This is a genomic window from Streptomyces sp. SD31 (assembly GCF_052068475.1).
Taxonomy (GTDB): Bacteria; Actinomycetota; Actinomycetes; order Streptomycetales; family Streptomycetaceae; genus Streptomyces.
This window is the reverse complement of the sequence record NZ_JBQHCX010000008.1, coordinates 113,203-452,046: the sequence shown is the minus strand read 5'-3', so window position 1 is coordinate 452,046 and position 338,844 is coordinate 113,203. Positions and strand designations below refer to the sequence as shown.

Sequence of the window (338,844 nt, the reverse complement as noted above, 5' to 3'; positions counted from 1 at the left end):
GAGATGCTGGCCGCGCAGGAGCGGGGCGGGTCGGCGTACCAGAACATCAACTCCTTCCGGATCCCGGACGAGCGGCCCTTCCGCGCGGACGCGTTCCGTGCGGCCGTCGACCACATCACCCGGCGGCACGAGATGCTGCGTACGACGCTCCACCTCGCCGGCCACTCCCGGCCGCTCCAACTGGTCCACGGCACCTCCGTCGTACCCGTGACAGTGCACGACCTGCGCGGCAGGAGCACGTCGGAACAGCACGCGGCGCTGCGGGCGTTCGGTGCCGAGGAGCGGGCTACCGGGTTCGAGCTCGCCGCGGAGCCCTCCCTGCGGATCGCGGTGCACCTGGAGTCGGACGAGTCGTGGCGGATCACCTTCACGTATGTCCACGCCATCGCGGACGGCTGGAGCTACCACACGCTCCTCATGGAGATCGTGGAGTGCTACCGCCGGCTGCGGGACGGCCATGAGGCGCCGGCGTACGAGGCCCCGGCCGTCCGGTACGCGGACTTCGTCGCCGCCGAACTCGCCTCCCTGGACGGCGAGGAGGACCGCGCCTTCTGGCAGGACGTCGTCGAACGCCACGCCCCCGTCACCCTTCCTGAGGGCTGGGCGGACGCGCCGGCGAGCGTGCCGGAGACGCACGAGGAGTCGATCCCGTTCGCAGACCTGGCGGACGGTCTCCTCGCCCTGGCCCGGCAGTCCAACGCCTCACTGAAGACCGTTCTGTTGGCCGCGCATCTGAAGGTGCTGTCGGCGCTGACGGCGGAGGACGCCTTCCACACCGGGGTCGTCTTCCACGGGCGTCTGGAGGCGCCGGGCTCCGACCGGGTGCTGGGCATGCACCTCAACACTCTTCCCTTCCCGGCCACTCGGCCCGTCTCGGGCACCTGGCAGGAGCTGGTCGAGCGCGTGCACGCCCAGGAGACGGAGATCTGGGCGCACCGCCGCTACCCCCTGCCCGCCATCCAGCGCGACACCGGCGACGCCCGGCGTGTTGTCTCCGTCCTCTTCGAGTACCTGGACTTCCATCAGGTCGACACGGCGGCCGTCGACGTGGCCGCCGGTCTGAACGACGGCGCGAACGAGTTCGCCCTCAACGTGGCCGCCTCCCGGCGCCACATCGCGCTGATCGCCGCCGGTGACACGATCGGCAGCACCGGCCTGCGCCGCCTGGCGACCCTGTACCGGCAGGTGCTGGAGGCCATGGCCGCGGACCCGGCCGGTACGGCGGGCGGAGCGCACCTCCCGGCCGAGGAACTGAAGGCCGCCCTGCCGGCGCCTGCTCCGACCGAGTGGGACGGCGCAGGCGCGCTGGAGCTGTTCACGGGGCAGGCTGCGGCTCGCGCCGACGAGGTTGCCGTCGTCTGCGGTGAAGCGCGGCTGACTTACCGGGAGTTGGCGGAGCGGTCGAACCGGCTCGCGCATCATCTGCGGAGTGTGGGTGTGGTGCCGGGCGGTGTCGTGGGGCTTGCCCTGCATCGGACGCCGGATGTGCTGGTGAGCATGCTGGCGGTGTGGAAGGCCGGGGCGGCGTATGTGCCGATCGATCCTGCGCTGCCGGCCGAGCGTGCCGCGTACATGGCGGAGGACGCCGGGGCCGTGCTGGTGGTCACGGACGACTACCTTGCCGCTCACCGCTCGGACATCGATGCTCTGCCCACCGTCTTCGAGGCGGCCCCGCTCGATCCGGAGCAGGTGGCCTACGTTCTGTACACGTCCGGTTCGACCGGTCGTCCCAAGGGTGTGGTCATCAGCCACCGGGCTCTGCACAACCTGCTGGCCTCGCTGCGTGAGCGGCTCGGTGCCGATCACACGGGTGTGTGGCTGGCGTCGACGTCGATCTCGTTCGACATCTCGGGGCTGGAGCTGCACCTGCCGCTGATCACGGGCGGTCGGGTCGTCCTGGCCGGTGATGCCGAGGCGAAGGACGCCACCGTGCTGATGGCGCTCACGGCGTCCCAGGGTGTGACGCACATGCAGGCGACTCCCTCGGGCTGGCGCCTCCTGCTGGCGGCCGACTTCGACGACAACAGCGTCACAGCGCTGGTCGGTGGTGAACCCCTGACCGGGGAGCTTGCTCGTGAACTGGGTTCACGTGTCGGTCGGTTGGTGAATGTGTACGGCCCGACGGAGACCACGATCTGGTCGTCGTTCTGGGAGGTTCCGGAAGGCGTCGAGCGGGTCTCGATCGGTGGTCCGCTCGCCAACACGCAGCTGTACGTACTCGACACCCAGGGGCACCCGGTCCCGGTCGGCGTCACGGGTGAGCTGTGCATCGGCGGTGACGGTCTGGCGCACGGCTATCACGGGCGGCCGGGGCTGACGGCGGAGAAGTTCGTCCCGAACCCCTTCGGCCCTGCCGGTTCCCGGCTGTATCGCACCGGTGATCTGGCGCGTCGACTGCCGGACGGCACCTTCGAGTGCCTGGGCCGGATCGACAGCCAGGTCAAGGTCCGCGGCTACCGCATCGAACTCGGCGAGATCGAGTCACGTCTGCGCGAACACCACGCCGTCACCGACGCCGTAGTGGTGGCCAGGGAGGACCAGGCCGGGGACAAGACCCTCGTGGCGTACGTCGCCGGCGAGGCGGCCGCGGCCGACCTCCGTGCCCATCTCGGCGGCACGCTCCCGGAGTACATGGTCCCGGCGGCGTACGTGAGCCTTGAGGCGATCCCACTGACCAACAGCGGCAAGGTCGACCACCGCGCCCTGCCCGCCCTCAGCCGGAGCACCCACACCGGAAGCGGACCTCGTACCGCCCCGCGCACCCCCGTCGAGAAGCGGCTCGCCGCCATCTGGTGCGAGCTCCTCGGAGTGGACGGCGTGAGTGTCGAGGACGGCTTCTTCGACCTGGGCGGTGACTCGCTGCGGGCCGTGCGGATGCTGACGGAGTGCCGGGAGGCCGGGCTGCCGGTGGCGATGTGGATGATCCTGCAGGCCCGCAGCCTCGGTGACCTCGCCTCGCTGACGGCGGCGGCCGAGGCCGACGACGCCCGGTTCCCGCAGGACGGGATGCCGCTGCTGCCGGGCCACGTCAAGTGGCTCGACGGATACGCGGACGGCGCGCGCACCGTGCGGGTGCCGTGGGACGGGCGGGCCGACGCCGACGTACTGCGGCAGGCGCTCGGGGCCGTGCTCCGCCACCACCAGGCCCTGCGGCTGGTCCTCGACACCGACGCCTCGCCGGCCGTCGCACGGCTCACCGAGACGGAGAGCGACGGTGACGCCCTGCTGAGAGTCGCCGACCTCGCCGCCGTGCCCGCCGAGCGGCGGGCGGAGGCGGTCCGCGAGGCCGTCGCCGAGAGCGCGGCGGACGTCGACGCGCGGGGCGGTGCGCCCCTGCGCGCCACGCTCGTCCGCTTCGACGACGCCCCGGACGACGAACTGTGGCTGTCCGGGCATCGGCTCGCCCTGGACGAGGGCTCCTGGACCGTGGTCCTCGACGACCTCGCGACGGCCGTACGGCAGCTCGCCCGCGGGCGGGCCGTACAACTGCCCGAGGTGCCGGTCCCACTGCACGGCTGGGCGCGGCAGCTCGCCGAGCAGGCCCGCAGCGAGGAGCTGCTCGACCAGGCCGAGGCCTGGCTGGGTGTGCCGGAGGCCGCGACGCTGCCGGTCGACCACGGCGATGCCCGGGACGCGACCGGCGTCGGCAACACCGTCACCGTGTCGCTGCCGCCGGAGGAGACCGCCGCGCTGCTCGCCGACGACCGGCCGGAACGGATGCTGCTGTCCACGCTCGGGCGAGTGCTGGCGCGCTGGGCCGACGCGGACCGGATCGGCGTCGAGCTCACCGTCGACCCGCGCCGGGAGGCGTCCGACGAGGCCGCCGCCCTGGCCCGGACCGTCGGCCCGCTGACGGACGCCGTCCCGGTGTCCCTGCGCATGCCGCGCGACCGTGGCCCCGCGGCCGATCTGACGTCGGTCACCCGGCAGTTGAGGGCCCTGCCCGCACCTCGCCACGGCCACGGACTGCTGCGGTGGCTGGCGCCCGACCCGGACGTCGCCGAGGAGCTGGCGGCCCTGCCGGCACCGCAGGTCCGGTTCGGCTTCACGCCCGCCACGCAGACCAGGGACACGGAACGGCCCTTCGTACCGGAGCACGCCGTCGTACAGGACTCGCAGCTGCCGGCCGGCCTGCTCCTGGACGTCGACGCCCGCGTCCACGGCGACCGGCTGTACCTGCGCTGGACCCATCGCACCGCCGTCCACGAGGAGTCGACCGTCCGGAAGCTGGCCGAGGAGCAGGTGGCCGAGCTCGGCGCGCTTTTGCGCGACGGTGCGCGTCGCCCGCGGCGAGGTGCCGCCCCCGCGACGGCGGGTGTCCGGGACGCCGTCGAGGAGGTGATGGCGCGGCACGGCATCCCGGGCGCGAGCCTGGCCCTCGTCCGGGACGGAGAGATCGCGGAGGTGCACGCCTTCGGGGTCCAGGGCACGAGCCATGCCGTGCCGGTCACGGACGGCACGCTGTTCGCGGCCGGGTCGATCAGCAAGCACCTCACCGCCTTCACCGTGCTGCGGCTGGTGTCCGAGGGGCTGCTCGACCTCGACCGCGACATCAACGAGTACCTCACCTCCTGGCAGGTGCCCGACGGCCGTCCGGTCACCGCCCGGCTGCTGCTGGGCAACCAGGCCGGCTTCGCCGAGCATCCCGACCTGACGGAGGGCTACCGCCGGCACGACCCGGTGCCGACGGTGCTCGACGTGCTGAACGGACGGTCCCCGGCCCGCACCCCGGCAGCGCACCGGCAGGACGAGCCCGGTGCGGTGTTCCGGCTGACGCCGGTGCACTACTCGGTGCTGCAGCAGGCGATGACCGACCTCACCGGGGAGGCCTATCCGGACCTGGTCCGGCGGCTGGTGCTGGACCCGCTGGGGATGACCGCCAGCGGCTTCGAGCCGCGCTTCCCCGACGTGTCCCGACGCGACTTCGCGCACGGCCACGACGCGAGCGGGGCGCCCGTCCCCGACGGCTACTACGTCAACCCGGAGGCCGCGGCCGGCGGTCTGTGGAGCACGGCGGCCGACCTCGCCGCGCTGGCCGTCCAGGTCCGGCGCTGCCGACTGGGCCTGGCGGGCTCGCTCGTCGACCAGGACCTCGTACGGGAGATGCTGACGCCCAGGTCGGGCCGTATGTACGGCTGGAGCACCATCGTCGACGACTCCTCGGGCGACCTGGAGTTCGGCCACGGCGGTCAGGCGTACGGCTACCAGGCCATGACCGGGCTGCGACTGCACTCGGGCGTCGGCGCGGTCCTGCTGACGAACGCCGTGGCCGGCCGGGAGCTGGTCCGCCACGTCATCGCCACGACATGGGCCGAGCGAACCCGCACGGCGGGACTGTGGCAGCGCGCGATCGACGAGGCGGTACGACGGGAACACGGCGGGAACGGCTCGGGTGCGCAAGGTGTCTGAGAACCTCGAACTGCCCGAGGGGGCCCCGGTGACTACCGGGCCCGCCGTGGAGGCGGCGGCCCCGCCCGCCCCGGGCCAGGCGCCCCCTCCTCCCGTCCCCCTCCGCCGCAACGCCGACTTCATCCGCCTGTGGGTCAGCGCCGGTGTCTCCCGGCTCGGTACGTCCATGACCATGGCGGCGTTCCCGCTGCTCGTGCTCTGGCACACCGGGTCGGCCGCCGCGACGGGGCTGGTGACCTTCGCGGCGGCGCTGCCCGGTCTGCTCGTCCAGCTGCCCGCCGGGACGCTGGTCGACCGTCTCGACCGGCGGAAGCTGATGGTCGGCTGCGATGTGCTGGGCGTGCTCGTCGTCGGCAGCGTCGCGGCGGCCGAGCTGGCCGGCCGGTTCTGGTTGCCGCACCTCATGGCCGCCGCGTTCCTCCAGGCGTCCGTGACGATCGTGCACCAGCTGTCCGAACGGGCCACCGTCCGGCATGTGGTGAGCCCCGGGCAGCTGCCCGCCGCGCTCGCCCAGAACGAGGCGCGCGGCGCGGCCATCGGCCTGCTGGGCCAGCCGGGCGGCAGCGCGCTGTTCACGCTGGCCCGCTGGCTCCCGTTCACCGCCAACGCGCTCGCCAACTTCGTCGCCCTCGCTCTGCTGCTGCTCATCAGACGGCGTTTCGCGGCCGAACCGGCGGCCGGCCCCGGAGAACCGCTGCACACCGAGATCACCGCGGGCGTCCGCTGGCTGTGGCAACGGCGGTTCCTGCGCACGATGGTGGGGATCTTCGCAGGCAGCAACCTGGTCTTCCAGGTGCTGCTGCTGGCGGTGATGGTGATCGTCCACGATGGTGGCCACTCGCCCGCCGTCGTCGGCGTGGTCATCGGCGCGGGCAGTGTCGGCGGCGTCCTGGGCGCCCTGTGCGCGTCTTGGTGGCTGCGCCGGGCGAGCCTGTACCGGACGGTGGTGACCGGCTTCGCCGTATGGAGCGTGCTCGTGCCGCTGTCGGTGCTGGCCCGCAGTCCGGTCGTCCTCGTCGGCACCCTGGCGGGCATCTCCTTCGTGGCGAGCCTGTTCAACGTCGCGGGCGGCATCTACCAGATGCGGGTCACCCCCGATGCACTGCAGGGCCGCGTCAGCGGCGCCACCGGAGCCCTGTCCTCCGCCGCGAGCGCCCTCGGCGCCCTCGGCGGCGGCTGGCTGCTGGACCGGGCCGGCCTCACCAGCACCGGCGTCGGCCTCGGCGCCGCCGTCCTGCTGCTGACCGTGACGGCGGCCGTCAGCCCTGTCGCACGAGCGGAGGGGCGCGGTCGCGAAAGCGGCGGCACCGCAAGCCCTCAGACGACGCGTCAGGCGTCGTAAGGCGAGTGCAGAAACGATATGGGCCGCATATAGAACCGGGCGGCAGCGTGTGGGTCGGGGCCCGTACGCCCGCCCGCCCCAGGCGCAGCCGCCGACGCGCCGTACCCACCCTCACCCCCCCCGCAGGCGGAAGCCCGCCCCGCATTCCGGAAGGACAGTGATGACCGAGTCAGCGGACAGGTGGTTCCGCCGCTACCGAGCGACCACCGCGCCCCGGCTGCGCCTGGTGTGCCTGCCGCACGCCGGCGGTTCGCCGACCGCCTACCGGACGTGGGCCCCTCGCCTTCCCGAGGACGTCGAGCTGCTGGCCACCTGTTATCCGGGCCGCCAGGACCGGTTCACCGAGCCCTTCGCCGACTCGATCGGCGAACTCGCGGACGGCGTCACACAAGCCCTGGAGCCGTTCCTCGACACCCCGCTCGCCCTGTTCGGGCACAGCATGGGCGCGGTCGTCGCCCACGAGGTGACCCTGCGCCTGGACGCCCGCCACGGGGTCCGCCCGCTGCGGCTGTTCGTGTCGGGCGCCGACGCCCCGCACCGCCGCGAACGCACCGACCTGCACACCCGGGACGACGCCGGCTTCCTCACCGAGATACGGCAGTTGGGCTCGTCCTCCCTGGCGGAGATCGACGACCCCACCCTCCTGGAGATGGTGCTGCCCGTCATCAGGGCCGACTACCGGCTCGTGGAGACGTACCGACCGGACCCGGCCGCCCGGACCCACTGCCCGGTGGTGGCCTACGTCGGCGACGAGGACGAGGACTGCCTGATCGAGGACGTCCGCGCCTGGTCGCAGACCACCACGGCCGGGTTCGAGATGCGGGTCTTCCCCGGCGACCACTTCTACTTGGAGCGGCGCGAGCCCGAACTCCTCGCCCACCTCACCGGCCACCTCCGGGCCGACCTGCGCCTGCGCGCGGCCGTGGGCCGGGCGGCCGGGACCACTGCGGAGCAGGGCGCGTGACCATCCACCGCATCACAGAAAGGCCGTCCGAGCACATGAGCGACGAGCGCGACGCCCTCGCGAGCCCCGACCACATCGTCAGCCGGCTCGAAAGACACGCGCGGGAGACCCCCGACCACCCGGCCGTGGTCTTCGTCCGGCACCCCGACGGCCGGCCCGTCGACGAGACCCTGACGTACGGCGAACTCGACCGCGAGGCTCGCAAGATCGCCGCCTGGCTGCGCGGGCGCTGCATGGTGGGCGACCGGGTGCTGCTGCTGCACGGCACCGGTCTCGAGTTCGTGAAGGTCCTCTTCGGCTGCATGTACGCCGGTGTGGTCGCCGTACCGTCCCCGATGCCGGGGCAGCAGCGTGGCCACGACGTCCGCTCCGCCGGGATCGTGCGGGACGCCGACGTCCGGCTCGTGCTCACCGCCTCCGACGACCTGCCCTCCGTCACCGACTTCCTGCGGGAGGCCGACGCCGAGGACGTGCCCTGCGTCGCCACCGACACCCTCGACCTGGCCGACACGCCCGGCTGGCAGGTGCCGTCGATGGACGCCGCCACCCTCGTGATCCTGCAGTACACGTCCGGCTCGACCAGCGACCCCAAGGGCGTGATGGTCACCCACGGCTCGCTCACGCACAACATCGGTGAGATGGCCCACGCCTTCGGCCTGGACTCCCGGTCCAGGATGGGCAGTTGGCTGCCGCAGCACCACGACATGGGCCTCATGGGCAAGCTGCTGCTGCCCCTGTACCTGGGCGCCACCACCGTCCTCATGGCGCCCATGGACTTCCTGCGCCGCCCGCACCTGTGGCTGCGCCTCCTCGACACCTACGACATCACCACCAGCGTCGCCCCGAACTTCGCCTACGACCTGTGTGTCCGCCGCGTCACCGACGAACAGCTCGCCGGCGTGGACCTGTCCCGGCTCCGCAACGCGGGCAACGGCTCCGAACCCGTCAGCGCCCGCACCCTGCTGAGCTTCGCCGAACGCTTCGCCGCCGCCGGCTTCCGCCTCGACGCCTTCAACCCCTGCTACGGCATGGCCGAGACGACCCTCCTCGTCACCGGCACCCGCCCCGACCGCGCCCCGGTCCTGGCGACCGTCGACGCCGACGCCCTCGCCCGCAAGGAGATCCGCACCCTGCCCGCCGGAGCCGAGGGCGCCCGGCTGGTCAGCAGCGGCCGCGTCAACGACCTGACCGTGCGGATCGTGGACCCCGACACCGGGGAGACCCTGCCCGACGGCCGGATCGGCGAGATCTGGGTGCGCGGCGGCAGCGTCACCGACGGCTACTGGCGCAATCCGGAGGCCACCGAGCGGATCTTCCGGGCCCGTACCGCCGAGGGCGACGGCCCCTACCTGCGCACCGGCGACACCGGAGCCCTGTGCGGCGGCGAACTCTTCGTCACCGGGCGGGTCAAGGAGATGCTCGTCGTCAACGGCCGCAACCTCTACCCGCACGACCTGGAGCGCGAGGTCCAGGGCCTGCACGAGGCGTTCCAGGGCCTCGTCGGCAGCGTCTGTTCGGTCCCCGCCGACGGCGAACGCGTCGTCGTCCTGCAGGAGATACGCCCGCGTCAGTCGTCCGCCGCGGACCTGCCCGAGCTGGCCCGCACCGTGCGCGGGGCGCTGGCCGAGCGTGCCGGCATCCGCGTCGGCGGCGTCGTCTTCCTGCGGCCCGGCCAGGTCCGCCGCACCACCAGCGGCAAGATCCGGCGCTCCCACATGCGGCAGATGTTCATGGACGGCTCCCTCCCCGGCCTGTACGAGGACCTCGACGCCCCGGTCCTGCGCGAGTACCGGGCAACCGCACACACGGCCTGCGGACGGTCCGCGTGAGACACGCCCCGTACCTCGCCGCCGCCGACCTCGACCGGCGCCTCGGCGACCCCGCCGATCCGGGCCGGCTGTTCTCGTACGCCCGCTGCGGGGCGCTGGACGACCGGGAGGAGTTCCCGCTGGAGATCTGCCGGGAGCTGGACCTGCTGGGCCTGCACCGGCAGTACGTGCCGTACGCCCACGGCGGCGAACTGCGCTCCTACGAGCACGTGTTGCAGCTGATGCGAGCGGTTGCCCGGCGTGATCTGACCGTCGCCGTCGCGCACGGCAAGACCTTCCTCGGTGCCGTCTCCGTGTGGGTCGGCGGCGACGCCCGGCAGGCCCGGGAGCTCGCGGCGCGGGTGACCGACGGGGCCGTGGTGTCCTGGGGGCTGACCGAGCGGGACCACGGCAGCGATCTGCTCGCCGGTGAGGTGACCGCCCGCCTCGACGGCGGCCACTACCGGCTCGACGGCGAGAAGTGGCTGATCAACAACGCCAACCGGGGCCAGCTGATCTGCGTCCTGGCCCGCACCCGGGACACCGAGGGGCCGCGCGGCTTCAGCCTGCTGATGGTCGACAAACAGCGGCTCGAGCGCACCGCGTTCCGGCCGCTGCCGCAGGTGCGGTTGCACGGCATCCGGGGCGCCGACATCAGCGGGATCGACTTCACCGACGCCCGCATCCCCGAGTCGGCGCTGGTCGGTGCCGAGGGCGAGGGCAGCGAGATCGTCCTCAAGAGCCTGCAGCTGACCCGCACCCTGTGCGCCGCGCTGTCCCTGGGAGCCGCCGACCACGCCCTCGCGCTGGCCACCGGCTACGCCCTGGACCGGCACGCATACGGCGACCGACTGATCGACCTGCCCCAGACACGGCGACTGCTCGCCCAGTCATACGCCGACGTGCTGCTCGCCGAGGCCACGACCCTGGTGGCCGGCCGCGCCCTGCACGCCCTCACCGGCGAACTGGCCACCGTCTCCGCCGTCACCAAGTACTTCGTCCCCACCCTGGTCGACCGGGTCGTCGCCCGCCTGTCCACCGTGCTCGGGGCGCGCTCGCTGCTGGTGGGGGAGACGTACGAGCACGGCCGGTTCCAGAAGCTGCAGCGCGACCACCGCATCGTCGGCATCTTCGACGGCAACACCGTGGTCAACCTGCACGCCCTGATCAACCACTTCCCGCTGCTGGCCCGCAAGTGGCGGCGCGGCACCCTCGACGAGAGCGGACTCACGGCCGCCACCACGCTCACCGCCGACCTGCCCGACTTCGACCGCGACCGGCTGTCCCTGCTGCCGCGCACCGGTTGCAGCGTCGTCCAGGCACTGGCCCCGGGCGTACGGGAGCTGTCCGCACTCGCCGCGCAGGGCAGGCTGCCCGCTTCCGTGGCCCGTCGAGCCGAGGGTGTCCTGGCCGCCGCCGAGGGACTGGCCGCCGAGCTCGACGCCTACCGGCCGACCGCCCTCGACGTCCCCGCGTCCGCGTTCGCGCTCGCCGAGCGGTACGCCTGGTGCTTCGCCGCCTCGGCGGCCGTCCACCTCTGGCTGCGCAACCGGCACACCGTCGCCGAGGCCACGGCGGACGCCGGACACACGGCCGCGCTGTGGCAGGACGGCCGCTGGCTGGAGGCCGCGCTCGCCCGGGTCCTCGACCACTTGGGCGCCACTCGGCCCGACGCCCGCGACGACGTCCTGGAGCGGCTCGTGCCCACCCTGATCGCCCAGCACGAGTCCGGGCAGCTGCCCTCCCTCCTTTACCACCCGCTGAAGGAGAGCGTGTGACCACAGCGCCCCACCCCACCGCCGCCCCCGCCACGATGGCCCCCCTGGAGGCCCTCCTCGGCGACCCCGGCGACCCCGACAACCCGCTCGGCTTCGCCGCCCTCCTCGCCGCCGACGAGCGCGGCGACCTCCTGGCCACCGGCGAACGCGCCCTGGACGCCTACGGCCTGGGCGCGGAGTTCGTCCCCGCCGACCTCGGCGGCCGGCTGACCCGCGCCGACGAACTGGCTCACGTGCTGCGGCCGTTGTTCCGCCGCGACATCGCCCTCGGTCTCGGACACGGCGCCAGCAACCTGGTCGGCTCGGTCAACGTGTGGGCCGCCGGCCGCCCGGACCAGCGCCGGTGGCTGGCCGACGTCCTGCTGCGCAACGGCCGTATCGCCGCCGCCTACACGGACATGTCGACCGGCAACGACGTCACCCGCACCGGCTTCCGCGCCGATGTGCGCGGCGGCGAGCTCGTCCTCAACGGCCGCAAGGAGATCATCAACAACATCGCGCGCGCCGAGGCGGTGACGGTCCTGGCCCGCACCAGCGACGCGCCCGGCAGCCGCAGCCACTCCCTGGTGCTCATGGACTCCGCCACGGCACCCCGCGACCGGCTGCGCCACCTGCCCCGCTACCGCACCAGCGGGGTGCGCGCCATGTACCTGGGCGGGCTGGAGTTCCGCGACTGCCCGCTGCCCCTCGACACCGTCGCCGGCGGCCTCGGGGAGGCGATGGAGACCGTCCTGCGCGCCTTCCAGGTGACCCGGGCGGTGCTGCCCGGCGCGGCCGTCGCCACCCTCGACCAGCAGCTGCGCACCGTCCTGGACTTCGCCACCGAACGGCGCCTGTACCGCCGTACCGTCACCGAACTCCCGCACGCCCGCGCGGTGCTGACCGGCGCTTTCCTGGACCTGCTGGCCGCCGACTGCCTCGCCACCACCGTGTGCCGGGCGCTGCATCTGCTGCCCGAGCAGACCAGCGTGTACGCCGCCGCCGTGAAGTTCCTGGTGCCGCTGCTGATGCGGGACGCGGTGGACGCCCTGGCGGTGGTGCTGGGGGCGCGCTCGTTCCTGCGCGAGGGCCCGCACGCGGTGTTCCAGAAACATCTGCGCGACCTTCCGGTGGCCTCGCTGGTGCACGCCGGCGGCACCGTCTGCCTGGCGACGATCATCCCCCAGCTGCCCCGGCTGGCCCGCCGCGCCTGGCTGTCCGACGACGCCCCGGCCCCCGCCGGGCTGTTCCGCCTCGACGGGCCGCTGCCCGACCTGGACTTCGGCCGCCTGGCCGTCACGGCCGGCCGCCAGGACCCGCTCACCGCGACCCTGGTCACCGCCGAGGCCGAGCTGCGCACCGAGCCCGTCCTCGGCCCGCTGCTCGGCCGGTTCACCGACGAACTGCGCGACCTGGGGCGGCAGTGCGGCGAGCTGGCGCCCCGGGACCGCACCCCGCTGGCCGGACCCGTCGGTTTCGAACTCGCCGAGCGCTACGCCGTCCTGCTCGCGGCCGCCGCCTGCGTCGGCGTCTGGCGGCACAACCCCGATCACCCCGGCGCCTTCCTGCGCGACGCCGCCTGGCTCACCGGCGCGCTCGGCCGACTGGCCGGCCGGCTGCGACGCGCGCCGGTACCGGGCGCCGACGCGGGGCACGCGGACGTCTTCCGTGAGCTGACGGGTCGTCACCAGCGGCGGGAAGGCTTCGATCTCGTCGGCCGCCGGCTGGCGTGACAGCGCCGCCGACCGGCGTGACAGCAAGGCAGACAAGGCAGGAGGAGCAACTGTGGCGGTATTCGTCCGGGCCGAAAAGGACGGCCCGGTGGCGACCATCAGGATCGTGCGCCCGAAGGTCAGCGGCGTGGATCCCGCCGTACCGGGGGAGATGACCGCGGCCGCCGAGGAGGTGGGCCGCGACGACGCCGTACGGGCCGTGATCCTGCGCGGCAGCAGGCGGGTCTTCGCCTCCGGCGCCGACCTGCACGGCATGGCCGGCCGGCCCCCGGCCGAGGTCCGCGCCCACACCGAGCGTCTGCAGGCCGGGTTCAGCGCCATGGCGGCCATCCCCAAGCCCGTGGTGGCCGCGATCAGCGGTTACGCCCTCGGAGGCGGCCTGGAGCTCGCCCTGTGCGCCGACTACCGCATCGCCGGCCGCAGCGCGCTGCTCGGCCTGCCGGAGATCCGGCTCGGCCTGATCCCCGGCACCGGCGGCACCCAGCGGCTGCCCCGTCTGGTGGGCCCCGGCCACGCCAAGAAGCTCATCTTCACAGGCCGCCCCCTCACCGCGCAGCAGGCCCTGGAGATCGGCCTGCTCGACGAGGTCGTCGCCGACGAGGACGTCGACCGAGCCGCCCGCGGCCTCGCCGAGGAGTTCGCCGAGGGGCCCACCGCGGCCCTGGCCGCCGCCAAGCGCGCCGTGGACCAGGGCCTCGGCACCCCGCTGGAGACCGGGATGGGCGTCGAGTGCCGGGAGTTCGCGGAACTGTTCGCGACCGACGACCACCGCATCGGTATCGACGCCTTCCTCGTCGGCGCGAACCCCGTCTTCACCGGCCGGTGAACGGGACACCGCGGCCACCGACACGGCTGCCGGGCCGCGCGATATGGCTGCCGTATAGATCACTCCGGCAGCGTGGGAAGAGGCGAGCCCAGCGGTGACGAGCGCCTCCCTCAGAGCCCGTGTCACATCCCCTACCGCCGGCGGCGCCGACAGAAAGACAACGATGCCGACTCACCATCAGCTCTCGCACGCGCAGCAGGCCCTGTGGTTCCTGCACGAGCTGGCCCCCACGAGCAGCGCCTACCACACCGGGGTCGCCCTGGCCGTGCGCAGCGGGCTCGACCCGGCCGTCCTGGCCGAGGCCGTCGCCGCCACCGTCCGCCGACACCCCATGACCGGCTCCGTCTTCACCCGGCACGAGGGACACCCCGTACGGCTCTTCCCGGCGCCCGCGCCCCCGCGCCTTCAGGTACGCGAGGTACCGGGACTCGATGACCCGGAGCTGCACCGGGCCGTCCGTGCCGCCCTCAACGAGCCGTTCGCACTGGACACCGAGGGCGCGTTCCGCTTCGTCCTGCTGCGCCGCACGCCCACGGACGCCGTCCTCCTCGTCGCCGGCCACCACATCGGCACCGACGCCACCTCCAACTGGCTGCTCCTGCGCGACGTGATCCACGCCCATGGCCGGCTCGCGGCCGGTGCCGAGGCGGGCCTCGCCCCGGTTCCCGGCGACTACGACGCCTACGTCGCCAAGGAGGCGGCACTGCTGGCCTCGCCGCGCGGTGAACGACTCGCCGCGCAGTGGCACGCCCGCTGCGACGGCGCCGACCCGGCCGAGCTGCCCACCGACCGGCCCCGCAGCGCCCACCGCACCGGCGTCGGCGCGACCCACACGATCGACCTCGACGCGCCGTTGGTGGCCCGCCTCAGGGAGGCCGCGCGCACCTGCGGCGTCACCCTTTTCTCGTATCTGCTGGGCACCTTCCAGGGACTGCTGCACCGCTACACCCGGCAGAACGACTTCCTCGTCGGCTGCCCGACCACCACGCGCACCACCCCGGCGCTGCGCGAGGTCGTCGGCAACTTCATCAACACCCTGGTCTTTCGCGCCGAGTTCGGCCCCACCACGACGTTCCGCGACGCGGCCATGGCCGCCGACGCCCAGGTCCGCGCCGGTATCGCCGGCGTGGCCTACCCCTTCTCCCTGCTGACCCGCACCGCGAACCGACCGCGCAGCAGCTCCGGCGCCTCCCTGTGCCAGATCACCTTCAACATGATCGGCACCGCGACCCCGGACCCGCTGATGCGGCTGCTGCTGGACAGCGAGAGCGGCGGCGACGCCATCGAGTACCGCGGGCTCGTGCTGGCGCCGTGCCCGCTTCCGCAGGCGGAGGGCCAGCTCGACCTCTCCGTGAACATCCGCCAGAGCGCCGAGACGCTGTCCGTCGACTTCCGCTACGACGTCGACCTCTTCGACCCGGCCACCGTGGCGCGCCTCTCCGAACTGTTCGTCCGCGCGGCCGACCGGTCCGCCGCCGACCCGGACGCCCCCGTCGCCCGCCTGCGCCTGATGGACGCCGCGGAACTGGCCCGCCTGATGGGTTTCGACGACACGGACGACTTCGAGGACACCGACGACCACGAAGAGGTGCCGGGGCTTGTCTGAGATCACGTCTGAGATCACTTCCACGTCTGAGATCACTTCTGAGATCACCCACCGCAGCCTCCGAGCCGGAGGCCGGAGCTTCCACGTCGCCGAGGCCGGCGAAGGCCCCCTCGTCCTGCTGCTGCACGGGTTCCCCGAGCTGTCGTACTCGTGGCGGCACCAGCTCACCGGGCTCGCCGCGGCCGGCTTCCACGCCATTGCCCCGGACCTGCGCGGCTACGGCGGCAGTGACCGCCCCGACGACGTCGCCGACTACACCATCCACCACCTGGTCGGCGACGTCGTCGCCCTCCTCGACGCGCTCGGCACCGAGCGCGCGGTGGTGGCCGGGCACGACTGGGGCTCCCAAATCGCCTGGCACACCGCCCTGATGCGCCCGGACCGGGTGCGCGGGGTGGCGGGCCTGAGCATCCCCTACCGCCCGCGCAGCGGCCTGCCCCCGCTGCCCGCCCTGCGCCGCGCCTTCGGCGATCGCCACTACATGCTGTACTTCCAGACCCCCGGACTCGCGGACGAGGAACTGGTCCGGGATCCGCCGGCCACGTTCCGCCGCATGCTGGGCGGCACCTCCGGCGGGGCCCCCGCCGTCGACCCGGTGGTCCCGAAGGGCGGCGCCCTGCTCGACATCTACCCGGACACCGGCGTCCTGCCCGACTGGCTGACCGAGGACGACATCGCCGTCTACGCCCGCGAGTTCGGCCGCACCGGCTTCACCGGCGGCCTGAACTGGTATCGCAACCTCACCGTCAACTGGGAGCTCACCGCCCCCCTCGCCAAGGCTTCGATCCCGGTGCCCGCGCTGTACCTGGCCGGCGCGGACGACTTCGTGATCCGCGCCGTCGACCCCGCACACCTGGAGGCCGAACTCCGGCGCTGGGTGCCGCACTTGAGCGATCTGATCCTGCTGCCGGGCTGTGGCCACTGGGTGCAGCAGGAGCGGCCGACCGCCGTGACCGAGGCGCTGGTCGCCTTCGCCCGTTCCCTCGAACCGTCCCACCCGTCCATGACCTTGGAGCACCGATGACCACCGCACACCAGTCGTCCGCCAGCACCGCCGAACACCACGCCGTCGTCGACTGGCTGGTCGAGAAGGTCGCCTTCTACCTCGACGTCCCCACGAGCGGCATCGCGCCCGACGGCAAGCTCGTCGAGTACGGCCTCGACTCGGTGTATGCGCTGGCCCTCGTCGGCGACATCGAGGACGAGTACGGCATCGAGGTGGAGCCCACGCTGGCCTGGGACCACCCGACGATCGAGTCCATCGCCGGTCTGGTGGGCGAACTGGTCATCGCCTCGCGCGCCGACGGCTGACCGGAAGAGGAAACGGAGGAAGGAGTACGGCCATGCGCGCCGCGATCACCCGTGACGGAGCCCTCGTCGTCGAGGAGGTGCCCGACCCCGTACCGCAGGCCGGACAGGTGCTGGTACGCACCCTGGCCTGCGGGATCTGTGGTTCGGACCTGCACGCGCTCGGCGACCCGGAGGCGTTCATGGACATCATGCGCCGCACGGGTGGCACCCCGCACGACATCCGCGACGGCATCGTGCTGGGCCACGAGTTCGCGGCCGAGGTCGTGGACTACGGTCCCGGCACGGTGCGCGCACTGCCCGTCGGTACGACGGTGTGCGGCCCGCCGATCGGATTCGGCCCGCAGGGTTCCGGGATCATCGGCTACACCCCGGCGTTCCCGGGCGGCTTCGGCGAGTACATGATCCTTCCGGAGGCGTTCACCATGGCGGTGCCGGGCGGCCTGCCGGCCGAGGTCGCCGCCCTGACGGAACCCTTCTCCGTCGCGGCCCGCGCGGTCCGGCGCTCGGGCGTGACCTCGGGCGACGTGGCGGTCGTCCTGGGTCTCGGACCGATCGGTCTCGGCGTCGTCGCCGTGCTGAAGGCGCAGGGGTACGGGCCCGTGGTCGCCGTCGACTTCTCCGCCGAGCGGCGGGCGCTGGCCGAACGGCTGGGCGCGGACGTGCTGATCGACCCCGCGGTGGAGTCGCCGTACGACCGCTGGGATTCGCTCGGCGTGCTCACCGGGACGATGGACCGGATGGCCGCCGAGTACCGGGGACTGAAGGCGCGCGATGCCGTGCTGTTCGAGTGCGTGGGCGCACCCGGGATGCTCGACCAGGTGGTGCGGGGCGCGCCGGCCGGCTCCACCGTCGTCGTGGTGGGGGTGTGTCTGCGGCCCGACACCGTCGACCCAGGCGTGGTGGCGCACAAGGAGCTGGACATCCGCGGCTCGTTCGGCGGCAGCCCGGCCGAGTACCGGCAGACGCTGCGGGACATCGCCGACGGCCGGATCGACGCGAGCGTCGTCATCACCGGCCGCACCGGGCTCGACGGCCTGGCCGGCGCCGTCACCGAGCTGACCGGGGGAGGCCGGCACGCCAAGATCGTGGTGGATCCGCGGCTGGACCGCTGACCACGCCTCCCCTGACCCGGGCCGCACCGAGGCACTCCCCGGTGCGGCCCGCGCTTTTGATGGATTTCGCGTGTGCCGGGTTCCGGGCGGAGCGTAAAAGAAGGGCAATGTATTTCCATGGAGAAGGTTAATGACCCTTAGTTAGTTCAATACCGAACACACTCGCCGAGTCACGTGTAGTTTCATGTACCATACTTGCTGGTGCAGCAACCCTGCACGCAGAATGCACTCGGGGGCTTTACGTTGGATACGGTAAAATTTCGCATCCTGGGGCCGATCGATGCCCTATCGAATTGCAAGGCAATACAGCTCGGCGGGACCAAGTCGAAGACTGTACTAGCAGCGCTTCTCATGGCCGACGGCCAGGTAGTCACCGATTCCAGGCTCGGATATCTGCTTTGGCGGGACCGTCCGCCCAAAACGTGCGAAGCGCAGATCTACACCTATATTTCCCGTTTGAGAAAGTCCCTGGACGGCCAGGTTTCAATAACGCGCCAGGGGCAAGGTTATGCATTGTCCGTCGGCGATGCGTGGTGCGACTGGAAAGAATTCACCCGACTTTCACGAATGGGGCGAGAGGCGCTCACGGAACGTCGTTTCCGGATCGCTGCGAAATATCTCAGCGATGCGCTCTCCCTGTTCCGTGGGGACGCGCTCGCCGGCGGCACGGAGCACCTCCTCAGCGAGGAGTCGGCCGGTTTCGAAGAGGCCCGGATGACCGTTCTGGAGGGCCGTATCGAGGCGTATCTCGCGCTCGGCAGACACAGCGATCTGGTGCCGGAGCTGCTCAAGATGGTGACCAGACATCCGTTCCACGAGCGGGCACGGGCCCAGCTGATGCTCGTCCTGCACCGCTGCGGCCGGCAGTCCGAGGCCATCGCCGTCTACCACGAAGGGCGTCAGATGCTCGCCGAGGAGCTCGGCGTGGACCCCAGCCAGGTCCTCAGCGACGTCTACCAGGGCATCCTCACCGGCCGTCCGGAGCTCCGGCCCGCGGTGTGAGCCGGCTCGCCACCACTGCTGCGCCCGTTCGCCCCGCCCTCAACTCCCGCAGCCGCGCACACAGATTCCCGCACCCGCCAGCCAGGCCACAGCGACCGCGTACGGAGTCTCCCGCAGCAGCACCGACACCCCGCACAGAGCCGTGACGACGATGCACAGACGCAACCAGGACAGCCGCCGCCGACGCGCCTCGCGCGCGGCGAGCACCTCCTCGACGACCTCCTCGACGATCTCCGCCACCCGGTCGTCGATCAGATCGCCGTACCGGTCGACGAACCTGGTCAACTCCTCACGGGAGGCGGGGCCGGCCGCCGCGGTCGCGGTCCCGGTGACTCCCTCAACTGCCGTCTGCTGCTTCGTCATACGGAACACTCTGGCCGACCGCGTGCGGCGCTGTCGGTCACGTGCACCCACGAACCGGGGGTGGGTTATCCCTACCCCCGACTCGTCGGTTGTCCTCGTGTCGGCCCAGGTCGTCGCCTCGCTACCGTCCCGGTGGAATCAGGAAACGACAGTCGAGGAGGGCCGCATGGTTCTGGCCGACACTCACGACGCCGGCCACCGGTCGGAACCGGGCGACCCCATGGTCACCGGCGAACAACCAGTGGTACGGCCGCCGGACCCCGCCCTGCCACCGAACCCCTACCGGGCTCTGGTGTCGCCGTACCTGTGGCGCGCGAGCGCTTTTCTGGCCACCGACGCCGTGATGGGCCTGGCCGGTCTCGCCGTACTGACCGTGCTCGGCACCGCGGTCTGCCTGGTACCGGCCGGACTGGTCGGCGTACCGCTGGTGATCCTCGCGGGCTGGGCGCTGCATCTGCTCGGCGCCGCCGAACGCCAACGGTGGGCCGCGATCTGCGAGTTGGACGTACCGCCCCAGCCCCGTCCCCCGCTGTCCGGGCCGCTGCTCGCCTCGGTGGCGGCGCTCGCCAGGAGCCGGTCGAGCTGGCGCCTGGTGGCCTACTTCGCGGTGCTGGTCCCCTGGTCACTGGTGACCCTGCTCGGCATCGTGCTGGTGTGGGGCGCCCCGCTCGCCCTGGTCCTGCTGCCCGCGTACTACGCCCAACTCCCGTCCGGGGCCGCCTCGTTGGGCCTGATCACGGTCGGCGACCTCGGCACCGCCCTGCTGGTCTCCGCGGTCACCCTGCTGCTGTGGGCCACCCTCGCGCCGCTGCTGGTGCGCGCTCTGCTCGCCGCCGACATGCTCCTCGCCCGGACTCTGCTGGCGCTGCCCCGTGACGTCACGCTGGCGCAGCGGGTGGAGTACCTGACGGAGAGCCGGGCCCGGGTGGTCGACGCCGCCGAGGCGGAGCGCCGGCGCATCGAACGCGACTTGCACGACGGTGCCCAGCAGCGCTTGGTCGCCATGGCGATGACGCTCGGGCGGGCCCGCTCCCGGCTGAAGGACTCAGGCCAGGAGGCGGTGCTGGAGCTGGTGGACGAGGCCCGGGCCAGCGCCCAGGAGGCCATCACCGAGCTGCGCAACCTCACCCGCGGACTGCACCCGCCCGTCCTCACCGACCGCGGTCTGGACGCCGCCCTGTCCGCCGTGGCCGCCCGGCTGCCGATCCCGGTCGACGTCGACGTCGACGTGGCCCCCCGGCCGTCGACGACCGTGGAGGGCATCGCCTACTTCGTCGTCACCGAGGCCCTCACCAACGTCGCCAAGCACGCCCGGGCGCAGAAGGCGTGGGTGCGGATCCGGCGCTCCGGGGACCGGCTGGCGGTGACGATCGGCGACGACGGTGTCGGTGGTGCCAAGGCCTCGCCGGGCGGCGGGCTCGCAGGCCTGGCCGACCGGGTGTCCGGTGTCGACGGCCGACTGTGTGTCACCAGCCCGCCAGGTGGACCGACCCTGATCGAAGTGGACATGCAATGCGTGTAGTGATCGCCGAGGACTCCGCTCTGCTGCGACAGGGCATCGTCCTGCTCCTGCGGGACGACGGCATCGACGTCGTCGACGCCGTCGGTGACGGGGACGCCCTGCTGCGCTCCGTCGCCGAGCACCGGCCCGACGTGTGCGTCGTCGACGTACGGATGCCGCCGACCTTCGTCGACGAGGGCCTGCGCGCCGCCCTCGTCATCCGCAACCGTTGGCCGGAGACCGGGGTGCTGGTGCTGTCCCAGTACGTCGAGCAGAGCTACGCCGTCGACCTCATCGACAGCGCCACCAGCGGCGTGGGCTATCTGCTGAAGGACCGGGTCTCCGACGCCGACGACTTCGTCGACGCCCTGCAGCGCGTCCGGGCCGGCGAGACCGTGCTGGACCCCGAGGTGGTCAAGCAGATGCTCGCCCGCAGCCGTCGGCAGGACCCCATGGCCACGCTGTCGCCCCGTGAGCGCGACGTGCTGGCCGCGATGGCGGAGGGCCGGTCCAACGCGGGCATCGCCGCCAAGCTCTTCATCGGCTCCGCCGCCGTCGAGAAGCACATCCGCAGCATCTTCGTGAAGTTCGGCCTGCATCCGGAAGAGGGCGAACACCGCCGTGTGCTCGCCGTTCTACGTTACTTGGGAGCTTGAGAGACATGGCAACGCGCAAGAACCGCTGGATCCTGGCCGTCGGTCTGGTCGTCCTCGTCGTGGTCGCCGGCACCGGCGCCTGGCTGGTCACCACCGCCCTGCCCGCCCACAAGAAATACTCCTCCACCCACACCGTGAACGCCGCCGCCGACACCCTGCTGCGTGTCAACACCCATGGCGGCGTCACCCTGCACGCCGGCCGCGACTCCAAGGTCCACGTCACGGCGACCGGCGACTACGCCGACAACCCGCCGAAGGTGTCGGTGAGTTCGTCGGAGAAGACGACGACGGTCACCGGGTCCTGCGGCGACGACTGCTCACTGAACCTGGAGATCACCCTGCCCGCCGCCCTCGCGGCCGAGGTCAGTTCGGACCAGGGCCAGATCACGGCAAGCGATCTGACCGGACGCCTGGCCCTGACCACCGACGCCGGCGCCATCGACCTCACCAACCCGCGGGGCCCGCTCGCGCTGCACACCGGCAGCGGCCAGATCGCCGTCACGGACGCCAAGCCCAGCGCCTTCGAGGCCAGGACCGGACAGGGCGAGGTGCGCGCCACCTTCGCGACCGCCCCCACCACCGTCGACGTCACCACCGACCAGGGCAACGTCGACCTCGCCCTGCCGCCCCACGCCGGCTACTACATCCAGGCACAGAGCAAGAACGGAACCCCGCACATCACCGTGCCCGTGGACCGCGACGCCAAGCACACGGTCACGGTACGCACGGACGAGGGCGGTGTGGAGATCCACTGACCCATGCCGCTTCATCGCCAGGGCGGCGGCTCCCGGAAAGCGCCGATCGCGTCTCGCAGGCCCTTGAAACGCCGCCGATTTCCTGTGGCGGGCCGTATGTCCACAGTTCGCTTCAACGCGACTCACGAGAAGGAACGCGCCATGACTCGTTCGATACGCACAGCACTGCACTGCATGATTCCGGCCGCAATGCTCGTCCTGGGCGCCCCGCAGGCCTTCGCCGCCTCGGACGGCAACGCTGCCGGCGCCGCACACCAGCCCGTGGCTTCCTCCGTGAATGCCTGGACGCCTCCCGCGGGCTTCACTCGCGAAGACTCCTTCTACGGCATGGCTGCTTCCTGCGAGTCGGTGGGCAGAAACGGCGTCACGGAGGGCAAGTGGAGCGCATACATGTGCGTCCCGGTCGCCCCCTTCTCGCCCTTCCACCACCTCTACGTCAAGAGGTGACGTCCGCCTGTCGGCGTCTCGAATGACAACGCGCAGCCCGCTCGCTTCGCCGTCTCCCGGTACACGGCACCGACGCGGACGAGCCCGGGCAGTCATGGGGACGGCCCCGCGACCGCAGGGGGGGCGCGGGGCGCGAGGCCGTCCGGGTGGGCCGGCGGCGGGGGGAGCCGCCGGCCGGGACCGACTCTTCCGCAGGAAGGGATTGATCAGTAGACCCTCACCCACCCCAAACAATCCGGCGTCGGGGTCGAGCTCAGCAGAGCTCGACCCCTCTGCCCCGATGTTCAGCCGGGGAAGACGTGGTCGTGGGTCACGTGGCGGGAGCGCAGGAGCAGTTCGTCGTTCTCGCCTCGGACCAGGACGTCGTGGACGACGCAGCTCGGGCCGAACTCGGGTTCCTTGACGTCGGCGTGGACGGTGAGCACCAGGCAGTAGCTCGTCGCCGTGAGGGAGCCGTCGGGCGCCTGGTCCACGGCCACGTGGTTGAACCAGTGCCGGCGCTGGATCCTGCGGGCGTCGAACTTCTGGTGGAAGTCCTCCAGGACGGCGATGATCCCGGCACGGGTGTGGGCGGCGGGCAGGGTCGGGGAGTGCTTGAACTCGCCGTCCTCGGTGAAGGTCGCGGCGTAGCCGGCGAAGTCGCGGCCGTCCAGCTTCTGCATCTGGTGGCCGTAGAACGACAGGACCTCGGCATACAGGCCGGTGGGAAGCGCGGTGATGGTCATGCGGCCACGGTCGCCCCGTGGCCTCGAAGCCCGCTCGAGCCGGGTTCGAGTGGGCGCTGCCAGCCTCGACGCCATGAGCACCGTGACAGTGATCGGGGCGGGCACGATCGGCCTGGGATGGATCAATCTGTTCAGCGCCTGCGGGCTGACCGTACGGGTCAACAGCCGCAGGCCTGATGCCCGTCGCCTTGTGCGCGAGGGGCTCGAACTGTTCTCCCCGGGCCGGGCGGACGAGCTGGCGGCGCGGATCGAGTACGAGCCGGACGTCGGCCGGGCGGTGGCCGGAGCGGACTTCGTCTCCGAGAACGCCCCCGACGACCTGCCCCTCAAGCAGCGGCTGTTCGCCGAGATCGGTGAGGCAGCCCCGGACCACGCCCTCGTCCTGTCCTCGACGTCGAAACTGCTCCCCGACGACCTGAGCCGCGACATGCCCGGACCGGGCCGGCTGGTCGTCGCCCACCCCTTCAACCCGCCGCACATCGTCCCGCTGGTCGAGGTGCTCGGCGGGGAACGCACCGACCCGGAGGCCGTCGACAGGACGGTGGCCTTCCTGGAGTCGGTCGGGCGGACCCCGGTCGTGCTGCGCAGGGCGCTGCCCGGCTTCGCCGCCAACCGGCTGCAGTCCGCGCTGCTGCGCGAGAGCATCCACCTCGTCCTCGAAGGCGTGGTGACCGTCGAGGAGCTCGACCGGATCGTCACCGACTCGATCGGGCTGCGCTGGTCCACCATCGGCCCGTTCCACGCCTTCCACCTGGGCGGCGGCCCGGGCGGCCTGCGCAAATGGCTGGAGCACCTCGGCAGCGGCCTCGAACAGGGCTGGCGCGGACTCGGACAGCCCGCCCTCAGCACAGAGGCCGTCGAGGCCCTGGTCGGACAGACCGAAGCCGCCTACGGAGACCGGTCCTACGCCGAGCTGGTCCGAGACCGTGACGACCGGCACCACGCCGTACTGGCCGCCCTGGGGCGGACCGGGCAGTCCCAGGAGGAGGAGAAGTGATGCGTGCCGTCCAGTTCGACCGGTACGGCGACCCCGAGGTGCTGTACGTCGCCGAGCGCCCGGTCCCCGAGCCCGGCCCCGGCCAGGTGCGCATCGCCGTCGAGGCGGTCAGCGTCGGCCATGCGCAGACCCAGATGCGGCGCGAGGTCTTCCCCGCGCCGATGTGGAAGCCCGTCTTCCCCGTCGTCCTCGGCGGCGACGTGGTCGGCAGGATCAGCGCGGTGGGGCCCGATGTCGCGGGGCTTCGCCCGGGGGACCGGGTCGGCGCCTTCACCCTCTACGGCGCCTACGCCGAGCAGGTCGTCGTCGACGCCGTCACCGTCGTACCCGTACCCGAGGAGCTGGACGCCGCCGAGGCCGCGGTCCTCCCGGGCACCGGGCTGATCGCCCTCGGCATTCTGCGCACCGGGCAACTGGCCAAGGGCGAGACGGTGCTGGTGCACGCGGCGGCCGGTGGCGTGGGCCACATCGCGGTCCAGCTCGCCCGGGCAGCCGGCGCCGGCCAGGTCATCGGCACCGCGGGCGAGGCCGCCAAACGCGAGTTCGCCCGCGCCACGGGCGCCGACGCCGTCGTCGACCACCGCTCCCCGCACTGGGCCGAGGAGGTCCGGGAACTCACCGGGGGACGCGGGCCCGACCTGATCCTGGACGGCGTCGGCGCCGAGGTCCTCCAGCAGGGCATCCGCCTGCTCGCCCCGGGCGGCCGGCTGGTGTTCTACGGCTCGTCCGGCGGCGAGCTGGAGATCCCGCGGGTGTCGGTGATGGACCTCATCGGCATCAAGTACGTCACCGGCTTCGCGCTGTCCGCCTGGCGCGGTGGCCGCCCGCACGAGTACGAGGCGGGCGTCACCGAACTCACCCGGCTGCTGGTCGAGGGGCAGGTGAAGTCCGCCGTGCACGCCCGGCTGCCCCTGGAGCGGGCCGCCGAGGCGCACACCATCCTCGAGGCCAGGGCCCAGCTGGGGCGGGTCGTACTCATTCCCTGACCCTCCCTGACCTCCCTCCCGAGTCGCGTTCGTTCGCATTCCGCGATTTCGCGTTCCAAGAGTTCGTATTCCAAGAGCTCGTATTCCAAGAGTCCGAAGGGGACCTTTCCATGACCACCTCGCGTCAACAGGCGATACGTCTGACCACCGCGTCCGCCCTCGCCCTGGCGGGAATCATGAGCCTGGGCACCAGCGCCCATGCCGCGAATGTCGATGTGCCCTACGAGTGCCGCACCTGGGTGCTGGGCAACTCGCACCCGGTCTACGACTACAAGCGCGGGTTCGATGTCACCGTGCCCGCCTCGATCCGTGCGGGCAAGCAGTTCCAGGCCACCTACGACCCGGCCCCGATCACCGCCTTCGCCGAGTACAACAAGATCGTCAAGGATGTGCGCGTCGCCTACCGGATCCCGGAGGGCGCGAAGGTCAAGAAGGTGAAGCTCACCGGCGGCAGCGGCCTCGGCGACTCCGCTCTCAAGGTCGAGGTCGAGGGCGCGGACATCGTCGTCAGCGCCTCCGGCCCGCTGGAGGGCGGTGTCGAGTTCGACCTGCCGACGCTGAAGGTCACCTACAAGGCGCCGAAGACCACCGGTACGCTCAACTTCGGTCCGGGCGGCTCGAGTTACGAGCAGCCCGGCTTCTACTGGTACCGCTACCAGCCGACGCTGGACGAGTGGGGCCCCTTCGAGTGCTTCCCGGACCCGGCGAAGCCCCAGACCGTCCTGGCGAGCACGCAGGTCGAGAAGTAACAGCAGCCGTCGAGCGAACGTGGAGAACGCATGCCTAAGGCCGTAGCCATCCAGCAGTTCGGCGGACCGGACGTACTGGGCCTCATCGATGTCCCCGAGCCGGTGCCGGGACCGGGCCAGGTGACGGTCCGGGTGCGGGCCGTCGGGGTCAACGGGTTCGACTGCCGGGTGCGCTCCGGCGGCATGCGGGGGCGTTATCCGGTCGAGTTCCCGCAGATCATCGGCAACGAGTTCGCCGGGGTCGTCGAGCGGACCGGGCCGGAGGTGACGGGGTTCGCGCCCGGCGACGAGGTGTTGGGGTTCGCCGTCATGCGGTCCGGTGCCGAGCTGCTCGCCGTCGGCGCGGACCAGATCACCGCCAAGCCGCCGGAGCTGTCGTGGGAGGTCGCGGGCTCCCTGTCGGCCGTGGGGCAGACCGCTGACATCGCCGTGAGCGAACTGCGGGTCGGCCAGGGAGACACCGTGCTCGTGCACGCCGCGGCCGGCGGGGTCGGCAGCCTCGCCGTCCAGCTCGTCAGGGAGCGGGGCGGCACGGCCATCGGCAGCGCCGGCGAGCACAACCACGAGTTCCTGCGCTCACTGGGCGCCCTGCCCGTCGCCTACGGCCCGGGCTTCGCCGACCGGGTGCGCGCCCTGGCCCCGGACGGCGTCGACGCCGCCCTCGACTGCCACGGCGGGCCGGAGGCGCTCGCCGTGTCGCTCGAACTCGTCGCCGACCGGTCCCGGATCGCCACAATCGCCAACTTCCGTGCCGCGGCCCAGGAGGGCATCGTCATGCCGCAGGTGGTGCGGTCCGCCGAGCGGCTCGCCGCGCTGGCCGCGCTCTGCGCCGAGGGCCGGCTGCGGCCGCACATCGAGGCCGTCCTCCCCTTCGCCAAGGCGGCCGAGGCCCACCACAGGCTGGAGCAGGGCCATGTGCGCGGCAAGCTCGTCCTGGTGCCGGACCTGTGACATCCGGACCTGCGACCTCGGGTCCCGCTCGACCGGGCGGCCCGGCGCACGCGCACGAGGGGCATCCGCGGCGCTGGGCCGTCCTCGCGGTGCTGGTCCTGAGCCTGGTGAGCATCATCCTCGACAACACCGTGCTCAACGTGACGCTGCGCACCCTCACCGACCCGGAGCAGGGCCTCGGCGCCTCGCACAGCCAGGTCGAATGGGTGCTCAGCGCCTACACCCTGGCCTTCGCCGCGACGCTGTTCACCTGGGGTGTGCTCGGTGACCGGCTGGGCCGCAGACGCGTACTCCTGCTGGGCCTCGGCCTGTTCGGACTGTCGTCCCTGGCCGGGGCCTACGCCGGGTCGCCGGAGCAGCTCATCGCCGCCCGCGCCTGCATGGGGGTGAGCGGCGCGGCGGTCCTGCCGAGCACCCTTGCCACCATCGCCGCCGTCTTCCCGATGCGGGAGCGCCCCAAGGCCCTCGGGATCTGGGCGGCTTCGGTCGGCTTCGCCCTCGGCATCGGACCGGTCACCGGCGGGCTGCTGCTCGCGCACTTCTGGTGGGGCTCGGTCTTCCTGGTCAACGTGCCGATCGTGGCGGTCAGCCTGGTCGCGGTGGTGCTGCTGGTGCCCGAGACCCGGGGCGCCGTGGGCAAGCGCGTCGACGCGGCCGGGCTGCTGCTCTCGATCGCCGGTCTCGTGCTGCTCGTCTACGCGATCATCGAGGCCGGCCGGACCGGCGGGGTCACCCAGCCCGCCGTCTGGGGAACCGGCCTCGCGGGCCTCGGCCTGCTGGGCTTGTTCCTGTGGCATGAGCGCCGTACCGCGGAACCCTCGCTGGAGCTCGGCTTCTTCCGGCTGAAGGCCTTCTCCACCGCCGTCGCGGCCGTCGGCTTCGTCAGCTTCGCGATGATGGGCTTCCTCTTCTTCAGCGCCTTCTACCTGCAGAGCGTGCGGGGCTACACCCCGCTGCAGGCCGGGAGTTGCACGGTGGCGCTGGCCGTCGCGAACGTGGTCTGCGGGCCCCTCAGCACGGTCCTGGTCCGCTCGATCGGCCCCCGGAACGTGTGCGCGGCGGGCATGCTGGCCGTGACCGCCTCGCTGTGCGGAGTCGTCTTCGTGACCCAGCACGCTCCGCTCTGGCTGATCCTCGCCTTGTTCGCCGCACTGGGAGCAGGCGTAGCCTGCGTCATGCCGACCGCAGCCGTGTCCATCATGAACGCGATCCCACGCGAGAAGGCGGGCGTGGCCTCCGCGATGAACAACACCGTGCGCCAGCTGGGCGGCGCCCTCGGCGTCGCGGTGCTCGGCTCCCTGATGGGCGCCGCCTACCGCAGCGGCATCGAGGACGAGCTCACCGTACTGCCGCCGTCCGTGCGGCACGAGGCCGGCGAGTCGCTGGACGCCACGCTGCTGGCCGCGGCTCGGCTGGGGGAGAGCGGACTTGCCGGTCCCGCACGGCAGGCCTTCCTGGACGCCATGCATCTGGCCGCCGGGGCAGCCGCCGCGGCGGCCCTCGTGGGCGCCCTCGCCGTGCTCCGCTGGCTGCCCTCCACCGTCACGAACCCGAAGCCCGCGACGGGCCCAGCGCCCGGCCGGGAGCATTCCGACCATTCCAAGGCCCAAGGAAGCTGACATGCCTTTCACTCCTGACGAGCTCGAGTACTACGCCTCCCAGAACCTCGGCCGGCTGGCCACGGTGGCGCCCGACGGCCAGCCCCAGGTCAACCCCGTCTCGTTCACGATCAACACCGAGACCGGCACGATCGACATCGGCGGGCACAACCTGACCGCGAGCAAGAAGTTCCGCAACGTCGGCAAGAACGACCAGGTCGCCTTCGTCGTCGACGATCTGCTCTCCACGCAGCCGTGGAACGTACGCGGTATCGAAGTGCGCGGCCGGGCCGAGGCACTGACCGACGCCCAGCCGCCGCACCCGTACTTCGGCACCGCGATGATCCGCATCCACCCCAAGCGCATCATCACCTGGGGCCTGGGCGACGACGCCGCTCAGCGCGGCCGTAACGTCTGACCCGGGGCCTGTCGAACGGCAGGCCCCGGGGGCCCAGGCCCCTTCGACTCCGCTTCGAGCGGACCTCGATGCCCTCTTGCCAGGGTGGAGCCCGTAGGACGGGCACACCACGGGGAGGGCCGGATGAGCACAGAGATCTTCCATGAGGATTTCACCGGGGGACTGAGGACCGAGGGACCGGGCGCGCCATGGCGGCTGCGCCCGGTCGACGGTCTCCCCGAAGGAGACGGGGTGGTCCGCGGCGGGCCGGACGGCCTGAGGGTCGTGCCGAACTCCGTGCAACCCCGGACCAGGCGGCCGGCGTTCACCGAGCCCAAGCCGGGACCGGACGGTAACCCGCTGCATCTGCGCTGGGGCGCCTTCACCACCGGCGGCACCGCCTCACCGCGCGGCGGGTTCACCGCGAAGCCCGGTGAACTGCTCTCGGTCACCGCCGAGATGGGACTGCGCGGCTTCGGCCTGCGCTCCCATCCGTACCACGACGTCGACGAGCCGACCGCGGACGCCCGGCTCGGCGCCGGCGGTCTGATCTCGGTCGACCTCGAGACCGGCGTCATCTTCGACTTCTTCCTCACGCACAGCCGCCTCTACGCGGTCTACGAGCGGCTCGCGCTCCAGCCGGACGCCGAGTTCGCCGCCTTCACCTACTGCGTCCCGGTCGCGGACCGCACCCCGGGGACGCTCCACCGGCTCCAGGTCGGCTACGACGTCGAGGCCGGCACCGCCCACTGGACGGCCGACGGGCAGGAGGTGCTGTCCGTGGACCGGATCGGCCTGCGCTCGCTGGACGCACGCTGGCTCCGGCGGGACAACGGCGGCCGCGAGGAGGCCGTACGACCACGCGGCCTCAGCTTCGGCCTGGGGCTGTTCCTGGAGCGCTACTTCGGCCAAGGAGTGCGGCTGTCGGCCCGCCGGTTCTCGGTGTCCACCTCGCCCGCCGTCCGCGAGCGGAGCTCGCTGACGGATGCGGCGCCACTCGTGACGACGACCAACGAAAGGCACAGCCATGCCCGATGAGAACAAGCCCGTACTGGTCCTCGGCGCCACCGGCAAGCAAGGCGGCTCCACGGCCCGGTACCTGCTGGAACGCGGCTGGACCGTCCGGGCCTTCGTCCGGGACCCCGGCGCGCCCAAGGCCAAGGAGCTGCGCGAGCTGGGCGCGAGCCTGCACACCGGCGACCTGGAGGACGCCGAGTCGGTGCGCGCGGCGATGAAGGGCGCGTACGGCGTGTTCAGCATCCAGACGCCGATGACGCCGGCGGGCGTGGAGGGCGAGGAACGGCAGGGCAAGATCTGCGCCGACGCCGCCCGCGACCTCGGCATCCAGCACTACGTCCACAGCTCGGTCGGCGGGGCGGAGCGGCCGGAGGGCGTGAACTGGCGGCTGTCCAAGCTCGCGATCGAGCAGCGGATCCAGGAGAACGAGCTCAACTTCACCTTCCTGCGGCCGTCGTACTTCATGGAGAACCTGAACCACGACATGTCGCCCCTCGTCATGGAGGACGGCGTGCTGACCTTCCGGCGGGGGCTCGGGCCCACCAACACCCTGCAGATGATCAGCGGCCCCGACATCGGGTACTTCGCGGCCGACGCCTTCGACGACCCCAAGACCTTCGGCGGTGCCAAGATCGAGCTGGCCGGGGACGAGCTGACTGGCGAGCAGATCGCGGACGCGTTCGGCCGGCACACCGGGCTGCCCGCCCGCTTCGTCTCGGTGCCGATACCGGAGCTGCACCGCACGGGCTTCGAATGGCAGGCGATCTCGTACACCTGGCTCAACGGGATCGGCTATCACGCCGACATCCCCACGCTGCGCGCCCGGTTCCCGCAGCTGCTCACCCTCGACCAGTGGCTGGCCAAGACCGGCTGGGCCCCGATGGACGCGGCATGAGCGAGGACGCGATGGCCCAGGAGACCGAGCAGATCCAGGAGCCCCAGGAGCGGTCCCCGCTGGTGGACGGGGCCCGCCGGATCGCCGAACTCGCCGGGAAGCGGGCGGCCGACGCCGAGCAGCAGCGCCGGCTGAGCCCCGACGTCGTCCGGGCGGTCCTTCAGGCCGGTTTCGCCGCCCACTTCGTGCCGGTGTCGCATGGCGGCCGGGCCGCGACCTTCGCCGAGCTGGTGGAGCCGGTCGCGGTGCTGGGCGAGGCCTGCGCCTCGACCGCCTGGTACGCGTCGCTCACGGCGAGCCTCGGCCGGATGGCCGCCTATCTGCCGGACGAGGGCCGGGCCGAGCTGTGGTCCGCCGGCCCCGACGCCCTGATCGTCGGTGCCCTGATGCCGCTCGGCCGCGCCGAGCGGACGACGGGCGGCTGGCAGGTCTCGGGCACCTGGCCGTTCGTCAGCGTCGTCGACCACTCCGACTGGGCGCTGGTGTGCGCCAAGGCGGGGCAGGAGCCGTGGTTCTTCGCGGTGCCGCGTGCGGCGTACGGCATCGTCGACAGCTGGTATCCGATGGGCATGCGCGGAACGGGCAGCAACACCCTCGTCCTCGACGGGGTGTTCGTGCCGGACTCGCGGGCCTGCACCCGCGCGGCCATCGCGGCCGGACTCGGTCCGGGTGCCGAGGCGATCTGCCACACCGTGCCCATGCGGGCGGTCAACGGGCTGGCCTTCGCGCTGCCGATGCTCGGCGCGGCCCGCGGCGCCGCGGCCGTGTGGACCTCATGGATCGCCGAGAAGCTGGCCGGGCCGACCGGGCAGAACGCCGTCTCGACCCAGGACCGTGTGCTGTACGAGCACACCCTGGCCCGGGCCACCGGCGAGATCGACGCGGCCCAGCTGCTGCTGGAGCGGGTCGCCGCGGTCGCCGACGCAGGCGCGGTGACCGGCGAACTCGTCGGCCGTGGGGCGCGGGACTGCGCGCTGGCGGCCGAGCTGCTGACCGCCGCGACCGACCGGCTGTTCGCCTGCGCGGGCACCAGGGCGCAGGCGCAGGACAGTCCGCTGCAGCGCTTCTGGCGTGATGTGCACGCGGCCGCGAGCCATATCGGGCTGCAGTTCGGGCCCGGAGCGACGTTGTATGCCGGAGAGCTGCTGAGGAGGAGCAACGATGGCTGAAGTGAACGATCCGCGGGTGGGCTTTGTCGCCGTGGTCACCTTCCCGGTGGACGGACCCGCCACCCAGCGCAAGCTGGTGGAGCTGGCCACGGGCGGGGTGCAGGAGTGGATCCGCGAGGTGCCCGGCTTTCTGTCGGCCACGTATCACGCGAGCACGGACGGCACCGCGGTCGTCAACTACGCCCAGTGGGAGAGCGAACAGGCCTACCGGGAGAACTTCAGCGCCGACCCGCGCTCGGCGAAACTGCGGGAGGCGCTGAGCTCTCTGCCGGGGCTCATGGGGCCGCCGAAGGCCGTCTTCATGACCCCGGAGGGGTCGATCCTGCCGTCCTGACGCCGTCGCCCGCGCCGTCGCCCGCATCGTCGCCGGCCCCGGCCACCAGGCCGGCGATGATGATCTCCAGGCCGAGCTCGAACCGGCGGTCGGAGTCGAGCGAGGTGATCGGGCCGGCCAGGTGGACCAGGTTCGGGAACTGGGCGGCCGGCAGCGACTTGAGGTAGCCGTGGAGCTGGTCGGCGAACATGCCGGCCTGCTCCTGGCTCTGTTCCGCGCCGGAATGCCGGGACGACTGCTCCAGGGCCTCCGCCGTGACGAAGGTCGACAGCAGATCGCCCCCGTAGGCGGCGAGTTCGTCCCGCAGACCCCCCGCGCGCAGCAGGTTCATGGTGCGTTCCATCCCCATGATCCCGTTGGGGCCGAGCGGGACCCGGTCGATCGCGATGCGCGCCAGGTCCCGGTGGGCCAGGAACATCCGCCGCAGTGACCGGCACATCTCCTTGACCTGCTCCGCCCAGCGGCCCGGCTCCGGTTCCGGGATCTCCACCTCGGTCAGGACGAGGTCGAAGACGAGGTCGAGCAGCTCGTCCCGGTTCCCCACGTGCGCGTACAGCGAGGCGTGTCCGGTCTTCAGCTCCTGCGCGAGCCGCCGCATGCTCAGGGCGTCGACTCCCTCGGCGTCCAGGATGCCGAGCGCTGTCTCGACGATCCGGTCCTGGGTCAGGGGCATGCGCGGCGGCGCCTTCTTCGGCCGGCGCCACGGAGGTACGGGGATCTCCTCGGGCATGGGCCTCCTTCCTTCGCTTCGCGGCAGGTGGACCTCATCGTATGGCATCGGCGGGCCACCGTTTCTTGACACGACCACCGTTCCACTATAGAACGGTGGTCGTTCGTGGACCTGTTGTCGAGAATTTCGGGGGATGCCATGAGTTCCGTGGAAGCAGACGAGCCGGACGGGGCCGCGGCGCCTCCGACGGCGCTGGTGTCGGAGCATGATCCGGGGCCGGACGCAGCCGTGGCCGAGCCCCCGGCCTACGCGCGCCGCTGGGCCGCGCTGGGCGTCATCCTCGGTGCCGAGATCATGGACCTGCTCGACGGCACGATCATGAACATCGCCGCCCCCGCGGTCCGCGCCGATCTGGGCGGCAGCCTCAGCGTCATCCAGTGGATCACCGTCGGGTACACGCTCGCCTTCGCCGTCCTGCTGGTGGTCGGCGGCCGGCTGGGCGACATCTACGGCCGTAAGCGCATGTTCGTCGTCGGCGCGGTCGGATTCACCCTGGCCTCCGTGCTGTGCGCGGTGGCGGGCAGTCCCGAGATGCTCATCGCCGCGCGCTTCCTGCAGGGCGGGCTGGGCGCGCTGATGATTCCGCAAGGGCTCGGCCTCATCAAGCAGATGTTCCCGCCCAAGGAGACCGCGGCGGCGTTCGGCGCGTTCGGGCCCGCCATCGGGCTGGGCGCCGTGCTCGGCCCCATCGTCGCCGGGTTCCTGGTCGACGCCGACCTGTTCGGCACCGGCTGGCGGGCCGTCTTCCTGATCAACCTGCCGATCGGGGCAGCGGTGATCGTCGGTGCGGTGCTGCTGCTGCCCGAGGGCAAGGCACCCGTGCGGCCGAAGTTCGACGTCGGCGGCACGCTGCTGGTGACGCTCGGGCTGACCCTGCTGATCTTCCCGCTCGTCCAGGGGCGCGAACGCGGCTGGCCCGCCTGGACGTATCTGCTGATGGCGGCCGGAGCGGCCGTGCTCGCCGCCTTCGTCGCCTACGAACTGCGGCAGGAGAAGCGCGGCGGTGCCACGCTCATCGAGCTCAGCCTGCTGCGCAGGTCCCGCTACGCCGCGGGACTCGCGGTGGCGCTGGTGTTCTTCACCGGCATCTCCGGAATGTCGCTGCTGCTCGGCCTGCATCTGCAGATCGGCCTGGGCTTCAGCCCGACCCGAGCCGCGTTGACGATGACGCCCTGGTCGGTGTTCCTGGTCGTCGGCGCGATCCTGACCGGGGCGGTGCTGGGAGCGAAGTTCGGCCGCAAGGCCCTGCACGGCGGGCTCGCGGTGCTGGCACTCGGCGTACTGGTCATGCTGCTGACGATCGGCGACCAGGCCGGCGATCTGACCAGCTGGGAGCTCGTCCCCGGCATCGCCGTGGCCGGGCTCGGCATGGGCATCATGATCGGTCTGCTCTTCGACATCGCCCTGGCCGACGTCGACAAGCAGGAGGCCGGCACCGCCTCCGGGATCCTCACCGCGGTCCAGCAGCTCGGCTTCGCGGTCGGCGCAGCGGTGCTCGCGACGCTGTTCTTCGGGCTGCTCGGCTCCCAGGCCACGGCGAGCGTCGATGACGGCGAGAGCCGCACCCGGTCCGAACTCGCCGCCGCCGGGGCGACTTCGGCAGAGCAGGACCGCCTCCTCGCCGACCTGCGGGTGTGCCTGAGGGAATCGGCGAGCCAGAAGGACTCCGAAACGACGCCCGACAGCTGCCGGAACATCCAGCAGGCCCGGCCGGAGCTCGCCGAGGCCACGGCGCGGGCCTGGCGGACCGCCCACACCGAGAACTTCAGCACCGCGATGGTCCGCACGCTCTGGGTCGTGATCGGACTGCTGGCGGTGTCCTTCGCGCTGGCCTTCCGGCTGCCGCCCAAGCCTCGTGAGGAAGAGGGTTTCTGATGACACGCAAACTGCTGGCCTGGCCCGGCGGACGCCGGGCCAAATGGCTGGTGCTCGTGGGCTGGATCGGTCTGCTGATCGTGCTCCAGCCACTGGCCGGAAAACTCGGCGACGTGGAGTCCAACGACGCCGCCGCCTGGCTCCCCGGCAACGCGGAATCGACCGAAGTGCTGGAGCTCTCCGAGAAGTTCCAGCCCGCCGACACCAGCCCGGCCATCGTCGTCTACGACCGCCCCTCCGGGATCACGGCCGCCGACGAGGCGAAGGCCCGGGCCGACGCCGCGGACTTCGCGGACGGCACCAACGTGGTGGGCAAGCCGTTCGGCCCGGTGCGCTCGGACGACGGCAAGGCCCTGCGCACCGTGGTCAGCGTCCACCTCGGCAAGGAGGGCTGGGAGGGGCTCAACGCGGCCACGAAGGATCTGCGGAAGGCCGCGCAGCCGAACGCGCCCGACGGTCTCGGCGTCCATGTGACGGGCCCGACCGGCTATGCCGCCGACTCCGCGGAGTCCTTCAGCAGCGCCGACTTCAAACTCACGCTGGCGACCTTCCTCATCGTCGTGACGATCCTCGTCGTCACCTACCGCAGCCCGCTGCTGTGGCTGCTGCCGATGATCTCCGCGGGCATGTCCCTGGTCATCTCGCAGGCCATCATCTACCTGCTGGCCAAGAACGCCGGACTCACGGTCAACGCCCAGACGGCGATGATCCTCACGGTGCTGGTGCTCGGCGCGGCCACCGACTACGCGCTGCTGCTCGTCGCCCGTTACCGGGAGGAGCTGCGGCGGCACGAGGACCGGCACGAGGCCATGGCCGTGGCGCTGCACCGTGCGGGTCCCGCCATCGTGGCCAGCGCCGCGACCGTCGCCATCAGCATGCTCGTCCTGCTGCTGGCCGCCCTGAACTCCACCAAGGGTCTCGGCCCGGTCTGCGCCGTCGGTGTGCTGGTCGGCCTGCTGTCGATGATGACGCTGCTGCCCGCCCTGCTGGTGATCTTCGGGCGGTGGATCTTCTGGCCGGCCCGGCCGAAGAACGGTACGGAGCCCGACGTCACCCGGGGCGTGTGGACTCGGGTCGCCCGGCTGGTCTCCGGCCGCCCGCGCGCGGTCTGGATCGCGACGAGCCTGGTGCTGGGGGCGGTGGCCATGCTGGCCGTCACCCTGAACGCCGACGGGCTGCAGCAGAAGGACGGTTTCAAGACCAAGCCCGAGTCGGTGGTGGGCGAGGAGATCCTCGCCCGGCACTTCCCGGCCGGTTCCGGTGAGCCGATGGTCGTCATCGCCAAGGACTCCTCGGCGGCCGAGGTGCGCGGCGCGCTGGAGAAGGTGCCCGGCGTCACCGAGGTCGCGGAGCCGCAGGTCAAGGACGGGCTGGCCTATGTCGAGGCGACGCTCAGCGCCGGAGCCGACTCTCCGGCGGCCATGGAGGCGGTCACCGCGGCCCGCGAGAGTCTCGGCCGGCTGGACGGGGCGGAGGCGATGGTGGGCGGCAGCAGCGCCGTCGTGCACGACATGCGGGAGGCCTCGAGCCGCGACCGCGGCCTGATCATCCCGGTGATTCTCGCCGTGGTGTTCTGCATCCTCGCGCTGCTGCTGCGGGCACTCGTGGCCCCGCTGCTGCTGATCGCGAGCGTGGTGCTGTCCTTCTTCACGGCGCTCGGCCTCGCCGCCTTCTTCTTCAACCACGTCTTCGACTTCGCGGGGGCCGATTCCGCCTTCCCGCTCTGGGTGTTCGTCTTCCTGGTCGCCCTGGGCGTCGACTACAACATCTTCCTCGTCACCCGGATCAGGGAGGAGAGCAACCGGCTCGGCACCCGGCAGGGTGCGCTCAAGGGCCTCACCTCGACCGGTGGCGTGATCACCGCGGCCGGTCTGGTGCTGGCCGGGACCTTCGCGGCCCTGGCCACGCTGCCGCTGGTCTTCATCGCCGAGCTCGGCTTCACGGTGGCGGTGGGCATCCTGCTCGACACCATGATCGTGCGGTCGGTCCTGGTCACCGCGCTCACCCTCGACGTCGGCCGGTGGATGTGGTGGCCGCACCGGCTCTTCCGACGTGAGGACACCCCAGAGGAAAAGGTCGGATCAGGAATTTCCGATTCTATGAATTCGGAGGCGCCGGCTCCTGTTTCCCGCTAGAAAGCCGGAAAATGTGAATCAGCGCAGCTTGCTGCGCTGATTTATATTTGGACAAACAAAAACGATCTCTTGTGACGCCAACCACATTGAAGTTTGTCAAGTAGGCCTGTTAGTGTCGCCCCTAAGAAAACGGAGAATCTCGACGGGGGCGCAGGATGAGATTCAATCTGTTGGGGCATGTCCATGTAATCAATGATGCGGGGCGGTTAATTCCGCTTAAATCCTCGAAGGCGACCCAGCTACTGGCATTGCTGCTGCTCAGGCGGCATGAGGTGGTGGGGTCGGGGGTCCTCATCGAGGAACTGTGGGCGGACGATCCGCCGCGCAGCGCCATGACAACACTGCAGACCTACGTCTACCACACCCGCCGAATGCTGGCGGAGCACCAGGTGACCGCCGAGGAACGGGAGTTGCTTCTGACCAGGCCGCCCGGTTACTGCGCCTTGATCGACGACGACGAGCTCGATGTCACGATCGTCGAGCGCCTGATCCGCAAGGGAAGTCGGCTGCTCGACGAGGACCGGCCCGAGGAGGCGCTCGCCTCGCTGAACGCGGGGCTGGATCTCTGGCGCGGCCCGGCACTGTCCACCGTGCCGTGCGGCCGGGTGCTCGAAACTCACATCGCTCATCTGGAAGAGCTCCGGCTCTTCGGAGTGCAGCTCCGCATCGACGCGAATTGGCGGCTGGGCAGGATAGGGCCGATGATTCCGGAGCTGCGGTCCCTGGTGGTTTCCCATCCGCTGAACGAGACCCTGCACGCCAAGCTGATGGGCGCGCTCTACCGGGTGGGCCGGCGGGCGGAGGCGCTGGCGTCGTACCGAAATCTCCGGCAGATTCTGTCGGACGAACTCGGGGTGGACCCGACGCCGGAAATTCAGCGTATGCATATGGAAATTCTCAACGGCGACCATGTGCTCGTGTAGGCACCGGTCCGTGAATGCGGTGAGGCCCCTCGCAGTCCGCGAGGGGCCTCACCGCATTCATTCGCCGCGGGACGTCAGTAGTTGCCCAGCCCGCCGCAGACGTTCAGCGCCTGCGCGGTGACCGCGGCCGCCCCGTCCCCGATCAGATAGGCGACCATCTCCGCCACCTCGGACGGCTGCACATACCGGCCGATCGGCACGCGCGCGGTGATGCGGTCGAAGGCCTCCTCGGTCGACACCTCCCAGATCTCCGAGTAGTGCTCGCGCACGGACGCGGCCATCGGCGTCTCGACGAATCCCGGGCAGACGGCGTTCACCGTGATGCCGGTTCGCGCGAGTTCGAGGCCGAGCGCTTTGCTGAAGCCGACCACGCCGTGCTTCGACGCGGAGTACGGGGCGGCGTGCACGACGCCCTGCTTCCCGCCCGTCGAGGCGATGTTGATGATCCGGCCGGTTCCCCGTTCGAGCATGCCGCCGGCCTTCAGGACCTGCTTGGTCATCCGGAACACGCTGGTGAGATTGGTGTCGATGACATCGAGCCAGAGCTCGTCGGCGAGCTCGGCCGTGGCGCCGCCGCCGGGCCGGCCCGCGTTGTTCACCAGGACGTCGACCGGACCGTAGCGCTCGACCACTGCCGCCACGAGCGCCTCGATCTCCGGGACCGAGCGGACGTCGCAGGTCTGCCCGTCCGCCTCCACTCCCGCTTCCCGCAGCTCCTTCAGCGTCGTGTGCAGCGCCTCCTCGCCGCGCGCGCAGACGAAGACGTTCAACCCCTCCTTACCGAGCCTTCGGGCGATCTCCAGCCCGATACCGCTCGTTGCGCCCGTCACCAGTGCGACCTTCGAGCCCTGCGTGGTCATGTGTCCCTCTCCCTGCTTGGTGGTCCCTCAGCTGCCCAGCCTTGGGCGCCCGGCTCGAGCGGCGGTCGAAGGGGGTTGGGGTGCGGCTGGGACGCCGCGGCGGTGGATCCGGCGTCGAGGGGATCCGTATCGGCCTTCGAGTCGCCTTCGAGCCACGCGGCCCACGATGACGACGACCACCGGACGAACTCATCGAAGGAGCTGTTCGGATTGAAGCGCAGAGTCGTCATCACGGGCGTCGGCGTCCGCGCCCCCGGCGGGAACGGCACGCGGCAGTTCTGGAAACTGCTCACCTCGGGGCGGACGGCGACGCGCCGGATCTCGTTCTTCGACCCCTCGCCGTACCGTTCACAGGTCGCCGCGGAAGCCGATTTCGACCCGGTCGCCGAGGGCTTCGGCCCGCGGGAGCTCGACCGCATGGACCGGGCCTCGCAGTTCGCCGTGGCCTGCGCCCGGGAGGCGGTCACCGCGAGCGGGCTCGACTTCGACACCCTTGACCCCACCCGGGTCGGCGTCAGCCTCGGCAGCGCGGTGGCCGCCGCGACCAGCCTGGAGCGCGAGTACCTGCTGCTGTCGGACTCCGGCCGGGAGTGGGAGGTCGACGCCGCCTGGCTGTCCCGGCACATGTTCGACTACCTGGTGCCCAGCGTCATGCCGGCCGAAGTGGCCTGGGCGGTCGGCGCCGAGGGCCCGGTCGCGATGGTCTCCAACGGCTGCACCTCGGGCCTGGACTCCGTGGGCCACGCGGTGCGGCTGATCGAGGAGGGCAGCGCCGACGTGATGCTCGCCGGGGCCGCCGACACCCCGATCACCCCGATCGTCGTCGCCTGCTTCGACGCGATCCGCGCCACCACGGCGCGCAACGACGACCCGGAGCACGCCTCGCGGCCGTTCGACGGCACCCGCGACGGCTTCGTACTGGCCGAGGGAGCCGCGATGTTCGTCCTGGAGGACTACGACAGCGCGCTGGCCCGCGGCGCCCGCATCCACGCCGAGATACCGGGGTACGCGACGCGCTGCAACGCGTATCACATGACGGGGCTGAAGGCCGACGGCCGCGAGATGGCCGAGGCCATCCGGGTCGCCCTCGACGAGTCCCGCGCGGACGCCACGGACATCGACTACATCAACGCCCATGGCTCCGGCACCCGGCAGAACGACCGCCACGAGACCGCGGCCTACAAGCGCGCGCTCGGCGATCACGCCCGACGCACCCCGGTCAGCTCGATCAAGTCGATGGTCGGCCACTCGCTCGGCGCGATCGGCTCGCTGGAGATCGCGGCATCCGTGCTCGCCCTCGAACACGGCGTGGTGCCACCGACCGCGAACCTGCACACCAGCGACCCCGAGTGCGATCTCGACTATGTGCCGCTGGAGGCGCGGGAACGGAAGTTGGGGACCGTGCTCACCGTGGGCAGCGGCTTCGGCGGCTTCCAGAGCGCGATGGTCCTGCGCAGCGCCGAGGCCGCGGGGGCGATCGCATGAGCGTCCTCATCACCGGAGTCGGCGTCCTCGCACCCAACGGCCTCGGCCTGGAGCCGTACTGGGCGGCCGTGCTGGCCGGCCGTATCGGCCTCGGCCCGGTCACCCGCTTCGACGTGAGCCGCTACCCGGCCACGCTCGCCGGTCAGATCGACGACTTCCACGCCCCGGACCACGTTCCGGGCCGGCTGCTGCCGCAGACGGACCCCTCCACGCGGCTCGCACTGACCGCCGCCGCCTGGGCGCTTCAGGACGCGAAGGCCGACCCGGAGTCGCTGACCGACTACGACATGGGTGTCGTGACGGCCAACGCCTGCGGCGGATTCGACTTCACGCACCGGGAGTTCCGCAAGCTGTGGACCGAGGGCCCCAAGTCGGTCAGCGTGTACGAGTCCTTCGCCTGGTTCTACGCCGTGAACACCGGCCAGATCTCCATCCGGCACGGCATGCGCGGCCCGAGCAGCGCCCTGGTCGCCGAGCAGGCCGGAGGACTGGACGCCCTCGCCCACGCCCGCCGCACGATCCGCCGCGGCACCCCGCTGGTGGTCTCCGGCGGCGTCGACTCGGCACTCGACCCATGGGGCTGGGTCTCCCAGCTCGCCGGCGGGCGGGTCAGCACCGCCACCGACCCGGCCCGGGCCTACCTGCCCTTCGACGAGCAGGCGGCCGGTTATGTCCCCGGTGAGGGTGGCGCCATCCTCGTCCTGGAGGACAGCGCCGCGGCCGAGGCCCGGGGCCGGCACGAGGCGTACGGCGAACTCGCGGGCTGCGCCTCGACCTTCGACCCGCCCCCCGGCTCCGGACGGCCCCCGGGCCTGGAGCGCGCGATCCGGCTCGCGCTGACCGACGCCGGCCTCGGCCCCGGGGACGTCGACGTCGTGTTCGCCGACGGCGCGGGCGTACCCGAGCTGGACGCCGCGGAGGCCCGGGCCATCGGCCAGGTGTTCGGCAGCCACGGCGTGCCCGTCACCGTCCCGAAGACCACGACGGGCCGGCTCTACTCCGGCGGCGGCCCCCTCGACGTGGTCACCGCCCTGATGTCCCTGCGCGAAGGCGTGATCCCGCCGACCGCGGGCGTGGCGGCCGTACCGCAGGAGTACGGCATCGACCTGGTGCTCGGCGAACCGCGCACCGCGCCCCTGCGCACCGCCCTGGTCCTGGCCAGGGGCCGCTGGGGCTTCAACTCGGCGGTCGTCCTGCGCCGCCCCGAACCGACCTCGTAACCACCTCACAGCGACACCGAGAACTGGAGACAGCAATGGCAACCCTGCTGACCATCGACGACCTGCGCCGCATCCTCATCGAATGCGCCGGTGAGACCGACGGAACCGACCTGTCCGGCGACATCCTCGACACCCGCTTCGAGACCATCGGCTATGACTCGCTCGCCCTGATGGAGACCGCGGCACGGCTGGAGAGCCGGTACGACGTGGCCATCCCCGACGACGTCGCGGGCCGCGTCGACACGCCCCGCGAACTGCTCGACCTGGTCAACGGCGCGCTGGCCGAGGCAGCATGAACCGGCCGGGAGAACACCGGGTGGTCCACACCCTCACCACCCCGGCCCCGGCGCGACGGCTGTACGAGCTGGTCGCGCGGGCCGAACTCTGGCCGGCCGTCTTCGAACCCGCGGTGCACGTACGGATTCTGGAGCGCGGCCAGGGCACGGAACGCTTCCAGATCTGGGCGAGCGTGGCCGGACAGGTGAAGACCTGGACGTCCCGTCGGACGCTGGACCCCGACGCCCTGCGGGTCACCTTCCGGCAGGAGCGCACCCAGCCGCCGATCGCCTCGATGGGCGGAAGCTGGGAGTTCCGGGGCGACGGCGACGGCACCGAGATCGTGCTGACCCACGACTTCGCCGCGGTCGACGAAGCCGCCCTGCCGGGACTGCGCGCGGCGCTGGACGCGAACAGCGAGAAGGAGCTGGCCGCGCTGGCCCGGCTCGCCGAGCGGCAACACCCGGTCGAGGAGCTCCTGTTCACGTTCGAGGACACGCTTGAGGTGCCGTCGGGGGACGACGCCTACGCCTTCATCGAGCGCAGCGACCTGTGGCCGGACCGGCTGCCGCACGTGGGGAAAGTGACGCTGACCGAGGATGCGGCGAGCACCGGCACGCCCGGCGTGCAGGACATGACCATGGAGACGGTGACCGCCGACGGCAGTACGCACACGACCCACTCGATCCGGCTCTGCTTCCCCGGCGAGAGCATCGTGTACAAGCAGCTCGTCCCGCCCGCCCTGCTCACCGGGCACAGCGGTGCCTGGCTCTTCGACAGGAACGAGAAGGACACCGTCACCGCCCGTCACACCGTGGCGATCGACCCGGCCCGGGTCGAAGAGGTCCTGGGCGAGGGCAGGACCGTCGCCGATGCCCGCGCCTATCTGCGTGAGGCGCTCGGCGCCAACAGCCGGGCCACACTCCGCCACGCGGCGGCCGCTGCCGCTGCTGCCAGGCCCGCGCCGTGACGGCCGCGGTCCATGAGGTCGCCGAGGGCGTCTACGCGTACGCGCAGGCCCCCGGCGGCTGGTGTGTCAGCAACGCGGGCATCGTCGTGGGCGGCGACGGCGCCCTCGTCGTCGACACGCTGTCGACGATCCCGAGGGCGCGGCGGCTGGCCGAGACGGTCGACAAGCTCGCCGCGGGCCCGGGCCGCACCGTGGTCAACACCCACTTCCACGGCGACCACGCGTTCGGCAACCAGGTCTTCCCGCCGGGGACGCCGATCATCGCGCACGAGGACATGCGGGCCGCCATGGTGACGACGGGCCTGGCCCTCACCGGGCTGTGGCCGCGGGTCGACTGGGGCGAGATCGAGGTGACGCCGCCGACCGTGACCTTCCGCGACCGCCTCACCGTGCACGTCGGCGAGCGCCGGGCCGAACTGATCTGCGTCGGCCCCGCGCACACCGGACACGATGTGGTGGTCTGGCTGCCCGAGGAGCGGGTGCTGTTCGCGGGGGACATCGTCATGTCGGGCGTCACCCCGTTCGTGCTCTTCGGCTCGGTGGCCGGCACGCTGGCCGCGCTCGACCGGCTGGCGGAACTGGAGCCCGAGGTCGTCGTCGGCGGGCACGGCCCGGTGGCGGGACCCGAGGTGCTCGACGCCAACCGGGACTATCTGCACTGGGTCCAACGCCTCGCCGCCGAGGCGGCCGACAGCGGGCTGACCCCGCTGCAGGCCGCGCGCGAGGCGGACCTCGGCGCCTTCGCCGACCTGCTGGACGCGGAGCGTCTCGTCGCCAACCTGCACCGGGCTCACGAGGAACTGCTGAACACACCGCCGCGCGACGCCATGGAGATCTTCGCGGAGCTGGTCGCCTACAACGGTGGGCGGCTGCCCACCTGCCTCGCCTAAGGAGTCAAAGATGGCCGCCGACCAGGGAATGCTCCGGGACGCCATGGCCCGGGTGCCCGCCGGGGTGGCGCTCGTCACCGCCCATGACCGCGGGGGAGTCCCGCACGGTTTCACCGCCAGCTCGTTCGTGTCCGTCTCGATGGAGCCGCCGCTCGCGCTGGTCTGTCTGGCCCGTACGGCCAATTCCTTCCCCGTGTTCGACAGTTGTGGCGAGTTCGCGGTGAGCGTGCTGCGCGACGACCACACCGAGCTGGCCATGCGCTTCGCACGCAAGTCCGCGGACAAGTTCGCGGGTGGGGAGTTCATCCGCACCGCACGGGGCGGGACCGTGCTCGACGGGGCGCTCGCGGTCGTCGAGTGCACGGTCCACGAGCGCTACCCCGCGGGCGACCACATCATCCTGCTCGGCGAGGTCCAGGCCGTGCACGTCGAGGAGAAGGGGGCGCCGGCGGTGTACGTGGACCGAGGGTTCGCCGCCCTGTGCTCGGGGACGGGGGCCTGCATGGCCGCCGCCGAGCGGGGCGCGCATGCGCACGCCGGCTGAGGAGACGTGCCGAGGAGACGTAAGGAGGAACCATGTCCGTGACCGACGAGGTGACCGGCGAGGTGACCGGTGAGCACCTGGCCGGACTCGCTCGGATCCGGGCGCAGGCCGAGGCCGGCCCGGGGGAGCAGGCGACCCGGGCGCAGCACGCCAGAGGGAAGCTGACGGCCCGGGAGCGGATCGCGCTGCTGCTGGACCCGGGCTCCTTCCAGGAGGTCGAGCAGCTGCGCCGGCACCGGGCGAGCGGCTTCGGTCTGGAGCACAAGCGGCCGTACACGGACGGTGTGATCACCGGCTGGGGCACGGTCGACGGCCGGACGGTCTTCGTCTACGCCCATGACTTCAGGATCTTCGGCGGCTCGCTCGGCGAGGCGCACGCCGCGAAGATCCACAAGATCATGGACATGGCGCTCTCGGCGGGCGCCCCGCTCGTGAGCCTCAACGACGGGGCAGGGGCGCGGATCCAGGAGGGCGTCTCCGCGCTGGCCGGCTACGGCGGGATCTTCCGCCGCAACACCCGTGCCTCGGGGGTGATCCCGCAGATCTCGGTGATGCTCGGTCCGTGTGCGGGCGGCGCGGCGTACTCGCCGGCGCTGACGGACTTCGTGTTCATGGTGCGCGAGACCGCGCAGATGTTCATCACCGGCCCGGACGTGGTCAGCGCCGTCACCGGCGCGCAGCTCACCCAGAACGCGCTGGGCGGCGCGGATGTGCACGCCACGACGTCCGGGGTGGCGCACTTCGTGTACGAGGACGAGGAGACCTGTCTGGCGGAAGTGCGCTATCTGCTCTCCCTGCTGCCGTCCAACAACCGGCAGAACCCGCCCGTCCACCCCTCCGACGACCCGGCGAACCGGCTCACCTCCACGCTCTACGACCTGGTGCCGCAGGACGGCAACCAGCCGTACGACATGCACAAGGTGATCGAGGAACTCGTCGACGACGGCGACTGGCTGGAGGTCCACGAGCGCTGGGCCCGGAACATCGTCTGCGGCCTCGCCCGGCTGGACGGCCGGGTGGTGGGCATCGTCGCCAACCAGCCGCAGACGCTGGCCGGCGTGCTGGACATCGCGGCCTCGGAGAAGGCCGGCCGTTTCGTGACGATGTGCGACGCCTTCAACATCCCGATCGTGACCCTGCTCGACGTGCCGGGCTTCCTGCCCGGGGCGGACCAGGAGCACGGCGGCATCATCCGCCACGGCGCGAAACTCCTCTACGCCTACTGCAACGCCACCGTCCCCCGGGTCTCGATCGTCCTGCGCAAGGCCTACGGCGGCGCTTACATCGTGCTGGACTCCCAGTCCATCGGCGCCGACCTGACCTTCGCCTGGCCGACCAACGAGATCGCCGTGATGGGCGCCGAAGGCGCGGCCAACGTCATCTTCCGGCGCGACATCGCCGCGGCCGACGACCCCGAGGCCAAACGCGCCGAGATGGTCAAGCAGTACAAGTCCGAGCTGATGCACCCGTACTACGCGGCCGAACGGGGCCTGGTCGACGATGTCATCGACCCGGCGGAAACCCGCGAGATCCTGATCCGCTCACTCGCGATGCTCCGGACGAAGCACGCCGACCTGCCGTCGCGCAAGCACGGCAACCCACCGCAGTGACCACGCCGGCCGGCGCGATCGCCGCCGAACTCCGCGTCGAGAAGGGCCGGGCGAGCGCCGAGGAGATAGCGGCCCTCACCGCGGTCCTCCTCGCCCGAGCCACCGCCCAGCCCGACTCGCCGGCGGTGCACTGCCCCGACAGCCCAGCGGGCTGGCGCCGCCTGGAACGCACACCGGGCTTCCGCGCGGCGCACAGTTGGCAGGAGCCGGGTTGATGCCGGTCCTGCTCCGCGAGGCCGTGCACGACGAAGCCCTTGCCGTAGAGCGTCGCGTCGGGGTTCTCCGTATCCGCCCGGACACTCACCGAGGACGCGGGCCCTTGCCGGTCGGCCTTGTCGTCGGCCTCGCTGGCGACCTCCGCGTCGTGCTCCGAGGTCAGCCACTCGGCGCCCTTCGCCACCAGGAACAGCACGAGCGAGCTCACGACCACCCAGCACAGCCTGATGAGGATCTTCCGATTCCGTCTGCGCGGGGCCGCGTCCGCCGCCTCGGGGACGACGGGGAAGTTGATGTCATGTCATGAGGCGGCCGGCCCAGGCACCTGCCGGCACGCCTCCGCATACGCCCGCACCAGCGGCCGCCCCCCATCCTCCGCGCGCCACGCCAGCGCATACCGGCTCGGCGAGAGCCCCCGCACCGGCCGCGTCACCACTCCACCCAGGCTGATCAGCGGGGCGTTGCCCGCCGCGACCAGGCAGACACCGAGACCGGCGACCAGCGCCTCGTACGTCTCCTCCGTACTCGCGACCTCCGCCCCGACCCGCGGCGCACGGCCTCCCCGTTCCTCCAGGGCGAGCCAGTAGTCCCGCAACGGCCCCGCACTCGCCGGCAGCGCGAGGATCGGCTCGTCCATCAGGTCCGTGAAGTCGATCTCCGCACGGGCCGCGAGCGGGTGGGACTCCGGGAGGGCGACCAGGCGCGGCTCCTCGGCGACCACCGTCCAGGCGTAGCGCTCGGCGTCGGGCAGGGGCAGCCAGACGAACGCCACGTCGGCGTCGCCGCCGGCCAAGCCCGCCGTCGGGTCCTCCCAGCTCACCTGGCGCAGGCGCAGGACCGTGTCCGGGTGCGCGGCGGTGAAGCGGGAGCGGATCGCCGGGAGCAGGCCGCCGCGGCCCGGGCTGGTGCTCATGCCGACGACCAGCGTGCCGCGTGCCGCCGCCCGGGCCGCCTCCATTGCCGCCGCCCCCGCCGACCAGGCGTCCAGCACGCGCCGCGCATGCGGCAGCAGTGCCAGGCCGGCCTCCGTCAGGGCCACGCCCTGCGGATCGCGCCGGAACAGTTGGACGCCCAACTGCCGCTCCAGCGACCGTACTTGCTTGCTCAGCGCGGGCTGCGAGACATACAACCGCTCGGCTGCACGGGTGAAGTGCAGCTCCTCGGCCACCGTCACGAAGTAGCGCAGGTCGCGCACATGAACGTCCATGGTCATAACCATCGGTTATCAGCGTGGGTCTTGGACGGGCAACCGGTGCCGGCCGCACTCTGGGCCGTACGTGAGGCGACGACGAGGAGCTGTCATGAACAAGGTGTGGCTGATCACCGGTGCGACCAGTGGCTTCGGACGGGCGATCGCGGAGGCGGCGCTCGCCCAGGGCGACGTGGTGGTCGGCGCGGCGCGGCGGCCCGAGGGCCTGGATGACCTGGTGGCCGCGCACCCCGACCAGGTGGAGGCGCTGCGCCTGGACGTCACGCGGACGGGGGCCGCCGAAGCCGCCGTACAGGACGTTGTCGCGCGGCACGGACGGATCGACGTCCTCGTCAACAACGCGGGCCGCACCCACGTCGGCGCCTTCGAGGAGACGACGGAACAGGAGCTGCGCGAGCTGTTCGACCTGCATGTCTTCGGGCCGGCCGCCCTCACCCGCGCCGTACTGCCGCACATGCGCGAGCGGCGCTCCGGCGCGATCGTGCAGATGAGCAGCATGGGCGGCCAGATGTCCTTCGCGGGCTTCTCGGCGTACAGCGGAACGAAGTTCGCCCTGGAGGGCCTGTCCGAGGGGCTCGCGGACGAGGTCGCCGAGTTCGGCATCAAGGTGCTGATCGTCGAGCCGGGTTCCTTCCGCACCTCGCTGTTCGAGACCGGCCGGGCCGGTGCCAGCGCGGACAGCGGCCTGTACCCCAAGGTGAGCCGGACCCGCGGCTTCGTCTCCGACGGCGACGGCAGCCAGCCCGGCGACCCGGCGAAGGCGGCCTCCCTGATCCTGGCCGCGCTGGAGGCCGAGGAGCCCCCGCTGCGGCTGCCGTTGGGCGACGACGGGGTCACGGCCGTACTCGGCCATCTGGACCAGGTGCGGGAGGACGTCGCCGCCTGGGAGAAGCGCACGCGCGCGACCGCCTTCGGCGACTGACCGGAGCATCCGGCGGCGATGAACGCCCTCCAGGCGGCGAGGCCGGCCTGGAGGGCGTCGCCGTCTTCCTCTTGCAGGGCCCTTGTGCAATTCCTGTGGAGGCCTCAATCTTTCGGCTGACGCGCAGCAACAGCACAGGAAATTGACATGTTCCTGTCCGCTTCGTGTCGCCCCCACAAGCGCACCACCACTCGAGGAGGACCCCTCAGATGGCAGTGATGCGTAACTCCCGAAGAGACACCCGGCGAAGACTGGCCGCCCTCAGCGCCGCGGCCACCGCGGCCCTCACCGCGAGCCTGGTCTCCGCTCTCCCCGCCGCGGCCGCACCCGAGGGCCGCATCCAGTACGCGGGCGCGGCCAACGCCGTGGCCGACAGCTACCTCGTGAACCTCAGGGCGGACCACGCCCGTTCGGGCTCCGAGGCCGGACGCGCCCTGGTCGAGAAGTACGGCGCCGACATCGAGCGGACGTACCGGAAGGCCCTCAACGGCTACGCGATCGAGGCATCCGAGGCCGAGGCCAAGGCACTCGCCGCCGACCCGGCCGTCGCCTCCGTCGTCCAGAACCGCACGTTCAGCATCGACGCGACCCAGACCAACCCGCCCTCCTGGGGCCTGGACCGCGCGGACCAGCGCAACCTCCCCCTGAACAGCTCGTACACGTACCCGGACTCGGCCGGTCAGGGCGTGACCGCGTACGTCATCGACACCGGCGTCCGCATCACCCACAGCGACTTCGGCGGCCGCGCCTCCTACGGCTACGACGCCATCGACAACGACAACACCGCTCAGGACGGCCACGGCCACGGCACGCACGTCGCGGGCACGGTCGCCGGAAACGCCTACGGCGTCGCCAAGAAGGCCAAGATCGTCGGCGTCCGCGTCCTGAACAACTCCGGCCAGGGCACCACCGCCCAGGTCGTCGCCGGTATCGACTGGGTCGCCCAGAACGCGGTCAAGCCGGCCGTCGCCAACATGTCCCTCGGCGGCGGCGCCGACACCGCCCTCGACACGGCCGTACGCAACGCCATCGCCTCCGGCGTCACCTTCGCCGTCGCGGCCGGCAACGAGTCGACCAACGCCTCCACCAGGTCACCAGCACGCGTCACCGAGGCCATCACGGTCGGCGCGACGACCAGCTCGGACGCAAAGGCGAGCTACTCCAACTACGGCTCGGTCCTCGACCTGTTCGCGCCGGGCTCGTCCATCACCTCAACCTGGAACACGAGCGACTCGGCGACCAACACCATCTCCGGTACGTCGATGGCGACCCCGCACGTAGCGGGCGCGGCCGCGCTCCACCTCGCCGCCAACCCCTCGGCCACCCCGTCCCAGGTCGCCTCGGCCCTGACGTCCGCCGCCACGACCGGCGTCGTCACCAGCCCCGGCACAGGCTCACCCAACCGCCTCCTCCACGTCGGCGGCGGCACGACAACCCCGCCGGGCCCACGCTTCGAGAACACCGCCGACTACACGATCAGCGACAACTCCACGGTCGAGTCCCCGGTGGCGGTCACCGGCGTCTCCGGCAACGCACCCTCGGCCCTCGCGGTCGAGGTCCACATCGTCCACACGTACATCGGCGACCTCCAGGTCCAGCTGATAGCCCCCGACGGCACGGCGTACACACTCAAGTCGTACGGCACGGGCGGCAGTTCGGACAACATCAACACCACGTACTCGGTGAACGCCTCCTCGGAGGCCGCCAACGGCACGTGGAAACTGCGCGTGAGCGACAACGCGAACATCGACACCGGACGGATCGACGCTTGGGCGCTCCAGTTCTAGCCCTGACCCACTGATCCCCCTCGTCCTCGCGGACCGGCCCCGGGCCGACCGCGAGGACGAGCCGTTATAAGGCGGCATCGAAGGGACGGCGTACCCCCACGGTCCCGCAGTCGCGTACGGCGGGAAGGGGACGTGCCGGGGGGTGTCCGCCCGCAGAGTCCGGTGTCAAGACACGGCACCTCTCGCGCAAGGCCCACCACCGGACCGAGGACGGACACCCCCCGGCACGGCCCCGACCCACCACGCAACCCAAGGCGCTACGCGAACCCCACCGGACAGCAACGGGCTGCCGCAGGCATTGACCTCCCGTTACGCACGAGTAAGTTGACCCCCCAGTAAGTCCAACTGGCACCGGGAGCCGTCATGGGCGTACGCAAGGACCTGAAGCGGGCGAAGCAGCGCACCGACCTGATGGACCGCACCAGGGCCGAGGTCGTCAAGGACGCCGAGGGCGTGGTCCGCGAGGCCCGCACCCCACCCCTCGCACCGCACCCCGCCACCGGCACCACGGCCGACCTGCCCTACACCAATGCGGCCGAGGCCCCCGACGCCGTAGTCCTCCGCCGCAAGCAGGGCGCGACGTGGCACCCCGTCACCGCCACCGCCTTCGCACACGAAGTCACCGCCGTGGCCAAGGGCCTGATCGCGGCCGGTCTCGAACCGGGCGGCCGCGTCGCCGTGATGTCCCGCACCCGCTACGAGTGGACCGTACTCGACTTCGCCATCTGGGCAGCCGGCGGCCAGACCGTCCCCATCTACGCCACCTCCTCCGCCGACCAGGTGGAGTGGATCGTCCGCGACTCGGGCGCCCGCTACGTCGTCACGGAGACGGCGGAGAACGCGAAAACGGTGACGACAGGCACGGCATCTCACGAACAGCCCCCACACATATGGCAGTTGGACCCAGGAGCCGTCACCACCCTCACCGCCCTCACCACCCTCGGCCAGGACCTCCCCGACGACGAGGTCACCAAGCGCCGCACGGCCCTCACCCCCGACACCATCGCCACCATCTGCTACACCTCCGGCACCACCGGCCGACCGAAGGGCTGCGCCCTCACCCACGCCAACCTGCACGCCGAGGCGGCCAACACGGTAGAGCTGCTGCACCCCGTCTTCAGAGAGGTCACGAACCAGGAGGCCTCCACCCTCCTCTTCCTCCCCCTCGCCCACGTCCTCGGCCGCACCCTCCAGATCGCCTGCCTGATGGCCCGCATAGAGATCGGTCACTGCCCCAGCATCAAACCGGACGAACTCCGCCCGGCCCTCAAGGAGTTCCGCCCCACATTCCTCGTTGGCGTCCCGTACCTCTTCGAGAAGATCCACGACACCGGAAGGGCGACGGCCGAGAAGATGGGCCGAGGCGCCTCCTTCGACCGAGCCGACCGCATAGCCGTCCGCTTCGGCGAGGCATACCTGAACAAGTTCCTGGGCACCGGCAAGGGCCCCACCCCCACCCTCTACGCCGCATGGGCCCTCTACGACCTGCTGGTCTACCGCCGCGTCCGCAAGGAACTCGGCGGCCGCATGCGCTACGCCATCAGCGGCGGATCGCCCCTCGACCGCAACCTCAACCTGTTCTTCTACGCCGCCGGAATCATCGTCTACGAGGGCTACGGCCTGACGGAGACGACGGCCGCCGCCACCATCGTCCCGCCCCTGAAGCCCCGCCCGGGCACGGTCGGCAGGCCCGTCCCCGGCACCACCGTGCGCATCGCCGCCGACGGTGAGGTGCTCATCAAGGGCGGCATCGTCTTCGGCTCGTACTGGAACAACCCGGCCGCCACCGACGCCGTCCTCCAGGACGACTGGTTCGCCACCGGCGACCTCGGCTCTCTCGACGAGGACGGCTACCTCACCATCACCGGCCGCAAGAAGGACATCCTCGTCACCTCCGGTGGCAAGAACGTCTCCCCGGCCGTCCTGGAGGACCGCCTGCGCAGTCGCCCGCCCGTCGGCCAGTGCGTCGTCGTCGGCGACAACCGCCCCTTCGTCGCCGCCCTGATCACGCTCGACCCGGACGCGGTGGCCCACTGGCTCGCCGTACGCAAGATGCCCGCCGACACCCCCCTCGCCGAGGTGATCCAGGACCCCCGGATACGCGCCGACGTCCAAAAGGCCGTCGACTACGCCAACGAGGCCGTCTCCCGCGCCGAGTCGATCCGCGCGTTCACCCTGGTCGAGGGCGAGTTCACCGAGGAAAACGGCATGCTCACCCCGTCCCTGAAGGTCAAACGGCACGCGGTGACGGCGGCGTACGCGCGGGAGATCGAGGCGCTGTACGGCAACTGAGGGCACCTCAGCGAGACACGCCCTCGCGGTCACCGGGTCACTCGTGCGGGCGATCCCCGCCGTGCCACCGTACTCAATCGGTGCAATAAGCGTATATATGCCCATGCGTCACCAGTGAGGAAGGAGCCGCCCGAGGGAGGATGCATGGCCCCTGAACACCGCCGGTCCGCCGTCAGGCGGCTGGCGTTCCTCACCGCCGCGATGGCCATGTCGGCGGTTCTCGTTCCGGGCCCTGCCTTCCCCGCCGGGGCCGCATCCCACCCGGACCCGCCGCGCCCCGCGGCGGACGCCGCGCACCCCCCGGAGGAAAGGATCGCGCACCTGCCCGCGTTCGGCGCCTACCTCCACTACGGGCCCGCCGGACTGGAGCGCATGAAGGGGCTCGGCCGCTGGCTGGGCGGCCACGAGCCGCGGGTGGGGCACACCTATCTACCGGGGGACCTGTGGCGCAACATCGAGGGCGGACACGGCTTCCTCGACAGCTGGGCCGAGTGGCGGCAGGACAAAGCCGACCGGATGCTCGTGCTCAACGTCCCGATGATGGAACGCAACGAGGAGAACGTCCCCGACGCGGAGGTCAGACAGCTGCTGCGGCACGCCGCGGACGGCGCGTTCGACGACCACTTCGAGGTACTGGCCGAGCGGCTGGTCGACCTGGGTGCCGAGGACACGGTCATCGTGCTCGGCTGGGAGATGAACGGCGTCACCTACACCCATCGCTGCGCCCCCGACCCGGAGAGCTGGAAGGAGTACTGGCGGCGCATCGTCACCGTCATGCGCTCGGTCCCCGGACAGGACTTCAGGTTCGACTTCGCCCCGAGCCGGGGCAGGGACGCCATTCCCTGGCCCCAGTGCTATCCCGGCGACGAATTCGTCGACATCGTCGGCATGGACGCCTACGACCAGCCGCGCGGACTCAGCTTCGACGAGCAGGTGTCCGAGCCCTACGGCCTCCAGCACCACGTGGACTTCGCGCGGGCGCACGACAAGCCGATCGCGTATCCGGAATGGGGCCTGTTCCGCAACGGCGACAACATCACGTGGATGCTGCGCATGCTCGCGTGGATGGACGAGCACAAACCGCTGTACAACACGATCACCGACTACTGCCCGCACGGCGTCTGGCTGTGCCCCGACAATCCCCGCGCCTCCGCCCTGTACCGCCTGCTGCTGTCCAGCCCCTTCGTCCCGCAGCCGGAACCCCAGCCGGAACCGGGGCCGCGACCGCGGCCGAAACCGGAACCGGTACTGGAACCGCCGGCCCCCGCCCCGACCGCGCCCACGACGCCCACACCGATGCCGTCCAAGCTGCCCTACTGCACACCGCTGGACCTCGCGAAGTGGTCCGGGCAACAGGTCCGCGGCACACCCACCGTCTGCCTGGAGTCGGTGGAGCCCTAACGGTGACCGGACGGACCGGCGTTCGGGCGCAGAACCTGCTTGGCCCGGTGCCGCGCGGCCGCCTCGCCGGCCGCGGCCGCCAGCAGCGGGACGGTGCGGCGCCGGGCCAGCAGGAAACGCTGGTTGGGGACCGCCTCGGGGTGCCAGCGGTACTTGTACGGTTCGTCGCCGCGCAGCAGGCTCAGCACCCGGGGCCCGCCGCCGGACGCGAGGCGCTCGGTGGACGCGTGCAGCAGCATCGCCGTCACGTCCACCTTCCGCTCCTCCCGCAACCGCGGGTGAAAGCCGTACAGGTACGTGCCCGCCAGCCGTCCTGACACCACGTTCAGATTGACCGCCACCACCTCCCCGTCGAGCAGGAACTCCGTCACCGCCGCCTCGCCGGACCGGGCCATGGGGACCACCGAGCGGACCAGGTGCTCCAGGAACCGCGGCCGGGCGTGCTCCGGCGACATCCCCCTGCCCTGCCATTGCAGCCGGTGCAGTGCGAGGAGCCGACGCAGCGCGTCCCCGGCCTCGTCGGGGCTCACGTCGTGCCACTCGACACCGAGCCGGGCGAGCCGGTTCACCTTGTTGCGGACCCGCTGGGCGTGCCGCGAGGACAGCCGCTCGACCAACTCGCCCATGGGGACGGCCGGCAACTCCAGGCACACGGAGTCGCGCACCCGGTGACGCGGGCCGCGCCAGCACAGGTAGACCCGCTCCATCGCACCGCCCGGCCGCACCTCGCGGAAGTCGATCAGGGCGGTGCGGGCCAGGTCGGCCAGCGCGTCCGCCAGTGCCCCGGCGCCCGCAAGGGCCGCCGACGCGTCGATGAGCACATCGCAGAAGTCGGTGATGGCACCGCCGATCGGCACCAGCGCCGGCAGTGGGCGACGCACCCGCATCAGCGGTGCCGCCGCCACCAGTTCACCGCTCCGGCGCACCAGGACGAGCCGCAGCGTGCCGGGGCTGCCGTACGACAGCCACCACGAGTGCAGCCAGGCATGGCTCTGGAAGGGTGTCGCCGACGGGCACGCCCGGTACAGGCGGTCCCACTCCCCGGCCAGCTCCGCGAAGGCGCGCTCCTCGGTGCACACCTCCACCGACAGCGCACGGCCGGCCGCGGTCATCCAAGCGTCCCGCGGGCGTCGGCGGCGTTGGCCGGGCCGGGTACGGATGCCACGCCCCGGTCGTCGTCCTCGGCGGGCCGCCGCGGCCGGGCCAGCAGCGCGAGGCCGCCCAGCAGACCTCCGGCGCACGCGCCGACGAGCGAGGTCAGCGCCGGTGACGCGGACGACGGCTCGGTGGGCTTGAGGGCACGGGCGAGGCGCTCCAGCTTGATGCCGGTGTCGGCCTTGGTGTGGTCCGCCTGCGTCACCAGCGCACGCGACACGGCGTTGGCCATGTCGACGGCCTGGGCGGGCTTCGACGAGGTCGCCGACACCGCGACCATCGGCGCGTCCGGCGACGTCGCGACCTGCACGCTCTCGCGCAGCGTCGCGACCGGCACGCCCGCCCACATCTGGGCGTCCCCGAGCACCGCGAGCTGGGGGGCCACCCGGCCGTACGCCTGCGCGAAGCCGAGCGCGTCGGTGCAGTCGGCCTCGGTCTCGCCGGTCGCCACCGCGACGACGGAACTGGTCGCCGTGTACTGGGGCGGCCTCAGTTGGCCGTACGCGCCGCCGGCCACGGCACCGAGCAGCGCGCCGGCGGGCAGCAGCCACCACGAAGGCCGCCGCTTCACACGGGTGCCCGTACGGTCGGACAGCGGGGCACGCCGATCGGGGTTGTCGGTCATCGGGAACTCACTTCCAGGGTCGAGCCGGACAGAGCGGCCGTGTACAGATCCATCAGCTGCCGGGCGGTGCACGCGATGTCGTAGCGGCGTACGACGTCCGGGGCGGTCCGCTCGCCCGGTCCTGCCGCCCGCAGCCGCAGCAGTTCCCGCGCGTACGCCTCGGCGTCGCCCAGGACGCGCCGGGCACCGGGTGCCGCGTCCGGCGGCAGGTCCTCGACGGCGGGGCAGCTCGCGTACAGCACGGGGAGCCCGGCCGCCAGCGCCTCCACCACGGCCAGGCCGAAGGACTCCTCCGGCGACGGCGAGGCGAGCACGTCCATCGCGGACAGCAGGGCGACCAGGTCGGGCGTGTCGTCACCCGGGTCGGGCAGATACGGCCGCTCGCCGGTCAGCACCAGCCGGTCCGCCACCCCCAGCCCCAGGGCGATGCGCCGCAGCGGCCACTGGGCGGGCCCGTCGCCGACCAGCAACAGCCGTACGTCACGAGGGAGTTGGGTGAGCGCCCGCACGAGCAGGTCGAAGCGCTTGCCGGGGGCGAGGCGCCCCACACCCCCGACGACGTACGCGTCGTCCGGCAGCCCGTAGAACGCCCGTGCCTCCCTGCGGCGCGCCTCGTCGAAGCGGAACCGGGGCGCGTCGATGCCGTTCGGGATGACCCGGATGCGCGGTCCGGGCACACCCCAGTGCCGCAGCCGATGCGCCACCGTCGGCGAGACGGCGACCGTGGCGCGGCCGAGGCGCTCGCCGGCCAGGTACAGCGCGCGGACGCCCCCGGTCAGCGGCCGGCCCTCCAGCCGGGTGGCGCCGATGGAGTGCTCGGTGGCCACGACCGTCCGGACTCCCGCGAGCCGTGCCGCGATCCGGCCGTAGAGGCAGGCCCGGTACAGATGGGTGTGGACGAGGTCGTAGCCGCCGGCGCGGATCAGCCGGGCCAGGCTCGGCAGTGCGCGCAGGTCGCGGTTGCCGTCCATCCCGAGGTGGGTGACGTGGACGCCGTCGGCGGCCAGGCCCGCGGCGACCGGGCCGGGATTGGTCAGCGCCACCACGTCGCACTCGGCGGGGAGATGCCGCAGCAGCAGCCGCAGCTGCTGTTCCGCCCCGCCCACGCCGAGGCCGGTGATGATGTGCAGGGCCCTCACACGGCCTCCAGGGCACGGCCGTAGAACCGGGCCAGGCGCCGCTTCAGCTCCAGCCGCACCGAGGTGTCCGCCTCCCCGAGGTGGATGCGGGGCAGCGCGAAGTCGCCGGAGCCGGCCGGGCCGGGGGCGATCGCGCAGGCGTAGCGGTAACCGGCCCGGCGTACGGCGTCGGCGGCACGCGCGTCGAGACGGCCGTACGGGTAGCAGAACCCCTCGATGTCCTCGCCGACGATCCCGGCGAGCCGGTGCCGGCTGTCGTCGACCTCGCTGTGCAGCACCTGGTCGGTGACCTCGGTGAGATCGAGGTGGGTCAGGCCGTGCGAGGCGACCTCCATGCCCGCGGCCACGGCTCGGCGGATGCCGTCGGCGTCGAGCAGCGGCTTGCGCGGGCCGGTCGGCTCCCACGCGTTCGCGCCGCCGAGCCGCCCGGGCAACACGAACACGGTCGCCGTGCACCCGCGGCGGCGCAGCACGGGCAGCGCGGCGGTGACGAAGTCGGTGTACCCGTCGTCGAAGGTGAGCCCCACCAGCCCGCCCTCGGCGCCACGGGCGCGCGCCGCGAGCAGCTCACGCACGCTCACCCCGCGCAGGCCGCGGCGGGCCATCCAGGTGAGCTGCCGCTCCAGGCGCGCGGGTGTGACGGTGACGTTGTACGGGTCGTCCCGGCAGTCCGAGACGGAGTGGTACATGGCGATCCAGGGGGCGGAGCGCCGCTTGGGGCGTCTCCCCGCGATCGGTGCGGGAGCGGGCTCGTCCGCGCGTGGCGCGGCGGAGATGTCAGCGACCATGGCGAGGCTTTCGTGTGACGGAGCGACGGAACGAATGCGCGACGGAACGTGCGACGGAAAGGAGCAGGGACCGGGCGTCGGCCGTGTCGAGGAGCCAGGTCAGCAGCAGGAAGACGGCGGTCACGCAGGTGCCGCAGACGGCGACGGCCGCCACGGGCGAGGCGAACAGCCCCGCGCAGAGCAGCCCGGCTCCGGTGGCGCACACGGCCGCGTACACCGGTCCGGCCAGTCCGGCGACGACCCGCCGGACACGCACGGGCACGGTGCGCGGGCCCAGGCCGTGCAGCAGGAGCAGCGCGGTGAGGGTGATGCCGGCCGCGTTGGCCCCGGCGATGCCGGGCGCCCCCCAGTGACCCACGGCCCAGACACTGAGGACGACGGTGGCGAGCGTGCCCGCGCCCATCGCGCCCAGCGGGTACCAGGTGGTACGGCCGGTCGAGAAGTACGACTGGACGAGCGCCCCCACCAGCGTGTGCCCGAGCAGCCCGACCGCGTACACCCGCATGACGGCGGCGGTCGCGGCGGTGTCCTGGGCCGTGAACGCGCCCCGCTGGAACAGGAGTTGGACGATCTGCGGCGCGCAGGCCGCGACCACGGCGGCGCCGAGCAGGACCAGACAGGCCGTCAGCACCAGGTCCCGCTCGACCCGGTCCCTGGCCCGCCGCGTGTCGCCGTCGGCGAGGGCCCGCGCCACCACCGGGAAGGTGACGACGCACACCATCAGCGACAGTGACATCGGCAACTGGGCGACCTTCTGGGCGTAGTTGAGATGCGAGATGGCACCGGCGGGCAGCCCGGACGCGAAGTAGCGCTCGATGAGGACCTGCGACTGCCGGCACAGGGCGAAGAGCAGCACCGCGCAGACGAGGCCGACCGCGAGCCGCCGGCCCCCGTCCCCGTCGTACGGCGCCCCGGACGCGGACCGGCCGGGCCGCCCGGCGATCCGCCGCCACAGCGACGGTGCCTGTACGGCGGCCATGAGGCACCCGCCGAGCGCGACCCCGAGCGCGGCGGACCGCACGCCCCAGCGGGTGGCGAGCACGACCATCGTGGCGATGATCGCGGCGTTGTACGCGATGTAGATCGAGCCCGGCGCGAAATAGCTGCGGTGCGCCCGCAGTGCCGCGCTGCAGTACCCGGCCAGCCCGAAACTCAGCACGCAGGTCGCCGTCAGTCGGGTGCAGGACACGGCCGGCGACGGGTCGGGCAGCCCGGGCGCGAGGACGGAGACCAGCAGCGGCGCCCCGGCCGCGAGCAGGGCGGCCGCGCCGGCGAGGGCGAGGCACAGCCGCGGCAGCGTGGCGGCGACCAGGGCCTGCACGGGGTCGGGCGCGCCGATCCCGCCGGCCGCCCGCCGCGCCAGCGCCACGCTGAACGCCGGCACGAGCACGAACGCCATACCGTCCTCGATCAGCAGCGTCGACGCCATCTCCGGCAACGTCCAGGCCACCAGGAACGCGTCGGTGTCCGCCCCGGCCCCGAACAGATGTGCCAGCGCCTGATCCCGCCCCAGCCCCAGCAGCGCCCCGAGCATCGACAGTGCGGCGGACAACAAGGTCGCCCTGGCGAGAAAGCGCCCCGAGGGGGCCGCCCCGGGGCGCGGCCTTGCCGTGCCGCCCTTGCCTCCGTCGAGGGGTGGGGCGTCCATGCCGGGAGCGTCGCCGGGCGTCGCCGGGCGGAGGCTCATCGCGGGTCCGCTTCCGCGGCCGAAGACGTCGCCGCGTCGCGTGCCAGTGCCCACCAGGCGGCGAGGCCGAAGCAGATCGCGGTGAGGACCGTGGAGGGCCCGCCGATATCGGCGTACAGGAAGTCGACGAGCTGCCACAGCAGCAGCCCGCAGGCCGGGAGCGCGCAGTCCCGGACCACGCGTCCGCTCCGCCGCAGCCGGCGCAGTGCGCACACCAGCAGGGCCAGCCAGCTGCCCGCCACCGTGAGCAGCCCCAGCAGGCCCTGCTCGCTGAGCAACAGCAGGTACATGTTGTGCGGGGACAGCAGGGGCTGGCGCCGGAAGGCCTGGCCCGCTCCCTGAGTGTCGCTGCCCGACGACAGCGCCAGCGAGGCGTGGCCGTCCCGGTGCGCGGGAAAGGCCTTCAGCCCCACTCCCGTCACCGGGTGCCCGCGCCACATGTCGGCCGCCGCCGCCCACATGGTGTACCGGTCGACGACCGACTGGTCCGGCGCCTCGGCGACCTGCGTGATGCTGGTCAGCCGCTCCTGCAACGCCGCGGCGCCCACGCCGAGCCCTCCCACCAGCACCACCGAGGCCGCGACCGCCGCCGCGAACACCTTCACCGCCAGCCGCACCCCGGCCAGCAACAGCTGCACCCCGCAGGCCACCGCCGTGGCGATCCAGGCACCCCGGCTGAAGGACAGCGCGAGCGGCACGAGCAGCATCAGCGCACAGCCGACCGCCACCAGCCGCTGCCGCCGTGCCCGCGTCCCGAGGGCGAGACCGGTCGCGGCCACCACGCCGCACGCGACGACGCTCGCCATCCCCATCACGTCGGACGGCCCGAAGGTGCCCACCGCCCGGATGTCCGCCCCCTGGTACAAGGCACCGGTCCCGGTCAGGTACTGGCGCACCCCGACCGCGCCCTGCCACAGCGCGAGGCCGACCAGGGACCACAGCACCAGCCGCGCGCCCCGCCGGTCCCGCACCAGCAGCACCACCGCGACCGGAACGAGCACGAACACCTGCAGATAGCGGCCCAGTCCCGCGATCGCGTCGCCGGTGGTCAAGGCCCCCGCCGCGGCGACCGCGATACCCACCACGGGCAGCCCCAGCACGACAGCCGCCGTCCGCGTCAGCGGGCGCCGCGCCCGCCGTACGGTGTCCACGACGGCCCACAGCACGAGCAGCCCCGAGGCCGCGTCGGCGGGTGTCGCGGTGCTCTCCGGTGCGACCGGCAGCCCCAGCAGGACGACGACCGCCACGACCGGCAGGACGGACAGGACGGATCCGGCCGGCCGCGGCGGCGACGGCGGCGGTGCCGGCAGTGGCGGTGCGAGCGGGGGAGAGGCCGCCGAGGAAGTGCTCACCGGCGCTCAGCTCCCCGTCGGCCGTACGAACTGTGCCGCCGTGCGCAGCAGGATGCAGACGTCCTGCCACAGCGACCAGTTGTCGATGTAGGCGTTGTCGTAGCGGCACCGGTCCTCGATCGAGGTGTCGCCGCGCAGCCCGTGGATCTGGGCGAGCCCGGTCATCCCGGTCCGCATCCGGTGGCGGGCCGGGTAGCCCGGATGGGCCTGGCTGAACTTGGCGACGAAATAGGGCCGTTCGGGCCTCGGGCCGACCAGACTCATGTCACCGCGGAAGACGTTCCACAGCTGCAGCAGCTCGTCCAGCGAGGTCCGGCGCAGGAAGTGGCAGAAGCGGCTCATGTCCTGCTCGTTCGCCACGCTCCAGCGGGTCGCCGCCTCGTGCGCGCTGGCGGGCCGGTGGGTGCGCAGCTTCAGCATCGTGAACGGCTGCCCGTCCTTGCCGATCCGCTCCTGCCGGAACACCACGCCCGGCCCGTCCAGGACCCGCAGCACGACCCCGCACACCAGCAGCACCGGGCCGGCCAGCACCAGCAGCGAGCCCGAGAGCACCACGTCCAGCACCCGCTTGCCCAGGTGGCCACGCCGCCGTCCGCCCCTCGGCCACAGCAACCTCCGCGAGAAACCGGCCAGATGCCCCGCCCCCGCTCGGTCCCCGCCGAGTCCGTACCAGGGCGAGTCGGCGTCCAGCTCCCACAGCACACACCCGTACGCGGCCAGCCCCCGCAGCACAGCGGCCTTCTCCACCCGGGTCGCGGCCCCCACCACGAGCACCGTCTCCACACCGTTCTGGATGAGCGCCCGCCGCGCGTCCTGCGCCGTGGTGAGTACCGGCAGACCGGGCTCGCCGTCCATGTCACCGAGGACTTCCGGGTCGTCGGCCACGACACCCACCGGCCGTACCCCGCAGTCCGGTCGGCGCAGCAACGCCGCCGCGACCCGCCGGGCCGCCGTGACCGGCCCGACCACCAGGGCGGGACAGGGCCGGCGCCGCAGTGCCCTGCGCCGACCGCCGTGCACCGCCGCGCGGCCCGCGCAGGCCGCCGCGCAGTGCACGGCGACCGCGGTGACCAGCACGGCCATCGACAGCGACCGCAGCGGCGACAGCGCCACGACGGCCGCCCAGCCGACGGCGATCCGGCCACAGACGGCCGGGAGTTCGTCGAATACGCCGGGGACGACCGTGGTGTCGTACAACGTGGCCCGCCGGTTCAGACCGATCACACCGAGGGCCAGCAGCGCGAAGACCAGCGGATACCTGTGCGGCACGGGCACGACCAGGGCCCCCAGCAGGACGGCGCCGCCGTCGACGAGCCCCAGGAGCACCCCGCAGACCCGCCGCGGACGCCGGGCACCCCGGCCGGCGGGCGCCCGGCGTCCGGCGGCCAGGCCGCGCGGGCCGAGAACGGAGCCGGCGCCCTCGGGCGCCGGCTGCTGCCCCGTGGGCGAGGCAACGGTGCTGTCCGCGGTCATGGGGTGATGCACTTCCTGCCCTCGTCGGTGACGACCGGCGTGGTGGCGAAGCCGAGCAGTTCGCGGTACACATCGGTCACTGCGTCCGTGGCGCGCCGCAGGTCGTGGGCGGCGAGCACATGGGCCCGGCCCCGTGCACCCAGCGCCGTGCGCAGCGGTTCGTCCCCCAGCAGTGCCGTAAGCGCCCGGGCCAGCGCGCCGGGGTCCTCCCGCGGCACCAGGCAGGACGGCGGACGGCCGGGCGGAAGGCTCTCGCGCGCCCCGGCCACATCCGTGACGACGACCGGCCGACCGCACGCCATGGCCTCCAGCGGGGCGAGCGCCATGCCCTCCCAGCGGGACGGCAGGACCACCACGTCGGCGGCCCGGTACCAGGGGGCGGCGTCGGACGTCGCGCCGGCGAACTCCACCGACGCGGGCGCCCCCGAGCGCAGCCGGTCCGCGTCCGGACCGTCGCCGACCAGTACCAGCCGGGCGCCGGTCACCTGCCGCGCCACTTCGGGCCAGGCCGCCAGCAGCACGTCCTGCCCCTTCTGGCGGCACAGCCGGCCCACGCACACCACGAGCGGTCTCGTCCCGGACCGCGCTCTGGCTCCCTCCGGCCGGAACCTGTGCGTGTCCACACCGTTGGGGACCACCCGCCACGCGGCGCTGATCCCGCACCGCTCCCCGGTACGCCGCTCGGCCTCGCTCACACACAGCACGCGCGTCGCCCACCGCGCCCCGAGCCGCTCCCAGCCGCGCGCCAGGTGCGCCACGACACCGTTCGCGGCCTCGAACGACCAGGCGTGCGGCTGGAAGACGGTCGGAAGACGGCCGCGCACCGCGAGCCGGGCCGCGAGCCCGGCCTTCGCGCTGTGTGCGTGCACCAGGTCCGGCTGCACCTCGCCCACCAGGCGCGCCAACAGCCGCACCTCGCCCGGAAGCCGGGGTCCCGGTGAGCGGGTGGCGTCCCAGCGCAGCACCGTGCAGTCCGGCCCGCGCAGGGTGTCCGCCAGCGTGCCGCCCTCAGGACAGGCGACCGTCACGCGCAGCCCTTGGGCGAGCTGCGCCGTCGCCAGGTCCGTCACGACCCGCGCGACTCCGCCCTCCACGGGCTGGGCGACATGCAGAATGTGCGGCACGGAACTGCGCATGAGCGAGGCTGCCCTTCCGAAGAAAAGAGTCCGAACCAGCAACACGATGTGTGGCTCGCGTTCGGCTTCCTGGAGTCATGGGACGAGCAGCACCAGCCACTTATCCATATTTATCTGCGAACCGGCCAACGGTGTCGGAATGATCGCCTTTTCTGAGTGGTTTCTCGCACGGGACCACCCGTTTGGGGCCATGGGCCGTTCGGGGTGACCGGCGGGTGATCACATGATGTGAAACTCCCGCACCCGCGGCGCAGCGGGTCTTTTCGTATGAGTTCCTGGAACTTGTCGGCAGCAGAGTTTCCACGGGGACCCCCTCTCGTTAGCCCAGGAGAACCGAGACCGAGTCACTCGCGACGCGCCAGGCGCGAAATCCCTTCCGGCGGACGCGAGTTACGGAAGTCGAGTCCCCACGAAAGGAACATGATGAAGAACCTGAAGGCCGCTGCCGTCGTCGTCGGCTCCCTCGCTGTCGCCGGAGTCGCCGGCCCCGCCGCCGCGGTGGACATGCCGGCGTCGGGCCTCGTCGACAACGGGAAGACGGTCGCCCGCAGCCTTCCCAACGCCGCCAAGCTGCCGACGGGCTACGTGGGCAACAACGTGAAGCGCACGGCGGACGGCGTGAAGCAGGGCGTGAAGAAGTCGTCCGTGGTGAAGACCCCCGTCTTCGGCGGCACTCTGCCGAACCCCGTCGACGGCCAGCTGCTCGGCGGACTTCCGATCAGGTAGGCGATCAGGTAGGCGATTCGTTTCCTCGACTTCGTCGCCCATCGGCTCGACGTTCCGGGCCGGCTCCGTACCTCCGGAGCCGGCCCTTCGGCATGTCCGGGAATTGGCCGCACTCTTTGCCGCATGGGACTTGTTGCCGCATGGGACTTGCCGCATTGGGCCGAACGAAGGAATCAGGGTGACCACGGATGGCCCGGCTTCGTTGATCCTGTCGAATGGGCGCTCATTCCTCCTTGTTGGCGCTCCCTCATCCGGGCCCTGTCTGCACACCGACGCAGACAGGGCCCACGAGCTTGGTACGGCGCGTTACCGAAAATCTCCGCGCACCAAAGCCGATGGCGGCCGGCCGGGATTCCGGCGGGCCGCCATCGGCTGGAGCCACTGCTCAGAACAGCAGGCCGCCCACGTACGGGGCGTTCTGCGCCTGGTCGACCTTGGCCGTGTTGCAGGCCGCGTAGTGCGAGTTCGGAGCAGCGACGCCACCGAGAACGGCTCCGTTGGACCACGGGGCGAGGCAGCGAGCGTCGAGGAGAGCGCCGTTGACGACGGCGATCCCCTGCTGGGGTTCGTTCACGACGACCGGGGACGTCGAGAAGCCGCTACCGCCCTTGACCGTGGTGGTGTCACCGTCGGCCGCGGCGGTGCCGCCGGTCGCGAGGACGATGCCCGCGGCGATGGCGGAGATGGCCGTAACCTTCTTACGCATAAGTTGAGCCTTTCCGGGCTGCGTTCGGGATTTACCTGCTCCGAATTGCTCGGAGCAGGAGTCAGAACAGCAGGCCGCCCTTGTACAGGGCGTTCTGCGACTGGTCGATCTTGGCCGTGTTGCAGGAGGCGTAGTGCGAGTTCGGCGCCACGACGCCGCCGAGGACGGCTCCGTTGGACCACGGCACGGCACAGCGCAGGTCGACGGCCGTGCCGTTCACGATGACAGCGCCCTGCTGGGGCTCGTTCACGACGACCGGGGACGTCGAGAAGCCGCTACCGCCCTTGACGGTGGTGGTGTCGGCGTCGGCCGCGGCGGTGCCGCCGGTCGCGAGGGCGATGCCTGCCGCGAGCGCGGAGATGGCCGTAACCTTCTTACGCATGAGTTGCGCCTTTCGGGCTGCGTTGGGGTGATTCAGGTGCTGCGAACAGCAGAGGTCAGAACAGCAGGCCGCCCGCGTACGGGGCGTTCTGCGACTGGTTGACCTCGGCCGTGTTGCAGGCGGCGTAGTGCGAGTTCGGTGGGACGACGCCGCCGAGAACGGCTCCGTTGGACCACGGGGCGAGGCAGCGACCGTCGACGACGGTGCCGTTGACGATGAGAACGCCCTGCTGGGGCGCGTTCACGACGACGGGGGCAGTCGAGAATCCGCCACCGCCCTTGACGGTGGTGGTCTTGCCGTTGCCGTCGTATTCACCAGCAGAGGCAAGGCCTGCAGTTCCGACGACGGTGCTGAGGGCGAGGGCCGTGATGACCGCGAACTTCTTGGGCAACTCGGTTCCTTCCTGAATTCACGGTTGCGCACGCTTACGAAAAGGAAACCCGTATATGCATGCATAAGTCACGGCGGGAACAATCAAACGTGGCCAGATTCCTTCGGATGGCGCAACGCGGCGCCCCCGCCGGCGATCCGCATTACGCTCATTCCCGGGAAGGCCCGCGATGGGCGGAGCCGAGGCGGAATCCGCGTGGTGTTCCGGGAAAATCCGGTGCGTTGGGCCAATTGCAGTCGACTGGAGGCCAATTGGAGCCGGCCGGAGAGCGGGTCGACATACGTCCGGCCCACCGGCAGGGGGAGGGCCGGTGGGCCGGACAGAATGGTTCGCGGGGGCGCGGGCCTGTGGGCCCGCCGTGTGCGGAGGGGGAGCTGCGGGTCCGGATCCAGCGTCTGGGCCTGCTGTCGGTCTCCGGCTCCCGAGAACCGGATCAGAGTCTCAGAATTCCGGGCCCAGCTCTGTCCCGCGAACGGGCGGGACCAAGGGCTTCACTTCTTCGGGAGCAAGGTGCCGAGGCCCGCGGCGGTCGGTGCCTGCAGCGGGCGCACCTGGACCGTGCCGCTCCCGGCCGGGTTCTTCACCGGAATCGTGGGCTTCTTGGCGGCATTCGGGTCCATTCCGTCCAGGTAAATGCCGGACATTCCGCCCGACTTGTTCTTGTCGAACGCGCTGCCCTTCGCAACACCGCCTTCGCGGGCCAGTCGCGTCACGGCATCGGCCGCGGGCAGGACCGCCGGGCTCACCTTGGTCGGGGACATGAGCCCGCCGAGCGGGCTGGTGGAGATTCCTGATCCCCCGGCGGCCGACGCCGCAGCGGCGGAGCCACCCACAAGACCCGCACCGATCGCCAACGCAGCCGTGGTGAAAACTGCCTTCTTCATGATTCACCTCGCTTGAAAGTACCTCTGATCCAACGGTTGGAGAACATAGCAGTCCAAGACCGCTGCAAAAGCGACGCGTTGCTCCATACGCGTGAAAATCGCAGGGGTGAAGAATGGAATGCACAGAGGCATTCGGAGGGATTGGCATCTGGTCCATGAATCGATTGATCGTATGGTGCGCCCGACTCGGTCGACCCCCTGCGCGATCCGAAAGAGGAATTACCCTCGCCGCCATGACCACCGACAGCGTCAAGTCCACCCCGGCCGCGACCGCCGACAGGTCGCTCATCTGGTCGGAGGAGTTCAGCGCCCCGATCGCCTGGGGCGCCAAATGGGTCGGCGACCGGTCGAGCGCCTACCGCTACCGCGACCACAACCCGGACGACAACAAGCTCGACTGGCTCACCCCCGGCTGTGTGACCGTCTCGGGCGGGGTGGCGACCTTCACCGCCACCCCGTCCGGCCACACCCTGGAGAACGGCCGGCAGGCCTGGCACACCGGCCTGCTCACCACCGAGTACTCCGACGAGGGCTTCCGGGTGAGGACCGGCGACTACGTCGAGGCCCGCGTCAAACTGCCCTCCGGGACCGGAGCCTGGCCGGCGCTGTGGACCTGGAAGGACGGCGGGAACGAGGTCGACTCCTTCGAGTACCACCCGGACAATCCGCACCTGCTGGAGCTGTCCAACCACGTCCACCGCGGTTCGACGTACTACACCGACGCGGACGCGATCGCCCCGGACAGGTGGGTGACCATCGGCACCCGCTACGGCGCGTGTTCCGTCGAGTGGTACGTCAATGGCGCGTGTGTCTTCTCCGACGGCACCGGCGTCGGCGCCGACTGGTCGGCGTACCTGATCCTGAACCTGTCGGTGTGCGCCGGGCGGTACCACCCGGCGCCCTGCGGCTCGGCACCGATCACCTTCTGCGTCGACCACCTCCGCGTCCACCGCGAGGCCGGGCGGTGGTGACGCCGGCGCCGGGGACGCGGCGGGCCGTGGGCGGCGGCCGGGCGTTCGCCCTGCTGCTGGTGCTCACCGGGGCGGCCGGGCTGCTGGCCTCCTGGGTCATCACCCTCGACAAGTTCAAGCTCCTCGAAGACCCGGACTTCACCCCGGGCTGCAGCCTGAACCCGGTGGTGTCCTGCGGCAGCGTGATGGAGAGCGACCAGGCCGAGGCCTTCGGGTTCCCCAACCCGATGCTGGGCCTGGTGGCCTACGGCATCGTGATCTGCGTCGGCATGAGCCTGCTGGCCGGGGCCGCCTTCCCGCGCTGGTACTGGCTGACCTTCGAGGCCGGATGTCTCTTCGGGATCGGTTTCGTCTCCTGGCTGCAGTTCGAGTCCCTGTACCGGATCAACGCGCTGTGCCTGTGGTGCTGCCTGGCCTGGCTCGCGACGATCCCGCTGTTCTGGTACGTCACCTCCTTCCTCGTGCGGAACTCCTTCCTGCCCGCGCCGGGTCCGGTGAAGGCCTTCCTCGCGGAGTTCACCTGGGTGCTTGCGCTGCTGCACATCGGGATCGTCGGGATGCTGATCCTGACCCGTTGGTGGGACTTCTGGACGAGTTGAGGCCGACCGGGTGACACCGCCGTATGGGCTTCCGGCGGTGACCGCGCGGCGTCCTGGACGGTTACTCGTACGAACAGCCGAACCGTACGAGGAGTGAGCGATGGCCGTCAGCGCAGACGGAGTGTCGGTGGGTGCTGTACAGGGGGCGGGCACCCCGGTGAGCGGGGATCCGGAGCGGCGGACACGGCGGGAGGCGGCGCGGATGCTGCTCGCCTCCGCCGCGGTGGCGCTCACGCCGGTGCTCGCCGCCTCCCGGCCCTCGCGGTCCGTGGAGGGGCAGCGGGAGTCCGACACCCCCTTCGACGAGACCTACCGCGGCCGCCGTATCCAGGGCGCCCCGCTTCCCTTCGAGGACCTCAGCGCTCTCGGCGCCGAATGGCGCGTCACCGTGGACGGCCGCCCGCTGCACCTGATGCGCCGTGCCGACGGCACCTGGCTGAGCATGATCGACCACTACAGCTGGTACCGGACCCCGCTGGAGGCGACCCGCGCGGCCGTCGACGAGCTCGGGCCCCGCCGACGGCTGCTCGACCTGGCTCCCGGACCGTTCCACGGCGGGCATCTGCACATGGAGGCGCAGCATGGTGTACGTGCGTAAGAACGTCAGCAAGCTGACCCGCACCGAGCGGCGGCGGTTCGTCGAGGCGCTGCTCGAACTCAAACGCACCGGTGAGTACGACGAGTTCGTACGGCTGCACATCGAGTACTTCGTCGGTGACGGCGACCGAGGCCTGCGCGCCGCCCATATGTCGCCCTCCTTCCTGCCCTGGCACCGCCGGTTCGTGCTGGACCTGGAGAGCGCCCTGCAGCGTGTCGACTCCTCGGTGACGGTGCCGTACTGGGACTGGACCCGGGACCGTTCGACCACCTCGGTGCCGTGGACCGACGATCTGCTCGGCGGCACCGGACGCCCCGTGGACCGGCAGGTGATGACCGGGCCGTTCGCCTACCGGACGGGCAACTGGACCATCACGGAGAGCATCACCAACGTCGAGTTCCTCACCCGGAGCCTGGGCCGCCCGCGCGATCCGATCGACCTGCCCACCCGGGACGATCTGAACTGGGCACTGAAGGACCCCGTCTATGACGTCGCCCCGTGGGACTCGACGGTCACCAAGGGCTTCCGGAACAAGATGGAGGGGTGGGGCAACGGCCGGGTCGTCTGGCGCAACCACAACCGGGTGCATCGCTGGGTCGGGGGAGTCATGCTCGGCGGCGCGTCCGTCAACGACCCCGTCTTCTGGCTGGTCCACGCCTTCATGGACATGCAGTGGCAACGCTGGCAGCGGCGCCACCGCAAACACCGCTACCTGCCGGCGAAGCCACCCGGCCGCGGCAGCGCGCAGTACGGCCGGATCGTCGCCCGGCACGAGCGGCTGCCGCCGTGGGACGTGACTCCGGACGAGCTGGAGGACATGTCCGAGATCTACCGGTACGCCTGAGGCCCGCCCCGCTCCGTCCTGCTCGTCTCGCCCCGCCGAAAAATCGCTTAGCTCCGCGGCCGACGTCCACTAGCCTCCGGACATGGCTACCGATCCGACGCAACAACTGGTCCGGCTGTTCGCCGAGGAGAGCCGGGTGCGTGCCTTCGCCGCCGTGGCGCTGGGCGCGGAGAACAGCGAGCAGGTCGCCCGGGCGGCGGGGCTGTCCCCGAAGGAGACGGCCGTGGCGCTGCTTCGGCTGCGCGAGCAGGGCGTGGTCACGGCGGGGGACGACGGGGAACTGGGCGTGGCCTACGGCCTGTTCAGGGAGTACGCGCGGGAGAACGACGCTGCGGCCGCCCAGAGCCCCGCCTCCGGGGACGACCCGGCCGACCTCGTGCTGCGGACCTTCGTCCGGGACGGGCGGCTGGTCCGGCTGCCCGCTCGCTGGACCCGCAAGAAGCTGGTGCTGCGCCACATCGCCGAGCAGACCTTCGAGCCGGGAGTCGAGTACCCGGAGCGGACCGTCGACGACAAGCTGCGCGTCTGGTGCGAGGACAGCGACGACATCGACCATGTGGCGCTCCGGCGCTATCTGGTGGACCTGCACCATCTGAGCCGGAGCGAGGGGATCTACCGGCGGCCCGTCGATGCGGCGCAGGCCGGGGACGCCGACATCGCCTGACCGCCGCCGGATCGCCGGCTTCAGGGCAGCCGTCGTACCGGTGAACCCGCCAGGTACGCCTGGATGTTCTCGACCGCCTGGCCGTAGTACGTCGCGTAGTTGGCCTGCGAGACATAGCCCAGGTGGGGTGTGGCGAGCAGGCGGGGGGCCGTGCGCATCGGGTGGTCGGCGGGGAGGGGCTCGATGTCGAAGACGTCGATGCCGGCTCCGGCGATGCGGCCCTCGTGCAGGGCGGTGAGCAGGGCGTCCTGGTCGACGATCGCCGCGCGCGAGGTGTTGATCAGATACGCCGTCGGCTTGAGGAGGGCGAGTTCGGGCGCGCCGAGCAGGCCTCGGGTGCGGTCGCTCAGGGCCAGGTGGACGGAGACGAAGTCGCTGTCGGCGAGCAACTCCTCCTTGGAGGCCGCCAGTTGGACGCCCACTTCGTCGGCGTACTCCTTGGTGAGGTTCTGGCTCCAGGCGCTGACGTGCATGCCGAAGGCGAGGCCGACCCGGGCCACCCGGCTGCCGATCTTGCCCAGACCGAGCAGTCCGAGGCGGCGGCCGTGCAGGTCGGCGCCGACCGTGCGCTGCCAAGGGCCGCCGTCGCGCAGGGCGTTGCTCTCCTCGACGATGCCGCGGGCGAGGCCGAGCAGCAGGGCCCAGGTGAGTTCGACGGGCGGGGTCGAGGAGCTCGCCGTGCCGCAGACGGTGACGCCGTGCGCCTCGGCGGCGGCGTAGTCGATGACCGAGTTGCGCATGCCGGAGGCGATCAGCAGCTTCAGCCGGGGGAGACGGGCGATCAGGGAGGCGGGGAAGGGGACGCGTTCTCGCAGCGTGACGACGATGTCGAAATCGGCGAGGACCGCGGCGAGGGCGTCCTCGTCGGGGAAGTGGGTCGTGAAGGGGACGACCTCGACATCGTCCGCGAGGGGCGAGAAGTCGGCGACCTCGGTCGCCACGTTCTGGAAGTCGTCGAGCACAGCACAGCGCAGCCGCACGGTGGTTCCTTTCCATGGCCAGGTGGAACGACTGTACGGAACGCGCAGTACCGTGAAGGACATCGCGGCCGAGACGGTCCGTCGGCCGACAGGGAGGAACTCACCTTGTCACCACGCATCCTCGTCACCGGTGCCGGCGGCTTCATCGGAGGTCATGTCGTCGCGGCCCTCGGGGAGTCGCGGGACGTGACACCGTCCCGAATACGGCTCCTGCTGCGCGACCCCGGGAGGCTGCCACCGGTCGGCGGCCCCGGCGCCGGAGCCCCGGCGGCGGACGTCGTGCGCGCGGACCTCGCCGACCCGGCGTCCCTGCGCGGCATCTGCGACGGCGTCGACGTCGTACTGCACTGCGCCTCCCACATCGGCGACGACGAACACCGCACCGAGACCGTCAACGACCACGGCACCCGTGCCCTCGTCGAGGAGGCGACGCGCGCCGGTGCGTCTCGTCTCGTCTACGTGAGTACGGCCGCCGTATACGGTCGGGGGCCGTTCACCGCCGCGCTCCCCGGCGAGTTGCCGCTCGCCCCGGTCTCGCCGACCAGCCGTTCCCGCGCCGCCGCCGAGCGGCATGTGCTGCACGCCGGCGGGGTCGTGCTGCGCCCGCACCTCGTGCTCGGGGCCGGCGACCGATGGGTGGTGCCCGGGCTGGCCGGACTGCTGGGGCTGCTGTCGGCGGGCCTGAAGGGCTGCACCGCACGGCACTCCGTCGTCGACGTACGGGCGTTGGGGCGCGCGGTGGTCGCCGCCGGACTGTCGGACCGGGACCTGGCGGGCGCGCATCACGTCAACCACCCCGAACCGGTGGACTGTTCGGAACTGCTGGACACGCTGGCCGACCGACTCGGCCTGCAACTGCCGGGCGCACCCCTGGACATCGACGAGGCCCGGACCCGGCTGGCCGGGCAGCCGCGCGCACTGCACCACCTGGGCATGCTCGCCGTGGACCACTGGTTCGCGGACGACGGGTTCTGGGGCGGGGTGGGGGCCGATCCGGGAGTGGGGTTCGCGCGGAGCCTGGCCGAACACGCCGGGTGGTACCGGCAGTTCATGGGCTGCTGACGGGCTGCTTTCCTTCCCCTGATCCCTGCCTCGCTAGCCCTTCGTTCTTTCTTCGTTCCTCCTTCGTTCCTTCTTCCTTCGATACACAAGGTCTTCGTGGATACCCAACGCACACTGACGGGCAAGATCGCACTGGTCACCGGGGCCGGCCGGGGAATCGGCAGAGCCATCGCCGGGCGGCTCGCCCACGACGGGGCGCTCGTCGGCGTCCATTACGGCCACAGCGCGGCCGCCGCCCAGGAGGTCGTGGCGCAGATACGCGAGAACGGCGGGCGCGCCTTCCCGGTGGAGGCGGAGCTCGGCGTGCCGGGCGACGCCGACGCGGTCTTCGCGGCGTTCGACGCCGGGCTGCGCGCGCAGGGAGGGAAGGGAGCGGAGGGAAGCGATGCGGGCACCGGCGTCGAGGGCTCGCTCGACATCCTGGTGAACAACGCGGGGGTGAGCGGCTCGGGGCCGGTGGGTCAGGCGGTTCCCGAGGTCTTCGACCGCATGATCGCCGTCAATGCCAAGGCGCCGTTCTTCCTCGTGCAGGGCGCGCTGCCGCGGATGCGTGACGGCGGGCGCATCATCAACATCTCCTCGCTCGCCTCACGGCGGGCCTTTCCCGAGTCCGTCGCGTACGCCATGTCCAAGGGCGCGCTGGACACGATGACCCTGTGTCTGGCGAAGGAACTCGGCGGTCGCGGCATCACCGTCAACACGGTCGGGCCGGGTTTCATCGAGACGGACATGAACGCCCGGCGCCGGACGACGCCCGAGGCGCGGGCCGCCCTGGCCGCGCGGTCCGTCTTCGACCGGATCGGCAGGCCCTCCGACGTGGCGGACGTGGTGGCGTTCCTCGCTTCCGACGACTCCCGCTGGATCACCGGTCAGTACCTGGATGTCAGTGGGGGCACCGACCTGTGACGCCCGGCGACTTCCAGCGTCACCTCTCCCTCGACTCCTGCCCGGGCTACTCGCTGACCAGCGCAGCACGCTTCGAAGACATGCGGGGCAGGGGGTATGACCTGGGCTTCACCGATGTGATCGTCCACTACCCACGCACCGAGGGCGTCTACGCGGGGCGCACCGAGGTCCTGGAGTCGGTGGCCCGCCTCCGAGCCGAATCCCCTCGAACCTGAGAGGAGGCGTGACCGACCGGACAGCTCATGGCGATCTCCCGCCACAAGCCGGCCCGGGACGTGTGCCACGGCAAGCGCGGCACCATCCACCAGGCGTACCGGGACGGCGTGGAGGACCAGCTCGGCTCGCTCAGGCTCTCCTCTCAAGCGCCGCAACCTGAACCTCCTCGGCCGCTACAGCTTCACCGCCTCGACCTCGGCGTGGCAGTCTGCTCGGAAATCGCAAGCGCCGGTAGGGGAGCTGATATCAGGCTGCCTGATTTGTCCGACTAAGCCTTGATCGATGCGGCTGACCTGGCGGCCTGCTCGATCTTCGCGCAGTAGGCGGCACGGGCTTCCTCGTCGATCTGCTGCTCGTTCTCGGCGCGCACCCCGGTCCGGCCGTCGAGGCCCTCGCGCAGGATATCGGCGTGCCCGGCATGCCGGATGGACTCGCCGAGTACATGGACCATGACGGCGAACAGGTTCGTGTTGGGATAAGGCTCCGGCCACCACGGCACGTGGCCGGGGGTGTCGAGGGGAAGCTCGTTGATCGTCGCGTCCGAGTGTTCCCACGTGCGCCGGTAGAACCCGATGATCCGATCGCGGGTCTCGTCCTCGGTCGCCCACTGATCGCTGCCGTCGGAGTCCTGCCACCGGGACAGCGATTCCGGGGAAGGGCGGTCGAAGACCTCGCCGAAGTACCTGGCCTCGACGGTGGCCACGTGCTTGACCAGGCCGAGGAGGTTGGTCCCGGTCGCTGTCAAAGGTCGGCGGGCGTCGTATTCGGACAAGCCGTCGAGTTTCCAGAGCAGCGCCTCGCGGTCCCGCCGCAGTCTCCTGTGCAGGCTGTCCTTCGCGAATTCATCGATCATGCGGCATGAACCTTCCATGGGCTGTTCGTGGTCTCAAGATCCCGTACGTGGTCCGCAACGCCTGGCAGAGCCGAGGCGTGGGACTCCAAACACAATGAGCTACGGGGAATGACTGCCTGTCAGAGAGATGTGGGGGTGAGGGTGTTCGGTGCCGCTCTCTGATCCCGTTGAGTAGTTCGGGACGGGGACGGGGACCGGGGAGGTGGGCGGGTGCCAGGTGAGAATCCAGCCGGCGGTAAGCACCGCCGCGCCGCCTGCCAGGGCGATTGCGCCGCCTGTTCCGATGCCTGCGGCCACCGAGCCGAAGCAGGCCGGCCCGACGCCCTGCAGCGTCATGCTGCCGGAGCCGAGCAGACCGAAGGCCTGGCCCTGGCCATCCTGCGGCAGGGCGTCCAGGAACGGCCGTTGCAGGCCGAGACCGTAGGCCAATCCGAAGCCGCAGAGCAGCAGCAGACAGGACGAGACGCCCACCCCGGGCTCGGTGGCGAAGCCGACCAGCGGTAGTCCCGTCAGCGCAATCAACGGGACTACCAGTCGCTCCCGGGCGGGTGGCCGTAGCAGTCGACCCACCAGCAGGTCACCGACGAGCATGCCGACCGGCAGACAGCCCATCAGCACCGCGTACCAGCCGGGCGCGAAGTGGCGTCCTCCCGCGTAGGCGACGATCAGACCTTCCGCGCCCGCTACGAACGCGGGCGGTAGCCACTGGGCCAGCATCAGTCGTCGTACCGTGTGTCCACGCAGCAGCAGGCCGGCACCGTGCAGGCTTGCCCGGACGGCCCCGCCATCGCCCCGAGCGCTGCCGGGTGTGCCGCCGAACTCTCCCGGCCCCAGCCGGGGTAGCCGGATGCGGATGGCGAGCGCGCAGCCGAGGTAGAGGGCGGCGCTCACTGCGAGCGCCCGGTGTGGGCCGAGTACCGCGACGACCGCACCTCCCAGCGCCAGACCGAACAATTGCGCGCCAGAGGAGGCGATGTTGTTCAGTGAACGGCCCAGTACATAGGCGTCGCCCTTCAGCCACTGCGCGACCAGCCGACTCGACGCGCCGCCGAACACCGGTGTGGCGAGGGCGACCAGCGCCACGAGACCGAGGCTTGCCGCGATCGGCATCCGCACCAGGGCGAGCAGCAGGGCGGCGGCGCACTCCAAGGCGTAGCCGCCGGCGATGAGCGCGCGGGGCGGCAGTCGGTCGGCCAGTGAGCCCAGCAGCAGCGAGCCGAACAACTGCGGGAGAAAGCCGATGCCGAAGGCCAGTGCGCTCAACAGCGCGGAGCCGGTGGCCGCGAAGACCAGCACCGAGAACGTGGTGATCCGCAGCGAGCCCGCAGTGATCGCGACGGCGCGGGTCGAGAAGAGCAGCCGGAATCGCGGCTCGGCCAGCACCTCCCGGTAGGTGGCACGGCGGTTGCCCTGCGCGGGTTCGGCGGTTGGGGTCATGACGCGCAGCCTCGCCGTGCGCCCACGCCACTCACCAATGATTCGTCGCTGGACGAATCGGAACAGACGTCCGGCGGTAGCATCGCCGGGTGCTCCGCTTCGAAGTCTCCGTCGAGGACCTGCTGCGCAGCCGCTTCGCACTGTCGCCCGCGATGGACCTCTGCTTACTGCTGCGCTCACTCGCCGGCCAGAACCGGCCGCTGCCGCGAGCCTGGGCCACCCGGCTCCTACCGGCCTTCGAGCGGCTTCGCCGCGAGACCGAACTGGACGCCGCCCTCGCCCTGCACACCTCGCAATCCGGACCGAACTTCGTCGCCCCGCCGCCGCGCGGCCTCAACCAGACCTGGGCAGACGACCTGGCCATGATCCGGGCCACACCGCTGGAAGCGGCCCGCCACGAATTCGCCACCACCGCGACCGGCCCGTCCGCCCATGATCCCCGCGTACGCGCGGTGCTGGACTCCACGGACGCCGTCTCCAGGATCGCCGAGGCGATGGACCAGGCGTGGCACGAGCTGCTCGCCGCGGACTGGCCGCAACTGCGCGCGATCTGCGAGCGCGATGTCGTGCACCGGGTGGGTGTGATCGGCGAACACGGATGGGCCACGACCATCGAGAGCCTGCACCCGAGCATCGACTGGCGCGACGGCGGTATCGAGATCGGCTTCTTCCCCCCAATCGGAAACGTCCGCCTCGCCGGCGACGGGCTACTGCTGATCCCTTCGGTCTTCGTCGGGAATATCGCCGCCCACCTGGACGACCCCTGGCCCAGGACCTTGGTCTACCCTGCCCGCGGCACCGCCGCCCTGTGGGGCGAACAGGCGACCGTCCCCCAACCGGACGCGCTGACCGCTCTGGTCGGCCGGGCCCGAGCCCGGCTGCTGTTGGCGCTGGACGCCCCGGCCAGTACCAGCCACCTCGCCCGAAGCCTCGCCATGGCGCCCGGCGCCGTGGGAGACCACCTCGCCATCCTGCGAGGCGCGGGGCTGCTCGTCCGCGCCCGGTCCGGACGGTCGGTGCTCTACCGGCGAACCCCGCTCGGCGAGGCACTGGTCGCCGGTTCGGGCTGAGGGCTCAGATCAGCACTGTTTTTTGAGGCGCCGCCAGCAGAAGATTGCGCAGCCGAGGATGAGGAAGGCCTGGTGGATGTCGGCGCGGATTTCCCAGCGGATACGCAGTCGGCGGAACCAGCGCAGAAGTGCGAAGGCCGCTTCGACGACCCAGCGGTTCTTGCCCAGGCCGCTTCCGAAGGGACTGTCGTACGGCATCGGAGGGTAAGGCGTATCGACGCTGAGTTGCCGACGGGAAGATCCGGCGGCCCCCTCCGGTTGGCGTCGATGTACGGCTGTCGCGCACACCGACCGGAGGGAAACCGCCACTCATGACCGACAACTTGAAGGAAACCGTCGGACGGTACGGCATCTGGAGCAGCGCCCTGCGCTTCGGGGACCCGTCCCGCAACGGTGAACTCGCCGAGGCGGCCGCGGAGTTGGAGGAACTGGGCTACGGCGCGCTCTGGCTCGGCGGCAACACCTCCGCCCGCGACGCCGCCCCGCTGATCGAGGCGACTTCCCGGATCGTGGTCGGCACCAGCATCCAGAGCATCTGGGAGCACGAGCCCGCCGCCACCGCCGCGAGCTTCGCCGAGCTGGACTCCGCCCACCCCGGCCGCTTCGCCCTGGGCCTCGGCGTCAGCCACGCCAAGATCGCCGAGCAGTACAAGCGCCCCTACTCGGCCCTGGTCTCCCACCTGGACGCCCTGGACGAGGCGGGCCACCCCGCGGACCGCCGCCTCCTCGCGGCCCTCGGCCCGAAGACCATCGACCTCGCCCGGGACCGCGCCGCCGGCTCCATCCCCTATCTGGTCACCGCCGACCACACGGCCGCGTCCCGCGAGCGCCTGGGCGACGCCCCGCTGCTGGCCCCGGAGCTGAAGGTCGTCCTGGAGTCCGACCCGACCCGAGCCCGCACCCTGGCCCGCGACTACCTCGCCATGTACCTGGCCCTCCCCAACTACACCAACAACTTCCTCCGCAACGGCTTCACGGAGGACGACCTGGCGAACGGCGGCAGCGACCGCCTCATCGACGCGGTCTACGCCTGGGGCGACGAAACACAGATCCGCGCCCGCATCGACGAGTACATCGCCGCGGGCGCGGACCACGTGGCCCTCCACATCGTGGACGGCAGCACGCCATCGCGAGACTCCCTCCCGAGGGAGGCCTGGAGCAAGCTTGCTTCTCTACTGACGTGAGCTGAGGCTTCTCAGGGGCGCAGGGAGCTGCACGACCAACCACGACGGCTCCACAGCCGCCAAGCAGCAACCGCAGAGGACTTCGCGAACTTCGCGAACCTCTGGACAAGGCTGCGTTGCCGATCCTCGCGGCGGTGGAGAAGGCCCTCGCCGATCTGCCGGCCCATGACCGGTGATCCGATGAGCGCGCTGCCGTCGGCCGCGTCCCCGACGAGAGGTGAGCCGACGCCGACTGCGATGGCGCCGCCGTCGGGAGTGGGTCGGCCCCGAACGGCTCCCGGCGGCTGGGCTCCACGGAGTAACAGGGTGCCGTTCGTTATCGGAGGGGGCGGTGACCGGTGCGCTGGGACCAGCGGACGGCGATGAGGCCCAGTGCAGCTACGAGGATCACGATGCCGATGATCAGGAGGTAGCCCACCCCTTCTGCGGCCACTCCGATGATTCCCAGCACGACGGCGACCAGAAGGAGAAACAGCAAGAGGGCCATGACGCGTACACCTCCCTTGGGTGGCTGAGCGTGCGCGATCAGCGGCGCGCGAGTTGCCGCTCGCCGCCTGCGCCCGTCTGGTAGGGCATGTCGTAGTGCTGGAAGATCGCTTCCTCCGACTCGGCGGGCAGGATGTCGTCCATGCCGACCGAGGGCGCTTTCTTCACCAGCGTCTTGGTGTAGGAGACCTTGACGTAGTCCGGTCCGAGGGTCGCCTCGTCGAGGGGGACGAAGGCCAGGTGGTGGCGGGTGGGGAGTCCGGTGCGGACCGTGGCCATGGCCGGTTCGTCGGTGGTGGTGTCGACGTAGACCGCTTCGAGTACGCCGATCTTGTGGCCCTTCGGGTCGACGACGCTGCGGTTGCGCCACTCGCGGATATCGGCTGAATGGATCATGGCCTGCCTCCTGAGCCGTTGATCCGGGCCGGTACGAGCCGCCCCCTCGGGCAGTCGCAGCCCGCTGAGCCCGGTAGCCCTTTGCTCTTCCAGGCTATCCGGGAATCTCTGCGTCGCGCCCTCGCGCGGCAAGGGTTCCGAACGTGGTAGTCGACAGGCATGCCAATGAAGCCTGCCGATGCCCCGGACCGTTCATCTCGGTTCGGGTCGCTGCGCCATATGATCAGCCGTTCGCCCGTCGGGCGCGGATGGCGGCGGAGACAGGAAATTGAGCTGTGGTCGCGCTCGCTGGGCTTTGCCGCGCTGGGGTTTCTCACGCTGGTGCCGCTGCTGATCATTGTCTCCTCTGCCGATCCCGAACACGGGCGGGGGTTCGCGCAGTGGCTGGGGGAAGGGCTTGGCGTGTCGACGTCCTCCATGCGGCAGGTCGAGCAGTTGTTCACCCGGCCCGGCCAGGCCCTGCGGACCACGACCGCGTTCGGTATCGCCGCCCTTGCCGTGTTCGGTCTGAGCTTCGGGGCGGCGGTGCAGACCGGATATGAGAAGGTCTGGGGCCTGCCTCCGGCCCGCTGGTGGGCAAGGTGGCGGCATGTGGTGTGGCTCGGTGTCCTCACCGGATACCTCTACGTCTCCGCCACCACCACGCTGCGGCGTGAACCCCTGGCAGGTGGGGCCGTCGCGTCGCTGAGTGCTGTGCTGTTGCTGTGGTGGTCCCAGCGCCTGCTGCTCGGCGGGAGGATCCGCTGGCGTGCCCTGTTGCCCGGCGCCGTGGCCACCGTGATCGGGCTGATCGGCCTGAGGGTCTTCTCCAGGCTCGTCTTCTCGCCGTTGATCGCATCCAACGCAGTCACCTTCGGACCTGTCGGAACTGTCCTGGTCATCCAGTCCTGGCTGGTCGGCGTGGGTGTCGTCGTCTTCGGCGGGGCGCTGATCGGTCGGCTGCTGTACGAGGAACTCCCAGGCATGGCACACGCACTGAAACGGCGCAGATGAGACGCGGCCCTGCAACTGGGCTGGACGGGCTCCCGCGCGTGATCGCCGTACGGGGTCGTTCCCGCGGGGGCCGGGCGAGGCGGGAAAGTGGAACGCTGCGCCGAATAATCCGGAGTTGCGCAACTAGGCCGTGCTGCCAGTCAATGCCGGCAACGTCCGTTGCCAACGCAGCGCCGGCACTGAGGAGTTCTGGGAGTCGCCGCAGTTCCCGAACAGGTCTCAAGCAGCCATCCATACAGGGCAGGACGCGCTTACGTCGCACGCTATCCGCAGCCGTTGGGCAGGACTACGCTGTGGGGTGAGGCCCCAGTCCCCGGTATCGATGCTGTGTCCCGCTCCCGGGGAGGCCCACCGTGTTCGTCCTGCTCCTCATCCTCATCACGGTCCTGTTCGGCTTCGGTTTCCTCGATCCCATTTGGTGGGTGGCTGCGGCGGTGCTGGTCTATGCCGCCACCCGACACGGCCGCGATCGTGGCGGCGGCCGGAGCCGCAGCGGCAGTTCCGATCTCGGGGACTACCGGGACTACCAGGAGCGCCGGAATCGCCAGGAACGCTGGGACCGCCGCTACAGCCGGCAGAACCGGGCGCGCTGGCGGCGCGAGGACCGTCGGGACCGCGAACACCGCAGGTACCCGTGATGTGGCCGGGTAGCCACGGGTTGCGTTCGGAGGCGGCCGGGGCCCTGGTCGCCGTCTGGGAGGGCAGACGCGATCGTCGGGCCGGGCTGTCTCAGGGGCGGTTATGCCAGAACGCTGGTGAAACAGGCCCCTTCGATCGGCACCGACGATGTGCTGCCTGCCGAACGGCAACTGGCGCGCCGCTGATCACCCACGGACGGGCTGACTGCCCTGTGAGGTACCGACCATGCACCAAATGACCCCGCCCCGTGAAGAACAGCGGCTGTTGAGGACTGTGCCCTCTGAGGTGGATGCTGCGTTGCTGGCCGAGGTCATCGAACTGCGCGCAAGAAAACAGCAGTTGGGTCGGGCGTTGGCGAGCCGTGCGGTCATCGACCAGGCACGAGGCATGGTGATGGCCCTGGCGCCGTGTTCCAGCGAGAGGGCCTGGGACTTGCTGGTGGACGTGTCGCAGCACTGCAACATCAAGCTCCGGGACGTGGCCGCGGCCCTGGTCGCCACGACGAAGGACCGGATGCTGCCGGAACCGATACAGCGGGAGCTGCGCCGAGCACTGAGGCGCCTCCAGGCGGCGGACCGGAGATGACGGTGTGCGCACCCGGCGGACACGGCACCGGGAGCTGTGAGCTCAGCCCTCCGGCGCCTTCATCCAGGACGGCCGTCGGACGCCTCTGTTGTGTAGCCCGCCTCGTGGATCTCAACTCCGGTCGTGCGGTTCCTCGTCCGTTGGGCCGATGGGTTCGTCTGCATCCACGCAATCGCCTTCGCGCTGCGGATGCTGTTCATCGAGCAGGAGTTGGACCAACACCAACACCACAACACCACAACACCAACACCGTAGCGGGCTCCGGCAAGGCGTGGGTCAGGACCCCAGGCCGGTGAGGGGTTCGGAACCGTCGATGAGGGCGCGGGCCACATCGGCCAGGCGCCGGTTGTGGGAGCGGGCGTAGCCGCGCAGCGCGGTGAACGCCTGCTCCATGTCGATGTCCTGGCGTTCGGCGAGCTTCCCCTTGGCCTGTTCGATCAGTACCCGGCTGTTCAGCGCCGTCTGCAGTTGTTCGTTGAGCACCGTGCTGCGCTGAGCGGTGCGTTGTTGCAGCAGGCTGATGGTGGCGACGTCGGCCAGGGCCTGGGCGACGGGTGTGGCGGCCGGGTCGAAGGGGCCGGGGGCGGTGCGGAAGAGGTTCAGGGCGCCGACGATCTCGTCCCGCAAACGCAGGGGCAGAGCCTGGACTGCCCCGAACCCGCTGCGCTGGGCCGCCACCGCGAAGCGCGGCCAGCGGGCGGTCTCCGTACCGAGGTCGGGGACGATCACCGGTACACCGGTGCGGAAGCACTCGAGGCAGGGGCCTTCGTCGTTTTGGAGCTGGAAGAGCTCCAGCAGGCGCACCTGTTCGTCGGAGGCGGCCATGACGCGGAGTTTGCCGTCCCGGTCGGCGAGCAGCACCCCGGCGGCGCTCGCGTCGAGCATGCCGACGCAGCGGTCGGTCAGCAGGCGCAGGAAGTCGATGATGTCGAAGTCGGCGACCAGATTGTCGGCCAGCTCGACGAAGGTCTTGGCCAGAAGCTGTTGGTCCATCGTGGGCACCCTCGATTGAGACTAGTTCCTGCCGGAAGGGGCGGGAAGTACGGCACGTTCCTCGGCCGGGACCCACACGTCAGGTTTCCTCCTCGTCCTGATCCGGCTCCGCGTCCGGGGAGAAACGAAGCCGTCGGGCCACCACGTCGGCGGCCACGTCCGCGAGTCGGCATCCCTGCGCATAGGCGTAGGCGCGGAGCCGGACGAAGGCTTCTTCGATGCCGACTCCGAGCTGAGCAGTGAGCATTCCGCTGGCCTGGTCGATCTCCGCTCGGTATGCGCCCAGGTCCTCGAAGCTGCGGTCCGCCATAGGCCCGCCGGTCGGTGCGCCCGTCTCGTCGATCCTTGTGTCGAGCAGGAGAAGCGTCGCGAGATCGGCGAACGCCAGTGCATCGGCCAGTTCCTCCGTGTTCAGTACGGTCGGAATGTTGGCGTAAAGGTCCAGAACCCCCGGTCTGATCGCTCCCTTCTGCAGAGGGAGCGAGAACACCGCGCGGGCTCCGGCTTCCAGGGCCGCATCGGCGAACACGGTCCAGTGATCCTGAAGTTCAGTGGTGAGCAGATCGGGTGTCAAGACGGCCGAGCCGCGTACAAAGGCGTCCACGCAGGGCCCCTCGCCCAGCGTGAGCTGGAGCTCCTCCAGCTGCTCGCTGATGTCGTCGGTGCTGCACAACGGATGGCTCGCCGCGGCCTTGGACATCGCCGACAGCCCGGCCCCGCCGACCGGCAGCGCGGCCACGGCCGCGGTGCATACGTCCACCACACTCACCCGGGCACCTCGTCGGACCGCCTGCTCGGCCACCAGCATCCGAATGCGGGTCGACCGCCTGTCAGGCCCCACTGGGGCCACCGTCTCCGGGCACCGTGACAAGGCCCTCCAGCCTCGCCGTGGTGCGTTCCCCGAAGGGAAGTACCAGCGCACGGAATGTGGTGGCGCCCGCCGGCCTGCGAAGCTCTCCGATGTCCAGCCACCCCCAGGAGTGGAGTGCAGCGAGGGTTGGGCGATCGGCCCGGTCCACCAGGGTGGCCCCGAGCGATGCCTGATGGTCGGTCAGCAGCCGCTCCTGCACACGGCGGGCGAGTTCCCGGTCCTGGGGGTGCGGCCGGATCAGGAGGGCAGCGAACGCGAAGACGTTGCCGGACGCTGTGAGTTGCTCGATGCTGCGCGGCAGTGCTCCGTCGAAGCCGAGCCACCAGGAGCCGTCGCCGGCTACCGGGAATCCGAAGGCGCATCCCGTCAGGCTGTCCGTCTCGGCGATCACCATGGCGAATCCCGGTCGGCGCATGTCCACGGTGAGACGGTTCAGGAAGTTCTGGCGGCTGGGACGGCGGTATGGATCACCCGGCGGCGTTGCGCGGGACTCCACGTACAGAGCCACCAGATCCTCACGCAGGCCCTCCACCAGCCAACGGCTCAGCCGACGCAACCGCGCCGGAGCCACGGCGGACGGCTCGCCGTCCCCCGGCTTCCGTGGCTGTCCTCGCCCGGGTTCGGCCGTCATCGCACATCGCCCGAGAGAACAGGCGCAAGCGGGGGAGACCGGTGCGGCGGGGCCGGACGGGGCGCGGCCGGGGTGTCGCCGAGAGGAGATGGGAGTTGGTCGCACGGAAGGCCGAGGAGCAGGAACCCGCAGTCGGTCAGGTCGAGAATCCGAGCCAGTGCCGTCGGCGGATGGTGCAGTCGCAGGGTCCCACCGGCCACGGTGGTCTGCTGCGCAGCGTGGAGGAATGCGTTGAGTCCACTGCAGTCGCAGAAGATGACGGGGGTGAGGTCGACGTCGATGGTGCGGATACCGTCCCGCAGGCACCGTTCCAGGGACTCGCGCACCAATGGCGCGGATTCGAGGTCGATCTCACCGGACAGGGTGATCAGCGCCTGTTTCCTTTGGTCACGGCGGTGGACGGTGAGCTGTGAGAGGGGCATGAGGCCTCGGTTCGGAAGACCATCCGGCAGCGGCACGGTGAGCCGGAGTTCCGGCACTCTGGGCGCGCTCCCGGCGAGGGCGTACTTTCGGCGGAGGCAGAGCAGCGGCCGGTCCGACAGCCTGCGCAGCAGGACAGAGGACCCACCCAGTTCCCTCCAGGGAAGCGCCGGGTGACAGACGAAGAGTCCGCACCCCGCAGCCACCTGTGTTCGGCAACAGCATGCCGCCGGGGTCCGGGACGGTCTACACAGCAGCGTAGTCCTCGCGTCGTGCGACCGGCGGTCCGAAGCAGCCCCATCCCAGGATATGGACGGTGCAAGAGACGCAGTGGCTCGCGCATGTCCGAGGCATCGCAACAGCAGTTGGACAGAAAGCACTCATGACGGCCGCCAGAGTGCGGCACCCCGTACACCGCCCCAGGAGGTGGCTCGCATGACGGAGCCGGTCGTGCGGGTCGTGCGGTTGTCGGCTCACTCCAGGAGCACGAGGTGGTCGGCGGCGCCCCCTCGCCATTCGATCAGGAAGAGGGTCGCGTCGTCGGTGGTGTGGCCGCCCCGTTGCTGCTTCAGGGCGTGGGAGAGTGAGCGCACCACCGCTCGTACTCCCTTCTCCGTGTGTTCGATGCGGTTGACCCAGTGGATGAGTTGTTCTTCGCCGAATTGTTCTTCGCCGGCTTCGTGCTCCTCGATCAGGCCGTCGGTGAAGCACAGCACTCGGTCGCCGCGTTGGAGCTTCTGCTGGCTGATCCGGGGCTCTTCACCGCCGAAGCCGACGGGCAGGGTGGTCGGGCCTGCCAGTTGCCGGACGACCTTGTGGTCACGGATCAGCAGCGGTGCGGGGTGGCCCGCGTTGACCCACTGCAGATGGCCCGTCGTGATGTTCAGACGCATCATCTGGGCGGTGACGAAGTGGTCGGGCCCGAACTGCTCGGCGATGGCCCGGTCCATGAACGTGTAGATCTCGGACAGGGGGATGTCGGCACGTCTGGCGTGCCGGTAGGCCCCGACGGCGACGGTCGCCATCGTGGCGGCGTCCAGGCCGTGGCCCATCGCGTCGACCATGGCCACGTGCAGGATGTCCTCATTGAGGGCGTAGTCGAAGCTGTCGCCCGCGACGTCGTAGGCGGGCTCCAGGATTCCGGCCACCTCGACCTGCGGGACGGACATCGCCAGCGGCGGCAGCAGGGACCACTGGATCTCCGCGGCCAGGGTCATCGGTTCGCGGCGCCGGGCGAAGAAGAACTGATCGGTGTAGCTGTGCTTGGTGACCAGCATGTCGGCGACCAGGCCGGCGAGCCTGCGCAGCAGCCGCCGGTCGTCGTCATCGACGGTGTCCAGGGTGAGGGCCATTACGCCCACCTGGTCGCTGCCGTCCAGCAACGGCAGGTACATCCGGACGCCCTCGGAGTGCGGCACCTCGACAGTGGTCGCGTGCAGAAAGGCTGTGCCGGCGGGAGAGTCACCGATCGGCTCGGGGTCGCCGACCAGCAGGCGCCGACCCGGCAACGGCACCAGCACCAGTTGGCCGTAGTCCTGCAGCAGGATCGAGACGTCGCGGCCACCGACCCTGGCCACCTCTTCCGCGATCAGCGGGGCGATCAGCTGCGGCGGCATCTCGTGTGCCCGGTCCAGCAGCACCCCCAGCAGCCGCTCACCGAACCCTTCCGACCGGTCCACGCCCTCGTCGGGTCGGCGCTTACCTTCCGCCATAACCGCACTCCCGCACCGGCGTCGTCAAAGCTTCGGCCGCCGTGTCCATGCTCACCTCGTGCCGCGAGTCCAGCGCCCGCACCGACAGGCCCGGTCCGCCCTGCGGTCACGGCGGATGCGCTCGACCCGCTCACGTGATCTGTACACATGGGCTCCTGACACGACCGCGATCAACCCGCACAGAGTGACGCGGCGGGCCACGCCGAACGGCCCATTACGCCAGAGGCGGCATGTCACACACGATCGGAACAGACGGCTCTCCCACCCGTGTGCACCACAACTCTCCAGGAGCCCTCACAGGAGCAGAAGATCGGAGCCGCTGTCCGTGAGGAGCCGGGCGGTCTGTGGGGACGGGTGGTGCAGTCGCAGGGACGCGTGGGTCTCGGCGGCGTGCCGCGACGCATCGAGGAAGACGCTCAGGCCGCTGCTGTCGCAGAGGCCGACGGCGGTCAGATCGACGTCGATGGTGGTGATGCCGTCACTCAGGCACCGCTCCAGAGCGGTCCGCACCTGGGGCGCGGTGGCCGGGTCGATCTCACCGGCCAGGGTGATCAGTGCTCGCCTGCCCCGGTCGTGCCGGTAGATGTTCAGCTGCGGAAGAGTCATGACGCCTCGGTTCATGGGACCCGGCCCGCTCCTCGCACAGTCATGGGCCTGGCGACGGAAACCGCCTGGTCACCCGTGGTGAGTGGTACGGCTGCGGCGGCGCGGAGAGAACCGGCCGCGGCCCCCGTCGCGGTGGTCCCGCCGTTCGCCGGTGGTCGGCGACTCGGACCGGTCCGGACCCACCGGGGGCTGCGGGATGCCGCGGCCGCGGCGGCCGGGCAGGGCGACGCTGTACCGGCGCACGGCGATTCTGTCGGCGTGCTGGATGTTGAGCCGGTGGATCACGTATGCGCCTGCTGCGATGAGAACCACGAAGGCAGCGACTGTCAGGAAGACGTTCATGGCGGCCACCTCACATACCGATGAGCAGACGACTGGTCCGGCCGAGCGGACCGGTCTGTTCCGGAACGGCCGCGGCCACCGCCGAGGCGCCGCCCTCGTACTCCCATGCCTCGTCCGGGTCCAGTGGCCCGTCGGCCGCGGAGACTCCGTGCCGGGCCTCGTCCGCGGCGATGAGCGCGCTCGCGGTCAGCGGCGGGCTGTCGTAGTCGGACGCGGCAGCCATCAGACGGGCCGCCGACTCCGCGCCGGTCTCCGGCGGGATGACCAGCAGGTCCCAACGGCCGGTGCCGTAGGAGAGCAGCAGCAGCTTGTGCGGGTCGATTTCCGGGGTGAACCAGCCGACCTTGACGATGTGGCCGTCCACGGGAACCTTGCGGGGGATGACCGGCCAGTGCTCCGGGTTGACGGCGATGCGGGTGATGCGGCCCCACAAGGGGTCCAACACGTCGGTCAGGGCCGGCAGTTCGCTCAGCAGATCCCGGGAGCGGGGCCACCAGGCACCGTCCAGGAGTCCACGGGAGGTGCCGTCGGTCTTCAGGGCGAGACGCGCGGCCGGGGCTGCGACGGGCTCGGGGTGCGGCAGGGGTGGAAGCAAGGTCGCCGACATGATGCGGACCCGTCTCCGGGCCGTCTCTGCGGCGGCCCGGGTTTCATCTTTCGCCGAGAACGACCCGGCATGGTGGCCGGTGTGCGAAATGCCCTCGGTACTGTCCACACTACTCCGCGCAACGCCGCGGCGCGGAGTAGTGGCTGCCTAGATGTGGAGCAGTCGCTGGGTGATCTCCCGGTACTGCCTCAGTGCGAGTCGGAGTCCGTCGGCCTGTGCCTCCGGGGCCTGGTCCTGCCAGCCGGCGCGAAGGAGACGCCGCCGTTCCGCGAGGGCGTTCACGAGCTGGGCGGTGGCTTCGTCGTAGGCGCTCTCGGCCTCTTCCAGCGCCTCGAGCGGAGTGTCGGCGAAGGTGTTGAGAGCGTGCCGGAGGGACTGGACGATCTTGTCCCGTTCGGCCGACGGGAGCAGCGGCTCCGGGCCTGGGGTACGGCGCTCGGCGGGGCCCCGGGTCTGGCCGGCGGGCTGCTGGGCGCGCGTCTGGTCGTACATCATCGCGGGCCGCTTCCGCTACGCCTGAAGGCGCCCTTGGCCTTCTCCGCGGCCTGTTTCAGGCTTCCGGCAACCCGGTCGGTCCTGCCCCGGCGCTGTAGTCGCCTGTTGCGGGTGACCCGACCGAGCTCTTCCGTGATCCTGCCCTTCATGGTCTGCGCCTGGTTCCTGATGGTCCGTGAAACTGTCATGGCCGGCCTCACTGTTGTCCGGTAGGTGAGTTCCCGCGGGGTCTGGGCGAGGCGGGAAGGCGCAATGCTCGCCGTGTGTTCCGGGGTGGCATGGCCCTGCACCGTGCTGCCAGTCAACGTCCGGCCATGGTCCGTGTCAACGCGATCGCCACGCGATCCGGTCCGCCTCGTCCCGGAGCGTGCGGGAGTACGGTGGAGAAAGCGAGGCTCTTCGTAGCCGATGTCCGGCCCCCTCCTCGCGACTCCCATCCCATGGGCAGCCCGTGACCCCGGCCGCGCCATCCGCTTCCAGGCCGAGGAGCCACGTATGCCACTCAGTCCGACCACGTCCACGACGGTCACACCGTCCGGCCCCGCCCCGCCGCCTCAGGGCTACGACGGGACGTCCCCCTTCCCGCCGGACGGCCCGGCGCCCGCGCGCGACGGCGGTGACCGGCTGTATGTCACGGTGACGGCGATGATCGTCGTTCTGCCGTTCGTGGCGCTCGGCCTGGCCGGCTGGTTGCTGTGGGGGAGCCTCATCCATCCCGCCGACATCGTGCTCGCCCTCGTCCTCTACACGATCACAGGACTCGGCGTCACGGTCGGCTTCCACCGCGGTCTCACCCACGGCGGCTACCGGGCGGTCCGTCCCGTGCGGATCGCGCTCGCGGTGGCCGGGTCGATGAGTTTCCAGGGCGATGTCATCGGCTGGGTCGCCACCCACCGCCGCCACCACGCCTTCACCGACCGGCCCGGCGACCCGCACTCGCCGTACCGCTACGGCACCCATCTGCGCGGCCAGTTGCGCGGGCTGCTGCACGCCCACGTCGGCTGGCTGTTCCGCAACGACCGCACACCCGCCGACCGGTACGCCCCCGACCTGCTGGCCGACCGCGACATCCGTGCCGTGGCCCGCGCCTTCCCTGTGCTGTGCGTCCTCACCCTCGCCCTTCCCTTCGGGGCGGGCTGGCTCATCGGCGGGACCTGGGTGCATGCGCTGACGGCCCTGCTGTGGGCGGGACTCGTCCGCATCGCCCTGCTCCACCACGTCACCTGGAGCGTGAACTCCCTCTGCCACATGATCGGCGAGCGGCCGTTCCGCACCCGGCGCCACGACCGCGCCACCAACCTGTGGCCCCTCGCCCTGCTCTCCTTCGGCGAGAGCTGGCACAACCTCCACCACGCCGACCCCACCAGCGCCCGCCACGGCGTCGACCGCGGCCAGCTCGACCCCTCCGCCGCCGTCATCCGCCTCCTCGAACGCCTCGGCTGGGTGCACGACGTGCGCTGGCCGACGGCGGAGCGGGTCGCGGCCCGCCGCGCCTGACGTCAACCCATCAGTCTCTTTCGGCAGTTGGCAGGAGTTCTCATGACCACCGCACTGCAACCCCCGCTTCCCTTCCACCCCCTCCTCCGTCTGCGTCTGGCTCCTCACGGCGGCATGCCCCGGCCCATCGACGGAGCGTGGTGGCCCCGTTCGTACGACCTGCTCGCGGAACTCCCCCGGCTGCTTGCCGGGTTGCCGCGCGCGTGGGGCCACATCACCAGCGTCACGGTCAACGGGGCGACCTGGTCCGCGGTGCCCGGCCGGATGCTCGTCTCCAACCAGGTCGTACGGCTGCACAGGACCCTCACGGCATCCGCCGCGCACACCATCGTCCTGCTCGCGCCCGGCCAGGGGCGTTGGGATCTGCTGGTCGTGCCTCCGGATACGACCGAGGAAGCCGCGGAACCGCTCATGGCGGCCGCGGCAAGTGGCCACGGCTGATCCGGCCCACGACGGACTGCCCGGCGAATCTTCAGGGCACCGACGGCCAGGTTCGGCGACGACGACCGTCACAGCCCCACCATCAGCCGGCCGGGCTGGCCGGTGGTGGCCTCGCACGAAGAGGAGGTTTCGCCGGCCTGTTCTGCCGCCACGAGGGCGGTCGCGGTCGTCGGCGGGCCGGTGTTCGCGCTCGCGGCGGCCATCAGCCGGGCGGCCGAGGGGGCACTCGTCTCCGGGGGGATCACCAGGAGGTCCCAGCGGCCCGCCGTGTAGGACAGCAGCAGGATCTTGTGCGGATCCTGCTCCGACGTGAACCAACCGACCTCCACCACATGGCCGTTGACGAAGACCTTGCGCGAGAGTGCCGGCCAGTAGCGCGGGTTGACGGCGATATGGGTGATCCGTCCCCACAACGGATCCAGTACGTCCGCCAGAGCGGAGAGTTCGTGTGTGAGGTCACGTGACCGAGGCCACCAGGCGCCGTCCAGCTCCACGTGCCCTGGTGAAGGACTCACGGATTTCAGCGCGAGGCGCGCGGTCGGGGTCCTGAAGGGAACGGCCCGTAGCGGGGGAGGAGAGGTGGTCGCGGACATCGCGCGAACCCGTCTCCGGGCCTCTGCGCGAGCGCAGCTGCCCGGTGTCGTTGCTCACTGGGAACGACACCGGCATCGGAGCCGGTGTGCGAAATGCTCCCGATGCATTCACGCTACTCCCCGATGAGGCCCAACGGACCGTTCCTGGACGTGGGCTCACTTGTGTCGGCGGTCGTCCTCCGAGGAGCGGCTGGTCTCACCGCCGCCGGTTGCCGTGCTCGCGGGTGTGGAAGAGGTCGCCCGGTTCCCTCACCGTCGGCGAACCGCCCGGCGAACGATTACTCGAGCCGCCGTTCTGGTTGTTCCTCGTCCTCGTCCTCGTCGAGCACATGCACATCGCCGACCGCGATGTTGACCTCGACAACTTCCAGACCGGTCATCCGCTCGATGGCAGCGATCACGTTCTCTCTGACGTCGCCCGCGACCTCGATGATGGAGACGCCGTACTCGACGACGAGCTCCAGGTCGACCGCGGTCTGTACCTCGCCGACCTCGACCGTCACCCCGCTGGTGACGGACTTCCCGCCGGCACCGGGCACACGTTCACGCACGGCCCCCATGCCCCGGGCGAACCCACCGCCCATCGCATGGACGCCCGGCACATCCCGGGCCGCCAGACCGGCGATCTTCGCCACCACACCGTCGGCGATTGTCGTATGGCCGCGCACCCCCGGATCGCTTCCGTGCGGCACCCCCGCACTCTTCCCGCCGCGCTCGCCCAATGATCCCGCGCGAGGGGTCTCGGGCCGGTTCGGTATTCCGGTATCCGTCATCTTCGGTCACCACTTTCCGACGCAACAGCAGCCTGTCGTGCCCCTTCCTTCACGCTAACGGCGAGTGCCCGACCTCGCTCAGGCAAGGGGCATGTAAGCGATGTCGGGCATTGCGCCCAGAGACGGCGGTGGTATCCCACGCAGAGCAGCAGGTCGGGTCAACGACGACGCAGTTGCGTCACTCGCGGAGATGGGCCGAGTGGATCACGCCTTCTCCAGGTGGCATGCACCGGTGACGCAACGGCCCCGGCGTATACACACCGGGGCCGCCCTTCCGGGTCGTTGCACGTGAGAGTGCGCGGACCCACTCACCAGGGTATGCCCGGGACGCCATTTCAGTCATTTCAGTCATCTCGGCCCGGCCGTATAGGAGGACATGACTGTCACGTGACCGGCCGGAACCCTGAGGGCGGCCCGTGCCGTGTCAGTCGCTGTCCTTCTCCTCGGTCTCCATGAACTGGATCCCCTTGTGCGTCAGGGTGACCATCGCGGGCGTGTTTCCTCTCGCCCAGTCGACCTGGATCAGTCCCTCGGCCGCCAAGTACGTGCAGGCGGCTGCCAGGTCCTCCTCGGGTATGGCCAGGTCCTCCCGCAACTGCGCTCCGGTGAGGCCGAGGAGGCGATTGCCTTCCATGGCCTCGTACAGGCTCTTCATGATCGCCTCGCGGTAATGCTGCCGCTCGTGCAGTGTCGCCATGGTCGCCTGCCTCTCGTGCCGGCACTGACGGAAACCCGGACGTCCGGGCGGTATCCACCTCCCCCCGCTGAGGCTCATCTCCTCGGATTTCGTCCGGCTGTGTGTGATCGTCCCGGGAGGACTGGCTGGTCAACAGCCAGGAGCGACCGCCTCCGCCATGCGCGTGGTGTCCACGGCGACGTGGAGGCGTGTTCCGCCGCCGGCGCCTGCGCGGTAGCTGCGCGCTTCGGTGGCGGCGAAGCAACGGCGGAGAAGCTCCACGACATGGAGAAGCTCCACGACATGGCGAGCCGCCTCCGGGTCCGCGGCGACGATACGAACCTCCGCGTGCCCGGCCGACGGCGGTTTCCGGGACTTCGTGGTGACCCCTTGCTCATGCAGGGGCACATGCAGCAGGGGCGACGTGTCGGTGGGTGTGACGGCAGTCGCCCCGTACCCACCCGCGCTGGAAGCAGGTCTGCGTCATCAGCGGCTCCCCTCTCCATGCTCACGGCGTGTGGCGTCGGCAGGAGGAACCTTCGGTGCGGGCGCACGTGAGCTCTTACGGGTCCGCCGACCGATTCCCGGTAGGGCGTCGCTGTAGCGGAACGCCCCGATCCTTTCGTCATGCTGCGCGTTGAGCCGGTGGATCAGGAACATTCCCGCGATGATCACGAAGATGATCACGGCGACGGTGACGGCTGTCTCCACATCCTCACCTCCTCGGGGCGGAACTCAAGATCCCGATCGCGGCTCCGGCCGCCGAAGCGGCTGGCTCCGCCGTCGGTCTCCCATTCCTCTTGCCGGCTTCGAGCCTCCGCCGCGTCGTGGCCGATGGCCTCGTCGGCCATCAGACCGCTGGCGGTGCGGATACCTCCTGGAACGGTTGCTGCTGCCATCAGCCGGGCGGCGGCGGCCGGCTCCGTCTCCGGAGGAATCACCAGCAGGTCCAGGCGGCCCACCGTGTAGGAGAGGAGGACCACTTTGTTCGGGTCCTGCTCGTCGGCGAACCAGCCGACATGCACCGTGTGCCCCGCGACGGGGACCCTGCGCGGGATGACGGGCCAGTGGGCCGGGTTCACAGTGACGTGGGTGATCCGGCCCCAGCACGCGTCCAGCGCGTTCGTCAGAGTGGGGATCTCCCGGAGGAGGTCACGGGAGCGGGGCCACCAGGCACCGTCCAGGAGAGCTGGAACCGAGCCGGTCGGGGCCAGGGACAGCCTGGCCGACGCCGAAGGCAGGCGCTCTTTGCTGATCGTTGGTTCGATGGTCGCGGTCATGACGCGGACCTGTCCCCGGCCTCCTCCTGGAAGTCGGTGTTGTTGCTGGCCGGGAACGACACCGACGTGGCGGCCGGTGTGCGAAGCACTCCCGTTCGCTTCACTCTACGCCGCTCCGAGGCCTCGGGGCCCGCTCGTGAGCAGGCACTTTACCGAGAGGCATCGAGTCCGGCACCGCCGACGGGCGCAGCCGGTGCGGAGGCGCACGACTTACGGTGAGAGGGCGATTGAGAGGACGAGGTGCCGCGTTCGGCGGGGACACCGGATTCTCGCGGCGACCCTCGCCGCCGTCGTCGTGCGGTCGTAACCATCCCGCCCACGCGCCTGCCGCGGTACAGCGCGACGTGCCGGCGGAGGCCAAGAGCATGATCTGCCCGATCCTCATCCCCGCGTAGACGCGCAGAGGGTGGATGGGCGTGAGCATCAGCGTCCACTGGCCGTGGGAACCACCCTCCGACTTCGCCAGGGGTTCATCCGCATGCGCGAAGCCGCTCCGCCGAGCTCGGTAAACGGCCTCTGACCAGCAAAAACGCCCTCCCGAAGGAGGGCGGAGACTGGGCGCCCCCGGCAGGACTCGAACCTGCGGCCAAGCGCTTAGAAGGCGCCTGCTCTATCCACTGAGCTACGGGGGCCGGTTGTGGTGGCCTCGGTCGTGGTGCCCGGGTGTGGGCTGATCCGTGACGATGCCGGGGACAAGGATAGGGCTCCCGCGTCCATGTCCCAGTTGCTTCGCCTCCGTGGCTCGATGTGGAGGTTCGGTGAAGCGGTCCTGATAATCGCAGGCAGGTACGAATCGTGCACCGCTTTTGGCCTCCTGGACCCCGGGTGTTGTGCACTCGTTATGCCTGGACTGTGCCTGTGTCCCAGTCGCCCCTTCCGTCCCTTCTGTCCCGTCGGCGCGCAGACATGCTCATATGCTTCAGAATTCCCCTAAAATTGGGCATTCTTCGCATGTGGTGACCTTGGACGTACGGCCTCAGCTGCTCGACGCACTCTCCGCCCTGCGCGACCGTGTCGCTGCCGCACGCTTCCCGCTGCCCCTGGCGGGGGCCCCACGCGCGCGCGCCAACCGCGACGAACTCCTCGCGCAGCTCGACGACTATTTGGTGCCCCGCCTGAGAGAGCCCGAAGCGCCCTTGCTGGCCGTGGTGGGAGGATCCACCGGGGCCGGGAAATCGACGCTCGTCAACTCCCTCGTGGGCAGACGCGTGACCGAGGCGGGCGTGCTGCGGCCGACGACGCGAAACCCGGTGCTCGTCTGCCATCCGGAGGACCATCACTGGTTCAGCGGGATGCGCGTACTGCCCGACCTCACACGCGTGTGGAAGCCCGAGCACGATCCGGCGGAAGAACTGATGCTGCCCGGCGAGGACGGCGCGCGCGTGCTGCGCGTCGAGACCGCCGACACGCTGCCGGCCGGGCTCGCCCTCCTCGACGCGCCCGACATCGACTCCCTGCTCGCCGACAACCGCGCCCTCGCCGCGGAACTGATCTGTGCGGCCGACATCTGGGTCATGGTCACCACGGCCGCGCGGTACGCCGACGCCGTCCCCTGGCACCTGCTGCGCACCGCCAAGGAGTACGACGCCACCCTGGTGACCGTTCTCGACAGGGTTCCCCATCAGGTCGTGTCCGAGGTGTCGCGGCAGTACGGGGCGCTCCTCACCAAGGCCGGCCTCGGCGAGGTACCCCGCTTCACCGTGCCCGAACTGCCCGAATCGGCCTGGGGCGGCGGACTGCTGCCGGCCAGCGCGGTGGCGGCGCTGCGCACCTGGCTCGTCCAGCAGGCCCAGGACCCGGCGGCCCGGGAGCACGTCGTGGCCCGTACCGCATACGGGCTTCTCGACTCCCTCAAGGCCCGCATGCCCGAGCTCGCCAGCGCCGCCGCCGCCCAGTACGCGGCCGCGCTGCGGCTCACCGCAGCCGTGGACAGCGCGTACGACAGCGAGTACGCGCGCGTGCGGAGCCGGCTGCAGGCCGGCGCCGTACTCGCCGGGGACGCCCTGAAGCGCTGGCGCGCCTTCCCGCTCGACTGCTCCGCCGGAGAGCTTCTCGACTCGCTGGTGGACAGCCTGAGCACCCTCCTGCTGTGCGCCGTCACCGCCGCCGACGAGCGCGTCGACGACGCCTGGCGGCGCGAACCGGCCGCCGCCGCCCCCGAACTGGCCAACCGTGACCCGAGGCCGGAGAGCGTCGAGCACCGCATCGGGCTGGCCGTACGGCGATGGCGGCGGGAGCTTGAGGAGTACGCCGAGGACGAGGTGAGCGTCCACGACCGCAGCGTCGTCCCCGACTCCGAGGTCGTCACCGCCCTCGTCGCCACCGCGCTGCTGGGCGCCCGCCGGGCGCGGTCCGCGGGGGAGGGGCTCGCCGAGCGGATCGGGGCGCACGGGGCGCTGCGGCTGCGCGACCGGGCCGGGCGGCTGCTCGCCGAGCACCTGGACCGGGTCATGCACAACGAACGCGAGCGCCGGCTCGCCCCCCTTGACGCCCTGGAGATCCATCCGGACCCCCAGGCCGAACTCATCGCCGCGCTGTCCGTACTGCTGAAGGAGAGGTGACCGGTGACTGCCGTCACTGACCAGGACCACACGGAGCACGTCGATCAGCGGGAGGACGGCGCCACCATGGATGACGAACGCGCAACCGGCGTCCCTGCACATGTCCCTGCGGACGCCCCCGTGGACGCCCCCGTGAACGTCCCCGCAGGGGGCGCGCCCGATACGGCGGGCGCACGCGACGCCGCGGACGCTCGCGGCGCGGAGAGCCCTTCCGAACGCGGCCTCCCTGGAGAGGGCCGCGCGGACGACGGCCACGCGCGCGTGGGGGACGGTGACACCGATGCGCGCGTGGGCGACCACGGCGCCGGTGGCGAGGAGGCCGGTGACGCCTCACGTCGTACGCCGCCCCCGTCACGTAAGGAGCCGTCCTCGCCCCGTACGCCGCCCGCCTCGCGTCCGCAGCCACCCTCCTCTCGTACGGAATCCTCCTCGCGTCCGAAGCCCTCTTCGCGCGCGGAGTCCTCGTCCCGCGCGGAGCCCTCCCGTACGGAGTCTTCTTCGCGTACGGAGTCCCCCTCGCGCACGGGGTCGTCCTCTCGCACGGACGCCGGTTCCGGTACGGAATCCGCGACCCCCTGGGACGACGGGCTCATCGCGCGGCGGGTGAATGAGACCGCCGCCTCCGAGCAGCCCGCCGTCGTGGAGCCCCGGGCCGTCGGCTCGCCGGCCGTGACGCCGCTCGCGTACGACGGGGCGCTGCGGTCCCGGCTCGACGCGCTGCGTGAACTGGTCGGGCTCTCCCGCACCCGGCTCGACAGCAAGACGCTCGCCGAGGCGGGCAAGGTGCTCGACGAGGCGGCGTCGCGGCGCAGGCTCTCCGGTCAGCACACCGTCGTCGCCATCGCCGGCGCCACGGGCAGCGGCAAGTCACAGCTCTTCAACGCGCTCGCCGGAGTGACCATCTCGGAGACGGGCGTACGGCGGCCGACGACCGCCGCGCCCCTCGCGTGCAGCTGGAGCGACGGCGCGGCCGGCCTCATCGACCGGCTCGGCATCCCGCCACGACTGCGGCGGCGCCCGGCACAGAACGCGACCGCGGACGGGCAGCTGCGCGGGCTCGTCCTGGTCGACCTGCCCGACCACGACTCGGCGGCCGTACAGCACCGCGAGCAGGTCGACCGCGTCCTGGCGCTCGTCGACGCGGTCATCTGGGTCGTCGACCCCGAGAAGTACGCCGACGCCGTCCTGCACGAGCGCTATCTGCGGCCCATGGCGGGACACGCCGAGATCATGTTCGTCGTCCTGAACCAGACCGACCGGCTGCCCGGTGAGGCCACCGACCAGGTCCTCGACGACCTGCGGCGGCTGCTCGACGAGGACGGCATCGCGCTGGGCGAGCACGGCGAACCGGGCGCGACCGTCCTGGCGCTGTCCGCGCTCACCGGGGACGGCGTCGGTGATCTGCGCGAGGCGCTCGGCCAGTTCGTGGCGGAGCGCGGGGCCGCGGCGCGCCGGATCTCGGCCGACGTGGACGCCGCGGGGTGGCGGCTGCGGCCGGCGTACGCGGCGCGTCGGCGGACCGGGCTCACCGAGGAGGCGCGGGACGAGTTCTCCGCCCGGCTCGCGGACGCGATCGGCGCCACGGCCGCGGGCGAGGCCGCCGAGCGGGCGTGGCTGCGCAACGCCAACCGCGCGTGCGGGACGCCCTGGCTGCGGCTGTGGCGCTGGTACCAGGACCGGGGCGAAGCCCCGACGGGACGCCTGACCCTGCGCGGTCAGACGGACGAGGAGGCCACCGCGCGCCAGCGCGTCGAACAGGCGGTGCGGACGGTTGCCGACCGCGCGTCGGCCGGGCTGCCCACAGCCTGGGCGCAGGCGGTCCGCGAGGCGGCCGTACGGGGGTCCCAGGGGCTGCCCGAGGCGCTGGACGAGCTGGCCGCGCGGGCCGGCCTGCCGCCGGGGCGGCCGCCGCGGCCGGGCTGGTGGCCGGCGGCGGTCCTGGTGCAGGCCGCCATGACGATCCTTCAGGTCATCGGTGGACTCTGGCTGGTGGGGCAGATCATCGGCGTCATGGCGCCCAACCTGGGCGTGCCGGTGCTGTTGATGGTGGCCGGCATCGTCGGCGGTCCGCTGGTCGAGTGGGGGTGCCGGATCGCGGCACGGGGACCGGCACGGCGGTACGGCTTGGAGGCGGAGCGGCGATTGCGGGAGGCGGCGGCCGGGTGCGGGCGGGCCCGGGTGCTGGATCCGGTGGCGGCGGAGCTGTTGCGCTATCGGGAAGTTCGGGAGCAGTACGGGCGCGTGATGGGGGCGGGGGTCGCGGCGAGGTGAACGGCGAGGTCAACGGCAAGGTCAACGGCAAGGTCAACGGCAAGGTCAACGGCGAGGTGAACTGAGGGCACGTGGTGGCTCGGGCCCCGGGGCGACCTTGGGCAGGGGCCGGTGGCTCACTCGTTCGGGTGGCGGAGATGTCCACAGGCGGGCGGTGATCCACAGGGCTCAGCGGGCTCGGCCCGGCGGAGGCAGTCTGGCTTCGCGGCGATCGCGACGGAAGCGGTCGATCGCGGTGACGGCGGCGGCAGGGACGTACCGGGGACGTACGCGAGACATCCCGGGGACGTGCCAGGGGTGCGCGGCCGTCACGTCGGACGCAGCCGTACGGGACGGGCCCGTACGTGTATCCGCCCGGCCGGCGCGGCCGGGTGAGGGAGGGGTTCGAGATGAACGAGACGATCGTCTGCGCGGTGGGCAACGTGGCCACGCAGCCCGTGTACCGGGACCTGCCGACGGGACCGTCCGCGCGCTTCCGGCTGGCGGTGACCGCGCGTTACCTGGACCGCGGGAAGAACGAGTGGACCGACGGCCACACCAACTTCTTCACGGTGTGGGCCAATCGGCAGCTCGCCACCAACGCCGCCGGGTCGCTGAACGTGGGCGATCCCGTGGTGGTGCAGGGCAGGCTGAAGGTGCGTTCGGACGTCCGCGAGGGGCAGAGCTGGACCTCGGCCGACATCGACGCGGTGGCGATCGGCCACGACCTCGCCCGCGGCACCTCGGCCTTCCGGCGCACCCTCAGGCCGGATACGGGAGCCGCCGCACCGGACCGCCCCGAGCCCGACTGGGAGACGCAGCCCGCGCAGGGTGAAGCCCAACAGGCTCCGGAACCAGCGGCAGTGACGTGACGTCAGTCACGCGCGACCGCCGACGCCGAAGCTGACCGAACTGCGGCTTATCGACGAATGCGTTCCGAACGACCCCGGTGGATTTGTCGATAAGCCCTGCTCGCAACGGATCTTGGCGATAACGATTCCGAGTCGGATCGGCCCTCCGACGGGATCACAGGGAAGCGTGGTGCGGCGCGTCCCTAGGATGCCGGACATAGCTCTAGGGGCTTCTGATTCTGCTGGTGGGACCCTATCCCCCACGTCAACGGGTCCTGCTCGAAGGGGAATTCTGTGTTTTGTGCGTTCTCCGCGCTGTCGGCGCGCGGACGAGGGACGGCTTCCCGCCTCGCCGCCTCGACCCTGGTGTCCGGCCTCGTGGCCGCCTCGGTGATGGCCGGCGCGGGCACGGCCGCGGCCGACGCGACGGCGCGGAGCCAGGGCGGGGCGACCGCCACCATAGGCGGCCTGAAGACATACGGCGCGGCGGTCGTCCACGCCGACTCCGGCGACCAGGAGATCTCGGCGGGTCTGTTCGAGATGTCCGTCGACGGCGGCGGCACCCTGCAGACGTACTGCGTCGACATCCACAACCCCACACAGCGCGACGCCAAGTACCACGAGACGTCCTGGGACGGCACCTCGCTGGGCGCCAACAAGGACGCGGGCAAGATCCACTGGATCCTGCAGAACTCATACCCGCAGGTGAACGATCTCGCGGCACTCGCCGGCAAGGCGGGCGTCGAGGGCGGCCTCACCGAGCAGGACGCGGCGGCCGGCACCCAGGTGGCCATCTGGCGCTACTCCGACGGCGTGGACGTCGACGCCGTCGACCCGCAGGCCGAGAAGCTCGCGGACTATCTGGAGCGCAGCGCACGCGCCGTGGCCGAACCCCAGGCGTCGCTGACGCTCGACCCGCCCGCGGTCTCCGGCCACCCCGGCGAGCGGCTCGGTCCGGTGACGGTGCACACCAACGCCGGCAGCGTCACGGTGACGCCGCCCGCGGACGCCGCCACCAGCGGGGTGCGGATCGTGGACAAGGACGGCAAGGCCGTCACCTCCGCGGCCGACGGCGGTCAGGTGTTCTTCGAGGTGCCCGAGAAGGCCGCGGACGGCCAGGCCGAGCTGACCGTGCAGGCCTCGACGACCGTGCCGGTGGGGCGGGCCTTCGCCGCGGAGAGCCGCAGCCAGACGCAGATCCTGGCCGGCTCCAGCGAGTCGACCGTCTCGGCGACGGCGAGCGCGACCTGGGCAAGGACCGGTGCGATACCCGCACTGTCCGCGACGGAGAACTGCGACAAGGGCGGTGTCGACATCACCGCGGCCAACGAGGGCGACGAGACCTTCACCTTCGAGCTGCTCGGGATCGAGTACAGCATCCCGGCGGGCGAGTCGCGGACGGTGACGGTTCCCCTCCAGGAGGACCAGGCCTACGACTTCACCATCCAGGGCCCGGCCGGCTTCGAGCAGCGCTTCACCGGAGTGCTGGACTGCATGACGCAGGCGACCGAGGCCGACAAGGCGGGCACCGTCACCCAGACCGTCAGCGAGCCGAGCCCCGCCACGGTCGGCACCACGTCCGACGACACCAACCTCGCCGCGACCGGTGGCTCCGCCATGACCCCCCTGATCGCGGGCATCGCCATCGGCCTGGTCCTGATCGGCGGCGCGGCCCTGGTCCTCGTACGGAAGAAGGAAGCGCGGACGCAGGGCTGAGCGCCGGCGCGACGGCGAATGAGCGCGAGGTAACTCACCGAGGGGGCACGGGCCGACGTGGCCCAGGCCCCCTCGAAGCGGCCTGGCGCGCCGGCCGAGCGCCTGCCGAAATTCGCTCCGTGCCGGGCGGCAGGTGTCCTGCTGTGGCGCGGTGGCGACTCAGGTGATCATCCTCAACGGTGGTTCCAGCTCGGGGAAGTCCGGGATCGTACGGTGCCTGCAGGCCGTACTGCCGGATCCATGGCCGGCGTTCGGGGTCGACGCGTTCGTCGACGCCCTGCCCGCGAAGATGCAGGCGTCGGACGCGGGGATCGCGTTCGCCGCCGACGGCGGCGTGAGCGTCGGAGCGGACTTCATGGCGCTGCAGACGGCCTGGATGGAGGGCATCGCGGCGATGGCCCGTGCCGGCGCCAGGAGCATCGTCGACGACGTCTTCCTCGGCGGGACGGCGTCCCAGCGGCGCTGGGAGAGGGCTCCCGGCGGAGTGGCCGTGCTGTAGGTCGGCGTCAGGTGGGAGAGCGCGGTCGCCGCAGGCCGTGAGATCGCACGGGGAGACCGGGTCCCGGGGATGGCCGCGCTGCAGGCGGCGGTGGTTCACGAGGGCGTCGCCTACGACCTGGAGGTGGACACGACGCACACCGAGTCCCTGGCGTGCGCACACACCATCGCGGGCCGGGTCGGCTGACCGACTCGGCTGACCGCCGCGGCAGAGCCGGTGGTGGGCCTTTCAACGATCTCGATGAGTTCTGGAAGCGCGCCGGGTCTATGGGTACGACGGTCGCCCGAAGCCCGCCCAGAGGGGAATGATCATGTCCACCGCAGACAACCCGCAGCGCATCGACACCACACCCGGCCCGCCGGTCGCCGACACGGAACGCCAGACCGCCGGAGGCAAGGTGCTCTGGCACTTCACGATGTCGCTCGACGGGTTCGTGGCGGGGCCGAATCATGCGATGGACTGGATGACGGGGGTCTCTCATCGGCCCGGCTTGGTCGAGGAGTACGCCGAGACCACCGGCGCCGTGCTCGGAGGTCGGGACGGCTGGGACGCCTACCCGGAGGCCGGCAACATCTACGGGGGCGCGTGGCAGGGGCCGCTGTTCGTGCTCACGCACCGTCCCGACGACGCGCAGCCCGCCCAGGGCGTGACGTTCTTGAGCTGCGATGTGGCCGACGCCGTCCGGATCGGGCTGGAGGCGGCCGGGGGCAAGAACCTCGAAGTCTTCTCGCCCACGATCGGCCGCCAGCTCCTCGAACGCGGACTGATCGACGAGATCGACCTGCACATCGCGCCGGTACTCCTCGGCGACGGGATCCGGCTGTTCGACAACCCCGGCGGCTCCCCTCTACGGCTGGAGCTGCTCAACGGCGACGACCGCTCGGCCGCGGTGAACGTGCGGTACCGGCCGGTCACGACCGGGTGACTGCCCTGCGTGAGCCGACACGGACGCCGGCGGCGACACCGCTTGGCGTCCGGGGGGCCGCTGAGCCGTGTCGTGGGTCCCACAGGCAGCGAAACACCAGGTCAGAGCCTGCCCGTCATACGCGTTTCCACCCAGGGGTGGCGGTACGGCAAGATGGGGTGTATCTGCCCACTGCCAGATTTCAAGCTGCCGGACGGTTTCTCTTGGCTGAGTTCATTTACACCATGCGCAAGGCGCGCAAAGCGCACGGCGACAAGGTGATCCTCGACGACGTCACCCTGAACTTCCTCCCCGGGGCGAAGATCGGCGTCGTCGGCCCGAACGGTGCCGGTAAGTCGACCGTTCTGAAGATCATGGCGGGCCTTGAGCAGCCGTCGAACGGTGACGCGTTCCTGTCGCCCGGGTACAGCGTCGGCATCCTGATGCAGGAGCCCAAGCTGAACGACGACAAGACCGTCCTGGAGAACGTCCAGGAGGGTGTCGCCGAGGTCAAGGGCAAGCTCGACCGGTTCAACGAGATCGCCGAGCTGATGGCCACCGACTACTCCGACGCGCTCCTCGACGAGATGGGCAAGCTGCAGGAGGACCTCGACCACGCCAACGCGTGGGACCTCGACGCCCAGCTCGAGCAGGCCATGGACGCGCTCGGGTGCCCGCCCGGCGACTGGCCCGTCGTCAACCTCTCCGGTGGTGAGAAGCGCCGCGTCGCGCTGTGCAAGCTCCTGCTGGAAGCCCCTGACCTGCTGCTGCTCGACGAGCCCACCAACCACCTCGACGCCGAGTCCGTGAACTGGCTGGAGCAGCACCTCGCCAAGTACGCGGGCACTGTGGTCGCCATTACTCACGACCGGTACTTCCTGGACAACGTCGCCGAGTGGATCCTGGAGCTCGACCGCGGGCGTGCCTACCCGTACGAGGGCAACTACTCCACGTACCTCGAGACCAAGCAGACCCGTCTGAAGGTCGAGGGGCAGAAGGACGCCAAGCGGGCGAAGAGGCTCAAGGAAGAGCTCGAGTGGGTCCGCTCCAACGCCAAGGGGCGGCAGGCCAAGTCCAAGGCGCGTCTGGCCCGCTACGAGGAGATGGCCGCCGAGGCCGAGAAGATGCGGAAGCTGGACTTCGAGGAGATCCAGATCCCGCCGGGCCCGCGCCTGGGCAGCATCGTCGTCGAGGTCAACAACCTCAGCAAGGCCTTCGGCGAGAAGGTCCTCATCGACGACCTCTCCTTCACGCTGCCCCGTAACGGCATCGTGGGTGTCATCGGCCCCAACGGCGCCGGCAAGACGACCCTCTTCAAGATGATCCAGGGTCTGGAGACGCCCGACTCCGGCGACATCAAGGTCGGCGAGACCGTCAAGATCTCGTACGTCGACCAGAGCCGCGAGAACATCGACCCGAAGAAGACCCTGTGGGCCGTGGTCAGCGATGAGCTCGACTACATCAACGTCGGCCAGGTCGAGATGCCGAGCCGCGCCTACGTCTCCGCCTTCGGCTTCAAGGGCCCCGACCAGCAGAAGCCGGCCGGCGTGCTCTCCGGCGGTGAGCGCAACCGGCTGAACCTCGCCCTCACCCTCAAGCAGGGCGGCAACCTGCTGCTCCTCGACGAGCCGACCAACGACCTCGACGTCGAGACGCTGTCCTCGCTGGAGAACGCCCTGCTCGACTTCCCGGGCTGCGCCGTGGTCGTCTCCCACGACCGGTGGTTCCTCGACCGGGTCGCCACCCACATCCTCGCCTACGAGGGTGAATCCAAGTGGTTCTGGTTCGAGGGGAACTTCGAGTCGTACGAGAAGAACAAGATCGAGCGGCTCGGACCGGACGCCGCGCGTCCGCACCGCGCCACCTACAAGAAGCTGACCCGGGGCTGATCGATCTTGCGGCACATCTACCGCTGCCCGCTGCGCTGGGCGGACATGGACGCGTACGGCCACGTCAACAACGTGGTCTTCCTCCGCTACCTGGAGGAAGCCCGTATCGACTTCCTGTTCCGCCCGGATAAGGACTTCAAGCAGGGGTCCGTGGTGGCGCGCCATGAGATCGACTACAAGCGGCAGCTCGTCCACCGGCACACCCCCGTCGACATCGAGCTGTGGGTCACGGAGATCAGAGCGGCGTCCTTCACCATCACCTACGAGGTGAAGGACGACGATCTCGTCTATGTGCGCGCGTCGACGGTGATAGTGCCGTTCGACTTCGAGGCGCAGCACCCGCGCAGGCTCACCGCGGAGGAGCGGGAGTTCCTGCGGGAGTTCCGGGACGACAGCGAGGAGGAGGCCGTCGCCGCATGACGGTGCTCCACCTCGCCGACGAGGGGGAGGCGGCGGATCTCGCGGCCTTCCTCTCCCGGCTGCTCCACTACGACCGTTCCGCCGCGGTGCGCCTGCAGGCGGCCGGCACCGCGCTCGCCGTCTTCGGGCGTCCGCCGTCCTTCGAGGTGCTGGCGATCCGCGCGGTACGACTGGCGAAGCCGTACGAGAACGGGCTCGACGTCACGCTGGACGTGACCGTGTCCGCGGGCGAGCTGCTGGAGTCCGTCGACGAGGCGGCCGGCACGGCCGTCGTCCCGGCCGCGGTGACCGGCCCGCCGTGGGCCGGGGTGCTGCCGCCGCGCGGTGGCTGGCGGCGCGAGGCGGAGCTGCCGGCGCCGGGCGAGCTGCAGGCCATGGTCGGCGCGGCGGTCGCCGAATTCCGGTCCCGCACGCAGGAGCTGGCGCCCGAGCGGCGTACCCGGGCCGAACTCGACCGGATCGGGCGTGAGATCTGGTCCCGGACGGTCGGGGACACCCGGCTTCCGGTACGGGCCGTGCACGCGGCCCAGTCGCTGGGCTTCCTGCGCGTACGAGGCGGCACGCAGGCGCCCGACGCGGCGCACCTGGCGCTGTTCTCGTCGGGCGCGTGGCTGAGGCTGCGTACGCCGTACGGGTCGATCGCCGTACGCAGGGCGGGGCTCGGGGCGCTGGACGTCAGCGTCCGCTGAACCCGGCCGTACGAGCTGATCCCCACTGGGCACACTGATCCCGGCCGTACGAGCGCTCCGGCTGCTAGGCCGATACGGCGGGATCAGCCCGCCGTGTTCACCATCGACGCCGCCGCGTACGTCAGGTAGTTCCACAGCGTCCGCTCGTGCTCCTCGGAGAGGCCGAGCTCGTCGACGGCGACCCGCATGTGCTTCAGCCAGGCGTCGTGGGCCGCGCGGTCGACGGTGAAGGGGGCGTGGCGCATCCGCAGCCGGGGGTGGCCGCGGTTCTCGCTGTACGTCGTCGGGCCGCCCCAGTACTGGATCAGGAAGAGGGTCAGGCGCTCCTCGGCCGGGCCCAGGTCCTCCTCGGGGTACATGGGCTTGAGGATCGGGTCCTCAGCCACACCCTCGTAGAAACGGTGGACGAGTCGGCGGAAGGTCTCCTCCCCGCCGACCTGCTCGTAGAAGGTCTGCTCCTGAAGCGTGCCGCGCCGAATCTCATTCACATCACCCATGGTCTCAGACCGGGCGGACCAGGACTCAAGGCCTAGGACCACCCGCACCGAGCCCTCGGTTCCGGCCGCGGCACTCGCCTCGTGCCGCCCGCCGCAGCACAGTGGACGTATGAGCGCGCAGGATCTCGGCAGGGACGCAGAGGAGCTCGCCGACGTCGCCTCCTCGGCGCGGGCCGCACTGGTCGGCGAGATCGACGCGAGCGGCGCGTGGGCCGAGGACCCGGTGTGGCGGGAGGCCTTCGCCGCCGTGCCGCGGCATCTGTTCGTGCCGTACTACTACGTCGGCGTCGCCGGCGGCTACGAGCGTCGCTGGGGCCAGAGCCCCGATCCGGCCGCGCGGGAGCGCTGGGTGCGCGGGGCGTACCTCGACACCCCGCTGGCCACCCGGCTGCGCGACGGCGAGCTGCTCTCCTCCAGCAGCCAGCCGTCCCTGATGGCGATGATGCTGGTCGCGCTGGAGGTGGAGGACGGCAACAGAGTCCTGGAGATCGGCGCGGGCACGGGCTACAACGCCGCCCTGCTCGCCCACCGGCTCGGCGCCGACGACCTCGTCACCACCGTCGACCTGGAGCCGGAGATCACCGAGTCGGCCCGGCAGCACCTGGCCGCCGCCGGGTACCACCCCGTCGTCGTCACCGGCGACGGCGCCCGCGGCGTACCCGAACGCGCCCCCTTCGACCGGATCATCGCGACCTGCACCCTGCGGTCGATCCCACGCGCCTGGCTCGCCCAGTGCCGCCCCGGCGCCCGCATCCTGACTCCGCTCGCCACCGGCCTGGTCGCCCTCGTCGTGCACGACGCCGAGCACGCCGAAGGGCACTTCCTGCACACGCCCGCCTACTTCGTGCCGCTGCGCGGCGGGAGTCTGTCCGAAACGGAGCCCGCTCACGTGGGCGGGCTGCCCCGCCGGGCCAGGGAGCACGAGCTGTTCCGCTTCCTGCTGGCCCTGACCCGCGGCAGCCTCGATCCACAGGAGGCGTACGCGCTGTGGGAACGCGAGGGGCAGCCGCCGCGGGAGCGGTACGGGATCACCGTGAGCGGCGAGCACGAGTGGGCGTGGCTGGACGATCCGGAGGGGCCGTACGCATGGGCACTGCCCCGCTGACACGCCGGGAGGGGGCGGTCGTACGGCACCTTCTCGCCGTACGACCGCCCCCTCCCGGTGTCGAGAAGATCTAGCCGCGTCGGATCGTGATCGTCGTCCACGCCCCGACGTGCACCCGGTCGCCGTCCTGCAGCGGTACCGGCACGAAGGGCTGGATCGGCTCCTCGGAGCCGTTCACCGTCGTGCCGTTCGTCGAGTTCTGGTCGACGACCGCCCAGGTGCCGTCCGGCTGCTGGACCAGGACCGCGTGCTGGTGCGAGACGCCCGGGTCCTCCGGCGGCACCGACAGGTCGATGTCCGGGGTGTCGCCGGTGGAGTGGCGGCGGCGGCCGATGGTGACCTGGTTGCCGGTGAGGGCGCGCTGCTGCTCGGGCGAGTACGCGGGCAGGTTCAGGCCCGCGGCCTCGGGGCCGGAGCGCTGCATCATCGCCATGAAGTACTCGCGGTCCGGGCCGATGGTCGCCGACCAGGTCGTCGGCTGCTGCTGGTAACCCGGGCCGGGGGGCGGCGGGGCCTGCGTCGAGCCGGGCTGCGGGTAGCCGTAGCCGCCCTGAGCGGGGCCGCCGGGACCACCGGGACCACCGGGGCCCGACGACGGCGGCGAGATCACCCAGTCGTCACCGCCACCGAAGGACGGGCCGCCCTGCTGCGGAGGACGGTGGGTCTCCTGCGGGAACCCGGACGGGGCGGGCGGGCCGCCGGGGCCGGCCTGCCCGGGCTGCTGGAACGCCTGCGGAGCACCGCTGGTCGCGCCCGGACCGCCGGGCGGGGTGGGGCCGGGCGGCGGTGGCACCGGCCGTGACGGGTCGCCGCCGAAGCCGGAGGGGCCGTTGCCTCCCGGGCCTCCGTGGCCGCCGGGTCCGCCGGGGTTGGGGTTGCCAGGACCGCCGGGGCCTGGGCCGAAGCCGCCGGGTCCGCCGGGGTTGGGGTTGCCGGGGCCGCCGGGGCCTGGGCCGAAGCCGCCGGGTCCGCCGGGGTTGGGGTTGCCGGGACCGCCGGGACCCGCGCCGAAGCCGCCAGGGCCAGGGCCGGGACCGGGGCCACCGGGCCCACCGGCACCACCCGGACCGCCATGGCCACCCGGACCGCCAGGGCCACCCTGCCCCTGCGGCTCCGCGCCGAACGGCGGGATCGGTTCCGCCGGGCGGTTCACCTGGGACGGGCGCGAGCCCTGGTACTCGTACGAGTCACCGCCGCCGAACGACGGCGGCGGCGCCGACTGCTGCTGGAAGTGGGAGGGCAGGCCCGGGCCGCCGGGCGCCGGGGTGCGCGGGGCCGCGGGCGTGTACGACGTCGCCGTGTTGGTCAGGAAGTTCCACCGGCACTCCTCGCAGAACGGCGCACCGCCCTCACGCGGCGTACGGCACTGCGGGCAGAGCTGCGGCTCCGGTGCGGCGGACGTGGGCGGCGGGCCGCCCTGCTGGCCGGCGTTCGGGCCGCCGAACGGACCGCCGGGGCCGCCAGGGGCGCCGGGCCCACCGGGGCCGCCAGGGGGCGGGAAGCCGTAGCCACCGCCGGGCGGGGGCGGCGGGGGAGGGGGCGGAGGTACGGCACCGGCCATGCGGTGACCGCAGACCTCGCACCAGTCGTCGGAACCCGACTGGTGTCCGTTCGGGCAGGTCGGCATGTCGGCGCTTCCCCCTCTCCTTTCCGGCCGGTTCGACCGGATTTCTCCAACCCCGAGGGGTCAGGCTCGCTGCTTTTCAGGGTCCTGCTAGGGCACTACTTGCGCATTACTAGGGCGCTACTTGGGCACTACTCGGTCACTTCTTTACACGAACAGTCTTTGTCGACCGTGTCTCGAGAGTCATCTCATCGGCCTCCGCGACCTTCGCCTTCAGTCGCACAGTACCTGCCGCGGCATCGACCACGTCCACCACCTTCGCAAGGAGTTTCGCCGTATCCGCGTTTCCGGAGGCGCTGGCGAGCTGAACGGCGCGGCCCAATTTGGCCGTTGCTCCATCCATATCCCCCGCTTTGCGTAGATCCAGACCTTGCTGGATGGCTTGTGCCAGTTCGGCTTGGCCCGTGTAGTGGGCGACCTGGGGGTTGATCGACGTCGAGGCGACCATGTCGTCGGTCCATACGGCCCGTACGAGCCCCTGAGCGCCCAAGTTCTGCGCGGTGCCGTCGGGTTGCGGGATGACCAGGGAGACCCGGGCGGCGAGCATCTCCCGGCCGAGGTCGGCGGCGGGAACCTCGACGCATACGTGGTAGTCACGGGACTCGTCGCCCCAGGAGCCGGTGGGGTAGTCCCCGGCGCGAGGGCCGGCCTCCGTGCGGCGGTCGGTCAACTCCTCGACGGTCGGCGCGACTTGCTTGACGAACTTGATGGTCGTGCCGACCGGCGTCCACACGCGCAGCGCGACGTCCGCGACCTCCTTGCCCATCGCCGTCTCCATCATCCGCGTGAAGTCGGCGGCGAGACCGGCCGGGTCGGCGACGATGTCGGCGCTGCCGAGCAGGGCCGAGGCGATCGCTGTGACTTCTTTCACTTCCCAGTCCGTACCCACGCCACGGGCGTCACAGGTGAAGCGTCCGGCACAGGCGTCGAGCGCGGCCCTGAGGTCCTCGGGCGACTCGTGTTCATTGCGGCCGTCGGTGAGCAGGATGCCGTGCCGGATGGCGACGTCGGCCGAGGACAGCAGGCGGTCGGCGAGGCGCAGCCAGGTGCCGATGGCCGTGCCGCCGCCCGCGCTGAGCCTGCGCAGGGCCTGCTTGGCCTGGTCGCGGGTGGTGGCGTCGGCCACGGCCAGGCGGCCGCCGCCCGGGTAGACCTCCTTGGCCACGTGCGTGCCGCCGATCACCGCGAAGTGCACGCCGTCGCGCAGGGTGTCGATCGCGGCGGCCGTGGCGTCGCGGGCGTTGCGCATCTTGGTCGGCGGGTAGTCCATCGAGCCCGAGCAGTCGACCATGATCGCCACCGCCGCGGAGGGACCCTGCCCCGGTGAGTAGAGGTGGGGTGCCGCGACCGCGCTCCCGACCGTGCCGCCGCCGGTCGAGGTCACCGTGACGATCGCGTTGACCTCGCGACCGCCCTCCGGCAGGTACTCGTTCTGGTACACGTCCACAGAGAACTGCGGCACGTTCGACTTCGAGAAATTGGCCATGTGCTCTCAAATCCCCCTAAAGAACCCCGTGGTGGGGCCATGGCTGTCGGCGGACCGGTCCCCTCCGGTCCGATGAGGCCGTCCAGGCTGCTGTCCCCGTGGTGCGGCCTCAGGCCGATCCTGCCCCCATCGGCGGTGCCGGGAACGGCACGACGGCCACTGTTACGTTGTCGTGGCCCCCGCCGTCGAGGGCGTGACCGACGAGCACCTGGGCGCTGTGCAGGGGGCGCGCGGCGGCGTCGAGGGGCACCACCTCGGCCATGTCGTCGGCCGCCTCCGCGTAGTTCCACAGCCCGTCCGTGCACACCACCACCACACCCGGACGGTCCGGCTTGAAGGAAGCGGTGTGCGGCTCCAGTTCATAGGCGTCCGCGCCGAGCCAGCCCGTGATCGCGTGGGCGCGCTCGTCGGCGTACGCCTCGGCCTCGTTCATCAGGCCGGCGGCGACCATCTGCGCGGCCCACGAGTCGTCCTCGGTGAGTCGCGCCGGGGGCGTGCTGCGGTCCACCGGGACCCAGTAGGCGCGGCTGTCGCCGACCCAGCCGACGATCAGCAGTTCGGGCGTCACCACGGAGCCGACGATCGTGCAGGCGGGGGCGTTCTGGTGCGGGCCCTGCTCGCGGACCGTGGCCGGCTCGGCGGCCAGCGCGTTGACCACGTTCGCGGCGGCGACGATCGCGTCGTGCATGGCCTGCTGCGGGTGCGTGCCGCGCGGCAGGGCCGCCAGCAGCGACTCGCTCGCCGCCCGGGACGCGGCCATCGACGCGTCGTCGGGACGGGTCGCCGAGGACACTCCGTCGCAGACGATGGCGAGGACCGCGGGCCGGCCGTCGGGCAGCGCGGTGCAGGCCACGGCGAACGCGTCCTCGTTGCGGTGGTGGCGCAGACCGCGGTCGCTGACGGCGGCCACCGGACCGGCGTCCAGCTCCATGTGGTCGCGTTCGCGCGGCTGGGCGTGCCCGCAGTTCTCGCAGTACCCGTCGTGGTCGACGCGGCCCGCACGGCAGGCCACGCACACCTTGGTGCCCTCGGGCGGGGTCGGCAGGTCGGTGACGACGCGCGGATCGGGCGCCTGCAAGGGGTACTCCTCGGGCTCGGGAGGACGGTCGAAACGGACGCCGGAGGCCGAGGAGTCGGGGGAGCCGGTCGGGGCGGGCGGGCCGTGGGGAGCGGGCGGCGTCCCCGGGCCGGCCGGCGCGCCGTGGCCGCCCGGGGCCGGGACGGTGGGGAAGCCGGGTGGTGCGTGGTGGCCGGGGGCCGAAAAGCCGCCGGGGAGGCCGGGGTCGGCGGAGGCCGAGGCGCCGGGCGACACGTCGGGACCGCTCGCCGCCCGCGGCATCGGTGCGGCGTGCGGCGGTGACGGGGGGAGCGGGGGCGTGCCCGGGGGCAGTGCGTGTCCGCCCGAGCCGTCCGGCGTGGCGGCGCCGGGCCAGTCCGAGCCGGGCGCGCCCGTGGCGGGGGGCGGCGCCGAGCCGTTCATGACGATGGTCGGGTTGTCGTCCGGCCGTACGGGCACGGCGGACAGGTCGTATCCGCACGCACCGCAGAAACGGTCACCCGACTCGAGTGGCCATGCACAGCTCGGGCAGGCGGACAGCTGGGGCATCTGCGACATCAACTACACCCACGTCCGGGGGCGGTAACGGTTGGCACGTTCCACCAGGTCGATCCTCTCCTCGCCGCCCCGTGCGAGCCGGGCCAGCGTGCGGTACGAACGCTCCAGGCCGAAACGCAGTCCCCGCTCGTCCAGGCCGCTGCCGAGCAGCGTCCGTCCTCCGGTGGCGGCGGGAGGGGCGGAACCCTGGCCACCGGAGAGTATCCAGTCCAGCGCGCAGCCGAGGACTTCCGCCGACAACTGCTCCCGGCGCGCCGGGTCCAGTCCGTACGCGTCCAGCGCCTCGACCTGGCCCGCGGCCGCGGTCAGGTCGTCAAGAAACGGTACGTCAGCGGCGAGCGCCGTGCGTCCACGCAGCCGGGCGCGGACGGCCGCCACGCGTGCGGCCGTGTAGTGAATGGAGCTTTCCGGAACCGACTCAAGCGTCCGTACGGCGCTACGGCGGTCGCCGGCCGCCAGCTGGACGCGGGCGAGACCGAAGGCGGCGCTCACATAGCTCGGGTCGGTCGACCACACAAGGCGGTAGTACTCGGCGGCGTTGTCGAGTTGGCCCAGCACCTCCGCGCACAGGCCGAGGGCCAGCTTGGGGGCCATCTCGCCGGGGAAGGCGTCGTAGATCGCGTCGAAGGCGAGCGCGGCGCCCTCGTGGTCGCCGGTGACGAGCGCGGCCACGCCGCGGTACCAGACGACCCGCCAGTCGTCGGGCCGCTCGTCCTCCAGCTTCAGCAGGGCCTCGTGCGCGGTGCCCGTGTCGCCGTTCTCCAGCCAGGCCCGCACCTGCCGCAGCCGCGTCTCGGTCGACGGCGCCGCAGCGGCGGCGAGGGCACCGAGCAACTCGGCCGGCGCGGTGGTCATCAGACCCGCCAGGAAACCGGCGTTGGGGTCGGAGGGGTCGACCCGGGGGACCGGAAGCGCGAGGGCGGCGACGGCGGCGTCGACGACCTTGACGATGCCGGCGGACATGGCGGACACGGCGGGCAGGTTGGCCGCGGGGAGGGAGATTCGCTGCTGGGTGCGCTTCTGGGTACGCACGACCCGCGCCCCCAACCGCGACACGTCGCCGGCCGCCTTCGGGAACAGCTCCGTGTCCGTGACCCGCACCTCGGGGCCGAACAGGGTCGACAGCGACGGCCTGGCCCGACCCGTCTGCAGGGACACCACCTCGCGCAGCACGCCCGTCAGTTGCTCCGTCATCTCCTGCGCGGAGGCGAAGCGGCGGGCCGGGTCGGGGTCGGTGGCGCGGACCAGGAGGCGGTAGAAGGACTCGTACTGGCGGAAGACCTCGATGTTGTCGGGGTCGGGCAGCGAGTCGACGTAGACGTTCGTGTAGCCCTGGAAGTCGAAGGCCAGGACGGCCAGGGTGCGCGCGACGGTGTAGAGGTCGGACGCCACCGACGGGCCGACCTCCGCGACCTCCGGCGCCTGGTAGCCCACCGTGCCGTAGATGGCCGACTCGTCGTCGTCCATCCTGCGCACCGCGCCCATGTCGATCAGCTTGAGCTGGTCCTCGGTCTGGATGGCGTTGTCGACCTTGAAGTCGCAGTACAGCAGGTTGCGGCTGTGCAGGTGGCCGAGGGCCTCCAGCGCCTCGATGCCGTACGCGCACGCCTGCTCGACGGGGAGCGGGTCACGCTTCCCGGTGGGCGTACGGCGGCCGTTGGCGATCTCCTTCAGCGACTTGCCGCCGACGTACTCCATCACGATGTAGCCGTCGAGCGAGCCCGTGCGCTGGTCGAGATGCTCGACGAAGTTGTAGATCCGCACGATGTTGGCGTGCTCGATCTCCGCCAGGAAGCGCCGCTCGGAGATCGCCGCCGCCATCGCGTCCTGGTCGCCGGTGTCGAGCAGGCCCTTGAGCACCACCCAGCGGTCGGAGACCGCGCGGTCCACGGCGAGGTAGATCCAGCCGAGGCCGCCGTGCGCCAGGCAGCCCACGACCTCGTACTGGCCGTGCACGATGTCGCCGGCCCTCAGCTTCGGGACGAAGGAGTACGGGTGACCGCACTTCGTGCAGAAGCCCTCCGTACGGCCCGGCCGGTCGCCGCGCGCCCGGCCCACCGGCGCCCCGCAGTCCGAGCGGGAGCAGAACCGCTTGCGCTCGGGGACCTCCGGGTTCTCCAGCACCATCGCGCGCGGGTCGGGCCGCGGCACGTCCGGGACCTGGACCAGGCCGACGCCGAGCCGGCCACGGCCGCTGGAGCCGGCCGTCGAGCCGGAGCTGCGCACCGACACCGAGCGGCTCGTGGAACGGCCCGACAGCGAGCGCGACAGCCGTCCCGACACCGAGCGCCGGGACTTCGACGACTGCGATGACGTACGCGAACTGCCGCGGCCGGTGGAGCGGGAGCTGCCGCTGCCCGCCGAGCCGCGTGAGCCCTTGCCGCCGGCCGTCACCCCGGTGGGCGGCGAGCCCACCATGCCGGTCGCCGAGACGACCGGGGCGAGGCCGCAGGTGTCGCAGTACAGCTCGCCGCTGCCCACGTCCTCGTAGGTCCCGCCGCAGTCGGGCCGCTGGCAGCTCTGTTGTGGCTGACTCATGACGACGACTCCCCCCTGTTCCCCCTGCCCCTCATGATCCAGACCCCTGCCGGTCCTCGGGCCCCCGCGGACCCGGCACGCGCGGGCCGCCGAGCAGTTCGCCGACCGCCTGCTGGTAGCGCAGGACCGCCTGCTCGGCGACGCGCAGGTCGCAGGGGGCGCTCCACAGCATGCGGCGGGCCGCGTCGTACCGCTCGATGAGGAACGGGTCCTCCGCCAGGCCGTGCCGGGCCACCTTCGCCTTGTACGCGTCGAGGCGGCCGCGCAGCTCGGCGCGGACCGCCAGGGGCGCGGTGACCGCGGTCAACGACTCGCGGGCGCGCAGCAGTTCGTCCTCCGCCTTCTGCTCCAGGGACTCCAGGAGCGGGGACAGGCGGTGCCACTGGGCGTGTCTGCGGTACTCGGCGGCCGTCGCCAGCTGCTCCTGCAGCGCGGTCGGCGGGCCGCTGACGACCGGCACCTCCGTAGCGGCGATCTTCGCCAGCACCTCGCCGCGCGCGGTGCGGGCCTCGGCGAGTGTGCGGTCCGCACGGGAGAGTACGTCGCGCAGCTTGATCAGGCGTTGCTCGGCGTCCTGACGGACCGTCAGGACGGCGTCGATCTCTCGGCGTACGTCCTCCAGTGCGCGCGCCTCCCGGTCGTAGACCGTGGTGTCCGGCTTGCCCCCGCCGGGTGCCGAACTCCCTTGGGTGGGGACCCAGTAGGCGAGCGGGTCGGACACCACCTGGGCGCGCAGGTTGGTGAGCGTGCGCGTGATGCGTTCCAGGTCGTCGCCCGCCGGGTGCTCGCCGGGGCGTACGCCCACGGAGTGCGCGAGCCGGCGGGTGCGCTGGAGCTCCGCGGCGAGTAAATCGATGCGGGCAGGCAGAGCCGACCAGACCGCGTCGGCGGCGACGACCATGTCCAGCGAGGTCGCGTACAGCTCGTTCATCCGGTCCACCAGGGTGGCCAGGGTGAACTGTTCGCTCAGCTTGCCCGAACCGCCGTGCAGGGTCGGGGCGTTGGCCGTTGCCGTGGCGCTTCCGGCCACCGTCACGGACTCGCCGCGCAGCAGTTCCGTCAGCTCCACCAGGTCGTCGCGGCTGGACCAGCGGCGCCGGGAACGGATCTCACGGGCGGAGCGCAACGCGTCCGTGTACGCGTCGAAGTACGCCCACAGCAGCGTGATCGACGCCTCCGCGGCCGTCCAGCGCTCCTTGGTGATGCCCGTGAGCTCGGCGCCCTCGAGAAGTCTGCGGCCCGCGTGGTCCTGCAGGGCGAGGAGCGAGGTCTCGATCGCCTCGTGTTCCGCGCCGAGCCGCGCCAGCGCACGGTCCACCTCGTCCCGGTCCATCACCGGCCCGGCGGGGTCCGTGACGCCCATCGATCACCTCTCGCTGCGTTGTGTTCCGTCAGTGGTCTTCGTCAGTTGATGGTCGGTCACTTGTACCGGGCTGCGGGAGGGGTCGCCGACGCCGACTTCTTGTCGCCCTGGTCCATCGTCGGGTGCAGCCACTTCTCGTACGACGCCTCCCAGCCGCCGTCCTTGACGTAGTTCTCCAGGGTCCGGTTGACCTGGCGTACCAGATCGTCGGAGCCCCGTTTCATCGCCACGCCGTAGTACTCGTCGGTGAACAGTCCGCCCTTGAGTTCCACTGTGGGATCCTGCGCGGCCTGACTCGCGGCGAGCGCGCCGTCCGTCACGACCGCGTCGACCTGCCCGAGCTGCAACTTCACCAGGCAGTCGAGCTGGTTGGGGACGGTGGTCCTGATGTCGGCGGAGGCGGGGAGGTCGCGGTTCTCCTTGCCTGCTTCGAGGTTGTCGTACGCCGTGGAACCCGTCGCCGAGCAGATGCGCTTGCCGGCGAGGGTGTCGTTGTAGCCCGTGATCGTCGAGGTCTTGGGCGCCAGGACCTGCTGGCCGGTGACGAAGTAGGGGGCGGAGAAGGCGACTTGCTCGATGCGGTCGCAGTTGATCGTCATGGTGCGGACCACCATGTCGACCTCGCCCTTCTGGACCGCCTCGATACGGCGGCTGGTCGGGATGGCCTTGAACTGCACCGCGTCGCGGTCACCGAGGATGTCCTGGGCGATCCGGTGGACCAGGTCGATGTCGAACCCCTCCAGCTCACCGGAGGGGTTGTTCGGATCGAGGTAACCCCAGCGGTAGCTGTTGGTGTCGACGCCGACGATCAGGCGCCGGTCCTTGCGGTCCTTGATGGCGTCGACGGTCGGGGTCTTCCCGTCGCCGCCGGACGGCGACAGGCTCTTGTCCTGCGGCTTCTCACAGTCCTCCGCGGCCCGTACCTGGCTGCTGTGGGCGACCCCCCGGCCCCCGATGACCGTACCGCCGTCCCCGCCGGGCTGGGTCAGGGGCAGCAGCAGCGCGAAGGCCACCGCCAGGGCGCAGACGAACGCCATCGCGCCCACCCCGCCCCACCCACGCAGGCCGGCCCGCAGACGCCGCCACGGGCTGCCCGCACCGCGGAGGCGAACCGAGCCATCGCGTGCGTTCATCGTCCTGCCCCCTTTCACCGGTACTCCGACAGCCTGCGACCGATGCCGAGTACCGCGCCGGCCGCGCCCAGGACCGCGAGGACCGCGGCGCCGGTCGGGAGGCCGGTCAGCGAGTCACGGCCGTCGCTCGCGGCCTGCTGGAACTCCTGCTGCTCGTGCTTGAGCGCCGCCGCGATTGCCTTGTCGACATTGTCGAAGCACACGCTCGTCGGCTCCTTCGCGGCGCCGATGACGCGGTCGCGGGCGGCTTGGTAGTTACCCGAGTTGTTGTCGTCGCGGGCGATGACGTGGCGGTCCTTCCAGATCTTCATGAAGCCGTTCGCGTCCTGAACGGGCTTCTTCCCCGCCGTGTCGTCGGCGAGGTCCGCGGCGCGGACGAGCGCCTTGCCGAGCTGTTCGATCTCCTGGTCGTAGCCCCACTCGTACGCGTCCACCACCGTGCCGTCGTCGAGCGTCGTGGTGTCCGCGCCGCGGCGGACCAGGTTCAGGTTCTCGTCGCTGCGGGCGGTCAGGGAGGCGATGCGGGCCTCGTGCAGCACGTTCAGCGAGCGGACGCCGTGGTCGTAGGAGTCGGTCAGGCCCGCGCGCGCGACGGTGTGGCCCACGGCGAGCCACAGCAGGACCACGGTGGAGGCGGCCGTGGCGGTGACCAGGCCGTGGTTCAGGACCCGGTTGGTGCGCCGGTAGTTGCGGCGCTGGGCCCAGGCGAGGGCGGCCAGGGCGAGGAGGCCGAGGCCGGCCGCGGCCCAGGGGAACGACTTCGCGTCCGCGTAGTCGTCGCGCAGGCGCTGGTTCTCCGTCCGGTGGAGCTTCTCGGCGGCCGGCAGCATCTTCTGCTGCATCATCTCGTTCGCCGCGCGCAGATAGGCGCCGCCCACGGGGTAGCCCTGGCGGTTGTTGGCCCTCGCGGTTTCGACCAGGCCCTTGTACTGCGGCAGCAGCCTGCTGAGTTCGGCGATGGTGTTCGCCGAGGTGGAACCCGGTTCGGAGTTGGCGGCGGCGGTGACGAGTTTCGAGGCCGCCCTGCGGATGTCGCTCTCGTAGCCCTCGCGCATCGCGGGCTTTTCCTGCAGGCCTGCGAGATAGCCGCTGGCCGCCGCGGTGTTGGCGTCCGCCAGGGAGCGGTAGATGTCGGCCGCGTCCGAGGTGAGGGGCTGGCTGCGGTTGAGGACGTCGTCGGCGGCTGTGGCCCGCTCGGTCATCTGCCAGGCGGCCACGGCGCCGAAGGCGACCACGAGGAGGGCGAGGAGGGCGCCGATGATCCGCAGGCGGCCGGGTTCGGTGGTGGCGGCCGCACGGAGCTGGTCGAGGCCCTCGGCGAAGGCGGTGCGGCGGGGCCCCGCGGCCGGTGCGGTGGGGGAGGCCGGGGGCGTGGCGGGCCGGGCGGGCTGTGGCGGTACGGACGGCATGGTGGGTGCGCCGGGTGCCGGGGCGTGTCCCGGTGGTGGTGCCGCGCTCTTCGGCGTCTGTGTCACTGCTGACCTCCCCCGTGGTCATCCGTCGCGGCAAGTATCGCTGCCGGGACTGACATCCGCACCGGGCTTCGCTGGATCTTGATCGGATCGCAGCGGAATGCCTGCCGGCGGCTGGGCAGGGATCCCCGCACACCCCCTGCCCATGAACACGCGGCGGGAATCAGATCGGTTCCCTGGGGGCCTGCGGCCCCCAGACCCCCGCTTCGGCCCTGAACGGGCCTCGTCCTCAAACGCCGGACGGGCTGAGTGATGCGAGCCGGCGTTCAGGATTCGAAGTGGGTGCGTACCCGTTCATGCACCTCCGCCTCCGCCCCCACCCGGTCCAGTCCCAGCAACGCCGCCCCCAGCACCGGACGCGCCGTGACCACCCCCGGCACCGCCTTGGGGGCTCGGGAGGCGAGCAAGTCCCGGATGCCGTCGATCAGTCGGGGGTGCCGCGCCGCCAGGACGCCCCCGCCCAACAGCACCGGTGTCTCCTCCTCCAGGAGGTCCAGCCGGGTCAGGGCGACCGTTGCCATCGTCACCACCTCGTCGGCCAGGCGGTCGACGAGCTCGCGGGCGACCGGGTCCCCGGCCGCGGCCGTGCTGAACAGGACCGGGGTCAGTTCGTGGCGGCGGGCGGGGGCGATGTGTTCGAGGTGCAGGGCCTCGATCAGGGCGTACATCGTCGGCAGGCCGAAGTGGGCGGGGAGGGTGTGCGCCAACGCCGTGGGCACTCCGCGGCCGTCCTCCGCCCGGGCCGCGTGCCACAGGGCCTCCTCCGACAGCCCCCAGCCGCCGCCCCAGTCGCCGGAGATACGGCCCAGCGCCGGGAAGCGGGCCGTACGGCCGTCGGGCCGCATGCCCACACAGTTGATGCCGGCGCCGCAGACGACGGCCACACCGCGGGGTTCCGCCACGCCCGCCCGGAGGATGGCGAAGGTGTCGTTGCGGACGTCGACGGTCGTGCCCCACGCGCGTGCGTGCAGCGCGCTCGCCAGGGTCTCCTCCTCCACCGGGAAGTCGGCGTTCGCCAGGCAGGCCGAGACGTGGTCGGCGCGGGTGACGCCGGCCGCGGCGAAGGCCTCTTCCACCGCTGCGGCGAGGGCGTCCAACGCCGGCTCCACGCCTACCGTCGGCGGGCGGAATCCGCCTCCGCGGGCCGTGGCCAGCACGGTTCCATCGGCCGCCACCACCGCCACGTCGGTCTTGCTGTTGCCCGCGTCTACGGCGAGGACACGTGCGGTCATGCCCACGCGAGGTGCTCCCGGTTGTGTGCGATCAGTTGGTCGGTGAGTTTCTCCGCGTACGCGTACTGGCCGATCAGGGGATGGGAGAGCAGCGCCTTGAAGACTCGGGCGCGGCCGCCGTGCAGGGCCGCGTCGAGGGCCAGGTCCTCGTAGGCCGTGACCTGGGCCATCAGGCCCGCGTACAGGGGGTCCGGGGCCGGGATCGGGAGAGGGAGCGCGCCCCTCGCACCCACCCCGGCCTGTACCTCGATCACCGCGTCGTCGGGGAGGAAGGGGAGCGTGCCCTTGTTGTAGGTGTTGACCACCTGGTACGGGCTGCCGGCGCCGTTCAGCAGGGCGGCCGCCAGGTCCACCGCGGCCTCCGAGTAGTACGCGCCGCCCCTCTTGGAGAGCAGCTCCGGCTTCTCGTCGAGGGCAGGGTCGGCGTAGAGGGTGAGCAACCTTCTTTCCATTTCCGCCACTTCCGCGGCGCGCGACGGTTTGGTGCGCAGTTCTCGCACCACCTCGTCGTGGGCGTAGTAGTAACGCAGGTAGTACGACGGCACCACGCCCAGGCGGTCCAGGAGGGGGCGGGGGAGGTGCAGGTCGGCGGCGATGGTGTCACCGTGGCCGGACAGCAGTTTCGGCAGCACGTCCTCGCCCTCGGGGCCGCCGAGGCGTACCCCGGTCTCCCAGGTGAGATGGTTCAGGCCCACGTGGTCGAGGTGGACGTCGGCGGGCGTCACGCCCAGCATGGCCGCGAACTTGCGCTGGAAACCGATCGCCACGTTGCACAGGCCGACCGCCTTGTGGCCCGCCTGGAGCAGGGCCCGGGTCACGATGCCGACCGGGTTGGTGAAGTCGATGATCCATGCGGTGGGGTTGGAACGGCGGACCCGGTCCGCGATGTCGAGGACCACGGGTACGGTGCGCAGGGCCTTGGCGAGGCCGCCCGCGCCCGTCGTCTCCTGGCCCACGCAGCCGCAGTCCAGGGGCCAGGTCTCGTCCTGCTCGCGGGCCGCCTGGCCGCCCACGCGGAGCTGGAGGAGGACCGCGTCCGCGCCGTCCACCGCCGCGTCCAGGTCTGTCGTGGTGGTGATCGTGCCGTTGTGCCCCTGGCGGGCGAAGATACGGCGGGCCAGACCACCCACCAGTTCCAGGCGGTCCGTCGCCGGGTCCATCAGGACCAGTTCCTCTATGGGCAGGGTGTCCCGGAGGCGGGCGAAGCCGTCGATGAGTTCGGGGGTGTAGGTCGAGCCGCCGCCGACCACGGTGAGTTTCATGCTTTCATCAACCCTTTACTCCGGTGAGCGTGACACCCTCTACGAACGCCTTCTGGGCGAAGAAGAACACGAGGATCACGGGGGCCATGACCAGTACGGTCGCGGCCATCGTCAGGTTCCAGTCGGTGTGGTGTGCCCCCTTGAACGACTCCAGGCCGTAGGACAGCGTCCAGGCGCCCGGGTTCTCGGACGCGTAGATCTGGGGGCCGAAGTAGTCGTTCCACGCGTAGAAGAACTGGAACAGGGCCACAGCGGCTATGCCCGGTTTCGCCATGGGAAGGACCACCCGCAGGAGTGTGCGGAGTTCACCGCAGCCGTCCACCCGTGCCGCGTCCAGGTACTCGTTCGGGATCGTCATCAGGAACTGGCGCAGGAGGAAGATCGAGAACGCGTCTCCGAAGGCCATCGGGATGATCAGGGGCCAGAGGGTCCCCGAGAGGTCCAACTGCTTGGCCCAGAACAGGTACATCGGGATGATGATCACCTGGGGCGGCAGCATCATCATCGAGATGACCAGCATCAAGGACAGGTTCCGGCCGCGGAAGCGGAACTTGGCGAGCGCGTACGCCACCGGGACGGACGAAACGACGGTGAGGACCGTGCCCAGGCCGGCGTAGATCAGGGTGTTCTTCCACCAGGTCAGGAAGCCGGGCGTGTCGAAGACCTTGGTGTAGTTGCCCCATTCCCAGGTGTCCGGGACCAGGTCGCGGGTGAGCGCCTGCTGGTCGCTCATCAGCGAGGTCAGGACGACGAACACGAAGGGCAGCGTGAAGAAGAGGGCGGCCGCGACGCCGAGGGAGTGGACGGCGATCCACTCCAGGAGCGCCCTGCGGCGGGCCGTGCGCTCAGCGACTGTTGGGGTTCCCAACTGAACTGGTTTGTCCAGTACTTGACTCATGGTCAGTCACCTGCCTGCATCAGTCCGCCCCGACGCCGCATCAGCAGCGCGGTGAAGGCCATGGCCAGCGTGAACAGCACCAGCGCGACCACGCAGGCCGAGCCGTAGTCGAAGCGCTGGAAGCCGAGGTTGTAGACGAGCTGCGGGAGGGTCAGCGTGGACTTGTCCGGGTAGCCCGGCTCGAACTGCTGGCCCGAGCCGCCGATGATGCCGGAGGCGACCTTCCCGGCCACCAGGGGCTGTGTGTAGTACTGCATCGTCTGGATCACACCCGTGACCACGGCGAACATCACGATCGGTGAGATGTTCGGCAGGGTGACGAACCGGAACCGCTGCCAGGCCGACGTCCCGTCCAGCTCCGCGGCCTCGTACTGCTCCTTGGGTACGTCGAGCAGCGCGGCCATGAAGATGACCATGAGGTCGCCCACGCCCCACAGCGCGAGCGCGGTGAGGGCCGGCTTGGACCAGGCGGGGTCCGTGAACCAGCCGGGTGTGGGCAGGCCCAGGCCGTCCAGGACGGAGTTGACGGGACCGGTGCCGGGGTTGAGGAGGAAGACGAAGGCCAGCGTCGCGGCGACCGGCGGGGCGAGGTACGGCAGGTAGAAGAGGGTGCGGAAGACACCCGTGCCGGTCTTGATCTTCGTGATCAGCAGGCCGATGCCGAGCCCGAACGCCACCCGGCAGGTCACCATCACCAGCACCAGCCAGAGCGTGTTGCGCAGCGCCGGCCAGAACAGCGGGTAGTCCTCGAAGACGTAGGCCCAGTTGCCCAGGCCGCGGAAGACCGGCGTGCCGAAGCCGTCGTACTTCATCAGCGAGAAGTACACGGTGGACACCAGCGGATAGGCGAAGAAGACGCCGAACCCGATGAGCCACGGTGACAGGAAGGCCACCGTCCGAAGCGCCGACCTGCGGCGCTTCGCGCGGAGAGTGTGCGTGGACATCGGGCGCTACTTCGCCTGCTCGATGTCGGTGTCGATCTGCCGGGCGGTCTTCTCCAGGCCGGCCTTGAGGTCCTTCACCTTGCCCGACTCGTACTGGTAGCCGAAGTCCTGCAGCGTCGTCTGGTACGTGGAGCCGTTGACGGAGGCCGGCGGGGTGTTCGAGTGCGGGTTCTGGGCGATGTCCAGGAACGTCTTGAAGCCGGGGTCCACCTTCAGGTCGGGCGACTTCAGGGCCGCGAACGTGGACGGCACGTTGTGGATGGCGTTGGCGAAGGAGACGACGGCCTCGGTGTCGGTCGTCAGGTACTTCACCAGTTCCCATGCCGCGTTCTGCTTCTCGCTCTGCGGAGCGATGCCGATGATCGTGCCGGAGAGGAAGCCCTTGCCGTACTCGTCGACCTCGTCGTCGGCCACGGGCATGGGGGCGGTGCCGATCTCGAAGTCGACGCCCGCGTCCTGCGCCATGCCGAGGCGCCACTCGCCGTCGAGCTGCATGGCCACCTGGCCGGTCTGGAACGGGTGCTTGGCGCCCCACTCGTCACCGAAGGTGTTGCGGTACTTCTCCAGCTTCGCGAAGCCGCCGAGGTCGTCGACGAGCTTCTTCTGGTACGTGAACATCTCGGCGAAGGCCGGGTCCTTGGCGATGTTGGACTTGCCGTCCTTGTCGAAGTAGGCGTGGTCCCACTGGGACATGTAGTGGTCCACGACCGTCTCGTAGCCGTGGTAGGTCGGCATGAACCCGAGCTGCTCGTAGCTGTCGCCCTTGCTCTTCGTCAGCTTCTCGGCGACCTTCGCGAACTCCGACCAGGTCTTCGGCGGGGACTTGATGCCCGCCTCCTCGAAGGCGTCCTTGTTGTAGTAGAGGCCGTAGGCGTCGCCCAGCAGGGGCAGGGCGCAGCGGGTGCCCTCGAACTGGGTGTAGTCCAGCATCGGCTTCGGGATGGTCTTGTCGAGGTCGAGCTTCGACTTCTCGATGAACGGCTTCAGGTCGAGGAAGGCGCCCGAGGAACAGAACTTGCCGATGTTGGAGGTCGTGAACGACGACACCACGTCCGGCCCGTTCGAACCGCCCGCGCGCAGCGCCTGGTTGAGCTTGTCGTCGTTGATGTTGCCGACGACCTTCACCGTGATGTTCGGGTGGGCCTTCTCGAAGCGGTCGACGTTCGCTTGGATCGCCTTGACCTCGGCGGGCGCGCTCCAGCCGTGCCAGAAGGTGATCGTCGTCCTGGCGTCGGGGTCGTCGGTGGCGGCGGACTCCGACTGGCCGGTACAGGCCGTGGCGAGAAGGGTCAGGGAGGCGGTGGCGGCGAGAGCGGCGGCAGCCTTGCGGGACGGTGTGGGTATGACTTTCCAGGACTTTCCGGGCATGGCGAGGTCTCCCTAAGGCGGGACAGGGGTGGGTGAAGGAAGGCGGGGGGTGGGTCAGTGGGTGTGTGGAGGTGCGCCGACGGGGCGGGCGCTCAGCGCGCGGTGTCGAACACCTCGTCGCGCGTGGTCGCGAGCGCGCTCTCCAACGCGCCCCGCAACACAGGGTGTTCACGGACGTCGCCGACGACGAGCCGGGGCCGGGACGCGGCCAGCTCCTCCAGTTCGGCCTGGACGAGGGTGCGCAGCACCTCACCGCCGGAGGCGAGGGAGGCGCCGCTGAGGACGACCAGTTCGGGGTCGAGGACGGAGACCAGGGAGGCGAGACCGGTGGCCAGCCGGGTCGCGTAGGTCTCCAGGAGGAGCCGGCCCAGGACGGTGTCCTCCGCGGCGGCCCGTTCGACGAGTTGGGCGGCGGCCTCGGTGTACGGCCCCGACGGGATGTTCGTCATGCCGAGTTCGCGTGCGAGTTGGGGGATCGCCTGCGAACCGGCCAGCTCCTGGTAGCCGCCACTGTTGGCTTTGGTCACCTGGCGGACCAGGGGTGCGCCCGGAACCGGCAGGAAACCTACCTCGCCCGCGCCACCGGTCCAGCCGCGGTGCAGGCGCCCGCCGAGGACCAGGGCGGCACCGAGGCCGCCCTCGTTCCACAGCAGTACGAAGTCCTCGTGGCCGCGGGCCGCGCCGAGCTGCTGCTCGGCCACCGCCACGAGGTTGACGTCGTTCTCGTACTCGACCGGCATCGGCAGGGCGGCGGCGAGTTCGTCCAGGAGCGCGGGCGTGTGCCAGCCGGGGAGGTGGGAGGCGTAGCGCAGCCGGCCGGTGTTGGGGTCGAAGGCGCCGGGGGTGCCGATGACGAGCCGGTGGACGTCGTCGCGGGCGAGGCCTGCCGCCTTCACCGCGCCGTCGAGGGCGTCGGTGACCTGCCGGACGACGGGCTGGGCCGGTCGCCTGCCGGGGGTGGGCAGTTCGTACGACCCCACCGTGCGGCCCGTGATGTCGGCGACGGCGGCGAGGATGCGTTCGGGGGTGACATCGAGCCCCGCGGCGTACGCGGCGGCCGGATTGACCTCGTACAGCTGGGCGCCCGGACCGGGGCGGCCCTCCGTCGTGCCGGTGGCCAGGACGAGGCCGGCGGCTTCGAGGCGGGCGAGCAGCTGGGAGGCGGTCGGCTTGGAGAGGCCGGTGAGCTTGCCGATCCGCGTGCGGGACAGCGGCCCGTGCTCCAGGAGGAGGTCCAGGGCGGCACGGTCGTTCATGGCGCGCAGGACGCGCGGGGTGCCCGGCGTACCGGCGGTTCCTGCCATGGGCTCGACACCTGCCTTTCGGCTGACCAGCTTCTCAGCGATCTACGACGGAAGTCCATCCAGGATCACTGTTAGGAAAGTTTCCTATCGGGTTGTCCAGGAAGGTAGACCCGAGGAGAAGGCGGCGTCAAGAGAGGTCTATACCAGGCGACCCAGTCGTTACCGTCGTGACTGTCGTTACCCGGTGGTGCTGTGCTGCGGCGCGCGCTCCTGCCGGGGGAGCAGCAGCGGAGTCGCCAGCAGTAGGACCCCGGCGAGGGCGATCGCGACGCGGGGCCCGGTCAGCGCCGCCAGCAGGCCCCACAGCGCCGTCATGGCCGCGGTCGTCGTCCGGCTCGTGACCTGCCATGCCGACAAGGTGCGGGTGATCCGGTCCGACGGGGTCCGTTCCAGGCGGGTGGTGGCGAGTACCGGGTTGAAGACGCCCATGCAGGTGATCAGGCCGAACTCGACGACCATGACGAGCAGGAGGCCGGACGTCCCCGGGCCGACGAAGGCCAGGCCGACGGGCCAGCAGGCGCGCAGGGCGCCGGCGGTGAGCAGGACCCGGTGTCGGCCGTACCGGGCGACCAGGCGCCGCGACAGGCGGGAGCCCAGCAGGCCGCCGAGGCACGGGACGGCGAAGGCGAGGCCGTACTGCCAGGGGGCGAAGCCGAGTTGGCCGAGCATGAGGACGGCGAACACCGGGGCCGGCGCCATGATCAGGGCGTTGACCAGGATCGTGTTGAGGAACAGCGGGCGCAGCGTGGGGTGGGTGAGGATGTGCCGCCAGCCCGCCGGGAGGTCGCGCACCCGCAGGCCCGAGGGCGCGTCAGGACGGGTCTGTTGCCTTTCCTTACCGCCGATCGCCCGGATGCCCAGCGCCGACAGCAGATAGCTGGCCGCGTCCGCCAGGACCGTCGCCATGGGGCCGAACACGCCGATCGCCACCCCGCCGAGCGGCGGGCCGAGCGCGGTGGCCGTCCATGTCGTGGCCTCGAAGCGGCCGTTCGCCACGAGCAGGTCCTCCGGGGCCACGAGGGACTTCAGATACGCCCCGCTCGCCGCGGTGAACGTGATGTCCGCCGCGGCGACCACCACCGACACCACCAGCAGCTGGCCGAGGCCGAGCCCGTCCAGCGCGAAGGCGGCGGGGACGCTCAGCAGCGCCGCGCACCGGATCAGGTCCGCCGCGACCATCACCGGCCGCTTCCGGCGCGGCTCCACCCATGCCCCGAGCGGCACCGCCACCGCCGCCCCCACCGCGAGCCCCGAGGCCGCCAGCAGCGCCACCTCACTCGCCCCGGCGTGCAGCACGACGACCGCGATGATCGGGAACGCGTCGAAGGCGAGCCGGGTCCCGAACGTACTGACCCCGTACGCCGCCCACAGCCACCCGAAACCCCGCCCCAACGATCGCTCGCCCGCCATGCCCAGCCCCCCTCGCGTTGACCACCAAGGGTTGTACAGGACGCCCCCCTGGGCGCGATGACCGGTTCTGGCGGCGCTGTGATCGGGTGCGGCTAGGCTGCGCGGATGACGCGTGACCGTCGCCGTGCGCTGCTCGCCCTCGCCTCGCTCGCCGTGATCATCGCGGGCGTGTCCTTCGTCTTCTGGGCGACGCGGCCCGTATCGCACGGCGAGTGCTTGATCGCCTTCTCCAGGGTCACCACCATCGGCAGCAAGCCTGCGACCGGGCGTGAGTTGGAGGAACTCGCCCGGCGGGAGTACGAGAAGGCGATCGCCGAGGGGCGGTGTGAGCGGCCTTGGCCACGGTGGCGGGAGTGGGTCGACTGAGGTCCGTGCCCGCTGACCGCGCGCGCCCTTCGCCGTACGCCTGCCCCCGCTCCCGTCCCCCCGCCTACTTCGTCACGCTCGGCGGCGCCAGCGGCGTAGCCGCCTGGGCCTGCGGAGAGGACGTGTTGGAGTACGCCGACGGAGCCGCCATGCCCGCCGTCGGGTCGGTCGCGGCCGCCTCCTCCGTGGTGAGGGGGGCGCGGCCGACGATCGGGATGTCGGCGGCGTCGAAGGCGCGCTTGATGCGCCAGCGCAGCTCGCGTTCCACCGTCAGGGACTTGCCGGGCATCGTCTTCGCGGACACCCGTACGACCATCGAGTCCAGCAGCACGCTGTCCAGGCCGAGGACCTCGATCGGGCCCCAGAGGAGCTCGTTCCAGGGCTCCTCCTTGCTCATCTTCTCGGCGACCTCGCCGATGTTGCGCTTGACCTTGTCCAGGTCCTCGGAGGAGCGGACCGTGACGTCCACGCCGGCCGTCGACCAGCCCTGCGAGAGGTTGCCGATCCGCTTGACCTCGCCGTTGCGGACGTACCAGATCTCGCCGTTGTCGCCGCGCAGCTTGGTCACGCGCAGGCCGACCTCGATGACCTCGCCGGAGGCGACGCCCGCGTCGATCGAGTCGCCGACGCCGTACTGGTCCTCCAGGATCATGAAGACGCCGGAGAGGAAGTCCGTGACCAGGTTGCGGGCGCCGAAGCCGATCGCCACGCCCGCCACACCGGCGGAGGCCAGCAGCGGGGCCAGGTTGATGTCGAAGGTGGAGAGGATCATCAGGGCCGCGGTGCCCATGATCAGGAAGCTGGCCACCGACCGCAGGACCGAGCCGATCGCCTGCGAGCGCTGACGGCGGCGCTCGACGTTGACGAGCAGGCCGCCGAGGGCCGTGCCGTCCACCGCCTGCGCCGTGCGGTTCATCCGGTCTATGAGCTTGGTGATCGCCCGCCGGATCGCCATTCTCAGCACCGCCGCGATCACCAGGATCAGCAGGATCTTCAGACCTATGGCGAGCCAGGTCGACCAGTTCTCCTCGAACCAGCTCGCGGCCTGGGTAGCGCTCTCCTGGGCGTCCTGGATCGAGGGGACCGCCGGGGTGGTCGTCTCCGAGGGGGATGGTGACGGGGTCGAACCGGCGGCCAGTAGGACGGCGGGCAAGGACACGGCTGGTACCTCCAGTGCAGCGGCCCGCCCCACCGGCAGATGGTCAAGGTCACGAAAAGGTCACCGGTGGGGCAGGCCCACCACACTATCGGGGCATCGTGTGTGGATCGTCGCCATGTTCAAGGGAGGAACCGTGCCCACCGGGGGATGAACTGGAGGGATGAACCGTTCGTCATCCTGGGGATGAATCAGATGTGGTCGAAAACACTCTCAGCCCGTTACCGGGACATGGTGGCGCTTTCACCAGGCAAGAGGGGACACTGACTACAGATCGTCCCGGCGCGAGCCACGCGCCGCCGACGCCCAAGGAGGCATCCGTGCCGCATGTCCTGGTCCTCAACGCGTCGTACGAGCCACTCGGCGTCGTACCGCTCCGCCGCGCGCTCGTCCTCGTCCTCGAGAACAAGGCCGTATGCCTCGAGGAGTCCGGCGCCTTCATGCACAGCGCAACCGTCACAGTCCCCGCACCCAGCGTGGTCCGGCTCAAGCGATTCGTCCGGGTTCCCTATCGGGGGCCCGTTCCTCTGACCCGTAGGGCGCTCTTCGCGCGCGACGGGGGCCGGTGCATGTACTGCGGTGGCGTCGCAACCAGCGTCGACCACGTCATCCCGCGCAGCCGCGGGGGCAAGCACGTCTGGGACAACGTGGTGGCCTCGTGCCGCCGCTGCAACCACGTGAAGGCCGACCGACACCTTTTCGAGATCGGCTGGCGGCTGCGCCACAAACCCGCCCCGCCCACCGGTCTCGCCTGGCGCATCATCGGCACCGGGCACAGGGACCCGCGCTGGCTGCCGTACTTGCAGCCGTTCGGCGCGGAGGACGCCATGGCCCGGATCGACGGCATTTCCGCCTGACGGTCCGGGCCTTCGCATACCCGTCGTGCCGTGTGCGTGGCATCCGGCCCCGGGGGTCCCCCGTGCCCCCAGGGCCGGACGGTCGCGCGGCCGTCCGGCCGTCCTCACCCGTAGCGCAGCTCCGCCGGGCGGACCGAGCGGTGCAGCAGGGGCAGTGAGGTGGCCGCGGCCAGCAGGCAGCAGGCGTACACCGCGAAGGGGACCAGCAGGGAGACGTACGGCACGTCCGGCACTGTCCACTCAGTGGCGATCGATGCGTACCAGGCGCCGATCGCCATGCCGCCGGAGCCCGCCACCACGACCGCCGGGACCAGCGGGAGCGCGGTCTCGAGGAACAGCGCCCGGGCCAGCACCTCGCGCGGGACCCCGGCCGCGTTCTGCACGGCCAGGCCCCTGCGCCGGGTGGCCAGGGACTCGGCCGTGCCGAGCGCGAGGGCCGACAGGACGATCCCGAGGGCGACGAGGATCGCGGCCGCCGTCAGATCGAGGCCCGTCGTATAGAACTCCATGTCCATGCCGAGTCGGCCCAGGCGGCGCATGGCGTGCAGATCGGCGAGAAACACCTGCCGCACCCCCACGAAGCCGGTGGCGACGACGGTCACCAGCAGCACGGCCGCGTGGGTGCGGGCCGCCGCCCACGGGTCGTCGCGCAGCCGTTCCGCCGCGATCAGCAGGTCCGGGCGCTGGGCCCGGGCCGCGAGGGTGCGGCCCAGCAGGCCGGAGGACCAGCCGGTCAGCCACACCGCCGCGGCGCCGACCAGCAGGGCCAGGGCCAGGACGAACAGCGCGACGGGGGAGAAACGCTGGGGCCTGTCGTACATCGGGGTCAGCGAGGTCAGTGCCGCCAGCACCGCGAGCAGCCCGGTCGCCACCAGGAACACCCGCCCCGGACGCCGGCCGGCCCGCACCCGGCGCACCCAGCCGAGCGGTGACGCCACCACCCGGCGCAACGCCAGTGCGGACACCGCCGCGCCCAACGTCGGCACGGCCAGGGCTACCAGGGCCATCCCCGTCCAGGCCAGGAGGGTCGGACTGGTCCACTGGGACAGCAGTACGGGCACCGCGACCGCGGTGGCGAGCGCCGAGCCCAGCAGACAGGCGAGCCCCGCTTCCAGTGCGGCGATCCGGCGCACCTGCCAGGGCGTGGCCCCGGCCAGGCGCAGTGCGGCGAGTCGCCGGTCGCGGTGGACGGCGCCGATGCGCGCGCTCTGGCCGAGGAATCCGAGCACCGGAATGAGGAGGAGCGCCAGGGTGAAGATCACCCCGGAGCGGCCTCCGGCGGTGTTCAGCAGGCCGTGAGCGAGCGGCACGCTGTTGTAGCCGTCGAGCGAGGCCAGCGCGACGCCCGCCGCCGCGAAACCGGTCGCGAGCGCCGCCCCGAGTGCGGTGAGCCCCACCCGCCACCACTCGCGCCGGTCGGACCCCCGGGTGAGCAGCCAGGCCAGCCGAAGATCGGCTCTCATGCGGCCACCTCCAGCGGGGCCACGGTCCCGTCGCTCAACCGCAGCTCGCGGTCCGCGTACGCCGCCACCTGGGCGTCGTGGGTGATCAGCACCACCGCCGTGCCCGACTCGCGGGCCGTGTGCGCCAGGGCCGTCATCGCCTGCTCGCTCGCCAGGGAGTCCAGTGCCCCGGTCGGCTCGTCCGCGAAGACCACCTTCGGGCCGGTGACCAGGGCCCGGGCCAGGGCCACCCGCTGCGCCTGGCCGCCGCTCATCTCGCCCGGCCGCAGTTCCTCCTGTCCGCGCACCCCGAACCGCTCCAGCCACTCACCGGCCTTCGCCTGAGCCTCCTGCCGGCGGGCACCGGCGAGCAGCAGCGGCAGCGCGACGTTGTCCAGGGCCGTCAGCTCGGGGATCAGCTGCCCGAACTGGAAGACCACGCCGAACTCCGTACGCCGAAGCTCGCTCAACCGCTTCTCCGGCAGCTGGTCCAGCCGCTGCCCGTCGTACGTCACCGAGCCGGTGTCCGGGCGGACGATGCCGGCCAGGCAGTGCAGCAGCGTGGACTTCCCGCTGCCGCTGGCGCCGGTGACGGCGAGGATCTCGCCGGCCCGCAGCTCGATCGAGGCGCCGCGCAGGGCCTCGGTCCTGCCGTGTGCCTTGACGAGGTCACGGGCCGCCAGCAGCGGCACCGTGCCTTCCCCTGTGTTGCTCATGCTGCGTCGACCTCCGCGGTCAAGGTGGTGAGCCGGGCCGCCGTGGTCGTCATCCAGCGGAGGTCGGCGTCGAGGTGGTTGAGGGCGTAGTCCGCCGAGAGCACGGTCGCGAGATCGGTGCCCTGCGCGGTCTTGACCGCCGTGAGCTCTCGCATCCGCTCCATGTGGGCGGCGCGCTGGGCGCGCAGATAGGCCTCGGGGTCGCCGCCGGACAGGATCGACACGACGACCTTGGCGAAGATCTCGTTCGTCACGAACGGCGCGGGCGGCGCGATCTCCCCGGCCCACTTGGCCAGTTCACGCGCTCCGTCGTCCGTCGAGCGGTACGTGGTGCGCTCCGGGCCGCCGTCCGAATCGGTGCCGTCGACCTCGGCGAGCCCGTCGCGGACCAGCCGCTGCAGGGTCGTGTAGACCTGCCCGTAGGCCAGCGGGCGGGCTTGCGGGAAGCGTTCGTCGTGGCGTCGCTTGAGGTCGTAGCCATGGCTCGGCCCCGTGGCGAGCAGCCCCAACAGGATGTGGCGGGTGCTCATGTCGATCATTATGCACTGAGTACATGTACTGAGTGAATAGTAAGCGGGCAGAAAACTCTGCGGCGGAACAGGACGTGCGGAACAGAATGTGACGAGAGGCACGATGTTTGTCTCCGGACGTCTGTCCCCGCGCCTGCTGGGTAGGGCTGCGATAACCCACACGCCGAACCAGACGAGGAGGCCCCCGTGCCCACAGCATCGGCCCTGTCCAAACCCGAGGCGCCCAGCGAGCGCGAGACGTACGAAGGCGTCTTCACCGAACCCGAGATGCACGCCTGCGTCTTCAGCGCCGAGGGCGCCTGCTTCGCGACCCCCCTCACCAGCGAACCGCCCCTCCCCGACGTCGAGCCCCTCACGAGCGAACCGCCCCTCGCCGACGCCGCGCCGCTGACCAGTGAGGCGGCCGTCTGGGATGCGGGTATGGACAGCCGTATGGACATGGACATGGATTTCCCGAGGCCGTAGATGACAGCAGAGCGGTCGGCCGAAGCCCCTGCCGAGACTCCTGGGAGTCCCGAGGACCTGCCCTCCGACGACCTGACCCGGCTCGCCGAGCTGCACGGCGTCGCCACCTCCTACCAGCCGTCCGCCGACCGTACGGTCACGGCCTCCGCCACCGCGCTCACCCTCGCCCTGGCCGCCCTCGACATCGACACGGGCACCCCCGGAGCCGTCGGTGCCGCGCTCGCCGCGCGGGAGCGGGAGCTGCGTGAGCGGCTGCTGCCGCCGACGGTGGTGTGCTGGAGCGGGGCCGAGCCCGAGGCGCTGGCATCCCTGCCGTCCGGCACCCGGCTGCACATCGAGACCGAACAGGGCGAGACCCGCGCCGCCGCCGACCGACTCCCACCCGGCGTCCACCGCTTGACGGCGACCGCCCCCGACGGCCGTACGGCGACCAGTCATCTGGTCGTCGCCCCGCCCCGCCTGCCCGCGTCCACCGAACGCTCGTACGGCCTCCTCGTCCAGCTCTACTCCCTCCTCTCCCGCCGCTCCTGGGGCATGGGCGACCTCGGCGACCTCGCCGAACTCGCCGCCTGGGCCGGCCGGGCGCTCGGCGCCGGATTCGTGCAGGTCAACCCGCTGCACGCGGCCGTACCGGGGGCGCCCACCGACCCGTCCCCCTACCGCCCCTCCTCCCGCCGCTTCCCCGACCCGGTGCATCTGCGGGTCGAGGACGTGCCCGAGTTCGCATACATCGAGGACCGCGAGCGGATGCGGGCGCTGCGGGAGCGGGCCGGGCGGCTGCGGGAAGCGGTGCTGGAGAACGGGGCGTTGATCGACCGGGACGCGGTGTGGGAGGCGAAGCGCCAGGCGCTGGAGCTGGTGCGCGAGGTGCCGCTCGGGCCGGGGAGGCGGGCCGCGTACGCCGACTTCCTCGCGCGGGAGGGGCAGGCGCTGGAGGACCACGCCACGTGGTGCGCGCTGGCCGAGGTGCACGGCTCGGACTGGCAGCGCTGGCCGGAGGGGCTACGAGATCCTCGGTCGCCCGAAACCGCCCGCGCGCGGGGCGAGTTGATGGACCGGGTCGACCTCCACTGCCGACTCGCGTGGCTCACCGACGGCCAGCTGACCGCCGCCCAGCGGGTCGCGCGGGAGTCGGGGATGCGGGTCGGGATCGTGCACGACCTGGCCGTCGGGGTGCACCCCGGGGGCGCGGACGCCTGGGCCCAGCAGGAGTACTTCGCCGCCGGGATGTCGGTGGGCGCACCACCGGACGCCTTCAACGCGCGCGGCCAGGACTGGGGGCTGCCGCCCTGGCGACCGGACCGGCTGGCCGAGTCGGGATACGAGCCGTACCGCCGACTGCTGCGGGCGTTGTTCCGCTACGCGGGCGCGCTGCGCATCGACCACGTCATGGGGCTGTTCCGGCTGTGGTGGGTGCCGCAGGGGCACACGCCGACGGAGGGGACGTACGTCCGCTACGACGCCGAGGCCATGCTCGCGATCCTGGTGCTGGAGGCCTCCCGGGCCGGGGCGGTGGTGATCGGCGAGGATCTCGGCACGGTGGAGCCCGGCGTGCGCGAGACGCTGCGCGCGCGGGGCGTGCTCGGTACCTCGGTGCTCTGGTTCGAGCGGGACTGGGACGGCGACGCCCGCCCCCTGCCACCGGACTCCTGGCGCGCCGACTGCCTCGCCACCGCAACCACCCACGACCTGCCGCCCACCGCGGCCCGCCTCACCGGCGAACACGTCCAACTCCGCGACAGCCTCGGCCTGTTGACCGGCCCACTGGAGCAGGAGCAGGCGGCGGCGTCGGCGGACACGGGCGAGTGGCTGGGACTGCTCTCCCGGCTCGGGCTGCTGCGCGGCACACACGGCGGGCACGGCACCTCGCAGGAAGAGGCCGAGATCCAGGCCGTCCACCGCTTCCTGCTGCGCACCCCGGCCCGCATGGTCGGCATCTGGCTCCCGGACGGCGTGGGCGACCGCCGCCCGCAGAACCTGCCGGGGACCTGGGACCAGTACCCGAACTGGCGACTGCCGATCGCGGACGCGGAGGGACGGGCGGTGACGCTGGAGGAACTGACGGCGTCGGCCCGGGTGCGGGCGCTGGTGGAGGTGGTGCGGGGCGAGGCGGCCCGGCGGGGATGACGCCGGGCAGGCCGCGCGTCATGCCGGGCGGTCCGCGCCTCCTACGGCACCCCGGGCGCGCGGCCCCTCCCGGCGTTCGGTACTTTTGGCCCCGTGGACAAGAAGAACGCCCTGCGCGCCGGCGCCCTGGCTGCCGGTACGACGCTGATGATGCTGCTCATGTCGTCCCCTGCGCTCGCGCTCGCGCGTGACGACGGCGACGACCCCGGTCCGGGCCTGAGCGTCATGGAGACGCTGGGCCAGTTCGTCTTGGCCCCGATCGTGCTGTTCGCGGTCATCGCGGGCCTCGTGATGGTCCTGGACCGCTCCACGGACCGCCAGCCGAAGGCGAAGGTCAAGGCGAAGGCCTGACCAGGACGGCTCCGTCCGGTCACAGCTTCCCCGAGGGCGCCGGCCTCGTCGTACGTACGCGCATCCGCCGTACGTACGACGAGGCCGGCGCCCTCGGTGCGTTCACCGGTGGGCGGCCCTCACGGGCAGGGGACCTTCACGAACACGTGGCGCTCACGCCGGATACGGCGCCGTCAGATACCGCTGCACCGTCGGCGCCAGCCATGCCACGACCTCCTCGGGGGCCAGGTCCACGGCGGGCGGAAACCGCAGTACGTAGCGCGTGAGCGCCAGCCCGAGCAACTGCGCCGACACCAGCGCCGCCCGCGCCGGGGCCTGCTCGGGGTCGGGGCACACCCGGCGGGCGACCGGCAGCAGCTGGTCCCCGAAGATGCTCCGCATGCGCTCGGCCCCGGCCTGGTTGGTCGCGCCGACCCTGAGCAGGGCCGTGAGCACCTCGTTCTTCTCCCACATGGCCAGGAAGTGCGTCACCAGCGCCCGGCCGACGTCGTCCCGGGGCAACGACGCCGGGTCCGGCAGCCGCAGATCGATGGCGACGGCCGCCGCGAACAGGCCCTCCTTGTTGCCGTAGTACCGCATCACCATCGACGGATCGATGCTCGCGTCCTTGGCGATGGCGCGGATGGTGGCGCGGTCGTAACCGTCGGCCGCGAAGCGCTCGCGGGCCGCGTCGAGGATCGCCGTGCGGGTGGCTTCGGAGCGACGGGGTGGGGTCGGGGTGGGGGGCCTGCTCTGCATCATGCCAACAAGTGTAGGCCTACAAGTGTTGACGCCTTGGCCAGCGCCGCCCTATTGTTGCCAACAAGCGTTGACCAACATTTGTTGGCCAACGAGTGTTGGCAACCAGGAGGCCACCATGACCACCACGAACGGCACCGGCACCGGCACTGGCACCAACCCCACCCACCCCGTGCTCGTCGTCGGCTCCGGCCCCACCGGTCTCCTCCTGGCCGGTGACCTCGCCGCCGCCGGCGTCCCCGTCACCCTCGTCGAGAAGCGCCCTCACAAGATCAGCAACCTCTCCCGCGCCTTCGGCGTGCACGCCCGCACCCTGGAGCAGCTCGACGCCCGCGGCCTCGCCGACGACCTGCTGGCCACCGGCAGCACCATCACCGAGCTGCGTCTCTTCCGCCGGCTCTCCCTCGATCTCGGCACGTTGCCGTCCCGCTTCCCGTTCCTGCTCATCACCCCGCAGTACGAGGTCGAGCGGCTGCTGGAGCGGCGGGCGCGTGAGCTCGGTGTCGAGTTCCTCTTCGAGAGCGAGGTCGTGGGGCTGCGGCAGGACGACAGCGGGGTCGACCTCGATGTGCGCGGCCCGGACGGGGCGGTCGTCACGCGCCGCGCCGCCTATGTCGTCGGCGCGGACGGCCACCGTAGTGCCGTACGACAGGCCGTCGGCCTGTCCTTCCCCGGTGTCTCCGTCATCAAGTCCCTCTTCCTGGCGGACGTACGGCTCGCCGAGCGGCCCGAGAGCGTGCTCACCGTCAACGGGGCCGGTGACGCCTTCGCGATGATCGCCTCCTTCGGCGACGGCTGGTACCGCGTCATGGGCTGGAACCGCCACCATGAGGTCCCCGACGACGCCCCGCTCGACCTCGACGAGGTCAAGGAGGTCACCCGCCGCGCCCTGGGCACCGACTACGGCATGCACGACGCGCGCTGGCTCTCCCGCTTCCACAGCGACGAACGGCAGGCGCCGCGGTACCGGGTCGGCCGGGTCTTCCTCGCCGGCGATGCCGCGCACGTCCACTCGCCGGCGGGCGGCCAGGGCATGAACACCGGCCTCCAGGACGCGGCCAACCTCGGCTGGAAGCTCGCCGCGGTCGTCAAGGGTCGGTCACCCGAGGCGCTGCTGGACACCTACCAGGCCGAACGCCACCCGGTCGGCAAGGCCGTGCTGCGCAGCAGCGGCGGGCTGGTCCGGCTGGCGAGGGCGCAGAACCCGGCGTCGCGCGCCGTACGCGCCCTCGTCTCCGCCTTCGTCAACGCGGCCCGGCCCGCCCAGGCGAAGGCGCTCGCCCAGATCTCGGGCATCGGCTACAGGTACCCCGCCCCGCGCGGCTCCCACCGCCTGGTCGGCACCCGTGTCCCGGACGTGGCTCTGGAGAGCGGCCGCCTCTACGAGGCCCTGCGCGGCGGACGGTTCGTGCTGATCGTCCCGAAGGCGGCGGAAGTGTCCGAGGGCCAGGCCTCCCGCAAGCACCGGCCGGCCGTGGAGCGCTGGGCGAGCGACCGCCGTACGGCCGTGCTGGTGCGGCCCGACGGATACGTGGCGTGGGCGTCGGACGCCACGGACGCGCGGGCGATCGAGGCGGCGGTCGCCGCGCACGTGGGGTGAGCGCAGCCCCGCCTACCGGGGATCGGGCGTCCCGGCGAGCAACTCCCGCAACAGGTCGGCCAGTTGGCCGGCCTGTTCGTCGTCGAGGGCGGACAGGGCCTCCGTCTGGACGGCCAGGCCGGCGCCGACCGCCTGATCGACGATGCTCAACCCCTTCTCGGTGAGCGTGACTTGCAGACCGCGGCGGTCGTGCGGGTCGGGGGAGCGGCGTAGCAGGTCGGCCCGTTCCAGCTTGTCGAGCCGGCCGGTCATGCCTCCGGTGGTGAGCATCAGCGTCGCCGAGAGCTGACGGGGCGAGAGGGTGTAGGGCTCTCCGGAGCGGCGCAGGGTCGCCAGGACGTCGAACTCGCCGCGCGAGATGCCGTAGGGCGCGTACGCCTTCTCCATGCGGTCGCCCATCGTGCGCGAGAGGCGGTAGATCCGCCCGAAGACCTCCATCGCCTTGGTGTCGAGCTCGGGCCGCACCGTCGCCCACTGGTCGATGATCGCGTCGACGGGGTCTTTGCGCTGGGGGCGTTCGCTCATGGGGTGAGTATCCGCGGTGGGACGCTCGCCCGCAAGAAAGTGGCTTGACGGAAAGTAGCTTACGGCTAAGCTACTTTCCGCTGACCTACTCGGAAGGATGCGTCCCATGGCCGCCAACCGTGCCGCCCTGATACTCCTCACCGCCCTCGCGCCCATCTCCTGGGGCACGACCTACGCGGTCACCACCGAGTTCCTGCCGGCCGACCGCCCCCTGTTCACCGGCCTGATGCGCGCCCTGCCCGCCGGTCTGCTGCTGCTCGCCCTCGCCCGTGTGCTGCCGCGCGGTGCCTGGTGGGGGAAGGCGGCGGTGCTGGGCGCCCTGAACATCGGCGCCTTCTTCCCTCTCCTCTTCCTCTCCGCGTACCGGCTGCCCGGGGGTATGGCGGCCGTTGTCGGCTCGGTCGGCCCGCTGTTCGTCGTGGGTCTTTCGGCGCTGTTCCTCGGGCAACGGCCCACGGTGCGCAACGTGCTCACCGGGGTCGTGGCGGCGTTCGGTGTCAGCCTGGTGGTGCTGAAGGCGGCCGGTGTGCTCGATCTCGTCGGGCTGCTGGCGGCGTTGGCCTCCACGGCGGCCATGTCCACCGGCACCGTACTGACCAAGCGGTGGGGGCGCCCCGAGGGTGTCGGTCCGCTCGCCCTCACCGGTTGGCAGCTCACCGCCGGCGGCCTGCTCATCGCCCCGCTCGCCCTCCTGGTCGAGGGCGCCCCGCCCGCGCTCGACGGCCGGGCGGTCGGCGGCTACGTCTATCTGGCGCTGGCGAACACGGCGGTCGCGTACTGGCTCTGGTTCCGCGGCATCGGCCGCCTGAGCGCCACGCAGGTCACCTTCCTCGGCCCGCTGTCCCCCCTGACCGCCGCCGTGGTCGGCTGGGCTGCGCTGGGACAGGCGTTGAGCCCGCTCCAACTGGCGGGCATGGCGCTGGCGTTCGGGGCGACGGTCGTGGGGCAGATCGGGGTGGGCCGGGTCGGGGTGGACGGCGGTGCCCGCGCTGGTCGTGCCGGCCGTGCGGGCGTCGCGGGAGACGTACCCGGGGGTGGTCGTACCGGTGCGGGAGGCCGAGGCCGGGGAGGCCTACGAGCTGCCGGCCGTCGGTGAGGTGGACCTCGCCCTGTCCCTCGCGGCGCAGGCACCGACGGTGGGGGGACGTGCGCCTCACGCGGGTACCGCTGCCGGCGGATCCGTTGGATGTCGCGCTGCCTCGGGGACATCGGCTGGCGGGGGGCGAGGCGGTGCGGCCGGCCGATCTCAAGGGGAGGGCTGGATCTTCGGCGGGAGTGGGCCGTGGCCGGACATCACGTGGGGGTGGCGTTGCCCTGAACCCGCACCGCGTGCCACTGGTCCTCGGTGGCTCCTGAGCACAGGGAAGGGCGCCCGGCGTGCTGCCGGGCGCCCTCATCGGCGTATGAACTACGACTACTGTGCCGCCGCGTCCGCCGCCTGCGCCTTGAGCGCCCGCTCCACGCCCGCGCGGGACTCGGAGATCAGGCGGCGCAGGGCCGCGTTCGGCTCCGCCGAGGACAGCCAGGCGTCCGTCTTGCTCAGGGTCTCCTCGGAGACCTGGAGCGTCGGGTACAGGCCGACCGCGATCTGCTGGGCGATCTCGTGGGAGCGGGCGTCCCAGATGTCCTTGACCACCTCGAAGAACTTGTCCGTGTAGGGGGCGAGGAGTTCGCGCTGGTCGGTCTGGACGAAGCCCCCGATGACCGCTTCCTGGAGGGCGTTGGGGAGCTTGTCGGAGTCGATGACCGACGACCAGGCCTCGGCCTTGGCCTCGGGGGTCGGCCGGGCGGCGCGGGCCGTGGCGGCGTGGCGCTCGCCGGCCGCCGTCCTGTCCCGCTCGTACTCGGCCGCGATCTCCGTCTCGTCGAAGCGGCCCACCGCCGCCAGGCGCTGGACGAGCGCCCAGCGCAGCTCCGTGTCGACGGCCAGGCCCTCGATCGACTGGGAGCCGTCCAGCAGGGCCTCGAGGAGGTCGAGCTGCTCGGGCGTGCGCGCCGTCGCCGCGAAGGCCCGCGCCCACGCCAGCTGGTGGTCGCTGCCCGCCTCCGCCGAGCGCAGATGGGCCAGCGTGGCGTCCGTCCAGCGGGTCAGCAGCGTCTCGCGGGCGGCCGGGGCGGCGTACAGCTCGATCGCGAGCTTCACCTGGCGCTGCAGCGACTGCACGACGCCGATGTCGGACTCCTTGCCGATGCCCGACAGGACCAGGGAGAGGTAGTCGCGGGTGGCGAGCTCCGCGTCGCGTGTCATGTCCCAGGACGACGCCCAGCACAGGGCCCGCGGGAGGGAGGCCTCGAAGTCGCCGAGGTGCTCGGTGACGAAGGCCAGGGACTGCTCGTCGAGGCGGACCTTCGCGTACGACAGGTCGTCGTCGTTGAGGAGGACCACGTCCGGGCGGCGCGTGCCCGACAGCTGCGGTACGGCGGTCAGTTCGCCGTCCACGTCCAGCTCGATGCGCTCGTCGCGCAGCAGCTTGCCGGTTGCGTCGTCGAGGTTGTACAGGCCGACCGCGATGCGGTGCGGGCGCAGGGTTGGCTCGCCCTTCGCGCCCGTCGGCAGCGCGGGGGCCTCCTGGCGGATCGCGAAGGACGTGATCACACCGGCGCCGTCCGTCTCGATCTCGGGGCGCAGGACGTTGATGCCCGCCGTCTCCAGCCACTGCTTCGACCACGTCTTCAGGTCACGGCCGGAGGTCTCCTCCAGGGCGCCCAGCAGGTCGGACAGGCGGGTGTTGCCGAAGGCGTGGCGCTTGAAGTACGCCTGGACGCCCTGGAAGAACTCGTCCTCGCCGACGTAGGCGACGAGCTGCTTGAGGACGGAGGCGCCCTTGGCGTAGGTGATGCCGTCGAAGTTGACGAGCACGTCGTCCAGGTCGCGGATCTCGGCCATGATCGGGTGGGTGGACGGCAGCTGGTCCTGGCGGTACGCCCACGTCTTCATCTGGTTGGCGAAGGTGGTCCACGAGTGCGGCCAGCGCGACTCGGGCGCGTACGCCTGGCAGGCGATGGACGTGTACGTGGCGAACGACTCGTTCAGCCACAGGTCGTTCCACCACTCCATGGTGACCAGGTCGCCGAACCACATGTGGGCCAGCTCGTGCAGGATGGTCTCCGCGCGCGTCTCGTACGCCGCGTTCGTCACCTTGGACCGGAAGACGTACTGGTCGCGGATGGTCACCGCGCCCGCGTTCTCCATCGCGCCCGCGTTGAACTCCGGCACGAACAGCTGGTCGTACTTCTTGAACGGGTACGCGTAGTCGAACTTCTCCTGGAACCAGTCGAAGCCCTGCCGGGTCACCTCGAAGATCGCGTCCGAGTCGAGGAACTCGGCGAGCGAGGGCCGGCAGTAGATGCCCAGCGGCACGCTCTGCCCGTCCTTCTCGTAGACGCTGTGCACGGAGTGGTACGGGCCGACGATGAGCGCCGTGATGTACGTCGAGATGCGCGGCGTCGGCTCGAAGGACCAGACACTGTCCTTGGGCTCCGGAGTGGGCGAGTTGGAAATGACCGTCCAGCCCTCCGGCGCCTTCACGGTGAACTGGAAGGTGGCCTTCAGGTCGGGCTGCTCGAAGGACGCGAAGACGCGGCGCGCGTCCGGGACCTCGAACTGGGTGTAGAGGTAGGCCTGCTGGTCGACCGGGTCGACGAAGCGGTGCAGGCCCTCGCCGGTGTTGGTGTAGGCGCAGTCGGCCACGACCCGCAGGACGTTGGGCCCCTCCAGCAGGCCGGGCAGGGCGATCCGGGAGTCCTTGAAGACCTCGGCCGGGTCGAGCGCGTCACCGTTGAGGGTCACCTCGTGGACGGTCGGGGCCACGAGGTCGATGAAAGAGTCGGCGCCGTTTTCGGCGACGTCGAAGCGCACCGTGGTCACGGACCGGTAGGTGCCGCCCTCCTGCGCGCCGGAGAGGTCGAGATCGATCTCGTACGAGTCAACGGTGAGCAGCTTCGCCCGCTGCTGTGCCTCTTCGCGAGTCAGGTTTGTGCCAGGCACGCGGTCATCTCCTCGATATGTGTGGGTTGCGCCATCCTTCCACGGGACCAGCACGGAGCGCGATGTCCGTTAACCGCCGGTGGGCGGGGCGGACGCGCGTGACGCTGGGGACATGACGACCTACTTCGCACGCCCCGTCTCTGCGACGGCCCTGAAGGAGTTGCGCTCTGCTGACGACGCGGGGCGCCAAATGGTTCCCGTGACCGACGAGGAGGGCGGGTCGCCCCTGCGCTGCCTGCGCCACAGCGCGCCCGGCGAGCTCATCGCCCTCGTCTCGTACGCTCCCCTGCGCCGCTGGGCGGCGGAGAACGGGGCCCGCCCCGGGGCGTACGACGAGCAGGGGCCCGTCTTCATCCACGCCGAGGAGTGCGCGGGACCGGACGGGGACGCCCTGCCCTTCACGAACGCCCACCGCACGGTGCGCCGCTACTCGGCCGAGGGGCACATCCTCGGCGGACAGCTGGTCGCGGACGCGAACGGGGTCGCCGGGGCCCTCCAGAACGCGTTCGACGACCCGGCCGTGGCGCTCGTCCACGTCCGGGCCGTCGAGTACGGCTGCTTCCTCTACGAGGTGCTCAGGGCTTAGCCCTCAGCCATGAGGTGCGCGGGGCTAGCCCTTCAGCTCGGCCGCCACCAGCTCCGCGATCTGCACCGCGTTCAGCGCGGCGCCCTTGCGGAGGTTGTCGTTGGAGAGGAAGAGGGCGAGGCCGTGCTCGACCGTCTCGTCGGTGCGGATGCGGCCGACGTACGACGGGTCCTGGCCGGCCGCCTGGAGCGGGGTCGGCACCTCGGTGAGGGCCACGCCGGGGGCGCCGGCGAGCAGCTCCTTGGCGCGCTCCACGCTGATCGGGCGGGCGAAGCGGGCGTTGACCTGGAGGGAGTGGCCGGAGAAGACCGGGACGCGCACGCAGGTGCCGGAGACCTTCAGCCCGGGGATCTCCAGGATCTTGCGGGACTCGTGGCGGAGCTTCTGCTCCTCGTCGGTCTCGTTCAGGCCGTCGTCGACGATCGAGCCGGCCATCGGCAGGACGTTGTACGCGATCGGCGCGACGTACTTGTTCGGCTCGGGGAACTCCGCCGCCGAGCCGTCGTGGGTCAGCTTGGGCGCGTCGTCGCCGACCTTCTTGACCTGGTCGAACAGCTCGTCGACGCCCGCGAGACCCGAGCCCGAGACCGCCTGGTAGGTGGCGACCACGAGGGCTTCCAGGCCCGCCTCGGCGTGCAGCGGCTTCAGGACCGGCATCGCGGCCATCGTCGTGCAGTTCGGGTTGGCGATGATGCCCTTGGGGCGGTCGGCGATCGCGTGCGGGTTCACCTCGGAGACGACCAGCGGGACCTCGGGGTCGCGGCGCCAGGCCGAGGAGTTGTCGATCACGACGGCGCCCTGGGCGGCGACCTTCGGGGCCAGGGCCTTCGAGGTCGAGCCGCCCGCCGAGAACAGGACGATGTCCAGGCCGCTGTAGTCGGCCGTCGTCGCGTCCTCCACGGTCACCCCGTCCAGGACCGTCCCCGCCGAGCGGGCCGAGGCGAACAGGCGCAGCTCGGTGACCGGGAAGTTCCGCTCCTTGAGGATCCTGCGCATGACCGTGCCGACCTGACCGGTGGCTCCGACGATTCCGACCCTCACGGCGACTCCCTTTACGCGTTCATGTGTGTGTCTGCGGCGTTTCCATCATGCGGCCGACCCTGGTCCACCTGTCCAATTCTTTGTGGTCCATGCCCGGGTACTGGGACACCCCGCTCGCCCCGCCGGTTCCGGAACTCCCGTGCGCACCCATTCTGAGCTGCAGAAATTCACTCTACGAGGCCCTCGTGCCGCAAGCTGTGCTGCATCGTGCGTCGGTGTGACGTACGCCTCGCAGAACTCAGGGAAACCTGGTCGAACGTTTCCGTGCACTGCGGCGTCGTAGAAGAAACGCGGTGAGGGGGGTGGCTTGTGCTGCGCAGAAAGGCCCGCCGGGCCCAAGAGGACGCTCACGGAGATCCTCTGGACGCGGCCCAGGAGCGTCGGGTGCGGGCGGTGCTCGCGCTGGGCGGGGTGCCGCAGACGGACCTGCTGGACGGGGTACAGCAGGTCCGCCTGCGGCTGCTGGAGCGGGCCGCGAGCGGGCGGGAGGCGCCGCGGGACGTCTCGGCGTGGGCGGCGGTCGTCGCCTCCAACCTCGCCATGGACTGGCACCGGGCCAAGAAGCGCCAGGAGCGGCTCGGGGAGCGGCTCGCCTCCCTGCGCCAGCTCGAACACCCCTCCGGCGAGGACACCAGCCTGCTCTCCCTCGCCGTCGCCCGGGGCCTGGACGACCTGCCCGACGCCCAGCGTCAGGTCCTCGTCCTGCGCTTCTACGGCGACCTGCCGGTGCGCGACATCGCCGAGGAGCTCGGCATACCGGAGGGAACGGTCAAGAGCAGGCTGCACACGGCGGTACGGGCCCTGCGCGCCCGCCTGCACGAGGACGAGGTGGTGTGACGTGACCGCCGAGAACGAAAGCCGCAACGGTCGCGACGGCAACGACGGCTACGAGGGCCGTGCCCGCGCCGACGCGCTGATGGCCGCGATCACCGGCGAACCGCTGCCGGACGAGGCGCGCGCGGACGCTGCCTTCATGGCCGAGCACCGATCGGCCGCCGCCGATGTGGCGCTGCTGCGGGAGCAACTGGGACTCATCGGTGAGGCCCTCGCCGAACCGCCCTCGGCCCAGGCCCAGGCCCCCGAGCCCGTTCCCCCACGACGCACTTCCCGCGCCCGGCGGCGTGCGTTCACCCTGGCCTTCGGCACCCTCGCGGTGGCCGCCGTCGCCTCCGTGGTGGCCGGCCTGGGCTGGCTGGTGTCGCAGGGCGGGGACGCCGGCCTTGCCTCGGGCGGCAGCGCCGACCAGTCGAGCTCCAAGGAGGCCGACACCGACGTCATGAGCCCTCTCTACCTCGCCTGCGCCCGCCTGGTCGCCGAGGGAGACGTCACCGCCGTGGTGCCGGTGCCGGGGACGCTGCAGGAGCGGATCACGCTGCGGGTGACGCGCTTCTACGAGCCGGAGAAGAGCCCGCAGAAGAGCAAGGACGACGAGGTGACCTTCCTGATGGAGGAGGACATCGTCGACAAGGGCGAGCACCTCCTGGTCGGTATCCCGCAGCATGCCGCGACACCGGACGTCTGGGCCGTCGGTGAGCATGACATCGCTCTCGAACGGGCCTGGATCACCGCCTCGCTGTCCGAGGCGGGCAAGCTCACCTGCGAATGACGAAGGGCGGGCGTCCGCACGGACGCCCGCCCCATGGCCGTACCGGTGATTACGGCGTGACCTTCTCGATCTTCACGTGGCCCACGCCCGCGACCGTGCCGCGCGCGTTCAGCAGCTGCACCTGGCCGAAGAACTCCCGGCCCTCCGGTGCGGCCGCCTGCGCGGTGACGCTGCCCGCGACGGTGGTCGAGTCACCCGTGCCGAGCTTCACCGGCGACGCGTCGACCGTGACGGTGCCGAGCGTGCTGGAGTAGAACACGTCCAGGTAGTCGTACGCCGTCGAGCCGGCCGGCACCGAGTAGCCGATGACCTCGATGCGGTACGTCCCGGCGGCCGGCTTCGCGACCTTGACCGACTCCTCCGAGTCACCGTCGGCGGAGCTGCCGACCTTGGTGCCGGCGGCGTCGTAGACGACCAGGTCGAGGTCGGCGGCCGCGTCGGAGACGTTGCCGATGGTGACGTCCAGCGACGTGGCGCCCGCGGGCACCTCGACCGTGGTGGTCTGCGTGGCGCCCTCGGCGATGGTCGGACGAGCCGTCTTCGAGGAGCCGAGCGGGCCGCCGGCCAGCTTGCCGTCGATGGCGGCGTAGTTGTTGGTCACCTTCCAGGAGGCGGTGGCCGGGGTGCCGACCTTGGCCTCGGGGACGGTCACGGTCTCCGGGTCGAAGGCCGCGCCCAGGACGGTGACGTCGAGCTTGAACGGGTTGTCGAGCAGCGGCGACGTACGGCGCGACTCGACCTCGATCTCCCAGACGCCGGGCTGCGGGTCGGCGTAGGAACGCACGTCCGGCTTGCAGCCGTTGCCGCCCTGGTAGTTGTTGTAGCAGTTCGGGGTGCCGGTCGGGTCGGACGGGACGCCGTACGGGTGGATGGCGATGAACCGGGTCTGGCTCTTGTCCTTCAGCCCGCCGATCGCGACCTCGAGCGACTTGGCGCCCTCGGGGACGGTCACGAAGTAGTGCTTGGTGCTGTTGCGCTGCACCGAACCGGACGCCGAGTACGTGTACTTGAGCGGCGCCGCGACCACGACCGTGTTGAGGACCTGCTTGTCGATGCCCTCGGTGCGCGGGTCGTCGACCTCCAGGATCGCGCTCTTGATGCCGGCCGAGGACGGCTTCGCGGCGACCTGGACGGTGACCGGCTTGTTCAGGCCGAGGCTGATCTCGTCGGAGCCGACGATCCGGAAGGTGTCACCGGCGTTGTTCTCGAAGTGCAGCTCGTGCCGGATCGCCTTGTCCGCGCCCGACGTACGCGTGATGGTGATGTCGTACGTCTTCTTCTGACCGGCCTTGAGGCCGCCCTCGCGGTCGTAGACGCCCGTGCCGTAGCCCGGCGTCTTCAGGAGCTGGTCGATCGCGGTGTCGACCGGGGCCTTCACCGTGTACTCGTGGGCGGTGGCGCCGTCACGGATCGAGTCCCAGGCGTCCTCGACGTTGATGAGGCCGGCACCCTCCTCGTACGCCTGAACACCCTTGATGTGGTCGGCGGTCGAGGTCAGCGCGGTGCGCAGCTTCGCCGGGGTGAGGGCGATGCCCTTCTGCTTGGCGGCGCTCAGCAGCAGCGCGGACGCGCCCGCCGCCTGCGGGGACGCCATCGACGTGCCCTGGAGCATGCCGTAGCCGGCCGGGAGGGAGTAGCCCGCCTCGGCGACGGGGGCGCCCGGCAGCCAGGTCTGGATGGTGTTGATCGAGGCGCCCGGCGCGGAGAGCGTCGGGGTGAAGCCGCCGTCCTCGCGCGGGCCGCGCGAGGAGAACGGCATCATCGCGTACGGCTTGGACACGACCGAGCCGTAGTTGGCGGCCCAGGTCTCCTTGGAGACGGTCGCGCCGACCGAGATGACCTTGCTGGACAGGGCCGGGTCGCCGATGGTGTTGGCGCCGGGGCCGGAGTTGCCCGCCGAGATGACGAGCTGGACGCCGTAGGTGTCGATCAGGCGTGTGTACAGCTCGGCGCGCGCGTTGTTGCCGTCGTTGAGCGCCGGGAGGCCGCCGATGGACATGTTGACGATGTCGACGCCGCGGTTGACGACGAGGTCGATCATGCCCTCGGTGAGCGCGACGTTGGTGCAGCCGCCGGTCCAAGTGCAGGCACGGGACGCGACGAGCTTGGCGCCCGGCGCCGCGCCGTTCATCTCGCCGCCGAACAGGCCGTTCGCGGCGGTGATGCCGGCGACGTGGGTGCCGTGCTCGGACTCGATGACGCCGATGTTGACGAAGTCGCGCTTCTGGCCGACCCAGGTCCCGCCCAGCGGGTCCATCGGCACGTCCTTGCGGATCTGCACGACGAACGGCTGCCGCTCGGCGACGTCCGTGGACGGGTTGTCGGTGCCGAAGTACCCGATCTGGAAGCCGTCCTTGTACGGCTTCATCGGGCTGTCGTCGCCGAAGTCGTAGTTGTTGTTGAGGTCGACGCGGACGGTGCCGTTCGCGGCGTCGTAGAGGATGCCCCAGGAGTCGGTCGTGTCGCCGTCGCGGTTGGCGTCGCCCGCCGCGTCGCCGCCGGTGGTGTACGACTCCAGGAAGCTGCTGACCTGGTACGAACCGGCGGGCGCGGTCCAGGTCTTGCTGCCGTAGGCGAAGGTGGGCCCGGAGACCGAGGTCACCATCGGGCGCCAGGTGCGGTCGTTGTCGAGGAGCGGGTCGGTGGCCGTGACCCAGTCGACGATCTTCCGCTCGCCGGTGGTGGTCTTCTGCAGCGCGGGATGCGCGAGGTCCACACCGCTGTCGAGGATGCCGATGGTGATGCCGCGGCCGTCGGCCTTCGGGTGGTCCTCGACGAAGTCGACGGCGCCCGTCTCGAAGGACGGGTTGTACGGGTTCTCGGCCGGGGTGTTCTTGTCCGGCGCGGAGTACGAGGTCGCGGCGGCCGTCGACTTCCTGGTGTCGACCGCGGGGTCGTCCAGGGGGATCTCCTCGCGCAGGTCGATGCCGTGCACCGAGGAGAGCTTCGCGGCGGCGGCGATGGCCGAGTCGGCCTTGCCGGTGGGGACGGTGGCCCGGACGTAGCCGAGCTTGTCGTAGGTGCGGCCCACAGAGCCGACCGCGTCCAGCTGCTCGGCGACCTTCTCGGTCTGGCCGGGCGCGGTCGCGATCATCATCGTGACGTTCTTGTCGCCGTCGGCCCTGGCCTCGGCGAGCAGATCGGCGTCGTCCGACCCGAGCTTGTCGTGCGCGGACTTGACGCTCGGGTCCGTCGCGGCGGGCGCGGGGTCCGCGGCCATGGCCATGGGTATCGGCCCGGCCGCGGAGAGCGCGGCGACGAGACCGGCGGCCACGGCTATGCGGGCCACGCGTCTCGCGCCCGGCTTCGGTTCGCGCTGGGGGGTGAGGGTCATCGGCATCCCTTGTTGGTAAAGGAGCATGAGGCGTCCGGTATGCGATCCCGGATGACCGCACAGCCTTACGCAAGGGAAGGATGTTTGGGAAGAGTTGACCGAATCGAAATGGAGGGATGGGGGAAACCCCCTATGCAATTGGGGCGTGTGGAGTGAAAGGTGCAAGTCGCCCGCAAGCTGAATAATCGCCTGCCGAACATGGTCCCGGCCGTCTAACGTCCCTACGTGCGGAAGAAGTTGAGGGTGGCGGCCTACGCCATTTGCCTACGTGACGGACAACTCCTCCTCGCCCGGTCCCCGGCACCCGGCGGCGGCTTCGAGTGGGTGCTGCCGGGCGGCGGTATGGAGCACGGTGAGGATCCCTACGACACGGTCGTGCGGGAGGTGGAGGAGGAGACCGGCTATCTCGTCGAGCCGGTCGGACTGCTCGGCATCGACTCCTCCCACCGCGCGTTCCCGGCCGGCCGCTTCGGCCGGACCGTCGACCACCACGGCGTACGGCTCGTCTACGAGGCCCGGATCACCGGTGGCGATCTGCGCTACGAGGCCAACGGCTCGACCGACATGGCGGCCTGGCATTCGATGGACCAGGTGCCGGAGCTGACTCGCGTCTCCATGGTCGACAAGGGGCTGTCGCTGTGGCGCGAGCGGCCCGCCGCGGGGCGGCTCGGAGCTGCCGGGAAATAGCTTCACTACCCCGAAAGGTGAACACGGAGTGACCGCGTCCCGGCCGTTGAAGGAGCGGCCGTGGACGCGGAAGGTAGTCCAAGATCCACGTACGGTGATCGGCGCTGCCCGTTGCGGTCATGTTCATGCGCAGGTCATCCCCGCTGCCAACGATCCACAGTGAGCGGGAGGTTCGCCTCGGCGACCGCCCGCGACCACTGCCGACGCGTTCGCACTCGGGGAGATCGCGCCATGTCGCGCATACGCTCTGTCGCCAGCTCCGCGCTGGGGGTCCACCGCCGTACCCTGCTCGCCGCCACCGGAGCGGTGACCCTCTCCGCGGGCGTCGGCTACGCCCTGCGGCCCACCGACAGCCAGGCCGCCACCACCACGGGCCCCGTGGGCGCGCCGGGCGCCGAGGCGGGCAACGCCGCCGCCGAGGCGCCCGTCGGTGCCTCCCGCAAGGTGCCGGTCGCGCTCGCGCCGTACACCCGGGGCACCACCCTCACCTCGGTCGCCGCCCCGCGCGGCACCTCCGGCTACCGCCGGCTCGGCCACGGTCCCGGCTGGAAGCGGGTCGTCCGCGAGAACCTGGCGGCGGCCAAGTCGGGGCGCGAGAGCCGGCGTACGGCGCTCGCCGCCTTCGTACAGCTCACCGACCTGCACCTGATCGACGCCCAGCACCCGCTGCGGCTGGAGTACCTGCGCTCGACCGACGTGCACGCCTGGCGGCCGCAGGAGGCGCTGACCGTGCCGGGCGCCGTCGCGCTCGTCGAGCGGATCAACGCGCTGCGGGGCGCCCCCGTCACCGGCGCCCCGTTCCACTTCGCCATGACCACCGGCGACAACACGGACAACAACTGCAAGTCCGAGCTGGAGTGGTTCCTGACGGTGATGAGCGGCGGCCGCGTCACCCCGAACACCGGTGACCCGCGCAGTTACGAGGGCGTCCAGAACAGCGGCCTGAAGCTGTACTGGCAGGCCGACGACAGCGTCCGCGACGCCGACAAGCAGCTCGGCTTCCCGCACATCGACGGCTTCCTCGCCGCCGCCATCCGCGAACTGCGCAGCCCCGGCCTGAACATCCCCTGGTACTCGACGGTCGGCAACCACGACGCCATGCCGCTCGGCACCTACGCCTCGCACAGCGACTCCTACCTCACCGACCTCGCCGTCGGCGGCAAGAAGCTGATGAACGTCTCGGCGGCCGACGCGAAGAAGCTCCAGGACTCCCTCAAGCAGGACAAGGACCCGAGGGGCACCGTCTTCAAGGACTTCCTCAAGGCCCACGCCCGCTCGATGCGCTCGGTCACGCCGGACGAGAGCCGGGCCCCGTTCACGCCCCGGGAATATGTGCAGGCCCACCTGAACCCGGCCCACCGGGGCCTCGGTCCGGTCGGCCACGGCTACTCCACGGCCAACCTGGACGCGGGCACCCAGTACTACAGCTTCCGTATCGCGGACGACGTCATCGGCATCAGCCTCGACACCACCGACGCGGGCGGCCACTACGAAGGGTCCATCGGGGCGGCCCAGTTCACCTGGCTGGACCGCACGCTGCGCGACAACAAGGACTCGTACGCGATCATCTTCAGCCATCACACCAGCGAGACGATGGACAACCTCCGCCGCGACCCGGCCCGCCCGAACGAGCGGCGCGTGGGCGGCGCCGAGGTGGTCGAGCTGCTCGCGAGCCACCGCAACGTCCTGGCCTGGGTGAACGGCCACATCCACAAGAACGTCATCACCCCGCGTTCCGGCGCCGACGGCGGCTCCTTCTGGGAGATCTCCACCGCCTCCCACGTCGACTTCCCCCAACTCGCCCGGATCATCGAGGTGGTGGACAACAAGGACGGCACGATCTCGCTGTTCACCACCCTGATCGAGTCCTCGGCCCCGCACGCCACGGACTTCACGGACCTCTCCCAGACGGGCCTGGCCGCCCTCTACCGCGAGCTGTCCTTCAACGCCCCCGGCGCCCGCACGACGCTGGCGGGCGACCGGAAGGACCGCAACACGGAGCTGGTGCTGAAGAAGGGCTGAATTCGGCCCAACTGCCGTACGGTGCCTCAACCTTCGGCGTCACCCCCGGGTCTGCCTCCTCGATCGAGCCGAGTGCGAGATGGGGGAGGACATGACTGTTCGCACGACTATGACGGCGATGACGGTGGTGGCGCTGTCGATGGCCCTGGCGGGACCGGCGGTGGCGGCTCCGGCCGACAGAGGTGACGGCCACGAAGCGACCCGCCGAGCCATGCGGGCGGCCGTCGCCGACGGCGTGCCCGGGGTGACCGCGACGGTGAAGAGCGGTCACCGCGTGTGGGCGGCGACGGCGGGGGTGGGCAACCTCGAAACGGGGAAGCCCCCTTCGCCGCGGGACCACTACCGGGCGGCCAGCATCTCGAAGACCTTCGTCGCGACGGTGGTGCTCCAGCTGGAGGCGGAGGGCGAGCTGTCCGTCGACGACACGGTGGAGAAATGGCTGCCCGGACTGGTCCGCGGCCATGGCCACGACGGGCGCCGGATCACCGTCCGGCAGCTGCTGAACCACACGAGCGGCATCTTCGACTACCTGGAGGATCCGGACTTCCAGGAGGCGTACGCCTCCCCGGACGGCTTCTTCGAGCACCGCTACGACGAGATGTCCCCCGAGGGCCTGGTGGCGACGGCCATGTCCCACAAGCCGTACTTCGACCCCGGGGCCGACTGGTACTACTCCAACACCAACTACACACTGGCCGCCTTGGTGATCGAGAAGGTCACGGGCCGCCCGTACGGTGCGGAGATCCGCCGCCGCATCATCGATCCCCTGCACCTGACCGGTACCTCGGTGCCCGGCACGACGCGCAGCCTCCCGCAGCCCAGCAGCCGCATCTACGCCAAGCTGGCGCCGACGGCGACCGGACCGACGTACGACGTCACGGAGTTCAACCCCGCGCTGGCCTACGGCTCCGGCGAGATGATCTCCACCTCGGCCGACCTGAACCGCTTCTACTCGGCCCTGCTCCGCGGCAGGCTGCTCCCGCCACGCCAGTTGACGGAAATGAAGACCACCGTGAAGGTCGAGGAAGCCCCCCAAGCCGGTTACGGCCTGGGCCTCATCGACCGGCGGCTCAGCTGTGGCATCCATGTCTGGGGCCACAGCGGCGGCATCCTCGGCTCCGTCTCCGAGGCCGTGACGACACCCGACGGCCGCCATTCCCTGGCCTTCAACTTCAACGGCAACTGGGCGGGCGACACGGACGCGGTGATCGAGGCCGAGTTCTGCGGAGAGAACCGGTAAGAGCTGACCCGTCCATTCGGAGTCCAGCGTTCCGAGCTGATGTGCTTCCAGCAGGTCGGGACGCTGTCCCACGAGAGCGAGCCCGATCCCGCCCGTATCCCTACGACATCAGTCCTTCGGCGTCTCGGCCAGGGTTCGCCAGATCTCGGCAGCCAGGTCGATGTTCGACGTCTGCTGGGCCCGTTCTGCGAGCTCCCGAAGTTGCTGGACGCCCTGCTGCGCGTGGCCCTCCAGGATCAGCAGCCGGTTGTGCAGCATGTCGAGCCTGATGCGGTCCCGGTAGGTGAGCCGCAGATCGTCGAGGACGAGCTCGTCGTGCGCCGCCCGCGCGTCGGCATACCTGCCCTCCTCGAAGGCGAGGTGCACCCGCAGCGTCAGCATCTCCTGGTGGTGCACCGGGGTGCCGAGGAGGGAGAGGGCGGGCTCGGCCTCGTCCAGGCGCCGCCGGCACTCGTCGAGCTGGCGGGGCGAGGCCTGGAGGTACAGGGAGGCCGCGGCCAGGCGCAGCCGCATCCACAGCACCAGGTCGAGACGGCTGTCGAACTCCGCCAGGGCCCGTTCCAGCAGCTCGCGGGCGGCGGCCGAGTCGCCCTGCCGGAAGTGCACGGTGGCCGCGGCCCACAGGGCTTCGGCCCGCAGCGTGCCGGCATGCTCCGGCACCAGCTCCACGAGGTCGTCCGCGTGGGCCCGCGCGTCGGAGAGCCGGCCGGCCTCGGCCTCCACCGACACCAGCGTCAGCAGGGCCGCGCCTGTGTCCTGGACCGACAGCTTGTGGTCGTAGGCCAGACGGCACGCCTCCTGCCCGGCCTTGAGGGCCCTGGGGATCTCACCGAGCGTGCGCAGACATCGAGCGAGCTGGGCCCGGGCCCGGCACTGCAGCTCGGGGAGCATCAACTCCTCCGAGGTGTGCACCAGTTCGTCCAGGAGGTCGGCCTCCTCCTGGCGCGCACCACGTCGGGCGGCGGCAGCGGCGAGCAGCCAGAGGGCCTGCCAGCGGAGCGTCGGATCCACCGCGGGTGACAGTTCGAGAGCGGCGGCCAGCTTCTGCAGCGCCTCGTCGCCGTCGGCCGACGTGGCCAGTGCGAGGGCCTCGGCGACCGAGCCGACGCTCGGTTCGTCGAACTCGGACGGGTCGACCCGGAGCCGCTCGGCGAGGTAGGCGATCACGCGTGCCGTCGGCTGCCGCGCTCCCGACTCCAGCCGGGACAGATATCCGGTCGACATGTCATCGCCGGCGACGGCGGCCTGCGACAGCCCCCGTTCCGTGCGCAGTTCCCTGAGACGGCGCCCGAAAGCAGGCTGCTCCACCATGTCATTCCACCAGCCGTTCGAGGGGTCGGACCCCCACGCTAGCTCCTTGGGCAGGGCTTGGCAAATGCTTGCCACAAGCATGCGATCGACCTCTGCCCCACGGTCGGGCAAACGGCTGGCAAAGGCGGTCGGGCGTACCCGTGACGAGTCCGGCACCCGACGTCAACTCGCCTGACCGTGCGGGTTGCCAGATCTTGGCAACCCATTGCCAAGATCTGGCAACCGCTGTTACGTTCCTCTGGCAACACAGAAAGCGCGTTCCCCCCATCCCAGCGCACCCTTCAGGCGGTCGTCAGCAATGGAAGAGCTCCGGAGCCTCCCGTACGTCGGCACCACCGCACAGATCGACTGGCCCTGCCGGGCCGCCTCCTGACCGCACGTCACGCAGCAGCGAGAACCAGCAGCGAAAACCAGCAGCGAGAAGGGAAACGACCCATGCCCGAGCTCATCGGAATCGAGCAGTGCGAGCAGCTCAGCGCCAAGCAGGTACAGGCCCTCTACCGGGAGTACGTGAGCCGCAGCCACGTCTCCCTCACCACCACGTTCGGCTTCGGCAAGCAGATGATCGAGAAGGCCGAGGGGGTCTGGCTGTACACCCGGGACGGCGGGAAGATCCTCGACTTCACCGGCGCCGTCGGGGTGCTGAACCACGGGCACAACCACCCGCGCATCCTTCAGGCCCGCAAGCGCTTCGCCGAACGCCACCGGATGGAGGTCCACAAGGCGTTCCTGTCGCCCTATGTAGCCGCGCTCAGCCACAACGTGGGCCGCCTCCTGCCCGGCGACCTCGACATCTCGTACTTCCCCAACTCGGGCGCCGAGGCGAACGAGGGCGCCATCAAGCTGGCGTACAAGTACCACGAGGGCAAACGGCAGACGATCCTGCGCTCCGACATCAGCTTCCACGGAAAGCTCCTGGCCACGGGCAGCCTCACCGGCTCCCTGGAGAACAGCTTCCGCTTCCCCGGCATCCCCAATGTCACGTATCCGTACGGCGACATCGACGCCATCCGCGACCTGGTGGCGCAACACCGCACCGCCGACGGGTCCTGCGACGTCTACGCCATCATGGTGGAGCCGTTCAGCGCCTCCACCATGAACAGCTGGACCGAGACCGCTCTGCGGGAACTACGGGAGCTGTGCACCCGGGAGGACATCGTCCTCATCTTCGACGAGGTCTACACCGGGTGGGGGAAGTCCGGCAGTCTGTTCTACTTCATGCGCTACGACGGCCTCATACCGGACATCCTCACCTACTCCAAGTCGTTCGGCGGCGGCAAGGCGTCCATCGCCGGCTACACCACCCGCGAACCGGTCTTCCGCAAGGCGTACGACCGGCTCAGTGAGGTGATCCTGCACTCCACGACGTACTACGGCTTCGGCGAGGAGACGGCCACCGCGATGGAGGCCGTCAACATCATCGTGGAGGAGGACTACCCGGCCCGGGCCCGCAAGATCGAGGAGATGCTCACCCACGGGCTGCAGGAGATCCAGGCCAAGCACCCCGAGACCGTGCGGCACACCGCCGGCGTCGGCGCCATCCACGGCGTCTTCCTCGGCGGTGGTGCGAAACTGCTCGACCTCGCGGGCAAGCTGGCCCCCTCCGGACTGTCGTCCGACCCGAAGTTCCGCACCAAGCTGATCACCAGCGCGGTGATCGCCGAGCTCTACCGCGAGCACGGCATCCTCACCTACCTCAGCCCCAACGGCGACAACCCGCTGGTGGTGGCCCCCTCCCTGGTCATGGAACCGGCCGAGGTGGACTACTTCCTGCAGAGCCTGGACGCGACCCTCGCCAAGGGGCTGCCGGGCCTGCTCACCAAGTTCGTCCGCGACCGGGTGCTGGCCCGATGGTGAGCCGCGGCGTCCTGATCACGGGCAGCAGCGGCATGCTGGGCCGCAACCTCGTCACGCGCTTCGCCGCCGACGGCTGGTCCGTGACCGGTCTGGACATCGCCCCCGGCCAACCGCCCTCCGGGGTACGGGAGATCACTGCCGACATCCGCGACGCCGAGGCGGTGGACCGCGCCATGCGGGGCGCCGACCTGGTCGTGCACTGCGCGGCGGCCCTGCCGAGCTATCCGGCCGAGGAGATCCGCTCCATCGTCGTGGGCGGCACCCGCACCCTCCTGACCGCGGCCCGCCGCCTGGAGATACCCCGCACCGTCTACATCTCCTCCACCGCCGTCTACGGCCTCCCGGACATCGTCCCCACCCCCGAGTCGTATCCCTACGCCCCCGTCGACCCCTACAGCCGCGCCAAGGCCGAGGCCGAGGCTCTGGCCCTGCGCTTCCGGCAGGAGGGCATGCTGCTCCCGGTCCTGCGCCCCAAGACCTTTGTCGGGCCGGGCCGCATGGGACTGTTCTCGATGCTCTTCGAATGGGCCGAGGAAGGGCGCAACTTCCCTGTGCTCGGCCGCGGTGACGTACGCATCCAGATGCTCGCCATCGACGACCTGGTCGACGCCGTCGTGCTGGCCGCCACCGCGCCCGCGGCAGCGGCGAACGACACCTTCAACGTCGCCGCCGCCGAATTCGGCACCCTCCGCGAGGACTTCCAGGCCGTCCTCGACGAGGCCGGACACGGCAAACGCATCGTCTCCGTCCCGGCCGGCCCCGCGCTCGCCGCGCTGAAGGTCCTGGAGAAGGCCAAGCTGTCCCCGGTCTACGGCCGGCTGCTGCACAAGCTGCGCGCCGACTCGTACGTCAGCACCGACCACATCCGCGACACGCTGGGCTTCGTCCCGCGCAGCTCCAACCGGGACGCCATCCTCGCCACCTACCGCTGGTGGCGTGAACAGCCCCGCGCCACGCAGGCCGCCAAGTCCGGCCGGACCAGCCGGGACCCGTGGCGCCAGGGCGCGCTCGGCCTCGCCAAGGTCCTCTTCTGAGCCCGCCGCTCACCCTTCCTCCCGCTCAGCCTCCCGCTCGCCCTTCCTCCCCGCTCTCCCTCGACTTTTCGCACGAGGAGACCACCATGTCCGTCGTCGAAACTCCCCCTGCGCGCCTGTCCCACAGCGCACCCGAACCCGCCGCCACCACCCCGCCCGCCGCTACCCGCCGAGGCGCGCCGCGCGACCTGCTCGCCCTCTCCCGCCCCTACCAATGGGCCAAGAACCCCCTGGCCGTGGCGCTCGCCCTGCTCACGATCCCGGTCTGGGACGCCGGCACACTGGCGGGCATCGCCTGGTCGACCGGGCTGTTCGTCCTCGCCTCCGTGGCCGTCTATGTCCTCAACGACCTCCTCGACCGGCACCGCGACGGCCTGCATCCCGTCAAGCGCCACCGCCCGCTGGCCTCCGGCCGGTTGAGTGTCGGCACGGCCCTGGTGTTCCTGGCGACGGTCTGCGCGCTGTTCGCCGCGGGCGTCACGCTCGCCTCACCCGCCCGCAGCTGGCCCGTCCTCGTCTACCTCGGGCTGAACCTCGCCTACAGCCTGCGGCTCAAGCACATTCCGCTCGTCGACGCCTTCTGCGTGGCCCTCGGTTTCGTCCTGCGCACGCTCCAGGGATACACCGCCACCGGACAGCCGCCCTCCGGATGGCTGCTGCTCAGCGTCTTCGCGGTCTGCCTGCTGTTCGTCTTCGGCAAACGGCGCCACGAACTGGCCCGGGGCAACGCCGCCCACCGCCCCGCCCTGCGCGGCTACTCCGTCCCGTACCTGGACCACTTGAGCGTGATCAGCGCCACCCTGGCCACGGTCGGCTATCTGCTCTGCATCCGCACCGACATGGCCCTCCACCACGGCACGGCCACGCTGGTCCTGCTCACCGCGCCCTGCGCCTTCTTCGCGGTCTTCCGCTACCTCCAGCTGCTGGTCGTCGGCCACGGCGGCGGCGACCCGGTCCGCACCCTCTCCGGCGACCGCCTGCTGCTCGGCAGCGGCCTGCTGTGGGGCGCCCTGACCGCGGTATGCCTCGCGGCCCTGCACTGAAAGGAACGTGTCACGTCATGGACAACACGGCCGAGCTCCCCCTCGTCTCCGTCATCATCCCCAACTACAACTACGGCCGCACGATCGGCATGTGCCTGGAATCCGTGAGCCGCCAGACCTACCCGCGCCTCGAAGTCATCGTGGTGGACGACTGCTCCACCGACGACTCCGCCCGCATCGCCCGGGAGGCCGGCGTCACGGTGCTCAGCACCGGCACCAACAGCGGCGTGGCGGCCACCCGCAACGTCGGCGTCCAACACGCGAGCGGCGAGGTGCTGTTGTTCCTGGACTCGGACGTGGCCCTGGCCCCGGACGCGGTGCTCAAGGCCGTGACCCGGCTGCGCGCCGAGCCCAACGCCGGTGCGGTGTGCGGGATCTACGAGCCGGTGCCGCTGATCCGGGACAGCATGGTCGAGGAGTGCCGCTCGCTGCAGGCCTACTACTGGCGGGAGACGGCGGAGGGCACGGTCACCTTCCTGTTCCCCTCCATCTGCGCGATGTGGCGCCGGGTCTACGACGACGTCGGGCCGTTCGACGCCCGCCTGCGGCAGACGGAGGAAGTGGACTACGGTCTGCGCCTCTCCCAGCGCTACGACCTCATCCTCACCTCCACCGTCCGTGGCACCCACGACGACGACCACGAACTGTGGCCCCTGGCCCGCAAGATCTTCACCCGGGGCCGGCTGCGTGTGCCGCTGTACGCGCGGCGCCGCAAGTTCGCCAAGGGGTTCGAGACCGCCTCCCGGGCCTGGGGGAGCCTGGCCGCACTGCTCGCCGTACCGGCGCTGCTGCTGCCGCTGCTCGTCGGCCCGGTCGGCTGGCTGCTACCGGCCGCCCTGCTGGCTCTCTCCCTCGGCTGCGACCTCGGCATGTACCGCTATGTGCGCAGGGCGCGAGGCGTCCGCTTCCTGCTGTTCTTCGCCGCCGTCCAGTTCGTCTTCAACCTGGCGGTCGCCTCCGGCGTGGTGACGGGAGCCCTGCACTGGCTCGTCTCCGACCGGTTCCGGGCGCTCTACGACCGCGACGGCGCGCCGGCCGCCGTGCTGCCCGCGGGCTGAGGCGCCGCCCCATGGCCATGGAACTGACCCGGCAGCCCGCCTCGCCGACCGGTGAGGCGGCTCCGGAACCCGCCCCCGCCACCCAGCCCCGTTGGTGCCGCTACACCCGGCTGCTGCTCGCCGCCGGCACCGGCTGGCTGGTCCTCGTCCTCCTGCAGTACCTGCTCAGCGGCCGCTGGTGGGCCATGATGGTGCTCAACCTGGAACCCCCGGTCGCCTTCGCCGCCGTACCCTTGCTGCTCCTCGCCGGCATACCGGCCGCACGGCTCGCCCGGCGCCGGGTGCCCCGGCGGCCCGCACTGATCGTCGGAGCGCTGGCCCTGACCGGGCTGCTCCTCGGCCACCCGTGGTCCGGACTGAACCCCGCCGCCCTGTGGCAGGGCGGCGGGGCGGTACCGCCCGGCGCGCTGAAGGTCGTCTCCTTCAACACCCTGGCCTGGGGCAAGAGCACCACACCGGACCGCTTCTACCAGGCGTTGAAGGCGCGCGACGCCGACGTCTACCTGCTCCAGGAGTACGTCTGGAGCGACAAGGACGACGCCAACGAGCGCCAGATCGACGACATGGCCCGCATACGGAGGGAGTTCCCCGACTACCAGGTGGCCGTGCAGGGTGAGCTCGTCACCCTGTCCCGGTACCCGATCGTCTCCCGCCCCGCGATCGGCCCGTACCGGGCCACCGCCCGCTCCGCCTCCCCCGACTGGTACACGGTCTACCGGACGGGCAAGGTGCTGCGGACCGACATCCGGGTGCGCGGGCAGGTCGTATCCCTCTACAACGTGCACATCCCCGTCCAGGTGGACATGCGCGAAAGCTTCCTGTCCCCGGCCTTCTACCGGGTGATCCACGACCGTGAGGCGGCCCGTCGCGCGCAGTACAAGGGCCTGCTCGACGACGTCCGCGCCAACCGCAACCCCCTCCTGGTCGCCGGGGACTTCAACACCACCGCCGCGATGGGCGATCTGCGGCCCCTGCGTTCGACCCTCGACGACGCGGCCGACCACGGCGGCTCGCTCTGGCCCACCTCCTGGAACGAGCAGGGGCGGCTCAGGCTCTGGCGGCTCGACTGGACGTTCACCTCGGCGGGCCTGGACGTGGCCCGGCACGCGCTCACCGCGCTCCCGGAGGTCTCCGACCATCGCCTCCAGGAGACCGTCGTATCGGTAGAGGCGTCCCGATGATCCGGCGCCTGGCCAGGGCGGCCGTGGCGGTGGTCTTCCTCGCCGCCGCCGCCGTCGGAATGGGAAGCGTGCTGTGGGGGCACGGCGGTGACGTCCTGGCGATGTTCACCGGGCCCCGGGCCGCGGCACTGCTCGCTGCCGCGCTCCTCATGAAGATGGCGGGCCAACTGGCGGGCTGGGCCTCCTGGCAGGCCGGGCTCACCGGACTCGGCTCACCGCTGCCCACCCGGCAGAGCGCCCGCATCTACTTCCTGGCCCTGCTCGGCAAGTACATCCCCGGCCCGGTCTGGGGCGTCCTGGCCTACGTCCGCCTCGGCGGCGCGGCCGGCATCGCGGCGGGCCGGATGGTGAGCGCCTATCTGCTCAACACGGTGGTGGTGCTGCTCACCGCCGCCGTCATGGGTCTGCTCTGCGTCCAGGGCCTGGGGGCCGGGGGATTGTGGCTCGCGGCCGCGGCGCCGCTCGCCCTCGCTGTGCTGTGGCGCCCACGCCTGCTGTTCCGTCTGACGGCCCGGGCGGCCCGGCTGCTGCGGCGGGAGCCGCCCGCCGGGGAGTTCTCCGACCGTGACGTACGCCGTGCGATCGGACTGGAGACGCTCTGCTGGGCGGTCTCCGGGCTGCACCTGTGGCTGATCGCCGTCCTGCTCGGCGCACCGGCCGGGCGTGCACTGCCCCTCTGCGTGGGGGCGTTCGCCCTGGCCACGGTCGTGGGGGCGCTGACCCTGGTCGTCCCCGACGGGGCGGGGACACGTGAACTGGTGCTGCTGGGCGCGCTGTCCACCGTGCTGCCGTGGGCCGAGGCCGGGGCTGCGGCACTGGCCAGCAGGGTGTGCTGCACCTTGGCCGAACTGCTGGGCGCGGGCGGGGTTGTGCTGCTGACCAACCATCGTGGAGTCGAGAAGAAGCCGGTGTTCGCCCTGCCGCGACACCGTGAGCGAGAAGGAGTGACATGACCAACCAGCGACGGACCCTGGGCACCGGCGGACCGGAGGTGTCCGCCCTCGGCCTGGGCACCTGGGCGCTCGGCGGGCCCTCGGCCGCGGGCGACCAACCCCTCGGCTGGGGCGCCAGGTTCGACCGCGCCGAGGCCGCGGAGGTGTTCCGGGCCGCGTTCGACAGCGGAATCACGCTCTACGACACGGCCGACGCCTACGGCACCGGGACGGCGGAGCGGCTCATCGGCGAGACCCTCTCGGGCAAGCGCGACCAGATCACCATCGTCTCCAAGTGGGGCAACACCATCGACGAGGAGGCCCGGCAGCTCACCGGCCAGGACGCCTCCCCCGGCTACCTCCGCGAGGCCCTGACGGCCTCCCTGCGCCGCCTGCGCACCGACTACCTCGACCTGTACCTGCTCCACCTCTCCGGCCTCCCCGTGGCCGAGGCGGAGGAACTCCTGGGAACCTTGCAGGACTTGGTGACGGAAGGAAGCATCCGCGCCTACGGCTGGTCCACGGACGAACCGGAACTCGCCGCCGCCTGGGTGGGCCGACCCGGCTTCGGGGGCCTGGAGTTCGAGATCAACGTGGTCCACGACTCACCTGCCATCGTCGCGCTCTGCGAGCAGCACGGCCTGCCCGGCCTGGCCCGAGGCCCCCTGGGCACCGGCCTGCTGACCGGCACCCACCCGGAGGGCTCCCGCATCACCGACGAGCAGGACTTCCGCCGCCGCTCCCCGGACTGGCTCAACTACTTCCAGGACGGCTACCCGGTCCCGGAACTCGCCCGGGCGCTGGAGTCCGTCCGCCAGATCCTGACCTCCGGCGGCCGCACGCTCGCGCAGGGCGCCCTTGCCTGGCTGTGGGCCCGTTCGCCCTCGCTGATCCCGATCCCCGGAGCCCGGACGGTGGCTCAGGTCAGGGAAAACGCGGCGGCAATGGAACATGGCCCGCTCACGGCGGACGAGATGAGGGAGATCGACGCACTGCTCACGGCAGGCTGAATCCGGCGGAGCTACCCGCACTCCTCGATCGCCGCCCGCAGGTGGTGCACCGCTTCGTTCACCGCCCCGTCCGCGAGATTGCCGTACCCGAGGACCAGGCCGTGATCGGCGTGGTCCTCGGTGGCGTGGTAGGCAGTGAGGTCGGCGATGCGCAACGACCGGGCGCCCGCTGCCCTGACCACGGCGGCGGTGTCCACGTCGGCGGGCAGCCGGAGGATGAGGTGCAGGCCGGCCGCGATGCCGGAGACCGGGGCGCCGGGCACTGTTCGCGCGAGGGCTTGGACGAGCGCGTCGCGGCGGTCGCGGTAGCGCTTGCGACAGGCCCGGAGGTGGCGGTCGTAGGCGCCTGACTCCAGCAGTTCGGCGAAGGCGAGCTGGTCGAGCGTCGGGGGCTGGGTCGCCGTCTGGTCGGACCGGTGCAGGTACTGGGTCCAGCGGGGCGGTGCCACGATCCACCCGATGCCCAGCGCCGGGGACAGTATCTTGCTGAGCGACTTGAACAGGACGACGCGAGACGGGTCCATTCCCTGCAGTGCCGCGACCGGACGACGGTCGTAGCGGAACTCCGCGTCGTAGTCGTCCTCCAGTACGACGCCGTCCACCTGACGGGCCCACTGCAGCAGGGCGGCGCGCCGCTCGGGGGCGAGCACGCCACCCAGCGGGAACTGGTGCGCCGGGCTCGTCAGTACCGCCCGAAGGCCGGTGTGTCCGGCGAGGTCGTCGATGCGCAGCCCCCCGCCGTCCGTGCGCACCGGCACCGGGTCCAGACCGGCTGCGCGGATCACCTCGCGCAGCCGGGTCCAGCCCGGTTCCTCACAGCCGACCGCGGTGATGCCATCGGCGCGCAGGGCATGGCAGACGCGACGTACTCCGTCGGTCACGCTCGTGCACACCGTCACGTCCTCCGGGGTCGCCAGGACGCCGCGAGAGCGGCCCAGGTAGGCGACGAGCAGCTGCCTGAGCCGGGGGTGACCGCCGGCCGGCGGGTATCCGAACTCCGCGAACGCCGTGTTGGTCACCTGTGCCCGTACGGCCTCGGCCCACCGGCGGCGCGGAAACGCGCGCAGGTCCGGCAGACCCGGTCCGAGGTCGAAGCGCGCCTCGGGAGCCTGGCGCGGTGCGCGGCGCCCGGAGGCGGCGTCCGCGTCGTTCGTCCAGCGCACCCGGGTGGCGGAGCCGGTCTGCGCCTCCAGATATCCCTCGGCGATCAGCTGGCTGTACGCCTCCGTGACGGCCCAGCGCGAACAGCCGAGATCGGTGGCGAGCTGCCGGCTGGGCGGCAGAGCGGTGCCGACCTCGATGCGCCCGTCCCTGATCGCCGTACGCAGCGCCCGCTTCACCCGCTCGTGCAGCGGACCGTCGCCGGCCCGCTCCAGGTGAAGCAGAAGATCACCCGCCAAATTGGTCTGTGATTCCCGCATGGCATTGGACGGTATCAGCGAGCCATTGCTCGCTACCTTCGATGCACAGACGAGTGCGTGCAGATGAAGGAGGCCGTCGTGGCGACAGTGAGGCGCTCGGTGCCGATCCAGGACCAACACCAGATGTTCCGCGGCGTGTTCGAGGACTGGCAGACCAGGGCCGGTGCCCTGTCGGCTCTGCCGGACGCACCGGTCGTGCCGGACGACGCTCGGCAGGGGCGGACCGCATGGCGTCGGCTGCGCACGCACTTCGCCCGGACCGCGGGTGCCCGCCGAGCCGTTGCCATCGACTGGCCGGCTGCCTGAAGCGGTGCCGTCGACGACATGAGGAGGGGCCGCCGGAACACCGGCGGCCCCTCCTCTCCCCTCCTGGTGCTGCCTTCCCGGTCCGTCACTACCGGGGCAGCACCACGACATACGCGGCCGGGTCGCGGTCCGCCGCCGCCATCAGGGCCGTACGGACCACCGCCGCCTGCTGTTCCATCGAGTCCCTCAGCTTCTTCGGGGTGATGTGGACGACCGTGATGCCCAGGCGCTCCAGGTGCTCGCGCTTGCGGGCGTACTCGGACCACAGGGCGTCGTCGTCCTGCCGGTGGCCTTGGCGCGGCGCGCGGGTGTCCAGCTCGACCGCCACCGCCTGGTCCGGCCAGTAGGCGTCCAGGCCGCCGAGGTGGGGGCCGCCGGGCAGGCGCAGGTCGACGTTCCAGACGGGGTCGGGCAGGCCGTGGACGTGGACCATCTCGTACAGGCGGTCCTCCGCGATCGCGCGGCCCTCGGCGAGCAGGGAGTCCACCGCGTCCACCACGTGCGGGCGGGACAGCAGCTTCGCCTGGTTCAGCTCCCGTACCACCGCCGCCGGTTCGCAGTGGCCGCCGCGGACGGCCTCCGTCAGCAGCCGGCGTACGGCGCCGGCGTCCGTCAGTTCGGCCACCGTGTCGGCCAGGGCGCGCGGGACCGGGGCCACCGGAAGGCCCGTCACCTGCTGGGGGGCGGGGAGGGCGGCGGTGCGCAGGATCCGGGCGCAGCCCGTGGAGCGCAGCCGGCGCATCCGGGGGACCAGGACGTCGATCCGGTCCAGCGCGGTGAGCGGCGGCGTGGCGGAGAAGCCGTGCAGGGTCAGCGCCGCGAGGCCCGTGATCACCGCGTCGGGGTAGGCGGAGGCGTGTCCCTCGCCGGCGTTCGGCTGGGACGGCACCCCCGGCGACCGTTCCCGCGCCGCGTACATCAGCACCGCGTGCAGGCGCTCCTCGCTGGTCGGCGGGCCGGGGTGGAGCAGGAAGACGCCGGGGAGGAACTGCTGCCAGGGGCCGCCGGGGCGGCACTGCTCGTTCATCTCGGCGGGCGAGATGCCGTGCGACTTGAGCTGCGCGGTCGTCATGACACGGCGGTGCACCTCGGAGAGGTGGCGCAGGGGGCGGGGGGAGAGCGGGGGGAGCGGGGCGTTGTGGTTCATGACCCGGAGGTTCCCGCGTCCTGTCCGTCCTTTAACCGCTGTTACACGCCCGTCGACAAAAACGGACAACCTGGCACTAAAGGACGCGTGTTCGGGTGCCGAGTAGGCACGGAAAACCCCTGGTCCGTTCGGGTTGGACCAGGGGTTACGGCTGCTATTGCCTGAATTCCGTAACGGTCACAGAGGGCCGTGACCGTTGGCCAAAGGTCTTATGCGGTTGACGCCATTCTGGTTGGCTCGTCCACCTACGGGGCGCGCCCCTACGGCTCACGCGCGCGCCGCGTCACACGCCTGCCCCCGCAGCCCCCGCGCCAGATCGTCCCGCGCCTCCAGCACCAGCCGCCGCAGCGCCGGCGCCGCGTCCTCGTGGGCCGCGAGCCACGCGTCCGTCGCGTCCAGCGTGTCCTGCGACTGCTGGAGCGCCGGGAACAGGCCCCGGACCACGTGCATGGCGATCTGGATCGACCGCTCGGCCCACACCCGCTCGATCGCCGCGAAGTACTTGTCGGCGTACGGCGCGAGCAGCTCCCGCTGCGAGGGCTGACCGAAGCCCGCGATGGTCGCCTCGACCAGGGCGTTGGACAGCGCGTCCGACTCGACGACCTGCACCCACGCCTGCGCCTTCACCGCCGCCGACGGCCGGGCGGCCAGGCAGCGCACCTGGTGGCGCTTGCCGGAGGCGGTGTCGTCGCGGGCCAGTTCCGCGTCCAGCTCCTTCTCGCCGGCGAACCCGTGCACGACCAGCGGCTCCAGGAACGCCCACCGCAGCTCCTGGTCGACCTCCAGCCCCCCGATGGTCGACGTGCCGTCCAGCAGGCCCCGCAGCGTCTCGAAGGCGCCGACGTCCTCGGCCGTCCGGGCGTAGAACCGTGCCCATGCCAGCTGGTGCTCGCTGCCCGGCTCGGCGCGGTACAGCTCGCGCTCGGCGCATTCGGACAGCCGCGCACCGCCCTGCACGCGCCACTCGGGGGCGACGTAGTGGACGAGCGCCGACTCGGCCCACGCGTGCAGCATCTGCAGCACGCCGATGTCGGACTCGCGCCCCGCGAACCGCCGCACCAGGTCCAAGAAGTCCCGCGCGGGCAGCAGCGCGTCCCGCGTCATGTTCCACAGCGCCGACCAGCACAAAGCACGCGCCAGTGGGTCGGTGATGTCACCCAGCCCGCCCTTCAGGGTCTCCAGCGACGTCTCGTCGAAGCGGGTCTTGCAGTACGTCAGGTCGTCGTCGTTGACCAGCACCAGCTCCGGGGCCTCCGCCCCCGCCAGCTCCACCACGACCGTGCGCGGACCGTCGACATCCACCTCGGCCTGCGCGAACCGCTCCAGCGCCCCGTCCGCGCCCCGCCGGTACAGACCCACGGCGACCCGGTGCGGGCGCAGCTCGGGGTGGGACTCCGCCGCCTCCTGCACCACCGCCAGCTCGTCGACGCGGCCCTCGGCGTCCAGCAGCACCTGCGGGGTGAGGGAGTTGACGCCGGCCGTCTGGAGCCAGGACCGCGCCCACGCGCTCATGTCCCGCCCGCTGGTCTCCTCCAGCACCGACAGCAGATCACCCAGGCGCGTGTTGCCGTACGCGTGCCGCTTGAAGTAGCGCCGCGCGCCCTCCAGGAACGCGTCCTGACCGACGTACGCCACCAGCTGCTTCAGGACGGAGGCGCCCTTGGCGTACGTGATGCCGTCGAAGTTGAGCTTCGCGTCCTGCAGGTCGCGGATGTCCGCCGTGATCGGATGGGTGGAGGGCAGCTGGTCCGCGCGGTAGGCCCAGGCCTTGCGGCGGTTGGCGAAGGTGATCCAGGCGTCCTTGAAACGGGTCGCGCCCACGTTCGCGAAGGTGCCCATGAAGTCGGCGAAGGACTCCTTCAGCCACAGGTCGTCCCACCACGCCATGGTGACCAGGTCGCCGAACCACATGTGCGCCATCTCGTGCAGGACGACGTTGGCCCGGCCCTCGTACGACGCCCGCGTCACCTTGCCCCGGAAGATGTACTCCTCCCGGAACGTCACCATCCCCGGGTTCTCCATCGCGCCGAGGTTGTACTCGGGCACGAACGCCTGGTCGTACTTCCCGAAGGGGTACGGATAGTCGAAGTGGTCGTGGAAGAAGTCCAGGCCCTGCTTGGTGACCAGGAAGACGTCGTCGGCGTCGAAGTACGGGGCGAGGCCCTTGCGGCACATCGCGCCGAGGGGGATCTCCAGCGTCGTGCCGTCGGCGAAGGTGCGCGAGTAGGAGTCCGTGACGTGGTGGTACGGGCCCGCCACGACGCACGTGATGTACGTCGAGATCGGCTTCGTCTCCGCGAACCGCCAGACCCCATCGGCGAGTTCACCGGCCCCGTTGCTCCACACCGTCCACCCCTCGGGCGCGCGCACCTCGAAGCGGAAGGGGGCCTTGAGGTCCGGCTGCTCGAAGTTCGCGAAGACCCGGCGGGAGTCGGCCGGCTCGTACTGGGTGTAGAGGTAGACCTCGCCGTCCTCGGGGTCGACGAATCGGTGCAGGCCCTCGCCGGTGCGGGAGTAGGCGCACTGGGCGTCGACGACGAGCTCGTTGTCGGCGGCCAGGTCCTCCAGCGTGATCCGAGAGCCGTCGAAGACCTCGCCGGGGTCCAGGTCCTTGCCGTTGAGGGAGACGGCCGTCACACTCGGCGCGATCAGGTCCGCGAAGCTGGTGGCACCGGGCTCGGCACAGCGGAAGCGGATCGTGGTGACCGAGCGGAAGGTGCGCGGCGCCTGACGTGCCAAGTCCCCGTCGCCCACGGCGGAACGGACGTCGAGGGACACGTCGTACCCGTCGACGGACAGCAGGGCGGCCCGCTCCCGGGCCTCGTCACGGGACAGATTCTCACCGGGCACGGGAGCCACTCCCTCGGATTGTGTTCAGTATGCGGACAGCCCTGATCCTGCCATGAGCTTCCGACCGGGAGCAGCCGGGAATGGGCGGACCGACCAGGAACGTTCCCCGGGGAAACGCTTCCCCTTGAGGAGAGACATGTCGGACAAGACCCCCGTCGACTTCTGGTTCGACCCCCTGTGCCCCTGGGCCTGGATGACCTCCCGCTGGGTGCTGGAGGTGGAGAAGGTCCGCGACATAGAGGTCCGCTGGCATCTCATGAGCCTGGCCGTACTCAACGAGGACAAGCTCGACGAACTGCCCGAGCAGTACCGCGAACTGCTGGAGACCAAGGCGTGGGGTCCCGTCCGGGTCGTCATCGCGGCACAGGAGGAGCACGGCGCCGAGGTGCTCGGCGACCTCTACACCGCGCTCGGCACCCGCATCCACAACAAGGAGGAGGGCCCGGGCAAGGAGACCGTCGCCGCCGCCCTGACGGACGTCGGTCTGCCGGACTCCCTCATGGAGCACTGGGACGGCACCCCCTACGAGCCGCAGTTGCGCGCCTCCCACAAGGAGGGCATCGAGAAGGTCGGCCAGGAGGTCGGCACGCCCGTCATCGCCGTTCCCGGCGCCGACGGCGAGCAGCTCGCGTTCTTCGGCCCGGTCGTCACCCCCGCCCCCAAGGGCGAGGAGGCCGCGAGGCTGTGGGACGGCACCCTCGCCGTGGCCTCCGTACCGGGGTTCTACGAGATCAAGCGCACTCGTACCAAGGGGCCGGACTTCAGCAACCTGTAGAGGTCACTGGCCGGCGGTGGCCTCCTCCTCGCGGAACTTCTCGGGGAGGAGGCCACCGTCGCTCTTCTTGAGGTGACGGTAGTACGACAGACAGCCCTTGGCGGTGCAGCGCCAGTACCAGTCCACGTAATGGCGGGGGTCCCCCCTCTCCTCGCGGATCGCCGCCTTCTCCTCGTCGTTGACAGGCCGGAAGTCCTGCATGGTGCCGCAGGTCGGGCAGTCCAGTCTGAACGTCCTCATCAGCCCCTCCTCGCCATCACCGCCAGGTCCGGGAAGTCGGTCACCACCGCGTCGACCCCCATCCCGTAGTACAGCGCGTACTCCGCGAACGCGTCCCCGAAATCGTTCGCTCCGGTACCGCGCCGGAAGCCGGCCGGCAGGAACTGGTTCTCCGCGCGGAAGGTGTACGGCCCCACCCGCAGCCCCGCCGCATGGGCGTCCGTGAGGACCGGCGTGCCCACAAGCGACGACTTGTCCGGCCCGATCCAGTCCGCGTACTCGGCGATCCGCGCCAGCCCCGCCGGCGTCATCATGTCCCGGTACGTCGTCGGATCACCGGCCGAGACCAGGTCGTACGGCCCACCCGTCGTCCCCAGCGCCTGCCACAGCGGCACCCCCAGCCGCTCGGCCGCGATCCGCTTCAGGCTCGTCGGCTCGAAGGACTGCACGACACATTCGCGCCGGCCCAGGCGGCTTTGCCGGATCACCTCCGCCAGCCTCGGCTCCAGGGGCAGGCCCAGCCCGCGGAAGTACGTCGGGTGCTTGGTCTCCGGGAAGACGGCGACCGTACGGCCGTAGGTCCTGGACAGCCTGCGCGCCAGGTCGACCACCTCCTGGAAGGTGAGCACCTCCTCACGGCCGTCGAACACGGTGTTGCGGTTGCGGACCAGCGGCAGCCGCTCCACCGCCCGCAGCGACTTCAGCTCCGCCAGCGTGAAGTCCTCCGTGAACCAGCCGGTCACCGACCGCCCGTCCACCGTCTTCGTCGTACGGCGGTCCGCGAACTCCGGGTGCGACGCCACGTCCGTCGTCTGCGAGATCTCGTTCTCGTGCCGGACCACCAGGACGTGGTCCTTGGTCGGGACGAGGTCCGGTTCTATCCAGTCGGCGCCGGTCTGCACGGCGTATGTGTAGGAGGCCGCCGTGTGTTCGGGGCGCCAGCCTGCGGCTCCGCGGTGGCCGATGACGACCGGGCCGGTCGGCCGGGACGTGGCCGCCGCCGGAGCGGGCACGGCGGCGGCCGCCGTGCCGACTCCGGCCGCGAGCAGGAGCGATCGACGTCTCACTGGCATGCGGTTCCCTTTCACAGTAGGGGAGTTGTACGGGGAAGGAGTTCAGGTGCGCGCCCGGTTCCTTGCCTCCGCCAGCCGGGTCAGGTGTTCCTCGTAGCCCTTCGTGTAGTACGCCGCCCGCCCCCCGTCCGGCTCGACGACCGCCGTCGGCCGCGTCCACGCCGCCACGTCCAGCGCCACCCCGTACCGCTCGGCCGCCGCCAGCACCGCGCCCCGCGCGCCCACCTCGCCCTCGACGACCCTGAGCGGCCGCCCGAGCACGTCGGCGAGCAGCCGCATCCAGGCCGGGCTGCGGGTACCGCCGCCGCACACCGCCAGCGTCCCGGCCAGCCCCGCCGCCTCCAGACAGTGCCGGGCCGCGTAACCGATGCCCTCGCAGGTCGCCCGGATCAGGTCGGCGGGGGTGGACTCCAAGGAGACACCGGTCAGTTCGGCGCGCAGGCGGGGCTCGACGAAGGGGGCGCGTTCGCCGGAGGGCGCGAAGTACGGGAGTACGCGTACGCCGTGCGCCCCGGGGGGTGTCTCGGCCAGCAGGCCGTCGACCTCCTCGTGCCGGACTCCCGTCGTCGACAGCACCCAGTCCAGCGCCGCCGTACCGACCATCGCGGGCATCGCGCGCAACCAGTGGCCGGGGCGGTCGGTGTTGATGTACAGCCCGGCCGGTTCGCCGGTCAGGTCGAGGTCGGTCGTCGCGACGAGGCTGGCCAGACAGGTGCCGACGATGAGCAGACCGTCGCCGGGTTGCGTGACTCCCGCGCCCAGTGCGCAGGCCGGCAGGTCGTACGGGCCGTTCGCGATGCGGGTGCCGGGCGGGAGGCCCTCGCCCGCGGCATGGGTCCGCGCCGTCGCGATCGGGTCGCTGACCGGGGCGAGGAGGCCTCGGCGGTGGGTCAGGCCGAGCAGTTCCACGACCCGGTTGTCGTATGTCCGGGTACGGGGGTCCAGGAACGGCATCGACGCGTCCGAGACGTCCGTCGTCGGACCTGCTCCCGTCAGCCGCTGGAACACCATGTCCTTGCAGTACAGCGCGGCCCTGGCGGCATCCAGCGCCTTCGGCTCATGACTGTCCAGCCACGCCAGCAGCGGTCCCGGGCAGCCCGGGAACATCGCGCTGCCGGTGCGCCGGAAGACCGTCTCGAAGGTGCCGTCCGCCAGCCAGCGGTCGACGAGTTCGTGCGCGCGGCCGTCCATCCAGGAGGCGGCGGGGCGCACCGGGCGTCCGTCCGCGTCGACCAGCCAGACGCCGTCGCCCTGGCCCGTCAGCCCGGCCAGCTCGACCGGCTCCGGGGCGCGCTCCGTGACCTCGCGGCATACGGCCACGACCGCGCCGTACAGCTCGTCCATGTCCTGCTCGACGACGCCGCCGTGCAGGGCGAGGGCCACGGGGCGGGCGGCGACGGCCAGTTCACGGCCCTCGGGGTCGAACGCGGCGGCCTTCACCGTGGACGTGCCTACATCGATACCGACGTACATTCCCACCCACCTCTTTGCTCGGTCGGCTGTGCCGTGCCTTTTGCAGCCGGCGTGCCGAATGTTTGGCTCGGTCGCCTCCGGGGCGCTGAGTGCCGGTGTCGAGAGCCCGATCGTGCTCGGCGCTGCGCGCCTCCGCGCGTTCGGTCTCTCGACACCGGCGCGCCCCTACGGCTCCCTCGCGGCCGGTGTCGTCCGCCCAGTCAGGTTGGTGGGCACGCACCGGGGTTGGTCGGGGTCCCACCGGCGTTGATGGGGCTCTCACCCGGCCCGACAGGCCCTCAGGTGAGGCAGTGCGCGAGGGGCTCGCCCCGTACCCAGCGACCCACCTCCGCCGCCGCGATCGCCGCCGCCTTCTCCGCGACCGCGCGGGACGCTCCCCCCAGGTGTGGGGTCAGGACGACTCGGTCGGCCAGGGCGTGCAGGCGTGAGTCCGGGGGGAGCGGTTCCTGTACGTAGGTGTCCAGGGCCGCCGCCGACACGTGGCCGTTCTCCAGGGCCGCGCACAGCGCCTCCTCGTCCAGCAACGGCCCCCGTGCCGCGTTCACGACCACCGAGCCCTGCGGCAGCAGGGCGAGTTCCCGGGCGCCGATCAGGCCTCGGGTCTCGGCGGTGAGGCGGGCATGCAGGGTGATCACCAGGGAGCGGCGCAGGAGTTCGTCGAGGGAGCCGATCCGCAGGCCGTGGATCTCGTGATGGTGGACGTACGGGTCGTAGACCATCACCCGCGCCCCGAACGCGCACAGCACGCGCGCCACCCTGCTGCCCACCGCCCCGTAGCCGACCAGCCCGACCGGCAGGTCCTCCAGCTCCAGGCCGCTGTGCTCGTACGTGTAGTAGGTCGCCCCCTCCCAGCTCCCCTGCCGGGCCAGCAGGTCGTGGGCCTGGGGGATGCGGCGCAGGGCCGCCAGCATCAGGCCGACGGTGAACTCGGCGGTGGCGGCGGCGTTGCGGCCGGGGGCGTAGCAGACGCGGACGTCGTGTCGCTTGGCCGCGTCCAGGTTGACGTTGACCGGGCCGCCGCGGCAGACGACGACCAGGCGCAGGTCCGGGCAGGCCTCGAGGACGCGTTCCGTCACCGGGCCCATCTGGGTGACCAGCACCTGGGCTCCCGCGAGCGCCTCGATCAGCTCGTCCTCGGCGTCGCTCGCCTCCGTCACCTCGGCCACCGGGCCGAAGGGGTCGAGGGGCCAGCCGAGGGTCAGTTCGGCCACGTCGCAGGCCGGTTCGTGAGCGAGCGCCTCTCTGATGAGCGACGGCAGGATGAAGTGGTCGCCGGCGGCCACCACACGCACGCTGTTCCCGTTGGTCATCTGAGGGAGTCTCCCGTCTCGGCGTCGAAGACATGGGTGAGGTCAGGGTCGGCGGTCACCTGGACGCGGTCGTCGTGGGCGAGGCGTACCTCGGGGTCGGTGAGGACGACGAGGGGGCGCTCGATGCCGTCGAGGGCGAGGGTCGCGATGCCCGACTCCAGGAGGGGTTCGTGGGCGACGACGCGGGCGGGCAGGCCGTCGGCGCCGGTCAGGCTCAGGTCCTCGGGGCGGATCCCGACCACCACCTCCCGGCCTGCCGCCACCGGCACCGGCACGGCGATCCGCAGCGTGTCGGACAGGCGGGCGTGACCGTCGCCGTCCGCGATGCCGGGCAGGAGGTTGATCGCGGGCTCGCCGACGAAGTCCGCGACGAAGACGTTGGCCGGGCTGTCGTAGATCTCGTACGGGGTGCCGAGCTGCTGGATGACGCCGTCCTTCATCACGGCGATCCGGTCGGCGAGGGAGAGGGCCTCCTCCTGGTCGTGGGTGACCAGGATGGTGGTGTGGCCCAGGTCGCGCTGGATGCGCTTGAGTTCGCGGCGGGTCGTGTCGCGCTGGGCCGCGTCCAGGTGGGAGAGGGGCTCGTCGAGGAGGAGGACGTCCGGTTCGCGGATCAGGGCGCGGGCCAGGGAGACCCGTTGCTTCTGGCCGCTGGAGAGGCCGGCGGGGCGGGCGTCGAGGATGGCGGTGAGGTCCACGCGCTCGGCGATGTCCTTGACCTTGCGGTCGACGTCGCCCCGGTCGGCCCGGCGCCGTGCCTTCAGGCCGAAGGCCAGGTTCTCCGCCACCGTCAGGGGCGGGTAGAGGGCGTAGTTCTCGAAGGCGACCCCGATGTTGCGCTGCTGCGCCGGGCGGGCGGTCACCGACGCCCCGCCGACCAGGATGTCCCCGCCGGTCACCGTCTCCAGCCCGGCGATCATGCGGAGGGTGGTGGACTTGCCGCAGCCCGACGGGCCGAGGAGGCCGAGCAGCTCGCCGGAGCGCAGGGCCAGGTCGATGCCGCGTACGGCGTCCACGGCCGGGCGGCCCCGGGCCGCATAGGTCTTGCGCAGGTCACGTAGCTCCAGCTCGGTCATCGCTGCCCTTCGTCACGGTCGGCGGCTTCGCGCAGACTTCGTAGGTGACCTTGTGCTCGTCCAGGTCCCGCAGCGCCTCCGCCGACGCCCCGTCGTCCACGAGGAGCAGGTCGAAGCGGGAGAGGGGGACCACCCGGTGCAGGGCGACCCTGGCGAGCTTGGTGTGGTCTATCAGCAGGACGTTGCGGGCGGCCGCGTCGAGCATGGCCCGCTTCACCGACACGATGTGCTGCTCCTGGTGGTAGGCGTAGCCGCCGCGCACGGCCGACGTCGACGCGAAGCAGACGTCCACGCGCAGCTGTTCTATCGCCTCGACGCAGGACACGCCGAGGAAGGAGGAGTGCAGCGGGTCGTAGTCGCCGCCGAGCGCCATGAGGTGGATGCCGCGCTGGTCGGAGAGGAGGTTGATCGCCTCCAGGAAATTGGTGACGACCGTGAGCGGGGTGACCTCCCCGAGGCGCAGCCTGCGGGCTATCTCCAGGGTGGACGTGGAGTCGTCCAGCATGATCGCCATGCCGGGCTCGATCAGCTTCAGGGCGCGGTCGGCGACGGCGGCCTTCTCGGCGCGCATGGTCTTCAGGCGGTACTGCACGTTCGACTCGAAGACACCGGAGGGCTGGGCCGTCACTCCGCCTCTGAACTTCCTCACGATGCCTTGTCGTTCGAGCTCGTCGAGGTCCCGGTGGATGGTCATCAGGCTCACCCCGAAGCGCTCGGCCAGCTCGGCGGCCGTCGCCGAACCCTCGGCCAGCACCCGCTCGGCCATGGCGGCCTGGCGGGCGGCAGGACCCTGCTGTGCGCTGTTGCTGCTCATCGTTTCTCGATCCGTCGTCCTGGACGCTGCGGCCGGTCGGCCTCGAACAGCAGCAGGTTCTCAGGCCGGACCGACAGCCGGACCGGATCGTCGGGCCGCAGCCCGGTCGTGTCGGAGCGCGGGGCGACCAGCGACACCTGTTGCCCGCCCAGCCGGACGGTGACCTCCACCGACCGTCCGAGCACCTCGGTGACATAGACGGTGCCGGTGAGCCGGTGACCGGGGCCGCGCAGGGCGATGTCGCGGGGGCGCAGCCCGATCAGCACGTCGGTGCCGGGAGCCGCCTGCGCACCGACCGGCAGCTCGATCTCCCCGTCCGCCGACCGGAAGCCGCCGTCCTGCGTCACCGTCCCCGGCAGCAGATTGATCCGCGGCTTTCCGAAGGCCCGCGCGACCTCCGTGTCGCAGGGCCGGTACCAGATCTCCTCCCGCGTCCCCGTCTGCACGATCCGCCCGTCCCGGATCACCCCGATCCGGTCGCCGAGCGCCAGCGCCTCGACGGAGTCATGGGTGACGTAGAGGGTCGTCGTGCGCCGCACCGCCCCGATCGCCTTCAGCTCGGCTCGCATCTGCTGGCGCAGCTTGGCGTCCAGGTGGGAGAGGGGCTCGTCGAGGAGGAAGGCGCGGGCGGGGCGGACCAGGACCCGGCCGAGGGCGACGCGCTGCCGCTGGCCGTTGGACAACTGGCCGACCGGTCGGTCCAACAGGGCGGAGATGCCGAGGAGTTCGGCGATCTCGCCGATCCGCTCCCGGGCCTGCGCGGCGGGGAGGCGGTGGCGCGGGGAGCGGAGCGGCGAGGCCAGGTTGTCGTAGGCGGACTTGTGCGGGTACAGGGCGTAGCTCTCGAAGCACATCGCGACGCCACGGTCGTACGGTTCGACGCCCCGCATGTCCTTGCCGTCGAGTTCGACGGTGCCGTGGTCGGGCAGTTCGAGGCCGGCGACGGTCTTGAGGGTCGTCGTCTTCCCGGCTCCCGACGGGCCGAGCAGGCAGAAGAACTCGCCTTCCCCGACCTCCAGGTCGAGCCCGTCCAGGGCCGTGGTCTTCCCGTACGTCTTCCGGATCTCGCGCAGCGCGATGGCCGGGCTCATGACTTCACCGCCCCGAACGACAGCCCTCGCACCAGATACCGCTGGATCGTCAGCGCGAGCAGCAGCGGCGGTACGACGGAGACGAGCGCGGCGGCGGCCGTGAGGTTGTACTTGGGCCGGTCGCCGCCCAGGAAGGACAGGGCGCCGACGGTCACGGTCTGGGCCTCGTTGGAGGTGAGGATGAGGGGGAAGACGAAGTTGTTCCAGGCGAAGATGAAGGCCAGCAGTGACACGGCCGCGATGCCGGGCTTGACCAGTGGGATCGCCACCTTGAAGAACGCCTGCTTGCGGCTGTAGCCGTCCAGCAGCGCCGCCTGCTCCAGCTCGGGCGTGAGGTCGGCGAAGTACGAGCGCATGATCCACACGATCAGGGGGAGGGTGACCAGCTGGAGGACCCAGACCATGCCGACGTACGTGTCGAACAGGCCGAGCTTCTGGTACAGCACGAACAGCGGGATGATCACGGTCAGTTCGGGTGCGAACCGGAACGACAGCAGCGTGAACATCAGGTTCTCCGAGCCCTTGAACCGCCAGCGCGCCGAGGCGTACGCCGCGGGAAGGCCGACGAGGAGCGACAGGGCCACCGCGCCCAGCGACACGACCAGGCTGTTGACGAAGAAGCGGACGAACGGGATGCCCTCGCTGTCGCCGAGGACCGTGCGGTAGCCGTCGAGGGTGGGGGAGAAGGAGAAGTACGTCGAGAAGAGCTCGTTCGTCGGCTTCAGGGAGAGGATCACCATCCAGGCGATCGGGAACAGCGCGAAGACGAAGTAGAGGATGAGGGCGGCGTCCGCGAGCCACCCCAACAGGCGTTTGCGCAAGGTCACTTGGCCGCCACCTCCGCCGCCTTCCGCTGGATCTTCCCCAGGTGCTTCACCAGCACCATCGCGGCGAGATACACCACGGCCCACAGCACGATCGTGTAGCTGATCCCGAACGAGTACCGCTGGAAGCGGATCGCCTCCAGATACGCCCGGATCTGCAGGACGACGGTCGAGTCGCCCGGCCCGCCCTCCGTCAGGGCGTAGATGATGTCGAACACCTTCAGCGAGTCCATGAACCGGAAGATCACCGCGACCAGGACGTACGGCCACAGCATCGGCAGCGTCAGCCGCCGGAAGGTGTACCACCAGCCCGCCCCGTCGACGGCCGCCGCCTCGAAGGGGGAGGTGGGCAGCGAGCGCAGGCCGGCGAGGGCGAGGATCGCCACGAACGGGGTGTAGACCCAGACGTCCACCGCGATGGACGACAGCAGCGCGCCGGTCGGGGTGTCCGTCCACTGGACTCCGCCCAGGCCGAAGGGTCTCAGCAGGTAGTTGATCACCCCGACCGACGGCTGGAGCATCAGCTTCCAGATGATCGCCGCGATCACCGGGGCGATCATCAGCGGCAGGATGAGGATCTTCTCCAGCACCCGCCCGACGATCGTCGACCGGTGCAGCAGCAGGGCGACGGCCACGCCCAGCACGGTCTCCACGGCGGCCGCCCCGACCGCGTACAGCACCGTCACCCACGCCGAGTTCCAGAACGCCTCCTGCGTGAAGACGGTCTCGTAGTTCTCGAACCGCACCATGTCCGGCTGCGGTTTGCTCGCCGAGAAGTCGAACAGCGTGTAGTAGAGGCCGAGTCCGAAGGGGTAGAGAATCCCGCAGGTCAGCAGCAGGGCGGGGACGATCAGGACGTACGGGCGCAGGGCGAGCCGCCATCCCATCGGCTAGCCCACCTTGCCGGCGAGGTCGCCCGCCAGCCCGTCGAGCACCGACCCCGCGCCCTGGCCGCCGTAGATCTCCTGAAGGGCGGAGGCCCAGCTGGTCGTCGCGTCGAAGAACTGCGCCTGCGGGGTGAACTGGATCTTCGTCTGGTCGACGACGGCCTCGAAGGTCTCGATGAAGCCGGGCAGGTTCCTCATCTTGTTCTTGTAGGCGGAGTCAGCGGCGATCGATTTCCGTACCGGGTCGATGTGGTTGTGCGTGATCGCGCTCTTGAGCAGGTGCTCCTTGCCGGTCGCCCACTGCAGGAACAGCCAACTGGCGCTCTTCTTCTTGCTCTTGGCGTTCATGCCGAGCGACCAGATCCACATGTTGGTCGCGAGGGACCCGTCCGGCCCCTTCGGACCGGGGTGGAAGGCGATCTTCCCGGAGGCGGGGCTCGCACCCTCGACCGCCTGGAAGTAGGCCGCCGTGTCCGCGTCGAACAGCATCCCGGCCTTCTTCGCGCCGAGGTCGCTGGAGCACTGGTACCAGGTGTACGACGTCCAGGACGGCGGCCCGCCCTGCTTGACCATGCCGGCCCAGTCCTCGGTGAAGGCGACGGCCTCGGGGCTGTTCATGGCGGGTGTGAGCTTCCCGCCCTCGACCGTGAAGTCCTTGAGCCCGTTGCGGGCGTACATCGTCATGAAGCCGGGGTGGATCGTCGCCCAGCTCCGCGACCCCCGTACGGCGATCCCGTACATGCCGTCGAAGCCGGCGCCCGGCGCCTTCCGCTTGATCGTCCCGGCGATGTCGCGCAGCTCGTCGAAGGTCTCGGCGGGCTTGAGACCGAGCTTCTTGAAGACGTCCGTGTTGTAGGCGACGACGTTGGTCTCCCAGCCCCACGGCAGCGCGTACTGCCCGCCCTGCCCGAGCGGCGCGCCCGCCTTCAGGGACCACTGGTCGGCCTGGAGGAGGTTCGGGAAGAAGTCGGCCTGGTCCCATTCGGCGCCGGTCGCCGAGGAGTTGCGCATCCAGGGGCCGAGGTCCTCCAGCCAGCCGGGCGGACCGTACTGCCAGACCATGTAGGCGCCCAGCATGAAGACGTCGTACGAGGCACGCCCGCTGGACAGGTCGACGGTGAGCTTGTCGAAGTAGTTGTCCTCGGGGAAGACGTCGTACTCGACCTTGATGCCGGTCTTCTCCGTGAAGGACTTCAGGTCGGCGATCAGCGCGTCCGTGTACGGATGCTTGTTGAGCAGCGCCTTGACGGTCGTGCCCTTCTCCCGCTTCCAGTCGAAGGAGCCGGTGACGTCGTCGGCGGCCGAGCCGTCGCTCTTGTCGTCGTCACCGCCGAATCCCGCCCCGCAGGCCGCGAGCAGCGGGGTAGCGGCGGCCGCGGCGGTCAGGGCGAGGAAGCGGCGGCGATCGTGCACGTGCATGTCCATCCGTGACCTCCACGTGGGGTTCGGCCATCCGGGTGCTGTGGTTAACACGGCGAGTCGACTCGTTAACAGAGGGTGGAACGGCGGAAGTTGGGCGTCAATCCCTCGCGCACGGGAAAATCTCAGTGCAGAGTGAGAAGTTCACGGGTTGGAATGTTCTGGAGGTCCGGATGACGGACGAGCGGGAGGCGTGGCTCGGAATCGACCTCGGGACCCAGAGTGTCCGGGTCCTGCTGGTCACCGGGGACGGCACCGTCCTCGGCAGCGGCTCGGCCCCGCTCGCCGGGCGGCGGGTCGGGGTGCGGCACGAGCAGGATCCGGGGGAGTGGTGGGAGGGGTTGTGCGCGGCGTCCCGGGCCGCACTCCTGGGACACTCCCGGGTACGGGTCGGCGCGCTCGCGGTGTGCGGGACGTCCGGGACCGTGCTGCTGACGGACGGGGCGGGGCGGCCGATGAGCCCCGCCCTGATGTACGACGACCGGCGCGCTGCCGAGGAGGCGGCGCGGGCGCGGGCGGCGGGGCTCGCGGTGCAGGACACCTGGGCGCTGCCGAAGGCGCTGTGGCTGACCGAGACCTACGGTCCGGGCCGGATCACCCACCAGCCGGACCTGATCGTCTCCCTCCTCACCGGCGAACTCCCCCCGGCCGACTCCAGCCACGCCCTCAAGACCGGCTACGACCTGGAGCGCGACGCCTGGCCGACCGCACTGCCCCGACTCGGGCTCCCCGATCGGGCGTTCCCCGACGTCGTACGCCCCGGCAGCACCCTCGGCGAGGTCTCCCCGACCGCCGCCGAGACCACCGGCATCCCCGCCGGTACCCCCGTCATCGCCGGGATGACCGACGGCTGCGCGGCCCAGATCGCCTCCGCCGCCCTGCGCCCCGGCTCCTGGAACTCGGTGCTCGGCACCACGCTGGTCCTCAAGGGCGCCGCCACGAACCCCGTCCGGGACCCGACCGGCGTCGTCTACAACCACCGTGCGCCCGACGGGAGTTGGCTGCCCGGCGGTGCCTCCAGCGTGGGCGCGGGCGTGCTCACGGCGGCGTTCCCGGGCGCCGACCCGGCGGCCATGGACGCGCTGGCGGCGGCCTACGAGCCGTCCGGCGCGATCACCTACCCCCTGGTGTCCCCCGGCGAGCGCTTCCCGTTCCTCGCCCCGGAGGCCTCCGCGCTCGTTCTCGGCGAACCGGAGTCCGACGCCGACCTGTGGGCCTCGCTCCTGCAAGGCGTCGCCTTCACGGAACGCCTGTGCCTGGACTACCTGCACCACCTGGGCGCCCCGCTCGACGGCCCCCTCACCTTCACGGGCGGCGCCGCCCGCAGCCCGTACTGGAACCAGCTGCGAGCCGACATCCTGGGCCGCCCGGCCCGCGTACCGCGGCAGACGGAACCGGCCCTGGGGATGGCCGCGTTGGCGGCGTACGGCACGGGCGCGGCCCCCCGTCTGTCGGACACCGCGGAAGCCATGGTCCGTATCGGCACGACCGTCGAACCCCGCCCCGATCGCACCACCCGCTACGCCGAACCGTACGCCCGCCTCCTCGACGCCCTGACGGCCCGAGGCTGGCTCCCGCCCCCGGTCGCGGCGCACGCGCACGCCCGCCTGGACGGGGATACTTCAGCCTCATGACCCTGGATACGACGCTGCTGCTGGCCCGCCACGGACAGACGATCTGGCACGCCGAGAACCGCTACGCCGGCGTGAGCGACGTGCCCCTCACCGACACGGGCCGCGCCCAGGCCGAGGCCCTCGGCCGCTGGGCCGCCGCCCACCCGGTCGACGCGATCTGGACCTCCCCCCTCTCCCGCGCGGTGGCCACCGCCGACCCCGCCTGCCGGGCCCTCGGCCTCGCCCCGCACCGCGAACCCGGCCTGCGCGAATGCGACTTCGGCGTTCTGGAGGGCCGTACGCTCGCGGAGTTCGCGGCCGAGGACCCGGTGGCCGCCGAGGCCTTCCGCACCGACCCGGTGGCCCACCCGTTCCCGAAGGCGGAGAACCCCGCCACCGCCGCGGACCGCGGTGCCGCCGCCCTGCGCCGCATCGCCGCCGCCCACCCCGGCGAACGCGTCCTCGTAGTCGCCCACAACACCCTCTTCCGCCTGGTGCTGTGCACCCTGCTGTCGATCCCGGCCGGGGAGTACCGCAGAGTGTTCCCGCGGCTGCGCAACGCGGCGATCAGTGAACTCCTCGTGAGAACCGACGGATCCGCCGCACTTCTCTCCCTCAATGTGCCCTGCGAGCCGGACCTCCCGTAGCACCATGGGCCCATGACGGAGATCGACACCTCGGTACCGCACTCGGCCCGCATCTGGAACTACTGGCTGGGCGGCAGCGACAACTACCCGGTGGACAAGGCGGCCGGCGACGCCTACACCGCCGTCTTCCCCGGCATCGTCACCATCGCCCGCAGCAGCCGCGCCTTCCTGGGCCGCAGCATCCGGTACCTGGTCACGGAGGCGGGCGTACGCCAGTTCCTCGACGTCGGCGCCGGGTTCCCGACCGCCGACAACACCCACGAGGTCGCCCAGCGCCTCGCTCCCGAGTCGAGGATCGTCTACGTCGACAACGACCCCCTGGTCTCGGCCCACGCCCGCGCCCTGCTGACGTCGACCCCGCAGGGCGCGACCGCGTACGAGGACCTGAGCCTCTACGAGCCGGACAAGATCCTCGAGGCCGCGTCCCGGACCCTCGACCTCACCCGCCCCACGGCCCTGATCCTCAGCGGCATCCTCGGCCACGTCGCCGACCACGACCAGGCCCGTGACCTCGTCCGCAGCCTCCTGGCCGGCCTGCCCTCCGGCAGCCACCTCTCCCTCAACGAGGGCTCCCGAGGCACCGACCCGGCCTACGAACAGGCCCAGGACGCCTACAACGAGACCGGCGCCGTCCCGTACTTCCTCCGCCCGGTCGACCGGATCGCGGCCTTCTTCGAGGGCCTGGACCTGGTGGCCCCCGGCATCGTCTCGGTCCCGCTGTGGCACCCCGAGCCGGGCGAGGAGGATGCCCGGCCGATCGGGCAGCACGGCGGTCTCGGCCGCAAGCCCTGACGTCCGTCCTCCTGGCAACGGGAAGCCCCCGCGAGTCACGTCCTCGCGGGGGCTTCCTTCTTTCCGCCTGCCGTCGTGAAGGGTGAGAAGACGATCACGAAGCAGGACGACTGATACGGCCGCTCGCCGTCACGGCGCCAGCAGCAGGACGTCCGTACGGGACTTGGCGGCCTCGTAACGCCGGGCCACGTCCTGCCAGTTGACGACGGCCCACATCGCCTCGATGAAGTCGACCTTCTGGTTCTTGTACTGGAGGTAGAAGGCGTGCTCCCAGGCGTCGAACACGAGAATCGGCGTGGCGCCCTGGCCGACGTTGCCCTGGTGGTCGTAGACCTGCTCGACGATCAACCGCCCGCTCAGCGGCTCGTACGCCAGCACACCCCAGCCCGAACCCTGCGTCGTCGCGGCCGCCTTGGACAGCTGCGCCTTGAAGCCCGCGAAGGACCCGAAGGACTCGGTGATGGCGTCCGCCAGCTCGCCCACCCCGTCGGCGGCGAGTGGCTCGCCACCGCCGTCACCGGTCATGTTCTGCCAGTAGATGCTGTGCAGGATGTGCCCGGACAGGTGGAAGGCCAGGTTCTTCTCCAGGCCGTTGACCGACCCCCACTGCTCCTTGTCCCGCGCCTGAGCGAGCTGCTCCAACGTGTCGTTGGCGCCCTTCACATAGGCCGCGTGGTGCTTGTCGTGGTGCAGCTCGATGATCTCGGGGCTGATCACGGGCGCGAGCGCGGAGTAGTCGTAGGGCAGTTCCGGGAGTGTGTAGACGGGCATGACGGGTCCCCTCAGATGCTCTTATTGCAAGTAGCTTGCAACAACAAGCTAACAGCAAAAAGCCCCCGTGTGGATCACACGGGGGCTTCTCGCCGCAGGAGGGGGGCTGTCAGCTCTTGGCCCGGGCCCGCTGCCACGCGTACCCGACCGCGGCCAGGAACACCGTCATCCCCCCGGTCGAATACAGCTGCACCCGCGTATCCGGCTCCCGAGCCATCAGCACGAAGATCGCCGCCATACCCGCCAGCGCGACCCACGTCAGCACCGGGAACGCCCACATCCGCACGACCAGCTTCTCCGGGGCCTCCCGCTCCAGCCGGCGCCGCAGGCGCAGCTGGGAGACGGCGATGAAGATCCAGACGACGAGGATGACCGCGCCGATCATGTTCAGCAGCCAGGGGAAGACGTCGTCCGGCCGCCAGTAGCTCAGCACCACGCACACGAAGCCGAACACCGAGGACGCGAGGACGGCGATCCGCGGGACCCCGCCCGACACGCGGCCCAGCGCCGCGGGCCCCTGCCCGCGCTGGACGAGGGAGTACGCGATGCGCGAGGAGCCGTAGATGTTGGCGTTCATGGCGCTCAGCAGGGCGACCAGGACCACCACGTTCATCACCTGGCCGGCGCCGGGGATGCCGAGGTGGTCGAGGGTGGCGACGTACGGGCCCTTGTCGACGATCTCCTTGGAGTCCCAGGGGACGAGGGTGACGACGACCGCCATCGAGCCGATGTAGAAGAGGGCGATGCGCCACATGGCCGTGCGCACCGCGCTCGCGACGCCGCTGACCGGGTTCTCCGACTCGGCGGCGGCGATGGTGACCGTCTCCATGCCGCCGTAGGCGAAGACCGAGGCGAGCAGGCCGATGATCAGACCCTCGCTGCCGTGCGGGAAGAAGCCGCCCTCACCGGTGAGGTGCGCGGTGCCCGGGGCGTCCGTCCCCGGCAGGACGCCGGCGATCGCCAGCCCGCCCAGCACCAGGAACAGCGTGATCGCACCGACCTTCAGCGCGGCGAACCAGAACTCGAACTCGCCGAAGTTCTTCACGGCGGCCAGGTTCGCGCCGCAGAAGACGACCATGAACAGGGCCACCCAGGCCCACTCGGGCGTGTGCGGCAGCCAGGTCGTGACGATCTTCGCGGCGCCGATGCCCTCCAGGCCGACGGCCGTGCAGAGCAGGACCCAGAAGGACCAGCCGGCCGTGAAGCCCGCCCAGGGGCCGATCGCCCGTTCGGCGTGCGCGGAGAAGGAGCCCGACGACGGGTACGCGGCCGACATCTCGCCGAGCATCCGCATCACGAGCATCACGAGGAGGCCGGAGAGGACGTAGGCGATGACGATCGAAGGGCCGGCGGCGGCGATACCGGCGCCGGAGCCCACGAACAGGCCCGCGCCGATGACACCGCCGAGGGCGATCATCGACAGGTGGCGCTGCTTGAGGCCGTGGTTCAGTCCGGGGGAGACGCCGTCCGCCTGCGGAGGCGTCTCCGTGGAAGTGTTGTGCATGGGCGCGGCTCGTCCAATGCGTGAGATGGGCAAAAACGCCCACAGTCTTGGCAGCCTCTCCGCTCAGAAGGAGAGGCTGCCCACTATGCGGACACCCGCCGCACTGTGCGTGAAGTGACGGTTACGCGGCGACGGCTGTGGCGACCGGCGTGTAGTGCGACGCGTCCCCCTCGATCGAGTAGCTCTCCTTGCCCTCGATGCCGACCGGCACGTCACCGGCGACGGTCACCCGGTGCAGCCGGCGCGGCAGGCCGTCGTAGTTGTCGACGGCGTAGTGCTGGGTGATGCGGTTGTCGAAGACGACCAGCTGGTTCTCGGACCAGCGGTGGCGCAGGATGTTCTCCGGCCGGGTGACGTACGCCTGGAGCAGGTCGAGGAGCTTGCGGGACTCGCCCGGGGAGAGGCCCACGATCCGCTGGGCGAACCCGCCGATGAACAGGCCGCGTTCACCGGTCAGGGGATGGACGCGGACGACCGGGTGGACCGTGCGGTACTTGATCGACGTGAACTGGGCGCGCTGGGCGGCCTGCTGGTCGTCGACCTCCTCGTCCGGTACGGCGTAGTCGTAGTCGTTGGTGTGCTCCGCCCACAGCGTGTCGGCCAGTGCCCGCAGCGGCTCGGGCAGCTGACGGTAGGCGGCCGCCGAACTGGCGATCAGGGTCTCGCCGCCGTACGGCGGGATCGTGATGCTGCGCAGGGTGGTGGCCTGCGGCGGGTTGAGGACGAACGTGACGTCGGTGTGCCAGTGGTTGGCGGCGCGGCCGCGCTCGCTGTCGACGGGCAGGACGTTCGGGACCCCGGCGACGGAGGAGACCGTTGGGTGCGCGGTGGTGACGTCGCCGAAGTGGCGGACGAAGGCCTGCTGGGTCTCGTCGTCGAGGTTCACGTCGTCGAAGACGAGCGCCTTGTGGACGTTGAGGGCCTCGCGGAGAGCGGCGACGGTCTCCTCGTCCAGTGGCTGGGAGAGGTCGACGCCAAAGACACGGGCGCCGATGTTCGCGGTGACCTTCTGGATGGCGAGAGAGTCGACGGACATTGTGCGGTCCTTTCAGACGAGGGCGGGGGTGGAGGGGGCTGTGACTGTGGGGGTGGTGACGTACTGGTTGGCGGGGCGCGGGAGGCCGTAGCGCTCCCGCAGGGTCCGGCGCGGGCCGTACTCGCCGCGGAGCAGGCCGCGGGCGCGCAGGATCGGGACGACGTGGTCGACGAAGGCGTCGAGGCCGGAAGGCAGGACCGGGGGCATGATGTTGAAGCCGTCGGCGGCACCCTGCGTGAACCATGTCTCGATGGCGTCGGCGACCTGCTCGGGCGTACCCGCGAAGGTGAGGTGGCCGCGCCCGCCGCCGAGCCGGCCGATGAGCTGCCGTACGGTGAGCCGCTCGCGCCGGGCCAGTTCGACGACGAGCGTGTAGCGGCTCTTGGCGCCCTCGATGGCGTCCTCGGGCGGGAGGTCGGCGGGCAGCTCTGCGTCCAACTCCAGGGTCCCGGACTCCAGTTGCAGCAGGCTCTCCAGCCGGCCCACGCCGTGCGTGTACACGATGTGGTCCTCCAGGACCTGCTCGGCCGCCCGCGCCTCGGCCTCCGTCGACCCGATCAGCGGGACGATGCCGGGCAGCACCTTGATGTGCTCGGGGTCCCGGCCGGCCGCAGCCGTACGCGCCTTGACGTCGGCGTAGAAGGCCCGCGCGTCCTCGATCGTCTGCTGGGCGGTGAACACCGCCTCCGCGTACCGGGCGGCGAAGGCCTTTCCGTCCTCACTCGACCCCGCCTGCACGAGCAGCGGATAACCCTGCGGTGAGCGGGGGACGTTGAGGGCTCCCTCGACGCTGAAGTAGGTCCCTCTGTGCCGGGGCGGATGGATCTTGGCGTCGTCGCCCCACACGCCGGCCGCCTTGTCGGCGACGATCGCGTCGTCCTCCCAGCTGTCCCAGAGCTTCTGGGCGACGTCCAGGAACTCGGCGGCACGGGCGTACCGCTCGGCGTGCGCGGGCTCGGCTTCCAGGCCGAAGTTGCGGGCGGCCTCGGCACCGGCGGTCGTGACGATGTTCCAGCCCGCCCGGCCGCCGCTGACGATGTCGAGGGAGGCGAACTTGCGGGCCAGGTTGTAGGGGGAGTTGTAGGAGGTGGATGCGGTGGCGATCAGGCCGATGTGCTCGGTGGCCGTCGCCAGCGCGGTGAGCAGGGTGAGCGGCTCCAGGGCACCGGCGGGGCGCTGGGCGAGGTTGTTCCACAGCTGGGGGCCGTCGGCGAGGAAGAGGGAGTCGAAGGTGCCGCGTTCGGCGACGCGGGCCAGGTTGACGTAGTGGGCCAGGGAGACGTGACCGTACGGGTCGCTCTCGGGGAGCCGCCAGGAGGCCTCGTGGTGGCCCGTGTTCATGAGGAAGGCGTTGAGGTGGAGTTGCCGGGGCATGCGGTGTCCTTTGCTTCGGACAGGGGGGCGGGGGATGGGCAGGGTGATCGTGTTCGTGGGGAGTGGGGGGATGGCTTGCGAGTGCCGGCCGGCATCATTCAGCCCGTCCGGGGGTGCCCCCTCTGGGGGAGTTTGAGGACGAGGCCCGTTCAGGGCCGACGCGGGGGTCTGGGGGCGGCAGCCCCCGGGGACGGGACGGGTAGGGGCGGCGGGGGCGAAAAGCGCCCGGGCTCGCGGCAGCTCACGGCGGTCACCGGACGTCCTCCGTCACACCCAGCGCGGCGAGCAGCCGCATCCGGTACTCGCCACGCGCACGCGCATCGCGATCGATGGTCAGGTCGAGCCCGATGCGCCCCTGCTCCAGAACGAGCACCCGGTCAGCGAGCACGACCGCCTCGTCCACGTCGTGGGTGACCAGCAGCACGGACGGCCGGTGACGCTCCCACAGCTCCCTGAGCAGGTTGTGCATCTTGATCCGCGTGAGGGCGTCCAGCGCCCCGAACGGCTCGTCGGCCAGCAGCAGCTCCGGCTCCCGCACCAGCGACCGAGCCAGCGCCGCCCGCTGTGCCTCACCGCCGGACAGCTCATTCGGCCAGGCCCGCTCCCGCCCCTTCAGCCCCACCTCGGCGAGCGCCTCACGGCCCCTGCGCTCCGCGTCCTTGCCGTCGAGACCGAGGAGGACGTTGTCCAGGACCCGCCGCCACGGCAGCAGCCGCGAATCCTGGAAGACCACGGACACCCGGCCCGGCGCGGTGAGCTGCCCGCTCCCGGCCACCTCGTGGTCGAGGCCCGCGACGGCCCGCAGCAGCGTGCTCTTGCCGGAGCCGCTGTGCCCGAGCAGCGCGGTGAACTGGCCGGCCGGCAGGTCGAGGTCGATGCCGTCGAGGACCGTGCGTCCGTCGAAGGAGCGGGTCAGCCCGCGGAGCTGGACGGCGGGGCGGGTCAGTTGCTCAGTGTGCGGCGCCACGACAGCACCCTCCGTTCGATGACGCGGACCGTGCTGTCGGAGACGAGGCCGAAGATGCCGTAGACGACGAGGCCGACGAGGATGACGTCCGTCTGGCCGTAGTTCTGCGCCTGGAACATCATGTAGCCGAGTCCGCTGGTGGCGTTGATCTGCTCCAGGACCACCAGACCCAGCCAGGACCCGGTCACCCCGAGCCGCAGCCCGACGAAGAACCCGGGCAGCGCGCCGGGGATGACGATCTGCCGGATGAACCGCAGTCGGCTGAGCCCCTGCACTTCGGCGAGTTCGACGAAGCGGCTGTCGATGCCGGACAGCGCCGCATGCGTGTTGAGGTAGATCGGGATGTAGACGACGATCGCGATGATCGCGATCTTGAAGGTCTCGCCGATGCCCAGCCAGAGGATGAACAGCGGGATCAGACCGAGGGTCGGGATCGCCCGGTTGAGGTTCACCGTCCCGTCGATCAGCGCCTCCCCGGTCCGGCTGAGCCCGGCGGCCAGCGCGAGGGCGACCCCGGCGGCGAGACCGAGGACGAACCCGCTCCCGGCGCGTTGCAGCGAGGTCAGGATGTCGTCCGGCAGAGTCCCGGCGGTCCACAGGTGGGCGCCGGTCTCGACGACGGTCCAGGGCGCGGGGATCGCGCCGGGATCCAGTGCTCCGGCGGCGGAGGCCGTGGCCCACAGGACGACGAGCAGGGCGGGTCCGACGAGACGGGCGGCGGGGACGCGTTTGCCGGGAGCGAGGGAGCGGCGCCGGCGGACGCGGCGGTCCGACCCCGGTTCCTGCTCCTGCTCCGGCTTCGCGAGGGGCGCTGCGGTACTCACACTCGTCGTGGTCATGGCCGTCACCTCCGGTATTCCGCGGGTACGGACTTCGCCGCGATGCCCTCGAAGCGGTGGTCGAAGAGCTCGCCGACGTCGAACGTCTTCACGAAGCCGCCCTCGGCGAGCAGATCCGCGGTCTCCTGCTCCCACTTGATGGCCTCATCCCAACTCGGCGGGAACAGCGGCTTGTTGGCGAGCTCGGAGATGGACTGAGCCTGCGCGAGGGTCAGGTTCTGGGTCTTGACGTAGAACTCCTCGTTCCAGATGTCGGGGTTCTCGTACGCCCACACCTGGCCCTTCGCCCAGTACGGGATGTACGCGGCGACGGCGGCGGCCCTCGCGGGGTCGTTCAGCACGGAGACCGGCGCCCACAGCAGGTTGAGCAGGTCGACGACGTCGGTGGTGATGGTGCGGGCGCCCTTGGACTCGTACTGCGCCAGATAGGCGGGCGCCTGGGTGTTGCCGAGCGGGGCGATGTCGACCTGGCCGGACTGCAGGGCGGTGAGGAACTGGTTGCTGGTCAGCGGGACCAGCTCCACCTCGTCGTACGTCAGACCCGCCTTCTTCAGCGCCCGCAGCAGGACGACGCCCTGCGCCTGGCCCTGCGAGAAGGCGAGCCGCTTGCCCTTGAAGTCCTCGACCGACCGGATGTCGCTGCCGGGCTTGGTGGCGAAGAGGTAGTTGGGCTTACGGGTGATGTTGATCGCGACGATCTTCGCGTCGAAGCCCTGGTAGTACGCCTGGATCGGCGGGATGCCCGCGTTGTTGGCGAGGTCCAGGGACCCCGCGCGGAAGGCGTTGATGACATCGGGCCCGGCACCGATGTTCAGCCAGCTGCCGACCTTGAAGGGAGGATCGCCCAACTTGGCCAGTCTGAACTGGAGTTGCTGGGTGTTCTGGTACGAGGCGATCTTCAGGCTGGTCCCGGCGGGAACCTTGGCGGCGAGCGGGGCGGTGGAGGCACCCTCGGCCGCGTCGGCGGCGCTGGACTCGGCGCAGCCGGTGAGGCCGGCGGCAGCGGCGGTGACGCCGAGCAGCGAGGTCAGGAACAGACGGCGGTCGACGCCCGGGGCAGGCAGAGATGGCATGGCAGGACTCCGTAAGCCAAAGTGATGGGAATGCCAAAGTGACGGGAATGCCAAAGTGACGGGATGCATGCGGAATTCCGGGCAGCGGAAAGCCGGGGAAGGGGAATTCACGCAGGGGGAGATGAGCGCTTCACACGCGGCGACGTGTCAGCAACGTGTGGTCAGCAACAAAGGGTGCGACAGCTCACGAACAGGCTCATGAGCAGGATGTTCCTGGTCATCGGGGGTCCCTGTCAACATTCCGAGTTTCTGAATTAAATAGCCTCAGGTGAGGCGGCCAGCGGATCCCGGTAGAGCACGTCGAGCGCCACGGAACCACCGGCCACGGCGAGCACGGAATGCGGGAAACTCGTCGGCAGGACGGCCGCCGCGCGTTCGTCCCCGACCCCCGCGCGCAACGCGGCGAGGCAGTCCTCCCGGTGCACGATCCCCATCTCGGTCACCACCACCGTCTCCGGGTTGAGCACGTCGAGCAGCAGCCGCGCCGCCCGCCCGACGGCACCCGCCCGCTCCACCAGCAGCCGGACCGCCTCCCGGTCGCCCGCGGCCGCGGCCGCGACCACATGCACGGGGTTCACCCCCTCGATGACGCCCGCCTCCCGTGCCCGCCGGCACAGCGTCCGCTCGCTCAGCTCGACCTGGAGGCAGCCGACCCGCCCGCACTCGCAGGTCTCCGTACCGCCCGGCACCGGCAGATGGGCGACGGTTCCGGACTGGGAGCGGGGCCCGTGGTGCACCTCGTCGTTGGTCGCGAAGGCCGCGTCGACCACGTTGCCGACGAACAGATGCAGCACGCTCCCGCTGCCGCGCGCCCGCCCGAACAGCCGCTCCGCGTTCACCAACGCCCGCGCGTGCCCGTCCACATGGACCGGCAGCCCGGTCTGCGTACCGAGCACCTCCCGCACCGGCACCTCGCGCCAACCCAGCAGCGGGTGTTCGACGACGGTCCCGGAGTCCCGGTCCACCCAGCCACCCGCCGCGAACCCGACGCCGAGCGGCCGACTGCCCGGCGCCTGGTCGAGCAGCGCACCGAGCCCGTCGGCGGCACGGGCCAGGACTCCGTAGGGACCGTACGGATCCGTGGCCCCCGAGTGCTTCAACTCCCGCTCGGCGACGACCCGTCCACGCAGATCGAGCAGCGCCACCGTGGTGTAGGGCACCGCCACATGTACCCCGCCCACCACGAACCGCGACGCGTCCAGGTCGACGGGCACATGTGGCCGCCCCACACCACCCGACTGCCGAGGCGCGGCGCCCTCACGGATGAGCCCGAGTTCGGTGAAGCGGGCGCAGTAGTCGGTCACCGAGGCCGGTGACAGCCCGGTCAGCCGGGCGATGGTGCTGCGCGCAACCGGCCCGTGTTCCAGCACGGACCGCAGGACGGCGCTGGCGCTGGTCCGGCGCCGGTCACGGTCGGCGACACGGGGGATCGAGGATGAACGTGATGAAGGTGATGAAGGAGGGGAAGGGGACGAAAGGGTGGGTGCCGCGGTACGGGACATGGGGAACTTCCTCGGGAGCCGGTCCGACACTGCGCCGTCTGAAGCGGGCGAGTCGTACGGATCACCGGATCACCGGAGGCGACTCACCCCGGGTGGCGACAGGCGGCCGCGCCCACGCGTCGCAGGTCGACATGGCGACGCGACGAGAAGTTCCGGGACTGGGCGACCATGGCTCGAAGGGTAGGCCAGGAAAGGTGAATCCGACCAGACCACTAGGATTCGTTTGGAGAGATCCAACAGTCCGGTCGGCGGCCCGTGAAGTGAGGGAAACGTCCCTGCCTCAGTGACCGGTATCACGCCGTACCCGGTGTAACCAGCACCCTTTGTTCAGAGCCCACCAAGCCATCGCTCCACCCTTTGTCGAGCGCCGACGGAGATCGGTGTGAGCTCCCCGGGTTAGCGTCACGGTGTCCCAACCTGCCCACTCACCCGCGGAGTCCCCATGAGCACCGCTGCCGCCACCGCCCGTCCCGGAACGGTCCTCGCCGACCTGATCCCCGCCTCCCGCGTCCGGGACGCCGCCCTTGTTCTCGGCGGCGCCGTGTTCACCGGCCTCGCGGCCCAGATCTCCGTGCCCGTGCCGGGCTCCCCGGTGCCGGTGACCGGCCAGACCCTCGCGGTGCTGCTGGTGGGCACCGCCCTCGGCGCCGGCCGCGGCTTCCTCTCCCTCGCGCTGTACGCCCTGGCGGGTATCGCGGGCGTGCCGTGGTTCGCGGACGGCACCTCCGGCGCCGCCGCCCCATCCTTCGGCTACATCCTCGGCATGGTCCTCGCCGCCACCGTCGTCGGCGCCCTGGCCCGCCGCGGCGCCGACCGCACCGCGCTGCGCACGGCGGGCGCGATGCTGCTGGGCGAGGCAATCATCTACGCCATCGGCGTCCCGTACCTGGCTCTGTCCCTCGACATGTCGGCATCCGCCGCGATCGCGGCCGGCCTCACCCCGTTCCTGATCGGCGACGCGATCAAGGCGGCCCTGGCGATGGGCGCGCTGCCCACCGCCTGGAAGCTGCTCAACCGCTGACGCCGTAGCCGCAGTTCCCGCACAAGAGGCTCGCCGGGTCGCACTGCGGCCGACCCGGCGAGCCTCTTTCGCGTCTCAGCCCTCCTGTGATCGCCGCGGCCGTCGTTGCGACCACCACAGCCCGGCCGCGCCCGCCGCGATCAGCGTCGCGCCGGCCGCACCCAGCGGCAGGATGTCACGGCCGAGTCCGGTCTTGGGCAGCTCGTCGGCGCCCGGCGCGACCGGCTTGTTGTCGGTGCCGAGAAGGAGCGGGGTGGCCGGGGCGTCGGGCGACGGGTTCGTCGTACCGAACGGCACCGGGCCCTGCTGCCAGTACGTCTTCTTGCCGTCACCGGTCTGGACGGGAAGGCAGATCTTCCCCGCCTTGCTCAGGTCGTACGTCGCCTCGACGGCGTACGACTTCGACTCACCGGCCGGAAGATTGTCGATGGCGCAATGGAAACCGCTGTTCGAACCCTCCGGAAGACCGCTCTTTTCGATCGCCGAACAGCCCTCGACATTCTTGACCGTCAGGCCGTCGAAACCGACGACCAAAAGCCTGATCTTTCCGCTGTCCTTGGTCCCTTCGTTCTTCACCGTGGCGGTGATGTCGGTCTCTTGCGAACTGTTGTCCACCGAGATTTTCTCGGGCAGCTCGGTGGTCAGTTCGACCCCTGCCGGCGCCTCGTCGATGACCTTTCCCCCCTTGTTGCTTCCGGGTCCCTGGTCGTCCGCGCCGGCAGTGAAGGAAAAGATCATCACTGCCGAGAAAGATGTCGCGACCAGCGATCCCGCGATGGCCGTCGTGCGACGAGAACTCATGTTCGTCCCCCTTGCCTGCGCCTGAATTCGCAGTACTTGAAGAGCTACCACAAGATTTCTCCGCACTATGCTGGTACGGCCCGAAGTGTGACCATTGTGTTTCAGTCGGGGATGTCTGAGGCGCGGCAGAGGGGGTGCAGCGGATTGCCGGGGAATGCGGGTAACGCGGGCGATGCGGGAAGTACGGGAAACGCGGAAAACACGGGAGGCGCGGGAGCCACGAGGAGCGGTGGGCTTCCCGGTTTACTGGTGACGGGTCGCTATCGCCTGGTCGAGAGTATCGGCCAGGGAGGAATGGGGCGCGTGTGGCGAGCGGTCGACGAAATACTCGATCGTCTGGTCGCCGTGAAGGAAATGCGCATCGACGGCCTCGACCCGGAGGACACGCGCACGCGCCGAGAACGCACCCTGCGCGAGGCGAGGGCGACGGCGAGGATCGACCACCCCAACGTCGTACGGGTCTACGACGTGGTCGACGAGGGCGAACGCCTGTGGATCGTCATGGAGTTGGTGTCCGGTCGCTCCTTGGAACGCATCATGGCGGAGGAGGGCCCGCTGGGCCCGTGCGCGGCGGCCCGGATCGGCCTGGGGCTGGTGGCGGCACTGCGCCAGGTCCACGCCCGAGGTGTGCTCCACCGGGACATCAAGCCGGGCAACGTACTGGTGGAGTCGGAAGCGGTGAGCGGGCGGGGCCGGGTGGTCCTGACCGACTTCGGCATCGCCGCGATCCAGGACGCGAAGGCCCTCACCATGGTCGGCATGCTGGTCGGTTCCCCCGACTACATGGCCCCCGAACGCATCTCCGGCCGCCCCCAGGGCCCACCGTCCGACGTCTGGTCCCTGGGCGCCACCCTGAGCGCAGCCCTCGCCGGCCGTTCCCCCTTCGCCAGGGACACGACCCTGGCAACCTTGCACGCGGTCCTGTACGAGGAGCCCGAACTCCCCCCGAACGCAGGCCCGTTGAGGGGCATCCTCGCCGCCCTGCTGGAGAAGGAACCATCGATCCGCCCCGGCCTGGACGACCTGGAGACGGCACTGCAGCCGGTCGCGTTTCCGGCGCCTACACCGACGATGCCGGTGGTCGGGGGAGGGGTGCCCGCGGCTGCTGCTGGGCGCTCGGGTACGGAGCGTGCGGGTTCTGCGAGTGGCACGGCGCCCGAGCCGGAGGCAACGGCCGCTTCCGTGCCGGGGGTTGGGCCCGAGTCCGATCCCGAGTCCGATCCCGGCTCCATACGTCGGCCTGACCCCGCGAATCGCCCCCAGCCCGAAACCACACGCAGGCCCGAAACCACACACAGGCCCGAACCCAACCGCCCCAAGCCTGAGCCCGAGCCCACGACGGCACGCACCCCCGCTCCCGAGCCCCCGCCGGATCCGGTGGCCCCAGCCATCCCGAGACCCCCCACGCCCACCCCCGCCTTCCTGGACATCTCCCGCGCCCCCGCCCCACCCGACCCCCGGCAGCCGGAAGCCGTACACGACGCGATACCGCCACAGCCCTCGACGGTGACCGAGGGCGTAGGAAACCCCGGAACGGGCCTGGGAGGCGAGTTCGGTGGAGGCGTCGGGGAGGCTGAGGTGTGCTCACCGACCCCGACCGTCAGTCCCACGGGCGCCGCACCCCGCCGTACCGGCGTCTCCCTGTCCCGCGCCGAAGCGGTGACCGAGCGACGGCCGGCCATGGAGCCGGAACTCGTGCCCGGCGTCGGATCGAGGTCGTCCCAGGCCATGCCACCCGGTGAGCTACCCGGCCCCGCAGCCCCGGCCCACCCCCGTTCCGGGCGCGGGTACCGCCGCACGGGCCTCATCGCCGCCGTTGCGATCGCCGCCGCAGGCGCTGCCGTGGCGGTCGTCCTGGCGACCGACTCCGGTTCCCCCAAGGACGATCAGGCGGGGTCCTCCTCATCATCGCCATCCACCCCGGGCGGCACCCCGTCGTCCACGGTCGAGGGCACGTCGAGGCCGCCGAGCCTGCCGCCCGGAGCGCGCCGGGAGGCGGGCGGGTTCGCGTGGGTGACACCCGAGGGCTGGCGGCGGGACGTCAAGACGGGGTCGGAGGTGCACTACACCTCCCCGGACGCCAAACAGGAACTCGCCGGCAAGTCGTCCCTGGCCCGCGACGACTTGATGGACTCCTGGAGCAAGTCGGAGGAGAACGCACAGCAGGGCCAGTACCGCAAGATCCGCCTGGAACGGACGACGTTCCGCGGGCACCCGGCGGTCGTCTGGGAGTACACCTTCACCCTCCAGGGCGCCCCTTGGCACGCCCTGCTGCTGGGCTTCACCGTGGACGGCAAGTCGTACCAGATCAACACGTGGTACCAGCCGGACATCGAGGCGCAGGCCCTCAGGACCTACGAGAAGGTGAGGGACAGTTTCACGGTGCTGTGACAGCACACGGGCCGGGACACGGATCGGACATGGGCCGGGACATGGGATCGGCCATGGGCCGGGACATGGGTCGGGCCCTGAGGCGAGCGCACCCACGCACGCACCTCAGGGCCCGAAAGGCCACGACGGCTCAGCTGGTCTTGACCTCATCGAGCGCCGCATCCGAGGAAGGCGCTCCGGAAGTCGTCTCGTCAGCCGTCCCGTCAGCCGCCCCGGCAACCGCCGCGTGCCCGCCGCCGACCCGCTGCCTCACGAAGGCGATGACCAGCACGACCGCCGCCACCAGCAGCGACAACAGCACGGTCGAGCGCCCGTCGTGCTCGGTGTCGGTCAGCATGTAGCCGAGCACGAACACGATCAGCGCGGCCGTCGCCCAGGTCAGATACGGGTACAGCCACATCTTCACGACCAGCTTCTCCGGCGCCTCGGCCTGGATGATCTTCCGCATGCGCAGCTGCGAGAAGCAGATCACCAGCCAGACGAACAGCGCGACCGCACCGGAGGAGTTGACCAGGAAGAGGAAGACGGAGTCCGGGAACTTGTAGTTGAAGAACACGGCCACGAAGCCGAAAACGACGGAGACGAGGATCGCCGTCCGCGGCACGCCGTTGCCGGTGGTGCGGGCGAAGGACTTCGGCGCGTCCCCGCGCTGGCCGAGCGAGAAGGCCATGCGGGAGGCGGTGTAGAGGCCGGAGTTGAGACAGGACAGCACCGAGGTCAGCACGATGAAGTTCATGATCTGACCGGCGTGCGGGATGCCGAGGGAGTCGAGCGCGGCGACGTACGAGCCGTCCTTGGCGATGGACTCGCTGTTCCAGGGCAGCAGCGCGACCACGACGAGGATCGAGCCGAGGTAGAAGACGGCGACCCGCCAGATGATGCTGTTGGTGGCCTTGGTGACGGCACGCTGCGGGTCCTCGGACTCACCGGCGGCGAGGGTGGCGATCTCGCTGCCCATGAAGGAGAAGACGACGAGCAGCACACCCGTGAGGATCGCGCCGGCACCGTTGGGCAGGAAGCCGCCGTGGTCGGTGAGGTTGCTCAGCCCGGCCTGGTCGCTGTCGACGCCGGGCAGCAGCCCGAAGACGGCCAGTCCGCCGACGACGATGAACGCGGCGATGGCGACGACCTTGATGCCCGCGAACCAGAACTCGAACTCGCCGTACGACCCGACGGAGACGAGGTTGGTGGCGGTCAGCACCACCATCACTATGAGCGCCCAGCCCCACTGCGGAACGGACGGGATCCAGCCCTCCAGGATCTCCGCACCGGCGGTCGCCTCGACCGCCAGCACGACCACCCAGAAGAACCAGTACAGCCAGCCGATGGAGAAACCGGCCCAGGGCCCGAGCGCCCGGTCGGCGTGGGCGGAGAACGACCCGGACGTCGGGTTGGCCGCGGACATCTCACCGAGCATCCGCATCACCAGCACCACGAGCGTGCCGACGAGGGCGTAGGAGAGGAGGATGCCGGGTCCTGCGGTGGCGATACCGGATTTGGACCCGACGAAGAGTCCGGCGCCGATGACGCCGCCGATGGCGATCATGGACAGATGGCGGTTCTTGAGCCCGGCCTGTAGGCCGTGGCCGCCGGCGGCCGGTCCGGCCGTCTTCTGCGTCGGCTGCGAAGTCATGGAACGGATTTCCTTTGAGCCGTGGGGAGCGGTTCTCGTACGAGCGGTGATGGAGCGGCGTACGAGTCGGACCAGTGAATCCGAGGAGAACGAATTCGGGAACCTTTGATTCGTGATTGTTACTTGAGGTTTCCTTGAGCTTCCATGGCGTGCATCACAATAAACATGCCCGACACCCGGCGCTGCTGCCCCGAAACACCCGTGTCACACTCGTTCCATGCGCGTGTATCTCGGCTCCGACCATGCGGGCTTCGAACTCAAGAACCACCTCGTCGACTGGCTCAAGGCGGCGGGCCACGACCCGGTCGACTGCGGCCCTCACATCTACGACGCCCAGGACGACTACCCGCCCTTCTGCCTCCGCGCGGCGGAGAAGACGGCTGCGGACCCCGACTCCCTCGGCATCGTGATCGGCGGCTCCGGCAACGGCGAGCAGATCGCCGCGAACAAGGTGAAGGGCGTCCGCGCGGCGCTGGCCTGGAGCGAGGAGACGGCGTCGCTGGGCCGCCAGCACAACAACGCGAACGTCGTCGCGGTGGGTGCGCGCATGCACACGCTGGACGAGGCGACCAAGTTCGTGGAGACGTTCCTCAGCACCCCGTACTCCGGTGACGAGCGCCACACCCGCCGCATCAACATGCTGGCCACCTATGAGACGACCGGCGACCTCCCCCCGATCCCTCCGCACCACCCCCAGCAGTAGCCCCCACGACGGCAGCACCGAGGCGACGGCAGCACCGAGGCCATCCCCACCGAAGCCCCCACCCACCCCCTGGGGGCTTCGCTCGGCGGCGCTGAGGGTCATGTGCCGGGGGGCTCTATCTCCAGACGTGGACGGCCACTCCAAGGCGCCGACCGTCGCTTCTCAGCGCCGGCCGACGCATCACTCAGCCCGTTCGGCGTTCGAGGACAAGGCCACACCATCCCAAGCCCCCACCCGCCCGCCGGGGGGCTTCACCTCTCAGTGCCGGCCCGCGCATCTCAGCCCGTCCGGGAGTACCCCCTCTGGGGGAGTTCGAGGACGAGGCCCGTTCAGGGCCGAAGCGGGGGTCTGGGGGCCGCAGGCCCCAGGGACGCGGGGTCGAAGGGGCGGCAGCCCCTGGAGGATGGGACGGGTAGGGGCGGCGGGGGCGCAAATCCTGCTCGCAGCCCCACCCACCCGCAGACAAAAAGGAGTCCCCGTGCCCGAGGGCCACACCATCCACCGCCTGGCCCAGGACTACGCCACCGCATTCCTCGGTACGACCCCCCACGTCACCAGCCCCCAGGGCAAGTTCTCGGACGCCGCGGAACTCCTGACCGGCTCAGAACTCACCCACACCGAGGCCCACGGCAAACACCTCTTCCTCGGCTTCCGAGCCACCGACTGGATCCACATCCACCTAGGCCTCTTCGGCAAGGTCAATTTCGGCGCCACCCCCGCACCCCCACCCACGGACACCGTCCGCCTACGCCTCGCGAACAGCAGCGCATACGTGGATCTCCGCGGCCCCACCACCTGCGCCCTGATCACTCCCACCGAGAAGCAGGCGATACACGACCGCCTCGGCCCCGACCCCCTCCGAGACGACGCCGACCCGCACCTGGCCTACCGACGGATCTCCCGCAGCCGCACCACCATCGCGGCCCTCCTCATGGACCAGAAGGTCATCGCGGGCGTCGGCAACGTCTACCGCGCCGAGGTCCTCTTCCGCCACCGCATCGACCCGTACCGCGCCGGCAAGGACATCACCCCCACCCAGTGGGACGCGATCTGGACCGACCTCGTCGAGCTCATGCACGAGGGCGTCCGCAACAACCGCATCGACACCGTCCGCCCGGAACACACCCCGGAGGCGATGGGCCGCCCCCCGCGCGTCGACGACCACGGCGGCGAGGTCTACGTCTACCGCAGGGCCAACCTGCCCTGCCACATCTGTGGCGGCGAGATCCGCACCGCCGACCTCGCCGCCCGCAACCTCTTCTGGTGCCCGAACTGCCAGACCCCGTAGGGAAGCCGCCCGAGCCTCAGACCCCGCGCGTCAGAATCCGCGCGTCACAACCCCGCGGTCAGAACCCGTGCGGCAACCACGGCGCCACGACGGACGCGAACCCGACCGCCGCCTCCGCCAGCGCCCCCTGCCGCAACTCCCGTACCCGCCCGGCGGCCCCCAGCGCGCCCAGGCTCACGCCCCCGAGATACGCCGCACCCAACTCCCGTACGGACAAAGAGAGATCGGCTGCGTCAGCCGTACGCTCGCACACCGCCCCCTTGGCATCCCCGGACAGCCGCCAACGCCCCGCGTTCCAGGGACAGAAGGCGTCCTCGACCTCGAACACCACGTCCACCGGCGCCTGATACGTCCGCGCCTGAAGCGCCGCCCCCACGTCCACCAGCCGTACGTGCAACGAGTCCCGCACCCGGAGCGCACACCGCCGCATGTCGGACACCTGGTGCAGCCATGCCTCGTCCATCGGCCGCCCGTACGCCTTCACCGTGGACGTCAGGTCGATTCCGAACAGGAACCGCCACAGCGCGGCCTCCGCGGCCGGATCGAGGGCCTGCGTGTCCCGCAGCTGGACGGAGCCCTTGGGCCCACCGGCATCCCACTCCGGCTTGACATGGAAGCGCGCGTACCCGACGACCTCACCGCCCCGCTCCGCCAGCACGCACTGCAGCGGCGACCCGCCGCCCCGCTCGCTCTCCGGGTCGAGCAGCCCGAGCCGCTCCCAGCCGGGCAGCCGCGCGAGCATCCCCGGCCGGTCGGCCACCTTGCGCGCGTACACCGCCTCGCACACGTCGAGGACGTCGCCCGGTACGGCGTAGCGCAGGCGTACGTCATCGGTGCCGGGCGGCACGGACAGCCGGACGCGGGTCGTGTCGATCTCGGCGTTCATGTGCAAGGTGCCGACGCCGTACCCGAACCGGCCGTAGATCTCCGGCTCGGAGGCGGTCAGCACGGCAAGCGGCCGGCCCCACTCGCGCACATCTTCCAGCTGCCGGCGCATCATCGACGTCAGGACGCCGCGCCGCCGGTGCGTGGCGGCGACGCCGACCATCGTGACGCCGGCCGCGGGCACCGACGCGCCCCCCGGCACGGTCAGCCGGAAGTCGAAGGCACCTGCCGTGCCCACGCACGCGTCCCCGTCCCAGGCGCCGATGAAACGGTCGAACTCGGTGAGGGACTTCCACAATTCCCGCTCCTCGGCCGCCTCCGGGACACCCCCGAAGGCGCGGATGAGCGTGTCGTACCAGATGTCCCACTCGTCCTGCCGCAACACCCGCAGCTCGGGACGGCCGGACTGCCCGGGGTGGCTCGCACTGTCTTTCGCCATGAACCATGCGTACCAGGGCATTGCGGGACGAGCGAGGGAATTTCTCGTTGACGGCGGCGAGACCGCTTTCTGTGAAGTTCACTGTGAAGTTGAAGCTCGGACGGGGGACAAGTGGGACCTCCCGTGCCAAGCAGCTGGTCCGATGGATAGGGTCCCGAACTAATGGCAGCAGGACGAGAGCGGCGCACGGCGGCCGAGACGTTCACGGCCCGGTTGAAGATGCAGTGGCACCGGGCCCGCGTCGGCGTGCGCAGAAGCGCGGTGGACTACTTCCGCGGCGACGGCTCGGACTGGATCGCACTGGCCGGCCTGCTCCTTACGGTTCCCCTGATCTGCGCCGTGACGATGGCCAACCCGGTGTGGTTCTCCCCGGCCGCGCTGGTCCTCCCCATCGTCGCCGGCGGTCTGCTGCTGCGCCCGGCGAGCCTGCTGGGCCTCTACGCCGCGGCGGCCACCGCCCTGATCGTGGAGTCGGTGCAGCTCGGGCCCTACACGGAGGGCCCGTCCCGCGTGACTCCCGGCGTGGTTCTGGTAGTGGCGGCCTGCGGCTTCTTCGGCCTCCTCATCGCGCAGTTCCGCAGCCGCGTGGGCGTGCCCTGGCGGCGCGGCGGCACGATGCTCTTCGACCTGCGTGAACGCATCCGCGTTCAGAGCAAGCTCCCGAGCCTGCCGCACGGCTGGCATCGCGAGATGGCGCTGCGCCCGGCGGGCGGCCAGTCCTTCTCCGGCGACTTCGTCGTCGCGGCCCGCACGAACGGCGGCCGCACGCTGGAGGTGGTCCTGACGGACGTGTCGGGCAAGGGCATGGACGCGGGCTCACGCGCCCTCCTCCTCTCCGGAGCCTTCGGCGGCCTCCTGGGCAGCCTGCCCCCACACGCGTTCCTCCCGGCGGCCAACGGCTACCTCCTCCGCCAGGACTGGGACGAGGGCTTCGCGACTTCGATCCACCTGGTCCTGGACCTGGACTCGGGAGACTACGAGCTCTACTCGGCGGGCCACCCCCCGGGCCTGCAACTGAGCGCGGGCAGCGGCCGCTGGGAGGAAAAGGCAGCCGAGGGCCCCCTTCTCGGCGTGTACGACGGCGCCCAGTTCGACCCCGTGAAGGGCACCCTCCGCCCCGGAGACGTGCTGATGCTGTTCACGGACGGCCTGGTCGAAACGTCCGACCGCGACATCGTCGAGGGCATAGACCGCCTCACCGGCGAGGCCGACCGCTATGTCGCCGGCGGCTTCCACGGCGCGGCCTGGCACCTCATCGAGGCGGTCGCGCGGGACGTCAACGACGACAGGGCACTCCTCCTGATCTGCCGCGAGGGCCCGACGACACCGACCCCCCGCTGACTCCCGACCCAGCACTCCTCGACCCCGGCCGACCGGCACCGGCTGCCGCTTTCCAGGGGGGTCTGGGGGCGGCAGCCCCCAGGGATGGGACGGGTAGGGGCGGGCGGGGGCGAGACACTGGACGAGTGACCGAACCCGACCGAACCCCGCTGCCCCTCCCCGCCGTAGAGGCCCTCGCCCGCGCCGCGCACGCCCACCAGACCGACAAAGCCGGACGCCCGTACACCGAACACCTCCAGGCCGTCGCCGAAGGCGTACGCGCACGCGGCGGCGACAACGACCAGATCGCCGCGGCCTGGCTGCACGACGCCGTGGAGGACGACGCCCTGACCGAACGCCGACTGGAAGAAACCCCCCTGAGCCGCCGCACGAAGGACATCGTGCTGGCGCTCACCAAGCGGCCCGGAGAACCCCCCGAGGCCTACGCCGCCCGCATCCTCGCCACCGACGGCGCCCTGCTGGTGAAGGAGTCCGACCTGGCCCACAACGCGAACCCGGCCCGCCTCGCGGTCCTCGACGAGGCCACCCGCAAACGACTGACCGAGAAGTACGCACGCATGCGCGCACTTCTCGGTCTGGTCGGCAAATGACGTCCCACGAAGGGAACGGTCACGAGGGAAACCCTCGGCGTCGGCTCAGGCGTTGACCTTCTCGCGCGGCGCCGCACCCTCACGCTTCTCGCGCTCCCGCGCCACCTCCGCCGCGTCCCGCTTGAACGCCCAGTCCATCTTGGGCTCCATCGCGAACCGGAACACCCGCTGCACCGGCTTGGTGCACAGCAGCGTCACACCGACAGCCGCGCAGACGGTGACGAAGATCTCGCCGAGCGGCCGGTGCAGCCAGGCGGCCTCGAACCAGCCCTGGTAGTCCCCGGCCTTCACGAAGAACCCGTGCAGCAGATAGCCGTACAACGTCCCCGCGCCGAGCGCCGTGAACCACATGTGCCGACGCGGCACCCAGGCGAAGAAGCAGGCCGTCAGCAGCAGCGAGCAGCCGAACATCGCCAGCACCATGACCGGCCCGCTCCACCACGGCGCGTGCAGCTCCTGCGCGGCGTCACGGTGGTAGAACCACGCGGTGTTCATACGCGGCACCGCCCACCAGCCGAAGGCCAGCGCCACCGCGCCCACCGGCACGGACAGGATCCGCACCGTGCGCGTGCGCACCATGTGGAAGTGCTCGGGCTTCATGATCAGGCCCAGCACGAAGTACGGCAGGAACTGCAGGACCCGCTGCAGGTCCAGGTCGTCGCCGATTTCCGGGGCGACCGTCGCCGCCATGGCGAGGCCGAGCGCGATCGGCAGCGGCCAGCGCACCATCTTCCAGATGGGCGTGGTCATCCGCCAGATGAACAGTGCGCACAGGAACCACGTCAGGTACCACGGGTCCAGGAGGCTGATCTCCTGGCTCGGGTCCTCGTCGATCCAGCGCTTGAAGAGCGGGTACGCCGTCTCGAACACGATGTACGGCACGGCGACGCCGGTGATCAGCCGCTTCAGCCGGCTCGGGCTGGCGTCGAAGCTGCGTGAGAAGAAGCCGGAGATGATGATGAACGCCGGCATGTGGAACGTGTACACGACGGTGTACACGGCCTCCAGGGTCCGGCTGTCGCCCTTGATCGGTTCCCAGGCGTGTCCTATGGCGACGAGAACGATCGCCAGGTACTTGGCGTTGTCGAAGAACGCGTCGCGCTGCTTGGCACCGCTGGACGCGGGTCTGTTGTTCGCCTGAGCCTTCTGGCTGCGCGGCGAGCGCGGACTCGGCACTCCGTCCGCCGGCGACTGTGCCGGGGGGAGTGGCGCTCTGTTGTGGCCGTGCGGTCGCAGTGAGTCCGTCACAGACCCTCCCGCCGGAAGCCGGGGGAGGCGATCCAGGACTTTGCTGCGCATGCGGGGGACGAGGCAGCGTGGAACATCTGAGGCACCCTAGCGTTGTCTGTGTGTTTTCGTAAAACGCGCCAGGTCATTCCTGGTTATTGCGCTTGACCGCGCGTGTACGACGAACATGCACCTGCCGGACACCTGTTGGTCACCCGTCTTGTCCGGATTCATCCGGACTAAGAGGTGCATATGGGCAGGAGCTGACTCCGGTGGAATGATCAGAGTGCGGAGAATTCGAAATACCCGCGAACACGTTGTGTGTCGATGGAAACGACCCCGCCGAATTCCCTGCCCGAGTGTCACCTCGAAATGCTGTGCGGGTGCCACGTGAGAGGTCGGCGCGGGCCGAGGGTCCGCACGGATCCGGCACAGGTGTGGCGAACGAAACGTCACGTGCCGCATAGCGGAGCCCGGTTGGTGGCACGATGGTTCTGGCGGGGGTGCGCGGGGTGCATCCCCGGGCCGGGAGAGCGGACCGACCGAGGGTGTGATCTGTTGTGGCCATTTCGCTGTCAGTTGTGTTGCTGTTGGCGATCATTTTGGTGGTGTTGATCCGTGGCGGATCCCTGAAGGCCGGCCCAGCCGTCGTCGCCGTGCTGTTCGGCTTCTTCCTGGCCTCGACCGGCATGGCGGACGACATCCAGCGGTTCCTCAACTCGATAGCGGAGACGATCAACTCCATCCAGTTCTAGGGTCCATGGGGCCGCCTGGAAAGGTACGGATACCCTCGTTCGTGATCGTCGAACGGTCCGGAACGGGGGAACGTACGGATGGCGCTGCGTGAGACGGACCCGCCGGAGGTGGGCGGCTACCGGATCGAGGACCGTCTCGGCTCCGGTGGCATGGGCGTGGTCTACCTGGCGCGCTCCGCCTCCGGTCGTCGCCTCGCCCTCAAGGTCGTGCACGCGCAGTACGCCGACGACGACGAGTTCCGCACCCGCTTCCGCCGCGAGGTGGCCGCCGCCCGCCAGGTCAGCGGCGCCTTCACCGCTCCCGTCGTGGACGCGGACGCCGACGCGCCGCGCCCCTGGATGGCCACGCTCTACATCCCGGGCGAGGACCTCGGCACCCATGTCCGCCGCCACGGCCCCCTGCCCCTGCCGAAGTTGCGCGAACTCGCCGCCGGCCTGGCCGAGGCCCTGCGGGACATCCACCGCGCCGGCATGGTCCACCGCGATCTGAAACCGGCCAATGTGATGCTCGCCGAGGACGGCCCCCGCGTCATCGACTTCGGCATCTCCCGGGCCGCCGAGTTCGCGGCCCAGGACGTCCTCACCCAGACCGGCCGCGTGATGGGCACCCCGCCCTACATGTCCCCGGAACAGTTCTCCTCCCCCCAGGACGTGGGCCCGGCCGCCGACGTCTTCTCCCTCGGCTCGGTCGTCGCGTACGCCGCCACCGGTCACGGCCCGTTCGACAGCCCGAGCCCCTACGAGACGGCCATACGGGTCGTCGATGGCACCCCGGAACTCGATGACGTCCCGCCCGAGTTGCTCCCCTTCATCCACCTCTGCCTGGAAAAGCACCCCAAGTCCCGGTCCACCCCTGACGAGTTGCTGAGCCTCCTGCGTGACGGCGCCCTGCCCGATCCGCGCCCCGCGGACGAGACGCCGACGGTCGCGGACGCCGACCGGCCCCGCAAACGCCGCAGGCGCCTGTGGCTGACGTCCGCGGCGGGCGCGGTCGCCCTCGCGGCCGTCGCCACCACGACGGTCGCCCTCACCGCCGACGACTCCGACCCGGGGAACCTGCCCGTCGGCTGGCAGGCCTGGCACAAGAAGTCGAAGGACCCCAGCGTCGACAAGGAGCCGGTGACCGCCGACGGCCCATTCAGCCGCTGCGCGGCCACCGGCAGGTCCCTCGTGTGCGCCGGCGACGACATCATGGCGACCCGCTTCGCCCTCGCCGACGGCCGCAACACCTGGGCCAGACCGATAGACGAGACCCGCGACGACCTCGGTGGCGGCGACGCGGGGACGGTCATCGCCGCCCGCAGCGGCCGGGTGTACGTCTACGGCGCCGACGACGCGACCGTCAACGAGGACAGGTTCCCGTCGCGCTACACCATCCAGGCACTGGACGCCGACACCGGCAAGGTGATCTGGAAGACGGTCACCGGCGAAGGCGAGGAGGCGACGGAGCCGAGCAGTGAGCACGGCCTGTCCACAGCCGTACCCGAGGGCGTCATCGCCGTCCACGGCGCCAGGGGACGGCAGTACGCCCTGATCGACGCCGACGACGGCAAGGTCCGCTGGAAGCGCCCGCTGCCCGACCCTGACACCCGGATGTGCCTGCTGCGCAGCGCCGCCCGGAACGGGTACCTGGTGTGCCAGAAATGGGGCGGCGACAACATCACCGGCACGAGCGTCGCGCAACTCGACCCGGCCACCGGCCGTCCTCGCTGGACCGTGCAGGTCAAGGGCGGCCAGGATGTCGTCGGACAGGCCGACGGACGCCTGGTGGCGCTCGGCACGACCGGTCCCCACCGCACGCTGACCCTGATCAACGCCGCCTCGCACGTCGTGACGACCGTACGGCTGTCCCAGGCCCAGCCCGTGGGCGGGACCCCCACCCTGCTGAACGGCAGGCTCTACTTCACCTTCCCCAGCGGCAGCGTCCGCGCGATCGACCCGGACAGCGGGCGCCAGATCTGGCAGAGCAACTCCACCGTGGAATCACCGGGCCCCCCGACCGCCTCCGCCGCCCATCTGTACCTGGCCTCCCCCACCGGCCGCCTGGCAGCCCTGAACCTGCGTACCGGCACCGTCGAGGCCACCCGCCAGGGCCGCGACGACGGCGGCACCGCCGACTCCACGCGCGCCGGCGCCCCCCTGACCCTCGTCGGCGACGCCCTCTACGTCCCGTACGGCATCCGCTCCGTCTACACCGTGGACGTAAGCAAGCTGTGAAGCCGCCGACCGGCGGTGGTGCGGCGGCGGAAAACGATCAGGGCCAGGTCGGAGGAAAGCGCCTCTGACCTGGCCCTGAGTCATGCAGAGCGGGCGACGGGAATCGAACCCGCGTAGCTAGTTTGGAAGACTAGGGCTCTACCATTGAGCTACGCCCGCACAGGACGCGCCGCAGGTCAGGTGACCGCGGCACTGCGAGCATCGTAGCGGGTCACGCCCCCTCGACGCACACCCCATTGCGGCACGCCCGATCCCACGGCCGGCGTCGGCGAAATGCGGCGGACCCACTGCCTGCGGGCATGTACCCTACGTGTCGCACCAGCACGGGGTGTGGCGCAGCTTGGTAGCGCGTCCGCTTTGGGAGCGGAAGGCCGTGGGTTCAAATCCCGCCACCCCGACCACGACCGGGTCCACACCGGCCATACGCGCGACGACCTCGGGTGATCGCGTCCCTTGATCGCCTTTGGGGCGTGTCGCCGCTGCCGTTACTATGCAAGCTGCACGCCCGTGTGTCTCTCCGTACGAAGTCACGAAGTCCTCCGGGCGGCGAATTTGCCGGACCAGTCTGGCTCCGGCAGAACCCAAGAAGTCAGCCACAAGGAGACCGAACCGTGAAGAGCGCCGTGGAGACCCTGAACCCGACTCGGGTTCGGCTCACTGTCGAGGTGCCCTTCGAGGAGCTCAAGGACAGCCTCGACGCGGCGTACAAGAAGATCAACCAGCAGGTCACGGTGAAGGGCTTCCGCAAGGGCAAGATCCCGGCCCGCGTCATCGACCAGCGGTTCGGCCGCGGTGCGGTCCTGGAGGAGGCGGTCAACGACGCGCTTCCGAAGTTCTACACCGAGGCGGTCAACGAGGCCGAGCTCAACGTCCTGGGCCAGCCCGAGGTCGACATCACCGAGCTGAAGGACGGCGAGACGCTGAACTTCACCGCCGAGGTCGACGTCCGCCCCGCCATCGAGATCCCGGACTACTCCGGCATCGAGGTCGAGGTCGACGCCGTCGAGGTCACCGACGAGGACGTCGAGAAGTCGGTCGAGCAGCTCCGCGAGCGCTTCGCGTCGACCTCCCCGGTCGAGCGCGCCGCCGAGGACGGCGACGTCGTCACGATCGACCTGCAGGCCAAGGTCGACGGCGAGGTCCTGGAGGACGGCGTCGCCGAGGGCGTCTCCTACACCATCGGCTCCGGCGAGCTGCTGGACGGGATCGACGACGCCGTGAAGGGCCTGGAGGCCGGGGCTGAGGCCACCTTCACCTCCGAGCTCAAGGGCGGCTCGGCGGCCGGCAAGGAAGCCGAGGTCACCGTCAAGGTCACGCAGGTCGCCGCGCGCGAACTGCCCGAGCTGGACGACGACTTCGCGCAGCTCGCCTCCGAGTTCGACACCCTCGACGAGCTCAAGGCGGACAGCCGCAAGCGCCTCGAGAACATGAAGCAGTACGACCAGGCCACGCAGGCCCAGGAGCGCGTCCTGGAGAAGCTGCTGGAGCTCGTCGAGGTGCCCGTCCCCGAGAAGCTGCTCGAGGACGAGATCAACACCCGTAAGCACAACCTCGAGCACCACCAGCTCGGCCAGATGGGCCTCGACCTCGCGAAGTACCTGGAGATCCAGGGCAAGACCGAGGAGGAGTTCGACGCCGAGACCAAGGAAGCCGCGGTCAAGGGCATCAAGACGCAGTTCGTCCTCGACGAGCTCGTCAAGCAGGAGAAGCTGAACGTCAACCAGGAGGAGCTCACCGAGCACCTCATGCGCCGCGCCGCTTCCTCCGGCATGTCCCCCGACCAGTTCGCCCAGGCGGTCGTCGAGGGCGGCCAGGTTCCGCTCCTGGTCGGCGAGGTCGCCCGCGGCAAGGCCCTGGCCGTCGTGGTCGAGAAGGCCACGGTCAAGGACACCAACGGCGAGGTCATCGACCTGGACGACGAGGACGAGGTCGAGCAGGCCACGGAGACGGTCGAGGCCGCCGAGGGCACCGCCGACGAGGCCACCGAGGAGAAGACCGAGGGCTGAGCCCACGGCGCCGCGTAGCTCGTAGGAAGGGCCCTGGGGAGGTGAATCCCCGGGGCCCTTCTTTTCGTCCGGCTGTGCAGCGTCCCTTCAGGGGCGCGGGGCCGTATCGATGTGCGGCTCCGCCGCGCGGGCGCGACCAGCCACGAAGAACCCGCACGCGCCACTCTCCAGTGGGCCCACGGCGAGAGGGACGGCCACCCAGCGGAGCGCATGCGCTGACAGCGAACACCCGCTGAACCGGGATTGCAGCGCAGGGCCACCGCGTTAGGGTCCATGAATATGAGGGCAGGGGAGCCCCCGTTGCCCGCAGAAGACGTAAGACGGCCCGGCGCCGTCGTAAGACGAGCAGGTGGATACGTGACGAATCTGATGCCCTCCGCCGCCGGCGAGCCTTCCATCGGTGGTGGCCTCGGCGACCAGGTCTACAACCGGCTGCTCAACGAGCGGATCATCTTCCTCGGCCAGCCGGTCGACGACGACATCGCGAACAAGATCACCGCGCAGTTGCTGCTCCTTGCCGCTGACCCGGAAAAGGACATCTACCTCTACATCAACAGCCCCGGCGGCTCGATCACGGCCGGTATGGCGATCTACGACACCATGCAGTACATCAAGAACGACGTGGTGACCATCGCCATGGGCCTCGCCGCCTCCATGGGCCAGTTCCTGCTCAGCGCGGGCACCCCCGGCAAGCGCTTCGCGCTGCCGAACGCCGAGATCCTGATCCACCAGCCCTCCGCGGGCCTGGCCGGCTCGGCCTCCGACATCAAGATCCACGCCGAGCGGCTGCTGCACACCAAGAAGCGCATGGCCGAGCTCACGGCGCAGCACACCGGTCAGACGATCGAGCAGATCACCCGGGACTCGGACCGCGACCGCTGGTTCGACGCCCACGAGGCCAAGGAGTACGGCCTCATCGACGACGTGATGGAAACGGCCGCCGGTATGCCGGGCGGCGGCGGCACCGGGGCCTGAGGCCCCAGTACAGCCCCCAGCCGACCGCCTCAGCCCCTAGGAGACAGACAGTGAACGACTTCCCCGCCAACGGCCTGTACGACCGTACGCGCGCCGAGTACGCGGGCCCCGTGGCCGAGTCCCGGTACGTCATCCCGCGCTTCGTCGAGCGCACCTCGCAGGGCATCCGCGAGTACGACCCGTACGCGAAGCTGTTCGAGGAGCGCGTGATCTTCCTCGGCGTGCAGATCGACGACGCCTCCGCGAACGACGTCATGGCGCAGCTGCTGTGCCTGGAGTCGATGGACCCCGACCGGGACATCTCGGTCTACATCAACAGCCCCGGCGGCTCCTTCACCGCGCTCACGGCCATCTACGACACGATGCAGTTCGTGAAGCCGGACATCCAGACGGTCTGCATGGGCCAGGCGGCCTCCGCCGCCGCGATCCTGCTGGCCGCCGGCACGCCCGGCAAGCGCATGGCGCTGCCGAACGCCCGGGTGCTGATCCACCAGCCGTACAGCGAGACCGGCCGCGGTCAGGTCTCCGACCTGGAGATCGCCGCCAACGAGATCCTGCGGATGCGCTCGCAGCTGGAGGAGATGCTGGCCAAGCACTCCACCACGCCGATCGAGAAGATCCGCGAGGACATCGAGCGCGACAAGATCCTCACGGCCGAGGACGCGCTGTCGTACGGGCTGATCGACCAGATCATCTCCACCCGGAAGATGAACAACGCCGACGTTCGCTGACGCGGACCCGGTAATGTCTGCTGCCCCTTGGCACGGTTTGGGACGGTGCACGTCAAAGTGAACCGCGCCAAGGGGGGCCCGAACGGGGGGCCAGGCAAGGTACCGTCGGACATAAGGCAGCACCAGGAGCCGCTGGATTCGAAAACGTCCAGTCGTCTCCACGGCGAAGGGGAAGCACACCGTGGCACGCATCGGTGACGGCGGCGATCTGCTCAAGTGCTCGTTCTGCGGCAAGAGCCAGAAGCAGGTCAAGAAGCTCATCGCAGGCCCTGGTGTGTACATCTGCGACGAGTGCATCGATCTCTGCAACGAGATCATCGAGGAAGAACTCGCGGAGACCAGTGAGGTCCGCTGGGAGGAACTGCCCAAGCCACGCGAGATCTACGAGTTCCTCGAGGGGTACGTGGTCGGCCAGGAGGCGGCGAAGAAAGCCCTCTCCGTCGCCGTCTACAACCACTACAAGCGCGTCCAGGCAGGCGAGAACGGCGGCGGTCAAAGCCGCGAGGACGCCATCGAGTTGGCGAAGTCCAACATCCTGCTGCTGGGCCCCACGGGCTCCGGCAAGACCCTGCTGGCGCAGACCCTGGCCCGCATGCTGAACGTCCCGTTCGCCATCGCCGACGCGACGGCGCTGACGGAGGCGGGATACGTCGGCGAGGACGTCGAGAACATCCTGCTGAAGCTGATCCAGGCGGCCGACTACGACGTCAAGAAGGCCGAGACCGGGATCATCTACATCGACGAGATCGACAAGGTCGCGCGGAAGAGTGAAAACCCGTCGATCACCCGGGACGTCAGCGGTGAGGGCGTCCAGCAGGCCCTGCTGAAGATCCTGGAAGGCACGACGGCCTCGGTCCCGCCGCAGGGCGGCCGCAAGCACCCGCACCAGGAGTTCATCCAGATCGACACGACGAACGTCCTGTTCATCGTGGGCGGCGCGTTCGCCGGTCTGGAGAAGATCATCGAGTCCCGGGCCGGCGCCAAGGGCATCGGCTTCGGCGCGACGATCCGCTCCAAGCGCGAGCTGGAGGCCAAGGACCAGTTCGAGGACGTCATGCCCGAGGACCTGGTCAAGTTCGGCATGATCCCCGAGTTCATCGGCCGCCTCCCCGTCATCACCTCGGTCCACAACCTCGACCGCGAGGCCCTGCTCCAGATCCTCATCGAGCCGCGCAACGCGCTGGTGAAGCAGTACCAGCGCCTCTTCGAACTCGACGGCGTGGAACTCGACTTCGAGCGCGAGGCCCTGGAGGCCATCGCCGACCAGGCCATCCTCCGCCAGACCGGCGCGCGCGGCCTGCGAGCCATCATGGAGGAGGTCCTGATGTCGGTGATGTACGAGGTGCCGTCGCGCAAGGACGTCGCCCGGGTCGTCATCACGGCGGACGTCGTTCACTCGAACGTGAACCCGACGCTGATCCCGCGGGATGCGCGCGGGCGCGGGTCCGGGGAGCAGAAGACGGCGTAACCGCGCAACACGCGTACGAAGGGGCCCCGGTCAGCGGACCGGGGCCCCTTTTTCGCCCTTGAGGTGTTTCGCCCTGAGGCGTACGGCGTCAGGCCTTGACCCGCACGTCGTTGCGGAGCTTGGCGGCCAGGGCTGCGGTGTCGTCGAGCGAACCGCCTTCACCGCTGGCGAGTTCGGCGACGCCGAACGCCATGACGAGGGCGACGGTGCTGTGGTCACCCCAGATACACATGGGCATCTTCATGGTCTGCGCGACCCCGGCACTCGAGCTCGACGAGTCGCCGTTCGTGATCTCGGCGACCTGGCACTTCATGACGCCGTTCTCGAAGCCGGAGGGGGAGACCGACTCCGGGCTGCCGACCAGCTCGCCCTTGCTGTCGCTGCTGCTCTGGTCCTTCTCGGATTCGGTCTTCATCTTGGCGAACATCGCGTCGACGACGGCCTCGGGATCGTCGATGGTGCCGTAGACGCCGTTGAAGGAGAGGTTCTTCGCGCTGAAACCCGTGCCCTTCTGGTAACCCGCGCTGACGTCCTTGGCGTCCTTCACCCCCCACTTCTCGAAGTCCGACATGTCGTCGTCGTTCATCGAGTCCGCGGAGCTGGCGCTGTCCGACTTCTTGTACTCGCCGCTCAGCACGGTCGCCGGCGTCGTCAGCTTGTGGGCCCCGTCGTCCTCGACGCCGCCCGCGCCACCGCCCCCGCCGATCACGAAGTACGCCCCGACACCGATCGCGGCCACCACCGCGACCGCCCCGATGATCAGGCCGGTCTTCTTGCCGCCGCCCCCCGGCGCCGGCGGCTGCGGCATCCCGTACGGGGCCTGGCCGTACGGCTGCTGCTGCTGGCCGTACGGGTTCGGCTGCTGGGGCGGGACGCCCGGGGGCTGCTGCGGATAGCCGTAACCGGGCTGGGGCTGGGCCGGAGGAGCCTGCTGGGGGTAGCCGTAGCCGGGCTGGGGCGCCTGCGGCTGCTGGCCGTACGGACCGGGCTGGCCGTACGGACCGGGCTGCTGGGGCTGCCCGCCGTACGGGCCCGGCTGGTTGTAGCTCATTTCTGGGTTCCCCTCCAGATGCTTATATGTTCACGACATCCTGGCGCAATCACAGCGCACGCACGGCACCGGGGTGCCCACCGTTACAGAACAAACGCGTTTCGAGACACGCCCGGGACACCCCTAAACTGAGCGGGTGACCGAGAACGCTCAGCAGCAGCCACCAGCGCCCGACACCGAACTGCCGACCCAGTACGCGCCGGCCGACGTAGAGGGGCCGCTGTACGAGCGCTGGGTGGAGCGGGGTTACTTCGAGGCGGACGAGAAGAGCGACAAGCCGCCGTACACCATCGTCATCCCGCCGCCGAACGTCACGGGCAGCCTGCACCTCGGGCACGCCTTCGAGCACACCCTCATCGACGCCCTCACGCGCCGTAAGCGCATGCAGGGTTACGAGACGCTGTGGCAGCCGGGTATGGACCACGCCGGTATCGCCACGCAGAACGTCGTCGAGCGTGAGCTCGGCAAGGAGGGCAAGTCCCGGCACGACCTGGGCCGGGAGGCGTTCGTCGAGCGGGTCTGGCAGTGGAAGGGCGAGTCCGGCGGGCAGATCTCCGGCCAGATGCGCCGCCTCGGTGACGGCGTCGCGTGGTCGCGCGAGCGCTTCACCATGGACGAGGGTCTCTCCCAGGCCGTCCAGACCATCTTCAAGCGGCTCTACGACGACGAGCTGATCTACCGCGCCGAGCGCATCATCAACTGGTGCCCCCGGTGTCTTACGGCCATCTCCGACATCGAGGTCGAGTACCAGGACGACGACGGCGAGCTCGTCTCCATCCGGTACGGCGACGGCGACGACGCCATCGTCGTGGCGACGACCCGCGCCGAGACGATGCTCGGTGACACCGCCATCGCCGTCCACCCCGAGGACGAGCGCTACCGCCATCTCGTCGGCCGTGACATCGAGCTGCCGCTCACCGGCCGCCGTATCCCCGTCGTCGCCGACGAGCACGTCGACCCCGAGTTCGGCACCGGCGCCGTCAAGGTCACCCCGGCCCACGACCCGAACGACTTCGAGATCGGCCAGCGGCACGACCTGCCGTCCCTGACCATCATGGACGAGCACGCGGTCATCACCGCCCACGGCCCCTTCCAGGGTCTGGACCGCCTCGAAGCCCGCTCGGCCATCGTCGGCGCGTTGCGCGCCGAGGGCCGGATCGTCGCGGAGAAGCGGCCGTACGTCCACTCCGTCGGCCACTGCTCGCGCTGCAAGACCACCATCGAGCCGCGCCTGTCCATGCAGTGGTGGGTCAAGGTCGGCCCGCTGGCGAAGGCGGCCGGCGACGCGGTCCGCGAGGGCAAGGTCAAGATCCATCCGCAGGAGATGGAGAAGCGGTACTTCGACTGGGTTGACAACCTCCACGACTGGTGCATTTCACGGCAGTTGTGGTGGGGTCACCGCATTCCGGTCTGGTACGGCCCGAACGGCGAGGTCGTCTGCGTCGGTCCCGACGAGGAGCCGCCGAGCGGTGAGGGCTGGCGTCAGGACACCGACGTCCTCGACACCTGGTTCTCCTCCGGCCTGTGGCCCTTCTCGACCCTCGGCTGGCCCGACCGGACCGAGTCGCTCGCGAAGTTCTACCCGAACTCCGTCCTGGTCACCGGCTACGACATCCTCTTCTTCTGGGTCGCCCGGATGATGATGTTCGGCCTGTACGCGATGGACGGCACCCCGCCGTTCCACACCATCGCCCTGCACGGCATGGTCCGCGACCAGTTCGGCAAGAAGATGTCGAAGTCCTTCGGCAACGCGGTCAACCCGCTGGACTGGATGGACAAGTACGGCAGCGATGCGCTGAGGTTCACCCTCGCCCGCGGTGCGAACCCCGGCGTCGACGTCCCGATCGGCGAGGACTGGGTCCAGGGCTCCCGCAACTTCGCCAACAAGATCTGGAACGCCACGCGCTTCGCGCTGATGAACGGCGCGACGGTGGACGGGCCCCTGCCGGACCCGTCGAAGATGTCGTCGACGGACCGCTGGATTCTGTCGAGGCTGAACTCGGTCGTCGCCGAAGTCGACGCGTTCTACGACGACTTCCAGTTCGCCAAGCTGTCGGACGCGCTGTTCCACTTCGCGTGGGACGAGGTCTTCGACTGGTACGTCGAGCTGTCCAAGACGACGTTCCAGGCGGGCGGCGAGGCGGCCGAGGTCAGCAAGCGCGTCCTGGGCGAGGTCCTCGACGTCACCCTCAAGCTGCTGCACCCGGTGGTCCCGTTCGTCACGGAGACTCTCTGGACCACCCTCACGGGCGGCGAGTCGATCGTGATCGCCGACTGGCCGAAGGACAGCGGCTTCAGGGACTCGGCGGCAGAGCAGGAGATCGCCGTCCTCCAGCAGGTCATCACCGAGGTCCGCCGCTTCCGCGCCGACCAGGGCCTGCAGCCGGGCCAGCGCGTCCCGGCCCGCCTGGCCCTGGACGGCACCGCACTCGCCCCGCACGAGCCGGCCATCCGCCAGCTGCTGCGCCTGCAGCCGGAGGGCGACGCCTTCACGGCCACGGCGACGCTGCCGGTGGCGGGCGCGGAGGTCGCCCTGGACCTGTCCGGCGCGATCGATGTCGCGGCGGAGCGCAAGCGCCTCGCGAAGGACCTGGCAGCGGCCGAGAAGGAGAAGGCCCAGGCCACGGCCAAGCTCGGCAACGAGGCGTTCCTGGCGAAGGCGCCGGACCAGGTGGTGGAGAAGATCCGCGGGCGGCTCGCCAAGGCGGACGAGGACATCGCGCGGATCAAGGCGCAGCTGGAGAGGCTGCCGCAGGCGTAGGCGTTTGTACGTCCATGAAGGCCCCCGGTGCTATGAAGGTGCCGGGGGCCTGGGCGTCCCTAGGGGCGCGGGGCTGTATCGATATGCGGCTCCGCCGCGTGGGCGCGACCAGCCACAAACGCCCCGCAGCCGCCCGACATTCCGCACCACCCCACTCCATGGGCACTCTGTCAGTCCCCCTCCGTAGACTGACCTCGTGAGCGACCAGAACGAGCCCGACCCCCTCGACTCCTTCGAAGAGATCATCGCGGCCGAAACAGACCGCGACCCCGACCTCGCGGTCATCGAGGCCGGCAGCCGCACCCTGCGCACCCAGGGCGGCCCGCCGAGCGCCGACGTGCCCGCGCGTCCCGAGGACCCCGAGGTCGACAAGGCGCTGCGCGAGGTCGAGGCGGAGCTCGCCACCCGCTGGGGCGAGACCAAGCTGGAGCCGTCGGTCGCCCGCATCGCCGCGCTCATGGACGTGCTGGGCGAGCCGCAGCGGTCGTACCCCTCGATCCACATCACCGGCACCAACGGCAAGACGTCCACCGCCCGCATGATCGAGGCGCTCCTCGGCGCCTTCGAGCTGCGCACCGGCCGTTACACCTCACCGCACGTCCAGTCGATCACCGAGCGGATCAGCCTGGACGGCGCCGCGATCTCCGCCGAGCGCTTCATCGAGACGTACCACGACATCAAGCCGTACATCGAGATGGTCGACGCCTCGCAGGAGTACCGCCTGTCCTTCTTCGAGGTGCTCACGGGCATGGCGTACGCGGCCTTCGCGGACGCGCCCGTCGATGTGGCCGTCGTGGAAGTGGGCATGGGCGGCTCCTGGGATGCCACGAACGTCATCGACGGTGATGTCGCCGTCGTGACGCCCATAGACCTCGACCACACCGACCGGCTCGGCGAGACTCCCGGCGAGATCGCCGCCGAGAAGGCCGGCATCGTCAAGCAGGACGCCACCGTGATCATGGCGCAGCAGCCGGTGGACGCGGCGCAGGTGCTGCTGAAGAAGGCCGTCGAGGTCGACGCGACCGTGGCTCGCGAGGGGCTCGAGTTCGGTGTCGTGTCGCGGCAGGTCGCCGTCGGCGGGCAGCTGGTGACCCTGCGTGGGCTGGGCGGTGAGTACACCGAGGTGTATCTGCCGCTGCACGGCGCGCACCAGGCGCACAACGCCGCCGTCGCTCTCGCCGCCGTGGAGGCGTTCTTCGGCGTCGGCGCCGCGCGGGCCGAGCCGCTCGACATCGACACCGTCCGCAAGGCCTTCGCCGCCGTCGCCTCGCCGGGGCGGATGGAGGTCGTACGGCGGTCGCCGACCGTGGTGCTCGACGCGGCCCACAACCCGGCCGGCGCGCGGGTCACCGCCGAGGCGGTCGGGGAGGCCTTCGACTTCAGCCGGCTGATCGGGGTCGTCGGCGCGAGCGGCGACAAGAACGTGCGGGGGCTCCTTGAAGCCTTCGAGCCGATCTTCGCCGAGGTCGTCGTCACGCAGAACTCCTCGCACCGTGCGATGGACGCCGACGAACTCGCGGCCATCGCCGTCGAGGTGTTCGGTGACGAACGCGTGCAGGTGGAGCCGCGGTTGCCGGACGCCCTGGAGGCCGCGATCACGCTGGCCGAGGAGGAGGGCGAGTTCGCGGGCGGCGGTGTGCTGGTCACCGGGTCCGTCATCACGGTCGGCGAAGCCCGGCTGCTGCTGGGGAAGGGCTGAGTCCAAGGATGCGTACGCTCTGTTCATCGACCCTGATCGGCGAGTTCTTCGTCATCGGCTTCGCCGGTCTGGTCGCCATGAAGGATCCCGACCTGTCCATGTCGACGGTGTGGACGGTCAGCGGCATCGCGATGTTCCTGTGCGTGCTGCTGTGCGGCCTGGTGACCCGGCCCGGCGGCGTCGCCCTCGGCTGGGCCCTGCAGATCGCCCTGATCGCCTCCGGTTTCGTCGTCCCCACGATGTTCTTCCTGGGCGCGGTCTTCGCGGCGCTGTGGTGGGCGTCGGTGCACTTCGGCCGGAAGGTCGACGAGGCGAAGGCGAGATTCGCGGCGCAGGCCGGCGAAGGCAGCCCGTCCGGCGCCTGAATACGCCTGAGTGCCCCCGAGCGCAAGCTGACACTGCGTAACGAGCTCCTGGACACGCCCTGTAACCTCATCCCACCGCACCCCGGCAGTAAGAAGGAGCCCTCCGTGAGCCAGCGCACCCTCGTCCTCCTCAAGCCCGACGCCGTTCGTCGAGGCCTGACCGGCGAGATCATCAGCCGTATCGAGCGCAAGGCCGGCTGGCAGATCACCGCGCTGGAGCTGCGCACGCTGGACCAGGAGACGCTGGAGCAGCACTACGGCGAGCACAAGGGCAAGCCCTTCTACGAGCCGCTGGTTGAGTTCATGGCCTCCGGCCCGGTCGTCGCGCTGATCGTCGAGGGCGAGCGGGTCATCGAGGGGCTGCGTCAGCTCGCCGGCCCGACCGACCCGATCGCCGCCGCGCCGGGCTCCATCCGCGGTGACTACGGTGTGATCGTCCGCGAGAACCTCATCCACGCCTCCGACTCCGAGGAGTCCGCCGAGCGCGAGGTGAAAATCTTCTTTCCGGGCCGCGCATAGCGCCTGCGGCGGTTGACCAGAAAGGGTGTGGGGACTGACGTCTCCGCACCCGAGTGCATATGCGCGGCGATCGAGGGAACGAGTGCCCCCGATGGCCCGTCTCCACAAGCGGGGCGACTCGCCATCTGATGACAATGGCGAAGACCCTCCCGCAGTGTTCGCGAAGGCGCGTCTACGATGGAAGCCTTCACGTCACAGCACCCACTTCGCCGACCTGAAAAGCCGTCAAAAGCTCCCAGGAAGGCCAGACGAATCCTGATGGGGAACTCAATGTCGTTCATCGGCCGTGACATGGCTGTCGACCTCGGGACCGCCAACACGCTGGTGTACGTCAGGGGTCGCGGGATCGTACTCAACGAGCCGTCCGTCGTCGCGATCAACACCAACACCGGTGGCATCCTCGCGGTCGGTGCCGAAGCGAAGAAGATGATCGGGCGCACGCCCGGCAACATCGTTGCCGTTCGTCCGCTGAAGGACGGCGTGATCGCCGACTTCGAGATCACCGAGCGGATGCTCCGCTACTTCATTCTGAAGATCCACAAGCGGCGGTATCTGGCTCGTCCGCGGGTCGTCGTCTGTGTGCCCTCCGGCATCACCGGCGTCGAGCGCCGCGCCGTCATCGAGGCGTCGTCCCAGGCCGGCGCCCGCCAAGTGCACATCATCGAGGAGCCCATGGCCGCGGCCATCGGCTCCGGCCTGCCGGTCCACGAGGCCACGGGCAACATGGTGGTCGACATCGGCGGCGGCACCACGGAGGTCGCGGTCATCTCCCTCGGCGGCATCGTCACCGCCCAGTCCATCCGCGTCGCGGGCGACGAGCTGGACAATGCGATCATCCAGCACATCAAGAAGGAGTACTCCCTCCTGCTGGGTGAGCGCACGGCCGAGCAGATCAAGATCACGGTCGGTTCGGCGTACGACCTCGACGCTGACGAACACACCGAAATCCGCGGCCGGGACCTCGTCTCCGGGCTGCCGAAGACCGTCGTCATCTCCGCGGCCGAGGTGCGCAAGGCGATCGAGGAGCCGGTCAACTCGATCGTGGACGCCGTGAAGACGACCCTCGACAAGTGCCCGCCGGAGCTGTCCGGCGACATCATGGACCGAGGAATCGTTCTGACCGGCGGCGGCGCCCTGCTGCGCGGCCTCGACGAGCGCCTGCGCCGCGAGACCGGCATGCCGATCCACATCGCCGAGGACCCGCTGGACAGCGTGGCGCTCGGCTCCGGCAAGTGCGTCGAGGAGTTCGAGGCGTTGCAGCAGGTGCTGGACGCCCAGCCGCGCAGATGACGTAACTCTTCGATTCCGCCGTACGGGATGATCTCCTCTCGTACGGCGGATCGTTGATATAGAGGCATAAGCTCCCGGAAGAGCCTCGAAACCTTCGCATACAAGCTCCGCATACCAGCTCTGCGTACAAGCTCCGCAGACAAACTCCGTATACAGAACCCTTCGGGTTTCCCAGGGGTTTTCCGCAATTCCTATGAGGAAGGGCACGGCCGCCGCACGTGAGGGACACACGAGAGAGCCGGCTGCTCCTGGTGCTGCTGGTCGCCATCGCGTTCGCGCTGATCACGGTGGACATCCGCGGTGGTGAGGATTCCCCTGTCGACGGCGCCCGGTCCGCCGCCGCCACGGTCTTCGGCCCGATCGAGAACGGCGTCTCCTCGGCGGTCGACCCGGTGGGCAACGCGGTCGCCGCGATCCGCGACTCCGGCGAGCGCCACGACCGGCTCGCCCGGCTGGAACAGGAGAACGCCGCCCTCAAGGCGAAGCTCGGCAGCGACGACCGCGACCGCAGCCGGCTACGGCAGCTGGACAAGATGCTGAAGATCGCGGGCCAGGGCCAGTACGGCATCAAGGGCGCCGAGGTCATCGCCATAGGAGCGGCCCAGGGCTTCTCCTGGACGATCACCATCGACGCCGGCGCGAACGACGGCATCCAGCGCGACATGACGGTCCTGAACGGGGACGGGCTGGTCGGGCGGGTCACCACCGTCGGCCCGAACACCGCGACCGTGCTCCTCGCCAACGACCCCGACTTCACCGTCGGCACCCGCATGGAGGCCAGCGACGAGCTCGGCTTCGCCTCCGGCCAGGGCGACCGCCCGCTGCGCGTCGAACTCCTCAACGGCAAGGCCGAGGTGAAGAAGGGCGACCGTCTCGTCACCTTCGGCTCCCAGGCCGACAAGCCCTTCGTTCCCGGCGTCCCCGTCGGTGTCGTCTCCCGCGTCGACCCGTCCGGCGGCAACCTCACCCGCACCCTGTATGTCACGCCGTACGTCGGCTTCAGCAAGCTCGACATCGTCGGCGTCGTCGTCCAGGCCCCCGCGAAGGACCCGCGCGACACGGTGCTCCCCGACAAGCCCGAGCCGACCCCCACGCCTACCGTGACGGTGACCGTCACGCCGTCCGGCGTGCCCCCGGTCGACGGCCAGTCCCAGTACGAGCAAGAGCAGTAGGAGCTGAAGCCACATGCGCGTCAACCGGATCCTGCTCTCCTCCGCCCTGGTCGTCGTCGCCCTGGTGCTCCAGGTGAGCGTCCTCGCCCGCCTCCACCTCCCGGGCGCCGTCCCCGACCTGCTGCTCCTCACCGTCCTGGGCCTCGCCCTGGTCTACGGCCATGTCGGCGGCGCCCTCGTCGGCTTCGGCGCCGGCCTGCTCGCCGACCTCGCCCCGCCCGCCGACCACGCCGCCGGCCGCTATGCGCTGGTGCTGTGCGTGATCGGCTACCTCGCCGGGCTCGTCAAACCGGACAACGGCCGGCTCAAGTCGGCCACCGGACCGATGGTGGTCGTGGTCGTCGCCGCGATCGGAGCGACTTTGCTGTACGCCGGTGTCGGCGCCCTCGTCGGCGACACCGCCGCCCGCCATGTCGGGCTCGGCAGCCTGCTGTTCACGGCCGCGCTGTACGACCTGCTGCTGGCGCCGTTCGTGGTGCCCGGTCTCATGGCGCTGGCCCGGCGCGCGGAGAACGACCCGCTCGCCGAGACCAACTCCCAGGCGAAGAAACCCAGCATCTCCTCGGGCTGGCTCTCCGGCGGTACCGGCCTGCGCATCGGCGGCCAGCGCGGCGGGCTCGGCGGGATGAAGAACGGCCTGAAGACGAAGGCCGGGCGGGCGCGGACGGCACGCGCCGGGCGCATCAAGGGGGTCAAGCGCCTGTGAGGGCAGCGGAGTTCACCGGAACGAGTGAGCCCATGCGGAACTCGGCCTCGCGGGCCCTTCGTTCATCACTCGTACACACACAGTCGTATCCGCACTGGTACTCGCACTGAGAGGGGGAGGCAGCCGCAGTGACCAACATCCCCGAGACCGGCCGGACGCCACGCGTCCAGATCCGGCTCATCGTCATCCAAGTCCTCGTCCTCTCCCTCCTCGGCACCCTCGGCGGGCGCCTGTGGTACCTGCAGATCCGCGAGGGCGACGCCTACGCCAAGGAGGCGTCCGGCAACCACGTCCAGCAGGTCGTCCAGCCCGCCGTCCGCGGCTCGATCCTGGACGCGCGCGGAGTGCCGCTCGCCGACAACGAGACACGGCTGGTGGTCTCCGCCTCCCGCACCGACCTGCTGAAGATGCCGGACGACGGCAAGGCCGTCCTCACCAAGCTCGCCGCTGTCCTGGGCATGACCCCCAAGGAGGTCATGGAGAAGGTCCGGCTGTGCGACGCCGAGACGCCCCAGCCGTGCTGGAACGGCTCGCCGTACCAGCCGATCCCCATCACCGACGAGGCCACGCCCAAGCAGGCCCTGCAGATCCGTGAGCGCGCCGAGGACTTCCCCGGCATCACCGCCGAGCCGCAGGCCCTGCGCCGCTACCCGAGCCCGGGCGAGGCCAACACCGCCCAGGTCCTCGGCTACCTCTCACCGGTCACCGACGAGGAGCTCCAGGCGGCCCAGGACACCGACTCGCCGTACCTGCGCTCCGACCAGGTCGGCCGCTCCGGCCTGGAGCGCCAGTACGACAAGGAGCTGCGCGGCAAGGCCGGCGTCACGCGCTACGAGGTCGACAACCTCGGCCGGGTCATCGGCCAGGCCGAGGCCGACGCCGCTCAGGCCGGCTCCAACCTCGTCACCAGCATCGACGCCCGCGTGCAGCGGGTCGCCGAGTACGAGCTGAACGACGCGATGAAGAAGGCCCGCCAGGAGTGGGACCGCAACACGGGTGAGAAGTACAAGGCCGACTCGGGCGCGGTCGTCGTGATGGAGGCCAAGACCGGCCGCATCGTCGCCATGGCGTCCAACCCGACCTACGACCCGAACGCCTGGGTGGGCGGCATCTCCGCCAAGGACTACAAGAAGCTCACCGGCAAAGCCTCCAACTACCCGCTGCTCAACCGCGCGATCCAGGGCCAGTCGGCACCCGGCTCCATCTTCAAGGTCGTCCCGACGGCCGCCGCGGTCAACGCGGGCTACTCCTTCGACGGCCCCTACCAATGCTCCAGCTCGTACTCGATCGGCGGCCAGGTCTTCAAGAACTTCGAGTCCAAGGGGTACGGCCCGATCAGCCTCGGCCGCGCCCTGGAGGTCTCCTGCGACACCGTCTTCTACCGCCTCTCGCACGAGGAGTGGAAGCGGGACGGCGGCACCAAGCCGAAGAAGAACGCCAAGGACTGGTTCTACAAGACCGCCCACCAGTTCGGCCTCGGCGCGGAGACCGGCATCGACCTCCCCAACGAGGTCACCGGCCGTATCCCCGACCGCAAGTGGAAGCAGGACTACTGGAAGGCCAACAAGGACGCCTGGTGCAAGTACGGCAAGAAGGGCGGCTCGTACGCCGAGCAGATTGCCTACGAGAACTGCCTCGAAGGCAACCGGATGCGCGCCGGTGACTCGGTCAACTACTCCATCGGACAGGGCGACACCCTCGTCACCCCCATCCAGATGGCCACCATCTACGCGGCCATCTCCAACGGCGGCACCCTGTACGACCCCACCGTCGGCAAGGCAATCGTCAGCGCCGACGGCAAGACCGTCCACGAGATCGAGCCCAAGTCGCACGGCAAGCTGCCCATAAGCCGGCAGACACTGGCCGAGATGGACGACGCCCTCGCCGGCGTCGCCACCCGCGGCACCGCCGCCTGGCGGTTCGCCGATGTCGGCTGGCCGCAGGACAAGATCCCGATGCATGCCAAGACCGGTACCGCGGAGGTCTACGGCAAGCAGACGACCTCGTGGTTCGCCACGTACACCAAGGACTACACGGTCGTCATGACGATCTCCCAGGGTGGTACGGGTTCCGGCGCCTCGGGTCCGGCCGTACGCAACATCTACGACGCGCTGTACGGCGTCTCCGACGACGGCACGATCAACAAGAAGAACGCGCTGCTGCCGACGCCTCAGAAGAGCCTGCCGAAGGTCCGCACGGACGGGACGATCGCCTCGCCGAAGGTCTCCAAGGACCCGGCGAAGGAGCAGCGGGCCAACCAGGAGGGCGAGAAGGCGCCGGACGGGCAGCAGCTCGCCGGGACGGTGTCGACGCCCACGCCGGAGAACCGTGACACGCGGCGCAGGCGCGGCAGGAGCCGCAGGCGGGGAAGCCGGAGGTTGCTCACATGACCGGCGTCAACAGCTTCCAGGTCTCCGGGTACGGGCCCGAACGGGCAGGGTGGACCCGTCTGTTCGCCCGCGACTCGCTCGCCCGCCGACTCGACTGGCCGATACTGCTGGCGGCGACGGCCCTGTCGCTGATCGGCTCGCTCCTCGTGTACTCGGCGACCCGTAACCGCACCGAGCTCAACCAGGGCGACCCGTACTACTTCCTGATCCGGCATCTGCTGAACACCGGCATCGGCCTCGCCCTGATGGCCGGCACGGTCTGGCTGGGGCACCGCACCCTGCGCACGGCGGTGCCGATCCTGTACGGGCTGTCGGTCTTCCTGATCCTGCTGGTGCTCACCCCGCTCGGCTCCACGATCAACGGCGCCCACTCCTGGATCAAACTCCCCGGCGGCTTCTCCCTCCAGCCCTCGGAGTTCGTGAAGGTCACGATCATCCTGGGCATGGCGATGCTGCTGGCGACGAGGGTGGACGCGGGGGACAAGCAGTATCCCGACCATCGCACGGTGGTGCAGGCGCTGGGCCTGGCCGCCGTACCGATGCTGATCGTGATGCTCATGCCCGACCTCGGCTCGGTCATGGTCATGGTGGTGATCGTGCTGGGCGTGCTGCTCGCGTCCGGGGCCTCCAACCGCTGGGTCTTCGGGCTGATCGGCGCGGGGACCATGGGCGCCATCGCGGTCTGGCAGCTGGGTGTTCTGGACGACTACCAGATCGCCCGCTTCGCGGCCTTCGCCAACCCCAGCCTCGACCCGGCCGGCGTCGGCTACAACACCAACCAGGCCCGCATCGCGATTGGTTCGGGCGGGCTGGCGGGCGCGGGGCTGTTCCACGGCTCGCAGACGACCGGCCAGTTCGTGCCGGAGCAGCAGACCGACTTCGTCTTCACGGTGGCGGGGGAGGAGTTGGGCTTCGTCGGCGGCGGGCTGATCATCCTGCTTCTCGGCGTGATCCTGTGGCGGGCCTGCCGTATCGCGCGCGAGACGACCGAGCTGTACGGGACGATCGTCGCGGCGGGGATCGTGGCGTGGTTCGCCTTCCAGTCGTTCGAGAACATCGGGATGACCCTGGGGATCATGCCGGTGACCGGTCTGCCGCTGCCGTTCGTGTCGTACGGGGGGTCGTCGATGTTCGCGGTGTGGGTGGCGGTGGGGTTGCTGCAGTCGATCCGGGTGCAGCGTCCCATGTCCGCGTAGGCCTCCGGCGGTGGGGCCGTGTGGGCGGTGACCGTTGGCCAGGGTGAGTTGGTTTACCCGGGGGTCATGGCTGGTAGGCCCTGTCACCACGTCGTAACTCCCACTAGATTCGGGTCATGGCGGACACAAAGCGCGAGATCGAACGAAAGTACGAATCCGACCAGGGCGGTCTTCCCGACCTGACCGGCGTCGCCGGGGTCGCGTCCGTCGTCGACAAAGGTGTGGCCCACCTGGACGCCACCTACTACGACACCGCGGACGAACGCCTCACCGCGTCCTCGATCACCCTGCGCCGCCGCACCGGCGGATCGGACGCAGGCTGGCACCTGAAGTTCCCCGTCGCCGAGGGCGTCCGCGACGAGCTCCGCGCCCCGCTCTCCGACACTCTCCCCGACGAGCTCGCCGCTCTGGTCCGCTCCCGGGTCCGGGACGTCGAACTGCTGCCCGTGGTGCGGCTGCGCTCGGACCGTGACGTGCGTGACCTCCTCGACGCGGACGGACGGCTGCTGGCGGAGGTCAGTGTGGACGCCGTGCACGCCGAGCGGCTCAGCGGCGGCGTCGGTGACGCCCAGTGGACCGAGATCGAGGTGGAGCTCGCCGACGGCGGTGACCCGGCCTTCCTCGACAAGGTGGAGAAGCGGCTGCGCAAGGCGGGCGTACGGCCGTCCGCGTCCTCATCGAAGCTGGCCCGCGCCCTTGCGGAGACCGCGCCCAAGAAGAAGCGTTCCTCCGCTTCGCTCGACGGCCCCGTGACCGCCGGCGACCACGTGCTCGCGTACGTCCGCGCTCAGCGGGACGCGATGGTCGAGCTCGACCCGGCCGTACGCCAGGACATCGAGGACTCCGTGCACCGCATGCGCGTCGCCACCCGCCGACTGCGCAGCACCTTCAAGTCGTACGGCAAAGTCCTGGACCGGGCCGTCACCGACCCGATCGGCGACGAGCTGAAGTGGCTGGCCGGCGAGCTGGGCATGGACCGGGACCGGGAGGTGCTGAACGCACGCCTGTCGGCGGCTCTCGACGAGGTGCCCCACGCGCTGGTCTCCGGTCCGGTCGCCGAGCGGCTGAGCCACTGGGCGGGTGACAGGCCGGGCGGGGCGAGCGGCCGGCTGATCGGAGTCCTCGACTCCCGCCGTTACCTCGCCCTGCTCGACACCCTGGACGGGGTGCTCACCGACCCGCCGCTGCTGAAGGCGGCCGGGAAGAAGCCCGACAAGGCGCTCCCCAAGGCCGTACGCAAGGACTTCGGCAAGGTGTCCGCGCTCGTCGAGCAGGCCCTGGAGCTGGAGCCGGGCACCGACCGGGACATCGCCATCCACGAGGCACGCAAGAAGACCAAGCGCACCCGCTACGCGGCGGAGGCGGCCACCCCGGCCCTGGGCAAGCCCGCCAAGGCCCTGGCCAAGACCATGAAGTCCTTGCAGAACCTGCTCGGGGAGCACCAGGACAGCGTCATGGCCCGCCAGACCCTGCGCGAGTTGTCCGCGGTGGCGCACGCGGCGGGGGAGAGCGCCTTCACGTACGGGCTGCTGTACGGGCGTGAGGAGCAGCGGGCGGCGGCCGTGGAGGCCGAGCTGCCCGGGCGCTGGGACGGAATCAAAGGCGAGGCGGACGCCCTCTGACCTTCCGGGCGTACGGGGGGTGGTCGCGGCCGCGTTAGGCTAGATGGTCACCCCTGTCCGTTCAGTCCAGCTCACGAAGGTTCGCGAGATGCCTGCCGAAGTCGCTGCGTCGGTGTTCCCGCAGCTCGAAGCTCTGCTCCCGCATGTGCAGAAGCCGATCCAGTACGTCGGCGGAGAGCTCAACTCCACGGTCAAGCCGTGGGAGTCATGCGACGTCCGCTGGGCGCTCATGTACCCGGACGCATACGAGGTCGGCCTGCCCAACCAGGGCGTCATGATCCTCTACGAGGTCCTGAACGAGCAGGAGGGCGTCCTCGCCGAGCGCACGTACAGCGTGTGGCCGGACCTGGAGGCCCTGATGCGCGAGCAGGGCGTCCCGCAGTTCACGGTGGACAGCCACCGGCCGGTGAAGGCCTTCGACGTGTTCGGCCTGTCCTTCTCCACCGAGCTCGGCTACACGAACATGCTGACGGCCCTGGACCTGGCGGGCATCCCGCTGGAGTCGAAGGACCGGACGCTCGACGACCCGATCGTGCTGGCCGGCGGCCATGCGGCCTTCAACCCCGAGCCGATCGCGGACTTCATCGACGCGGCGATCATCGGCGACGGTGAGCAGGCCGTGCTCGACATGACGAAGATCATCCGCGAGTGGAAGGCGGAGGGGCAGCCGGGCGGCCGCGAGGAGGTCCTCTTCCGCCTCGCGAAGACCGGCTCGGTGTACATCCCGGCGTTCTACGACGTCGAGTACCTCCCCGACGGCCGTATCGCCCGCGTCGTCCCGAACAAGTCGGGCGTCCCGTGGCGTGTGTCCAAGCACACAGTCATGGACCTGGACGAGTGGCCGTACCCCAAGCAGCCCCTCGTTCCGCTCGCCGAGACGGTCCACGAGCGCATGTCGGTCGAGATCTTCCGCGGCTGCACGCGCGGCTGCCGCTTCTGCCAGGCCGGCATGATCACGCGCCCGGTGCGTGAGCGCTCGATCACGGGCATCGGCGAGATGGTCGACAAGGGCCTGAAGGCGACGGGCTTCGAGGAGGTGGGCCTTCTGTCGTTGTCGTCGGCCGACCACAGCGAGATCGGCGACATCGCGAAGGGCCTGGCGGACCGGTACGAGGAGGACAAGATCGGTCTGTCCCTCCCCTCCACCCGCGTGGACGCGTTCAACGTCGACCTGGCGAACGAGCTGACGAGGAACGGCCGTAGGTCGGGCCTGACCTTCGCCCCCGAGGGCGGCTCCGAGCGCATGCGCAAGGTCATCAACAAGATGGTCTCGGAAGAGGACCTGATCCGGACGGTCGCGACGGCGTACGGCAATGGCTGGCGCCAGGTGAAGCTGTACTTCATGTGCGGCCTGCCGACGGAGACCGACGACGACGTCCTGCAGATCGCCGACATGGCGATGAACGTGATCGCGAAGGGCCGCGAGGTCTCCCGCTCCAACGACATCCGCTGCACCGTCTCGATCGGCGGCTTCGTCCCGAAGCCCCACACGCCGTTCCAGTGGGCGCCCCAGCTGTCCGCGGAGGAGACGGACGCCCGTCTCGAAAAGCTCCGCGACAAGATCCGCGGCGACAAGAAGTACGGCCGCTCGATCGGCTTCCGCTACCACGACGGCAAGCCCGGCATCGTCGAGGGCCTCCTCTCCCGGGGCGACCGCCGCATCGGCGCGGTCATCCGCGCGGTCTACGAGGACGGCGGCCGCTTCGACGGCTGGCGCGAGCACTTCTCCTACGACCGCTGGATGAGCTGCGCCGACAAGGCGCTGGCCCCCTTCGGCGTCGACGTCGACTGGTACACGACGCGCGAGCGGACGTACGAGGAGGTCCTGCCCTGGGACCACCTGGATTCGGGGTTGGACAAGGACTGGCTCTGGGAGGACTGGCAGGACGCCCTCGACGAGACCGAGGTGGAGGACTGCCGGTGGACGCCGTGCTTCGACTGTGGGGTGTGCCCGCAGATGGACACGCATATCCAGATCGGGCCGACCGGGAAGAAGCTGCTGCCGCTGACGGTCAAGAAGGATGCGACCAGCGGACACACTCACTGACGTGAGTGAGGCGTTGAGGCGCATCGTGGGGGCTCTGGGGGACGGCAGCGAAGAAGAAGCGACTGCCGTCCTGAGGGCGCTCGGCGCTCGGCGTGGGCGGCAAGGCGACTGGGCCGCCGCAGAAGAGACAGCTGGTTGCTGCCGGCAACCCGTACTCAGCGGGATCGTCGAGCAGCTCCACTTGTAGATCAACCGCATCCTGTACCCCAGGTTCTCCACTGTGCGGCACCGACCGGTTCGCCGAAGCACCGAAGGCCTGAACACCGGCCGTTGCTATCGTTTCGGCGCTGACGGAGTGGCACGGGGGGCGTTGATGAGGCGAGTCGGCGGGCGGGCACGGCAGCCGGGGGTGGGCTGGACCGTCGGGGGCCTGGCCCTCGTCGCGGTGCTGTTCGTGGCCCTTGAGACAACGGCGGGGCTGCTTCCGGACGTGGTGAAGTCCGTGGTGGGCGATACGCCGCGCGCGATCTGGATCGTCCTGGTCGTTCTCTCGGTCGTCGCATGCGTTGCTCTCTACATCCGCCATCTGCGCGCCAAGGTGGAGGCCGCTGCTGCGGCCGAGGACCTCAGCGAGGAGCAGGTCCGACGCGAACGCGCGGCGCTGCTCCAACGCGTGCACAGCACGTGGACCCGGGACCTCCCCCTTCGGTGGAACGACGCCGTACGGATCGAGGTCGGCCTGCAGGACACCCCGACCGCGGTCCACGACCCATGGGGGCCCCGCGAGTTGACGACCGACACGGGCACGTCGCTGCCCGACGGCACCACCACGCGGGACGTGTTCGAGCAGCACGGCCATCAGCTGCTGGTGCTCGGTGCGCCCGGCGCCGGAAAGACGGTGCACCTCCTGGAGCTGACGGCCGCCCTGGTACAGGAGGCACAGGCGGACGCCGAGGCGCCCGTGCCGGTCTTCCTGCTGCTGACGAACTGGCGTGGCGGATCGCTGGAGGAGTGGCTGATCTCGGAGTTGCGCAACCGGTACCGGGTCTCCTCCGCGGTCGCGTCCGTGCTGCTGCACCAGGGGGGACTCTGCTTCGTGCTCGACGGGTTGGACGAAGTGGACCCGGAGCAGGAGGAGGAATGCGTCGCGCGCATCAACGAGTTCATCTCCGCCGACGGTTACCCGCACTGCTTCCTCGCCCTTTCCTGCCGCCTGGCCGACTACGGTCGCCTGCGGACCAAGCTGACGGTGAACGGGGCGGTGACCGTGCAACCGCTGCCCGTGCACGCCGTGCACGCCTTCCTGAACGAGGCCGGGACCCCCGTGCGGGCGCTGCGCGCGGCCGCGGCGGCCGACCCCGAGCTCGCCAGGCTGCTGACCACTCCGCTGATGCTGGGCATCGCCGTGCTCGCCTACTCCGGCGTGGACGAGGGCTCGGTGTCCAGCTCCGGGACCCTCGAGGAGCGCCGGGGACTGGTCTACGACGCGTTCCTGGAGCGGATGGTCACGCGGGATCGCACGCTGCGGGGCGGGCACACCACCGCACGGTTCAGCCTGGTCCAGGTGGAGAGCCGGCTGCTGCTCATGGCGTGGCTCATGAACAAGTACCAGGCCACGGCGATCTACCCGAAGGATCCTTTCCGGCTCCTGTTCCAAGCGCCGCCCGAGGTGATGGACGAGATCTACCGTGGGAGGAGGTTCCTGAGGGCGGCGATGGAGCAGACCAGGGCCCTGTCCGCCTCCTCGTTCTTCGCGACTGTTCTCGCCGTCTACACGGCCCTCGCCATGCCCTTGCTCTCCCGGGACACGTTTCCCTACCTCCGGAAGGACTTCATCGAATTCGCCCGCGAGCGTGCCCTCCTGAGGGCCTCGGGGGACGGAGTGGCCTTCATCCACAGGACGTTCCAGGACCACCTCGCGAACCGAGTGAACGCCTTGGCTCTCGAGCAGCGGCAGGAACTGTTCAAACGATCCGTGGCATGACTGCATCCGCGCGGCGGAGAGGGGCGTCTAGACCGGTATGGACCTTGAAAAACCGCCACCGCAGCGCCAGGACCCCGAAGGGTGCCTGGCCGTCGCGATCCGGATCCCGGTGCGGATCGTCGTGCTCGTGCTGGTCGTGCCGGTGCGGATGGCGTGGGACGCGCTTGTCGTCGGCGGGCGCTTCCTGAACGACACGGTGCTCCGGCCGCTGGGCCGGGCGTTGCTGTGGCTCGGGCGGGCGGTGTTCGTGTGGCCCTTCGTGGCGTTGTGGCGGTACGTCGTCGTGCCCGTCGCGAAGGGGCTCGCCTGGCTGGGGAACGTGCTCTTCGTCGTACCGGTGGTGTGGCTGTACCGGTACGTGCTGACTCCCCTCGGGCACGCGTGCGCGTGGCTGGCGCGAGGGATCGGGGCCGGGCTGGAGTGGCTCTACGCGCGCGTGCTCACGCCGGTCGGGCATGCCGTGATGTGGGTCCTCAGGGGGCTCGGGGCGGTACTCGCCGCGATCGGGCTCGGCCTGTTCGGCGCGGTGGCGTGGCTGGGACGGTATCTCCTCGTCGTCCCCGCCCTGTGGGTGTACGAGTGGATCCTCGCGCCGGTGGGGCGGGCGATCGCCTGGTGCGGCCGGGGCCTGGCGTGGCTCGTGAGCACGGTCGCCACCGGGATCGGCATCGCCTTGTACTGGACCGTGCGCGTGCTGTTCGTGCTGCCCGCGGTGGGCCTGTACCGGTGGGTGCTGACGCCCGTCGGCCGTGTGCTCGCCGTCGTCGGCAGGGAGATCTGGGACGCGCTCGGGCATGCGTGGCGGGTCGCCGGGAGGATCTCGCTCGCCGTCGGACGGTTCCTCGCGAGCCTCTTCCGGTGGATCTTCGTGGAGCCGGTGCGGTGGGTGTACCGGACGGTGCTCACGCCGGTCGGACACGTCGTCCGGGACGTGGTGCTGCGGCCCGTCGCCGAGGCCGCCCGCAGTGTGGGCCGCGCCACCCGGCAGGCGCTCACCGCCGCCCGCGAATCCGTGCGGCAGGCGCGGGCCGACTTCCGGCGGATGCTGTTCGGGGAGCCGAAGCAGCGGGAGGCGGTGGCCCGGCGGGAACCTCCGGGCCGTGAGACACGTACTCTTGGTAGCAGTACGACCGCTCTCACGAAGGACTGAACGACACTGGGCAAGCGACAGCCCGAAGGCCCGCCGCCCGCACCTGCGGTGCAGCGCATCCGACTGCGCTACACCAAGCGCGGCCGCCTCCGGTTCACCAGCCACCGTGACTTCCAGCGCGCCTTCGAGCGTGCGCTGCGCCGTGCCGAGGTGCCGATGGCGTACTCGGCGGGGTTCACGCCGCATCCGAAGGTGTCGTACGCCAATGCCGCACCCACCGGCACGGGCAGTGAGGCGGAGTATCTGGAGATCGCCCTCACCGAGGCGCGCGATCCGGAGCAGTTGAGAGTGCTCCTCGACGAGTCGCTGCCCGCCGGGCTCGACGTCACCGAGGCGGTCGAGGCCCGGATCTCCGGGCTCGCCGACCGGCTCACGGCGTCGGTCTGGGAGCTGCGGCTCGACGGCGTGGACCCGGCGGACGCCGAGCGCGCGGTCGCGGCCTTCAACGCCGCCGGGGCGGTCGAGGTACAGCGCATGACGAAGAACGGTGTGCGCACGTTCGACGCCCGCCCGGCGGTCGTCCACCTCGAAAGCACCGACGGAACAGAAACACACAGTTCGGCAGCTGATAGGCCGACCGACCAGCCCTGTGCGATACTGCGGCTGGTTGTTCGGCACGTGACGCCTGCCGTACGACCCGACGACGTCCTGTCCGGTCTCCGCGCCGTGGCCGACCTGGCGCCGCCGGTCCCCGCAGCGGTGACCAGGCTGGCGCAGGGGCTGTTCGATGAAGAGACCGGCACGGTGACCGACCCGCTCGCGCCCGACCGCGAGGCAGCGACGGCCCCAACCGAGGCCGAGACCGCTGCCGCCGCGACGGCGCCGGCGTAAGGAAGGTTCCGCGTAGGGACGGACGTCGAAGCGTCGCCCTCGTACTCGGGAGCCACCTGGGTCGGGCAGCGCACCGACCAGAAGACTTTCGCCAGGCCGTACGCATTCGGCGTACGGAACCGGCGAGACAGGACACAGAGAGCTCCCGTGCGGCGCCCGCGCCCCGGACGGCGGCAGTCGCGCGATGCGCGAGCCGCGGACGTCACCGGCATATCGCCGGACCAGGTGCGGCGCCCGGGAGCCTGACGGGAGAAACGCCCGCATGCTCGAACCGACCGAACCCACTGAGGGTTCCGAACTGAACACTCCCAGCGACACGCTGCCGCCGCGCCGTCGGCGCCGCGCGGCGTCCCGCCCGGCGGGCCCGCCGACGGCTGCCGCCGAGGCACAGCCCACAGAGGTGGTCGAGCCGGCCATACCGGTCGCCGAGGCCGCCGATGTCGCGACGCCCACTGACGAGGCCGAGGAGAGCATCGAGGCCGTCGAGGCCGAGGTGACTTCTGAGGCTGCGGAAGCCGAAGAGAGCGCAGAAGCCGCAGCGACCGTGGAGGCCGCGCCTGCCGGTCGTACGCGTCGGCGTGCGGTGCGTCGTGCCTCCGCGCCCGCCGGGGCACCCGCGGCTGCCGAGGCGGCCGAGACCGTGGTGCCGGCGGCTGCCCCCACGCCCGTCGTCGAGGAGAGCCCGGCCGCTGCCGAGGCGCCTGCGGCTGAGAGTGCCGAGGTGACCGAGGAGGCCGCGCCCGCCGGTCGTACGCGTCGGCGTGCGGTGCGTCGTGCGTCGGCGCCCGCTGGTGCTCCGGCGAAGGCGGAGGCGGAGGCGGCCGAGACCGTGCTCCCCGCTGCCGAGAGCCCTGCCGCCGCTGAGGTGCCCGCCGCTGCCGAAGAGCCTGCGGCCGAGAGCGCCGAGGCGACCGAGGAGGCCGCGCCGCGTCGTACGCGTCGGCGTGCCACGCGTCGGGTGTCCGCGCCCGCCGCTGCCCCCGCCGCTGCCGAGGCCACCGCCCCTGCGGCGGCTGACGCCGGTGCCGAGGCGACGGTGAGTGCCGAGATCTCCACCGAGGCGGAGGAGCCCGTCGAGGCTGCCGCGCCGACCGCCGCTGCCGACTCCGGCGAGGCCGCCGAGGCTGCCGCCCCGCGTCGCCGGCGCCGTTCCACGCGGCGCGTGTCCGCGCCCGCCGAGGCCGCTGAGGCACCCGAGGCCGCCGTCGCCGAGACTCCCGTGACCTCCGGTACCGAGGCGGAGACCGCCGCGGTCACCGGTGTCGGAGCGCCCGCCGAGGCACCCGCCGTCGAGGCCGACGAGGAAGCCCCCCGCCGCCGTCGTCGTGTCGTCCGGCGGGCCGCTGCCGGATTTGCCGCACCCGCTCAGGCCTCCGCCTCCGAGACGCCCGAGACCCCGCGCCCGGCACGGCCTGCCGTGGCCGTGTTCCAGGCGCCCGTGTTCACCGAGCCGCAGTTCCAGACGCCCCAGCGGGCCGCCGCCGAGGCCGCCGCCGAGGCGGAGACCGAGGACGTCGAGGAGTTCCCGGAGGAGCAGGCGGGCGCCTCGCGGCGTCGTCGTCGGCGCCGGGGCGCCGCGTTCGGCGAGGAGGCCGCGGCCCAGGGTGTCGAGACCGCCGCCGAGGACGAGACCGAGGAAGCCGAAGAGGCCGTCGAGGACGTCGTCGAGGGCGAAGAGACCGACGAGGCCGAAGAGACCGAGGAGACCGGGTCGCGCCGGCGTCGTCGGCGTGGTGGCCGGCGTCGTCGTCGCGGTGAGGCCGCGGACGCCGAGGGTGGTGACGGCGAGGGCGAGGAGCTCGCCGCCGCGCAGGCAGCGCAGGACGCCGAGGACACCGCCGAGCAGGAGGAAGAGGACGCCGAGGAAGCGGACGCCGAAGAAGGCGGCGGTTCCAGCTCCAGCAGCCGGCGCCGTCGTCGCCGTCGCCGTCGCGCCGGTGACACCGGCGTCGACACCGAGCCCGGCGAGGGCGACCCCGAGCGCACCGTCGTCAAGGTCCGCGAGCCCCGCCCGAAGGCCGAGCCGTCCGACGAGGTGCAGTCCATCAAGGGCTCCACGCGCCTGGAGGCCAAGAAGCAGCGCCGCCGCGAAGGCCGTGAGCAGGGCCGCCGCCGCGTGCCGATCATCACCGAGGCCGAGTTCCTCGCCCGCCGCGAGGCCGTCGAGCGCGTGATGGTCGTCCGTCAGTACGGCGACCGCACGCAGATCGGCGTCCTCGAGGACAACGTGCTCGTCGAGCACTACGTCAACAAGGAGCAGTCGACCTCGTACGTCGGCAACGTCTACCTGGGCAAGGTCCAGAACGTGCTGCCGTCGATGGAGGCCGCCTTCATCGACATCGGCAAGGGCCGGAACGCCGTGCTCTACGCCGGTGAGGTCAACTTCGAGGCGCTCGGCATGGCCAACGGGCCGCGCCGCATCGAGTCCGCCCTCAAGTCCGGCCAGTCCGTGCTCGTCCAGGTCACCAAGGACCCGATCGGGCACAAGGGCGCGCGTCTGACCAGCCAGGTATCCCTGCCGGGCCGCTACCTCGTGTACGTCCCCGAGGGCTCCATGACCGGCATCAGCCGGAAGCTGCCCGACACCGAGCGGGCCCGGCTGAAGACCATCCTCAAGAAGATCGTCCCCGAGGACGCGGGTGTCATCGTGCGCACCGCCGCCGAGGGCGCGAGCGAGGACGAGCTGCGCCGTGATGTCGAGCGACTCCAGGCGCAGTGGGAGGACATCCAGAAGAAGGCCAAGAACGGCAACGCGCCGACGCTGCTGTACGGCGAGCCGGACATGACCGTCCGGGTCGTCCGGGACATCTTCAACGAGGACTTCTCCAAGGTCGTCGTCAGCGGTGACGAGGCCTGGGAGACCGTCCACGGGTACGTCTCGCACGTCGCGCCCGACCTGGCCGAGCGGCTGCAGAAGTGGACCAGTGAGGTCGACGTCTTCGCCACGTACCGGATCGACGAGCAGCTCGCCAAGGCGCTGGACCGCAAGGTCTGGCTGCCCAGTGGCGGTTCGCTGGTGATCGACCGGACCGAGGCGATGGTCGTCGTCGACGTCAACACCGGCAAGTTCACCGGCCAGGGCGGCAACCTCGAGGAGACCGTCACCAGGAACAACCTGGAGGCGGCCGAGGAGATCGTCCGCCAGCTGCGGCTGCGCGACCTCGGCGGCATCATCGTCATCGACTTCATCGACATGGTTCTGGAGTCCAACCGGGACCTGGTGCTGCGGCGTCTGCTGGAGTGCCTGGGCCGGGACCGGACCAAGCACCAGGTCGCCGAGGTCACCTCGCTGGGGCTCGTGCAGATGACCCGCAAGCGGGTCGGGCAGGGGCTGCTGGAGTCGTTCTCCGAGACCTGCGTCCACTGCAACGGTCGCGGTGTCATCGTGCACATGGAGCAGCCGACGGCCGTCGGTGGCGGCGGCAAGCGCAAGAAGCGCGCGCGTGCCGGTGCCGGTCCCGAGCAGGTCCACGAGGCGTCCGTCGCCGTCGAGCCCGTCGAGACGGCCGAGGAGGAGGCGGAGACCGAGATCGAGGTCGCCGCCGAGATCGCCGAGCCCGCCGCGCTGCCCGAGCCGGCCTTCGCGCCGGACGAGGAGCTGTACAGCAGCGTCGCCGAGGCGGAGGCCGCGGCCTCGCGCGGCGGTCGTTCGCGGCGCCGTGGGGGTCGGCGTGCGTCCGCTCCGGCGGGTGCGCCCAGGAAGCCCGAGGCGGTTCCCACGGCTCAGGACGTGACCGTCGCCGAGGAGGTGGCGCGTCCGGTGCAGCCGGAGCCGGCCGCCGAGGCGAAGGCCGAGCCCGTGGCCGTGGAGGACGCGGTCGTCGAGGCCCCGGTCACCGAGGCCCCGGCTGCGGAGGTTCCGGCCGCCGAGGCCGCGGCCACCGCTCCGGTCGCCGAGGAGGCCGCGCCCAAGGGACGTACGCGTCGTCGCGCGACCCGCAAGGTGTCCGCGCCCGCCGGGTCGCCCGCGGGGGCCGAGGCCGCCGTGGTCACGGTCAGCGAGGCCGCGTCCCCGGCGCCCGCACCGGAGGCCGAGGCCCCGGCCGCGGCTCCGGCGGAGCAGGCCGATCAGGTCCCGGCCGAGGCGGTCGCCGAGAGCGCCGCTCCGGCCCGTCCGCGCCGCCGTGCCGTGCGCAAGGCCACCGCGCCGACCGCGTCCGATGAGGCGGCCGTCGTGGTCGTCCCGGCGACGGAGGCCGAGACCGGCGCCGCTGCGGAGGCGCCGGCCGCGGAGGAGGGCGTCGAGGAGACGGCTCCGGCCAAGAAGACGGCCCGCAAGACGGCCAAGAAGGCCACGGCGAAGAAGGCCGCCACCAAGAAGACCGCGGCCAAGAAGACCGTCGCGAAGAAGGCGACGGCCAAGAAGGCGGCGAAGACCGCCAAGACGGCCGCGGCCAAGTCGACGGCGAAGAAGACCACGGTCTCTGCCGCCACCGACGAGTGACGCTCACCGACGAGTGATACGCGGTGCGGCCGGTCCCTGTGACCGGCCGCACTCCGTTGAGACCCGGCCCGGTTTGACCCCCCTGGCCGCGGCCCCGTAACCTTGACCGTCGGCGTGTCCACAGGTGACGCGCCACATCCCCGTAAACCTCTTCCTCTCGGGCTTTCCGGCCGGGAGAGGCCGCCTGCTCTGTCGGGCGGCTGGACTGCGGGGGTGCCGTTCCCGAGCGAGAGAGTGAGATCCGCGTGTACGCCATCGTGCGCAGCGGTGGTCGCCAGCACAAGGTTGCTGTCGGCGACATCGTTGAGGTTGACAAGATTTCCACTGCCAAGGTTGGCGACACGGTCGAGCTCTCGACCCTGCTCGTTGTCGACGGCGACGCTGTGACCAGTGACCCGTGGGTGCTGGCCGGCATCAAGGTCCAGGCCGAGGTCGTGGACCACCACAAGGGCCAGAAGATCGACATTCTGCGCTACAAGAACAAGACCGGCTACCGCCGTCGTCAGGGCCACCGCCAGCAGTACACGGCGATCAAGGTCACTGAGATCCCCGCGGCTGCGAAGTAAGGGACTGAGGAGAGATGGCACACAAGAAGGGCGCATCGTCCACCCGTAACGGTCGTGACTCCAACGCTCAGCGCCTCGGCGTGAAGCGCTTCGGCGGTCAGGTCGTCAACGCGGGCGAGATCCTGGTCCGTCAGCGCGGCACCCACTTCCACCCCGGTGCGGGCGTCGGCCGTGGCGGCGACGACACGCTGTTCGCGCTCAACGCCGGTGCGGTGCAGTTCGGCACCCACCGTGGCCGCAAGGTCGTGAACATCGTTCCGGTCGCCTGATCGGACACTTTCGCGAGGCGGACCTCACTTCCCTGGTGGGAAGGCGGGTCCGCCTTTCGCGTGTTAGAGCAGAGACATACTCGTACGTTTTTCGAAGTGCTGGAGGCACCCACCATGACCACCTTCGTGGACCGCGTCGAACTGCATGTCGCCGCGGGTAGCGGAGGTCACGGCTGTGCCTCCGTCCACCGTGAGAAGTTCAAGCCGCTCGGCGGGCCCGACGGCGGCAACGGCGGGCGTGGTGGCGACGTGATCCTCACCGTCGACCAGTCGATCACCACGCTGCTCGACTACCACCACTCCCCGCACCGCAAGGCCACCAACGGCAAGCCCGGCGAGGGCGGCAACCGCTCCGGCAAGGACGGCCAGGACCTGGTCCTTCCCGTGCCCGACGGCACCGTCGTCCTCGACAAGGCCGGCAACGTCCTCGCCGACCTGGTCGGGCACGGCACGTCGTACGTCGCCGCGCAGGGCGGCCGGGGCGGGCTCGGCAACGCGGCGCTGGCGTCGGCGCGGCGCAAGGCGCCGGGGTTCGCGCTGCTCGGTGAGCCGGGCGACCTGCAGGACATCGTCCTGGAGCTGAAGACGGTCGCCGATGTGGCGCTGGTCGGGTATCCGAGCGCCGGCAAGTCCTCGCTGATCTCCGTACTGAGCGCCGCCAAGCCCAAGATCGCGGACTATCCCTTCACGACGCTGGTGCCGAACCTGGGTGTGGTGACGGCGGGCTCGACCGTCTACACCATCGCCGACGTCCCCGGGCTCATCCCGGGCGCCAGTCAGGGCAAGGGCCTCGGCCTGGAGTTCCTGCGGCACGTCGAGCGGTGCAGTGTGCTGGTGCACGTCCTGGACACCGCGACGCTGGAGTCCGACCGCGACCCCGTCTCCGACCTGGACATCATCGAGGCGGAGCTGCGGGAGTACGGCGGGCTCGACAACCGGCCGCGGATCGTCGTGCTGAACAAGATCGACGTACCGGACGGCAAGGACCTCGCCGAGATGGTGCGGCCGGACCTGGAGGCCCGCGGCTACCGGGTCTTCGAGGTGTCGGCGGTGGCGCACATCGGGCTGAAGGAGCTGTCGTTCGCGCTGGCCGAGCTGGTGGGCAAGGCGCGCGCCGCGAAGCCGAAGGAAGAGGCGACGCGGATCGTGATCCGGCCGAAGGCCGTCGACGACGCCGGCTTCACCGTGACGCGCGAGGAGGCCGGCGGCGAGCCGCTGTTCCGGGTGCGCGGTGAGAAGCCCGAGCGCTGGGTGCGGCAGACCGACTTCACCAACGACGAGGCCGTCGGCTACCTCGCCGACCGGCTCAACCGCCTCGGCGTGGAAGAGGAGTTGATGAAGGCAGGGGCCCGCTCCGGTGACGGCGTCGCCATCGGGCCCGAGGAGAACGCCGTCGTCTTCGACTGGGAGCCGACGCTGGTGGCCGGGGCGGAGATGCTGGGCCGCCGGGGTGAGGACCATCGGTTCGAGGCGCCGAGGCCCGCTGCGCAGCGTAGGCGCGACAAGCAGGCCGAACGGGACGACGCGGAGCAGGAGTTCGACGACTTCGAGCCGTTCTAGGAGCGTCCGCCGCGAAGGTGCGTTAACGGCGGGGAAAGTCGGGGCGTACGGCAGGGCAACCAACCGTCGATCCGGTGAGTCGTACTGGGCGGTGCGGATGAGGATCTTGAGCCTCTCCGCCGTCAACTGCCCTTGCGACAACCGGAGTGGACGTGCCCTTGCCTGCCTCGCACAGAACACGGCGTGCTGTCGTCGTCGCGGTCGCCCTGCTCTCCGCCGTCTGCGGTGCTCTGCCCGTGGCGCAGGCGCAGGCGCAGCAGCCGCGGTCGGCGGCTTCGGCTGAGGGTGTGCGGCAGGACTTCAACGGCGACGGGTACGAGGATCTCGCCGCGGGCTCCCCGCTCGCCACGGTCGGCGGGAAGAAGGCGGCCGGTTACGTCGCCGTCGTGTACGGCTCGGCACACGGACCGGACCTCGCGAACAAGAAGGTCATCACACAGGCCTCGCCGGGGATTCCCGGCACGCCCGAGGTGGACGACCGATTCGGGGCCCATCTCATCACCGGCGACCTGGACGGCGACGGCTACACCGACCTGGTGGTGCCCGCGACCGGCGAGGACTGGACGTGGGGCGGCGAGGCGCGCACGAACAGCCAGACCGTGCTGTGGGGTTCCGCCGTGGGCCTGTCCGGCGGAACGATCCTCCAGCCGGGGCGAGCCTTCGCCACCCACTACAGCATCCCGGGCGACTTCGACGGCGACGGCCACATGGACCTGGCCCTGCCGGGGGGCGTGCGGTTCGGCCCCTTCACCCGGGAGGGCCTGCCCGCCCGGACCCTGGGCATCTCTGTCTCCGAGCGCGACGACTCGCTGCTGGAGATGGCGGCCGGGGATGTCGACGGTGACGGTCTCACCGATCTCGTCTCGCTGACCATGGCGGCCGACTGGGAGCCGGGCGACCAGAGTTCGGGCCATAACCTCAACTATCTCCACGCCACCCGGGACGGCTTCGAACCGCTCACCGTGCTGCGGAACGGCCGGGGCGACAAGATCGAGGGCGGCGAGGACATCGAGCTCGGCGACCTGAACGGCGACGGCCGCGACGACCTCGTCTTCGGCCGGCCCCGCCCGGCCAACGGCAACGAGGAGCCGAGCGACCCGAGCCAGTACGGCTCACGGGTCGGCGTCGTCCTGGGCACCACGCAGGGGCTGCCGTCCGGGGATCCGCGCATGATCGACCAGGACACCCCAGGCGTACCCGGCGTCGGCGAGGCGGGCGACCTCTTCGGCGCGTCCGTCGAGGTGGGCGACGTGAACGGCGACGGCTACGCCGACATCGTGGCCGGCAACCCCTACGAGGACTTCGCCGGAGTCGAGGACGCGGGCACGGTCGCCGTGATCCCGGGCGGGGCCTCCGGCCCGACCGGCGCCGGTTCGAAGGTGTTCAGCCAGAACACGGCGGGTGTCCCCGGCGCCGCCGAGCGCCGTGACTACTTCAGCGAGGCCGTCACCCTGCTCGACAGCGACGGCGACGGGCGTGCCGACCTCGTCGTGGGCGCCCCCGGTGAGAACACGAACGCCGGCTCGGTGTGGGCGTTCCGCTCCACCGCCTCCGGGGTCACCACCACGGGATCCCTCGCCTTCGGCGCCAAGGCGCTCGGCACGACCCCGGACGGTGCCCGGCTGGGCGCCGAGTTCCCGCGCTGACAGCGCTGACCACGGGAATCCCGGGGTCGCGCTCGGCCCACTGACCGCTCTCCTCCCTCACACCACGTACGTCAGGACACTCACATGGCTTCACGTTCTCACCGCCGCAGGCTTCTCTCCCGCCGCAGACGGCTGGTCCTCGCCACCGGCGTCACGCTCGTCGCCGGCGCTCTGGCGGTCCCCGTCGTCAACGCCGCCACCGAGGCCACGGCCGCCACGCCGAGCACCAAGCGGCTGCACGACGACTTCAACGGGGACGGGTATCCCGACCTGGCGATCGGCGCGCCCGGCACCACCGTGAACACCCAGGCCGGGGCCGGCGCGGTGAGCGTTCTGTACGGCTCGGCGAGCGGCCTGTCGACCTCCCGCAAGCAGGTGCTGAAGGGCCCGGGCGTCCCGGACCCGGAGGCCTGGGAGGGGCTGTACGGCACGTACTTGGAGAGTGCGGACCTCGACGGGGACGGGTACGCCGATCTGGTCTCGTTCATGAAGGCCTACATGATGGATGTCGAGGACGGCTATGCGGTCGAGGTCAACTGGGGTGGACCCAACGGCCTTTCGGCCACCACGACAAGGCTCACCTGGGCTCCGCAGGGCCGCCCCTGGAACGGCCAGTTCACGGTGGCCGACGTGGACGGCGACAAGCACCCGGACCTGGTGACCCTGAGCAACGACAACTGGATGAGCGGGGAGCCCGACGGGGCGGACAGCCCGGACGGCACGGTGTTCCACGGCCCGTTCGACCGTGACGGCCGGCCCGCGAAGAAGGACTACTTCCGCGTCAATCCCGAGGACCCCCAGAACTACCAGGCGATCACGGCCGGCGACGTGAACGGCGACGGCATCGCCGACCTCGCCGTGCGGTCCACCTTCGTCGACGAGTCCGACTCGCGCGGGGTCGAGCTGCTCCTGGGCGGCGCCGACGGCTTCACCTACAAGGGCATGCTCAAGGATGCCCAGGGCCGCATCATCGGCGGCGAGGACGTCGAGATCGGCGACCTGAACAAGGACGGGTACGGCGACATCGTCGTCGGTCACTCCAACGACAGCTACGACAGCGACGTCGAACTGCCCACGAAGGGCGGCGCGTTGGCCGTCGTCCACGGCGGCCCGGGCGGCGTCTCGACCACCCGCAAGCCGGTGTGGATCAACCAGGACACCGCCGGTGTGCCGGGCGCCGGCGAGCGTGGCGACGGCATGGGCTCGGGGCTGTCCATCGGTGACACCAACGGCGACGGCTACCTCGACGTGGCGACCGGGCTGCCCGGCGAGGACTTCGACGGCCTCACCGACGCGGGCACCGTGCTCGTGCTGCGCGGCAGCGCGAACGGCCTGACCGCCACCGGATCCAAGGCGTTCAGCCAGAACACCAGCGGCGTGCCCGGCACCGCCGAGAAGCTGGACCGCTTCGGCGCGCAGACCGCCCTGGTCGACGCGAACGCCGACAAGAGGGACGGCCTGGTGGTGGGCGACCCCGCCGAGAACGCCAACAACGGTTCGGTGTGGGTCTTTTCGGCCACCTCCGGAGGCGTCACCGCCGCCGGCTCCTTCTCGTTCGGCTCGGCCACCATGGGCCTGCCCGCGACCAACGCCAAGTTCGGTGCCGGGCTGGCGGACTGACGGCCACGGCGTTCTCGTACGACGCATACATCTGCGGACGACACATACATCTGCGGACGACACATACATCTGTGGACGACGCATACATCCCTGTACGACGACCACTCTCCGTACGACCATCCCCCCACGCACACGACAGGAGACAGCACCATGAAGAGGCGCAAGGGAACCTGGCGCACGGGACTCGCCGTCGTCTTGGCGGTGACGGGAGCTGCCGCGCTGCCCGCCGCCCAGGCCGCCGGGGACACTCCGTCGGCCACGGCGGAGCCGAGGGACGACTTCAACGGTGACGGCTACGCCGACCTCGCCGTGGCGGCGCCCGAGGCGACCGTCGACGGGAAGACGCGCGCCGGGTATGTCGCCGTGGTATACGGCTCGGCGAGCGGGCTCAACACCGCGTCCAAGCAGGTCATCAGCCAGAACAGCGCCGGTGTCACCGACTCCGCCGAGACCGACGACCGGTTCGGCAGCGCGGTCAGTACCGCCGACCTGGATCGGGACGGGTACGCGGACCTGATCGTCGGCGTCACCGGCGAGGACTCCGTCGAAGGGGGCGCCGAGACCGGGCTCGTGCAGGTCGTCTGGGGCGGGGCGAACGGGCTGTCGGGCGGTGCGGCGCTGGCGTACGGACACAACACCTACGACCGGCTCAGCGCCAAGGACCAGCTCACCGTCGGCGATGTGAACGGTGACGGGGCGAGCGACCTGGTGGTCGTGGAGAGCCTCACCAAGCTGCGGATCGTCAAGGGGCCTTTCGGACGGGACGGTTCCGCGAGCGGCGGGGAGCAGATCGTCCACGACGACTCCGACCCCCGCTTCCTGGACCTGGCAACCGGTGACGTGAACGGTGACGGCATCGACGACGTCGTCGCCGCCATGAACGACGGTGACGAGTACGACCACCGCCGCATCACGTACTGGCGGGGCACGCCGGACGGTCTCGCGGAGAAGATCGTGCTCGCGGACAGCCGGGGCTTCTGGGTGCAGGGCGAGTCCCTCGACCTCGGCGACGTGAACGGCGACGGCTACGACGACATCGTCGCGGGCCGCTCCGTCGACGGCTATGACAGCGACCTCGACACTCCGCTGCCCAGGGGCGGCCGGGTCGGGTTCGTCCCCGGTGGCGCCGACGGCCCCGTCGTGAGCAAGGCGATGTACGTCAACCAGGACAGTGCCGGAGTCCCGGGCGCCGCTGAGCGTGCCGACGGCTTCGGTTCCGATGTCTCGGTGGCCGACGTCAACGGCGACGGGTACGCCGATGTCTCGACGGGCGTGCCCGGCGAGGACTTCAGCGGGCTGAGCAACGCCGGCGGGGCGATCGTGCTGCGCGGCAGCGCGAGCGGTCTGACCGGCACCGGCGCCGCGGGGGTCAACCAGGACACCACCGGTGTGCCGGGCGCGGCGGAGAACGGCGACGCCTTCGGCCGCACCACCCACCTCGTCGACGGCAACGGCGACGGTCGCGCCGAACTCGTCGTCGGCGCACCGGGGGAGAACGCGAACGCCGGGTCGGTGTGGGTGTTCAAGTCCACGTCGGCCGGGATCACCCCGACCGGCTCGGTCACCTTCGGCGCCGGCACCCTCGGCACGGTCGCCGCGAACGCGAAGCTGGGCTCCGGGTTCAACTCCTGATCGATCGCCGGACCCGTTGTGGCAAGGGCATGTTCTCGTGCCGCAACGGGTCTTCTGTTGTCTCCCTATTTGTCATGCACGCGAAGCTCGTAGTTCAGCAGCCGGACCGCCCACGGGCGTGAGCATCCGAAGTGTCCAACAGGCCAGCGAGGCAGGGGAGTTCGCCGAATGACCGGTGTTTCCGGATCCGTATCGCCCGACCGACGTCGCTTCCTGACCGCGGGCGCCGCGGTGCTCGGCGCCGCGGCCTCCGCCCAGTTGTGGCTGCCGACCGCCGCCCGAGCCGCCGAAACGCCGCTGCCCGACGGCGTGTTCAGCCTCGGTGTCGCTTCCGGAGACCCGCTGCCCGACGGCATCGTGCTGTGGACGCGGCTCGCCCCGGACCCGCTGAACGGCGGTGGCATGCCGGACCGCGTCGTCTCCGTCGAGTGGGAGCTCGCCGAGGACGAGCGGTTCAGAAAGCCGGTGCGCCGCGGTGTCGCCCAGGCCCGGCCCGAGCTGGGGCACAGCGTCCACGTGGACGTACGACGGCTGCGCCCGGGACGTACGTACTGGTACCGCTTCCGCGCGAGCGGCCAGATCTCGCCCACCGGCCGCACCCGCACCGCCCCGCACCCGCACAGCTCCGGCGGCCGGCTGCGCATGGCGCTGGCCTCCTGCCAGAACTGGCAGCACGGCTACTTCACGCCGTACGCCGACATGCTGGCCCAGGACCCCGACTTCGTGCTGTTCGTCGGCGACTACATCTACGAGTCCAGGCCGTCGGCGACGGCTCTGCGGAAGCACGAGGGCAGCGACGAGCCGTACAGCCTGGTCCAGTACCGCAACCGGTACGCCCAGTACCGCACCGACCCGGACCTCGCGGCGATGCACGCGAACGCGCCCTGGGTGGTCACCTTCGACGACCACGAGGTCGACAACGACTTCGCCGGCGAGATCCCGCAGGACCCGGACAAGCAGCCGCACGACGCGTTCGTGGCCCGTCTCACCGCGGGCTACCAGGCTTTCTACGAGCACATGCCGGTCCGGGCGAGCGCCATCCCCACGGGTCCGCACATCCAGATGTACCGCCGCCTGGAGTTCGGCCGCCTCGCCCGGCTGAGTGTGCTGGACACCCGGCAGTACCGCAGCGACCAGGCCACCAGCCAGGAAGGCGCCCAGGACCCCTCGCTCACCATGCTCGGCGCCGAGCAGAAGCAGTGGCTCCTCGACGGGCTGCACAACTCGCCGGCCCGCTGGAACATGATCGGCTCGCAGATCATGATGGCCGAGACCGACCTCAAGGTGGGCGAGGGCAAGCTCTGGTACTACGACGCCTGGGACGGCTACCAGGTCGAACGCAACGCCCTGATGCAGGAGTTGAAGCAGGTCCGCAACCCGGTCGTGTTCACCGGCGACCGCCACCTCACGATGATCAGCGACCTCAAGGAGGACTACGCCGACCCGGACTCGGACGTCGTGGGCGCCGAGTTCGTGGGGACGTCCATCTCCAGCAACGGCGACCAGGACCAGGCCGCCTTCCACAAGGAGTGGGACCCGCGCCTGCCGGACAACCCGCACTGGAAGCTGCTCGACGCCCACCGCGGCTACCACCTCTTCGACATCCGCCGCGACGGCATCGACGCGCAGGTCAGGATCGTGGACACGGTGCGTCAGCAGACGGCCACGCCGAGCACGCTGGCGCGGCTGCGGGTCGAGGCGGGGCAGCCGGGCGTCGAGGTCGTGTAACTCCAGTAACGGCTGTTACTCCCGTAACACCTGGTGGGTGACCTGGGACTCATCCGTGTCCCAGGTCACTCTCAGGGCGCCCCGTTCGAGGCGAGGGACGAGATGGCCCGGCACGGCGTCGCGTGGCCGGCCACCACCCGGCATCCCATGGAGGCGGTGCTGGCCGCCTGCGCCCGCACCGGCATGATGGGCGACACTCCGCCCACCGAGCGGCACTGGGAGCGGCTGCTGGAGCAGGTGCGCGCCACCGGTCGGCGCACGTCGGTGATCAGCAGCGAGTTCTTCGCCGACGCCCCCGACGGCGAGGCGATCGAGCGGATCGTCGAGCAGCTCGGCGGCGACCGCGTGCACGTCCTGGTCACGCTGCGCCCGCTGGCCCGGATCATGCCCTCGCAGTGGCAGCAGTACGTGCAGAACGGCCTGCGCATGGGCTACGAGGACTGGCTGCGGCACATGCTGAAGAAGCCGCCGTACGACAAGCCCAACCCCAGCTTCTGGCACCGGCACCGGCACGACCGGCTCGTCGAGCGCTGGGCCCGCGTGGTCGGACCCGAGCAGGTCACCGTCGTCGTGGTCGACGACCGGGACCGGGAGGGCCTGATGCGCACCCTCGAGGCGCTGCTCGCACTGCCCGCGCATCTTCTGCGGCCCGTTCCGGACGCGGCGAATCGCTCGCTCACCCTCGCTGAGACCGAAATGCTGCGGAATCTTAATAAGGAATTCCGCGCCAATGAACTGCCCGAGGAGCTCTATTCACGGCTCGTCCGGAACGGCGCCGTGATGCATATGAAGAACGCGTGCGCTCCCGGTCCCGGTGACGTGAAGATCCGTACTCCGCAGTGGGCCGTCGAGGCCGCCGCCGAGATCGGTGCGGAGATCGCGGAGCGTATCGGTGGGTCAGGGGTGCGAGCTATCGGCGATATGAGTCTTTTGTCCGCCGTGCAATTGTCCGCCACGCAGAAGTCCTCGCCCCCGGCGATCGCCGAGCCGCGCATCGCCCCCGAGGTCGCGGCACAGGCGCTCTACGGGGCCCTCGCCGCGGCGGCCGCCGCCCCCGTGCGGCACACCGCGGCCGCCAAGTCGCGTACGGTTCACCAGACCTCGTCGAAGGAACTCGTGCGGGTACTCGGCCACCGTTGCCTCAAGCGGCTACGGCTTCGCTGAGCCTGTGCCGTTACTCACAGCAATTCGCCGTGAACCTCCGGAGAGGCTCTCCACAATGACCATGCGTACAAGGTGAATGACAGGTTGCGCGCACATATGCAGCCGGGGACGCTCACCTTGCACTGCGGTAACCCCAAGTGGGACCATTTCCAAGTTCCCAGTCGCCACAAGGTAGGTCACCTGTGTCCCAGCACATAGCCAAGCCCCGTACCACCGCAGTGATCCTGGCCGGTGGTACCGGTCAGCGCGTGGGTCTGTCGATCCCCAAGCAGCTGCTGAAGATCGCCGGCAAGGCAGTCATCGAGCACACGCTGACCACCTTCGAGAAGGCCGACTCGATCGACGACATCATCGTGCTGATGGCGCCCGGTTACGTGCCGGACATCGAGAAGATCGTCGCCAAGGCCGGGTTCACGAAGGTCAAGAAGATCATCGAGGGCGGCTCGACGCGAAACGAGACGACCGAGCGCGCCATCGAGGCCCTCGGTGAGGGCCTGGCCGAGGGCGAGGACCTCAACGTCCTCTTCCACGACGCCGTACGCCCCCTGCTGTCGCAGCGTGTCATCGACGACTGCGTCGTGGCGCTGGAGCGCTACCAGGCCGTCGACGTCGCCATCCCGTCCGCGGACACCATCATCGTGACCCGCACCCACGGCGAGGACGGCGAGTTCATCACCGAGATCCCGGACCGCTCCCGGCTGCGCCGCGGCCAGACGCCGCAGGCGTTCAAGCTGTCCACGATCAAGCGGGCCTACGAGGTCGCCGCCGGCGACCCCAACTTCCAGGCCACGGACGACTGCTCCGTCGTGCTCAAGTACCTGCCGGACGTGCCGATCCACGTCGTCGCGGGTGACGAGTACAACATGAAGGTCACCCAGCCCGTCGACGTCTTCATCGCCGACAAGCTCTTCCAGCTGGCCTCCACCGCCGCTCCCGAGCAGGTGAGCGAGGAGGCCTACCGCCAGCTGCTGACCGGCAAGACCTTCGTCGTCTTCGGCGGCTCCTACGGCATCGGCAAGGACATCGCCGAACTCGCCGAGTCCTACGGCGCCACGGTGTACGCGTTGGGCCGCTCCACCACCGGTACCCACGTGGAGAACCCGGAGGAGGTCGACGACGCGCTGTCCAAGGCGTACGCCGAGACCGGGCGCATCGACTACGTCGTGAACACCGCCGGTGTGCTGCGCATCGGCAAGCTCGCCGAGACCGACAACGCCACCATCGAGGAGGCGCTGAAGGTCAACTACCTCGCCCCGGTGCAGATCGCGCGCTCCTCGTACAAGTACCTGTCCGAGACCAAGGGCCAGTTGCTGCTGTACACCTCCAGCAGCTACACCCGCGGTCGCGCCGAGTACAGCCTGTACTCCTCGACCAAGGCCGCCATGGTGAACCTCACCCAGGCCCTGTCCGACGAGTGGGCCGGCGACGGCGTCCGCGTCAACTGCATCAACCCGGAGCGCACCGCCACCCCGATGCGCACCAAGGCCTTCGGCCAGGAGCCCGCGGGCAGCCTGCTCTCCTCCGAGGCCGTCGCCCGCACCTCGCTGGACGTGCTGCTGTCCGAGCTGACCGGCCATGTCATCGACGTCCGCCAGCAGGACCCGACGGCGCCCGCCGGGAAGGCGTCCGGCTTCGAGCAGGCGCTGGCCAGTGTTCTGGACCGCCAGGACGGCGTGGCATAATCAGCTGTTAATAGCCTTAGGGAATTCAGGCCTCTGCGATTCTTCGTTCACGAAGAATTCACAGGGGCCTGAGTCCTTCACCCCTCAGACCGGCCCCTCCCACTGAGCAGGTTCTCCGTGATATCCACCGCTATTCGCGTCGCCCGGGTGGGCAGCCCGGCCGAGCTGGCCGCGGCGGCCCTCATGATCCTGGGCTTCCCGGCGCTCATGCTGGCCGCGCTCGTCCCGAGCGTTCCCGCCTTCGCGGCCGCGGCCGCCGTGACGTACCTGGCGGACCATTATCTGCACCGCAAGAGCAGCTATCTGGTCAACCGCCTGAGCAAGGTGCGGGCGGGTCTGTCGATCCGCTTCCTGATCAGACAACTGCTGCTGATCCTGCTGCTGGCCCGGCTCGGATTCGCGGACGACCTGATCTACTACGGCGCGATCGCCTGCTTCATAGCCTTCTACGGCCTCCAGGCCCCGCACGGCGCGCTGGTCACCCTGATCCGCAACCGCCGCCGTATGCCGGTCGCGACCCGCAACGTCGACCTCGCCTCGCGCATCCGCATCCCGGACGCCCCGCCGCGCCGGCTGCTGCACCGCTCCGCCGAGAAGATGCTGCACCTCGACCTCGCGGCCGTCGTCGGCATCCTCGTCTCGGCGTCCCTGGAGTCGGCCGTGGCCGGCTTCATCGGCATCGGCGTCACGGTGGGCCTCGGCTGCCTGTACGTCATGGCGCTCGTGCCGTACGTCCGCGGCCGGAAGATCCCGCCGAGGGCCGACACCGTCCTGGCCGCCGTCGACGACTGGCTGGCCGAGTACCGGCCCGAGACGGTGCTGTACTTCTCCGGCTCCAAGGACTCCGCCTACCAGGTCAACATGTGGCTGGAGACCATGGAGCAGCTCGACTCCAAGCCGCTGATCATCCTGCGCGAGCGGGTCATCCTGAACAACCTGGCGCCCACCACGGTCCCCGTGATCTGCGTGCCCGGCGGCGTGCACCTGATGAACATGGACCTGTCCAACGTGCGCGTCGCGCTGTACGCCGCGAACGTCGGCAAGAACATCCACCTGCTGCGCGTCCCCACCATGAAGCACGTCTTCATCGGCCACGGCGACAGCGACAAGCTCGCCAGCGTCAACCCGTACAGCAAGGTCTACGACGAGGTGTGGACCGCCGGGCGCGCGGGCCGCGACCGGTACGCCATCGCCGACGTCGGCGTCCGCGACGAGGACATCGTCGAGGTCGGCCGCCCGCAGCTGGCGCCGATCCAGACCTGGCAGGGTGTGCCCGAGGGGCGGATCCCGACCGTGCTCTACGCCCCGACCTGGGAGGGCTGGGACGGCAACCCCGGCAACACCTCGATCGTGCTCGCCGGTGAGAGCATCGTGCAGAAGCTGGTGACGGCCGACCCGCCGGTCCGCGTCCTGTACAAGCCGCACCCCTTCACCGGCACCGTCAGCGCCGAGGCCAAGGCCGCCAACCAGCGGATCGTCGCGCTGGTCAAGCAGGCCGGCGCCGAGCGCGCCACCGACCCGCGCTTCCAGGCCGACGCCCCCGCGCAGACCGCCGCCAAGGCCGAGCTCGCCCGCATCGAGGCCCGCCTCGCCGAGCTGTCCGGCAAGGGCAACGGCAAGGGCGGCAACGGCAAGGGCGACGAGGCCGAGGCCACCCGCGACGGCCTGGTGGACGTCGCCAAGCACGAGGAGATCGCCCGGCTGCGCGCGGAGTGGAACACCGCGTACTGGCGTTCCTTCGGCAGCCACGAGCACCGCGTCATCACGGGCGCCGAGCCGCGCCTGTACGACTGCTTCAACGTCTCCGACGCGATGGTCTCCGACATCTCCAGCGTGGTCTCCGACTTCATCGCCAGCGGCAAGCCGTACGCCGTCACGGACTCCGCCGAGCTGGGCGTGGAGGAGTTCAAGCGGCAGAACACGGCGGTGCGCGCCGCGACGATCCTGTCCAACAGCGCGGCCGAGCTGGGCGGCCTGCTGGACGCCGTACGGGACCCGGCGTCGGACCCGCTGGCCGAGGACCGCAAGGACCTCAAGCGGTACCTGCTCGGCCCGGACGAGCCGACCTCCATCGAGCAGTTCAACACCGCCGTGACGGACCTCGCCATCAAGGCCGAGACGCGCAACGTCGGCCAGGAGTCACGGGCGGCGGCCGGAGCCGCCGAGGCCGCGCCGGCGGCCGTACCCGCGCAGCGGGTGTCGGCGGCCGGGGACGATGTGACGGCCTGACCCGCACCACCGACGGCGCGGCCCCCGAGGAGCACTCCTCGGGGGCCGCGCCGTTTCTGGTGGGCCGTTTCTGGTGGGCCTCTTACGTTGCCCGAATACCGTGAGCCCATGTCAGTTCGCTATGTGATCCGGCTCACCAAAGCATGGGCGTGAGGCAACCGCTTGCAATGTCCAGCCGTCTATCAAGTAGCGAATGAGGCGATACGGGGAAATATCCCGTCCACAAGGGGGAAACGTGACCGTCACGCAGCCTGATGTGACTGTGATCATCGGGGCGTACGAAGCGATGCCGTACCTGATCGAGTGCCTTGCGTCAGTCGAGGCACAGACCATCGATCCGGAGCGCATCGAGGTCATCGCCGTCGACGACGGTTCGACGGACGGCTCGGGGGAGTGCCTGGAGGAGTTCGCGGCCCGCGCGCCCATGCCGGTGACCGTGATCCGGCAGGACAACTCCGGTGGCCCCAGCGGCCCGCGCAACGTCGGTCTGGGGAAGGCGGCCGGGCGCTACGTCTTCTTCCTGGACGCCGACGACCGGCTGGGCCCCGAGGCCCTGGAACGCATGGTCGCCATGGGTGACAAGAACGGCACGGACGTGGTCCTCGGCCGGGTCGAGGGCGTCAACCGCACCGCGCCGAAGTCGATGTGGGGCAAGACGCTCGACCGGACCGACGTCTTCTCCTCGAACATCAAGTTCACGCTGAGCGCGCAGAAGCTGTTCCGCCGCGAACTGCTGACCCGGCACCACATGCGCTTCGACGAGTCCCTCTGGACCGGCGAGGACGCGCTGTTCACGATGGAGGCCTACCTGCGGGCCGACGGCGTCTCCGTGGTCGCCGACTACACCTGCTACTACCTGGTGGGCCGCGACGACGGCAAGCATGTGACGAAGAGCGGCGGTTACACCCTGCGCTTCGACTCCGCGCGCGCCCTGATGAACCTGATAGCCGAGCACATACCCGCCGGTGAACGGCGCGACCAGCTCATGGTCCGCCCCTTCCTCATCACCCTGCTGCCGCAGTTCGGACCCAAGTACGCCAAGGACAGCGAGAAGGTCAGGCGGCACAAGCTCGATCTGGCGAAGCCCCTGATGGAGGCGTACTGGACGCCCGGCATCGCCCGCCGCCTCAAGGTCGAGGAGCGCCTGCGACTGCACCTGGTCGCGGAGCAGCGCCCCGAACTCCTGCTTCCCGTCGTGGAGTTCATCAAGGCCAAGAAGCAGCCGGCGGCCCTCCTGGAGAAGAAGGGCCGCCGTGTCTACCTCGCCTACCCGCACTTCCGGGACGCGGCGGCAGGCATACCCGACTCCGTGTACCTCGCCGAACCGCGCGAGGCCCGCGCCTTCCCCGGCTACCGGCCGGGCGGCGCGGACTCGTTCCTGCGCCGGGCGGTGCGCAAGGCGCGGCGGATGCTGACGTCGTCGCGCGAGGCTACGCCGGGTGGGCGGGCTGCTCCCGCGTGAGGGACCGTCGCTGATCCGGGATCTCGGCCGGGATCTCCGCCGCCAGCCGTTCCTCCATGCGCGCCCGGTGCTCCTGCGCGGCCGAACACAGCGCCTGCACGGCCGCGTTGAAGCGAGCCTGTGACGTGGGCTCGGCCGGCCCCAGCAGGTGCTGCTTCAACTCCTCCCGAGCCTCGGCGAGTTGGTCCTTCTCCGGGTCCCGGACGGCGTCCAGCAGTTCCGGCACCCCGGCCGCGTCCGGCGTCAGCACGGTCGCCGCGCGCACGGTCGGGAAGGCCTTGCGGAACACGTCCTCCGCGAGCCCGCTGGTGTTCGCCACGGCGTACGGCTTCCCGCTCGCCAGGAAGTCGCTGATCACGCTCGACACATCGCTGATGAGCAGATCGGCCCGGTTGAAGCAGGCGTACAGCGTGGGCCGCGCGGCCGTCACGACCTGGTGCTCCCACTCCGGCAGCGAGGCCCAGTACGCCTCCTCCCAGGCGGCCGTCGCCCGCGCCACCGCCTCCGCCCGCCCCGCCTCCGGCGCCGACTGGAGCATCATCCGCTCGACCTGATCGGCGCTCGCCCGCACGACCGTCGTGGTGAGGCGGTCCAGCTCCTGGGTGAGCAGGGCGAGTTCGCCGGTGTCGCGCGGACGCTCACCCGTCCGCTCCCGGTTCGCCGCCCTGATCAGCTCGCGGATCCGCAGATCGGCCGCCCCGGCTCGCGGATCCACCGACCCCGTCAGCGGATGCGGCTTGTACAGCAGCCGTACGCCGGGGTCGGCGAGCAGCGCCCGTACGAGGTTCTCGCCGGCCTCGATCACCGAGGTGTTGCCGGGGTTGCCGTCCCAGCCCTCCCAGGTCGGCGCGTAAAGGACGGTCGTGTACGCACCGGCCGGCGGGCCCGCGTACGGCTGTACGGCGTCCAGCTGCGGGCGGCCGATCTCCACGACGTCCTTGTCCTCGACACCGACCTCGGCGTACGCGTACCGCTCGCGCGCCGCGGGCCCCGCCACCCACACCTCGTCGTAGGCCTTCGCATACGGGTTGCAGGACGACAGCTTGTCGCTCTCCCCGTGGTTGACGAAGGTGTGCTTGAGCGTGGGGATGCGCAGGACCTGGGAGGTCTTGCCGGAGTTGGAGGGGTGGATGAGCATCCGGAGCGTGGACTGCTCCAGGTGCATCAGGGTGGAGACCTTCGGCAGACAGAGGATCGGCATGTCGGTCGGCGCGATCTTCTGCACCATGAACCGCTCCCGCAGCACGATCAGCGGACGGCCGTCCAGCTGTGCGAGCGGCTCCAGCCACATGTTCGCCTGGTACGCCGAGGACGCGCCGCCGGAGAAGTACAGGCCGACCGTCGGCCGGTACTCCGCCAGCCAGGCGTCCAGCCACTGCAGCGCCTCCCGCTCGCCCGCCGGGCGACGGCTCGGCAGCAGCCGTACGAGAAGGTCGTGCAGACCCAGCAGGGCGAGCCCGAGGGACAGCGCGATGCCGACGGCCGCGCAGCGGGGGTCGTCGAGGGCCGCGGTGGTCAGCAGGCCCGCCGTGGCCGGGAGGCCGAAGACCAGCAGGCGGGGGCCGGGGCGGCGCAGCAGCAGGGGCGGGGCGGAGGACAGGCGCAGCCCGGAGGCGTCGATGTTGCGGGTGACCACCGGCAGCGTGCGGGTGCGGCGGACCAGCACCGAGACCGCCTGGATCGCGCAGTGCAGGACATAGAAGGCGAGGAGGCCCGCGACCAGCGGGGCGTACACCGTTTCCCGGTCCTGCTCGCCGAGCCGCAGCAGGCCTACGACCAGCAGCAGGTCCCGCAGCACATGCCGCGCGGTGATGTCCGCGTGCGACTTGGCGAACACCGACAGCATGCCGCGCTGCCAGCGCAGCAGCACACCCTCGACGGCCAGGGACATGACGGTCGCGGCGAGCAGCACCGGGACGTGCGGGTGCAGCGCCGCCACGGCCTGGGCACCGAAGGCGGCGGCCAGGAGAGCCGTGACGAGCGCTCTCACCGGGAGGCGGGACAGGGGTGTGGGCAACTGCGGTCACTCCAAGGTCGGGGCGGGACGTGGTGCGCCCGGGTTAACGCGCACCGACCTCCGGACGACACGCGAGTGTCCGGACGGTTTGGAGTGACCGAGGCTGCCGGAACCCTGCCCTTACCGTCGCAAACCCTTCCCCTGCCGCCGCGACCCTGCCCCTACCGCCCCGACTGCAGCGCCCGGCGGATCGGGCCGCCCACCACACGACGGGCCCGGCGGTAGACGGACGTCGCGGGGAGTCCCGTGCCCGGCTTGGCGGTGCGGGCCACCTCGCGCCTCAACCGGTCGTTGTCCGTGGCGAGTTCGGTGATACGGCTCTGCAGCCAGCCGAACCGGGTGGTGAGCGAGGTGAGGTCGGTGTCGTTCCAGGGGCGGACGCCCGCGGGGAAGGCCAGCGACCGCATGCGCTCCTCGAAGGCGGCGCCGCCGTCGCCGTGCGTGAACGTGTTCTCCAGGCCGTTCTTGTCCAGGAACGCCGTGAACCGCTCGAACCGCTCCTGGTGGCCGCTCATCAGGGCGCCGAAGTCGGCCTCCTCGTACAGCGACGCCGGGTCCAGGTCCTCGGGCAGCTTGTCGATCCGGCGGTGCGGGATGCCGAAGTAACGGCACAGCTCCAGCGTGCGCGAGTCGCCGCACAGGACGGTCGCCGGTGTGCCCGCGAGGAGCGCGGCGATGTTGCCGTGGATACGGGAGCCGAAGGAGAAGTCGAACGCGCGCAGGTCGTCGATCCAGGTGACCGGGTCGATGTAGACGCGGACCTTGTCCTCCCGGTACATCGGGTGGTCGGGGTGCGTCGGCATCGCCGTCACCAGGCCGTTCGGGTCGGACAGGTCCCGCCAGTGCAACTGCCGTGCGTCGCTGAGGTTCTGGCCGATGAAGCGCAGGTTCGGGTAGCGGGCGTGGGCGCGGGTGATGACCCGGTCCAGGCCCTGGGACCTCACCGCGCTGTGCGAGCCGTTGACCGCGATCCGGGAGCCGGGGACGAGGGCCGGCTCCCGCTTGGTGACGGTGAGTTCCTTGCCGTACATGAAGAGCGACGGGCAGCCGATGACGTCGACGTCCCGGTAGCCCAGGTCCTTGAGGTACTTCTCGGTGAACTCGCCCCGGACCCCGATCGAGGCGCTGCGGTCGAGCACGGCGGAGACGAACTCGCGCACCGTGGGCTCGATGCCCTTCAGTCGGGCCGCGTTGTAGCCGAGCCCGGCCTGCGCGCCGACCCCCACCACGACCACCGGGATCCTCAGCCTGGTGATCAGCCGCGTCAGCCGCTTCAACTGCGCCTCGAACGAGGGCCGGAAGGCGTTGGCGAGCGGGACGACGAAGGCGTCGTACTCCTCGTTGATCCGGCCGGCCGCCGAGATGTCGGTGCGGATGCCGTTCGAAACGACCTCGGTGCGCGGGGTTTCGAGGATCTTGTGGGTGGCGTCGCTGAAGATCAGGTTGCCGGAGTTGGTGGCGATGACATCCCGGTGGAGGGCCTCCTCGACGGAGACGACGTCGTAGGGACTCTTGCCGGAGCGGAGGAGCAGACGTTTCACGGCCTTCAAAATATGTTGGGAGAATGTTCAATTTCCAGATGGAGCCGATACAACCTTTTTGCCGTACGCAAAGCGTGAGCAAACTGCTACACGGTGCCTGTCCGGAGGCTGGAATCCCCGCGCGCCGCACGATCCACTTCGCGTAGATTGCCGAACAGGGAACCGGACCCACGTGAGGGGAAAGAGCACAGGTGGCAGGGGCAAGGCAGGGTGTGCACGAGGCCCGCAGGGTCGTCGTCAAGGTGGGGTCCTCGTCGCTGACCACCGCGTCCGGCGGCCTGGACGCCGACCGGGTCGACGCGCTCGTCGACGTCCTCTCCAAGAGCCGCAGCGGCGGGGAACGGGAGATCGTCCTCGTCTCCTCCGGCGCCATCGCGGCCGGACTCGCCCCACTGGGCCTGCGCCGGCGCCCCAAGGACCTGGCCCGCCAGCAGGCCGCCGCCAGCGTCGGCCAGGGCCTGCTCGTCGCCCGCTACACCGCCTCCTTCGCCCGTCACGGCGTCCGCGTCGGGCAGGTGCTGCTGACCAGCGACGACATGAGCCGCCGCGCCCACCACCGCAACGCCTCGCGCACCCTCGACAAGCTCCTCGCGATGGGCGCGTTCCCGATCGTCAACGAGAACGACACCGTCGCCACGGACGAGATCCGCTTCGGCGACAACGACCGACTCGCCGCCCTGGTGGCTCACCTGGTGCGGGCGGATCTGCTGGTGCTGCTGTCCGACGTGGACGGCGTCTACGACGGCGACCCCAGCAAGCCGGGAACCTCGCGGATAGCTCAGGTGCGGGGACCGGAGGATCTCGCGCACGTCGAGATCGGCAGCGCGGGCAAGGCCGGCGTCGGCACCGGCGGCATGGTCACCAAGGTCGAGGCGGCCCGGATCGCGGCCGCCGCCGGCATCCCGGTGGTCCTGACCAGCGCCGTCCACGCCGCCGAGGCGCTGCACGGCGGCGACACCGGCACCTACTTCCACGCCACCGGCAAGCGCTCCGCCGACCGCCTGCTGTGGCTCCAGCACGCGTCCACCCCTCAGGGCTCGCTGACGCTGGACGACGGCGCGGTACGGGCGGTCGTCGAACGCCGCAAGTCGCTGCTGCCGGCCGGAATCGCCGCCGTGGAGGGCGAGTTCAGCGCGGGCGACCCCGTCGAGCTGCGGGACGGCGCGGGGCACGCGATCGCGCGCGGGCTCGTCAACTTCGACGCCAAGGAGATCCCGCAACTGCTCGGCCGGTCGACGCGGGAACTGGCGCGGGAGCTGGGGGCGGAGTACGAGCGTGAGGTCGTCCACCGGGACGATCTGGTGATCCTGCAGCCCTGAGCGGCGGCCGAGAACGGGGTGAACGCCCTGCAATAGGGGTCGCCCTGAGGTGGACGTTCCGCGCTGCGTTGTCCCGGGGGGCCACCCCCGGACCCCCGGCCGAAAACGGGGTGAACGCCCTGCAATGGGAGTCGCCCTGAGGTGGACGTTCCGCGCTGCGTTGTCCCGGGGGGCCACCCCCGGACCCCCGGCCGAAAACGGGGTGAACGCCCTGCAATGGGAGTCGCCCTGAGGTGGACGTTCCGCAAAACCGCCCCGCGAGCCCTTGCGGCCTGCTCAACTTTGTCTCAGGGACATTCCGCACGACCACCGTGTCAGTCACTGCGCAAAGGAGGCCGTTGTGAGACGAGTGCGCCCTGGGACGGCGTCCCGCGGTGTCGGTGGGGCCTCGTCCCGTGCGGCCGGTGAGGAGCGCGCCTTGACGAGTGTCGCGGCCGGCGACCGGTACGAGGAGCCCGAGGACCTGCCCCGCCTGTGGCACGTCACCCTCAGCGTCTCCGGCCAGGAGGCCCCGCTGAAGGAGGTGCGGCGCGCCCTCGAACAGCTCGCCCACGACCACCCCTTTCTGCTGACCAGCAGGTACGCCACCGACCACGCCGAGATCCGCTACTGGGAAGAGGCCCGCGACCTGCACGACGCGGCCGCCGTCGCGCTGCGCCTGTGGGGCGAGCACCGGCAGAGCGCGGGGCTGCCGCCCTGGGAGATCGTCGGCCTGGAAGTCATCGACCGCGAGACCTACCACCAGCGGATCGCGGAAGGCTACGGGCCGCTGCCGGCGACCCCCGTGGGCGTCCATCCCTTCTAGTGCGCCTGAACCGGCGCCGCTCCCGCGGACCTGGTCGCGGAGCGTGGGAGCAAAAGAGGGCGAGAGGCGCGTATCGGTTCTGTCTCGGGAGATGGGACAGCGGCAGGACGTCGGCCCCGGTCGCACTACCCTTCTTTCATGACCACGCTTTCGCCGTACGACTCCATGTCCCCGGTCACCCAGGCCGCCTACCGCGCCAAGGCCGCCGCCGCCGACCTCGCCCCGCTGCCGCGGGCCGAGAAGGACGACGCGCTGCTCGCCATCGCGGACGCCCTGGAGGTCCGTACGAGCGAAATCGTCGAGGCCAACGCCAAGGACATCGCCAAGGCCCGCGAGGCCGGCACCAGCGAGGCGATCATCGACCGGCTGACGCTCACCCCGGAGCGCGTGCGGGCCATCGCCGCCGACGTGCGGGACGTCGTCGCGCTGCCCGACCCGGTCGGTGAGGTCGTCCGCGGGTCCACCCTCCCCAACGGCATCGACCTGCGCCAGGTCCGCGTCCCGCTCGGCGTCGTCGGGATCATCTACGAGGCCCGCCCGAACGTCACCGTGGACGCCGCCGCCCTCTGCCTGAAGTCCGGCAACGCCGTGCTGCTGCGCGGCTCGGCCTCGGCGTACGAGTCGAACACCGCACTCGTCCGGGTGCTCCGGGACGCCGTGGGCGGGGCCGGGCTGCCCGCCGACGCCGTGCAGCTGGTGCCCGGGGAGAGCCGTGAGAGCGTGCGCGAGCTGATGCGCGCCCGCGGCCTCGTCGACGTCCTCATCCCGCGCGGCGGCGCCTCGCTGATCCAGACCGTCGTGTCGGAGTCGATCGTTCCCGTCATCGAGACCGGCACCGGCAACTGCCACGTCTACGTCGACGCCCACGCCGACCTCGACATGGCCATCGACATCCTGATCAACTCCAAGGCCCAGCGCGTCAGCGTCTGCAACGCCGCCGAGACCCTCCTGGTCCACCAGGACATCGCCCCCGAGTTCCTGCCGCGCGCCCTGGACGCCCTCGCGGAGGCCGGGGTGACCGTGCACGCCGACGAGAGGGTGCTGGCGTACGCCAAGGACTCCAAGGCGACCGTGGTCGAGGCCACCGCCGAGGACTGGGAGACCGAGTACCTGTCCTACGACATCGCCGCCGCGGTGGTGGACTCGCTGGACAAGGCCGTCGAGCACATCCGCCTGTGGACCTCCGGTCACACCGAGGCCATCGTCACCACCTCCCAGCAGGCTGCCCGCCGGTTCACCCAGCTGGTCGACTCCACGACCGTCGCGGTGAACGCCGCCACCCGCTTCACGGACGGCGGCCAGTTCGGCTTCGGCGCGGAGATCGGCATCTCCACGCAGAAGCTGCACGCCCGCGGTCCGATGGGGCTCCCGGAGCTGACGAGCACGAAGTACATCGTCACCGGGGACGGTCACGTACGGCGCTGACCCGGCGAGGTTCCTTCATCGAGAGGCGCGCCCCCGCCGTGCGGGGGCGCGTCGGAGGGCTCGGCGGCGCAGGGCGCGCGGCCAGGGCATATGCGCCCGACACGCGCCCCGGTCTGCGTCCGTGCCGCACCAGAGGTGTCTCACAAGGCGGATGAATTTCCATACCGTCTGCCCAAATTGACCACCCAGGACTACTCTGGATCCGTGCCGGAGGACGTGGGGGGCACGCCGTTCCCTGACGGCTGGGAGCCCGACGACGACCACGACCGCGGGGTGTCGGACGAAGAGTTCGCCTCCGTGGTCTTCGACGAGGCCTTCGTACGGGCGGCCGTGGTGCACGAGCCGACCGCCGTCGAGCGCCTCCTGGCCGCCGCCCAGGCGAGAGCGGAGGCCTCCGAGGCGGAAGCGCGCCGGGCACCCGGCCGGGGCGAGCGGTTCGACGACGGGTACGGCCCCGAGGGCCACCCCGGTTTCGGCCATGATCCCGACTTCGACGACCTGGACGACCCGGACATACTCGAGGGCCGTTACGGCGCCCCCGGGGGGTACGGCAAACAGGTCCGCTGGCACCGCCCCGTCGCCTGGGTGCTCGCCCTCGTGATGGGCATCGGCATGGTCGCGCTGGCCTTCGCGGCGGTCTACCGCGGCGCCTCCTCCAACGGCCGGGACCAGATCACGCCGCCCGCGTCCACCGGGCTCGAACAGGGGAGCGGGGCCGCTCCCTCCGCCTCCGCCGACCACTCCCAGCCGGCCATTTCGGCCATCCCGCGCACGCCCTGAACGGACCTGACCGAGGGCCTGAGCGTTGCTGAGAGCTGCCGGACCATCCTGGTGAGAACCTGTCAGAACTTGTCGTGTACCAGGGCGTTTACCGGAGCTCCCCGCGACCTACCCTGAAGATATGGGAGGGCTTGGAGACCCACCCGAGGGGACACCCGAGGGCGGCCCCGGAGGTGGCGAGGACGAGTACCGATCCGTCGTCTTCGACGAGTCGTTCGTCCGTGCTGCCCACCTTCAGGAGTTCTCCGCGCAGGAGCGCATCGCCGACCACGCGCCCGCCGTACGCCGCCGCCCACCCCTGCGCCGGGGCCTGTCCCGGCAGGCGCTGATCCTGGTCCTGTTGATCGCCGTGGCCTTCGGTACGGCGATCTATATGGGTGTACGGCATCCCTATCAGACCCCCGCCGGCTCCGGACCGCTCGCCGAGCCCCTGCGGATGACCGTCATCCCGCTCGCCCCGCAGGGCAAGGTGCCCGGGGCGAGCGACACCGACCACCTGTACGCCCATAGTCCCGCCGCGCAGTTCCGCATCGGCGCGGAGGGCATTCCGCTGCCGGCCGCGCGGCGCACCGCGCACTTCTCGGACAGTCAGGTGACGAACGCGCTGAGTATCGCGAAGGACTACATCGTGCGGTCCGCGCTCTATCCCGAGGTGCTCACCGGGGACCAGATCCGTCCGGTGCGGGTGCTACTCGATCCCGACCAACTGGACCAGTTCGACCAGAGCTTCAGCCACCCGGCCGCGGACGGGCGGCATGCGCCGACCGGATGGCTGGTGCGGTTCGATCCGGCTCAGGCCGAGCTGGCCGATCGCAAGATCCGGGTGCAGGGCACGCTGCAGGCCGCGGAGACCGACTCGTCGACGCTCGAGGTCACGGCCGATCACACGTTTGTGTACGCGCTGCGGGCGGTGGAGGCCGGGGAGAAGGCCGGTGCCGGTGAGCAGGCGGCTGAGGCGTCGCTCTTCACCGTGCGCCGGGAGCTGCACTTCCGCTTCGACCGGGAGGACCTGCGGCTGAATCAGGCCCAGCTGGTCGTCTCCTATGTCCAGGCGGGGCCGCTGTCCTGTGCCGAGGACTCCACGAACCGGCTGCATCCGCTGCTGGCGGGGCAGACGGCGAAGGAGGGCGGGCCGGCCGGGACCGACCCGTACGCCACGGGTGGGGCGACGGCACTGTGCGGGTCGCTGGCGGCGGGATCCCAGCCGAAGGTGTGAGCCGGGAGGGTCCCGCCCTCGGGCGTGTGGCCCCCGGCCGGGCTGAGAACCTCAGTTACCGGAGCCTTGGCCGTCCGTGCCGTCCGTGCCGTCCGTGCCGCCCGTGTCGTCCGTGGCGTCCCGCCTCGGCTCGTCCTTCGGTGGGGCGCTCGTGAAGCCGCCGAAGCCCCTTCGTACCCGGCCGCCCAGGTCCCCGGCGCCGCCGGCGATGTCCGTGACCAGCTTCATCAGGGGGTCCTTGGAGGACTTCACATGCGTGGCGTAGTGGGACGCCGACTCGCGGAAGGAGTCCGTCACCGAGGTGTCCTTGTCCTCCGCGCGGCGCGGATAGTGGCCGTCCATGATCCGCTGGTAGTCCCGGGACTCGGCCCACTTCTTCAGCTCGGCCGCGCGGACCGTGGTGAAGGGGTGGGAGCGGGGCAGCACGTTCAGGATCTTCAGGACCGAGTCGCGCAGGTCGCCGCCCGCCTCGTACTCCTCGGCCTGCTTCAGGAACGCGTCCACGTTCATCTCGTGCAGATGGTGGCCGCCCGCGAGCTTCATCAGCCCGCGCATCGAGGCCGTGAGGTCCTGGCCGACGAGCAGGCCCGCCCGGTCCGCGGACAGCTCCGACTTGCGGAACCACTCACGCAGCGCCGTCACGATCGCCATGATCGCGATGTTGCCCAGCGGGATCCAGGCGACCCGGACGGCCAGGCTGGTGAGGAAGAGCAGGATCGTGCGGTACACCGAGTGGCCGGAGAGGGCGTGGCCCACCTCGTGGCCGACCACCGCCCGCATCTCCTCCTCGTCGAGCAGCTCCAGCAGACCCGTCGTGACCACGATGATCGGCTCGTCCAGGCCGATGCACATCGCGTTCGGCACCGGGTCCTGGCTGACGTACATCGGCGGGACCTTCTCCAGGTCCAGGATGTAGCAGGCGTCCCGCAGCATGTCGTTGAGGTGCGCGAACTGCTGGTCCGACACCCGCACCGAGTCGGACAGGAACAGCAGCCGCAGACTGCGCTCGGGCAGCAGGCCGCTCAGCGCCTTGAAGACCGTGTCGAAGCCGCTCAGCTTGCGCAGCGCCACCAACGCCGAGCGGTCCGCCGGGTGCTCGTACGCACGCGAGGAGATCCCCGGGAAACGCCTGCGCTGCCTGCTCGGTACGTTCTCGTGCCCGTTGTGCTCGTGGCCGTCGGACATGTCTTCCCCCATGTGCGTGTGGATGGCTCTGTGCGGCCCTTTGCGGAGCCTTGTTCAGCCCTTTGCGCCCCCGAAGCAGAGCCCAGCCTAGGCGGAGTTACCGTGGACGGGCACTACAGCGAAGGAGTTCCGCGCCATGGAGCACAACCCCGCCGCCGCCTGGCTCACCGAGGCCGCGAGCGCAGCCGAGCAGCAGGGGGCGGGGAATCTGCTCCGGGTCGTACTGATCGTGATGGTCGTGGGCTGTGTGCTGACCGCGTGGTTCCTGTTGCGGGGCTACAGGCGGAAGGACGAATGAGCCGCCGGGAAGGTTCCCCGCGGGCCGTCGCAGGCGCCTCAACGGTGGAGTCGGCGTGATCGCCGTCATGGCGCCCGCTTACGATGGGCCGACATCTTTATCCCGCCCACACCCGATAGGTCACGCCGAAGATGAGCTTCCACAGCGCAGCTGCCCAGTTGGTCACCCTCGCCGCCGAGGGCGAGGAGCACGGTGGCAACCACGAGAGCATCAGCCCGTGGCTCACCGGGGGTGGCGCCTTCGTCATCCTGATGCTCCTGCTGTGGATCACCACTCGCTTCAACCGCGACCGCTGAGTCCCGACCAGGCCTCTCCCGGTCCGCCCGGGCAGTTGTCGGCCGAAGCCCCTCAGGCGGGGCCGGTAGGGTCTGCACGCATGGGAGAGCAGGACATGCCTACCGGCCCCGGAAGCGGCCCGTCGAACCGCGGCAAGCGCCGCCTCGGCGTCATGGGTGGAACGTTTGACCCGATCCACCACGGCCACCTCGTCGCGGCCAGCGAGGTCGCGGCGCAGTTCCACCTCGACGAGGTCGTGTTCGTGCCGACCGGTCAGCCGTGGCAGAAGAGCCACCGGCACGTCTCCCCGGCCGAGGACCGCTATCTGATGACGGTCATCGCCACCGCCGAGAACCCGCAGTTCTCCGTCAGCCGCATCGACATCGACCGCGGCGGCCCGACGTACACCGTGGACACGCTGCGCGACCTGCGCGCGCTCAACCCGGACACCGACCTGTTCTTCATCACGGGCGCCGACGCTCTCGGCCAGATCCTGACCTGGCGGGACTCGGAGGAGCTGTTCTCCCTCGCGCACTTCATCGGGGTCACCCGGCCCGGCCACCACCTCGACGACTCCGGGCTTCCGGAGGGCGGTGTGTCGTTGGTCGAGGTTCCCGCGCTTGCCATCTCGTCCACCGATTGCCGCGCGAGAGTCGCAAAGGGCGACCCCATCTGGTATCTGGTGCCGGACGGAGTCGTGCGCTACATCGACAAGCGCGAGCTGTACCGCGGCGAGTGAGGCAGTGAGCCGAGAGGGGCAACCGGTGAACGACCGATACGACGCGGGGTACGGGGATGACCAGTACGAACTCGTCGGCTACGACGAGTACGGGCGGCCGGTGTACCGACAGGTCCCGCCCCAGCAGCAGCCGCCCCAGCAGTCGTACGACCCGTACGCGCAGCAGGGCTACGGCTACGACCCGTACGCGACCGGCCGACAGCAGCCGGTCCCGCCGTACGACCCCTACGGCAGCGGCGACACCGGTCAGCAGCCGCCCACGCCCGCCTACGACCCGTACGGCACCGGCACGCACCACCAGCAGCAGGCCGGCGGGCACTCGGCGCCGTACGACCCATATGGCCGTACCGCCACCAGCGGTCAGCAGCATCGCGTAGCCGAGCAGACCGCGTACATCCCGCACCAGGCCGGGCCGGTCGAGGATCCCGTGGCCCAGGACCCGCAGGACCCCCAGGACCCTCAGGGCCGGGGGGAACGGGACTACCACACCGAGCAGTTCGCCTTCGTCGAGGAGCCCGACTCGGACTCCGAGGACGTCATCGACTGGCTGAAGTTCACCGAGAACCGCACCGAGCGCCGTGAAGAGGCCCGGCGACGGGCACGCGCGCGTGTGATCGCGCTCGTGGTCGTGCTGGCGGTCGCCGCGGCCGGCGGTGTCGGCTACCTCTGGTACGCGGGGAAGCTGCCCGGCCTGTCGTCGTCCGACAGCAAGCAGGGCACCCCGACGGCCGTGGGCGCCCAGAAGCGGGACGTGATCGTCGTCCATCTGCACAACACCAAGAAGGGCGGCACCTCCACGGCGCTGCTCGTCGACAACACCACCACCAACCGGGGCACCACCGTCCTGTTGCCCAACTCGCTCGCCCTGACCGGCGACGACGGCAGCACGACCACCCTCGCCAAGTCCGTCGACGACGACGGATCCTCCGGGACGCGCGACGCGATCGACACCGTCCTCGGCACCGAGATCCAGGGCACCTGGCGGCTGGACACCCCGTACCTGCAGAACCTCGTCGACCTGGTCGGCAACATCGAGGTCGACACCGACACCGACGTGCCCGACCCGGACGCCAAGTCCAAGGACGCCGCGCCCCTCGTGCGCAAGGGCCAGGACCAGACCCTCAGCGGCAAGATGGCCGTCGCGTATGCCACCTACAGCGCCTCGGGCGAGGCCCAGAACGCCCAGCTGGAGCGGTTCGGGCAGGTCATGCAGGCCACGCTGCGCAAGCTGACCTCGGACACGCAGGGCGCGACGACGACCGTGCAGACGCTCGGGATGATCATCGAACCGCCGCTGACCGACAAGGACCTCGGCGCCTTCCTCGCCAAGCTCGCCGACCTCGCCAAGGGCGGCGACTACAAGACGGCCCTGCTGCCCGTCCAGACCGACGGCACGCTGAGCGCCCAGGCGAGCGCGAGTGTCGTCAAGGACGTCCTCGGCGGCACCGCCAAGAGCCCCGACAAGGACGCCGCCGTCCGCGTGTCCGTCCGCAACGCCAGCGGCGTCAAGGGCAACACCGACAAGGCCCGCGTGGTGCTGCTGAACGGCGGCTTCACCTTCCTGGAGGGCGGGTCGGCGTCCACCGCGGCCACGTCCAAGGTCGTCTACACCGACGCCGCCGACAAGGACAACGCCACCGAGGTCGCCAAGACCCTCGGCCTGTCCTCCACCGCCGTCACCAAGGGCGACGTGTCCGCGAACGCGGACGTCTCGGTGGTCCTGGGCCAGGACTACAAGCCGTCGTCCTCATGACCCCAGGGACCGCATAAGCGCAGGCCACCCCATGTGAGCCGGTAATCACGTGGGGTGCTGTCGGCGGTCCGTGAGACCCTTGGTACCAAACGACCGCCGACCGAAAGCCTTGTAGTGACCGCTACCGACCGTTCCCTCGAGCTCATCACCACCGCCGCCCAGGCGGCCGCCGACAAGCTCGCGCACGACATCATCGCCTACGACGTCAGCGACGTCCTGTCGATCACGGACGCCTTCCTGCTGGCCTCCGCCCCCAACGACCGTCAGGTCAAGTCGATCGTCGACGAGATCGAGGAGCGGCTCCTGAAGGAGCTCGGCGCCAAGCCGGTGCGCCGTGAGGGCGACCGCGAGGCCCGCTGGGTGCTGCTCGACTACGTCGACATCGTCGTCCACGTCCAGCACAGTGAGGAGCGCGTCTTCTACGCCCTGGAGCGGCTGTGGAAGGACTGCCCCGAGCTCGAGCTGCCCGACGACGCCAAGGCCACCCGCGGCAAGGCCGCGGAGCACGCGAAGCTCCAGGCCGCCGAGGAGGCCGCCGAGCTGGGCGGTGAGTGGCGGTGAGCGCCTTCAGCGAGGCCGCCAGGCCCAGCCGCGGCCGCCGCGTCATCCTGTGGCGGCACGGCCAGACCTCCTGGAACGTGGAGCGCCGCTTCCAGGGCACCACGGACGTCGCCCTCACCGAGTCCGGCGTCTCCCAGGCCCGCCGCGCCGCCCGGCTGCTCGTCAGCCTCAATCCCGACGCGATCATCGCCTCCGATCTCCAGCGCGCCGCGAACACGGCCGCCGAGCTGGCCGCGCTCACCGGCCTGGAGGTGACCCACGACGAGGGCCTGCGCGAGACCTACGCGGGCGCCTGGCAGGGCCTGACGCACGAGGAGATCATCGAGCGGTACGGCGAGGAGTACGCCGCGTGGAAGCGCGGTGAGCCGGTCCGGCGCGGCGGCGGCGAACTGGAGACCGAGGTCGCCGACCGCGCGGCGCCCGTCGTGCTCCGGCATGTCGAGAAGCTCCCCGACGACGGCACGCTCGTCGTGGTCAGCCACGGCGGCACGATCCGTACGACCATCGGGCGCCTCCTCGGCCTGGAGCCCCGGTACTGGGAGAGCCTCGGCGGCCTCACCAACTGCTGCTGGTCCGTCCTGGGCGAGGGCGCCCGCGGCTGGCGGCTGCTGGAGCACAACGCCGGCACCCTGCCGGAGCCGGTGCTCGGCGACGACGACTGAAACCGGAGGTCCCGGCCGGGACGACCCGGGACCCGGATTTCACTTTCCGGCAGGTCGCAGGCTAAAGTTCTTCTTGTTCGCCCCGCCGAGCGGGGCGAAACATCATGCGGCTCCGCCGCGTGGCAAGGGGCTATAGCTCAGTTGGTAGAGCGCCTGCATGGCATGCAGGAGGTCAGGAGTTCAATTCTCCTTAGCTCCACAGCGAGACAACAAGATCCCGCCGATCCCTTCGATCGGCGGGATCTTCTGGTATCCGCGGCGGGCGCCCGGATCAACGGCCGGGCCCCCGTGGCCGGTTCGCGCGCGGCACTCGCCTCGCCGAACTGTTCGGATCCGGCTTGAGTCACTTGGGCCTCGCAGGCGTATACCTCTCAGAAGACGCTTGGGGTGCGTGTTCGCACGGTTCGTACGGTCGCGGAGGCTGCCGTGTCCGGACTGGTACTGAGGCGTCGCTGACCGTATTGGTCCGGCCGTGGCAGAATCAAACGGCCGGAAGGGAGCGCGGCCCGACGGGAGGGAGTAGCGATGCCTGCGAGCATCCTCGGAGAGGGCGGTCACCTCTTCGAAGCGGCGTTGACACGGGATACGATCACTCGCCTCAGCTGCCCTTCCTGCGGTTCCGTCCATGTCGCCCAGCTCCTTGGCGACAACGGCGGAATTTCCTACGTGTGCACGGCCTGCGGCCACAGCTGGAGCTGATCGATGGGTGCACACAGGCGAAAGTGCGACTGGTGCGGCAGCGGAACGCCGATCGTCCGTGACATGGAACCGGTGAACCCCGACTACCAGTACTGGTGCGAGGAATGCGCGCGGGCGCTGATCATAAAAGGCGATCCGATCGAGACGTACCGTGAACTCGAGGGCGAACCGATCTACGGCCGTCTCCTCGAAGAACACTGCACGCTCAAGCGCTTCTATTCCTTCGTCACGGCTTGACCGAGGCGGGGGTTGCTGACGGCGATCCCGGTGATCACGAGGAAAAGGCAGCCGGCCGTCCCGTAGAGGGCGGACAGCGTCAACTCGATGCCTGTTTGGTGTAGTTCGTGCCGTCCCGGACCGTGCGGCACCCACCACAGGGCGTACGAGGCGAAGACCAGCAGCACGCCCACCGCGGCGGCACGGTACGCGTGCGTGCCGAGGAGCAGGACGACCGGCAGGCACCAGACCCAGTGGTGCGACCAGGACACCGGGCTGATGAGGAGCGCCGTCACCGCGCACGAGGTCACCGCCCAGGCCCGCTGCCCACGCAACTCCGCCGCCACGGCCACGCCCAGCCCTGCAACGCCCACCACGGCCGCCGCGACGAGCCAGGCAGCCCCGGGCTCCGGAGTGTGCAGCAGCCGCGCGAGAACGCCGCGCAGGGCCTGGTTGGCGGTGTCCTCGGCGTGCCCGACGCGCCCCGCCGCGAACACCATGCGGCTCCAGAAGCGCCAGGAGTCGTACGGCAGTACGGCAACGGCCAGCAGGGTCGCCCCGGTGAACCAGGTGGCCGCCAGGTGCGCGTGCCGCAGCCAGGAGCCGCCGCAGCCGTGCCGACGCCGGGCCACGACACCGGTGGCGAGCAGGAACACCACGAACAGGGCGGGCGTCAGCTTGACGGCCGCGGCGAGCCCGATGCCGACGCCGGCCCAGCGGTCTCCCGGGCGCCGTGACAGATCCCACAGCACCAGGACGGCGAGCAGCAGATTGATCTGCCCGTAACGCAGCGTCGTCCACACCGGCTCGCACCACACGGCCACCGCCGAGACCCACCACAGACTCTCCACGCGCGCGTGCCCGACCAGACGCAGCGACAGCCCTGCGAACGCCACCAGCAGCGCGAGGTTCCCGGCCGTCGCCACGGTGCGCATGGTCGCCGTATCGAGGAGCGTGAGGGGAGTGAACAGCAGGGCCGCGAACGGGGGATAGGTCGTCGGCAGTCGGGCGGCTGTCGTCCGCAGCGCGTACAGGTCGCCTCCGGCGCGTACGGTCGCGCCCTCGGCCCGGTACACCATCAGGTCGATCATCGAGACGTGCGCGGCCCGCTGCGCCACCCAGAACGCGGCGAAGGAGACCAGGCAGGCGGCCAGGGCGACCGGCGCTCGACGGTGAACTCCGGGTGGCGCGATCACGGTCACGGAACCCGACATTAGTGCCCGTATCGGCGCGGACGGGAAACGATTTGGTGCTGCACGAGGTCGACCGGTAATGTTGGCGTCGCCGCCGGGGAAACCGGGCGGACCAAAGCAAGGGGCTATAGCTCAGTTGGTAGAGCGCCTGCATGGCATGCAGGAGGTCAGGAGTTCAATTCTCCTTAGCTCCACAGCAGATCCCGCCGGATCAGTACGATCCGGCGGGATCTTTTTTGTCTGCGCACCATGGCTTGCGCCGTGTGAGAACGAGGGGTCGTCCGACTCGGACGACCCCTCTACGCGCGCGTGCCCTCAGCGGCCCAGGGCGCGTCTGCCGCGGCCCTGGGAGAGGACCGGCAGGTTGCGGGACGATTCCTGGCCGCGCGTGTCCTCCTCGATGCGCAGGGCCAGGGCGGGGCAACGGCGCACCGCGCGCAGGGCCTTGGCCTCGGCGTAGCGAGGGACCTTCGCCTGGGCGACGGTCGGGAAGCCGTCGGCGCCGAGCTGGAAGACCTCCGGGAGGATGTCCGCGCACAGGCCGTGGCCACGGCACAGCGTCCAGTCGACGTGGATCTTCTGGCGGCTCGGACCGTTCTCCTCCGACTCGGCGCCACCCGGGATGCCCGACGGGGCCCTGCCGCCCTCGAAGAGCGGCAGAACGCCCTCCACGGGCCGTCCGCAGCCGTTGCCGAGGACGTGTGCCGCGAGGTCGTCGGTGAACGCCTTGATGGTCGACTCCAGGAACATCGCGGAGCCGTCCGGGTGCGAGCACGCGCCGCGCCGCTTCACGTTCTTGGCGACCTGCTTGAGCGCCTCCAGGGCGGCCGGGCCACCGCCGTTGAGGATGTCCTCCAGGCCGCGCGCGGCGGCCGGCAGACCGAGGTAGCAGGGGCCGCACTGGCCCGCGCTCTCCTCGGCCAGCCACTGCGCCACCCGCAGCGACTCACCCAGCGGGCACGTCTCCTGAGTGATCGGCAGGATCGCGCCGGCGCCGAGCGCGCCGCCCACCGCGTCCAGGGAGTTGCGCGAGACGATCGCCTCGTTGACCGTCGCCGCGTCGATCCACTTGCCGTGGTAGCCGCCGGTCAACACGCCCTGCGGGACGGGCGGGGCGCCGGCGAGCTGGAGGACGTAGCGCAGCGGTACGCCCGTGGGGACCTCGATCACCATCGGGCGGGCGACCGCGCCGGAGACCGTGAGCATGACGGTGCCCGGCTCGTCGTACAGGCCGGTGTTGCCGTAGCGCTCGGGGCCGATGCGGGCGGCGATCGCCAGCTGGGCGAACGTCTCGGCGTTGGACAGCAGGGTGGGGGCGCCACCGACGCCGTTCTGCGAGGCGCTGACCTTGCGGCCGGGCGGGATCGCCGGGCCGCCGTCGATGGAGCGGATCAGGGAGGCGGCGGCGCCGGTGACCATGCGCACCGGATTGCGCTGCACCCACGCGCGTAGAGCGGAGCGGCGGCTGTTGCTGAGGCCGCGTTCGGCGAGGGCGGCCTCCATGGAGCGCTGAGTCGATTCCCGGGTGACCCCCACCACGAGCGTGCGGGCACCCAGGGCCTCGGCGCACAGCAGCGCGCCGTCCAGGATGAGATGCGGGGCACGGTTGATCATCACCGTGTCCTTGCGACAGGCCGGTTCGTCCTCGCTGCCGTTGACGACCACGACCGGCCGGACACCGCGCTTGATCGCGGCCTCCGCGACCGAGCGCAGCTTCTTGTGGAAGGGGAAGCCCGCGCCGCCGCGGCCCTTCAGGTTGATGTTCTCGGCGAGCTTCGCGAGCTGCTCGCCGCCCATCGGTTCGAGCGGCCCGTGCACCTTCAGATGCATGGGCAGATCGAGCCTTTCGACAAGGTCGAAGCCCGACGTCAGCTGGGGAAGGCCGACGACGCGGACTTCGGGGACGTCGGGCAGGGCCTCGTTCACTTAAAGCCTCCGGAAGGCGTGTTCCAAGGTTCGCCCGAACCCGGTGCGTCGAAGTCGTAGGAGGCACCGGGGAGTGTTTCAGTGGCGGGACCGCTGTTGTTGTACGTGTCGTTCTGGTTGTACGTACCGAAGACGGCGTTCGTCTCAGACGTGTCGTACACGTCACTCGAGCCGTAGCCGGAGGCGCCCGAATTGCCATAGACGGGGATGTTGTATCCCGTGTCGTTGAGCGGGTCGTAGGAGGACGGGGGCGCCTCGCCCACGGGCGGCGGGGAGGGGATCGGCCAGCTGCCCGAGGTGCTGCCCGAGCCGTCGACGCGCGGGATCATCTCCGTCGGCTGCATGTCCAGGGGCAGGTCCATGCGTGCGGTCTGGTCGGCCATGTAGGGCTGCTGGCGGCCCTGGGAGCGGGGCGAGACCGCGCGGTAGGCGGCGGCGAAGCCGCCTGTGGACTCCGCAGAGGCGGGAGCCTGGGAGGGCATGCCGGGCAGCGAGCCCGTCCGCTCGTCGCGCGACCGCCGTGACGGGCGCTGGTTCTCGTAGCCCGGCAGCGCGGACCCGGACGCCGCCCTGGCGCGGCTCTCCTCCAGGTCCTCGCGGGCGCCCGGCTCGCTGCCGATGAGCTGGGCGAGCCGGTCGGCGAACTTGCGCTTGACGGGGCGCGGGGAGGCGCGCAGTGCGAGGGCCGCGGCGACGGCGACCACGCACAGCTCGTAGCAGACCACGAAGAACGTCGCCGCCGGGCGGCCGGCGAACAGCCCGTGGATCAGGGCGGCGCACCAGGCCGGGTAGGCCAGCATGTGCATCGCGCGCCAGCGCGCGGCGACCAGGGCCGGGGAGGCGAACTGGGTGCGCAGCGCGCCGGTGACGCCCACGAAGATCATGAGCAGGGCGGCCAGGGAGCCCAGGCCGATCAGGAAGGCGCTGCCGGGGATTTCGTCGCCGCCGAAGAACACGAGGCTGAAGGGGATCAGCGCGGCGATCGGGCTGGCGTGGTCCAGCGCCAGCTTCACGCCGATGTGCACCAGCAGGAACGCGATCGATGCCACGGCGGTCACCCGGTGGATGCCCTGCGCGATGATCCGCTGGCGGGTGTTGAGGATCATCCGGTCCTGGGCGACGAGGCCCCAGATGACCGAGCAGGTGAGGCAGACGAGTGACAGGACGCCGGCACCGAAGTTGAGGAACTCCTGGAGCCAGGTGCCGCCGAGCAGCACGACCAGGGGTATGAGCAGCAGAACAGCAGCGGTCGCCACCCCATAGGCCGACCGGCCCGGCTTGGGGAGCGAACTGTTACTACGACGAGGGTTCATGGGGGCAACTCCGAGCGGTTCGGGAAGGCGGTCCCGCTGCCGCACTCTAAGTGGCTCCATACCGAGGGGTACGGCGTTTGAGTTATTGCGTTGTTATCTACGGGCTGCGAGGGGTGGGCGATGTCCCTTAGCGACTGTTACGCCAGGTAACAAGTGAACGTTGTTCAGCTTTTCGAGGTCTTCACAACTCTCAGGTACGGAACTCGGGGCGCTGTTGTTCACACGCGCCCCCGTCCAGAAGCCCTCGCGCCCCCCTGTCGGAAGGTCGTCGCGACGCGCTCGGGCGCTGCGGTACCCTGACGCCATGCGTGCCGTACGCCTTCTGCTTAGCGGGCCGCGCTGATCAGTCCCGACCGCCGGGTGAATCGGATGGTCGGAATCGGCGCGGCGTCCCCTCCTGTGCGAGGGGATTTTTCGTTTCCAGAGAACCGCAGCCGCTGGCAGAGACGATCGATGGAGCTTTGAGGATCATGAGCGAGACGAACCCCGCTGCCACCGCCGAGGTGGCCGCGCCGCACCGCTACACGGCGGCCATGGCTGCCGAGATCGAGGCACGCTGGCAGGACTTCTGGGACGCCGAGGGTACGTACGCCACTCCGAACCCCAAGGGCGACCTGGCGGGCGACCCCGAGGCCGTGGCCCGGCCCAAGAAGTTCATCATGGACATGTTCCCGTACCCCTCCGGTGCGGGCCTGCACGTCGGTCACCCCCTGGGCTACATCGCCACCGACGTCTTCGCGCGCTTCCAGCGCATGACCGGCCACAACGTCCTGCACACCCTGGGCTTCGACGCCTTCGGCCTGCCCGCCGAGCAGTACGCCGTGCAGACCGGCACGCACCCGCGCGTGTCCACCGAGGCCAACATCGAGAACATGAAGGTCCAGCTGCGCCGGCTGGGCCTGGGTCACGACAAGCGCCGGTCGTTCGCCACGATCGACCCGGACTACTACAAGTGGACCCAGTGGATCTTCCTGCAGATCTTCAACTCCTGGTACGACGACGAGGCGAAGAAGGCCCGCCCGATCTCCGAGCTGGTCGCCGCCTTCGAGTCCGGTGAGCGGGCCGTACCGGGGCACACGCGTGCGTGGAGCGAGCTGAGCGCCGCCGAGCGCGCCGACGTCCTGGGCGGGTTCCGCCTGGCGTACGCCTCCGACGCGCCGGTCAACTGGTGCCCCGGCCTGGGCACCGTCCTGGCCAACGAGGAGGTCACCGCCGACGGCCGCTCCGAGCGCGGCAACTTCCCGGTCTTCAAGGCCAAGCTGCGCCAGTGGAACATGCGGATCACCGCCTACGCCGACCGGCTGCTGGACGACCTGGACGCGCTGGACTGGCCCGAGGCCATCAAGCTGCAGCAGCGCAACTGGATCGGGCGCTCCGAGGGCGCCCGTGTCGACTTCCAGGTCGGCGACGCCGGAGCCATCACCGTCTTCACCACCCGCCAGGACACCCTGTTCGGCGCCACCTACATGGTGCTGGCCCCCGAGCACGACCTGGTCGAGAAGATCGTCCCGGCCGCCTGGCCCGAGGGCACTCACGAGGTGTGGACCGGCGGTCACGCCACCCCGGCCGAGGCCGTCGACGCCTACCGCAAGCAGGCCGCCTCCAAGTCGGACGTCGAGCGGCAGGCCGAGGCCAAGGAGAAGACCGGCGTCTTCACCGGCGCGTACGCGACCAATCCGGTCAGCGGCGAGCAGGTCCCCGTCTTCATCGCCGACTACGTCCTGATGGGCTACGGCACCGGCGCGATCATGGCCGTCCCGGCGCACGACAGCCGCGACTTCGCCTTCGCCCGCGCCTTCGAGCTGCCGATGCGCTGCGTCGTGGAGCCGAGCGACGACCGCGGCACCGACCCGGCCACCTGGGACGACGCCTTCTCCTCGTACGAGGCGAAGCTGATCAACTCCGCCAACGACGAGATCTCCCTGGACGGCCTGGGCGTCGTCGAGGCCAAGGAGCGGATCACCTCCTGGCTGGCCGACCGCGGCATCGGCGAGGGCACCGTCAACTTCCGGCTGCGCGACTGGCTGTTCAGCCGTCAGCGCTACTGGGGCGAGCCCTTCCCGATCGTCTACGACGAGGACGGCATCGCCCACGCCCTGCCCGAGTCGATGCTGCCGCTGGAGCTGCCCGAGGTCGAGGACTACTCGCCGCGCACCTTCGACCCGGACGACGCCGACACCCAGCCCGAGACGCCGCTGTCGCGCAACGAGGACTGGGTCAACGTCACCCTGGACCTGGGCGACGGGCCGAAGCGGTACCGGCGTGAGACCAACACCATGCCCAACTGGGCCGGTTCCTGCTGGTACGAGCTGCGCTACCTGGACCCGCACAACAGCGAGCAGCTGGTCGACCCGGAGATCGAGCAGTACTGGATGGGCCCGCGCGAGGGCCAGCCCCACGGCGGTGTCGACCTGTACGTCGGCGGCGCCGAGCACGCCGTACTGCACCTGCTGTACGCGCGCTTCTGGTCCAAGGTCCTGTTCGACCTGGGGCACGTCTCCTCGGCGGAGCCGTTCCACAAGCTGTTCAACCAGGGCATGATCCAGGCCTACGTCTACCGCGACAGCCGTGGCATCGCGGTGCCGGCCGCCGAGGTGGAGGAGCGCGACGGCGCGTACTACTACCAGGGCGAGAAGGTCTCCCGGCTGCTGGGCAAGATGGGCAAGTCCCTGAAGAACGCGGTCACTCCGGACGAGATCGCCGCAGAGTACGGCGCCGACACGCTGCGCCTGTACGAGATGGCGATGGGCCCGCTGGACGTGTCCCGGCCGTGGGACACGCGCGCGGTGGTCGGCCAGTTCCGGCTGCTGCAGCGGCTGTGGCGCAACGTCGTCGACGAGACGACCGGCGACGTGACGGTGGTGGACGCGGAGCCCGACGAGGACACGCTGCGTGCCCTGCACAAGGCGATCGACGGGGTGCGCGGGGACCTGGAGGGCATGCGGTTCAACACCGCCATCGCCAAGGTCACCGAGCTGAACAACCACCTGACCAAGGCGGGCGGTGCCGTGCCGCACTCGGTCGCCGAGGCGCTGGTGCTGATGGTCGCGCCGCTGGCCCCGCACATCGCCGAGGAGCTGTGGCGCAAGCTGGGGCACGAGGACTCGGTCGTCCACCAGGACTTCCCGGTCGCCGACCCGGCGTACGTCGTCGACGAGACCGTGACCTGCGTCGTGCAGATCAAGGGCAAGGTCAAGGCCCGCCTGGAGGTCTCGCCGGCCATCTCCGAGGAGGAGCTGGAGAAGGTCGCGCTGTCCGACGAGAAGGTCGTGGCGGCGCTGGACGGCGCCGGGATCCGCAAGGTGATCGTGCGGGCGCCGAAGCTGGTGAACATCGTTCCGGCGTAGGCCTCCGGCGTAGGCCTCCGGCGGTCGGGCCGGTTCGGATGCCGTGAGCGCGTCTGGCCGGTGCGGATTGCGTGAGCGCGTCTGGCCGGATCGGATGGTGTGAGAGCGTACGGCCGGTTCGGTTGTCGTGGGCGTCGGCCGGTCCGGATGCCGTAAGCGTGGGCAGCCGCTGGTCCGGATGCCGTGAGCGTGGGGCCGCCGGTTCGGATGCCGTGGTGTGCGGCGGGTGGCTCGGGGTGATCCCCTACGGGCAGGTTCGGGGTTCTGTTGGAACTCCGGGCCTGCCCGCTGCGTTTACCGTTGAAGAGTGATGCGGCATGTGTCGCGGCCGGTCGGAGGAGGAGTTCGTGGAAGCAGTGATCGCAGTCGTCGCCCTGCTCTTCGTGCTCTTCGTCGTGCTCGGCGCGTACGCCACGGTGAAGGTGGTCGGCGCCGCCAAGCGCAGGGTCGACGAGACCATCACCCACGCCCGGCGCACGGTCGAGGACCACACCCTGCGGGCCAAGTCCTTCGCCCAGGCCGGCCCGGTCGGTGAGCTCGCCCAGCTGCGGCTGAAGCTGCGCACCTCCATGCGGGCCACCCAGGACGCGCTGCGCGCGGGCGCGGCCGAGGACGAGTCCCTGAAGGAATCCCTCGGCCTCTTCCAGCGCCTCAGCGCACACGGGCACGAACTGGACGCCGAACTGCGGCGCCTGGAGTCCGAGCCCGACCGCGCGACGCTCGGCGAGCGGCTGCCCGACCTGCGCGAGCGCACCGAGCGCATCGTCCAGTCCGCGGACGCCCTGCGCTGGGCGGCCCGCGACCGGGCCCACCGCTTCGCCGGCGACGACCTGGACACCCTCAGCGCGCAGATCGACGTGGAGACCGGCGCCCTGCGGCACTGGCAGACGGCGGAGCCCTCGTCGTCGACGCCGCCGCCCCCATGGCCGGAGGCCCCGGCGGCCGAGGCCGCCGGGACGACCGAGCAGACCTGGCCGGACAGCCCTCGGTCGCAGCGGGCCGAGGAATCCACGCGGCCCGCCATCACACCGCCCGGCCCTCGCCCCACGTACCCCTGGCAGAAGAAACCCCGTCCCGAGAGCACGACTTGAGCACGGCCGAGCACGCCCTGATCAGGTCAAGGCATTCCCGGGTGAGCGGGGTCGGACTGCCGCCCGGGCGCTACGCCAGGTAACCTCCAGCTCATGTCCCGCCATGTCGCGATCGTCACCGATTCAACGGCCTACCTGCCGCCGCGGACGATGGAGCGCCACGGCATCACCGCGGTACCTCTGACCGTGGTCGTCGGCGGCCAGGCGCTGGACGAGGGCACCGAGATCTCGACCCGTTCCCTCGCCCAGGCGTTGCAGAAGCGACGCCCCGTCACCACCTCGCGTCCCAATCCTCAGGTCTTCGCGGAGCACTACCGCAAGGTCGCCGAGTCCGGCGCCACGGGCATCGTCTCCTTGCATCTGTCCGCCGAGCTCTCCGGCACCTACGACGCGGCGGTTCTCGCGGCGCGCGAGGCGCCGGTGCCAGTGCGGGTCGTCGACACCGGGATGGTCGCCATGGCGCTCGGGTTCTGCGCGCTCGCCGCAGCCGAGGCGGCCGAGACGGGCGGCACGGTGGACGAGGCCGTCACCGCCGCGGAGAAGCGGGCCGGGGGTACGGCCGCCTACTTCTACGTCGACACCCTCGACTATCTGCGTCGCGGTGGCCGCATCGGGGCCGCACAGGCGTTGTTGGGGTCCGCGCTCGCGGTGAAGCCGCTGCTGCAGCTGGAGGGCGGCCGGATCGGTCCGTTGGAGAAGGTACGGACGGCGTCCAAGGCGATCGCCCGCCTCGAGGAGATCGCGGCCGAGCGGGCGGGCAGCGCGCAGGTCGACATCGCGGTGCACCATCTCGCCGCGCCGGACCGGGCGTCGGCGCTGGCGGACCGTTTGCGGGGGCGAGTGCCGGGGTTGGCCGAGCTGCATGTGAGTGAGGTTGGGGCGGTTATTGGGGCGCATACCGGGCCTGGGTTGTTGGGGGTTGTGGTTTCGCCGCGGTGAAGGGGTTGGGCGTGGTGAAGGCGCGCTGTGGGGAAACCTGGCTGTGGTGGAGGCTGCGCTGTGGGGAAGCTTGGCAGCGGTGGCGACTGCGTCGTGTGATGGGGCGGCCGTGGTGACGGGTGCGTCGTGGTCGGGGGATTCGTCGTGGTGACGGGCTCTTCGGGTGGGTGCATCACTCGTGTGGGTGGCGGAGTTATCCACAACTGGGCAGTAATCCCCGGGAATTGAGCAAGATCATCGCCAATGTGGCGAGGTGTCCGATCCTCGTCGCATGGCACTTCGATCACGTACACGCAGCACGACGGCGACCAGCGGCCCGGGCCGCGGACCCCACTCCGACGGCCGCGCCCGTCACCGACGACGCATGCATGTCCGGGGGCGGACACGGCAGCGCCATGCGTCGGCCGAGGAGTTGCGGCGCAGGGCGGAGGTGATTTTCGCCGAACGGGCCGGGGAGTGGCGGGAGTCGGGGGCGGGGCCGCCGGTGTGGGGGGAGGGGTATGCCCCCGGGGCCGGGGCGGGGGAGATGCCTGGCCCGAGTGGCCCGAGTGGCCCGAGTGGGCTGAGTGGGCTGAGTGGGTTGAGCGGGCCGAGTGGATCTCGTGGACCGCGTGAACCGCGCGGACTCGTTTGGGAGGAGCCCGGTTGGCGTGCCGGGGCTGAGGATTCGGAAGCGGACCTGAGTGGCGCGCCGCGCGCTCGGGGGGCCGTGGGCATGGACGATCGGTACGCCGACTGGTCCGAGGGCTCGGGTGTGCCGCGTGTTGATGTGGCGACGCGTTTGGATGTCCTCCGGGCTGATGCGTCGCGTGCTGATCTGCCGCTGGACTCCGATGGGCCGCTGCACTCCGATGTGGCGCTGCGCTCTGATCTGCCGCTGGACTCCGATGTCTCGCGCGGTGATACCGCGCGTGGCCCGGACATGCCCGATGTCGACACGGGTGGCGGGGCCGGGACCAGGCCTGGACCCGGTGACGCGGGGGCCGGGGAGTGGCGGGCGCGGGTAGGGCCGGCTTTGCGGGAGCGGATGCCGGTGTGGTTGCAGACGAGGTGTGGGCTGGAGCGGCGGAGCGTGGTCGCGCTCACCGTGGTGCTCGTTCTCGCCGCCGGGTTTGCCGTGCAGCACTTCTGGGCCGGCCGGGCGCAGTCCGTGCGGGCGCCCGAGGTGGTGCGGGCGGCGGCTCCGTTCGGGGGAGGGGCGCAGGGTGAGGAGGCCGTGGCGGGGGCGTCGGCTGCCGCTGGGCCGGGTGCCGTGGGCACGGCCGCGGCGGAGATCGTCGTGGACGTCAGCGGCAAGGTGCGCGAGCCGGGGATCCATCGCCTGCCGGCTGGCTCGCGGGTCGCCGACGCACTGCGCGTCGCCGGTGGGGTCCGTCCCGGCACGAACACCGACGGTCTGAACCGGGCCCGGTTCCTGGTGGACGGCGAGCAGGTGATCGTCGGCGGTACGGTCGCCGCCCCCGGGGCTGCTCCGGGCTCGGGCGGTGCGGCGGTCACCGGGGCCGTACCTGCGGGGCCGGTCTCCCTCAACACGGCCACCGTGGACCAGCTCGACACCCTGCCGGGCGTCGGCCCGGTGTTGGCCCAGCACATCATCGACTACCGCACCCAGCACGGTGGCTTCCGTTCGGTGGACGAACTGCGCGAGGTCAATGGCATCGGCGATCGCCGTTTCGCCGATCTACGGAATCTCGTGCAGCCATGAGGCACGACGTCCGCGCACCCGACCTCGCGCCTTCCCGCGCCGTCGTTCATGCCGCCTCCGGGAACCGGCTCGGTGCCTCCCACCCCCGACAGGAAGGACCGACGGACCTGCGACTCGTCCCACCCGCGCTCGCCGCCTGGGCGACGGCGGCGCTGATGCTGGACGCCCCGACGGTGTGGGTGGGCGGGGCGGTGGTCGTATGTCTGGTGGCGGCGGGCGTACTGCTGCTGCGGCGGCGCGGTGGGGTGGGTGACAGTCGTGCGGCCGGGTCTGGGAGGGATTCTGCGCCTGGGCGGGACGACCCCCTGTATGGGCCGGACTCTGTGCCGGGGCGCTTCACGCGGCCGCGCAGGCAGGGCTCAGCGCTCCTCACCTGGCCGCGCATTTCGGTCGCTGCCGTCCTGCTCTGCGTCGCGGCGGCCGCTGCCTCCGCCGGGCTGCACGGGGCCGATCTGCGGCGTGGGCCGGTGCCCGGGCTGGCGCGGGAGTACGCCACCGTGACCGCCGAGGTCGAGGTCACCTCCGACCCCCGGCTCACCCGGCCCCGGGTCAAGGGGGATCACATGGCGCCGACCTCCGTGCTGATCAACGCGGACGTGCGGCGCGTCGAGGAGGCGCACGGCACGGCGGTGGTGACGCGGGCGCCGGTGCTGATGATCGTCGACGCGGCGCCGAGGTCCTCTGGGGCGGGGGACGGAAACGGGGCGCTGAGGGCTGGGGGCATGCACGGGGTGCCGAGACCCCCTGGGTCCGGGGACGTCAACGAGGCGTCGCAGTCCGCTGACGGCCGGCGTTCGCCCTGGCTGAGGCTGCTGCCCTCCACGCGGCTGCGGGTGACCGCGAGGCTGGCCCCGGCCCTGGTCGGCGGGGACCGAATCGCTGCCGTGCTGCGGGTGCGGGACCCGGCGATGCCGGAGGTCGTCGGGGAGCCGTCGGGGGCGCAGCAGCTGGCGGGGCGGTTGCGGGCGGGCCTGCGGGAGGCGACCGACGGGCTGCCGGCGGACGCGCGGGCGCTGCTGCCGGGGCTGGTGGTGGGCGACACCTCGCGGATCACTCCGGAGCTGGACGAGGCGTTCAAGGAGACCGACCTCGCGCATACGCTCGCTGTCTCCGGAAGCAACCTCACGATCATCCTCGCCCTGCCGTCCAGGAGGACCCGTCATGAGCCCCGCTCCCGATGAACGCGACCGCATCCGGGCCGCCATGGACCGGATCCTGGCCGACGCCCCCGAGCACTCCGACGGCGCCTTGACCATCGTGGCCCTCGCCCAGGAGGCCCAGGTCCCGCGCAACGCACTCACCCAGCGCCACCTGGACCTGAAGAACGACTTCTACGAGAAGGTCCGCGCCCGCGGCGCCATGCCGGACAGCGAGAAGCGACTGCGCCGCAAAGTGACCAAACTCAAGGAACTGCGGGCTGCGGACGCCAAAGAGCTTGCGGCCCTGCGAGCCGACGTCGAAGCATTGGTCGGCGCCCTGCACCAGGCGCAGATGGAGAATCGGCAACTGCGTCAGCGGCTCGCCGCTCCAGACCCCACGGTGCGCTCGCTTCCAACACAGCCCCGGCCGCGAGTTCCGCAGGGACGTTGTTGAAGCGACGGCACCGACATCCGAGCTCGTGGAAACATCAGCAGTGATCGCGGCCTCTGGGGTAGAAGTGATCAAGGCCGCGCGTGCCATGGTTCATCGAGCGCTTTGGTGATCGGCCTGGAGGCGGCAGCAGGAGCGGGTCAGTCGGAGCAGCTACCTCGCACGTAGCTGTGTCCGTCGATGAAGAGAATGTTGCCCAGCACCGGGTCATCGGATAGTGACCAGAGAGAGGCAACGGGCTCCTGTCCCTTTACCTGCAGGGACATCTCCGCGCCTTCGAACGTCACACGACCGGACATGCTCTCCATGCTCTCGTTCGCCATGGAGAAATTTCCTTCGCGTCCGAATGTGTATGTCCAGTGCCCTTCAGGAGCGTCGTTGCTTCCCCCACACCACGTTCCAACAATCGTGGCGGGTACCGAGGGATTCCCGCTCCGACTCGGAGGCGTGACTGGAACCTCTGGGGCCTGCTCGCTTGGTGTGACTTTTCGATGCGGAGGTGAAGTTTTCTGTGCAGTCGGAGGGGCGGTAGAGCTGCATGGCGGGTCGTATGAAATTCCGGGCAGATATCGCTCCCATTGCGCCTCGTTGATTGTAGTTGTGCTGGAACAGATCTTGTCTATGTTGCTCCTAACATCGAGGGGCCACAGCCGGATGGTGGTATCGGAACTGGCACTGGCTAGGAGAAGCCCGTCGTGGCTGTACTCGATGGAACGCACATCGTCGGTGTGTCCGGTCAGGGGTGTGCCGAATGGCTCAGGGGCAGCCAGGTCCTTCAGATCCCAAACCCGCACCGTACGATCATTTCCTGCGCTGGCCAGAGCCTTTCCGTCCGAGCGGAAAGCTGTTGCCCGTACGGCGCCGCTATGTCCATTGAGAGCTTTGCTGTACGTCATGGACCGGGAAGTATGAGAAAGATTCCACAATCGCAGACTTTGATCACTGCCGGCGCTGACTATCAGCTGCCCGACTGAAGCGAAATCAACTGAATAGATATCGCCGATTTTCTTGTGCATGAGAGGGGTGGTCTGCAGTTTTGGGCTGGTGGGTTCGGAAATATCCTGCAGTCGGACCCACTGGCGTCCGCCGGCATAGGCCAGTATTTTTCCGTCCCGACTGAAAGAGACATCATAAACGGGGCCGTCATGAAACACGCGATCGCTCAATAGGGTCGGATGGAGAGGATTGGCGACATTCCATAGTTGCACGTTTTTGTCGCCCCCTCCGCTGGCTAGGGTCCGGCCGTCGGGACTGAATGCCACCGAGGACACGAAATTCGAGTGCCCGGCGAGGGGCTTGCCCAGCGACTTCGGGTGGAGCGGGTCGCTAACGTCCCACAAACGCACTGTTCGGTCCTTGCCACCGCTTGCCAGAGTCCGGCCGTCAGGACTGAAGGCCACCGTGTAGACGTAATCAGAATGTCCGATGGGGATTCGGCTCAACGTTCTCGGGTGTGCCGGATCGGCGACATCCCACAGTCGCACTGTTGCGTCGTAGCCAGAACTGGCAAGAATGCGACGTTTCGGATTGAACGACACATCAGACACTCTGTGGGCATGCCCCAGAAGGATGGATGCCGGAAAACTCCATAGTCGTACGACTCCGTCGCTTCCGGCGCTGGCCAGGCCATGTCCGTCCGGGCTGAAAGCCACAGAGAAGATGGTGCCGATATGCCCGGTGAGCGCCTCACCCAGGGGAATCAAGCTACCCGTCGATGCCACGCTCCACAGTCGAACCGCATTATCCTGTCCGACGCTGGCCATTTTGTGGCCGTCCCTACTGAATGAGATCGAGTATATAGCGCCGATGTGTGCATTCGGCACTCCGCCGAGGGATTGCGGGTCCCCGCGTCGGCTGATGTCCCACAACCTGATCGATCTGTCCTCACCCGCGGTGGCCACGATGCGCCCGCCCGGACTGAAGGCCACTGCTCGGACACGCCCTCCTTGACCGGTCAGTGCTTTCGGGAGCGGCTTGGGTTTCTCCCAGTTCCTGATGTCCCAGAGCCGCGCCGACTCGTCGTGACCGGCGGTCGCCAACGTGTCTCCGTCTGGACTCAGCGCGATGGGTCCCGGAACCGGGACTTTTCCGCCCAATGGCAGGCCCAGAGATCTGGGCCGTATGGGATTCACCATATCCCACATCCGGACCATGGTACCGGCACTCACCAGCATTCTTCCGTCTGTACTGAACTTCAAAGATGTGATGGCTCCGATGCGGGGTATCAATTCATGACCCAGCGGCTTGGGGTGAGCGGGGTCAGCGGTGTTCCACAAACGAATCTTTTGGTCCGCGCCGGCGCTTGCCAGCACGTCCCCTTTTGGGTTGAACGCGACCGCAGTAACATAGCCTCTATGCCCGGAGATGGGCTTTCCCAGCGGCTTGGGGTGAGCGGGGTCAGCGGTGTTCCACAGGCGGACCTGTTGGTCCTCGCCAGCACTCGCCAACACATTCCCCTTGGGGTTGTACGTGACCGCGGCAACGTAGCCGCTGTGCCCCCTGAGGAGCTTGGACAACGGGGAATTTGCATGAGACATGAGTCGTGTGTGCATGGCGTCGCTTGGTCGCCGGCGGTAGGCGACGAGGTCAAGTTGCGCTGCCAGCGAACGATCGGTGTCTCGCAAAGCGTCCGCTTCAGCGATGAGACGACTGTGAATGGCGGCGTCACGCTCGCGCTGGGCGCTGGACCGTTGTTGGAATGCAATGAGGGCCGCACTCGTGGCGAGCAGGGAGAGTACAGACAAGACCACGACGACCGACCGGCGGCGCCGAACGCTCCGGTGTTTCGCTTGAAGGGAGGCTGAAAGAAAGGCTGTTGCGAGCGGACTGAGACGGCGTTCCTGAGGATTGTTGACCCATGAGACAACTGCCTCCAGTCGGGCGCCCCGATAAAGCAGGCCTGACTCGCGGCCATGGCGCTCCCACTCGACGGAAGTCTCCTCAAGTTTTTGACGGACCAGGCTGGTGTCACGGTCGGATGTGATCCACTGTCGCAGCCTTGGCCAGGCGTAGAGCAATGCCTCATGGGTGATCTCTACGGTGTCTTGCTCCGTGACCAGAAGGCGAGAGGCTACGAACATGTTGATGACATCATCCGCAACTTCTGGATGTGCGCTGATGTTCAGGAGATCGGAGTGGCTCACACGTCGACGAGTATCTTCGGTGCCCTCCCCGATTTTCACGAGATGCAGAAAAATTGCCCGGGCCACCTGTTGTCCAGGCGTATCGAGTCGGCCGAAGCGGCGTTCCGCAGTTCTTGCAATAGCGTGTTGAATCCCGCCTGTGGCCTTGTATGCGTCGACTGTAAGCGTGTTGCCATGCTTTTGCTGCCAGGTAGCGCGTAGCGCGTGCGCCAGCAGTGGGAGGCGTCCGGCCGCGTATGTTCCCGGAGCGTAAGGGTGCTCCGCGTCTTCGAAGGCGGTGCGGCCAAGATGACTTCCCAAGTCGCGCAATAGTAGATCCACGAGGCCTGGTTCGACATGCAGCCCCACATCAGCGGCCGGGTGTAGAATTGCAGCCTCTAGGCCTTCCCTTGACATAGGTCCGACAAGGAGTTGATTGCTCTGCAGAGTTCGGCGGAGTGCCGGGTAATTAGTGCACTGACTGTAGAAGTCGGCCCGCAAACCGTAGACGATGAGCCCTACAGGATCGCAATCAAACGCCCTCGGCTCACTTAGGGAATGCAGCAGGTCAAGAAATGTGGCCCTTTCCTCGCTGTCCTTGCACAGGGTGAACAACTCTTCGAGTTGATCGATCACCAGTACTAGTCTCATCGGCTCGGCCGGGCACTTCTCTCGTTGAGCTTCACGCAAGAGGCCAATGAAGCAGTCGGCGCCGTCAGACATAGCCTTCTTGAGCCTGGTCAATTCGAGTCCGGTTGCGCCCGCGAGCTGTGCGGCCAAGTTGGCCAAAGGGGCCGCCGTGGGAGTGAACATGACGTAAGGACCTGCGCCGGGCAGGGCGCCTCTGTCCAGCGCGGGTAACAAACCAGCTCTGAGCAGTGAGGACTTACCTGCCCCGGATGGGGCGACAACGGCGACAGGGCCGCAGTCTCCCAGGCGCTCGTCGAGGCGAACTAGAAGATCGGCAATCAAAGTGTCGCGACCGAAGAACCAGCGGGACTGTTCGGCGCCGAACGCCTTCAGCCCGGGATAGGGACATTCAACTGGTTCCGTACTCGATTCGATACGGCGAGCCCTGCGAACACCCGCGACGTAATGGAGATGTACGTCTCCCTCTATGATGTTCTGGTTCCCGTTGGCCTGGTAGATGCGCCCCCGTTCGGATGCTACTGCTTGAAATCGCGCCTGCTCAGCGATCGGTGGTTCGTCGGGTGCGGTCATGCGCCGGTGTTGTGCTGATCGCGGCCGGCTTGATACACCCTGCCGTTCCCCGATGCCTGGGCGTGCATGGTGGTGGGTGGGGTCTGCGCGCGCTCCTCGGCAGCCCGAGCGAAGTGGTCGGCTGTGATTCTGGCCAGGTCCTCCGCCGCCGACGGGTGAGATTGCAGCAGTTGCTGGAACCGTGACTGCCAGGCCGTTACCAAAGCCTGCTCGATTTCCGAGCCATCGGCCCGGCTGGCTTCCACTAGCCGTTCTCTAGTGAGCACGAGGTCGGCGTCAACCGAGTCGGCCTGCTCTGGGCGGACGCGCCGCCACCACGCAACTAGTCCGCTTCTGGCCTGCTGCCAGGCATCCGTGGCCATTGCGCCCACCAGAGCCGTTCCAGCCGCAAGAACGATCGGATCCATCCCGCCCCCACTTTGATGTCGTCTTCGGCGCATCAAGGCTATGCCCGGCCGCACGTCAGAAACCAGTGAAAGGCCGTGATACGTAGCCAACCAATGAGCGGCGTCGCGCACTCGCTTAGGCGATCGCCGACCCCGTGTTCGTACTTGCCCGTTCAAGGAACGCACGAGGCAGTCATACATGCTGCGTATGAGCCGTAACACAATCATGGTCGGGCATTCGTGAGCCGTCTCCAGCAGAATCACGACTGCCGTGAGCGCGCGCAGTACGGCGCGCGTTCACCGCTGCCGGACAGCACACCTAGGCCCCTCGCAGGACCTGGGCCTCGGCACCGTCCTTCCGGTGCGGGGTCCACATGTGTTTCCGGTGCCTGCCGTTGTTTCGGCCGGCCGGGGGTCAGGTGCGCCGGCGCGGCATGCGCGACACAGCTCCGCCAGGTAAGCCCGGGCCAACGGCTGGGCTGCGAACGGAACCGGTTGCCGCGTGACGCACAAGCTCCGCCAGGTCAGGACACCCCAATCCCGCCCAACGTCCAACTGACAACCAAAGGCTTCAACACGCAGAACTTGACAGAGAAGACGTCGGGCAGGGCGATGCGACGGTGCTCGCGGCGGGCGAGGGGACGGGCGTGGTCGTGGACGCCGGACCCGATCCGACGCTGGTCGACCGGTGCCTGCGCACGCTCGGGATCACCAGGATCCCGCTCGTCGTGCTCACCCACTTCCACGCCGACCATGTGGCGGGCCTGCCCGGCGTGCTGCGCGGGCGGGCGGTGGGCGCGATCGAGACGACGGGGCACGAAGAGCCGGTGGACCAGGTGGCGTTCGTCCGCAGGGAGGCGGCCGCCCGGCACATTCCCGTGATGCGGGCCGCCGCCGGGGAGGAGCGGCGTACCGGGGCGCTGAGCTGGCAGGTCGTCTGGCCACCGGCACACCCCGCCCTGGCCCCGGACGGTCCGAACGACGCCAGCGTCACCCTGCTCGTCCGGTCGGCTGGCCTGCGGCTCCTGCTGCTCGGGGATCTCGAACCCCCGGCCCAGCGGGCACTGTTGAGATCGCCGGCAGGGGCGCTGCTGGGCGGCGTGGATGTGCTCAAGGTCGCTCACCACGGCTCGGCGTACCAGGACCCCGAGCTCATACGCAGGGCGGCACCGCGGCTGGCGTTGATCAGTTGCGGTGAGGACAACCCGTACGGGCACCCGGCCCCCAGCACCGTCGCGGCGCTGCGGGCGCAGGGCGCGGTGGTGCTGCGGACGGACGAGGACGGGGCGCTGGCGGTCGCGGGTACGGGCGCGCAGCTGCGGGTGGCGGGAGACTGAGGGCATGGATTCCGTTGAGGTTGATGCCTATCTCAGCCGCCTGGGGGTCGAGCACCCGGCGTGGCCGACCGTGGACGTGCTGCGCGAGCTGCATCTGCGCCATCTGCAGACCGTGCCCTTCGAGAACCTGTCGATCCACCTCGGCGAGGAGATCGTGCTGGAGGAGAAGCGGCTGCTGGACAAGGTGGTGGGGGCTGGGCGGGGCGGGTTCTGCTACGAACTGAACGGGGCGTTCGGGGCGTTGCTCACCGCGCTGGGTTTCGATGTGACGCTGCTCGCGGCACGGGTCCATGGGAAGGAGGGGCGGCTCGGGATTCCCTACGACCACATGGCGCTGAAGGTGCGGACGGTGGACGGGGGCACCTGGCTGGCGGACATCGGTTTCGGGGCGCACAGTCACTATCCGCTGGCGTTCGAGGCGCGGGGCGAGCAGGTCGATCCGGCGGGTGTGTTCCGGATCGTCGAGGCCGGGCCGGACTCGGCCGGGGTGCGTGGTGGGCACGACGTGGCGGAGGCGGCGGACCTGGACGTCGCCATGGACGGCAGACCGGAGTACCGGCTGGAGCGGCGGCCGCGGGTGCTCGGCGACTTCGTGGCCGGGGCGTGGTGGCACAGCACCTCGCCGGGCTCGCATTTCACACAGTCGCTGGTGTGCTCGCGGGTGACGGAGGAGGGAGGGCGGATCACGCTCAGCGGGCGCACGTTCAAGGAGACGGCGGCCGACGGGACACGTGAGGAGCGGGAGTTGGGCACGGACGAGGAGGTGCTGCGGGTGTACCGGGAGCGGTTCGGGATCGAGTTGGATCAGGTGCCGACCGTGCGGGGGCTGGGGCGGGACGGCTGATTCGGGAGCGGGGCTCCTCCGGGGAAGGGAGGGGGGCAGCTCAGGTCGCTCAGGCAGCTCAGGCTGCCAATGCTGTTCAGGGCTCCTCAGAGCTCCTCAGAGCTCCTCAGAGCTCCTCAGGGCCACGCGGGGCGGCTCCGTGCGGGGGCCCGGCACCCCGGCACAGGTTCGACTCTCGTGGGTGGCTGAGAATTGCTCCGTGAGCGATGTGAGACATGTGCTGGTGCTGCCCGATCGTGATGCGGCGGAGGAGGTCGTGGAGGCGCTCGGGGAGCGGTTCGGGATCCATGAGGAGCCGCGGTTGGTGCGGGATGCGCTGGCAGGGGAGGACGATGCCGAGGACGCGCAGTGGTTGGTGGTGCTGCGGGACGAGGAAGGCCGGCTGGATCCGGGGGAGCTGGACGAGTTCGCGGGGGAGTGGGACGGCTGGCGGGAGGAGCCGTAGGCCGATCGCTGCCGCTGCCGCTGCCGCTGCCGCTGCCGCTGCCGCTGCCGCTGCCGCTGCCGCTGCCGGTGACGGTGCTGGCACAAGCCAGGCGTACGTCCAGGCCCGGGCGCGCCGACGGTGACCCAGGCCAGACCCAGGCACGGGCTCAGGCACAGGCTCAGGCGCACGTCCAGGCGCCGCCGCAGGCCGACGGTCCCCGGGCGAGCCGCGTTGTCAGTGGGCCGTGCCATGCTTGTCGCGATGGCCAGGAAGACTGCTGCTGACGACCTCCTCGCTCCCGTGACCCTCGCCGTGGGGCAAGAGGAGCTGCTGCTCGATCGTGCCGTGCGGGAGGTGGTGGTTGCCGCCAGGGCCGCCGATGCCGACACGGATGTGCGGGAGCTGGCTCCGGAGCAGTTGCAGCCCGGCACGTTGGCCGAGTTGACCAGCCCCTCGCTGTTCGCGGAGCGCAAGGTCGTGGTCGTGCGCAATGCGCAGGATCTGTCGGCCGACACGATCAAGGACGTGACGGCGTATCTGGGGTCGCCGGCCGAGGAGATCACCCTGGTGCTGCTGCACGCCGGTGGGGTCAAGGGCAAGAAGCTCCTCGACGCGGCGCGCAAGGCGGGGGCGCGGGAGGTGGCGTGCCCGAAGATGACCAAGCCGGCGGATCGGCTGGCGTTCGTGCGCGGTGAGTTCCGGGCGACGGGGCGGTCCGCGACGCCCGAGGCCTGTCAGGCGCTGGTCGACGCCATCGGGAGTGATCTGCGGGAGCTGGCGTCCGCGGTGAGTCAGTTGGTCGCCGATGTCGAGGGGACGATCGACGAGGCCGTCGTCGGGCGGTACTACACAGGCCGCGCCGAGGCGTCGAGCTTCACCGTTGCCGACCGGGCGGTCGAGGGGCGGGCGGCGGAGGCGCTGGAGGCGCTGCGGTGGTCGCTTGCCACGGGCGTGGCGCCCGTCATGATCACCAGCGCGCTCGCGCAGGGCGTACGGGCCATCGGCAAGCTGTCCTCCGCACGCGGCGGCCGCCCCGCCGACCTCGCTCGCGAGCTGGGTATGCCGCCCTGGAAGATCGACCGTGTCCGGCAGCAGATGCGGGGGTGGACGCCCGACGGAGTGGCGGCCGCGCTGCAGGCGGTCGCCGAGGCCGACGCCGGCGTGAAGGGCGGCGGGGACGACCCCGGGTACGCCCTGGAGAAGGCGGTCGTGGCGATCGCGCGGGCGGCGAGGTCCAGGGGACGCGGTTGACCGGCCCACAGGCGCGCGCCGACTGTTGATCCAGTGGCCGTCGTAGCGACTGCGAGGACAATCAGACGTACAGCCTGAATCGCCGAATATGGCCGACTTGACGGAAGGTGGCGATCGGTATGGCTGAACACCCGCACGCACAGCTCGTCCGCAAGGGCTACGAGTCCTTCTCGCGCGGTGACATGGACACCCTGCGCACCCTGCTCACGGGAGACGCCACGCACCACTTCCCGGGCGATCACTCGCTGTCGGGCGACTACAAGGGCCAGGACGCTTGTATCGAGATGTACCAACGGCTTTTCGAGGAGACGGGCGGGACGTTTGCCGTCGAGCTGCGTCACCTCTTCGCCGACGGCCGTGGCCATGTGATGTCCGTGCACCATGCCACGGGCGAGCGTCAGGGCAAGCGCCTGCACATGGACGGAGGCATCGTCTTCCGGATCGTCGGCGACAAGGTCAGCGACCTCGACGAGTGTGTCGGCGACATCGACAAGCTCAACGACTTCTGGTCGTGAACATACGCACCGAAAGCGACGGAGAGGTGGCGGTCGCCATGGCTGAACACCCGCACGCACAACTCGTCCGCAAGGGCTTCGAAGCCTTCACCCGCGGGGACATGGATGCCCTGCGCGGGCTGATGACGTCGGACTGCACGCACCATGTGCCGGGCAGTCACCCGCTGTCGGGCGACTTCAAGGGCCAGGACGCGTGTATCGACATGTACCGCCGGCTCTTCGAGGAGACGGGCGGGAACATGCAGGTCCAGCTGCGCGGTATCGCCGTGGACGGACGCGGGCACGCGGTCGGCATGGCCCGCTTCTCGGCGCAGCGACAGGGCAAGAGCATCGACGACGAGGGAGCGCTCGTCTTCCGGATCGTCGGTGACAGGATCAGTGACATCGACGAGTGCGTCGCGGACATCGAGAAGAACAACGAATTCTGGTCGTGACCGGGTGACGATCACTGGCGATCGCTCGCGCGGCGCGCACGCCGAAGGCCCCGCCCACCGCTCTGGGGAAGAGCGGAAGGCGGGGCCTTCGGTTCAAGAAGCTGCTGGATCCGCACCCGCGTGGCGAACGCAGGCCGCGTGCGGATCCGGGGTGCCGGACGGGAGCGGATGAGAGAGGGCCCGCTCGATTCCCTCCGGCGGTCAGATCAGAAAGTGTCAGCCCTTGAGGGCAGCGACCTTCGAAGCCAGCGCCGACTTCTTGTTGGCAGCCTGGTTCTTGTGGATGACGCCCTTCGAGACGGCCTTGTCGAGCGCACGCGACGCGGCGCGCTGGTACTCGGTGGCCTTCTCGACGTCACCCGCGGCAGCGGCCTCACGGGCCTTGCGGATCGCGGTCTTCAGGGAGGACTTGACGGCCTTGTTGCGCAGCCGAGCCTTCTCGTTGGTCTTGATCCGCTTGATCTGGGACTTGATGTTCGCCACGAATGAGCCTTTTCAGGTTCAGGCACGGAGCCAGGAGCTTCCCCCGAGGGGAGACCGGGTCCCGTACCAGGTGATTTCTTGAGGATGTGCCTCGCGCTGAGAGGGCATGAGGCACAGCCACCCAGACTACCAGTGGCCCAGCTGACGGCCCAAAACGGTCCCCGGTCGCCGCCCGTGGGACCATGGAAGCTACGTATCGATCCGACCCGAGGCATAAGGCGCCTCAAGAGACAGGACCCTGCGTGCCCGCGACCCCTAACAATGTGCCCGAGCCGAGCCGTACCGACCCGGCTCTGATCCGCAATTTCTGCATCATCGCGCACATCGACCACGGCAAGTCCACGCTCGCCGACCGGATGCTCCAGCTGACCGGTGTGGTCGAGCAGCGGCAGATGCGTGCTCAGTACCTCGACCGGATGGACATCGAGCGCGAGCGCGGCATCACGATCAAGTCCCAGGCGGTGCGGCTGCCGTGGGCTCCCACCCACGAACCCGGCAACACGCACATCCTCAACATGATCGACACCCCGGGGCACGTCGACTTCACCTACGAGGTCTCCCGGTCGCTCGCCGCCTGCGAGGGGACCATCCTCCTCGTCGACGCCGCCCAGGGCATCGAGGCCCAGACCCTCGCCAACCTCTACCTGGCGATGGAGAACGACCTCACGATCATCCCCGTGCTGAACAAGATCGACCTGCCGGCCGCGCAGCCCGAGAAGTTCGCCGAGGAGCTCGCCAACCTGGTCGGCTGCGAGCCCGACGACGTCCTGCGGGTCTCCGCCAAGACCGGTGTCGGCGTGGACGCCCTGCTCGACAGGGTGGTCAAGGAGGTCCCCGCGCCGGTCGGCGTCAAGGACGCCCCCGCCCGCGCGATGATCTTCGACTCGGTCTACGACTCCTACCGTGGCGTGGTCACGTACGTCCGTGTCATCGACGGCCAGCTCAACAAGCGCGAACGCATCAAGATGATGTCGACGGGCGCCACCCACGAGCTGCTCGAGATCGGGACGAACTCGCCGGAGATGCTCTCCGCCGACGGCCTCGGCGTCGGCGAGGTGGGCTATCTGATCACCGGTGTGAAGGACGTCCGCCAGTCCAAGGTCGGTGACACCGTCACCAGCCAGCAGAAGGGCGCGACGGAGGCCCTCGGCGGGTACAAGGACCCGAAGCCGATGGTCTTCTCCGGGCTCTATCCGCTGGACGGCTCCGACTATCCCGAGCTGCGCGAGGCGCTGGACAAGCTCCAGCTCAACGATGCCGCGCTGGTCTACGAGCCGGAGACCTCCGCCGCGCTCGGCTTCGGCTTCCGTGTCGGCTTCCTCGGCCTGCTCCACCTCGACGTGATCCGTGAGCGGCTGGAGCGCGAGTTCGGGCTCGATCTCATCGCGACCGCGCCGAACGTGGTCTACCGGGTGGTGATGGAGGACGGCACCGAGCACACCGTCACCAACCCGAGCGAGTTCCCCGAGGGCAAGATCAACGAGGTGTACGAGCCCGTCGTACGCGCCACGATCCTCGCGCCGACCGAGTTCATCGGCTCGATCATGGAGCTGTGCCAGACCCGGCGCGGCACCCTCCTCGGCATGGACTACCTCTCCGAGGACCGCGTCGAGATCCGCTACACCCTGCCGCTCGCCGAGATCGTCTTCGACTTCTTCGACCAGCTGAAGTCCAAGACCCGCGGGTACGCCTCGCTCGACTACGAGCCCACCGGCGAGCAGACCTCCAGCCTGGTCAAGGTCGACATCCTGCTGCACGGCGACAAGGTGGACGCCTTCTCGGCGATCACCCACAAGGACGCGGCCTACGCGTACGGGGTGCGGCTCGTCGCCAAGCTGCGCGAGCTCATCCCGCGGCAGGCGTTCGAGGTGCCGATCCAGGCCGCCATCGGCTCCCGGGTCATCGCCCGCGAGACCATCCGCGCCATCCGCAAGGACGTCCTCGCCAAGTGCTACGGCGGCGACATCTCCCGTAAGCGCAAGCTGCTGGAGAAGCAGAAGGAAGGCAAGAAGCGGATGAAGATGGTGGGTTCCGTGGAGGTTCCGCAGGAGGCCTTCATCGCCGTACTGAGCAGCGATGACAGCGCGGGGTCGGGCAAGGGCAAGAAGTAACCGCCGGTAACGGGCCGTGACCCGGCAAACCGGTGTATCAGGGGCCCGTCGTACGCAAGTGCGGCGGGCCTCTGCGCGTGCAGCGGGTAGCTCTCTGGAGGAAGTGACAGGCCGCCGCCCCTTACGCGGTGGCCGGTCGACCTTTACTCTGATCCCTGCTCGATAGTTACTCGCGAGTTAAACAACGACTCGCGAGGTGAAAACCGCCGTAATGAGCCGGTCGTACCAGCCGGCTGTTGAGCCAGCCGCACAGTCGCGGGCCCGGAGGATGTCGTGAGCACACAGACACTGATCGAGAACCGTCCGCCGAGCGTGGCGACCCTCTTCCTGGAGCGCGTGGCGGCCTCGCCGGACGCGGAGGCATACCGCTACCCGGTGCCGTCGGCCTCGGGTGAGGGCCCGGACGACTGGAAGTCGCTGAGCTGGGCGCAGGCCGCCGAGCGGGTCTACGCCATCGCGGCCGGCCTCATCGAGCTGGGCGTCCAGCCCGAGCAGCGGGTCGCCCTCGCCTCCGCGACCCGGATCGAGTGGATCCTCGCCGACCTGGGCATCATGTGCGCCGGCGCGGCCACCACCACCGTGTATCCGCAGACCAACGCCGACGAGTCGGCGTTCATCCTCTCCGACTCCGAGAGCCGGGTGCTGATCGCCGAGGACGCGGCGCAGCTGGCCAAGGCGCGGGAGAAGCGCGCCGAGCTGCCGAACCTGACCCACGTCGTCGTCATCGACCCGGCCGGCGTCGAGACCGCCGACTGGATCCTCACCCTCGACGAGCTGGAGAAGCGCGGCGCGGCCCGGCTGGAGAAGGACGCCGACCTCATCAAGGAGCGGGTCGGCGCGATCGCCAAGGACCAGCTCGCCACCCTCATCTACACCTCCGGCACCACCGGCCGCCCCAAGGGCGTACGGCTGCCGCACGACAACTGGTCGTACATGGCGAAGGCGATCGCCGCGACCGGGCTCGTCGGCCCGGAGGACGTGCAGTACCTGTGGCTGCCGCTCGCGCACGTCTTCGGCAAGGTGCTCACTTCCGGGCAGATCGAGGTCGGGCACGTCACCGCCGTCGACGGCCGCGTCGACAAGATCATCGAGAATCTGCCGGTCGTGCAGCCGACGTACATGGCGGCCGTCCCGCGCATCTTCGAGAAGGTCTACAACGGGGTCGCCGCCAAGGCCCGTGCGGCCGGCGGCGCCAAGTACAAGATCTTCCAGTGGGCCGCCGGGATCGCCCGCGAGTACGCCAAGGTCTCCCAGGACAACTTCCGGCGCACCGGCTCCCACTCCGTGCCTTTCGGGCTCGGCGCCAAGCACAAGGTCGCCGACGCGCTCGTGTACGCCAAGATCCGTGAGGCCTTCGGCGGCAACCTGCGCGCGTGTGTGTCCGGCAGTGCCGCCCTCTCCCCGGAGATCGGCTACTTCTTCGCCGGCGCCGGCATCCACATCCTCGAGGGCTACGGCCTTACGGAGTCCTCCGCCGCGTCGTTCGTGAATCCGGGCGAGGCCTACCGCACCGGCACGGTCGGCAAGCCGCTGCCCGGCACGGAGGTCCGTATCGCCGAGGACGGGGAGATCCTGCTGCGGGGTCCCGGGATCATGGAGGGCTACCACGGGCTGCCCGACAAGACCGCGGAGGTGCTGGAGAGCGACGGCTGGTTCCACACCGGCGACATCGGGGAGCTGTCCCCGGACGGGTACCTGCGCATCACCGACCGCAAGAAGGACCTGATCAAGACGTCGGGCGGCAAGTACATCGCGCCGGCCGAGGTCGAGGGGCAGTTCAAGGCGGTGTGCCCGTACGTGTCCAACATCCTGGTGCACGGGGCCGACCGGAACTTCTGTACGGCGCTCATCGCGCTGGACGAGCCCTCGATCCTGGCGTGGGCCGAGGAGAACGGGCTCGGCGGCAAGTCGTACGCGGAGGTTGTGGCTGCGCCGGCGACCGTGGAGATGGTCGACGGGTACGTGAAGCAGCTCAACGCCGGGCTTCAGAAGTGGCAGACCATCAAGAAGTTCCGGTTGCTGCCTCGGGATCTCGATGTGGAGCACGGGGAGATCACGCCGAGTCTGAAGTTGAAGCGGCCGGTTGTGGAGCGGGAGTACAAGGGGCTGATCGAGGAGATGTACGCGGGTACGCGGGAGGCGTAGGGGGTGGCGGGGGACTGCGTGGCGGCTGCGGGTTCGTGTGGCTGGTCGCGCCCACGCGGCGGAGCCGCAAATCGACACAGCCCCGCGCCCCTCGGGGTTGGGCAGCTCACCCTTTCCCGATGAGGCGGCGTATCTCGTGGACCTGTGCGCGTAGCGCCGTCAGGTTCGGGGGTGCGTCGCCCGCGAGCTGTTTCTCCAAGGCCTCCACCTGCGTGCTCAGCTCCCGGCTGTGCACGTGCTCCCGGCTCAGCAGGCGCTCCAGCTGCCTGTTCTTGCGGTGCAGGTCGAGGAAGACGCTGACCTTCGCGCGCAACACCCACGGATCGAACGGCTTGGTCAAGTAGTCCGCGGCTCCCGTCGCGTAGCCGCGGAAGGCGTAGCCGGGGTCGTCCTCCGCGCCGGTCAGGAAGATGATCGGGACGTCCTTGGTCTGGTCGAGCCGTTTGATGTTCGCGGCGGTCTCGAAGCCGTCCATGCCCGGCATACGGACGTCGAGCAGGACCAGCGCGAAGCGTTGCCGGAGCAGCGCCTTCATCGCCTCCTCGCCCGAACGCGCGCGCACGAGCGGCTCGTTGAGGGACCCCAGGACGGCCTCCAGCGCGATCAGGTTGTCCTCCATGTCGTCGACGAGGAGGATGCCGGCACGCTCGTCGGTCGTTGCCTCAGCGCTCATGGTGAAGTGGCCTCATTCGGTGATCGTCGGCGGGACGACCTCTTCCTCGTCGGAAGTGCCCGGTCCCGGTACCGCGGTGTGGTCCGGCGTCGCTGTACGCCCTTCCGCCTGAGCGCCCTCGGGGTCCAGGAGGTCGCAGACGACGGTCAGGAGCTGATCCACGTCCACCGGCTTCGGTACGTAGTCGTTGGCGCCCCGCGCGATGGATTTCTCCCGGTCTCCGGGCATGGCCTTCGCGGTCAGCGCGACGATGGGCAGGTCCGCCCAGCGCGGGGTGCGGCGGATGGCGGAGATCGTCTCGTAGCCGTCCATCTCCGGCATCATGATGTCCATCAGGACGAGTTCGACGTCCGGGTTCCGCTCCAGTGTCTCGATGCCCTCGCGGCCGTTCTCGGCGTACAGGACCGGCATGCCGACCCGGCCCAGGACATGGGTGAGCGCGAAGACGTTGCGGATGTCGTCGTCCACTATCAACACCCGCCGGCCCGGGAGCACCCGGCCCGGGCGGCCCGTCTGCCACGCCTCCAGCTTGGTCGGGGTCGGCCAGGCGTCCTCCGCGTCGTGGGCGGCCGAGAAGCGCTCGGCCGACAGCTGCTCCGGCACCGGCAGCGGGCGGTCCTCGGGCACCGGGCCGGTCGCCGCGTGACCGGGGCTGACGACGGGGACGTAGAGCGTGAACGTGGAGCCCCGGCCGGGCTCGCTCTCGGCGACGATACGGCCGCCCAGCAGGCCCGCGATCTCCCGGCTGATGGACAGGCCCAGGCCCGTGCCGCCGTACTTGCGGTTGGTGGTGCCGTCGGCCTGCTGGAACGCCTCGAAGATCACCGGAAGCTTCTCCGGCGCGATGCCGATACCGGTGTCGGACACCGCGAACGCGACCACCTCGTCGCCCTCGCGGACGTAGTGGTGCTCGGGGTCCTTGACCCGGTTCACCCGCAGCTCGACCCGGCCGCTCGCGGTGAACTTGATCGCGTTCGAGAGCAGGTTGCGCAGGATCTGCTGGAGGCGCTGCTCGTCCGAGTACATCTCGCGCGGCACGTCCTCGCCGACCGCCACCTCGAAGGCGAGCCCGCGGTCCAGGGTGAGCGGGCGGAAGGTGGCGTGGACGTAGTCCAGCAGCTTGATGAGCGGCAGCCTCTTCGGGCGTACGTCCATCCGGCCGGCCTCGATCTTCGACAGGTCCAGGATGTCGTTGATCAGTTGCAGGAGGTCCGAGCCCGACCTGTGGATCGTCGTCGCGAACTGGACCTCCTGGTCGGAGAGACGGCCGTCCGGGTTGTCCGACAGCAACCTCGCCAGGATCAGCAGTGAGTTCAATGGCGTCCGCAGCTCGTGGGACATGTTCGCCAGGAACTCCGACTTGTACTGGGACGACGTCGCCAGCAGGGCTGCCTTCTCCTCCAGTTCCGCGTTCGAGCGTTGCAGCTCCGCCTGCTGCATCTGGAGTTCGTCGGAGCGTTCCTGGAGTTGCATGGCCAGGCGCTGGGACTCGCCGAGCAGGGATTCCGTGCGGGAGTTGGCGATGATCGTGTTGATCGCGACGGCGATGGTGTTCACGAACTGGTCGAAGAACGCCAGGTGCACGTCGGAGAAGCGGGAGAAGGACGCCAGCTCGATCACGCCGAGGAGTTTGTCCTCGAAGAGGATCGGGATGATGACGACGCTGGTGGGTGCCGCCTCGCCGAGCCCACTGCTGATCTTGATGTAGTCCGGCGGGGCCTCCTCGACGAGGATCCGCTTCTTCTCGCGTGCCGCCTGCCGCACCAGGCCGTGCACCGGGAGGCCGCCGGTCTCGATCGTCGTGCCCTGGGCCGCGCCGTAACCGGCGATGAACGCGAGTCCCTTCGCCGGAACGGTCGTGCGCAGCGCGGCGCCCTCCTCGTCCGGGTCGGCCAGGAAGAACGCGCCGTACTGGGCGTTCACCAGCGGGGTCAGCTCGCGCAGCAGCAGGTCGGCGACCTCCATCAGGTCGCGGTGGCCCTGCATCAGGGCGGCGAGGCGGGTCAGGTTGGACTCCAGCCAGTCCTTGGCGCGGGTCGTCTCGCGCAGGTTGGCCACCATCAGGTTGATGTTGTCCTTCAGCTCGGCGACCTCGCCCTGGGTCTCCACGGTGATGGAGCGGGACATGTCGCCCTGGGCCACGGCGGAGGCGACCTCGGCGATCGCGCGGACCTGGGTGGTCAGGTTCGACGCGAGTTCGTTCACGTTCGTCGTCAGGCGCTTCCAGGTGCCGTAGACGCCCTCCACCCTTGCCTGGCCGCCCAGTTGGCCCTCGGAGCCCACCTCGCGGGCCACGCGGGTGACCTCGGAGGAGAAGGAGGAGAGCGTGTCGACCATCGTGTTGATGGCGGTCTTCAGCTCCAGGATCTCGCCGCGCGCGTCCACGTCGATCTTCTTGGAGAGGTCGCCGTTGGCGACGGCGGTGGTGACCTGGGCGATGTTGCGGACCTGGGAGGTCAGGTTGTCCGCCATGTAGTTGACGTTGTCGGTCAGGTCCCGCCACACGCCGGAGACGCCCAGCACCTGCGCACGGCCGCCGAGCCGGCCGTCGGTGCCGACCTCGCGGGCGACCCTCGTCACCTCGTCGGCGAAGGCGCGCAACTGCTCCACCATCGTGTTGACGGTGTCCTTCAGCTCCAGGATCTCGCCGCGCGCGTCGACGGTGATCTTCTTCGACAGGTCGCCGTTGGCCACGGCCGTCGTCACCTGGGCGATGTTCCGCACCTGTGAAGTCAGGTTCAGCGCCATGAAGTTGACGTTGTCGGTGAGGTCCTTCCAGACGCCCGAGACGCCTCGGACCTGCGCCTGGCCGCCGAGGTTGCCTTCGGTGCCGACCTCGCGGGCCACGCGGGTGACCTCGTCGGCGAAGGCGGAGAGCTGGTCCACCATCGTGTTGATGGTCGACTTGAGTTCGAGGATCTCGCCCTTCGCCTCGACCGTGATCTTCTTGCCGAGGTCGCCTTGGGCCACGGCCGTGGAGACGAGGGCGATGTTGCGGACCTGGGAGGTCAGGTTGTCCGCCATGAAGTTGACGTTGTCGGTGAGGTCCTTCCAGACGCCCGAGACGCCTCGGACCTGCGCCCGGCCGCCGAGGTTGCCTTCGGTGCCGACCTCGCGGGCGACCCTCGTCACCTCGTCGGCGAAGGCGGAGAGCTGGTCCACCATCGTGTTGATGGTCGACTTGAGTTCGAGGATCTCGCCCTGGGCGTCGACGGTGATCTTCTGGCTCAGGTCGCCGTTGGCCACGGCCGTCGTCACCTGGGCGATGTTGCGGACCTGGGAAGTCAGGTTCGACGCCATGAAGTTGACGTTGTCGGTGAGGTCCTTCCAGACGCCCGAGACGCCCCGCACCTGAGCCCGCCCGCCCAGCTGCCCTTCCGTGCCCACCTCGCGGGCGACCCTCGTCACCTCGTCGGCGAACGCGGAGAGCTGGTCCACCATCGTGTTGACGGTCAGCTTCAGTTCGAGCAGCTCGCCGGTCGCCTCGACGGTGACCGTGCGAGTCAGGTCGCCGCGGGCCACCGCCGTGGTCACCAGGGCGATGTCGCGCACCTGGGCCGTCAGCCGGGACGCCATCGTGTTGACGGCCTCGGTCACGTCCCGCCAACTGCCCGACAGGCCCTGCACCTTGGCCCGGCCGCCGAGCCGGCCCTCGGTGCCGACCTCGCGGGCGACGCGGGTGACCTCGCCGGTGAACAGGGAGAGCTGGTCGACCATCTTGTTCACGGCCCGGCCCAGGCGGCGCAGGTCGCCGCGTAACTGGCGGGAGCCGTCGTGCAGATCGACGCGCTGGGTGAGGTCGCCGCCGGCCACCGCGTCGAGCACCCGCGTCGCGTTCGCCGCCGGGGCCACCAGGGCGTCGAGCACCTGGTTGACGTCGTTGACGCGGGTCGTCCAGTCGCCCTGCCCCGGGCTCGCCGAGAGCCGCTCGTCGAGTCGGCCGTGGCGCACCAACTCCCGCTTGACGCGCTGCACTTCGCGGTTGAAGTGGGTGCTGCGGTCCATGATCTGGTTGAACACCGCGGTCAGCTCGGCCACCACTCCCTCACCGGCCTCCGGCAGCCTGCGGAAGTCGCCGTCGCGGGCCGCGGTCATCGCGGCGAGCAGCGGGCGCAGATCCGATGCTCGAATTTGACCGTCTTTCTGTCCGTCTTCGAGCACACGCGTAGCACGGTTCTCACTCATGGCGGCCCACTTCGGTAACTCGGTGCTTATGGGCGTGGCCAGTCTGTCACTCTGTCGGCGTCGACTGAGGCGTATTCGTCCGAACCGTTCGGGGAGCTGTCCATGGGGGCCATTCCGGCGCAACGGGAGACCGTCACCCGTGCCTCTGGCGTGCCCGCGCATGCGCGAGAGTGCCCCGAAACGCGCACCATTCTCCCCGGCAGCCCCCTCTCCCCGGGCTCCGCCCGCACTCTGGTGCGCACCACCCTCACCGACTGGGCCGCCTCCGGCATCCCCGGCACCGAACACCTCACCGACCGTCTCGTCGACGACGCCGTCGTGGCCGTCAGCGAGCTGGTCACCAACGCGGTCGTGCACGCCGGCACCGATGTCGAGCTCACCTGCCGGCTGGAGGAGGACACCGGCGCCCTCGTCGTCGAGGTCCTGGACCACCACCCCTCGCGCGCCCCGCGCGACGCGGAGATCGAGGCGCCGTACGAGACTCCGGAGTACGGGCGTGGCCTGCGGCTGGTGTCCCGGCTCGCCGAGTCCTGGGGGGTCACCTACCGCCACGGCGCCAAGATCGTGTGGGCGCGGCTGCCCGCCGAGGACCCCATCGCGGCCAGGGACGACATCGAGGCGTACGCCGAGGAACGCGCGCTGGAGCGCGGGCTGCGCGTCGCCGAGATCCTCGCCCCCGAACCCCAGCGTGCCGAACGGGACCGGGACTGGCTCAACCGGGGCGCCCTGTCCTTCCTCGCCGAGGCCTCCGACCTGCTCGCCGGGCAGCTCGACGAGAACCTGGTCGCCGCCCTCGCCGGCCAGCTGATCGTGCCGCGGCTTGCGGACTGGTGCGCGGTGTGGCTGGAGGACGAGATGGCCGGGCGGTGGGGATACCCCCGATCCGGTGACGCCGAGGGCGGGGGAGGCTGGGCGGCGGACGTCGTCGCGGGCACCGGACCCCGGCTCGCCCGCGTCTGGCACGGCTCCGAGAACCTCATCGAGGAACTCCGGTGCGCCCTGGAGAAGGAGCCGCCGCATCCCGCCGACAGCCACCGCAGTCCCCCCGACAGCCACCGCACGGGGCCCGTCCCCTACCCCTGGCCCGGCGAGGCGCTCGGCGCGCGCGGGGCGCGGGGCACGGCGCTCGCGTACCGCCTGATCGCCGGTGGCCGCCCGCTGGGCACGCTGGTCATCGGGCGGGCCGACCTCATGCGCTTCCCCGACGAGGTCACCGGACTCGTCGAGGACCTCAGCCGCCGGGTGGCCCTCGCCATCGGAGCGGCCCGCCAGTACGCCCGGCAGGCCACCATCAGCCGGGTCCTGCAGCGCGGACTGCTGCCCGGCGCCGTCGCGGAGATCCCCGGGGTGGCCAGCGCCCTGGTCTACGAGCCGTACGACAAGGGCGGTCCGAGCGGCGACTTCTACGACCTGTTCCCGGCCGGCGACGGCCGCTGGTGCTTCGCCATCGGCGACGTCCAGGGCAAGGGCCCCGAGGCGGCCGTGGTGATCGGCATCGCACGGCCCTGGCTGCGGCTCCTCGCCCGCGAGGGCTACCGCGTCGCCGATGTCCTCGACCGCCTCAACCAGCTCCTCCTCGACGACGCCACGGAGGCCGCCGACGCCGCCGCCCGCGCCCTCGTCGGCCCGGTCCCACCCGGCGACGGCCCGCAGACCCGCTTCCTCTCCCTGCTCTACGGGGAACTCAGTCCCGTCGACGGCGGCATCCGCTGCACCCTCGCCTCCGCCGGACACCCGCTGCCGTTGCTGCTGGGCGCGGGCGGCGAGGTCCACACGGCCGCGCACCCGCAGACCCTCCTCGGGGTCATCGAGGACGCGACGTACACCAGCGAGACCTTCGAGCTGCGCTCCGGCGAGACCCTGCTGTGCGTGACCGACGGGGTGACCGAGCGGCGCAGCGGCTCCCGCCAGTTCGACGACGGCGACGGCCTCGCGACCGCGCTCGCCGGGTGCGCGGGCCTGAACGCCCAGCTGATCGCGGAACGCATCCGCAGGCTGGTGCACGAGTTCAGCGGCCGTCCACCGGAGGACGATCTGGCACTGCTGGTGCTCCAGGCCGAGTAGCCGACCGGACAGGGAATCGCCGGGGTGCTGGACAATGGAACCCATGCCCTCCGCACTCCCCGACGGCGAGCCCGTCCCCGACGACGGCACGCTCCCCGCGTCCGCGCTCGCCGGCTCCGCCGACCGCCCCCTCGGCTTCTACCTGCACGTCCCGTACTGCGCGACCCGCTGCGGCTACTGCGACTTCAACACCTACACGGCGACCGAGCTGCGCGGCACCGGCGGGGTGCTGGCGTCCCGCGACAACTACGCGGACACCCTGATCGACGAGATCCGCCTGGCCCGCAAGGTCCTCGGCGACGACCCGCGCGAGGTCCGCACGGTCTTCGTCGGCGGCGGTACGCCCACGCTGCTGGCCGCCGACGATCTCGTACGGATGCTGGGGGCGATCCGCGACGAGTTCGGTCTCGCGCCGGACGCGGAGATCACCACGGAGGCGAACCCGGACTCGGTGGACCCGGCCTATCTGGCCGCTCTCCGCGAGGGCGGCTTCAACCGGATCTCCTTCGGCATGCAGAGCGCGAAGCAGCATGTGCTGAAGATCCTCGACCGCACGCACACCCCGGGACGGCCGGAGGCATGTGTCGCGGAGGCCCGCGCGGCAGGCTTCGAGCACGTCAACCTGGACCTGATCTACGGCACACCGGGCGAGTCGGACGACGACTGGCGGGCGTCGCTGGAGGCGGCGATCGGCGCCGGGCCGGACCATGTGTCCGCGTACGCCCTGATCGTCGAGGAAGGCACGCAGCTGGCCCGTCGTATCCGCCGGGGCGAGGTGCCGATGACGGACGACGACGTCCACGCGGACCGGTACCTGATCGCCGAGGAGACGTTCACGGCGGCCGGTTTCGACTGGTACGAGGTCTCCAACTGGGCGACCTCGGAAGCGGGCCGCTGCCTGCACAACGAGCTGTACTGGCGGGGCGCCGACTGGTGGGGCGCGGGGCCGGGGGCCCACTCGCACGTGGGCGGGGTGCGCTGGTGGAACGTGAAGCACCCGGGCGCGTATGCGGCGGCGCTGGCGGCGGGGCGGTCGCCGGGGGCCGGGCGGGAGCTGCTGTCGGAGGAGGACCGCAGGGTCGAGCGGATCCTGCTGGAGCTGCGGCTTCGGGAAGGGGTGCCATTGGAGTTGCTGAGGGAGGAGGGGCTCACTGCCTCGCGCCGAGCACTCTCAGAAGGGCTCTTGCAGACCGGTCCTTATGAGGAGGGGCGTGCGGTGCTGACGCTTCGGGGGCGGTTGTTGGCGGATGCGGTGGTCAGGGATTTGGTGGACTGATCACTCCGGTGGGTGAATCGGAACCAGAGGCAGGTTTGGGCGGCGCCCCGATTCGTAGGGTGCCGCTGTGAACGATCGCGCGATGATCAAGTTCTTCGAGGGACTGGAGCCGCCCGAGGGCGTCAGGGCCGAGCTTCTGCGAGGAGAGATCGTGATGTCGCGCAGCTCTGGTCTGGTGCACAACCGCAACGTCACGGAGACGGTGGACCAGATTCCCCGCGACCGTTGGTATCCGCTCCAGACCCAGTGCGTCGACATGCTTGACCACGTCAGCGCCCCCGTTCCCGATGTGGTGGTGACCGAGCGCGGCGCCGGTCCGGATCAAGGGACATACGTACCGTCGGCGGTGGTCACGGCATTGGTGGAGGTCGTCTCCGAAACCAGCGTGGAGCGCGACTACGAGGTCAAGCGCGCGATCTATGCCGCGAGCGGCGTGCACGCTTACCTGATCATCGACCCGATCATGGCGCACTGCGTGCTGTTCACCGAGCCGAAGGGCAGTGGCGAGGAAGCCGAGTACCACGTGCAACGGATGAGCAAGTTCGGCTGCCCGGTCCCGATGGACTGTTTTGGTCTCGAAGTCGACACCACCGGATTCGGCACCTTCAGCAACGTCAGGCCCCACCGCTACCCGTAACGAAGTCGATCAGCTCCTCCACCCGCCCCAACAGCTCCGGCTCCAGGTCCTTGTAAGACCCCACCCGCTGAAGGATCGCCTGCCACACCGCCCCGGTGTTCTCCGACGGCCACCCCAGCGCCCGGCACACCCCCGTCTTCCAGTCCTGCCCGCGCGGCACCCGCGGCCAGCCCGGAATCCCCAGGGACGACGGCTTCACCGCCTCCCAGATGTCGATGTACGGGTGGCCCACGACCAACGCGTGCTCACTGGTCACCGACTCCGCGATGCGCCACTCCTTCGTACCCGGCACCAGGTGGTCGACCAGGACCCCCAGCCGCGCATCCGGTCCCGGCGAGAAATCGGCCACGATCGACGGCAGGTCGTCGACGCCCTCCAGGTACTCCACCACCACGCCCTCGACGCGCAGGTCATCGCCCCACACCTTCTCGACCAGCTCGGCGTCGTGTCGGCCCTCGACGTAGATACGGCCGGCGCGGGCCACGCGCGCGCGTGCCTGCGGGACGGCGACCGAACCGGAGGCCGTGCGGGTGGGACGTACCGGAGCGGAGGACGACGGCCGGACGAGGGTCACCACCTTGCCCTCCAGCAGGAACCCTCGCGGTTCCAGCGGGAACACCCGGTGCTTGCCGAAGCGGTCCTCCAGGGTCACCGTGCCCGCCTCGCAGCGGATCACCGCGCCGCAGAAACCGGTGCCGGGCTCCTCCACCACCAGGCCCGGTTCCGCCGGGACCTCGGGGACGGGCTTGGGCTTCTTCCAGGGTGGAGTCAGGTCCGGTGAGTACTGGCGCATTCGAGTGACGATAAGAGAATCCCGGCCGTCATGGAGCGCAGATCAACGCGACACGCCGAATCGCGCGGCCAGGGTGTCCCGCTGGCGGCGCACGAACTCCGCGTCCACCACCGCTCCGTGACCGGGCACGTACAGCGCGTCCTCGCCGCCCAGGTCCAGCAGGCGGTCCAGGGCCGCCGGCCAGTGCGACGGTACGGCGTCGGGGCCGGCCTGGGGTTCGCCGGACTCCTCCACCAGGTCGCCGCAGAAGACCACCTCGGGAGAGCCGGGAGCGCCCGGCACGAGCACGACCAGGTCGTGGGCCGTGTGAGCCGGGCCCACGTTCGCCAGCAGGACCTGGCGGCCGGCGTCCAGGTCGAGGGTCCACTCGCCGCTCACCTGGTGGTGCGGGTGGACCAGGGCGTCGATCGCCTCGTCCGCCGCGTCCTGGTCCAGCCCGTTGCGTACGGCGTCCGCGCGCAGTTCCGCCCGCTCGTGCGCGAACACCGTGTCCAGGCCCACCGCCCCGTACACCTGCGTGCCCGCGAACGCCGCCGCCCCGAAGACATGGTCGAAGTGGGGATGGGTCAGCGCGAGATGAGTCACACGGTGACCCGCCAGCCACTGCGCCTGGGTACGCAGCCGCACCCCCTCCGCGAGGCTCGACCCCGCGTCGACGAGCAGCGCGCCGCCCTCCCCGACGACCAGCCCCGCCGTGCAGTCCCAGCCCGGCAGCCGACACCGGCCCACCCCGGCCGCAAGCCGCTCCCACCCGAGCTCTTCCCAAGTCACCCTCATACGGCGACGCTAACGAACACACCACCGTCGGGCACGGTGGTGCTGACCGGCCTTGCCCGCTGCGTACCCCGCCGCCGTACACTGGGCCGGGGACAGCTGGCACTCGGACGGACAGAGTGCCAGGCAAGGCGCCAAGCGGACGAAACTGGAGGTGCGCGCGATGCTGAGTGAACGCAGGCTTCAGGTGCTGCGCGCCATCGTCCAGGACTATGTCGGGACCGAGGAGCCGGTGGGCTCCAAGGCGCTCACCGAGCGGCACAACCTCGGCGTCTCCCCGGCGACCGTCCGCAACGACATGGCTGCCCTGGAGGACGAGGGCTACATCGCCCAGCCGCACACCAGCGCCGGGCGCATCCCGACCGACAAGGGCTACCGGCTGTTCGTCGACAAGCTCGCCGGTGTCAAGCCGATGAGCCCGCCGGAGCGGCGCGCGATCCAGAACTTCCTGGAGGGCGCCGTGGACCTCGACGACGTCGTGGCGCGCACGGTTCGGCTGCTCGCGCAGCTCACCCGACAGGTCGCCGTCGTGCAGTACCCGTCGCTGACCCGGTCCACCGTCCGGCACGTCGAGCTGCTCTCGCTCGCGCCCGCGCGCGTGATGCTCGTGCTGATCACGGACACCGGGCGGGTCGAGCAGCGGATGGTCGACTGCCCGGCGCCCTTCGGTGAAGGGTCGCTCGCGGATCTGCGCGCGCGGCTCAACAGCCGGGTCGCGGGGCGGCGCTTCACCGATGTGCCGACGCTCGTCGAGGACCTCCCCGAGGCCTTCGACATAGAGGACCGCGGCACTGTCTCGGCCGTGCTCTCCACCCTGCTGGAGACGCTCGTCGAGGAGAACGAGGAGCGGCTGATGATCGGCGGCACCGCCAATCTCACCCGCTTCGGGCATGACTTCCCCCTCACCATCCGGCCCGTCCTGGAGGCCCTCGAGGAGCACGTCGTACTCCTCAAACTCCTTGGCGAGGCGGGGGATTCGGGCATGACCGTGCGCATCGGGCACGAGAACGCCTATGAGGGACTCAACTCCACGTCCGTCGTGTCGGTCGGCTACGGTTCGGGCGGCGAGGCAGTCGCCAAGCTCGGCGTGGTCGGACCGACCCGCATGGATTACCCGGGAACGATGGGAGCGGTACGCGCAGTGGCACGGTACGTCGGACAGATCCTGGCGGAGTCGTAAGTGGCCACGGACTACTACGCCGTTCTCGGCGTGCGTCGCGACGCGTCGCAGGAAGAGATCAAGAAGGCCTTCCGGCGGCTCGCGCGCGAGCTGCACCCGGACGTCAATCCGGATCCGAAGACCCAGGAGCGGTTCAAGGAGATCAACGCCGCTTACGAGGTGCTGTCGGACCCGCAGAAGAAGCAGGTCTACGACCTCGGCGGCGACCCGCTGTCCCAGGCGGGCGGCGCGGGAGCCGGCGGCTTCGGCGCGGGCGGCTTCGGGAACTTCTCGGACATCATGGACGCGTTCTTCGGAACGGCGTCCCAGCGGGGTCCGCGTTCGCGTACGCGGCGGGGCCAGGACGCGATGATCCGGCTGGAGGTCGAGCTCGACGAGGCGGCCTTCGGTACGACGAAGGACATCCAGGTCGACACGGCCGTCGTCTGCAACACCTGTAACGGTGAGGGGGCCGCCCCCGGCACCTCCGCCCAGACGTGTGACATGTGCCGCGGTCGCGGTGAGGTGTCGCAGGTGACGCGGTCCTTCCTGGGGCAGGTCATGACCTCGCGGCCGTGCCCGCAGTGCCAGGGGTTCGGGACAGTCGTACCGACGCCGTGCCCCGAGTGTGCGGGTGACGGACGCGTACGGTCGCGTCGGACGCTGACGGTCAAGATCCCGGCCGGTGTCGACAACGGCACGCGGATCCAGCTCGCCGGTGAGGGCGAGGTCGGGCCGGGCGGCGGTCCCGCCGGTGACCTGTACGTCGAGATCCACGAGCTGCCGCACGCGATGTTCCAGCGGCGCGGCGACGACCTGCACTGCACGGTGACGATCCCGATGACCGCGGCGGCGCTCGGCACGAAGGTGCCGCTGGAGACGCTGGACGGGCTGGAGGAGGTCGACATCCGGCCGGGCACTCAGTCCGGTCAGTCGATTCCGCTGCACGGGCGAGGGGTGACCCATCTGCGGGGCGGCGGGCGCGGGGATCTGATCGTGCACGTCGAGGTGCAGACGCCGAGCAAGCTGGACCCCGAGCAGGAGCGGTTGCTGCGTGAGCTGGCCAAGCTGCGGGGCGAGGAGCGGCCTCAGGGGCAGTTCCAGCCGGGGCAGCAGGGGTTGTTCTCGCGGTTGAAGGACGCCTTCAACGGGCGCTGAGCCCCTGCTGTTCCCCTGGGGAATGCGTGGGCCTACGCCAAGGGGAAGGGTCGATTCGGACTTGTTCGGGGGACGTGACAACATGCCGTCATGTCCTCCGCGCTGACCGATCTCTTCCCCCTTCCGATCGTGCAGGCCCCCATGGCAGGCGGCGTCTCCGTGCCGCAGCTCGCCGCTGCCGTGTCCGAGGCCGGTGGGCTGGGGTTTCTCGCTGCCGGGTACAAGACCGCCGACGGGATGTACCAGGAGATCAAGCAGCTGCGGGGGCTGACCGGGCGGCCCTTCGGGGTCAATCTGTTCATGCCGCAGCCCGAGTACGCCGACGCGGCGGCCGTTGACGTCTACGCACATCAGCTCGCCGGCGAGGCCGCCTGGTACGAGATCGAGCTGGGGGACCCGGACAGCGGGCGGGACGACGGGTACGACGCCAAGCTCGCCGTGCTGCTCGACAATCCCGTCCCCGTCGTCTCCTTCCACTTCGGCGTGCCCAGCGGTGAGGTGCTCCAGGCGCTGCGGCGTGCCGGAACCTTCACCCTGGTCACCGCCACCACTCCGGACGAGGCCCTCGCCGTGCAGCGGGCCGGCGCCGACGCCGTGATCGTGCAGGGGGTCGAGGCCGGCGGCCACCAGGGCACCCATCGCGACAACCCCGAGACCGACGGCACCGGCATCGGGCTGCTGTCCCTCGTCGCGCAGGTCCGTGAGGCCGTGAGCCTGCCCCTCGTCGCCGCCGGCGGCATCATGCGCGGCAGCCAGATCGCCGCCGCGCTCGCCGCCGGCGCCAGCGCCGCCCAGCTCGGGACCGCCTTCCTCGCCACCCCGGAGTCCGGCGCCAACGCCCTGCACAAGCAGGCGCTGACCAACCCCCTGTTCGTACGGACCGAGCTGACGCGCGCCTTCTCCGGGCGCCCCGCCCGCGGCCTCGTCAACCGCTTCCTGCGCGAGCACGGGCCGTACGCCCCCGCCGCCTACCCCGAGGTCCACCACCTCACCTCGCCGCTGCGCAAGAAGGCCGCCGCGTCCGGTGACGCGCAGGGCATGGCGCTGTGGGCCGGGCAGGGGCACCGGATGGCGCGGGAACTGCCCGCCGGGCAGCTGGTGGAGGTGCTGGCCGCCGAGCTCGACGCCGCGTCGACAGCGTTGTCCGCCTTCCCGAAGGGGGGCGCGGGGCGATGACAGCTCCCGTTTTCGTCGTCGAGCACTTCGATGCCGGCGGTGGCGGGCGGTACGTCCTCGACGGGCCCGAGGGGCGGCACGCCGTCTCGGTCAAGCGGCTGAGGCCCGGCGAGACCGTCGTCCTCACGGACGGCAACGGTCGCTGGGCCGAGTGCGAGGTCGTCGACACGGAGGGCAAGGACCGGCTCGTCGTGCACATGAGCTCGGTGGCCGAGGAACCCCCGGAGTCGCCCCGTATCACCGTCGTCCAGGCCCTCCCCAAGGGCGACCGCGGCGAGCTGGCCGTCGAGACGATGACCGAGACCGGCGTCGACGCGATCGTGCCCTGGGCCGCCGCCCGCTGCATCACGCAGTGGAAGGGCGAGCGGGGGGCGAAGGCCCTCGGCAAGTGGCGGGCCACCGCCCGCGAGGCCGGCAAGCAGTCGCGCCGGGTGCGTTTCCCGGAGGTGACGGACGCGGCCACCACCAAGCAGGTCGCGGCGCTGCTCGCCAAGGCCGACTTCGCCGCCGTACTGCACGAGGAACGCGACTACGGCAGTGCGCCCCTCGCCACCGCCGAGCTGCCCACCGAGGGCGAGATCGTGCTCGTCGTCGGACCCGAAGGCGGCGTGTCCCCCGAGGAGTTGGCCCTCTTCGAGGAGGCGGGTGCGCAGGCGTACCGTCTGGGCCGTACCGTCCTGCGCACGTCCACCGCCGGAACCGCGGCGACGGCACTGCTCCTCGGCCGCACCGGCCGCTGGTCCTGACCTCCGGAGGGACGCTCACCGTGGAACTCGCCCAGGTACGGCTGCTGGTCAGCGACTTCGCCGCCTGCTACCGCTTCTACGCCGACGTCCTCGGCCTCAAGCCGCAGTCGGGCGCGACGAACGGGCCGTACGAGAAGTTCAGCCCCGCCGTCGGCTCGGCGGGCATCGCGCTTCAGGACCGGGCGATGATGGCCGAGGTCCTGGGCGAACTGGCCGACACCGCCGACGGGCACCGCTCCCTGGTGGTGCTGCGGGTGGACGACCTGGACGCCTGCTGCGAGCGGATCACCGCACGCGGCGCGACCCTCCTGCGCGGCCCCGCCCCGATGACCGACCGCATGCGCGTCGCCCACCTCAAGGACCCGGAGGGCAATCTGGTGGAGCTGCAGGAGTGGCTGCTGCTGCGCGGCTGAGCACGGCGTCGAACAGCTCCCAGCCGTCCAACTCCCCGGTCCCCGGCAGGAGTCCGCGGGCCGTCGCCTCGTCGACGAGGCCGCGTACGGCACCGGGTTCGCGCAGGTTGAGCAGCTTCCCGGGGCCGGTCGCCACGCATCCGACGTAGGAATGGCCGTCGGAGACGGCCCGGCCCGGGCCCTTCCGGAAGACGATCCGCGTACGCGCACCGTCCAGGGTCAGATGGAGGACCTCGCGGCACGTGTCGCCCTCCCCGTGCTGGTGCCGCACGCTCCAGAGGTATGTCGTCCGCTCGTCCACGACGAGCCTTCGCAGTCGGCGGTCGTTACGCATGCGGCCACGCTACGGGGCCGGGCAGCGCTTGTTCTCCGGGTTTTTCGCGGGGATGAGCTGGACGTCCTCGCGGCGGACGGCGAAGGACTCCTGGACCTTGCCGTTGTTGCGAGCCGGGTCCCAGAGCCAGATCCACTCGCCGGTGGCGCCGAAGGAGACCACGGGGTGGTCGAGGGGAGCCGGGCCGTTCTCCACCGCCAGGGGCTCGGCGGCGTCCACCGGGCTTACGCACATGAAGTGGCCGAAGACACCGAAGTAGTCGGGCGGGTGGGCGCCCCCACGGGCGACGTTCTCGGCGGCCCGGCCGGCCGCGCTCGCCGCCTGCCCGGTGCCCAGCGCGACCGCGCTCAGGGCGTAGACGACTATGACCAGCGTGGCCAGGACGATGGCGAAGAAGCGGTTGCTGGCGTCCCGGCCCAGATGGAAGTGGCGCAGCCAGCCCACGATCGCCACGAAGAACAGCGCGCTGCCCAGCGCGAGTCCCATCGGCTCGGCGGCCACCAGGTAAGTGCCGAGCCTCGCCGTGGGCACCGCCTCCACGCGGATGTCGAACCGGTCCAGGTAGGCGTCGTGCATCTGCCGGCCCAGCCAGCCCACCATCGACCACAGCACCGGCACGGACAGCGGCACCAGCCAGGCGGCGTGCCGGGTGAAGACGGTGCGGCGCAGCGCGAGGACCACGCCCGCGCCCGTGAACACACCGACGGCAAGCACCAGCGCACCCGCCCACAGCACCCGGGGCTCGGTGCCCTGGCCCACCAAGGCCCCGAAGGCGGCCAGCACGGTGGTGCCCGCGACTCCGGCGGCCCACTGGACCCCGCGGCCACTCGCCCGCGTCTCCTTGAGCGTGCGGCCCAGCGGCAGCGCCCCCGCCGGGCTGAGCAGTGCGGGCAGTAGCTTCCAGGCCCCGTCTGCCCAGACGACGTACATGCCGCACAGGACGGCGAGGACGACGCCGGCCACCCCCGCCGCCAGCCAGACCAGCCGGACCCGGCGCTCGTGCGGGGTCTCGTCGCGTGGCGGGTCCGCGTCCGAGTGGCCCGGCACCCGCAGCCCGTGCGCCTCGGCATCGAAGGGGCGGCCACCCAGCGGGCGCGCCGCCAGTTCGGCCGCCGCCTCCTGACGGGAGCGCGGACCGGCCGGCACGGTCACGGCACGCTGCTCGTCCGCACCGCCCAGCCAGATCCACACCCGCCCCAGCGTCGGCAGCGCGCGGTGCACGTAGTACGTCGTGCGGGCCGGCCGCTCGTACTCGACCAGCGCCGCGTCCCGCACCCATGCACCCAACTCGGCCTGCCTGGCGAGCCGTTCCACCTCAAGGGTGGCCGTGCGCAGGGCGCCGAGGCGGGCTCCGTGCAGCCGGACCTCGACGACGAGCGTGGCGCGGTGCGCCAAGCCGGGCGCCGCCTCGTCGGCCTCCGCCGGGCGTACGGCCCAGCCGCGCTCCTCGAACAGGGCCGACACATACGCCACTTCATCCGGATGGTCGACCACGTCGACGAGCATCCGCACCCGGCGCCGGCGCGGGTGGCCCCGCGGGGTCCGTCACGGGGTCCACGCCGGCCTGATCGGCGTCGTCCGAGGTGCGTGGCGCGGGCAGGGCGCGGGCGGGGATCCGCGAGGGGGGCAACGGTCCTCCGGGCAGGGGGGATCGGGCAACACTCGATTGTGCCGTGCGCGAGCAGGGAGTGGCCGTATGTGCCCTACCGCGTCGGCGGGGACAGTGGCAGGCTGCCCTCCATGGGGGCGTTCAGGAGGATTTGGGGTCGCACCGGTCGCACCGGTCGCACGGAGCGCACGCGTGTACGCGTCGCAGGCGTGGCGGGTCTCGCCGTGGTCGCCGTCGGTGGGGCGGTCGCGTGTGATCCGGGCGGGCTGAGCAGTGCGACCGTGGCGTTCACGACCGACCAGACGGTGACCGCGGAGCTGGAGCGGCAGAAGGCCGACGTGCAGTGGCTCAACTGCACGGGCTCGTACGACGGCGACGGAAAGGGAGGTTCCGCCGCGCCGACGGCGAGCGAGAACGCCGTGGTCAAGGTCGACTGCGAGGGCGAGACCAAGGACGGCAAGGACATCACCGTCACCGGCAGGATCACCCGGGCCGTCAGCGGCTCCTGTGTGCGCGGCGACCTCGTCGCCAAGGTCGGCGGCAAGGAGTGGTTCCACGTGAACGGGCTGGGCAACTGCGATGCCACGCCCTCGCCCGTCAACCCGGGCGGCGGCGGACAGCAGCCGGGGCCCACCGTCACGGTCACCGTCACCAAGACCGTCTACTGCAAGCAGCACCCGAACTGCTGGCCGGAGGGCAAGTGACCGCACCGGCACCTGAGTTGGGCAAGTGATCCGAAGTGCCTGTCCCCGGACGCCGCCCCTGTTTATGGTGATCGGGTGACTCAGTCCGCGACGCCTGGATCGTCTTCGTATCTCCGGTATCCGCATCTGCACGGAGACCTGGTCGCCTTCACCGCCGAGGACGACGTATGGCTGGCCCCGCTCGACGGCGGCCGGGCCTGGCGGGTCAGCGCCGACAACGTGCCGGTCAGCCTGCCGCGCATCTCGCCCGACGGCACGACCGTCGCCTGGACCTCCACCCGCGACGGCGCCCCCGAGGTGCACATCGCGCCGGTCGACGGCGGCCCCTCGAAGCGCCTCACGCACTGGGGCAGTTGGCAGACCCGGGTGCGCGGCTGGACCCCCGACGGCGAGGTCCTCGCGATCAGCACCCAGGGCCAGGCCGGCGGCCGCCGCACCTGGGCCCACACGGTCCCGCTGGACGGCGGACCGGCCACCACGCTGCCGTACGGCCCCGTCGCCGATGTCGTCCACGGTCCCCACCTGGTGCTCGCCTCGGCGCCCATGGGGCTGGAGGCGGCACGCTGGAAGCGCTACCGGGGCGGTACGGCGGGCAAGTTGTGGATCGACCGCGCGGGCGAGGGGGACTTCGTACGGCTGCATGAGGAGCTGGCGGGGAACATCGAGTATCCCGTGTGGGTCGGGGAGCGGGTCGCCTTCCTCTCCGACCACGAGGGGGTGGGGGCCGTCTACTCGTCCCTCGCCGACGGGTCCGATCTGCGCCGCCACACCCCGGTCGACGGCTTCTACGCCCGGCACGCCGCGAGCGACGGCACCCGTGTCGTCTACGCCTGTGCCGGGCAACTGTGGCTCCTGGACGACCTCGACGGGTCCGAGCCGCGCCCGCTCGACATCCGGCTCGGCGGGCAGCGCACCGACCGGCAGCCGTATCCGCTGAACGCCGCCCGCTCGTTCGGGGAGGCGGCACCCGACCACACCGCGCGCGGCAGCGCGGTCTCCGTCCGGGGCGCCGTGCACTGGGTCACCCACCGCTCCGGTCCCGCCCGCGCGCTCGCCGCCGAGCCCGGCGTACGGGCCCGGCTGCCGCGCACCTTCCGGGCGGAGGGCGAGGAGTGGGTGGTGTGGGTGACGGACGCGGAGGGCGACGACGCCCTGGAGTTCGCGCCCGCGACCGGGCTCGCGCCGGGGACGACGCCGCGCAGGCTCGGCGCCGGGCAGCTGGGCCGCGTCCTGGAGCTCGCCATGGCGCCCGACGGGAGCCGGGCGGCGGTCGCCGCGCACGACGGGCGGCTGCTGCTCGTCGAGCGGGAGAGCGGCGAGGTGCGCGAGGTCGACCGCAGCGCGGACGGGGATGTCTCCGGGCTGGTCTTCTCGCCCGACTCGGCCTGGCTCGCCTGGTCGCACCCCGGCCCGCGCCCGCTCAGCCAGCTCAAGCTCGCCAACACCACCGACCTGTCGGTGTCCGAGGCGACCCCCCTGCGCTTCCAGGACTACGCGCCCGCGTTCACGCCGGACGGCAAGCACCTGGTGTTCCTGTCGACGCGCGCCTTCGACCCGGTCTACGACGAACACGTCTTCGACCTCGCCTTCGTGGTCGGCTCCCGCCCCCACCTGATCACCCTGGCGGCGACGACCCCGTCCCCCTTCGGCCCGCAGCGGCACGGCCGCCCCTTCGACGCGCCCGACAAGGACGAGACGCCCGACAGCGAGGGCACCCCCACCACGCGCATCGACCTCGAAGGGCTCGCCGACCGGATCGTGCCGTTCCCGGTCGAGGCCGCCCGCTACACCAACCTGCGGGCCGCGAAGGACGGCGTGCTGTGGCTACGGCACCCCGTACGCGGCGCGCTCGGCGCCTCCCGGGCCACGCCCGACGACCCCGAGCCCAAGAGCGAGCTGGAACGCTACGACCTCCTCCAGCGGCGCGTCGAGCATCTCGCCGACGACGCCGACCACTTCGAGGTCAGCGGCGACGGCAAGCGGCTGCTGCTGTGGACCGACGGCCGCCTCAAGGTCGTACCGAGCGACCGGCGGGCCTCCGGCGACGACGACAGCGAGTCGAACATCACCGTGGACCTGACCCGCGTACGGCAGACGGTCGACCCGTCGGCGGAATGGCGGCAGATGTTCGAGGAGACCGGTCGCATCATGCGGGACCACTTCTGGCGGCCGGACATGAACGGCGTCGACTGGACCGGGGTGCTGGACCGCTACCGCCCGATCGTCGACCGGGTGGCCACCCACGACGACCTGATCGACCTGCTGTGGGAGGTGCAGGGCGAGCTCGGCACCTCGCACGCGTACGTCGCCGCGCGCGGCGGATACGGCGGCGGGGCCCGGCAGGGACTGCTCGGCGCCGACATCTCCCGCCATCCGGACGGCAGTTGGCGTATCGACCGCATCCTGCCGTCCGAGACCTCCGACCCCGAGGCCCGGGCGCCGCTGGCCGCGCCCGGGGTGGCCGTGCGGGCCGGCGACGCGATCGTGGCGGTGGCCGGAGTGCCGGTGGACCCGGTGACCGGCCCCGCTCCGCTGCTCGTCGGCACGGCGGGCAAGGCGGTGGAGCTGACGATCTCGCCGACCGGCGGTGGGGACGTACGGCACGCCGTCGTGGTCCCGACCGCCGACGAGCAGCCCCTGCGGTACCACGCCTGGGTGGCGGACCGGCGGGCCTACGTCCACGAGAAGTCCGGCGGCCGGCTCGGTTACCTCCATGTGCCCGACATGCAGGCGCCGGGTTGGGCCCAGATCCACCGCGACCTGCGCGTCGAGGTGGCCCGGGAGGGCCTCGTCGTGGACATCCGGGAGAACGGCGGCGGCCACACCTCCCAACTGGTCGTCGAGAAGCTGGCGCGCCGGATCGTCGGCTGGGAGGTACCGCGCGGGATGCGCCCGTACAGCTATCCGACGGACGCTCCGCGAGGCCCTGTGGTGGCGGTGGCGAACGAGTTCTCCGGCTCCGACGGCGACATCGTCAACGCGGTGATCAAGGCGCTGGGTCTGGGACCGGTGGTGGGCACGCGGACCTGGGGCGGCGTGATCGGCATCGACAGCCGATACCAGCTGGTCGACGGCACCCTGATCACCCAGCCGAAGTACGCCATCTGGCTGGAGGGCTACGGCTGGGACCTGGAGAACCACGGCGTCGACCCGGACGTGGAGGTGGTCCAACGCCCGCAGGACTGGGTGGCGGGCAGGGACGCACAACTGGACGAGGCGATCCGGATCGCGCTGGAGGGCTTGGAGACCAGTCCGGCAAAAACGCCGCCCACTTTGCCCACCTAAGGGGCGCGGGGCTGTAGCGATATGCGGCTCCGCCGCGTGGGCGCGATCAACCCCCACGCCCCCGTACCCGACGACGATACGATGCCCTCCGTAAACCACGCCGCCCAACCCCCCGGAGGGACCATGGCAGGGGAGCCGCAGGACGACTGCCTGTTCTGCAAGATCGTCGAGGGCCATGTCCCGGCGACGATCGTGCGGGAGACGGACACGACCGTCGCGTTCCGGGACATCAACCCTCAGGCACCCACCCACGTCCTGGTCATCCCCAAGGCGCACTACCGGGACGCCGCCGCCCTCGCCACCGCCGAACCCACCCTCGCCGCGGACGTCCTGCGCGAGGCCCAGGCCGTCGCCGACGAGGACAAGCTGGAGAGCTACCGCATCGTCTTCAACACCGGCGCCGGCGCCGGACAGACCGTCTGGCACGCCCACGCCCACATCCTCGGCGGCCGCGGCCTGCAGTGGCCCCCCGGATAAGTCGAAGCAATTCGGAGTAAGTCGAAGTCACCGTGTCCGTACGTGAATTGGTCGTCCTCGGGACAGCGAGCCAGGTGCCGACCCGGCACCGCAACCACAACGGCTATCTGCTGCGCTGGGACGGCGAGGGCATCCTCTTCGACCCCGGCGAGGGCACGCAGCGGCAGATGCTGCGGGCCGGAGTCGCGGCGCACGACCTGAACCGGATCTGTGTCACCCACTTCCACGGGGACCACTCGCTCGGCCTCGCCGGCGTCATCCAGCGGATCAACCTCGACAAGGTGCCGCACCCCGTCACCGCCCACTACCCGCGTTCCGGCCAGCGCTTCTTCGACCGGCTGCGCTACGCCACCGCCTACCGCGAGACCGTCGACCTCGCACAGGCCCCGGTCAGCGCCGACGGCGTCATAGCCGACACCGGTGGCTACCGGCTGGAGACCGCCCGGCTGTCGCACCCCGTCGAGTCGTACGGCTACCGCCTCGTCGAGCCCGACGGTCGCCGCATGCTGCCCGACCGGCTCGCCGCGCACGGCATCAAGGGGCCGGACGTCGGGCGCATCCAGCGGGAAGGCGTGCTCGGCGGGGTCTCCCTGCGGGACGTCAGCGAGGTCCGGCGCGGCCAGCGGTTCGCGTTCGTCATGGATACGCGGCTGTGCGACGGGGTGTACGCCCTGGCCGACGGCTGCGACATGCTCGTCATCGAGTCCACCTTCCTCGACGAGGACGTCCAACTCGCCGTGGAGCACGGCCATCTGACGGCTGGTCAGGCCGCTCGGGTCGCGCTCGACTGCGGCGTACGGCATCTCGTGCTCACCCACTTCAGCCAGCGCTACACCGAGCCCGAGGAGTTCGAGCGGCAGGCACGGGACGCCGGTTTCGACGGGGAGCTGACGGTCGCGCACGACCTGCTGCGGGTGCCGCTACCGAAACGTCGGTGACACCGCCGTACGATGCTTTGATGTCCGTCCCGAAAGCAGAACTGCACCTCCATATCGAAGGCACCCTCGAACCCGAGCTCGCCTTCGAACTGGCCGACCGCAACCGCGTCGAGCTGCCGTACGCCGACACCGAAGAGCTGCGCAAGGCCTACCAGTTCGAGGACCTCCAGTCCTTCCTGAACCTGTACTACGAGCTCATGGCCGTCCTGCGCACCGAGCGGGACTTCGAGGACCTGGCGAACGCCTACCTGGCCCGCGCCGCCGCGCAGGGTGTGCGGCACGCGGAGATCTTCTTCGACCCGCAGGCGCACACCAAGCGGGGAGTGGAGCTGGGCACGGTCGTCGAGGGGCTGTGGCGGGCGCTGGGGCGTAGTGAGGAGAGCCATGGCGTCTCCACGCGGCTCATCATGTGCTTCCTGCGTGACGACTCCGCCGAGTCGGCCATGGAGACGCTGCGGGCCGCCGAGCCGTATCTCGACCGGATCACCGGCGTCGGCCTCGACTCGGCCGAGGTCGGCCACCCGCCGGTGAAGTTCCGCGAGGTGTACGAGGCCGCCGCCGCGCTCGGTCTGCGGCGCGTCGCCCACGCGGGCGAGGAGGGGCCGCCCGCCTACATCACCGAGGCCCTCGACGTCCTCGGCGTGGAGCGCGTCGACCACGGGCTGCGGTGCATGGAGGACCCGGCGCTGGTCGAGCGGCTGGTGCGGGAGCGGGTGCCGCTGACGCTGTGTCCGCTGTCGAACGTACGGCTGCGGACCGTCGACGTCCTCGCCGAGCACCCCCTGCCCGCGATGCTCGACGCCGGGCTGATGTGCACGGTCAACTCCGACGACCCGGCCTACTTCGGCGGCTACGCGGGCGACAACTTCGACGCCGTACGCCGGAGCCTCGGCCTGACCGACGAACGGCTCCGGGAGCTCGCCCGCAACTCGTTCCTCGCCTCCTTCCTGGAGGACGACGAGGAGTTGCGGGCGCGGTATCTGGCCGAGGTGGAGGCGTACGAGTTCAGGTAGCCGCGGTGAGGCGGTCGGGAGCGGCGGGGGTGGCTTCGGCGGTGCCCAAGGGGATTTCGACCACCTCGACGACCTCGACCACCTCGACGCCTTCCGTGACCGCGACGGTCTTCCGGGACCGCAGGCCCAGCGCCACGGCCGTCATCGGTACGGCGATCACCAGCAGCCCGGCCGCCAGCGCCGCACCCATGACCGGGAACCCGGCCTGCGCCGACAGCACGCTCCCGGTCAGCGGGCCCGCCGCCGTGCCCAGCGACGACGCCGAGCCGACGAGCACCGCCCAGCGGCCGCGCGCGTCGAGGGAGGCGGCGAGGCCGATGACGTACGACAGGACGATCGGGTAGAGCGTGTTCCAGGCGATCTCGCCGGTCGCGAAGCTCGTCAGGTCGGTGGCGGACGCGCTGAGCGCGATGCAGACCGCGATGAGGGCCGTACCCGCGCCGATGGGCAGCGCGCGGCCGAGGCGCGGGCCGAGCGCGCCCGCCCCGGTGACGCCCAGCAGCCCGGCGCCGAGCGCCACCGCGAACACCGCGCCGACCGTGGCCTCCGTCAGATGCGCCTGGTCCAGGCCGATCCGGCCGCTGACGCCCCAGAGGGAGTTCTGGGCGAGGGACCAGCACAGCATGCAGGCGGCGAGGGTCAGACCCTGGCGGCGGTGGGGCAGAGGGGAGGCGTCCCAGCCCTGTCGTGAGGTGCTCGTGGCGACCGCGAGCCGGCTCGTCAGCGGCCATACGGCGAGCGCCGTGAGGGCGATCGCGGCGAGCGGGAGGCCGTGCCCGGGGCCGAGGTGGGGGACCGTCAGATAGACGGCGCCCGCCAGGGCGGAGACGCCGAGGAGGCCGAGCGTGGTGGGCCGGTGCGGGTCGGGCTGGGCGGCGATGCGGGTGGCGGCGACCGCGGTGGCCGTACCGGAGCCGAAGCCGCCGACGAGCACGCCCAGGACGACGGCCGGTACGGCGTGTGCGAATGCCGCCCCGCCGTAGCCGAGGGCCGCGAGCGTCAGGCCGATGCGGGCCAGCCGCCGCGCCCCGATCCGCTCGACGCGCGAGGCCAGCGCGAACCCGGCCGACGCCGAACTCAGCAGCAGCGCGCTGCCGACGGCGCCCGCCTGGGTGGGGGAGAGCGGAAGACCCGAGTCGAGCCTGCCGACGACCGTCGGCAGCAGATACGGGGCCAGGTACCCGGCCGTGAAAAGGGCGACGAGGGGCCAGGCAGTGGTGCGGGGGGCGAACACGGGCGTTCCCAGGGCATGCGAAAAGAAGCGGCTCAAGAGGGGGAGGGCGCAGGCCGTCGACGGACAGGAACGCGCGAGGAATTTGTATCAAGCAGGGACTGGTGGGAAGAAGCGAGGGGGGTGTGATCTGGGGCACGTTCCGTTTGGGGTGTGGGAGTTCGGGTAGAAGGCGCCCTCACCTGCGCCAGTGCACCGACCCGCCCACGCCGCCCCCGCCGGGAACCGTCGCCTCGATCTTCGCCCTGATCTCCCGCATCACGGCGACGATCCGCTCCTCATGTCCCGCCGACAGCCGGGCCACCGGCACCGAGCAACTGATCGCGTCCTGGGCCGGGGTGTCGTAGCGCAGGGCGAATCCGAAGCCGGCGATGCCGGTGACGCTTTCCTCGCGGTCGACCGAGTAACCGCGCACCCGCACCTCGGCGAGATCGGCGGCGAGGGACTCGCGGGTGGTGTGGGTGCGGGGAGTGAGGGACTCGTACGGGCCCTCGGGGAGGCCGCCGTCGGGGCGTTCGGCGAGCAGCGCCTTGCCCAGGGCGCCCGCGTGGGCCGGAAGGCGCCGGCCGACCCGGCTGATCGTCCGCAGGTACTCGTGCGACTCACGCGTCGCCAGATAGGCCACGTCCCGGCCGTCCAGCCGGCCCATATGGATCGTCTCGCCCAGCGCCTCCGAAGCCTCGTCGAGATACGGGCGTACGACCCGGACGCGCGGGTCGGAGTCGAGGTAGCTGGTGCCGGTGAGCAGGGCGTGGATGCCGATGCCGTAGAGGGAGCCGGTGATGTCCGTGCGGACCCAGCCGCGGGAGATCAGGGTCTGGAGCAGGGCGTACATGGAGCTGCGCGGTACGTCCAGCTCGTCGGCCAGCTCCTGCAGGCGGGCGGGGCGGTCGCCTCGCGCGGCGAGCAGTTCCAGCAACTCGACCGTGCGCGCCGCCGACTTCACCTCGCGGACGCCGCCTGTGTCTGACATGGGGCGATCGTAAACGGATCGCATCCGATGGACGTGTCGGAGGGGCCGTGCCATTGACGGTCAGGGTTCGCGTATCTAGTCTCCATTCTCATACGTGGATGACGTCTACATTGGGAGATGGCGAGGGTGAGCCCCCAGAGCCTCCATGGCCTCGATGACCTCCATACGGACACGGCCCGGCGCTTGCGGGACGGCATGGCGCAAGGAGTGCTGTCGTTCCCGCTCACAAGCTTCCACGCGGACGGCACGCTGGACCCGGACGGCTTCCGCGCCCACGTCGCCGCCCAGCTCGCCACCGCCCCGGGCGCCCTCTTCCCCGCCTGCGGCACAGGAGAGTTCTTCTCGCTGGACGAGGACGAGTACCGGCAGGTCGTCTCGATCGCCGTCGAGGAGGCGGGCGGGCGCGTGCCCGTCGTCGCCGGGGTCGGCTACGGCTGGGCGCAGGCCGCGCGGTTCGCCCGGATCGCCGAGGAGGCCGGCGCCGACGCCCTCCTCGTCCTGCCGCACTACCTGGTCGCCGCCCCGCAGGACGGCCTGGTCGCCCAGCTGGAGCAGCTCGCGGCCCGGACCCGGCTGCCGCTCATCACCTACCAGCGCGGTCAAGTCGCCTTCACCGCCGACTCGTTGCGGCGCATCGCCCGCATCCCGAACGTCATCGGCCTCAAGGACGGCCACAGCGATCTCGACCGCCTCCAGCGCCTCACCCTCGCCGCCCCCGAGGGCTTCCTCTTCTTCAATGGCGCCGCCACCGCCGAGATCCAGGCCCGCGCCTACGCCACCGTCGGCGTCCCGGCCTACTCCTCCGCCGTCCACGCCTTCGCCCCCGAGATCGCGAACGCCTTCTTCGCCGCCCTCCGGTGCGGTGATCACGACACGGCCGACAAGCTGCTGCGCGACTTCTACGTCCCGCTCGTCGAGGTCCGCGACCGGGTGCCCGGATACGCCGTGTCCCTGGTGAAGGCGGCGGCCCGGCTGCGCGGCCGCCCCGTCGGCCCCGTACGCGCCCCGCTCACCGATCCGTCGGCCGCCGACCTGGCCGACCTGCGCACTCTCCTCGCCACCGGACTCGACCTCGTAGGAGCAGCGCTGTGAACCTCACGATCACCGACGTCCGCCTCACGCCCATCCTGGTCGCCGACCCGCCGCTGCTGAACACCCAGGGGGTGCATCAGCCGTACACGCCCCGCCTGATCGTGGAGGTGGTGACGGCCGACGGGGTCACGGGCGTCGGTGAGACGTACGGCGACACCAAGTACCTGGAGCTGGCCCGGCCGTTCGCGAAGAAACTGATGGGTCGTCAAGTCTCCGATGTGAACGGCCTGTTCGCCGTCGCCGACGAGGTGGCCGTCGACCGGTCCCGGGTCCAGGGCCAGGTCGACGTCGGCGGGCTGCGTGGTGTCCAGACCGCCGACAAGCTGCGCTTGTCCGTGGTCTCCGGCTTCGAGGTGGCCTGCCTCGACGCCCTCGGCAAGGCGCTCGGGCTGCCCGTGCACGCGCTGCTCGGCGGCAAAGTGCGGGACGCGGTCGAGTACAGCGCCTACCTGTTCTACAAATGGGCCGAGCATCCGGAGGGCGTCCACGCCGAGAAGGACGACTGGGGTGCCGCCGTCGACCCGGCCGGGGTGGTCGAGCAGGCGCGGAAGTTCACGGAGCGGTACGGGTTCACCTCCTTCAAGCTCAAGGGCGGGGTCTTTCCGCCGGACGAGGAGATCGCTGCCGTACGGGCCCTCGCGGCGGCCTTTCCCGGGCACCCCCTGCGCCTCGACCCCAACGGGGCCTGGTCCGTGGAGACCTCGCTGAAGGTGGCGCGGGAGCTCGGGGACGTCCTCGAGTACCTGGAGGACCCGGCCCTCGGTACGGCCGCCATGACCGAGGTCGCCGCGCGGGCGGGGGTGCCGCTGGCGACCAACATGTGCGTGACGACGTTCGCGGAGATCAAGGAGGCGTTCACCAAGGACGCCGTGCAGGTCGTTCTCTCCGACCACCACTACTGGGGCGGGCTGCGCAACACCCAGCAGCTGGCGGCGATCTGCCGCACCTTCGGCGTCGGGGTGTCCATGCACTCCAACACTCACCTGGGCATCTCCCTGGCCGCGATGACCCACGTGGCGTCGACCGTCCCCAACCTGCACCACGCCTGCGACTCCCACTACCCCTGGCAGTCCGAGGACGTCCTCACCGAACGCCTCACCTTCGAGGGCGGCAAGGTCGCCGTGTCCGACGCGCCCGGTCTCGGTGTCGAGCTGGACCGCGAGCGGCTGGCGGAGCTGCACCGGCGGTGGCTGGATGACGACGGTTCGCTGAGAGACCGCGACGACGCGGCCGCCATGCGGGTCGCCGACCCGGGCTGGGGCACGCCCTCGGTGCCCCGCTGGTAGGGGCTTGCCGACCGCCTCGGTGAGGTCTCCACCGGGGGCTCGGGCCGGATCGCGGTGACGTTGTGCCTGGTGCGGTGGCGTTGTCGGTGGCGTGGTGCACACTGGCCAGATCAGCACCACGTCAGGGAGCGCACCGTGACCACGCCCACCGCGACCAACGGAAAGGGACCCTCGCCCCAGGGGTCGTCGTCCATGGCAGGGGCGCCGTACCGCCGGGCCCGGGTCGACCCCCTCGCCGGCCTGCGCACGCCCGCCGACCCGCCCTGGGACGTGTACCTCACGGGCACGGTCTTCCTCGACATCATCTTCACCGGCCTCGACTCGGCCCCGGTGCGCGGGACAGAGTCCTGGGCGCGCGGGATGGGGTCGAGCCCCGGCGGCGTGGCGAACATGGCGACGGCCCTCTCCCGCCTCGGCCTGCGGACCTCCCTCGCGGCGGCCTTCGGCGACGACCACTACGGCGAGTACTGCTGGGACGCGCTGGAGCACGGCGAGGGCATCGACCTCTCGCCGTCGCGCACGGTGCCGGGCTGGCACTCGCCGGTGACGGTCTCGATGGCGTACGAGGGGGAGCGCACGATGGTCTCCCACGGCCACGAGCCGCCCCCGGAGGAGCCGGCGCCGGACTGCCCCCCACGCGCACGTGCCGCCGTGGCCTCGCTGGAGCCGGGCAAGCGGGCCCCCTGGATCGCGCAGGCCGCGAGCAAGGGCGCCCGTATCTTCGCCGACGTCGGCTGGGACGACACGGGGGCGTGGGACCTGGCGGGGCTGGCCGATCTGGAGCACTGCGAGGCCTTCCTGCCGAATGCCCAGGAGGCCATGCGATACACGGGCACCGACTGCCCGCGCGAGGCGGCCCACGCCCTCACCGCGCACGTCCCCCTCGCGGTGGTCACCCTCGGCGCGCAGGGCGCGTACGCGGTGGACGGACGGACCGGGGAGACGGCCGAGGTCCCCGCGATCGCCGTCGAGGCCCTCGACCCGACCGGCGCCGGCGACGTCTTCGTGGCCGGTTTCGTCACCGGCACCCTGGCCGACTGGCCGCTGGCCGACCGGCTGGCCTTCGCGGGCCTCACGGCAGCCCTGTCGGTGCAGGAGTTCGGCGGCTCCCTGTCCGCCCCCGGCTGGGCCGAGATCGGCGCCTGGTGGCGCAAGGTCCAGTCCCTCGACCGGCAGGACCCCGAGGCCCTGCGCCGGTACGCGTTCCTGGCGGATCTGGTGCCGGAGGAGGACGGGAGACCGTGGCCGCTGCGGCGGGCGGTGCCGACGATCGGGTTCCGCAGGTCGGCGTGACGGGTTCAGCCCCACCGCGGTGACGGGTTCAGCCCCACCGGCGTGGCGGGTTCAGGCCCAGGGGGTCCGTGGGCTCAGCCGGAGGTGGACGGCGGGGTGGACGGCGTCAGCACCACGAAGTCCGCGTTCCACGGGTCCACGCAGACGGCCAGCCGGCCGACGCCCTCCGCGTCCTCCGGCCCCATCTGCACACTGCCGCCGTTCTCGGTGACCTCGGCGACGGCGGCGTCGCAGTCGGTGACGTGGAAGACCGGGTGCCAGTAAGGCCGTCCGTTCGTCAGCGTGAGGTTCTCCTCGGGCAGCTCCATGAGACCGCCCTGCATGCGCTCCTCGGGCAGCCCGGCCGGCGTGATGAGGGTGTACGCGCCGCCGCCGCCCGGCAGCGCCATCTCACTGAACTGCCAGCCGAAGACACCGCTGTAGAACTCCTTCGCGCCCGCGGCGTCGCTCGTGTACAGCTCGGTCCACGACAGCGAGCCCGGCGCGTCCGCCAGCTCGAATCCCGAGTTCTTCCCCGGCTGCCAGACCGCGAACTGGCCGCCCAGCGGATCGTTGTACTGCGCCATCCGCCCCCAGTCGTCGAGGTCCCGCGGCGCCACCCGCACCGTGCCGCCCGCGCGCTCGACCGCCTGGGTCGTCGCGTCCGCGTCATCGACGGTGTAGTAGATCATCCAGGCCGACCGCGCCCCCTCCTCGGTGAGCTTGCCGAGCCCGGCGACGGTCTTGCCGTCCTTCTTGAACATCCCGCCTTCGAAGTCCTCCGCCTCACCCATGGACTCGTACTCCCAGCCGAGCACCGCGCCGTAGAAGGCCGCGGCGGCCCGGACGTCCGGGGCACCGAGGTCGAGCCAACAGGGGGAGCCGGGAGCGAGGTCAGTGGTGATCATGGTGATTCCCTTCGCAGATCCTCTGACCTCAGCGTGACACCCGGCACTGACACTCGCCCGTCGGATACGCTCCGGGCGCCGCCCCGGACGGCTCTGGTTACCATCCGGCCATGAGCGACGATGCGAGCGTGGCCGGGCTCGCTGCCACCACACACGGCTGGGCGGCGGCGATGGTCTCCAACGAGCCCGCCCGGATCGCCGACTTCATGGCCGACGACTGGGTCATCGTCTCCGACTCGGGCATCTCCACCAGGGCGCAGTTCCTCGCGCTCGTCGAGTCCGGCGACCTGACCCACTCGGCGTTCCGGATCGTCGGCGAACCCAGGATCCGCGTCCACGGCGACTCGGCGGTCGTGACCGCCCGGGTGACGAACACGGCCCACTACCGGGGCGAGCGCTTCGACGCGGACGAGTGGACGACCGACGTCTTCGTACGCCGGGACGGCCGCTGGCGCTGCGTACTGAGCCACATCACGGCGGCAGCGCGGCCCTGAACTCCGGGTGTTCCAGCTCGTCCGGCGTTCGCCCCCGAACCTCAGCCCGCCGTCACCGTGGAACGCACCGTCCCGTCCGGCCCCGCCACCAGCACCGGCGTCCCAGCCCCGCCAAGGTCCCGCACAGCCGCCCGGTCCCCCTCCGAGACCCCCTCCGCATCCGTCACGACCGCCGCCGCCTCCAGCGACTTCGCCCCCGACGCCACCGCCATCGCCACCGCCGTCCGCAGCGCGCTCAGCTTCAGGGAGTCCAGGGCAACGGTCCCGGCGACATAGGTACGGCCGGTCTCGTCCCGTACGGCCGCCCCCTCGGGAACGCCGTTGCGGGCCCGCGCGGAACGGGCCAGGGTGACGATCTTGCGGTCCTCGGGGTCGAGCGCGCTGTTGTCGGTCATGACCTGAGCATACGTAGCGACGCCGGGCCTAACCGGCCACGGGGTACATGGCCCCGCGCCGCCCCTCCGGCGACGCCAGCCACTCAAGCTTCGCCGCCGTGTTCGCCTCGTCCAGCGGAGTGTGCAGCACGATCGACAGATCCGGCCGCACCGGCATCTGCATCACGCTCGACTCCAGGCACAGCAGCCCGACCAGCGGATGGTCCAGCTCCTTGCGGATCTGCCCGGCGTCCTCGATGTCCCGCCGCTCCCACAGCTCGGTGAACTCCGGGCTGGACGCCCTCGCCTCCGCCAGCACGGCCAGGAAGCCCTCGTCGTCGGGGGAGGCCGAGCACAGCGCGCGGAACTGCGCCACGACGGTACGGGCGTTCAGCTCCCAGCTCTTCGACCGCGCCCGGTACAGCGGATCCGTGAAGAAGTCGATCAGGCAGTTCCAGTTCTTGCCCGGCCGCATGCCGAGCACGGCCGCGGCCGCGTCGTTGTGCATCACGCCGTTGTAGTACCTGTCCATGATGTGCGCCGGGTACGGCATCCAGGCGTCGATCAGCCGCTGCAGCCCGTCGCACATGTCCCGCTTCTCGGGCGCCACTTCGCGCACCGGCGGATTCATCCCGGCCAGCAGATACAGATGCCGGCGCTCGGCGTTGCTCAGCCGCAGCACGCGGGCCACCGAGTCCAGCACCTGCGGCGACACGGAGATGTCCCGCCCCTGCTCCAGCCACTGATACCAGGAGGCGCCCACTCCGGCGAGCACGGCGACCTCCTCGCGCCGCAACCCCGGCGTACGACGCCGCGCCCCGCCGTCCGGCAGGCCTGCCTCGGCCGGTGTCACCCGGGCCCGCCTGCTCATCAGGAACTCGCGCAGCTCGTGCCGCCGCCTGCTCTTCAGCGCGCCCTCGGACACGTACGAATCCCCCTCGTCCTGTTGGCTGGTGGTGCCACCACCAGGACAACTTCCCGCTCCCCACGGCTATTCCGGCGGGAGCAGTCTCTTGCCCATGGCGATCGACACCACCACTCCCACCACGCCCCCCTCGCTCGACGATCCCCGGTTGTCGACGCGCGACAAACTCGTCCTGTTCGTCCTGTGCGCCGCCCAGTTCATGGTCGCGCTCGACTTCTCCGTCCTGAACGTCGCCCTCCCCGTCCTCGGCGCCGACCTCGGCATGAGCCAGTCGGCACTGCAGTGGGCGGTCACGGCGTTCGCGCTGCCGTCCGGCGGATTCCTGCTCCTGTTCGGCCGTATCGGCGACCTCTACGGCCGCCGCAAGCTGTTCCTCACCGGCCTCGCCCTGTTCGCCGCGGCCTCGGTACTCGCGACGTTCGCCTGGGACCCGGCGTCCTTCCTCGCGGGACGCGCCCTCCAAGGCCTCGGCGCGGCGGTCATCGTCCCGACGGGCATGTCCCTGCTCACCACCACGTTCCCCGAGGGCCCCGCCCGGGAACGCGCCCTCGGCATCTCCGGGACGCTCATGTCCCTCGGGTTCACCATCGGCGTCGTCGCGGGCGGCGTCCTCACCGACGCGCTCGGCTGGCGCTCCACGATGGGCCTGCTCGCCGTCTTCGCGCTGGTCGTGCTGCCGCTGGCACCCGGCCTGCTGCCCGAGTCCCGCACTCCCGAGCGCCCCCACTTGGACGTGCCCGGCGCGATCACCGTCACCGGGGGTCTGCTCTCCCTGATCTACGCCCTGACCACGGCTGCCGACCACGGCTTCGGCCGCACCGACGTCATCACGACGCTCATCGTGGGCCTCGCGCTCCTCACGGCCTTCGCGGTCGTCGAGTCCCGCACGTCCGCACCCCTTGTCTCGCTGCCCATGCTGCGCCGCCGCACGGTGGCCTGGGGCAACCTGGGCGGCCTGGTCACCTTCTCGATGATGTCGACCGTCGTCTTCGTCCTCACCCTGTACCTGCAGGAGATCCTGCACCTGTCGGCCTGGGAGACGGGCCTGGTCTTCGGCGTCCAGGGTGTCGTCTCGGTGATCGCGGGCTCGCTCACCCCGAGGTTCATCAGCCGCCTCGGCGCGCGCCGCACCCTGGTCGTCTCGCTCACCGGTCAGGGCGCCTTCATCTCCGCCCTGCTGTTCCTGAACGCCCACACCTGGTCCGTCTGGCTAGCCACGGCCGCCGTCTCGCTGGCGAGCATGTTCCACCTGGGCGCGATCATCTCCTACGGCCTGACGGTCACCTCCGGCGTCCCCGACGAGGAACAGGGCCTGGCCACCGGTCTGGTCACCTCGACCCAGCAGATCGGCATCACCATCGGCATCCCCCTGCTGGGCGTCCTCGCGACGACCTCCGACGACCTGCTGTCCGGCACCCGCACGGTGATGGCCCTCAACGCGGCGATCGTGCTGGCCACGGCCGCCCTGGTGGCGGTGGGACTCGGTGCGGTGTCCCGCGGCGGGAAGAGGACGCGGGCCTGACGGGGGTGGGCCCGAGGGGCGTCCCATGCGACCGATCACCACGCCGGTCGCGCGGGACGCCCCACCCGTCGAGCCGTTCGACGGGATCGGCGCCACCGCGTGGCGGGACCGCGCCGGAGGAGAGAACTCCGAGCGGGCTCAGGGGCGGTCGAGGCGGAGCCGCTCGGCTCTCGGCAGACCGGCCACGACCAGGTCGTACGAGTCCTCGATGAACTCCCGGACGACACGGTCCGGGAGTTCGCCGTCGACCGTCACCGTGTTCCAGTGCCGCTTGTTCATGTGGTAGCCGGGCGCGATCAGGCCGGGGTGCTCGGTGCGGAGCCGGACCGCGTCCTCCGGGTCGCACTTGAGGTTGACTCTCAAGGGCCGGGCGTCGATCCAGCTCAGGGCGAACACCTTGCCCCGGACCTTGAAAACCGAGATCTCCGGGGCGAACGGGAACTCCTCCACGGCCGCGTTGAAGGACAGACAGAATGCGCGCAGCTCCTGAGGGGTCACTCCGCCTTCGTCTCCTCGTCCAGGGGCCCGGCGGGGCCCACCGGCTCCACGAGCACGGTCACGATCTTGTTCCGGCGGCCGGCCGCCGCCTCCGCCGTCAGCCGCAGCTCACGGCTGTCCGGCAGCTCGACCAGGGACGACGCCCCGGCGATCGGCACCCGGCCCAGCGCCTTCGCCAGCAGCCCGCCGACCGTCTCCACGTCCTCGTCGTCGTACTCGTCGAGGCCATACAGCTCGCCGAGGTCGGTGATGTCCAGGCGGGCGGTGACCCGGTAGCGGTCCTCGCCCAGCTCCTCCACCGGCGGCAGCTCACGGTCGTACTCGTCGGTGATCTCGCCGACGATCTCCTCGAGGATGTCCTCGATGGTGACGATGCCGGCGGTGCCGCCGTACTCGTCGATGACGACGGCGACGTGATTGCGCTCCTGCTGCATCTCGCGCAGCAGGTCACCGGCGTTCTTGGTGTCCGGGACGAAGGCGGCGGGCCGCATGGCCGTGGACACCAGCTCGCTCTCCGCGTCCCGGCTGATGTGCGTCTTGCGGACCAGGTCCTTCAGATACACGATCCCGACCACGTCGTCCTCGCTCTCCCCGACGACCGGGATGCGCGAGAAACCGGAGCGCAGGGCGAGGGTGAGGGCCTGGCGGATGGTCTTGTAACGCTCGATGACGACCAGGTCGGTCCTCGGGACCATCACCTCCCGCACCAGCGTGTCGCCCAGCTCGAAGACCGAGTGCACCATGCGGCGCTCGTCGTCCTCGATCAGCGACTCCTTCTCCGCGAGGTCGACCAGCGCCCGCAGCTCCGCCTCGGAGGCGAACGGGCCGCGGCGGAAGCCCTTGCCGGGGGTGAGGGCGTTGCCGATGAGGATCAGCAGATACGGGATCGGGCCCATGATCCGGGCGAGCGGCAGCAGCACGTACGCCGCCGCCGTCGCCGTGTTCAGCGGATGCTGGCGGCCGATGGTGCGCGGGGAGACCCCGACGGCGACGTACGACACCAGCACCATGACCGCTATCGCGACCAGGAGGGCCTCGGTGGTGCGGTCGAACTCCTGCAGGCAGGCGTACGTGACGAGCGCGGCGGCGGCCATCTCGCAGGCCACCCGCACCAGCAGCGCCACGTTCAGATAGCGGGTCGGGTCGGCGGCGACGAGCGCGAGCTTCTCGCTGCCGCGGCGGCCGCCGCGTACGGCCTCCTCGGCGCGGAAGCTGGAGACGCGCGCCAGGCCCGCTTCCGCGCAGGCGGCGAGCCAGGCGACGACCACCAGGGCGATCGCGCCGGAGACGAGGGGAAGGCTCATGACACGGTCGGGGCCGGGGAGGGCCCCGTCATCCCCTTCTCCGAACGCCAGCCGTCCACGATGGCGGCCTGCAGGCCGAACATCTCGGCCTTCTCGTCGGGCTCCTCGTGGTCGTACCCGAGCAGATGCAGCACTCCATGGACGGTGAGCAGCTGGAGCTCCTCGTCCATGGAGTGCTGCGTGGGCGCTTCCGACCCCTGCTTGGCGGCGACTTCGGGGCACAGCACGATGTCACCGAGGAGCCCCTGCGGAGGCTCGTCGTCGTCCTTGGACGGCGGCCGCAGCTCGTCCATCGGAAAGGACATGACATCCGTCGGCCCGGGCAGGTCCATCCACTGGATGTGGAGCTGCTCCATGGCGTCGGCGTCCACGACGATCACCGAGAGCTCGGAGAGCGGGTGGATGCGCATCCGTGCGAGTGCGTAGCGGGCGATGTCGAGGATCGCCTGCTCGTCGACCTCGGTTCCGGACTCGTTGTTGACGTCGATCGACATGGTCGTGCTGTGTCTCTACTTCCCCTTGTGCCCGGCCTTGCCGCCCCGGCCCTTGTGTGAGCCGTTCTGGGTGCCGTGCTTGCTGTCGTACACCTCGTACGCGTCGACGATACGGCCGACGAGCTTGTGCCGGACGACATCGTGGGAGGAGAGCCGGGAGAAGTGGACGTCCTCGAGGCCCTCCAGGATGTCCTGCACCTGCCGCAGACCGGACTTGGTGCCGTCCGGGAGGTCGACCTGGGTCACGTCACCGGTGATGACTATCTTCGAGTCGAAGCCGAGGCGGGTGAGGAACATCTTCATCTGCTCGGGGCTGGTGTTCTGGGCCTCGTCCAGGATGATGAAGGCGTCGTTGAGCGTGCGGCCACGCATGTAGGCGAGCGGCGCGACCTCGATGGTGCCGGCGGCCATCAGCCGGGGGATGGAGTCGGGGTCGAGCATGTCGTGCAGCGCGTCGTACAGCGGGCGCAGGTACGGGTCGATCTTCTCGTAGAGCGTGCCTGGGAGGAACCCGAGCCGCTCGCCGGCCTCCACCGCGGGGCGGGTCAGGATGATGCGGTTGACCTGCTTGGACTGCAGGGCCTGCACCGCCTTGGCCATGGCGAGGTACGTCTTGCCGGTGCCGGCGGGACCGATTCCGAAGACGATCGTGTGCTTGTCGATCGCGTCGACGTACCGCTTCTGGTTGAGGGTCTTGGGGCGGATCGTGCGGCCGCGCGAGGAGAGGATGTTCTGGGTGAGCACCTCGGCCGGGGTCTCGGCCGGTCCTTCCCCGTTCTCACTCGCTCTGAGCATGGCGATCGAGCGTTCCACTGCGTCCTCCGTCATCGGCTGTCCGGTGCGGAGCACCAGCATCATCTCGTCGAACAGGCGCTGGATGAGAGCGACTTCAGCGGCGTCGCCGACCGCGCTGATCTCATTGCCCCGGACGTGGATGTCGGCCCCCGGGAAGGCCTTCTCGATCACGCGCAGCAGGGAGTCGCCGGACCCCAGCACGGTCACCATGGGGTGCTGGGCGGGGACGGTGAACTGTGCTCTCGCCTGCCCCTGCGCGGGTGTGTGAGCTGTGGGTGTCTGAGTCATGGGCCGGCTCGTAGGCCTTGCTCGTCCTCCTCGATACGACTCGCCTGCCACTTGGGCGGCCTGGCGATTTCCAGGGTACGCCGGGGGACTGACAACGCCGTAGGCCTTTTCGCCGGGGAGGTTTTCGGGGTGGCGCGGTACTGCTCACGGCCGGTACGACGCCCGTCACACCGGGTTCCTCGCCCCCGCCGCCCCTACCCGTCCCATCCTTGAAGGGGCTCCGCCCCTTCGACCCCGCCAGGGGGCTCTGCCCCCTGGACCCCCGCTCCTCAAACGCCGGAGGGGCTGGGTTTTTCAGCCCGTCCGGCGTTTGAGGACGAGGCCCGTTCAGGGCCGAACGCGGGGGTCCGGGGGCGGCAGCCCCCGGGGACGGGACGGGTAGGGGCGGCGGGGGCGAGGAAACCGGGTCAGAAGCCCAGCTTGCGCAGCTGCCGCGGATCCCGCTGCCAGTCCTTCGCCACCTTCACATGCAGGTCCAGGAACACCGGCGTCCCCAACAGCGCCTCGATCTGCCGACGGGACTTGATGCCGACCTCCTTCAGGCGCTTGCCCTTGGGGCCGATGATGATGCCCTTCTGGCTGGGGCGCTCGATGTAGACGAAGGCGTGGATGTCGAGGAGGGGCTTGTCCGCGGGGCGGTCCTCGCGGGGGAGCATCTCCTCGACGACGACGGCGATGGAGTGCGGGAGCTCGTCCCGGACCCCCTCCAGCGCGGCCTCACGGATGAGCTCGGCGATCATGACCTGCTCGGGCTCGTCGGTGAGATCACCCTCGGGGTAGAGGGCCGGCCCCTCCGGCAGCAGCGGGACGATCAGGTCGGCCAGCAGGTCCACCTGCTTGTCGCCGACCGCCGACACCGGCACGATCTCGGCCCACTCGAAACCGAGCTCCTTGCCGAGCTGGTCGATCGCGATGAGCTGCTCGGCGAGCGTCTTGCCGTCCACGAGGTCGGTCTTCGTGACGATCGCGATCTTCGGCGTCTTCTTGATGGACGCCAGCTCCTTGGCGATGAAGCGGTCACCGGGGCCCAGCTTCTCGTTCGCCGGAAGACAGAACCCGATCACGTCGACCTCGGCCCACGTGGTCCGTACGACGTCGTTGAGCCGCTGGCCGAGCAGCGTGCGCGGCTTGTGCAGCCCGGGGGTGTCGACAAGGATCAACTGCGCGTCGGGCCGGTGCACGATGCCCCGCACCGTGTGCCGCGTCGTCTGCGGCTGGTTGGCGGTGATCGCCACCTTCTGCCCGACCAGAGCGTTCGTGAGAGTGGACTTGCCCGCGTTGGGGCGGCCCACGAAGCAGGCGAAGCCGGCGCGGTGGGTAGCCTCGGCCGGCTGCTCGGATGACTGGGTTCGAACGCTCATGGGGCCCATTCTCCCTGATCCACAAGTGCCCGCCGCACCACGGGCACTCCGCCTCCCGCCCGGTGAGACTTCGGAAACCCCGCCGCAATGAAACCTCGCCGAAACAAATCCGTACGCGCCTGGAAACGCATGCCGGTGAATCTCTGACGAGCCCCCACCTCGATGGAGACGACCGTGACCCTCGCCGCCGCGCAGGCCGACACCGGCGACACCGCCTGGCTGCTCGCCGCCACCGCACTCGTGCTGCTGATGACCCCGGGCCTGGCCCTCTTCTACGGCGGCATGGTCCGTACGAAGAGCGTCCTCAACATGCTGATGATGAGCTTCGTGTCGATCGCGCTCGTCACCGTCGTGTGGCTGGCCTGCGGTTACTCCCTCGCCTTCGGGGACGACATCGCCGGTGGGCTCATCGGCGGCCTCGACCACGCGGGTATGGCCGGCCTCGGCCCGGACAGCGTCCAGGGGACCGTCCCCACCCTCCTTTTCGCCACGTTCCAGCTCACCTTCGCGATCATCACGGCGGCCCTGATCAGCGGCGCGATCGCGGACCGGGCGAAGTTCGGGGCGTGGCTGGTGTTCGTGCCCGTGTGGGCGCTGCTCGTATACGTTCCCGTCGCCCACTGGACCTGGGGCCCGGGCGGCTGGATCCTGGAGCGGCTCGGCGCCCTCGACTTCGCCGGCGGTCTCCCCGTGGAGATCACCTCCGGCGCCTCCGGACTGGCGTTGTGCCTGGTCCTCGGCCCGCGCCTCGGGTTCAAGAAGGACGCCATGCGCCCGCACAATCTGCCGATGGTCGTGCTCGGCGCCGGTCTGCTGTGGTTCGGCTGGTTCGGGTTCAACGCCGGTTCCGCCCTCGGTGCCAACGGGCTCGCGGCCGCCGCCTTCCTCAACACCCTCGCCGCCGGCTGCACCGGCCTGCTCGGCTGGCTCTTCGTCGAGCACAGGCGCGACGGTCACCCGACGACGCTGGGCGCGGCCTCCGGCGCGGTGGCGGGCCTGGTCGCCATCACGCCGTCCTGCGGCTCGGTCTCCCTGCTCGGCGCGCTCGTCGTCGGCCTCGCCGCCGGTGTCGTCTGCTCCTACGCCGTCGGCTGGAAGTTCAAGTTCGACTACGACGACTCCCTGGACGTCGTCGGCGTCCACCTCGTCGGCGGCGTCATCGGCACCCTGCTGATCGGTGTCTTCGCGACGGCCACGATGACCGGCGGGCCCGAGGGTCTCCTCTACGGCGGCGGGCTCGCGCAGCTCGGCAAGCAGGCGGTGGCCGTCGTCGCCGTGGCCGGGTACGCCTTCCTCGTCACCTACGGCATCGGCAAGGTCCTCGACAAGGTCATGGGCCTGCGGGCGAGCGAGGAGCAGGAGCACACCGGCCTGGACCTTACGGTGCACGCCGAGACCGCTTACGATCACGGGGTCCTGGGGCACGGCGCCCCGGTCTCCGCGTCCGTCACCTCCCCCGTCCCCGCCGCCCAGAAGGTCAAGAAGCAGGCATGAAGCTCATCACCGCGATCGTCAAGCCCTACCGGCTCGACGAGGTCAAGACCGCCCTCCAGGAGATCGGTGTGCACGGCCTGACCGTGACCGAGGCGAGCGGCTACGGCCGGCAGCGCGGCCACACCGAGGTGTACCGCGGCGCCGAGTACCAGGTCGACCTGGTGCCCAAGGTCCGGATCGAGGTCGTCGTGGACGACGCGGAGTCCGACGACGTCATCGACGCGATCGTGAAGGCCGCGCACACCGGCAAGATCGGCGACGGCAAGGTGTGGGCGCTGCCGGTCGAGACGGTCGTACGCGTACGGACGGGCGAGCGCGGCCCCGACGCGCTGTAGCCGACGTCGTCGGCCGGGCACCGGGACCGCGCCCGTCAGGGCATCAGTCGAACACGAACGGGCCCGGTGACTGCGGCCCAGTCGCCGTGCAGGTGATGGTGATACCGAAGACGGTCATCTGCAGCGAGCCGCCGAAGGCCTCGAGGCTGTCGCCGGAGGCCACGGTGCCGCTGAGCGGGCCGACCTGGACGGGGTCGCCGGCGGCCATCGCCGGGTTCTCCGTGCCGGTGAAGCCGGTGGTGCCGCCGCTCGCCTTGACCAGGGTCAGCGTCGAGGAGATCGAGTCCTCCCCGAGCGCTATCGGCGCGGTGATGGCGGAGGAGTTGACGGTGATGGTGGCTGTGGTGCCGTCCTGCGTCGCCGTGAGCGTGGCCTCGCCACCGCCGAAGCTGCCGCAGTCGGCGGTGATCGTGGCGGTGCCGGGGGCGACGGCGAGGGCGGCGGGTGCGAAGGCGAGGCCGGTGACCGCGAGTAGTCCGGTCACCAGCGCCGCACCTGCTCCGATGCGCTTGCGTCTCATGGGGATGGGCTCCCTTCCCGTGTGGGGAACTGCCGTGTGGGGATGGACGGGAGGTGCATGAGCAGGCCGTCGGCCGCAGGCGAACGTGGTGCGGCACGCCGCGTGGGGGGTAAATCTGACGGACCGTCGGAACTGCCGTTCCCATTGATGCGCGTGGGGTCACGGTCGGCAAGGGGTAATTCCAGCCTCAATTACCGGAAGGTCAGCTACCGGATGCCGGCAGTGCCGCCTCGGTGCGGTCAGGCCTGGCTGGGTGACATGTCCTGCAGGCCCACCACGCGCAGGAGTTGCAGGCGCTCGTAGACCTCGGTGCCCGGGCGGGCGGTGTGGACGACCAGCAGGTGGTGGTGCTCGTGGCTGACCATGACCTCGCAGTCCAGCTCCAGGAGGCCGACCAGCGGGTGCACGAAGCGTTTCGTCGCCCGGTTGCGCTGGGACACCTCGTGCTCGTCCCACAGGCGCGCGAACTCCTCGCTGGACGCCCGTAGTTCGGCGACCAGCCCGGCCGGTTCCGGGTCGTCGGGGCGGGCCGCGGCCACCGCGCGCAGGGTGGCCACGTGGGCGCGCGCGTGGCCCGCGAGGTCCTCCGGAGGGAAGAGGGTGCGCGCGGCCGGGTCCAGGAAGAACAGGCGGGTCAGGTTGCGCTCGCGGCGCGGGCGGGACATCACGTCGCCGACCAGGGCCCTGGCCATCGCGTTCTGGGCCAGCACCTCGCCGCAGTCGTTCACCACCTGCGCCGGGGTGTCGTGCAGCCGGTCCAGGATCAGCAGCAGCCCGGGACGCACATGCGCCGACGCCGTCTCGCGGCGCGGGGGCTCCTCGCCGGCCAGGTGGAACAGGTGGTCCTGCTCGACGTCGGTCAGGCGCAGCGCGCGGGCCAGCGCCGTCAGCATCTGGCGGGACGGGCGCGGGCCCCGGGACTGTTCGAGGCGGGTGTAGTAGTCCACCGACATGCCCGCCAGCTGCGCCACCTCCTCGCGGCGCAGGCCGGGCGTGCGACGCCGGGCGCCCGGCGTCAGGCCCACGTCGGACGGGGTCAGCCGGGCACGGCCACGGCGCAGGAAGTCGGCGAGTTCGGCTCGGTTCACCTCACCAGCGTGCGGGAGCGCGCCCGGCTTATCCAGGGACTGCCGATCCCCTGATCAACGGGTCTCTCCCACGTGTACCGGATGCGTCCGAGGGTGGTCGGTGACGAGAGGAGCAGAACATGCTGACGTTGGTGACGGGTGCGACGGGGCAGGTCGGCCGGCGGTTCGTGCCGAGGCTGCTGGCGCAGGCCCGGCCGGGGGAGCGGGTGCGGGTGCTGGTGCGGGACGCGGCGCGGGGCGAGCCGTTCGCCGAGCTGGGCGCCGAAGTGGTGGTCGGTGATCTGCGTGATGCGGAGGCGCTCGGCAAGGCCGTCGCCGGGGTCGACGCGGTCGTGAACGTCGCGGCGTCCTTCCGCGGGGTGCCGGACGAGGAGGCGTGGGCGGTCAACCGGGACGCGGCCGTGGAGCTGGGCCGTGCCGCGCTGGCCTCCGGCGTGCGGCGCTTCGTGCAGGTCAGTACGGGCATCGTGTACGGCATCGGGCGGGGGCGCCCGCTGACCGAGGACGACGAGACCCGGCCCGGCGGCCCGATGTGGGGCGCCTACGGCGAGTCCAAGGCCGAGGCCGAGCGGGAGCTGCTCGGGATGGCAGGCTTCGACGTACGCGTCGCCCGGCTCCCGTTCGTCTACGGCGAGGGCGATCCGCATCTCGCCCAGTCCCTGATGTGGGCCGGGAACTGGGCGGCGACCCAGCGGCTGCACATGGGGCATCACGCGGACGTGGCCCAGGGGTTGCTGCGGATCCTGCATGCGCCGGGGATCGCCGGGCGGATCTACAACATCGCCGACGACGCGCCCGTCACGGCGGTGGAGTTGCACCAGCTGAACGGGGTCGAGGTGCCCGAGGAACTGTACGGCCGGACTGATCCCGATCCGTGGCTGGTGATTATGTCCACGGAGCGGATCCGGCGGGAGCTGGGATATCGGCCGGTGTATCCGTCGGTTTACGCCGCGAGGGATGCCGGAGCGCTCTAAGGGGTGCCGCGGGGGGTGGTCGGGCGGCTGCGGGTCTGTTGTGGCTGCTCGCGCCCACGCGGCGGAGCCGCAAATCGATGCGGCCCCGCGCCCCTTGGGGACGTTGCCGAACCGGTGCTGACTAATCCACGCCCCTGATCCGCCCCACCAACACCGCCCCCGCCAACCCGATCACGGCCGCTACCGCGTACAGCACCCGGTAGCCGCCCAGGTACGTCACGACCGGGGCGGCGAGGGCGGGTGCCGCGACTTGCGGCAAGGCATTCGCCACGTTGATCACGCCCAGGTCCTTGCCGCGGTCCCCTGCCTTCGGCAGTACGTCCGTCATCAGGGCGAAGTCGACCGACATGAACACTCCGAGGGCCACGCCCAGCAGCGCCGCCACGACGATCGCGCCCGGCCAGCTCTGCCAGACCGACAGCAGGGCCGTGGCCGCTGCCATCAGCACCCCGGACCACATCACGAACGGTTTACGGCGCCCCACCCGGTCCGACCAGATGCCCCCCACCACGACCGTGGCCAGCAGGGTCACGCTGTTCACCGCGGTGAGGATCAGAACGCCCTGCTCGGGGTCCGCGTAACGCAGACGGTCCCGCAGGTAGTACAGCAGGTAGAGGATCACCAGCGCGTTGCTGAGGTTGATCAGGAAGCGGGTCAGCCAGGCCCAGCCGAAGTCGGGGTAGCGGCGCGGGCTCAGCCAGAAACCGCTGAAGAAGGCCCTCGCCGACCACGTCGGCCGGTCCGCGGCCCCCAGCCCGAGATCCCGGTACCGCAGCACGTACGGCAGCACCCCCGCCACCGCGAACACCGCGCACGCCGCATACCCCGCCGCGATCCCGCCCACCGCCGTCGCCAGCCCCGTCCCGGCGACCGCGCCGAGGATCTGCGCCGCGCCCAACCAGCCGCCCACCACGCCTCGTTGCAGGCGCGGCACCCGGTCCGGCACCGCGGCCGTCACCGCCGCGAAGGCCGCGTTCAGGGTCAGCTGGACCAGGCACCAGCCGAACGCCATCGTCCACAGCCCGTCCGCCCCGGCGAGCAGCAGCAGCGACAGCGCGCCGCCCGCCGCACCGGCCACGATCCACGGAGTACGGCGACCCCAGCGGGCCGTGGTGCGGTCCGACAGCGCGCCGAAGAACGGGTTCGCCAGCAGTGACACGACCGCGCCCATGCCGGTCACCCATGCCAGCAGCGTCTCCTTCGACATCCCCGTGCCGGGCGCGAAGTCCTCCGCCTGCTGGGCGAGCAGGATCTGCAGCGGGCCGTACCAGCCCACCCAGATCGCCACGTTGGCCAGCGACAGCGCCGCCGTCCAGCCCCGGCCGACCCGGTCGACCGGCTCGGCGAGGGCGTCCACCGTCATCTCTGCGCCCGGAGCACGTCCCGCAGCCAGCCGTACGATGCCTTGGGCGTCCGCTTCAGCGTCTCGTAGTCCACATGCACCAGGCCGAACCGCCGCGCATACCCCTCCGCCCACTCGAAGTTGTCGAGCAGCGACCAGACGAAGTACCCGCGTACGTCCACCCCCGCCTCGACCGCCCGGTGCAGTGCGCGGATGTGGCCGTCCAGGTAGGCGATCCTGTCCTGGTCGTCGACGCCCTCGTACGAGCAGCCGTTCTCGGTGATGACGATCGGCGGCAGGCGGTCGCCGTACCGCTCCCGGAAGTCGGTGAGCAGCTCCGTCAGGCCCTCGGGGACCACCGGCCAGCCGAAGTCCGTCGTGGGTACGCCGTCGATCTCCCTGACCGAGAAAGGCAGTTCGGCGGGCATGCTGACCCCGCCGAACTCGATCTCGGTGCCCTGTGGAGCGCCCACACGGGTCGGGGCGTAGTAGTTGATGCCATAGAAGTCGAGCGGCTCCGCGATGACCTTCAGATCCGACGCCACGTCTCCCGGCATCAACTCGCCGATGCCCTCGGGGTATTCGCCCAGGAGCAGGGGGTCGGCGAAGAGCCGGTTGAGGAGTACGTCGTAGAAGCCCGCCGCCTCCTGGTCCGCCTGCTCCCGCGACGCCGGCCAGGTCGGGCCGTGAGAGTTGGCGATCCCGATGTCCGTCGCGCCGGCCGCGCGCAGGGCGCGTACGGCGAGACCGTGGGCCAGCAGCTGGTGGTGGGCGACCGGGAGGGCGTCGAAGAGCAGCCGCTTGCCCGGCGCGTGGGTGCCGAGGGCGTGGCCCAGCAGGGTGTGCTCGGCGGGTTCGTTGATCGTGATCCACTTCTGGACGCGGTCGCCCAGGCGTTCGGCGACCACGGACACGTACTCGGCGAACCGGGCCGCCGTGTCCCGGTCCAGCCAGTCCAGCGCGGCCGGCAGATCCCAGTGGAAGAGCGTCGGAACCGGCCGTACGCCGGCCGCGCACAGCCCGTCCACCAGGCGGTCGTAGAAGTCGAGGCCGTGCTCCGCACGCACCCGTGGCCAGGAGATCGAGAAGCGGTACGCGTCCACGCCCAGGTCGGCCAGCAGGGCCACGTCCTCGCGGTAGCGGTGGACATGGTCGCAGGCCACCGCCGCCGTGGAGCCGTCCTTCACCCGTCCCGGCTCGGCGGTGAACGAGTCCCACACGGACGGCTCACGCTCGTCCGCCGCGCCCTCGATCTGATGGGCCGAAGTGGACACGCCCCACAGGAAGCCGGCCGGGAACTGGGGTATCGGGTCAGTCGCCATGCGCCGGATCATCCGTACCGCGGGTAACAGAAGTCAACGCCCCGGCGTGAACCGGTCGTTACGCCCCTTCCTTCAGCACCCGGGAGATCAGCTTGCGCTGTTCGTCCGTGAGCCGGGGATCCGAGCAGTACACCGTCCTGCCGTCCACGGTGATCTGGTAGCTGAAGCCGTCCGGAACCCCGATCGGGGGCGTGCCCCGGCCGGACGCGACCGC

The 338,844-nt window shown here is 70.7% G+C and carries 291 protein-coding genes, 5 tRNA genes and 6 pseudogenes (1 of these 302 only partly in view); 181 read left to right on the top strand and 121 right to left on the bottom strand.

From position 1 onward, the window contains the following. The 12 genes from ACTMVF_RS20140 to ACTMVF_RS20085 all read left to right on the top strand — a co-directional run. On the top strand, positions 1-5,409 hold a 5,409-nt coding region (locus ACTMVF_RS20140; protein WP_441272439.1), incomplete at its 5' end, for an amino acid adenylation domain-containing protein. Beyond that, positions 5,402-6,751, top strand: coding sequence for an MFS transporter (locus ACTMVF_RS20135; RefSeq protein ID WP_441272438.1), 1,350 nt, complete (start codon positions 5,402-5,404; stop codon positions 6,749-6,751). The genes ACTMVF_RS20140 and ACTMVF_RS20135, both read left to right, overlap by 8 nt. Positions 6,752-6,911: 160 nt before the next feature. After that, positions 6,912-7,715 carry a thioesterase II family protein gene (locus ACTMVF_RS20130; protein ID WP_441272437.1) on the top strand — a complete coding sequence of 268 codons (804 nt, stop codon included), beginning with the start codon at positions 6,912-6,914 and terminating at the stop codon, positions 7,713-7,715. Continuing rightward, entirely contained in the window at positions 7,712-9,544 is a 1,833-nt protein-coding gene (locus ACTMVF_RS20125) for a fatty acyl-AMP ligase (protein WP_441272436.1), read from the top strand. The genes ACTMVF_RS20130 and ACTMVF_RS20125 overlap by 4 nt, the downstream gene beginning before the upstream one ends. Next, positions 9,541-11,301 (top strand): acyl-CoA dehydrogenase family protein, encoded by a 1,761-nt coding sequence (locus ACTMVF_RS20120; RefSeq protein ID WP_441272435.1) that lies wholly within the window; start codon positions 9,541-9,543, stop codon positions 11,299-11,301. The genes ACTMVF_RS20125 and ACTMVF_RS20120 overlap by 4 nt, the downstream gene beginning before the upstream one ends. Beyond that, complete coding sequence (locus ACTMVF_RS20115; RefSeq protein ID WP_441272434.1) at positions 11,298-13,013, top strand: acyl-CoA dehydrogenase; 1,716 nt, start codon at positions 11,298-11,300, stop codon at positions 13,011-13,013. Before ACTMVF_RS20120 ends, ACTMVF_RS20115 begins: the two co-directional genes overlap by 4 nt. A 52-nt stretch (positions 13,014-13,065) precedes the next feature. Beyond that, on the top strand, positions 13,066-13,839 hold the full coding sequence (locus ACTMVF_RS20110) for an enoyl-CoA hydratase/isomerase family protein (protein ID WP_441272433.1): 774 nt from the start codon (positions 13,066-13,068) through the stop codon (positions 13,837-13,839). A gap of 163 nt (positions 13,840-14,002) precedes the next feature. After that, positions 14,003-15,445 (top strand): condensation domain-containing protein, encoded by a 1,443-nt coding sequence (locus ACTMVF_RS20105; protein ID WP_441272432.1) that lies wholly within the window; start codon positions 14,003-14,005, stop codon positions 15,443-15,445. Beyond that, complete coding sequence (locus tag ACTMVF_RS20100; protein ID WP_441272431.1) at positions 15,438-16,469, top strand: alpha/beta fold hydrolase; 1,032 nt, start codon at positions 15,438-15,440, stop codon at positions 16,467-16,469. Before ACTMVF_RS20105 ends, ACTMVF_RS20100 begins: the two co-directional genes overlap by 8 nt. Then, positions 16,466-16,756: an acyl carrier protein gene (locus ACTMVF_RS20095; protein WP_441272430.1), complete on the top strand. Its 291-nt coding sequence runs from the start codon at positions 16,466-16,468 to the stop codon at positions 16,754-16,756. Before ACTMVF_RS20100 ends, ACTMVF_RS20095 begins: the two co-directional genes overlap by 4 nt. Before the next feature lie 32 nt (positions 16,757-16,788). After that, positions 16,789-17,868 carry a zinc-binding dehydrogenase gene (locus ACTMVF_RS20090; RefSeq protein WP_441272429.1) on the top strand — a complete coding sequence of 360 codons (1,080 nt, stop codon included), beginning with the start codon at positions 16,789-16,791 and terminating at the stop codon, positions 17,866-17,868. A gap of 201 nt (positions 17,869-18,069) precedes the next feature. After that, positions 18,070-18,870: an AfsR/SARP family transcriptional regulator gene (locus ACTMVF_RS20085; protein WP_441272428.1), complete on the top strand. Its 801-nt coding sequence runs from the start codon at positions 18,070-18,072 to the stop codon at positions 18,868-18,870. 39 nt (positions 18,871-18,909) lie between these two features. Here the strand turns inward: ACTMVF_RS20085 and ACTMVF_RS20080 are convergent, their stop codons facing one another. Continuing rightward, positions 18,910-19,233 carry a hypothetical protein gene (locus ACTMVF_RS20080; protein ID WP_441272427.1) on the bottom strand — a complete coding sequence of 108 codons (324 nt, stop codon included), beginning with the start codon at positions 19,231-19,233 and terminating at the stop codon, positions 18,910-18,912. A gap of 166 nt (positions 19,234-19,399) precedes the next feature. Here ACTMVF_RS20080 and ACTMVF_RS20075 point away from each other — a divergent pair, with 166 nt between their 5' ends. From ACTMVF_RS20075 to ACTMVF_RS20060, 4 genes are all read left to right on the top strand, one after another. After that, positions 19,400-20,755, top strand: coding sequence for a sensor histidine kinase (locus ACTMVF_RS20075; RefSeq protein ID WP_441272426.1), 1,356 nt, complete (start codon positions 19,400-19,402; stop codon positions 20,753-20,755). Beyond that, the gene (locus ACTMVF_RS20070) at positions 20,746-21,390 is read left to right on the top strand and encodes a response regulator transcription factor (RefSeq protein WP_441272425.1); all 645 of its coding nucleotides are present in this window, start codon (positions 20,746-20,748) and stop codon (positions 21,388-21,390) included. The genes ACTMVF_RS20075 and ACTMVF_RS20070 overlap by 10 nt, the downstream gene beginning before the upstream one ends. A 5-nt stretch (positions 21,391-21,395) precedes the next feature. Continuing rightward, positions 21,396-22,145, top strand: coding sequence for a DUF4097 family beta strand repeat-containing protein (locus ACTMVF_RS20065; RefSeq protein WP_441272424.1), 750 nt, complete (start codon positions 21,396-21,398; stop codon positions 22,143-22,145). Between the two features lie 141 nt (positions 22,146-22,286). Beyond that, complete coding sequence (locus ACTMVF_RS20060) at positions 22,287-22,592, top strand: hypothetical protein (RefSeq protein ID WP_441272423.1); 306 nt, start codon at positions 22,287-22,289, stop codon at positions 22,590-22,592. 284 nt (positions 22,593-22,876) lie between these two features. Here ACTMVF_RS20060 and ACTMVF_RS20055 read toward each other — a convergent pair whose 3' ends face one another. Continuing rightward, positions 22,877-23,317 carry a nuclear transport factor 2 family protein gene (locus ACTMVF_RS20055; protein ID WP_441272422.1) on the bottom strand — a complete coding sequence of 147 codons (441 nt, stop codon included), beginning with the start codon at positions 23,315-23,317 and terminating at the stop codon, positions 22,877-22,879. A 73-nt stretch (positions 23,318-23,390) separates the two neighbouring features. Between ACTMVF_RS20055 and ACTMVF_RS20050 the strand changes: the two genes are divergently transcribed. The 10 genes from ACTMVF_RS20050 to ACTMVF_RS20005 all read left to right on the top strand — a co-directional run bounded on the left by ACTMVF_RS20050 (position 23,391) and on the right by ACTMVF_RS20005 (position 32,410). Further along, positions 23,391-24,314, top strand: coding sequence for a 3-hydroxyacyl-CoA dehydrogenase NAD-binding domain-containing protein (locus ACTMVF_RS20050; RefSeq protein WP_441272421.1), 924 nt, complete (start codon positions 23,391-23,393; stop codon positions 24,312-24,314). Further along, positions 24,314-25,300, top strand: coding sequence for a quinone oxidoreductase family protein (locus tag ACTMVF_RS20045; RefSeq protein ID WP_441272420.1), 987 nt, complete (start codon positions 24,314-24,316; stop codon positions 25,298-25,300). The genes ACTMVF_RS20050 and ACTMVF_RS20045 overlap by 1 nt, the downstream gene beginning before the upstream one ends. A gap of 110 nt (positions 25,301-25,410) precedes the next feature. Beyond that, complete coding sequence (locus ACTMVF_RS20040; protein WP_441272419.1) at positions 25,411-26,049, top strand: hypothetical protein; 639 nt, start codon at positions 25,411-25,413, stop codon at positions 26,047-26,049. A 30-nt stretch (positions 26,050-26,079) separates the two neighbouring features. Further along, positions 26,080-27,000 (top strand): NADP-dependent oxidoreductase, encoded by a 921-nt coding sequence (locus tag ACTMVF_RS20035; RefSeq protein WP_441272418.1) that lies wholly within the window; start codon positions 26,080-26,082, stop codon positions 26,998-27,000. Then, complete coding sequence (locus ACTMVF_RS20030; protein ID WP_441272417.1) at positions 26,997-28,619, top strand: MFS transporter; 1,623 nt, start codon at positions 26,997-26,999, stop codon at positions 28,617-28,619. Before ACTMVF_RS20035 ends, ACTMVF_RS20030 begins: the two co-directional genes overlap by 4 nt. A gap of 1 nt (position 28,620) precedes the next feature. Further along, the gene (locus ACTMVF_RS20025) at positions 28,621-29,016 is read left to right on the top strand and encodes a PPOX class F420-dependent oxidoreductase (RefSeq protein ID WP_441272416.1); all 396 of its coding nucleotides are present in this window, start codon (positions 28,621-28,623) and stop codon (positions 29,014-29,016) included. Positions 29,017-29,139: 123 nt separating this feature from the next. Beyond that, the gene (locus tag ACTMVF_RS20020; RefSeq protein ID WP_441272415.1) at positions 29,140-30,033 is read left to right on the top strand and encodes a DUF6081 family protein; all 894 of its coding nucleotides are present in this window, start codon (positions 29,140-29,142) and stop codon (positions 30,031-30,033) included. Further along, positions 30,023-30,907, top strand: a complete 885-nt coding sequence (locus ACTMVF_RS20015; protein WP_441272414.1) for an NmrA/HSCARG family protein — start codon at positions 30,023-30,025, stop codon at positions 30,905-30,907. Before ACTMVF_RS20020 ends, ACTMVF_RS20015 begins: the two co-directional genes overlap by 11 nt. Further along, positions 30,904-32,076 carry an acyl-CoA dehydrogenase family protein gene (locus tag ACTMVF_RS20010; protein WP_441272413.1) on the top strand — a complete coding sequence of 391 codons (1,173 nt, stop codon included), beginning with the start codon at positions 30,904-30,906 and terminating at the stop codon, positions 32,074-32,076. Before ACTMVF_RS20015 ends, ACTMVF_RS20010 begins: the two co-directional genes overlap by 4 nt. Beyond that, positions 32,069-32,410: an antibiotic biosynthesis monooxygenase gene (locus ACTMVF_RS20005; RefSeq protein WP_441272412.1), complete on the top strand. Its 342-nt coding sequence runs from the start codon at positions 32,069-32,071 to the stop codon at positions 32,408-32,410. The genes ACTMVF_RS20010 and ACTMVF_RS20005 overlap by 8 nt, the downstream gene beginning before the upstream one ends. Here ACTMVF_RS20005 and ACTMVF_RS20000 read toward each other — a convergent pair. Next, on the bottom strand, positions 32,376-33,167 hold the full coding sequence (locus ACTMVF_RS20000; RefSeq protein WP_441272459.1) for a TetR/AcrR family transcriptional regulator: 792 nt from the start codon (positions 33,165-33,167) through the stop codon (positions 32,376-32,378). The two genes, ACTMVF_RS20005 and ACTMVF_RS20000, sit on opposite strands and share 35 nt — an antisense overlap. 111 nt (positions 33,168-33,278) lie before the next feature. Here ACTMVF_RS20000 and ACTMVF_RS19995 point away from each other — a divergent pair, with 111 nt between their 5' ends. The 3 genes from ACTMVF_RS19995 (at position 33,279) to ACTMVF_RS19985 (ending at position 38,073) form a co-directional block, all read left to right on the top strand. After that, positions 33,279-35,015 carry an MFS transporter gene (locus tag ACTMVF_RS19995; RefSeq protein WP_441272411.1) on the top strand — a complete coding sequence of 579 codons (1,737 nt, stop codon included), beginning with the start codon at positions 33,279-33,281 and terminating at the stop codon, positions 35,013-35,015. Continuing rightward, positions 35,015-37,150, top strand: coding sequence for an MMPL family transporter (locus ACTMVF_RS19990; RefSeq protein ID WP_441272410.1), 2,136 nt, complete (start codon positions 35,015-35,017; stop codon positions 37,148-37,150). The genes ACTMVF_RS19995 and ACTMVF_RS19990 overlap by 1 nt, the downstream gene beginning before the upstream one ends. A gap of 155 nt (positions 37,151-37,305) precedes the next feature. Next, positions 37,306-38,073 (top strand): AfsR/SARP family transcriptional regulator, encoded by a 768-nt coding sequence (locus tag ACTMVF_RS19985; protein WP_441272409.1) that lies wholly within the window; start codon positions 37,306-37,308, stop codon positions 38,071-38,073. Between the two features lie 74 nt (positions 38,074-38,147). Here ACTMVF_RS19985 and ACTMVF_RS19980 read toward each other — a convergent pair whose 3' ends face one another. Further along, the gene (locus ACTMVF_RS19980) at positions 38,148-38,933 is read right to left on the bottom strand and encodes a 3-oxoacyl-ACP reductase (RefSeq protein WP_441272408.1); all 786 of its coding nucleotides are present in this window, start codon (positions 38,931-38,933) and stop codon (positions 38,148-38,150) included. 75 nt (positions 38,934-39,008) lie between these two features. On the opposite strand from ACTMVF_RS19980, the gene ACTMVF_RS19975 reads away from it, so the two are divergent. The 8 genes from ACTMVF_RS19975 to ACTMVF_RS19940 are packed head-to-tail and all read left to right on the top strand — an operon-like array spanning position 39,009 to position 46,143. Continuing rightward, positions 39,009-40,418, top strand: a complete 1,410-nt coding sequence (locus ACTMVF_RS19975) for a beta-ketoacyl-[acyl-carrier-protein] synthase family protein (RefSeq protein WP_441272407.1) — start codon at positions 39,009-39,011, stop codon at positions 40,416-40,418. Next, the gene (locus ACTMVF_RS19970; RefSeq protein WP_441272406.1) at positions 40,415-41,638 is read left to right on the top strand and encodes a ketosynthase chain-length factor; all 1,224 of its coding nucleotides are present in this window, start codon (positions 40,415-40,417) and stop codon (positions 41,636-41,638) included. The genes ACTMVF_RS19975 and ACTMVF_RS19970 overlap by 4 nt, the downstream gene beginning before the upstream one ends. 35 nt (positions 41,639-41,673) lie before the next feature. After that, a complete protein-coding gene (locus tag ACTMVF_RS19965) occupies positions 41,674-41,934 on the top strand; it encodes an acyl carrier protein (RefSeq protein ID WP_369172133.1) in 261 nt (86 codons plus the stop codon). Further along, positions 41,931-42,884: an aromatase/cyclase gene (locus ACTMVF_RS19960; protein WP_441272405.1), complete on the top strand. Its 954-nt coding sequence runs from the start codon at positions 41,931-41,933 to the stop codon at positions 42,882-42,884. Before ACTMVF_RS19965 ends, ACTMVF_RS19960 begins: the two co-directional genes overlap by 4 nt. Beyond that, complete coding sequence (locus ACTMVF_RS19955; RefSeq protein ID WP_441272404.1) at positions 42,881-43,774, top strand: MBL fold metallo-hydrolase; 894 nt, start codon at positions 42,881-42,883, stop codon at positions 43,772-43,774. The genes ACTMVF_RS19960 and ACTMVF_RS19955 overlap by 4 nt, the downstream gene beginning before the upstream one ends. A 10-nt stretch (positions 43,775-43,784) precedes the next feature. Next, positions 43,785-44,318, top strand: a complete 534-nt coding sequence (locus ACTMVF_RS19950) for a flavin reductase family protein (protein ID WP_441272403.1) — start codon at positions 43,785-43,787, stop codon at positions 44,316-44,318. A 32-nt stretch (positions 44,319-44,350) separates the two neighbouring features. Next, positions 44,351-45,928, top strand: coding sequence for an acyl-CoA carboxylase subunit beta (locus tag ACTMVF_RS19945; RefSeq protein ID WP_441272402.1), 1,578 nt, complete (start codon positions 44,351-44,353; stop codon positions 45,926-45,928). After that, positions 45,925-46,143 (top strand): acyl-CoA carboxylase subunit epsilon, encoded by a 219-nt coding sequence (locus tag ACTMVF_RS19940; RefSeq protein WP_441272401.1) that lies wholly within the window; start codon positions 45,925-45,927, stop codon positions 46,141-46,143. Before ACTMVF_RS19945 ends, ACTMVF_RS19940 begins: the two co-directional genes overlap by 4 nt. A 302-nt stretch (positions 46,144-46,445) precedes the next feature. Here ACTMVF_RS19940 and ACTMVF_RS19935 read toward each other — a convergent pair whose 3' ends face one another. Next, positions 46,446-47,357 (bottom strand): LysR family transcriptional regulator, encoded by a 912-nt coding sequence (locus ACTMVF_RS19935; protein ID WP_441272400.1) that lies wholly within the window; start codon positions 47,355-47,357, stop codon positions 46,446-46,448. Between the two features lie 88 nt (positions 47,358-47,445). Here ACTMVF_RS19935 and ACTMVF_RS19930 point away from each other — a divergent pair, with 88 nt between their 5' ends. The 4 genes from ACTMVF_RS19930 (at position 47,446) to ACTMVF_RS19915 (ending at position 53,756) form a co-directional block, all read left to right on the top strand. Beyond that, positions 47,446-48,276 (top strand): oxidoreductase, encoded by an 831-nt coding sequence (locus tag ACTMVF_RS19930; RefSeq protein ID WP_441272399.1) that lies wholly within the window; start codon positions 47,446-47,448, stop codon positions 48,274-48,276. 209 nt (positions 48,277-48,485) lie between these two features. Continuing rightward, positions 48,486-50,063 (top strand): S8 family peptidase, encoded by a 1,578-nt coding sequence (locus tag ACTMVF_RS19925; protein ID WP_441272398.1) that lies wholly within the window; start codon positions 48,486-48,488, stop codon positions 50,061-50,063. Positions 50,064-50,426: 363 nt separating this feature from the next. Further along, entirely contained in the window at positions 50,427-52,355 is a 1,929-nt protein-coding gene (locus ACTMVF_RS19920) for an AMP-dependent synthetase/ligase (protein ID WP_441272397.1), read from the top strand. A gap of 144 nt (positions 52,356-52,499) precedes the next feature. Then, on the top strand, positions 52,500-53,756 hold the full coding sequence (locus ACTMVF_RS19915) for a glycoside hydrolase family 26 protein (protein ID WP_441272396.1): 1,257 nt from the start codon (positions 52,500-52,502) through the stop codon (positions 53,754-53,756). On the opposite strand, the gene ACTMVF_RS19910 is transcribed toward ACTMVF_RS19915, so the two are convergent. From ACTMVF_RS19910 to ACTMVF_RS19875, 8 genes are read right to left on the bottom strand one after another with little or no spacing between them, the layout of a single operon-like run. Continuing rightward, positions 53,753-54,868: a GNAT family N-acetyltransferase gene (locus ACTMVF_RS19910; RefSeq protein WP_441272395.1), complete on the bottom strand. Its 1,116-nt coding sequence runs from the start codon at positions 54,866-54,868 to the stop codon at positions 53,753-53,755. The genes ACTMVF_RS19915 and ACTMVF_RS19910 overlap by 4 nt on opposite strands. Next, positions 54,865-55,536, bottom strand: coding sequence for a lipopolysaccharide biosynthesis protein (locus ACTMVF_RS19905; RefSeq protein ID WP_441272394.1), 672 nt, complete (start codon positions 55,534-55,536; stop codon positions 54,865-54,867). The genes ACTMVF_RS19910 and ACTMVF_RS19905 overlap by 4 nt, the downstream gene beginning before the upstream one ends. Then, positions 55,533-56,675: a glycosyltransferase gene (locus ACTMVF_RS19900; RefSeq protein ID WP_441272393.1), complete on the bottom strand. Its 1,143-nt coding sequence runs from the start codon at positions 56,673-56,675 to the stop codon at positions 55,533-55,535. The genes ACTMVF_RS19905 and ACTMVF_RS19900 overlap by 4 nt, the downstream gene beginning before the upstream one ends. Next, positions 56,672-57,463, bottom strand: a complete 792-nt coding sequence (locus tag ACTMVF_RS19895) for a polysaccharide deacetylase family protein (protein WP_441272392.1) — start codon at positions 57,461-57,463, stop codon at positions 56,672-56,674. The genes ACTMVF_RS19900 and ACTMVF_RS19895 overlap by 4 nt, the downstream gene beginning before the upstream one ends. Continuing rightward, the gene (murJ, locus tag ACTMVF_RS19890; protein WP_441272391.1) at positions 57,453-59,111 is read right to left on the bottom strand and encodes a murein biosynthesis integral membrane protein MurJ; all 1,659 of its coding nucleotides are present in this window, start codon (positions 59,109-59,111) and stop codon (positions 57,453-57,455) included. The genes ACTMVF_RS19895 and murJ overlap by 11 nt, the downstream gene beginning before the upstream one ends. Positions 59,112-59,146: 35 nt before the next feature. Then, positions 59,147-60,460 carry an O-antigen ligase family protein gene (locus ACTMVF_RS19885; protein WP_441272458.1) on the bottom strand — a complete coding sequence of 438 codons (1,314 nt, stop codon included), beginning with the start codon at positions 60,458-60,460 and terminating at the stop codon, positions 59,147-59,149. Positions 60,461-60,508: 48 nt separating this feature from the next. Then, the gene (locus ACTMVF_RS19880; RefSeq protein WP_441272390.1) at positions 60,509-61,975 is read right to left on the bottom strand and encodes an exopolysaccharide biosynthesis polyprenyl glycosylphosphotransferase; all 1,467 of its coding nucleotides are present in this window, start codon (positions 61,973-61,975) and stop codon (positions 60,509-60,511) included. Beyond that, a complete protein-coding gene (locus ACTMVF_RS19875; RefSeq protein ID WP_441272389.1) occupies positions 61,972-63,111 on the bottom strand; it encodes a glycosyltransferase family 4 protein in 1,140 nt (379 codons plus the stop codon). Before ACTMVF_RS19875 ends, ACTMVF_RS19880 begins: the two co-directional genes overlap by 4 nt. A 423-nt stretch (positions 63,112-63,534) precedes the next feature. On the opposite strand from ACTMVF_RS19875, the gene ACTMVF_RS19870 reads away from it, so the two are divergent. After that, positions 63,535-63,837, top strand: a complete 303-nt coding sequence (locus ACTMVF_RS19870) for a hypothetical protein (protein WP_367669705.1) — start codon at positions 63,535-63,537, stop codon at positions 63,835-63,837. 385 nt (positions 63,838-64,222) lie between these two features. Here ACTMVF_RS19870 and ACTMVF_RS19865 read toward each other — a convergent pair whose 3' ends face one another. The 4 genes from ACTMVF_RS19865 to ACTMVF_RS19850 all read right to left on the bottom strand — a co-directional run bounded on the left by ACTMVF_RS19865 (position 64,223) and on the right by ACTMVF_RS19850 (position 66,200). Next, positions 64,223-64,543, bottom strand: a complete 321-nt coding sequence (locus ACTMVF_RS19865) for a hypothetical protein (RefSeq protein WP_062714413.1) — start codon at positions 64,541-64,543, stop codon at positions 64,223-64,225. Between the two features lie 61 nt (positions 64,544-64,604). Continuing rightward, on the bottom strand, positions 64,605-64,925 hold the full coding sequence (locus tag ACTMVF_RS19860; RefSeq protein ID WP_062714412.1) for a hypothetical protein: 321 nt from the start codon (positions 64,923-64,925) through the stop codon (positions 64,605-64,607). 55 nt (positions 64,926-64,980) lie between these two features. Next, entirely contained in the window at positions 64,981-65,316 is a 336-nt protein-coding gene (locus tag ACTMVF_RS19855; RefSeq protein ID WP_302000607.1) for a hypothetical protein, read from the bottom strand. Positions 65,317-65,807: 491 nt separating this feature from the next. After that, positions 65,808-66,200 carry a hypothetical protein gene (locus ACTMVF_RS19850; RefSeq protein ID WP_441272388.1) on the bottom strand — a complete coding sequence of 131 codons (393 nt, stop codon included), beginning with the start codon at positions 66,198-66,200 and terminating at the stop codon, positions 65,808-65,810. Between the two features lie 233 nt (positions 66,201-66,433). Here ACTMVF_RS19850 and ACTMVF_RS19845 point away from each other — a divergent pair, with 233 nt between their 5' ends. The 5 genes from ACTMVF_RS19845 (at position 66,434) to ACTMVF_RS19825 (ending at position 69,876) form a co-directional block, all read left to right on the top strand. After that, on the top strand, positions 66,434-67,171 hold the full coding sequence (locus ACTMVF_RS19845; protein ID WP_441272387.1) for a glycoside hydrolase family 16 protein: 738 nt from the start codon (positions 66,434-66,436) through the stop codon (positions 67,169-67,171). Then, positions 67,168-67,770, top strand: coding sequence for a vitamin K epoxide reductase family protein (locus ACTMVF_RS19840; RefSeq protein WP_441272457.1), 603 nt, complete (start codon positions 67,168-67,170; stop codon positions 67,768-67,770). Before ACTMVF_RS19845 ends, ACTMVF_RS19840 begins: the two co-directional genes overlap by 4 nt. 100 nt (positions 67,771-67,870) lie before the next feature. Next, complete coding sequence (locus ACTMVF_RS19835) at positions 67,871-68,368, top strand: tyrosinase family oxidase copper chaperone (protein ID WP_441272386.1); 498 nt, start codon at positions 67,871-67,873, stop codon at positions 68,366-68,368. Next, positions 68,352-69,212: a tyrosinase family protein gene (locus tag ACTMVF_RS19830; protein WP_441272385.1), complete on the top strand. Its 861-nt coding sequence runs from the start codon at positions 68,352-68,354 to the stop codon at positions 69,210-69,212. The genes ACTMVF_RS19835 and ACTMVF_RS19830 overlap by 17 nt, the downstream gene beginning before the upstream one ends. Positions 69,213-69,294: 82 nt before the next feature. Further along, entirely contained in the window at positions 69,295-69,876 is a 582-nt protein-coding gene (locus ACTMVF_RS19825) for a DUF2087 domain-containing protein (protein WP_441272384.1), read from the top strand. A 20-nt stretch (positions 69,877-69,896) separates the two neighbouring features. On the opposite strand, the gene ACTMVF_RS19820 is transcribed toward ACTMVF_RS19825, so the two are convergent. Then, a complete protein-coding gene (locus tag ACTMVF_RS19820) occupies positions 69,897-70,856 on the bottom strand; it encodes a D-2-hydroxyacid dehydrogenase family protein (protein ID WP_441272383.1) in 960 nt (319 codons plus the stop codon). 105 nt (positions 70,857-70,961) lie between these two features. Between ACTMVF_RS19820 and ACTMVF_RS19815 the strand changes: the two genes are divergently transcribed. From ACTMVF_RS19815 to ACTMVF_RS19800, 4 genes and pseudogenes are all read left to right on the top strand, one after another. After that, entirely contained in the window at positions 70,962-71,918 is a 957-nt protein-coding gene (locus ACTMVF_RS19815) for an NAD-dependent epimerase/dehydratase family protein (RefSeq protein WP_441272382.1), read from the top strand. Between the two features lie 96 nt (positions 71,919-72,014). After that, positions 72,015-72,824: an SDR family oxidoreductase gene (locus ACTMVF_RS19810; RefSeq protein WP_441272381.1), complete on the top strand. Its 810-nt coding sequence runs from the start codon at positions 72,015-72,017 to the stop codon at positions 72,822-72,824. Further along, positions 72,821-73,039: a hypothetical protein gene (locus ACTMVF_RS19805; protein WP_441272380.1), complete on the top strand. Its 219-nt coding sequence runs from the start codon at positions 72,821-72,823 to the stop codon at positions 73,037-73,039. Before ACTMVF_RS19810 ends, ACTMVF_RS19805 begins: the two co-directional genes overlap by 4 nt. Before the next feature lie 36 nt (positions 73,040-73,075). After that, positions 73,076-73,319: pseudogene (locus tag ACTMVF_RS19800) on the top strand (hypothetical protein); the annotation flags it as partial. Here ACTMVF_RS19800 and ACTMVF_RS19795 read toward each other — a convergent pair. Then, on the bottom strand, positions 73,309-73,893 hold the full coding sequence (locus ACTMVF_RS19795; RefSeq protein ID WP_441272379.1) for a DinB family protein: 585 nt from the start codon (positions 73,891-73,893) through the stop codon (positions 73,309-73,311). The pseudogene ACTMVF_RS19800 and the gene ACTMVF_RS19795 sit on opposite strands and share 11 nt — an antisense overlap. A 99-nt stretch (positions 73,894-73,992) precedes the next feature. After that, entirely contained in the window at positions 73,993-75,330 is a 1,338-nt protein-coding gene (locus ACTMVF_RS19790; protein WP_441272378.1) for an MFS transporter, read from the bottom strand. Between the two features lie 89 nt (positions 75,331-75,419). On the opposite strand from ACTMVF_RS19790, the gene ACTMVF_RS19785 reads away from it, so the two are divergent. Then, complete coding sequence (locus ACTMVF_RS19785; RefSeq protein ID WP_441272377.1) at positions 75,420-76,400, top strand: winged helix-turn-helix domain-containing protein; 981 nt, start codon at positions 75,420-75,422, stop codon at positions 76,398-76,400. Between the two features lie 9 nt (positions 76,401-76,409). On the opposite strand, the pseudogene ACTMVF_RS19780 reads toward ACTMVF_RS19785, so the two are convergent. Beyond that, positions 76,410-76,577 (bottom strand): annotated as a pseudogene (locus tag ACTMVF_RS19780) (IS5/IS1182 family transposase); the annotation flags it as partial. 134 nt (positions 76,578-76,711) lie between these two features. Here ACTMVF_RS19780 and ACTMVF_RS19775 point away from each other — a divergent pair. Next, the gene (locus tag ACTMVF_RS19775; RefSeq protein WP_441272376.1) at positions 76,712-77,584 is read left to right on the top strand and encodes an LLM class F420-dependent oxidoreductase; all 873 of its coding nucleotides are present in this window, start codon (positions 76,712-76,714) and stop codon (positions 77,582-77,584) included. A gap of 316 nt (positions 77,585-77,900) precedes the next feature. On the opposite strand, the gene ACTMVF_RS19770 is transcribed toward ACTMVF_RS19775, so the two are convergent. Continuing rightward, on the bottom strand, positions 77,901-78,071 hold the full coding sequence (locus ACTMVF_RS19770) for a hypothetical protein (protein ID WP_301981155.1): 171 nt from the start codon (positions 78,069-78,071) through the stop codon (positions 77,901-77,903). 38 nt (positions 78,072-78,109) lie between these two features. Then, entirely contained in the window at positions 78,110-78,466 is a 357-nt protein-coding gene (locus tag ACTMVF_RS19765; protein ID WP_124436376.1) for a PRC-barrel domain-containing protein, read from the bottom strand. A 159-nt stretch (positions 78,467-78,625) separates the two neighbouring features. On the opposite strand from ACTMVF_RS19765, the gene ACTMVF_RS19760 reads away from it, so the two are divergent. The 3 genes from ACTMVF_RS19760 to ACTMVF_RS19750 all read left to right on the top strand — a co-directional run bounded on the left by ACTMVF_RS19760 (position 78,626) and on the right by ACTMVF_RS19750 (position 80,683). Further along, entirely contained in the window at positions 78,626-79,459 is an 834-nt protein-coding gene (locus ACTMVF_RS19760) for a ribonuclease BN (RefSeq protein WP_441272375.1), read from the top strand. Between the two features lie 353 nt (positions 79,460-79,812). Next, positions 79,813-80,097 carry a hypothetical protein gene (locus ACTMVF_RS19755; RefSeq protein WP_441272374.1) on the top strand — a complete coding sequence of 95 codons (285 nt, stop codon included), beginning with the start codon at positions 79,813-79,815 and terminating at the stop codon, positions 80,095-80,097. 235 nt (positions 80,098-80,332) lie between these two features. After that, entirely contained in the window at positions 80,333-80,683 is a 351-nt protein-coding gene (locus ACTMVF_RS19750; protein WP_441272373.1) for an ANTAR domain-containing protein, read from the top strand. Between the two features lie 276 nt (positions 80,684-80,959). Here the strand turns inward: ACTMVF_RS19750 and ACTMVF_RS19745 are convergent, their stop codons facing one another. The 9 genes from ACTMVF_RS19745 to ACTMVF_RS19705 form a co-directional block, all read right to left on the bottom strand. Next, on the bottom strand, positions 80,960-81,676 hold the full coding sequence (locus tag ACTMVF_RS19745) for a GAF and ANTAR domain-containing protein (protein ID WP_441272372.1): 717 nt from the start codon (positions 81,674-81,676) through the stop codon (positions 80,960-80,962). Between the two features lie 79 nt (positions 81,677-81,755). Further along, the gene (locus ACTMVF_RS19740; RefSeq protein WP_441272371.1) at positions 81,756-82,484 is read right to left on the bottom strand and encodes an ANTAR domain-containing protein; all 729 of its coding nucleotides are present in this window, start codon (positions 82,482-82,484) and stop codon (positions 81,756-81,758) included. 22 nt (positions 82,485-82,506) lie between these two features. Further along, positions 82,507-83,178, bottom strand: a complete 672-nt coding sequence (locus ACTMVF_RS19735; RefSeq protein WP_441272370.1) for a hypothetical protein — start codon at positions 83,176-83,178, stop codon at positions 82,507-82,509. Continuing rightward, on the bottom strand, positions 83,175-83,600 hold the full coding sequence (locus ACTMVF_RS19730; RefSeq protein WP_441272369.1) for an STAS domain-containing protein: 426 nt from the start codon (positions 83,598-83,600) through the stop codon (positions 83,175-83,177). Before ACTMVF_RS19730 ends, ACTMVF_RS19735 begins: the two co-directional genes overlap by 4 nt. Before the next feature lie 471 nt (positions 83,601-84,071). Continuing rightward, positions 84,072-85,310 carry a PP2C family protein-serine/threonine phosphatase gene (locus tag ACTMVF_RS19725; RefSeq protein ID WP_441272368.1) on the bottom strand — a complete coding sequence of 413 codons (1,239 nt, stop codon included), beginning with the start codon at positions 85,308-85,310 and terminating at the stop codon, positions 84,072-84,074. Positions 85,311-85,604: 294 nt separating this feature from the next. Then, positions 85,605-85,916, bottom strand: a complete 312-nt coding sequence (locus ACTMVF_RS19720; protein ID WP_441272367.1) for an STAS domain-containing protein — start codon at positions 85,914-85,916, stop codon at positions 85,605-85,607. 69 nt (positions 85,917-85,985) lie between these two features. Next, on the bottom strand, positions 85,986-86,258 hold the full coding sequence (locus ACTMVF_RS19715) for a hypothetical protein (RefSeq protein ID WP_441272366.1): 273 nt from the start codon (positions 86,256-86,258) through the stop codon (positions 85,986-85,988). Between the two features lie 10 nt (positions 86,259-86,268). Then, positions 86,269-86,973, bottom strand: a complete 705-nt coding sequence (locus tag ACTMVF_RS19710) for a DUF5994 family protein (RefSeq protein ID WP_441272365.1) — start codon at positions 86,971-86,973, stop codon at positions 86,269-86,271. Between the two features lie 39 nt (positions 86,974-87,012). Continuing rightward, positions 87,013-87,360 (bottom strand): hypothetical protein, encoded by a 348-nt coding sequence (locus ACTMVF_RS19705; protein WP_441272364.1) that lies wholly within the window; start codon positions 87,358-87,360, stop codon positions 87,013-87,015. Positions 87,361-87,855: 495 nt separating this feature from the next. On the opposite strand from ACTMVF_RS19705, the gene ACTMVF_RS19700 reads away from it, so the two are divergent. Then, complete coding sequence (locus ACTMVF_RS19700) at positions 87,856-88,857, top strand: acyl-CoA desaturase (RefSeq protein WP_441272363.1); 1,002 nt, start codon at positions 87,856-87,858, stop codon at positions 88,855-88,857. Between the two features lie 42 nt (positions 88,858-88,899). Further along, positions 88,900-89,298 (top strand): DUF5994 family protein, encoded by a 399-nt coding sequence (locus ACTMVF_RS19695; protein WP_441272362.1) that lies wholly within the window; start codon positions 88,900-88,902, stop codon positions 89,296-89,298. 68 nt (positions 89,299-89,366) lie between these two features. On the opposite strand, the gene ACTMVF_RS19690 is transcribed toward ACTMVF_RS19695, so the two are convergent. From ACTMVF_RS19690 to ACTMVF_RS19660, 7 genes and pseudogenes are all read right to left on the bottom strand, one after another. Next, positions 89,367-89,813 carry a DUF5994 family protein gene (locus ACTMVF_RS19690; RefSeq protein WP_441272361.1) on the bottom strand — a complete coding sequence of 149 codons (447 nt, stop codon included), beginning with the start codon at positions 89,811-89,813 and terminating at the stop codon, positions 89,367-89,369. Positions 89,814-90,169: 356 nt separating this feature from the next. Beyond that, positions 90,170-90,664 carry an Asp23/Gls24 family envelope stress response protein gene (locus ACTMVF_RS19685; RefSeq protein WP_441272360.1) on the bottom strand — a complete coding sequence of 165 codons (495 nt, stop codon included), beginning with the start codon at positions 90,662-90,664 and terminating at the stop codon, positions 90,170-90,172. A gap of 424 nt (positions 90,665-91,088) precedes the next feature. Continuing rightward, entirely contained in the window at positions 91,089-91,361 is a 273-nt protein-coding gene (locus tag ACTMVF_RS19680; protein ID WP_441272359.1) for a hypothetical protein, read from the bottom strand. A gap of 465 nt (positions 91,362-91,826) precedes the next feature. Continuing rightward, positions 91,827-92,051, bottom strand: coding sequence for a hypothetical protein (locus tag ACTMVF_RS19675; protein ID WP_441272358.1), 225 nt, complete (start codon positions 92,049-92,051; stop codon positions 91,827-91,829). Beyond that, complete coding sequence (locus ACTMVF_RS19670; RefSeq protein WP_441272357.1) at positions 92,024-92,620, bottom strand: DUF5994 family protein; 597 nt, start codon at positions 92,618-92,620, stop codon at positions 92,024-92,026. Before ACTMVF_RS19670 ends, ACTMVF_RS19675 begins: the two co-directional genes overlap by 28 nt. Positions 92,621-92,966: 346 nt before the next feature. After that, a pseudogene (locus tag ACTMVF_RS19665) lies at positions 92,967-93,068 on the bottom strand (dCTP deaminase domain-containing protein); the annotation flags it as partial. Positions 93,069-93,179: 111 nt separating this feature from the next. Further along, positions 93,180-93,252: transfer RNA gene (locus tag ACTMVF_RS19660), tRNA-Arg, on the bottom strand. A gap of 321 nt (positions 93,253-93,573) precedes the next feature. On the opposite strand from ACTMVF_RS19660, the gene ACTMVF_RS19655 reads away from it, so the two are divergent. The 9 genes and pseudogenes from ACTMVF_RS19655 to ACTMVF_RS19615 all read left to right on the top strand — a co-directional run bounded on the left by ACTMVF_RS19655 (position 93,574) and on the right by ACTMVF_RS19615 (position 104,399). Further along, complete coding sequence (locus tag ACTMVF_RS19655) at positions 93,574-95,181, top strand: dynamin family protein (protein WP_441272356.1); 1,608 nt, start codon at positions 93,574-93,576, stop codon at positions 95,179-95,181. Positions 95,182-95,247: 66 nt separating this feature from the next. Then, positions 95,248-97,452, top strand: coding sequence for a GTPase (locus tag ACTMVF_RS19650; protein WP_441272456.1), 2,205 nt, complete (start codon positions 95,248-95,250; stop codon positions 97,450-97,452). 389 nt (positions 97,453-97,841) lie between these two features. Beyond that, a complete protein-coding gene (locus tag ACTMVF_RS19645) occupies positions 97,842-98,303 on the top strand; it encodes a single-stranded DNA-binding protein (RefSeq protein WP_441272355.1) in 462 nt (153 codons plus the stop codon). Positions 98,304-98,576: 273 nt separating this feature from the next. Next, on the top strand, positions 98,577-99,998 hold the full coding sequence (locus ACTMVF_RS19640; protein ID WP_441272354.1) for a Cys-Gln thioester bond-forming surface protein: 1,422 nt from the start codon (positions 98,577-98,579) through the stop codon (positions 99,996-99,998). A 151-nt stretch (positions 99,999-100,149) separates the two neighbouring features. Continuing rightward, a pseudogene (gene cpt, locus ACTMVF_RS19635) lies at positions 100,150-100,683 on the top strand (chloramphenicol phosphotransferase CPT). A 124-nt stretch (positions 100,684-100,807) separates the two neighbouring features. Beyond that, entirely contained in the window at positions 100,808-101,422 is a 615-nt protein-coding gene (locus tag ACTMVF_RS19630) for a dihydrofolate reductase family protein (protein ID WP_441272353.1), read from the top strand. 203 nt (positions 101,423-101,625) lie between these two features. After that, a complete protein-coding gene (ettA, locus tag ACTMVF_RS19625) occupies positions 101,626-103,290 on the top strand; it encodes an energy-dependent translational throttle protein EttA (protein WP_441272352.1) in 1,665 nt (554 codons plus the stop codon). Between the two features lie 6 nt (positions 103,291-103,296). Beyond that, complete coding sequence (locus ACTMVF_RS19620) at positions 103,297-103,710, top strand: acyl-CoA thioesterase (RefSeq protein WP_441272351.1); 414 nt, start codon at positions 103,297-103,299, stop codon at positions 103,708-103,710. Further along, the gene (locus ACTMVF_RS19615) at positions 103,707-104,399 is read left to right on the top strand and encodes a hypothetical protein (protein ID WP_441272350.1); all 693 of its coding nucleotides are present in this window, start codon (positions 103,707-103,709) and stop codon (positions 104,397-104,399) included. The genes ACTMVF_RS19620 and ACTMVF_RS19615 overlap by 4 nt, the downstream gene beginning before the upstream one ends. 83 nt (positions 104,400-104,482) lie before the next feature. Here ACTMVF_RS19615 and ACTMVF_RS19610 read toward each other — a convergent pair whose 3' ends face one another. Then, positions 104,483-104,896 (bottom strand): globin, encoded by a 414-nt coding sequence (locus ACTMVF_RS19610; protein ID WP_062701212.1) that lies wholly within the window; start codon positions 104,894-104,896, stop codon positions 104,483-104,485. Between the two features lie 109 nt (positions 104,897-105,005). Between ACTMVF_RS19610 and ACTMVF_RS19605 the strand changes: the two genes are divergently transcribed. Continuing rightward, positions 105,006-106,001, top strand: a complete 996-nt coding sequence (locus ACTMVF_RS19605; RefSeq protein WP_441272349.1) for a methyltransferase domain-containing protein — start codon at positions 105,006-105,008, stop codon at positions 105,999-106,001. A gap of 70 nt (positions 106,002-106,071) precedes the next feature. Here ACTMVF_RS19605 and ACTMVF_RS19600 read toward each other — a convergent pair whose 3' ends face one another. The 14 genes from ACTMVF_RS19600 to ACTMVF_RS19535 form a co-directional block, all read right to left on the bottom strand. After that, on the bottom strand, positions 106,072-107,628 hold the full coding sequence (locus ACTMVF_RS19600) for an FHA domain-containing protein (protein ID WP_441272348.1): 1,557 nt from the start codon (positions 107,626-107,628) through the stop codon (positions 106,072-106,074). Positions 107,629-107,764: 136 nt separating this feature from the next. Next, positions 107,765-109,111 (bottom strand): vWA domain-containing protein, encoded by a 1,347-nt coding sequence (locus ACTMVF_RS19595; RefSeq protein WP_441272347.1) that lies wholly within the window; start codon positions 109,109-109,111, stop codon positions 107,765-107,767. Between the two features lie 109 nt (positions 109,112-109,220). Next, positions 109,221-110,726 (bottom strand): protein phosphatase 2C domain-containing protein, encoded by a 1,506-nt coding sequence (locus tag ACTMVF_RS19590; RefSeq protein WP_441272346.1) that lies wholly within the window; start codon positions 110,724-110,726, stop codon positions 109,221-109,223. A gap of 3 nt (positions 110,727-110,729) precedes the next feature. Further along, complete coding sequence (locus tag ACTMVF_RS19585; RefSeq protein ID WP_441272345.1) at positions 110,730-113,264, bottom strand: tetratricopeptide repeat protein; 2,535 nt, start codon at positions 113,262-113,264, stop codon at positions 110,730-110,732. A gap of 31 nt (positions 113,265-113,295) precedes the next feature. Beyond that, a complete protein-coding gene (locus tag ACTMVF_RS19580; protein ID WP_441272344.1) occupies positions 113,296-114,627 on the bottom strand; it encodes a hypothetical protein in 1,332 nt (443 codons plus the stop codon). A gap of 56 nt (positions 114,628-114,683) precedes the next feature. Then, on the bottom strand, positions 114,684-115,760 hold the full coding sequence (locus ACTMVF_RS19575; protein WP_441272343.1) for a glutamate ABC transporter substrate-binding protein: 1,077 nt from the start codon (positions 115,758-115,760) through the stop codon (positions 114,684-114,686). A 14-nt stretch (positions 115,761-115,774) separates the two neighbouring features. Continuing rightward, a complete protein-coding gene (locus ACTMVF_RS19570) occupies positions 115,775-117,235 on the bottom strand; it encodes a hypothetical protein (protein WP_441272342.1) in 1,461 nt (486 codons plus the stop codon). Between the two features lie 263 nt (positions 117,236-117,498). Continuing rightward, positions 117,499-118,470: an N-acetylglucosamine kinase gene (locus ACTMVF_RS19565; RefSeq protein ID WP_441272341.1), complete on the bottom strand. Its 972-nt coding sequence runs from the start codon at positions 118,468-118,470 to the stop codon at positions 117,499-117,501. Continuing rightward, positions 118,461-119,726, bottom strand: coding sequence for a 6-phospho-beta-glucosidase (locus tag ACTMVF_RS19560; RefSeq protein WP_441272340.1), 1,266 nt, complete (start codon positions 119,724-119,726; stop codon positions 118,461-118,463). The genes ACTMVF_RS19565 and ACTMVF_RS19560 overlap by 10 nt, the downstream gene beginning before the upstream one ends. 7 nt (positions 119,727-119,733) lie before the next feature. Then, entirely contained in the window at positions 119,734-120,624 is an 891-nt protein-coding gene (locus ACTMVF_RS19555) for a carbohydrate ABC transporter permease (protein ID WP_441272339.1), read from the bottom strand. A 2-nt stretch (positions 120,625-120,626) separates the two neighbouring features. Then, positions 120,627-121,568 carry a carbohydrate ABC transporter permease gene (locus ACTMVF_RS19550; RefSeq protein ID WP_441272338.1) on the bottom strand — a complete coding sequence of 314 codons (942 nt, stop codon included), beginning with the start codon at positions 121,566-121,568 and terminating at the stop codon, positions 120,627-120,629. Positions 121,569-121,574: 6 nt separating this feature from the next. After that, positions 121,575-122,912 carry an ABC transporter substrate-binding protein gene (locus ACTMVF_RS19545; protein WP_441272455.1) on the bottom strand — a complete coding sequence of 446 codons (1,338 nt, stop codon included), beginning with the start codon at positions 122,910-122,912 and terminating at the stop codon, positions 121,575-121,577. 116 nt (positions 122,913-123,028) lie between these two features. After that, positions 123,029-124,240: an ROK family transcriptional regulator gene (locus ACTMVF_RS19540; RefSeq protein WP_441272337.1), complete on the bottom strand. Its 1,212-nt coding sequence runs from the start codon at positions 124,238-124,240 to the stop codon at positions 123,029-123,031. 177 nt (positions 124,241-124,417) lie between these two features. Continuing rightward, a complete protein-coding gene (locus ACTMVF_RS19535) occupies positions 124,418-125,650 on the bottom strand; it encodes an MFS transporter (protein WP_441272336.1) in 1,233 nt (410 codons plus the stop codon). A gap of 105 nt (positions 125,651-125,755) precedes the next feature. Here ACTMVF_RS19535 and ACTMVF_RS19530 point away from each other — a divergent pair, with 105 nt between their 5' ends. Then, positions 125,756-126,016, top strand: coding sequence for a hypothetical protein (locus ACTMVF_RS19530; RefSeq protein ID WP_441272335.1), 261 nt, complete (start codon positions 125,756-125,758; stop codon positions 126,014-126,016). 64 nt (positions 126,017-126,080) lie between these two features. On the opposite strand, the gene ACTMVF_RS19525 is transcribed toward ACTMVF_RS19530, so the two are convergent. Next, positions 126,081-127,175 carry a mechanosensitive ion channel family protein gene (locus tag ACTMVF_RS19525; protein WP_441272334.1) on the bottom strand — a complete coding sequence of 365 codons (1,095 nt, stop codon included), beginning with the start codon at positions 127,173-127,175 and terminating at the stop codon, positions 126,081-126,083. Positions 127,176-127,492: 317 nt separating this feature from the next. Here ACTMVF_RS19525 and ACTMVF_RS19520 point away from each other — a divergent pair, with 317 nt between their 5' ends. After that, complete coding sequence (locus ACTMVF_RS19520; RefSeq protein WP_030049754.1) at positions 127,493-128,029, top strand: HNH endonuclease; 537 nt, start codon at positions 127,493-127,495, stop codon at positions 128,027-128,029. Between the two features lie 104 nt (positions 128,030-128,133). Here ACTMVF_RS19520 and ACTMVF_RS19515 read toward each other — a convergent pair whose 3' ends face one another. Genes ACTMVF_RS19515 through ACTMVF_RS19505 form a run of 3 tightly spaced genes read right to left on the bottom strand, consistent with a single transcriptional unit; the run spans position 128,134 to position 130,717 of the window. Beyond that, positions 128,134-129,492, bottom strand: coding sequence for an FtsX-like permease family protein (locus ACTMVF_RS19515; protein ID WP_441272333.1), 1,359 nt, complete (start codon positions 129,490-129,492; stop codon positions 128,134-128,136). Next, positions 129,489-130,187 carry an ABC transporter ATP-binding protein gene (locus tag ACTMVF_RS19510; RefSeq protein WP_441272332.1) on the bottom strand — a complete coding sequence of 233 codons (699 nt, stop codon included), beginning with the start codon at positions 130,185-130,187 and terminating at the stop codon, positions 129,489-129,491. The genes ACTMVF_RS19515 and ACTMVF_RS19510 overlap by 4 nt, the downstream gene beginning before the upstream one ends. Then, positions 130,184-130,717 carry a PadR family transcriptional regulator gene (locus tag ACTMVF_RS19505; protein WP_441272331.1) on the bottom strand — a complete coding sequence of 178 codons (534 nt, stop codon included), beginning with the start codon at positions 130,715-130,717 and terminating at the stop codon, positions 130,184-130,186. The genes ACTMVF_RS19510 and ACTMVF_RS19505 overlap by 4 nt, the downstream gene beginning before the upstream one ends. A 186-nt stretch (positions 130,718-130,903) precedes the next feature. Between ACTMVF_RS19505 and ACTMVF_RS19500 the strand changes: the two genes are divergently transcribed. The 3 genes from ACTMVF_RS19500 to ACTMVF_RS19490 all read left to right on the top strand — a co-directional run bounded on the left by ACTMVF_RS19500 (position 130,904) and on the right by ACTMVF_RS19490 (position 133,660). After that, a complete protein-coding gene (locus ACTMVF_RS19500; RefSeq protein WP_441272330.1) occupies positions 130,904-131,182 on the top strand; it encodes a hypothetical protein in 279 nt (92 codons plus the stop codon). Next, positions 131,183-133,309, top strand: a complete 2,127-nt coding sequence (malQ, locus tag ACTMVF_RS19495; protein WP_441272329.1) for a 4-alpha-glucanotransferase — start codon at positions 131,183-131,185, stop codon at positions 133,307-133,309. Between the two features lie 93 nt (positions 133,310-133,402). Next, on the top strand, positions 133,403-133,660 hold the full coding sequence (locus ACTMVF_RS19490) for a hypothetical protein (protein WP_403328968.1): 258 nt from the start codon (positions 133,403-133,405) through the stop codon (positions 133,658-133,660). 153 nt (positions 133,661-133,813) lie between these two features. On the opposite strand, the gene ACTMVF_RS19485 is transcribed toward ACTMVF_RS19490, so the two are convergent. After that, the gene (locus ACTMVF_RS19485; RefSeq protein WP_441272328.1) at positions 133,814-134,401 is read right to left on the bottom strand and encodes a TetR/AcrR family transcriptional regulator; all 588 of its coding nucleotides are present in this window, start codon (positions 134,399-134,401) and stop codon (positions 133,814-133,816) included. 115 nt (positions 134,402-134,516) lie between these two features. Here ACTMVF_RS19485 and ACTMVF_RS19480 point away from each other — a divergent pair, with 115 nt between their 5' ends. Next, the gene (locus ACTMVF_RS19480) at positions 134,517-135,998 is read left to right on the top strand and encodes an FAD-dependent monooxygenase (RefSeq protein ID WP_441272327.1); all 1,482 of its coding nucleotides are present in this window, start codon (positions 134,517-134,519) and stop codon (positions 135,996-135,998) included. A gap of 12 nt (positions 135,999-136,010) precedes the next feature. Here ACTMVF_RS19480 and ACTMVF_RS19475 read toward each other — a convergent pair whose 3' ends face one another. Continuing rightward, on the bottom strand, positions 136,011-136,523 hold the full coding sequence (locus tag ACTMVF_RS19475) for a MarR family winged helix-turn-helix transcriptional regulator (protein ID WP_441272326.1): 513 nt from the start codon (positions 136,521-136,523) through the stop codon (positions 136,011-136,013). 106 nt (positions 136,524-136,629) lie between these two features. Here ACTMVF_RS19475 and ACTMVF_RS19470 point away from each other — a divergent pair, with 106 nt between their 5' ends. Then, positions 136,630-137,619, top strand: a complete 990-nt coding sequence (locus ACTMVF_RS19470) for an EamA family transporter (protein WP_441272325.1) — start codon at positions 136,630-136,632, stop codon at positions 137,617-137,619. A gap of 318 nt (positions 137,620-137,937) precedes the next feature. On the opposite strand, the gene pepN (ACTMVF_RS19465) is transcribed toward ACTMVF_RS19470, so the two are convergent. After that, the gene (gene pepN, locus ACTMVF_RS19465; RefSeq protein WP_441272324.1) at positions 137,938-140,511 is read right to left on the bottom strand and encodes an aminopeptidase N; all 2,574 of its coding nucleotides are present in this window, start codon (positions 140,509-140,511) and stop codon (positions 137,938-137,940) included. A 112-nt stretch (positions 140,512-140,623) separates the two neighbouring features. On the opposite strand from pepN (ACTMVF_RS19465), the gene ACTMVF_RS19460 reads away from it, so the two are divergent. Then, positions 140,624-141,097 carry a DUF1203 domain-containing protein gene (locus ACTMVF_RS19460; RefSeq protein ID WP_441272323.1) on the top strand — a complete coding sequence of 158 codons (474 nt, stop codon included), beginning with the start codon at positions 140,624-140,626 and terminating at the stop codon, positions 141,095-141,097. Between the two features lie 24 nt (positions 141,098-141,121). On the opposite strand, the gene ACTMVF_RS19455 is transcribed toward ACTMVF_RS19460, so the two are convergent. Next, on the bottom strand, positions 141,122-142,138 hold the full coding sequence (locus ACTMVF_RS19455; protein ID WP_441272322.1) for an aspartate-semialdehyde dehydrogenase: 1,017 nt from the start codon (positions 142,136-142,138) through the stop codon (positions 141,122-141,124). Between the two features lie 309 nt (positions 142,139-142,447). On the opposite strand from ACTMVF_RS19455, the gene ACTMVF_RS19450 reads away from it, so the two are divergent. Both ACTMVF_RS19450 and ACTMVF_RS19445 read left to right on the top strand, forming a co-directional pair. Next, on the top strand, positions 142,448-142,975 hold the full coding sequence (locus ACTMVF_RS19450) for an RNA polymerase sigma factor (protein WP_441272321.1): 528 nt from the start codon (positions 142,448-142,450) through the stop codon (positions 142,973-142,975). A 1-nt stretch (position 142,976) separates the two neighbouring features. Further along, positions 142,977-143,744 carry a hypothetical protein gene (locus ACTMVF_RS19445; protein WP_441272320.1) on the top strand — a complete coding sequence of 256 codons (768 nt, stop codon included), beginning with the start codon at positions 142,977-142,979 and terminating at the stop codon, positions 143,742-143,744. 49 nt (positions 143,745-143,793) lie between these two features. Here ACTMVF_RS19445 and ACTMVF_RS19440 read toward each other — a convergent pair whose 3' ends face one another. Beyond that, positions 143,794-147,078: a S8 family serine peptidase gene (locus ACTMVF_RS19440; RefSeq protein ID WP_441272319.1), complete on the bottom strand. Its 3,285-nt coding sequence runs from the start codon at positions 147,076-147,078 to the stop codon at positions 143,794-143,796. 225 nt (positions 147,079-147,303) lie between these two features. Between ACTMVF_RS19440 and ACTMVF_RS19435 the strand changes: the two genes are divergently transcribed. The 3 genes from ACTMVF_RS19435 (at position 147,304) to ACTMVF_RS19425 (ending at position 151,027) form a co-directional block, all read left to right on the top strand. Then, positions 147,304-147,765 (top strand): NUDIX hydrolase, encoded by a 462-nt coding sequence (locus ACTMVF_RS19435; RefSeq protein WP_441272318.1) that lies wholly within the window; start codon positions 147,304-147,306, stop codon positions 147,763-147,765. A gap of 231 nt (positions 147,766-147,996) precedes the next feature. Beyond that, positions 147,997-149,787: a TIGR03767 family metallophosphoesterase gene (locus tag ACTMVF_RS19430; RefSeq protein WP_441272317.1), complete on the top strand. Its 1,791-nt coding sequence runs from the start codon at positions 147,997-147,999 to the stop codon at positions 149,785-149,787. Between the two features lie 91 nt (positions 149,788-149,878). Continuing rightward, the gene (locus ACTMVF_RS19425; protein ID WP_441272316.1) at positions 149,879-151,027 is read left to right on the top strand and encodes a serine hydrolase domain-containing protein; all 1,149 of its coding nucleotides are present in this window, start codon (positions 149,879-149,881) and stop codon (positions 151,025-151,027) included. Between the two features lie 108 nt (positions 151,028-151,135). Here ACTMVF_RS19425 and ACTMVF_RS19420 read toward each other — a convergent pair whose 3' ends face one another. Continuing rightward, complete coding sequence (locus ACTMVF_RS19420) at positions 151,136-152,338, bottom strand: helix-turn-helix domain-containing protein (protein WP_441272315.1); 1,203 nt, start codon at positions 152,336-152,338, stop codon at positions 151,136-151,138. A 435-nt stretch (positions 152,339-152,773) separates the two neighbouring features. Here ACTMVF_RS19420 and ACTMVF_RS19415 point away from each other — a divergent pair, with 435 nt between their 5' ends. From ACTMVF_RS19415 to ACTMVF_RS19385, 7 genes are all read left to right on the top strand, one after another. Continuing rightward, positions 152,774-154,195 (top strand): aspartate aminotransferase family protein, encoded by a 1,422-nt coding sequence (locus ACTMVF_RS19415; RefSeq protein ID WP_441272314.1) that lies wholly within the window; start codon positions 152,774-152,776, stop codon positions 154,193-154,195. Beyond that, complete coding sequence (locus ACTMVF_RS19410) at positions 154,189-155,229, top strand: NAD-dependent epimerase/dehydratase family protein (RefSeq protein ID WP_441272313.1); 1,041 nt, start codon at positions 154,189-154,191, stop codon at positions 155,227-155,229. The genes ACTMVF_RS19415 and ACTMVF_RS19410 overlap by 7 nt, the downstream gene beginning before the upstream one ends. A gap of 86 nt (positions 155,230-155,315) precedes the next feature. Next, a complete protein-coding gene (locus ACTMVF_RS19405) occupies positions 155,316-156,272 on the top strand; it encodes a UbiA prenyltransferase family protein (RefSeq protein ID WP_441272312.1) in 957 nt (318 codons plus the stop codon). 17 nt (positions 156,273-156,289) lie between these two features. Then, positions 156,290-157,330 (top strand): glycosyltransferase family 2 protein, encoded by a 1,041-nt coding sequence (locus ACTMVF_RS19400; RefSeq protein WP_441272311.1) that lies wholly within the window; start codon positions 156,290-156,292, stop codon positions 157,328-157,330. An 11-nt stretch (positions 157,331-157,341) separates the two neighbouring features. Then, entirely contained in the window at positions 157,342-158,511 is a 1,170-nt protein-coding gene (locus tag ACTMVF_RS19395) for an endonuclease/exonuclease/phosphatase family protein (RefSeq protein ID WP_441272310.1), read from the top strand. Continuing rightward, positions 158,508-159,464 (top strand): hypothetical protein, encoded by a 957-nt coding sequence (locus ACTMVF_RS19390; protein ID WP_441272309.1) that lies wholly within the window; start codon positions 158,508-158,510, stop codon positions 159,462-159,464. The genes ACTMVF_RS19395 and ACTMVF_RS19390 overlap by 4 nt, the downstream gene beginning before the upstream one ends. Beyond that, positions 159,461-160,453, top strand: coding sequence for an aldo/keto reductase (locus ACTMVF_RS19385; protein WP_441272308.1), 993 nt, complete (start codon positions 159,461-159,463; stop codon positions 160,451-160,453). The genes ACTMVF_RS19390 and ACTMVF_RS19385 overlap by 4 nt, the downstream gene beginning before the upstream one ends. A gap of 11 nt (positions 160,454-160,464) precedes the next feature. Here the strand turns inward: ACTMVF_RS19385 and pdxR are convergent, their stop codons facing one another. Continuing rightward, positions 160,465-161,874, bottom strand: a complete 1,410-nt coding sequence (gene pdxR, locus ACTMVF_RS19380; protein ID WP_441272307.1) for a MocR-like pyridoxine biosynthesis transcription factor PdxR — start codon at positions 161,872-161,874, stop codon at positions 160,465-160,467. Between the two features lie 78 nt (positions 161,875-161,952). Here pdxR and ACTMVF_RS19375 point away from each other — a divergent pair, with 78 nt between their 5' ends. Next, complete coding sequence (locus ACTMVF_RS19375) at positions 161,953-162,180, top strand: hypothetical protein (protein ID WP_441272306.1); 228 nt, start codon at positions 161,953-161,955, stop codon at positions 162,178-162,180. Positions 162,181-162,268: 88 nt separating this feature from the next. Here the strand turns inward: ACTMVF_RS19375 and ACTMVF_RS19370 are convergent, their stop codons facing one another. Beyond that, the gene (locus ACTMVF_RS19370; protein WP_441272305.1) at positions 162,269-163,327 is read right to left on the bottom strand and encodes a hypothetical protein; all 1,059 of its coding nucleotides are present in this window, start codon (positions 163,325-163,327) and stop codon (positions 162,269-162,271) included. A 267-nt stretch (positions 163,328-163,594) separates the two neighbouring features. Beyond that, positions 163,595-166,177, bottom strand: coding sequence for an aminopeptidase N (gene pepN / locus ACTMVF_RS19365; protein ID WP_441272304.1), 2,583 nt, complete (start codon positions 166,175-166,177; stop codon positions 163,595-163,597). A 136-nt stretch (positions 166,178-166,313) separates the two neighbouring features. Here pepN (ACTMVF_RS19365) and ACTMVF_RS19360 point away from each other — a divergent pair, with 136 nt between their 5' ends. Beyond that, positions 166,314-166,952, top strand: a complete 639-nt coding sequence (locus tag ACTMVF_RS19360; RefSeq protein WP_441272303.1) for a mycothiol-dependent nitroreductase Rv2466c family protein — start codon at positions 166,314-166,316, stop codon at positions 166,950-166,952. A 3-nt stretch (positions 166,953-166,955) separates the two neighbouring features. Here ACTMVF_RS19360 and ACTMVF_RS19355 read toward each other — a convergent pair whose 3' ends face one another. From ACTMVF_RS19355 to ACTMVF_RS19310, 10 genes are all read right to left on the bottom strand, one after another. Next, positions 166,956-167,192 (bottom strand): hypothetical protein, encoded by a 237-nt coding sequence (locus tag ACTMVF_RS19355; RefSeq protein ID WP_441272302.1) that lies wholly within the window; start codon positions 167,190-167,192, stop codon positions 166,956-166,958. Beyond that, positions 167,192-168,244 carry a glycerophosphodiester phosphodiesterase family protein gene (locus ACTMVF_RS19350; RefSeq protein ID WP_441272301.1) on the bottom strand — a complete coding sequence of 351 codons (1,053 nt, stop codon included), beginning with the start codon at positions 168,242-168,244 and terminating at the stop codon, positions 167,192-167,194. Before ACTMVF_RS19350 ends, ACTMVF_RS19355 begins: the two co-directional genes overlap by 1 nt. Before the next feature lie 42 nt (positions 168,245-168,286). Continuing rightward, the gene (locus ACTMVF_RS19345; protein WP_441272300.1) at positions 168,287-169,717 is read right to left on the bottom strand and encodes an FGGY family carbohydrate kinase; all 1,431 of its coding nucleotides are present in this window, start codon (positions 169,715-169,717) and stop codon (positions 168,287-168,289) included. Positions 169,718-169,995: 278 nt separating this feature from the next. Then, a complete protein-coding gene (locus ACTMVF_RS19340) occupies positions 169,996-171,027 on the bottom strand; it encodes a 2-hydroxyacid dehydrogenase (RefSeq protein WP_441272299.1) in 1,032 nt (343 codons plus the stop codon). Then, positions 171,024-172,103 carry an ABC transporter ATP-binding protein gene (locus tag ACTMVF_RS19335; protein WP_441272298.1) on the bottom strand — a complete coding sequence of 360 codons (1,080 nt, stop codon included), beginning with the start codon at positions 172,101-172,103 and terminating at the stop codon, positions 171,024-171,026. Before ACTMVF_RS19335 ends, ACTMVF_RS19340 begins: the two co-directional genes overlap by 4 nt. After that, positions 172,081-172,917 (bottom strand): DeoR/GlpR family DNA-binding transcription regulator, encoded by an 837-nt coding sequence (locus ACTMVF_RS19330; RefSeq protein ID WP_441272297.1) that lies wholly within the window; start codon positions 172,915-172,917, stop codon positions 172,081-172,083. Before ACTMVF_RS19330 ends, ACTMVF_RS19335 begins: the two co-directional genes overlap by 23 nt. Next, a complete protein-coding gene (locus ACTMVF_RS19325; RefSeq protein WP_441272296.1) occupies positions 172,914-174,008 on the bottom strand; it encodes an ABC transporter ATP-binding protein in 1,095 nt (364 codons plus the stop codon). Before ACTMVF_RS19325 ends, ACTMVF_RS19330 begins: the two co-directional genes overlap by 4 nt. After that, positions 174,005-174,835, bottom strand: a complete 831-nt coding sequence (locus tag ACTMVF_RS19320; protein WP_441272295.1) for a carbohydrate ABC transporter permease — start codon at positions 174,833-174,835, stop codon at positions 174,005-174,007. The genes ACTMVF_RS19325 and ACTMVF_RS19320 overlap by 4 nt, the downstream gene beginning before the upstream one ends. Then, positions 174,832-175,719, bottom strand: a complete 888-nt coding sequence (locus tag ACTMVF_RS19315) for a carbohydrate ABC transporter permease (RefSeq protein ID WP_441272294.1) — start codon at positions 175,717-175,719, stop codon at positions 174,832-174,834. The genes ACTMVF_RS19320 and ACTMVF_RS19315 overlap by 4 nt, the downstream gene beginning before the upstream one ends. Positions 175,720-175,722: 3 nt before the next feature. Beyond that, on the bottom strand, positions 175,723-177,144 hold the full coding sequence (locus tag ACTMVF_RS19310; RefSeq protein WP_441272293.1) for an ABC transporter substrate-binding protein: 1,422 nt from the start codon (positions 177,142-177,144) through the stop codon (positions 175,723-175,725). 167 nt (positions 177,145-177,311) lie between these two features. Between ACTMVF_RS19310 and ACTMVF_RS19305 the strand changes: the two genes are divergently transcribed. The 3 genes from ACTMVF_RS19305 to ACTMVF_RS19295 are packed head-to-tail and all read left to right on the top strand — an operon-like array spanning position 177,312 to position 180,190. Further along, complete coding sequence (locus tag ACTMVF_RS19305) at positions 177,312-178,772, top strand: FGGY-family carbohydrate kinase (protein ID WP_441272292.1); 1,461 nt, start codon at positions 177,312-177,314, stop codon at positions 178,770-178,772. Further along, positions 178,769-179,398 carry a histidine phosphatase family protein gene (locus ACTMVF_RS19300; protein ID WP_441272291.1) on the top strand — a complete coding sequence of 210 codons (630 nt, stop codon included), beginning with the start codon at positions 178,769-178,771 and terminating at the stop codon, positions 179,396-179,398. Before ACTMVF_RS19305 ends, ACTMVF_RS19300 begins: the two co-directional genes overlap by 4 nt. 12 nt (positions 179,399-179,410) lie before the next feature. After that, positions 179,411-180,190: an SAM-dependent methyltransferase gene (locus tag ACTMVF_RS19295; RefSeq protein WP_441272290.1), complete on the top strand. Its 780-nt coding sequence runs from the start codon at positions 179,411-179,413 to the stop codon at positions 180,188-180,190. Between the two features lie 129 nt (positions 180,191-180,319). Here the strand turns inward: ACTMVF_RS19295 and ACTMVF_RS19290 are convergent, their stop codons facing one another. The 8 genes from ACTMVF_RS19290 to ACTMVF_RS19255 form a co-directional block, all read right to left on the bottom strand. Then, positions 180,320-180,961: a superoxide dismutase gene (locus ACTMVF_RS19290; RefSeq protein ID WP_441272289.1), complete on the bottom strand. Its 642-nt coding sequence runs from the start codon at positions 180,959-180,961 to the stop codon at positions 180,320-180,322. 109 nt (positions 180,962-181,070) lie between these two features. Then, positions 181,071-182,465, bottom strand: coding sequence for an amino acid permease (locus ACTMVF_RS19285; protein WP_441272288.1), 1,395 nt, complete (start codon positions 182,463-182,465; stop codon positions 181,071-181,073). 121 nt (positions 182,466-182,586) lie between these two features. Continuing rightward, the gene (locus ACTMVF_RS19280) at positions 182,587-183,501 is read right to left on the bottom strand and encodes a TauD/TfdA dioxygenase family protein (RefSeq protein ID WP_441272287.1); all 915 of its coding nucleotides are present in this window, start codon (positions 183,499-183,501) and stop codon (positions 182,587-182,589) included. A 12-nt stretch (positions 183,502-183,513) separates the two neighbouring features. Then, entirely contained in the window at positions 183,514-184,875 is a 1,362-nt protein-coding gene (locus ACTMVF_RS19275) for an LLM class flavin-dependent oxidoreductase (protein WP_441272286.1), read from the bottom strand. A 250-nt stretch (positions 184,876-185,125) separates the two neighbouring features. Continuing rightward, entirely contained in the window at positions 185,126-185,842 is a 717-nt protein-coding gene (locus tag ACTMVF_RS19270) for an ABC transporter ATP-binding protein (RefSeq protein WP_441272285.1), read from the bottom strand. Further along, entirely contained in the window at positions 185,818-186,681 is an 864-nt protein-coding gene (locus tag ACTMVF_RS19265; protein ID WP_441272284.1) for an ABC transporter permease, read from the bottom strand. The genes ACTMVF_RS19270 and ACTMVF_RS19265 overlap by 25 nt, the downstream gene beginning before the upstream one ends. A 5-nt stretch (positions 186,682-186,686) precedes the next feature. Further along, positions 186,687-187,754: an ABC transporter substrate-binding protein gene (locus ACTMVF_RS19260; RefSeq protein ID WP_441272283.1), complete on the bottom strand. Its 1,068-nt coding sequence runs from the start codon at positions 187,752-187,754 to the stop codon at positions 186,687-186,689. Between the two features lie 254 nt (positions 187,755-188,008). After that, entirely contained in the window at positions 188,009-189,256 is a 1,248-nt protein-coding gene (locus ACTMVF_RS19255) for an ROK family protein (protein WP_441272282.1), read from the bottom strand. Positions 189,257-189,698: 442 nt separating this feature from the next. Between ACTMVF_RS19255 and ACTMVF_RS19250 the strand changes: the two genes are divergently transcribed. Continuing rightward, the gene (locus ACTMVF_RS19250) at positions 189,699-190,277 is read left to right on the top strand and encodes a biotin transporter BioY (RefSeq protein WP_441272281.1); all 579 of its coding nucleotides are present in this window, start codon (positions 189,699-189,701) and stop codon (positions 190,275-190,277) included. 75 nt (positions 190,278-190,352) lie between these two features. On the opposite strand, the gene ACTMVF_RS19245 is transcribed toward ACTMVF_RS19250, so the two are convergent. Continuing rightward, positions 190,353-191,078, bottom strand: a complete 726-nt coding sequence (locus ACTMVF_RS19245; protein ID WP_441272454.1) for a hypothetical protein — start codon at positions 191,076-191,078, stop codon at positions 190,353-190,355. Positions 191,079-191,372: 294 nt separating this feature from the next. Here ACTMVF_RS19245 and ACTMVF_RS19240 point away from each other — a divergent pair, with 294 nt between their 5' ends. Continuing rightward, the gene (locus tag ACTMVF_RS19240; RefSeq protein ID WP_441272280.1) at positions 191,373-193,469 is read left to right on the top strand and encodes a protein kinase domain-containing protein; all 2,097 of its coding nucleotides are present in this window, start codon (positions 191,373-191,375) and stop codon (positions 193,467-193,469) included. A gap of 130 nt (positions 193,470-193,599) precedes the next feature. Here ACTMVF_RS19240 and ACTMVF_RS19235 read toward each other — a convergent pair whose 3' ends face one another. Then, entirely contained in the window at positions 193,600-195,102 is a 1,503-nt protein-coding gene (locus ACTMVF_RS19235) for an amino acid permease (protein WP_441272279.1), read from the bottom strand. A 217-nt stretch (positions 195,103-195,319) separates the two neighbouring features. On the opposite strand from ACTMVF_RS19235, the gene ACTMVF_RS19230 reads away from it, so the two are divergent. Together ACTMVF_RS19230 and ACTMVF_RS19225 are read left to right on the top strand one after the other, a co-directional pair. Next, on the top strand, positions 195,320-195,805 hold the full coding sequence (locus tag ACTMVF_RS19230) for a ribose-5-phosphate isomerase (RefSeq protein WP_302000725.1): 486 nt from the start codon (positions 195,320-195,322) through the stop codon (positions 195,803-195,805). Positions 195,806-196,283: 478 nt separating this feature from the next. Then, positions 196,284-197,093 (top strand): Fpg/Nei family DNA glycosylase, encoded by an 810-nt coding sequence (locus ACTMVF_RS19225; protein WP_441272278.1) that lies wholly within the window; start codon positions 196,284-196,286, stop codon positions 197,091-197,093. Between the two features lie 58 nt (positions 197,094-197,151). Here the strand turns inward: ACTMVF_RS19225 and ACTMVF_RS19220 are convergent, their stop codons facing one another. Beyond that, positions 197,152-198,417, bottom strand: coding sequence for a GNAT family N-acetyltransferase (locus ACTMVF_RS19220; protein ID WP_441272277.1), 1,266 nt, complete (start codon positions 198,415-198,417; stop codon positions 197,152-197,154). Between the two features lie 162 nt (positions 198,418-198,579). On the opposite strand from ACTMVF_RS19220, the gene ACTMVF_RS19215 reads away from it, so the two are divergent. Further along, positions 198,580-199,758 carry a PP2C family protein-serine/threonine phosphatase gene (locus ACTMVF_RS19215; protein ID WP_441272276.1) on the top strand — a complete coding sequence of 393 codons (1,179 nt, stop codon included), beginning with the start codon at positions 198,580-198,582 and terminating at the stop codon, positions 199,756-199,758. A gap of 125 nt (positions 199,759-199,883) precedes the next feature. Continuing rightward, positions 199,884-200,348, top strand: coding sequence for an HD domain-containing protein (locus ACTMVF_RS19210; RefSeq protein ID WP_441272275.1), 465 nt, complete (start codon positions 199,884-199,886; stop codon positions 200,346-200,348). A gap of 45 nt (positions 200,349-200,393) precedes the next feature. Here the strand turns inward: ACTMVF_RS19210 and ACTMVF_RS19205 are convergent, their stop codons facing one another. Further along, a complete protein-coding gene (locus tag ACTMVF_RS19205) occupies positions 200,394-201,596 on the bottom strand; it encodes an acyltransferase family protein (protein ID WP_441272274.1) in 1,203 nt (400 codons plus the stop codon). Between the two features lie 539 nt (positions 201,597-202,135). Between ACTMVF_RS19205 and ACTMVF_RS19200 the strand changes: the two genes are divergently transcribed. Together ACTMVF_RS19200 and ACTMVF_RS19195 are read left to right on the top strand one after the other, a co-directional pair. Continuing rightward, complete coding sequence (locus ACTMVF_RS19200) at positions 202,136-202,330, top strand: hypothetical protein (protein WP_030044846.1); 195 nt, start codon at positions 202,136-202,138, stop codon at positions 202,328-202,330. 78 nt (positions 202,331-202,408) lie between these two features. Next, a complete protein-coding gene (locus tag ACTMVF_RS19195) occupies positions 202,409-204,547 on the top strand; it encodes a serine/threonine-protein kinase (protein WP_441272273.1) in 2,139 nt (712 codons plus the stop codon). 88 nt (positions 204,548-204,635) lie between these two features. Here the strand turns inward: ACTMVF_RS19195 and ACTMVF_RS19190 are convergent. Next, positions 204,636-204,706, bottom strand: a tRNA-Gly gene (locus tag ACTMVF_RS19190). Positions 204,707-204,871: 165 nt separating this feature from the next. On the opposite strand from ACTMVF_RS19190, the gene ACTMVF_RS19185 reads away from it, so the two are divergent. The 5 genes from ACTMVF_RS19185 to clpX all read left to right on the top strand — a co-directional run bounded on the left by ACTMVF_RS19185 (position 204,872) and on the right by clpX (position 209,727). Continuing rightward, a tRNA-Pro gene (locus tag ACTMVF_RS19185) sits at positions 204,872-204,948 on the top strand. Positions 204,949-205,158: 210 nt separating this feature from the next. Next, the gene (gene tig / locus ACTMVF_RS19180; RefSeq protein ID WP_441272272.1) at positions 205,159-206,553 is read left to right on the top strand and encodes a trigger factor; all 1,395 of its coding nucleotides are present in this window, start codon (positions 205,159-205,161) and stop codon (positions 206,551-206,553) included. Between the two features lie 369 nt (positions 206,554-206,922). Further along, positions 206,923-207,528 carry an ATP-dependent Clp protease proteolytic subunit gene (locus ACTMVF_RS19175; RefSeq protein ID WP_128428974.1) on the top strand — a complete coding sequence of 202 codons (606 nt, stop codon included), beginning with the start codon at positions 206,923-206,925 and terminating at the stop codon, positions 207,526-207,528. Between the two features lie 50 nt (positions 207,529-207,578). Beyond that, on the top strand, positions 207,579-208,259 hold the full coding sequence (locus tag ACTMVF_RS19170) for an ATP-dependent Clp protease proteolytic subunit (protein ID WP_302000732.1): 681 nt from the start codon (positions 207,579-207,581) through the stop codon (positions 208,257-208,259). 181 nt (positions 208,260-208,440) lie between these two features. Next, positions 208,441-209,727: an ATP-dependent Clp protease ATP-binding subunit ClpX gene (clpX, locus tag ACTMVF_RS19165; protein WP_302000733.1), complete on the top strand. Its 1,287-nt coding sequence runs from the start codon at positions 208,441-208,443 to the stop codon at positions 209,725-209,727. Between the two features lie 88 nt (positions 209,728-209,815). On the opposite strand, the gene ACTMVF_RS19160 is transcribed toward clpX, so the two are convergent. Next, positions 209,816-210,778 carry a hypothetical protein gene (locus tag ACTMVF_RS19160; RefSeq protein ID WP_441272271.1) on the bottom strand — a complete coding sequence of 321 codons (963 nt, stop codon included), beginning with the start codon at positions 210,776-210,778 and terminating at the stop codon, positions 209,816-209,818. A gap of 136 nt (positions 210,779-210,914) precedes the next feature. On the opposite strand from ACTMVF_RS19160, the gene ACTMVF_RS19155 reads away from it, so the two are divergent. The 26 genes from ACTMVF_RS19155 to ACTMVF_RS19030 all read left to right on the top strand — a co-directional run bounded on the left by ACTMVF_RS19155 (position 210,915) and on the right by ACTMVF_RS19030 (position 250,452). Further along, a complete protein-coding gene (locus ACTMVF_RS19155) occupies positions 210,915-213,539 on the top strand; it encodes a valine--tRNA ligase (RefSeq protein WP_441272270.1) in 2,625 nt (874 codons plus the stop codon). Positions 213,540-213,735: 196 nt separating this feature from the next. Further along, positions 213,736-215,238 carry a bifunctional tetrahydrofolate synthase/dihydrofolate synthase gene (gene folC / locus ACTMVF_RS19150; RefSeq protein ID WP_441272269.1) on the top strand — a complete coding sequence of 501 codons (1,503 nt, stop codon included), beginning with the start codon at positions 213,736-213,738 and terminating at the stop codon, positions 215,236-215,238. An 8-nt stretch (positions 215,239-215,246) separates the two neighbouring features. Then, positions 215,247-215,603 carry a DUF4233 domain-containing protein gene (locus ACTMVF_RS19145; protein ID WP_441272268.1) on the top strand — a complete coding sequence of 119 codons (357 nt, stop codon included), beginning with the start codon at positions 215,247-215,249 and terminating at the stop codon, positions 215,601-215,603. 105 nt (positions 215,604-215,708) lie between these two features. Then, positions 215,709-216,122 (top strand): nucleoside-diphosphate kinase, encoded by a 414-nt coding sequence (gene ndk / locus ACTMVF_RS19140; RefSeq protein ID WP_128428483.1) that lies wholly within the window; start codon positions 215,709-215,711, stop codon positions 216,120-216,122. A 270-nt stretch (positions 216,123-216,392) separates the two neighbouring features. Then, on the top strand, positions 216,393-217,412 hold the full coding sequence (locus ACTMVF_RS19135) for a rod shape-determining protein (protein WP_062720616.1): 1,020 nt from the start codon (positions 216,393-216,395) through the stop codon (positions 217,410-217,412). A 218-nt stretch (positions 217,413-217,630) separates the two neighbouring features. After that, complete coding sequence (gene mreC, locus ACTMVF_RS19130; protein WP_441272267.1) at positions 217,631-218,584, top strand: rod shape-determining protein MreC; 954 nt, start codon at positions 217,631-217,633, stop codon at positions 218,582-218,584. Between the two features lie 13 nt (positions 218,585-218,597). Then, positions 218,598-219,290, top strand: coding sequence for a rod shape-determining protein MreD (mreD, locus tag ACTMVF_RS19125; RefSeq protein WP_441272266.1), 693 nt, complete (start codon positions 218,598-218,600; stop codon positions 219,288-219,290). Between the two features lie 128 nt (positions 219,291-219,418). Beyond that, positions 219,419-221,680 (top strand): penicillin-binding protein 2, encoded by a 2,262-nt coding sequence (mrdA, locus tag ACTMVF_RS19120; protein ID WP_441272265.1) that lies wholly within the window; start codon positions 219,419-219,421, stop codon positions 221,678-221,680. After that, the gene (gene rodA / locus ACTMVF_RS19115; protein WP_441272264.1) at positions 221,677-222,876 is read left to right on the top strand and encodes a rod shape-determining protein RodA; all 1,200 of its coding nucleotides are present in this window, start codon (positions 221,677-221,679) and stop codon (positions 222,874-222,876) included. Before mrdA ends, rodA begins: the two co-directional genes overlap by 4 nt. A gap of 116 nt (positions 222,877-222,992) precedes the next feature. After that, a complete protein-coding gene (locus ACTMVF_RS19110) occupies positions 222,993-224,498 on the top strand; it encodes a CYTH and CHAD domain-containing protein (RefSeq protein ID WP_441272263.1) in 1,506 nt (501 codons plus the stop codon). Between the two features lie 88 nt (positions 224,499-224,586). Next, entirely contained in the window at positions 224,587-226,545 is a 1,959-nt protein-coding gene (locus tag ACTMVF_RS19105; RefSeq protein ID WP_441272262.1) for a TIGR03960 family B12-binding radical SAM protein, read from the top strand. Positions 226,546-226,858: 313 nt separating this feature from the next. Further along, the gene (locus tag ACTMVF_RS19100) at positions 226,859-228,469 is read left to right on the top strand and encodes an NACHT domain-containing protein (RefSeq protein ID WP_441272261.1); all 1,611 of its coding nucleotides are present in this window, start codon (positions 226,859-226,861) and stop codon (positions 228,467-228,469) included. Positions 228,470-228,506: 37 nt separating this feature from the next. Then, positions 228,507-229,619 carry a hypothetical protein gene (locus ACTMVF_RS19095; RefSeq protein ID WP_441272260.1) on the top strand — a complete coding sequence of 371 codons (1,113 nt, stop codon included), beginning with the start codon at positions 228,507-228,509 and terminating at the stop codon, positions 229,617-229,619. 48 nt (positions 229,620-229,667) lie between these two features. Further along, positions 229,668-230,450, top strand: coding sequence for a TIGR03936 family radical SAM-associated protein (locus ACTMVF_RS19090; protein WP_441272259.1), 783 nt, complete (start codon positions 229,668-229,670; stop codon positions 230,448-230,450). A gap of 262 nt (positions 230,451-230,712) precedes the next feature. Further along, entirely contained in the window at positions 230,713-234,894 is a 4,182-nt protein-coding gene (locus ACTMVF_RS19085) for an Rne/Rng family ribonuclease (protein WP_441272258.1), read from the top strand. A gap of 245 nt (positions 234,895-235,139) precedes the next feature. Then, complete coding sequence (gene rplU, locus ACTMVF_RS19080) at positions 235,140-235,460, top strand: 50S ribosomal protein L21 (protein ID WP_004931419.1); 321 nt, start codon at positions 235,140-235,142, stop codon at positions 235,458-235,460. Between the two features lie 14 nt (positions 235,461-235,474). After that, positions 235,475-235,729, top strand: coding sequence for a 50S ribosomal protein L27 (rpmA, locus tag ACTMVF_RS19075; protein ID WP_030961848.1), 255 nt, complete (start codon positions 235,475-235,477; stop codon positions 235,727-235,729). A gap of 114 nt (positions 235,730-235,843) precedes the next feature. After that, positions 235,844-237,289 (top strand): GTPase ObgE, encoded by a 1,446-nt coding sequence (obgE, locus tag ACTMVF_RS19070; protein WP_441272453.1) that lies wholly within the window; start codon positions 235,844-235,846, stop codon positions 237,287-237,289. A 152-nt stretch (positions 237,290-237,441) separates the two neighbouring features. Then, entirely contained in the window at positions 237,442-238,935 is a 1,494-nt protein-coding gene (locus ACTMVF_RS19065; RefSeq protein WP_441272257.1) for an FG-GAP-like repeat-containing protein, read from the top strand. Between the two features lie 84 nt (positions 238,936-239,019). Beyond that, complete coding sequence (locus ACTMVF_RS19060; protein WP_441272256.1) at positions 239,020-240,555, top strand: FG-GAP-like repeat-containing protein; 1,536 nt, start codon at positions 239,020-239,022, stop codon at positions 240,553-240,555. A 150-nt stretch (positions 240,556-240,705) separates the two neighbouring features. Beyond that, on the top strand, positions 240,706-242,187 hold the full coding sequence (locus tag ACTMVF_RS19055) for an FG-GAP-like repeat-containing protein (protein ID WP_441272255.1): 1,482 nt from the start codon (positions 240,706-240,708) through the stop codon (positions 242,185-242,187). 168 nt (positions 242,188-242,355) lie between these two features. After that, a complete protein-coding gene (locus ACTMVF_RS19050) occupies positions 242,356-243,915 on the top strand; it encodes an alkaline phosphatase D family protein (protein ID WP_441272254.1) in 1,560 nt (519 codons plus the stop codon). 33 nt (positions 243,916-243,948) lie between these two features. Beyond that, on the top strand, positions 243,949-245,079 hold the full coding sequence (locus tag ACTMVF_RS19045; protein WP_441272253.1) for a hypothetical protein: 1,131 nt from the start codon (positions 243,949-243,951) through the stop codon (positions 245,077-245,079). Positions 245,080-245,261: 182 nt separating this feature from the next. Next, entirely contained in the window at positions 245,262-246,761 is a 1,500-nt protein-coding gene (locus tag ACTMVF_RS19040) for a D-ribitol-5-phosphate cytidylyltransferase (RefSeq protein WP_441272252.1), read from the top strand. A 147-nt stretch (positions 246,762-246,908) separates the two neighbouring features. Next, a complete protein-coding gene (locus tag ACTMVF_RS19035) occupies positions 246,909-248,990 on the top strand; it encodes a hypothetical protein (protein ID WP_441272452.1) in 2,082 nt (693 codons plus the stop codon). A 235-nt stretch (positions 248,991-249,225) separates the two neighbouring features. Further along, complete coding sequence (locus ACTMVF_RS19030) at positions 249,226-250,452, top strand: glycosyltransferase family 2 protein (protein WP_441272251.1); 1,227 nt, start codon at positions 249,226-249,228, stop codon at positions 250,450-250,452. Here ACTMVF_RS19030 and ACTMVF_RS19025 read toward each other — a convergent pair. Both ACTMVF_RS19025 and ACTMVF_RS19020 read right to left on the bottom strand, forming a co-directional pair. Continuing rightward, positions 250,421-252,469 carry a hypothetical protein gene (locus tag ACTMVF_RS19025; protein ID WP_441272250.1) on the bottom strand — a complete coding sequence of 683 codons (2,049 nt, stop codon included), beginning with the start codon at positions 252,467-252,469 and terminating at the stop codon, positions 250,421-250,423. The two genes, ACTMVF_RS19030 and ACTMVF_RS19025, sit on opposite strands and share 32 nt — an antisense overlap. Before the next feature lie 161 nt (positions 252,470-252,630). Beyond that, complete coding sequence (locus ACTMVF_RS19020; RefSeq protein WP_441272249.1) at positions 252,631-254,010, bottom strand: polysaccharide pyruvyl transferase family protein; 1,380 nt, start codon at positions 254,008-254,010, stop codon at positions 252,631-252,633. 191 nt (positions 254,011-254,201) lie between these two features. Between ACTMVF_RS19020 and proB the strand changes: the two genes are divergently transcribed. The 5 genes from proB (at position 254,202) to ACTMVF_RS18995 (ending at position 259,555) form a co-directional block, all read left to right on the top strand. Continuing rightward, positions 254,202-255,329, top strand: a complete 1,128-nt coding sequence (proB, locus tag ACTMVF_RS19015; protein WP_441272248.1) for a glutamate 5-kinase — start codon at positions 254,202-254,204, stop codon at positions 255,327-255,329. A gap of 340 nt (positions 255,330-255,669) precedes the next feature. Continuing rightward, positions 255,670-256,134, top strand: coding sequence for a hypothetical protein (locus ACTMVF_RS19010; RefSeq protein WP_441272247.1), 465 nt, complete (start codon positions 255,670-255,672; stop codon positions 256,132-256,134). Between the two features lie 138 nt (positions 256,135-256,272). Then, a complete protein-coding gene (locus ACTMVF_RS19005) occupies positions 256,273-257,559 on the top strand; it encodes a glutamate-5-semialdehyde dehydrogenase (RefSeq protein ID WP_441272246.1) in 1,287 nt (428 codons plus the stop codon). Positions 257,560-257,763: 204 nt separating this feature from the next. After that, complete coding sequence (locus tag ACTMVF_RS19000) at positions 257,764-258,339, top strand: SCO2584 family spore wall biosynthesis protein (protein ID WP_441272245.1); 576 nt, start codon at positions 257,764-257,766, stop codon at positions 258,337-258,339. Positions 258,340-258,460: 121 nt separating this feature from the next. Further along, positions 258,461-259,555, top strand: a complete 1,095-nt coding sequence (locus tag ACTMVF_RS18995) for an SCO2583 family membrane protein (RefSeq protein ID WP_441272244.1) — start codon at positions 258,461-258,463, stop codon at positions 259,553-259,555. Between the two features lie 51 nt (positions 259,556-259,606). On the opposite strand, the gene ACTMVF_RS18990 is transcribed toward ACTMVF_RS18995, so the two are convergent. Continuing rightward, positions 259,607-260,740, bottom strand: coding sequence for a M48 family metallopeptidase (locus ACTMVF_RS18990; protein ID WP_441272243.1), 1,134 nt, complete (start codon positions 260,738-260,740; stop codon positions 259,607-259,609). A 136-nt stretch (positions 260,741-260,876) separates the two neighbouring features. Between ACTMVF_RS18990 and ACTMVF_RS18985 the strand changes: the two genes are divergently transcribed. The 8 genes from ACTMVF_RS18985 to ACTMVF_RS18950 all read left to right on the top strand — a co-directional run bounded on the left by ACTMVF_RS18985 (position 260,877) and on the right by ACTMVF_RS18950 (position 265,965). Continuing rightward, positions 260,877-261,038 carry a hypothetical protein gene (locus tag ACTMVF_RS18985; protein ID WP_093909385.1) on the top strand — a complete coding sequence of 54 codons (162 nt, stop codon included), beginning with the start codon at positions 260,877-260,879 and terminating at the stop codon, positions 261,036-261,038. A 131-nt stretch (positions 261,039-261,169) separates the two neighbouring features. Continuing rightward, positions 261,170-261,334, top strand: a complete 165-nt coding sequence (locus ACTMVF_RS18980) for a hypothetical protein (RefSeq protein WP_302000762.1) — start codon at positions 261,170-261,172, stop codon at positions 261,332-261,334. Positions 261,335-261,414: 80 nt separating this feature from the next. Next, positions 261,415-262,053: a nicotinate-nucleotide adenylyltransferase gene (gene nadD, locus ACTMVF_RS18975; protein WP_302000763.1), complete on the top strand. Its 639-nt coding sequence runs from the start codon at positions 261,415-261,417 to the stop codon at positions 262,051-262,053. A 25-nt stretch (positions 262,054-262,078) separates the two neighbouring features. Further along, positions 262,079-263,806: a LytR C-terminal domain-containing protein gene (locus tag ACTMVF_RS18970; RefSeq protein WP_441272242.1), complete on the top strand. Its 1,728-nt coding sequence runs from the start codon at positions 262,079-262,081 to the stop codon at positions 263,804-263,806. A 114-nt stretch (positions 263,807-263,920) separates the two neighbouring features. Next, a complete protein-coding gene (gene rsfS / locus ACTMVF_RS18965; protein WP_441272241.1) occupies positions 263,921-264,367 on the top strand; it encodes a ribosome silencing factor in 447 nt (148 codons plus the stop codon). Further along, complete coding sequence (locus ACTMVF_RS18960; RefSeq protein WP_441272240.1) at positions 264,358-265,029, top strand: histidine phosphatase family protein; 672 nt, start codon at positions 264,358-264,360, stop codon at positions 265,027-265,029. The genes rsfS and ACTMVF_RS18960 overlap by 10 nt, the downstream gene beginning before the upstream one ends. A 126-nt stretch (positions 265,030-265,155) precedes the next feature. Next, positions 265,156-265,228, top strand: a tRNA-Ala gene (locus tag ACTMVF_RS18955). Positions 265,229-265,731: 503 nt separating this feature from the next. Beyond that, positions 265,732-265,965: a hypothetical protein gene (locus ACTMVF_RS18950; protein WP_003976229.1), complete on the top strand. Its 234-nt coding sequence runs from the start codon at positions 265,732-265,734 to the stop codon at positions 265,963-265,965. Here ACTMVF_RS18950 and ACTMVF_RS18945 read toward each other — a convergent pair. Further along, a complete protein-coding gene (locus ACTMVF_RS18945; protein ID WP_441272239.1) occupies positions 265,944-267,146 on the bottom strand; it encodes a glycosyltransferase 87 family protein in 1,203 nt (400 codons plus the stop codon). The two genes, ACTMVF_RS18950 and ACTMVF_RS18945, sit on opposite strands and share 22 nt — an antisense overlap. Positions 267,147-267,258: 112 nt before the next feature. On the opposite strand from ACTMVF_RS18945, the gene ACTMVF_RS18940 reads away from it, so the two are divergent. Further along, positions 267,259-267,331 (top strand) — tRNA-Ala (locus tag ACTMVF_RS18940). A 121-nt stretch (positions 267,332-267,452) separates the two neighbouring features. Here the strand turns inward: ACTMVF_RS18940 and ACTMVF_RS18935 are convergent. Together ACTMVF_RS18935 and ACTMVF_RS18930 are read right to left on the bottom strand one after the other, a co-directional pair. Beyond that, entirely contained in the window at positions 267,453-269,063 is a 1,611-nt protein-coding gene (locus ACTMVF_RS18935) for an NADH-ubiquinone oxidoreductase-F iron-sulfur binding region domain-containing protein (RefSeq protein ID WP_441272238.1), read from the bottom strand. Next, the gene (locus ACTMVF_RS18930; protein WP_441272237.1) at positions 269,060-270,376 is read right to left on the bottom strand and encodes a cytochrome b/b6 domain-containing protein; all 1,317 of its coding nucleotides are present in this window, start codon (positions 270,374-270,376) and stop codon (positions 269,060-269,062) included. Before ACTMVF_RS18930 ends, ACTMVF_RS18935 begins: the two co-directional genes overlap by 4 nt. 470 nt (positions 270,377-270,846) lie before the next feature. On the opposite strand from ACTMVF_RS18930, the gene leuS reads away from it, so the two are divergent. From leuS to ACTMVF_RS18900, 6 genes and pseudogenes are all read left to right on the top strand, one after another. Further along, positions 270,847-273,723: a leucine--tRNA ligase gene (gene leuS, locus ACTMVF_RS18925; protein WP_441272236.1), complete on the top strand. Its 2,877-nt coding sequence runs from the start codon at positions 270,847-270,849 to the stop codon at positions 273,721-273,723. Positions 273,724-274,070: 347 nt separating this feature from the next. Further along, the gene (locus ACTMVF_RS18920; RefSeq protein ID WP_441272235.1) at positions 274,071-274,814 is read left to right on the top strand and encodes a hypothetical protein; all 744 of its coding nucleotides are present in this window, start codon (positions 274,071-274,073) and stop codon (positions 274,812-274,814) included. A 93-nt stretch (positions 274,815-274,907) separates the two neighbouring features. Beyond that, the gene (locus ACTMVF_RS18915) at positions 274,908-275,753 is read left to right on the top strand and encodes a DegV family protein (RefSeq protein WP_403329250.1); all 846 of its coding nucleotides are present in this window, start codon (positions 274,908-274,910) and stop codon (positions 275,751-275,753) included. Between the two features lie 841 nt (positions 275,754-276,594). Continuing rightward, positions 276,595-277,458, top strand: a complete 864-nt coding sequence (locus ACTMVF_RS18910) for a helix-hairpin-helix domain-containing protein (protein ID WP_441272451.1) — start codon at positions 276,595-276,597, stop codon at positions 277,456-277,458. Continuing rightward, positions 277,455-278,600, top strand: a pseudogene (locus ACTMVF_RS18905) (ComEC/Rec2 family competence protein); the annotation flags it as partial. The gene ACTMVF_RS18910 and the pseudogene ACTMVF_RS18905, both read left to right, overlap by 4 nt. A 19-nt stretch (positions 278,601-278,619) precedes the next feature. Then, positions 278,620-279,051 carry a hypothetical protein gene (locus ACTMVF_RS18900; protein ID WP_441272234.1) on the top strand — a complete coding sequence of 144 codons (432 nt, stop codon included), beginning with the start codon at positions 278,620-278,622 and terminating at the stop codon, positions 279,049-279,051. 137 nt (positions 279,052-279,188) lie between these two features. Here ACTMVF_RS18900 and ACTMVF_RS18895 read toward each other — a convergent pair whose 3' ends face one another. Together ACTMVF_RS18895 and ACTMVF_RS18890 are read right to left on the bottom strand one after the other, a co-directional pair. Then, positions 279,189-283,391: an nSTAND1 domain-containing NTPase gene (locus ACTMVF_RS18895; RefSeq protein WP_441272233.1), complete on the bottom strand. Its 4,203-nt coding sequence runs from the start codon at positions 283,389-283,391 to the stop codon at positions 279,189-279,191. Continuing rightward, a complete protein-coding gene (locus ACTMVF_RS18890) occupies positions 283,388-283,798 on the bottom strand; it encodes a hypothetical protein (protein ID WP_441272232.1) in 411 nt (136 codons plus the stop codon). The genes ACTMVF_RS18895 and ACTMVF_RS18890 overlap by 4 nt, the downstream gene beginning before the upstream one ends. A gap of 575 nt (positions 283,799-284,373) precedes the next feature. On the opposite strand from ACTMVF_RS18890, the pseudogene ACTMVF_RS18885 reads away from it, so the two are divergent. The 6 genes and pseudogenes from ACTMVF_RS18885 to ACTMVF_RS18860 form a co-directional block, all read left to right on the top strand. After that, positions 284,374-285,114 (top strand): annotated as a pseudogene (locus ACTMVF_RS18885) (ComEC/Rec2 family competence protein); the annotation flags it as partial. A 4-nt stretch (positions 285,115-285,118) separates the two neighbouring features. Continuing rightward, the gene (locus ACTMVF_RS18880; protein WP_441272231.1) at positions 285,119-285,958 is read left to right on the top strand and encodes an arylamine N-acetyltransferase family protein; all 840 of its coding nucleotides are present in this window, start codon (positions 285,119-285,121) and stop codon (positions 285,956-285,958) included. Between the two features lie 199 nt (positions 285,959-286,157). After that, positions 286,158-286,403 (top strand): hypothetical protein, encoded by a 246-nt coding sequence (locus ACTMVF_RS18875; RefSeq protein WP_441272230.1) that lies wholly within the window; start codon positions 286,158-286,160, stop codon positions 286,401-286,403. A 243-nt stretch (positions 286,404-286,646) separates the two neighbouring features. Next, entirely contained in the window at positions 286,647-287,636 is a 990-nt protein-coding gene (gene holA, locus ACTMVF_RS18870; protein ID WP_441272229.1) for a DNA polymerase III subunit delta, read from the top strand. 119 nt (positions 287,637-287,755) lie between these two features. Further along, positions 287,756-288,151, top strand: a complete 396-nt coding sequence (locus ACTMVF_RS18865; protein WP_441272228.1) for a nuclear transport factor 2 family protein — start codon at positions 287,756-287,758, stop codon at positions 288,149-288,151. 38 nt (positions 288,152-288,189) lie between these two features. Next, positions 288,190-288,585: a nuclear transport factor 2 family protein gene (locus tag ACTMVF_RS18860; protein ID WP_441272227.1), complete on the top strand. Its 396-nt coding sequence runs from the start codon at positions 288,190-288,192 to the stop codon at positions 288,583-288,585. A gap of 216 nt (positions 288,586-288,801) precedes the next feature. On the opposite strand, the gene rpsT is transcribed toward ACTMVF_RS18860, so the two are convergent. Beyond that, positions 288,802-289,068 carry a 30S ribosomal protein S20 gene (gene rpsT / locus ACTMVF_RS18855; RefSeq protein WP_302000780.1) on the bottom strand — a complete coding sequence of 89 codons (267 nt, stop codon included), beginning with the start codon at positions 289,066-289,068 and terminating at the stop codon, positions 288,802-288,804. A gap of 242 nt (positions 289,069-289,310) precedes the next feature. Here rpsT and lepA point away from each other — a divergent pair, with 242 nt between their 5' ends. Beyond that, the gene (gene lepA, locus ACTMVF_RS18850; RefSeq protein WP_441272226.1) at positions 289,311-291,179 is read left to right on the top strand and encodes a translation elongation factor 4; all 1,869 of its coding nucleotides are present in this window, start codon (positions 289,311-289,313) and stop codon (positions 291,177-291,179) included. 273 nt (positions 291,180-291,452) lie between these two features. Further along, positions 291,453-293,324: an AMP-dependent synthetase/ligase gene (locus tag ACTMVF_RS18845; protein WP_441272225.1), complete on the top strand. Its 1,872-nt coding sequence runs from the start codon at positions 291,453-291,455 to the stop codon at positions 293,322-293,324. Between the two features lie 106 nt (positions 293,325-293,430). On the opposite strand, the gene ACTMVF_RS18840 is transcribed toward ACTMVF_RS18845, so the two are convergent. Continuing rightward, the gene (locus ACTMVF_RS18840; RefSeq protein ID WP_441272224.1) at positions 293,431-293,997 is read right to left on the bottom strand and encodes a response regulator; all 567 of its coding nucleotides are present in this window, start codon (positions 293,995-293,997) and stop codon (positions 293,431-293,433) included. Positions 293,998-294,009: 12 nt separating this feature from the next. Further along, entirely contained in the window at positions 294,010-298,182 is a 4,173-nt protein-coding gene (locus tag ACTMVF_RS18835) for a HAMP domain-containing protein (protein WP_441272223.1), read from the bottom strand. A 102-nt stretch (positions 298,183-298,284) separates the two neighbouring features. On the opposite strand from ACTMVF_RS18835, the gene ACTMVF_RS18830 reads away from it, so the two are divergent. From ACTMVF_RS18830 to ACTMVF_RS18820, 3 genes are all read left to right on the top strand, one after another. Then, on the top strand, positions 298,285-300,246 hold the full coding sequence (locus ACTMVF_RS18830; protein WP_441272222.1) for a SpoIIE family protein phosphatase: 1,962 nt from the start codon (positions 298,285-298,287) through the stop codon (positions 300,244-300,246). Positions 300,247-300,289: 43 nt separating this feature from the next. Beyond that, entirely contained in the window at positions 300,290-301,522 is a 1,233-nt protein-coding gene (hemW, locus tag ACTMVF_RS18825) for a radical SAM family heme chaperone HemW (protein WP_441272221.1), read from the top strand. 67 nt (positions 301,523-301,589) lie between these two features. Next, positions 301,590-302,159: a Uma2 family endonuclease gene (locus ACTMVF_RS18820; RefSeq protein WP_441272220.1), complete on the top strand. Its 570-nt coding sequence runs from the start codon at positions 301,590-301,592 to the stop codon at positions 302,157-302,159. Here ACTMVF_RS18820 and ACTMVF_RS18815 read toward each other — a convergent pair. Next, positions 302,137-302,952 (bottom strand): DUF3097 domain-containing protein, encoded by an 816-nt coding sequence (locus ACTMVF_RS18815; RefSeq protein ID WP_441272219.1) that lies wholly within the window; start codon positions 302,950-302,952, stop codon positions 302,137-302,139. The genes ACTMVF_RS18820 and ACTMVF_RS18815 overlap by 23 nt on opposite strands. Positions 302,953-302,994: 42 nt before the next feature. After that, positions 302,995-303,729, bottom strand: a complete 735-nt coding sequence (locus ACTMVF_RS18810) for an MBL fold metallo-hydrolase (RefSeq protein WP_441272218.1) — start codon at positions 303,727-303,729, stop codon at positions 302,995-302,997. Positions 303,730-303,889: 160 nt separating this feature from the next. Between ACTMVF_RS18810 and hrcA the strand changes: the two genes are divergently transcribed. The 5 genes from hrcA to ACTMVF_RS18785 all read left to right on the top strand — a co-directional run bounded on the left by hrcA (position 303,890) and on the right by ACTMVF_RS18785 (position 308,378). Next, complete coding sequence (hrcA, locus tag ACTMVF_RS18805) at positions 303,890-304,906, top strand: heat-inducible transcriptional repressor HrcA (RefSeq protein ID WP_441272217.1); 1,017 nt, start codon at positions 303,890-303,892, stop codon at positions 304,904-304,906. Beyond that, the gene (dnaJ, locus tag ACTMVF_RS18800; protein ID WP_441272216.1) at positions 304,907-306,043 is read left to right on the top strand and encodes a molecular chaperone DnaJ; all 1,137 of its coding nucleotides are present in this window, start codon (positions 304,907-304,909) and stop codon (positions 306,041-306,043) included. It abuts the gene before it with no gap. A 90-nt stretch (positions 306,044-306,133) separates the two neighbouring features. Beyond that, the gene (locus tag ACTMVF_RS18795) at positions 306,134-307,219 is read left to right on the top strand and encodes a nitronate monooxygenase (protein WP_441272215.1); all 1,086 of its coding nucleotides are present in this window, start codon (positions 306,134-306,136) and stop codon (positions 307,217-307,219) included. After that, positions 307,216-307,965 carry a 16S rRNA (uracil(1498)-N(3))-methyltransferase gene (locus ACTMVF_RS18790; RefSeq protein WP_441272214.1) on the top strand — a complete coding sequence of 250 codons (750 nt, stop codon included), beginning with the start codon at positions 307,216-307,218 and terminating at the stop codon, positions 307,963-307,965. The genes ACTMVF_RS18795 and ACTMVF_RS18790 overlap by 4 nt, the downstream gene beginning before the upstream one ends. Before the next feature lie 20 nt (positions 307,966-307,985). Next, positions 307,986-308,378 carry a VOC family protein gene (locus tag ACTMVF_RS18785; protein ID WP_441272213.1) on the top strand — a complete coding sequence of 131 codons (393 nt, stop codon included), beginning with the start codon at positions 307,986-307,988 and terminating at the stop codon, positions 308,376-308,378. Here ACTMVF_RS18785 and ACTMVF_RS18780 read toward each other — a convergent pair. Next, positions 308,320-308,712 (bottom strand): hypothetical protein, encoded by a 393-nt coding sequence (locus ACTMVF_RS18780; protein ID WP_441272212.1) that lies wholly within the window; start codon positions 308,710-308,712, stop codon positions 308,320-308,322. The two genes, ACTMVF_RS18785 and ACTMVF_RS18780, sit on opposite strands and share 59 nt — an antisense overlap. A gap of 9 nt (positions 308,713-308,721) precedes the next feature. Beyond that, positions 308,722-310,218 (bottom strand): hypothetical protein, encoded by a 1,497-nt coding sequence (locus ACTMVF_RS18775; RefSeq protein ID WP_441272211.1) that lies wholly within the window; start codon positions 310,216-310,218, stop codon positions 308,722-308,724. A 234-nt stretch (positions 310,219-310,452) separates the two neighbouring features. On the opposite strand from ACTMVF_RS18775, the gene ACTMVF_RS18770 reads away from it, so the two are divergent. From ACTMVF_RS18770 to ACTMVF_RS18750, 5 genes are all read left to right on the top strand, one after another. Continuing rightward, complete coding sequence (locus tag ACTMVF_RS18770) at positions 310,453-311,025, top strand: hypothetical protein (protein ID WP_441272450.1); 573 nt, start codon at positions 310,453-310,455, stop codon at positions 311,023-311,025. A gap of 75 nt (positions 311,026-311,100) precedes the next feature. Further along, a complete protein-coding gene (locus ACTMVF_RS18765; protein WP_441272210.1) occupies positions 311,101-314,310 on the top strand; it encodes a S41 family peptidase in 3,210 nt (1,069 codons plus the stop codon). 123 nt (positions 314,311-314,433) lie between these two features. Then, entirely contained in the window at positions 314,434-314,787 is a 354-nt protein-coding gene (locus tag ACTMVF_RS18760; RefSeq protein ID WP_441272209.1) for a histidine triad nucleotide-binding protein, read from the top strand. Positions 314,788-314,819: 32 nt separating this feature from the next. Further along, entirely contained in the window at positions 314,820-315,725 is a 906-nt protein-coding gene (locus tag ACTMVF_RS18755) for a ribonuclease Z (RefSeq protein WP_441272208.1), read from the top strand. Between the two features lie 20 nt (positions 315,726-315,745). After that, positions 315,746-316,738 (top strand): adenosine deaminase, encoded by a 993-nt coding sequence (locus ACTMVF_RS18750; RefSeq protein WP_441272207.1) that lies wholly within the window; start codon positions 315,746-315,748, stop codon positions 316,736-316,738. Here ACTMVF_RS18750 and ACTMVF_RS18745 read toward each other — a convergent pair. Beyond that, positions 316,731-317,972: an MFS transporter gene (locus ACTMVF_RS18745; protein WP_441272206.1), complete on the bottom strand. Its 1,242-nt coding sequence runs from the start codon at positions 317,970-317,972 to the stop codon at positions 316,731-316,733. The genes ACTMVF_RS18750 and ACTMVF_RS18745 overlap by 8 nt on opposite strands. 175 nt (positions 317,973-318,147) lie before the next feature. Next, on the bottom strand, positions 318,148-318,942 hold the full coding sequence (locus tag ACTMVF_RS18740; RefSeq protein ID WP_441272205.1) for an IclR family transcriptional regulator: 795 nt from the start codon (positions 318,940-318,942) through the stop codon (positions 318,148-318,150). A gap of 195 nt (positions 318,943-319,137) precedes the next feature. On the opposite strand from ACTMVF_RS18740, the gene ACTMVF_RS18735 reads away from it, so the two are divergent. The 3 genes from ACTMVF_RS18735 (at position 319,138) to ACTMVF_RS18725 (ending at position 322,613) form a co-directional block, all read left to right on the top strand. Beyond that, a complete protein-coding gene (locus ACTMVF_RS18735; protein ID WP_441272449.1) occupies positions 319,138-320,034 on the top strand; it encodes a 5-dehydro-4-deoxyglucarate dehydratase in 897 nt (298 codons plus the stop codon). After that, positions 320,031-321,320: a glucarate dehydratase family protein gene (locus ACTMVF_RS18730; protein WP_441272204.1), complete on the top strand. Its 1,290-nt coding sequence runs from the start codon at positions 320,031-320,033 to the stop codon at positions 321,318-321,320. The genes ACTMVF_RS18735 and ACTMVF_RS18730 overlap by 4 nt, the downstream gene beginning before the upstream one ends. A gap of 192 nt (positions 321,321-321,512) precedes the next feature. Then, on the top strand, positions 321,513-322,613 hold the full coding sequence (locus ACTMVF_RS18725; RefSeq protein WP_441272448.1) for a carbohydrate kinase family protein: 1,101 nt from the start codon (positions 321,513-321,515) through the stop codon (positions 322,611-322,613). Positions 322,614-322,687: 74 nt separating this feature from the next. Here the strand turns inward: ACTMVF_RS18725 and ACTMVF_RS18720 are convergent, their stop codons facing one another. Next, entirely contained in the window at positions 322,688-323,500 is an 813-nt protein-coding gene (locus ACTMVF_RS18720) for a VOC family protein (protein ID WP_441272203.1), read from the bottom strand. 110 nt (positions 323,501-323,610) lie between these two features. Between ACTMVF_RS18720 and ACTMVF_RS18715 the strand changes: the two genes are divergently transcribed. Next, positions 323,611-323,994 carry a nuclear transport factor 2 family protein gene (locus tag ACTMVF_RS18715; protein WP_302000804.1) on the top strand — a complete coding sequence of 128 codons (384 nt, stop codon included), beginning with the start codon at positions 323,611-323,613 and terminating at the stop codon, positions 323,992-323,994. Positions 323,995-324,035: 41 nt separating this feature from the next. Here ACTMVF_RS18715 and ACTMVF_RS18710 read toward each other — a convergent pair whose 3' ends face one another. Continuing rightward, positions 324,036-324,389, bottom strand: a complete 354-nt coding sequence (locus ACTMVF_RS18710) for a cytidine deaminase (RefSeq protein WP_302000805.1) — start codon at positions 324,387-324,389, stop codon at positions 324,036-324,038. Between the two features lie 28 nt (positions 324,390-324,417). Then, positions 324,418-325,239: a helix-turn-helix transcriptional regulator gene (locus tag ACTMVF_RS18705; RefSeq protein WP_441272447.1), complete on the bottom strand. Its 822-nt coding sequence runs from the start codon at positions 325,237-325,239 to the stop codon at positions 324,418-324,420. A 148-nt stretch (positions 325,240-325,387) separates the two neighbouring features. On the opposite strand from ACTMVF_RS18705, the gene ACTMVF_RS18700 reads away from it, so the two are divergent. Continuing rightward, positions 325,388-326,815 carry an MFS transporter gene (locus tag ACTMVF_RS18700; protein WP_441272202.1) on the top strand — a complete coding sequence of 476 codons (1,428 nt, stop codon included), beginning with the start codon at positions 325,388-325,390 and terminating at the stop codon, positions 326,813-326,815. A 138-nt stretch (positions 326,816-326,953) separates the two neighbouring features. Here the strand turns inward: ACTMVF_RS18700 and ACTMVF_RS18695 are convergent, their stop codons facing one another. From ACTMVF_RS18695 to era, 5 genes are all read right to left on the bottom strand, one after another. Then, positions 326,954-327,313 (bottom strand): MmcQ/YjbR family DNA-binding protein, encoded by a 360-nt coding sequence (locus tag ACTMVF_RS18695; protein ID WP_441272201.1) that lies wholly within the window; start codon positions 327,311-327,313, stop codon positions 326,954-326,956. Beyond that, a complete protein-coding gene (locus ACTMVF_RS18690) occupies positions 327,310-328,617 on the bottom strand; it encodes a hemolysin family protein (RefSeq protein WP_441272200.1) in 1,308 nt (435 codons plus the stop codon). Before ACTMVF_RS18690 ends, ACTMVF_RS18695 begins: the two co-directional genes overlap by 4 nt. Then, a complete protein-coding gene (gene ybeY, locus ACTMVF_RS18685; protein ID WP_441272199.1) occupies positions 328,614-329,111 on the bottom strand; it encodes an rRNA maturation RNase YbeY in 498 nt (165 codons plus the stop codon). Before ybeY ends, ACTMVF_RS18690 begins: the two co-directional genes overlap by 4 nt. Positions 329,112-329,126: 15 nt before the next feature. Further along, positions 329,127-330,194 carry a PhoH family protein gene (locus ACTMVF_RS18680; protein WP_441272198.1) on the bottom strand — a complete coding sequence of 356 codons (1,068 nt, stop codon included), beginning with the start codon at positions 330,192-330,194 and terminating at the stop codon, positions 329,127-329,129. A gap of 407 nt (positions 330,195-330,601) precedes the next feature. After that, positions 330,602-331,564, bottom strand: coding sequence for a GTPase Era (gene era, locus ACTMVF_RS18675; RefSeq protein ID WP_441272197.1), 963 nt, complete (start codon positions 331,562-331,564; stop codon positions 330,602-330,604). A 153-nt stretch (positions 331,565-331,717) separates the two neighbouring features. Between era and ACTMVF_RS18670 the strand changes: the two genes are divergently transcribed. Continuing rightward, positions 331,718-333,049 carry an ammonium transporter gene (locus tag ACTMVF_RS18670; RefSeq protein ID WP_441272196.1) on the top strand — a complete coding sequence of 444 codons (1,332 nt, stop codon included), beginning with the start codon at positions 331,718-331,720 and terminating at the stop codon, positions 333,047-333,049. Next, on the top strand, positions 333,046-333,384 hold the full coding sequence (locus ACTMVF_RS18665; RefSeq protein ID WP_441272195.1) for a P-II family nitrogen regulator: 339 nt from the start codon (positions 333,046-333,048) through the stop codon (positions 333,382-333,384). The genes ACTMVF_RS18670 and ACTMVF_RS18665 overlap by 4 nt, the downstream gene beginning before the upstream one ends. 43 nt (positions 333,385-333,427) lie before the next feature. Here ACTMVF_RS18665 and ACTMVF_RS18660 read toward each other — a convergent pair whose 3' ends face one another. Beyond that, positions 333,428-333,904 (bottom strand): hypothetical protein, encoded by a 477-nt coding sequence (locus tag ACTMVF_RS18660; RefSeq protein ID WP_441272194.1) that lies wholly within the window; start codon positions 333,902-333,904, stop codon positions 333,428-333,430. A 239-nt stretch (positions 333,905-334,143) separates the two neighbouring features. After that, complete coding sequence (locus ACTMVF_RS18655) at positions 334,144-334,992, bottom strand: helix-turn-helix transcriptional regulator (protein ID WP_441272193.1); 849 nt, start codon at positions 334,990-334,992, stop codon at positions 334,144-334,146. A 119-nt stretch (positions 334,993-335,111) separates the two neighbouring features. On the opposite strand from ACTMVF_RS18655, the gene ACTMVF_RS18650 reads away from it, so the two are divergent. Further along, complete coding sequence (locus ACTMVF_RS18650) at positions 335,112-335,966, top strand: NAD-dependent epimerase/dehydratase family protein (protein WP_441272192.1); 855 nt, start codon at positions 335,112-335,114, stop codon at positions 335,964-335,966. Between the two features lie 121 nt (positions 335,967-336,087). Here ACTMVF_RS18650 and ACTMVF_RS18645 read toward each other — a convergent pair whose 3' ends face one another. The 3 genes in view from ACTMVF_RS18645 to ACTMVF_RS18635 are tightly spaced (at most 46 nt apart) and all read right to left on the bottom strand, a layout consistent with a single transcriptional unit that may run on beyond the window. Beyond that, entirely contained in the window at positions 336,088-337,329 is a 1,242-nt protein-coding gene (locus ACTMVF_RS18645) for an MFS transporter (RefSeq protein WP_441272191.1), read from the bottom strand. Then, positions 337,326-338,642, bottom strand: a complete 1,317-nt coding sequence (locus ACTMVF_RS18640; RefSeq protein ID WP_441272190.1) for a GH1 family beta-glucosidase — start codon at positions 338,640-338,642, stop codon at positions 337,326-337,328. Before ACTMVF_RS18640 ends, ACTMVF_RS18645 begins: the two co-directional genes overlap by 4 nt. Positions 338,643-338,688: 46 nt before the next feature. Further along, positions 338,689-338,844: the 3' portion of a protealysin inhibitor emfourin gene (locus ACTMVF_RS18635; RefSeq protein ID WP_441272189.1), read on the bottom strand. The gene runs 111 nt beyond the window's last position; only the last 156 of its 267 coding nucleotides appear in the window; its start codon lies beyond the right edge, outside the window; its stop codon occupies positions 338,689-338,691.

What these genes read in the sequence shown, in the direction of transcription:
- ACTMVF_RS20130 (WP_441272437.1), top strand. Translation starts at nt 6,912, where the DNA reads ATGACCGAGTCAGCGGACAGGTGGTTCCGCCGCTACCGAGCGACCACC.
- ACTMVF_RS20105 (WP_441272432.1), top strand. Translation starts at nt 14,003, where the DNA reads ATGCCGACTCACCATCAGCTCTCGCACGCGCAGCAGGCCCTGTGGTTC.
- ACTMVF_RS20095 (WP_441272430.1), top strand. Translation starts at nt 16,466, where the DNA reads ATGACCACCGCACACCAGTCGTCCGCCAGCACCGCCGAACACCACGCC.
- ACTMVF_RS20090 (WP_441272429.1), top strand. Translation starts at nt 16,789, where the DNA reads ATGCGCGCCGCGATCACCCGTGACGGAGCCCTCGTCGTCGAGGAGGTG.
- ACTMVF_RS20080 (WP_441272427.1), bottom strand. Translation starts at nt 19,233, where the DNA reads ATGACGAAGCAGCAGACGGCAGTTGAGGGAGTCACCGGGACCGCGACC.
- ACTMVF_RS20075 (WP_441272426.1), top strand. Translation starts at nt 19,400, where the DNA reads ATGGTTCTGGCCGACACTCACGACGCCGGCCACCGGTCGGAACCGGGC.
- ACTMVF_RS20070 (WP_441272425.1), top strand. Translation starts at nt 20,746, where the DNA reads ATGCGTGTAGTGATCGCCGAGGACTCCGCTCTGCTGCGACAGGGCATC.
- ACTMVF_RS20065 (WP_441272424.1), top strand. Translation starts at nt 21,396, where the DNA reads ATGGCAACGCGCAAGAACCGCTGGATCCTGGCCGTCGGTCTGGTCGTC.
- ACTMVF_RS20060 (WP_441272423.1), top strand. Translation starts at nt 22,287, where the DNA reads ATGACTCGTTCGATACGCACAGCACTGCACTGCATGATTCCGGCCGCA.
- ACTMVF_RS20055 (WP_441272422.1), bottom strand. Translation starts at nt 23,317, where the DNA reads ATGACCATCACCGCGCTTCCCACCGGCCTGTATGCCGAGGTCCTGTCG.
- ACTMVF_RS20050 (WP_441272421.1), top strand. Translation starts at nt 23,391, where the DNA reads ATGAGCACCGTGACAGTGATCGGGGCGGGCACGATCGGCCTGGGATGG.
- ACTMVF_RS20045 (WP_441272420.1), top strand. Translation starts at nt 24,314, where the DNA reads ATGCGTGCCGTCCAGTTCGACCGGTACGGCGACCCCGAGGTGCTGTAC.
- ACTMVF_RS20040 (WP_441272419.1), top strand. Translation starts at nt 25,411, where the DNA reads ATGACCACCTCGCGTCAACAGGCGATACGTCTGACCACCGCGTCCGCC.
- ACTMVF_RS20035 (WP_441272418.1), top strand. Translation starts at nt 26,080, where the DNA reads ATGCCTAAGGCCGTAGCCATCCAGCAGTTCGGCGGACCGGACGTACTG.
- ACTMVF_RS20025 (WP_441272416.1), top strand. Translation starts at nt 28,621, where the DNA reads ATGCCTTTCACTCCTGACGAGCTCGAGTACTACGCCTCCCAGAACCTC.
- ACTMVF_RS20020 (WP_441272415.1), top strand. Translation starts at nt 29,140, where the DNA reads ATGAGCACAGAGATCTTCCATGAGGATTTCACCGGGGGACTGAGGACC.
- ACTMVF_RS20015 (WP_441272414.1), top strand. Translation starts at nt 30,023, where the DNA reads ATGCCCGATGAGAACAAGCCCGTACTGGTCCTCGGCGCCACCGGCAAG.
- ACTMVF_RS20010 (WP_441272413.1), top strand. Translation starts at nt 30,904, where the DNA reads ATGAGCGAGGACGCGATGGCCCAGGAGACCGAGCAGATCCAGGAGCCC.
- ACTMVF_RS20005 (WP_441272412.1), top strand. Translation starts at nt 32,069, where the DNA reads ATGGCTGAAGTGAACGATCCGCGGGTGGGCTTTGTCGCCGTGGTCACC.
- ACTMVF_RS19995 (WP_441272411.1), top strand. Translation starts at nt 33,279, where the DNA reads ATGAGTTCCGTGGAAGCAGACGAGCCGGACGGGGCCGCGGCGCCTCCG.
- ACTMVF_RS19990 (WP_441272410.1), top strand. Translation starts at nt 35,015, where the DNA reads ATGACACGCAAACTGCTGGCCTGGCCCGGCGGACGCCGGGCCAAATGG.
- ACTMVF_RS19985 (WP_441272409.1), top strand. Translation starts at nt 37,306, where the DNA reads ATGAGATTCAATCTGTTGGGGCATGTCCATGTAATCAATGATGCGGGG.
- ACTMVF_RS19980 (WP_441272408.1), bottom strand. Translation starts at nt 38,933, where the DNA reads ATGACCACGCAGGGCTCGAAGGTCGCACTGGTGACGGGCGCAACGAGC.
- ACTMVF_RS19970 (WP_441272406.1), top strand. Translation starts at nt 40,415, where the DNA reads ATGAGCGTCCTCATCACCGGAGTCGGCGTCCTCGCACCCAACGGCCTC.
- ACTMVF_RS19965 (WP_369172133.1), top strand. Translation starts at nt 41,674, where the DNA reads ATGGCAACCCTGCTGACCATCGACGACCTGCGCCGCATCCTCATCGAA.
- ACTMVF_RS19960 (WP_441272405.1), top strand. Translation starts at nt 41,931, where the DNA reads ATGAACCGGCCGGGAGAACACCGGGTGGTCCACACCCTCACCACCCCG.
- ACTMVF_RS19950 (WP_441272403.1), top strand. Translation starts at nt 43,785, where the DNA reads ATGGCCGCCGACCAGGGAATGCTCCGGGACGCCATGGCCCGGGTGCCC.
- ACTMVF_RS19945 (WP_441272402.1), top strand. Translation starts at nt 44,351, where the DNA reads ATGTCCGTGACCGACGAGGTGACCGGCGAGGTGACCGGTGAGCACCTG.
- ACTMVF_RS19935 (WP_441272400.1), bottom strand. Translation starts at nt 47,357, where the DNA reads ATGACCATGGACGTTCATGTGCGCGACCTGCGCTACTTCGTGACGGTG.
- ACTMVF_RS19930 (WP_441272399.1), top strand. Translation starts at nt 47,446, where the DNA reads ATGAACAAGGTGTGGCTGATCACCGGTGCGACCAGTGGCTTCGGACGG.
- ACTMVF_RS19925 (WP_441272398.1), top strand. Translation starts at nt 48,486, where the DNA reads ATGGCAGTGATGCGTAACTCCCGAAGAGACACCCGGCGAAGACTGGCC.
- ACTMVF_RS19920 (WP_441272397.1), top strand. Translation starts at nt 50,427, where the DNA reads ATGGGCGTACGCAAGGACCTGAAGCGGGCGAAGCAGCGCACCGACCTG.
- ACTMVF_RS19915 (WP_441272396.1), top strand. Translation starts at nt 52,500, where the DNA reads ATGGCCCCTGAACACCGCCGGTCCGCCGTCAGGCGGCTGGCGTTCCTC.
- ACTMVF_RS19910 (WP_441272395.1), bottom strand. Translation starts at nt 54,868, where the DNA reads ATGACCGCGGCCGGCCGTGCGCTGTCGGTGGAGGTGTGCACCGAGGAG.
- ACTMVF_RS19905 (WP_441272394.1), bottom strand. Translation starts at nt 55,536, where the DNA reads ATGACCGACAACCCCGATCGGCGTGCCCCGCTGTCCGACCGTACGGGC.
- ACTMVF_RS19895 (WP_441272392.1), bottom strand. Translation starts at nt 57,463, where the DNA reads ATGGTCGCTGACATCTCCGCCGCGCCACGCGCGGACGAGCCCGCTCCC.
- murJ (WP_441272391.1), bottom strand. Translation starts at nt 59,111, where the DNA reads ATGGACGCCCCACCCCTCGACGGAGGCAAGGGCGGCACGGCAAGGCCG.
- ACTMVF_RS19880 (WP_441272390.1), bottom strand. Translation starts at nt 61,975, where the DNA reads ATGACCGCGGACAGCACCGTTGCCTCGCCCACGGGGCAGCAGCCGGCG.
- ACTMVF_RS19875 (WP_441272389.1), bottom strand. Translation starts at nt 63,111, where the DNA reads ATGCGCAGTTCCGTGCCGCACATTCTGCATGTCGCCCAGCCCGTGGAG.
- ACTMVF_RS19870 (WP_367669705.1), top strand. Translation starts at nt 63,535, where the DNA reads ATGAAGAACCTGAAGGCCGCTGCCGTCGTCGTCGGCTCCCTCGCTGTC.
- ACTMVF_RS19865 (WP_062714413.1), bottom strand. Translation starts at nt 64,543, where the DNA reads ATGCGTAAGAAGGTTACGGCCATCTCCGCCATCGCCGCGGGCATCGTC.
- ACTMVF_RS19860 (WP_062714412.1), bottom strand. Translation starts at nt 64,925, where the DNA reads ATGCGTAAGAAGGTTACGGCCATCTCCGCGCTCGCGGCAGGCATCGCC.
- ACTMVF_RS19850 (WP_441272388.1), bottom strand. Translation starts at nt 66,200, where the DNA reads ATGAAGAAGGCAGTTTTCACCACGGCTGCGTTGGCGATCGGTGCGGGT.
- ACTMVF_RS19845 (WP_441272387.1), top strand. Translation starts at nt 66,434, where the DNA reads ATGACCACCGACAGCGTCAAGTCCACCCCGGCCGCGACCGCCGACAGG.
- ACTMVF_RS19835 (WP_441272386.1), top strand. Translation starts at nt 67,871, where the DNA reads ATGGCCGTCAGCGCAGACGGAGTGTCGGTGGGTGCTGTACAGGGGGCG.
- ACTMVF_RS19830 (WP_441272385.1), top strand. Translation starts at nt 68,352, where the DNA reads ATGGTGTACGTGCGTAAGAACGTCAGCAAGCTGACCCGCACCGAGCGG.
- ACTMVF_RS19825 (WP_441272384.1), top strand. Translation starts at nt 69,295, where the DNA reads ATGGCTACCGATCCGACGCAACAACTGGTCCGGCTGTTCGCCGAGGAG.
- ACTMVF_RS19795 (WP_441272379.1), bottom strand. Translation starts at nt 73,893, where the DNA reads ATGATCGATGAATTCGCGAAGGACAGCCTGCACAGGAGACTGCGGCGG.
- ACTMVF_RS19790 (WP_441272378.1), bottom strand. Translation starts at nt 75,330, where the DNA reads ATGACCCCAACCGCCGAACCCGCGCAGGGCAACCGCCGTGCCACCTAC.
- ACTMVF_RS19775 (WP_441272376.1), top strand. Translation starts at nt 76,712, where the DNA reads ATGACCGACAACTTGAAGGAAACCGTCGGACGGTACGGCATCTGGAGC.
- ACTMVF_RS19770 (WP_301981155.1), bottom strand. Translation starts at nt 78,071, where the DNA reads ATGGCCCTCTTGCTGTTTCTCCTTCTGGTCGCCGTCGTGCTGGGAATC.
- ACTMVF_RS19765 (WP_124436376.1), bottom strand. Translation starts at nt 78,466, where the DNA reads ATGATCCATTCAGCCGATATCCGCGAGTGGCGCAACCGCAGCGTCGTC.
- ACTMVF_RS19760 (WP_441272375.1), top strand. Translation starts at nt 78,626, where the DNA reads ATGCCAATGAAGCCTGCCGATGCCCCGGACCGTTCATCTCGGTTCGGG.
- ACTMVF_RS19750 (WP_441272373.1), top strand. Translation starts at nt 80,333, where the DNA reads ATGACCCCGCCCCGTGAAGAACAGCGGCTGTTGAGGACTGTGCCCTCT.
- ACTMVF_RS19745 (WP_441272372.1), bottom strand. Translation starts at nt 81,676, where the DNA reads ATGGACCAACAGCTTCTGGCCAAGACCTTCGTCGAGCTGGCCGACAAT.
- ACTMVF_RS19740 (WP_441272371.1), bottom strand. Translation starts at nt 82,484, where the DNA reads ATGCTGGTGGCCGAGCAGGCGGTCCGACGAGGTGCCCGGGTGAGTGTG.
- ACTMVF_RS19735 (WP_441272370.1), bottom strand. Translation starts at nt 83,178, where the DNA reads ATGACGGCCGAACCCGGGCGAGGACAGCCACGGAAGCCGGGGGACGGC.
- ACTMVF_RS19730 (WP_441272369.1), bottom strand. Translation starts at nt 83,600, where the DNA reads ATGCCCCTCTCACAGCTCACCGTCCACCGCCGTGACCAAAGGAAACAG.
- ACTMVF_RS19725 (WP_441272368.1), bottom strand. Translation starts at nt 85,310, where the DNA reads ATGGCGGAAGGTAAGCGCCGACCCGACGAGGGCGTGGACCGGTCGGAA.
- ACTMVF_RS19720 (WP_441272367.1), bottom strand. Translation starts at nt 85,916, where the DNA reads ATGACTCTTCCGCAGCTGAACATCTACCGGCACGACCGGGGCAGGCGA.
- ACTMVF_RS19715 (WP_441272366.1), bottom strand. Translation starts at nt 86,258, where the DNA reads ATGAACGTCTTCCTGACAGTCGCTGCCTTCGTGGTTCTCATCGCAGCA.
- ACTMVF_RS19705 (WP_441272364.1), bottom strand. Translation starts at nt 87,360, where the DNA reads ATGATGTACGACCAGACGCGCGCCCAGCAGCCCGCCGGCCAGACCCGG.
- ACTMVF_RS19700 (WP_441272363.1), top strand. Translation starts at nt 87,856, where the DNA reads ATGCCACTCAGTCCGACCACGTCCACGACGGTCACACCGTCCGGCCCC.
- ACTMVF_RS19695 (WP_441272362.1), top strand. Translation starts at nt 88,900, where the DNA reads ATGACCACCGCACTGCAACCCCCGCTTCCCTTCCACCCCCTCCTCCGT.
- ACTMVF_RS19685 (WP_441272360.1), bottom strand. Translation starts at nt 90,664, where the DNA reads ATGACGGATACCGGAATACCGAACCGGCCCGAGACCCCTCGCGCGGGA.
- ACTMVF_RS19680 (WP_441272359.1), bottom strand. Translation starts at nt 91,361, where the DNA reads ATGGCGACACTGCACGAGCGGCAGCATTACCGCGAGGCGATCATGAAG.
- ACTMVF_RS19670 (WP_441272357.1), bottom strand. Translation starts at nt 92,620, where the DNA reads ATGACCGCGACCATCGAACCAACGATCAGCAAAGAGCGCCTGCCTTCG.
- ACTMVF_RS19650 (WP_441272456.1), top strand. Translation starts at nt 95,248, where the DNA reads ATGGATGACGAACGCGCAACCGGCGTCCCTGCACATGTCCCTGCGGAC.
- ACTMVF_RS19645 (WP_441272355.1), top strand. Translation starts at nt 97,842, where the DNA reads ATGAACGAGACGATCGTCTGCGCGGTGGGCAACGTGGCCACGCAGCCC.
- ACTMVF_RS19630 (WP_441272353.1), top strand. Translation starts at nt 100,808, where the DNA reads ATGTCCACCGCAGACAACCCGCAGCGCATCGACACCACACCCGGCCCG.
- ACTMVF_RS19615 (WP_441272350.1), top strand. Translation starts at nt 103,707, where the DNA reads ATGACGGTGCTCCACCTCGCCGACGAGGGGGAGGCGGCGGATCTCGCG.
- ACTMVF_RS19610 (WP_062701212.1), bottom strand. Translation starts at nt 104,896, where the DNA reads ATGGGTGATGTGAATGAGATTCGGCGCGGCACGCTTCAGGAGCAGACC.
- ACTMVF_RS19605 (WP_441272349.1), top strand. Translation starts at nt 105,006, where the DNA reads ATGAGCGCGCAGGATCTCGGCAGGGACGCAGAGGAGCTCGCCGACGTC.
- ACTMVF_RS19600 (WP_441272348.1), bottom strand. Translation starts at nt 107,628, where the DNA reads ATGCCGACCTGCCCGAACGGACACCAGTCGGGTTCCGACGACTGGTGC.
- ACTMVF_RS19595 (WP_441272347.1), bottom strand. Translation starts at nt 109,111, where the DNA reads ATGGCCAATTTCTCGAAGTCGAACGTGCCGCAGTTCTCTGTGGACGTG.
- ACTMVF_RS19590 (WP_441272346.1), bottom strand. Translation starts at nt 110,726, where the DNA reads ATGTCGCAGATGCCCCAGCTGTCCGCCTGCCCGAGCTGTGCATGGCCA.
- ACTMVF_RS19585 (WP_441272345.1), bottom strand. Translation starts at nt 113,264, where the DNA reads ATGAGTCAGCCACAACAGAGCTGCCAGCGGCCCGACTGCGGCGGGACC.
- ACTMVF_RS19580 (WP_441272344.1), bottom strand. Translation starts at nt 114,627, where the DNA reads ATGGGCGTCACGGACCCCGCCGGGCCGGTGATGGACCGGGACGAGGTG.
- ACTMVF_RS19575 (WP_441272343.1), bottom strand. Translation starts at nt 115,760, where the DNA reads ATGAACGCACGCGATGGCTCGGTTCGCCTCCGCGGTGCGGGCAGCCCG.
- ACTMVF_RS19560 (WP_441272340.1), bottom strand. Translation starts at nt 119,726, where the DNA reads ATGAAACTCACCGTGGTCGGCGGCGGCTCGACCTACACCCCCGAACTC.
- ACTMVF_RS19555 (WP_441272339.1), bottom strand. Translation starts at nt 120,624, where the DNA reads ATGAGTCAAGTACTGGACAAACCAGTTCAGTTGGGAACCCCAACAGTC.
- ACTMVF_RS19550 (WP_441272338.1), bottom strand. Translation starts at nt 121,568, where the DNA reads ATGTCCACGCACACTCTCCGCGCGAAGCGCCGCAGGTCGGCGCTTCGG.
- ACTMVF_RS19540 (WP_441272337.1), bottom strand. Translation starts at nt 124,240, where the DNA reads ATGGCAGGAACCGCCGGTACGCCGGGCACCCCGCGCGTCCTGCGCGCC.
- ACTMVF_RS19535 (WP_441272336.1), bottom strand. Translation starts at nt 125,650, where the DNA reads ATGGCGGGCGAGCGATCGTTGGGGCGGGGTTTCGGGTGGCTGTGGGCG.
- ACTMVF_RS19530 (WP_441272335.1), top strand. Translation starts at nt 125,756, where the DNA reads ATGACGCGTGACCGTCGCCGTGCGCTGCTCGCCCTCGCCTCGCTCGCC.
- ACTMVF_RS19515 (WP_441272333.1), bottom strand. Translation starts at nt 129,492, where the DNA reads ATGAGAGCCGATCTTCGGCTGGCCTGGCTGCTCACCCGGGGGTCCGAC.
- ACTMVF_RS19510 (WP_441272332.1), bottom strand. Translation starts at nt 130,187, where the DNA reads ATGAGCAACACAGGGGAAGGCACGGTGCCGCTGCTGGCGGCCCGTGAC.
- ACTMVF_RS19505 (WP_441272331.1), bottom strand. Translation starts at nt 130,717, where the DNA reads ATGAGCACCCGCCACATCCTGTTGGGGCTGCTCGCCACGGGGCCGAGC.
- malQ (WP_441272329.1), top strand. Translation starts at nt 131,183, where the DNA reads ATGACAGCAGAGCGGTCGGCCGAAGCCCCTGCCGAGACTCCTGGGAGT.
- ACTMVF_RS19485 (WP_441272328.1), bottom strand. Translation starts at nt 134,401, where the DNA reads ATGATGCAGAGCAGGCCCCCCACCCCGACCCCACCCCGTCGCTCCGAA.
- ACTMVF_RS19480 (WP_441272327.1), top strand. Translation starts at nt 134,517, where the DNA reads ATGACCACCACGAACGGCACCGGCACCGGCACTGGCACCAACCCCACC.
- ACTMVF_RS19475 (WP_441272326.1), bottom strand. Translation starts at nt 136,523, where the DNA reads ATGAGCGAACGCCCCCAGCGCAAAGACCCCGTCGACGCGATCATCGAC.
- ACTMVF_RS19470 (WP_441272325.1), top strand. Translation starts at nt 136,630, where the DNA reads ATGGCCGCCAACCGTGCCGCCCTGATACTCCTCACCGCCCTCGCGCCC.
- ACTMVF_RS19460 (WP_441272323.1), top strand. Translation starts at nt 140,624, where the DNA reads ATGACGACCTACTTCGCACGCCCCGTCTCTGCGACGGCCCTGAAGGAG.
- ACTMVF_RS19440 (WP_441272319.1), bottom strand. Translation starts at nt 147,078, where the DNA reads ATGACCCTCACCCCCCAGCGCGAACCGAAGCCGGGCGCGAGACGCGTG.
- ACTMVF_RS19430 (WP_441272317.1), top strand. Translation starts at nt 147,997, where the DNA reads ATGTCGCGCATACGCTCTGTCGCCAGCTCCGCGCTGGGGGTCCACCGC.
- ACTMVF_RS19425 (WP_441272316.1), top strand. Translation starts at nt 149,879, where the DNA reads ATGACTGTTCGCACGACTATGACGGCGATGACGGTGGTGGCGCTGTCG.
- ACTMVF_RS19420 (WP_441272315.1), bottom strand. Translation starts at nt 152,338, where the DNA reads ATGGTGGAGCAGCCTGCTTTCGGGCGCCGTCTCAGGGAACTGCGCACG.
- ACTMVF_RS19415 (WP_441272314.1), top strand. Translation starts at nt 152,774, where the DNA reads ATGCCCGAGCTCATCGGAATCGAGCAGTGCGAGCAGCTCAGCGCCAAG.
- ACTMVF_RS19410 (WP_441272313.1), top strand. Translation starts at nt 154,189, where the DNA reads ATGGTGAGCCGCGGCGTCCTGATCACGGGCAGCAGCGGCATGCTGGGC.
- ACTMVF_RS19405 (WP_441272312.1), top strand. Translation starts at nt 155,316, where the DNA reads ATGTCCGTCGTCGAAACTCCCCCTGCGCGCCTGTCCCACAGCGCACCC.
- ACTMVF_RS19400 (WP_441272311.1), top strand. Translation starts at nt 156,290, where the DNA reads ATGGACAACACGGCCGAGCTCCCCCTCGTCTCCGTCATCATCCCCAAC.
- ACTMVF_RS19395 (WP_441272310.1), top strand. Translation starts at nt 157,342, where the DNA reads ATGGCCATGGAACTGACCCGGCAGCCCGCCTCGCCGACCGGTGAGGCG.
- ACTMVF_RS19390 (WP_441272309.1), top strand. Translation starts at nt 158,508, where the DNA reads ATGATCCGGCGCCTGGCCAGGGCGGCCGTGGCGGTGGTCTTCCTCGCC.
- ACTMVF_RS19385 (WP_441272308.1), top strand. Translation starts at nt 159,461, where the DNA reads ATGACCAACCAGCGACGGACCCTGGGCACCGGCGGACCGGAGGTGTCC.
- pdxR (WP_441272307.1), bottom strand. Translation starts at nt 161,874, where the DNA reads ATGCGGGAATCACAGACCAATTTGGCGGGTGATCTTCTGCTTCACCTG.
- ACTMVF_RS19370 (WP_441272305.1), bottom strand. Translation starts at nt 163,327, where the DNA reads ATGAACCACAACGCCCCGCTCCCCCCGCTCTCCCCCCGCCCCCTGCGC.
- ACTMVF_RS19360 (WP_441272303.1), top strand. Translation starts at nt 166,314, where the DNA reads ATGTCGGACAAGACCCCCGTCGACTTCTGGTTCGACCCCCTGTGCCCC.
- ACTMVF_RS19355 (WP_441272302.1), bottom strand. Translation starts at nt 167,192, where the DNA reads ATGAGGACGTTCAGACTGGACTGCCCGACCTGCGGCACCATGCAGGAC.
- ACTMVF_RS19350 (WP_441272301.1), bottom strand. Translation starts at nt 168,244, where the DNA reads ATGCCAGTGAGACGTCGATCGCTCCTGCTCGCGGCCGGAGTCGGCACG.
- ACTMVF_RS19345 (WP_441272300.1), bottom strand. Translation starts at nt 169,717, where the DNA reads ATGTACGTCGGTATCGATGTAGGCACGTCCACGGTGAAGGCCGCCGCG.
- ACTMVF_RS19340 (WP_441272299.1), bottom strand. Translation starts at nt 171,027, where the DNA reads ATGACCAACGGGAACAGCGTGCGTGTGGTGGCCGCCGGCGACCACTTC.
- ACTMVF_RS19335 (WP_441272298.1), bottom strand. Translation starts at nt 172,103, where the DNA reads ATGACCGAGCTGGAGCTACGTGACCTGCGCAAGACCTATGCGGCCCGG.
- ACTMVF_RS19330 (WP_441272297.1), bottom strand. Translation starts at nt 172,917, where the DNA reads ATGAGCAGCAACAGCGCACAGCAGGGTCCTGCCGCCCGCCAGGCCGCC.
- ACTMVF_RS19325 (WP_441272296.1), bottom strand. Translation starts at nt 174,008, where the DNA reads ATGAGCCCGGCCATCGCGCTGCGCGAGATCCGGAAGACGTACGGGAAG.
- ACTMVF_RS19315 (WP_441272294.1), bottom strand. Translation starts at nt 175,719, where the DNA reads ATGGGATGGCGGCTCGCCCTGCGCCCGTACGTCCTGATCGTCCCCGCC.
- ACTMVF_RS19310 (WP_441272293.1), bottom strand. Translation starts at nt 177,144, where the DNA reads ATGGACATGCACGTGCACGATCGCCGCCGCTTCCTCGCCCTGACCGCC.
- ACTMVF_RS19305 (WP_441272292.1), top strand. Translation starts at nt 177,312, where the DNA reads ATGACGGACGAGCGGGAGGCGTGGCTCGGAATCGACCTCGGGACCCAG.
- ACTMVF_RS19300 (WP_441272291.1), top strand. Translation starts at nt 178,769, where the DNA reads ATGACCCTGGATACGACGCTGCTGCTGGCCCGCCACGGACAGACGATC.
- ACTMVF_RS19295 (WP_441272290.1), top strand. Translation starts at nt 179,411, where the DNA reads ATGACGGAGATCGACACCTCGGTACCGCACTCGGCCCGCATCTGGAAC.
- ACTMVF_RS19290 (WP_441272289.1), bottom strand. Translation starts at nt 180,961, where the DNA reads ATGCCCGTCTACACACTCCCGGAACTGCCCTACGACTACTCCGCGCTC.
- ACTMVF_RS19285 (WP_441272288.1), bottom strand. Translation starts at nt 182,465, where the DNA reads ATGCACAACACTTCCACGGAGACGCCTCCGCAGGCGGACGGCGTCTCC.
- ACTMVF_RS19280 (WP_441272287.1), bottom strand. Translation starts at nt 183,501, where the DNA reads ATGTCCGTCGACTCTCTCGCCATCCAGAAGGTCACCGCGAACATCGGC.
- ACTMVF_RS19275 (WP_441272286.1), bottom strand. Translation starts at nt 184,875, where the DNA reads ATGCCCCGGCAACTCCACCTCAACGCCTTCCTCATGAACACGGGCCAC.
- ACTMVF_RS19265 (WP_441272284.1), bottom strand. Translation starts at nt 186,681, where the DNA reads ATGACCACGACGAGTGTGAGTACCGCAGCGCCCCTCGCGAAGCCGGAG.
- ACTMVF_RS19260 (WP_441272283.1), bottom strand. Translation starts at nt 187,754, where the DNA reads ATGCCATCTCTGCCTGCCCCGGGCGTCGACCGCCGTCTGTTCCTGACC.
- ACTMVF_RS19255 (WP_441272282.1), bottom strand. Translation starts at nt 189,256, where the DNA reads ATGTCCCGTACCGCGGCACCCACCCTTTCGTCCCCTTCCCCTCCTTCA.
- ACTMVF_RS19250 (WP_441272281.1), top strand. Translation starts at nt 189,699, where the DNA reads ATGAGCACCGCTGCCGCCACCGCCCGTCCCGGAACGGTCCTCGCCGAC.
- ACTMVF_RS19245 (WP_441272454.1), bottom strand. Translation starts at nt 191,078, where the DNA reads ATGAGTTCTCGTCGCACGACGGCCATCGCGGGATCGCTGGTCGCGACA.
- ACTMVF_RS19240 (WP_441272280.1), top strand. Translation starts at nt 191,373, where the DNA reads ATGGGGCGCGTGTGGCGAGCGGTCGACGAAATACTCGATCGTCTGGTC.
- ACTMVF_RS19235 (WP_441272279.1), bottom strand. Translation starts at nt 195,102, where the DNA reads ATGACTTCGCAGCCGACGCAGAAGACGGCCGGACCGGCCGCCGGCGGC.
- ACTMVF_RS19230 (WP_302000725.1), top strand. Translation starts at nt 195,320, where the DNA reads ATGCGCGTGTATCTCGGCTCCGACCATGCGGGCTTCGAACTCAAGAAC.
- ACTMVF_RS19220 (WP_441272277.1), bottom strand. Translation starts at nt 198,417, where the DNA reads ATGGCGAAAGACAGTGCGAGCCACCCCGGGCAGTCCGGCCGTCCCGAG.
- ACTMVF_RS19215 (WP_441272276.1), top strand. Translation starts at nt 198,580, where the DNA reads ATGGCAGCAGGACGAGAGCGGCGCACGGCGGCCGAGACGTTCACGGCC.
- ACTMVF_RS19195 (WP_441272273.1), top strand. Translation starts at nt 202,409, where the DNA reads ATGGCGCTGCGTGAGACGGACCCGCCGGAGGTGGGCGGCTACCGGATC.
- ACTMVF_RS19175 (WP_128428974.1), top strand. Translation starts at nt 206,923, where the DNA reads ATGCCCTCCGCCGCCGGCGAGCCTTCCATCGGTGGTGGCCTCGGCGAC.
- ACTMVF_RS19160 (WP_441272271.1), bottom strand. Translation starts at nt 210,778, where the DNA reads ATGAGCTACAACCAGCCGGGCCCGTACGGCGGGCAGCCCCAGCAGCCC.
- ACTMVF_RS19145 (WP_441272268.1), top strand. Translation starts at nt 215,247, where the DNA reads ATGCGTACGCTCTGTTCATCGACCCTGATCGGCGAGTTCTTCGTCATC.
- ACTMVF_RS19135 (WP_062720616.1), top strand. Translation starts at nt 216,393, where the DNA reads ATGTCGTTCATCGGCCGTGACATGGCTGTCGACCTCGGGACCGCCAAC.
- mreD (WP_441272266.1), top strand. Translation starts at nt 218,598, where the DNA reads ATGCGCGTCAACCGGATCCTGCTCTCCTCCGCCCTGGTCGTCGTCGCC.
- rodA (WP_441272264.1), top strand. Translation starts at nt 221,677, where the DNA reads ATGACCGGCGTCAACAGCTTCCAGGTCTCCGGGTACGGGCCCGAACGG.
- ACTMVF_RS19110 (WP_441272263.1), top strand. Translation starts at nt 222,993, where the DNA reads ATGGCGGACACAAAGCGCGAGATCGAACGAAAGTACGAATCCGACCAG.
- ACTMVF_RS19105 (WP_441272262.1), top strand. Translation starts at nt 224,587, where the DNA reads ATGCCTGCCGAAGTCGCTGCGTCGGTGTTCCCGCAGCTCGAAGCTCTG.
- ACTMVF_RS19100 (WP_441272261.1), top strand. Translation starts at nt 226,859, where the DNA reads ATGAGGCGAGTCGGCGGGCGGGCACGGCAGCCGGGGGTGGGCTGGACC.
- ACTMVF_RS19095 (WP_441272260.1), top strand. Translation starts at nt 228,507, where the DNA reads ATGGACCTTGAAAAACCGCCACCGCAGCGCCAGGACCCCGAAGGGTGC.
- ACTMVF_RS19085 (WP_441272258.1), top strand. Translation starts at nt 230,713, where the DNA reads ATGCTCGAACCGACCGAACCCACTGAGGGTTCCGAACTGAACACTCCC.
- rpmA (WP_030961848.1), top strand. Translation starts at nt 235,475, where the DNA reads ATGGCACACAAGAAGGGCGCATCGTCCACCCGTAACGGTCGTGACTCC.
- obgE (WP_441272453.1), top strand. Translation starts at nt 235,844, where the DNA reads ATGACCACCTTCGTGGACCGCGTCGAACTGCATGTCGCCGCGGGTAGC.
- ACTMVF_RS19060 (WP_441272256.1), top strand. Translation starts at nt 239,020, where the DNA reads ATGGCTTCACGTTCTCACCGCCGCAGGCTTCTCTCCCGCCGCAGACGG.
- ACTMVF_RS19055 (WP_441272255.1), top strand. Translation starts at nt 240,706, where the DNA reads ATGAAGAGGCGCAAGGGAACCTGGCGCACGGGACTCGCCGTCGTCTTG.
- ACTMVF_RS19050 (WP_441272254.1), top strand. Translation starts at nt 242,356, where the DNA reads ATGACCGGTGTTTCCGGATCCGTATCGCCCGACCGACGTCGCTTCCTG.
- ACTMVF_RS19005 (WP_441272246.1), top strand. Translation starts at nt 256,273, where the DNA reads ATGACCACGCTTTCGCCGTACGACTCCATGTCCCCGGTCACCCAGGCC.
- ACTMVF_RS18995 (WP_441272244.1), top strand. Translation starts at nt 258,461, where the DNA reads ATGGGAGGGCTTGGAGACCCACCCGAGGGGACACCCGAGGGCGGCCCC.
- ACTMVF_RS18990 (WP_441272243.1), bottom strand. Translation starts at nt 260,740, where the DNA reads ATGTCCGACGGCCACGAGCACAACGGGCACGAGAACGTACCGAGCAGG.
- ACTMVF_RS18985 (WP_093909385.1), top strand. Translation starts at nt 260,877, where the DNA reads ATGGAGCACAACCCCGCCGCCGCCTGGCTCACCGAGGCCGCGAGCGCA.
- ACTMVF_RS18980 (WP_302000762.1), top strand. Translation starts at nt 261,170, where the DNA reads ATGAGCTTCCACAGCGCAGCTGCCCAGTTGGTCACCCTCGCCGCCGAG.
- nadD (WP_302000763.1), top strand. Translation starts at nt 261,415, where the DNA reads ATGGGAGAGCAGGACATGCCTACCGGCCCCGGAAGCGGCCCGTCGAAC.
- ACTMVF_RS18950 (WP_003976229.1), top strand. Translation starts at nt 265,732, where the DNA reads ATGGGTGCACACAGGCGAAAGTGCGACTGGTGCGGCAGCGGAACGCCG.
- ACTMVF_RS18930 (WP_441272237.1), bottom strand. Translation starts at nt 270,376, where the DNA reads ATGAACCCTCGTCGTAGTAACAGTTCGCTCCCCAAGCCGGGCCGGTCG.
- leuS (WP_441272236.1), top strand. Translation starts at nt 270,847, where the DNA reads ATGAGCGAGACGAACCCCGCTGCCACCGCCGAGGTGGCCGCGCCGCAC.
- ACTMVF_RS18915 (WP_403329250.1), top strand. Translation starts at nt 274,908, where the DNA reads ATGTCCCGCCATGTCGCGATCGTCACCGATTCAACGGCCTACCTGCCG.
- ACTMVF_RS18900 (WP_441272234.1), top strand. Translation starts at nt 278,620, where the DNA reads ATGAGCCCCGCTCCCGATGAACGCGACCGCATCCGGGCCGCCATGGAC.
- ACTMVF_RS18895 (WP_441272233.1), bottom strand. Translation starts at nt 283,391, where the DNA reads ATGACCGCACCCGACGAACCACCGATCGCTGAGCAGGCGCGATTTCAA.
- ACTMVF_RS18890 (WP_441272232.1), bottom strand. Translation starts at nt 283,798, where the DNA reads ATGGATCCGATCGTTCTTGCGGCTGGAACGGCTCTGGTGGGCGCAATG.
- ACTMVF_RS18880 (WP_441272231.1), top strand. Translation starts at nt 285,119, where the DNA reads ATGGATTCCGTTGAGGTTGATGCCTATCTCAGCCGCCTGGGGGTCGAG.
- holA (WP_441272229.1), top strand. Translation starts at nt 286,647, where the DNA reads ATGGCCAGGAAGACTGCTGCTGACGACCTCCTCGCTCCCGTGACCCTC.
- ACTMVF_RS18865 (WP_441272228.1), top strand. Translation starts at nt 287,756, where the DNA reads ATGGCTGAACACCCGCACGCACAGCTCGTCCGCAAGGGCTACGAGTCC.
- ACTMVF_RS18860 (WP_441272227.1), top strand. Translation starts at nt 288,190, where the DNA reads ATGGCTGAACACCCGCACGCACAACTCGTCCGCAAGGGCTTCGAAGCC.
- ACTMVF_RS18840 (WP_441272224.1), bottom strand. Translation starts at nt 293,997, where the DNA reads ATGAGCGCTGAGGCAACGACCGACGAGCGTGCCGGCATCCTCCTCGTC.
- ACTMVF_RS18835 (WP_441272223.1), bottom strand. Translation starts at nt 298,182, where the DNA reads ATGAGTGAGAACCGTGCTACGCGTGTGCTCGAAGACGGACAGAAAGAC.
- ACTMVF_RS18830 (WP_441272222.1), top strand. Translation starts at nt 298,285, where the DNA reads ATGGGGGCCATTCCGGCGCAACGGGAGACCGTCACCCGTGCCTCTGGC.
- hemW (WP_441272221.1), top strand. Translation starts at nt 300,290, where the DNA reads ATGCCCTCCGCACTCCCCGACGGCGAGCCCGTCCCCGACGACGGCACG.
- ACTMVF_RS18815 (WP_441272219.1), bottom strand. Translation starts at nt 302,952, where the DNA reads ATGCGCCAGTACTCACCGGACCTGACTCCACCCTGGAAGAAGCCCAAG.
- ACTMVF_RS18810 (WP_441272218.1), bottom strand. Translation starts at nt 303,729, where the DNA reads ATGAGGGTGACTTGGGAAGAGCTCGGGTGGGAGCGGCTTGCGGCCGGG.
- hrcA (WP_441272217.1), top strand. Translation starts at nt 303,890, where the DNA reads ATGCTGAGTGAACGCAGGCTTCAGGTGCTGCGCGCCATCGTCCAGGAC.
- ACTMVF_RS18795 (WP_441272215.1), top strand. Translation starts at nt 306,134, where the DNA reads ATGTCCTCCGCGCTGACCGATCTCTTCCCCCTTCCGATCGTGCAGGCC.
- ACTMVF_RS18790 (WP_441272214.1), top strand. Translation starts at nt 307,216, where the DNA reads ATGACAGCTCCCGTTTTCGTCGTCGAGCACTTCGATGCCGGCGGTGGC.
- ACTMVF_RS18780 (WP_441272212.1), bottom strand. Translation starts at nt 308,712, where the DNA reads ATGCGTAACGACCGCCGACTGCGAAGGCTCGTCGTGGACGAGCGGACG.
- ACTMVF_RS18775 (WP_441272211.1), bottom strand. Translation starts at nt 310,218, where the DNA reads ATGCTCGTCGACGTGGTCGACCATCCGGATGAAGTGGCGTATGTGTCG.
- ACTMVF_RS18770 (WP_441272450.1), top strand. Translation starts at nt 310,453, where the DNA reads ATGGGGGCGTTCAGGAGGATTTGGGGTCGCACCGGTCGCACCGGTCGC.
- ACTMVF_RS18760 (WP_441272209.1), top strand. Translation starts at nt 314,434, where the DNA reads ATGGCAGGGGAGCCGCAGGACGACTGCCTGTTCTGCAAGATCGTCGAG.
- ACTMVF_RS18750 (WP_441272207.1), top strand. Translation starts at nt 315,746, where the DNA reads ATGTCCGTCCCGAAAGCAGAACTGCACCTCCATATCGAAGGCACCCTC.
- ACTMVF_RS18740 (WP_441272205.1), bottom strand. Translation starts at nt 318,942, where the DNA reads ATGTCAGACACAGGCGGCGTCCGCGAGGTGAAGTCGGCGGCGCGCACG.
- ACTMVF_RS18735 (WP_441272449.1), top strand. Translation starts at nt 319,138, where the DNA reads ATGGCGCAAGGAGTGCTGTCGTTCCCGCTCACAAGCTTCCACGCGGAC.
- ACTMVF_RS18725 (WP_441272448.1), top strand. Translation starts at nt 321,513, where the DNA reads ATGGCAGGGGCGCCGTACCGCCGGGCCCGGGTCGACCCCCTCGCCGGC.
- ACTMVF_RS18720 (WP_441272203.1), bottom strand. Translation starts at nt 323,500, where the DNA reads ATGATCACCACTGACCTCGCTCCCGGCTCCCCCTGTTGGCTCGACCTC.
- ACTMVF_RS18715 (WP_302000804.1), top strand. Translation starts at nt 323,611, where the DNA reads ATGAGCGACGATGCGAGCGTGGCCGGGCTCGCTGCCACCACACACGGC.
- ACTMVF_RS18710 (WP_302000805.1), bottom strand. Translation starts at nt 324,389, where the DNA reads ATGACCGACAACAGCGCGCTCGACCCCGAGGACCGCAAGATCGTCACC.
- ACTMVF_RS18705 (WP_441272447.1), bottom strand. Translation starts at nt 325,239, where the DNA reads ATGAGCAGGCGGGCCCGGGTGACACCGGCCGAGGCAGGCCTGCCGGAC.
- ACTMVF_RS18700 (WP_441272202.1), top strand. Translation starts at nt 325,388, where the DNA reads ATGGCGATCGACACCACCACTCCCACCACGCCCCCCTCGCTCGACGAT.
- ACTMVF_RS18690 (WP_441272200.1), bottom strand. Translation starts at nt 328,617, where the DNA reads ATGAGCCTTCCCCTCGTCTCCGGCGCGATCGCCCTGGTGGTCGTCGCC.
- ybeY (WP_441272199.1), bottom strand. Translation starts at nt 329,111, where the DNA reads ATGTCGATCGACGTCAACAACGAGTCCGGAACCGAGGTCGACGAGCAG.
- ACTMVF_RS18680 (WP_441272198.1), bottom strand. Translation starts at nt 330,194, where the DNA reads ATGACTCAGACACCCACAGCTCACACACCCGCGCAGGGGCAGGCGAGA.
- era (WP_441272197.1), bottom strand. Translation starts at nt 331,564, where the DNA reads ATGGGCCCCATGAGCGTTCGAACCCAGTCATCCGAGCAGCCGGCCGAG.
- ACTMVF_RS18670 (WP_441272196.1), top strand. Translation starts at nt 331,718, where the DNA reads ATGGAGACGACCGTGACCCTCGCCGCCGCGCAGGCCGACACCGGCGAC.
- ACTMVF_RS18665 (WP_441272195.1), top strand. Translation starts at nt 333,046, where the DNA reads ATGAAGCTCATCACCGCGATCGTCAAGCCCTACCGGCTCGACGAGGTC.
- ACTMVF_RS18660 (WP_441272194.1), bottom strand. Translation starts at nt 333,904, where the DNA reads ATGAGACGCAAGCGCATCGGAGCAGGTGCGGCGCTGGTGACCGGACTA.
- ACTMVF_RS18650 (WP_441272192.1), top strand. Translation starts at nt 335,112, where the DNA reads ATGCTGACGTTGGTGACGGGTGCGACGGGGCAGGTCGGCCGGCGGTTC.
- ACTMVF_RS18645 (WP_441272191.1), bottom strand. Translation starts at nt 337,329, where the DNA reads ATGACGGTGGACGCCCTCGCCGAGCCGGTCGACCGGGTCGGCCGGGGC.
- ACTMVF_RS18640 (WP_441272190.1), bottom strand. Translation starts at nt 338,642, where the DNA reads ATGATCCGGCGCATGGCGACTGACCCGATACCCCAGTTCCCGGCCGGC.